Origin of the sequence: Synechococcus sp. A10-1-5-1 (assembly GCF_023115425.1) — a bacterium.
Classification (GTDB): Bacteria; Cyanobacteriota; Cyanobacteriia; order PCC-6307; family Cyanobiaceae; genus Vulcanococcus.
Genome location: NZ_CP096032.1, coordinates 937543 through 1378377, shown reverse-complemented (window position 1 = coordinate 1378377; position 440835 = coordinate 937543). Strand labels below are relative to the sequence as shown.

Annotated in this window: 476 protein-coding genes, 16 tRNA genes, 3 rRNA genes and 1 other RNA gene (2 of these 496 cut by a window edge); 278 read left to right on the top strand and 218 right to left on the bottom strand. The window is 61.7% G+C overall.

Translation table 11 applies throughout. The features are described 5' to 3' along the window. The 3 genes in view from MY494_RS07520 to MY494_RS07510 are tightly spaced (at most 33 nt apart) and all read left to right on the top strand, a layout consistent with a single transcriptional unit that may run on beyond the window. Nucleotides 1–259: the 3' portion of an NAD(P)H-quinone oxidoreductase subunit 3 gene (locus MY494_RS07520; protein WP_247911991.1), read on the top strand. 104 nt of this gene lie to the left of the window's left edge; only the last 259 of its 363 coding nucleotides appear in the window; its start codon lies beyond the left edge, outside the window; the stop codon is at nt 257–259. Nucleotides 260–292: 33 nt separating this feature from the next. Continuing rightward, on the top strand, nt 293–1015 hold the full coding sequence (gene nuoB, locus MY494_RS07515; protein ID WP_185188386.1) for an NADH-quinone oxidoreductase subunit NuoB: 723 nt from the start codon (nt 293–295) through the stop codon (nt 1013–1015). A 5-nt stretch (nt 1016–1020) separates the two neighbouring features. Next, nucleotides 1021–1569, top strand: coding sequence for an NAD(P)H-quinone oxidoreductase subunit J (locus tag MY494_RS07510; protein WP_247909616.1), 549 nt, complete (start codon nt 1021–1023; stop codon nt 1567–1569). On the opposite strand, the gene yvcK is transcribed toward MY494_RS07510, so the two are convergent. Further along, a complete protein-coding gene (gene yvcK / locus MY494_RS07505; protein WP_247909615.1) occupies nt 1563–2990 on the bottom strand; it encodes a gluconeogenesis factor YvcK family protein in 1428 nt (475 codons plus the stop codon). The two genes, MY494_RS07510 and yvcK, sit on opposite strands and share 7 nt — an antisense overlap. 28 nt (nt 2991–3018) lie before the next feature. Here yvcK and MY494_RS07500 point away from each other — a divergent pair, with 28 nt between their 5' ends. Both MY494_RS07500 and MY494_RS07495 read left to right on the top strand, forming a co-directional pair. Next, nucleotides 3019–3825 (top strand): ABC transporter ATP-binding protein, encoded by an 807-nt coding sequence (locus MY494_RS07500; RefSeq protein WP_247909614.1) that lies wholly within the window; start codon nt 3019–3021, stop codon nt 3823–3825. Nucleotides 3826–3830: 5 nt separating this feature from the next. Next, nucleotides 3831–4718 carry an MlaD family protein gene (locus MY494_RS07495; RefSeq protein WP_247909613.1) on the top strand — a complete coding sequence of 296 codons (888 nt, stop codon included), beginning with the start codon at nt 3831–3833 and terminating at the stop codon, nt 4716–4718. On the opposite strand, the gene bchD is transcribed toward MY494_RS07495, so the two are convergent. Next, entirely contained in the window at nt 4719–6779 is a 2061-nt protein-coding gene (bchD, locus tag MY494_RS07490; protein ID WP_247909612.1) for a magnesium chelatase ATPase subunit D, read from the bottom strand. Between bchD and folK the strand changes: the two genes are divergently transcribed. Continuing rightward, nucleotides 6778–7347, top strand: a complete 570-nt coding sequence (gene folK / locus MY494_RS07485) for a 2-amino-4-hydroxy-6-hydroxymethyldihydropteridine diphosphokinase (RefSeq protein WP_247909611.1) — start codon at nt 6778–6780, stop codon at nt 7345–7347. The two genes, bchD and folK, sit on opposite strands and share 2 nt — an antisense overlap. Here the strand turns inward: folK and MY494_RS07480 are convergent. Genes MY494_RS07480 through MY494_RS07470 form a run of 3 tightly spaced genes read right to left on the bottom strand, consistent with a single transcriptional unit; the run spans nt 7325 to nt 9740 of the window. Next, nucleotides 7325–8155, bottom strand: a complete 831-nt coding sequence (locus tag MY494_RS07480) for an alpha-1,2-fucosyltransferase (RefSeq protein ID WP_247909610.1) — start codon at nt 8153–8155, stop codon at nt 7325–7327. The genes folK and MY494_RS07480 overlap by 23 nt on opposite strands. A gap of 20 nt (nt 8156–8175) precedes the next feature. Next, nucleotides 8176–8967 (bottom strand): glycosyltransferase, encoded by a 792-nt coding sequence (locus MY494_RS07475; RefSeq protein WP_247909609.1) that lies wholly within the window; start codon nt 8965–8967, stop codon nt 8176–8178. Continuing rightward, nucleotides 8964–9740, bottom strand: coding sequence for a DUF268 domain-containing protein (locus tag MY494_RS07470; protein ID WP_247909608.1), 777 nt, complete (start codon nt 9738–9740; stop codon nt 8964–8966). The genes MY494_RS07475 and MY494_RS07470 overlap by 4 nt, the downstream gene beginning before the upstream one ends. Nucleotides 9741–9868: 128 nt before the next feature. On the opposite strand from MY494_RS07470, the gene MY494_RS07465 reads away from it, so the two are divergent. The 3 genes from MY494_RS07465 (at nt 9869) to MY494_RS07455 (ending at nt 12234) form a co-directional block, all read left to right on the top strand. Continuing rightward, complete coding sequence (locus MY494_RS07465) at nt 9869–10429, top strand: NUDIX domain-containing protein (RefSeq protein ID WP_247909607.1); 561 nt, start codon at nt 9869–9871, stop codon at nt 10427–10429. Continuing rightward, complete coding sequence (locus tag MY494_RS07460) at nt 10429–11880, top strand: FAD-binding domain-containing protein (RefSeq protein WP_247909606.1); 1452 nt, start codon at nt 10429–10431, stop codon at nt 11878–11880. The genes MY494_RS07465 and MY494_RS07460 overlap by 1 nt, the downstream gene beginning before the upstream one ends. Nucleotides 11881–11964: 84 nt before the next feature. After that, the gene (locus MY494_RS07455; RefSeq protein ID WP_247909605.1) at nt 11965–12234 is read left to right on the top strand and encodes a hypothetical protein; all 270 of its coding nucleotides are present in this window, start codon (nt 11965–11967) and stop codon (nt 12232–12234) included. Between the two features lie 323 nt (nt 12235–12557). Here MY494_RS07455 and MY494_RS07450 read toward each other — a convergent pair whose 3' ends face one another. Further along, nucleotides 12558–12935 (bottom strand): plasmid partition protein ParG, encoded by a 378-nt coding sequence (locus MY494_RS07450; RefSeq protein ID WP_247909604.1) that lies wholly within the window; start codon nt 12933–12935, stop codon nt 12558–12560. A gap of 12 nt (nt 12936–12947) precedes the next feature. Between MY494_RS07450 and kdsA the strand changes: the two genes are divergently transcribed. From kdsA to MY494_RS07390, 13 genes are all read left to right on the top strand, one after another. Then, the gene (gene kdsA, locus MY494_RS07445) at nt 12948–13853 is read left to right on the top strand and encodes a 3-deoxy-8-phosphooctulonate synthase (protein ID WP_247909603.1); all 906 of its coding nucleotides are present in this window, start codon (nt 12948–12950) and stop codon (nt 13851–13853) included. After that, the gene (kdsB, locus tag MY494_RS07440; protein WP_247909602.1) at nt 13853–15031 is read left to right on the top strand and encodes a 3-deoxy-manno-octulosonate cytidylyltransferase; all 1179 of its coding nucleotides are present in this window, start codon (nt 13853–13855) and stop codon (nt 15029–15031) included. The genes kdsA and kdsB overlap by 1 nt, the downstream gene beginning before the upstream one ends. Then, nucleotides 15028–15972, top strand: a complete 945-nt coding sequence (locus tag MY494_RS07435; RefSeq protein ID WP_247909601.1) for an SIS domain-containing protein — start codon at nt 15028–15030, stop codon at nt 15970–15972. Before kdsB ends, MY494_RS07435 begins: the two co-directional genes overlap by 4 nt. A 52-nt stretch (nt 15973–16024) precedes the next feature. Continuing rightward, nucleotides 16025–16711, top strand: coding sequence for a hypothetical protein (locus tag MY494_RS07430; protein ID WP_247909600.1), 687 nt, complete (start codon nt 16025–16027; stop codon nt 16709–16711). Further along, nucleotides 16708–17478: an SDR family NAD(P)-dependent oxidoreductase gene (locus MY494_RS07425; protein WP_247909599.1), complete on the top strand. Its 771-nt coding sequence runs from the start codon at nt 16708–16710 to the stop codon at nt 17476–17478. Before MY494_RS07430 ends, MY494_RS07425 begins: the two co-directional genes overlap by 4 nt. Before the next feature lie 137 nt (nt 17479–17615). After that, nucleotides 17616–18431 (top strand): phosphoglycerate dehydrogenase, encoded by an 816-nt coding sequence (locus MY494_RS07420; RefSeq protein ID WP_247909598.1) that lies wholly within the window; start codon nt 17616–17618, stop codon nt 18429–18431. Between the two features lie 77 nt (nt 18432–18508). Next, nucleotides 18509–19207: an MBL fold metallo-hydrolase gene (locus tag MY494_RS07415; RefSeq protein WP_247909597.1), complete on the top strand. Its 699-nt coding sequence runs from the start codon at nt 18509–18511 to the stop codon at nt 19205–19207. After that, nucleotides 19207–20133 carry a glycosyltransferase family 2 protein gene (locus MY494_RS07410; RefSeq protein WP_247909596.1) on the top strand — a complete coding sequence of 309 codons (927 nt, stop codon included), beginning with the start codon at nt 19207–19209 and terminating at the stop codon, nt 20131–20133. Before MY494_RS07415 ends, MY494_RS07410 begins: the two co-directional genes overlap by 1 nt. Further along, complete coding sequence (locus MY494_RS07405) at nt 20130–20822, top strand: acylneuraminate cytidylyltransferase family protein (protein ID WP_247909595.1); 693 nt, start codon at nt 20130–20132, stop codon at nt 20820–20822. Before MY494_RS07410 ends, MY494_RS07405 begins: the two co-directional genes overlap by 4 nt. Nucleotides 20823–20987: 165 nt before the next feature. Continuing rightward, nucleotides 20988–23282 (top strand): hypothetical protein, encoded by a 2295-nt coding sequence (locus MY494_RS07400; RefSeq protein ID WP_247909594.1) that lies wholly within the window; start codon nt 20988–20990, stop codon nt 23280–23282. A gap of 117 nt (nt 23283–23399) precedes the next feature. After that, nucleotides 23400–24179 carry a sulfotransferase domain-containing protein gene (locus MY494_RS07395; RefSeq protein WP_247909593.1) on the top strand — a complete coding sequence of 260 codons (780 nt, stop codon included), beginning with the start codon at nt 23400–23402 and terminating at the stop codon, nt 24177–24179. A 14-nt stretch (nt 24180–24193) separates the two neighbouring features. After that, nucleotides 24194–24943, top strand: a complete 750-nt coding sequence (locus MY494_RS13305) for a class I SAM-dependent methyltransferase (protein ID WP_371820571.1) — start codon at nt 24194–24196, stop codon at nt 24941–24943. A gap of 91 nt (nt 24944–25034) precedes the next feature. Beyond that, the gene (locus tag MY494_RS07390) at nt 25035–25913 is read left to right on the top strand and encodes a WcbI family polysaccharide biosynthesis putative acetyltransferase (RefSeq protein WP_247909592.1); all 879 of its coding nucleotides are present in this window, start codon (nt 25035–25037) and stop codon (nt 25911–25913) included. Here MY494_RS07390 and MY494_RS07385 read toward each other — a convergent pair whose 3' ends face one another. Both MY494_RS07385 and MY494_RS07380 read right to left on the bottom strand, forming a co-directional pair. After that, a complete protein-coding gene (locus MY494_RS07385; protein ID WP_247909591.1) occupies nt 25914–27530 on the bottom strand; it encodes an FkbM family methyltransferase in 1617 nt (538 codons plus the stop codon). Next, complete coding sequence (locus MY494_RS07380; RefSeq protein ID WP_247909590.1) at nt 27523–28860, bottom strand: hypothetical protein; 1338 nt, start codon at nt 28858–28860, stop codon at nt 27523–27525. Before MY494_RS07380 ends, MY494_RS07385 begins: the two co-directional genes overlap by 8 nt. Here MY494_RS07380 and MY494_RS07375 point away from each other — a divergent pair. Continuing rightward, nucleotides 28847–30529 carry a hypothetical protein gene (locus MY494_RS07375; RefSeq protein WP_247909589.1) on the top strand — a complete coding sequence of 561 codons (1683 nt, stop codon included), beginning with the start codon at nt 28847–28849 and terminating at the stop codon, nt 30527–30529. The genes MY494_RS07380 and MY494_RS07375 overlap by 14 nt on opposite strands. On the opposite strand, the gene MY494_RS07370 is transcribed toward MY494_RS07375, so the two are convergent. Both MY494_RS07370 and MY494_RS07365 read right to left on the bottom strand, forming a co-directional pair. Then, nucleotides 30526–31449, bottom strand: a complete 924-nt coding sequence (locus MY494_RS07370) for a hypothetical protein (RefSeq protein ID WP_247909588.1) — start codon at nt 31447–31449, stop codon at nt 30526–30528. The genes MY494_RS07375 and MY494_RS07370 overlap by 4 nt on opposite strands. Before the next feature lie 2 nt (nt 31450–31451). Beyond that, nucleotides 31452–33263, bottom strand: coding sequence for a phytanoyl-CoA dioxygenase family protein (locus tag MY494_RS07365; protein WP_247909587.1), 1812 nt, complete (start codon nt 33261–33263; stop codon nt 31452–31454). A 14-nt stretch (nt 33264–33277) separates the two neighbouring features. Here MY494_RS07365 and MY494_RS07360 point away from each other — a divergent pair, with 14 nt between their 5' ends. Next, nucleotides 33278–35776, top strand: coding sequence for a glycosyltransferase (locus MY494_RS07360; protein WP_247909586.1), 2499 nt, complete (start codon nt 33278–33280; stop codon nt 35774–35776). Here MY494_RS07360 and MY494_RS07355 read toward each other — a convergent pair. From MY494_RS07355 to MY494_RS07325, 7 genes are read right to left on the bottom strand one after another with little or no spacing between them, the layout of a single operon-like run. Continuing rightward, complete coding sequence (locus MY494_RS07355) at nt 35736–37700, bottom strand: glycosyltransferase (protein ID WP_247909585.1); 1965 nt, start codon at nt 37698–37700, stop codon at nt 35736–35738. The genes MY494_RS07360 and MY494_RS07355 overlap by 41 nt on opposite strands. 8 nt (nt 37701–37708) lie before the next feature. Then, nucleotides 37709–38854, bottom strand: a complete 1146-nt coding sequence (locus tag MY494_RS07350) for a hypothetical protein (protein ID WP_247909584.1) — start codon at nt 38852–38854, stop codon at nt 37709–37711. 32 nt (nt 38855–38886) lie between these two features. Next, nucleotides 38887–39531, bottom strand: coding sequence for an ABC transporter ATP-binding protein (locus tag MY494_RS07345; protein ID WP_247909583.1), 645 nt, complete (start codon nt 39529–39531; stop codon nt 38887–38889). 59 nt (nt 39532–39590) lie between these two features. Beyond that, nucleotides 39591–40388, bottom strand: coding sequence for an ABC transporter permease (locus MY494_RS07340; RefSeq protein WP_247909582.1), 798 nt, complete (start codon nt 40386–40388; stop codon nt 39591–39593). Then, nucleotides 40388–40861, bottom strand: coding sequence for a DUF1997 domain-containing protein (locus MY494_RS07335; RefSeq protein WP_247909581.1), 474 nt, complete (start codon nt 40859–40861; stop codon nt 40388–40390). Before MY494_RS07335 ends, MY494_RS07340 begins: the two co-directional genes overlap by 1 nt. 3 nt (nt 40862–40864) lie before the next feature. Then, entirely contained in the window at nt 40865–41935 is a 1071-nt protein-coding gene (locus MY494_RS07330) for an SLBB domain-containing protein (RefSeq protein WP_247909580.1), read from the bottom strand. A 23-nt stretch (nt 41936–41958) separates the two neighbouring features. Beyond that, the gene (locus tag MY494_RS07325; protein ID WP_247909579.1) at nt 41959–42942 is read right to left on the bottom strand and encodes a hypothetical protein; all 984 of its coding nucleotides are present in this window, start codon (nt 42940–42942) and stop codon (nt 41959–41961) included. 51 nt (nt 42943–42993) lie between these two features. Here MY494_RS07325 and MY494_RS07320 point away from each other — a divergent pair, with 51 nt between their 5' ends. Continuing rightward, complete coding sequence (locus MY494_RS07320) at nt 42994–43866, top strand: GNAT family N-acetyltransferase (protein WP_247909578.1); 873 nt, start codon at nt 42994–42996, stop codon at nt 43864–43866. 554 nt (nt 43867–44420) lie between these two features. Here MY494_RS07320 and MY494_RS07315 read toward each other — a convergent pair. The 4 genes from MY494_RS07315 to MY494_RS07300 form a co-directional block, all read right to left on the bottom strand. Further along, the gene (locus MY494_RS07315) at nt 44421–46400 is read right to left on the bottom strand and encodes a 1-acyl-sn-glycerol-3-phosphate acyltransferase (RefSeq protein WP_247909577.1); all 1980 of its coding nucleotides are present in this window, start codon (nt 46398–46400) and stop codon (nt 44421–44423) included. Between the two features lie 77 nt (nt 46401–46477). Then, complete coding sequence (locus MY494_RS07310) at nt 46478–48466, bottom strand: capsular polysaccharide biosynthesis protein (RefSeq protein ID WP_247909576.1); 1989 nt, start codon at nt 48464–48466, stop codon at nt 46478–46480. 17 nt (nt 48467–48483) lie between these two features. Further along, a complete protein-coding gene (locus MY494_RS07305; protein WP_247909575.1) occupies nt 48484–49704 on the bottom strand; it encodes a DegT/DnrJ/EryC1/StrS aminotransferase family protein in 1221 nt (406 codons plus the stop codon). 38 nt (nt 49705–49742) lie between these two features. Then, nucleotides 49743–50300 (bottom strand): thioredoxin family protein, encoded by a 558-nt coding sequence (locus MY494_RS07300; RefSeq protein ID WP_247909574.1) that lies wholly within the window; start codon nt 50298–50300, stop codon nt 49743–49745. 42 nt (nt 50301–50342) lie between these two features. Here MY494_RS07300 and MY494_RS07295 point away from each other — a divergent pair, with 42 nt between their 5' ends. Continuing rightward, on the top strand, nt 50343–50828 hold the full coding sequence (locus tag MY494_RS07295; protein ID WP_247909573.1) for a hypothetical protein: 486 nt from the start codon (nt 50343–50345) through the stop codon (nt 50826–50828). Here the strand turns inward: MY494_RS07295 and MY494_RS07290 are convergent. Then, complete coding sequence (locus MY494_RS07290; protein WP_247909572.1) at nt 50825–51298, bottom strand: hypothetical protein; 474 nt, start codon at nt 51296–51298, stop codon at nt 50825–50827. The two genes, MY494_RS07295 and MY494_RS07290, sit on opposite strands and share 4 nt — an antisense overlap. Next, nucleotides 51295–52203 (bottom strand): FAD-binding domain-containing protein, encoded by a 909-nt coding sequence (locus tag MY494_RS07285; RefSeq protein WP_247911990.1) that lies wholly within the window; start codon nt 52201–52203, stop codon nt 51295–51297. The genes MY494_RS07290 and MY494_RS07285 overlap by 4 nt, the downstream gene beginning before the upstream one ends. A 112-nt stretch (nt 52204–52315) precedes the next feature. On the opposite strand from MY494_RS07285, the gene fabI reads away from it, so the two are divergent. From fabI to MY494_RS07255, 6 genes are all read left to right on the top strand, one after another. After that, on the top strand, nt 52316–53095 hold the full coding sequence (fabI, locus tag MY494_RS07280) for an enoyl-ACP reductase FabI (protein ID WP_247909571.1): 780 nt from the start codon (nt 52316–52318) through the stop codon (nt 53093–53095). Nucleotides 53096–53098: 3 nt separating this feature from the next. Then, nucleotides 53099–53968: a bestrophin family ion channel gene (locus MY494_RS07275; RefSeq protein ID WP_247909570.1), complete on the top strand. Its 870-nt coding sequence runs from the start codon at nt 53099–53101 to the stop codon at nt 53966–53968. A gap of 49 nt (nt 53969–54017) precedes the next feature. Then, a complete protein-coding gene (gene hisB, locus MY494_RS07270) occupies nt 54018–54620 on the top strand; it encodes an imidazoleglycerol-phosphate dehydratase HisB (protein ID WP_247909569.1) in 603 nt (200 codons plus the stop codon). Nucleotides 54621–54675: 55 nt separating this feature from the next. Then, a complete protein-coding gene (locus MY494_RS07265; RefSeq protein WP_247909568.1) occupies nt 54676–56118 on the top strand; it encodes a carotenoid oxygenase family protein in 1443 nt (480 codons plus the stop codon). Then, a complete protein-coding gene (locus MY494_RS07260) occupies nt 56118–56414 on the top strand; it encodes a YciI family protein (RefSeq protein WP_247909567.1) in 297 nt (98 codons plus the stop codon). The genes MY494_RS07265 and MY494_RS07260 overlap by 1 nt, the downstream gene beginning before the upstream one ends. Nucleotides 56415–56507: 93 nt before the next feature. After that, entirely contained in the window at nt 56508–57200 is a 693-nt protein-coding gene (locus tag MY494_RS07255; RefSeq protein ID WP_247909566.1) for an SIMPL domain-containing protein, read from the top strand. Here MY494_RS07255 and rdgB read toward each other — a convergent pair. Further along, nucleotides 57185–57787: an RdgB/HAM1 family non-canonical purine NTP pyrophosphatase gene (gene rdgB, locus MY494_RS07250; RefSeq protein WP_247909565.1), complete on the bottom strand. Its 603-nt coding sequence runs from the start codon at nt 57785–57787 to the stop codon at nt 57185–57187. The two genes, MY494_RS07255 and rdgB, sit on opposite strands and share 16 nt — an antisense overlap. Then, nucleotides 57787–59253 carry a phosphoglucomutase/phosphomannomutase family protein gene (locus MY494_RS07245; RefSeq protein WP_247909564.1) on the bottom strand — a complete coding sequence of 489 codons (1467 nt, stop codon included), beginning with the start codon at nt 59251–59253 and terminating at the stop codon, nt 57787–57789. Before MY494_RS07245 ends, rdgB begins: the two co-directional genes overlap by 1 nt. Nucleotides 59254–59353: 100 nt before the next feature. Here MY494_RS07245 and MY494_RS07240 point away from each other — a divergent pair, with 100 nt between their 5' ends. Further along, entirely contained in the window at nt 59354–60811 is a 1458-nt protein-coding gene (locus MY494_RS07240) for a TM0106 family RecB-like putative nuclease (protein WP_247909563.1), read from the top strand. On the opposite strand, the gene MY494_RS07235 is transcribed toward MY494_RS07240, so the two are convergent. Continuing rightward, complete coding sequence (locus MY494_RS07235) at nt 60808–61668, bottom strand: folate-binding protein YgfZ (RefSeq protein WP_247909562.1); 861 nt, start codon at nt 61666–61668, stop codon at nt 60808–60810. The genes MY494_RS07240 and MY494_RS07235 overlap by 4 nt on opposite strands. Continuing rightward, nucleotides 61665–62249, bottom strand: a complete 585-nt coding sequence (gene pyrE / locus MY494_RS07230) for an orotate phosphoribosyltransferase (RefSeq protein WP_247909561.1) — start codon at nt 62247–62249, stop codon at nt 61665–61667. The genes MY494_RS07235 and pyrE overlap by 4 nt, the downstream gene beginning before the upstream one ends. 60 nt (nt 62250–62309) lie before the next feature. On the opposite strand from pyrE, the gene MY494_RS07225 reads away from it, so the two are divergent. The 4 genes from MY494_RS07225 to MY494_RS07210 all read left to right on the top strand — a co-directional run bounded on the left by MY494_RS07225 (nt 62310) and on the right by MY494_RS07210 (nt 65210). Next, entirely contained in the window at nt 62310–62804 is a 495-nt protein-coding gene (locus MY494_RS07225; protein ID WP_247909560.1) for an Occludin/ELL family protein, read from the top strand. Between the two features lie 12 nt (nt 62805–62816). Beyond that, a tRNA-Ile gene (locus tag MY494_RS07220) sits at nt 62817–62889 on the top strand. A 10-nt stretch (nt 62890–62899) separates the two neighbouring features. After that, nucleotides 62900–64183 (top strand): hemolysin family protein, encoded by a 1284-nt coding sequence (locus MY494_RS07215; protein WP_247911989.1) that lies wholly within the window; start codon nt 62900–62902, stop codon nt 64181–64183. Between the two features lie 34 nt (nt 64184–64217). Then, the gene (locus tag MY494_RS07210) at nt 64218–65210 is read left to right on the top strand and encodes a Gfo/Idh/MocA family protein (protein WP_247909559.1); all 993 of its coding nucleotides are present in this window, start codon (nt 64218–64220) and stop codon (nt 65208–65210) included. 1 nt (nt 65211) lies between these two features. On the opposite strand, the gene MY494_RS07205 is transcribed toward MY494_RS07210, so the two are convergent. Further along, complete coding sequence (locus MY494_RS07205; RefSeq protein ID WP_247909558.1) at nt 65212–68409, bottom strand: glycoside hydrolase family 15 protein; 3198 nt, start codon at nt 68407–68409, stop codon at nt 65212–65214. A gap of 63 nt (nt 68410–68472) precedes the next feature. Between MY494_RS07205 and MY494_RS07200 the strand changes: the two genes are divergently transcribed. After that, nucleotides 68473–69219: a WecB/TagA/CpsF family glycosyltransferase gene (locus MY494_RS07200; protein WP_247909557.1), complete on the top strand. Its 747-nt coding sequence runs from the start codon at nt 68473–68475 to the stop codon at nt 69217–69219. A 70-nt stretch (nt 69220–69289) separates the two neighbouring features. Here the strand turns inward: MY494_RS07200 and MY494_RS07195 are convergent, their stop codons facing one another. Then, the gene (locus tag MY494_RS07195) at nt 69290–69433 is read right to left on the bottom strand and encodes a photosystem II reaction center protein K (protein ID WP_094589924.1); all 144 of its coding nucleotides are present in this window, start codon (nt 69431–69433) and stop codon (nt 69290–69292) included. Nucleotides 69434–69463: 30 nt separating this feature from the next. Then, nucleotides 69464–70585: a tRNA guanosine(34) transglycosylase Tgt gene (gene tgt / locus MY494_RS07190; RefSeq protein ID WP_247909556.1), complete on the bottom strand. Its 1122-nt coding sequence runs from the start codon at nt 70583–70585 to the stop codon at nt 69464–69466. Between the two features lie 29 nt (nt 70586–70614). On the opposite strand from tgt, the gene MY494_RS07185 reads away from it, so the two are divergent. Continuing rightward, nucleotides 70615–71376: an adenosylcobinamide-GDP ribazoletransferase gene (locus MY494_RS07185; RefSeq protein ID WP_371820570.1), complete on the top strand. Its 762-nt coding sequence runs from the start codon at nt 70615–70617 to the stop codon at nt 71374–71376. Here the strand turns inward: MY494_RS07185 and MY494_RS07180 are convergent. Continuing rightward, nucleotides 71327–72463 (bottom strand): sensor histidine kinase KdpD, encoded by a 1137-nt coding sequence (locus MY494_RS07180; protein ID WP_247909555.1) that lies wholly within the window; start codon nt 72461–72463, stop codon nt 71327–71329. The genes MY494_RS07185 and MY494_RS07180 overlap by 50 nt on opposite strands. Nucleotides 72464–72779: 316 nt before the next feature. Between MY494_RS07180 and MY494_RS07175 the strand changes: the two genes are divergently transcribed. Then, complete coding sequence (locus tag MY494_RS07175; RefSeq protein ID WP_247909554.1) at nt 72780–73151, top strand: DUF3155 domain-containing protein; 372 nt, start codon at nt 72780–72782, stop codon at nt 73149–73151. A 66-nt stretch (nt 73152–73217) separates the two neighbouring features. Here MY494_RS07175 and MY494_RS07170 read toward each other — a convergent pair whose 3' ends face one another. After that, a complete protein-coding gene (locus MY494_RS07170) occupies nt 73218–73835 on the bottom strand; it encodes an alpha/beta hydrolase (protein WP_247909553.1) in 618 nt (205 codons plus the stop codon). A 59-nt stretch (nt 73836–73894) separates the two neighbouring features. Here MY494_RS07170 and purH point away from each other — a divergent pair, with 59 nt between their 5' ends. Together purH and MY494_RS07160 are read left to right on the top strand one after the other, a co-directional pair. Next, nucleotides 73895–75454 (top strand): bifunctional phosphoribosylaminoimidazolecarboxamide formyltransferase/IMP cyclohydrolase, encoded by a 1560-nt coding sequence (purH, locus tag MY494_RS07165; protein ID WP_247909552.1) that lies wholly within the window; start codon nt 73895–73897, stop codon nt 75452–75454. Between the two features lie 51 nt (nt 75455–75505). Next, entirely contained in the window at nt 75506–75970 is a 465-nt protein-coding gene (locus MY494_RS07160) for a DUF4079 domain-containing protein (protein WP_247909551.1), read from the top strand. On the opposite strand, the gene MY494_RS07155 is transcribed toward MY494_RS07160, so the two are convergent. From MY494_RS07155 to sfsA, 3 genes are all read right to left on the bottom strand, one after another. Then, nucleotides 75971–76609, bottom strand: a complete 639-nt coding sequence (locus tag MY494_RS07155; protein ID WP_371820569.1) for a DUF1997 domain-containing protein — start codon at nt 76607–76609, stop codon at nt 75971–75973. A 95-nt stretch (nt 76610–76704) separates the two neighbouring features. Further along, nucleotides 76705–77925: a 4-hydroxy-3-methylbut-2-enyl diphosphate reductase gene (locus MY494_RS07150; protein ID WP_247909549.1), complete on the bottom strand. Its 1221-nt coding sequence runs from the start codon at nt 77923–77925 to the stop codon at nt 76705–76707. A 25-nt stretch (nt 77926–77950) separates the two neighbouring features. Beyond that, nucleotides 77951–78733: a DNA/RNA nuclease SfsA gene (sfsA, locus tag MY494_RS07145; RefSeq protein WP_247909548.1), complete on the bottom strand. Its 783-nt coding sequence runs from the start codon at nt 78731–78733 to the stop codon at nt 77951–77953. Between the two features lie 45 nt (nt 78734–78778). On the opposite strand from sfsA, the gene murJ reads away from it, so the two are divergent. Then, nucleotides 78779–80401, top strand: coding sequence for a murein biosynthesis integral membrane protein MurJ (gene murJ / locus MY494_RS07140; RefSeq protein ID WP_247909547.1), 1623 nt, complete (start codon nt 78779–78781; stop codon nt 80399–80401). On the opposite strand, the gene MY494_RS07135 is transcribed toward murJ, so the two are convergent. The 3 genes from MY494_RS07135 to MY494_RS07125 are packed head-to-tail and all read right to left on the bottom strand — an operon-like array spanning nt 80398 to nt 81228. Then, complete coding sequence (locus tag MY494_RS07135; RefSeq protein ID WP_010314477.1) at nt 80398–80652, bottom strand: hypothetical protein; 255 nt, start codon at nt 80650–80652, stop codon at nt 80398–80400. The two genes, murJ and MY494_RS07135, sit on opposite strands and share 4 nt — an antisense overlap. A 25-nt stretch (nt 80653–80677) precedes the next feature. Next, nucleotides 80678–80965: a DUF3181 family protein gene (locus MY494_RS07130; protein ID WP_247909546.1), complete on the bottom strand. Its 288-nt coding sequence runs from the start codon at nt 80963–80965 to the stop codon at nt 80678–80680. 23 nt (nt 80966–80988) lie between these two features. After that, nucleotides 80989–81228 (bottom strand): hypothetical protein, encoded by a 240-nt coding sequence (locus MY494_RS07125; RefSeq protein WP_247909545.1) that lies wholly within the window; start codon nt 81226–81228, stop codon nt 80989–80991. Nucleotides 81229–81307: 79 nt separating this feature from the next. Here MY494_RS07125 and MY494_RS07120 point away from each other — a divergent pair. From MY494_RS07120 to MY494_RS07090, 7 genes are all read left to right on the top strand, one after another. Then, nucleotides 81308–81381: transfer RNA gene (locus MY494_RS07120), tRNA-Arg, on the top strand. A gap of 107 nt (nt 81382–81488) precedes the next feature. Continuing rightward, nucleotides 81489–82778: a serine hydroxymethyltransferase gene (glyA, locus tag MY494_RS07115; RefSeq protein ID WP_247909544.1), complete on the top strand. Its 1290-nt coding sequence runs from the start codon at nt 81489–81491 to the stop codon at nt 82776–82778. 130 nt (nt 82779–82908) lie between these two features. Further along, nucleotides 82909–84006 carry a glycosyltransferase family 4 protein gene (locus tag MY494_RS07110; protein WP_247909543.1) on the top strand — a complete coding sequence of 366 codons (1098 nt, stop codon included), beginning with the start codon at nt 82909–82911 and terminating at the stop codon, nt 84004–84006. After that, a complete protein-coding gene (locus MY494_RS07105) occupies nt 83996–85237 on the top strand; it encodes a competence/damage-inducible protein A (RefSeq protein WP_247909542.1) in 1242 nt (413 codons plus the stop codon). The genes MY494_RS07110 and MY494_RS07105 overlap by 11 nt, the downstream gene beginning before the upstream one ends. Before the next feature lie 32 nt (nt 85238–85269). After that, entirely contained in the window at nt 85270–86679 is a 1410-nt protein-coding gene (gene leuC / locus MY494_RS07100) for a 3-isopropylmalate dehydratase large subunit (RefSeq protein ID WP_247909541.1), read from the top strand. A gap of 37 nt (nt 86680–86716) precedes the next feature. Then, nucleotides 86717–87340, top strand: a complete 624-nt coding sequence (locus MY494_RS07095; RefSeq protein ID WP_247909540.1) for a 3-isopropylmalate dehydratase small subunit — start codon at nt 86717–86719, stop codon at nt 87338–87340. Between the two features lie 54 nt (nt 87341–87394). Beyond that, nucleotides 87395–87898, top strand: a complete 504-nt coding sequence (locus MY494_RS07090; protein WP_247909539.1) for a pentapeptide repeat-containing protein — start codon at nt 87395–87397, stop codon at nt 87896–87898. Here the strand turns inward: MY494_RS07090 and MY494_RS07085 are convergent. Continuing rightward, a complete protein-coding gene (locus MY494_RS07085) occupies nt 87892–91083 on the bottom strand; it encodes a DUF3769 domain-containing protein (RefSeq protein ID WP_247909538.1) in 3192 nt (1063 codons plus the stop codon). The genes MY494_RS07090 and MY494_RS07085 overlap by 7 nt on opposite strands. A gap of 167 nt (nt 91084–91250) precedes the next feature. Then, a complete protein-coding gene (locus MY494_RS07080; RefSeq protein ID WP_010312075.1) occupies nt 91251–91370 on the bottom strand; it encodes a photosystem II reaction center protein I in 120 nt (39 codons plus the stop codon). Nucleotides 91371–91470: 100 nt separating this feature from the next. On the opposite strand from MY494_RS07080, the gene MY494_RS07075 reads away from it, so the two are divergent. After that, nucleotides 91471–94467 carry a glycoside hydrolase family 38 C-terminal domain-containing protein gene (locus tag MY494_RS07075; RefSeq protein WP_247909537.1) on the top strand — a complete coding sequence of 999 codons (2997 nt, stop codon included), beginning with the start codon at nt 91471–91473 and terminating at the stop codon, nt 94465–94467. Here the strand turns inward: MY494_RS07075 and psbN are convergent. Next, complete coding sequence (psbN, locus tag MY494_RS07070) at nt 94464–94604, bottom strand: photosystem II reaction center protein PsbN (protein WP_247909536.1); 141 nt, start codon at nt 94602–94604, stop codon at nt 94464–94466. The genes MY494_RS07075 and psbN overlap by 4 nt on opposite strands. 86 nt (nt 94605–94690) lie before the next feature. Here psbN and psbH point away from each other — a divergent pair, with 86 nt between their 5' ends. Genes psbH through MY494_RS07050 form a run of 4 tightly spaced genes read left to right on the top strand, consistent with a single transcriptional unit; the run spans nt 94691 to nt 96051 of the window. Then, nucleotides 94691–94891, top strand: a complete 201-nt coding sequence (gene psbH / locus MY494_RS07065) for a photosystem II reaction center phosphoprotein PsbH (protein WP_010314489.1) — start codon at nt 94691–94693, stop codon at nt 94889–94891. Nucleotides 94892–94895: 4 nt separating this feature from the next. Next, nucleotides 94896–95147: a TatA/E family twin arginine-targeting protein translocase gene (locus MY494_RS07060; RefSeq protein WP_247909535.1), complete on the top strand. Its 252-nt coding sequence runs from the start codon at nt 94896–94898 to the stop codon at nt 95145–95147. A 7-nt stretch (nt 95148–95154) separates the two neighbouring features. Beyond that, nucleotides 95155–95787 (top strand): aminoacyl-tRNA hydrolase, encoded by a 633-nt coding sequence (gene pth, locus MY494_RS07055; RefSeq protein ID WP_247909534.1) that lies wholly within the window; start codon nt 95155–95157, stop codon nt 95785–95787. A 6-nt stretch (nt 95788–95793) separates the two neighbouring features. Then, nucleotides 95794–96051, top strand: coding sequence for a DUF3146 family protein (locus tag MY494_RS07050; RefSeq protein ID WP_247909533.1), 258 nt, complete (start codon nt 95794–95796; stop codon nt 96049–96051). Here the strand turns inward: MY494_RS07050 and MY494_RS07045 are convergent. The 4 genes from MY494_RS07045 to rph all read right to left on the bottom strand — a co-directional run bounded on the left by MY494_RS07045 (nt 96029) and on the right by rph (nt 99248). Continuing rightward, entirely contained in the window at nt 96029–96478 is a 450-nt protein-coding gene (locus MY494_RS07045; RefSeq protein ID WP_247909532.1) for a resolvase, read from the bottom strand. The two genes, MY494_RS07050 and MY494_RS07045, sit on opposite strands and share 23 nt — an antisense overlap. Continuing rightward, the gene (locus MY494_RS07040) at nt 96475–97632 is read right to left on the bottom strand and encodes a DUF3084 domain-containing protein (protein WP_247909531.1); all 1158 of its coding nucleotides are present in this window, start codon (nt 97630–97632) and stop codon (nt 96475–96477) included. Before MY494_RS07040 ends, MY494_RS07045 begins: the two co-directional genes overlap by 4 nt. A 75-nt stretch (nt 97633–97707) precedes the next feature. Continuing rightward, nucleotides 97708–98448, bottom strand: a complete 741-nt coding sequence (gene ntcA, locus MY494_RS07035; protein ID WP_029626096.1) for a global nitrogen regulator NtcA — start codon at nt 98446–98448, stop codon at nt 97708–97710. A gap of 65 nt (nt 98449–98513) precedes the next feature. After that, nucleotides 98514–99248 (bottom strand): ribonuclease PH, encoded by a 735-nt coding sequence (gene rph, locus MY494_RS07030; protein WP_256463397.1) that lies wholly within the window; start codon nt 99246–99248, stop codon nt 98514–98516. A 117-nt stretch (nt 99249–99365) separates the two neighbouring features. Here rph and MY494_RS07025 point away from each other — a divergent pair, with 117 nt between their 5' ends. After that, nucleotides 99366–99956 (top strand): cob(I)yrinic acid a,c-diamide adenosyltransferase, encoded by a 591-nt coding sequence (locus tag MY494_RS07025; RefSeq protein ID WP_247909530.1) that lies wholly within the window; start codon nt 99366–99368, stop codon nt 99954–99956. After that, nucleotides 99956–100549 (top strand): dCTP deaminase, encoded by a 594-nt coding sequence (gene dcd / locus MY494_RS07020; RefSeq protein WP_247909529.1) that lies wholly within the window; start codon nt 99956–99958, stop codon nt 100547–100549. Before MY494_RS07025 ends, dcd begins: the two co-directional genes overlap by 1 nt. 3 nt (nt 100550–100552) lie before the next feature. On the opposite strand, the gene thyX is transcribed toward dcd, so the two are convergent. Then, nucleotides 100553–101275: an FAD-dependent thymidylate synthase gene (gene thyX, locus MY494_RS07015; protein ID WP_247909528.1), complete on the bottom strand. Its 723-nt coding sequence runs from the start codon at nt 101273–101275 to the stop codon at nt 100553–100555. Nucleotides 101276–101329: 54 nt separating this feature from the next. Continuing rightward, nucleotides 101330–101896 carry a thioredoxin domain-containing protein gene (locus MY494_RS07010; protein ID WP_371820567.1) on the bottom strand — a complete coding sequence of 189 codons (567 nt, stop codon included), beginning with the start codon at nt 101894–101896 and terminating at the stop codon, nt 101330–101332. A 57-nt stretch (nt 101897–101953) separates the two neighbouring features. Between MY494_RS07010 and MY494_RS07005 the strand changes: the two genes are divergently transcribed. Both MY494_RS07005 and MY494_RS07000 read left to right on the top strand, forming a co-directional pair. Then, nucleotides 101954–102382, top strand: a complete 429-nt coding sequence (locus tag MY494_RS07005; protein ID WP_247909527.1) for an NIL domain-containing protein — start codon at nt 101954–101956, stop codon at nt 102380–102382. Then, on the top strand, nt 102382–102909 hold the full coding sequence (locus tag MY494_RS07000; RefSeq protein ID WP_247909526.1) for a hypothetical protein: 528 nt from the start codon (nt 102382–102384) through the stop codon (nt 102907–102909). Before MY494_RS07005 ends, MY494_RS07000 begins: the two co-directional genes overlap by 1 nt. A 9-nt stretch (nt 102910–102918) precedes the next feature. Here the strand turns inward: MY494_RS07000 and MY494_RS06995 are convergent, their stop codons facing one another. Then, nucleotides 102919–104934: a lytic transglycosylase domain-containing protein gene (locus MY494_RS06995; RefSeq protein WP_247909525.1), complete on the bottom strand. Its 2016-nt coding sequence runs from the start codon at nt 104932–104934 to the stop codon at nt 102919–102921. Between the two features lie 97 nt (nt 104935–105031). Between MY494_RS06995 and glmM the strand changes: the two genes are divergently transcribed. Then, complete coding sequence (gene glmM / locus MY494_RS06990) at nt 105032–106408, top strand: phosphoglucosamine mutase (RefSeq protein WP_247909524.1); 1377 nt, start codon at nt 105032–105034, stop codon at nt 106406–106408. Here the strand turns inward: glmM and MY494_RS06985 are convergent. From MY494_RS06985 to MY494_RS06970, 4 genes are read right to left on the bottom strand one after another with little or no spacing between them, the layout of a single operon-like run. Continuing rightward, nucleotides 106387–107343 (bottom strand): N-acetylglucosamine kinase, encoded by a 957-nt coding sequence (locus MY494_RS06985; RefSeq protein WP_247909523.1) that lies wholly within the window; start codon nt 107341–107343, stop codon nt 106387–106389. The genes glmM and MY494_RS06985 overlap by 22 nt on opposite strands. Beyond that, on the bottom strand, nt 107336–108655 hold the full coding sequence (locus MY494_RS06980) for an IctB family putative bicarbonate transporter (RefSeq protein ID WP_247909522.1): 1320 nt from the start codon (nt 108653–108655) through the stop codon (nt 107336–107338). Before MY494_RS06980 ends, MY494_RS06985 begins: the two co-directional genes overlap by 8 nt. Beyond that, the gene (trmB, locus tag MY494_RS06975) at nt 108652–109362 is read right to left on the bottom strand and encodes a tRNA (guanosine(46)-N7)-methyltransferase TrmB (RefSeq protein WP_247911985.1); all 711 of its coding nucleotides are present in this window, start codon (nt 109360–109362) and stop codon (nt 108652–108654) included. The genes MY494_RS06980 and trmB overlap by 4 nt, the downstream gene beginning before the upstream one ends. A gap of 9 nt (nt 109363–109371) precedes the next feature. Next, on the bottom strand, nt 109372–110646 hold the full coding sequence (locus MY494_RS06970; protein WP_247909521.1) for an FIST N-terminal domain-containing protein: 1275 nt from the start codon (nt 110644–110646) through the stop codon (nt 109372–109374). Between the two features lie 70 nt (nt 110647–110716). On the opposite strand from MY494_RS06970, the gene MY494_RS06965 reads away from it, so the two are divergent. Both MY494_RS06965 and MY494_RS06960 read left to right on the top strand, forming a co-directional pair. Then, complete coding sequence (locus tag MY494_RS06965) at nt 110717–111334, top strand: DUF3177 family protein (RefSeq protein ID WP_247909520.1); 618 nt, start codon at nt 110717–110719, stop codon at nt 111332–111334. Between the two features lie 9 nt (nt 111335–111343). Continuing rightward, nucleotides 111344–111658 (top strand): hypothetical protein, encoded by a 315-nt coding sequence (locus MY494_RS06960; RefSeq protein WP_247909519.1) that lies wholly within the window; start codon nt 111344–111346, stop codon nt 111656–111658. Here MY494_RS06960 and ileS read toward each other — a convergent pair. Together ileS and MY494_RS06950 are read right to left on the bottom strand one after the other, a co-directional pair. Continuing rightward, nucleotides 111655–114519, bottom strand: coding sequence for an isoleucine--tRNA ligase (ileS, locus tag MY494_RS06955; protein ID WP_247911984.1), 2865 nt, complete (start codon nt 114517–114519; stop codon nt 111655–111657). The two genes, MY494_RS06960 and ileS, sit on opposite strands and share 4 nt — an antisense overlap. Nucleotides 114520–114633: 114 nt before the next feature. After that, nucleotides 114634–115221, bottom strand: a complete 588-nt coding sequence (locus MY494_RS06950) for a Ycf66 family protein (protein WP_247909518.1) — start codon at nt 115219–115221, stop codon at nt 114634–114636. A 51-nt stretch (nt 115222–115272) separates the two neighbouring features. Here MY494_RS06950 and MY494_RS06945 point away from each other — a divergent pair. Next, nucleotides 115273–115354 (top strand) — tRNA-Leu (locus MY494_RS06945). Nucleotides 115355–115401: 47 nt separating this feature from the next. Then, the gene (gene crtR, locus MY494_RS06940) at nt 115402–116427 is read left to right on the top strand and encodes a beta-carotene hydroxylase (RefSeq protein ID WP_247909517.1); all 1026 of its coding nucleotides are present in this window, start codon (nt 115402–115404) and stop codon (nt 116425–116427) included. Nucleotides 116428–116472: 45 nt separating this feature from the next. Here crtR and gatC read toward each other — a convergent pair whose 3' ends face one another. Next, nucleotides 116473–116766, bottom strand: a complete 294-nt coding sequence (gene gatC / locus MY494_RS06935) for an Asp-tRNA(Asn)/Glu-tRNA(Gln) amidotransferase subunit GatC (RefSeq protein WP_247909516.1) — start codon at nt 116764–116766, stop codon at nt 116473–116475. Between the two features lie 9 nt (nt 116767–116775). Next, nucleotides 116776–117552, bottom strand: coding sequence for a creatininase family protein (locus MY494_RS06930; protein WP_247909515.1), 777 nt, complete (start codon nt 117550–117552; stop codon nt 116776–116778). Nucleotides 117553–117610: 58 nt separating this feature from the next. On the opposite strand from MY494_RS06930, the gene MY494_RS06925 reads away from it, so the two are divergent. Then, entirely contained in the window at nt 117611–117910 is a 300-nt protein-coding gene (locus MY494_RS06925) for a DUF6679 family protein (RefSeq protein ID WP_247909514.1), read from the top strand. 6 nt (nt 117911–117916) lie between these two features. Here the strand turns inward: MY494_RS06925 and MY494_RS06920 are convergent, their stop codons facing one another. Continuing rightward, a complete protein-coding gene (locus MY494_RS06920) occupies nt 117917–118054 on the bottom strand; it encodes a hypothetical protein (protein ID WP_185186311.1) in 138 nt (45 codons plus the stop codon). A gap of 95 nt (nt 118055–118149) precedes the next feature. On the opposite strand from MY494_RS06920, the gene MY494_RS06915 reads away from it, so the two are divergent. Further along, a complete protein-coding gene (locus MY494_RS06915; protein WP_247909513.1) occupies nt 118150–118776 on the top strand; it encodes a DNA-3-methyladenine glycosylase in 627 nt (208 codons plus the stop codon). 26 nt (nt 118777–118802) lie between these two features. After that, complete coding sequence (locus MY494_RS06910; protein ID WP_247909512.1) at nt 118803–119804, top strand: aspartate carbamoyltransferase catalytic subunit; 1002 nt, start codon at nt 118803–118805, stop codon at nt 119802–119804. Nucleotide 119805: 1 nt separating this feature from the next. Here MY494_RS06910 and MY494_RS06905 read toward each other — a convergent pair whose 3' ends face one another. The 4 genes from MY494_RS06905 to MY494_RS06890 form a co-directional block, all read right to left on the bottom strand. Beyond that, nucleotides 119806–120048, bottom strand: a complete 243-nt coding sequence (locus tag MY494_RS06905; protein ID WP_371820566.1) for a DUF565 domain-containing protein — start codon at nt 120046–120048, stop codon at nt 119806–119808. A gap of 193 nt (nt 120049–120241) precedes the next feature. After that, nucleotides 120242–120442 carry a hypothetical protein gene (locus MY494_RS06900; RefSeq protein ID WP_010314552.1) on the bottom strand — a complete coding sequence of 67 codons (201 nt, stop codon included), beginning with the start codon at nt 120440–120442 and terminating at the stop codon, nt 120242–120244. Nucleotides 120443–120545: 103 nt separating this feature from the next. Next, nucleotides 120546–120707, bottom strand: a complete 162-nt coding sequence (locus MY494_RS06895; protein ID WP_247909511.1) for a PCP reductase family protein — start codon at nt 120705–120707, stop codon at nt 120546–120548. 32 nt (nt 120708–120739) lie between these two features. Continuing rightward, nucleotides 120740–120812, bottom strand: a tRNA-Ala gene (locus MY494_RS06890). A gap of 55 nt (nt 120813–120867) precedes the next feature. On the opposite strand from MY494_RS06890, the gene MY494_RS06885 reads away from it, so the two are divergent. Together MY494_RS06885 and coaBC are read left to right on the top strand one after the other, a co-directional pair. Beyond that, nucleotides 120868–121083: a DUF2555 domain-containing protein gene (locus MY494_RS06885; protein WP_247909510.1), complete on the top strand. Its 216-nt coding sequence runs from the start codon at nt 120868–120870 to the stop codon at nt 121081–121083. Beyond that, nucleotides 121073–122326, top strand: coding sequence for a bifunctional phosphopantothenoylcysteine decarboxylase/phosphopantothenate--cysteine ligase CoaBC (gene coaBC / locus MY494_RS06880; RefSeq protein WP_247909509.1), 1254 nt, complete (start codon nt 121073–121075; stop codon nt 122324–122326). Before MY494_RS06885 ends, coaBC begins: the two co-directional genes overlap by 11 nt. Here coaBC and MY494_RS06875 read toward each other — a convergent pair. After that, nucleotides 122309–122647 (bottom strand): hypothetical protein, encoded by a 339-nt coding sequence (locus MY494_RS06875; protein WP_247909508.1) that lies wholly within the window; start codon nt 122645–122647, stop codon nt 122309–122311. The two genes, coaBC and MY494_RS06875, sit on opposite strands and share 18 nt — an antisense overlap. A 142-nt stretch (nt 122648–122789) precedes the next feature. Here MY494_RS06875 and MY494_RS06870 point away from each other — a divergent pair, with 142 nt between their 5' ends. From MY494_RS06870 to MY494_RS06850, 5 genes are all read left to right on the top strand, one after another. Then, on the top strand, nt 122790–123608 hold the full coding sequence (locus MY494_RS06870) for a photosystem II manganese-stabilizing polypeptide (RefSeq protein WP_247909507.1): 819 nt from the start codon (nt 122790–122792) through the stop codon (nt 123606–123608). Between the two features lie 111 nt (nt 123609–123719). Further along, nucleotides 123720–124889, top strand: coding sequence for a sulfate adenylyltransferase (sat, locus tag MY494_RS06865; RefSeq protein WP_247911982.1), 1170 nt, complete (start codon nt 123720–123722; stop codon nt 124887–124889). 49 nt (nt 124890–124938) lie between these two features. After that, nucleotides 124939–126783 (top strand): ATP-dependent zinc metalloprotease FtsH, encoded by a 1845-nt coding sequence (gene ftsH3, locus MY494_RS06860; protein WP_247909506.1) that lies wholly within the window; start codon nt 124939–124941, stop codon nt 126781–126783. 37 nt (nt 126784–126820) lie between these two features. Beyond that, nucleotides 126821–127456 carry a bifunctional 4-hydroxy-2-oxoglutarate aldolase/2-dehydro-3-deoxy-phosphogluconate aldolase gene (locus MY494_RS06855; RefSeq protein ID WP_247909505.1) on the top strand — a complete coding sequence of 212 codons (636 nt, stop codon included), beginning with the start codon at nt 126821–126823 and terminating at the stop codon, nt 127454–127456. A 39-nt stretch (nt 127457–127495) separates the two neighbouring features. Next, nucleotides 127496–128164 (top strand): hypothetical protein, encoded by a 669-nt coding sequence (locus MY494_RS06850; protein ID WP_247909504.1) that lies wholly within the window; start codon nt 127496–127498, stop codon nt 128162–128164. A 7-nt stretch (nt 128165–128171) separates the two neighbouring features. On the opposite strand, the gene aroC is transcribed toward MY494_RS06850, so the two are convergent. Then, complete coding sequence (gene aroC / locus MY494_RS06845; RefSeq protein ID WP_247909503.1) at nt 128172–129260, bottom strand: chorismate synthase; 1089 nt, start codon at nt 129258–129260, stop codon at nt 128172–128174. A gap of 70 nt (nt 129261–129330) precedes the next feature. On the opposite strand from aroC, the gene MY494_RS06840 reads away from it, so the two are divergent. Together MY494_RS06840 and nth are read left to right on the top strand one after the other, a co-directional pair. Next, nucleotides 129331–130242 carry an SMP-30/gluconolactonase/LRE family protein gene (locus tag MY494_RS06840; RefSeq protein ID WP_247909502.1) on the top strand — a complete coding sequence of 304 codons (912 nt, stop codon included), beginning with the start codon at nt 129331–129333 and terminating at the stop codon, nt 130240–130242. Nucleotides 130243–130330: 88 nt separating this feature from the next. Beyond that, nucleotides 130331–130984 (top strand): endonuclease III, encoded by a 654-nt coding sequence (gene nth, locus MY494_RS06835; protein WP_247909501.1) that lies wholly within the window; start codon nt 130331–130333, stop codon nt 130982–130984. Nucleotides 130985–131094: 110 nt separating this feature from the next. On the opposite strand, the gene psbA (MY494_RS06830) is transcribed toward nth, so the two are convergent. Then, nucleotides 131095–132174, bottom strand: coding sequence for a photosystem II q(b) protein (psbA, locus tag MY494_RS06830; protein WP_247909500.1), 1080 nt, complete (start codon nt 132172–132174; stop codon nt 131095–131097). A gap of 174 nt (nt 132175–132348) precedes the next feature. Here psbA (MY494_RS06830) and cofG point away from each other — a divergent pair, with 174 nt between their 5' ends. Then, a complete protein-coding gene (gene cofG, locus MY494_RS06825; RefSeq protein ID WP_247909499.1) occupies nt 132349–133335 on the top strand; it encodes a 7,8-didemethyl-8-hydroxy-5-deazariboflavin synthase subunit CofG in 987 nt (328 codons plus the stop codon). Between the two features lie 58 nt (nt 133336–133393). Then, nucleotides 133394–134950, top strand: a complete 1557-nt coding sequence (locus tag MY494_RS06820) for a photosystem II high light acclimation radical SAM protein (protein ID WP_247909498.1) — start codon at nt 133394–133396, stop codon at nt 134948–134950. 1 nt (nt 134951) lies between these two features. Here the strand turns inward: MY494_RS06820 and MY494_RS06815 are convergent, their stop codons facing one another. Genes MY494_RS06815 through MY494_RS06805 form a run of 3 tightly spaced genes read right to left on the bottom strand, consistent with a single transcriptional unit; the run spans nt 134952 to nt 137383 of the window. Beyond that, nucleotides 134952–135767, bottom strand: a complete 816-nt coding sequence (locus MY494_RS06815) for a CPBP family intramembrane glutamic endopeptidase (protein ID WP_247909497.1) — start codon at nt 135765–135767, stop codon at nt 134952–134954. Beyond that, nucleotides 135767–136087, bottom strand: coding sequence for an ATP-dependent Clp protease adapter ClpS (gene clpS / locus MY494_RS06810; protein WP_247909496.1), 321 nt, complete (start codon nt 136085–136087; stop codon nt 135767–135769). The genes MY494_RS06815 and clpS overlap by 1 nt, the downstream gene beginning before the upstream one ends. A 45-nt stretch (nt 136088–136132) precedes the next feature. After that, nucleotides 136133–137383, bottom strand: a complete 1251-nt coding sequence (locus tag MY494_RS06805; RefSeq protein WP_247909495.1) for an LL-diaminopimelate aminotransferase — start codon at nt 137381–137383, stop codon at nt 136133–136135. Between the two features lie 111 nt (nt 137384–137494). Here MY494_RS06805 and MY494_RS06800 point away from each other — a divergent pair, with 111 nt between their 5' ends. The 3 genes from MY494_RS06800 to MY494_RS06790 all read left to right on the top strand — a co-directional run bounded on the left by MY494_RS06800 (nt 137495) and on the right by MY494_RS06790 (nt 143206). Continuing rightward, a complete protein-coding gene (locus MY494_RS06800; protein WP_247909494.1) occupies nt 137495–140158 on the top strand; it encodes a TIGR03960 family B12-binding radical SAM protein in 2664 nt (887 codons plus the stop codon). Between the two features lie 406 nt (nt 140159–140564). After that, a complete protein-coding gene (locus MY494_RS06795) occupies nt 140565–142616 on the top strand; it encodes an Rne/Rng family ribonuclease (protein WP_247909493.1) in 2052 nt (683 codons plus the stop codon). Nucleotides 142617–142630: 14 nt separating this feature from the next. Beyond that, a complete protein-coding gene (locus MY494_RS06790; RefSeq protein ID WP_247909492.1) occupies nt 142631–143206 on the top strand; it encodes a ribonuclease HII in 576 nt (191 codons plus the stop codon). Here the strand turns inward: MY494_RS06790 and MY494_RS06785 are convergent. Continuing rightward, a complete protein-coding gene (locus tag MY494_RS06785; RefSeq protein ID WP_247909491.1) occupies nt 143203–143742 on the bottom strand; it encodes a DUF1997 domain-containing protein in 540 nt (179 codons plus the stop codon). The two genes, MY494_RS06790 and MY494_RS06785, sit on opposite strands and share 4 nt — an antisense overlap. A 52-nt stretch (nt 143743–143794) precedes the next feature. Between MY494_RS06785 and pheA the strand changes: the two genes are divergently transcribed. Then, complete coding sequence (gene pheA, locus MY494_RS06780; protein ID WP_247909490.1) at nt 143795–144619, top strand: prephenate dehydratase; 825 nt, start codon at nt 143795–143797, stop codon at nt 144617–144619. Here pheA and MY494_RS06775 read toward each other — a convergent pair. From MY494_RS06775 to MY494_RS06735, 9 genes are all read right to left on the bottom strand, one after another. Next, on the bottom strand, nt 144616–145551 hold the full coding sequence (locus tag MY494_RS06775) for a methyltransferase domain-containing protein (protein ID WP_247911981.1): 936 nt from the start codon (nt 145549–145551) through the stop codon (nt 144616–144618). The two genes, pheA and MY494_RS06775, sit on opposite strands and share 4 nt — an antisense overlap. Nucleotides 145552–145603: 52 nt before the next feature. Then, nucleotides 145604–146275 (bottom strand): LON peptidase substrate-binding domain-containing protein, encoded by a 672-nt coding sequence (locus MY494_RS06770; protein ID WP_247909489.1) that lies wholly within the window; start codon nt 146273–146275, stop codon nt 145604–145606. A gap of 125 nt (nt 146276–146400) precedes the next feature. Continuing rightward, entirely contained in the window at nt 146401–146721 is a 321-nt protein-coding gene (rpsJ, locus tag MY494_RS06765) for a 30S ribosomal protein S10 (RefSeq protein WP_006910513.1), read from the bottom strand. 195 nt (nt 146722–146916) lie between these two features. Continuing rightward, the gene (gene tuf, locus MY494_RS06760) at nt 146917–148116 is read right to left on the bottom strand and encodes an elongation factor Tu (RefSeq protein WP_247909488.1); all 1200 of its coding nucleotides are present in this window, start codon (nt 148114–148116) and stop codon (nt 146917–146919) included. A gap of 39 nt (nt 148117–148155) precedes the next feature. Further along, complete coding sequence (fusA, locus tag MY494_RS06755; RefSeq protein WP_247909487.1) at nt 148156–150231, bottom strand: elongation factor G; 2076 nt, start codon at nt 150229–150231, stop codon at nt 148156–148158. A gap of 110 nt (nt 150232–150341) precedes the next feature. After that, nucleotides 150342–150812 carry a 30S ribosomal protein S7 gene (gene rpsG, locus MY494_RS06750; protein ID WP_010314628.1) on the bottom strand — a complete coding sequence of 157 codons (471 nt, stop codon included), beginning with the start codon at nt 150810–150812 and terminating at the stop codon, nt 150342–150344. A 41-nt stretch (nt 150813–150853) separates the two neighbouring features. After that, on the bottom strand, nt 150854–151228 hold the full coding sequence (gene rpsL / locus MY494_RS06745) for a 30S ribosomal protein S12 (protein ID WP_010314630.1): 375 nt from the start codon (nt 151226–151228) through the stop codon (nt 150854–150856). A 69-nt stretch (nt 151229–151297) separates the two neighbouring features. Next, nucleotides 151298–151666 (bottom strand): AIR synthase, encoded by a 369-nt coding sequence (locus tag MY494_RS06740; protein ID WP_247909486.1) that lies wholly within the window; start codon nt 151664–151666, stop codon nt 151298–151300. A gap of 31 nt (nt 151667–151697) precedes the next feature. Next, nucleotides 151698–153443: a phosphodiester glycosidase family protein gene (locus MY494_RS06735; RefSeq protein WP_247909485.1), complete on the bottom strand. Its 1746-nt coding sequence runs from the start codon at nt 153441–153443 to the stop codon at nt 151698–151700. A 232-nt stretch (nt 153444–153675) separates the two neighbouring features. Here MY494_RS06735 and gltB point away from each other — a divergent pair, with 232 nt between their 5' ends. Together gltB and MY494_RS06725 are read left to right on the top strand one after the other, a co-directional pair. After that, nucleotides 153676–158259 carry a glutamate synthase large subunit gene (gene gltB / locus MY494_RS06730; protein ID WP_247909484.1) on the top strand — a complete coding sequence of 1528 codons (4584 nt, stop codon included), beginning with the start codon at nt 153676–153678 and terminating at the stop codon, nt 158257–158259. Between the two features lie 130 nt (nt 158260–158389). Continuing rightward, nucleotides 158390–158575 carry a hypothetical protein gene (locus MY494_RS06725; protein ID WP_247909483.1) on the top strand — a complete coding sequence of 62 codons (186 nt, stop codon included), beginning with the start codon at nt 158390–158392 and terminating at the stop codon, nt 158573–158575. A 7-nt stretch (nt 158576–158582) separates the two neighbouring features. Here the strand turns inward: MY494_RS06725 and lipA are convergent, their stop codons facing one another. After that, a complete protein-coding gene (gene lipA / locus MY494_RS06720) occupies nt 158583–159452 on the bottom strand; it encodes a lipoyl synthase (protein ID WP_247909482.1) in 870 nt (289 codons plus the stop codon). Nucleotides 159453–159535: 83 nt separating this feature from the next. Here lipA and MY494_RS06715 point away from each other — a divergent pair. Beyond that, nucleotides 159536–159609: transfer RNA gene (locus MY494_RS06715), tRNA-Pro, on the top strand. Between the two features lie 3 nt (nt 159610–159612). On the opposite strand, the gene cobJ is transcribed toward MY494_RS06715, so the two are convergent. Both cobJ and MY494_RS06705 read right to left on the bottom strand, forming a co-directional pair. Next, complete coding sequence (gene cobJ / locus MY494_RS06710; RefSeq protein WP_247909481.1) at nt 159613–161394, bottom strand: precorrin-3B C(17)-methyltransferase; 1782 nt, start codon at nt 161392–161394, stop codon at nt 159613–159615. After that, nucleotides 161391–162563 (bottom strand): hypothetical protein, encoded by a 1173-nt coding sequence (locus MY494_RS06705; protein WP_247909480.1) that lies wholly within the window; start codon nt 162561–162563, stop codon nt 161391–161393. The genes cobJ and MY494_RS06705 overlap by 4 nt, the downstream gene beginning before the upstream one ends. Before the next feature lie 684 nt (nt 162564–163247). Here MY494_RS06705 and psaA point away from each other — a divergent pair. After that, nucleotides 163248–165551 carry a photosystem I core protein PsaA gene (gene psaA, locus MY494_RS06700; RefSeq protein ID WP_247909479.1) on the top strand — a complete coding sequence of 768 codons (2304 nt, stop codon included), beginning with the start codon at nt 163248–163250 and terminating at the stop codon, nt 165549–165551. Between the two features lie 19 nt (nt 165552–165570). Continuing rightward, complete coding sequence (psaB, locus tag MY494_RS06695; protein WP_247909478.1) at nt 165571–167781, top strand: photosystem I core protein PsaB; 2211 nt, start codon at nt 165571–165573, stop codon at nt 167779–167781. Between the two features lie 105 nt (nt 167782–167886). Here psaB and MY494_RS06690 read toward each other — a convergent pair whose 3' ends face one another. From MY494_RS06690 to MY494_RS06670, 5 genes are read right to left on the bottom strand one after another with little or no spacing between them, the layout of a single operon-like run. Further along, nucleotides 167887–168057: a hypothetical protein gene (locus MY494_RS06690; RefSeq protein WP_247909477.1), complete on the bottom strand. Its 171-nt coding sequence runs from the start codon at nt 168055–168057 to the stop codon at nt 167887–167889. 6 nt (nt 168058–168063) lie between these two features. Next, a complete protein-coding gene (locus tag MY494_RS06685) occupies nt 168064–168651 on the bottom strand; it encodes an L-threonylcarbamoyladenylate synthase (protein WP_247909476.1) in 588 nt (195 codons plus the stop codon). A 2-nt stretch (nt 168652–168653) separates the two neighbouring features. Then, nucleotides 168654–169550: a peptide chain release factor N(5)-glutamine methyltransferase gene (gene prmC / locus MY494_RS06680; RefSeq protein WP_247909475.1), complete on the bottom strand. Its 897-nt coding sequence runs from the start codon at nt 169548–169550 to the stop codon at nt 168654–168656. Nucleotides 169551–169574: 24 nt separating this feature from the next. Continuing rightward, the gene (locus MY494_RS06675) at nt 169575–170774 is read right to left on the bottom strand and encodes a DNA-processing protein DprA (protein WP_247909474.1); all 1200 of its coding nucleotides are present in this window, start codon (nt 170772–170774) and stop codon (nt 169575–169577) included. A gap of 25 nt (nt 170775–170799) precedes the next feature. Continuing rightward, nucleotides 170800–171288: an acyl-CoA thioesterase gene (locus MY494_RS06670; protein WP_247909473.1), complete on the bottom strand. Its 489-nt coding sequence runs from the start codon at nt 171286–171288 to the stop codon at nt 170800–170802. A gap of 54 nt (nt 171289–171342) precedes the next feature. Between MY494_RS06670 and MY494_RS06665 the strand changes: the two genes are divergently transcribed. Continuing rightward, complete coding sequence (locus tag MY494_RS06665; protein ID WP_247909472.1) at nt 171343–172191, top strand: universal stress protein; 849 nt, start codon at nt 171343–171345, stop codon at nt 172189–172191. A 166-nt stretch (nt 172192–172357) separates the two neighbouring features. Here the strand turns inward: MY494_RS06665 and psbM are convergent, their stop codons facing one another. Continuing rightward, nucleotides 172358–172462: a photosystem II reaction center protein PsbM gene (gene psbM, locus MY494_RS06660; RefSeq protein WP_010314676.1), complete on the bottom strand. Its 105-nt coding sequence runs from the start codon at nt 172460–172462 to the stop codon at nt 172358–172360. Between the two features lie 48 nt (nt 172463–172510). Next, nucleotides 172511–172969: a 2Fe-2S iron-sulfur cluster-binding protein gene (locus tag MY494_RS06655; protein WP_247909471.1), complete on the bottom strand. Its 459-nt coding sequence runs from the start codon at nt 172967–172969 to the stop codon at nt 172511–172513. 278 nt (nt 172970–173247) lie between these two features. Between MY494_RS06655 and psbB the strand changes: the two genes are divergently transcribed. The 10 genes from psbB to MY494_RS06605 all read left to right on the top strand — a co-directional run bounded on the left by psbB (nt 173248) and on the right by MY494_RS06605 (nt 181046). Further along, nucleotides 173248–174807, top strand: a complete 1560-nt coding sequence (psbB, locus tag MY494_RS06650) for a photosystem II chlorophyll-binding protein CP47 (protein ID WP_247909470.1) — start codon at nt 173248–173250, stop codon at nt 174805–174807. Nucleotides 174808–174825: 18 nt separating this feature from the next. Further along, a complete protein-coding gene (locus MY494_RS06645; RefSeq protein WP_010314684.1) occupies nt 174826–174921 on the top strand; it encodes a photosystem II reaction center protein T in 96 nt (31 codons plus the stop codon). A gap of 259 nt (nt 174922–175180) precedes the next feature. After that, nucleotides 175181–175663 (top strand): transcriptional regulator NrdR, encoded by a 483-nt coding sequence (nrdR, locus tag MY494_RS06640; RefSeq protein ID WP_247909469.1) that lies wholly within the window; start codon nt 175181–175183, stop codon nt 175661–175663. A gap of 115 nt (nt 175664–175778) precedes the next feature. Then, complete coding sequence (locus MY494_RS06635; protein WP_247911904.1) at nt 175779–176870, top strand: 30S ribosomal protein S1; 1092 nt, start codon at nt 175779–175781, stop codon at nt 176868–176870. 9 nt (nt 176871–176879) lie between these two features. Further along, nucleotides 176880–177665, top strand: coding sequence for an HAD family hydrolase (locus MY494_RS06630; RefSeq protein WP_247911903.1), 786 nt, complete (start codon nt 176880–176882; stop codon nt 177663–177665). Nucleotides 177666–177697: 32 nt separating this feature from the next. Further along, complete coding sequence (gene metK, locus MY494_RS06625) at nt 177698–178945, top strand: methionine adenosyltransferase (protein ID WP_247911902.1); 1248 nt, start codon at nt 177698–177700, stop codon at nt 178943–178945. Beyond that, nucleotides 178942–180201 carry an FGGY-family carbohydrate kinase gene (locus MY494_RS06620; RefSeq protein WP_247911900.1) on the top strand — a complete coding sequence of 420 codons (1260 nt, stop codon included), beginning with the start codon at nt 178942–178944 and terminating at the stop codon, nt 180199–180201. Before metK ends, MY494_RS06620 begins: the two co-directional genes overlap by 4 nt. A 155-nt stretch (nt 180202–180356) precedes the next feature. After that, nucleotides 180357–180626: a DUF2470 domain-containing protein gene (locus MY494_RS06615; protein WP_247911899.1), complete on the top strand. Its 270-nt coding sequence runs from the start codon at nt 180357–180359 to the stop codon at nt 180624–180626. A gap of 69 nt (nt 180627–180695) precedes the next feature. Beyond that, a tRNA-Phe gene (locus MY494_RS06610) sits at nt 180696–180768 on the top strand. Between the two features lie 41 nt (nt 180769–180809). Next, nucleotides 180810–181046, top strand: coding sequence for a hypothetical protein (locus MY494_RS06605; protein ID WP_247911898.1), 237 nt, complete (start codon nt 180810–180812; stop codon nt 181044–181046). A 32-nt stretch (nt 181047–181078) separates the two neighbouring features. On the opposite strand, the gene MY494_RS06600 is transcribed toward MY494_RS06605, so the two are convergent. Then, on the bottom strand, nt 181079–181471 hold the full coding sequence (locus MY494_RS06600) for a hypothetical protein (protein ID WP_247911897.1): 393 nt from the start codon (nt 181469–181471) through the stop codon (nt 181079–181081). 99 nt (nt 181472–181570) lie between these two features. Between MY494_RS06600 and MY494_RS06595 the strand changes: the two genes are divergently transcribed. The 11 genes from MY494_RS06595 (at nt 181571) to MY494_RS06545 (ending at nt 189978) form a co-directional block, all read left to right on the top strand. Beyond that, nucleotides 181571–182215 carry a chromophore lyase CpcT/CpeT gene (locus MY494_RS06595; protein WP_247911896.1) on the top strand — a complete coding sequence of 215 codons (645 nt, stop codon included), beginning with the start codon at nt 181571–181573 and terminating at the stop codon, nt 182213–182215. Between the two features lie 28 nt (nt 182216–182243). Further along, nucleotides 182244–182663 carry a hypothetical protein gene (locus tag MY494_RS06590; RefSeq protein ID WP_247911895.1) on the top strand — a complete coding sequence of 140 codons (420 nt, stop codon included), beginning with the start codon at nt 182244–182246 and terminating at the stop codon, nt 182661–182663. Further along, complete coding sequence (locus tag MY494_RS06585) at nt 182630–183217, top strand: hypothetical protein (protein WP_247911894.1); 588 nt, start codon at nt 182630–182632, stop codon at nt 183215–183217. The genes MY494_RS06590 and MY494_RS06585 overlap by 34 nt, the downstream gene beginning before the upstream one ends. A gap of 61 nt (nt 183218–183278) precedes the next feature. After that, nucleotides 183279–184007 carry a phycobilisome rod-core linker polypeptide gene (locus MY494_RS06580; protein WP_247911893.1) on the top strand — a complete coding sequence of 243 codons (729 nt, stop codon included), beginning with the start codon at nt 183279–183281 and terminating at the stop codon, nt 184005–184007. A 45-nt stretch (nt 184008–184052) separates the two neighbouring features. After that, a complete protein-coding gene (locus MY494_RS06575) occupies nt 184053–184724 on the top strand; it encodes a pentapeptide repeat-containing protein (RefSeq protein WP_247911892.1) in 672 nt (223 codons plus the stop codon). Between the two features lie 112 nt (nt 184725–184836). Next, the gene (locus MY494_RS06570; protein WP_247911891.1) at nt 184837–185721 is read left to right on the top strand and encodes a phycobilisome linker polypeptide; all 885 of its coding nucleotides are present in this window, start codon (nt 184837–184839) and stop codon (nt 185719–185721) included. Nucleotides 185722–185846: 125 nt separating this feature from the next. Then, nucleotides 185847–187463 (top strand): phycobilisome rod-core linker polypeptide, encoded by a 1617-nt coding sequence (locus MY494_RS06565; protein ID WP_247911890.1) that lies wholly within the window; start codon nt 185847–185849, stop codon nt 187461–187463. Nucleotides 187464–187512: 49 nt separating this feature from the next. Further along, nucleotides 187513–188211: a phycobilisome rod-core linker polypeptide gene (locus tag MY494_RS06560; RefSeq protein WP_247911889.1), complete on the top strand. Its 699-nt coding sequence runs from the start codon at nt 187513–187515 to the stop codon at nt 188209–188211. 292 nt (nt 188212–188503) lie between these two features. Further along, complete coding sequence (locus tag MY494_RS06555; RefSeq protein WP_247911888.1) at nt 188504–189037, top strand: phycobiliprotein lyase; 534 nt, start codon at nt 188504–188506, stop codon at nt 189035–189037. Continuing rightward, complete coding sequence (locus MY494_RS06550; RefSeq protein ID WP_247911887.1) at nt 189037–189648, top strand: chromophore lyase CpcT/CpeT; 612 nt, start codon at nt 189037–189039, stop codon at nt 189646–189648. The genes MY494_RS06555 and MY494_RS06550 overlap by 1 nt, the downstream gene beginning before the upstream one ends. Nucleotides 189649–189666: 18 nt before the next feature. Next, nucleotides 189667–189978 carry a CpeR family transcriptional regulator gene (locus MY494_RS06545; protein WP_247911886.1) on the top strand — a complete coding sequence of 104 codons (312 nt, stop codon included), beginning with the start codon at nt 189667–189669 and terminating at the stop codon, nt 189976–189978. On the opposite strand, the gene MY494_RS06540 is transcribed toward MY494_RS06545, so the two are convergent. Beyond that, nucleotides 189968–191251, bottom strand: a complete 1284-nt coding sequence (locus MY494_RS06540; protein WP_247911885.1) for a HEAT repeat domain-containing protein — start codon at nt 191249–191251, stop codon at nt 189968–189970. The two genes, MY494_RS06545 and MY494_RS06540, sit on opposite strands and share 11 nt — an antisense overlap. 148 nt (nt 191252–191399) lie before the next feature. Between MY494_RS06540 and MY494_RS06535 the strand changes: the two genes are divergently transcribed. Continuing rightward, complete coding sequence (locus MY494_RS06535; protein WP_247911884.1) at nt 191400–191672, top strand: hypothetical protein; 273 nt, start codon at nt 191400–191402, stop codon at nt 191670–191672. Here MY494_RS06535 and MY494_RS06530 read toward each other — a convergent pair. Beyond that, on the bottom strand, nt 191669–192094 hold the full coding sequence (locus tag MY494_RS06530; RefSeq protein ID WP_247911883.1) for a DUF2656 family protein: 426 nt from the start codon (nt 192092–192094) through the stop codon (nt 191669–191671). The genes MY494_RS06535 and MY494_RS06530 overlap by 4 nt on opposite strands. A 77-nt stretch (nt 192095–192171) precedes the next feature. Between MY494_RS06530 and MY494_RS06525 the strand changes: the two genes are divergently transcribed. Next, on the top strand, nt 192172–193071 hold the full coding sequence (locus tag MY494_RS06525) for a HEAT repeat domain-containing protein (protein WP_247911882.1): 900 nt from the start codon (nt 192172–192174) through the stop codon (nt 193069–193071). On the opposite strand, the gene MY494_RS06520 is transcribed toward MY494_RS06525, so the two are convergent. From MY494_RS06520 to cpeB, 3 genes are all read right to left on the bottom strand, one after another. After that, nucleotides 193059–193673: a HEAT repeat domain-containing protein gene (locus MY494_RS06520; protein ID WP_247911881.1), complete on the bottom strand. Its 615-nt coding sequence runs from the start codon at nt 193671–193673 to the stop codon at nt 193059–193061. The genes MY494_RS06525 and MY494_RS06520 overlap by 13 nt on opposite strands. 141 nt (nt 193674–193814) lie before the next feature. Further along, nucleotides 193815–194309 (bottom strand): class 1 C-phycoerythrin subunit alpha, encoded by a 495-nt coding sequence (gene cpeA / locus MY494_RS06515; protein ID WP_010314769.1) that lies wholly within the window; start codon nt 194307–194309, stop codon nt 193815–193817. Between the two features lie 57 nt (nt 194310–194366). Then, nucleotides 194367–194927: a class 1 C-phycoerythrin subunit beta gene (gene cpeB / locus MY494_RS06510; RefSeq protein WP_247911880.1), complete on the bottom strand. Its 561-nt coding sequence runs from the start codon at nt 194925–194927 to the stop codon at nt 194367–194369. Nucleotides 194928–195321: 394 nt separating this feature from the next. Here cpeB and MY494_RS06505 point away from each other — a divergent pair, with 394 nt between their 5' ends. Genes MY494_RS06505 through MY494_RS06490 form a run of 4 tightly spaced genes read left to right on the top strand, consistent with a single transcriptional unit; the run spans nt 195322 to nt 197653 of the window. After that, nucleotides 195322–195531 (top strand): hypothetical protein, encoded by a 210-nt coding sequence (locus tag MY494_RS06505; protein WP_247911879.1) that lies wholly within the window; start codon nt 195322–195324, stop codon nt 195529–195531. 33 nt (nt 195532–195564) lie between these two features. After that, nucleotides 195565–196149, top strand: a complete 585-nt coding sequence (locus MY494_RS06500; protein ID WP_247911980.1) for a phycobiliprotein lyase — start codon at nt 195565–195567, stop codon at nt 196147–196149. Further along, nucleotides 196149–196850, top strand: coding sequence for a 15,16-dihydrobiliverdin:ferredoxin oxidoreductase (locus MY494_RS06495; protein WP_247911878.1), 702 nt, complete (start codon nt 196149–196151; stop codon nt 196848–196850). Before MY494_RS06500 ends, MY494_RS06495 begins: the two co-directional genes overlap by 1 nt. Nucleotides 196851–196855: 5 nt before the next feature. Continuing rightward, a complete protein-coding gene (locus MY494_RS06490; protein WP_247911877.1) occupies nt 196856–197653 on the top strand; it encodes a phycoerythrobilin:ferredoxin oxidoreductase in 798 nt (265 codons plus the stop codon). Here the strand turns inward: MY494_RS06490 and hemH are convergent. After that, nucleotides 197650–198825 (bottom strand): ferrochelatase, encoded by a 1176-nt coding sequence (gene hemH, locus MY494_RS06485; RefSeq protein ID WP_247910766.1) that lies wholly within the window; start codon nt 198823–198825, stop codon nt 197650–197652. The two genes, MY494_RS06490 and hemH, sit on opposite strands and share 4 nt — an antisense overlap. Before the next feature lie 264 nt (nt 198826–199089). Between hemH and MY494_RS06480 the strand changes: the two genes are divergently transcribed. From MY494_RS06480 to MY494_RS06460, 5 genes are all read left to right on the top strand, one after another. Next, nucleotides 199090–199608: a phycocyanin subunit beta gene (locus MY494_RS06480; protein ID WP_010314789.1), complete on the top strand. Its 519-nt coding sequence runs from the start codon at nt 199090–199092 to the stop codon at nt 199606–199608. A gap of 39 nt (nt 199609–199647) precedes the next feature. Beyond that, nucleotides 199648–200136: a phycocyanin subunit alpha gene (gene cpcA / locus MY494_RS06475; protein WP_010314791.1), complete on the top strand. Its 489-nt coding sequence runs from the start codon at nt 199648–199650 to the stop codon at nt 200134–200136. A 73-nt stretch (nt 200137–200209) separates the two neighbouring features. Then, on the top strand, nt 200210–201037 hold the full coding sequence (locus tag MY494_RS06470) for a HEAT repeat domain-containing protein (protein WP_247911876.1): 828 nt from the start codon (nt 200210–200212) through the stop codon (nt 201035–201037). Beyond that, nucleotides 201038–201724 carry a HEAT repeat domain-containing protein gene (locus MY494_RS06465; protein ID WP_247911875.1) on the top strand — a complete coding sequence of 229 codons (687 nt, stop codon included), beginning with the start codon at nt 201038–201040 and terminating at the stop codon, nt 201722–201724. After that, nucleotides 201717–202199, top strand: a complete 483-nt coding sequence (locus MY494_RS06460; protein ID WP_247911874.1) for a low molecular weight protein-tyrosine-phosphatase — start codon at nt 201717–201719, stop codon at nt 202197–202199. The genes MY494_RS06465 and MY494_RS06460 overlap by 8 nt, the downstream gene beginning before the upstream one ends. On the opposite strand, the gene MY494_RS06455 is transcribed toward MY494_RS06460, so the two are convergent. After that, nucleotides 202196–203707: a bifunctional pantoate--beta-alanine ligase/(d)CMP kinase gene (locus MY494_RS06455; protein ID WP_247911979.1), complete on the bottom strand. Its 1512-nt coding sequence runs from the start codon at nt 203705–203707 to the stop codon at nt 202196–202198. The genes MY494_RS06460 and MY494_RS06455 overlap by 4 nt on opposite strands. Nucleotides 203708–203769: 62 nt before the next feature. After that, a complete protein-coding gene (locus MY494_RS06450; protein WP_247911873.1) occupies nt 203770–204288 on the bottom strand; it encodes a septal ring lytic transglycosylase RlpA family protein in 519 nt (172 codons plus the stop codon). A gap of 386 nt (nt 204289–204674) precedes the next feature. On the opposite strand from MY494_RS06450, the gene purM reads away from it, so the two are divergent. Together purM and MY494_RS06440 are read left to right on the top strand one after the other, a co-directional pair. Next, nucleotides 204675–205709: a phosphoribosylformylglycinamidine cyclo-ligase gene (gene purM / locus MY494_RS06445; protein ID WP_247911872.1), complete on the top strand. Its 1035-nt coding sequence runs from the start codon at nt 204675–204677 to the stop codon at nt 205707–205709. 226 nt (nt 205710–205935) lie between these two features. After that, entirely contained in the window at nt 205936–206586 is a 651-nt protein-coding gene (locus MY494_RS06440) for a hypothetical protein (protein WP_247911871.1), read from the top strand. A 3-nt stretch (nt 206587–206589) separates the two neighbouring features. On the opposite strand, the gene MY494_RS06435 is transcribed toward MY494_RS06440, so the two are convergent. Beyond that, a complete protein-coding gene (locus MY494_RS06435; RefSeq protein WP_247911870.1) occupies nt 206590–207570 on the bottom strand; it encodes an aldo/keto reductase in 981 nt (326 codons plus the stop codon). Between the two features lie 25 nt (nt 207571–207595). On the opposite strand from MY494_RS06435, the gene MY494_RS06430 reads away from it, so the two are divergent. The 3 genes from MY494_RS06430 (at nt 207596) to MY494_RS06420 (ending at nt 209851) form a co-directional block, all read left to right on the top strand. After that, on the top strand, nt 207596–207766 hold the full coding sequence (locus MY494_RS06430; protein WP_247911869.1) for a hypothetical protein: 171 nt from the start codon (nt 207596–207598) through the stop codon (nt 207764–207766). Continuing rightward, nucleotides 207763–208257 carry a hypothetical protein gene (locus MY494_RS06425; protein WP_247911868.1) on the top strand — a complete coding sequence of 165 codons (495 nt, stop codon included), beginning with the start codon at nt 207763–207765 and terminating at the stop codon, nt 208255–208257. The genes MY494_RS06430 and MY494_RS06425 overlap by 4 nt, the downstream gene beginning before the upstream one ends. 193 nt (nt 208258–208450) lie before the next feature. Next, entirely contained in the window at nt 208451–209851 is a 1401-nt protein-coding gene (locus tag MY494_RS06420) for a hypothetical protein (RefSeq protein WP_247911867.1), read from the top strand. A 469-nt stretch (nt 209852–210320) separates the two neighbouring features. On the opposite strand, the gene MY494_RS06415 is transcribed toward MY494_RS06420, so the two are convergent. The 3 genes from MY494_RS06415 to MY494_RS06405 all read right to left on the bottom strand — a co-directional run bounded on the left by MY494_RS06415 (nt 210321) and on the right by MY494_RS06405 (nt 213846). Beyond that, nucleotides 210321–211079, bottom strand: coding sequence for a hypothetical protein (locus tag MY494_RS06415; RefSeq protein ID WP_247911866.1), 759 nt, complete (start codon nt 211077–211079; stop codon nt 210321–210323). Beyond that, nucleotides 211076–212131 carry a GSCFA domain-containing protein gene (locus MY494_RS06410; RefSeq protein WP_247911865.1) on the bottom strand — a complete coding sequence of 352 codons (1056 nt, stop codon included), beginning with the start codon at nt 212129–212131 and terminating at the stop codon, nt 211076–211078. The genes MY494_RS06415 and MY494_RS06410 overlap by 4 nt, the downstream gene beginning before the upstream one ends. 1370 nt (nt 212132–213501) lie before the next feature. Beyond that, on the bottom strand, nt 213502–213846 hold the full coding sequence (locus MY494_RS06405; RefSeq protein ID WP_247911864.1) for a hypothetical protein: 345 nt from the start codon (nt 213844–213846) through the stop codon (nt 213502–213504). 562 nt (nt 213847–214408) lie between these two features. Between MY494_RS06405 and MY494_RS06400 the strand changes: the two genes are divergently transcribed. Beyond that, entirely contained in the window at nt 214409–214549 is a 141-nt protein-coding gene (locus MY494_RS06400) for a hypothetical protein (protein WP_247911863.1), read from the top strand. Here MY494_RS06400 and MY494_RS06395 read toward each other — a convergent pair. Both MY494_RS06395 and MY494_RS06390 read right to left on the bottom strand, forming a co-directional pair. After that, nucleotides 214539–215123, bottom strand: a complete 585-nt coding sequence (locus tag MY494_RS06395; RefSeq protein ID WP_247911862.1) for a recombinase family protein — start codon at nt 215121–215123, stop codon at nt 214539–214541. The two genes, MY494_RS06400 and MY494_RS06395, sit on opposite strands and share 11 nt — an antisense overlap. 296 nt (nt 215124–215419) lie before the next feature. After that, nucleotides 215420–215490 (bottom strand) — tRNA-Cys (locus MY494_RS06390). Nucleotides 215491–215533: 43 nt separating this feature from the next. Between MY494_RS06390 and MY494_RS06385 the strand changes: the two genes are divergently transcribed. Beyond that, nucleotides 215534–216793: a lipid-A-disaccharide synthase-related protein gene (locus MY494_RS06385; RefSeq protein WP_247911861.1), complete on the top strand. Its 1260-nt coding sequence runs from the start codon at nt 215534–215536 to the stop codon at nt 216791–216793. Nucleotides 216794–216827: 34 nt separating this feature from the next. Next, on the top strand, nt 216828–217085 hold the full coding sequence (locus tag MY494_RS06380; protein WP_247911860.1) for a hypothetical protein: 258 nt from the start codon (nt 216828–216830) through the stop codon (nt 217083–217085). Nucleotides 217086–217094: 9 nt separating this feature from the next. Here the strand turns inward: MY494_RS06380 and MY494_RS06375 are convergent, their stop codons facing one another. Continuing rightward, nucleotides 217095–217772 (bottom strand): ribonuclease D, encoded by a 678-nt coding sequence (locus MY494_RS06375; RefSeq protein WP_247911859.1) that lies wholly within the window; start codon nt 217770–217772, stop codon nt 217095–217097. Between the two features lie 123 nt (nt 217773–217895). On the opposite strand from MY494_RS06375, the gene MY494_RS06370 reads away from it, so the two are divergent. From MY494_RS06370 to MY494_RS06360, 3 genes are read left to right on the top strand one after another with little or no spacing between them, the layout of a single operon-like run. After that, a complete protein-coding gene (locus MY494_RS06370) occupies nt 217896–218390 on the top strand; it encodes a Pex protein (protein WP_247911858.1) in 495 nt (164 codons plus the stop codon). After that, a complete protein-coding gene (locus MY494_RS06365) occupies nt 218287–218841 on the top strand; it encodes a cofactor assembly of complex C subunit B (protein WP_247911857.1) in 555 nt (184 codons plus the stop codon). Before MY494_RS06370 ends, MY494_RS06365 begins: the two co-directional genes overlap by 104 nt. Before the next feature lie 14 nt (nt 218842–218855). After that, on the top strand, nt 218856–219677 hold the full coding sequence (locus MY494_RS06360) for a dehydrogenase (RefSeq protein ID WP_247911856.1): 822 nt from the start codon (nt 218856–218858) through the stop codon (nt 219675–219677). Here the strand turns inward: MY494_RS06360 and hemF are convergent. Beyond that, nucleotides 219636–220613 (bottom strand): oxygen-dependent coproporphyrinogen oxidase, encoded by a 978-nt coding sequence (gene hemF, locus MY494_RS06355; RefSeq protein ID WP_371820713.1) that lies wholly within the window; start codon nt 220611–220613, stop codon nt 219636–219638. The two genes, MY494_RS06360 and hemF, sit on opposite strands and share 42 nt — an antisense overlap. 284 nt (nt 220614–220897) lie before the next feature. On the opposite strand from hemF, the gene MY494_RS06350 reads away from it, so the two are divergent. The 8 genes from MY494_RS06350 (at nt 220898) to MY494_RS06315 (ending at nt 231456) form a co-directional block, all read left to right on the top strand. Next, complete coding sequence (locus MY494_RS06350) at nt 220898–221998, top strand: Mrp/NBP35 family ATP-binding protein (protein ID WP_247911854.1); 1101 nt, start codon at nt 220898–220900, stop codon at nt 221996–221998. After that, the gene (rodA, locus tag MY494_RS06345; protein ID WP_247911853.1) at nt 221998–223284 is read left to right on the top strand and encodes a rod shape-determining protein RodA; all 1287 of its coding nucleotides are present in this window, start codon (nt 221998–222000) and stop codon (nt 223282–223284) included. The genes MY494_RS06350 and rodA overlap by 1 nt, the downstream gene beginning before the upstream one ends. Further along, a complete protein-coding gene (locus MY494_RS06340; protein WP_247911852.1) occupies nt 223284–224636 on the top strand; it encodes a sensor histidine kinase in 1353 nt (450 codons plus the stop codon). The genes rodA and MY494_RS06340 overlap by 1 nt, the downstream gene beginning before the upstream one ends. A 121-nt stretch (nt 224637–224757) precedes the next feature. Next, on the top strand, nt 224758–225180 hold the full coding sequence (locus MY494_RS06335; protein ID WP_247911851.1) for a photosystem I reaction center subunit II PsaD: 423 nt from the start codon (nt 224758–224760) through the stop codon (nt 225178–225180). A gap of 98 nt (nt 225181–225278) precedes the next feature. Then, nucleotides 225279–226799, top strand: a complete 1521-nt coding sequence (locus MY494_RS06330; RefSeq protein WP_247911850.1) for an anthranilate synthase component I family protein — start codon at nt 225279–225281, stop codon at nt 226797–226799. Next, nucleotides 226796–227953, top strand: a complete 1158-nt coding sequence (gshA, locus tag MY494_RS06325) for a glutamate--cysteine ligase (RefSeq protein WP_247911849.1) — start codon at nt 226796–226798, stop codon at nt 227951–227953. Before MY494_RS06330 ends, gshA begins: the two co-directional genes overlap by 4 nt. Continuing rightward, entirely contained in the window at nt 227950–230976 is a 3027-nt protein-coding gene (ppc, locus tag MY494_RS06320) for a phosphoenolpyruvate carboxylase (protein ID WP_371820699.1), read from the top strand. Before gshA ends, ppc begins: the two co-directional genes overlap by 4 nt. 12 nt (nt 230977–230988) lie before the next feature. Then, nucleotides 230989–231456 (top strand): N-acetyltransferase, encoded by a 468-nt coding sequence (locus MY494_RS06315; protein ID WP_247911848.1) that lies wholly within the window; start codon nt 230989–230991, stop codon nt 231454–231456. Nucleotides 231457–231514: 58 nt separating this feature from the next. On the opposite strand, the gene MY494_RS06310 is transcribed toward MY494_RS06315, so the two are convergent. Next, nucleotides 231515–231588: transfer RNA gene (locus tag MY494_RS06310), tRNA-Arg, on the bottom strand. Between the two features lie 119 nt (nt 231589–231707). Between MY494_RS06310 and recF the strand changes: the two genes are divergently transcribed. The 3 genes from recF to MY494_RS06295 are packed head-to-tail and all read left to right on the top strand — an operon-like array spanning nt 231708 to nt 233680. Beyond that, the gene (recF, locus tag MY494_RS06305; RefSeq protein ID WP_247911977.1) at nt 231708–232796 is read left to right on the top strand and encodes a DNA replication/repair protein RecF; all 1089 of its coding nucleotides are present in this window, start codon (nt 231708–231710) and stop codon (nt 232794–232796) included. A gap of 26 nt (nt 232797–232822) precedes the next feature. Beyond that, nucleotides 232823–233299 carry an adenosylmethionine decarboxylase gene (gene speD, locus MY494_RS06300; RefSeq protein ID WP_247911847.1) on the top strand — a complete coding sequence of 159 codons (477 nt, stop codon included), beginning with the start codon at nt 232823–232825 and terminating at the stop codon, nt 233297–233299. 57 nt (nt 233300–233356) lie between these two features. Continuing rightward, the gene (locus MY494_RS06295; protein ID WP_247911846.1) at nt 233357–233680 is read left to right on the top strand and encodes a Rho termination factor N-terminal domain-containing protein; all 324 of its coding nucleotides are present in this window, start codon (nt 233357–233359) and stop codon (nt 233678–233680) included. Here the strand turns inward: MY494_RS06295 and larE are convergent. Continuing rightward, nucleotides 233670–234548: an ATP-dependent sacrificial sulfur transferase LarE gene (gene larE, locus MY494_RS06290; RefSeq protein WP_371820698.1), complete on the bottom strand. Its 879-nt coding sequence runs from the start codon at nt 234546–234548 to the stop codon at nt 233670–233672. The two genes, MY494_RS06295 and larE, sit on opposite strands and share 11 nt — an antisense overlap. Before the next feature lie 17 nt (nt 234549–234565). Between larE and MY494_RS06285 the strand changes: the two genes are divergently transcribed. Then, nucleotides 234566–235765, top strand: coding sequence for a cob(I)yrinic acid a,c-diamide adenosyltransferase (locus MY494_RS06285; RefSeq protein ID WP_247911845.1), 1200 nt, complete (start codon nt 234566–234568; stop codon nt 235763–235765). Nucleotides 235766–235814: 49 nt separating this feature from the next. Here the strand turns inward: MY494_RS06285 and moeB are convergent, their stop codons facing one another. Further along, nucleotides 235815–236987, bottom strand: coding sequence for a molybdopterin-synthase adenylyltransferase MoeB (gene moeB / locus MY494_RS06280; RefSeq protein WP_247911844.1), 1173 nt, complete (start codon nt 236985–236987; stop codon nt 235815–235817). 25 nt (nt 236988–237012) lie between these two features. Next, on the bottom strand, nt 237013–237489 hold the full coding sequence (locus tag MY494_RS06275) for a M67 family metallopeptidase (RefSeq protein WP_247911843.1): 477 nt from the start codon (nt 237487–237489) through the stop codon (nt 237013–237015). 42 nt (nt 237490–237531) lie between these two features. Between MY494_RS06275 and MY494_RS06270 the strand changes: the two genes are divergently transcribed. Continuing rightward, on the top strand, nt 237532–237897 hold the full coding sequence (locus tag MY494_RS06270) for a CAAD domain-containing protein (RefSeq protein WP_010314878.1): 366 nt from the start codon (nt 237532–237534) through the stop codon (nt 237895–237897). A gap of 26 nt (nt 237898–237923) precedes the next feature. On the opposite strand, the gene MY494_RS06265 is transcribed toward MY494_RS06270, so the two are convergent. Further along, nucleotides 237924–238829, bottom strand: a complete 906-nt coding sequence (locus tag MY494_RS06265) for a fructosamine kinase family protein (RefSeq protein WP_247911842.1) — start codon at nt 238827–238829, stop codon at nt 237924–237926. Between the two features lie 37 nt (nt 238830–238866). Between MY494_RS06265 and crtD the strand changes: the two genes are divergently transcribed. Next, a complete protein-coding gene (crtD, locus tag MY494_RS06260; protein ID WP_247911841.1) occupies nt 238867–240369 on the top strand; it encodes a C-3',4' desaturase CrtD in 1503 nt (500 codons plus the stop codon). On the opposite strand, the gene MY494_RS06255 is transcribed toward crtD, so the two are convergent. Then, entirely contained in the window at nt 240366–241226 is an 861-nt protein-coding gene (locus MY494_RS06255; RefSeq protein WP_247911840.1) for a prephenate/arogenate dehydrogenase, read from the bottom strand. The genes crtD and MY494_RS06255 overlap by 4 nt on opposite strands. A 41-nt stretch (nt 241227–241267) precedes the next feature. On the opposite strand from MY494_RS06255, the gene MY494_RS06250 reads away from it, so the two are divergent. The 3 genes from MY494_RS06250 (at nt 241268) to MY494_RS06240 (ending at nt 243414) form a co-directional block, all read left to right on the top strand. Beyond that, nucleotides 241268–242704 carry a helicase gene (locus MY494_RS06250; protein WP_247911839.1) on the top strand — a complete coding sequence of 479 codons (1437 nt, stop codon included), beginning with the start codon at nt 241268–241270 and terminating at the stop codon, nt 242702–242704. A gap of 45 nt (nt 242705–242749) precedes the next feature. Next, complete coding sequence (locus MY494_RS06245; protein ID WP_247911838.1) at nt 242750–242992, top strand: DUF2839 domain-containing protein; 243 nt, start codon at nt 242750–242752, stop codon at nt 242990–242992. 80 nt (nt 242993–243072) lie between these two features. After that, a complete protein-coding gene (locus MY494_RS06240; RefSeq protein ID WP_247911837.1) occupies nt 243073–243414 on the top strand; it encodes a DUF1815 family protein in 342 nt (113 codons plus the stop codon). A gap of 78 nt (nt 243415–243492) precedes the next feature. On the opposite strand, the gene recA is transcribed toward MY494_RS06240, so the two are convergent. The 6 genes from recA to MY494_RS06210 form a co-directional block, all read right to left on the bottom strand. Next, complete coding sequence (gene recA, locus MY494_RS06235) at nt 243493–244605, bottom strand: recombinase RecA (protein WP_247911836.1); 1113 nt, start codon at nt 244603–244605, stop codon at nt 243493–243495. Between the two features lie 151 nt (nt 244606–244756). Further along, a complete protein-coding gene (locus tag MY494_RS06230; RefSeq protein WP_247911835.1) occupies nt 244757–245506 on the bottom strand; it encodes an HAD family hydrolase in 750 nt (249 codons plus the stop codon). A gap of 40 nt (nt 245507–245546) precedes the next feature. Further along, a tRNA-Gln gene (locus MY494_RS06225) sits at nt 245547–245618 on the bottom strand. 109 nt (nt 245619–245727) lie between these two features. Continuing rightward, the gene (locus MY494_RS06220) at nt 245728–247410 is read right to left on the bottom strand and encodes an AAA family ATPase (protein ID WP_247911834.1); all 1683 of its coding nucleotides are present in this window, start codon (nt 247408–247410) and stop codon (nt 245728–245730) included. Between the two features lie 16 nt (nt 247411–247426). Beyond that, nucleotides 247427–248443, bottom strand: a complete 1017-nt coding sequence (locus MY494_RS06215) for an LdpA C-terminal domain-containing domain (RefSeq protein WP_247911833.1) — start codon at nt 248441–248443, stop codon at nt 247427–247429. Then, nucleotides 248440–248907 carry an NAD(P)H-quinone oxidoreductase subunit N gene (locus tag MY494_RS06210; protein ID WP_247911832.1) on the bottom strand — a complete coding sequence of 156 codons (468 nt, stop codon included), beginning with the start codon at nt 248905–248907 and terminating at the stop codon, nt 248440–248442. The genes MY494_RS06215 and MY494_RS06210 overlap by 4 nt, the downstream gene beginning before the upstream one ends. A 391-nt stretch (nt 248908–249298) precedes the next feature. On the opposite strand from MY494_RS06210, the gene rplC reads away from it, so the two are divergent. The 30 genes from rplC (at nt 249299) to prfA (ending at nt 266058) form a co-directional block, all read left to right on the top strand. Next, the gene (gene rplC, locus MY494_RS06205; protein ID WP_247911831.1) at nt 249299–249946 is read left to right on the top strand and encodes a 50S ribosomal protein L3; all 648 of its coding nucleotides are present in this window, start codon (nt 249299–249301) and stop codon (nt 249944–249946) included. A gap of 11 nt (nt 249947–249957) precedes the next feature. Continuing rightward, nucleotides 249958–250593, top strand: a complete 636-nt coding sequence (gene rplD, locus MY494_RS06200; RefSeq protein ID WP_247911830.1) for a 50S ribosomal protein L4 — start codon at nt 249958–249960, stop codon at nt 250591–250593. Continuing rightward, nucleotides 250586–250888, top strand: a complete 303-nt coding sequence (locus tag MY494_RS06195) for a 50S ribosomal protein L23 (RefSeq protein WP_010314935.1) — start codon at nt 250586–250588, stop codon at nt 250886–250888. The genes rplD and MY494_RS06195 overlap by 8 nt, the downstream gene beginning before the upstream one ends. 15 nt (nt 250889–250903) lie before the next feature. After that, nucleotides 250904–251767, top strand: coding sequence for a 50S ribosomal protein L2 (gene rplB, locus MY494_RS06190; RefSeq protein WP_247911829.1), 864 nt, complete (start codon nt 250904–250906; stop codon nt 251765–251767). 35 nt (nt 251768–251802) lie between these two features. Further along, a complete protein-coding gene (gene rpsS, locus MY494_RS06185) occupies nt 251803–252078 on the top strand; it encodes a 30S ribosomal protein S19 (RefSeq protein WP_010311665.1) in 276 nt (91 codons plus the stop codon). A gap of 4 nt (nt 252079–252082) precedes the next feature. After that, nucleotides 252083–252436 carry a 50S ribosomal protein L22 gene (rplV, locus tag MY494_RS06180; protein WP_247911828.1) on the top strand — a complete coding sequence of 118 codons (354 nt, stop codon included), beginning with the start codon at nt 252083–252085 and terminating at the stop codon, nt 252434–252436. Nucleotides 252437–252455: 19 nt separating this feature from the next. Next, nucleotides 252456–253184, top strand: a complete 729-nt coding sequence (gene rpsC, locus MY494_RS06175; protein WP_247911827.1) for a 30S ribosomal protein S3 — start codon at nt 252456–252458, stop codon at nt 253182–253184. Between the two features lie 16 nt (nt 253185–253200). Next, the gene (rplP, locus tag MY494_RS06170; protein WP_247911826.1) at nt 253201–253665 is read left to right on the top strand and encodes a 50S ribosomal protein L16; all 465 of its coding nucleotides are present in this window, start codon (nt 253201–253203) and stop codon (nt 253663–253665) included. Nucleotides 253666–253667: 2 nt separating this feature from the next. Then, nucleotides 253668–253877, top strand: a complete 210-nt coding sequence (rpmC, locus tag MY494_RS06165) for a 50S ribosomal protein L29 (protein ID WP_010314946.1) — start codon at nt 253668–253670, stop codon at nt 253875–253877. Nucleotides 253878–253894: 17 nt separating this feature from the next. Next, entirely contained in the window at nt 253895–254146 is a 252-nt protein-coding gene (gene rpsQ / locus MY494_RS06160; RefSeq protein WP_247911825.1) for a 30S ribosomal protein S17, read from the top strand. 12 nt (nt 254147–254158) lie between these two features. Beyond that, nucleotides 254159–254524 (top strand): 50S ribosomal protein L14, encoded by a 366-nt coding sequence (rplN, locus tag MY494_RS06155; protein WP_010314948.1) that lies wholly within the window; start codon nt 254159–254161, stop codon nt 254522–254524. 1 nt (nt 254525) lies between these two features. Beyond that, nucleotides 254526–254882: a 50S ribosomal protein L24 gene (gene rplX, locus MY494_RS06150; RefSeq protein ID WP_247911824.1), complete on the top strand. Its 357-nt coding sequence runs from the start codon at nt 254526–254528 to the stop codon at nt 254880–254882. Nucleotides 254883–254946: 64 nt separating this feature from the next. After that, complete coding sequence (gene rplE / locus MY494_RS06145; RefSeq protein ID WP_010314952.1) at nt 254947–255486, top strand: 50S ribosomal protein L5; 540 nt, start codon at nt 254947–254949, stop codon at nt 255484–255486. A 20-nt stretch (nt 255487–255506) separates the two neighbouring features. Then, nucleotides 255507–255908: a 30S ribosomal protein S8 gene (rpsH, locus tag MY494_RS06140; RefSeq protein ID WP_247911823.1), complete on the top strand. Its 402-nt coding sequence runs from the start codon at nt 255507–255509 to the stop codon at nt 255906–255908. Nucleotides 255909–255924: 16 nt separating this feature from the next. Then, nucleotides 255925–256464 carry a 50S ribosomal protein L6 gene (rplF, locus tag MY494_RS06135; RefSeq protein WP_247911822.1) on the top strand — a complete coding sequence of 180 codons (540 nt, stop codon included), beginning with the start codon at nt 255925–255927 and terminating at the stop codon, nt 256462–256464. Between the two features lie 32 nt (nt 256465–256496). Beyond that, on the top strand, nt 256497–256862 hold the full coding sequence (gene rplR / locus MY494_RS06130) for a 50S ribosomal protein L18 (protein WP_247911821.1): 366 nt from the start codon (nt 256497–256499) through the stop codon (nt 256860–256862). Between the two features lie 14 nt (nt 256863–256876). Beyond that, the gene (rpsE, locus tag MY494_RS06125; protein WP_247911820.1) at nt 256877–257521 is read left to right on the top strand and encodes a 30S ribosomal protein S5; all 645 of its coding nucleotides are present in this window, start codon (nt 256877–256879) and stop codon (nt 257519–257521) included. Nucleotides 257522–257529: 8 nt separating this feature from the next. Beyond that, nucleotides 257530–257982, top strand: coding sequence for a 50S ribosomal protein L15 (gene rplO, locus MY494_RS06120; protein WP_185186177.1), 453 nt, complete (start codon nt 257530–257532; stop codon nt 257980–257982). Nucleotides 257983–258072: 90 nt separating this feature from the next. Next, nucleotides 258073–259389: a preprotein translocase subunit SecY gene (gene secY, locus MY494_RS06115; RefSeq protein ID WP_247911819.1), complete on the top strand. Its 1317-nt coding sequence runs from the start codon at nt 258073–258075 to the stop codon at nt 259387–259389. A gap of 35 nt (nt 259390–259424) precedes the next feature. Beyond that, on the top strand, nt 259425–259973 hold the full coding sequence (locus MY494_RS06110; protein ID WP_247911818.1) for an adenylate kinase: 549 nt from the start codon (nt 259425–259427) through the stop codon (nt 259971–259973). A gap of 46 nt (nt 259974–260019) precedes the next feature. Then, complete coding sequence (gene rpmJ / locus MY494_RS06105; RefSeq protein ID WP_010311631.1) at nt 260020–260133, top strand: 50S ribosomal protein L36; 114 nt, start codon at nt 260020–260022, stop codon at nt 260131–260133. 116 nt (nt 260134–260249) lie between these two features. Next, the gene (gene rpsM, locus MY494_RS06100) at nt 260250–260615 is read left to right on the top strand and encodes a 30S ribosomal protein S13 (RefSeq protein WP_247911817.1); all 366 of its coding nucleotides are present in this window, start codon (nt 260250–260252) and stop codon (nt 260613–260615) included. A gap of 122 nt (nt 260616–260737) precedes the next feature. Further along, complete coding sequence (gene rpsK / locus MY494_RS06095; RefSeq protein WP_010314991.1) at nt 260738–261130, top strand: 30S ribosomal protein S11; 393 nt, start codon at nt 260738–260740, stop codon at nt 261128–261130. A 56-nt stretch (nt 261131–261186) separates the two neighbouring features. Continuing rightward, nucleotides 261187–262125 (top strand): DNA-directed RNA polymerase subunit alpha, encoded by a 939-nt coding sequence (locus tag MY494_RS06090; RefSeq protein ID WP_247911816.1) that lies wholly within the window; start codon nt 261187–261189, stop codon nt 262123–262125. A gap of 42 nt (nt 262126–262167) precedes the next feature. Further along, nucleotides 262168–262518, top strand: coding sequence for a 50S ribosomal protein L17 (gene rplQ / locus MY494_RS06085; protein ID WP_010314995.1), 351 nt, complete (start codon nt 262168–262170; stop codon nt 262516–262518). An 85-nt stretch (nt 262519–262603) separates the two neighbouring features. Next, nucleotides 262604–263473 carry a tRNA pseudouridine(38-40) synthase TruA gene (gene truA / locus MY494_RS06080; RefSeq protein ID WP_247911815.1) on the top strand — a complete coding sequence of 290 codons (870 nt, stop codon included), beginning with the start codon at nt 262604–262606 and terminating at the stop codon, nt 263471–263473. Nucleotides 263474–263712: 239 nt separating this feature from the next. Then, nucleotides 263713–264174 (top strand): 50S ribosomal protein L13, encoded by a 462-nt coding sequence (rplM, locus tag MY494_RS06075; protein ID WP_247911814.1) that lies wholly within the window; start codon nt 263713–263715, stop codon nt 264172–264174. Further along, nucleotides 264171–264572, top strand: a complete 402-nt coding sequence (gene rpsI / locus MY494_RS06070) for a 30S ribosomal protein S9 (RefSeq protein WP_247911813.1) — start codon at nt 264171–264173, stop codon at nt 264570–264572. Before rplM ends, rpsI begins: the two co-directional genes overlap by 4 nt. Before the next feature lie 32 nt (nt 264573–264604). Further along, nucleotides 264605–264868, top strand: a complete 264-nt coding sequence (gene rpmE / locus MY494_RS06065; protein ID WP_247911812.1) for a 50S ribosomal protein L31 — start codon at nt 264605–264607, stop codon at nt 264866–264868. Between the two features lie 86 nt (nt 264869–264954). Then, the gene (prfA, locus tag MY494_RS06060; RefSeq protein WP_247911811.1) at nt 264955–266058 is read left to right on the top strand and encodes a peptide chain release factor 1; all 1104 of its coding nucleotides are present in this window, start codon (nt 264955–264957) and stop codon (nt 266056–266058) included. On the opposite strand, the gene MY494_RS06055 is transcribed toward prfA, so the two are convergent. Beyond that, nucleotides 266051–266569, bottom strand: coding sequence for an HNH endonuclease (locus MY494_RS06055; protein ID WP_247911810.1), 519 nt, complete (start codon nt 266567–266569; stop codon nt 266051–266053). The two genes, prfA and MY494_RS06055, sit on opposite strands and share 8 nt — an antisense overlap. Nucleotides 266570–266644: 75 nt before the next feature. Here MY494_RS06055 and alr point away from each other — a divergent pair, with 75 nt between their 5' ends. Then, nucleotides 266645–267862, top strand: coding sequence for an alanine racemase (alr, locus tag MY494_RS06050; protein WP_247911809.1), 1218 nt, complete (start codon nt 266645–266647; stop codon nt 267860–267862). Nucleotides 267863–267880: 18 nt separating this feature from the next. Beyond that, nucleotides 267881–267969 (top strand) — tRNA-Ser (locus tag MY494_RS06045). 41 nt (nt 267970–268010) lie between these two features. On the opposite strand, the gene MY494_RS06040 is transcribed toward MY494_RS06045, so the two are convergent. Continuing rightward, the gene (locus tag MY494_RS06040; RefSeq protein ID WP_247911808.1) at nt 268011–268904 is read right to left on the bottom strand and encodes a serine hydrolase; all 894 of its coding nucleotides are present in this window, start codon (nt 268902–268904) and stop codon (nt 268011–268013) included. A gap of 17 nt (nt 268905–268921) precedes the next feature. Here MY494_RS06040 and MY494_RS06035 point away from each other — a divergent pair, with 17 nt between their 5' ends. The 3 genes from MY494_RS06035 to MY494_RS06025 are packed head-to-tail and all read left to right on the top strand — an operon-like array spanning nt 268922 to nt 271772. Continuing rightward, a complete protein-coding gene (locus MY494_RS06035) occupies nt 268922–269674 on the top strand; it encodes a C40 family peptidase (RefSeq protein ID WP_247911807.1) in 753 nt (250 codons plus the stop codon). 5 nt (nt 269675–269679) lie between these two features. Beyond that, nucleotides 269680–270753, top strand: a complete 1074-nt coding sequence (locus MY494_RS06030; protein ID WP_247911806.1) for a DUF819 family protein — start codon at nt 269680–269682, stop codon at nt 270751–270753. 50 nt (nt 270754–270803) lie between these two features. After that, complete coding sequence (locus MY494_RS06025) at nt 270804–271772, top strand: glycosyltransferase family 2 protein (protein WP_247911805.1); 969 nt, start codon at nt 270804–270806, stop codon at nt 271770–271772. On the opposite strand, the gene MY494_RS06020 is transcribed toward MY494_RS06025, so the two are convergent. After that, nucleotides 271730–272206, bottom strand: coding sequence for a HEAT repeat domain-containing protein (locus MY494_RS06020; RefSeq protein ID WP_247911804.1), 477 nt, complete (start codon nt 272204–272206; stop codon nt 271730–271732). The genes MY494_RS06025 and MY494_RS06020 overlap by 43 nt on opposite strands. A gap of 112 nt (nt 272207–272318) precedes the next feature. Between MY494_RS06020 and MY494_RS06015 the strand changes: the two genes are divergently transcribed. From MY494_RS06015 to MY494_RS05995, 5 genes are all read left to right on the top strand, one after another. Then, nucleotides 272319–272435: a photosystem I reaction center subunit VIII gene (locus tag MY494_RS06015; protein ID WP_010315023.1), complete on the top strand. Its 117-nt coding sequence runs from the start codon at nt 272319–272321 to the stop codon at nt 272433–272435. 44 nt (nt 272436–272479) lie between these two features. Beyond that, nucleotides 272480–272971, top strand: a complete 492-nt coding sequence (locus tag MY494_RS06010; RefSeq protein WP_247911803.1) for a photosystem I reaction center subunit XI — start codon at nt 272480–272482, stop codon at nt 272969–272971. Nucleotides 272972–273095: 124 nt separating this feature from the next. Beyond that, complete coding sequence (locus tag MY494_RS06005) at nt 273096–273317, top strand: hypothetical protein (RefSeq protein WP_247911802.1); 222 nt, start codon at nt 273096–273098, stop codon at nt 273315–273317. Between the two features lie 108 nt (nt 273318–273425). Next, on the top strand, nt 273426–273593 hold the full coding sequence (locus MY494_RS06000) for a DUF4278 domain-containing protein (protein WP_247911801.1): 168 nt from the start codon (nt 273426–273428) through the stop codon (nt 273591–273593). A 196-nt stretch (nt 273594–273789) separates the two neighbouring features. After that, complete coding sequence (locus tag MY494_RS05995; RefSeq protein WP_247911800.1) at nt 273790–275352, top strand: mechanosensitive ion channel family protein; 1563 nt, start codon at nt 273790–273792, stop codon at nt 275350–275352. Nucleotides 275353–275402: 50 nt separating this feature from the next. On the opposite strand, the gene MY494_RS05990 is transcribed toward MY494_RS05995, so the two are convergent. The 4 genes from MY494_RS05990 to minD all read right to left on the bottom strand — a co-directional run bounded on the left by MY494_RS05990 (nt 275403) and on the right by minD (nt 276933). Next, nucleotides 275403–275474, bottom strand: a tRNA-Thr gene (locus MY494_RS05990). Nucleotides 275475–275500: 26 nt separating this feature from the next. Then, nucleotides 275501–275704: a response regulator transcription factor gene (locus MY494_RS05985; protein ID WP_247911799.1), complete on the bottom strand. Its 204-nt coding sequence runs from the start codon at nt 275702–275704 to the stop codon at nt 275501–275503. A 34-nt stretch (nt 275705–275738) separates the two neighbouring features. Next, nucleotides 275739–276113, bottom strand: a complete 375-nt coding sequence (gene minE / locus MY494_RS05980; RefSeq protein WP_247911798.1) for a cell division topological specificity factor MinE — start codon at nt 276111–276113, stop codon at nt 275739–275741. 4 nt (nt 276114–276117) lie between these two features. Continuing rightward, the gene (minD, locus tag MY494_RS05975) at nt 276118–276933 is read right to left on the bottom strand and encodes a septum site-determining protein MinD (RefSeq protein WP_247911797.1); all 816 of its coding nucleotides are present in this window, start codon (nt 276931–276933) and stop codon (nt 276118–276120) included. Between the two features lie 79 nt (nt 276934–277012). On the opposite strand from minD, the gene MY494_RS05970 reads away from it, so the two are divergent. Genes MY494_RS05970 through MY494_RS05960 form a run of 3 tightly spaced genes read left to right on the top strand, consistent with a single transcriptional unit; the run spans nt 277013 to nt 279125 of the window. Continuing rightward, nucleotides 277013–277999, top strand: a complete 987-nt coding sequence (locus MY494_RS05970; protein WP_247911796.1) for a phosphatidylserine/phosphatidylglycerophosphate/cardiolipin synthase family protein — start codon at nt 277013–277015, stop codon at nt 277997–277999. Further along, nucleotides 277999–278532 (top strand): chromate transporter, encoded by a 534-nt coding sequence (locus MY494_RS05965; RefSeq protein ID WP_247911795.1) that lies wholly within the window; start codon nt 277999–278001, stop codon nt 278530–278532. The genes MY494_RS05970 and MY494_RS05965 overlap by 1 nt, the downstream gene beginning before the upstream one ends. Continuing rightward, nucleotides 278529–279125 carry a chromate transporter gene (locus MY494_RS05960; protein ID WP_247911794.1) on the top strand — a complete coding sequence of 199 codons (597 nt, stop codon included), beginning with the start codon at nt 278529–278531 and terminating at the stop codon, nt 279123–279125. The genes MY494_RS05965 and MY494_RS05960 overlap by 4 nt, the downstream gene beginning before the upstream one ends. Here the strand turns inward: MY494_RS05960 and minC are convergent. The 3 genes from minC to ctpZ are packed head-to-tail and all read right to left on the bottom strand — an operon-like array spanning nt 279122 to nt 282349. After that, nucleotides 279122–279775, bottom strand: coding sequence for a septum site-determining protein MinC (gene minC / locus MY494_RS05955; RefSeq protein WP_371820693.1), 654 nt, complete (start codon nt 279773–279775; stop codon nt 279122–279124). The genes MY494_RS05960 and minC overlap by 4 nt on opposite strands. 10 nt (nt 279776–279785) lie before the next feature. After that, nucleotides 279786–281048 carry an HD domain-containing protein gene (locus MY494_RS05950; protein ID WP_247911792.1) on the bottom strand — a complete coding sequence of 421 codons (1263 nt, stop codon included), beginning with the start codon at nt 281046–281048 and terminating at the stop codon, nt 279786–279788. After that, the gene (gene ctpZ, locus MY494_RS05945; RefSeq protein ID WP_247911791.1) at nt 281045–282349 is read right to left on the bottom strand and encodes a carboxyl-terminal processing protease CtpZ; all 1305 of its coding nucleotides are present in this window, start codon (nt 282347–282349) and stop codon (nt 281045–281047) included. Before ctpZ ends, MY494_RS05950 begins: the two co-directional genes overlap by 4 nt. Before the next feature lie 17 nt (nt 282350–282366). On the opposite strand from ctpZ, the gene petB reads away from it, so the two are divergent. Both petB and petD read left to right on the top strand, forming a co-directional pair. Beyond that, nucleotides 282367–283047 (top strand): cytochrome b6, encoded by a 681-nt coding sequence (petB, locus tag MY494_RS05940; RefSeq protein WP_247911790.1) that lies wholly within the window; start codon nt 282367–282369, stop codon nt 283045–283047. Nucleotides 283048–283171: 124 nt separating this feature from the next. After that, the gene (petD, locus tag MY494_RS05935) at nt 283172–283654 is read left to right on the top strand and encodes a cytochrome b6-f complex subunit IV (protein ID WP_010315067.1); all 483 of its coding nucleotides are present in this window, start codon (nt 283172–283174) and stop codon (nt 283652–283654) included. 65 nt (nt 283655–283719) lie between these two features. Here the strand turns inward: petD and MY494_RS05930 are convergent, their stop codons facing one another. Continuing rightward, nucleotides 283720–285171 (bottom strand): glycoside hydrolase 100 family protein, encoded by a 1452-nt coding sequence (locus MY494_RS05930; protein ID WP_247911789.1) that lies wholly within the window; start codon nt 285169–285171, stop codon nt 283720–283722. A gap of 694 nt (nt 285172–285865) precedes the next feature. On the opposite strand from MY494_RS05930, the gene MY494_RS05925 reads away from it, so the two are divergent. The 7 genes from MY494_RS05925 (at nt 285866) to MY494_RS05895 (ending at nt 292761) form a co-directional block, all read left to right on the top strand. Continuing rightward, a 16S ribosomal RNA gene (locus MY494_RS05925) occupies nt 285866–287350 on the top strand. Between the two features lie 174 nt (nt 287351–287524). Further along, nucleotides 287525–287598 (top strand) — tRNA-Ile (locus MY494_RS05920). 25 nt (nt 287599–287623) lie between these two features. Continuing rightward, nucleotides 287624–287696, top strand: a tRNA-Ala gene (locus tag MY494_RS05915). Between the two features lie 421 nt (nt 287697–288117). Beyond that, a 23S ribosomal RNA gene (locus MY494_RS05910) occupies nt 288118–290993 on the top strand. A gap of 146 nt (nt 290994–291139) precedes the next feature. Continuing rightward, nucleotides 291140–291256, top strand: a 5S ribosomal RNA gene (gene rrf / locus MY494_RS05905). Together the 16S, 23S and 5S rRNA genes with 2 tRNA genes alongside form the textbook arrangement of a ribosomal RNA operon. Before the next feature lie 208 nt (nt 291257–291464). Next, nucleotides 291465–292382: a YihY/virulence factor BrkB family protein gene (locus tag MY494_RS05900; protein ID WP_247911788.1), complete on the top strand. Its 918-nt coding sequence runs from the start codon at nt 291465–291467 to the stop codon at nt 292380–292382. A 31-nt stretch (nt 292383–292413) separates the two neighbouring features. Further along, nucleotides 292414–292761 (top strand): zinc ribbon domain-containing protein, encoded by a 348-nt coding sequence (locus tag MY494_RS05895; RefSeq protein WP_247911787.1) that lies wholly within the window; start codon nt 292414–292416, stop codon nt 292759–292761. Nucleotides 292762–292770: 9 nt separating this feature from the next. Here the strand turns inward: MY494_RS05895 and MY494_RS05890 are convergent, their stop codons facing one another. The 4 genes from MY494_RS05890 to MY494_RS05875 are packed head-to-tail and all read right to left on the bottom strand — an operon-like array spanning nt 292771 to nt 294837. After that, entirely contained in the window at nt 292771–293169 is a 399-nt protein-coding gene (locus tag MY494_RS05890; protein ID WP_371820692.1) for a DUF2834 domain-containing protein, read from the bottom strand. Continuing rightward, entirely contained in the window at nt 293148–293432 is a 285-nt protein-coding gene (locus MY494_RS05885; protein ID WP_247911786.1) for an exodeoxyribonuclease VII small subunit, read from the bottom strand. Before MY494_RS05885 ends, MY494_RS05890 begins: the two co-directional genes overlap by 22 nt. Nucleotides 293433–293436: 4 nt before the next feature. Continuing rightward, nucleotides 293437–294597 (bottom strand): exodeoxyribonuclease VII large subunit, encoded by a 1161-nt coding sequence (gene xseA, locus MY494_RS05880; RefSeq protein WP_247911974.1) that lies wholly within the window; start codon nt 294595–294597, stop codon nt 293437–293439. A gap of 24 nt (nt 294598–294621) precedes the next feature. Beyond that, nucleotides 294622–294837, bottom strand: coding sequence for a hypothetical protein (locus MY494_RS05875; RefSeq protein WP_247911785.1), 216 nt, complete (start codon nt 294835–294837; stop codon nt 294622–294624). A 54-nt stretch (nt 294838–294891) separates the two neighbouring features. On the opposite strand from MY494_RS05875, the gene MY494_RS05870 reads away from it, so the two are divergent. Further along, on the top strand, nt 294892–295665 hold the full coding sequence (locus MY494_RS05870) for an HAD family hydrolase (RefSeq protein WP_247911784.1): 774 nt from the start codon (nt 294892–294894) through the stop codon (nt 295663–295665). Nucleotides 295666–295674: 9 nt separating this feature from the next. Here the strand turns inward: MY494_RS05870 and hrpB are convergent, their stop codons facing one another. From hrpB to MY494_RS05855, 3 genes are all read right to left on the bottom strand, one after another. Beyond that, complete coding sequence (gene hrpB / locus MY494_RS05865) at nt 295675–298194, bottom strand: ATP-dependent helicase HrpB (protein ID WP_247911783.1); 2520 nt, start codon at nt 298192–298194, stop codon at nt 295675–295677. Nucleotides 298195–298211: 17 nt separating this feature from the next. Beyond that, nucleotides 298212–298595: a hypothetical protein gene (locus tag MY494_RS05860; RefSeq protein ID WP_247911782.1), complete on the bottom strand. Its 384-nt coding sequence runs from the start codon at nt 298593–298595 to the stop codon at nt 298212–298214. Between the two features lie 89 nt (nt 298596–298684). Next, the gene (locus MY494_RS05855) at nt 298685–298951 is read right to left on the bottom strand and encodes a DUF2973 domain-containing protein (RefSeq protein ID WP_247911781.1); all 267 of its coding nucleotides are present in this window, start codon (nt 298949–298951) and stop codon (nt 298685–298687) included. A 113-nt stretch (nt 298952–299064) separates the two neighbouring features. On the opposite strand from MY494_RS05855, the gene MY494_RS05850 reads away from it, so the two are divergent. Further along, complete coding sequence (locus MY494_RS05850; RefSeq protein WP_247911780.1) at nt 299065–300183, top strand: trypsin-like peptidase domain-containing protein; 1119 nt, start codon at nt 299065–299067, stop codon at nt 300181–300183. 4 nt (nt 300184–300187) lie between these two features. Here MY494_RS05850 and MY494_RS05845 read toward each other — a convergent pair whose 3' ends face one another. From MY494_RS05845 to MY494_RS05810, 8 genes are all read right to left on the bottom strand, one after another. Further along, a complete protein-coding gene (locus MY494_RS05845; protein WP_247911779.1) occupies nt 300188–300367 on the bottom strand; it encodes a hypothetical protein in 180 nt (59 codons plus the stop codon). Nucleotides 300368–300511: 144 nt separating this feature from the next. Next, entirely contained in the window at nt 300512–302236 is a 1725-nt protein-coding gene (locus MY494_RS05840; protein ID WP_247911778.1) for an ABC-F family ATP-binding cassette domain-containing protein, read from the bottom strand. A gap of 241 nt (nt 302237–302477) precedes the next feature. Then, complete coding sequence (locus tag MY494_RS05835) at nt 302478–302711, bottom strand: hypothetical protein (RefSeq protein WP_247911777.1); 234 nt, start codon at nt 302709–302711, stop codon at nt 302478–302480. 73 nt (nt 302712–302784) lie between these two features. Continuing rightward, nucleotides 302785–303930: an anhydro-N-acetylmuramic acid kinase gene (locus tag MY494_RS05830; RefSeq protein ID WP_247911776.1), complete on the bottom strand. Its 1146-nt coding sequence runs from the start codon at nt 303928–303930 to the stop codon at nt 302785–302787. A 70-nt stretch (nt 303931–304000) separates the two neighbouring features. Continuing rightward, entirely contained in the window at nt 304001–304636 is a 636-nt protein-coding gene (locus MY494_RS05825) for a peroxiredoxin (RefSeq protein ID WP_247911775.1), read from the bottom strand. Nucleotides 304637–304694: 58 nt separating this feature from the next. Then, nucleotides 304695–306311 (bottom strand): GTPase HflX, encoded by a 1617-nt coding sequence (gene hflX / locus MY494_RS05820; RefSeq protein WP_247911774.1) that lies wholly within the window; start codon nt 306309–306311, stop codon nt 304695–304697. Continuing rightward, nucleotides 306308–306973, bottom strand: a complete 666-nt coding sequence (locus MY494_RS05815; protein ID WP_247911773.1) for an HAD-IA family hydrolase — start codon at nt 306971–306973, stop codon at nt 306308–306310. The genes hflX and MY494_RS05815 overlap by 4 nt, the downstream gene beginning before the upstream one ends. After that, a complete protein-coding gene (locus tag MY494_RS05810; protein ID WP_247911772.1) occupies nt 306970–308169 on the bottom strand; it encodes an NAD(P)/FAD-dependent oxidoreductase in 1200 nt (399 codons plus the stop codon). Before MY494_RS05810 ends, MY494_RS05815 begins: the two co-directional genes overlap by 4 nt. Before the next feature lie 67 nt (nt 308170–308236). Between MY494_RS05810 and MY494_RS05805 the strand changes: the two genes are divergently transcribed. Further along, nucleotides 308237–308974, top strand: a complete 738-nt coding sequence (locus MY494_RS05805) for a phosphoadenylyl-sulfate reductase (protein ID WP_247911771.1) — start codon at nt 308237–308239, stop codon at nt 308972–308974. Beyond that, nucleotides 308975–309634: a type III pantothenate kinase gene (locus MY494_RS05800; RefSeq protein ID WP_247911770.1), complete on the top strand. Its 660-nt coding sequence runs from the start codon at nt 308975–308977 to the stop codon at nt 309632–309634. Here the strand turns inward: MY494_RS05800 and bcp are convergent. Continuing rightward, on the bottom strand, nt 309627–310094 hold the full coding sequence (bcp, locus tag MY494_RS05795) for a thioredoxin-dependent thiol peroxidase (protein ID WP_247911769.1): 468 nt from the start codon (nt 310092–310094) through the stop codon (nt 309627–309629). The two genes, MY494_RS05800 and bcp, sit on opposite strands and share 8 nt — an antisense overlap. Before the next feature lie 37 nt (nt 310095–310131). On the opposite strand from bcp, the gene MY494_RS05790 reads away from it, so the two are divergent. Further along, on the top strand, nt 310132–310767 hold the full coding sequence (locus tag MY494_RS05790; RefSeq protein ID WP_247911768.1) for a 4'-phosphopantetheinyl transferase superfamily protein: 636 nt from the start codon (nt 310132–310134) through the stop codon (nt 310765–310767). A 100-nt stretch (nt 310768–310867) separates the two neighbouring features. After that, nucleotides 310868–311548, top strand: a complete 681-nt coding sequence (locus tag MY494_RS05785) for an alpha/beta hydrolase (RefSeq protein WP_247911973.1) — start codon at nt 310868–310870, stop codon at nt 311546–311548. A gap of 59 nt (nt 311549–311607) precedes the next feature. Here MY494_RS05785 and MY494_RS05780 read toward each other — a convergent pair whose 3' ends face one another. Then, nucleotides 311608–313791 (bottom strand): AAA family ATPase, encoded by a 2184-nt coding sequence (locus MY494_RS05780; RefSeq protein ID WP_247911767.1) that lies wholly within the window; start codon nt 313789–313791, stop codon nt 311608–311610. 86 nt (nt 313792–313877) lie between these two features. Here MY494_RS05780 and MY494_RS05775 point away from each other — a divergent pair, with 86 nt between their 5' ends. Both MY494_RS05775 and MY494_RS05770 read left to right on the top strand, forming a co-directional pair. Beyond that, nucleotides 313878–314999, top strand: a complete 1122-nt coding sequence (locus MY494_RS05775; protein WP_247911766.1) for an efflux RND transporter periplasmic adaptor subunit — start codon at nt 313878–313880, stop codon at nt 314997–314999. 12 nt (nt 315000–315011) lie between these two features. Beyond that, nucleotides 315012–318275, top strand: coding sequence for an efflux RND transporter permease subunit (locus tag MY494_RS05770; RefSeq protein WP_247911765.1), 3264 nt, complete (start codon nt 315012–315014; stop codon nt 318273–318275). A gap of 6 nt (nt 318276–318281) precedes the next feature. Here MY494_RS05770 and MY494_RS05765 read toward each other — a convergent pair whose 3' ends face one another. From MY494_RS05765 to MY494_RS13205, 3 genes are all read right to left on the bottom strand, one after another. Beyond that, a complete protein-coding gene (locus MY494_RS05765) occupies nt 318282–319922 on the bottom strand; it encodes an alpha-D-glucose phosphate-specific phosphoglucomutase (protein ID WP_247911764.1) in 1641 nt (546 codons plus the stop codon). Between the two features lie 65 nt (nt 319923–319987). Beyond that, nucleotides 319988–320416: a hypothetical protein gene (locus tag MY494_RS05760; RefSeq protein ID WP_247911763.1), complete on the bottom strand. Its 429-nt coding sequence runs from the start codon at nt 320414–320416 to the stop codon at nt 319988–319990. Nucleotides 320417–320470: 54 nt separating this feature from the next. Continuing rightward, nucleotides 320471–320596: a hypothetical protein gene (locus MY494_RS13205; RefSeq protein WP_256463431.1), complete on the bottom strand. Its 126-nt coding sequence runs from the start codon at nt 320594–320596 to the stop codon at nt 320471–320473. Between the two features lie 396 nt (nt 320597–320992). Here MY494_RS13205 and MY494_RS05755 point away from each other — a divergent pair, with 396 nt between their 5' ends. The 3 genes from MY494_RS05755 to MY494_RS05745 all read left to right on the top strand — a co-directional run bounded on the left by MY494_RS05755 (nt 320993) and on the right by MY494_RS05745 (nt 323067). Then, nucleotides 320993–321166 (top strand): hypothetical protein, encoded by a 174-nt coding sequence (locus MY494_RS05755; protein WP_247911762.1) that lies wholly within the window; start codon nt 320993–320995, stop codon nt 321164–321166. A 145-nt stretch (nt 321167–321311) separates the two neighbouring features. Next, nucleotides 321312–322181, top strand: a complete 870-nt coding sequence (locus MY494_RS05750; RefSeq protein WP_247911761.1) for a hypothetical protein — start codon at nt 321312–321314, stop codon at nt 322179–322181. Continuing rightward, nucleotides 322135–323067: a LysR substrate-binding domain-containing protein gene (locus tag MY494_RS05745; protein WP_247911760.1), complete on the top strand. Its 933-nt coding sequence runs from the start codon at nt 322135–322137 to the stop codon at nt 323065–323067. The genes MY494_RS05750 and MY494_RS05745 overlap by 47 nt, the downstream gene beginning before the upstream one ends. Here MY494_RS05745 and MY494_RS05740 read toward each other — a convergent pair. From MY494_RS05740 to MY494_RS05720, 5 genes are all read right to left on the bottom strand, one after another. Then, complete coding sequence (locus tag MY494_RS05740; RefSeq protein WP_247911759.1) at nt 323064–324473, bottom strand: phosphatidylserine/phosphatidylglycerophosphate/cardiolipin synthase family protein; 1410 nt, start codon at nt 324471–324473, stop codon at nt 323064–323066. The genes MY494_RS05745 and MY494_RS05740 overlap by 4 nt on opposite strands. 44 nt (nt 324474–324517) lie before the next feature. Next, on the bottom strand, nt 324518–324691 hold the full coding sequence (locus MY494_RS05735) for a hypothetical protein (protein ID WP_247911758.1): 174 nt from the start codon (nt 324689–324691) through the stop codon (nt 324518–324520). 13 nt (nt 324692–324704) lie between these two features. Continuing rightward, a complete protein-coding gene (locus MY494_RS05730) occupies nt 324705–325769 on the bottom strand; it encodes a DUF4912 domain-containing protein (RefSeq protein WP_247911757.1) in 1065 nt (354 codons plus the stop codon). A gap of 153 nt (nt 325770–325922) precedes the next feature. After that, entirely contained in the window at nt 325923–326681 is a 759-nt protein-coding gene (locus MY494_RS05725; RefSeq protein WP_247911756.1) for a phycobilisome rod-core linker polypeptide, read from the bottom strand. 99 nt (nt 326682–326780) lie between these two features. Beyond that, nucleotides 326781–327386, bottom strand: coding sequence for a phycobiliprotein lyase (locus MY494_RS05720; RefSeq protein WP_247911755.1), 606 nt, complete (start codon nt 327384–327386; stop codon nt 326781–326783). A 53-nt stretch (nt 327387–327439) separates the two neighbouring features. Between MY494_RS05720 and MY494_RS05715 the strand changes: the two genes are divergently transcribed. Further along, complete coding sequence (locus MY494_RS05715) at nt 327440–328309, top strand: DMT family transporter (protein ID WP_247911754.1); 870 nt, start codon at nt 327440–327442, stop codon at nt 328307–328309. Here the strand turns inward: MY494_RS05715 and MY494_RS05710 are convergent. Together MY494_RS05710 and sufR are read right to left on the bottom strand one after the other, a co-directional pair. Beyond that, complete coding sequence (locus tag MY494_RS05710) at nt 328290–328640, bottom strand: hypothetical protein (protein WP_247911753.1); 351 nt, start codon at nt 328638–328640, stop codon at nt 328290–328292. The genes MY494_RS05715 and MY494_RS05710 overlap by 20 nt on opposite strands. 4 nt (nt 328641–328644) lie before the next feature. Beyond that, nucleotides 328645–329280 (bottom strand): iron-sulfur cluster biosynthesis transcriptional regulator SufR, encoded by a 636-nt coding sequence (gene sufR / locus MY494_RS05705; protein ID WP_247911752.1) that lies wholly within the window; start codon nt 329278–329280, stop codon nt 328645–328647. Nucleotides 329281–329525: 245 nt separating this feature from the next. Between sufR and MY494_RS05700 the strand changes: the two genes are divergently transcribed. From MY494_RS05700 to MY494_RS05680, 5 genes are all read left to right on the top strand, one after another. Next, nucleotides 329526–329879: a ferredoxin-thioredoxin reductase catalytic domain-containing protein gene (locus MY494_RS05700; protein WP_247911751.1), complete on the top strand. Its 354-nt coding sequence runs from the start codon at nt 329526–329528 to the stop codon at nt 329877–329879. Between the two features lie 9 nt (nt 329880–329888). After that, the gene (sufB, locus tag MY494_RS05695; protein WP_247911750.1) at nt 329889–331331 is read left to right on the top strand and encodes a Fe-S cluster assembly protein SufB; all 1443 of its coding nucleotides are present in this window, start codon (nt 329889–329891) and stop codon (nt 331329–331331) included. 76 nt (nt 331332–331407) lie between these two features. Next, complete coding sequence (sufC, locus tag MY494_RS05690) at nt 331408–332196, top strand: Fe-S cluster assembly ATPase SufC (RefSeq protein WP_247911749.1); 789 nt, start codon at nt 331408–331410, stop codon at nt 332194–332196. Further along, on the top strand, nt 332196–333434 hold the full coding sequence (sufD, locus tag MY494_RS05685) for a Fe-S cluster assembly protein SufD (RefSeq protein WP_247911748.1): 1239 nt from the start codon (nt 332196–332198) through the stop codon (nt 333432–333434). Before sufC ends, sufD begins: the two co-directional genes overlap by 1 nt. Continuing rightward, nucleotides 333431–334708, top strand: a complete 1278-nt coding sequence (locus tag MY494_RS05680) for a SufS family cysteine desulfurase (protein WP_247911747.1) — start codon at nt 333431–333433, stop codon at nt 334706–334708. Before sufD ends, MY494_RS05680 begins: the two co-directional genes overlap by 4 nt. Here the strand turns inward: MY494_RS05680 and MY494_RS05675 are convergent. Beyond that, nucleotides 334705–335394, bottom strand: coding sequence for a trans-aconitate 2-methyltransferase (locus tag MY494_RS05675; RefSeq protein ID WP_247911746.1), 690 nt, complete (start codon nt 335392–335394; stop codon nt 334705–334707). The two genes, MY494_RS05680 and MY494_RS05675, sit on opposite strands and share 4 nt — an antisense overlap. Here MY494_RS05675 and MY494_RS05670 point away from each other — a divergent pair. Genes MY494_RS05670 through MY494_RS05660 form a run of 3 tightly spaced genes read left to right on the top strand, consistent with a single transcriptional unit; the run spans nt 335393 to nt 337745 of the window. Then, entirely contained in the window at nt 335393–335938 is a 546-nt protein-coding gene (locus MY494_RS05670) for a DUF1543 domain-containing protein (protein WP_247911745.1), read from the top strand. The genes MY494_RS05675 and MY494_RS05670 overlap by 2 nt on opposite strands. Before the next feature lie 48 nt (nt 335939–335986). Continuing rightward, on the top strand, nt 335987–337075 hold the full coding sequence (gene mtnA, locus MY494_RS05665; protein WP_247911744.1) for an S-methyl-5-thioribose-1-phosphate isomerase: 1089 nt from the start codon (nt 335987–335989) through the stop codon (nt 337073–337075). Further along, entirely contained in the window at nt 337068–337745 is a 678-nt protein-coding gene (locus tag MY494_RS05660; RefSeq protein WP_247911743.1) for a class II aldolase/adducin family protein, read from the top strand. Before mtnA ends, MY494_RS05660 begins: the two co-directional genes overlap by 8 nt. Here MY494_RS05660 and MY494_RS05655 read toward each other — a convergent pair. Together MY494_RS05655 and MY494_RS05650 are read right to left on the bottom strand one after the other, a co-directional pair. Continuing rightward, a complete protein-coding gene (locus MY494_RS05655) occupies nt 337715–339100 on the bottom strand; it encodes a sodium/glutamate symporter (RefSeq protein ID WP_247911742.1) in 1386 nt (461 codons plus the stop codon). The two genes, MY494_RS05660 and MY494_RS05655, sit on opposite strands and share 31 nt — an antisense overlap. Next, nucleotides 339100–341004: a prolyl oligopeptidase family serine peptidase gene (locus tag MY494_RS05650; RefSeq protein WP_247911741.1), complete on the bottom strand. Its 1905-nt coding sequence runs from the start codon at nt 341002–341004 to the stop codon at nt 339100–339102. Before MY494_RS05650 ends, MY494_RS05655 begins: the two co-directional genes overlap by 1 nt. A 59-nt stretch (nt 341005–341063) precedes the next feature. On the opposite strand from MY494_RS05650, the gene def reads away from it, so the two are divergent. The 5 genes from def to MY494_RS05625 all read left to right on the top strand — a co-directional run bounded on the left by def (nt 341064) and on the right by MY494_RS05625 (nt 343048). Further along, nucleotides 341064–341666, top strand: a complete 603-nt coding sequence (def, locus tag MY494_RS05645; protein ID WP_247911740.1) for a peptide deformylase — start codon at nt 341064–341066, stop codon at nt 341664–341666. 10 nt (nt 341667–341676) lie between these two features. Beyond that, nucleotides 341677–341874 carry a hypothetical protein gene (locus MY494_RS05640; RefSeq protein WP_247911739.1) on the top strand — a complete coding sequence of 66 codons (198 nt, stop codon included), beginning with the start codon at nt 341677–341679 and terminating at the stop codon, nt 341872–341874. A 59-nt stretch (nt 341875–341933) separates the two neighbouring features. Then, nucleotides 341934–342551, top strand: coding sequence for a DUF3747 domain-containing protein (locus MY494_RS05635; RefSeq protein ID WP_247911738.1), 618 nt, complete (start codon nt 341934–341936; stop codon nt 342549–342551). Nucleotides 342552–342628: 77 nt separating this feature from the next. Beyond that, complete coding sequence (rpsU, locus tag MY494_RS05630) at nt 342629–342799, top strand: 30S ribosomal protein S21 (protein WP_010304532.1); 171 nt, start codon at nt 342629–342631, stop codon at nt 342797–342799. 105 nt (nt 342800–342904) lie between these two features. Next, the gene (locus tag MY494_RS05625; RefSeq protein WP_247911737.1) at nt 342905–343048 is read left to right on the top strand and encodes a hypothetical protein; all 144 of its coding nucleotides are present in this window, start codon (nt 342905–342907) and stop codon (nt 343046–343048) included. Here MY494_RS05625 and MY494_RS05620 read toward each other — a convergent pair. Continuing rightward, complete coding sequence (locus MY494_RS05620) at nt 343045–344574, bottom strand: YifB family Mg chelatase-like AAA ATPase (RefSeq protein ID WP_247911736.1); 1530 nt, start codon at nt 344572–344574, stop codon at nt 343045–343047. The genes MY494_RS05625 and MY494_RS05620 overlap by 4 nt on opposite strands. 61 nt (nt 344575–344635) lie before the next feature. Between MY494_RS05620 and MY494_RS05615 the strand changes: the two genes are divergently transcribed. From MY494_RS05615 to MY494_RS05605, 3 genes are read left to right on the top strand one after another with little or no spacing between them, the layout of a single operon-like run. Next, nucleotides 344636–344998 carry a histidine triad nucleotide-binding protein gene (locus MY494_RS05615; RefSeq protein ID WP_247911735.1) on the top strand — a complete coding sequence of 121 codons (363 nt, stop codon included), beginning with the start codon at nt 344636–344638 and terminating at the stop codon, nt 344996–344998. Between the two features lie 38 nt (nt 344999–345036). Next, nucleotides 345037–347028, top strand: coding sequence for an ABC transporter ATP-binding protein/permease (locus tag MY494_RS05610; protein ID WP_247911734.1), 1992 nt, complete (start codon nt 345037–345039; stop codon nt 347026–347028). A 7-nt stretch (nt 347029–347035) separates the two neighbouring features. After that, entirely contained in the window at nt 347036–347218 is a 183-nt protein-coding gene (locus MY494_RS05605; protein WP_371820691.1) for a chlorophyll a/b-binding protein, read from the top strand. 7 nt (nt 347219–347225) lie between these two features. Here MY494_RS05605 and MY494_RS05600 read toward each other — a convergent pair whose 3' ends face one another. From MY494_RS05600 to psbX, 4 genes are all read right to left on the bottom strand, one after another. Then, a complete protein-coding gene (locus tag MY494_RS05600) occupies nt 347226–347708 on the bottom strand; it encodes a hypothetical protein (protein WP_247911732.1) in 483 nt (160 codons plus the stop codon). Beyond that, nucleotides 347705–348244, bottom strand: coding sequence for a Tol biopolymer transporter periplasmic protein (locus MY494_RS05595; RefSeq protein WP_247911731.1), 540 nt, complete (start codon nt 348242–348244; stop codon nt 347705–347707). The genes MY494_RS05600 and MY494_RS05595 overlap by 4 nt, the downstream gene beginning before the upstream one ends. Before the next feature lie 8 nt (nt 348245–348252). Next, on the bottom strand, nt 348253–349128 hold the full coding sequence (locus MY494_RS05590; RefSeq protein WP_247911730.1) for a Ycf66 family protein: 876 nt from the start codon (nt 349126–349128) through the stop codon (nt 348253–348255). 97 nt (nt 349129–349225) lie between these two features. Further along, nucleotides 349226–349348, bottom strand: coding sequence for a photosystem II reaction center X protein (psbX, locus tag MY494_RS05585; RefSeq protein WP_247911729.1), 123 nt, complete (start codon nt 349346–349348; stop codon nt 349226–349228). A 137-nt stretch (nt 349349–349485) separates the two neighbouring features. Here psbX and MY494_RS05580 point away from each other — a divergent pair, with 137 nt between their 5' ends. Then, complete coding sequence (locus MY494_RS05580; protein WP_247911972.1) at nt 349486–349770, top strand: YggT family protein; 285 nt, start codon at nt 349486–349488, stop codon at nt 349768–349770. Here the strand turns inward: MY494_RS05580 and accC are convergent. After that, nucleotides 349767–351119: an acetyl-CoA carboxylase biotin carboxylase subunit gene (accC, locus tag MY494_RS05575; RefSeq protein WP_247911728.1), complete on the bottom strand. Its 1353-nt coding sequence runs from the start codon at nt 351117–351119 to the stop codon at nt 349767–349769. The two genes, MY494_RS05580 and accC, sit on opposite strands and share 4 nt — an antisense overlap. A 212-nt stretch (nt 351120–351331) precedes the next feature. Here accC and MY494_RS05570 point away from each other — a divergent pair. The 3 genes from MY494_RS05570 to msrB all read left to right on the top strand — a co-directional run bounded on the left by MY494_RS05570 (nt 351332) and on the right by msrB (nt 353162). Further along, nucleotides 351332–351413 (top strand) — tRNA-Leu (locus MY494_RS05570). Nucleotides 351414–351435: 22 nt separating this feature from the next. Beyond that, nucleotides 351436–352731 carry a glycosyl transferase gene (locus tag MY494_RS05565; RefSeq protein WP_247911727.1) on the top strand — a complete coding sequence of 432 codons (1296 nt, stop codon included), beginning with the start codon at nt 351436–351438 and terminating at the stop codon, nt 352729–352731. Nucleotides 352732–352760: 29 nt separating this feature from the next. Further along, complete coding sequence (gene msrB, locus MY494_RS05560; protein ID WP_247911726.1) at nt 352761–353162, top strand: peptide-methionine (R)-S-oxide reductase MsrB; 402 nt, start codon at nt 352761–352763, stop codon at nt 353160–353162. Nucleotides 353163–353171: 9 nt separating this feature from the next. Here msrB and MY494_RS05555 read toward each other — a convergent pair whose 3' ends face one another. Further along, the gene (locus MY494_RS05555) at nt 353172–354098 is read right to left on the bottom strand and encodes a PRC-barrel domain-containing protein (protein WP_247911725.1); all 927 of its coding nucleotides are present in this window, start codon (nt 354096–354098) and stop codon (nt 353172–353174) included. Nucleotides 354099–354133: 35 nt separating this feature from the next. Beyond that, the gene (smc, locus tag MY494_RS05550) at nt 354134–357739 is read right to left on the bottom strand and encodes a chromosome segregation protein SMC (protein ID WP_247911724.1); all 3606 of its coding nucleotides are present in this window, start codon (nt 357737–357739) and stop codon (nt 354134–354136) included. A 91-nt stretch (nt 357740–357830) separates the two neighbouring features. On the opposite strand from smc, the gene MY494_RS05545 reads away from it, so the two are divergent. Continuing rightward, nucleotides 357831–358331 carry a hypothetical protein gene (locus MY494_RS05545; RefSeq protein ID WP_247911723.1) on the top strand — a complete coding sequence of 167 codons (501 nt, stop codon included), beginning with the start codon at nt 357831–357833 and terminating at the stop codon, nt 358329–358331. Next, nucleotides 358328–358738 carry a phage holin family protein gene (locus MY494_RS05540; protein WP_247911722.1) on the top strand — a complete coding sequence of 137 codons (411 nt, stop codon included), beginning with the start codon at nt 358328–358330 and terminating at the stop codon, nt 358736–358738. Before MY494_RS05545 ends, MY494_RS05540 begins: the two co-directional genes overlap by 4 nt. Here the strand turns inward: MY494_RS05540 and MY494_RS05535 are convergent. The 3 genes from MY494_RS05535 to MY494_RS05520 all read right to left on the bottom strand — a co-directional run bounded on the left by MY494_RS05535 (nt 358704) and on the right by MY494_RS05520 (nt 362005). Further along, on the bottom strand, nt 358704–360041 hold the full coding sequence (locus tag MY494_RS05535) for a cation:proton antiporter (RefSeq protein WP_247911721.1): 1338 nt from the start codon (nt 360039–360041) through the stop codon (nt 358704–358706). The genes MY494_RS05540 and MY494_RS05535 overlap by 35 nt on opposite strands. 21 nt (nt 360042–360062) lie before the next feature. Beyond that, complete coding sequence (locus MY494_RS05530; RefSeq protein WP_247911720.1) at nt 360063–361232, bottom strand: class I SAM-dependent RNA methyltransferase; 1170 nt, start codon at nt 361230–361232, stop codon at nt 360063–360065. A 548-nt stretch (nt 361233–361780) separates the two neighbouring features. Beyond that, nucleotides 361781–362005 carry a hypothetical protein gene (locus MY494_RS05520; protein ID WP_247911719.1) on the bottom strand — a complete coding sequence of 75 codons (225 nt, stop codon included), beginning with the start codon at nt 362003–362005 and terminating at the stop codon, nt 361781–361783. A gap of 151 nt (nt 362006–362156) precedes the next feature. Between MY494_RS05520 and MY494_RS05515 the strand changes: the two genes are divergently transcribed. Then, entirely contained in the window at nt 362157–362444 is a 288-nt protein-coding gene (locus MY494_RS05515; protein WP_371820688.1) for a hypothetical protein, read from the top strand. Between the two features lie 89 nt (nt 362445–362533). Here the strand turns inward: MY494_RS05515 and MY494_RS05510 are convergent, their stop codons facing one another. Beyond that, nucleotides 362534–362779 (bottom strand): hypothetical protein, encoded by a 246-nt coding sequence (locus MY494_RS05510; RefSeq protein WP_247911718.1) that lies wholly within the window; start codon nt 362777–362779, stop codon nt 362534–362536. A 390-nt stretch (nt 362780–363169) separates the two neighbouring features. Between MY494_RS05510 and MY494_RS05505 the strand changes: the two genes are divergently transcribed. Then, complete coding sequence (locus tag MY494_RS05505) at nt 363170–363379, top strand: hypothetical protein (protein WP_247911717.1); 210 nt, start codon at nt 363170–363172, stop codon at nt 363377–363379. Nucleotides 363380–364008: 629 nt separating this feature from the next. Continuing rightward, a complete protein-coding gene (locus MY494_RS05500; RefSeq protein ID WP_247911716.1) occupies nt 364009–364251 on the top strand; it encodes a hypothetical protein in 243 nt (80 codons plus the stop codon). Between the two features lie 374 nt (nt 364252–364625). On the opposite strand, the gene psbA (MY494_RS05495) is transcribed toward MY494_RS05500, so the two are convergent. Continuing rightward, entirely contained in the window at nt 364626–365705 is a 1080-nt protein-coding gene (gene psbA / locus MY494_RS05495) for a photosystem II q(b) protein (protein ID WP_247911715.1), read from the bottom strand. A 308-nt stretch (nt 365706–366013) separates the two neighbouring features. Between psbA (MY494_RS05495) and MY494_RS05490 the strand changes: the two genes are divergently transcribed. Beyond that, on the top strand, nt 366014–366289 hold the full coding sequence (locus MY494_RS05490; protein WP_247911714.1) for a hypothetical protein: 276 nt from the start codon (nt 366014–366016) through the stop codon (nt 366287–366289). A gap of 1017 nt (nt 366290–367306) precedes the next feature. Here the strand turns inward: MY494_RS05490 and MY494_RS05485 are convergent. From MY494_RS05485 to MY494_RS05460, 6 genes are all read right to left on the bottom strand, one after another. Beyond that, entirely contained in the window at nt 367307–368863 is a 1557-nt protein-coding gene (locus MY494_RS05485) for a BCCT family transporter (protein WP_247911970.1), read from the bottom strand. Nucleotides 368864–368901: 38 nt separating this feature from the next. Continuing rightward, nucleotides 368902–370086, bottom strand: coding sequence for an FAD-dependent oxidoreductase (locus MY494_RS05480; protein WP_247911713.1), 1185 nt, complete (start codon nt 370084–370086; stop codon nt 368902–368904). Beyond that, on the bottom strand, nt 370083–371144 hold the full coding sequence (locus MY494_RS05475) for a Glu/Leu/Phe/Val dehydrogenase dimerization domain-containing protein (RefSeq protein WP_247911712.1): 1062 nt from the start codon (nt 371142–371144) through the stop codon (nt 370083–370085). Before MY494_RS05475 ends, MY494_RS05480 begins: the two co-directional genes overlap by 4 nt. Further along, complete coding sequence (locus MY494_RS05470; RefSeq protein ID WP_247911711.1) at nt 371144–372181, bottom strand: class I SAM-dependent methyltransferase; 1038 nt, start codon at nt 372179–372181, stop codon at nt 371144–371146. Before MY494_RS05470 ends, MY494_RS05475 begins: the two co-directional genes overlap by 1 nt. Nucleotides 372182–372316: 135 nt before the next feature. Continuing rightward, nucleotides 372317–373120: an epimerase gene (locus tag MY494_RS05465; RefSeq protein ID WP_247911710.1), complete on the bottom strand. Its 804-nt coding sequence runs from the start codon at nt 373118–373120 to the stop codon at nt 372317–372319. Between the two features lie 414 nt (nt 373121–373534). Continuing rightward, nucleotides 373535–373723, bottom strand: coding sequence for a hypothetical protein (locus tag MY494_RS05460; protein WP_247911709.1), 189 nt, complete (start codon nt 373721–373723; stop codon nt 373535–373537). A gap of 378 nt (nt 373724–374101) precedes the next feature. On the opposite strand from MY494_RS05460, the gene MY494_RS05455 reads away from it, so the two are divergent. Then, nucleotides 374102–374323, top strand: coding sequence for a hypothetical protein (locus MY494_RS05455; protein ID WP_247911708.1), 222 nt, complete (start codon nt 374102–374104; stop codon nt 374321–374323). Here MY494_RS05455 and MY494_RS05450 read toward each other — a convergent pair. Next, nucleotides 374320–374979, bottom strand: coding sequence for a hypothetical protein (locus MY494_RS05450; RefSeq protein ID WP_247911707.1), 660 nt, complete (start codon nt 374977–374979; stop codon nt 374320–374322). The genes MY494_RS05455 and MY494_RS05450 overlap by 4 nt on opposite strands. A gap of 122 nt (nt 374980–375101) precedes the next feature. Here MY494_RS05450 and MY494_RS05445 point away from each other — a divergent pair, with 122 nt between their 5' ends. Further along, nucleotides 375102–375737, top strand: coding sequence for a TVP38/TMEM64 family protein (locus MY494_RS05445; RefSeq protein ID WP_247911706.1), 636 nt, complete (start codon nt 375102–375104; stop codon nt 375735–375737). Nucleotides 375738–375761: 24 nt separating this feature from the next. Further along, a complete protein-coding gene (locus MY494_RS05440) occupies nt 375762–376034 on the top strand; it encodes a hypothetical protein (protein WP_247911705.1) in 273 nt (90 codons plus the stop codon). 3 nt (nt 376035–376037) lie between these two features. On the opposite strand, the gene MY494_RS05435 is transcribed toward MY494_RS05440, so the two are convergent. Continuing rightward, a complete protein-coding gene (locus tag MY494_RS05435) occupies nt 376038–376223 on the bottom strand; it encodes a hypothetical protein (protein ID WP_247911704.1) in 186 nt (61 codons plus the stop codon). A 72-nt stretch (nt 376224–376295) separates the two neighbouring features. On the opposite strand from MY494_RS05435, the gene MY494_RS05430 reads away from it, so the two are divergent. Beyond that, on the top strand, nt 376296–376517 hold the full coding sequence (locus MY494_RS05430; protein WP_247911703.1) for a hypothetical protein: 222 nt from the start codon (nt 376296–376298) through the stop codon (nt 376515–376517). Nucleotides 376518–377470: 953 nt separating this feature from the next. On the opposite strand, the gene MY494_RS05425 is transcribed toward MY494_RS05430, so the two are convergent. Further along, nucleotides 377471–377881, bottom strand: coding sequence for a hypothetical protein (locus MY494_RS05425; RefSeq protein ID WP_247911702.1), 411 nt, complete (start codon nt 377879–377881; stop codon nt 377471–377473). Nucleotides 377882–378029: 148 nt separating this feature from the next. On the opposite strand from MY494_RS05425, the gene MY494_RS05420 reads away from it, so the two are divergent. From MY494_RS05420 to MY494_RS05410, 3 genes are all read left to right on the top strand, one after another. After that, the gene (locus MY494_RS05420; RefSeq protein ID WP_247911701.1) at nt 378030–379025 is read left to right on the top strand and encodes a DnaJ C-terminal domain-containing protein; all 996 of its coding nucleotides are present in this window, start codon (nt 378030–378032) and stop codon (nt 379023–379025) included. A 67-nt stretch (nt 379026–379092) separates the two neighbouring features. Beyond that, nucleotides 379093–379332, top strand: coding sequence for a hypothetical protein (locus MY494_RS05415; protein ID WP_247911700.1), 240 nt, complete (start codon nt 379093–379095; stop codon nt 379330–379332). Between the two features lie 63 nt (nt 379333–379395). Further along, complete coding sequence (locus MY494_RS05410) at nt 379396–379665, top strand: hypothetical protein (RefSeq protein ID WP_247911699.1); 270 nt, start codon at nt 379396–379398, stop codon at nt 379663–379665. 1 nt (nt 379666) lies between these two features. On the opposite strand, the gene MY494_RS05405 is transcribed toward MY494_RS05410, so the two are convergent. Further along, nucleotides 379667–379740, bottom strand: a tRNA-Arg gene (locus MY494_RS05405). A gap of 68 nt (nt 379741–379808) precedes the next feature. Here MY494_RS05405 and MY494_RS05400 point away from each other — a divergent pair. Beyond that, the gene (locus MY494_RS05400) at nt 379809–380570 is read left to right on the top strand and encodes a hypothetical protein (protein WP_247911698.1); all 762 of its coding nucleotides are present in this window, start codon (nt 379809–379811) and stop codon (nt 380568–380570) included. Here MY494_RS05400 and MY494_RS05395 read toward each other — a convergent pair. After that, entirely contained in the window at nt 380549–380791 is a 243-nt protein-coding gene (locus tag MY494_RS05395) for a hypothetical protein (protein ID WP_247911697.1), read from the bottom strand. The two genes, MY494_RS05400 and MY494_RS05395, sit on opposite strands and share 22 nt — an antisense overlap. Next, the gene (gene rsmI / locus MY494_RS05390; protein WP_247911696.1) at nt 380791–381648 is read right to left on the bottom strand and encodes a 16S rRNA (cytidine(1402)-2'-O)-methyltransferase; all 858 of its coding nucleotides are present in this window, start codon (nt 381646–381648) and stop codon (nt 380791–380793) included. The genes MY494_RS05395 and rsmI overlap by 1 nt, the downstream gene beginning before the upstream one ends. A 22-nt stretch (nt 381649–381670) precedes the next feature. On the opposite strand from rsmI, the gene MY494_RS05385 reads away from it, so the two are divergent. Further along, nucleotides 381671–382591 (top strand): 3'(2'),5'-bisphosphate nucleotidase CysQ, encoded by a 921-nt coding sequence (locus tag MY494_RS05385; RefSeq protein WP_247911969.1) that lies wholly within the window; start codon nt 381671–381673, stop codon nt 382589–382591. Between the two features lie 36 nt (nt 382592–382627). Here MY494_RS05385 and MY494_RS05380 read toward each other — a convergent pair whose 3' ends face one another. From MY494_RS05380 to rseP, 3 genes are all read right to left on the bottom strand, one after another. Next, the gene (locus MY494_RS05380; RefSeq protein WP_247911695.1) at nt 382628–384760 is read right to left on the bottom strand and encodes a polyribonucleotide nucleotidyltransferase; all 2133 of its coding nucleotides are present in this window, start codon (nt 384758–384760) and stop codon (nt 382628–382630) included. A gap of 166 nt (nt 384761–384926) precedes the next feature. Then, a complete protein-coding gene (gene rpsN / locus MY494_RS05375; protein ID WP_010312910.1) occupies nt 384927–385229 on the bottom strand; it encodes a 30S ribosomal protein S14 in 303 nt (100 codons plus the stop codon). Nucleotides 385230–385270: 41 nt separating this feature from the next. Beyond that, nucleotides 385271–386359, bottom strand: coding sequence for an RIP metalloprotease RseP (rseP, locus tag MY494_RS05370; RefSeq protein WP_247911694.1), 1089 nt, complete (start codon nt 386357–386359; stop codon nt 385271–385273). Nucleotides 386360–386446: 87 nt separating this feature from the next. Between rseP and mqo the strand changes: the two genes are divergently transcribed. Next, nucleotides 386447–387886, top strand: a complete 1440-nt coding sequence (gene mqo / locus MY494_RS05365) for a malate dehydrogenase (quinone) (RefSeq protein ID WP_247911693.1) — start codon at nt 386447–386449, stop codon at nt 387884–387886. Here mqo and serS read toward each other — a convergent pair. Together serS and MY494_RS05355 are read right to left on the bottom strand one after the other, a co-directional pair. Continuing rightward, the gene (gene serS / locus MY494_RS05360; protein WP_247911692.1) at nt 387883–389163 is read right to left on the bottom strand and encodes a serine--tRNA ligase; all 1281 of its coding nucleotides are present in this window, start codon (nt 389161–389163) and stop codon (nt 387883–387885) included. The two genes, mqo and serS, sit on opposite strands and share 4 nt — an antisense overlap. 43 nt (nt 389164–389206) lie before the next feature. Continuing rightward, the gene (locus MY494_RS05355) at nt 389207–389485 is read right to left on the bottom strand and encodes a NifU family protein (RefSeq protein WP_010312903.1); all 279 of its coding nucleotides are present in this window, start codon (nt 389483–389485) and stop codon (nt 389207–389209) included. A gap of 87 nt (nt 389486–389572) precedes the next feature. On the opposite strand from MY494_RS05355, the gene lepA reads away from it, so the two are divergent. Together lepA and MY494_RS05345 are read left to right on the top strand one after the other, a co-directional pair. Further along, nucleotides 389573–391381: a translation elongation factor 4 gene (gene lepA, locus MY494_RS05350; RefSeq protein WP_247911691.1), complete on the top strand. Its 1809-nt coding sequence runs from the start codon at nt 389573–389575 to the stop codon at nt 391379–391381. Beyond that, nucleotides 391381–391956, top strand: coding sequence for an alpha/beta hydrolase (locus MY494_RS05345; RefSeq protein WP_247911690.1), 576 nt, complete (start codon nt 391381–391383; stop codon nt 391954–391956). Before lepA ends, MY494_RS05345 begins: the two co-directional genes overlap by 1 nt. Here the strand turns inward: MY494_RS05345 and MY494_RS05340 are convergent, their stop codons facing one another. Then, a complete protein-coding gene (locus MY494_RS05340; RefSeq protein ID WP_247911689.1) occupies nt 391957–392688 on the bottom strand; it encodes a hypothetical protein in 732 nt (243 codons plus the stop codon). An 88-nt stretch (nt 392689–392776) separates the two neighbouring features. Between MY494_RS05340 and MY494_RS05335 the strand changes: the two genes are divergently transcribed. The 4 genes from MY494_RS05335 to MY494_RS05320 are packed head-to-tail and all read left to right on the top strand — an operon-like array spanning nt 392777 to nt 394578. Further along, nucleotides 392777–393181 (top strand): hypothetical protein, encoded by a 405-nt coding sequence (locus MY494_RS05335; protein WP_247911688.1) that lies wholly within the window; start codon nt 392777–392779, stop codon nt 393179–393181. Beyond that, nucleotides 393181–393555 (top strand): hypothetical protein, encoded by a 375-nt coding sequence (locus tag MY494_RS05330; protein ID WP_247911687.1) that lies wholly within the window; start codon nt 393181–393183, stop codon nt 393553–393555. The genes MY494_RS05335 and MY494_RS05330 overlap by 1 nt, the downstream gene beginning before the upstream one ends. After that, on the top strand, nt 393549–394025 hold the full coding sequence (locus MY494_RS05325; protein WP_247911686.1) for a GspH/FimT family protein: 477 nt from the start codon (nt 393549–393551) through the stop codon (nt 394023–394025). The genes MY494_RS05330 and MY494_RS05325 overlap by 7 nt, the downstream gene beginning before the upstream one ends. Further along, the gene (locus MY494_RS05320) at nt 394003–394578 is read left to right on the top strand and encodes a prepilin-type N-terminal cleavage/methylation domain-containing protein (RefSeq protein WP_247911685.1); all 576 of its coding nucleotides are present in this window, start codon (nt 394003–394005) and stop codon (nt 394576–394578) included. The genes MY494_RS05325 and MY494_RS05320 overlap by 23 nt, the downstream gene beginning before the upstream one ends. An 18-nt stretch (nt 394579–394596) precedes the next feature. Here MY494_RS05320 and MY494_RS05315 read toward each other — a convergent pair whose 3' ends face one another. Genes MY494_RS05315 through MY494_RS13240 form a run of 5 tightly spaced genes read right to left on the bottom strand, consistent with a single transcriptional unit; the run spans nt 394597 to nt 398756 of the window. Beyond that, nucleotides 394597–395826 (bottom strand): hypothetical protein, encoded by a 1230-nt coding sequence (locus tag MY494_RS05315; protein WP_247911684.1) that lies wholly within the window; start codon nt 395824–395826, stop codon nt 394597–394599. Then, nucleotides 395802–396299, bottom strand: a complete 498-nt coding sequence (locus MY494_RS05310) for a prepilin-type N-terminal cleavage/methylation domain-containing protein (RefSeq protein WP_247911683.1) — start codon at nt 396297–396299, stop codon at nt 395802–395804. The genes MY494_RS05315 and MY494_RS05310 overlap by 25 nt, the downstream gene beginning before the upstream one ends. Continuing rightward, nucleotides 396296–396796, bottom strand: a complete 501-nt coding sequence (locus MY494_RS05305) for a hypothetical protein (RefSeq protein WP_247911682.1) — start codon at nt 396794–396796, stop codon at nt 396296–396298. The genes MY494_RS05310 and MY494_RS05305 overlap by 4 nt, the downstream gene beginning before the upstream one ends. 15 nt (nt 396797–396811) lie before the next feature. Then, the gene (locus MY494_RS05300) at nt 396812–398212 is read right to left on the bottom strand and encodes a hypothetical protein (protein ID WP_247911681.1); all 1401 of its coding nucleotides are present in this window, start codon (nt 398210–398212) and stop codon (nt 396812–396814) included. Between the two features lie 40 nt (nt 398213–398252). Then, entirely contained in the window at nt 398253–398756 is a 504-nt protein-coding gene (locus MY494_RS13240; RefSeq protein ID WP_305852213.1) for a type IV pilin protein, read from the bottom strand. Between the two features lie 145 nt (nt 398757–398901). Here MY494_RS13240 and MY494_RS05290 point away from each other — a divergent pair, with 145 nt between their 5' ends. Beyond that, a complete protein-coding gene (locus MY494_RS05290) occupies nt 398902–400362 on the top strand; it encodes a sensor histidine kinase KdpD (RefSeq protein WP_247911680.1) in 1461 nt (486 codons plus the stop codon). Here the strand turns inward: MY494_RS05290 and MY494_RS05285 are convergent. Further along, complete coding sequence (locus tag MY494_RS05285; protein ID WP_247911679.1) at nt 400349–400702, bottom strand: response regulator; 354 nt, start codon at nt 400700–400702, stop codon at nt 400349–400351. The genes MY494_RS05290 and MY494_RS05285 overlap by 14 nt on opposite strands. Next, on the bottom strand, nt 400699–401412 hold the full coding sequence (locus MY494_RS05280; protein ID WP_247911678.1) for a response regulator transcription factor: 714 nt from the start codon (nt 401410–401412) through the stop codon (nt 400699–400701). Before MY494_RS05280 ends, MY494_RS05285 begins: the two co-directional genes overlap by 4 nt. A gap of 95 nt (nt 401413–401507) precedes the next feature. Here MY494_RS05280 and MY494_RS05275 point away from each other — a divergent pair, with 95 nt between their 5' ends. Next, entirely contained in the window at nt 401508–402332 is an 825-nt protein-coding gene (locus tag MY494_RS05275) for an ABC transporter permease (protein WP_371820712.1), read from the top strand. Between the two features lie 3 nt (nt 402333–402335). On the opposite strand, the gene MY494_RS05270 is transcribed toward MY494_RS05275, so the two are convergent. From MY494_RS05270 to trmH, 3 genes are all read right to left on the bottom strand, one after another. Continuing rightward, the gene (locus MY494_RS05270; protein WP_247911676.1) at nt 402336–402770 is read right to left on the bottom strand and encodes a TA system VapC family ribonuclease toxin; all 435 of its coding nucleotides are present in this window, start codon (nt 402768–402770) and stop codon (nt 402336–402338) included. Then, nucleotides 402770–403009: a CopG family transcriptional regulator gene (locus MY494_RS05265; RefSeq protein WP_247911675.1), complete on the bottom strand. Its 240-nt coding sequence runs from the start codon at nt 403007–403009 to the stop codon at nt 402770–402772. Before MY494_RS05265 ends, MY494_RS05270 begins: the two co-directional genes overlap by 1 nt. 64 nt (nt 403010–403073) lie before the next feature. Continuing rightward, complete coding sequence (gene trmH, locus MY494_RS05260) at nt 403074–403769, bottom strand: tRNA (guanosine(18)-2'-O)-methyltransferase TrmH (RefSeq protein WP_247911968.1); 696 nt, start codon at nt 403767–403769, stop codon at nt 403074–403076. Nucleotides 403770–403819: 50 nt separating this feature from the next. Here trmH and MY494_RS05255 point away from each other — a divergent pair, with 50 nt between their 5' ends. Together MY494_RS05255 and MY494_RS05250 are read left to right on the top strand one after the other, a co-directional pair. Further along, nucleotides 403820–404152 carry an MGMT family protein gene (locus tag MY494_RS05255; protein WP_247911674.1) on the top strand — a complete coding sequence of 111 codons (333 nt, stop codon included), beginning with the start codon at nt 403820–403822 and terminating at the stop codon, nt 404150–404152. After that, entirely contained in the window at nt 404149–405474 is a 1326-nt protein-coding gene (locus MY494_RS05250; protein WP_247911673.1) for a 16S rRNA (cytosine(967)-C(5))-methyltransferase, read from the top strand. Before MY494_RS05255 ends, MY494_RS05250 begins: the two co-directional genes overlap by 4 nt. On the opposite strand, the gene MY494_RS05245 is transcribed toward MY494_RS05250, so the two are convergent. The 3 genes from MY494_RS05245 to MY494_RS05235 form a co-directional block, all read right to left on the bottom strand. Next, on the bottom strand, nt 405471–407561 hold the full coding sequence (locus MY494_RS05245) for a transglycosylase domain-containing protein (protein ID WP_247911672.1): 2091 nt from the start codon (nt 407559–407561) through the stop codon (nt 405471–405473). The genes MY494_RS05250 and MY494_RS05245 overlap by 4 nt on opposite strands. After that, the gene (chlG, locus tag MY494_RS05240; RefSeq protein WP_247911967.1) at nt 407558–408481 is read right to left on the bottom strand and encodes a chlorophyll synthase ChlG; all 924 of its coding nucleotides are present in this window, start codon (nt 408479–408481) and stop codon (nt 407558–407560) included. The genes MY494_RS05245 and chlG overlap by 4 nt, the downstream gene beginning before the upstream one ends. Before the next feature lie 71 nt (nt 408482–408552). Next, nucleotides 408553–408765 (bottom strand): DUF2862 domain-containing protein, encoded by a 213-nt coding sequence (locus MY494_RS05235; RefSeq protein ID WP_010312876.1) that lies wholly within the window; start codon nt 408763–408765, stop codon nt 408553–408555. A gap of 53 nt (nt 408766–408818) precedes the next feature. On the opposite strand from MY494_RS05235, the gene hisF reads away from it, so the two are divergent. The 3 genes from hisF to ubiE are packed head-to-tail and all read left to right on the top strand — an operon-like array spanning nt 408819 to nt 410685. Further along, the gene (hisF, locus tag MY494_RS05230; protein WP_247911671.1) at nt 408819–409610 is read left to right on the top strand and encodes an imidazole glycerol phosphate synthase subunit HisF; all 792 of its coding nucleotides are present in this window, start codon (nt 408819–408821) and stop codon (nt 409608–409610) included. Nucleotides 409611–409649: 39 nt separating this feature from the next. Next, nucleotides 409650–409967 (top strand): hypothetical protein, encoded by a 318-nt coding sequence (locus tag MY494_RS05225; RefSeq protein WP_247911670.1) that lies wholly within the window; start codon nt 409650–409652, stop codon nt 409965–409967. Continuing rightward, the gene (gene ubiE / locus MY494_RS05220) at nt 409951–410685 is read left to right on the top strand and encodes a bifunctional demethylmenaquinone methyltransferase/2-methoxy-6-polyprenyl-1,4-benzoquinol methylase UbiE (protein WP_247911669.1); all 735 of its coding nucleotides are present in this window, start codon (nt 409951–409953) and stop codon (nt 410683–410685) included. Before MY494_RS05225 ends, ubiE begins: the two co-directional genes overlap by 17 nt. Nucleotides 410686–410688: 3 nt before the next feature. On the opposite strand, the gene MY494_RS05215 is transcribed toward ubiE, so the two are convergent. Then, nucleotides 410689–412299 (bottom strand): iron uptake porin, encoded by a 1611-nt coding sequence (locus MY494_RS05215; protein ID WP_247911668.1) that lies wholly within the window; start codon nt 412297–412299, stop codon nt 410689–410691. 117 nt (nt 412300–412416) lie between these two features. Between MY494_RS05215 and MY494_RS05210 the strand changes: the two genes are divergently transcribed. From MY494_RS05210 to MY494_RS05170, 9 genes are all read left to right on the top strand, one after another. Beyond that, a complete protein-coding gene (locus tag MY494_RS05210) occupies nt 412417–412665 on the top strand; it encodes a hypothetical protein (RefSeq protein WP_247911667.1) in 249 nt (82 codons plus the stop codon). Further along, nucleotides 412662–413606: a kinase gene (locus tag MY494_RS05205; protein ID WP_247911666.1), complete on the top strand. Its 945-nt coding sequence runs from the start codon at nt 412662–412664 to the stop codon at nt 413604–413606. Before MY494_RS05210 ends, MY494_RS05205 begins: the two co-directional genes overlap by 4 nt. Before the next feature lie 38 nt (nt 413607–413644). Further along, nucleotides 413645–414532 (top strand): glycine--tRNA ligase subunit alpha, encoded by an 888-nt coding sequence (gene glyQ, locus MY494_RS05200; RefSeq protein WP_247911665.1) that lies wholly within the window; start codon nt 413645–413647, stop codon nt 414530–414532. 44 nt (nt 414533–414576) lie between these two features. Continuing rightward, a complete protein-coding gene (locus MY494_RS05195) occupies nt 414577–416547 on the top strand; it encodes a ComEC/Rec2 family competence protein (RefSeq protein ID WP_247911664.1) in 1971 nt (656 codons plus the stop codon). 36 nt (nt 416548–416583) lie between these two features. Continuing rightward, a tRNA-Ser gene (locus MY494_RS05190) sits at nt 416584–416668 on the top strand. Nucleotides 416669–416853: 185 nt separating this feature from the next. Further along, nucleotides 416854–418119: a site-specific integrase gene (locus MY494_RS05185; protein ID WP_247911663.1), complete on the top strand. Its 1266-nt coding sequence runs from the start codon at nt 416854–416856 to the stop codon at nt 418117–418119. Nucleotides 418120–418405: 286 nt separating this feature from the next. Further along, nucleotides 418406–418600 (top strand): AlpA family transcriptional regulator, encoded by a 195-nt coding sequence (locus tag MY494_RS05180; protein ID WP_247911662.1) that lies wholly within the window; start codon nt 418406–418408, stop codon nt 418598–418600. 96 nt (nt 418601–418696) lie between these two features. After that, entirely contained in the window at nt 418697–418933 is a 237-nt protein-coding gene (locus tag MY494_RS05175) for a hypothetical protein (RefSeq protein ID WP_247911661.1), read from the top strand. 98 nt (nt 418934–419031) lie between these two features. Beyond that, the gene (locus tag MY494_RS05170; protein WP_247911660.1) at nt 419032–419352 is read left to right on the top strand and encodes a hypothetical protein; all 321 of its coding nucleotides are present in this window, start codon (nt 419032–419034) and stop codon (nt 419350–419352) included. Between the two features lie 15 nt (nt 419353–419367). Here the strand turns inward: MY494_RS05170 and MY494_RS05165 are convergent, their stop codons facing one another. The 3 genes from MY494_RS05165 to MY494_RS05155 form a co-directional block, all read right to left on the bottom strand. Continuing rightward, nucleotides 419368–419793, bottom strand: a complete 426-nt coding sequence (locus MY494_RS05165; RefSeq protein WP_247911659.1) for a hypothetical protein — start codon at nt 419791–419793, stop codon at nt 419368–419370. A gap of 139 nt (nt 419794–419932) precedes the next feature. Beyond that, nucleotides 419933–420214, bottom strand: a complete 282-nt coding sequence (locus MY494_RS05160; protein ID WP_247911658.1) for a hypothetical protein — start codon at nt 420212–420214, stop codon at nt 419933–419935. Between the two features lie 750 nt (nt 420215–420964). Next, entirely contained in the window at nt 420965–421546 is a 582-nt protein-coding gene (locus MY494_RS05155) for a recombinase family protein (RefSeq protein WP_247911657.1), read from the bottom strand. Between the two features lie 163 nt (nt 421547–421709). Between MY494_RS05155 and MY494_RS05150 the strand changes: the two genes are divergently transcribed. Then, a complete protein-coding gene (locus tag MY494_RS05150; RefSeq protein ID WP_371820684.1) occupies nt 421710–421979 on the top strand; it encodes a DUF1651 domain-containing protein in 270 nt (89 codons plus the stop codon). A 74-nt stretch (nt 421980–422053) separates the two neighbouring features. On the opposite strand, the gene MY494_RS05145 is transcribed toward MY494_RS05150, so the two are convergent. Continuing rightward, the gene (locus tag MY494_RS05145) at nt 422054–424984 is read right to left on the bottom strand and encodes a DEAD/DEAH box helicase (RefSeq protein ID WP_247911656.1); all 2931 of its coding nucleotides are present in this window, start codon (nt 424982–424984) and stop codon (nt 422054–422056) included. A gap of 103 nt (nt 424985–425087) precedes the next feature. Between MY494_RS05145 and MY494_RS05140 the strand changes: the two genes are divergently transcribed. Further along, a complete protein-coding gene (locus MY494_RS05140; RefSeq protein WP_247911655.1) occupies nt 425088–425294 on the top strand; it encodes a DUF1651 domain-containing protein in 207 nt (68 codons plus the stop codon). Between the two features lie 189 nt (nt 425295–425483). Here MY494_RS05140 and MY494_RS05135 read toward each other — a convergent pair whose 3' ends face one another. After that, on the bottom strand, nt 425484–425726 hold the full coding sequence (locus MY494_RS05135; RefSeq protein WP_185186007.1) for a hypothetical protein: 243 nt from the start codon (nt 425724–425726) through the stop codon (nt 425484–425486). A 115-nt stretch (nt 425727–425841) separates the two neighbouring features. Between MY494_RS05135 and MY494_RS05130 the strand changes: the two genes are divergently transcribed. After that, nucleotides 425842–427038: a glycosyltransferase gene (locus MY494_RS05130; RefSeq protein ID WP_247911654.1), complete on the top strand. Its 1197-nt coding sequence runs from the start codon at nt 425842–425844 to the stop codon at nt 427036–427038. A gap of 76 nt (nt 427039–427114) precedes the next feature. Then, nucleotides 427115–427798, top strand: a complete 684-nt coding sequence (locus tag MY494_RS05125; RefSeq protein WP_247911653.1) for a sugar transferase — start codon at nt 427115–427117, stop codon at nt 427796–427798. Here MY494_RS05125 and cbiB read toward each other — a convergent pair. Genes cbiB through MY494_RS05100 form a run of 5 tightly spaced genes read right to left on the bottom strand, consistent with a single transcriptional unit; the run spans nt 427772 to nt 432401 of the window. Next, a complete protein-coding gene (gene cbiB / locus MY494_RS05120) occupies nt 427772–428797 on the bottom strand; it encodes an adenosylcobinamide-phosphate synthase CbiB (RefSeq protein WP_247911652.1) in 1026 nt (341 codons plus the stop codon). The two genes, MY494_RS05125 and cbiB, sit on opposite strands and share 27 nt — an antisense overlap. Before the next feature lie 11 nt (nt 428798–428808). Then, nucleotides 428809–429804, bottom strand: coding sequence for a ketol-acid reductoisomerase (ilvC, locus tag MY494_RS05115; protein ID WP_247911965.1), 996 nt, complete (start codon nt 429802–429804; stop codon nt 428809–428811). Between the two features lie 60 nt (nt 429805–429864). Beyond that, the gene (locus tag MY494_RS05110; RefSeq protein ID WP_247911651.1) at nt 429865–430467 is read right to left on the bottom strand and encodes an ATP-dependent Clp protease proteolytic subunit; all 603 of its coding nucleotides are present in this window, start codon (nt 430465–430467) and stop codon (nt 429865–429867) included. Nucleotides 430468–430503: 36 nt separating this feature from the next. Further along, complete coding sequence (locus tag MY494_RS05105; protein ID WP_247911650.1) at nt 430504–431181, bottom strand: ATP-dependent Clp protease proteolytic subunit; 678 nt, start codon at nt 431179–431181, stop codon at nt 430504–430506. A gap of 32 nt (nt 431182–431213) precedes the next feature. Next, a complete protein-coding gene (locus MY494_RS05100) occupies nt 431214–432401 on the bottom strand; it encodes a PIN/TRAM domain-containing protein (RefSeq protein WP_247911649.1) in 1188 nt (395 codons plus the stop codon). Here MY494_RS05100 and hemW point away from each other — a divergent pair. Then, nucleotides 432400–433683, top strand: a complete 1284-nt coding sequence (hemW, locus tag MY494_RS05095) for a radical SAM family heme chaperone HemW (RefSeq protein WP_247911648.1) — start codon at nt 432400–432402, stop codon at nt 433681–433683. The two genes, MY494_RS05100 and hemW, sit on opposite strands and share 2 nt — an antisense overlap. Here the strand turns inward: hemW and panB are convergent. After that, a complete protein-coding gene (gene panB, locus MY494_RS05090) occupies nt 433586–434422 on the bottom strand; it encodes a 3-methyl-2-oxobutanoate hydroxymethyltransferase (protein ID WP_247911647.1) in 837 nt (278 codons plus the stop codon). The two genes, hemW and panB, sit on opposite strands and share 98 nt — an antisense overlap. Before the next feature lie 44 nt (nt 434423–434466). On the opposite strand from panB, the gene ffs reads away from it, so the two are divergent. Further along, an RNA gene (gene ffs / locus MY494_RS05085) (signal recognition particle sRNA small type) lies at nt 434467–434563 on the top strand. Nucleotides 434564–434622: 59 nt separating this feature from the next. Here the strand turns inward: ffs and ftsZ are convergent. From ftsZ to miaB, 5 genes are all read right to left on the bottom strand, one after another. Continuing rightward, the gene (gene ftsZ / locus MY494_RS05080) at nt 434623–435732 is read right to left on the bottom strand and encodes a cell division protein FtsZ (protein ID WP_247911646.1); all 1110 of its coding nucleotides are present in this window, start codon (nt 435730–435732) and stop codon (nt 434623–434625) included. Between the two features lie 137 nt (nt 435733–435869). After that, a complete protein-coding gene (locus MY494_RS05075; protein ID WP_247911645.1) occupies nt 435870–436721 on the bottom strand; it encodes a cell division protein FtsQ/DivIB in 852 nt (283 codons plus the stop codon). Next, nucleotides 436718–437128, bottom strand: a complete 411-nt coding sequence (locus tag MY494_RS05070) for a hypothetical protein (RefSeq protein WP_247911644.1) — start codon at nt 437126–437128, stop codon at nt 436718–436720. The genes MY494_RS05075 and MY494_RS05070 overlap by 4 nt, the downstream gene beginning before the upstream one ends. Further along, complete coding sequence (locus tag MY494_RS05065; protein WP_247911643.1) at nt 437125–438219, bottom strand: D-alanine--D-alanine ligase family protein; 1095 nt, start codon at nt 438217–438219, stop codon at nt 437125–437127. Before MY494_RS05065 ends, MY494_RS05070 begins: the two co-directional genes overlap by 4 nt. Nucleotides 438220–438272: 53 nt before the next feature. Continuing rightward, complete coding sequence (gene miaB / locus MY494_RS05060; protein WP_247911642.1) at nt 438273–439667, bottom strand: tRNA (N6-isopentenyl adenosine(37)-C2)-methylthiotransferase MiaB; 1395 nt, start codon at nt 439665–439667, stop codon at nt 438273–438275. 70 nt (nt 439668–439737) lie between these two features. On the opposite strand from miaB, the gene MY494_RS05055 reads away from it, so the two are divergent. Beyond that, nucleotides 439738–440793 (top strand): dipeptide epimerase, encoded by a 1056-nt coding sequence (locus MY494_RS05055; RefSeq protein WP_247911641.1) that lies wholly within the window; start codon nt 439738–439740, stop codon nt 440791–440793. Continuing rightward, nucleotides 440793–440835, top strand: partial view of a DUF1611 domain-containing protein gene (locus tag MY494_RS05050; protein WP_247911640.1) — the 5' end (the start) only. The gene runs 1019 nt beyond the window's last position; the window shows 43 of its 1062 coding nt (coding positions 1–43); it begins with the start codon at nt 440793–440795; its stop codon lies beyond the right edge, outside the window. Before MY494_RS05055 ends, MY494_RS05050 begins: the two co-directional genes overlap by 1 nt.

The window sequence follows — 440835 nt, the reverse complement described above, 5'->3', positions numbered from 1 at the left end:
ACGGGTGGGAGAACGGGATCTCACCTACGAGTCGGGCATGGAGCCCATCGGCGGTGCCTGGATTCAGTTCAACATCCGCTACTACATGTTCGCCCTGGTCTTCGTGATCTTCGACGTGGAGACCGTCTTTCTCTATCCCTGGGCGGTGGCCTTTCACCGCTTGGGGCTACTGGCCTTCATCGAAGCCCTGGTCTTTATCGCCATCCTGGTGGTGGCCCTGGCCTACGCCTGGCGCAAGGGCGCCCTTGAGTGGAGCTGATCTGAGATGACCCCCTCCCCTGTCACGTCCGGCATGGCCGAAGCCCTTTCGGTCGCCGCCCTTCGCGATCAACGCGAATCCAGCTGCAACCCCGTCGGTGCCCCGGCTGTCACCTCGGATCTCTCCGAGAACGTCATCCTGACCACTCTGGATGACCTGCACAACTGGGCCCGCCTCAGCAGCCTCTGGCCGCTGCTCTACGGCACCGCCTGCTGCTTTATCGAGTTCGCGGCCCTGATCGGCTCGCGTTTCGATTTTGATCGCTTTGGCCTTGTTCCTCGCTCCAGTCCGCGCCAGGCGGACTTGTTGATCGTTGCTGGCACCGTGACCATGAAGATGGCTCCGGCCCTCGTGCGTCTCTACGAGCAGATGCCCGAGCCCAAGTACGTGATCGCCATGGGCGCCTGCACGATCACCGGCGGCATGTTCTCGGCGGACTCCACCACCGCGGTGCGCGGTGTGGACAAGCTGATCCCGGTTGACCTCTATCTGCCTGGCTGCCCGCCCCGCCCTGAGGCGATCTTCGATGCGGTGGTCAAGCTGCGTAAGAAGGTCGGCAACGAGGCCCTCTCCGAGCGCGGCAATCTGATGCCGACGCACCGTTATTTCACGGTTGCCCACGAAATGAAGCAGGTGGAGCCGATCGTGGATGGTCGCTATCTGCGCGCTGAAACCCAGCAGGCTGCCCTTCAGGCTGCCGCTGGCCTCCCCGTTGCCGCGTCCGCCAAAGCCTCCATTCCCGCTGAACAAGCCTGAGATTGATGCCTGAGGACACCGCTGCCGTTACCGCACCCCAGGCTGGCCCCGTCAGCCAGTGGCTCACCAGCCAGGGTTTCGACCACCAGCTGCTTGAGCCCGATCACTTGGGCGTTGAAGTGATTGGCGTTGAGGCGCCCTTCCTCCCCGTGATCGCTGCGGCCTTGAAGGCCTCGGGTTTCGATTACCTGCAGGTGCAGGGTGGCTACGACGAAGGCCCCGGCGGCCAGCTGGTGAGCTTCTATCACCTGGTCAAGTTGGCTGGCCTGGCTGATCAGTCCACCGCGTCGCAGCACCTTCCTGCAGACGTCAAGCCTGAGGAGGTGCGCCTGAAGGTCTTCCTCTCCCGCGATGGTGATCTCACGATCCCAAGCCTCTACCCGCTCTATCGAGGCGCTGACTGGCCTGAGCGTGAGACCTTCGACATGTTCGGCATTGGTTTTGAGGGGCACCCTCAACCCAAGCGCCTGTTGATGCCCGAAGACTGGAAGGGATTCCCCTTGCGCAAGGACTACGTCCAGCCGGACTTCTACGAAATGCAGGACGCCTACTGAGGCGTTTGCGTTTTCTCCTTATCCCGGCGGTGCTTCTTGTAGAAGCGCATCACCGCCAGGCCGACGCTGCGGGGGTCATGGCGCAGGGTTGAAGTGGGCCGCGCTCCCTGCAAGGGGGCGATGGTGACGTCATAGCCCTGGCTGCGCAGCTTGCGGCTGTCGCATTCAACGGGGGCCGCCCCGCGCTGGCGGTAGTACTCCACAATGCTGGATGTGCCCAGATCCTCTTGGGCCAGCACCGACGAGAAGAGTCGCTGTTGGATCCCCAGGCTGGCCAGCTGCGACTCAATCGCCCGGAGATGCCCTTCCACATCAAGGCCGTCGGTTTCCCCGGGTTGGGTCATCAGGTTGCAGATGTACAGGCGCGGAGCCTTGCTGCGACTGATCGCCTGCACCAGCTCGGGCACCAAGAGATTGGGCAGTAGTGAGGTGTAGAGACTTCCGGGTCCCAGCACGATCAGGTCGGCATTCGCGATCGCTTCGAGGGCCTTCGGTAGAGCAGGTGGCCGCTCGGGGATGCAGCCCACCCGAACGATTGGGCTGGTGGCATGGCCGATCTGGGATTCCCCTTCAATCCGGCACCCATCAGCCAGTTCCGCCCAGAGCTTTACGTCGGCGTTGGTAGCGGGGACCACCGTGCCCTGCACCGCCAGAACCCGACTGCTGGCGGTGATGGCGCCCTCCAAGCTTCCGGTGATCGCGGTCAGGGCCGAGAGGAAAAGGTTCCCGAAGCTGTGGCCCTCCAGGCCGGTACCTGCGCGGAAGCGGTACTGAAAGAGTCGCGTCAGGAGCGGTTCTTCCGTGGCCAGGGCCGCCAGGCAGTTGCGGATGTCGCCGGGGGGCTGGACCCCGAGCTCGCGGCGCAACACGCCTGAGCTGCCGCCGTCATCGGCGACCGTGACGATGGCGGTGAGGTTGCTGCTGTATCGCTTCAGCCCGCTCAGCAAGGTGGAGAGCCCGGTCCCGCCGCCGATGGCCACGATCGAGGGGCCGCGGTTCAGGCGGCTCTTGGCCGCCAGGGCATCCACCAGCAAGGTGTCGCGATCTGGCGCCAGCGCCTGCTGGATCGCCCCAAAGCTGCGGCTTTGTCCCAGCCAGATCAGCCCACCGCCCACCACAAGAACGAGTGGTCCGGTGATTTCCCGGGGAAGGACCATTGTGATGTTGGCCAGGGACCAGCGGATGAACTCCAGCAGCCAGTAGATCGGCTGCAGGTCAGCCCAAACGGCGGCTCCAAGGAAGAGCAGGAATAGGCCAACGCCGGAGGTCAGCATCCATCGCTTGACCACCAGCCCGGGCTGCAGCCAACGGGCGGCACGCTTGGAGCGGCTGACCAGGTCCCTCTGACGCAGATTGCCGTTGCCGACCCAGCTCGGGCGAGGTCTCGAGCGGTTCCCTCTGCGCTGTCCTCGAGCCGGCATGGGGCCAGGTTACGGAGAAACCGCCAAGATGCCCCCATTCGTGAAGGATCCGGTGCAAACCACCCCAGTGGTCCAGATGGACGACGTCAGCGTGCGGTGGGGCCGCAACACGGTGCTGAGCGACGTCGACTTGACTCTGGACGCGGGAGAGCGTTTGGCGGTGGTGGGCCCTTCGGGTGCGGGCAAGTCCACGATTCTGCGGCTCCTGTCGGGCTTGCTTTTGCCCAGCAGTGGCCACCTGAAGATCCATGGCGTGCCCCAGGCCTATCTGCGGCTGGATCAGCGCAACCCGCCCGATGTGCGGATGGTGTTCCAGAACCCGGCCCTGCTGGCGTCATTGACCGTCCGCCAGAACGTGGGCTTTTTGCTTGATCGCTTCAGTCGGCTGAGCGAGCGGGAGATTCGCGCGCGGGTGGCTGATGCCCTTGAAGCGGTTGGCCTGTCGGGGACAGAAGACCTCTATCCAGGAGAACTCAGCGGCGGGATGCAGAAGCGGGTCAGCTTTGCCCGCGCTGTGATCAGTGACCCCAGCCAATCGGCGGGGAAGGTGCCGTTGCTGCTCTTCGATGAACCCACTGCGGGCCTGGATCCGGTGGCCTGCACCCGGATTGAAGATCTGATCGTTCAAACCACCCAAATGGCTGGTGGTAGTTCGGTGGTGGTCAGTCACGTGATGAGCACGATTGAGCGCACCGCCGATCAGGTGGTCTTGCTCTACGACGGCTTATTCCGCTGGCAAGGAACTGTGGAGGACTTTCGGACCACAACCAATCCCTATGTGCTTCAGTTCCGCACGGCTAGTCTCAGCGGACCGATGCAACCCGCGGAGCTCTAAACCCCATGCGCCGCAGTGTGAAAGAAGCAATCGTCGGCTTCACGCTGCTGGCGGCAGTGAGCTCGGCGGGGTTGTTCTGGCTTTGGCTCAAAGGGGTGTCGGTGAGCAATCGCACCTGGCGTTTCCAGGTCAACTTTTCTGACGCCGCTGGCTTGGCCCCGCGCTCGGCGGTCACTTACCGCGGTGTATCCGTGGGCCACGTACAGGAAGTGACACCCACGGCCACGGCGGTGGAAGTGCAGATCGATATCGACAAAGCCAACCTGCAGCTGCCACAACCCTTGGACGCGCGGGTCGAGGCGGCCTCGCTGCTTGGTGGGGATGCGGTTGTGGCTCTGACGGCGCCGATCAAGCCACTGCCCAAGGGGACCCCGGGCCCCAAAGCGATCAACTGCAACCGTGCGCTGACGGTCTGCAATGGCTCGATCATTCAGGGCAAGAGCGCCGCGACCTTGAGCCAGGTGACGGCGACGTTGCAGCAGCTGCTGGATCAGGCGGAGAAGGAGAAGCTGATTCCCAAGCTCTCCACAACGATCGGCAGCATCAACACCACGGCCCAAGAAGCCACGGCCTTCATGAAGGACGGTCAGGGATTGATCGGCGAGCTCCAGACCACTGTTCGTGACGTCAAGCCGACGATCAACAACCTCAACGCGTCCACAGCGCACATCCTCAACTTCGTGCGCGCCCTGGATAACCCCAAAACCCTGAGCGAACTCAAGGGGACGGTTGCCAACTTGGAAGACCTGACCACCACCCTGGATCGGGTGGGTGGTGACATCGAGAAACTGACCTCCGACAAGCGCTTCATGGATGGCCTGCGCAGCGTGGCCATTGGCCTAGGGGCCTTCTTTGACGAGGTTTATCCCGAGAAGACCGAAACCAGCCGTTGATCAGACCCCGCTGATGGCCTCCATGGCGATCGCCGCGATCGCTTGATCACTGGCCTTAGGCAGTTGGACGTACTTGCCGCCGGCGGAGTCGGCGAGGTCCTTGCCCATGCCGCTGCCGATGAACTTGCGCTCGGTGTCGATCACCAGCAGCTTGATGCCGAGGGAGCGGTACTTGCTGGCGACCTGCTTGACCTCTTCCTTGAGATCCACCGGCTCTTCGCCTTCCAACTGGGGCTGACCCAGGGAGCGGCTCAGGGGCACATTCCCGCGGCCGTCGGTGATGGCCACAACCACCACCTGGCCCAGTTCTCCTGTGGCCATGGCATTGGCACCAACGCGGGCGGCCTGGGAGAGTCCATGGGCCAGGGGCGAGCCGCCGCCGCAGGGCATCGACTCCAGGCGCCGGCGGGCGGCGGTGATCGAGCGGGTTGGCGGTAGGAGCACTTCTGCGGCTTCACCGCGGAAGGGGATCAGGGCGACTTCGTCCCGGTTCTCGTAGGCCTCGGTCAACAGGCGAATCACGGCACCTTTGGCGCTTTGCATCCGGTTGAGAGCCATGGATCCACTGGCATCCACCAGGAAGATCACCAGGGCCCCGGCTTTGCGCTGCAGTTGCTTGGCTCGCAGGTCTCCGTCTTCCACAACGACCTTGCGGTGTGGTTCCCGCTCACGCCGGGTTTTTTGATAGGGCGCAGCGGCACGCAGCGTGGCGTCCACAGCAATCCGCTTCACCGGTCCGCGGGGGAGCATCGGCTTGACGTAGCGGCCGCGGGAGTCACTGAAGACCACCGCCCGGCTGCCGCTGCTACCGGTCTTGGCCTTGCCGGCGTTGAACAGCAGCAGGTCCGGATCGATCGCGATCGCCTCGGGATCGAGCATGAACTCCTCGGGGATCGAGGGCGGCGCCTGATCTTCCGGGGTGTCTTCTTCCTCCTGCTCGTCCTCCTTCTCGTTGTCCTCTTCGGGTTCGTCCGGCTCCTGCTCGTTGTTCTCCGGGGGCTCCTCGCCCTGCGGCGGCGGTGGCGGAGGAGGTGGCTCCATCTGCTGATCGGGATCCTGTGGAGGCAGCTGCATCGCCCGCGGAGCGATCACCAGGCGCACGGCCACTTGCAGGTCTTCGGCTTCGACCTGGTCCCGGCCGCTGAGGGCAGCGTGGGCGCGGGCGACGCGCACGGCGTAGAGCTCGCTGCGGTGGCCTTCGACGCCGCCGCGCAGGGCCTCGTTCACCAGATAGGCGATCTGCTCACGGCTGATCTGGACGTCCGGCAGCCACTGGCGCGCCAGTAGCAGCTGGGTAGAGAGGGCGTCGGTTTCCTCTTGCCAGCGCTGGCGGAAGGCATCGCTGGATTCGGCGTGGCCGATGGCACTGCGGGTGATCTCGACCCGTTGATCCAGCTCCAGAACTTGGTTGGCCGAGAGGGCGATAGCAAAGCGATCCAGCAGGTGATCGCGGATGGCTCCTTCTTCTGGGTTGTAGGTGGCGATCAGCAGGCAGCGGCATGGGTGCGAGAGGCTCAGGCCTTCGCGTTCGACGCGGTTTTCGCCGCTGCCGATGGCCGCTAGAAGCAGGTTGGTGACGTTGTCATCCAGCAGATTCAGCTCATCGACATAGAGCACGCCGCGGTGGGCTTCTGCCAGCAGGCCAGGCTGGAAGACCGCTTCACCACTGGCGAGGGAGGCGGTGACATCGACCGAGCCCACCAGCCGGTCTTCTGTGATGCCCAGGGGGACCTGCACAAACGGTGCAGGAATGACCTTGGTGGGCAGCTCGGCCTCGGCTCCCCGTTCCGTCAGCCGCGCTCGCGTTGAGGTATCCCAGTCCTCCGGCGCTTGGGGATCGGTGTTCAGGCCGTAGCCCGCGACATCAAGGACGTCGATCGGCGGCAGCAGCGCATGCAGGCCTCGGGCCAAGACGGATTTGCCGGTGCCCCGTCCGCCGGCGATCACCACACCGCCCAGGCCGGGATCAACGGCGGCCAGCAAGAGAGCGAGTTTCAGGGTGCCGTGGCCGGTGATGGCGGCCAGGGGAAAGGCCCTGGCGGCAGTACCACTTGCAACCATGGAGACGCCGGAGGACTTCGTCGTGGGCGCCAGTCTCGCTGATCAAGGCCTGGCAATTGGGCTTGGTGCCAATTTGCCCAGCGCAGCGGGCGGGCCGATCGAGACTCTGATCGCGTTGCGGCCTCGTTTGAGCACCGAAATTCAGGTCTGTTTGGGCGAGGTGCGTCTGCGCTGGTCACCGCTCTTTCGCACGGCTCCGGTCGGTGGCCCACCGAACCAGCCTGACTACATCAATGCGGTGGTGGTCGTGGATCAGCCACCTGAGCCCACCGCGTCGGTGGCGCTTGGGTTACTTCGCCGGCTGCAGGCCTTGGAACTTCAATTTGGTCGGGTGCGAGAGGAGCGCTGGGGGCCGCGCACGCTGGATCTGGATTTGCTCTGGTGGGGCGGGTTGCAGCTCGAAAGCCCTGAGTTGGAACTGCCCCATCCCCGTTGGCGCGAGCGGGCTTTTGTCCTGGCTCCGCTGGCGGCTCTCGACGCAGGCTTTCAATCCCAGCTCGAGGAGGTCTTGGCTGGTGAGCAGCAGCAACCGCTGTTGATGGCCCCTAGGGCTGGATGGGCAGGCTGATCCAGCTGGGTTTGCGCAGATCGCCCAGGGCTTTGCGCTCGGGATTGCTCAGCCACTGATCAGGACAGATGACTAGTTGCAGTCCGCCAAAGCTCTCGCCGAGATGGGCGGCAATAGCGGAGAGACTGCTGTTGCTGATTACCAGAGCCCGCATCGTGGCCATGGCGGCCAGGTCTTCTTCCGGTGTGCCGCTGGCGATCTCCAGCTCCCAGCTGGCATCGTTCAGATGGACTTGGCCCCAGTCCGGGTCATCGCTGAACAGCACGATCCGGCGTTCCAGCTGCGGCATCTGCTCAAAGACCCGCTGGATGGCGCGGCGGTAGTAGCTCAGGGGTATGGCCATGAAGCCTGACGCCGGATTGAGGTAGTCGCCGCGGCGTAGATGCACCCCGAGCCCTGCCTGTGCTCGGACCCGAGGCAGACGCCGGTGGACGTCTAGCCACTGCTCTTTGAACGGCGCTTCAAAGAGCAGTGGCGTTGTCCCGTGGGTGATCAGTCGATCCGGGGTCAGCGCCAAAAGTTCTTCGCTGCTTGCGATGGCGAGCAGTTGTACGTCCGTCAGCGTCGACCGATCCAGGGGGCGCAGGCGCCGACGGGCCCTTGCAAGGAGCCAGTGGTGCCAGATCTTGTCGGCGGGATCGAGTAGCGGACTGATCTCCCGTTGACTCAGCCCACGCTTGGACCGGCTCCAGGAGCGCATCAGGGTCGTGTCGATCCGCACCTCGCGTTGTTTTCCTGCGGCCAGGGTGCTCGCAAGGACCCACTGCAGTAGCTGGTTCCCAAGGCCGCCTTGTATTAATAGATCCAATTTCCTCATCGATCAGGCTGTTAATCGCTCACATCTATTTTTTGGTATTTAGAAAATAGGCGCCCTATATGGCAAAGCGCCCACACGCTCGTGCTGCTGCCGAGTGCGGCCTCGATGCGGAGAACCGTAAGGGTGAGTCGAGGTTTTCTCCAGGGCTGGTGATCAATTTTAAATCGAGCAAGAGACTCAAGATCTTCCCTGACCAGCCTTGGGTTTCTTGAGGCGTTGTTGGGACTGACTTGTGTGATGGAAAGGATCTGATCTGCGTATTCGATACGTGATTCTTCCAGATTCTTTATGAAGAGGGAGTCTGAACAAATCTTCAGTGATTCATTGTATCTTCCTAGTATCTCGTGATTACCTTTTCTGTAGACCAGTGCTTGATGGCACCTGTCCCACTGCTTGCTTTTTGTGTAAGCATGCCTGCTGCTTGGTCTCTTGATGGCGCTTTTGAACTGAATTGCGCTACTCCTTGATTGTTGAAGGATATTGCTTAGATTGGTGCAGTCATGAAAGATGTCTCCAGCGTTGATATAAATCAGCCAGTTGCCACTGCTTTTGTATTGGCCAAGGTTCATCGCGGGGTAAATGCCCTGCGGTGGCTGTTGGTAGCACTGCGTTCTGACCCCTGTGATCTGCTCTGCTCTTGTGGAAAGTTCCCATGAGCCATCGCTAGAAAGGCCATCGATGATGACAATTTCGGCGCTTGCTCTGAGGAGCTCTGTGTTGTTCGCTCGGATGGAGTGAAGTGTTTTCCTAAGATCGTCTTTGGAGTTTTTGACGACGATAATGATGCTTAGTTCTGTTTTCACTTCTTTTTCCAGCTGGTAGCAAGAAAGCCAACTCCCCTGAAGTCGTTGAGTGTTGATCGAAGAAGCTCAGCGCTTGATCCGCTAATCGGTCGCCTCGATGAGTCACATGCGCACCACCACCTGAGATCGTCATTGGCGAATGAGTGCGCAAGTGTTTCAAGGATTGTCTTCGAGCTAAAGATTCTTTGTGCGTTGAACTCTGTTGTGTCTTTCGGGGTGCTTGCGATTGGCAGTGATATGAGGACTTCCCCCTGACTTCTTGCCAATCGCCTGCAGTTCTCGAGCCCCTTTGTAAACCCATTGGGATCGATTGGGTCACCGTATCGACCAAGCCCAATATGTTCTAGCGCATGCAGGCTTGTCACTAGGTCGTAGCTCTCTGCAAGCTCAGGCTTGAGCTTGCAAATGTCTGCTTGGGTGAAATAAATGTTTTTGATCTGTGTTTCGGTGGGTCGGATATCCATGACTTCGATGGGTCTAGATGCGCAGATCTGAGCTACAAAGCCATCCAGTCTTGAGCCGATGTCGATATGGCGATTGGGCGCCTTGCTAAGAACATATTGACTGCACGAAAGGTCTTGAAGGAAGTATAGAGATCTGGAGTCTCCTGCTTCTTTCGCATAATCAGACAGAATTGGTGAGATCTTCAGGTCTTGATCAATGTTTGCTTTCTTGCTTCTGACTCTGAAGCGGATGAATTGAAAGATATATCTCGAAAGACCAGTTGCGAATGAGGCTGTTTTGAGTGGATTCCAGCCAATTTCGTCAAGCAAGAAAAAAGCGCGCCTTTTTCTCAGTTCACCCAAAGCTCTGGATTGGCATGAATCGTTCTCTCTGACCAAGGGTCTTCTGCAAGCTCGGTTCTTCTGAGGCTAGTTTCATGACCAGCCTCTAGTTCCCCATGGCGCCACTGCCCGCTCCAGAGCCTGCGCGCCAGCTCGAGACCACCGCCAGTCTCGATGTACGCAAGCTGCGCTTTGAGGTCAATCGGATGCAGCTCCCGATGGGTGTCGAGGGAACCTTCGGGATGGTGAAGCACCCGGGTGCATCCCTGGCGGTACCGGTGCTTGCCGATGGTCGCGTTGTGGTTCTGCGCCAGTACCGCTTTGCGGTGGCGACCCGGTTGCTGGAGTTCCCGGCCGGCACCTTGGATCCTGGTGAGACCCCGCTCAGCACGATGCAGCGGGAGCTGCAAGAGGAAGCCGGTTACTCCGCGACCCAATGGGATGCACTGGGGGCACTCTTGCCTTGTCCGGGCTACTCCGATGAGGTGATCCACCTGTTCTTGGCCCGCGATCTCACGGAACTGAGCGAGCGGCCTCCAGGGGATGACGATGAGGATCTGGAGGTGGTGCTGATGACGCCGGCTGAACTTGATCAGCTGATCGCTAGCGGCGACGAGTACCTCGATGGAAAAAGCGTGACCGCCTGGTTCCGCGCCAAGCAGGTGCTGGGGATCTGATGGCACCTGAGCGTTGGCTGTTTTGGCATCGCCGTGATCTGCGTCTGGCCGACAACCTCGGCTTGGCGGCAGCGGCGGCAGCTACCCCTGCGGTCACCGGCGTGTTTGTGCTGGATCCGGCGATCCTGTCGGCGGCTGATATGGCCCCGGCGCGGGTCTGGTTTCTACTCGAGAGCCTGAAGGAGCTCCAGGCCAATTGGCGCCAGGCCGGCAGTGAGTTGCTACTGCTCCAAGGCGATCCCGCGGAGGTCTTGCCGCAGTTGGCCGAGGCGATCGGTGCAGGCGTCGTCGCCTGGAACCGTGATGTGGAGCCCTACGGGCGTGAACGCGATCGGCGAGTGGCCGCGGCGCTGCAGGCCCAGGGGCAAAAGGTCCTTGTGGACTGGGATCAGCTCTTGGTCGCCCCAGAGGCCCTGAAGACTGGCGCCGGAGATCCGTACAGGGTGTACGGACCGTTCAAACGCAACTGGTTTGGCCAGGTTGAGCGCAGGGCTGCGGCAGGAGAACTGGCGCTGCGGCCTGCTCCCCAGGGACTTCTGGCCCATGGGGTCGAGCTGCCAGAGCGACTGCCATTGCTCCGGGAGCTGCCGTCCCTGGAGACCTTTGGCAAAACCTTTGCTGGAAAGGATCTCTGCCCCTGTCGCCCGGGTGAGACCGCGGCAGCGCAGCAACTCCAGGCCTTCTGTGATGGCGGCCCTCTCTTGTATTACGAGCCCGGCCGGAACATGCCTGGAGAGGCGGGGACTTCGGGCCTCTCGGCAGCGTTGAAGTTCGGGACCCTCAGTCCTCGTCAGGCCTGGGATGCGGCGCAGCAAGCCAAGGCCTTGGCCCGCAGCGATGAGCAGCGCGAGTCGATTCAGGTTTGGGAGCAGGAGTTGGCGTGGCGCGAGTTTTACCAACAGGCGCTCTTCCATTTCCCGGAGCTCGCCGATGGTCCTTACCGGCCCCAGTGGAAGCTCTTCCCCTGGGAGAACGACCCTGATCGCTATCAGGCCTGGTGCGATGGGCTGACGGGCATGCCGATCATCGATGCGGCGATGCGACAGCTCAACGAGAGCGGCTGGATGCACAACCGCTGCCGGATGATCGTGGCCTCCTATTTGGTGAAGGACCTCATCTGCGATTGGCGCCTGGGCGAGACCGCTTTCATGGCCCGCCTGGTTGATGGCGATCTGGCTGCCAATAACGGTGGCTGGCAATGGAGCGCCAGCAGCGGGATGGATCCCAAGCCCCTGCGGATCTTTAACCCGGCGACGCAGGCCAGCAAGTTCGACCCAGACGGCGACTACATCCGCAGCTGGCTACCGGAGTTGAAGCACGTCAACACCAAGGACCTGCTCAGCGGTGAGATCGCCCCGATGGAGCGCCGCGGCTACCCCGCACCGATCGTCAGCCACAAGAAGCAGCAGGCGCATTTCAAGGCGCTCTATGCCTCGTTGCCGAAGGCTTGATCGGCTTGCCTCTGGTCTCATCCACGAGCTCAACGGCCCTGCGCAGTGTGCTGCTTGCTGGATAAGCCCTGGCTTGCTCATCCCATGACTCAAGCAGCTGCCAAAACGGCGTTTCAGCGGCCTGAGATTTCCTGGCACACGCCACAGCCGCTAATGGCAGCACTGGAGCTCGTTGCCGGTTTGGAGTCAGAGCGCTTGCGGGATGCACTGGGCCGCCTTTGCGCTGAACCCAGCCTGGAACCTATGTTGAAGACCGAGCGCTGGAGCCATTTCTGCGGCTTGATCGGCCACTTGGGCTGTGGTGTGGGCTTGGTGGTGCAGGGCAGCGGGGACGCAAAACGCTTGGCGGGTTAGCGCTTGGGTGTGATGGGGGGATGTGGCTCCTGAGGGCAATGTTCTGTATTTCTCAGGTGGAAGAGGGGCTTTCAAGCGCGCAAGCCCTAGAGAAATTGCTCAAGGCTGCCTGGGTTCTGCGTGATCAGCTTCGCAGCGCACCCATGAGTTGGTTCTATTGGCCCAGCAACAATGCCATGGAGGTTTGTCCATGGCCAAGTGGGGACACTTGCAAGGGACTAGTATTTCAACGAAAAAACGCTAATAAATGAAGAAGCTAGTGCGGAAAGTGCAAACTTCAGGGAGATGGAAAATAAATCACTATAAGTATGACTGTATATGTGTTATTTCTTGTCGCGATTGTCTATGAGTTGTATCATATCTGCCTCTTTTAGATCGCAAAAGTCCTTAACCAATTGGTTCAGCACCTCTCCGATCGTATAGCCATCTGTGAAGCACAGCAGCTTGAGTCTCCTGTGGGTTTCTTCGGGTACTTCGAAGGTGATTCGTTTTTTGGCCACCCATTGCGCATATTCACATTGCTTTTGTAGCAGATTGCTGGTCCCAGGTCTACTGCTTATGCGGATTCTGCATAAGCAGTAGCGTGCGATTGTGTCTTTTTGGCATACAGGACCGCAGGACTGCAGGACCGCAGGACCGCAGTTTTGCAGGTCTAGTCCCTGATGCCCCCGTTGTGGTGGAGATTGATACGCGAAGGTCATTGATAGGGGACGATGATTCGTTCCTTAGATCTCCATCCGCTGTTCGTTCATCCACTCGTTGTGGATCCGTCTATTCGACTCCAAGTTGGTTTCCCCGTGCCAATCGGCCAACAACAGCCTTTGGTGGTGATCGGCGGGATCAATGTGCTCGAGAGCCTCGAGCTGGCGCTGGAGGTTGGTGAGCTGTTCCGAGAGGCCTGCAGAGTTCAGGGCTTGGGCTATGTCTTCAAAGCCAGCTTTGACAAAGCCAACCGCAGCTCGGGCTCGAGTTTTCGTGGACCTGGCCTAGAGCAAGGCCTCGCCTGGTTGCAGCAGGTGAAGCAGCAGCTGCAGGTGCCTGTGCTCACGGATGTGCATGAGCCCTGGCAGGTGCAGCCGGCCGCGGCGGTGTGTGATGTGCTCCAGCTCCCAGCGTTTCTGGCGCGGCAGAGCGATCTGGTGGCGGCCATGGCGGCTTCCGGGCGGCCGGTGCACATCAAGAAACCGCAGTTTCTCTCGCCCCAGCAGATGGGGCCTCTGGTGCAGAAGTTTGAGCAGCAGGGTTGCCGGGATCTGGTGCTCTGCGAGCGGGGCACGGTGTTTGGCTACGACAACCAGGTGGTGGATCTGCTCGGCCTGGAGGTGATGCGCCAGGTGAGTGGCGGCAAGCCGATCAGCGTGGATGTCACCCATGCTTTGCAGTGCCGCTCGGCTGGGCAAGCGCAATCGGGAGGGCGGCGTCAGCAGCTGATGCCCCTGGCGAAAGCCGCGGTGGCCAGTGGGATTGCGGCGGTGTTTGTGGAGGCGCATCCCGATCCGGATCAGGCCCTCTGCGATGGCCCAAGCGCACTGCCGAGCCAGCAGATCCCGGCGTTTGTGGAGCAACTGGCCGCCATTGATCGGCTGGTGAAGGCCCAGCCGGCCCTGGAGATCGCCTGATGACTTCCGGCGACTGCCTGATCGTGATTCCTGCGCGGTATGGCTCCACTCGCTTACCGGGGAAGCCGTTGCTGCATCTGGCGGGCAAGCCCCTGATTGCCTGGGTGGTGGAAGCAGCCCTGCAAGCTCAAAAGGCCTGCGGTGTGGTGGTGGCCACTGATCACCCTGAGATTGCGGAGGCCGCCCAGGCGGCCGGAGCGCAAGTGGCGCTCACCAGCAGCGCACTGCGCAATGGCACCGAGCGCCTGCTGGCGATCACGGCCGATTTCCCCGCTAGCTACTACCTGAATCTCCAGGGTGATGAGCCGCTGGTGAACCCCGCTTATTTGGATCGTTTGATCGGTGCGTTGCAGAGCAACGCCGCCGATGTGCTGAGCCTCTGTCATTCGATCACTGCTGCGCAGGCCCAGGAGCCCAGCCGCGTGAAGGTGGCCCGCGGCCAGAACGGCCGAGCCCTCTATTTCAGCCGCAGCCCGATTCCCTACGGATCCAGTTGCTTTGAGCAACACGTGGGGGTGTATGGCTTCAGCGCCCAGGCCTTAGCAACGATTCGCCAGTTGCGGCCCACGGCCCTGGAAGAGCAAGAAAGCCTGGAGCAGCTGCGCTGGCTTGAGGCGGGTTTAAGCATCCAGCTGCTCAGCACCCAGACCCCGAGCCTTGGGGTGGACTGCCCTGAAGATGTGGCGCCGGTGGAGCAAATCCTCAGGCTGCGTCAGATCAGGGCGCTGCTCTGCGATGTGGATGGCGTGCTCACCGATGGGCGGCTTTGGTATGGCCCCGACGGCGAAGAGCTCAAGGCCTTCCACTCTCGCGATGGCTTTGCGATCAAGCAACTGATTCAGCGCGGTATCCAGGTAGCTCTGGTGAGTGGCCGCGATTCGCTGGCGTTACGGCGCCGTATGGCGGAGCTGGGCATTCAGCACGCCGTTTTGGGCCAGCCGGATAAGGCATCTGCCTGCCGCCAGATCGCTGCAGAGCTCGGTGTGGATTTGGAGGCCTGCGCCTATGTGGGCGATGACAGCCTCGATTTGCCGGGGATGGAGTGCTGCGGCTGGAGCTTTGCGGTGGCGGATGCTCCGGAGGTGGTGCAATCGGCGGCCCGCTCGGTGCTGAACACGTGCGGCGGTGAGGGGGCTATCCGAGAGGTGGCTCAGATGCTGCTGGAGGCGATGCCATGAGCAACGCTTCCGAGATCCTGGCCACAGCACAGCGGGTGCTGCGGATCGAGTCGGAGGCGATTGCTGCGGCGATCGATCGGCTGGATCAGCGCTTTGCGGAAGCGGTGGAGTTGATCCTGGCCTGTGAGGGCCGCGTGATTGTGGCCGGAATGGGTAAATCCGGTTTGGTGGCTCGCAAGATTGCGGCTAGCTTTGCGTCCTTGGGTACGCCGTCGGCGTTTGTGCATCCGGCGGATGCCATGCATGGCGATCTGGGCATGATTCGCGCCCAGGATCTGGTGTTGTTGTTGTCAAATTCCGGCGAAACAGAAGAGCTCCTGCGTTTGCTGATCTTCACGAAGGGCCAGGGCAGTAGAACGGTGCTGATCACGGGCGCGTCTACATCAACACTGGCTCTCCGTTGCGATGTTTGGCTGGATGCATCGGTGGCTCAGGAAGCCTGCAGCTACAACCTGGCGCCCACGAGTTCCACGGCACTGGCGATGGCTCTGGGTGATGCGCTCGCTGTCAGTGCTGCCGAACAGAGGGCCTTTCAGCAGAGCGATTTTGCCCGTTTTCATCCCCTCGGCAGGTTGGGGGCGCGACTGTTGAAGAGCGTTGGAGAGGTGATGCATTCGCTGCCATTGCCGTGTTGCTTGGAGACCACGTTGGTTGCGGAGATGATCTCTGTGATGACAAGCGGTCGTCTCGGTGTTGCGCTGGTGTTGCGGGACCAGCAGCTGATCGGAATCGTGACGGACGGTGACTTGCGCCGGGGCTTGGAGAGAGGCGTTGAGCTCACCAACTTGGTGCAAGACTTGATGACGCCTGCGCCGCTCCAGATTGATGTTCGGGAGTCAGTGGAAGCAGCACGACTGCACATGCTGCAACACAAAGTTGGCATTCTGCCTGTCTTTGACGACGGCAAGTTGTGTGGGGTGATTCAAATTTATGACTGCTAAGTCTTACAGGTCAAGTGAGCAGGCCCTTGGTTTGGATCTGATGGAGCATAGGGTGAATCTTGGAGCTCGACTACATCGCTTCCGCAATTGTCATCGCGGTGAGCGGTTGGTGCTGGTGTGTAATGGCCCTTCTCTGAATCAAACGGATTTTTCGCTGATCCGTAGGGAAGTGAGTATGGGGTTGAACAAGATCTTCATGGGCTTTCGCCGCTGCCGCTTTTATCCGCGCTACTACGTGGCCATCAATCGGCGCGTGATCGAGCAGAGCGCCCAAGAGATCTCGCAACTCAACTGCGTGCGCTTTCTTAAAGACATGGGCCACGCTAACCCTCTGCCCGAATCAGCACTCACTTATCTCTTGCAGGGCAGACCAGAAGAGTGCTTCCACCCCGATGTGAGCGGAGGGTTTTTCGAGGGTTACACCGTAACTTTCGCCGCTTTGCAACTGGCCTTCTACATGGGCTTTTCCATGGTGGTGATTGTGGGGATGGACCATCGCTACAGCTACCAGGGGTCACCCAATGAACCCCATGTGCTGCAGGGCCTAGATCCCAACCATTTTGATCCCAGCTACTTCAGCGGCTACACCTGGGATAACCCAGATCTCGCTAACTCTGAGCGTTTTTACGACATGGCGCGTACCGCCTTTGAGGCAGACGGTCGCCGCATCCTGGATTGCACGGTTGGCGGTGCCTGCCAGGTGTTTGAAAAGGGCCGGCTTGAGGAGGTGCTGAGATGAGCTCCATAACTCCCGCGAAAACAGTCTTGGTCACCGGTGCAGCAGGAGGCATTGGCGCCGGCTTGGTGGAGGCATTGGCGGAAGCCGGTTGGATGGTGCTGGGGTCCGATCACCCGTCCACCCCGCCGTCCAACCACGTGCGCCAGCGCTGCCAAGCCTGGATTTCTGCTGATCTGGCGGCTCTGAGCCGTCATCCGCATCAACTGGAAACCTTCCAAGTGGCTGTGCTATCGGCTGTAGAAAATGGCAAACTCATGGCTGTTGTGCATAATGCAGCTGTGCAATACCTGGGGTCGTTTGAACAGCTGGGCTCAGTCGAGTGGCATGAGACATTGGAAGTCAATCTCATGGCGCCCGTTACGATCAGCAGAGCGTTGTTGCCTCAGCTCAAGCGTCATCGCGGATCAATCGTGCACATCGGCAGTATCCATAGCCAGCTCACCAAGCCTGGGTTTACGGCTTATGCCACCAGCAAAGCGGCTTTGGCTGGGCTGACGCGGGCCATGGCGGTGGAACTGGGCGATTCCGTGCGTGTGAATGCGATAGAGCCTGCAGCAATCGCCACACCCATGCTCGAGGCCGGCTTCGCCGATACCCCTGTTCTGAAGGCTCAGCTGGAAGCCTTTCATCCCACGGGTGCCATTGGAAGCCCTGAAGACGTAGCCCGAGCTGTGCTGTTTCTGCTGGACCCAGCCAACACCTTCCTCAATGGCTGTGTGCTGCCACTGGGCGGTGGCATTCACAGCCGCCTTTACGATCCCGCTTAAACCCTATGGCAGCACATCGCGTCCTCGTCACCTGCCCGCCCATGCTCGGCATGATCGAGGCCTTTGTGTCTCCGGCGCGGGAGCTGGGATTGCAACTGGTACCCGCAGAGGTCACCCAGACCCTCAGTGAAGCCGAATTGATCGACTTGCTGCCGCAGTTTGATGGCTGGATCATTGGTGATGACCCAGCGACACAACAGGTGTTCGAGGCGGGTCAACGTGGATCGCTGAAGGCGGCGGTGAAGTGGGGGATCGGCGTGGACAACGTGGATTTCAAAGCTTGTAAGGCTTTAGGGATCCCGATCATCAACACGCCCGGCATGTTTGGCGGGGAAGTGGCCGATGTGGCCGTTGGCTATGTGATTGCCTTGGCCCGCCACACCGTGGAAATTGATCGAGGCGTGCGTGAAGGCAACTGGCCCAAGCCACGTGGGCTGTCACTGGCAGGGCGCACAGTGGCCGTGTTGGGCTACGGCGACATTGGCCGCAACACGGCACGCCGGTTGTTGGCGGCCGACATGACAGTGATCGCCTACGACCCGTTTGTGGAATACAGCAGTTTGGAAGCTGGCGTGAGCCTGGCGCGGTGGCCCGAGCGGCTGGACGAGGCAGATTTTGTGGTGGTGAATTGTGCTCTCACCCCATCCAGCCACCACATGCTCAACGCCGAAGCGTTTGCGGCGATGAAGCCTGGTGTGCGGATTGTGAATGTGGGCCGCGGGCCTGTGATTGATGAGCAAGCCCTGATTGCAGCTCTGGCCAGTGGGCAGGTTCATTCGGCAGCGCTGGATGTGTTCGAGCAGGAGCCGCTGCCGCTGGATTCGCCCCTACGCAGCCATTCTGCCTGCATTTTGGGCTCGCACAATGCCTCTAACACCGTGGATGGTGTGGAGCGCACCAGCCACAAGGCGATTCAGCTAATAGCAGGCTTCCTGCAGGAGGCCAAAGGGTGAATACAACAGCTAGCGCACGCATCGAACACCTAGGCCAAACAGGCCTCCGGATTGATCTCGGCGACCTCACTGTGATCGTGGATCCCTACCTGAGCCACTCGGTGCAGGAGCTAGATGCACCGGATCTAGTGCGGCAGGTGCCAATCCCCTATCTACCCCAGGCACTCACCACGGTGGATTGGGTGTTGATCACCCATGAACACATGGATCACTGCGATCCGCACACCCTTCCAGCACTGGCCCAGGCCAGCCCTCAGGCTCGATTTATTGGACCTCTGCCGGTTCGTAAACAGCTGGAGCAGTGGGGGATCTCAGCCGAGCGGATCATGCAGGCACCGTCAGACGCGTTTGATTTGGGTGCGGAGCTGAGCGTGCAGGCCATTCCAGCCGCCCATCCCAGGATTCGCTTCGACCAGGGCGGCCAACCTCAGGCCGTGGGCTATCTTTTTAAACACCATGGGCGGAGTCTGTACCTAGCAGGCGATACATCTGTTTGCGATGAACTGCTAGAGGTACTGAAAGATGTCGGGCCTATTGATACGGCCCTCTTGCCGGTGAATGAGGATAATTTCTTCCGGCGTCGGCGCGGCATTGTTGGAAACATGACGATTCGCGAAGCCTTTGGAATGGCTGCTGAATTGGGCATTCAAAGTGTTGTACCAGTCCACTGGGATATGCTTGCGGTTAATGGCGCGAGCCTTTATGAAATAGAGGCTGTTTACAGATCAAGCCCTTGGCCCTTTAGGTTAATTGATGCTAGTTTCGCGGTCTTATGATGATAACGGATGTATCTATTATTGTACGAACGCTGAACGAGGAGCGCTATCTTCCGGAGCTTCTTAGTGCTATCAAAGCTCAACAGTCATCATTCTCTCGCGAAGTTATATTGATTGATTCTGGCTCAACAGACAGAACCCTTTCTATTGCTAAGACTTACGGATGTCAGATTCTACACATCAGTCGTAAAGACTTTTCATTCGGTCGCAGCTTAAATCGAGCGTGTGAGGCGGCAAGAGGAAACTTCTTTGTATTTATTAGCGGACACTGCATTCCCTATGATCAGTCCTGGATGCATAGCCTTGTCGAGCCACTCGCAAATGGAACTGTTCAGTACAGTTACGGTCGTCAAATAGGTGGAGCACAAACCTACTGGAGCGAAAAACAGATCTTTGCCAAATACTTTCCAGAGCAAAGCTGCATCCCCCAAGATGGTTTCTATTGCAACAACGCGAATAGCGCAATAGCATCAGAAATCTGGAAAAAATACAAATTCGACGAAGAGTTGACAGGATTAGAAGACATGCACCTTGCTAAGCGCTTAGTCGCGAACCAAGGTAAAATCGGCTATATTGCTAATTCAAGTGTTTATCATATGCACCATGAAAATTGGAGACAAGTGCAGCGTCGTTTTGAGAGAGAAGCATTAGCCCTTCAGCAGATCTGCCCCGAAGTCATCCTACGGCGACGTGATTTATTCCGATACTTTTCACGAGGAATTATTCGAGATGTTTTCGCAAATCCATTCTTTACATTAAGGCCAAGAGTCTTAAGTTCTGTCATTCTCTATAGGTATCACCAGTTTATTGGTAGCTATAGAGGCAACCATAATCACAAGAAAATAAGCAGCGCTTTACGTGACGCTTATTTCTATCCTTCAAATTCACAAGGAAAGTCGTTGACTATTGATCTAAAAGAAAAATGAAAAGCTACCAAGCCAAAAAAATCGTAGCCCTTCTTCCCATGAAGGCTAACAGTACTCGAATTCCATCTAAGAATTTTCGCGACTTTTTAGGCAAGCCTCTTTATCGATGGATTTTAGATACTTTGCTTTCAGTTGAAGAGATTGATCAAGTAGTGATCAACACAGATGCCCGTGAGATTTTATTAGAGCATGGCTTAGTAGAAAATAATCGAGTTTTAATACGTGACCGTAAGCAAGAGATTTGCGGAGATGACATCTCAATGAATCTAGTTCTTGCCGATGATATTAGGAATGTTCAAGCTGATATTTATTTGATGACACACACTACTAATCCGCTTCTCACACCAAAAACCATTCGTACGGCAATTACCAAGCTAGAAAACTCTTTTGTCACGGATTCTGCCGACTCACTATTTTCAGTCAACAAATTACAGTCACGTTTTTACCGGTCCGACCGCACTCCAATAAACCATGATCCTGAAAATCTAATCCCAACCCAAGAACTTGAGCCGTGGTTCGAAGAAAACTCAAACCTGTATTTATTTACAGCTTCAAGCTTCCTCGAGACTAACGCTCGTATCGGCAATAAACCAATTATGCATATTACACCACGCATGGAATCCATTGACATTGACACCTTTGAGGAGTGGGAGCTAGCACTAGCTGTAGCGCGTTACATATCAAGTTGATATATTATGTCTTTCGTGCATTAACCATTCATTTGTCAATCATTCATAACGTGCATGACACCACACATCTCTTCTCGGCAAGTCACGGTCCAAGCGTTTCCTCCCATATCGTCTTTATCAAGACTTAGTGACCTTGTATCTCGATTGCTATGGCACTTTAGTTATTTGCCCGATATAAAACTAGTTATTCCCCTTGCGCCTGGAGTTTCTATACCCACCAGCCTGCAACCACCGGCATCTTTCGATCACAGTATACAACAACTATTAAACTATCAGCTTACACGCATAAAATTCATAGAAGACTGTTCTCTGGACGAAGCTACAGAACTCCTAAGCTCAGCTGATTTTATCCTAAAACACATTGAGAGTGACGAAGATATTAACAGACGCGTTCTCTATTCAAAAAAGACATGTTTTAGGGTTGACCCATTCAAGGTACGTCAAGAAGGCTCATTTTATATTCAGTGTGCTTTTGAATGCGTAGCAAATATAGACCAACTGATTAATGAATCCAAGCGCAAGTTCTGTCGACTAATTGATGAATTAAAAGGAAAACCCAAAGCTTGGGTCTTGGCTACAGGCCCTTCACTAGAACAATATGCTAATCACGACTATAGCGAATCCGTCGTTATTGCTTGCAATAGCACCATACTAAATGACGAATTAATGGATCTCTGCAAGCCTTCACTGCTTGTTTTTGCTGACCCAATCTTCCATTTTGGCGTTTCCCAATATGCAGCTAAATTCAGGGCCGCTGTCTTAGATTGCTTGACAACGACTAATCTTAAGATCGTTGTCCCCTTGAAGTACTACCCACTACTTCTGTCTCTGTTCCCTGACTACACAGAAAGAATCATCGGGATTCCAACAACAAAAAATACTCAGTTTAATATCGATATTGCAAAGTCATTTTGCCTAAAAAATACTTCGAATATCTTAACCCTTCTGCTGCTTCCTCTTGCGACTACACTTTCCAAAGATGTTAATCTAACGGGTTGTGATGGCCGCCCATTTGAACAAGATGATTACTTTTGGGGGCACTCAAAAGCGGCACAGATTAATGACAAGATGTCAAATATAAAGTCTGTGCACCCAGGATTCTTTCAGATTGATTACAATGAATATTATTTTGAACACTGCCATACTTTAAGTAACTTCTTCGACCAAGCCGAGAATCTTGGTTGGAAGTTTTTTCATCATGGCCATTCATACATACCTGCATTACGCGATAGGTCTCAATCTACTCTTGCATTGACTCCACAAGCAAAACCTACCTGTTGCCTTGTCTTAGAGCCTGACGGAATTGGTCTCGATGGGCATTATGTGCGTTGGCACAATAATCTTATTCCAGAGCTTCAAAAGAAGTTTGCACAAGTTGATGTGCTGTGCAACCGAAAGCAGGACCCTGACTTATATGTCTGCACGGCACATGCCGTGCTTACCAGCTTCTCATGGTCTTTGAGTCGTGCACCATACTGTTTTGATCGAGACTTTGCCAAGCATATAAACTATCAAAGATTCATTAACGAGATCATATCCACAATTGAGTCTATTTATCAATCACTTCCGGAGGAGCTGAATCTATTCCTCTACTATGGATCCGTTCAAATTCTAAAAGCCTTACAACTCGCAAGAGATAAGCTTCGCAAAGTTGGTGTAAACCTCAAGGTTGTATTATGCCTCTTTCACGAATCAGTCATATTAGATAATACTAGAACCGTGCCTATCTTCCCGCCGGGTTCTAGAGAGATACTGTTCGAAGGTGCCGCCCAAATTGACTCGTTTAGACTTACGTGTGTTGGAGGTAAGTTGTCGGAATATGTCTTTGAAAAACAAGGGACGTTGCTTCCCGTTTTCCCAAATCCACCTCCAAGCCTCTCCGATAGTCGTGCTGAAGTCAATCTTAAACTATCTTCTGGATCACCCAAAGATAAAGCTCCAAATTACGATCAGACAATACTTCTTCCAACAAATCCAAGAGATGAGAAAGGAGGTTATATTATTGAACAGTTTCTGGAGTATCTGCATGCGCATGGAACTAAGAGTTATAGATACCTCGTCCGCGGAGAACCCAAAGCCGGCGCGACGCCGCGCCCCCATTTGGTTTATCTAGGAAGCAATATTTCTGATGATGAATATGCTCAAGCAATGATGGAATCGGACATAGTCTTTATTCCCTATCCACCACCAGCCTTTACCTATAGAACATCTGGTATTCTGCCAGAGGCTCTCACACACCTTAAGTCACTAATCGTCCTTGACGGAACGTGGCTTTCTGATGTTGTTCGAGAAACAGCTTCTGGCATTGCAATCAAATACAGGAGCCCATTGTCAATTCTTAGTGCTATTAATGCCCTTTCTACCAAGTCAGACGAGCTGAGTCGAATTCAAGAAAGGAGAACCAAAGTGTATCTTCTTTCTAACAGCTGGTCATGTATTGCAAATCTAGCTAGCTTCTAGCATGGGTTCCTCATAGCCCAAAGCACGGGATCGCAAGAAGTGATTTGCTATAGTCAGTACAACCGGTTCTAGCAACCACATTTTTCCGCCAACTGACCTCGCTAGATTCTTGCCAACATGTTTGTAGTTTGTAATGGAGCCCCTAAAGGAGGCTCCACCTGGCAATACCTTCTCATACCTTATGTATTTCCCGATGTCAAGACTATACCTTCGACATTTCAAGATAATCAATTCAGAAACTCTTCTCTCGAATTGAGCTCTGTCCCAAATTTTTTGGATTCTGCCAATATTTCTGAAGAGTTTTACTATTCTAAGAATCACTGGAAATACCAGCCAGAACTCGACAGACTCTTGGGAGACAAAGATGTTCGGCTTCTAGGTATTGTTCGAGATATTCGAGATGTACTCGTATCGCGATACTTTCATGATGTACGCAACAGCGTTATTCCAGACGGTAGTCAATTCTATGACTATTACAAAGTACGAGGGCACTCCGCCATCAATCACTACTGCACATTCCAGAAAAGCTGGTGCTCTTCTGATCTCATTGGCAATAAACATTTATTTATGATGAGCTATGAAGCACTTATTTCTAACTTCGATGCTGAGTTTTCGCGGCTATATACTTTTCTGACCGGGAAAGTGCCTTCCCTTGAGAATATTACTCGAGCTCGTACGGGTACTAATATTAAAGAGCTTCAAAAAAGCAATCCAGCGTTTTTTCGGTCGGGTATCTCTGGTGACTGGGTTAATCATCTTGATCGTAAAACGGCCGTCGAACTTCACTCTCAGCTATCTGAAAATGGCTATCTTCAACTCTTGGCAGAACTCAAGTCACGCAACTTAGTCGTCAAGGACGACTTGTTTAGCCCTGAATGGGTTAAAATCCTAAACTGATCAGACAACTCACCATGGCTAATAATCGTGGCTTCCAAACAATATACTCACCTTCCCACCTTACGAAGTACTTTGATGGCTGGTGGGATCCGCTTGCCTTACTCTCCCTTCTAGACCTATCACTATCGTCGGCTGGAGAAGATCCACATACTTTCTGGTATGGAAAGTCTATTCTCGACATAGGATCAAATACTTGTGGATTGTCTGTAGAGCTTGCAAGAAGAGGGGCTAAGGTTCATTGCGTTGAGCCCGACGACCGGGCTCACGTAATCTATTCCAACACAATGAATCTCTTATCTGTTGAATCCCTTCAGATAGAGTTAACTAAGGGCACATTGGAGGACTGCCTAAACAGCGGCCGAAGTTATGATGTAGTTCTATTTCTCGGCTTGCTTTATCACTTTAAATATCCAGAATACGTAATATCAGCCATAGCCAGTAAGATACCTCACAACACTTTGTTCATTTCAACACAGTGTACTCATCTTGAAGGCCTTGTTTCCGTGAATCGTCTTCAAGAAATGCCAGAACGTTTGCGTAAAACTATGAACCACCTTACTGGCTGGCATTTAAGTCGGCAACTGCTTAAACAGATTCTGGTTGATCTTGGTTATACGCAGATACACGAAGGAAGTGATCCCTCGGTCTCATTCTTAAATAAGCCCAAGGACGTAACCAATTCAACCTATTTGTATGCACACAAGGATTCAAAGGTCACACCATTCGATACTCAATCAGAGCTACTTAAATACTATCCCCGCTGATCTTGCTATCTAATCTATCAGAGTTTCCCTTCTGCCAACTAGACGGACAAACTCTGCCAGCACACTAGTATTCTCTCCCCCCTTTGACAACTTGACCGACTCAACATTTACGATTGTCGGAAACTGTCAATCAGGCCCACTAGCTAGAATACTGCAGCATCTTGACCCTGATCTCCAATACCGTTCGGTAAAACCCATCCATACCTTAGGACGAGAAGATTGGGAAGAGTTTTCTGAAACACTTAGATCCGTCAGTTTTATCTTTCACCAGCCGATTGGTGATAGGTTTCGTGAATACTCTATCTCTTCGCTGAAGGCAAAAATTGATCGCCCCATATATATTTCATTTCCTTCAGTTTACTTCAAGGGCTACCATCCATGGTTATTATATCTTCGGCTTCCTACAGGAGGCACGCTTCAAGGAGTTCTTGGAGATTATCACGATGAACGAGTTGTCCGATCTTACCTTTCTGGACACTCTGTTTTACAAGCATGCGAAGTATTTGATAATCAATACACCCTTGCACCCAACCATATTGATCTAGAATTTCAGAACCTTAGAAAAAAAGAGAGAGGCCTGGATTGCAAGGCTTGGGGCTACATATATAATCATTACCGCCAGAATAAGCTTTTCTATACGATGAACCATCCTGCCAATGATGTCTTGATTCATATTGCTAGGCAGCTTTTAGCTCGTGTTGGACATCCATTGTCACACGATAGATTAAAATTCGTACTCAACCTCAAAGACTACTTGTCGACCACATCAGCTCCCATCGCGAAACAAGTATTATTGCAGGGTCTCGAAGCCTCGGATAGTGGTAAATACAGTCGCACTGTGGCAAACAGTGTTTCTACCTGGTCCGTTTCTGAATATATCTCAGACAGTTTTGCTCTTTATTCTAAAACCCCTGATCTTGAAAAGATTCTGGCTTTCGCGCACAAACGCCGACAAGAAATGGGTTTCTAGTTACCAACAAGTGCAATCATCTGGCAGTACGTAAAGATCAACCCAGCCTTTCCCGTTGTGATTTAGCGACCTGACATACTCTGTAAAACTATAAGCCTGAGACGCCTCTATCGTCTTGTTTAGAACTTCATTTAGTCGAGCATTCCACGTTGTTCGAAGCGGTGCTTCAAACACTCTAAAACTGGAACACAGCCATTCGAGCTCCATAACGGTGTCGAACCCTTGGCTTTTTATCCAGTCTGGAGCAAACTCACATCGAAGCATCCATTTCTTGCGGCTTGTTAGTTCTCTATACCCAGATCTGATGACATTGATGTCAAACCCCTGGGTATCAGACTTTATAAACATAGAGCTTGAGAGAGGGACCTCTGCTATAATCTTGTCTAGGCTAATAACGGGTGCTACAACCTCTTGCCAATTCTTTGGCTTGACAACCCTGTTGTCTTGTGTTGAATGTGGGTTGATCCCAAGTAATGTTACCGGTTCATTGCAGGAGGATATCGCTGCTTGAATCAATCTTATGTCGCATCTATCGCCGACTTGGCGCAGATTATCCCTGATCAACTCAGCTAGTCTCGGATCTGGTTCCACTGCGTATATTCGCTGGACAGCTAACCTGCTGCTTAGCATTGCAGCTGTATGGCCATAATTCGCGCCAATATCAATTAAGACATTCGGCTTTAGACTATGGCGAATTAATCGCCAAATTGGCGAAACACTTTCTTCCTTATGGCTTCTTAGCTTGTAATGAGAGCCTCCAGTGTCTCGTGCATATACGGCAATCATTAGCTCGTCAATTCTGACTATCTCAACTTCTTCTCCAATCTGATCTAAGCGAAACCATGGAGGCTTTTCAGGTTCTGGATCCTTCCGGCCGTACCAGCTTGGTCTTTCCCCTGTGTGAAATGAGTCGTAAAACATTTCTGTGCTAGAGATGGAACTAATGCCTTGTTCCTTAATTCTTTCGAATGACAATGTCTCATTAAAGCCATTCCAGTCCACCAACTCCTCGGCAACAAAATATGCATTCAAAGGGCCGTGTATGTGCACTAACCGGTAGCTATGTCTTTCCGCTAGTTGTTTTAGTGCTAGCAGGGATGCTCCGTAATCCTTGCCATGGCTATATGTGTGATTCTCATTGTAAGCGAGAGTCGCTTCAATGTCTAAGTCTATGTGACAATTGTATTCGCATATCAGTAATGAAGGCCGCCTCTTCTGCAGAATCGCTAACATGCACCAGTAGTCCATGCCGTCCACATCGATTACGCAAGCTGACGGCATTTCTGGTACGCAGCACTCATCAAAGATATTATTAATATTGAACGGTGTCACCAAGCATCTTCTTGAAGTCCATTCTGTGCTGTTATTCCAAGGATATATCTTTTCCTCCTTGATTGCTCTCGAGTCGATAACTAGTAATCCCCCTTCCTTTTCTCTCGCAATTCTTCCCAGTGTGCCCCTGCCTAGTGTGCGTTGTCCGAACTCAACGAAATAATTGCTTTTCAGGTCAAGTATGTCTAAAAGGTGCCTAATTATCCCATCTTCCATTGTGCCCGGCCCCTCGCAGTGGTTGAGCAGCGGAAGGAGGTTCCTGAACTTGTTGATGTATTCATTCATGCTCTATGCTTATCTTTTGCATTATCACGGCCTTATTTGTTTCGGATGTTATTTGCCATTCCTTCTTTGTTAGCCACGGCACTGCAAGTGAGCCTTTACCTGACCACGTACCATTGTTTCTCCAGGTGTCATCTATCCCAATGATCCCACCGGTGCATATATGCTGTGAGACGTGCCGGCCAGCTTCAAGATGCATTCTATGACACTCTGCATCGTTAATCGGTTTTCCATAGTTTTCAATGTATGTATTCATTCTGATTTCTGAATGGCTTGTATGCCAGTAATCGTAAGCGTCTAGGTAGCAAGCTAAGACGGGCTTTTCCCACGTTTGTAGTACTTTCTCGCCTTTACCTGTGATCCAGATGGCGTTGCTTTCCCTGTGATCGCGTGCAAGAGCTTCGATATTTTCCTTGTCTAGGTCGATGCCAGCAAATGGCAAGTCTAGATCGTTGGCTAGCGCCAGCAATTGGCCAGTGCTACTTTGTCCTTCAATGATTTCCCTGGAGCAGCCTACTTCCAAGATCCATGGCCGTTCACCTGACCAAACTTGTAAAAGCTTAGGCAGCTTCTCCCGGCAGACTTGAATGAATATGCCATGCCCGTGGGTTCCTTTACTCCCAAGCCAGTTGTTGATGGCATCCAGTTTGCTCAGCAGCGTCGTGCTATCAGTGATTTGTGATCCTTGGTCGGGATCTCCTTCCTGGTCAGCAGCGAGCGCTGCTAACAGCAGCCCGCTCATCTGTTCCTGCAGCCCGACAGCGCGATTCCAGTCCACCCAGGCCGACTCCGCATTCGTTATCACTCGGCTGGTGTCGCTCGTAGCCACCACCTCTGCGCAGAGCTGCAGGCGCTGTTTCGGTCCTATCCCCTGGTGTTCCTTCAGAAGCCGCTTGAGGCCATAGATGGCTGCAAGGAGCCGCTGTTCCCGCGCCATTTCCAACGTCATTCCCAACGTCTGTGCCGGCGTGAGTGCCGGTGATCGAATCAACTTTGTACACGCTTGCCAGCGTTCATGTTCTGGTGAGCCCTGCACTTCGGGCTTGATCGCGTAATACACCATCTGATCCCACACCCCCAACTGCCCGGTGTCTCGCAGATGGCGCAGCAACTGATCCACTACAACTCTGGTGCTTTCCGGCGCATTGCGCAGCTGTGCGCGCCACACCTGCACTCCCTCCGCATAGGTCTTTCCCCGTTCGATCCAGTCGCCCGTATCGGTGTCTCCCTCCGGCTCCTCTGGCCATCCCGGTAGATGGATCCCCAGGGTGGCCAGCTGCTCGGTCAGGTTTGAGATCGATCCCACCGTTTCAAATAACATGAATGAAAGCATTCTCGACGTGGACTCTCTAGCGATCCATCGGAGCCTCACAGTCCTTGAAAACAGCTACCGGGAGCTGCGGGAAATTGGTGAGAAGCGCTTGGAGACCTGGGAGAAGGAAAAGGAAGAGCAGGAGAAGCTTCTGGTCGCCCAGGCCGAGGCGCTGCAGCAGGCCGAACAAGCTCGTGAAGAACAGGTCGCCAAGCTGCGGGGTTTCCAAGCCGAGCTGGACGCGCTCAAGGCCGAGCGCGATGCTGCCGGGAAAGAGAAGGCTGCTGCGGAGCAAAGCGCCACAGATCTCAGGCAACAATTCGCTGCGCAGGCCGAGGCGCTGCAGCAGGCCGAACAAGCTCGTGAAGAACAGGTCGCCAAGCTGCAGGGTTTCCAAGCCGAGCTGGACGCGCTCAAGGCCGAGCGCGATGCTGCCGGGAAAGAGAAGGCTGCTGCGGAGCAAAGCGCCACAGACCTCAGGCAACAATTCGCTGCCCAGGCCGAGGCGCTGCAGCAGGCCGAACAAGCTCGTGAAGAACAGGTCGCCAAGCTGCGGGGTTTCCAAGCCGAGCTGGACGCGCTCAAGGCCGAGCGCGATGCTGCCGGGAAAGAGAAGGCTGCTGCGGAGCAAAGCGCCACAGATCTCAGGCAACAATTCGCTGCGCAGGCCGAGGCGCTGCAGCAGGCCGAACAAGCTCGTGAAGAACAGGTCGCCAAGCTGCAGGGTTTCCAAGCCGAGCTGGACGCGCTCAAGGCCGAGCGCGATGCTGCCGGGAAAGAGAAGGCTGCTGCGGAGCAAAGCGCCACAGACCTCAGGCAACAATTCGCTGCGCAGGCCGAGGCGCTGCAGCAGGCCGAACAAGCTCGTGAAGAACAGGTCGCCAAGCTGCAGGGTTTCCAAGCCGAGCTGGACGCGCTCAAGGCCGAGCGCGATGCTGCCGGGAAAGAGAAGGCTGCTGCGGAGCAAAGCGCCACAGACCTCAGGCAACAATTCGCTGCGCAGGCCGAGGCGCTGCAGCAGGCCGAACAAGCTCGTGAAGAACAGGTCGCCAAGCTGCAGGGTTTCCAAGCCGAGCTGGACGCGCTCAAGGCCGAGCGCGATGCTGCCGGGAAAGAGAAGGCTGCTGCGGAGCAAAGCGCCACAGACCTCAGGCAACAATTCGCTGCGCAGGCCGAGGCGCTGCAGCAGGCTTCAGAAGAGGCAGGACTAATGCTTTTGCAGTTGCATCAAGTTCAGGGAGAACTGGAGCTGTATTTACTGAAGGATCAAGAGGCTGAGGTCCAGCTCAAGGCGATGAAAGAGGAACTGTGCGCGCAGGTCAAGTCGCTGGCGGAAGTACAGAAGTCCCGTGATGAGGAGATGCAGAAAAAGCAGGAGGCGTTAGCAGAGGCGGAGCTGACGCTGCTGCAGTTGCAGCATGTCAAGGACGAGCTGGAGTACTACTTCTTGCAGTCCCGTGGGGCTGAACAATTGGCGGCTGCCCAACAGGATCAATTGCTCCGAGCGCAGGCTTTGATGGTCAGGCTTCTTCCAGAAGCGGCGGCTTTTGCTCCTGCCGAACGTTTTGCGGTGGAAGTGTTGCCCCCCGCTCTTCCAACGGCGGCAGTGCAGACAGAAGCTCTTCTTAGCAGCTATGCCTCCAGCTTGAGCCGCGCTGCGGCCCTGCTGCAGCGGGCCATCAAGCGCTAGCGCGCTGGCCTGAGTAGTCGCCCAACCCATCCAGCGCGTAGAGGTTTCGCCTGGGTTTGCTGGCTCCTGATGCCATCGCGGCGGTTGAGTTCTTGCTCGAGACCGTCGAGGAAAAGACGGAAATCTTCCAAGGCCTGCCAGTGGCTTTGTAGATGCTTCGGTGCGTTCTGCATCTGTTCGTTGTGGCTTGCTGCACCCATCGGCATGAGTTGCGTGCTCGCTGCACGCTCAGGCACCACCACCTCTTGCTCCTGCGGTAAGCGATACATCCCCGCAGGATCAAAGCTGCACCACAGCTCGCTTCCACTCCAGCTGGCGGGAAGAGTGCTCAGGCTCAGCTGGAAGCCGCAGCGCTCCGCCATCCCCTCCCGCCATTGCTGGCACTCAATCGAGATGGGTTCCCGACCTACTGCCTGCAGCCAGATCTGGGCTGGCTTCGCTTGGCCGCGTCGCGCAGCCCAGCCTTGTAATTGGCCACCCACGAGCCCATCAAAGTGCCCTTCAAGCCCCAGAGCATCACTCTGGAGCAGCTGACTTAGCTCCACTGAGGTGTCTGCCTTCTTGCCAATCAGTCTCAGATCCGCCTGATGGCGGCCATCGGCGCTGAGCGCCAGCAGCCGCGCTGGCTGGCTCCAATCCAGGGGAGGCAACTCCGCGGGCAAGGCCAGCGAAAACCCTGGAGTTCCCTCTCTGCCCAATTGTTCGCAGACATCGGGGCGGCTCTGGTCGACCTCGGCCCGCGCGATCAGGTGGGCGCCCACCAGCAGCCGCACCTCATGGAAGGGCTCAGAGGCCCCAAACACCCAACCCGAGAGGCGCCCCGGCAACAGATGTTCGATGCCGCCTTGATGGCCGCCATCACCATCGTGTTTGAGCCCCAGATAACGCTTCAAGCGCCGCCGTTTGCTGCCCATAGTCATTCCTACCTCCGGCCATCCTCGCTTAGATCGAGCGGCGACAGCCGCCACTGGTCGCCTAGGAGATCGGCATCGCTGGTGTGCAGCAGCGGTGTGGTGTAGCCACACCCTCGGAAGTAGTAGTGGCTAACCTGGCTCCAGCGGCTGCGGCGCTTGTTGCACACAGCGGAGCCCCCGTGCAGCAAGTTGGCGTGCCAGATCAGCACCTCCCCTTTGCGCGCAAGGAACACGTCCTCTCGATATCCTTTGTGCTGCACTAGGTTCCGCCAGTGCGGCTCGAACAACCGCTGTGGGGCTATCTCCGCCTTGAGATTCTCCTTACTGATCCCTAGATCTCGGGCGCTCAGATAGGGCTCGCGGTGGCTGCCGGGGTAATAGAGCAACGGGCCAGCGTCAGCCTGGATGTCTTCCAGGGCCACCCAGATGCCGCACATGAATCCGTGGGGCAGGCTATGGAAATGCACCGCGTCGCTATGGAAGTGCTGCGCCGTGCCGTTTGGGAAATTGAGTGTTTGAAAGGGAAACGGATCGCGCCCATAGAGCACTCGCAATGCCGCCAGAATCTCGGGGTGGCAGGCCAGCTGCCGCACCCGCTCGATCCCCAGATGCAACCAGGCGTCCTGAAAGCGCTGAGGCGGCAAGCGGCCTTGTGACAAGGCTTCTAGATCCACCAGGGGCTCCAGATCACCCCGTAGTTGATCCACTAGATCCAGCCAGTGGGGATCTTGCAGCTTCAACGTCCCGAAACCCTGGTGGTGTAGCTCCAGGGCCAGCTTGGTGTGCTCACCAAAGCAGCCAGACGCCGCCAGTGCTTCGCAGTGGGGCGCATCGATCAAGGGGCAGCCGCTGAGATCGAGGGCCTTTGGTTTGGGGCTGCTCTTCACAACGGGCTGTGCCGGCAGGATCAACTGCTTCAGGCGTTGGGCGGGGGTGGGGCGCCACTGGCCCGTGGCCAGATCCCGTTGCTGTTTCCAGCGCCTGCGCCCCTGCCCGAAGCTCTGCATCGGCGAGCAGAAGCGGCAGCCTTCAAATAGGTAGTGGCTCACCTGGCTCCAGCGGCTCAGCTGGTGATCGATCACCGGCGCACCGCCATGCAGCAGGTTGGCGTGCCAGATCAGCACATCGCCTCGCTTGGCCAGGAACGGTTCGGGTTCGAATCCCCCCTGTTGGAGTTGCTCCTGCCAGTAGGGCTCAAACAGCCGTTGGGGATGGGCTTCGGCTTGGATCTGCTCGCGTGTGAGCCCCAAGTCAGCGGCGGAAACGTAGGGCAAGCGGTGGCTGCCGGGGCAGACCAGCAAAGGCCCCGCGTCTGGCGTCACGTCCTCTAAAGCCACCCACACCCCAGCCATGAACCCCTCGGGTTCGCTGTGGAAGTGGGTGGCATCGCTGTGGATGGGCTGGTTGCTGCCCACCGGGAAGTTCAGGGTTTGAAAGGCAAACGGTTCCCGCCCGTAGCAGCAGCGCAAGACATCCAGGATTTCCGGATGCAAGGCCAGGGCCTTCACCGCCGGTGTGCCTGGGTTGCGCCAGCCCTCGCTAATGCGGATGCGTGCATCTGCCCCTGTGCGCCAGAGGCTCAAATCCACCAGAGTCTCCAGCTGCAGTCGCACCTGATCCAGCAGGCTCAGCCACTGGGGATCCTTGGGGCGTAGCAGGCAGAAGCCCTGCCGGTGCAGCTGCAGGGCCCGGCCGCTGTGGGTGCCAAAGACGCCCGTTGCAACCAGCTCGAGGCAGTCGCTGCGATCGATCAGCGGTCGGCTTCGATCGGCTCCCAAAGCGCAGTCCAGGTCGTGCCTTGAGAATAGAGAGGCCCGCATCGAACGCCTGCGCCATGGCCTCCCGCCCAGCGGTGTCTGTGTTGATGCCCTGCCTCAATCCCGGAAGGTTTCTCGATGAAGCCATCGTCAGCGCCTTGGCGCAGCCTGAGCTCCAGCAGCTGGTTGTCGCCGATGGCGGTTCCGATACCGCCACCCTGGAGCGCCTGGAGGGTTGGGCCAATCGCGATGCGCGGGTGCTGTGGTGGTCGAAGCCGGATCAGGGCCCTGCCGATGCCCTCAATCAGGCCCTCGCGCACGCCACGGGTGACCTGATCGGTTGGCTCAATGCCGATGACTGTTATGCCCCAGGGGCCCTGCAGCGGGCCGTGGCCGTCTTCAGCCAGCAGCCTGCGTTGCAGATGGTGTACGGGCACGGCCAGCAGATCGATGCCCAGGGACGGTTCCTAGGCCTCTATCCCAGCCGGCCGCCTGCCGTCGGCCTTGCTGGCTTCCAGGAGCATTGCTTCATCTGCCAGCCCAGCGTGGTGCTGCGGCGCTCGTTGCTGGAGCAGGTGGGCGGCTTCGATCCCCACTGGCGCTGCGCTTTTGATCTGGACCTCTGGTTGCGGATCTTCAAGCAGGCCCCAGATGCGATCGGCTTCATCGATCAGGTGCAAGCCTCCACGCGTCTGCATGTCGCCACGATCACTGCTAACCAGCAGCTGCGCGTGAATCTCGAATGCGCCCAGTTGCTGTTGCGTACGGCTGGAACGGTGGCTCCCCATTGGCTTGAGACCGCGGCCCGTGCTCTCGTTGATGCGCATCCAAAGGTCAATGCCAAGCAAGATCGGCGATGCCTTGAGGCACTCGCGCTTCCCGCTTCACTCGAGCTGGCCTGCTTCGCGAATTGTGAGCAGTTTCGGGCTGAACAAAGGCGCTCGCGCGGCCAGGAGCGGATGAATCGCGGGCTCCCCCTTGCGATTCAGACCCTGCTGAGCGGCCGCCCTGACCTACTGGCCCTGGGTTGCCACCGGCCAGAGCAAGAGCGCCTGCTCTGCAATTGGCTTATTGCCCACGGCACGCGCGAATATCCCCAGCTGTTTAGAGGCGATGCGCGCTCGATAGAGCTCTATCGCTGGCTGGTTCGCCCTGGGCGCAGCAGCAGCCTCTGTCGCCTGAGCCAGGCCCTCTGGGATCAGCGCCCTGAGCACCAAGGGCGCTGGCACCGCCGCAAGGATGCCCGGGCCTATCAGCAATGGCTGCAGCAGCACTGGGATTCGCTCTCCCTGCCTTTGCCCAGCTACAGCACCATCTTTGATCTTCCCCCGCTCTCGAGGTTCAGGCGCTTGTGGCCTAAGCGTAAGCGCAAGCCCACGCCATCGGGCTTGCCTGGCGTGAACCTGGTGGGCTACGCCAGCTATGCCCTTGGCATCGGCGAAGACCTGCGCACCACCTACGCAGCCCTGCACACCGCCGCTGTGCCCGCGGTGGTGCTGGATTTCGCTCCCGGAAGCAGCTTTGACCATCGCCGCGAGTTGTCGCTTGAGGCGGTGATTCAGCCGGAGGCCCCTTTTGCGACCACGCTGGTTTGCCTCACCCCTGAAGAGCTGCTGCGCTTGCTCGAATCCGAGCAGGGCCATGCCTCGCTTCCCGGGCGCTACGTGATTGGCTACTGGCCCTGGGAGCTGCCGGCCTGGCCCAGGGCCTGGTTGCCGGCCCTCAAGCATGTGGATGAGGTGTGGGTCTCAACTGCCCACATCGCCAACGCCCTGAGGCCCCACACCCGGTTGCCGCTGCGGGTGATGCCGCTCTGCGTTGAGCCTCCTGGCCATTGCCTTGAACCGCTTGCACCGGTGCAGCGCTTGGCCGCAAGGCAGCAACACAACCTCGATCCTGAGGCCACGTTGTTCTGCTTCAGCTTTGATCTGAACTCCCACCTGGAGCGCAAGAACCCCTGGGGCTGCATTCGTGCCTTCCAGCAGGCGTTCCCACCGGTCCTTGCCGGAGGCGAGCGAATGGATGTGGGCCTGGTGATCAAGACCTATGCCCCCAGCGAAGCCCACCGCGACTGGGAGGAGCTCAAACGCCAGTGCCAACTGGATCCACGCATCCGGCTGATTGAAACCACCCTCAGCCGTGATGAGCTTCTCTCTCTCTATGGCTGCTGCGATGGTTTTCTCTCCCTGCATCGCGCCGAGGGTTTTGGCCGAGGCCTGGCGGAGGCCCTGCAACTGGGGCTGGATGTGATCGCCACCAACTGGAGCGGAAATACTGATTTCTGGGATGGTCCCCTGGCCCATCCCGTGCCCTACAGCCTGGTGCCTGTGCCCCCCGGGGCCTATCCCCATTGGCCTGATCAACACTGGGCTGAGCCTGATTTACCGGCAGCAGCCCGCCTGATCCGTTCGGTGGTGGATCGCCGTCAGAGAGAAGGCTTGCCTCCCCGCGCCTGGGCGGCTGGCTATCGCGATCGCTTCTCCGCTGCGTCTTGCGGGCAGCGTTACCGCGCTCGCTTGGACGAACTGGGTCTGCTCAGCGCACCAGGGGCACCCCGCTGCGCAGAGCCAGGCTGAAATCAGCGGCCTCCAAGCTGCAGTGGGGGCTATAGGCCTGGTCTTGGATGAGTTCAGCCCCCCATCGCTGCTCCATCACCTTCCATTCGCGCCTCCATTGCCGGAATGCCGCCCCCTCGGGCCTGCCGCGGCTTTTCGATTCGTGGTGAATGGCCCGAACCTGCGGCAGATACAGGTTGCGCAGGCCATGGGCTTGCGCCCTGAGGCCTAGATCCACGTCGTTGTAGTTCACAGCCAGTTGCTGCGCATCCAGCCCCCCCAGCGCATCCCAGGTTGTGCGGGAGATGGCTAAGCAGGCCGCTGTGACCGCACTCACCTCCTGCGCCAGTTGCAGGCGTCTGTGATATCCATTGGCAACCCCTGGGAAATCCTGGTGGCCATGGCCCGCTAGCCCACCAACCCCAAGCACCACACCGGCGTGCTGAATTGTGTGGTCGGGATAGAGCAGTTGTGCCCCCACACAGCCGATGCCTGGCCGCAAGGCCTGGGAGGCCAGCTCGTACCCCCACCCTGGATGCAGGAACTCCACATCGTTGTTGAGCAACAGCAGCACCGATCCCTGGCTGTGTTGCACCGCCAGATTGTTGATGGCGGAATAGTTGAAGGGCCCTGCCGCTTTCACGACCACCTGTCGCCGCTCGGGGCTGCTGGCCGCTCCAAACTGCTGCAGCCATTGCAGGGTTTGCACCTCCCGGCTGCCGTTATCGGCAATCACCAGTTCGATCGGGCAGCCGGGATTGTGCTTGTCGATGGAGCTCAGACAAGCCTGCAGCAGCTCCAGTCGATCCCGCGTCGGGATGATCACGCTGAGACAGGTGGTCTTGGCGAGAGAGAAATGGAGGCGATAGCCCAGGCCACCAGCAGTCACACTGGCTTGGCCACCTTGGGGTAGGAACGGTTCGAGTTGCTCCGGGTTCAGCGGTTCTTGTACAGAAGCTCCCTGGCGGTGACTCAGCACCATCGGGATGTGGCCGATCTGATCCATTGGGTTGCTCAGCTGTTGCTGCAGGGTCAACACCAGTTGCTGCCAGCTTTCAGGAGATTGGGCGGGTGCTGAGGCCAGCCATCGGTTCCAGAGTTCTGCGGCAACAAACCAGCAGGAGCTGTAGTGGGGATCGCACCAGCACAACTCATGGTTCCAGGCCGGTTTGAACTGAGGGCACTGCCGCTCACCCATTGGGGTGAGTTGGTCTTCATCGCCGTAGAGCAGCTGCGCTCCTGGCTTCTGGCGCTGCGCTGCGGCAACGGCCTGAAGGGTCCATGCCTTAAGAGTCACCCCCGGCTGCGTGGCAACAAGCCAATGGCCAGCAGGCAAGAGTTGCGCGGGATCCCCGAATTCATAGAGGTGGAACTGGTCTCGCTCTGCTGCTGAAAGCGGCGCCAGGGCCTCGACCGCAGGCTGCTCCACCAGGCGTTGCCAGCGCTCATAGGGCACGAGTGCGTGGCGTCTGGCTTGGCCGGCGAGCAGTTGGTTGTACTGGCGCCACAGTTCGGGTTTTGTGCCTGCAGCCTTGAGGCGTCGCCGGATTCGCCGCCATGCATCCCAGGCTGGAATCCGCAGCAACCAGAGTTCGTCTAGCCGCAGGGGCTGCTGTACCCGCTCGAGTTCCAGCAGCAGATGGGCGGAGTGCGGCAGACGCACAACGCGCCAGCGCCTTCGCACCGGATACATCGGCCTGCCCTGCCGAAATGAGGTCTGCCCCTCTGGGACCAGCCAGCCGGTGCAGCGGCGATTGTCGCCGCGATGGCGGATGCCAAACAGGTACCAGCCGCGCTTCAGGGGCGACGTTGTTCGAAGCCAGAGGGTTTGCGTTTCGTCAGCGTCGAGAACGCAGTGCGATGGCTTCACGCTGCGCCAGGTTGTTTCTGCCGCACTGGGTGGTGTCGCACACCAACGCCAATCGCGGTGCGATCGCCATGGCACCAGCCAGCTCAATTGCGGTGGCTATCGGCCATCCCCAGCAAAAACTTGGTGAGGGCAACACCAACCAGCAGGGCAGTCAGCGCCGTGAAGAAGCCCTTGTGACGCCAGTATTGCCATGGTTCCTGCGGGAGTAAGGGCTTGGAGAGCACTGCCATGAAGCGCTGTTTCTGCAGGCTGTCAACGCGGATCTGTTCTGCCGCGGAGATGGAGGCCTTGTATAGATCGTTGGCAAAATTCAGGCTGTTTTCCAGCTCGGCCTGTTTCACGGCTTTTTGGTTGAGGTTTTTGCCTAGCGGGCTCACGAGCTGGCTGCGTTCCCTTTGGATCTGGCCTTGTAGCTCCTGAACTTGTGCTTGCACTGCTTCGATTTCAGGGGCCCGCTGATCCACGAACTGGCGCCGAAGGGTGGCTAGCTCAACCCGCTTTTTGGCGAGCTCTCCTTCGAGCGCGGAAATAAAGGCCTCACTGCCTTGGCCCTGGGAGCGGGCATCGAGGAGCTTGTTTTGGTTTTGGAAAGCTAAAAGCTTGCCGCTCGCTTCTTGGACGCGCTTGCTATTGAGAGCGACCTGCTCCTGCGCAAAATCTAGTTGTTTCTTGTAAATATCCTGATTCAATCGATTGACAAACTCGTCCGCTTGTTCGATCAGGAACCGATTGAATCGCAGAGCTATTTTTGGGTCGAAGGCAAGCGTACGCACGGTGAGTTGACCAGAGGTTTCGTTGAGCGAAACCGTGATCTGGCGGCGAAAGGTGTCGTAGACCTGCTCGCGTGTTGCCTGTCTGCTCAGGCCTGGGTAGAGATCTGGGAAGCGCTTGGCATAGGCCTGCCGAAAATTGAATGACTTTTCCAGGTCCTCCAGCACCTGCGGTGATTCCAGATAGGTCTTGAGATAGCGCGCATCTTCGAGCGATTGTTGATTGCCGCCGCCTAGGAAGGAGCCAAGTGAGAGGGTCGCTGGGGAGCTGTCATTTGCTTTGCGAACAACGACTTCTGAACGCACGAAGTAGCGATCTCGACCGATGGCATAGAAGTAGAGAAAGAGTGCAGCGAATGGAATGCCGAGAACTAGCAGCAATTGCCGCTGAGATTTTGGTTTGAATTTGGCGAGGCTTGGCAATGATGTCCCGTCGTCTTTGGCTTGACGGGATTTCATCAATAATTTGACTCCTAAGATATCACGCATAGTCAAGCAGCAACCAGTTCGTGCTGGGTTGGGTTCTCGAGCAGTCTTTTGTGGGTCGCAATCCCTTCTTCGAGGTCGTCAAATTCAATCAAGGAGCCATTGTGGAGCAGAAGTGCCCGGTCACAGTGAAATTTCAGGCCCCATAGGTTGTGATCCACCATGATGAAATCTGCCGTTTCGTGGCGCTGCTCAAGCACCTTTTTGCTGCGCTTGCGGAAGCGTTCATCGCCGGCGCTAGTCACCTCATCAATCAGATACACGTCAAAATCAAACGCCATCGAGAGACCGAAGGTCACTCGGCTACGCATGCCGCTGGAATAGGTTTTGAAGGGGCGATCAAAATGTACGCCCAGCTCGGCAAATTCTTCAACTCGGCGAACTTTTTCTTCGATCAGTTCTGGGTCATGCCCGGCATAAATCTTGCTCACAAATGTTGTGTTTTCTCGGCCGCTGAGGCTGCCTTGAAAGCCTCCGGTCAGACCCACAGGCCAGCTCATGCTGCAGTCAGCCTCAATGGTTCCGGAATCGGCTTGATCGATGCCCCCAAGGATTCTTAAGAGGGTGCTTTTCCCGGCTCCATTGCGGCCGAGTAGGGCGACCGATTCCCCCGAGTTCAACTCAAAATTGAGGTTTTGAAAGACGCTCACGCGCTTACCTTTGTGGCGATAGCTCTTGCTGAGGTTTGTGACTTTAATCATGGAAGAGCTTATCGGGTCAAAAGAAGACGTTCGTTATTGCTGTAAATCCATAGGCCGATGCAGCAGCTTAAGGCTGCGCAAGCAATAAGATAGGGCAGTGAGATTACTTCTGGCAAGACATAGTCGGGATTGAACGCGTGTCGACTCAGTTCAATGGCCTGCACGACGGGGTTCCAGCTGATCCAAGGCAGAAGCCAGGCCGGAAGAGCTGCTGTTGAGAAAAACACCCCAGAAATGAACCACAGGGGCCGCATCGCCAGAGGCGCAAACTGATGCAGGCTGGGGTAGCGATGCCCGGCAACCATCAAGATGAGCCCCAGGCCCAGGGCCGTCGCGGCTAAGCAGACGAAGCAGATGGCCAGCAGTGGTGGATCCGCGAGCATCCATTGCTCGCGCATCAGGAAGATCGCCATCGAGATCACAATCAGCACAATCGCGTAGAGCCCTGATTCGACCAGACCCCTGGCAATCACGGTGTCAATCGGTTTGACAGGCCGATAGAAAAACAGCGCTTCATTGGCCTTCATGGCGTTCAACGAGCGGATCGCAATGTCATTGAAGAGGGTAAACAAAACAATCCCGCACATCAGAAATAACGCCACATCCAACGTGCCGCGGTTTCCGCGGATGGCTGAGAAAATGGCCAAGAAGACGGCCATCACACCCAGGGGCTCGATAAACACACCCAGCACGCCAAAGCGCACTTCACTCACGCGGGTCTTGAGCTCGCGATAGACCAAGGCGCTGATCACATTGCGCTGAACCTGCCAGCCACTGATGGCATTGCCCCGAATCGGCCGTGCCATCACTGGACCCCCAACGCTTGACTCAGCCGTCGTTGCAACGTGCGGCTCATGCGTTGATGGGAGGCCAATAGGGCCTTCTGAATCAGAGGCTTCAGCAGAGACCTGGGCACCACCGCGAGCAGGGATGTGCTGCTGGTGGATGCCCCCAGCGATTGCTCGACCCGGGTGTGCGAAGACTGCTCTGAGAAACGGATCGCTCCTGAGAGCTTCAAGCCATCTCCAAGTTGGGGCAGGCCATGCACCGTGATTTTATTAATCGAGACCTCAAGGTGCTGCAAACTACGGCTCACGCTGCAGAAGAGGCGCGGCTGAATGGTGTACCCCGCCAAGGCATAAGGTCGGCTGGGATAGATCCAGCCTTGCTCAGCCACGGGTTGCAGACCCAGGCTCTCCAGCGGTAGCTGCAGCAGCTGCTCCCAGCTCACCGCGGGCAGAGAATAGGAATGGCTCACCTGAGTCCACAGATCGTCCATCGATCAGAGCGCAAACAGCCGGAAGATCGAGGCGGCATTGAGCACAGGACCGAGGGGCTCGACGGCAGATTTCAGCCCATCGGTGGTTTTGGCCCAGAGGTGGCGATCAACTACCACCACATCCCCATCGCGCAGAGGGGGATTGTTGGGATCACCCAAGGGGGCTTGGGGCTTGTAGGCCAGTTTTTTGCCCTCCACGGTGCCGTTCGGCAGCAGCCGCAGCAGTTCCACCGTGTTGCGATTGCCGCGACGGCTGACCCCACCGGCTGAGAGCACGGCCTGGCTCAAGGGACTGTTGGCACGGATTTGCTGTGGCCCAGGTTTTTCCACCTCGCCCACCACGTTCACTGTGATCGATGCAGGGGCAAAACTCGAGCTGGCAATGGTCAGCAGTTCTTCCTCGCTTTGTCCTTCGGCCACCGGGATCCGAATGCTGTCGCCGTCGTAAATCAGGGGATTCTCAATCGGTTCGCCTGTGCGCAGCGCTTCCCAATAGTTCACAACCCGCACCGGATAGCCGGAGCGGATCAGAGTCACGCGGCGCAGATCTCCGCTGGCGGTGAGTCCTCCGGCCTTCTGAATCGCTTCCACCAAGGTGGGCCAGCCTTGGCTGGCGACTGCCGTGGAGGCGCCGCCACTGTTGTTCTGCAGTTGAGCGGTTTCGCTCAAGCCCATGCTGTAAAGCCCAGGCCGCTGCACTTGACCTGTAACGCTGACCCGCAGCGGGCGCGTTCCAACCAGATCCACATAGGCCAAGGGGCGCCTCAACACAGCTCCGTAGGCCTTCTCGATCGCTTTGCGGGCCTGATCCAGATTCAGCCCGGAGACACGGATCGCGGCGACCCTGGGCAGGCTCACGGTGCCATCGGGCAGCACCGCCACGCTGCTATCAAACCCCTCCACTTGGAAGAGTTTCACCTGCAACCGATCGCCGGGACCGAGAACGTAGCGGGGGTTATTGAGAGTGCCGGCCAGGCACCTGAGGTTGAGCAGACCAGTCAGCCCACCTAAGCCAAGACCAACGGCGATCTTGATCCGGGTCGTGCGAGTTTTCTTCCCTGAACTAAAAATCATGGGAGAGAAATTCTGAAGAAACTCTATCGGATACAGAGCCTCTCAGCCCTCTGAAAGCAGTAATCGGCGATGGTCTTTCGTTGAACTGTGTTCTCCAGCAGCTGCTCAATCGCCTGCAACCAACTCTCTTGGGTGTCATCGAGCAGGAGGCCGTCCTGGCCATCGCGCACAAAGCCCGCGTAGGGCGCACGGTTGCTGAACAGACCCGCAGCCCGCAGCCGGGCGGCCTCAAAGAACTTGGTGGGCGAGCGCCCCTGATTGAAGCGGGAGCTCAGCAAAGGTGTTAACAGCAGATCCACCTGACGGTTCCCGGTGTCGAGCAGGTAGGTCTCCCAATCCATCGGGTAGAGCAGACGCGTGCGCGGTAGGTGGCGAAAGCGCCTGCGCCAGGCTGGCGGGACCACCAGCTCCAGTAGGCAATCTCTGCGCCGTTGTTGCAGGGTTTCGAGTAAGGGCAGCAGCCAGCGCCATTCCTCGGTGTGGGAAGCGCTGCCCAGATACGCGATTCTGTGGATTCTTCCTGGATGCAGCAGTGAGAGCGGCGGTTGCAGGGGCAGCTGCAAAATCTGGAGGTCTTGCCCTTGGAGGCTGCGCCTGCTGTGCTCCACCAACCAGCCTGTCGTGACCCAAAGGTCGCTTATGAACTGGTCGAGATGGTGTCGGTGTCGCGTGAGCCCAAACCAGAGTCTCCAGCGGTAGTGCCAGGCTTGTTCAGCGACTGCGGCTGGATCGAGAAGGGCATCATCGAGCACCAAGACAACAGGCGTGCCCCTCCTTCGGAGCTGCCTGAGGCTGGGAAGCCAGCGCTCAGGCAAGCGGCGAACCACCATCAGGGAGCCCAGGTGCTGAAGCCTCTCGTGCTCAGGAGCACTGGCCCCATGGAGTGCGATCCACTGCCGCGGTTCGAGGCCTTCCAGGGCCGACTGGAGCCAATAGGCCTTGGTGGGGGCTCCACCCTCCATGAGCAGACCCACGGGCTGAGGCAGGCTATGCAGGGGATGGCTCACCATGTCAGAGCCGCAGCTCCTCTTCTCCTATCTTGAGCCAAGGAATGAGGAATGAAAATTCAACTCACGTTAGGCGAGTATCAAGATTGTGTTCTTGAACGCAGCGTAGAGACGGTCTTGCTGCTTATACCACCTGAGCGCGTTGGCCCCCTTTTGCCTTGGCTTGGTGAGCAGAGATCGCGGGCATTCGCGGAACTTTCGCCTCGCTATCAATCTGAGTTGGAACTAGATGGGCGTGATCCGTTCTATTGGCATTTCCTGATTTGGAATGCTGCTGAGAACTCCCTGATCGGCGGTCAGAGGCTGTTGTTTGTTGGAGACCAGGGCTACCCCTTCGAAGGCATCTCAGCTGATCAATCCTATCTCGAGCATTGTTATCCCGGTCTGGCCTCTGTGATGGGCTCCCATGGAATCAGTTATGCGGAAATTGGCCGAACCTTTGTATTGCCTGATTATCAACGGAAGCAATGGTTGGGAGAGCTGATCCGCGCCTTTGTCTGTCTCCCGGAAGCACGAGGAATCAGCCGCGCGTTTGGCATGCTCTCGTTTAATCAGTTTGCTTGCTCGACGCGGTGCACAGCAGAGTTTCTTGCTTTTGCGCAGCGAAATCTTCGCAGCGGCTGCCTGGATCTCCAGCTGCCTTCACCACGGTTTCCTATTGAGGTGACCCCGACAGATTCTTCGGAGATTACTGATGAGATTGATTCTCTTGCCGCCCTTGAGCAACATCTCAAGAGCATTGATCAGAGGTTTCAGCTGCCCAGAGTGTTGTCGCCTTACCTGAAGTTGTGCTCAATCCGTTATGAGGGGGTCTCTGTTGCTCGTTCTTACAATGAGATCCTGCAACTGCTTTTTTCAGGTTCATCAGACCAAATTAGCCCCGCGCAACGTCGCTTCTTCAAGCCCTATGGATCGCAGGGCTGATTCAAAGTGTGCCACCAGCCTTCTTGTTGTGCCTGCGACTATGGGTTGAGGTCGGTGGTATTGGCCCCCCCCTCTCAGTGCTCCGAAGCGTTTCTGCCGCAACTGATCTCCATCTGATCAGCTACCTCAAGCCGATCCCGGATGTTCTGATGCGGCCGGGTGTTCGCATTTCAGCCTCGTAGCTTCTGCTGGTGTAGGCGGTGGGCGCTGAGCCAGGCGGACGCGCGGTACACGTACATAGATTAGGCCGCTCCCGGAGCGGGGGCCCGATTCCCTCCTGAGCGCCTCGTCGAAGGCTTCTCTGAAGGAGTAGGTCAACCAGATAACGTTCTACCGATGCATCCGCGATCAGCTGCTTGGCAAGCGCTGGATCACAGAAGTGATCGCCACTGGATCCGCGACACCTAACTGCTAACCGCAGCCTTGATGCTGCTGAGCGTGGCGGGATCCGTCTGCATCTGCGAGGGCCTGCAGGCGGTGAGGGTGATGCAAGACATCACGGCAATGCCGGCGATGGCCACGCGGCGACTACGAGAAAGACCACCACGAACTTTTCAATGAGTCCTGCTAACGCGTCGCCTGAGCGACTCTTTTCGGGCATTTCCTTTGTAGATGGCATGCAAGGCTTCGGTCAGCGCTTGGTTTGTTGCATAGTCACGGCTATCGATAGGTTGATCTTGGCTGCAAACAATGAGAAGAGAATCACCGCTGAGGCGATCGAGGAGTAGGCGTAGCGGGTTCCGGAACTCCTGTTGAATCTTGCCTGCTTCTTTGGATTGATAACGAATGATCCATGGATAGACAACGGCATCATTCTCACGGGCCAAAAAAGCAACGCTGCTACTGAATCTCTCTTCAATGCTTGTTTTCAGTGAGCCGCTTGGAAAGATGAAGAATCGACCGTTGCGTTTTAGGGAGCTGTTGCTTTTGCGTAAGGTCGAGGTTCGTGATTGAGGGCACTTGTAATTCAGGAGAAGATGCCCATATCTGGTGGTCGCGTAGCGAAAGCCCGGGAGCAGAAAGCGCAGGTGGAGCTGCGCTGTTGTGGCGGCTGGCATCTTAAAAAATCCATGCACGAGGAGCACGTCCAACGCGCTTTCATGGTTTCCGATGTGTAGTTCTGCTCGATTCGCGAACCGCATATCCGAGCGCTCCATGATCACGGTTGCTCCCAGAGCGTGAAGACACCGTTGTGCGGATTGTTCAAACAGCGTTCGGCCTAGCTGTTTCTTACCGAGGCCATAGGCCAACCAATGAATGGCATAGTGTGCATAGGCCATCCCCAGTTGACCGAGTCTTTGGATCAGCGTGAGTGGTCGATGGAGAGGAGATCGATCGGTCTTGGCTGCCTGCGCAATCGTCTGCGCACTGGGCAGCACGAGGAATGTCTGGTCAAATGGGAAATATCCATCAAAGTTTCCATTGATCTGCGTCTTTTCGATGGTGTATTGATAGAACTTTTTGAAGAGCTCACGGTCGCAAGGTGTTGGATTACTCCAGAACTCATCGAGGCTTTGTTGATCGCTTAATCCTTCTAAGTTGTAAGGAGAGGATCCCAGCGCCTTCAAGGGGATGTTGTGGTACAGCGCTTGGAATCCAACCGAGCTGTTAATCAGAATGCATCCCTGACAATTTGGATTTCTGAAAATCGCGCTTAGAGGACTGTCGTGAAAATAAAAAACCCTATCTTCTATGTCGAGGTGTTGGCACGCCCTCTTGATCAGTTGTGAATAATTGTTGTACCCCCGATCGCGCGGGTGATGTTTGATAAACAGACGTTGATGTTTCTCGGCATGAACAGCAAACGAGACAAGGGTCGTGCCAATAAAGTCGCCGACGTCTCGGTAAGGAGAGCCATGCTTCAGCTGGCTATCGGTTGCCACTTGGAGAATGACCAAAAAGAACGGTTTCCCCTTCCACAGCTGTTGCTTAATCGAACGCTCTGAAATGGCATATATGTATTTGCGAAAAAAGCCGCGCACCTGAGCGAGCACATAGCTGGGTTTCGGTTGCAGCTTGTGATCCCCTTCGCAGATTCGATAGCGTGTCAGAGCATGCTGTATGAACGTTGGAGCTTTCCAGACTTTTCTCCAGCGAAGACCAGCTTCGCGTTTTGCTTCAGGCAGAGTCTCTACAGGAGGCAGCTCACGGTAGAAACTGGCAGGTTGATTGAGATTGCTCCTGCAATTCACGCGATTGGGTTCTAGAGTCACATAGTTGGGTCGTAGATATCCAAGTTCAAAGACCCAGCTCTCCAGTTGACGACCTTTGTTGTTTTGTTCTCTCGTCAGTTCAATGGCAATCCGGTGGGGCCAGATAAAGTCGCCATACATGAAAATATGGTGAATTTGCTTTTCCTCAATGACCTTGGCTAGAAAGTCTTTGAACTGAACATCAAAATCTCCAGCAAATCTAATCTTCTGGTCATTTCTGAAGCCAGGTTCGCGTAGCGGTAGCGATAGCTTGTAGACCTGAACGCCTTGGCTCTCCAGGTGCTTGGCAAGTCTTGAAAAGAAGGACCCAATCGGCCCCATTAGGAACAGTACCGGTCCTTCAATGTCAATGACCCTCGTAGAGGCCAAGAGCCCGTCCTAAAATCTTTGTAACTTTATCACAAGTCTCGTGTTGAGAATACGGGTCTGGGCAGCTTGCTCTTGAGTGCTCCCCACCAGCGGAAGAGCCATTGCTCCGCATTCAGTTGTGCTTCTCCTGGTTGGGCTGTGGCCACCTGAATTTCCTCGATCACCCGCTCAGGGCTCGTAGGACTGAGGCTTCTGTGGCTCACATAGGTTGGATAGTCAATCAGGCAGGTATAGGCAAAGGTCTCTAGGTTCAGCTTTTGATGGGCGCGTCGTTGGAGCCAGGGATGTTGTTCGAGCATATCGATCGTGAATCCCCAGCCGGCATAGAACGGAACGCCCCAGGTTCTCACTTGCACTCCTTGAAGTGCAGCTTCAAAGCCGCCTAATGATGTCATCACGCAGACTTCATCGGATTGTCGCAGTAGGGAGTGAATACAGGTTTCATCGGCGAGTTCATCCCACAGGCACTCCAAGCGTTGTTGTCGTCTCATCCCTGCGCAAACATCTGGGTGTGGCTTGTAAATCAGCCAAGCTTGTGGATGCTCGTTTCTGGCGGCGACCAGTAAGGCGCGATTGGAATGAACAGATGTCTCTCGTGGAATCCCCATTCGGATTGACGCATCATCTTCCACCTGGCCGAGAACGACAATGACTTCTCGGCCAACCGCTTGTGGCGGTGGGCTCCACTCTTTACCGCTGAGATTGTATTTGCTGATCTTCTGTTGCTGAATCCTGGTGAGAAGTTTGCGAATGCGTTGCTGCTTTGAGTCGCTTAACGGTTTCGCGCACAGCAGGGCGGTCTCGAGGCCGCTGGCTCGACTGCCGTCATAGTGGAGGCCTTGTTGATCGAAGATCCAGCTCTGCGCCTCCACGAGGTTCGCTCCGAGGCCCCGTGATCGGATGAAGCCGTCTTCGACGCGGATTAGGGGGATCTTTGACCTCTCGAGCGCTTTTGGCGTGGAAGCACCCCAGCAGATGGCGGCTTGGCAATCTGCACTCGGTGTGCCGCCCTTCCGCCGAAAGCGCAGCGTTTGATGCTGATAGCGGGGAATGAATCGCCTCAGTTGACGGGCTTTCCAGGGCGTAAAGCCAAAGGCTTCAATTCGATCTGGCCAAGCTTCCCTGTAGCGCTTCTGATCGGCGATCCAGGTGATCACTTCTTCTGGTTCGGTCGATCTCAGCGTTTCTGGATTGACGTAACGCGGATACTCAATGAGCGCAGCGTGGATCAGCTGGTCGAGTTCTGGGTTCTTGTTTGTGCGTCGCTCCGGCAGCTCGCATCTGTCCTGTGTCAGCCCCCATCCGGCATAGAACGGAAGGCCATAGGTGTAGACCGGTTTCCCCCAAAGCAGCGCCTCAAAGCCCACCTGGCTCGATACAACATAAACAGCGGAGGCGTCCTCCAGCAGTCTGGATGGTCCTCCGCCATCTGAGCAGATCTGAATGCGCGGGTGATTGAGTTGCCTTCGTGAGAAGTGTCCTTTCTTTTTGCCTGATGTGACATCAGGGTGTGTTTTCAGGAGAATGGTGTGATTGGGCCAATGCTTGAGGGCGTCCTCCAGCATTGTCTGAAAGCTGGATGCATCCGCCAGCCCATAACGGATCGAACAATCACCGCGGGTTTGATCCACAACCAGCACATACGGTGTTTCAGGTGTTGCGGAGTCAATGGTGTTGTTGTATTTGCTGACTCTGCTGATTTGCCACAGCTCACGAATTTTCTGGGCGCGTCTTTTCTCTTGTGACGTCAGTGGCCGCTGGATTAGGCGCTCCAGGCGGCTTTCTCGCGTGCAGTCGTAATAGATACCGAGGTCGTCGACGCAAATGCTGAGGGGCATGGCCTCATGGCCCAGCCCCATGGATCTGAGGAATCCGTCTTCCAGCCTGATCAGCGGTCGTCCTGTGCGCAAGCTGCGCCGTTCAACCCGTTTTGCCGATGGTTTGCGGCCCCATACATAGAGACATTCTCTACTGAGGCTGAATCGTTGGATATAGCGCTCGGCGATCGATTGGCGCACGGCTGTGGCTGCTTAACTCAGGCGGCGACTTGTGCTGTTCCGTTCGCAGCTTCTGACTTCGCAGTCAACTGCTGAAGCACCTCAATCACCCGACCTTGCTGCTCGGCGCTGAGTTCGGGGAAGATCGGGAGACTCAGGACCTCAGAGCAGAGCCGCTCGGTGATGGGCAGCGAGCCGGGCGCGTAGTTCAGGTGGGCATAGGCCGGCTGCCGGTGGATCGGGATTGGGTAATAAATGATCGTCGTTACGCCAGCGTCCTGCAGCTGCTGCTTGAGCCAGTCGCGGCAGCAGGCCTCGGGTAGGCCGAAGTTGGCGTTGTCAGCGGAGGGGGTGCAACTGGAGCTGCAGGCCGGGTTGGGGCTGCAGGTGGGGACGCGCACCACGAACTGGTTCCAGCTGTGGCCAGCGGGGCCGGCCTTGGGCAGGGCGAAGCCGTCGCTGCCGCTGAGTTCTGTGCGGTAGCGCTGGGCAATCGCGGTCCGCTTCTCGACCCAGCTACTTAGGTGAGGCAGCTTGACGTTGAGAACGGCGGCCTGGATGGAATCGAGACGGCTGTTGTAGCCGAGTTCGCTGTGGAGATAGCGGCGGGGCATCCCGTGCACCGCCAGCTCCCGCATGCGCTGGGCCAGGGCTTTGTCTTTGCAGGTCACGGCACCACCGTCTCCGGCACCACCGAGGTTTTTGGTGGGGAAGAAGCTGAAGCAGCCCACGTCGCCCCAGCTGCCCACTGGGCGTCCCGCCCAGCTGGCGCCGCTGGCTTGGGCGCAGTCCTCGACCACCTTCAGGTTGTGGCGCTCTGCGATAGAGCCAACCCGCTCCATGTCGACGGGCCGGCCGAAGAGATGGACCGGGATCAGGGCCTTGGTCGCCGGCGTGATCGCGGCCTCGACCTGATCCAGATCAATCAGATAGGAGCTCTCCTCGACGTCGACGAAGACCGGGGTGGCGCCCACCGCGCTGATGGCCTCGGCCGTGGCAAAAAAGCTGAAGGAGGCGGTGATCACCTCATCGCCAGGACCAATGCCCAGGCCGCGCAGGGCCAGGATCAAGGCATCAGTGCCGCTGTTGCAGCCCACAGCAAAGGGAGTACCAACGCTTTCGGCGAAGGCTTTCTCGAACGCCGCGATGACCCCTCCGCCGATGTATTGACCGCTACGGAGGACCTCTAAAACCGCTGCATCCAGCTCAGGCCCGAGCTGCGCCAGCTGTTCGGTGAGGCTGAAAGGGGGCACCTGCATGCCGGCAACCTTAAGGCCCTGATTCGGTTCTCGGCCTTTTAGGCCTTCGCCGGATGCCACTTGATGTTGCAGCCAATCGAGGGGCGCTGATCGGGATTCACCGCGTTCCCGGCCAACAGGTCATCAATTGCAGCCCGTAGGTCCGCACCCGTGAGGGGTTCGTCGTTGCCGGGACGGCTCGAATCCAACTGGCCGCGGTAGACGAGCTTGTGCTGGCTGTTGAACAGGAAGAGATCGGGGGTGCAGGCCGCCTGGAAGGCCCTGGCCACCGCTTGGCTGGCATCAAAGAGATAGGGGAAGCTCCAGCCTTGGCGTTCGGCCTGGGCTCGTAAGCCTTCGGGGCCGTCCTGGGGGTGGGTGATCGTGCTGTTGCTGGAGATCGCCACGATCTGCACCCGTTCGCCGTAGTCGCGCTCCAGGCGGCCCAGTTCGGGCTCGATGTGGATCACATAGGGGCAGTGGGCACAGATGAACAGCACCAGCACTGGCTTGGACTCCAGCGCTGTGGTCTCCCAGCGTCCCCCCGTGGCCCGCTCCAGCGCGAACGCCGGCAGGGGCGTTCCCAGGGGCAACATTTCAGACGGGGTGAGCACCATGACAACGCCACCAGAATGGGGCTGATTGTGCCCTGAACTGCCTTGGGTTGGCCCCGTCCCGCAGCGGCTCTTCTGGCTTTGGCTGTGGTGGGTTGCGTGCCCGCCCACCGCAGCGCCACCTGGACGATCTACCCCTTGCAACGCTCCCAGCCCCACGACGGTCTGGCGGTGGTCAACCAGCCCGACGGCTACGGGCTGCACATCTGGCTCGCGACCGACACCCGAGAAGCTGGGGTCTGCAAGCCTCGCTGGCTGGTGGATCCGGCTCGCCTCTTTAACGGCAACGGCAGCCGTCCCTTCAGTACGGGTTTGGCAACCCGTGAGGAGTTTTTTGAGGCGGCAAACCGCAAGGACGTGCAGCGGGTACTGCGGCAGGAGCTCCAGGCGCTCTGCCGTCAGCGCGCACCCAAGGCCCGTTGGCGGTGGACGGCGCCGCCCCGCAGCGCCGCTGAGGTCACGGCTCCCTCCTTCCCGATGTTGGAGGAGCGGCACCTGCTCAGTCCCCCTGAGGAGAACGCAGCTTCTTAAGTCTGCGGCGCCCAGTCGGCCCAGACTTCCCGTTCGGCTTGCCTCCAGTAGCGGCTAAAGCGCCCCAGATTCACGCCCTCGTCGAGCTCGACAAATGGCGCTGGATCCAACTGCACGACCGGTAGGGCTCGCTCGAGTTCGCGGCAGATGCTCTCAACCCGGGGGTCCACGCTGGAGCTGGTGACGATGCCGCCTGCGCCATGGGCCTGGGCAAAGCGCAGCACCTCACGAGCTACATCCCCGTGGCGCAGGCTCACCGGCAACTCCAGCAGGCACTCATAGAGAAAGCCGATGCGCTTCAGGCTGACGGCCTCCGGCGCGGCGTCCTGGGGATCGGCGGTGGTGGGGCTCTTGCCCCGCAGCAGCTCGCGGTCGAAGACGAATACCGCCGGCTGACCGGGGTGGGCCAACAGAGCGGGGTTGCTGGGGCCTAGGGCGTCGCCGTGCAGCCAAAGGATCGGATGCTTCATCGGTTTGGCTTGGCGGGACGGCTGAAGGCGGAGGCTTTGGAGCTCGAGGGGCGTTGGCGGCGGTTGGGGCGATCGCCCGTGTCGCGGATGGCGGCTTGCTGCTGGAACAGGCGTTGCTCGAGCTCCTCGTAGCTGGCCTCAAACGGGCAGCCCTTGGCGCTCAGTCCGCAGTCCTGGCAGTAGCGGCCATCGCTGTAGCGCTCCAGGTTTGAGCGGTTGAAGAAGTAGGGCTTGTGGCTGAAGCTGCTGGCCACCCACTGCCAGCTGAGGTTGTTGCTGGCCGGGTCTCCATCCAGCAGATGGCGCAGGAACCACTGGGCGCCTGCTTGCCAGCGGATCCGCCGCCAGTGCACGACATAGGCCGCCAGCCACATCCGGGCGTGGTTGTGGAGCCAGCCGGTCTGGTGCAACTCCTGGATGAAGCCGTCCATGCAGGCCAAACCGGTCTGACCTTCGGTCAGATCCGCCGGGAGTGTCTCGGCGTAGGCCCCGGGGTGATGTCCGGTCTTGAGGGGTTCTTGATCCCTCCAGATCCCATCGCCCAGCTGAGCCCAGAGGCGCTGCCAGTAGTCCCGCCAGCCCAGCTCATTGATCAGCTTTTCGCTGGCCTGCCGTTGCTTGGTGCGGGCAAAGACGGCATCACGCACCTCCGCCAGGCTGATCGCCCCATGGCGGATGTAGGGCGAGAGCCTGGTGACGGGACCACTGAGGAAGTTGCGGGCCTTGGCGTAGCGCTCGGGCTTGACCTTGTTCAGCAGAGCCTCGGCCTGATGGCGGCCTCCTGGGATCGGGCTCAGGTTGCCGCTGGCCTCGGGAAACAGCTGTTGCAACGCGCGCTCCAGCTCGCTGCGGTCGGTGAATTGGCGGGGAAGATCGCCCGGGTGCTCATCCCAATTCAGGGGCACTCCGCGCAGGGAGGGACTAGCCAACGGCGGGGTCTTGGGGGCCGTTGATCCTGCCCGGTTGAGTCCACGGCCGTGGCTGGGTGAGAATCCCCCGATCGCAAGTGCCCGATTCATGCTCCTCGATCTGCGCGGTAAGAAGGCCCTCGTCACGGGCATCGCCAACAACAAGTCGATCGCTTGGGGCATCGCCCAGCAACTGCACGCCGCCGGCGCTGAACTCGGGGTGACCTACCTCCCCGATGAGAAGGGGCGCTTTGAAGGCAAGGTGCGTGAGCTGACCGCGCCCCTGGCTCCGACCCTGTTTGAGCCCCTCAACGTGCAGGATCCCTCTCAGATCGAGGCGGTCTTTGCCAAGGTCAAGGAGCAGTGGGGTCAGATCGATGTCCTCGTGCACTGCCTGGCCTTCGCCGGTAAGGACGAGCTGATCGGTGATTACTCGAACATCTCTCCCGAAGGCTTTACCCGGGCCCTCGAGGTGAGCGCCTATTCCCTGGCACCGCTCTGCAAGCACGCCAAGCCCCTCTTCAGCGAAGGCGCCAGCGTGATCACTCTCAGCTACCTCGGCGCTGAGCGTGCGATCCCCAACTACAACGTCATGGGCGTGGCCAAGGCCGCTCTGGAGGCTTCCGTCCGCTATTTGGCCGCTGAGCTGGGTGAGAAGCAGGTGCGCGTGAACGCCATCAGTGCCGGTCCGATCCGCACCCTGGCCAGCTCGGCCATCGGCGGCATCCTCGACATGATCCACAACGTCGAAGAGAAGGCACCCCTGCACCGCACTGTCACCCAGGACGAGGTGGGCGGCACCGCGGCGTTCCTGGCCAGCAACCTGGCCTCTGGCATCACCGGTCAAACCATCTATGTCGACGCCGGTTACTGCATCACCGGCATGTGAGCGATGCTGCGCCAGGTCGGCCCACTCGGCAGTTTCAAGGTTGCGGCCTATTTGCTTCGGCATCTCTGGTTGGATCTTTTGCTCGCTGGTGCCCTATGCGCCGCCAGCGTTCCTTTGAATCCGCTCCTGGCTAAGAAATTCGCCCCAGAGGTGCTTTTGCCGATCTGGGGCATCGCCGTATCGGTGTTCATCGGTTTTCGCCATGGCCAGGCCTATGAGCGCTGGTGGGAAGCCCGCAAGCTCTGGGGCGCTTTGTTGAACCACAGCCGCAGCTGGCGCGATCAGTTGAGTGCATTGATGGTTGACTCGGCGACTCCCCTGCTTCAGCAGCAGGCGATGTTGCTTTGGGTTATCAACCTTGAACTCCGTGGGCGCTCCCATCCCGTTGCCCGAAGGGCACTAGCGGCCCTGGACTGGAACGGCTCATCGGCTGATGCCTTGCTGCAATCTCAGGCCCTGGCAGTTGCTGACCTTCACCGCTCAGGGGCGATTGATGGCTGGGGAAGGCTTCAGCTGATGGATGTGCACGCCCGGACCGTTGATGCCCTTGGTGGCCTCGAGCGCATTCGGAATCACCCTCTACCTGCTCCCTATGACGTGTTTGTACGGGTTGCGGTTTGGAGTTTCGGCTACCTGCTGTTCCTGCGGATGGATGCCCTCTACGCCCCTTACGGAGGCTGGGTGGGCTGGGTCGTGATGTTGCTGTTCATTGCTGTGGAGCGCTTGGGGGCGTTTATCGAAACGCCCTTTTCACCCGCTGATCTCGCCCTACCGATGAATCGGATCAGCGCAGCCGTGTCGCGTTTGCTGCTTTCGAGCGAGCATCCCGCCGCCCAGACGCCGGACTCTGAGCGAGCTCTGATCTGGACCTGAGCTTGCGCGATTCGCGATGATCGAAGCCAGCTGAAGGCACGCGTCACACATGCGCACAGGCGAAATCCATCGCGTGACCGGTGAAACCGATGTGCGCGTCAAGCTGAATCTCGATGGCACGGGCCAGTGCAGTGCGAGCACGGGCGTGCCCTTCCTCGATCACATGCTTCACCAGATCAGCAGTCATGGGCTGGTGGATCTGGAGATCAAGGCCGTGGGTGACACCCACATCGATGATCACCACACCAATGAGGACGTGGGCATCGCCGTGGGCCAAGCCTTGGCTCAGGCCCTGGGTGACCGGCGCGGGATTCACCGCTTCGGTCACTTCGTGGCGCCCTTGGATGAGGCCTTGGTGCAGGTGGCGCTCGACTGCAGTGGCCGTCCGCACCTGAGCTTTGGGCTGCAGATTCCCGCTCAGAAGATCGGTACCTACGACACCGAGCTCGTCAAAGAGTTCTTCGTGGCGGTTGTGAACAACTCCGGCCTCACCCTGCACATCCGCCAGCTGGATGGGGTCAACTCGCACCACATCGTTGAGGCCTGCTTCAAGGCCTTTGCCAGGGCGCTCCGTTTGGCGACGGAGGTAGATCCGCGCCGGGCAGGGGCTGTTCCCAGCAGCAAGGGCGTGCTGGAGCGCGCGGGCGCCTAGGCCCGCTTAACACTCCGTTACGCGATGATGGCGAAGTCGCTCTGCGTCTTCGCCCATGACCGTCGCCCCTGCTCTCGGCTACGACCGCTCGGATTGGGCCAGTGCCTTCCGCAATGTTGGAGTGGAGCTCGATGGGGTTGCGCTGACTGCCGCCCGCGGCGCGGTTCCGGCTGAGCTCAAGGGCACGCTCTACCGCAATGGTCCTGGCCGGCTCGAGCGTGGCGGGCAGTGGGTGCATCACCCCTTCGATGGCGACGGGATGATCACGGCCCTGCGGTTTGAGGACGGTCAAGTCCAGCTGCGCAATCGTTTCGTGCGCACGGAAGGCTTCGAGGCAGAAGAGCAGGCCGACAAATTTCTCTACCGGGGTGTCTTTGGCACCCAGAAGCCCGGCGGACTGGCCGCGAACGCGTTCGACCTGCGGCTGAAGAACATTGCCAATACCCACGTGGTGCGGCTGGGGGATCAGTTGCTGGCGCTCTGGGAAGCCGCCGAGCCCCATGCGCTGGACCCCGAGACCCTGCAAACCAGTGGTTTGAGTCGGTTGGACGGATTGCTGAAGCCCGGTGAGGCCTTCAGTGCCCACCCGCGCTTTGACCCGGGTCACCACGGCGAGCCGCGGATGGTGACCTTCGGGGTGAAGACCGGCCCCCGCAGCACGATTCGGCTGATGGAGTTCTCCAGCAGTGGGGAGCTGCTGGCGGACAGCCGCCACAGCTTCAAGGGCTTTGCTTTCCTGCATGACTTCGCGATCACCCCGAACTGGGCGGTGTTTCTGCAGAACGCGGTGGCGTTCAACCCGACTGGTTTTGTCCTTGGCCAAAAGGGTGCGGCCCAGTGCCTGGCTTCCAAGCCTGGAGAGAAGGGACAGTTCTGGCTGATTCCCCGCAGCGGTGAGGGCAAGCCGCTGCAGATCTCGGCCCCTGAGGGCTTTGTCTTCCACCACCTCAACGCCTTTGAAGAGGGCGAGGAGCTGGTGGTGGATTCGATCTACTACGACGATTTCCCCTCGATCGGTCCGGATGTGGACTTCCGCCAGGTCGATTTCGAATCGATCCCGGAGGGTCAGCTGGTGCGCTGCCGCATTCACTTGACCAGCGGTGCGGTCAGCACGGAAGTGCTGGAGGCCCGCACCTGCGAGTTCGCGATGGTCAACCCCGAGCGGCAGGGTTTGGACGCCCGCTACAGCTGGATGGCGGTGGCGGAGCGGGAGCGCGGTAATGACCCGCTGCAGGCGATCAAGAAGTTGGATCTCAGCACGGGTGCAGGCCGGGTTTGGAGTGCGGCGCCCCGTGGCTTTGTCAGTGAGCCCGTGATGGTCCCGCGCCCCGGTGCCACGGCTGAGGATGACGGCTGGGTGCTCTGCCTGGTCTGGAACGGCGCCCGCTGTGCCAGCGATCTGGTGATCCTGGATGCGGCCAGCCTGGCGGAGGTGGCGGTGCTGGAGCTCCCCTTGGCGGTGCCCCATGGCTTGCATGGGAGTTGGACCCAGGCCTGATGCCCTGGTTCATCAAAACCGAGCGCTTCCTGCGGCCCTACGCCCAGATGAAACCCCACCTCGAGGCCCATCGCCGCTGGGTCGAGCAACGGCGCGCTGACGGTGTCATTCTCAGCAGCGGCTATCTGGTGGATGGCGAGGGTCAGCCCGGTGGCGGGGGATTGCTCTTGCTGCAGGCTGCGGATTACCGCGAAGCCGAAGCGCTGATTCAGCAGGATCCGATGCTCCTCAGTGGCGGGGTGGAGTGGACGATGCAGCAGTGGCGCCCTGCGGTGGGTGATCTCGGGGTGATCTGAGGGGCCATTTGGATTTAGTCGCAGCTGCCCCTGAGTTGGGTTGTGACCGCACCCTGGATCCCCCCTAGACCGGAACCATCAGCCGTTTGAGCCATGTTCCGTTCGCGTTCTGCCGTCTTCAGCCTCGCTCTGTTGCCCGCCCTGATGATGCCTTCACCTGCCCAGGCCGGGGGTGGTGATCGCTGTGGTGGCACCCTCTATCAACTCCAGGTCAGCCAGAGCGGCACGACCGCCTTCGATCGCTTCCGCTTCAACCTGGACCTCTCGGCGGAGGCTGCGACCAAGGCCGAGGCGATGCAGCAGCTCAATGCCCGGCTGGAGCGACTGCGCTCCGCTTTGACGCCCCTGGTGAGCGGGCGGATCACGATCCCGGCGCCCAGGACCTACGCGATTGGTGGGGGCAGCGCCGGGCCGCGGCGTCAGCGGGCGACGACCAACGTCTCCGGCGAGGTCAGCAAGGCGAACTACGACGCCTTGATTCAGGCCGCCGGCAAGCTGCCGGGGGTGAACCTGAATGGCTTCACTTCCTTGGCCGCGAGCGGTAGTGCGGAGACCGTGCAAGCCCAATTGATGCGCCAGGCCCTGGCTGATGGCAAGCGCCAAGCCCAGGCCACGGCCGATGCCCTTGGACTACGCCGGGTTCAGCTGCTGCGGATCAATCAGCGCGGTGGCACTTCCCCGCGGCCGGTGGCGATGAACCGCGCTCTCTCAGCCAGCTTCAACCCTGATGAAGCGCCCGCGCCGCGCAACTCGGTGAGCCTGGCGCTGGATTACTGCGTGTCGTGATCCAAGAGGGCTTGCAGTTGGGGTCTCAGGGCGGCGAAGGCGCGGCCCCGATGCCCCAACTCCGCTTTCAGTCCTTTCGGCATTTCCGCAAAAGTGAGTTGTGCTTCTGGGACGTAGAAGACGGGGTCGTAGCCAAAGCCGCCAGCACCGCGGCATTCCGTCAGGATTTGGCCGGGGCAGTGGCCTTCCACCTCCAGCACCACCTGCCCGCTGGGGTTTGCTAGAGCTAAGGCAGCGGTGAAGCGGGCTGAACGGGAGGTTGGGTCTTGGGCGCCGGCAGCGCTGAGCTCCTGGAGCAGCCGCTCAATGCGTGCCGCATCGGTGGCCGCGTAGCGGGCCGAGTGCACTCCAGGCGCGCCACCCAAGGCATCCACGCTCAGACCGGAGTCATCGGCCAGGGCCCACTGCCCCGTCGCTTGGGCAACGGCCTCGGCTTTCAGGCGGGCGTTGGCGGCGAAGGTGTCACCGGTTTCCTCCACCTCAATTCCTTCGGGCTGGGGTTGGGTGTTGAGGCCCAGGTCTTCCAGGAGCTGGCCGAACTCACGCACCTTGCCGGCGTTACCGCTAGCGATCACCAGGGTGGTCATCAGATTCCCTCGGCCAGCTGGCGGGCCCAGCTGAGTACTTCAGCCACGCGTGCCTCGCTTGGGGCCTCGCAGTAAAGCCGCAGCAAGGGCTCGGTGCCGGAGAAGCGCAGCATCAACCAGTGGCTTGGGCCCAGGCGCAGTTTCACTCCGTCGGTCGTGATCACCTCTTGCACCACGGCTCCGGCGACCTCCGCCGGCGGCGTGCTGGCCAGGTACTGCTCGAGCCGTTGCCGGGTGGCCATGTCGCGCAGGCGCAGGTCCAATCGGTCGTAGGCCGCGGCGCCACCGCAGCGCTCCTGGAGTTCGCTGACCCGGACGCCGAGGGGCTGGCCTCCCTCCACGAGGGCCTCAATCAAGAGCAGCGCGGCGTAGAGGGCATCGCGCTCCGGCAGGTGGCTACCGAAGCCCACACCGCCCGACTCTTCGCCGCCCACCAGCACGTCACTGCTGAGCATTTCGGCGGCGATGTACTTGAAGCCCACGGCTTTTTCCAGCACGGGTCTACCTAGGTTCTCGGCCACCAGTTGCATCAGGTCCGAGCCGCTCACTGTTTTGACGACCGAACCGCTCAGCCCCTTGGCGCGGGCCAGGTGATCGATGAAGAGCGGCATCAGCAGTTGGGTGCTGCAGAAGCGTCCGTGTTCATCCACCGCAGCGATGCGATCGCCATCGCCGTCAAACACGATGCCCACCGCTGGCCGGCCGGCCAGGGTCGAGGCCCGCACCTCCGCGATCAGCTGCTGCAGGTAGGGGGCCAGGGGTTCCGGTGGATTGCCGCCGAAGAGCGGGTCGCGGTTGGAGCGGATTTCCCGCAGGTGATCGCTTTGGGCGGCGCCCTCCAGCAGGCGGCTGAGGCCCCCCGCAGCTGAGCCGTGCATGGGATCAATGATCACTTGGAGTCCCAGGCGCTCCAGGCCATCGCTCAGGGCCTCGGTGTCGACCTTGGCCTTGAGGCCGGTCAAGTAGGTCCCCATGGCGTCAAAGCGCAGGATTTCCCCGTGGATCGGCACGGAGATGCCGCCGGCCTGCAGCCGCTGCTCCACGCGCTGGGTGAAGTCCCCTTCCACCGATCCCCCGAAGGGGCCCTTGATCTTGAGGCCCAGCCACTCCGGCGGGTTGTGGCTCGCGGTGATGACCAGTGCACCAAGGGCTTGCCGCTCCACCACAGCCCAGCTGGCGGCCGGAGTGGGGATGGGCGCTTCCGCAAGCACCGGCACCAGGTCGGCTCCACGGACGGCGCTGCAGATCGCTTCGGCGAGTTCGGGCGCGAGGAAACGGCGGTCGTAGCCGATGACCACTTCGCGGCTGTTCAGGCCGGCTGGGGCCGAAGCCTCCAGCTCCCGCGCCGAAGCCGCCGCCACCGGCAGCAGCCTCTCGACGGTGATGTCCACCCCGAGGATGCCCCGCCAGCCATCGGTGCCGAAGGCGATCGGGCTGGCCTCCAAGGGCAGGGGCGCTGAAGCCATCGGAGCAGGGCACGGGCGTTATCCATGGTGCTAGCAGCCCGCCTCACCGCCTGCGTTGATCCAGGTGCCGGACCCGAAGACGGCCACCTAGCGTCAACGGGTGCCTGGCCAAATCCTGCTGACCGACCGGCTGTTGCGCAGTTGGCTGCGCTGCAAGCGCCGCGCTTGGCTGGATTGCCATGGCGACAGCTCTCAGCGCCAGTGGACCTCCCACCGGGAGCTGCAGCTCGATGAGCAGCGCCGCAGTTTCGTCACGTTGTTCCCTGAGCGCCCGGGCCGTGGCGAGGCGGCGGCCCGCACGGGTGCTCCAGCGGTGGTGGGCTTGCGTTTGAAGGGAGAGGGCGTTGAAGCCCATCCCCCTCTCTTGCAGCGGGTCAAAGGTTCCAGCCGATGGGGCGCCCATAGCTACCGGCCGGTGTTGTTTAGGCCGGGCCGGCGCACCACCCGTGAGCACCGCTACGTCCTTGCCCTCTGGGGAGGCTTGCTGGCGGAGGAACAGCAGGCGCCGGTGCGAACGGCCTTGGTGCTGTCCGGCTCGGGGCGCGGCCTCCAGCAGGAAACCGTCCCATTGGCTGGCAGCCTGCCGCGGCAGCTGGATGAGGCGCTGGGGCGTCTGGCGGATGACCTGCGCCGTCCCACGCCGCCCCCGTTGGTGGCCGATCGCAAGAAGTGTGTGCTCTGCAGCTGGAAGTCCAGCTGCGATCAAGTGGCGGCGGCGGAAGGGCACCTCAGCGAGGTCAGCGGGATTGGCGCAAAGCGGCGCGACATGTTGCTCGAGTTGGGAATTGATCGCCTGACGGTCCTGGCTCAGGCCGATCCAAGCGATCTGGCCGATCGACTGATGACCTACGGCGAGCAGCACGCCGAAATTGCCCCGCAGCTGGTGACCCAGGCCCAGGTTCAGGCGAAGGGCGAACCGCTGCGGCGTGATCCTCTGGCGGCCTTGCCGGAAGTGGTGGATGCCCCTGGGGTGTTGATCTACGACATCGAATCGGATCCCGATGCCCGGGACGATTTCTTGCACGGCTTTGTGCGCCTGCCCCGCAATCCCGATGGCAGCTGGCCGGATCTGGCTCAGGCCTCAGAGGCGCCTTATCACCCAATCCTGGCCCTGCTTGAGCATGGCGAAGAGCGCCTCTGGGAGCGCCTGATGCGTCTGCTCGAGACCTATCCCGATTGGCCGGTGTTGCACTTCGGTGAGACGGAGGTCCTGGCCCTGGTGAAGATGGGCCAGCGCCTCGGGGTGCGCGAGCGGGAGCTCAAGGCTTTGCGTGCCCGGATGCTGGATGTGCATCAGCGCCTGCGCCAGCACTGGTGGATGCCCACCAACAGCTATGGGCTCAAGGCGGTGGCCAGCTGGCTCGGTTTCCGTTGGAGTCAGCCGGGGGTTGATGGTGCGCGGGCGCTGCTCTGGTGGCGGCGTTGGCGTCTGGGGGGAGCCGGCGCTGATGGCCGTGGCTCCCGCCAAAACCTGCGCCGGATCTTCCGCTACAACCACGACGATGGCCTGGCCACCTGGGTGGTGGCGCGCTGGCTGCTCGAGCAGGACGGGCGTTAGCACTGACCGCCGGCCTCCACCGGCGGATCGATGGAGCCCAGAGGCTTGCTGAGGGTCAGCGTGACTGTGCCGGCTTGGAGCGTGGCGGCGTCCAAGCAGGAGCGGCGGATCAGCGCCAGTCCCTGGTGGCCCTGTGCGGAGGTCACCACACCTGCGCGTTCACCCTCGGCGTTGCTCAAGCTTGTGCCCGGCTCAACGGCTTCGCTGCTCTGCCAACAGCGCAGCTGCTGCTTGACCCCGTCGTAGGTGGCGAGTTTCGCCAGGGTCTCTTGGCCCACGTAGCAGCCCTTGTTCAGGCTCACCCAGGCCGCGAGTCCCAGCTCGAAGGGGTTGGTGTCGTCGTTCAGTTCGCCAGGTGCCGCGGGCAGTCCATGGCGCAGGCGGTTGGCTTCCACCTGTTCGCTGGACCATTGCGGCAAGGCCTCAAGCCAGGACGGCAGCTTTGATCCAGAGCGCTGCAACAGGACAGAAGCATCGGGACCGCTGCCCAGGTCAACGCCGGGTTGCAGCAGATCAGCGCCATCGACTTCGACGTCGCCCTGCCATTGCCAGAGGGTGGCCGGTTCAACAGCACCCAGCCGCACGTTGTCAGCCGGGAAGAGCACGCGATCCAAGCTGATGCGGACGGCTTCGCCATCGCCGGCGATCACGATCAAATCGGCGCCGGAGTCATCCACACCCACCAAGGCAAGGCCCCGCATGCGGGCCGTGGGGCTGATTAAGCAGGTGGCCAGACAGGCGCCGGGTTGGGCTAACTCAATCGCTTGGCTGCTTTGGCCGTGCAGGAAGCGACGGGTGTCGCTGCCCTCTAGGCGGATCAAGCTGACGGGGGTGGCCCAGCGGCTGGCAGCGCTCATGCCTGGTGTGCGGCAGCGACTTCATCGAGTTGGAACAGGCTGCGCAGCTCCAGGCCGGCCTCTTGCATGGCGGCCAGACCACCTTCTTGGCGATCGACGATGGTCACGACGCGCTCGACCACGTAACCCGCTTCCCGCAGTTGTTTGACGGCTTTCAGGGATGAGCCACCGGTGGTGACGACGTCTTCAAGGACGGTGATGCGGCTACCGGGTTCGGGGAGGGGCCCCTCCAGCCAGGCACCGGTGCCATGGCCCTTGGCCTCTTTGCGGACGATCAGTGCATCCAGCGCCTGTCCGGCCAAGGCCGCGGCTTGGGCGACGCCACTGACCAGGGGATCGGCGCCGAGGGTGAGGCCCGCGACGGCCACGGCGCCGGGCTCCACCAGGTCCAGCATTTGCGCCGACAGCAGCGCCAGGCCGAGGCCACTGAGGCTGACGGGTTTGCAGTTGACGTAGTGACTGCTGGTGCGCCCGGAGGCCAGGGTGAAGTTGCCGTGGCGGTAGGCCCGCGTGGCGAGCAGCTCCAGCAGCAGCTGCCGCTGTTCGGTGCTGGTGGCAGGCAGGGAAATGGTTGTCGTCACTCCGCTGGCGTCTGGCTCTCGGTCTGTCTAGTTTGCGCCTAGAGCTCACGGCCCCAGGGGATGCAGTTGCTCCGCTCGCTTGCCATCGCTGCTGGTCTTGCTGCTTGGACCATCCCCACTGCTTCGGCGGGGCCAGTGGTTTGCCGCACCAGCATTGAGGCACCCCTGGATGGTTCGCCCTTGGTGGAAGTGAGTCGCTGCGCTCCTTTGACGACGACGTCTGAGCTGATGGAGCAGCGCTTCTTCAGCTACACCGCCCCCTACGCCCGTGGGGTGAGCGTGATCAATCAGATCACTGACGTTCTCGGCATTGCCATGGGCGGCCGCGAAGGCAATCGGGTGATGGGCCTGGGCTTCCCCGATCAGACGATCGTTTGGGACGGCTCAGCGGTTGAGAACACCTATCAAGTGCTCTTGGATCAGCAGAGCAACCCATTGCCTTGGCGCACAGCCGATGTTTCCAACGGCTTCTGCCAGGGGTTGTCCCAGGGCGGCTGCGGCCTCTCCAGCACGCCGATTGAGCCTGCTGTAACACCCGTGCGTGGCCTGTGGTAAACCACACCCGCTGGGGGTCTAGCAATCTGGTGAATGCAGCGGACTCATAATCCGCCTTAGGCGAGTTCGATCCTCGCGACCCCCACTCCTTGGCGATGCGATTCCTGGCTCCGGCGGCCCTGCTGATCCTGCTGGCCTTCTTCGCGGCGTCCGAGTTTGCTCTGATTCGTCTGCGTCCGACCCGGGTGCAGTTGCTGGAGGAGGACGGTCATGCCGGGGCAACCGCCGTCGCCCGCCTGCAGCGTCGCTTGCGCCGGGCTCTGGTGGCGACGCAGCTCGGCATGGCGATGGCGCTGTTGGCCTTGGGCTGGAGCGGTCGCGCTCTGGCGGAACGGCTTTCTGCAGCCTCCAGCCATCAGGTCTGGTGGGACATCGCGGTGTTTGCCGTGCTGGTGCTGCTGGCCACCCTGCTGGGTGGTTTGGTGCCCAAGGCCTGGGTCTTGCATCGCCCTGAGGCCACTGCGCTGCGGCTGGCTCCGGTGCTGGAGAACCTGATTCGCACCCTGGCACCGTTTTTGGCGGTGGTCGAACGCCTGGGTGATGGGGTGCTGCGGCTGTTGGGGTTGCCCCGCAACTGGGATCAGTTGGTCCCAGCCCTCTCCGCCGGTGAGCTCGAGACGTTGATTGAGTCCAACAGCGTCACGGGCTTGATGCCCGATGAACGGGACATGTTGGAGGGGCTCTTTTCGCTGCGTGACACCCAGGTCAGGGAGGTGATGGTGCCCCGCTCAGGGATGGTCACCCTGCCGCTGGAGGTCCGTTTTGGCGAATTGATGGAGGCGGTCCACACGACCCATCACGCCCGTTTCCCCGTCTTGGGTAGTTCCCTCGATGACGTGCGTGGGGTTCTTGACCTGCGCCGCCTGGCTGAGCCGATCGCCAAGGGCCTGCTGCAGCGCGATTCACCCTTGGCTCCCTACGTCACCCCGGTGACCAAGGTGCAAGAGACCACCCCGGTGGCGGAATTGCTGCCTTTGATTCGCAGCGGTCAACCGCTGCTGTTGGTGGTGGATGAGCACGGCGGGACCGAAGGCCTGGTGACGATCTCCGACTTCACCAGCGAGATCGTCGGTGAGGAAGAGGATCCCGAGAATCCCGAGGAGGATCTCCAGCAGCTCCAGGACCACAGCTGGCTCGTGGCCGGAGATTTGGAGATCTATGAGCTCAACCGTGAGCTCAACCTTCAGTTGCCGGAATCCGACGAACATCACACCCTTGCGGGCTTCCTGCTGGAGCGTCTGCAGCACATCCCCTCACCTGGGGAGAGCGTCTTTTGGAAGGGGCACCAGTTCGAGGTCTTGGCGATGGATGGCCCTCGGATTCACCGTGTAGAGATCAGTCGCCGTTTGGCTGAACCCGCCAGCGAAGACGACCTCTGATCCCTGATAATTGCTGCGCCGGAATTCCAACGCCATGAAGCCAGTCCGCGTTGGAGTGATCGGAATCGGAAATATGGGTTGGCACCATGCTCGGGTGCTCAGCCTGCTCAAGGATGCCGAGCTGGTTGGAGTCGCAGATCCTGATCCCAAGCGCGGTCAGCTGGCGGTTGAGCAGTTCGGTTGCCGCTGGTTTGCCGACTACGCCGAGCTGCTCAAAGAAGTCGAAGCGGTCTGCATCGCGGTGCCGACCCTGGTTCATCACCGGGTGGGGATGGCCTGCTTTGACGCTGGGGTCCACGTCCTGATCGAGAAGCCGATCGCGGCGACGCAAGACGAGGCGTCCGATTTGATTCGAGCCGCCAAAGCAGCCGGCCGTCTGCTGCAGGTGGGTCACATCGAGCGCTTTAACCCGGCCTTCCGCGAGTTGGTGAAGGTGGTGGCGGGAGAAGAGGTGGTGGTGCTGGAGGCCCGCCGCCACAGCCCCAATCCGGACCGTGCCAACGACGTGTCCGTGGTGCTGGACCTGATGATCCACGACATCGATCTGGTGCTTGAGCTGGCCCAGGCGCCCGTGGTGCGCCTTGCCGCCGCCGGCGGCCGCAGCGCCGATGGTCCAATCGATTACGTCAATGCCACCTTGGGCTTTGCCAATGGTGTCGTCGCCAGCCTGACGGCCAGCAAGATGGCCCACCGCAAGATCCGCAGCCTCTCAGCCCACTGCCGCAGTGCCCTGGTGGAAACGGATTTCCTCAACCGCAGCCTGCAGATCCACCGGCGCACCCACCAGTCCTTCAGTGCTGACCACGGCGAATTGCTCTACCGCAACGACGGCTTTATCGAAGAGGTCAGTACTTCCCCGGTGGATCCCCTGGTGGCTGAGCTCGAGCACTTCCTCCAGTGCGTGCGCGGCGAGGAGCTGCCCGCCGTGGATGGCCCTCAGGCCTCGCGTGCCTTGCTGTTGGCCGATCTGATTGAGCAGTGCGTTGAGCAGGCCAACATCTGCATGACCCTGCCGGAGCCGATCTAGCTCAGGCCATCTCAGCGAGTTCCTTGAGGGCCAGCAGTTGCCAGCGGCGGCAGTCTGCGGGGGACGAGCGGTAGAACTCCTCCCAGGCATCGCCTTTGTGGCTGCCGTAGTCAGAGGGGTCGGAGTCGGGGTGGCGCTGTTGCCAACCGACCCGAACGGCGTGGCCAATCACCACATCCAGAACGAGGTCGTCATCGACGCTGACCTCTGGGTTGGCATCGACAAAGGCAATCAGGGTCACCAGGGTCTCGATGCAGAGGCGCCGGTATTCAGGCGCTTCGATCTTGCTGATCAAGTGCTCCACGTGAACGGCGAAGTTGCGCTCGCCGGGGGTTTTCTCTTTGAGCAGTGGCGCGCTCTCCAGACGGTTGCGGCGTTCGAGCTTGTCGCCGATGACCAGGCCGCGGCAGTGGTGCAGCAGGCTCCAGATCCCGGGGTGGAAGTCCCGCGGGACGTTTTGCAGCGCCCCCATTCGCTCGCGGTGCTTCAGCCAGTTTTCGCCTTTTTCGAGTTCTTCAAGCGGTTCTGGCGCTTCCCAGCTCACCCGGCCACTGAGGTGCAGTTGCTCCTTGCGTTGGAGGGCAGCCTTGGCGTGCTCCACATCGCTGAGCACCTGTTTGAGCCGGCGTCCGATGGCGTGGGGAGGGGTGTCGCAGAGGGCCTCGAAGGCGTCACTCGGCGAGAGGTTCTGCTCCCCAGCTACTTCACTGGTGAGTAGCAGCAAGAGCTGCCCCAGCTGCAGGGTGAGGCTGCCGCTCAGCAGCGCTGGATCACGCCGGGCGAGGCCATCCAGGGCAAGCAGAAGCTCCTGTTGCAGCACCCATTCGCGGCTGTCCTCGCCGCTGTAGCGCCGGATCCTCGCTGCAATCGCTTTGCTGCTCAGGGGCTGGGTGATCAGGGAGTCATTGGTGTAGTTGCGTCCCACCACGACGTGCTTCTGGCGCACCAGCAGATCCGTCAGGGCATCCTCGAGTTGGGGATGCGCCAGCCCCAGCACCCCAGCGCAGCGCCGGACCACGTTCCAGTCGCCTTCTTTGAGGCCCCGGCGGTAGGCCTCCTCCAGCAGAGCTTTGGGCGTTGCATTGCCGCTTGGACCCGTCAGAACGGCCGAGAGGCCGAGCCGGCGTACCAGCAGCTCCAGGAGCTCAGCTTGCTCCTGCAGGGATGCGCTTTGCCAGAGCCGCTCCAGCAGGGCATCGAGGCTGGATTCCTCGAGCTCTTGCTCCTCTGCTGCGGTCAGTGGTTTGTCCAGGTTGCTGCTCTGCAGTCCCTGGGTCAGCTCCGCCGGTGCGCTGGCGGCTGCCTCGTGTTGGTAGCTGGGCAGTTCGGCCCAGCAAGCCTGGCGGGCCAGGACATCCAGGCTGCCGAGTTGAACGGCTGTGCCACCCAGGACGCCGCTGCGCAGGGTCTCCCCCAGCCGCAGGAACGTCTCCGGGCTGCGCTGGAAGGGGCCTTCTTCGACGGGGATCAGCAAGAGCGGCAGGCCGCTGCCGCGCCAGTGGCGCTGAAGCTGACTGATTTCGTTGGTGACCGCATCGACCAGCTGCTCGGGGTCATCCGAGAGATAGAAGGTGTCCTCCTCCAGTACCGCTGGCAAAAAGGCCAGGGTTTGGCCGTCTTGGCGGTAGAGCCGGGCGGTGGCCATGGTTTCCATCCGCAAGCGCGGGTGACCGCTCAGCCCGAGGCGGGCATTGGCCCCCACCTGCGCCATCCGCCGGCCCAGCTCTTTGGAGCTGGCAATGCTGGTGGCACCGGCTGGCCGGCTCACGGCGAGTCCGGCCTGCTCGAGCTCTGTTGCGATGCTCTCGCGCGCGGGAACAAAACTGACCAGCACCTCCGTCGCGCCAAGGCTGCGACTGCGGCGCCTCTCGCTGGGGTCGAGTTGCTGCGGCTCCAGCAGACCCAACAGCATCAGATCGCCCAGCCAGGTCAGGCTCTGCGTCCAGAGCAGTGGCACGTTGTCGTTGGCCACGCGCTCCTGGCTTCCCGGTTGCTGGCGCTCGGCTTCAACGCGGGCTGCGGGCACCACATACACCTCAGGGAGCAGCTCCACCCCATCAACCTCGAGCGCCACTTTGCGCAGACGCTCCCGCCAACTCCAGGCCTCACTCCAGCGCTCTTCGCAGCAGGCCGTGATCAGCTCATAGGCCAAGAACAGGGGCCATTCGCATTCGATGTGCTCGAACTGGGCCAGTTCCTCGCGTTCGTAGTGCAGTCGGTTGTGGTCCTCCACCACGGTCTGATGCCCATCCCGGCGGAAGCGCTTGTAGCCGTAGGGTCCGCCCAGCTCGGTGCGGATCTTCTCGCGGGTGCGCTCCACCAGTGCGCTGTCTTCCACGGCCCAGGCCGGGTAGCCAATCACCGAGAGGCAGGCCGCATCGACTTCTTTGCTGGCCGACTCCCGCGGCAGCAGGCCGCTCAGGGCTCGCCGCAGCCGGACGATGGCGTCGTGGGGGATGTGCAGATGGTTTTGCCCGCTGCCATGGGGGCCATAGAGATCCAACCCCTCCAGGGCCTCGAGGGCTGCTTTGACGAGGCCGATGGAGCTGGCGTTGCGTTCCGGCAGGCCGTGGTTGCCCTTGTCGCCCCGCTCCCAAATGCCGTAGTCGCGCACCCGGTAGGCGCGGGCCACGTAATAAACGAGGTTTTGCAGGAAATCCCGTTCGTGGCTGGTTTGCACTACCACCAGTCCCGAGCGGGTGAGCTGCGCCAGCTGCAGCAAGAACAGGGCCGTGGCATCGAGCTGCAGGTGGCCCCAGCCGTCATCGGGGACCACGGGATCGCCGCTGCCGGTGTCGTATTTGGCGTGCAGGCAATCGAGCGGTGAGAGCGTCTGTTTGAAGCGCTCCACCTTGTGGGCCTGGCGCAGCATGGCGTTGAGCAGGCCCCGCATCAGTTGCAGCACCCGTTGCTCCAGCTCGTAGACGCGGGAGGTGGCACCACTCAAGCGGCGGTGGGCTAGGGCGAGGCCCCAGACGCATTGGATCGAATAGACGCAGTCCCGCACCCAGGCATCGCCGTAGTTGCCATGGACGTTGTTGGCTGTGCTGGCGGGGAGCAGGCCGGTGATCGGATGCTGGCGCTGCAGCACCACCTGATCGATTTGCCGGTCCAGTTCATTCAGGCGTTGCCAGGCCTCTGCGGCACTCAGCTGCAGCGGTGCGGCGCTTTGAGCCACAGGGGCGCTGCTGAGGGTCATGGGCGAGCACTGCCTGAAGGCCAGCCATAGATTCTCTCGTGCGGCCTATCCCCGACGGCATCAATGGCGACTCCCGCCAGCCCCACAGCGTTCGATCAGCCCGTCTGGGAGGTCACCCAGGTCTTGGGTGTGCAGGTGGCCGTGGCCACTGATGTGCTCGATGCAGCCTTGGCTTTGAAGCAGCAGGGCGGCGGTCAGATCGTCACTTTGAACGCGGAGATGACGATGGCGGCCCTTGCCGATCCCGCCCTCGGCGAGGCCATTGCGGCTGCGGATCTGGTGATTCCTGATGGCGCTGGTGTGGTCTGGGCCCTGAAGCGCAAGGGCTACCGGGTGCGGCGCAGCCCTGGCATTGAGCTCGCCCGTCAGCTGTTGGTCGAGGCGGCTGCTCGCAGCTGGCGGGTGGCTCTGGTGGGAGCCACCCCCGAGGTGATGGCGCTGGTCTCGGCCCGGCTGAAGAAGGAAATCCCCGGCTTAAACCTGCAATTCAGCATCCACGGCTATCAAAGCCCGGAGCAATGGCCCGGTATCGAGCAGCAACTGCTGGATGCTCGCCCGGATCTGGTGCTGGTCGCCTTGGGGGTGCCGCGCCAGGAAACCTGGATTCAGCGGATGCATCTCCATCAGCCCGGCCTCTGGATGGGTGTCGGCGGCAGCTTTGACGTCTGGTCGGGTGCCAAGCAGCGCGCGCCGCAGTGGATGTGCCGGCTCCAGATCGAATGGCTCTATCGCCTGGTTCAAGAGCCCAGCCGTTGGCAGCGGATGTTGGCCCTGCCGGAATTTGCCTGGGCGGTTCTGCGCCGGGGCTGAAGCCAGCAAAAAGCGGTGGAGACCCATCGGCCCCCACCGCTTGACTCATTGAGTGCTGTTCAGCTCTGGTTCAGCGGAAGCCGACGGAGGCTTGCCAGACAAAAGCCAGCAGCAGGAAAAACAGAGGAATGATGGGCAGGATGTCCACCAGAGGACCGAAGGCTTGGTAGGCCTCGGGCAGCTGGGCCAAGGTCTGCAGGGCGTAGGCGGCCATCCCGGAATCGTCGTTGGCTAGGGACGGAAGCTACCACGTGTGGGCGGCTGGAGAGTTTGGTTCCCACGGAGCGAAATCCTCTGAAAAACAGCCATCCCGAATGGCGCGTCCCATGGCGGTGCTGAAGCGCACCAGTTGGGTGATGTTGTGGAGGCTCAACAGGATCTTTCCGAGCAATTCGTCCGTTTTGATTAGGTGATGCAGGTAGGCACGGGTGTGGACCGTGCAGGCCGGGCAGCTGCAGCTGGGATCGAGCGGGCTGTGGTCATGGCGGAAGCGGGCGTTTTTCAGGTTCCAGCGTTCTCCGCCGACCAGGGCCGCTCCATGGCGTCCCAGGCGGGTAGGCAGGACGCAATCAAAAAGATCGAAGCCATTGGCCACCGCGATCGCCATCTCCGGAAGGGTGCCCACACCCATGAGGTAGTGCGGCTTGTCGTCTGGGAGTTGGGGGCCGACTTGCCGCACGATCCGGTGCATCTCCTCGGCGGGTTCGCCCACGCTCACACCACCGACGGCGATGCCAGGCAGGCCCATCGAACTGACCACGCGTGCCGATTCCTCCCGCAGGCGAGGAAAGCAGCCCCCCTGGACGATGCCGAAGAGGGCTTGATCGCTTTTGGTGTGACTGCTGATGCAACGCTCGAGCCAGGCATGGGTGCGCCGGCAGGCGAGCTCCACCTCAGCTTCTGTGGCTGGGTAGGGCGGGCACTGGTCAAAGGCCATCGCCACATCCGCACCAAGGGCCATCTGAATGGCCATGGAGCGCTCAGGGGTGAGATCGATGCGGGCTCCATCGCGGGGGGAGCGAAAGACCACGCCGCGGTCGTTGATGGTGTTGATGTCTCCCAGGCTGAAGACCTGAAAGCCGCCGGAGTCCGTGAGCATCGGCCCGTCCCAGGCCATGAAGCGATGCAATCCACCGCCATCGGCGACGATCTGCTCACCGGGCTGCAGATGCAGGTGGAAGGTGTTGGAGAGCACCATCTCCGCGCCTGTGTCCTTGAGTTGCGCTGGGGTGACCCCCTTCACCGTCGCCAGCGTCCCCACGGGCATGAAGCGCGGCGTGGTCACGACGCCGTGGGGGGTGTGAAAGCAGCCGCAGCGGGCTCCGGTGCGCGTGCAGCGGGCCGTGATCTCGAAGTGGAAGCTCATCGAGGCGGCAGGATCATCTGGCCCCATCGTTGCTGGCCGCCCGCATGCTCAGGGATTGGGCTGGAGCTTGGATCTTTTACAGCGTCTTGCCGCTGCCGCCGGGGGTGACCCCGCGCTTTGAGCGCATCGCGCGCTTCGCTCCCTGGGTGGGCCTGGCCATTGGCCTGTTGGAAGCCGGGCTCTGGCAGTTGTTGATGCCTGCAGGTCTGCTGGTGCAGATCCCCCTGGTGTTGGTCTTGGGCATCAGCTTGAGCGGTGGCCTGCATCTCGATGGGCTCATGGATACGGCCGATGGCTTGGCCGCTCCCGCTGAGCGCCGGCTGGAGGCGATGGATGACAGCCGGGTTGGAGCTAGTGGGGTCCAGGCCCTTCTGGTGGCCCTGTTGCTCCGGATTGCGGCGTTGGCCTGGCTCGGCTCGACAGCGCCCGTCGCCTTGGTCTGGGCCTCGATCTGGGCCCGGGTTTCACCGCTCTTCGCCATGGAGGCCTTCCCTTATCTGCGCCAGCGCGAGGGCACGGCCGCCTTTCACCTGCGCCATTGGCAGGGATTGCTGGCGGAGTTGGTGCCCTCCCTGCTGCTGGTTTTTGCCCTGAGTGGGCTGCTGTTGGCTCTCGGTCTCAGTCAATGGGCGCTCCTGGGCTGGCTCGGAGTGCTTCCAGCACTGGTGATTCCCTGGTCCTTGGGACGGCGCCTGGGCGGCCACAGCGGCGATAGCTATGGCGCCTGCGTGGAGTGGAGCCTTAGTTGGACGCTGTTGGTGTTGGCTGCGGTGGCGTCTTGGGCAGGCTGAGCTGAAAGGCGTTGCCTGTATTCGGTAGCGCTGGATCGAGGCAGGAAGGCGGGATCAGCAACTCCAGGGCACCACCAATGCGCTCCGCGAGGTCTCGACCCAGCGCCAGTCCGAGACCACTTCCAGCGACAGCACTGCCGGTACTACCCCGCGTCCCCTTCTGGAAGATCTGCTTCCGTTCGGCGTCTGGGATTTCTGGGCCTTCGTCCCAAACGGCCAGCACCAGTTGATCGCCTTGCTCTTGGCACAAGAGGCCGACGCGGCCGCCTGGGCGGCTGTAGCGGAAGGCGTTCTCGAGCAGGTTGGCCACAATTTCTGAGACGGCCGCGGCATTGCATGGCTGGGTGGGAAGCTCCCCCGGCGGGACCCAACGCCGGCCCTGCAGGCTGGCGGTTCCAGCAGCCCGCTCCATTAAGGGCTCCAGCACTTGGTTGAGCGAGCGCAGGGCGTCACTGCTGAAGGCTGGCGGCAAGAGGAGGGGTTGCAGTCCGCCTTCGGCAGGGGGGAGCAGCGGTGTTTGGCTGAGTTGATCAATCGCATCCAGATAGCGATTGATCTGGTGCTGCTCGCTCAGCAGGTTGTCCACCAAGGCCTGGTTGGCGCTATCGCCATCAAGGCGGCGCCTCAGCAGTTGGCCAAAGGTGCGCAGGGCCGCCAGGGGATTGCGCACCTGGTGGACCAGCAGCTTGAGCTGGTCATCCCGCAGGGCCAGTTGCCTGCCGAGCCGTTGCTGGTCTAAGTCGAGTTTGAGCGCTTCAGTGAGGCAGAGCGCCGTCGCTTCGAGTCGATCACTCAGGGGCCTCGGCCAGGGCCAGCAGTCCGTGTCGATCCGCAGGGCGCCCAGCAGCAGCGGGCCGTCCCGCAGGGCGAGCCAGCGGCGGGTGCTGCCCTCTCCCGGTGATGACTCGCTGACACCGCTCTCGAGGACCAGAGCCTGCTGGGGCCATTCGCCGATCGAGAGGAGCGAGGGCTCCCCACTGGCGCTTGGGAGAGCGACGTACACCACCAAAGTTCGCAAATCGGGACGATCTGCGAATTGGGCAAGTTGTTGCTTCAGCAGCGCGAGAAACCGCTTGGAGACTTGCATCTATGCGGCGGCTTGAGGTTGGTCCACGGCCTTCGAAAAGATCTTTTCTCGGGGACTTGGTTCAAATCCGAGAAAAAGTCTTAAGATTTGGGTATCGACCAATACCGAGCGGCCTGATGCAGGCAGCGCGGCGGTGGCTTCTGCCTCTGGTTGCAACTTTGTTGCATCGAGGTTACAGCAGTAGAGATTCTTCTCTTTGCTGCTTTGAACGCCAACGCTCGCTTTGCTGTCACTTTGGGCTGTCAGAGGTTTGGGCGTTGTTGAAGACCTTCTGTCTTCGTCTCTTCGTCCCCTCCGCCCTTCGGGGTTCCTTCTCATGTCCAAAAAGCGTAAGCGCGTCAGCCGCCGCCGGCTCGCCGGTCAGCGAGTTCTGGCCCATGTCGGCGTTCACAACATCGAAACCGGTGAGTACAAGCCTGTGACGGCTGCTCGCCGCTACATCGCCGAGTCAGGAATTGTTCCTCCCGCTCTGGTGAATGTCCGTCGTAACGAGCACACCACCGACCGCTTCTTCTGGGGCGAAAAGGGTCTGTTCAGTGCTCAATACGCCGAGGAGAACCACTTCCTGTTCCCCTCCCTGCGTGAAATCGTCGATCGCATCGGTGAGGACAACCTCTTCGCCGGTCTGGAGGCTCTTGCTGCCGACGACTGGGAGGAGATGGAAGAGTACGAATACGCCTTCGTCTGATTTCCACCCTCTCCCTGAAGGGCATTGGGCCGGCCTTCCACGTGAGGCCGGCTTTTTTGTTGGTCTCTATGGCTGAATTGGCCCTTGCTCGATCTGCTCTGCAATAAAGCCTTTGAGCTCAGGTAGAACCGATTCATCAATGCCATGGCCGCCCTCAAACGGAAGGAGTCGCGCCGTCTGACCGCTGGCCTGGAGTTGCTGCTGCAGCTCTTCACTGGCCAGGAAGGGGACCACGGGGTCCTGGCGGCCGTGGGTCAGGAGCACCGGAGGACAGCACGAGGGCGGCTCCCAGCCCTGGTGGGGGTAGCCGCTGCAGGCAGCGATGCCCGCCAAGGGCAGTGTTGTGCCGACATCGAGCGCCATGGCTGCACCTTGAGAGAACCCCAGCAGCACGGTTCGCTCCAGTGGCACGCTCTCTCCAAGGGCGAGGAGCCGAGCTTGGAGGCTGGAGCGTGCCGCAGGTAGGGCGTCCCAGTCGATTGGCTGCAGGCCATACCACTGCCGACCTGTTCCGTAGGGATGGGGTTCGGGGGCGCGCAGGGCGACAACACTGGTCTGGGGGCTGACGAGCAGTTCCCCGAGATCCAAGAGGTCATCGGCATCAGCGCCCCAGCCATGCAGCAGAACGAGGCGTTGTTGCGCTGGCTCTGGCCCCAGCTGGAGCTGGTCGGGACGGCTAGTCATCGGCGGAACTGGGAGCTGCTCCTGCGTAGGTTGGACCTTCTGCCGACCTCTGCATCGCCATGGCGCCCACGGCCCTGCTCAGCGTGTCCAACAAGGAAGGGCTGGTGCCCTTGGCCCAGGGGCTGTTGGCAGCCGGCTATCAATTGATCTCGAGCGGTGGCACCGCTGCGGCCTTGGCCGCAGCGGGGGTCCCGGTGACGAAGGTCGCGGATCACACTGGCGCACCCGAAATCCTCGGGGGCCGCGTCAAAACCCTGCACCCCCGGATTCACGGCGGCATCCTGGCGAAGCGCTCCGAGTCGTCGCATCAGAGTGATCTCGCTGACCAGGGCATCGCCCCAATCGACGTAGTCGTGGTCAACCTTTATCCCTTCCGCGAGACGATTGCTCGGCCTGACGTCAGCTGGGACGCGGCCATTGAGAACATCGACATTGGCGGCCCAGCGATGGTGCGTGCGGCCGCCAAGAACCATGCCGATGTGGCCGTTTTGACCAGCCCGGCGCAATACCCCGCTTTTCTGGAGGCATTGGCTGCTGGCGCGATCAGTCCTGAGTTACGACGTCGACTGGCCTTGGAGGCGTTCAGCCATACCGCCGAGTACGACACGGCCATTAGCGAGTGGCTGAGTGCCCAGCTTGAGGCTCAGAGTGCTGGCACGTTCAGCCTTGAACTCCCCGCGCGTCAAAGCTTGCGCTACGGCGAGAACCCCCACCAAAGCGCCACCTGGTATGCCCAGCCTGGGGCGGGACTGGGTGCGGGCGAGCAGCTTCAGGGCAAGGAGCTCAGCTACAACAACATCCTTGATCTCGAGGCCGCCCTCGCCACGGTGCGCGAGTTCGGCTACGGCGGCCAGCCCGCTGGCGGCAACGCCTTCAAGCCGGCGGCGGTGGTCGTGAAGCACACCAACCCCTGTGGCGTGGCGACTGGCACGGGTAGTGCCAATGCGCTTGAGCGGGCACTCGATGCTGACCGCCTCTCGGCGTTTGGCGGCATCGTGGCAATCAATGGCCCCGTCGATGGGGCGACCGCCGGGCATTTGACCAGCCTTTTCCTGGAGTGTGTGGTCGCGCCCTCGTTCAACGCCGAAGCTCGCGAGCTGCTGTCGGCGAAGGCCAATCTGCGCTTGTTAGAGCTGGCTCCAGAGGCGATTGAGCGCGCCAGTCGTCAACAGCTCCGCAGTGTCCTCGGCGGTCTTCTGGTTCAGGACCTGGACGATCAGCCCGTTGATGAAACCGCTTGGCAGGTGGTGAGCAAGCGTCAGCCCAGCGCGGAGGAGCTTGCGGATTTGGCCTTCTGCTGGCGCTTGGTGCGCCATGTGCGCTCCAACGCCATCACCGTGGCCCGCGGCGGACAAAGCCTCGGGATCGGTGCTGGTCAGATGAACCGTGTTGGCTCGGCCAAGATCGCCCTCGAGACCGCTGGTGAGAAGGCCCGTGGTGCCGTCTTGGCGAGTGATGGCTTCTTCCCCTTTGACGACACCGTTCGTTTGGCGGCGCAGTACGGGATCACCGCTGTGATCCAGCCCGGCGGCAGCGTCCGTGATGCCGACTCCATCGCCGCTTGCGATGCGTTGGGCCTCGTGATGGTGGTGACAGGCCGCCGCCATTTCCTGCACTGATTTCCTGCACTGACTTAGCGTCGCGCGGTCCGTTCTCTAAGCCAGCGCTCCATGCCGGAAGCTCTCGCCTTCAATCTCAACTTCCTGCACCCGCTGGCGATGTGGGGCCTGCTTGCCCTGAGTGGCTACGCGATGTTCCTTGGCATTAAGGCCAAGAAAACCCGCACCGCCGATGCTGAAGCGCGCAAGACCCTGATCAAAGGGCAGTTCGCCAAGCGCCATTACCTCTACGGCAGTGCCGTTTTGGCCGTCATGGTGCTGGGCACCTTTGGTGGCATGGCCGTCACCTACTTGAACAACGGCAAGCTCTTCGTGGGTCCCCACCTCTTGGTCGGTATCGCCATGACCTGCGGTCTGGCTTTGGCCGCAGCCATGTCCCCGCTGATGCAGCAAGGCAACCTGATCGCCCGCAAGCTGCACGTGATGATGAACATGGGCGTTTTCACCCTGTTCCTTTGGCAAGCCGTGAGCGGCATGCAGATCCTCAACAAGATCTGGGAAAACCGCCCCGCTTGATCAGAACTGGGCCCGCCGCCTCGGCGGGCACTCCAGGCTGTGGGTGGCGTGGAAGTCTTCTTGAACCTTCCATGTCAGGCGCCTCGAGATTTGGCGCACGATTTGGCGCAGCAGGTGATCACCGCTGCTTTGCACCAGGCTCTCGGGCAGAAGCCCAATCACAGCTGGGAGCTTGATCCAGACGCTGAGATCCAGTTCCCAGCGCACGTCGGTGTGTGGTGTCTCAGCGTTTTGCTCTTCCAGCCGCAGTGCGGCGTTGAACTCCACGTCATAGAGGTCCCGCAGTCCTGGCTGGAACTGTTCAGGTGGCACCGTGCAAATTCGATAGACCCCTTGGCTCTGCGGCAAGAGCTCTAAGCCAATCGTCGGTTCGACTTCAAAGCCAAAGTTGCCGAAGCGTCCCAGGGTGAGCCGGTAGCCGTTTTGTCCCAAGCTGTCGACCTCCATCGGAGCCGCGCAGCGCCGGAACCAACCTTCATGGCGATCCAGGTAGGCCGCCACGGTTTTGGCTGGGGCACGCATCTCCATCACATCAGCGAAATGGCTGCTGTAACAGCGCACCCGCGTGTCGTGACAACGCCGAAGGGGCAGGTCGCTGGCGTCGACCTCAGGTTCAGGTGTGGTCACCGATGAGATCAACGCAGAAGGCCCTGTTGGAGGGTCTGGTTTTGGGTCAGATGAATCAATGTAAAGCCCGCTCGGGGCCGGGCTCTGCAGCGTCTGTGACAGCTGGACTAGCCGTCGGCCAAGGCGATCAAGCGGTCAATGACGTCTTCCACAACGCGATCGGGGGTGGAGGCGCCAGAGGTGATGCCAACCCGCAATGGACCGCCGGGAAGGAACGGCTCCACCACCTCTAGATCGCCCCCCAGGGGTTTGTGCTCAATCCGGTTGTTGGGGCCAATTCGCTCGGGGGTGTCGATGTGGAAAGAGCGAATCCCGCGGGTGATGGCGATCTCTTGCAGGTGGGTGGTGTTGGAGGAGTTGTACCCGCCAATGACCACCATCAGATCGAGGGGCTCATCCACCAGCGCGAACATGGCGTCCTGCCGCTCTTGGGTGGCATCGCAGATGGTGTTGAAGGCCACGAAGTGGTCGTTGAGCTCAGCGGGGCCAAAGCGCTGGAGCATCGTGCGCTCGAATAGCCGGCCGATTTCTTCGGTTTCACTTTTGAGCATCGTGGTCTGGTTGGCCACGCCCACGCGCACCAGATCCCGGTCTGGGTCAAAGCCTGGAGAGCAGGCTTTGGAGAAGCGCTCCATGAAGGCCTGGTGCTGTTCCGCGCTAGGGCTTTGGCCACCCGCACTGGCGAGGATGTAATCGCAGACCATCTGGGCCTCGGCCAGATCAAGGACCACCAAGTAAGTGCCGGCAAAGGAGCTGGTGGCGAGGGTTTCCTCGTGCTTCACCTTGCCGTGAATGATCGAGGTGATGTCGTGCTTCTTGTGCTTCTCCACGGTGTTCCACACCTTGGAGACCCAGGGACAAGTCGTGTCGACGATGTGGCACCCCCGCTCGTTGAGGAGTTGCATCTCCTGCACGGTGGCGCCAAAGGCGGGAAGGATCACCACGTCGCCACTGGCGACTTTGGAGAAGTCTTTGACCCCGTTCTCCACGTCGATGAACAGCACGTCCATCTCCCGCAGATGATCATTCACCGAGGGGTTGTGAATGATCTCGTTGGTGATCCAGATCCGCTCGGTTGGGTAGTGCTTTCGGGTCTCGTAGGCCATGGCCACAGCCCGTTCGACACCCCAGCAGAACCCAAAGGCTTCCGCCAATTTCACCTGGAGGCGGCCATGCTCCAGCTGATAGCCGTTCTCGCGGATGCTGGCGATCAGATTGCTTTGGTAGGCCTGCTCCAGGCTGCCGGCCACTTCTTCGCCCAGACCAAAGCCGCGGCGGTTGTAGCGATCGGAGTGATGGAGCGATCGCTTAAACGCGCGGGTATCCACAGCGGCTGGCTCGAGGTTCCTAACTCTATGAGTCTCCGCTCTGGGCTTGGACGCCGGCCACCCCGAGCCAGTCGATGCTGCTTTCACTGAAGCTGTATCGGCAGGGCAGGACCTCCACGCCTGCATCGAGGGCTTCGCGGAAGAGTTCCCCGTAGCGCGGGTCGGCCTGATCGCCGGGGGCGAAGCGCTGGAGATCCGAGCGGCTCAGGCAGGGGACGAGCACCGCCCGGGCCTCCGGCAGCACGCCCATGAGCTCCTGCAGGTGCTTCTGCCCCCGTTCCGTCACCGTGTCTGGGAAGAGCGCGAGATCGCCGTCGCACCAGGTGGTGTTTTTGACCTCGAGGTAGATCGGGCGCGGGTCCTCAGCCCCCTTGGCTGGGGTGAGCAGTAGGTCAATGCGGCTGCGGCGGTTCAGGCCATAGGTCACCTCCGCACGGATGCTGGCGATCGGTCCCAGCCAGGGCTCGAGGCAGCCGGTTTCGATCGTGGCGCGCACCAGTCGGTTGGGGAGCGCTGTGTTGATGCCCACCCACACCGGCTGGCCATCGGCACCCGGCACCTCAGCCTGCTCCCAGGTCCAGGAGAGCTTGCGGGTGGGCGAGGGGGCATAGCGCAGCCTGACGCGTCCGCCGATCTGCAGCACCCCCGTCATCGGCCCGGTGTTGGCGCAGTGGGCCGTGACGACTTCGCCGTTGCTGAGTTCCACGTCCGCCAGAAAGCGCTTGTAGCGCTTGAGCAGCACCCCCTCATGCAGGTCCTCGAGGGCCAGAACCGGAAGACGTTCTGTGGGGGATGCGGCAGCGGGCATGTAAAGCGGCAAGAATCGCCCGAGTTTGGGCCCGCAGGCGCCTCGATGAGCCAAGCCAACCGCTCGCTGCGCCGCATCGCCTTGATCGTGGCGGTGGCGACCGCCCTCAGCAAGTTGGCTGGCCTGGTGCGCCAGCAGGCCATTGCCGCCGCCTTTGGCGTTGGGGCGGCCTACGACGCCTACAACTACGCCTATGTGCTGCCGGGCTTTCTGCTGATCCTGCTTGGCGGGATTAACGGACCGTTTCACAGCGCCATGGTCAGTGCGTTGGCCCGCCGTCCCCGCGAGGAGGGCGCCCATGTGCTCGCTGCGATCAACACCTTGGTTGGGGCGGCGCTGATCGGCGTCACCCTGCTGCTGTTTTTGGCAGCTGATCCGCTGATTGATCTGGTGGGACCGGGATTGGATGCCGAGCGCCACGCGATCGCGGTGCTGGAGCTGCGCTGGATGGCGCCGATGGCGCTCTTCGCTGGCTTGATTGGCTTGGGCTTTGGAGCACTGAACGCCGCCGATGAGTTCTGGCTGCCTTCAGTCAGTCCCCTGCTCTCCAGCGTGGCGGTGATCGCCGGTCTTGGGATTCTCTGGCTGCACCTGGGCTCCGACATCGCTCTGCCCCAGTACGCCTTCTTGGGTGGTGCGGTCCTGGCGGGTACGACCTTGCTGGGGGCGGTGTTCCAGTGGCTGATTCAGCTCCCGGCTTTGGCCAAGCAGGGGCTGAACAAGTTCCAGCTGGTCTGGGACTGGAAGCACCCCGGCGTTCAGGAGGTGCTTCAGGTGATGGGCCCGGCCACGCTCTCCTCGGGAATGTTGCAGATCAACGTTTTCACCGATCTCTTTTTTGCCTCGGGGATCGTTGGCGCGGCGGCTGGTTTGGGTTACGCCAACCTCCTGGTGCAAACCCCTCTGGGTCTGCTCTCCAACGCTTTGCTGGTGCCACTCCTGCCCGTGTTTGCCCGTCTCACGGCACCGGCTGATCGCCCTGAGCTCATTGATCGGATTCGCCAGGGCTTGATGCTCTCCAACGCCTCCATGCTTCCCCTGGGGGCGCTGATGGTGGCCTTGGCTGGCCCCATCGTCGCCTTGGTCTACGAACGCGGGGCCTTCAACGCCGGAGCGGCGGCCTTGGTGGGCGGGTTGCTGATGGCCTATGGCGTGGGGATGCCGGCCTATCTCGGTCGGGACGTGTTGGTGCGCGTCTTCTACGCCCTCGGTGACGGCACGACCCCATTCCGCTTCTCCATGGCGGGGATCGCGCTGAATGCCTTGTTTGATTGGGTCTTGGTGGGTGGCCCAACGCCTTGGGGGCTGCAGCTTCCCGCGTTGAACTTCGGAGCGCCTGGGCTGGTGCTCGCCACGGTGGGCGTGAATCTGATCACCTGCTTTGGTCTGCTGCTGGCCCTGCAGCGTCGGGTCTCTGGCATGCCGCTCGCGATTTGGGCACGGGACAGCGCGCTGTTGCTGCTGGCGGCCCTGGTTTCGGGTCTGATCGCTTGGGCTACTTCCCACTGGATTGGTTGGCCCCAGGATCTGCTCGGCTTGCTGCTGCAGTGCAGCTTCAGCGGTGGACTTGGCCTATTGGTCTATGGCTTGATCGCTGGTGCAGCGAAGGTGCCCGAGGCTTTGGAGATCGGCCGTCAGCTGCGGCTGCGTCTTCCCGGCCTTGGTTAGAGCTCGACGACCCGTTCTTCGCGGACTTGGATCGGGAGCTCCAGGTGGCTCTTGCCCACCATCGCTGGACCGTCGACGGAGTAGATCCGAGCCTCGATGCCGAAGTCGCGAAAGGCGGTCTCCATTTCCTGGATCAGGGCCTTTTCCACTTGGGCCTCCGCATCGACGACTTTGCCGATCAAGCGGCTCCCTAAACGACCGATGCGCTGTCGCACCACCTCGCGAGCGTTGGTGACCTCGATGACCAGCACGGGGCCCTGGCAGGTGGGGGCAACCCTAACTGCGGTTGTTCAGAAGATCCTCTAGGTCTTGCAGTTGTCCGGCCGGGACGAGGCGGGCCAGGGGAAGCTTGCTGCTCCCGCCACCAATCGGAACCTGCACGGCCTCGAGCGACTGACGGGCGCAGACCCCAGCCCCTTGATCAAGCCTGGCGGCGCACTCGATCGCCAATGCTTCAGCGAGTCCGGCGTCTCCGAGATAGAGGTGCCAGCCCCCGATTTGGATATAGATGCGATCAGCGATCTCGAGTTGTAGGTCGCGGATCTCGCTAGGAGAGAGGGCCATGCCAACCGCGTTCAGAGCTGCGCTCAGGATGACGCCTTTGGGCGCTGAACGGCCACGCTGATCAGGTGGGCAGCCAGCAGGACGGCCCAGGCGCTGGTGAGCCAATTGAGGTGGCTCCAGGGGTGCCGCATCTCTTGGACAAACCACAGCCCGCTGTTGAGGGCCGCGAACACCATGGTGTGCAGCACCAGATTGACGATCCGGTTGAAGTGCCGGTAGGTGGGGTCCTCGGGGTTGGCAGGTCCGTACCAACGGATCGGCATGTCTGGGCTGCTTCTCGTTGACTCCAGTTTGGTTGGTTGACGTGTGGGCCCTCGATGTGGGCAGAATGTCTTGGCGCAAGCGCTTGTAGCTCAGCGGATTAGAGCATCTGACTACGGATCAGAGGGTCGGGAGTTCGAATCTCTCCAGGCGCGTTTTCAAAGAGTCGTCCTTCGGGGCGACTTTTTTATTGCTGGATCGCCGGTCGGCGTGCAGTGCTGCGGTTTCTTACGATTCAGATCAACCTGAGCCCTGATTTGTCATGGCGGAGTCCACCGCAGCAGCCACCAATCGCCCCCTGGCTGCCAGCGATCCCGCCATCGCTGCCTTGATCGGCAGGGAGCTGCAGCGTCAGCAGACGCACCTGGAGCTGATCGCCTCGGAGAACTTCGCTTCCCAGGCCGTGATGGAAGCCCAAGGCTCGGTCCTCACCAACAAGTACGCCGAGGGCCTGCCGTCCAAGCGCTACTACGGCGGCTGCGAGCACGTCGACGCGATCGAAGAGCTGGCGATTGAGCGGGCCAAAGAGCTCTTCGGTGCGGCCTGGGCCAACGTCCAGCCCCACAGCGGCGCGCAGGCCAACTTTGCGGTGTTCCTGGCGCTGCTGAAGCCAGGCGACACGATCATGGGTATGGACTTGAGCCATGGCGGTCACCTAACCCATGGTTCGCCGGTCAACGTGAGCGGCAAGTGGTTCAACGTCGTCCAGTACGGCGTGGATGAAGCCACCCAGCAGCTGAACTTCGAGGCGATCCGCAAGCTTGCGCTCGAGCACAAGCCCAAGTTGATCATCTGCGGGTATTCCGCTTATCCCCGCACGATCGACTTCCAGGCGTTCCGGGCCATCGCCGATGAGGTGGGTGCTTTCCTGCTGGCCGATATGGCTCACATCGCTGGCCTGGTGGCCGCCGGTGTGCATCCCAATCCGGTTCCCGTCTGTGATGTGGTCACCACCACCACCCACAAGACCCTGCGCGGTCCCCGCGGCGGTCTCATCCTCTGCCGTGACGCCGAGTTCGCCAAGCAGTTCGATAAAGCAGTCTTCCCCGGTAGCCAAGGCGGTCCACTGGAGCACGTCATCGCGGCCAAGGCCGTGGCCTTTGGCGAGGCCCTGCAGCCCAGCTTCAAGTCCTATGCCCAGCAGGTGGTTGCCAACGCACAGGCCCTGGCGGCCCGCATCAAGGAGCGCGGCATCGATGTGGTGAGTGCTGGCACCGATAACCACATCGTGCTGCTTGACCTGCGGGGGATTGGCATGACCGGCAAGGTGGCTGATCTGCTGGTCAGCGATGTGCACATCACGGCCAACAAGAACACTGTGCCCTTCGACCCCGAGTCCCCCTTCGTGACCAGTGGTCTGCGTTTGGGAACGGCTGCCTGCACCACCCGTGGCTTTGATGAAGAGGCCTTCCGTGAGGTGGCGGATGTGATCGCAGATCGCCTGCTTAATCCGGAGGACTCGGCCATCGAGGAGCGCTGCCGTGAGCGGGTGGCTGCCCTTTGTGAGCGTTTCCCCCTTTACGCCCATCAGCGTGAGCTGCAGCCCGCTTGAGCGACTGGCCCCTGAATGGGCCTTGGCTATCGCCGAACTCCCAGGCCCTGCTTAAGCTTTGGCCGGCAGGGCCTTTTGCCTGGCGCCGATCCGCGCGGGTCACTGCGCATTGCATTGAGCACCGCCTTCGATGATCTCCAGCCGGCCGGATCTTGCCGCTGTACTGGCTTTCGGGAGCGCTGCGGTGCTGACCGCCTTGATCGTTCCTCTGGTGCGCCAGTTAGGGCTGCGTTGGGGATTGATTGATCAGCCTGATCCCAGAAAGCAGCACACCACCCCGATGGTTCGTCTGGGTGGCATCGGAATTGTGGCTGGCTTTGTGCTGGCGCTACTCCTCATCTGGCGGCTGGGCGGCTTTGTGGCGCTGCCGCCTGAGCGGGATGCCCTGATTTGGACCACCCTGGCTGGATCGCTTTGCTACTTCGTCATTGGGCTGGCCGATGACCTGTTCGCCCTGCCCCCCTTGCCCCGCCTGGGCGGCCAGGTGGCGGTGGCCATGGCGGTGTGGAGCCAAGGGGTTCGCATCGGTGCGATTGATCTGCCCTTTGGTGGTGGTTCAGGGGTGATTCCATTGCCGGAATCGCTGAGCTTGCTGTTCACCGTGATTTGGCTCGTTGGGATCACCAACGCCATCAATTGGCTAGATGGGCTCGATGGTTTGGCTGCCGGTGTCAGTGGAATTGCAGCTGTGGCCTTGCTCTCGGTGAGCTACAGCCTCTCTCAGCCGGCCCCTGGCCTCCTGGCCGCGGCGCTGGCGGGCAGTTGCCTCGGGTTCCTGCGCCACAACTTCAATCCAGCCCAGATTTTTATGGGCGATGGAGGCTCCTACTTCTTGGGGTTTGCCTTGGCGGCCATCAGCATCGTTGGGCCGGCGAAGGGCTTGACCAGCGTCAGCTTGCTCTTCCCCCTACTGATCCTGGCCCTGCCCTTGGCTGACATGTCCGCCGTGATCATGGGCAGGGTCAGCGAAGGGCATTCCCCCTTCTATCCCGATCGGCGGCACTTGCATCACCGCTTGCTTCGGGCGGGGTTCAGTCATCGCCGCACGGTGCTCTTGATCTATGCCTTCACCCAGTGGCTGGCTGCTCTGGCGTTGGTCTTCGCCGGAGCCGAGTTGCGCTTCCTGTGGTTGACGCTGGCCACCGCAGTCTTGATCGCCGCCGTGACAATCTGCCGCCGCAGCTTGAGCCGTGAGCGGGCACGCCAGGACCAGGGCGTTGACGGCTGAGATCCTGTGCATCGGCAGCGAATTGCTGCTGGGCAACATCACCAATGGCAATGCCCGTTGGATTGCTGAGCAATTGGCCTCTCTTGGGGTTCCGCATCAACGCCAGATGGTGGTGGGGGATAACCGTGAGCGCTTGATGGCTGAGGTTCGGCAGGCTGCTGGGCGCTGCCGCGTTTTGATCACAACGGGGGGGCTGGGCCCCACCCCCGACGACCTGACCACCGAGGCGATTGCCGCCGCGTTTGAGACGCCCTTGGTCGAACACCCCGAGGTCTGGGCCGCGATCCAAGCGCGGTTGTCCGCCCGAGGGCGGACTTGCTCCCCGAGCAATCGCCGCCAGGCGTTGTTGCCGAAGGGGGCTGAGCTGCTGCCGAATCCCACCGGGACGGCCCCCGGAATGATTTGGAGCCCGACTCCGGGCTTCACGGTGCTGACCTTCCCGGGGGTTCCCAGTGAGATGAAGGCGATGTGGCAGCAGACCGCTGCCCCTTGGTTGCGCCAGTCCGGCTTGGCCGCTGGGGTTTTCGCGAGCCGAATGCTGCACTTCTGGGGTGTCTCGGAATCGGCCTTGGCCGAGGAGATGGCCGATCTGCTCGAGCAGGTCAACCCGACCGTGGCTCCCTATGCCGGTGCTGGCGAGGTCAAGCTGCGGATCACGGCTCGCGCAGAGCGTCAAGCGGAGGCCGAAGCCCTGCTCCTTCCTGTGGAGCGTGAGATCCGAAGCCGCACTGGGCAGAGCTGTTTTGGGGTGGATGAGCAGAGCCTGGCTGCGGTCGTGCTGGAGCGTTTGCGGGAGCGGGGCCAGACCGTCGCCGTTGCGGAGAGTTGCACTGGTGGTGGTCTGGGGGCGTCCGTGGCCGCAGTCCCCGGGGCCTCCGACGTGTTCCTCGGCGGGGTGATCGCCTACTCCAATCGCGTCAAGCAGCAGGTCCTCGGAGTGCCCCAGGCGTTGCTCGAAGCCCACGGTGCTGTCAGCGATCCAGTTGCTGAAGCGATGGCCGAAGGGGCGCGTCGGTTGACGGGAGCGGATTGGGCCCTGGCGATCACGGGGGTGGCCGGACCGGGCGGCGGCACCGAGCAGAAGCCCGTGGGCTTGGTCCATATCGCGGTGGCCGGTCCCAGCGGTTGCAGCAGCGAGGGCATCCGCTTTGGTGCCAGTCGCGGCCGCCATTGGATTCAGACTTTGAGCGCCGGTGAGGCCCTGAACCGATTGAGGCTGCAGTTGGCCTGAGTAGGCTCGTCCATTCCGCTGCAGGCATCGGCGTGAGCTCCGGCACCCTCTACGACAAGGTTTGGGATCTGCATCAGGTCTCCCAACTGCCGGGTGGGGCCACCCAGCTCTTCATCGGCCTGCATCTGATCCACGAGGTCACCAGTCCCCAAGCCTTTGCAGGCTTGAAAGACTTGGGTTTAACGGTGCGCCATCCCGAGCGCACGGTCGCAACTGTGGATCACATCGTTCCGACCACTTCCCAGGCGCGCCCCTTCGCGGATCCTCTGGCGGAGGAAATGCTCGCGACCCTGGAGGCCAACTGCGCGGAGCACGGCATCACCCTGCACGGCATCGGCAGTGGTCGCCAAGGGATCGTGCACGTGATTGCTCCTGAGCTGGGATTGACCCAGCCGGGCATGACCGTGGCCTGCGGTGATTCCCACACCTCCACCCACGGGGCCTTCGGGGCAATCGCCTTTGGCATTGGCACCAGTCAGGTGCGTGATGTTCTGGCGAGCCAGAGCCTGGCGATGGGCAAGCTCAAGGTGCGCCGGATCTGGGTGGATGGTCAGCTCCAGCGCGGGGTCTATGCCAAGGACCTGGTGCTGCATGTCATCCGCACCCTGGGGGTGAAGGGCGGGGTGGGCTATGCGTACGAATTCGCTGGGCCAGCGATTGACGCCCTGTCGATGGAGGAGCGGATGACCCTCTGCAACATGGCGATCGAGGGTGGGGCCCGCTGCGGCTACGTCAATCCTGATCAAGTCACCTTCGACTATCTCGAGGGCCGCCCCTTCGCTCCAAGTGGTGAGGCCTGGGCTGAGGCGGTGCGCTGGTGGAGTGGGTTGGCCAGCAGCAGTGATGCCGTCTTTGACGATGAGGTGCGTTTCGACGCTGCCTCCATCGCACCCACAGTCACTTGGGGCATCACCCCAGGCCAGGGGATCGGCGTGGATGAGGCCGTGCCCACCCTGGAGCAAACCGAGCCCGATGAGCGTCCCCTCGCGGAGGAGGCCTATCGCTATATGGATTTGCAGCCCGGCGCCCCCATCGCCGGCCTGCCGGTGGATGTCTGCTTCATCGGCAGCTGCACCAATGGCCGGTTGAGTGACCTCCAGGCCGCGGCAGCGGTGGCGAAGGGACGTCACGTGGCTGAGGGCATCAAGGCCTTTGTGGTCCCGGGCAGTGAGCAGGTGGCGGCCGCTGCGGAAGCCGAAGGCCTCGACAAGGTCTTTCAAGCCGCTGGCTTTGAGTGGCGTGAGCCGGGCTGCTCGATGTGCCTGGCGATGAATCCCGACCGCTTGGAAGGCCGCCAGATCAGCGCGAGCTCCAGCAACCGCAACTTCAAGGGGCGCCAGGGTTCGGCCAGCGGCCGCACCCTGTTGATGAGCCCAGCGATGGTGGCTGCAGCAGCGATTCATGGCCGCGTCAGTGATGTGCGCGCGTTACTCAACGCCTGATTGATCGGGTTTCAGACCGCGTTTTTCTTCTCAACCGATGGCTAGCTCCACTCCTTTCCCTTCCGGTTCGATCAGCCGTGTCTCTGGCACCAGCGTTGTGGTGCGCGGCGATGACATCGACACCGACCGGATCATTCCGGCCCGCTTCCTCAAGTGCGTCACCTTCGATGCTTTGGGCCCTGCGGCCTTCGCCGATGACCGCGCCGAGTTGGCTGGGGCGCATCCCTTTGATCGCCCGGAGCATCAAGAGGCGTCCGTGCTCCTGGTGAACCGCAATTTCGGGTGTGGCTCAAGCCGTGAGCATGCACCGCAGGCCCTGATGCGTTGGGGGATCCGGGTGGTGGTCGGCGAGAGCTTCGCTGAGATTTTCTATGGGAACTGCCTGGCGCTTGGGATTCCCTGCCTCACAGCCGATCACGACACCATGCTGGCGATTCAGGCGGCGGCTGAGGCCGATGCGACCGCGGGTTTCGTGGTCGATGTTGATGCTTTGACCCTCTCGAGCGGAGATCAGCAGTGGCCCTTGACCTTGGCGCCGGGTCCCAAGCAGATGCTGCTCAGCGGGCAGTGGGATGCCACGGGTCAGTTGCTCGCCAATGACGATGCGCTCAAGGCCACGGCCCAAGGGCTCCCCTATCTGCGTCAGTTCCAAGCCGCCTGATCCGTGGCGGACAGTTGCGCCACTGTCTATGAATGAGATAGCGGCGCAACGGCGATGGCGATCGGCTGGCTTGGGAGTGGATCGGCTGGGGTTGCGCTGGCCTTGCTCTGCTGCCAGGGATCGCTGCAATCTGCTCCGCTGATTGTCGAGCCGTTTACGGCGGCACCGGTGCTGCGTGCCCCGGCTTGGCCGGGCTGCCCTGGCTGTGATCTGCGCGGAGCTGACCTGAGGGGCTTGATGCTGAACGGCATCGATCTGCGCGAGGCGGACCTGCGCGGAGCGGATCTACGCCAAAGCAACTTGGAAGGAGCGGATCTCACTGGCGCCAACTTGGAGGGTGCACTGCTGCAGGACACCCGGCTCAGCAATGCGGATCTGAGTGACGCCAACTTGAGCCGCGCCAACTTGAGCGGAGCGGTGATGATTCAGGCCCTGACCCCTGGGTTGAAACTCGATCAGACGGTCCTGGTGGGTGTGGATTTCACCGGGAGCCACTTGATGGTGGGTGGTGAAGTGCTGGATGGACCGAGTCCATTGCCGCTGTTACCCCCTCAATAGAGGCCCTGGCGTTTCTTGGTGAAATCGGTTGGGGTGTAAGGCACGAATGGCAGACCCGTACCCCTGTAGTTGAAGTCGTTGAGCTTCACGCGGATGCCACCGACTTGCTCGTAGGGGCTGTAGTAAATCGCGAATTCGTAGCTGCGGCGCTGCCAGATCAGCTCGGCGAAGGAGCCGGTGATGTCGCCGTAGTAGCCCGAATTGCCATCGACGTTGAAGCCGATGCCACCGCTGAAGAGCAATGGGCCAATCAGCTGCTGCTTCCAGCCGAACGCCAAGGTGGCGAGATCGACGTTTCGGTCAAAGCTGAAGGGGCTTTGGCCCTGCTGCAGGCTGCCGCCACCGGAGATGGAAATCTCTGTGAAGTCGAAGAAGTTTTTCTCCAGCCGGCCCAAGGTCAGCGTCGGTCCACCGGTCAGCGTGACGGTGTTTTGGCTCGTCCCATCCCCGTAGTAATCGAGACGGACGTTGGTGTTGGTGTTTAGCCGGAGTCCGGGTTCAATCGGTCTGGGGGTGTTTTGCGTGGTCCTGGGGTTGTCTCGGTCGCCCGCTTTGCCCCGCCAGAGCTGCAAGCTGCTGTTCACAGCCCCGTAGAAACTGCCGCGGGTGCTGTCGATGAGGTTGGAGCTGTTGAACTCGCTGCCTTGGAAGTTGCCGAAGGCGGCACGCCAGTAATAGTTGTGGTTGATCTTTCCCCAGGGTTTCAGGTCGCCTTGGCGCTCAATCGAAGCGCCGAGTGCTGAGTAGACATCCTGTTGGCCGAGCGATCCGTTGTAGGTCTTGTAGCGGTAGGCGCCGAAGAGTCGCGTGGTGTAGGTACCGCCTGGAATCAAACCAATTTTGGGGATAAAGATCTGCCTCGAGAAGTCGCCCCAACTGCGGGTGCCATTGGCCATGTTTTGGGGATTCAAGGTTGGCAGACTGACGGTGAAGTCACTCGTTGAATAACCAAAGACCGATCCCTCAAGCTTGATCAGGGCACCGAAGAGGTCGCCGATTTGTGCGGGTTGTGAGCCCGTGGGCCCACCGACTGGATCACCAGGCAACACAAAGCTATTGACCTGACCATTGAGGGCCCGGGCCACCATGAATTGCGGTTGAACTTTTAACTTGAGGGGCTGCTCTTCAACGCGGACGCCGTTGGGTTTGGTGAAGGAGCGCCCTTTGATCAGTTCGATTTCTTTGAGGTTGTACCCGAAGTAGATGCCGCTGCGATCCACCCCGTCATCAGCAATCACCCAAGCGTTGTCGGCGGGTTGATCCTTCTCCAGGGCGATGTTGTTTCGCATCGGAATCGGAAGACGGTTTTCAAGAATCAAGCGGCTGCGCTTGGCGCTGATCTTGGTGCGTTCCTCGCTTTCTTGAACGGCGACCACGTCTTCCAGGTCGATCCAGGACTGTGCCGGGGTAATTGGGTCGTTGCTGAAGGCGGCGCGATTGGCAGTCCACCCCTTGGGTGTGATCAAGATGCGGGCAGCCTGAAAACGCCAGCGGCTGACAAATCCCTCGATCAGTTTTTGATCGCCATTGGGATTCATCAACTGGTTAGGCCGCACGGTGCCGAAGTCGTCCTCTTCTTGCGCTCGGCTGACAAATTGCGTACCCGCACGCCGCTCAACTTTGAGGCTGCGGACGTAATAGAGGTCGCTGATGCGTTGATCGACGATGGCCTCGATCGCTTCGTGTCGTTCAGCCTCCAGTTCAGCCGCAGGGACAGTCGAAAGCGCTGGAGCGACCGGTGGTTGGCTGGCACTGGTGGCCTGCGAAGGCTTGGCTTCGGCGACAGCGTTCAGCTGATCAGCAAGGGGCTTCTGCCTCTGCTCTTCGTCGGGGCTGGGTGCGCCAGGGCAGCCGGCTGCAGGGGGCATCAGTGGCGCAATCCGCGGGGGGGTGGATTGGCCATAGCGGTAGCGAACGCCGACCAAGTAGGCATTGCTGCCTTCGCTCACGCCGCCGTAGGTGCCATAGGCACCGGAGCGATGGTGCAGGCGACCGACCACGGACCACTGGGGTTTGACCAGGGCTTCGACTTCAAAACCCAGATAGTTGAGGAACGTTTGGTAGTTCTGCCGGAAGGTCTGCTCGTACAGGCTGTTGCTAGTGAGCAAGCTCACGCCTTCGAAGAACCCCAGGCTCAGCCAGGGCTGCAGCCAAGCCCTTAGGCCGAGGGCCGCGGTGAATTCACCGAAGGTTTGGGGGGGAAGCGGTGCGAAGGGTTCGCTGTTGTTGAACTCGCCGCCGGGCTGCCAGCTGGTTTTGTGCAGCAAGGCGTTGGAATCGAATTCCAGGGCCAGGGGGCCGGCGTCCACGAGCCGTTTGTTGAAGTTCAGGCCCCAGACGTTTTCGGGTCGCCAGCGTCCGTTGAAGGTGAAGGAGTCACCGAAGCTGGCATCGATCGCTTGTCCGTAGCCCCAGGCGGTCACGGCAAGGGGATAGGGATGCCAATCCGGAACAGGAGGGATGAGTGGCGCGCAGACCATGGATTGGGCCGCGGGTGCCACAGCAATCGGTGGAACCCGCCAATCCGCGAGTTGTGCTGGCTCCGGTAGCCCCAGGAGTTGCTCTGAGCTGGTGACCCCGTTGAGAGCTAATCCCGGCATCAGTGCTTCGCCGGAGTGTTGTAGGGGGGATTGGGCGAGGGCCAGCTCGGCGGTGGTGGCTTGATTGCTCCAGTTGGCGCTCACCAGAACCTGACCCCGGGGGCCTCTTCGAATTAGCTCTGGCGATGCGGTTCCAAAGGACGGCCTTTCGTAGGAGCTGGAGGTGGGCCAGTAGCTCAGCGACGGCAGCGCAACGGAGGGGTAGGCCTTGAGGTCGAAGTCGACCTCGCTGGTGTCGAAGTCGATGACCCCGTAAACCGCATCGGCATCACCGCTGTTTTCGATCAGGCTGTAGCGGAGGCTGTTGGCCTGGAAGTACTGCTCACCGCGTTGGAAGCGAACGCGCCCGGTCAGCAGCAGGGTGCGTGTTGCGGTCTCGTACTCGAGTCGATCAGCCAGGATGCGGCCGCCGGCTAGATCAATTTGAACGTCGCCCTTGGCGACAAACCGATTGATGCGTTGATCGAACCCCTGCTCGTTCGCAAGCAGATTGATCACAACCGGCGGGGACTGATCAGCGCTGGCTTTGGTGAGCGCTGAAACAGAGGGCGCCGCTGCCGGCTGTGCCGCCCAAGCAGCACCCACGGGCGCCAGGTTGATGGCCGCAATCGAACATGCAGAAACCCCTTGGATCAGTCTCTTCCGGAGCTGAGTCACCAAGGGGTCGCGCAAGGCCGTGATACTGCCACGGCCATCTGGTCAAACGGATGAGGTCGTGCCGGTTGCTCAGCCCACCTCAGGGGATCTGAGGATCACTCCTCCAGGTCCTTGCGGCTTGGGGTGCGGCTGGGATCGCTGGCCAGGAAGCCGAACACGAAGATCCCGATAAAGAAGAAAACGACCGAGTAAACCGAGATCTTGAGGGCAAGCATGGGTCTGTCCGGCGGGTGACAGGGAGTGACAAGCGCCAAATGGGCCCTAAACGAGCCGGCGGCAGCCGCATCATCCTATGGGTCGTGAACACGCTGACTGATGACAGAGGGGCCAGAGGGCGCTGTTCGCTCCTGGATTGAAACGTTTCAGGCACAAACCCGTTGGGACCTGCTGCCTCTCTGGAGCGTGCAAAGTCCAGGTGGGGACAGTCGTTTGGCCTTGGACGACCCCTGGGGTGCGTGCCACCGCCCTGACTGGCATCGACGCGGACTGTTGAGTTGGCCGCGCGGTGGGCGTTGGCTGAGCCTGCGGTTGGACTTGGTTTGCCCAGAGCCCTGGCAGGCGATTCAGCAGGTGGACAGGCGCGCCCGTTTGGCCCTCTGCTGGTGGGCAGATGCCGCGGAGCTTTGGGCCGGCGGCGTCTTGGTCCACCAAGGTGACCTGTTCGACAGCGCCTGCCGCTGGGAATTGCCGTCCTCCTGGTGGGACGGGGAGCCCTTGCCGTTGGAATTGCGGCTGCGCTCTCCCCTGCATGACGACGGCGCCTTGATCTATAGCCGGGTCGATCAGGAGCCCACTGGTCTCGGCGACCCCGCTGGGGTGCTTGCCGCCGAGGCTTTGGCTCTTGGGGCCTCACGTCTGGCGCCGGAGGCCTTGGCTGCCTTGCAGCCTGAACTGGAAGCTGGGGGTGTCTCCAGCATCTTGAGGCAATTCGCCCAGGCCCGTCCTCCTGGCGGTTTTCATCTGCTGGGCCATGCCCATCTGGATCTGGCGTGGCTGTGGCCGGTGGCGGACACCTGGCAGGCGGCGATTCGCACCTTTGAGTCGGCGCTGGGTCTGATGGATCGGGATCCATCGCTTCATTTCGCCCACTCCACCCCGGCGCTGTACGCCTGGATTGAGCAGCACCGGCCGGCTCTTTTTGCCCGACTTCAAGCGGCGATGGAGCAGGGCCGCTTTGAGCCGATCAATGGCCCTTGGGTTGAAAGCGATTGCGTCTTGGTGGGTGTCCCATCGCTGCTGCGGCAGTTCGAGGAGGGGCAGGCCTACAGCCGTAGCCGCTTTCCCCAGTGGTCACACGAGCTGTGCTGGTTGCCCGACAGTTTTGGCTTCGCCGCCGGGTTGCCTGCCGTTGCGCAGCTGAGCGGGGTGCGCTGGTTCTGCACCCACAAGTTGGCCTGGAACAGCACCAACGCCTTCCCCCATCGCTTGTTCCGCTGGCGTAGTGCCGATGGCTCAGAGCTGTTGGCGTTGGCGACGGCTCCGATTGGCACTGGAGGCGATCCCCAGGGGATGGAGACCTACCGGCAGCAGTGGCAGGCGGCGACGGGCGTGGATCAGGCCCTTTGGCTCCCGGGGGTGGGCGACCACGGTGGTGGTCCGACCGCGGAGATGCTCGAGCAGTTGGCCCTCTGGCAGCACCAGCCCGTGGCCTGCCCGCAGCAGCACGGAACCTTGCGCAGCTACCTCGAGGGCTTGGAGCCGCTGGCGAGCGGTCTGCCGGTTTGGCGCGATGAGCTTTATCTCGAGCTGCATCAGGGCTGTGCCACGACCCGCCCCGATCAAAAGCGCCACAACCGGACCCTGGAGCGCTTGCTGAGGGAGCTCGACTGGACCTCGGCCCTGCTCCACCTCGGGGGCGCGGGCCAGCCTGGCGCTGATTGGCGGCCGCTGCTGTTTCAGCAGTTCCATGACATCCTTCCTGGCACCTCGATTCCCGAGGTTTTTGAGCAGGCAGAACCCCAATGGCGGCAGGCGCGCCGCCAGGCCTCCAGTCAGCGGGATCGCCTTCTGCAGGACCGACTTCCAGCCCGCGGCGGCGATCAGCCCTGGTGGCTGGTGCAGTTGCAGCCCCAGCCCGCTGAGCTGGTCACCCTGCGCCTGCCCGCCGGCTCGTGGTGCATCCAGGGTGCCCAAGACCAGCTCCCGAGCCAGGCGCGGACGACCGGCGGCACCTGGGTTCAACTCCCCCTGCCCGCTGGCCTTCAGGCGATCCCCCTCGAGCGTGCCGATCGCCTCGTGCAGCCCACTGCGGACATCACGCATCCGGTTGCCCTGGAGGCCACCGGTGAGACCTGGCGATTGGGCAACGGGTTGGTGCAGGTGGAGATCGGGGCGGACGGCATCCAGCAGCTCTGGGGGGGCGATGGTGTGCCGCAACTCTCAGGGCCCATCCAATGGCGCCGTTGGCGCGATCAGGGGGAGTTTTGGGATGCCTGGGACATCGCGGCGGACTACCGCGATCACCCCTTGCCCCTCTCATGGCAGGGGGCTCCAGAGCTGGTGGAGCAAGGACCGCTCTGCTGCCGGTTTGTGGCTCGAGGCCGCTGCGGGCAAAGCTCGCTTCGGCTCGACATTCAGCTGCGGGCTGCTTCTCCGTATGTGGAGTTGACCTTGACGGTCGATTGGCGCCAGCGCCATGAGCTCCTGCGGCTGGAGTTGCCGTTGGCGCAAGGGGCCGAGCGCTACGCCGCTGATACCTCCGCTGGGGTCCTCGAGCGGCCGGCCCACGCCTTGACGCAGAGGGAGCAAGCCCGCTGGGAAGTGACGGCGATCAGCTGGGTGGCCAGCCAGTCCAAAGCGGGTGCGGGAGGTCTGGCGGTCTTGCTGGATGGTCCCCAGGGGGTCTCCGTGACTTCAGATCAGCTGGGCGTCTCTTTGCTGCGGGCTCCCACCTGGCCGGATCCCTCTGGCGATAACGGCATCCAGCGCCTTCGCCTCGCGTTGTACCCCTCTCGGCACGGCTGGAGTTCGGCTGGAGTGCCCCGTTTGGCAGGACGTTTTCGCGAGCCCCTTTGGATTCGGCCTGCTCCACATCGCGCCCAGGAGGTCAATGGTCAGGACGAGATCGCCGGTTCAATCGACCTGTTGGAGGGCGTCGACTGGGCCCATGCCCAGGTACGGGTTCTCAGTTGCAGGCCGGGGTCTCGCCCAGGGCGACTAGCGCTGCGGCTGCAGAACCTGAGTCCCCAGCGACAGCGATGGACCCTGGTCTCCAACTGGCGCTGGCGTCGGGGAGACAGTGAGACATGGACGCGCGGAGGCCTTGTGCTCAAGCCGTGGCAGCTGCTGGCTCTGGAGTTGGAATGCGACTAGTCCTCGTGGTCGTCGAAGGGGTCGCTGAGCTGCTTCGACGGTGGTCCAAAAGCGGTGTAGATCCCGAAGCCGGTCAGGCCCAGCAGCACGACCAAGACGGCCAGTGCCACTGACATGGCTGGGGAGGTGGTTTCCATCACAACTCTCGACGGGGCCGGCCGCTCGAGCAGCCAGGCCCCTTATAGTAACGAGACCTACTCCTTGCCAGAGAGCACAGCCCGTCATGGCTCAACGCACCCGCCTGGGAGATCTGCTGCGTCCCCTGAACTCCGAGTACGGCAAGGTTGTGCCTGGCTGGGGTACCACTCCAGTGATGGGCGTGTTCATGGCCCTGTTCCTGGTGTTCCTGCTGGTGATCCTCCAGCTGTACAACAAGTCGCTGATCCTCGACGGCATCACCGTGAACTGGAACGGCATCGGCTGATTCGATGAACGTGTTTGGGATCGGACTTCCTGAGATGGCGGTGATTGCCGCCGTTGGTCTTTTGGTGTTTGGTCCCAAGCGCCTCCCTGAATTGGGTCGCACCCTTGGGAAAACCTTGAAGGGCTTCCAGTCCGCCTCGAAGGAATTTGAGCAGGAGTTCCGTAAGGCCGTCGACACCGTGGAAGCTGAAGTCACTCAGGCAACTCCCGATTCGCAGCCTCAACTCAAGGCCGAAGACGAGCAAGCGGCCGGTTGAGGCATTCATGACTCCTTTGAGTCTTGTTGTTGGTTTGGGTAACCCGGGCGAGAAGTACGCAGGCACCCGCCACAACGTCGGTTTCATGGCGCTTGAGCAGTTGGCGAAGCGTCAAAACAGCAGCTTTAAGCAGCAGTCCAAGTTGCATGGCTTGCTGGCTGAAGTGGGGCAAGGTGCAGAGCGTTTGCGTTTGTTGATGCCCCAGACCTACATGAACGACAGCGGTCGCTCGATTCGGGCGGCTCTCGATTGGTTTGGGTTTGAACCGGCTCAGATGCTGATCCTTGTGGATGACATGGATCTTCCCCTTGGTCGATTGCGCTTGAGGCTCTCGGGTGGTGCTGGGGGACACAACGGCTTGCGCAGCACCATTTCCCATCTCGGGAGTCAAGAGTTTCCTCGCCTTCGGATTGGGATTGGTGCCCCTGCACTGAACCCAGTTGAGCGCAAACAGCGCACCGTTGGCCACGTGCTCGGCCGCTTTGCAGTCGCCGAACAGCCGGTTCTTGGGGAAGTCATTGATGAGGTCTTGTCTGGCCTCGATCTGATTCAACGCCTGGGGTTTGAGCGGGCTGGTAACAGGCTCAACGGTTTTGTTGCTCCCTCTGCAGCCAAGCTGGTCGAGCAACCCACTGCCTGAGTCCGCGTGAGTCGCCTCCCCACCACGACGGCGCAATTGCGGGTGCTGCGCCAAAGCTTTAGCCAGCGGGTGCTCGAGGGTGAGGTCAGTGCTGGTGGATTTCAGTGGACCTTCGCCTGGTTCTTTGATCGCGGCGAGCTGCAGGTGGAGCCCTCCCTGGGCCGGGCTTTGATTCAGGACGCGTTGCTGCGCTTCCTGCTGAAAACCGACTACCAGCTGGAGGCTGGTGGGGACTACGCCTTCAACGTTCGCGCGAAGTTTTGAGGCGCAGCAGGGGCAAGCCAGGAGAACGTCTGAGTTCAGTGCCCCAATGGCGTTCCAGCAGCAGCTGCGCGACCACATCGTCGTAGTCCCGTGGGGGCAGCCTGAGGCCCTCCGGCAGTAATCGCCGCCAGCCTTGAGGCGGTTCCAGCTGCCAGTAGCGTGAGCGTGCGGCCAGGGTGGTTCCAGCTTCAGGGGTCACGTGGACGCTGAGGCCGAGGGCGATGAGCTGTTGTTGCCAGTGTTTGCTGCCCGTTCCGTTGCCGAGCACCACCGCTTCGAGGCCAGGGTCAACCTGCCAGATCTGAATTTGAGCCAGGCAGTCCTCAGGAGAGAGCACTGCGGCGACGTTGACCATCCCGGCGACCTGGTCACACAAGGCCAATCCACATTTGCTGAGGCCTGGGTCCAGGCCGAGCCAAGTGCTCATGGGCTTTGCCAGCGGATGGCCACGGCAATGGGGTCGGCCAGATCGCTGTTGGCTCTGGAGACGGCCTCGAGTTTCGCCGTCTTTCCCTGGGGACGGTTCACCAGGGCGTCGGCCAGTTGGCTGAGGCGCGCCGGGTCGAATTGGAGGCCATTGGCTAGAGCCCCTTGGCGTTGGGCGCGGGTGAAGGCCGCGGCTAGGAGCAGGTTGAGGCGGCTGCGCACCTGATCTGGTGATCGTTCATCGATCTCCAGGACGGTGGTGGCCAGTTGCTCACCGCTGCGAACGACCCGCTTGTTGGGCCTGACATCCGGGAAAGCCACCACCTGACGCTCGCCCTTGAGCACGTTGGCGGCCGAGATCAGACTGACCACCCACTCACCTCTCTTGCTGAGGGTCGTCTCCAATTTGCTGATGTCGCTGCGCGGGACCAGGAGGATTTGGCGGTTGGGTGTCTCCCCGGGCAGCACCCGTTGGTAGACGTTCAGATTCGTGCGTTGCAGCAGCGCGTGAATCACCTCCCTGGCCTGGCTGGGTTTCTCGATTCGCACCTTGGCGACCTCGAGGAGTTGGCCGCTGCTGATCACCACATCGCCTTGCCGTAGGGCAATCAGATTGCGCTCGAGGCGCTCCAGTTCTTGGCTGCTGCTCTTGATCTTGCTGTTCAGCTTGGCGAGCTCAGAGCGGTTGCGTTGCAGGTCTGCATCCTTGGCCGCGATGTCGCGGCTGAGGCGATCGCGCTCGGCTTCCAGTTGCCGGCGTTGCTCCATCAGCGGGGCCAGTTCCCGTTGGAGTCGGCTGGCCTGCTGGGCCACCACCTTGAGTTGGCTTTGGGCCTCGCTGCGTTCCTTCTCTGCACTGAGAAGGGCAGTGCGGCTCTGTGCCAAGTCGTTGCGGCTGTCCCGCAAGCGCTGCTCGATCTGATCGAGTTCGAACAGCCCCGTGCGCAGGCGATCACTGACGAGCAGCATCAGACCGAGCGAGATCGCGCTGATCAAGCTGCCGGTCAGGACCGTGATGACCACGGCCGTCTTCTTGGGCCGCAGCCGAAACAAGCTCAGACGCGCCTTGCCGACCTTGGATCCCAAGCGATCTCCCAGGGTGGAGAGCACTCCCCCGAGGATGAGCAGCGCCAGGATGAGGATCCAGCCGGACACGACGTTGGGCGACGACGGTCAGTATCGGTTGCAGGCGGTGGGAAATCAGCTGGGATCAGCCACCAGTTCAGCCGTTTAGCTGAAGCGTTTGGCGAGGGCCAAGGGATCGAAAACGGTGATTTTCTTGCGATCGATTTGCACCAGACCGTCGTTGCGTAAGTCACCCAGCAGGCGTGTGATGGTGACCCGGGTGGATCCAATCGCTTCGGCGATGGCCTGGTGGGAGAGACGCAGGTCGATCGTGATGCCTTCGCTGCTGGGAACCCCAAAGTCGCGGCAGAGCACCAGCAGGAAACTCACCAGTCGCGAGGACATGTCGCGGTGGGTGAGGGTTTCGATCATGGTCTCGGTTTGCAGGATCCGAGAGGACAGGCCCTGCAGCAGCAGCAGGCCCACCGCGGGGTCTTGCTCAATGGCCTTCCGCACCGAGGTGGCGGGGGCTGTCACCAGCTCGACGCGGGTGAAAGCAATGGAGTGATAGAAGCGATCCGAGCGCTGGCCGGTCAGCAGGGAGAGCACCCCGAACAGGCTGTTTTCCCTCAGGAGCGCCACCGTGATCTCCTCGCCCGATTCGTACACGCGGGAGAGGCGGACTGCTCCGCGTTTGAGGAGGTAGACCTTCTCGGCTGGATCCCCAGGGAAAAAGATCGTTTTGCCGCGCTCGACGATTTCCGTCGTGCTGCCGCTGAGGCCCCGGATCACATCCAGGAGCGTTGCATTAGGCGGTAGCGGACTGCCCGCGATCGGTGCGATCACGGACGTACCGGTAGTGGGGCTAGGGGAGTAGCGGCTGAATCCTTGCGTGGCCACAACCATGTCAGCGCGACTGATGTGTTTTGGAACCTACGGATCAGTCCAGGGCAGCCATGTAGCCATTGAAACTAATTCGGGGCTTCTGCCAAGGCCTGGCTCTGAGCGCTCAGAAGGCGCTGGATTCCAGCTTCGGCCAGGTCAACCAGGGTAGAAAGCTGTTGGCGACTGAAGGGTGCGCCCTCTGCGGTGCCCTGAATTTCGAGCAAATGCTGCTCTTGATTCATCACCACGTTCAAATCCACCTCGGCTCGGCTGTCTTCGCTGTAGTCCAGATCCAGTAGCGCGTTCCCATCGACCAGGCCAACCGAGACCGCTGCCACCTGGCCGATTAGGGGAGAGCGCTCCAGTACCCCCCGCTGCTCGAGCCGGCGCAGTCCCAGGGCCAAGGCGGCCCAGGCTCCAGTAATGGAGGCCGTGCGGGTCCCGGCGTCTGCCTGCAGAACGTCGCAATCGACCTGCAGCGTCCTCTCGCCCAGAGCCTCGAGATCGAGGCAGGCCCTGAGGCTGCGGCCAATCAGGCGTTGAATTTCCTGGGTGCGGCCGCTCAGCTTCATCAGCTCCCTTGGCTGGCGGCTGGGGGTGCTGGCCGGCAGCAGTCTGTAGTCGGCACTTAGCCAGCCTTTGCCTGAGCCTTTTCGCCATTTCGGGACGCCTTCCTCGAGGCAAACGCTGCAGATCACGGCGGTTCGACCCGTGTGAACCGTGACTGAGCTCAGGGCAAACCCCATCGGATCCCAGTCGAAGCGAGTGCTGCGCAGATCCATGGCGCCGCGGCCGTCCCGCCGAGGTTGGGTGCTGCTCATTGCGGGCTGACTCAGTGTCTTGATGGTACGGGTGTTTGCACTACAGGTAGTGCTTGTTGCTTGCCGGACGGCCTAACGCCGCTACATTCAGGATCCCAAGCGGCAGCCATGCAATCGATGACGGCCAGCCTTGCAGCCACTCCCAGCGCTACGCCCCGTGCTGGACACCTGCGCCCGCTGGCCTCGATTCCAGCGTCTGCTCCTTCCCGCAGCGTTCGTCTGGCGGCCCAGCAGGAGGGGCAACTCCAGGTGCACACAGCGCCGTTCCGCGGCAGCTTCAGCGGGGTGTTCAGTCAGGCCTTGCGCAGTGCAGGACTGGGCAGCCGTGTCCTGGTCAGCCAGTTTCTCAAAGGTGGCGTCGATCAAGGCCTCGAGCGCAGCGTCTGGCTCTGTGGCCGTCTGCAGTGGCTCAGGCCAGCGGTGGCGGGTTGCTTGGCGGAGCCCACGCCTGCGTCGCAGGCGGATGTGGAGGCCGTGAGGGAGATCTGGGAGTACACCCGGGAGCAGTTCCTGGGTGGTCAGCTCGATCAGCTCGTGCTTGATGAGCTCGGTCTGGCGGTGGAGTTGGGCTATCTGACTGAGGTGGAAGTGGTCTCTGCTCTGGAGCAGCGGCCCTCTCACCTGGATGTGATCCTGACTGGGCCGTCCATGCCCACGGCTTTGTTGGCCATGGCTGATCAGGTCACCCAGCTGCGCCGAGGTTTCTAATGCTCAAAAACGACCGTTGGATCAATGAGCAGGCCGCTGCGGGCATGCTCGAGCCGTTTCAGCCGCAGCTGGTTCGTCATCTCGATCCTGAGAACAGTGAAAAGCCGGTTCTGAGCTTTGGCTGCTCGTCCTATGGCTACGACCTGCGCCTGTCCCCCCAGGAGTTCCTGATCTTCCGGCACGTGCCTGGCACGATCATGAACCCCAAGCGCTTCAATCCAGCCAACTTGGAGCCCGTGCCTTTGCACGAGGACGAAGACGGCTCGTACTTCATCCTCCCGGCCCATTCCTATGGGTTGGGTGTGGCGCTCGAGAAGATGCGTGTGCCACCCAACATCACCGTGATCTGCCTGGGCAAGAGCACCTATGCCCGCCTGGGAATCATCGTCAACACCACTCCAGCTGAGGCCAGCTGGGAAGGTCACCTGACCTTGGAGTTCAGCAACTCCTCCGGTGCGGACTGCCGGATTTATGCCAATGAGGGCATCTGCCAGCTGCTCTTTTTTGAAGGAGACCCCTGCGAGACGACCTACAAGGACCGGGCCGGGAAGTACCAGCACCAGCCCGAGCGGGTCACCCTGGCGCGAATCTGAGGCTCAGGGAGCCAAACGCGCCTTGTGTAGGCGGCTCTTTTCGTACCAAGCCGCAAACTCTGGGGCCCAGGCCTGGAGGTGTGGCCACATCAGGTCACAGAGCACCCGGATCTCTTCCTGGGCGTCGAGCTTGGCGCGCAGGTCCATGAAGTGCAGGAACGCCCGCAGCGAGAAGCTCACCACAAAGTGCTGGCGGTAATCGAAGGGCAAGATTCCGCGGGCGTGTTCTTCCGCGAAGCCGGCCGCCAGCATGTCGCGGTAGCGCTCAGCGGCCACTTGGCAGAGGGCGAGATCCTTCTGCCGCTCTTCAGCCGTGTAGGTGTACTTCTTGCCTTGTCGATCGCTGTACTGCCCTTCCGGCCGGAGGTAGAAGACCTCTTCCAGTTCGAGTTCCCCGTTGGCGGCACGGCAGATCCGATCGCCCGTGTAGCGCATCGATTGGACGTCAAAGCTCACGCCCACCCTGTGGGTGCGGGCCTGCTGCATCACAGAGTGGGGGAACCAGCCGACATTCAGAACGATCTGGGCGTGCTCGAGCGGTCCGTAGTGACCGCGCTCGCCGGCCAGTAGACGTTTGACGCAGATCTCTCCGGCGCGGGTCTCATCAGGCCATTCCCCCCGATCAGCGGCCACAAACCCTTCGCTGTAGTCCTGGTGCATCCCCGCGTAGACGCACTGCTGGGGGTTGGGGGTCGCTGCAATCAGCTCAACCCGAAAGCGTTTCATGGGCGGGCGATGGAGTTGGGAGCTGGTGCTGCAGGGTAACGGGCTTTGCGGGACTCAGCTGTGGCTGCGGGGACCTGCCATGGCGGTGGTCTCTGCTTTCGGTAAAACGCTGGTCTCGGCGACTCCAGCCATGGCCGGTAAGGGGGAACCGCTGATCAGGGCGGCGCTCAGGGCCTCCAATTCGCCTTGATTGCGGGCCCCAACGGCGCGGCCAATGGGGGCGCCACTGGCATCGAAGAACTCCAGCTGCGGGATGCCATTCACGTCGTAGCGATCCACCTCCGGTTGCCAGCGGGGGTTGTCGACATTGAGCAGCACAACATCGAGTTGCTCGTGGTGTTCGCCCTCCACCCGCTCCATCGCTGGGGCCATGGCTTGGCAGGCCTCGCACCAGTCGGCGTAGAACTCGATCAGGCTCGGCCGGCCGTTGCTGAGCGCGACGGCGGGTTCGAGCGATTGGCGTGCCAGTTTTTCCAACGGGGCTGCCGGCGAGAGCCCCCCGCGCAGAAGGAAGAGCCCCAGGGCCAGCAGGGCTGCCACCGCGGCGAGCAGCATCCGCTCGCGCCGTCCCAGGGCTGCTGTGTTGCTGTCCACAGGAGGTGTGTTCGTGCTTTGGGCCAATCTGCCAGGGCTGTTCGCGTTCCGCGTCGATACCCTGACGGTGGCTGAGTTGCGCCCTTGAAACGCCGCATCACCCTTCACTTTCCGCGGGAGGCGGTGCATCAGCCGATTACCTATCGCCTGGCGGTTGAATTTGATATCGCCGCCAAAATCCTTCGGGCTCAGATCGCGCCCAACCAGAGCGGGACGATGGTGGTGGAGCTCTCGGGCGACATCGACGATCTGGATGCGGCCGAGCAGTGGTTGGAGGGGCAGGGTCTGGGCCTGAACCGGGCCTCCGGTGAGATTGCGATTGATCCGCAGCGTTGCGTGGACTGCGGGATTTGCACCAGCGTCTGCCCAAGTGGAGCCCTGAGTTGCACCGCCCCCAGTTGGCGGCTGACGTTCAACGCGCAGCGCTGTCTGGTCTGCGAGCAATGCATCCCCTCATGTCCGTTTGAAGCCATCGCCCTGGTGTTGGATCAAGCTGTGACCGCTGACCAGTGATGCGCCCGTTCATGCGCCCTGTGACTGCTGTTCTTGGCCTGTTGGTCCTGCCGCTGCGGGCACCGATGTTGTTGGTGCTGTTTGCTGTCAGCGCTTTCATGGGCCTGCATTGGGCCGATGTGGCTCCGCAGTTGGTCGACCAGGCCAGCACCCCCTTGCAGATGGAGTTCGCGGGCCCCTGGTTCTGGCCCCTGCAGTGCATGCAGGCCCTTCTGGTGGTGGTGCTTTGCACCATGCCCGATCTGCTTCTGCGGGAGCTCTCGCAGCTGATGGCCGCCAGTAAGGCCCTGACCTTGGTGGTCACCCTTCTGGTGGTGATCACTGGGGGCCTGTATCTGCTGCACCTGGCGGTGCTCTCTGAAGTGCTGGTGTTGGCCTCTGCTGTCTTGCTCGCCCGGCTGGATCTCACGCGGCTGAGGATTGCCCCGGCTCCCTTGCTCAGCGCGTTTGTGCTGTGCGGTTGGGTCCTGTCCGGGATCCTGGTGGGTCGCTCCCTCTATGCCCATCTGGGCTTCGTTTTCGGTTAATCGCTGAGGTCAGCGGCAAAGGTCTTCTGCCCGCTGGCCAAGCTGCCGGTAGCTCCAGTAATTCCCCAGCACTTTTTTGGTGTACAGCCGGGTTTCGGGATAGGGGATGGCTTCAGTCCAGAGCTCAGGTTCGCGCTGCAGATCGAAGCCTTCACGTTTGAGCCATCCGCCGACGGCACCGGGGCCGGCGTTGTAGCTGGCGATCGCTTGGAAAAGATTCCCCGCGGCGCCCCTGAGGAGTTGCTTGAGGTAGGCCGCTCCTAGGGCTCCGTTGCGTTCGGGGTCGCTGAGGGCCTCATGGTCCAAGGATTCTCCTGCCAGTTCGCTGGCGGTGGCCGGCATCAGTTGCAGCAGCCCACTGGCTCCGGCCCCTGAGCGCACGGTTGGGCTGAAGCGCGATTCCTGTTTTGCGACTGCCAGCAAGAGAGCCAGATCGACAGCGTTGGCTTGGCTGGCAGCATTCAGCTCCGCTGAGAAGCGCCTCGGGTGGAGCTGGCGCTCACGCTCCAGTTGTCCCCTGCAGCCGATCTGGGGGAGGCGGAAGCTGGCGCGCTCGAGTTGTCCCAGGCCCGTCCAGTCATCCCCGATCGCCGTGCGCAGGCGACCTTCGATCAGGAACTCCTCTGGATGGAGGGGGGGCTTTCCCCCTTGCTTGGTGCGCCAGCTTTCCCAAGCCTCTAGCGCTTGGCCCCGCTGCCAGAGGGCATCGATGCGTGGATCACCACTGGCCAGGGGTTGCCAGAACTGAAGCGCCTCTGCGCTGTGCTCGCTGTTGCTGGTCTCACCCAGACGTTCTTTGGCCCGCCAGCTGTAGTAGCCCAGCGGCTGGCTGCGTTGGGTTCGCCGCCAGAACTGCTCGGCGCTCGCCTGGTCCCCCTGTTGCTGGGCACTCCAGCCTTGCCAGAACAATTGGCGCGCCGCCAGGGGGGCTGGCAGGGTTGCGCTGTCCAGTTGGCTGAGCCAGCGGCTGGCTTGGCTCCAGTCACGCTGCAGTAGCGCCTGGCGGGCCTCGCTCCACTGCAGCTCCCAGCTGGCGGGATCGTTGGGCCAGCGGCTCAGCACCGCGGCTGGGTCAACTTGCCCGGCTTCGGCGAGACGTGCCTGCACCGGGGCGCTGTCCTGGAGCGACGGCGGCAGTTGCTGGAGCTGTTCAACCGCTCTGGGAGCAGGGGACTGCGCCAACAGGCGCGCTGCTTCGAATCCCTCCGGGCCCTCGCGGTTGGCAAGGCGCACCAGTAACTCTTCGGCCTGCGTTTGTTGCGCGCGGCTCCCACGCAGCAGGATTTGGGCGAGTCGAAGCTGCAGTTCAGCGGTGGGGGCCGTCTCCCCCAGGCAGTTCAGGGCCTGCTGGCCGCGCCCCAGTTGCACGAGACCCGCGGCCAGCAGCTGTTTGTCTTCAGCGCTGAGCGCGGCCTGTTGCTCTTCGCAGGTTTGGAGCAGGAGCGTTTCAGCGCCGGGCCAGCGGGCTCCCCAACGAGCCAGATGCAGCGCATCGCCTGCTTCCAGCGCTGCCGCCAGGGCTGCTGGGTGGGGGGCAAAGCGCTTCAGCAGGGTGCGCCGCAGCTTGGGTTGCCTCCGGCCCAGGGCATACAGGGCATCAGCACTGGCGGGCTCCTGCGGGAAGCGGCGCAGCAATTCCCCCCAGAGCACCTGGGCTTCCTGGGGGCGTCCGCTGGCTTGGGCAGCCTGGGCCGCGCGCTTGAGGCTGATGGCGGCCAGTACCCGATTGCCTCCGTGATTGCCCCAGCCCTGGCCCTGGAGCCAATACCGGCGCTCTTCGGGCGTGCTCTTGGGCTGGGCACTCAGCAGGAGTGCCGCATCACGTCTCCGGTCTGGATCCAGGCTTTGCCTTCGGTTGCGTGCCAGCTCGGCCGCGCTGTTGTTGGGGGTTAGGGGAGGAGCCAGTTGCACCAGCCACTGACGTCCGGCTGCCAGGGCAATGCCTGTTCCAAGGCAGCAGAGACCAATCAGCGCGGTGCCAAGAAGGCTTTGGCGTTGTTCAGCGGAGAGGGGGCGCTGGGCCAAAGCGGTGCAATCACTGCGCGCATTCTTGGTGAGATGGGCTCCGCCTGCATGCCAAACACGACCTAGCCTGCCGCCAGCGTTGATGCAGTGGCTCGTCATGTCTCCGCTTGGGGCGCCATTCCCTTCTGGTACGGCGAGTTTTGGAACCGACGGCATCCGCGGCCGCGTCGGTCAGGTGATTACTCCGGCCCTGGCGCTCCAGGTTGGCTACTGGTGCGGCCTGGTTTTGCCCGACGGTGGTCCCATCGTGCTGGGGATGGACTCCCGCAGCAGTGGCCCGATGTTGGTGGCCGCCCTGGCCGCGGGTCTGACCGCGGCTGGCCGAGATGTGCTGGATATCGGTCTGTGTCCAACCCCTGCTGTTCCTGGGGCCATCCGTCAGCTCGGTGCCAGTGGCGGTCTGATGGTTTCGGCCAGCCACAACCCCCCCCATGACAACGGCATCAAAGTCTTTGGGGCCTGCGGTGCCAAGTTGGCCAAGCAACAGCAGGTCCAGATCGAAGCGGGCTTGCATGGCAGCGGCAATGTCCTGAGCGGTTTCCGTGCCAACGGACGGCTCGAGCAGCGACCGGATTTGCTGAACGACTACCGCCAGCGCCTGCTCGAGAGCGTGGGTTCAGCCCGGCTCGATGGCGCCAAGGTGGTCCTCGATCTCTGCTGGGGTTCGGCGACGAGCTGCGGTGAAAGCGTCTTTCGTGAGTTGGGCGCCGATGTCACGGTGCTCCACGGCCAGCCCGATGGGACGCGGATTAACCAGGGCTGCGGCAGCACCCATCTCGCGGCCCTCCAGGCAAAGGTGATCGCGCAAGGTGCGGCCATGGGCTTTGCCTTCGATGGCGATGCCGATCGGATGCTCGCGGTCGATGGCCGCGGCCGGGTCGTCGATGGTGATCAGATCCTCTACCTCTGGGGCCAGGCCCTGATGGCTGAGGGCGCTCTGCCCGAGAACCGGATTGTCGCGACGGTGATGAGCAATCTGGGGTTTGAGCGCGCCTGGCAAGCCCAAGGCGGCGTGCTTGAGCGCACCGCGGTCGGCGATCAATATGTGCATGCCGCCATGGAGGAGCTCGGGGCGTCTTTAGGCGGTGAACAGTCCGGTCACATCCTTTCGGCCCGCCACGGCATGAGCGGTGATGGACTGCTGACGGCGTTGCAGGTGGCGAGCTTGATCCAGGCCCAGGGGGGCTCCCTGAGTGATTGGCTCGATGGCAGCTTCCAGCCCTATCCACAGAAATTGGTGAATGTCACCGTCCCAGATCGCAGCAAGCGCACCGGATGGGAGAACTGCCTGCCCCTGCTGAAGGAGGTTCAGGCCGCCGAAGCAGCGATGGCCGGCAGCGGGCGCGTGTTGGTGCGGGCCAGTGGCACCGAGCCGTTGCTGCGGGTGATGGTGGAGGCGGCTCAGCAGGCGGATGTCGACCATTGGAGTCGCCATCTCGCGGAACTCGCCGATCAGCACCTCAACGCTGCCTGAACGGCGAGCCGTAGGGCTCCATCACAGGCATCGCCCTTGGGTCCCACCAAGGTTGCGCCTGGGCAGCGTTGCGCGAGGTCCGCGGCAAAGGCCTCACGCAGCGTCTTCAGGTGCGTAAGCGCACCGCCGCTGCAACACACCCGTGGAGCTTGCAGTTCCAGCGTGGAGGCGATGGTGCTGACCATCTGGCTGAGGGCAAGTGCTGAGCGCTCGATGATCACGCGGGCATGGGGATCGCCGCTGCTGGCACTCGCGTCCACGACCGGAGCGAGCCGGGCAAAGCCTGCGGCACCAAATCCTTCGGCGATGACCGCGGCCTTCAGCTCCTGGGCAGTGCTGACTCCCAGGGCTTGCCAGAGCTGGTCTTTCAGCGCGGTTTCGCTCAGCCGGCCATCGGCCATTTGGACGCTGATCGCTAATCCGTCGCGGCCAAGATCCATTGCTGAGCCCGCTCCATCCAGAAGCCAGCCCCAGCCGCCGCTGCGATGCCAGCGTCCTGAGCCGTTTTGGCCGAGGGCGATGCAGCCGGTGCCACTGATCACCAGAACGCCCGGATCGTTGTCCAGGGCACCAATGAGGGCGGTGTGTTCATCGCCGCTGACCGCAACAGAGGCCTTGGGCAGGTGGAGAGCATCGGCCGCCAAGGCTTCCCCTTGGCTCTGGATTGCGCTGCCCCGCTCAATGCCGCTGGCGCCCACACCGGCGGCGAAGGGCTGATCGTCAGGCAGTCCGGCTTGCTGGAGTGCATCGCGAAGGCTCTGCTGCAGGGCCTCCCGGAAACAGGCTTCGCCGCCTGGGGCGGCCAGATGGCGAACTCCCGGTCCATATCCCTGGCCGATGGGGTTCAGCTCTCCATTGCTCTTGAGCCAAGCCAGCTTGCAGCTGGTGTGGGTTTGTCCAGCGTCAAAGCCAGCCAGCAGGGGACCTTCAGCCATCACTGCTGCTGGCGTTTTGGCTGGCGCTCAATGTGGCCAGGCAGAACCAGCCTGTGAGTTGGACTTCCGGCCGGAAGAAGATCGTGTCGGTCGCGCCTTGAACGCAGAGCCCAGCAATGGCGGCAATGGCGGCGAGGGCAGGCAGAGCCCAAATCGACTCACCTTTGAGTTGGCTAAGACCAGCCCGCATGCTGGCGAAGAGCAAGCCCAACGCGGCGAGCAGATTGGGGATACCCCCTTCAACCAGCAGCTCGAGCGGCACGGAGTAGGCGCTCAGGGCATTGAACTTGGGCTGTTGATAGAGGGGGTAGATCAGGTTGAAGGCGCTGTTGCCGGGCCCGATCCCAAGCCAAGGCCGCTCCTGGATCATCTCGATGGCCGCGAGCCAGACGTTGATGCGGAAGTTGTTGGAGCTATCCCCGCGGCCGGCCGCCAGGCTCATGACTCGGATCCGCAGGGGCTCGATTTGGGTGACGGCGACCACAAGCACGCCGACCGCCGCCGCGATCAGCAGCAGCGGGAAGAGGCGGCGCCAAAGGGGCGGCCAGTGGCGCGTCTGCCGCAACACCAGCAGCAGGACCGTGGCCCCAAGGGCTCCCAACATCCCAAGCCAGCCACCCCGGCTGTAGCTGAGGAAGAGGGCACTGCTGCCGAGCATCAGGGCACTGGCGGCAAACAGGCGTTGCGGCCAAGAACGCCAGCGCAACAGAGCAATCAAGGCAATGGGCAGGATCGGGATCAGGTATCCCGCCAGCAGATTTGGGTTCTCCAGTGGTCCGTAGACCCGGATCGTTCCATCGGCGACGGAGTTGGGATCCGCCCAGCGGGCCAGCTCACTGGTGTCGCCGTAGAGCTGCCGAATGGCGAGGACGCTGCTGAGCAGTTCACCTCCCAACAGGGCCGCCACCAGCCGATCCCACCACCGGGGTGCCTGCTCAAGCAGTTGCCGCATTAGGGCGTAGACCCCCAGGTAGCTGATCAGCTTCAGCAGGCCTTTGAACGCGGCAGGGGTGACCGGCGAGAACCCGGTCGCCAAAACGGCGATGCCCAGCATCAGCAGGAGCCAACCGCTGATGCGGCCAATGCGACCGGCGGGGAGAACGAGCGACCACATCAGCCAAAGCAACCCCGAGGAGAGGATCAACAGGCTCAGGCCCGCCCGCGTGACAAAGGGCATCGCCGCCATCAGCATGCAGAGCACGATTCCGGCGACCAGGCTGAGCCTTGATCCGAGGGGCCCCTCGCTGGCACTGCCCAACGTCCCCTGCCATCGCAACAGCCAGGGGGTGGATGGCGCCGATCCTGCGCTCATGCCGAGGGGTGGGTTGATGTCTCGGGATTATCGGCGGCTTCCAGCCGTTGCTCCAGTGCTTCCAGGCTGGGTAACGGCGTTTCGTTGCGTTCGTAGAGCACCCGATACACCGGCAGGTCTTGGCCGAGGACGTAGGTCTCCCGTTCGGTTGGCACCGGTAGGGGGTTGCCTTCGCGCCAGGGTTTGGCGTCGTCCGCCGGTCGCTTGAAGCAACCGCTGGCTTCGGTGACGGCGACCATGGGTTCGATGACGTCCAGGATGTCGCTCTGCAGAAAGAGGCGCTTGCCCGGTTGCAGGGCCGCGGCGATCGCAAGCAGCAGTGCCGGTTGCAGCACCCGGCGCTTGTGGTGCCTCTTTTTGAACCAGGGATCGGGGAATTGGATGGAGACCAGATCCAATTGACCGGGTGCCAAGGCCTGCAGCCAGGCGCTGGTGCTGATGTTGGCGTTGCAGAACAGATAGTGCAGGTTGCCCAGGCCGAGCTGTTGACGGTCGGCTTCCGCGGCGGTGACCATGGGACGCCGGATCTCAATTCCGAGGTGGTTGACCTGGGGCTGCTGCTGGGCGAGCTCTAGGAGAAAGCGCCCCCGGGCGCAGCCGATGTCGAGATGCACCGGTAGGCCGGGATCGGCGAAGAGCTCCTGCGGTGGGGGCAGCTCCAGCGGCAACTGGAAGAAGCGGCTCAGCGGGTTGACGTGTTGGCGCACCATCGGAAATCAGGGGGTGTTCGGCACCAGAAAGCCCCAGCTGGCGGTGTAGCCATGCAAGTGGGTCGCACCAGCGACGGGGCCGATTTCGCCATTGCAGAAGGCACCGCTGATGGGCACGGCCGGGAACTGTTGCCGGCACCCTTCCACATCCCCATTGGGGCTGCCGTACAGGCCTTCGCCACGGCCAAGGCAGGCAAACAGAAGTGCCGCCAGCGGGTCGGCGTTGCGGGTTTGCTGCCGCCCAAGCAGTTGCTGTTGTTCTTGCCGTGAGGTCTCGGCGTCACGCAGTTGAAACTGCACCTGTTGCCCGACCCGCAGCCGCTCGGCCACCGCGACTGATCCGGTGCGGGGGTCGACGCCAAGCAGGTTGCGCACCAGAACCGCGGGTCCAGGAGCAGGGGATCCATCGCTGGGTAGCTGGAAGTTGGTTTTCGCGACTCCAAGAAACAGTGAGTGGCGTACCAGCTCCTTCTCCTCTGGAGAGAGGCCCTGAAGGATTGTCTGCAGGCAGGCCACGGGGGTGTCTGCGTCTCCGTCATGACTCAGGCGCAGCAGCACATTGCGCTCAGCCTGCTCAATCTCAAAGACCGGACCGATCGGCTTGCAGCCCTGGGCGACCACCGGATCAATGCGCCAGGCCCCTTTGATCAGGCAGCCGATGGCGCCGTCCACCACCCTGTCCCCGAGCAACAGGGAGCCATGTTGGGCGTTGTGTTGCGCGGCGATGCCCCCGATCTTCTGGGCTTCGGGATAGGCGAAGTCCAAGCCGCTGATGACGTCGTTGATCGCCGTGCAGGTCGGATCAATGAACAGGAGCATGGAATGCCCGCCGTCTGGGACGACTCCCGCCCAGTCGATCCAGCTCTGCCGTGACCCATCGAGATCGGGCAAGGCATCGCTTTTGAGCATGAAGAGCTCGATCTCTGTCTCGGGCAGAGAGAGCAACGTGACGCTGATGGCGGGCTCGTTTTCGAGCTCTTGGGCCGAGCCCTCGGTGTTGGTGCCGACGACCCCGCCGCCACAGCAGCCCAGCCAGTGCTTCGCGCCAATCGCTTGCTGCAGCAGCGGCATGAACCGCTGGAGGTCGGTGGCGTAGGCGCTGGAGCAAAACACCAGCCCAAGGTCAGCCTGGCTGCGCTGACCGGCTTGTTTGAGCTGTTGAGCCAGATCGGCGATGGCGGTTTCCAGGGCTGGCTCACGGCTCAGCGCCGTCGTGCACTGCGCCTGCTGCGGCGCTGTTCGCCAGGGCAAAAATGGGGAGAGGCGAGCGGTCCAGGCCATCGGCGGACCTTACAGCCGCTTCCTTTCGCGGCAGGGCTGCAGATAATGGCCGTTGACTGCGTGTTGCTGCGTGCCAGATCTGCTGCTCTATCGCACCCTCGTCTGGCTGGATTACCGCCTGGCTGCGGTCTTCGCCCTGGGGTTGCCCCTGGTGCTGCTGATCTGGTCGGCCTTGAAGCGCGAGCAAGCGTTAACCCGCTTGATGGGCATCTATTGGAAGGTGGCCAGCCTGCTGCTGATCACCGTGCTGCTGCTGACCGACAACCGACCCCTGGGCTACTTGCTGGCGGTTTTGTCTCAGCTGCTGGTGGTCATCAGCGTCTGGTTCTGGGTGGATCTCAATGAGGAGTTGGCGGACTTGCCGCCCTGGCGCCCCTTACCGTTCGTGGTGCGCGCCTGGCGCTGGGGGCTGAGTGTGTTCGGCCTTCTGGGCGCTGCCTTGAGTGCCGTGGCCTTGAACTGTGTCGGCGGTGGATTGACCAGGCCGATCTGCCAGGTGTGGCTTGAGGCCCCCGATGACTTGCATGGCGGTGTGGCCGGCTTCTTTGATTTCGTCTTTGGCGGGAGTTGGACCGCTGCAATTGCTGCCTTTGTTGGGTACGTGTCCCTGGTCGCCTACTGCGTCGGCCTGCTGCAGTGGCTGATTGTCCGCTTGCCCAAGCAGGGCAGGGTGGCCGGTGGTTTCTAGGGCACGGCCATGGCGTTGAACGTTGCTGAGCTGCTGCTGCAGTTGGAGGAGATCAGCCGAAGTCGTCCTGATCGGGTCCTGCGTCTGCGGGGTTCCTTACCGGTTGCTGATGGTTTGGAGCCCTTTGAGTTGCTGATCTTTCGGGGCTTCTCCAGCAGCGTCTCCCACCCCACGGGTTTTGATCCCGATCAGCCACTGCTGCCTGAAGCGGCCAGGATCGAGCAGGCCGAGCTCTTGCAGGGCCCGCTCAACCCCCAGGCTGAGCAGTGCCTCTCCAGTGCTTCAGGGGCTCAGGCCTTCCTCGAGCTAGCCGCCTGGCTTTAAGTCAGAACCCCGACGCAGCGGCCGCAGAGGGTTGGATGTGCGGCGTGCTCGCCAATGTCGCTTTCGTAGTGCCAGCAGCGCTCACACTTGTGACCGTCCGCTTTGCTGATCTGAACGGTGATTCCGTTTTCACTCGCTTCGGCCAGCACGGCGTCGGGGCTTGAGCCGCCGATCTGAAGGGCCGAGACCAGGAGCCAATCCGCCAGGTTGTCGACCTCCGGATGGGCGCTTTCGCTCAACCAGTGGAGGGCGGCTTGGGTTGCTGCGCTTCCCTCGCCCAAGTTGAGTTGAACCTGCGCTTCCAGGGAGGCCCCGAGCTTGGCTGCGCTGCGGCAGCTTTCCAGTTGCCGATTGACCAGGGCCCGCAGTTCCAGGATCTGGTTCATCGGTTGCTCAAGGACGCTCTGACGCCACGGCTCTGGAGCCGTGGGCCAGCCCCGCTCGAACACCGAGGTCTCCGCGACGGAGTAGGGCAAGTTCTGCCAGATGTCCTCGGCCATGTGGCATAGGACTGGCGCGATCAGGCCGGCGAGCCGTTCCACAACGAGCGCCAACACCGTTTGGCAGCTGCGGCGGCGGAAGTCGTCGGCACCGCTGACATAGAGGCGGTCCTTGGCGATGTCGAGGTAGACGTTGGAGAGGTCCACCACGCAGAAGTTCTGCAGGGCCTGGAAGAAGCGATAGAACTCAAATCGCTCGAAATCACCGCTGACGCTGTCAATCAAGGAGGCGGTGCGCTGCAGCATCCACTGATCCAGAAGCGGCAGTTCTTCGTAGGGAACGGCGTCTTGGCTGGGATCAAAGTCGTGGAGGTTGCCCAGCAGGTAGCGCGCGGTGTTGCGCACCTTGCGGTAGACGTCCGCCAGCTGTTTGACGATCCCAGGCCCCAAGGGGACATCGGCGGAGTAGTCGACCGAGCTCACCCAGAGGCGCAGCACATCGGCGCCGTAGGGCGGTTCCTGCTTCTGGTTCTTGCCGCCCGAGACCAGCACCGCTGGATCGACGACGTTCCCCAGCGATTTGCTCATCTTCCGGCCCTTCTCATCGAGGGTGAAGCCGTGGGTGAGCACCCGCTTGTAAGGGGCGTGTCCGTTGACCGCTACGGAGGTGAGCAGGCTGCTTTGGAACCAGCCCCGGTGTTGATCGCTGCCCTCGAGGTACAGATCGGCGGGGTAGTGCAATTGGGGCGCCCGGCTGCTGGTGCCCTCGATTCCACCGAGCACGCCGGCCCAGGAGGAGCCGGAGTCAAACCAGACATCCATCGTGTCGGTGCCCTTGCGCCATTGGCTGGCTTCGGCGGCATAGGCCTCAGGCAGCAGTCCCGCTTCGTCGCGCTCCCACCAGACATCGGCGCCTTGCTCAGCGATCAGGCCTTGGATGTGGCTGAGGGTGGCTTCATTGAGCAGCACCTCGCCGGTTTCACGGTGATAGAAGACGGGAATCGGCACACCCCAGGTGCGCTGACGGCTGATGCACCAGTCCCCCCGCTCGCTGACCATCGCTTCGATGCGGTTGCGGCCGCTGGCGGGTAGCCACTCCACCTGGGCGATGGCATCGAGGGCGGCCTGACGGAAACCCTCCACGGAGGCGAACCACTGCTCCGTGGCCCGGAAGATGGTCGGTTTTTTGGTGCGCCAGTCGTAGGGGTAGCGGTGCTCGTAGCGCTCCTGCTTCAGCAGCAGGCCGGTCTCTTCAAGGGCGCTGATGATCGTGGGGTTGGCATCCTTCAGCACGTTCGTGCCGGCGAAAGGCCCGGCCTCGGCCGTCAGGTTTCCGGCTTCATCGACCGGGCAGAGCACGGGGAGTTTGTACTTGCGCCCGGTGTTGAAGTCATCGACGCCATGGCCCGGTGCGGTGTGGACCAGGCCGGTGCCTGCTTCGGTGGTGATGTAGTCCCCGCCGATCACGACCGGACTGGTGCGCTCCAGCAGTGGATGGCGGTATTGCAGGCCTTCAAGGGCACTCCCTTTGACACTGACCAGGGGGTTGAGGGTCAGGCCCAGGCTGGTTTCGAGGCTTTCGCGCAGTTCTGCGGCGACCACCAGGTGGCTGGCGGCAGGGGCGGGGTTGTCACCCTGGGCCTCGAGGGCGCAGATGGCGTAGTCGAGCCGTTCATTAACGGATACCGCCAGGTTGGCGGGCAGCGTCCAGGGGGTCGTGGTCCAGATGGCCACTGCCAGACCGCCTTGGGCCGTCGCTTGATCGGGGCCCAGACCCGCTTGCTCGAGGGTGATCGCCAGGCCGCTGGGGAGCTCGACCGCGGGGAAGGCCGCAAACACGCTGGGTGAGCTGTGGCCGTCGGGATATTCGAGTTCAGCTTCCGCGAGGGCCGTGCGGGAGCTGGGGCTCCAATGGACTGGCTTGAGGCCCCGGTAGATGTGGCCGGCTAGCACCATGGCGCCGAACACTCCGATCTGGGCGGCCTCGTAGTCCTTCTGCAGGGTCAGGTAGGGCTGTTCCCAGTCCGCCCAGATGCCCCAGCGGCGGAAGCCGGCCTTTTGGCCTTCCACCTGCTCGAGCGCGTAGGTGTGGGCTTTCTTGCGCAGGCTGACGGGGGTGAGCTCAGCCCGCTCGCTGCTCTTGAGCCCCTGCAGCACCTTGAGCTCAATCGGCAGACCGTGGCAGTCCCATCCGGGGATAAAGCGAGCCCGTTTGCCCTGCAGCAGGGCGGTCTTATTAATGATGTCCTTAAGGATCTTGTTCAGCGCGTGCCCAACGTGCAGGGCGCCGTTGGCGTAGGGCGGCCCGTCGTGGAGCGTGAAACAGGGTCCCGTGTTCTCTTCGCTGAGACGTTCGTAGAGCCTCCGCTCAGCCCAAAAGGCCTGGATCTCAGGCTCGCGCACCTGTGAATTCGCCCGCATGTTGAAGGGCGTTTTCAGCAGGTTCAGGGTGTCCTTGTAGGAGATCTGCCCGGCGTTGGCGGAGGACTCGGAAGCAGTGCTGGCGGTCACAGCGCTTGGGGCAGCAAGGGTCGATTATCCCGCTTGGGGGCTGGATGCCTCGATCAGCGCGTCCACCTCCTCGAAGGAGCTCACCAAGGTGGGTGCAACAGCTGCTTTCACTGCAGGTTCGCTTTCGCTTTCGTCGTTTGCCTCAACAGTGGTTTCGCTGGGTCCTTTGGCTTCGCTCTGGGCTTCAGCGCGAACCCAGCGTTTGCTGGTCTTGCCCGGTTTGGGGCCACCTTTCAACGTGCTCAGCAGGGAGCCGCCGGTTGAGCTCAACACCGAAGCGGCCTGGGAGCTGCTGCTGAACAGCTCGCTCAGGCTGGTTTGCCAGCGCTCCAGGGACGCGATGCGCTGTTGCTCCTCGGGGCTGAGCATGCGCCAGCGGCTTTGAAGCACCTCGCTGCCCAGGCGAGCGATCAGTAGGCCTCCGCAGAGCACGGCCAGCATCGGAGAGCCAGTGAGCCGGTCTGCACTAGTGACCAGGGTCAGGCCCAGCAGGAGCACCACAGCTCCCCATGCGGCATCGCGAGGGCGGCTCAGCTCTGTTGCGAGCAGCGGCAGCAGCATCACCGTCAGGCCCACCAGCAGGGCAAGGGATCCGCCAAGGGTGGCCAGCATTGGAATTGAGGCGTTGACCCCATATTGGGCCGCTCTCTACAGTCGTGCCCTGCCCACCTGGCGGAATTGGTAGACGCGCTGGTTTTAGGTACCAGTGGCTTCGGTCGTGGGGGTTCAAGTCCCCCGGTGGGCATCCGTTCGAGACGTCAGCTTTTCTAAGCTGCTCCTTATTCAGTTGGAATGACGCAAACCTTGGCCCCAGCTGAGTCGAGAGAGCTTGGACGCCAAGAGGTGCGTGCGTCGGTGAGTGCTGTGCCGAGGCAATACCTCGATCCCCCGGCTCCCTGGAACCCGACGGTGGGATTGTTCCTCGGCGGCTATGTCCTCGCGGCTCTAAGCATTGCGGGCTGGTTCCTCTGGGGCTGGCCGCTGCCGGTCCTGCTGGCCACGGGTTTTCTGGCTTTGCATCTGGAGGGCACGGTCATCCATGACGCCTGCCACAACGCGGCGCATCCCAGCCGTTTCTGGAATGCCTTTATGGGGCATGGAGCGGCGTTGCTGTTGGGCTTCAGCTTCCCGGTCTTCACCCGCGTGCACCTGCAGCATCACGCCCATGTGAACGATCCGAAGAACGATCCCGATCACATTGTCAGCACCTTCGGTCCGCTCTGGCTGATTGCACCTCGATTTTTCTATCACGAGTACTTCTTCTTCCAGCGCAAGCTTTGGCGCGGACATGAACTTCTTGAATGGGGACTAGGGAGGGGCATCTTCTTCGCGATTGTGCTGGCTGGGATCAAATACGGCTTCATTGATTTCATCTTTAATGTCTGGTTTGCTCCAGCCCTGATGGTTGGGGTGACCCTTGGGTTGTTCTTCGATTACCTGCCGCACCGCCCCTTCTCTTCAAGGAATCGTTGGCACAACGCGAGGGTCTATCCCGGGCGTCTGATGAACTGGCTGATCATGGGCCAGAACTATCACCTGGTTCATCACCTTTGGCCGTCGATTCCCTGGTTTGAATACCGCCCCGCGTATCACGCAACCAAGCCAATCCTTGATGCCAAGGGTTCTCCTCAGCGCCTCGGATTGTTCGAGACCAAGGGTGATTTAACCAATTTCATTTACGACATCGTCCTGGGGGTGCGCAGCCACCGCCGCCGCCGCAGCAAACTCCGTCCGATCGCTGGCCTGCTGCCCTCGTTCAGGGCCCGCCGCCATGTGGTCGCTCTCCTGCACCGTACGGCGGTTTCGCCCCGCCGCTGAGGAACTGGTTCTCCAGATCGAGCGCTGCCGTCAGCTTGAGCTTGGTCAGTCCGCCAGGATTTTGGGAACGCGGAAGAAGTCGCCTTCCCGTAGGGGCGCCTCATCCAGCAACTGCTCGCGCACCTCGGTCGGCACCACGGTGTCTTCGCGGGTCACATTGACCACTTCAACGGCGCGGGTGGTGGCGGGAACGCCATCGGTATCGACTGCTTGCAGCTGGTCGACGTAGTCGAGGATCCGCTCGAGTTGACCGGTGTAGGTCGCGATTTTCTCTTCGGGCAGTTCCAGGCGAGCCAGCTTGGCCACCTTGCGGACGTCGTCGGCGCTGATGTTGCTCATGGGGTGAACCTAGCTGGCCGACTCGCTCAAAAAGCGCTCCAGATCAGTGACCAGCCCCGTCGCGGCCACATCCAAAAAGCGGCGACCGTCTTCGGCGGTGGCCAAGGAGGGATGGGATCCCATGCGGCCATCCGGGTGGCGGCGGCGGAAGTCCTCGGGGCTGTGAATTGGCCCGGCCGGGGCTGGGTCGGGCAGGGGTTGCTGCTTGCTCTCCAGGCTGGGCTCCAGTGCCAGGGTGATGGCGATTTCACTGGGGGTGGCGTGGTGTCCTTCCTTGTCCCCGTAGAGCTCCCTGGCCAGGCCCATGGCTTCTGAGGTCATGAACCAGTTGGCGAGCTTGCAGCGCAGCCGCCCGGCATTCGGAAGGCCGCGGGCCGCGGCAGTGCCGTAGGCCTGGGCGAAGGCGGCTTTGCAGGTGGCGATGTTCCCGCCGTGGCCATTGATCACATAGATCCGCTCAAAACCATGGCGGGCCAAGGACAGGATCAGGTCGTGCAGGACCGCCAGCAGGGTGGAGGGCTGCAGACTCATGGTCCCCGCAAACCCCAGATGGTGCTCTGCCATGCCGAAGGCCTGGGCGGGGGTCACCAGCACCCCCAGGCGCCGACCGACTTCAAGGGCCACCGCTTCAGCGGTCAGGGCATCGGTGCCGATGGCCCCGGTGGGTCCGTGCTGCTCGGTAGACCCCAGGGGAATGATCACTCCCTTGTTCTGCTGGAGATAGGCCTCCACTTCCGGCCAGCTCCGCAGCTGCAGTCGGATGTCTTCGGTGCAGTGAGCAACCACGGAGCTGCGGCGTGAGATTGGTTCAGTATCCCTAGGATTAGGTATCCGGCGGCGGCCCATGCTTCAGCGACGCCTTTACCGCTATCAGTGCGAGAAACGGCCCATCTGGGTGTTCTTGCGCGACCAGCAGCGCTGGATCGAAGAGGCACTGGTCGTTGAGCTTGAAGGCGACCTCGTGACCCTTCGCTACGACGCTGAAGACGACGACGAACTCCACAGCTGGGAGGAAACCGTCCGCCTTGATTCCATTGGAGCGGTCAGCACCCGCCTGGCGTACTTCAGTCGCTCCGCGTTGCCGGACGATCTCGAGACCACCTCGGACTGTCCTCAGTCGGAGCGGCTCTCCAGTGAGACCTAGGCGGCTCTAGTGGGCGGTGCCGTTGCCGTCGTACTTGTCGGTGTCGTAGTAGCCGCCCTTGGTCCCGAAGAACAAAGTGGCCAGCACGAAAAGACCGCTGCCGCCAATCAGGACCGTGGCAAGGGTGAAGCCGTCGGAATGCATCGCAGTGGCGGAGCCGATGGATTGATTCTGGCGTCCGCGGCTGGGGCTTGCAGCGGCGGCTCGGTTAACTGTGATCTGCAGGTCGCGCGGATCTGATGGAGAAGCACCTCCCAGCCCTGCCCCTCGCCTTCTTCGCCCGCCCCGCAGAGGTTGTTGCCCCTGCGCTGATTGGCTGCCGGTTGGTGAAACGCCAAACAGACGGCAGCCTGCTCTGGGGTGTGGTGGTGGAAACGGAGGCGTATTCCCAGGACGACCCCGCCTGCCACGGCTACCGCCGCCGCTCCCCCAGCAACGAAACGCTCTTTGGTGAGCCAGGGCGTTTTTACGTCTATGTGAGCTATGGCATTCACCACTGCGTCAACGTGGTGACCCACAGGGCCGAATGGGCTAACGGCGTTCTGCTCAGGGCCCTGGTCATGCCGGGCGAGCCGGAGCGGATTGCAGCGGGTCCAGCCCTGCTTGCGCGCCGTTTTGGCCTCGACCGCGGCCATGACCGCTGCCCGAGCCACCCGGAGCAGGGGCTTTGGCTCGCCCCACGGCACGCCGCGTTTCCAGCGGATGACCTGGTTCAAACCAGCCGCATCGGCATCAGCCAGGGCCAGGACACCCCTTGGCGCTGGTACCTGCGCAGCAGCCGCAGCATTAGTCGCCGCGCCAAGGGGGACCGCACCCCTGCGGTCGCTGAAGCCTGGGACGTGGCCTCTTGTCCCTCGGGCTTCTAGCCTGCAGTTGACGACTGCCGCAGACCTTGAGCGACTGGACCCACCGCCATGTGCTGGATCTGGCGGCCTTCTCGCTTGAGGATTACACCACTGTTTTAGAGCTGGCCCAGCGGTTTCGGGCTATGCCCACCAGTGGTGCCCGCAAGTTGCCGGCCCTGCAGGGCAAGCTCGTCACCACCCTCTTTTTTGAGCCCAGCACCCGCACTCGCAGCAGCTTTGAGCTGGCGGCCAAGCGGTTGTCGGCGGATGTTCAGAGCTTCTCTCCCTCCTCCAGTTCCCTGAGCAAAGGCGAGAGCCTTCTCGACACGGTGCGCACCTACGTGGCCATGGGCGCCGACTTGCTGGTCGTCCGCCACCGCTGCACGGGGATTCCGGCGTCCTTGGCCAACGACCTCGACCTCGGCGGCGAGCGCGTCGCGGTCCTCAATGGGGGGGATGGCTTGCACAGCCACCCGAGCCAAGGCCTGCTGGACCTGTTTTCCCTGGCGCGTCAGTTCAACCCTGAGAGCCCAACCCCAGAAGCGCTGCGGGGCCGGCGGATCGTGATTGTTGGCGACATCCTCCACTCCCGCGTGGCCCGCTCCAATCTCTGGGCCCTGACCGGGTGCGGCGCCGATGTGGTCCTTTGCGCTTCAGCCACCCTGCTGCCGCAGGCCTTCGAGAGTTTTGTTGAAGCCCCACCGCCGGGGCAGGCCAGTGATCCTGTGGCCAAGCGCGGCCGCATCAGCATCGAGCGCAATCTCGATCAGGCCTTGGTCGGAGCCGATGCCGTGATGACCCTGCGCCTGCAGAAGGAGCGGATGAACCAAAATCTGCTCACCAGCTTGGAGAGCTACCACCGGCGTTTCGGTCTCACCCATGAGCGCCTTCCAGGCAAGATCCCGGTGCTTCATCCCGGCCCGGTGAACCGTGGGGTCGAGATGAGCGGAGCACTGCTCGATGACCCGTCCCTCTGCTTGGTGGAGGAGCAGGTCACCAACGGCATTCCGATTCGGATGGCTCTGCTCTATCTCTTGGCGGCCAGTTAGCTCAGAGCAGCTTGAAGCCCTCCAGCAGAAGGCCATAGCAAAAACCCATCCGGCTCATATCCAGCAGTTGCAACCCCAGGCGATTGCTGGTGTTTCGCAGCAGTGGGCCCCGCAGACGAATGGCCGCTTCGATGGCCAAGACGCAGAGCAGGGCGGCTGGGGGGTCGAGAAACGAACGCGCGCCCGTGAGAGTCGCGATGGCGTTTCCCAGGAAAAAGGTGCTCAGCAGCACGATCAGCAGCACCGAGAGCCGCCGCCAGGGGTTGCTCGCCCAGCGCTCCAGGCGCGGCCAGGCGCCACCAAGGTTGCGCTGCAGCCTTGTGCGTTGGGGTGGGGGCAGCAGGGTCAGGGGAGGCGCCTTCAGCAGGTTGGTTGAGGTTTACCGCAGGGGCATTAAAAAAGCCCGGGTTTCCCCGGGCTGAGCAGATCAGCTGATTTCAGCTATCGGCGTCTTTGGCTTTGCGGCTGCCCTTACCTTCCAGCAATTCCAGCAGCGCTTCCATCTGGGCCATCACCCCACGCACCTCGCCTGCTTCAGGGAGCAGACCGTCTTCCATGACGCCTTGATGCATCTCGCGCAGTTCTTGGCGGATGTAACGCAGGTGGCTCACCACTTGCTCGCGCTTCGACTGCGACATGAGCGGGAAAGGTCTCGAAAGCTAAACCCTTTTACCCCATCGCCCTTTAGCAGAGACCGGGCCGCAGCCAGCACGCAAAACCCCACAAGGGTTCAAGGGCGGCTTACTTCTGGCCGAATTTGGCCTTGGCGTCGTCGAAAAAGGCTTCGTCGATCAGATCTAAGCCGGCCTCAGTGGCCATTGCTTCGATGCGCTTGCGTACGGCGGGACGCACAAAAAAAGGGATCTCCTTGAGTTTGACCTCTGCTTCTGGTTTCCAGTTCATGGCCAGATCCGTGCAGGGATTTCAAGGGTGGATGGAGAATAGGGGACTCGAACCCCTGACCTCTGCGGTGCGATCGCAGCGCTCTACCAGCTGAGCTAATTCCCCCCAAAGACCAGGAAGGATCCTTGTCCTGGCCAGAACTTATCAGTCCTCAATGGCCATGACCGATTCCGCCTCCATTACCCCTGAGTTGATCGCTGCGCAGACCGAGGCCTCGATGGAGGAATTGGGGCGTCGTCTGGATGACGATGACTACTCCACCCCCTTTGCGGCGTTGAACGATTGGCACCTGCTGCGGGCGATTGCCATTCACCGTCCGGAGCTGGCGCGTCCCTACGTGCATTTGGTCGATCAAGAACCTTTTGATGAGGACTGAGCCCCTGGCCGATCCCCTCAAGGGACGTCGTGTGCTGGTGGGGATCAGCGGCAGCATTGCTGCGGTCAAGCTCCCACTGGTGGTCAGTGCTCTGGCGAAGCGCGGAGCAGAGGTGCGTTGCGTCTTGACCCCCAGCGCCGCGCAGCTGGTCAGTCCGGTGGCGCTTGCGAGCCTGAGTCGTCAGCGCTGCTACCTCGACGCGGACCAGTGGAGCCACACCGCCGCTCGCCCACTGCATGTGGAACTGGCGGAGTGGGCAGAGCTGGTGCTGTTGGCTCCGCTCTCGGCCACCAGCCTGGGGCGTTGGGTCTATGGGCTCGGGGACACCCTCTTGGCATCAGTGTTGCTGGCCACCGAAGCTCCGGTGTTGGCGGCTGCGGCCATGAACACCGCCATGTGGAGTTCCCCTGGGGTTCTCCGCAATTGGCAAACCCTTCAGCATTTCGAGCGGGTGTTGCCTTTGGGGCCCGCTGAAGGTCTGCTGGCCTGTGACCGGGAAGGGGCCGGGCGCATGGCCGAGCCCGCGTCGTTACTGCTCGCGCTGGAGTCCCTCGCGACCTGGGGGTGGCAGCGCGATTGGACAGGACGCCGCCTGCTGGTGAGCGCTGGGCCGACGCGGGAGTGGTTGGATCCAGCCCGCTGCGTGAGTAATCCCAGTACCGGGCGCATGGGGGTCTTACTCGCTCAGGCTGCGCGTCTACGCGGCGCTGAGGTGGATTTGGTGCATGGGCCCCTCCAGGTCGAGCCGGCCTGGCTTGAGGGTGTGCACTGCCATCCGATTGAGACCGGAGCCGAGCTTCAGGAGTGTCTTGAGGAGCTCCAGCCCCAGGCCAGTGCCATTGCCATGTCCGCGGCAGTCGCTGACCACCGTCCCAAGCAGCGCTTCAGTCACAAGCCCGATAAGCAGGCCCTCGCGCTCGCGATGGAGGCGGGCTGGGAGCCTGTGCCCGATCTCCTGCGTGCTCTGGTGGATCGTCGCCCCGCAGGCCAGGTGATCCTGGGTTTCGCAGCCCACACCGGTGATGTGTTCCCGCAGGCGCAAGCCAAGCTGGCGCGCAAAGGTTGTGATTTGCTCTTTGCCAACCCGATTGATGCGCCAGGGGCCGGTTTTGGCAGCCTCTCCAACGAGGGTTGGATCCTCGGCCCCGGTGCGGCAGTCGAGCGTGTTGAGCTGGCCAGCAAGCTCGCCCTGGCCCATCGGCTGCTCAGTGCACTGGCTGCCTCTTCAGGCGGCCAGGGCTGAGTCGTCGTCGTTCTGCAGCAGGTCCATGAAGGTCCTCAGCTGAAGCCTGGGGATGTAGGGCCAGCCGCCGCTCTTCTCCATGCCTTTCAACAAATTGAAGAGCTCTCCGCGATCGGACGGGAGGCTTGAGCGGAAGGCGCCGTCCTGGATCGTCCGATGCAGTTCCTCCAGGCGACGGAGCAGCAGCAGCAGGGCCTGGGCTTCTCCATCAACCTCGGCGGCCAGCTCCTCCAGGCTCTCCAGCTCTGAACTCAGCCGGGCCTCCCAGTCGCCTCGGACCAAGCTGTCGTCGATCTGGGAGGTGGTGCTGGCGTCGCTCATACAGGGATTAATTCAGCCGCTCTCGCATACAGGTTGTTGAGAGCCGCGACATGGTACGCGGAATGGGCGTTTTGCACCGGTAGTATCCCGATCGGGCGTACCCCATCCCTGAGGTTTTCCCCGCCAGACCGGTTTCTCCCCCATGCGTTTCCGTCCTTTGCTGGCCGTCGTGCTGGCCCTTTGTTTGACCCTTGTGACTGCTTGCAGCGGCGCAAAGGCTGTTGATCGGGCCGATCTGACCTACGACGACATCCACAACACCGGTCTGGCTAACGATTGCCCGACCCTCCCGGATTCCGCCCGCGGCTCCATCCCCCTCGACAGCAACACCAAGTACCAGCTGCGCGAGGTCTGCATGCACCCCGCTGAGGTGTATGTGAAGGGCGAGCCCGCCAACAAGCGTCAGGAGGCCCAGTTTGTGGCCACCAAGATTCTGACTCGCTTCACCACCAGCCTTGATCAGGTCTATGGCGACCTGGCGGTGACCGGCAACGGCATCAATTTCAAGGAGATGGGCGGCATCGACTTCCAGATCGTCACCGTGCTGCTGCCCGGTGGTGAGGAGGTGCCCTTCACCTTCTCCTCAAAGGAGCTCGACGCCACCGCTGACGGCACCGCCATCAGCACCAGCACCGACCTCAATGGCGCCTATCGCGTCCCCAGCTACCGCACCTCCAACTTCCTTGATCCCAAGGGCCGTGCGCTGACCACCGGCGTTCAGTACGCCCAAGGCCTGATCGCTCTGAACGGTCAGGACGACGAGCTGGCCCGCGAGAACAGCAAGCGCTACATCGACGGCACCGGTGAGATGAACCTCTCGATCACCAAGGTGGATGCTTCCACCGGTGAGTTCGCCGGCGTCTTCACCGCTGTTCAGCCCTCTGACACCGACATGGGCAGCCATGACCCCGTCGACGTCAAGATCGTTGGCCAGCTCTACGGCCGCCTCGAGAAGGCCTGATCCCTCTCCGGACTCAGAACGCTTGATTAGGGGGCTCTTCGGAGCCCTCTTTTTTATGGCTTCTCGAGTGCTCTGGGAGAATCGCCGGCATTGGATCCACTCCGCGCCGCCATGACCACCGCAGCTGCAGCACCCCGTCAGGGTTTGATCGCTCCCCACGGCGGCACCCTCGTGGACCTGCGGGTGCCTGAGGAGCAGCGCGAGGCGGTCAAGGCCGGCGTGGACCACGTGGTCGAGTGCTCCGACCGCAATGCCTGTGACGTTGAGCTGCTGATGGTGGGTGGCTTCTCGCCCCTGCGCGGCTTCATGCACCAGGACGACTACCTTTCGGTGGTCGAGAAGAACCGCACCACTAGCGGCCTCCTTTTCGGTCTACCGATCGTGATGGACACCGATCGCGACGACATCGCCGTCGGCCAGAAGCTGCTGCTGACCTACCGCGGTCAAGAGCTGGCCGTGATGACCGTTGAGAGCAAGTGGGAGCCCGACAAGGCCCGTGAGGCCGTGGGCTGCTACGGCACGTCCTCTCTGGAGCACCCGGCGGTGAAGATGATCGCCACCGAGCGCGGTCGCTTCTACCTGGGCGGTTCGATTCAAGGCCTGGAGCTGCCCGAGCGCGTCTTCCCCTGTAAGACCCCCGCTGAGGTGCGCGCGAACCTGCCCGAGGGCCAGGACGTGGTGGCCTTCCAGTGCCGCAACCCCATCCACCGTGCGCACTACGAGCTCTTCACCCGGGCCCTGGATGCCACCAATGTGAGCGACCAAGGTGTCGTGTTGGTGCACCCCACCTGCGGCCCCACCCAGGACGACGACATCCCCGGCGCTGTTCGCTTCCAGACCTATGAGCGCCTGGCCGCTGAAGTGAACAACCCCCGCATCCGCTGGGCGTATCTCCCCTACTCGATGCACATGGCTGGACCCCGTGAGGCGTTGCAGCACATGATCATCCGCAAGAACTACGGCTGCACCCACTTCATCATTGGCCGCGACATGGCCGGCTGTAAGTCCTCCATCAGCGGTGAAGACTTTTACGGCGCATACCAGGCTCAGGACTTCGCCCGCGAGAACGCTCCTGAACTGGGGATGGAGACCGTTCCGTCCTTGAACCTCGTCTACACCGAGGAAGAGGGCTACGTGACCGCCGAGCATGCTGACGCCCGCGGCCTGCACGTCAGGAAGCTGAGTGGCACCCAGTTCCGCCAGATGCTGCGCGGTGGCGAAGAAATTCCCGAATGGTTCGCTTTCAAGAGCGTTGTCGAGGTTCTGCGCTCAGCTGCCTGAGTCCGGTTAACATTCCTTAATCACTGTCCTCGATCGAGCGGAGAACCAAGTGAAGAAGCGCTGGCGCAATGCAGGGCTTTACGTCCTTTTAGCCGTAGTGGTGATCGCCGTGGGTACGGCGTTCCTGGATCGTCCAGATCCCGCCAATGCGCCACGCACCCTGCGCTACAGCGACTTCGTTGAAGCCGTTGAAGCCAATGAGGTGTCCCGGGTCCTGATTGCTCCTGATCGGGGCACCGCCCAAGTCGTGGAAAACGACGGTCAGCGTGCCGTTGTCAACCTTGCCCCTGACAAGGATCTGCTCAAGCTCCTGGAAGGCCATAAGGTCGACATCGCTGTTGAGCCTTCCCGTCAGCCCCAGGCTTGGCAGCAAGCCGTGGGTTCCCTGATTTTCCCCCTGCTTCTGCTGGGTGGCCTCTTCTTCCTGCTCCGCCGTGCCCAGGGCGGTGGCGGGAACCCCGCCATGAACTTCGGCAAGAGCAAGGCCCGGGTTCAGATGGAGCCCGAGACCCAAGTCACCTTTGGTGATGTTGCCGGCATCGAAGGCGCCAAGCTCGAGTTGACCGAGGTCGTCGACTTCCTCAAGAACCCCGATCGCTTCACCGCAGTCGGCGCCAAGATCCCCAAGGGTGTTCTGTTAGTGGGCCCTCCGGGTACCGGTAAAACCCTGCTGGCCAAGGCTGTTGCAGGCGAAGCTGGGGTTCCCTTCTTCTCGATCTCCGGTTCGGAGTTCGTCGAAATGTTCGTCGGTGTGGGCGCCAGCCGCGTCCGTGACCTGTTTGAGCAGGCCAAGAAGAACGCCCCTTGCATCGTCTTCATTGACGAGATCGACGCCGTGGGTCGTCAGCGCGGCGCTGGCCTCGGCGGCGGCAATGACGAGCGCGAGCAAACCCTCAACCAGCTCCTCACGGAGATGGATGGCTTTGAGGGCAATACCGGAATCATCATCGTTGCGGCAACCAACCGCCCTGACGTGTTGGATGCGGCGCTGATGCGTCCCGGCCGATTTGATCGCCAGGTGGTGGTGGATCGCCCCGATTACGCCGGTCGTCTTCAGATCCTTGGCGTCCATGCCCGCGGCAAAACGCTCTCCAAGGACGTCGATCTCGACAAGATCGCTCGCCGTACCCCCGGTTACACCGGTGCTGATCTCGCCAACCTTCTGAACGAGGCCGCAATCCTTGCCGCTCGCCGTCAGCTCACCGAAGTCTCGATGGACGAAGTGAATGATGCGATTGAGCGGGTCATGGCTGGTCCTGAGAAGAAGGATCGGGTGATGAGTGAGAAGCGCAAGCGCCTCGTGGCTTATCACGAAGCGGGACATGCTCTGGTCGGTGCCTTGATGCCCGACTACGACCCCGTGCAGAAGATTTCGATCATCCCCCGCGGCAACGCCGGTGGTCTGACCTTCTTCACCCCCAGTGAAGAGCGCATGGAATCGGGCCTGTACTCCCGTGCCTATCTGCACAACCAGATGGCCGTTGCTCTTGGCGGCCGAGTTGCCGAAGAAATCGTCTACGGCGAAGACGAAGTCACCACGGGTGCCTCCAACGACCTCCAGCAGGTCGCTCGAGTCGCCCGTCAAATGGTGACTCGCTTTGGCATGAGTGATCGTCTCGGTCCGGTCGCCCTGGGTCGCAGCCAAGGCGGAATGTTCCTCGGTCGTGACATCGCCTCGGAGCGTGATTTCTCCGAGGACACCGCCGCCGCCATCGATGAAGAGGTGAGTCTGCTGGTGGCCGAGGCCTACAAGCGGGCGACTGCGGTTCTCAACGGCAATCGCAGCGTGCTCGATGAGCTCGCCGAGATGCTGGTGGAGCGCGAGACCGTCGATGCTGAGGATCTTCAAGAGCTGTTGATCCGAAGCGATGTTCGCGTCGCCGAATACGTCTGAGGTCCTCCCCTCAGATCCTTCTGGTCTCCTGAAGGGATTGCACCGCCAGCCTGTGCTGGCGGTGCTTCGTGTGTCTGAGCTCCGTTCGGCTCAAGAGCAGCTGAGCCAACTGGTTGATGCCGGGCTGCGCCACGTCGAGTTGGCCGTGACCCTGACACCCGCCTGGGTGGAGCTTGCGGTTGACCTGCGTCAGCGCTTTCCCGCGCTTCGCCTCGGTGCTGCCTCGGTCCGTTGTCTCCAGGGCTTGGCCGCAGCAGAAGAAGCCGGTCTGGACTACGTGGTGTCCCCGATCCTTGAGCCTCAACTTTTGGCTCAAGCCCAGCAGGACGGCATCACCCTGGTCCCCGGTGTGTACACCCCATCGGAAGTGGCGAAGGCCCAGGCTCTCGGAGCGCCAGCGGTGAAGCTCTTCCCGGCCAGCAGTGTGGGCCCGAGCTATTGGTCTTCGCTTGCAGGCCCCCTGTCGCCATTGCCTTACTGCATTGCGGCTGGTGGGTTGTCAGCCATGGATGCACGCCTCTGGTTTGAGTCCGGTGTGGATGCAGTTGCCCTGGGGGGCAGCTTGTTTGAGACGTCTCTGGCTCCGCACGAACCGCCTCGATTGCGCCCTGGATTGACCGCATTGCTCGCATGGCTCGAAGAGCGAGCCGATGGCCGCTTGTTGTCAGATTGAGACCAGAGTGTTACTCATGAGATAGACGTCTTTCGATCTATGTCTCAACTCACCATCAAGTTGAGCGATAAAGCTGATGCTCTGATCGCTCAGCTCCAAAAGGAGATCTTCAATCGCCGCCGCAAGAAAGTCACCGCAGCCGGGGTTGTCGAGACCCTGGTTGAAAGCGGTGCCAAGTCGCAATCCGACAAGCGCTTCGCGACCTCCTGGAAAAACCTCATTTCCGATATTGAGAAAGCGGCCAAGCTCGCCAACGCCCATGGCGCCAAGCCTGCGAATCTCTCGGATGCGGAATGGGCACTGATCCTGAGCCATCGCAGCCGCAGCAGCATCAGCAAGGCAGCTCCGAAGAAAGCGGCCCCCAAGAAGGCCTCAGCTAAAAAAACATCGCCAACCACCACCAAGCGGGCCGCCGTGAAGGCCAAGCCAGCCGCCAAGACCACAGCTGTCAAGAAAGCTGCCCCCAAGAAAGCAGCGAGTACTGCGGCTAAGGCGAAGGCCAAGCCGGCAGCAGCAGCTAAACCCAAGGTTGCGCCGAAGGCCAAGCCAGTGGCGAAGAAAGCTGCACGCAACCCGGTGAAGAAGACCGGAGTGACCCGAGCTGGCGGTTCAGTGGCAAAGCGGATGGCGAAAGCGGTCGGCCGTTTGGGCGGGGCACCCTCCACCAATGGCAGTAACGGAGCCGCTCAGCTGACCAGCTTGCGTTGACTCGTTCTCACCAGAGGCTGCACTGACCCTGCTGCCGCAGGAGGTGGTCAGCCAGTACGAGGGCGACCATCGCTTCAACCATCGGCACGGCCCTGGGCAATACGCAGGGGTCGTGCCGACCTTTTGCTTCCAGGGTCGTGGCTTCACCGAGAGCGTTGATCGTTTGCTGAGCCTTTCGAATCGTCGCTGTCGGCTTGAAGGCCACGCGAATCACGATGGCTTCGCCGTTGCTGATTCCCCCTTGAATCCCACCGGAGTTGTTTGTGGCGGTGTGCAGGGTGCCATCACCGGTGGGCAGGAATGCATCGTTGTGTTCGCTGCCCTTCAGCAAGGTTCCGGCAAAACCAGAGCCAATCTCAAAGCCCTTGGTGGCCGGCAGTGACATCACCGCTTTCGCCAGATCCGCCTCGAGTTTGTCGAAGACGGGCATCCCCAACCCGGCGGGAACACCGCGGACCACACACTCGATGACTCCGCCGCAGGAATCCCCTTCGCGGCCAATCGCTTCGATGCGCTCGATCATCTGCTCTGCCACAGCGGGATCGGGGCAGCGCACGATGTTGCGTTCCACGGCATCCAGGGTCACTGCGGCGGGATCGACTTGCGCCTCGATGTCATGAATCCGCTTGACCCAAGCCACGACTTCGGTGCCGTGGGCTTTGCTCAGGAGCTGTTTGGCAATGGCACCGGCGGCCACGCGGCCAATCGTCTCCCTGGCGGAGGCGCGTCCACCGCCGCTGCGGGCCTGGATCCCGTATTTGGCTTGGTAGGTGGCGTCGGCGTGGGAGGGGCGGAAAGCCACCTCCATCTCCTTGTAGTCCTGCGGCCGCTGATCCTTGTTGCGCACCACCATGGCGATCGGGGTGCCGAGGGTGACCCCATCGAGCAGACCACTCAGGATTTCGACCCGGTCGTCTTCCTTGCGGGGGGTGGTGATTTTGCTTTGGCCTGGCTTGCGCCGATCCAAGTCGCTCTGGATCGCCTCCAGGTCGAGTTCCAATCGCGGCGGACAGCCCTCCACGATCACGCCAACACCACCACCATGGGATTCCCCGAAGGTGCTGATGCGGAAGAGGTCGCCGAAGCTGCTGCCCATAACAAGCTCAAGATCCCACGAGCGTAAAGAGTCGAAGGCAGGCCCATACTGACCAAAAGCAGTGGCGTGGATGGCTCCGCCTTCCCTGGATGGGGCTGACCTCGAGATAGAAGTCCGTCCTTTTCTTCAGGCTCGTGCTGGCTTGGCAGAGGGCCCCCACTGGTGGCAGAAGAAGCATCGACTCGTTTGGGTTGATATTGAGGCTTCCACCATCGGCTTGTTGGATCCCACCACAGGCCGCAATCGTGACCTGTTCATCGGTAGTCATGTGGGATGCGCGGTCCCAACGGCCGGCGGGGATCTTCTGGCGGCCACGGCGACAGGGTTCTTGCGCGTTGATCCCAGCAACGGCGACTTGACTCCCCTGCATCACCCTGAGCAGCACAAGCCTGGGAATCGTTTTAACGATGGCAAGTGCGATCCCTGGGGTCACTTCTGGGCAGGCACGATGGCCTACGACTTTTCAGCTGGAGCTGGAGCGTTATGGCGTTTGGGAACGTCTGGCCATAGCCACTGTGCTTTGGACAATCTCAGCATCTCCAACGGATTGGCATGGAGCTTGGATCGCCGTTGGTTGTACCTGATCGACTCCCCCACCCTTCAGGTCATGCGCATTCCGTTGGCGCCTGATGGGCAGCTCGCTGGAGCCGCGTCATGTTGCATTGAGATCCCTGCTTTGTGGAACTGCTTGCCAGACGGCATGACCATTGACGACCAGGGAATGCTGTGGATCGCTCTCTTTGGCGGTGGTGCCGTAACCCGTTGGAATCCTGGTAGTGGCGAACATCTCGCCACCTTGCGGTTGCCCTGCCAGCAGGTCACGTCGTGTTGTTTTGGTGGCCCAGCGATGGATCAGCTGTTCATCACCACGGCCCGCCGCAATTTGACGGAAGCAGAACTAAGGCAGCAGCCCTTGGCGGGGAGTCTGTTTGTTGCAGAGCCGGGGGTTTCCGGTGTCCTCGCAAGATCGTTTGCCGGTTAAATCCTTCTGCCTTTTCTGGTCTGCTTGCAGGAGGCGGCAGCGCTGCATCGCCACGGATTAGCGTCGCGGCCTTCAAGAGACCGATTGGGTGAGAAAAGAGGAGCGAGCGGCGCTGATCATGCAGCGCCTCGAGGAGTACTACCCCGAAACTCCCGTCCCCCTGGATCACAGCGATGCCTTCACGCTGTTGATCGCGGTGCTTCTCAGTGCCCAGTGCACCGACAAAAAGGTCAATGAAGTCACTCCTGCTCTCTTTGCCGCAGGACCCAATCCTGCGGCGATGGCGCAGCTGGAAGAGCAAGAGATCCTTGGTTGTATTCGTCAGCTGGGGTTAGCCAAAACCAAGGCAAAGAATGTCAAGCGCCTCGCTGAGTTGCTCCTGGATCGCCATGACGGTGAGGTGCCCAGCAGTTTTCAGGCCCTTGAAGCCCTCCCTGGCGTTGGCCACAAGACCGCCAGTGTGGTCATGGCCCAAGCCTTTGGTGTGCCGGCCTTTCCTGTTGATACCCATATCCATCGTTTGGCGCAGCGCTGGGGCTTGAGCAGTGGCCATAGCGTTGCCCGCACCGAAACGGACCTCAAGCGTCTCTTCCCCAAATCCGCCTGGAACAAGCTGCACCTGCAGATCATTTTTTACGGGCGGGAGTTCTGCACGGCCCGCGGTTGTGATGGACGTGTCTGCCCCTTGTGCCAAGAGCTTTATCCCAACCGCCGTAAGCCCGTTCACTGGAATAAGGCGTAGCGCTCCTGGCCCATTGGCAACAACAAAAAGCCCCCACCTTTCGGTGGGGGCTTCTGATTCAACCGTCCTCGAGGTTCGAGAAGAAGCTGAATCGTTGGTTGGGTTCAGCCTCAGCCGATGGCGGGAGCTTGCAGAGCCACAGGAGTGGACTCAGCAGCAGCCAGGTCGAGGGGGAAGTTGTGAGCGTTGCGCTCGTGCATCACTTCCATACCGAGGTTGGCGCGGTTCAGCACGTCAGCCCAGGTGTTCAGCACACGACCCTGGGAATCCAGGATCGACTGGTTGAAGTTGAAGCCGTTCAGGTTGAACGCCATGGTGCTCACGCCCAGGGCGGTGAACCAGATGCCAACCACAGGCCAGGCAGCCAGGAAGAAGTGCAGGCTGCGGCTGTTGTTGAAGGAGGCGTATTGGAAGATCAGGCGACCGAAGTAACCGTGGGCAGCCACGATGTTGTAGGTCTCTTCCTCTTGGCCGAACTTGTAGCCGTAGTTCTGGGACTCGCTCTCGGTGGTTTCACGCACCAGGGAGGAGGTCACCAGGGAGCCGTGCATGGCGGAGAACAGGGAACCACCGAAGACACCAGCCACACCAAGCATGTGGAAGGGGTGCATCAGGATGTTGTGCTCAGCCTGGAACACCAACATGTAGTTGAAGGTGCCGGAGATGCCGAGGGGCATGGCGTCCGAGAAGGAGCCCTGACCGAAGGGATACACCAGGAACACAGCGGAAGCAGCAGCCACGGGTGCGCTGTAAGCAACGCAGATCCAGGGGCGCATGCCGAGGCGGTAGGAGAGTTCCCACTCACGACCCATGTAGGCGTAGATGCCGATGAGGAAGTGGAAAACAACCAGCTGGAAAGGACCGCCGTTGTACAGCCACTCGTCGAGGCTGGCAGCTTCCCAGATGGGATAGAAGTGCAGACCAATGGCGTTGCTGCTGGGGATCACAGCGCCAGAGATGATGTTGTTGCCGTAGATCAGGGAGCCGGCAACAGGCTCACGGATGCCGTCGATGTCGACGGGGGGTGCTGCCACGAAGGCAACGATGAAGCAGATGGTGGCGGCCAGCAGGCAGGGAATCATCAGAACGCCGAACCAACCCACATAGAGGCGGTTGTCGGTGCTGGTGACCCACTCGCAGAACTGGTTCCACGCAGAAGCGCCTTGGCGCTGCTGGATGGTGGTCGTCATGAGTACGGGAAAGAAAGGCCTTGCGCGAACGCTTGGCGGTCAGGGAAGGACAGGTCGGTAACCCGCCCTGCCAACACCAATGTAACGGATTCTTGCGCCACATTGCGACGCGTAACGCTTTCTCAGGCTCGCCGCGCCCCCATCCCTGCTAATCGGTGGCATTAGTTCTGCTGCTTGCTCCGCCCCCCTGTGCTGCCTGACGCTGCTGTTACCTGGAGCCCCAGCGTCACGTTGGTGCCGACCCACGGCTGCTTCAACCAGTGCGGCTACTGCAGTTTCCGTGTTTCTCCGGAGCTGGCTGTCCCCCTGACGGTTGAGCAGGCCCAGCAGCAGCTCAGCCAGCGCACCGCTGCCGCTGAGGTGTTGCTCTTGAGCGGCGAGGAGGCGCCTGGCTCACCGGGCCGTTCCGCTTGGTTTGCTCGTTTGCTGCAGTTCAGTCAGCTCGCTCTTCACCAGGGGCGGCTGCCACACACCAATGCTGGTCCTCTCAGTTCGAGGGAGATGGCACGCCTCGGCCGCTGCAATCCATCCCTCGGATTGATGCTCGAAGGCCTCGGGCCGGCCTATGTCCCATGGCATGCCCATGCCCCCAGCAAGCGACTCGAGGTTCGAGTCGCTCAGCTCGAGCAGGCCGGTCGTCTGGGCATTCCCTTCACCACAGGACTGCTTCTTGGAGTTGGCGAAACCCGCGCCAGTCGGATCGAGGCCCTCGAGCTCTTGAGGGATTTGCAGCTGCGTTGGGGTCATCTGCAGGAGGTGATTCTTCAGCCCTGGCGCCCTGATGGCGTTTCAGCCGTTGCGCTCTCTTCTGAAGAGCAGGCAGATCTTTTGGAATTGATCGCGGTGGCCCGCGAGTTGCTCCCGCCGGAGGTTCATCTGCAGACGCCTCCCAACCTCTGGCCTTTAGCGGCGCTTCCCTCCGCCCTGGCCGCAGGCATCGATGACCTGGGCGGGATCGATCTTGCCGATGTGATCAATCCGGCCTATCCACAACCGACCATTGGCGAGCTTCAGGCGGTGGTTGAAGCGTCTGGCCGGCAACTCAGGCCCCGCACCTGTGTTCATCGCCGCTGGTGGCAGCGTTTGCCCATTGTCCTACGGACGAGAGTCGAGCGGATCGACCAAAAGCTCCAGCAACGTTGGGCAACAGCTGCTTGTTAGCGTCCAACTTCGCCATGGGCGTCGCAGCTTGAGACCACTACCGCCAGCTGATCAGCGGGTGTTGCTCGTGCGGCTCCCGTGCAATCCGATTTTCCCGATCGGCCCGGTGTATCTGGCCGATCACCTGCACAAGCAATTTCCCGCGCTGCCGCAGCAGATCCTTGATCTGGCGGCGGTCCCCTTGCTGGATGTCGAGGCGGTGTTGCTGGAGCGCATTGAGAATTTCCAGCCCACGGTGCTGGTCTTCTCCTGGCGCGACATCCAGATCTATGCCCCAGTGGATGGCCGCGGAGGCAATCCCCTTCAAAACTCGTTTGAGGTCTTCTACGCCCTGAATCCTGTTCGCCGGTTGCGCGGCGCCTTGGGCGGTTTACGCCTGATGGCTTCGTTCTATGGGGAGCTCTGGCGCAATTTGCGCCTGGTGCGTCATGGTCTCAAGCGGGCGCGGCGTCATCACCCTGAGGCGCAAGCCGTTCTAGGCGGTGGTGCGGTCAGCGTTTTTTATGAGCAGCTCGGCAAACGTCTCCCCAGGGGGACCGTCGTTTCTGTCGGTGAAGGCGAACCGTTGCTGGACAAGCTCCTGCGCGGGGAGTCTCTGGCGAATGAGCGCTGTTTCCTGGCGGGGGAACCGCCCCGTCCGGGCCTGATCCACGAGCAGCCCTCCGGGATGGAGAAGACGGCCTGCGACTACGACTACATCGCCTCAATTTGGCCGCAGCTCGATTGGTACCTCGACGGGGGTGACTTCTACGTCGGCGTTCAGACCAAGCGGGGCTGCCCCCACAACTGCTGCTACTGCGTCTACACGGTGGTGGAAGGCAAGGCAGTCCGGGTCAATCCAGTCGATGAGGTGATTGCTGAGATGCATCAGCTCTATCGCCGTGGGGTACGCGGGTTCTGGTTCACCGATGCCCAATTCATCCCGGCTCGCCGCTACATCGACGATGCCAAGGAGCTGCTGCGGGCGGTGAAGGCCCAAGGCTGGACCGATATCCGCTGGGCGGCCTACATCCGAGCCGACAACCTCGATGCCGAGCTCGCCCAGTTGATGGTCGAGACCGGTATGGACTACTTCGAGATCGGCATCACCTCCGGCTCCCAGGAGCTCGTGCGCAAGATGCGGATGGGCTACAACCTGCGCACGGTTCTCGAGAACTGCCGTCTGCTCGCTGAGGCGGGCTTCCGGGAACACGTCTCGGTCAACTACTCGTTCAATGTCATTGACGAGCGTCCGGAGACGATTCGCCAAACCGTCGCTTACCACCGCGAACTGGAGCGCATTTTTGGTGCCGACAAGGTGGAGCCGGCGATCTTTTTCATCGGTCTGCAGCCCCACACCCATCTGGAGCAGTACGGCTTCGATCAGGGCCTGATCAAGCCCGGCTACAACCCGATGAGCATGCTCCCCTGGACGGCACGGCAACTGCTTTGGAATCCCGAACCGATGGGCAGCACGTTTGGCCGGATCTGTCTGGAGGCCTTTGAGCGCAATCCCGCCGACTTCGGTCGCACCGTGATGGAACTGCTTGAGCGTGACTACGGCGCAGCTCCACTCGAAGAAGCACTGCGTGCACCAGTTGAAGGCCGCAAGGCCTTGGCGACGGCGACCCGCTAGCTCAGCGCCACCAGCGGCGACGCACCAGGATTAACCCCGCCAGCCCGGCCCAGCCCAGGAGGCCTCCGATCGGGTTGGGATTGGCCCCGCCGGGACCCAGGAGCCAAGCGGGGCCCATCGCCGGAACGCTGATCAGGCCGGCTTGCAGGGCAAACCAGCCCCCGACCAGACCGCCGTGGAGCCCAACCGATCCCCAGAGCGCACCGTTGTCGGCCCGCCGTTGCAGGGCCAGGGCAAGCCCCAGGAGCACTAGCCCCACCAGCAAGCCGATGGCATCGAAGCCGGGGAGCTGATACCAGGGATGCACCAGGGCAAAGAAGGCGGCCTGCAGACCGATGGCCCGCTGCCGGCCCCCGAGCAGTTCCAGCTCACCCCAGAGCCAACCCCGAAAGAGCAACTCCTCGGCAAAGCCCACCCCCAGCAGCAGGGCGATGGCATTGAGAAGTTGTCCCGCCGTGAGTTGTCCCTGCCATTCGCTCTTGCCGCTGAGCAGCAGGACCACCACCACGCCAAAAAGAAGTGCAGTGGCCTTCAGCAACCCACGAAGGAAGGCTCGTAGGCCCGAAGCGGCAGGGACGACAACCCCGAGATCTTGCCAGGGATGCTCGATGCCCCAGCTCCGGCGTAGGCGCCAAGGGAGGGTGAGCAGCAGCAATAGCAGTGCCACGACAACCCCAGCAAGGTCCACCTGGTCGGGACGCCATTGCGGAAAGACCAACGCCAGCGGCCTTGCGCTCAGCCAACCCAGCCCGTAGAGCACGGGGACATAGAGGAGCGTTCCCCACCAGTGCAAGGTTGATCTGGTGGGGGCCTGCATCACTCTTCGGGTTCGATCGTGCTGCTCAGGCCCTTGGCCTTGAGGGTTTCGCTGTAAAACTCCGCCGGCTCGATGTCGCAGACGATCACCAGACCCACCCCGGTGTTGTGGGCTTCCATCATCACGGCAATGGCGTCCTGCTCACTGAGGGAGGGCACCACCTGCCGCAGGGTGGTCACCACATACTCCATGGTGTTCACCGGGTCGTTGTGGAGCAGCACCTTGTAGCGGGGCGAGGGTTTGCGCACCCGCTCCGGCGCTTTCTCCATCACAGCGGCGCCGCCGCTCTCGCGGCTGGGCGTCTGAGTTGATCGGATCATCCTGATCAGCTCCGGCATGACGAGGTAGGGACTTTAGTCAGCTGTTCAGGCCGCAGCAGCAGAAGGGGCCAGGGCTTCCTTGATCCGGCGCATGGCTTCGTTGACGTTCTCGCGGCTGTTGAAGGCCGAAAGACGGAAATAGCCCTCGCCGGCGGCACCAAAACCACTGCCGGGGGTGCCGACCACGTTGGCTTGGCTCAGGAGCAGATCGAAGAAGCCCCAGGAGTCAACGCCTGCGGGGGTTGTGATCCAGACATAGGGGGCCTGCTCGCCGCCGTAGACCGTCAGACCCGCACCGCTGAGTTCGCGGCGAATGATGGCGGCGTTCTCCATGTAGAAGCTGATCAGCCCCTTCACCTGGGCCTGACCTTCAGCGGAATAAACCGCTTCGGCGCCGCGTTGAACGATGTAGCTGACACCGTTGAACTTGGTGCACTGACGGCGGTTCCACAGGCCCCAGAGTTCCACCTTCTCGCCATTGGCGGCGGTGCCCATCAGTCCACGGGGCACCACGGTCAGGGCGCAGCGGGTGCCGGTGAAACCGGCATTCTTGGAGAAGGAGCGGAACTCGATGGCGCAGTCCCGGGCACCTTCGATCTCATAGATGGAGTGGGGCAGCGAGGGGTCCTGAATGAAGGCCTCGTAGGCCGCGTCAAACAGGATCAAGGCGTCGTTGGCACGGGCGTAGTCCACCCAGGCCTTGAGCTGCTCCTTGGAGGCCACCGCACCGGTGGGGTTGTTGGGGAAGCAGAGGTAGATCAGATCCACCTTCTCGGATGGGATCTGGGCGGTGAAGCCGTTCTCGGCGCTAATGGGCAGGTAGGTCAGACCGCCGTACTGGCCGGCGTCATCGGCATCGCCCGTGCGGCCCGCCATGACGTTGCTGTCGACGTACACCGGGTAGACGGGGTCGGTGACGGCGATCCGGTTGCCGGCACCCAGGATGTCGAGGATGTTGGAGCTATCGCACTTCGAGCCGTCGGAGACAAAGATCTCCTCGGCGCTGATGGTGCAGCCGCGGGCCTGGAAATCGTTGGCCGCGATCTTCTCGCGCAGCCAGGCGTAGCCCTGCTCGGGGCCATAACCATGGAAGCCTTCACGGGTCCCCATCTCATCGATGGCCGACTTCATGGCGTTGCGGCAGGCCTCAGGTAGGGGCTCGGTGACATCGCCAATGCCCAGGCGAATGATCGGAGCGTTGGGATTGGCTTCGCTGAACGCCTTGACGCGGCGGGCGATTTCAGGGAAGAGGTAGCCCGCTTTGAGCTTCAGATAGTTGCCGTTGACCTGGGCCATCTCACCGAGGGGCCGCGCGGGCCCGGTTGTACTGGCCGGATTGTCCTATGCGGAGGGGGCCGCCTGGGGGTGCCTCTGCATACGATCAAGTCAGTGCCAAGGCCTGCTGCTGTGACCGCCGTTTTCGACGCACCGGTGGATTTCGATGCCTTGGTGGATCGCAGCATTGCCAAGCCGGGCCGCTATCTGGGCAACGAACTCGGGGTTCAAGAGCGCGACTGGGATCAGGTCTGGCCCGCCGCTGCCGTGCGCTGGGCCCTGACCTACCCCGAGATCTACGAGGTCGGCTCCAGCAATACCGGTCACATCATTCTTTATTCGATCCTCAACAGCGTTCCAGGCCAGTTGTGTGATCGCAGTTATCTGCCAGGCCCTGATCTTTCGGAGCGCTTGCGTGAGCGGGGTCAGCCCCTCTTTGCCGTGGAGAGCCGTCGGCCGCTTCCCGCCTTCGACATCCTTGGCTTCTCCCTGAGTTACGAGTTGGGGGCGACCAACATCCTGGCGATGTTGGAGTTGGCCCATGTCCCCGTGCGGGCCGCTGATCGCGGCGATCTGCCTCTTGCGGATCCAGACGCCCCTCCACTGATCTTTGCCGGCGGTCCCACCGCCACCAGCAACCCAGAGCCCTTCGCCGCCTTCTTCGACTTCATCGTTCTGGGGGACGGTGAAGAGGTGCTCCCAGAGTTGGGTCTCGTTGTGGCAGAGGCCAAGGCTGCGGGCCTGAGCCGCAGCGCTTTGTTGCGGGATCTCTCCCAGGTGCCCGGGGTCTATGTCCCGTCCTTGTATGGCCCGGGTCCCGATGGGGTCAGTCAGCAGCCGCTGCATCCGGGGGTGCCCAAGCGGGTCATGCGCCGCACCGCCACGCCCATGCCTCACTACGCCATGGGCCTGGTTCCCCACATCGAGACGGTGCACGATCGCCTCACCGTCGAGATCCGTCGCGGCTGCACCCGCGGCTGCCGCTTCTGCCAGCCGGGGATGCTGACCCGTCCGGCCCGGGACGTGGAACCGCAGGCCGTGGTGGAGGCCATTGAGACGGGCATGGAGCGCACGGGCTATTCGGACTTCTCCCTGCTTTCGCTCAGCTGCTCGGATTATTTGGCTCTGCCGGCGGTGGGGGTGGAGCTACGCAACCGCCTCGCGGATAAGAACGTCACCTTGACCTTGCCGAGTCAGCGGGTCGATCGCTTCGACAGCAACATTGCCCACATCCTTGGCGGCACCCGCCGGGCTGGTCTGACCTTTGCGCCGGAGGCCGGCACCCAGCGGCTGAGGGACATCGTCAATAAGGGCTTGACCGATGCAGAGCTGCTGCGGGGGATTCGTACCGCCATGGAGAGCGGCTACCGCAAGGTCAAGCTCTATTTCATGATCGGCCTGCCGGGTGAAACCGATGCCGACGTCCTGGGCATCGCTGAGACCTGCAGGTCGTTGCAGCAGCAGTGCCGGGACCTGGGGCGGTTGGAGCTCAACCTGACCATCAGCAATTTCACGCCCAAGCCCCACACCCCATTCCAGTGGCACAGCGTCAGTACGGCTGAATTTGTGCGTCGTCAGCAGCTGTTGCGCCAGGCCCTGCGTCAGTTGCGCGGTCTGAAGACGAACTTCACCGATGTGCGCCTCTCGGCGATGGAGGACTTTGTCGGGCGGGGGGATCGGCGCCTCGCTCCCGTGATTGAGGCGGCGTGGCGCGCCGGGGCGGGTTTGGATGCCTGGTTCGAAGCAGCTGATCGCACCTATCAGGCCTGGACCGATGCGATCGAGGCGGCCGATTTGGGCGGGCGCTACCGCGAGCACGAGATGGGGGAATGGAGCTCTGCCGAGGGCATGGACCCTGGTGATCTGGCGGCTTTCTGCGCCCAGCCTCTGCCTTGGGATCACATCGATTCAGGGGTGGAGAAAAGCTGGCTCGCCGAGGACCTGCGCAATGCCCTGGCCGCGGCAGTAGTCCCGGACTGTTCCTTTGACGGTTGCAGCAGCTGTGGGGTCTGTGGTCCCGATTTGGGCCACAACGTGGTGGTCGCTCCTCCTGAGATTCCCGAACCGAGCCCCCAGCGCCCCCCGGCCAGTGAGCGCGTGCAACGCCTGCGCTTCCGCTTTGCCAAGACCGGTTCCTTGGCCTTGCTCAGTCACCTCGATCTCGTGCGCCTGATGGAGCGCGCCCTGCGCCGATCGGCCTTGCCGGTGAGCTTTACCGGAGGCTTCCATCCCCTGCCCCGGGTTCAGTTCGCCTTGGCTCTACCCCTGGGTGCTGAGGCGGATGGGGAATGGATGGATGTGGAGTTCACTGTTCCGTTGGAGCCCGAGTCGGCTCGCCAGCAGCTTCAGCGCCAATTGCCCCCTGGATTCGCGCTGCTTGAGGTCAAGCCCGTTGAGGTCTTTGGTTCAAGCCTGTCGCAGGAGCTCTCTGGTGCGACCTGGGCGGTCGAGATGCGTGTGGAGCAGGGGCATGCCATTGCGTCTCTCGAGGCTTGGCAAGAGGCGGTGTCGGAGCTGTTGGCAGAGGAGAGCTGGATTTGGGAGGACACCGACAAGAAAGGTCGGCCCCGGCAACGGGACCTGCGTCCCTACCTCGGGGAGCTTGAGCTGCTCCCCCGCTCGGCGGATGATCCGGACCGTCAGGTGCTGCATTACAGCGCCGTGGTCGATCCAGCCGGCCGCAGTTTGAAGCCGGAACAGCTGCAGCATTGGTTCTCGCGCAGCTTGGGTCGGCCGCTGGCGATGGTGGGCCTGCGGCGGCGCTCGTTACTGCTGCAAACCCCTTCTGGCTGTTGAAATCAAGCGTGCTAGTTTGCAAACAGGACGGCAGATCTTTTACCGAAGCCGGTTAGTCGATCTCTCCCTCGCCCAGCCAGCCGACGTTGGCTGAAAGCGATCGGAACCTCCTCAGCAGCTTTCACGAGTTTCCCTTCCTGAAAGTCGCTCTCGGCGGCGCTGTTCAGACGGGCACCAATTGGCACCCGCAACTTTTTCGCGTTCAACCTCGCTGGTTCAACGCCCTCACCTTTCGCCGCAGCTTCAGCCTCGGCGTCGCGTTCTGAGCTTTTCTCACATCCCACTGGCAGGAGTCACCCGGCATCGGCGATGCCGCGATCAGATCTCTGTCTCAGACCAACGCACTGCGTTCGTCCAGTCATTTCTTATCCCCGCCTGCCTTGTGCAGGTCCTTTCCTGACCTTCCATGCCCCAGCAGATCGTCATCGCCGAGCAACTGCGCATTGCCGCCGTTCTCACCGATGAGCGTGTCGACGAGCTTGTCGTCGCACAGGGCCTCTACCAAATCGGCGACGTCTATCTCGGGACGATCGAGAACGTCCTGCCCGGCATTGATGCCGCCTTCGTCAATATCGGAGAGGGCGAGAAGAACGGTTTTATTCATGTTTCCGATCTCGGTCCCCTTCGCCTGAAGAAAGGCACCGTTGGCATCACAGAGCTGCTCGAGCCCCGGCAGAAGGTTCTCGTCCAGGTGATGAAGGAGCCCACCGGCACCAAGGGCCCTCGCCTGACCGGCAACCTCACCCTTCCTGGTCGTTTTTTGGTGCTGCAGCCCCATGGCCAGGGCGTCAATATCTCCCGCCGGATCACGGCTGAAAGCGAGCGCAATCGTCTCCGCGCCCTGGGTGTGCTGATCAAGCCCCCGGGTGCGGGTCTGCTGATCCGCACTGAAGCCGAAGGCATCAGCGAAGAGCTGCTGATCGACGATCTCGAGGCGCTGCTGCGCCAGTGGGAAGCCATTCAGACGGCGGCCGAATCCGCAACGCCTCCGGTTCTGCTGAACCGCGACGACGACTTCATCCACCGCATCCTGCGGGACCACTACACCCCTGAGGTGGCTCGGATCGTCGTGGATGCCCAGGACGCGGTCTCCCGGGTCAACACCTTCCTGGGCAGCGATCCCCATCAGGTGCTGGTGGAGCACCACAGCGAGCCCACCGAGATCCTTGAGCACTACAAGGTCAATGCGGCCATCCGCGATGCCCTGAAGCCTCGGGTGGATCTGCCCTCGGGCGGCTACGTGATCATCGAGCCCACCGAGGCCCTGACGGTGATTGACGTCAACTCGGGCTCCTTCACCCGTTCGGCCAATGCGCGCGAGACCGTCCTCTGGACCAACTACGAGGCGGCGACCGAGATCGCCCGTCAGCTGAAACTGCGCAACATCGGTGGTGTCGTGATCATCGACTTCATCGATATGGAGTCGCGCCGCGATCAGCTGCAACTGCTGGAGCACTTCACCTCTGAAGTCCGCTCGGATTCAGCCCGTCCCCAGATCGCGCAGATCAGTGAACTGGGCTTGGTGGAGCTCACCCGCAAGCGCCAGGGCCAGAACATCTACGAACTCTTCGGTCGGGCCTGTCCCAGCTGCGGTGGTCTGGGTCATGTGGTGGTCCTGCCCGGGCAAGACACCCTGCAACCCCTGGCCAGCGTGTCGGGCTTGGTTCGCTCGGCTGCCTCGGCCCGTGCTGAAGCCTCGACCCCTGTGGCCTTGGAGGGCGGCAGCGGCGGCCGCCGCCGCGGTCGGGGTCGCGGAGGACGCAGCTCCGATGGGGACGTCACCACGGGTTACGAAGACAGTGGTTTGGTGGCCGCTGGCCAGGCCGATCCTGTCGCCACGACCAGCAGCTCGGAAGGCCACAACCGCCGGCCTGAGCCCGAACTGGTCGCTGTCCCGATGGAACCTGAACAGGAATTGGTCTATGGCTGGTTGGGTCTCAACCCAGCCCTGCTCCTGGATCCTGCTCCGAATCCCGACAACTTGATGGTTCGAGTGGTCCGTCCGGGGCAAGACGCTGATGCGGTCCTGGATGAGGCCCGTCAGCAGTTGGCCGCTGCTGGTCCCCGCCGCCGCCGCCGAGGTCGCGGCGGACAGAACGCCAACACCAACGGCGCGGTGCCCGCTCCGGTGGCCGTTGCTCAGGTCGAACCCACCGGTGTGGCGATCACGCCGCTCCCCACCGTTTCGATCACGGAAGTGGCGATCACGGAGGCCCCGCTGACCACGGTGGCGATCACCGATGCATCGGCTTCGCCGGCCCAAGACGAGCCGGCTCCAGCCCGCACGGGCCGGACTCGCACCCGGAGCCGCAGTAGTGCCAGCACCTCCAGCGGTGCCGTGGCTGTCACCGAAGCTCCTGTGGCTGAAGCCGCTGTGGTCTCGAGCCCTCCGGCAGACGAGACCGACGACAACGGAGAGCCCCGTCGTCGCCGTCGCCGTTCATCGGCCAGCGACTGAGGCCTGCGGCGGCGATGCGGATCGCTGGCGTCGATGAAGTCGGACGGGGCTGTTGGTTCGGCCCTGTCTTCGCTGGGGCTGTGGTCTTGAGCGATCCCGCTCGAGAGACCCTGGCCGCGGCGGGTTTGACCGACAGCAAAGCGCTCTCGGCCAAGCGGCGGGCCCTGTTGGTCCCTTTGATCGTGGAGCTGGCGGAGGCGTGGGCTCTAGGGCAGGCCTCCGCTCAGGAAATTGATGGAGTGGGGATCCGCAGCGCCACTGAACGGGCCATGCTGCGGGCCTTGCAGCGCCTGGGTTCTCCGGCTCCAGAGCATGTCTTGGTGGATGGGAACCTTCCCCTGCGCCTCTGGGCTGGCTCCCAGGAGACAGTCGTGCGCGGCGACAGCGCGCACCTTGAGATTGCGGCGGCCAGTGTGCTGGCTAAGCAGGCCCGGGATGCCCTGTTGGTGCGATTGTCAGAGCGCTATCCGGGTTATGGCTTTGAGCGCCACGCCGGATATGGCACAGCACAACATCGGGCCGCCGTGCTCTCCCTTGGCCCAACAGTGCTCCATCGCCACAGTTTTCTGCGCAAGGTGCTGGCGGCTTAGGCCTCGACGCCTGCAGGGTTGATGGCGTGCTGCTTGCACCAGCGCTGGAAATCGCTGATCAGTTGCTGTCCCACCCGGGTTTTGATGCCCAGCAAGATGCCTGCCAGCAGTGAGCGTCCCGTGGCTTCCAGCACTTTTGCTGGGATCAGTTTCAACAGGCTGGGTTGGCTGACACTCACCGCCAGGCTGGCCTCCCCAACCAAGGCGCCGTCTCGCGCTTCAAGCCATGAGCCCAGGCTGAGCTGGAAATCGTCGACGACTCCCAGCCCTTCGAGCTGACAGTCGATGGCTTCGAGCTCGATGCGGTTGGGGCTGCGGCGGGCTACCAGGTCCACCACCGGTTGAATCTGCAGTTGAAAGACCTGCAGCTTGGTCACCGTGTAGCGATAGCGCCCAGGTGCGATTTTGCTGAGCTGCTCGGCCTCGAGCAGGGCTTCAATGACCTGCTCCTCGTCGTCCAGGTAGGCAGCCAAACGCTGTGCGTTCTGCTGCACCGGCAACTGCAAGGCTTGGCTGGCACTGAAGGCCAGAGGCATCAAAGGTCGGCCGAGGGGCCATGATCCTATCGAGCACGGCCCGATCAGCCCCATGCGCATTGCTTTTCTTGGTCCGGTGGGCACCTATGGGGAGCAGGCGGCCCAAGCCTTCGCGCAGCTGGAGCAGTGGGAGACACCTGAACTGCTCCCCCAGACGGGGATTCGCGCGGTGATCCAGGCCCTGGCGGCAGGCCGGGTTGATGCCGCCGTGGTCCCCGTCGAGAACTCGGTGGAAGGTGGGGTCACCGCTTCCCTGGACGCCCTGTGGGAGCACCCCGAGCTGGAGATTTCACGGGCGGTGGTCCTTCCCATTCGTCACGCCCTCGTCGGGAGCGGCAGTGTCGATGGGGTCAGTGAAGTGCTCTCCCACCCCCAGGCCTTGGCGCAGTGCAGCCTCTGGCTGAGCAACAACCTGCCCAATGCCCTGCAGCTGCCCACCAGCTCCACCGCCGAAGCGGCACGAATGGTCGCCGGCAGTCATTTCCGGGCGGCCATCGCTTCCCAGCAGGCCGCCAAGGATCATGGCCTCAAGGAGCTGGCCTACCCCATCAATGATGTGGCCGGCAACTGCACCCGCTTTTTGCTGCTCCGTCAGGGGGAACGCAATTGGCATGGGGAGCTGGCCAGCTTGGCCTTCTCCCTACAGGCCAACCAGCCCGGTGCCCTACTCAAAGCCCTGGCTTGTTTCGCGCACCGTGGCTTGAACATGAGCCGGATCGAGTCCCGCCCCTCCAAGCGGGAAATGGGCGAATACATCTTTTTTGTGGACCTGGAGCTCCCGGATGGACCGGAGTCCCTGCATCAGGCCATGGAGGAGCTCAGGCCCCTCTGTGAGCACCTGGCGGTGTTTGGTGCCTACCCGATGACCCAGCTCTAGGCCGAGGGTTTGCGGGTTCGAAAGACGCCGAACTGCATCATTCCAGTGGCGAAGCCCCAGTGCATCAGCAGCAGGGTGGGGGATTCCCGCAGCCCCATCAAGACGGCTTTGGGGCCAAGACCCAGGACGGCCCTGGGTCTGCGGACTCCTTCAAGGATCGACTCGATCCAAGAGGGCAGGGTCTCGCGGCTCCAATCGGCGGTTTCCACGAGGGCACCGCTGCTCCAGCGGCTCTGCTCAAGGTTGCGGCGAAAACCTGGGATGCTGGCGAACTCCGGGTGGGCCCACTGCACCAGGAGCTGGTGCATCACCCAGCGCTCCTTGCGGTTCAGCGGTTTGACCTCAGGATCGCGGCGGTTCCAGTCGGCCACAGCCAGCAGACCGCCGGGTTTGAGAACCCGCAGCAGTTCATCGGCGTAGCGCTGTTTGTCCGGCATGTGGGGGCCAGCTTCCACGCTCCAGACCGCATCAAAACTGCCGTTCTCCAGCTGCAGATCCAGGGCATTCATCACGGCGAAGCGGCAGCTCAGGCCTTCAGGGGTGAGTTGCTGGGCCCGTTCGATTTGTCCTGGGCTGATGCTGATGCCGAGCACATTCAGGCCGTAGTCGCGGGCCAGGATCCGGGCACTACCACCGATGCCGCAGCCCACATCCAAGACGGTGCTGCCGGGGGGAAGTTGATCCAAGCCGCTCCAGCGCACCAGTTCGTGGACGAAGTCAGCCTTAGCGGCTCGGAAGTCTCTGGATTGCGGGGGGGAGCCGTAGTGGCCCAGATGCACGTGATCGCCCCAAAGCCGCTCGAGCAGTTGGTCGTCGGTCCAGCGGTCGTAGGCCTCAGCCACGCTGGCGGTGCTCTCAAAAGCACGATCTCGCGCTGACCAAATCGCCAGACCCACCAACAGCAGCACAGCCGCAACGGCGACCATGAGCATGACGCCGCTCGCCCAGGGGCTGAGCAGCGCCAACACGGCACTGGTTTGCATCTCAGTTCTCCTCGCTCTCGCCGGCCTTCAGATCCCTCAAGGTCGACTCCAAGACCGTTCGTGCGGCGAGCTGGCGGCGGGTCTCATCCAGCAGCTCGAACTCCTGGCGCAGCCGTTCTTCGGTGTTGGTGATCTCCAGTAGCGCTTGCTGTTGATCGGCCACGGGGCCCCCCAGGTGCGAGCCAATCCAATACGAGAGCTCCCTGGGTAGATCAGGCAGATCGTTGGGGAGGCTGGTGGGTTTACCCATCAATTTGCCGGTCAGCTCCACTACGTCCTTAAGAGCACTGCTGACTTCGCCCGAGAGATCCTGCAGTTGGGCGTGGTCGTCAGGCTGATCGTCTTCGATCCAGCTCACCAGGCCGACCTTGAAGGGGGCCTCACGCACCACCTCCAACAACCTGAAGCGCTGTTGGCCCATCGTGACGATGTAACTGCGGTCATCGTCCTGGGTCTGGCACTGGAGGATCTCAGCGCAACAGCCCACGCTCGCCATCGTTCCTTCCTGGGGGTCCCAGCGGACCACCCCGAAACGCCGGTCGCTCTCCAGGACCGTGCGCAGCATCATCCGGTACCTCGGCTCAAAGATGTGCAACGGCAGCACTTCCTGGGGGAAGAGCACCACATCCGGCAGCGGGAACAGCGGCAGTTCTCTCACGGCCAGTTGCGTCACGTCGTTGCACCAGAGCCTCAAGAGGGCGAATGCTAGGCAGTGATGATTCGCCGTCGTGTGGTTCGAACACACAAAAAAACCCGCCCTGGGGCGGGTTTTGGGGATCCAGCTGCGGAGCCTAGGAATCAGAGCTTGACTTCGATGTCAACGCCGCTGGGTAGGTCGAGCTTCATCAGCGCGTCGATGGTCTTGGCCGAAGGGCTGTAGATATCGATGATCCGGCGGTGGGTGCGGGTCTCGAAGTGCTCACGGGAGTCCTTGTCCACGTGGGGCGAGCGCAGTACGCAGTAAATCTTGCGCTTGGTAGGCAGGGGAATCGGACCGATCGCAGTTGCAGCGGTGTGATCAGCCGTTTCGATGATTTTTTCGCAGGACAGATCCAGCATGCGGCGATCAAACGCCTTCAGGCGGATGCGGATCTTCTGCTGGGCAATAGCGGTGGACATGGAGTGTCTGACGTCGTTAAGCGTTCAACGGTTCTGGCTTGATCCTTGAAGGATGAAGGCGCAGGAAGGGAAGCGCTGGGTGCCGGGGAACCGGAACAAACCCAAAGCAGCTGGATTGTCGAGGTGCACGAGAGAGGGGTGGAGACCAGCTCCACCCCTCAACCCTAGATCACGGCCGAGGCCGGACCAGCAGGATCAGGCGATGATCTTGGAGACCACGCCAGCACCGATGGTGCGGCCGCCTTCGCGGATAGCGAAGCGCATGCCTTGCTCGATGGCGACGGGGCAGATCAGCTCGCCGGTCATCTTGATGCGGTCACCGGGCATCACCATTTCCACGTTGGAGCCGTCGTCGGCGGTGAAAGCGGTGATCTGACCGGTCACGTCGGTCGTACGGATGTAGAACTGCGGGCGGTAGCCAGCAAAGAAGGGGGTGTGGCGGCCGCCTTCTTCCTTCTTCAGCACGTAGACCTCACCCTCGAACTTGGTGTGAGGGGTGATGGAGCCGGGCTTCACGAGCACCATGCCGCGCTCGATGTCTTCCTTCTGGATGCCGCGGAGCAGCAGACCCACGTTGTCGCCGGCCATGCCCTCATCGAGCAGCTTGCGGAACATTTCCACACCGGTGACGGTGGTCTTGCGGGTGTCCTTGATACCCACAATCTCAATTTCCTCGCCCACCTTGACCACACCGCGCTCGATGCGGCCGGTGGCCACGGTGCCGCGGCCGGTGATGGAGAAGACGTCTTCGACAGCCATCAGGAAGGGCTTGTCGACTTCACGCTCGGGCTCGGGGATGGCGGAATCAACCGCATCCATCAGCTCATCGATCTTGGCTTCCCAATCAGCGTCGCCTTCGATGGCCTTGAGGCCGGAGACCTTCACCACGGGGATGTCGTCGCCGGGGAAGTCGTAGCTGCTCAGCAGTTCACGCACTTCCATCTCGACGAGCTCGAGGATCTCCTCGTCGTCGACCATGTCGCACTTGTTCAGTGCAACCACCAGAGCGGGAACACCCACCTGCTTGGCCAGGAGGATGTGCTCCTTGGTTTGGGCCATGGGGCCGTCGGTGGCGGCCACCACCAGAATGGCGCCGTCCATCTGGGCAGCACCGGTGATCATGTTCTTCACGTAGTCCGCGTGGCCGGGGCAGTCCACGTGGGCGTAGTGACGACCAGCGGTCTCGTACTCGACGTGAGCGGTATTAATGGTGATACCGCGCTCACGCTCTTCAGGAGCACCGTCGATGTCGGCGTAGTTCTGCACTTTCGCCTGACCCTTCTTGGCCAGCACGTTGGTGATGGCGGCGGTGAGGGTGGTCTTGCCGTGGTCAACGTGGCCAATGGTGCCGATGTTGACGTGGGGCTTATTCCTTTCGAACTTCTCGCGAGCCATGATGAAAAAGAATCGGGGGGTAAATGGGTAGGAAAAAGATCAGGAATTGCCCTGATTCTTGGAGATGATGGCTTCTGCCACGTTGCGAGGAACTTCCTCGTAATGGCTGAATTCCATCGAGAAGATACCCCGACCCTGGGTCATGGATCGGAGCTGGGTGGCGTAGCCGAACATCTCGGCCAGGGGCACCTTGGACTGGACCTTGGACTGCCCATCGTCGATGGACTGTCCTTCAACCTGACCGCGGCGCGATGAGAGGTCACCGATGACGCTTCCAAGGAAGTCCTCGGGAACCTCTACCTCGACCTTCATCATGGGCTCAAGGAGTACAGGGTTGCACTTCTTGACGCCGTCTTTGAAGGCCATGGAGCCGGCGATTTTGAACGCCATCTCCGACGAGTCGACGTCATGGTACGACCCGTCGACCATGGTGACTCGGACATCGATCAGGGGGAAACCGGCAATCACACCGGACTGGCAGGTTTCCTTCATCCCGGCCTCAGCCGGACCGATGTACTCCTTGGGCACGACACCGCCAACGATCTTGTTGACGAATTCGAACCCGGTGCCCGGCTCGCCGGGCTCCATTTCGATCACCACGTGGCCGTACTGGCCCTTACCACCGGTCTGACGGGCAAATTTGCCCTCGCCCTTGGCGCTGCCGCGAATGGTTTCGCGATAGGACACCTGAGGGGCGCCGATGTTGGCCTCGACCTTGAACTCACGAAGCATGCGGTCCACCAGGATTTCCAGGTGGAGTTCGCCCATGCCGGCGATCACGGTTTGGTTGGTCTCCGGATCGGTGGAGACCCGGAAGGTGGGATCTTCTTCGGACAGGGACTGGAGGGCTTTGGAGAGCTTCTCCATGTCGCCCTTGGTCTTGGGCTCCACAGCCACCGAGATCACAGGCTCGGGGATGTAGAGCGATTCCAGAATGATCGGATCGGAATCGACGCACAGGGTGTCGCCGGTGGTGGTGTTCTTCAGACCCAGAACAGCGCCGAGGTCGCCGGCGCGCAGCTCGTCCACTTCCTCACGGTCGTCGGCCTTGAGCACGATCAGACGAGAAATGCGCTCTTTCTTGTCCTTGGTGGAGTTGAGGATGTAGCTGCCCTTTTGCAGCACTCCGGAATACATCCGGATGAAGGTCAGCTTGCCGAAGGGGTCGGCCATCACCTTGAACGCCAGGGCGCTGAAGGGAGCGTTGTCATCGGAGGGACGAACGGCCTCGTCACCGTTGGGGAGCACACCCTGGATCGGGGGCACATCTACGGGGGCAGGCAGGTAGTCGACAACGGCGTCGAGCAAAAGCTGAACACCCTTGTTCTTGAAGGCGGAGCCGCACAGCATCGGCACCAAGCCGTGCTTCAGAACGCCCTCGCGGATGCCCTTGGCGAGTTCAGCCTCGCTCAGTTCACCCTCTTCGAGGAACTTCTCGATCAGGGCTTCGTCGGTTTCGGCAACGGTCTCCATCAGGGTGGCGCGCCACTCCTCGACGAGATCCTTCATGTCGGCGGGCACATCGGCTTCCTCGATGTCCTTGCCGAGGTCGTCCTTGTAAATGAAGGCGCGGTTCTTGACGAGGTCGATGATGCCGCTCAGTTCACCCTCAGCGCCAATGGGAAGCTGAATGGGGACAGCGTTGGCCTTCAGGCGGTCCTTGATTTGACCGTGCACCTTCAGGAAGTCAGCGCCCGTGCGGTCCATCTTGTTGACGAACACCATGCGGGGAACGCTGTAGCGATCCGCTTGACGCCAGACGGTTTCAGACTGGGGTTGAACACCACCCACAGCACAGAAGACGGCGATCACACCGTCCAGCACACGCATGGAGCGCTCCACCTCGATGGTGAAGTCCACGTGACCAGGGGTATCAATGATGTTGATCCGGTGGTCGTTCCAGCTGGTGGAAATCGCAGCAGCGGTGATGGTGATGCCCCGCTCGCGCTCCTGGGCCATCCAATCGGTCACGGCGGCGCCGTCATGCACCTCACCGATCTTGTGCACCACACCTGAATAGAACAGGATTCGTTCGGTGGTGGTGGTTTTACCGGCATCAATGTGTGCCGCAATACCAATATTCCTGACGCGTTCCAGGGGAATAGCGCGAGCCACGGGGCAGGTCTCCGGAGGGTGGGATCGACAAAAAAGCGGGCGTCACTCTACAAGTCGGTCTCACCCGACCCGAGAAGCAGCAGGACCGCTCGCGGCCCTGCCGGTGAGGCTTAGTAGCGGTAGTGGGCGAAGGCCTTGTTGGCTTCGGCCATCTTGTGGGTCTCTTCCCGCTTACGGACGGCGCTGCCAGCTTCGTTGGCGGCATCCATCAGTTCGCCAGCCAGTTTCTGGGCCATGCTGCGGCCGTTGCGGGCGCGAGAGAAGTTGACCAGCCAGCGCAGGGCCATGGCGGTGCCGCGCTCCTGGCGTACTTCCATGGGCACCTGGTAAGTGGCACCACCGACGCGACGAGCGCGGACTTCCACGAGGGGAGTGGCGTTCTTCACTGCGGTCTCGAACAGCTCGAGGGCGTCACTGCCGGTGCGCTCGTTGATCAGCGTGAAGGCGTCGGAAAGAATCCGCTGGGCGGTGGACTTCTTGCCGTGCTTCATCAGCCGAGCAACCATCATGGTTGCCAAACGGCTGTTGAACTGAGGATCGGGGAGAACCGGGCGCTTCTCAGCGGCGTTGCGGCGTGACATAGAGCTAAGGGGAGGAAGTCAGAAACGAACGTCGAAGGAGATCAATCCTTGGGGGTTTTGGCGCCGTACTTGGAGCGGGACTGACGACGGTCTTTCACACCAGCGGTGTCCAGGGTGCCGCGAATGATGTGGTAGCGGACGCCGGGCAGATCCTTCACACGACCGCCGCGGATCATCACCACGGAGTGTTCCTGAAGGTTGTGGCCGATACCGGGGATATAGGCGGTCACCTCGAAGCCGGAGGTCAGGCGCACACGAGCCACCTTCCGCAGAGCCGAGTTGGGCTTCTTGGGGGTTGAGGTGTAAACGCGGGTGCAGACACCACGGCGCTCAGGGCAGGAGCGCAGTGCGGGCGACTTGGTCTTGCGGGTAAGGCGCGTCCGCTCACTGCGGATCAGCTGCTGAATCGTGGGCATCGAGGGCCGGGAGTTTTCGAGGGGCCGGAAGCGAGGTCGGGGAGCCGACCGTTTCGACAATCCGCCACATTACTTTGTCGAGGTGCTGCTACCCGGAGAGGGTTCGTCAGCGGGGCCAAAGGCCGCACCACAAGCGCAAACGCGGTGGTCACGGCCGGTGCGGATCAGAAATCCGCCCCCGCTGAGATCACCGCGATAGTCGAGCTCGAGGGTGTTGAGTCGCTCCTCCTGGTCGCCGGGGGCGAACAGCGTGATCCCATCGGCGCGTGCCACGGGAACGCCTGCCAGACGGCCGGGACGGATGCGAATCACCCAGCGCTCGCAGCTGCCATCCACCAGGTCAAGGTGCATCATCCCCGGGGTGCCGGCGACGGCCGCTTGGCGGCCGAGCTCTGCGGCAGCCGCTGCGGTGACTTGCATGCCTTGGCCCTTGGGCATGGCAAAAGAATGGCTGGGTCGAATCAGTGTGTCAGGGCGGGCTGGAGGCCAGCCTTGCGGGTGGGCGGTTCGGCATCGGTAGCGGTATGCGGGGGATCAGTCCAATGCCGTTGTGCACCGATCCGGCAATCCCGCGCCCCTTCACGGTTTGAACGTCCGCAAGGACCAAGCCGGTGGAGCTGCCACCGTCGAGGTTCAGGGCCTCCTTGAGACCTTGTTGCTTCAGCAGCAAGGCCGTCTCCATCAAGGTCGGACCGGCATTGTTCACCCCTTGCAGGGTGATCAGCCAGAGCTGGCGTCCATCGCTGGCAATGACGGTTCGCGGCGCCCCCTGGCGGATGAAGCCTGGGCTGAACCCTTCCGCCTGGCCATTGAGTGCCACGAGCCCTGAACGCAACAGCAGCGGTCCGCCGCCGACAACAAAGGGTTTGTCTCCAACGATGGACGTCGAGCGGCTGCTGAGGACCAGTCGCTCCCCCGGCTGCCAGTCGACCTTGACTCCGCCCCGGGCCACCAAGAGCACGTCACCGGTGCGCAGCGGGACCCCGGGTTGGGGAATGGCTTCGATGCGCTGTTGCACCACGCCATCGCGGAGCACGAAGCCCAGCTCCTGACCCGTTAAGGGTTGATAGCGAGGCCCCCAGTCCTCGGTGTAGCGAGCTACTCCCTTTCGGACATAGCCGCTGTTGAGGCTGACCAGTGACAGACGTTGTTGGCGTTGATCCAGCACGCTCTCCTGGAGCCGCAGACGATCGAACTCAGGGAGTTCACCATCACCCCAGCCCACGGCCCCCCGGTTCAGGATTGGTCCTGAGAGCCATTGCCCGTTGTCTTTCAGTGCCCCCAAGGGAAGCCGGTTGACCCGATTGAAGAACCCTCCATTGATCGCAATCAGGGCTGATTCATTGCGGGCCAGCTGACTCAGGCTGCTCAGTCCCTTCATCCCGTTAGGGCGGTTCAGGGGGCGGATATCGACAGGCACCCGGCGGGGGTCGAGCTGGACGCTGTTGATCAGAACTTGGCGGTTGCCGATGCGGCCGACCGTTCGATTGAGCACCAGGCCTTGGCGTTGCAGCGTTGCCAGGGCGGTGTTCTTTGCATTGGCGCTGGGCCGATTGAGGGTGCTGAGGGCGGTGTCACCGGGTAGGTCGAGGACCAGGCGCCAAGGGCGCCCCAGGGTCAGACGCTCTCCATCTGCTTTCAGCAGCAGCCAGCCCCGCTCTTGGCGGGGGTTCAGCCCCAGCCGTGCGAGTTGCTGCAGCTGCTCTCGGTTGCTGTCGGCACTTATGGCCAGTTGGCCATCGTCGCTGCGTACTAGGGCCGGGGCGCTGAGGTCCAGCACCACCCGCTTGCCGCTGATCCCGTTGTCCCGGGCGCGCACCGCCTGAAGCGGACGGGCGGGCAGCTCCAAGCTCAGTTCTTTTTTCCCAAACGGCGCAAAGCGGACGCCAACCCGGCGCATCAGATCACTGACGGGAACGGCGACTTCATCCCCGAGGGACTTCTGCCGTCTCGAGGAGAGGCTGATCTCGGTACCAAACCACTCCAGCTGCAGGCTGCCTCTCTCGCCGCTGGAGCGATGGACTCCGAGTTGGTTCTCGAGAAATTCGAGGGTGAGCCACAGTTCGCCACGCTCGATGCGCCAGCGGGCTGGTTGGGTCAGGCCATTGGATCGAACCAGGGACCCTTCCGCTTGCCGAATCGGCCTCTCCTCGGCGGGCAGAGGCGGCGGCGGGAGCAGCGGAATTCCCGGATGCAGGGCTGCCAGAACGGGCATCAATGCCATGAAGCAGCCCACTGGGTCCAGAAACGCTAGCGAGGTTGCGGCGCTCCGCCAGGACTGACTTTCGCTGAAGGTGGTCCAGCTTTTAGATTCAGAAGTTCGCAGCGGGACCGCGGTTTAGGGCGATTCGTCGCCTTCCGTTCGGTTCGGCGGGACTGAAGGCCTTCAGAACAGGCCGTCGACCCGGCTGCTTCGTTACTACCGATAGACCTGTTGTCGCTGGGCTATGCCGCTGTCTTCTCGTCCTGTTTGGCCCCATTGCGACAGCCCCGCTCCGCTCGAGGTGGCTGGCGAGAAGGACGCTTGCGGCGTTGGCTTCCTGGCGAACCTCAAGGGTGAGACCAGCCACTGGGTGCTGAAGCAGGCCCTGCGTGGCCTGGACTGCATGGAGCACCGCGGCGGCTGCGGCGGCGACGGCGACTCTGGCGATGGTGCAGGCGTTCTCTGCGGCATTCCTTGGTCCTATCTCGAGGCGGTCTGGCCTGAAGCCGCCGGCACATCCGGCGCCACTCGGGGTTTGGGCATGGTGTTCTTGCCTGCCGAGGCCGGCAAGCGCGATCAGGCCAAAGCGTTTTGCGACGAGGAAGCACAGTCCTTGGGGTTGCGCAGCCTGGGCTGGCGCGCGGTCCCCGTCGACCCCAGCGTCTTGGGTCCTTTGGCCCGCGGGACTGCTCCGGTGATTGAGCAGTGGCTGCTCTCCGCGGAGTGCGACGGCGATGCCCTCGAAGCGTTGCTCTTCCGTCTGCGGCGCCGCTGTGGTGATCGCGCCCGCAGCGTCTGGGGTGCGGTGCCTAGCGACCTCTACTTCGCCTCGCTGAGCGGTCGGACCGTCGTCTACAAGGGCATGGTTCGCTCGGAGGTTCTCTCCGCCTTCTATGGCGACCTCCGCGATGAGCGCTTTGCAGTGAGCTTTGCGGTCTATCACCGTCGCTTCAGCACCAACACCCTGCCTCGCTGGCCCCTGGCCCAGCCGATGCGTCTGCTCGGCCACAACGGGGAGATCAATACCCTGCTGGGGAACCTGAACTGGGCTCGGGCCGCCGAAGCGGACCTTGATGCGGTTTGGGGCGATGCCGCTGCTGACCTCAAGCCGGTGGTGAATGCCGCCTTCAGCGACTCCGCCAACCTCGATGCAACCCTGGAGCTGCTGGTCCGCAGTGGTCGCCCGATCACCGAGAGCCTGCTCACCCTTGTGCCGGAGGCCTTCCGCGATCAGCCTGCCCTGGCGGATAAGCCAGAGGTCACAGCCTTTTACGAGTACTCGGCCTGCACCCAGGAACCCTGGGATGGTCCAGCCCTGCTGGTCTTTGCCGATGGCCGCAGCGTCGGCGCCACCCTGGACCGCAACGGTCTGCGGCCCGCCCGTTACTGCATCACCAATGACGGTTTTGTGGTGATGGGCTCTGAAACCGGTGTTGTGGAGCTCGAAGAAAGCCGGATCATCGAGAAGGGGCGTCTTGGCCCCGGCCAGATGCTGGCTGTCGACCTCGAGAACGGCCGTCTGCTCCACAACTGGGACGTCAAGCAGGAGGTGGCGTCGCGTCACCCCTATGGCCAGTGGCTGGCTGAGCATCGCCGCACCTTGAGCGCTTTGCCCTGGATGCAGGAGCGAGAGCTGGGGGATCTCGAGCTGCTGCAGCAGCAAACTGCCTTTGGCTTCACCGCCGAGGACTTCGATCTGGTGATCGAGGACATGGCCGGTGCCGCCAAGGAGCCCACCTACTGCATGGGCGATGACATCCCCTTGGCGGTGCTCTCCGATAAGCCCCACCTGCTCTACGACTACTTCAAACAGCGCTTCGCTCAGGTCACCAACCCGCCGATTGATCCCCTGCGGGAGAAGCTGGTGATGAGCCTGGAGATGCACCTGGGTAAGCGGGGCTCCCCCCTCAAGCCCGATGCTTCAGCTGCAGAGGTTCTGCATCTCAACAGCCCGATCCTCAACGAGGCCGAGCTGGCGGCAGCCACCCAACAGGGACTTGCGAGCCGCACCCTCTCGACCCTGATGCCGATCAGCGGCGGACCAGCTGGCCTAGAGGTGGCGCTGGCCCAGCTCTGCAGTGACGCGGAAGCCGCAGTGCGCAGCGGCAACCAGATCCTGGTGCTCTCCGACCGTGGGATCACGGCGACGACCTCCTATATCCCGCCCCTGCTGGCGGTTGGTGCGGTTCACCATCACCTTCTGAAGCAAGGTCTGCGGCTGCAGACCTCCCTGGTGGCTGAAACCGCCCAGTGCTGGAGCACTCACCATCTGGCTTGCCTGATTGGCTATGGCGCCAGCGCGGTCTGCCCCTGGCTGACCTGGGAGACCACCCGCCATTGGCTGGCTCATCCCAAGACCCAGAAGCTGATCGAACGGGGCAAACTGCCGGCCCTCACCCCAGATCAGGTCCAGGCGAATGTGCGCAAGGCCCTGGAAGACGGTCTGCGCAAGATCCTCTCCAAGATCGGCATTTCCCTGCTGGCCAGCTATCACGGCGCTCAGATCTTCGAGGCGATCGGTGTCGGTGCGGATCTGATTGAGCGGGCCTTCAAGGGCACCACCAGCCGTGTGGCTGGCTTGAGCCTGGCGGAATTGGCGAGCGAGACCCTGACTTTCCACGCCAAGGCCTTCCCAGAACTCAATCGCACCAAGCTCGAGTTCATGGGCTTTGTGCAGTACCGCACGGGCGGCGAGTACCACCTCAACAGCCCGGAGATGACCAAGGCGCTCCACGCCGCCATCAAGCAGGGCCCTGGTTACGACCACTTCTCCACCTACAAGACCCTTGTGGAGAACCGTCCGGTCACGGCCCTGCGGGATCTGCTGGAACTGCAGCCCGCCGCCACGCCGCTTCCCCTCGATCAGGTCGAGAGCATCGAGAGCATCTGTGAGCGCTTCTGCACCGGCGGCATGAGCCTGGGTGCGCTCTCCCGCGAAGCCCACGAGGTGTTGGCGGTGGCCATGAACCGCATCGGCGGTAAGAGCAACAGCGGTGAGGGTGGTGAAGACCCAGCACGCTTCAACGTCCTCGGCGACGTGAATGCGGAGGGCCTCTCGGCCACCTTGCCCTCGATCAAGGGGCTCCGCAATGGCGATACGGCCTGCTCGGCGATTAAGCAGATCGCCTCGGGTCGCTTCGGGGTCACCCCCGAATACCTGCGCAGTGGCAAGCAGCTCGAGATCAAGGTGGCTCAGGGCGCGAAGCCCGGTGAAGGCGGACAGCTCCCGGGTCCGAAGGTCGACCCTTACATCGCCTGGCTGCGCAACAGCAAGCCTGGGGTGGCTCTGATCTCACCCCCGCCCCACCACGACATCTATTCAATCGAAGATCTGGCGCAGCTCATTCATGACCTGCACCAGGTGCACCCCGCCGCCAAGGTGAGCGTGAAGCTGGTGGCCGAGATCGGCATTGGCACTATTGCGGCGGGTGTCGCCAAGGCCAATGCTGACGTCATCCAGATCTCTGGCCATGACGGTGGCACCGGCGCCTCGCCCCTGAGCTCGATTAAGCACGCTGGCGGTCCCTGGGAACTCGGCTTGACCGAGGTGCACCGGGCCCTGCTCGAGAACGGCCTACGCGATCGCGTGTTGCTGCGGGCCGACGGCGGCCTCAAGACCGGCTGGGATGTGGTGGTTGCGGCCCTGCTGGGTGCTGAGGAATATGGCTTCGGTTCGATCGCGATGATCGCCGAGGGCTGCATCATGGCCCGCGTTTGCCACACCAATAACTGCCCGGTCGGGGTGGCCACCCAGAAGGAAGCCCTGCGCAAGCGCTTCACCGGTCTGCCGGAGCAGGTGGTCAATTTCTTCCTGTTTGTGGCTGAGGAGGTGCGTCAGCTGATGAGCGTCCTGGGCGTGGCCCGCCTGGAGGACCTGATCGGCCGCTCGGATCTGCTGAAGCCCCGCGCCGTGCAGTTGGCCAAAACCAAGGCCCTCGACCTCTCCTGCCTGTTGGATCCCATTCCTCAGGCGGCTGATCGCGGCTGGTTGCGTCATGCCGAGGCAGCCCATGGCAACGGCGTGATCCTGGAAGATCAGCTGCTGGCTGACGCCGAGCTGATGGCCGCCATCGAGAACCAAGGCCAGCTGGCCCGGACCCTGCCGATCATCAACACCGATCGCAGCGTCTGCGCCCGCCTCGGCGGTGAGATCGCGGCACGCCATGGCAACACCGGTTTCAAGGGCCAGCTCGACCTCACCTATGAGGGCGCTGCTGGTCAGAGCTTCGGTGCCTTCACCGTTCAGGGCATGAATGTGCGCCTGGTGGGTGAAGCCAACGACTACGTCGGCAAGGGCATCAATGGCGGTCGCCTCACCGTGGTTCCCCCTGCGGGCGGCAATGATCCCGGTGCCCAGGTGATCCTCGGGAACACCTGCCTCTACGGCGCCACCGGCGGTGAGCTCTTCGCCCTCGGCCGCGCCGGCGAACGCTTCGCTGTTCGGAACAGTGGTGCCAAGACCGTGGTGGAAGGTGCCGGCGACCACTGCTGTGAATACATGACCGGTGGTGTGGTCGTGGTGCTCGGCAGCACTGGCCGCAACGTCGGCGCCGGCATGACCGGTGGAGTCACGTTTGTTCTGGATGAGACCGGTGGTCTGCGCGATCGGGTGAACCCCGAGATCGTCGAGATCTGTGCCCTCAGTACCCCGGAGCAGGAGGCCATGCTCAAGCCCCTGCTGGAGGCTCATGTCGCAGCCACCGGCAGCACCAAGGCCGCCACGATCCTCGCGGATTGGTCCGGCTGGAAGGAGCGCTTCAAGGTCCTCGTCCCCCCCAGCGAGAAGGCCAACGTCGGCTTGGCTGAGCGGCAGGCGGTGGCGGCCTAAGCCGCCGGTTCACCGTCCATTTTGTTCGGTTGCTGCACCAGGGGGTCGGCTGACCCCACCCCTTGGTTCGGCTGGCCCGACCGCTGCAAGTTGAGACCTTCCATAGCGTTCCGGCACCTGCAACGGAGCCATGCCTCCTGAGTTCGCCCAACCCTTTCAGCAGCTGTTCGCTCGCCAGATGACACTGGCCTTGCTCGAACACTGTGTTCGCTTAGACGCCCCTGTGAGCCTGGTGAATCAACGCCTCGATGCGCTGGGCCAGAGTCCCGAGGCCCAGGCATTGGAAGCCGAATTTCTACTGGAACCCCTGGCCTAAGCCAGCCCTAGCGAGGGTGCAGCTGCATCAGTCGCTGCACCTCACCGGCGTGATAGCTGCTGCGGGTCAAGGGAGTGCTGACCACCTGCAGGAAGCCCAGCTCTTGCTCGCCGTGGAGCCGGAAGCGCTCGAATTGCTCCGGGGTGACAAAGCGATCCACCGGAAGGTGCTTTGGTCCTGGGGAGAGGTACTGGCCGATGGTGACGATGTCGACCCGGTGCTCGCGCAGATCCTGCAGGGTCTCCATGACCTCCTCATCACTCTCACCCAGGCCCACCATCAACCCGGATTTGCTGTAGGCCTTAGGCCAGCGCTCCCGCACCTGCAGCAGCAGCTCCAAGGAGCGTTCGTAAATGCCCTGGGGCCTGGCTTTTTTGTAGAGCCGGGGGACGGTTTCGATGTTGTGGTTCAGGACATCGGGTCCGGCCTCCATGACCGTGGCCAGGGCGTTCCAGTCCCCGCAGAAATCGGGGATTAAGAGCTCGATGGTGGTCTGGGGAGAGCGCTGGCGAACGGCCTCGATGCAGGCCACGAATTGGCTGGCTCCGCCATCACTGAGGTCGTCCCGGTTCACCGAGGTAATCACCACATGCTTGAGGCCAAGCCGAGCGGTGGCTTCGCCCAGCCGCTCGGGCTCGGTCGGATCAAGGCTGCGAACGCTCTTATCGAAATCGATATCGCAGTAAGGGCAGGCCCGGGTACAGCCCGGACCCATGATCAAAAAGGTCGCTGTGCCTCCGGCAAAGCATTCGCCGATGTTGGGGCAGCTGGCTTCCTGGCAAACGGTGTTGAGTTTGAGATCCAGCAGCAGATCGGCCACCTCACCGATGCGTTCCCGCTGGGGAGCTTTAACGCGCAGCCAGTCGGGTTTCAGCAAGGGATCTTGAGCGCGCCGAAGGCACCAAAGGGCTTGCTGACTCTAGGAAGCGACTGGGCCACCATCTCCTACACTCCGCCCATCGGGATGTAGCGCAGCTTGGTAGCGCACTTCGTTCGGGACGAAGGGGCCGCAGGTTCGAATCCTGTCATCCCGATTCTCACTGCAGCTCAGCGCCTGGATACCCCCGCGGGGTAACCATCCGGCCAGATTCTGCGCGGCTGCTGCTGTTGCCCACCATCACCAGGGTGAGCATGTCCACCTGCTCGATGGGAAGGCTGCCCAGTTCGTGCAGGGTCACCTGCTCTTCGGGGCGGCCCAGTTGGCGCGCCAGGACCACAGGGGTGGTCTCGGATCTGCCGGTGAGTAGAAGTTGTTGGGCGCGCTCCAGTTGCCAATCCCTGCCTTTGGAGCGTGGGTTGTAGAGAGCGACAACAAAGTCGCCTGCGGCCGCTGCCTCCAGGCGCTTTTCGATCACAGCCCAGGGCGTTAGACGGTCGCTCAGGCTGATGGTGCAGAAGTCGTGCATCAACGGTGCCCCTGCCCGGGCTGCGGCGACCTGTAGGGCCGAGAGGCCGGGGTGAACTTCAAAGCTGGGTCGATCGGCTGGATCTAGCTCCAGCCAGAGCTCCAGGGCTAGACCGGCCATTCCGTAGATCCCGCTGTCACCCGAGGAAATCAAGGAGACGGTCTGTCCCTCGCAGGCCAGTATCAGGGCTTCTTTGCAGCGTTCCCGCTCCTGCGTGAGTTGCCCGTCACTGCGTAGTTGATCCGGCCGCCGCAGCGGTTCGAGCAAATCCAGGTAGAGCCCATAGCCCACCCAGACGCAGCTCTGACTTAAGGCCGCTTTGGCGTCGGGGGTTAAGAGGTCCAGGCGTCCGGGCCCACTGCCAATCAGGTGCAGCTGGCCGCGATGGGGTGCCCACTGGCTTGCGGCCTGGGCTAATGCTGCGGTCGCCGCCCCCTGCTCCTTGGCTTCGGCGCGGGTGATCTGTTTCTCCGCGAGCAGCCTCGCTTCAGGGCCCGCGGCGAGCAGGGCCGAGGCTTCTGCCACGCTGGCCGTCCCCAGTTCTGCGGCCACTACCGCGGATGGGTTGGGCACAGCCACAGGAGCCAGGCGTTCAGCGCTGAAGCAGCGCAGGGGCCAGCCGCGACGTTCCGCCAGCTCCAGCAGCGCTGGTTCATCGGCCTTGCGATCGGCACTGGCCAAGCCAGCGATTGCTTCCGGTGCGATCTGGTGTTGCTGGATCAAACTGTCGCAGCAGCGCTCCAGCAGGCTCAGGCTGGTATTGCGCTCGCAGCCCATGCCCAGCCAAACGCTGGGCGGGTGCCAGCGGCAGCCTCGCTCTGCCGTGATGCCAACTGAGAGCTCCTGTGTGGCCTGCTCTTGCCCTGGGGCCAGGCCAGGGAGCTCTTGCCAGCGGGGATTCCCCTGTAGGTGTTGGCTGGCCAGTGCTTCCCCCCGGGCGATCGCCTTCATCAGCTCGTTCCAGGGGCCGCCGTTCCGTTTCCAGCCCCAGGCTTGACCGAAACTGTCCAGGGCGACACGGCCTTCGCTATGGGCGGCTCCGGTGATCACCGCTTCTCCCTGGCAGCGGGCCGCCAGGGTCTGGGCTAGGGACTCCCCGCCTGCTTCGTGTCCCCCAAGCAAGGGGATCGCAAAGCGTCCGCTGGGATCGAGAACGACCACCGCCGGATCGCTGGCTTTGTCCCTGAGCTGAGGGGCGATCAGACGGGTAATGGCACCGCAGGCCCCGACGGCTACAAAGGCACGACTCACGCTCCAATTGGCCTGAAGCAGGGTCTGCAGTTCCCCGCTTTCCCAGTGGCTGCCATTGGCCGGGCTGGCCAGACGGTCAATGTCGCCTGATTGCAGTAGGCGTCGCAGCAGCGGCAGGCCGCTGGCGCTGAGGCTGAAACCCCAAATCAGGCTGTCGTTCATCCACCCAGCTTCGCCTTCAGGCCGCCAAAGGGGCCCTTGGGCTGGGCTTCGATCAGGGAGCCGTCGCTACTGACCAAATCTCGGGCCGAACCGCCCAGGCGACTACTGGGAGCCGTTCGCGGCTCCGTGCTCGCTGTCGCAGCAGGCGCGGGGGCAGCGCTTGGATCAGGTTCTGGCGCTGGGACCGGTGACGGCGCGGGAGTCAGCTTGGGACTGGTTGCTGGCGTGGGTTCGGCCTCGTCCTTTGAAGTCGGCGATGTAGTCCGTGTCTCTGCGGCGGGTTGAGGTTCCTCGGGCTTCTCTGGGCTGGGTTCCGTCTTGGCGACCTCGGGCTGGGCCTCGCTGACTGGTGCCGCAGGAGTCTCCGGAGCTACTGCTGGGGGTTCTATTTCAGTCGCCTGCGGTTCGGCAGGTAACGGCGGTGCGGGCTGAGGGACTGTTGCTTTCTCAAGAATCACGGCGCCGCTGGCCTCGGGTTCGGGTGTCGGCGTGCCACTGAGGGCCGCGAGGGCTTCAGCGCTGAGACTGGCTTGCTGCCAACTGGGCTTGGGGCTGGCGTCGATGACCACCTCACGAACCACGCTGTTAAACGGCGGGTTTAAGGGATCACCCCGTCCATCCAGCAGTTCCAGTTGAACGGCATTGCTGCCCCGTTTCAGACCCTTGAGCCAGAGGGGTGTCTGCCGATCCACCAGGAAGCTGTCGCCGTTGACGCTGACCCGCAGACGCCAACGGGCGTCGTCATCCCGGAGGTGCTGCAGCGGTGCGTCGATCAGCAGCCAGTCGATCAGAACCGGTTCGCTGTGCTGCAGGTCCGAAGGACTGGCCGCAATCAGTTGCGGCGAGCCAGAGCTGGGAAGTTGAGATGGATTGCGGGCGACCCGATGCAGGCGCAATTGCTGACTGGCGCCGGGTGCTTTGACCACCTCCCCCCAGGGCCGAGCGGCGAACACGGTCAGGCGATGGCTGCCTGGGCTGAGCTCCGGCATGGCAATCGCCTGGGCCTCTGTGTTGCTGTTAATCCGCAGGGGCGGCTGATCATCCAGTTGGACGACCAGGTGGGGGCCTAGCCCGTTTGTCTCGTCTTCATAAAGGGGCCAGTCCTGAACGTTGAGCTTCAGCGTCCAGGGACCGGCGGGAAGGCTGCTGTCATTTGCGGGGGCCAACACGTCGATCTGTGGTGCCCGGTCGTTCAACCTTTCCCTTAGTTGTTGAACTGCTCCTGGTGGGGCAACTTCCTGCAGCTGTCCACTCGGCTTTGAGCTTGTGACTGGGGAGACCTCGCTCCTGCTCCCTCTTGCGCTGGCGCCGGATGTGCAGCCACTGGTGACCATGAGCAACACCGCAAGCACCACGGCCGAGATGGCCTTCAGTGCTGACTGGCACATGCGATTGCCTCTCCCCACTCGTCCGGGCAAATGACTGAACACATTCTGCAGGTTTGCGGACTATTTGACCGGAAGGACTAATGCATTCTCGATAAATAGATCCCTTGAAATGGCCTGATTTGCTTAACAAGAGCGGGGTAATCTGAGAAAAATTGATGATTCTTTGCTCCCGTGAGAACTCAGTCCCTGACTGGCTCGGCTCCGGGTTGAACCTTTGTAACTGCCAGGCCGAGTGGCTTGGATTCCGCTTTTATACTTCCGCCAGCGGTCCCCGTATTGGGGCCCAAAGCGCCAGTCAGGAAGAGCGGTTTCGGCCTCGGTCGTAACAGGCTTTCTTGGCCCGGCGCCCATGGCGCGAGCTCCCGGCTTGCGTCCGTGGCTCCACTGGCGGCTCTTTGATTCGTCGAATTGCCTGGCCAGAAGGGTGGACCTCCACCTCGACCCCGTCCCTCGAGGAACCTCTCGATGACCATCAGCCCACCAGAGCGTGGGAAAACGGCGAAGGCCCAGGTCGACCGGGTGAACAACCCGGCCACCTTCGAACTGTTCGGTAAGCCCGGCCATTTCGATCGCAGCCTTGCCAAAGGTCCCAAAACCACAACCTGGGTTTGGAACCTCCACGCCAACGCTCACGACTTCGATAGCCACACCAGCGATCTCGAAGAGGTCAGCCGGAAGATTTTTTCGGCCCACTTCGGTCACCTGGCTGTCATTTTTGTTTGGCTGAGCGGCGCCTTCTTCCACGGTGCTCGCTTCTCCAACTTCTCCGGCTGGCTCGCCGACCCCACGCACGTGAAACCCAGTGCGCAGGTGGTTTGGCCTGTCTTCGGCCAAGAAATCCTTAACGGCGATGTGGGTGCCGGTTTCCACGGCATCCAGATCACTTCAGGCCTCTTCCACGTGTGGCGGGCCTGGGGCATCACCACTGAAACCCAGCTCATGGCCCTGGCCATCGGTGCTCTGGTGATGGCCGGTTTGATGCTCAATGCGGGCGTCTTCCACTACCACAAGGCAGCTCCCAAGCTCGAGTGGTTCCAGAACGTTGAGTCGATGCTCAACCACCATCTGGCCGGTCTGCTTGGTCTGGGTTCCTTGTCCTGGGCGGGTCACTTGATCCATGTGTCTCTGCCCACCACCGCGCTGATGGACGCCATCGATGCCGGCAGCCCGCTGTCGCTCAATGGCAAGACCATCGCCACCGTGGCGGACATCCCCCTGCCCCACGAGTTCTTCAACCAGGACCTGCTGGCTCAGCTGTTCCCAGGTTTCGGTGCAGGCATCAATGCCTTCTTCACCGGCAACTGGGCTGCTTACAGCGATTTCCTCACCTTTAAAGGTGGACTGAATCCTGTGACCGGCAGCATGTGGATGAGCGATATCGCTCACCACCATCTGGCGATCGCCGTGCTCTTCATCGTTGCCGGTCACATGTACCGGACCAACTGGGGCATTGGCCACAGCATCAAGGAGATCCTCGAGGGCCAGAAGGGCGACCCCCTGCTGTTCCCCGCCAGCAAAGGTCACGATGGCCTTTACGAGTTCATGACCACCAGCTGGCACGCTCAGTTGGCCGTGAACCTGGCTCTGCTGGGCTCACTGAGCATCATCGTTGCTCAGCACATGTACGCGATGCCTGCGTATCCCTACATCGGCATCGACTACCCCACGCAGCTGTCGATCTTCACCCACCACACCTGGATTGGTGGCTTCCTGATCGTTGGTGCTGGCGCTCACGCCGCCATCGCCATGATTCGCGACTACGACCCCGCCAAGCATGTGGACAACGTGCTCGATCGGGTGCTCAAGGCTCGCGATGCCCTGATCAGCCACCTGAACTGGGTGTGCATCTGGCTCGGCTTCCACAGCTTCGGCCTCTACATCCACAACGACACCATGCGTGCCCTGGGCCGTCCCCAGGACATGTTCAGTGACTCCGCCATTGCACTGAAGCCCGTCTTCGCGCAGTGGATTCAGGGTCTGCACGCCTCTGCTGCTGGTAGCACCGCACCTAACGCCCTCGCCGGCGTCAGCGAGGTCTTCAACGGCACCGTGGTTGCTGTGGGCGGCAAGGTTGCTGCCGGTCCGATCCCCCTGGGAACGGCCGACTTCATGGTCCACCACATCCACGCCTTCACGATTCACGTGACGGTGTTGATCCTGCTGAAGGGTGTTTTGTATGCCCGCAGCAGCCGCCTGGTTCCCGATAAGGCGAACCTCGGCTTCCGCTTCCCCTGCGACGGCCCCGGCCGTGGAGGTACCTGCCAGGTGTCGGCTTGGGACCACGTGTTCCTAGGCCTGTTCTGGATGTACAACTCCCTGTCGATCGTCATCTTCCACTTCTCCTGGAAGATGCAGAGCGACGTGTGGGGCACCGTCAACGCTGACGGTTCCGTGTCCCACATCACCAACGGCAACTTTGCCCAAAGCGCCATCACGATCAACGGCTGGCTGCGTGATTTCCTGTGGGCTCAGGCCGCACAGGTGATCAACAGCTATGGCTCCGCCACCAGTGCCTACGGTCTGATGTTCCTTGGTGCCCACTTCGTCTGGGCGTTCAGCTTGATGTTCCTGTTCAGTGGCCGCGGCTACTGGCAAGAGCTGATTGAGTCCATCGTCTGGGCTCACAACAAGCTGAAGGTTGCTCCCGCCATTCAGCCGCGGGCGCTTTCCATCACCCAGGGCCGTGCCGTCGGTGTTGCCCACTATCTGCTGGGCGGCATCGCGACCACCTGGTCGTTCTTCCTGGCCCGCATCATTGCGGTCGGCTGACCTCTCCTGACCTTTCCCAATGGCAACGAAATTTCCTTCGTTCAGCCAGGGTCTGGCACAGGACCCGACAACCCGTCGTATTTGGTACGGGATCGCCACGGCTCACGACTTCGAGAGCCATGACGGAATGACGGAGGAAAAGCTTTACCAAAAGCTTTTCTCCACCCATTTCGGTCACCTTGCGATCATCGGCCTCTGGGTTTCGGGCAACCTGTTCCACGTCGCCTGGCAGGGCAACTTCGAGCAGTGGGTCGCCGATCCGCTGCATGTCCGTCCCATCGCTCACGCGATCTGGGATCCCCACTTCGGCCAAGGCGCCATCACTGCCTTCACCCAGGCAGGCGCCTCCTCCCCGGTGAACATTGCGTACTCCGGCGTGTACCACTGGTGGTACACCATCGGCATGCGCACCAACGCCGAGCTGTACCAGGGCTCCATCTTCATGATGATCCTGTCGGCTTGGGCCTTGTTCGCTGGTTGGCTGCACCTTCAGCCCAAGTTCCGGCCTTCCCTGGCCTGGTTCAAGAACGCTGAATCCCGCCTGAACCACCACCTCGCGGTCCTGTTCGGTTTCAGCTCGATCGCTTGGACTGGTCACCTGGTCCACGTCGCCATCCCCGAATCCCGGGGTCAACACGTGGGTTGGGACAACTTCCTGAACGTGCTGCCTCACCCGGCAGGCCTGGCTCCCTTCTTCACAGGTAACTGGGGCGTTTACGCCCAGAACCCCGACACCGCTTATCAGGTGTTCGGTACCTCAGAAGGCTCTGGCACCGCGATCCTCACCTTCCTGGGTGGTTTCCACCCCCAAAGTGAGGCCCTCTGGCTGACCGACATTGCCCATCACCACCTGGCGATTGGCTGTCTGTTCGTGATCGCCGGTCACATGTACCGGACCAACTTCGGTATCGGTCACTCGATCCGCGAGATCCTCGAAGCCCACAACCCCCCCAACGGCACCCCTGGTGACTTGGGCGCTGGCCACAAGGGTCTTTACGACACCATCAACAACTCGCTCCACTTCCAGCTTGGTCTGGCCCTGGCTTCCCTGGGCGTTGTGACCAGCCTGGTGGCTCAGCACATGTATTCGATGCCGTCCTATGCGTTCATCGCCAAGGACTACACGACGCAGGCTGCCCTTTACACCCACCACCAGTACATCGCCATCTTCCTGATGTGCGGTGCCTTCGCTCACGGTGCGATCTTCTTCATCCGTGATTACGACCCCGAGGCCAACAAGAACAACGTTCTTGCTCGGATGCTCGAGCACAAAGAAGCGATCATTAGCCACCTGAGCTGGGTCTCCCTGTTCCTGGGCTTCCACACCCTTGGCCTCTACGTCCACAACGACGTGGTTGTGGCCTTCGGTACCCCCGAGAAGCAAATCCTGGTTGAGCCCGTCTTTGCACAGTTCGTGCAGGCCGCCTCTGGCAAGGCCATGTACGGCTTCGACGTGCTCCTCTCCAATGGCGCTAGCGCTGCTAGCAATGCCAGCGCCGCCTACATGGGTGGTTGGATGGACGCCATCAACGACGGTGGCAACGATCTGTTCCTGCAGATCGGCCCTGGTGACTTCCTGGTGCACCACGCCATCGCCCTGGGTCTGCACACCACCACCCTGATCCTGGTCAAGGGTGCTCTGGATGCCCGTGGCTCCAAGCTGATGCCTGACAAGAAGGACTTCGGCTACTCCTTCCCCTGCGACGGCCCCGGCCGTGGCGGTACCTGCGACATCAGTGCCTGGGACGCCTTCTACCTGGCTGTCTTCTGGGCCCTGAACACCGTGGGTTGGCTCACCTTCTACTGGCACTGGAAGCACCTCGCCATCTGGCAGGGCAACGTGGCTCAGTTCAACGAATCCAGCACCTATCTGATGGGCTGGTTCCGCGACTACCTGTGGCTCAACTCCTCTCAGCTGATCAACGGTTACAACCCGTTCGGCAGCAACAACCTCGCCGTCTGGGCTTGGATGTTCCTGTTCGGTCACCTGATCTGGGCCACCGGCTTCATGTTCCTGATCTCCTGGCGCGGTTACTGGCAGGAACTGATCGAGACCATTGTCTGGGCTCACCAGCGCACCCCGCTCGCCAACCTGGTGGGCTGGCGCGACAAGCCTGTGGCTCTCTCGATCGTTCAGGCCCGTGTGGTTGGTCTGGCTCACTTCACAGTGGGCTACTTCGTGACCTACGCCGCCTTCTTGATCGCCTCCACCTCTGGCAAGTTCGGTTGATCCCTTCGATCAACCCTTGACTTGCTCCCCTTGAGGGACGACCAAGCGCCCCCGGCTCTGCCGGGGGCTTTTTTTGTGCCTGACCTCGACGCTGCTCAGCAGGGACTAACGCCCTTGTGATGAGCTGGTTCCTGCCATCAGCCAGGCCAGGCCCGCAAGCAGCAGCCAAGGCAGTGGCCTCAGCTCAAACAGAGCAGCGCTGATGACCAGCAGTGGCTGAAACAACCACTCGTGCACGCTCAGCAGGACCACCAGCAGCAGGGGCAACCAAGCCATGGCCGGTTAGTTGAGGAGCTCTCTGGGCATCACAGCACCCGCGCGGAGCAAGCGCCAATTGCCCCCGGGCTCCAGCGCAATCACAGTGCTGGCCTGACCTGAGGGGCTTGGCCATGGTTCGGGTGCCAACCGGTTGAGTTCAGGGAACTTCAGCTGCACCTCAGCAGCTGTTTTGCAGGGCTCCTCCCCGGATCGATTGGCACTGGTTGTTGCCAAGGGGCCGCTGATGCGCAGCAGGTTTCGTGCCTGGTCGCAGTCCGGCACCCGTAGGCCCAGGGCGGCTCCACCTGGATTGAGCAGCTCGAGCTTTTCGCCACCCGCTGGCACCACCAGGGTCAGGGCCCCGGGCCAGTGCTGTTCCATCAATTGGATCCAGCTCTGCTCGGGTTCCAGGCCCAGGCTGCTGAAGAGCTGCTCGCCGTCCGCGCCCATCAAGATCACGGGCTTGTTCTGGGGGCGTCGCTTGATCCGCCACAACAGAGCGGCGTGCTCCGGTGTGGTGGCTAAGGCCGGCAGTGTGTCGGTGGGGAAGACTCCGGCTTGGCCTTGCTGCAGCGCTGCGGCAAAGCGGTCTTCATCGAGGCAGCCTTCCATGGCTAGGGACCCTCCTGATCTGAAGGCTTCTGCGCCCTGGCGAATCGTTGGACTCCTTCTAAGTCCGAGTGGGCCTGGGTTTTGACCAATCCCGCTTCCTTCAGTAAGCCCAGGACAGCAGAGCTCTGGTCGTAGTGGTGCTCCAGAAGCAGCCAGCCCCCTGGCGCCAGGCATTGGAGGGCATCGCTCGTAATCCTGCGAATGGCATCCAAGCCATCTGCCCCTCCATTGAGAGCCAGCTCAGGTTCGTGATCGCGCACGACCGGCTCGAGTTCCGCCCAGACCGCAGCAGGGATGTAGGGCGGGTTGCTGACCACCAGATCCAACTGACCCCACTGGTCCTGGATCGCATCCCACCAGTCACCCTCTCTGAACTCCACGCTGTTGCTGTTGAGGATTCGTCTGGCGTTCTCCTCCGTCTGCCTGAGCGCCGCGGTCGAGCGATCAACGGCGAAGCCCTTGCTGCTTGGCAGTGCTTTGGCTAACCCGATCGCGATGCAGCCTGAGCCGGTTCCCAGATCAGCCCAGCTCACTTGTGATTGCTGTTGATCAGGTCTCAGGCAGGCCAAGGCCAGATCAATCAGTAGCTCTGTCTCTTGCCTGGGGATCAAAACCCCAGGGGCCACCTTCAGTTCCAGATCCCGCCAGGGGCACAGGCCGACCAGGTACTGGAGGGGTTTGCCTTGTTCAAGGTGCTCTTGCCAGATTTCCTCCAGCGTTTCCAGCCTGTGCTCCAGCGCCACCTTCGATTCGGGGTAGAGCCTGAGGGCTTGCAACTGCGGCCAGTGCACCCCGCCTTTGAGATCCAGCAACCAGTCGAGCGCACTGGCTTCTCCTCCTTGGCGGAGCATGGTCTTCCGCCAGTTCAGCAGTGATTGAGCTGTGACCGAATCGCCCATGCGCTCAGCCTATGCAGCGTCCCTTCAGCTGGGATGCCACCACAGGCCAGGAGCGCTGCGCACCAGTCCGGCCATCTCTAGCTGCAGTAGCCCTTGACTGATCTGCCCAGGGTCGAGGCGAAGGGACCGGCAGAGCTGCTCAAGGCTTGCCCCCTGGCCAAGGGCAGCCATCAGCGTTGCCTGACGGCTGAGCAGGCCAGCATGCTCCTGGGCTGTGGACCTTTCGCCGGACACCGCTAGCGGACCGGTTCCCAACTGGTTCAACAGATCTGAGGGGAGGAGCAGAGGTGTGGCCCCTTGGCCCAGTAGGCGATTGCTGCCGGCTGCACTGCTCCGTCCAGCATCCGCAGGAATCACCCAGAGGGGGATTCCCTGAGCCCAGCCCAACTGTGCGGTCTTGAGGGCCGTGCTTTGCAGCGGGCATTCCACCAGGACCATGGCTTGAACCAGGCCGGTCTCAAGACGTTTTCTCAAGCTGAAGTGAGCAGCCCGCACCGCTGTGCCCCTGGGCCATTCAGAGATCAACAATCCCTCAGCGGAGATCTGTTTTTGCAAAGGCGCCAAGGTGCGTGGCGAGGTTTGATTGAGCGGTGTTCCAAGGATGGCGATGGGTGTCCCGCCAGCGGACAGGCAACCTTGATGGGCCGCCTCCTGAACCCCTTCAGTCAGGCCAGCCAGCACCGGCCAGCCCCCCTGCGCGAGCGTTCGTCCGACCGCCTGGGCCATGGCCAAGCCATGTCTGGATGCGCGCCGGGTCCCGATGACGGCAACGGCTTGGCGTTCTCGCAGTGCAGCCCAGACGCTTCCCCGCCCCTCCCAATGCAGGGCCAGAGGTGGTTGCGCGATCTCCTCAAGGCAGCTTGGAAAGGCGCGGTCTCCAGGGAGTAGGCAGCGGCGGGCAGACCACTGCAGGCGTTGCGCGGGGGTTGGTGGATGGCTGACGGGTGATGGCCCCACCTGTTGGCGATAGGCATCGATCCGCTCCAGATCCAGCGTGCTGGCCTGGGTTCCGCGGAGAGCATGCTCCAGTTCTTGGCTGGTGGCCTGCCAGGCCTGATCGAGATCTTCAAAGAGGTTCTCGAGGTGTTCGAGTCTTCGCCAGCCCACGCCAGGACAGCGGCTCCAGATCAAGCGCCAGAGGCGATGCGCCTCGCTGGGTTCCGCGCCAAGGCCGCGACTGCGGCCTTGGCCAGAGCAGAAGGGACCTCGCAGGACCTCGCCCATACCCGATCGCGACAGTACTTCTGTACTATAGCGAGACCCGTGAGTCTGGGCCTGGGCCTGGGCCTTGTCTCAGGCGCTCTAGGGCCTGCCGCAGGTCGTCAGGCGCCTTGCGTAGTAGTCGCCTCTGCCCTGGGCCTTGGCTCAGGTCCACCAGGACCAGCTCCACGCGGGCTTCGGCGGCCAGGCTTCCATCTGCCTTGATGAAGACGCTGCGCCATGGGAGTTTGACGCCCTGTTGCGGAAGGACCCAGCTCTCGAGTCGAATGGATTCTCCATGCAGCAGGGCTTGCCGGTAGTCGATCTGTAGTGAGACAACCGGCAGTTCCAGGCCGCGCTCTGAGAGGTCGCTGTAGGCAAGTCCCGCCTGGCGTAGGGCTTCCACCCGGGCTTCCTCCAGCCAGGCCAGATAGCTGCCATGCCACATCACTCCGGCATGGTCGGTGTGTTGTGGCAGAACCGATCGCTCCAGGTGCCAGGGGCGCTGATGTTGCTGCTCCGTCACGGTCTCCGGCACAAGTCGGGGTTACGCGCAATTCAGCCATAGGCTGCCCCAACGCGCCCTTGGGATGTGTTTCGCAATCTTCTGATCGCCGATTCAGGCAAAGGCCACGTTGAGGAAATGGTGCGCATGCTGCGCGACATTCCCACCGTGCGTCAGGCCCGCATCAATCTGCTCCACGTTGTCGCAGAGCAGGCGGGTCAGGACTACGCCGAACATTCCCAAAAAGCAGCCGGAATCGTCGCTGAAGCCGTTCAGCGGTTGGGGCTCAACCCTTCTGAGGTCAACACGATCATTCGCCAAGGGGACACCAAGCAAACGGTGTTGAAGGTGGCTGATGAACTGGATGCTGACCTGATCGTCATGGGCTCTCGGGGTTTGGGCCGGCTCCAGTCGATCCTGAACAACAGTGCTAGCCAGTACGTCTTCCAGCTCTCGACCCGGCCGATGTTGCTGGTGCGCGACGACCTCTATGTGCGTCACATCAACCGTGTGATGGTGGCGATTGATGGCACTGGGGTCGGTGACGACGCGCTCAGGCTGGCCTGTGAGTTGGTGCGCGATGTGCCCGGGAGCAGCCTGACGGGTGTTCACATCAGCCGCCAGGACATTGCCCCCTCTCGCGGTGGGCAAACCCCTGCCGATGAGTTGCTCGATAAGGCCGTGCAGCGGGCCCGGGGCTTTGGCGTTGAGATGAAAGCAATCCATGGCACCGGCGACATCGGCCGGGGTTTCTGTCAGGCCGCTGAAGAGCACAAAGCCGATTTGGTTGTCATCGCCTCACAGGATCGTCGCCCTCTGGTGGCCCGCGGGCTGGTGGATATCGATCGCCTGTTGGGTTCCTCGGTCAGTGACTACATCCGTGTGCATGCCCCTGCGCCGGTCCTCTTGGTTCGAGAGCCGGAAGTCCGGAGCTGATGGTCACCGCTGCCTCCATTTGCTGCTGACCTGAAATAAGGAAAACCCCCAGGGCCCTTGGGCCCTGGGGGTTTTGGCTGTTGAGCCCGCTAGGACGCTGGGATCAATAAAGCCCTGGACCCATCAGGAAGATGCGTCCAGGGTCAGTGGATGCGGGGCCGTGAGTTCAGCTCTGGCGGCTGCTGGTCTGGATGTAAAGGACAATCAGGAACACCGTCGGAACCAGCACGAACATCAGGCTGGCAACGAAGCCGAGGTCGTTGGTTTCCATCGCAAAAGTCTTGAGCTCGGTGACCGTATCACCGCCAAAGGGGGTTGATCAGGCCTCTTCATCCCTCGTTGTGGTTTCGGTCTCGGCAGCGGACTCCGTGACGTCCTCCTCTTGCGGTTCAGGTTCGGGCCAGGCGGTGGGCCCGGCAGGTAGAGGGCTGGCTTTGGCGGTCGCAATCCGAGCGTCGGCATCGCCAAAACGCACTTGTGGGCGAGTTAGCACCAGCACTGATTGCTGCACCAGGGTTTGGCAGGCCAATCGCCAGCTCTGGGGCCTCCGGCGCAGCTTCTGATCTTCAACGGCGGTCCGGCCGCTCAGGCTTCCGGGACTGCTCTCCTCCACGACGTCGACGAAGCAGGTGATGCACTGGCCACAGCCACCGCAGTTCCCCAGCTGACCTTTGAGGCCATAGAGCTCTAGGCCTTCACGGAGAGCCACCTCGCGGAGGTTCTCGCCCGGATAGCACTCCACGTCCCGCCCTTCACGTACAAATCGAATGACGGGCATGGCGGATCGCTCGGAATCCGAACATTCTGAGGGAATGGATTGCGTTTTGTAACCGCGGCATGGCCGGAGAGGGCACTCCTTGTGGCTCCAGCGTCGTTTTCCCGTCACGGCACGTTTCAGCTCGGTGCGGTTCAAAACGTTCTGTCAGCTGAACCCCTTACGATCGCGAGCACGGATCACGTGTTTGTCGGCTCTTGCTGGCAAAAACTGATCGCGCTGACTTCCTGTTTCGGTTTTCTGAAGCGGAAGGCTGGATTGTTTCCTCGGACCTGACCCCCATGGGATTGCCCTGGTATCGGGTGCACACGGTCGTGATTAACGACCCGGGCCGTTTGCTCGCCGTGCACCTCATGCACACTGCCTTGGTTGCTGGCTGGGCCGGCTCCATGGCTCTTTATGAGCTGGCCATTTTCGATCCTTCCGACCCGGTGCTCAACCCCATGTGGCGCCAGGGCATGTTCGTCATGCCGTTCATGGCTCGCCTGGGCGTGACGGACAGCTGGGGCGGCTGGAGCATCACTGGTGCCACCGGTGTTGATCCCGGCTTCTGGAGCTTCGAAGGTGTCGCAGCTGCTCACATCGTTTTCAGCGGCCTGCTGATGCTGGCCGCCATCTGGCACTGGACCTACTGGGATCTGGAGATCTGGCTGGACCCTCGCACTGGCGAGCCTGCGCTGGATCTCCCCAAGATCTTTGGGATCCACCTGCTGCTCGCTGGCCTTGGCTGCTTCGGCTTTGGTGCGTTCCACCTGACTGGTGTCTTTGGCCCAGGGATGTGGGTCTCAGACGCCTATGGCGTGACTGGACACCTCGAGGCCGTTCAACCGTCTTGGGGACCTGAGGGCTTCAACCCCTTCAACCCCGGTGGGATCGTTGCCCACCACATCGCCGCTGGCATCGTCGGCATCATTGCCGGCGTCTTCCACATCACGACTCGCCCCCCCGAGCGCCTCTACAAGGCCCTTCGGATGGGCAACATCGAAACCGTGCTTTCGAGTGCCATCGCTGCAGTGTTCTTCGCCGCCTTCATCGTGGCTGGAACCATGTGGTATGGCGCTGCTGCCACCCCGATCGAGCTGTTCGGTCCGACTCGCTATCAGTGGGACCAGGGCTACTTCAAAACTGAGATCAACCGCCGCGTTCAGACCGCTCTGGACAACGGTGCAACGAAGGAACAGGCCTACGCCCAGATTCCTGAAAAACTCGCCTTCTATGACTACGTCGGGAACAGCCCTGCCAAAGGCGGTCTGTTCCGCGTTGGCCCGATGGTGAATGGTGACGGTCTGCCCACGGGCTGGCTTGGTCACGTGGCCTTTACCGATAACCAAGGCCGCGATCTCGAGGTGCGCCGTCTGCCCAACTTCTTCGAGAACTTCCCTGTCGTTCTGGAAGACAGCCAAGGCATCGTCCGCGCTGACATTCCCTTCCGCCGCGCTGAAGCGAAGTATTCCTTCGAGCAGACCGGAGTAACGGCCACCATCTATGGCGGTTCCCTCAACGGTCAGTCCTTCACTGATCCGGCAGACGTGAAGCGTCTGGCACGCAAGGCACAGCTTGGCGAGGCCTTCGAGTTCGATCGTGAGACCTACCACTCTGACGGCACCTTCCGCAGCTCACCTCGCGGTTGGTTCACGTTTGGCCATGCCTGCTTCGCTCTGCTGTTCTTCTTCGGTCACATCTGGCACGGTGCTCGCACCCTCTACCGCGATGTCTTTGCCGGCGTTGATCCTGATCTCGGTGAGCAGGTTGAGTTCGGTCTGTTCCAGAAACTGGGCGACCGCACCACCCGTCGTCTGCCGGAGGGTTATGTACCCCCCGCAGGCAGCACCCTTAGCTGAGCGCCTCGGAGGTAACCCATGGAAAGCTTTGCTTACATTCTGATCCTGGCGTTGGCCATTTCCACTCTGTTCTTCGCGATCGCCTTCCGCGATCCCCCGAAGATCGGCAAGTGATTCGACCCCGGTGAGTTTCATAGCCCCCGCCACAAGCGGGGGCTTTTTGCTTTGGACGCGCTGAATGCTGCAAAGCAGCTCAGCGGCGGCTTTTAAAGCAATCTCATTTCGACTTATCTGGCTGTTGTTTCGCTGCTGAGTCTCACGGGTTCACGTGGGGAGTCGCTCTGTTGCTTGGCAAGACCCAAGTTGCAGCAGCCCTTCTCAAATGGAAATGTTCTGTCTAAACTTGAGCAACTTCTCCGGCGGAACTTCGGGCATGCAGTGCCCCTCCTGTCAGCACACCGATAGCCGCGTTCTTGAATCGCGTTCCGCGGACACCGGTCGCAGTGTGCGTCGTCGTCGGGAGTGCCTCAATTGCGAGTTTCGCTTCACCACCTATGAGCGGGTGGAGACAGTTCCGATCACTGTGCTGAAACGCAGCGGCAACCGCGAGGCTTTCAATCGCGGCAAGTTGCTGCATGGTCTGCTTCGGGCCTGTGACAAAACGGGACTGGAACCCAGTCGATTAGAGCTGGTTGTCGACGAACTGGAGTTAGAGCTCCAGAGCCGCAGCGGCCGGGAAGTCTCCAGTCGGGACATCGGTGAATTGGCCCTGCAGCACCTGGCGGGGATGAGCGACGTTGCCTACATCCGTTTCGCTTCGGTCTATCGCCAGTTCCAGAGCGTCGCAGATTTTGTGGCCACGCTGGATGGTCTGAACCGCAAGCCCAAAGGCAAGTCATTGGCTGCGGTGGGCTAGGCCTCGCTTGCGAGGGTTCTGCAGCAGCTGACCTCTATAGTTTTGGATTCCCTGCGCCGGTGGCGGCCGACGCATTGGTCCCTTCGCGCTGCCTCGGGCAGTCCGCCGACTCTCCATGACCGTGACCCCTTCCGATCTCAACACCAGCGAGACTGACGTGGCCGTAGAGGCCGTTGATCAGGACGTGGCCGTCGAGGCTGTCGATCAAGACGTGGTTGACGCTGCTGCTGAGCTCGACCTGGATATTCCGGAAGAGGTGCCCAGCGCCGACGACCCCAGCAGCCGTGCTGTGGCTCGCGACCTCGATGGCGTTGGCTTCACCCTGGACGAGTTCGCGTCGCTGCTGAGCAAGTACGACTACAACTTCAAGCCTGGCGACGTGGTGAAGGGCACCGTGTTCGCCATTGAGCCCAAGGGCTCAATGATCGACATCGGCGCGAAGACAGCCGCCTTCATGCCCATGCAGGAGGTGTCGATCAACCGGGTCGAGCACATCAGCGATGTGCTCGAGCCTGGCGAAGAGCGTGAGTTCTTCATCCTGAGCGAAGAGAACGAGGACGGTCAGCTCACCCTCTCGATTCGCCGCATTGAGTACCAGCGTGCCTGGGAGCGGGTTCGTCAGCTTCAGAAGGAAGACGCCACCATCTACAGCGAGGTGTTTGCCACCAACCGTGGTGGTGCGCTGGTGCGGGTTGAAGGTCTGCGTGGCTTCATCCCTGGTAGCCACATCAGCACCCGCAAGCCCAAGGAGGAGCTGGTTGCTGAGTTCTTGCCTCTGAAGTTCCTGGAGGTGGATGAAGAGCGCAACCGCCTCGTCCTCAGCCATCGTCGTGCTCTGGTTGAGCGCAAGATGAATCGCCTCGAGGTGGGCGAAGTGGTCATCGGTACCGTCCGTGGCATCAAGCCCTACGGCGCCTTCATCGACATCGGTGGTGTCAGCGGCCTGCTGCACATCTCCGAGATCAGCCACGAGCACATTGAGACCCCCCACACGGTGCTCAATGTCAACGATCAGATGAAGGTGATGATCATCGACCTCGACGCAGAGCGTGGTCGCATCTCCCTCTCCACCAAAGCCCTTGAGCCCGAGCCCGGTGACATGCTCACCGATCCTCAGAAGGTGTTCGAGAAGGCTGAGGAAATGGCGGCCCGCTACAAGCAGATGCTGCTTGAGCAGGCTGAAGACGGCGAAATGGCTTACGAGTGAAGCTGAGCCATGGCTGAGCTCCTGTTGCGTGGCACGGAGCTTGGAGCCATTGATGCGGTGCTGTTCGACAAGGACGGCACCCTCAGCATCAGTGAGCCCCAGCTACTCACCCTGGCGGAAGCCAGGGTTTTTCTCTGCTTGGAGCAGGTCAGCGTGGAGCGGCGTGACCCGCTGAAGGATTTGCTGCAGCGGGCCTATGGCCTGAAGTCCGACGCCATCTGTCCGGCTGGCATTACCGCGGTGGCGAGCCGAGATCACAACCTGATCGCCACGGCGACGGCTTTTGTTCAAGTCGGTGTTGGTTGGCCAGAGGCGCTGGCTCTCAGCGAGCAGGTTTTCGCAGAGGCCGATGCGGTTGATGCTCGCCGCACTGTGGACGCCCCGCTCCCCACAAGTTCCACCACTGAGGGGCTCTTCCTTTGGCTTGAGCAGTTGCAGGTGGTCGGGGTTCGTTGCGCCGTGATCAGCAATGACGACATGGCCGGCATCGAGCACTTTCTTGGGGCCCACGGCTTGCGCGGTTACTTTTCCGGGCTCTGGAGCGCTGAGCATCGTCCCCGCAAACCGGATCCCGCTGCGGTTCACGGGCTTTGCGCGGAGATGGGCGTTGATGTCAGCCGCTGCGCCCTGATCGGTGATGCCAATAGTGATCTGCGCATGGCGGTCGCCGCAGGAATCCCCCATCCCTTAGCCCTGGGCTATACGGCGGCCTGGAGAACCCCACCCCCTTTGGCCGAACCCCATCCCTTGGTGCATGCCTGGAGCGAGTTAAGTGTCCGCCCGTCCCTCCCTTAGGTTGGCTCTTAACTAAGAACCCAATTCTGGGAATGAGCCGATACGTCTTCACCTCCGAGTCGGTGACCGAGGGGCATCCCGACAAGATCTGCGATCAGGTGAGTGATGCGGTTCTCGACGCCCTCCTCGCTCAGGACCCCGCCTCCCGTGTGGCCTGCGAAACCGTGGTCAACACCGGTCTCTGCTTGATCACCGGTGAAGTCACGACCACCGCCAAGGTCGACTACATCAGCCTGGTGCGGGGTGTGATTCAGAAGATCGGCTACTCCGGTGCCCGTGCTGGTGGTTTTGACGCCAACAGCTGTGCGGTCTTGGTGGCCCTAGATCAGCAGTCCCCCGACATTGCCCAGGGCGTTAACGAAGCGGACGACCACGCCGGTGATCCCTTGGATCTGGTGGGTGCTGGTGACCAGGGCATCATGTTCGGCTTCGCCTGCAACGAGACTCCCGAGCTGATGCCGCTCCCCATCAGCCTGGCCCACCGTCTTTCACGGCGTTTGGCTGAGGTGCGCCATGACGGCACCCTCCCCTATCTGCTGCCTGATGGCAAAACCCAGGTCAGCGTCGTTTACGAAAACGACCAGCCTGTGGCTATCGACACGATCTTGATCTCCACCCAGCACATCTCCGAGATCGACGGGGTGAGCGAAGAGAAGGCCATTCGTGAGCGCATCTCTGCTGACCTCTGGGCCCATGTCGTCGAGCCCGCCACTGCGGACCTGACCCTCAAGCCCTCCAAGGACGGCACCCGTTTCCTGGTGAATCCCACCGGCAAATTTGTGGTCGGCGGCCCCCAAGGCGACGCCGGTCTGACTGGCCGCAAGATCATCGTGGACACCTATGGCGGCTATGCCCGCCATGGCGGTGGTGCCTTCTCTGGCAAAGATCCCACCAAGGTGGATCGCTCCGCTGCCTATGCCGCCCGCTACGTCGCCAAGGCCCTGGTGGCCGCTGGTCTCGCCCGCAAGGCTGAGGTTCAGCTGAGCTATGCCATCGGTGTTGCCAAGCCCGTCAGCATCCTGGTGGAGAGCTTTGGCACGGGTGTGGTCAGCAATGACGACCTCACCGCCTTGGTGCAGGAGCACTTCGATCTGCGCCCGGGCGCGATCATCGACACCTTCGGTCTGCGCAGCCTGCCTCAGCAGCGCGGTGGTGGCTTCTATCAAGACGTTGCCGCCTATGGCCACTTCGGTCGCAGTGATCTGAACCTCCCCTGGGAGAACGTCGATGACGTTGCTGCCACCTTGAAGCAAGCCACGGCCGCCCGCGCAGCCGCTTGATCTCCAGCAGCCTTGAGCCGCTGGGCCTGGGAATTGACCTGGGTACCAGCGGTTTGCGGCTGGCCCTGGTTGATCCCTCGGGCACCCTTCTGGCCGAGAGTTCGGGCGATTACCCCAGCAGTTTTGAGGATCCACTGGGCTGGCGTCAGGGGGTGATCGCTCTCTGCGCTGAGCTGCCTGAAGTTCTACGCGACCGGGTGAGCGCTGTTGCTGTCGATGGCACCTCAGGTACGGTCCTGGCCTGCGCAGCCAATGGTGAACCCTTTGGCAGTGCGCTTCCGTATTTCCTGGCCTGTCAGGAGCAGGGCTCTGCGTCGGCCGAGCTCGCGGGCAGTGCTTCGGTGCCCGCGGGCAGTGCCAGTGGCAGCTTGGCCAGGGTGCTTCGGTTGCGGGCTGAACGCAGGGACGACGGGGTCTTGTTTCGGCATCAGGCCGACTGGCTCAGTGGTTGGCTGATCGGGGATTGGCGCTTCGGAGAGGAGGGCAACAACCTGCGCCTCGGATGGGATCTTCGCCAGAGGCGCTGGCAGGGCGCCATCGGGGATCAACCCTGGAGTCGGGCCCTGCCGGAGGTGATTGCGTCGGGTACTGCTCTTGGGCCCTTGTCGCAGACCGCCAGGACCGCCCTGGGATTACCGGCTCACTGCCAGGTGGTGGCCGGTAGCACCGATGCCAATGCGGCTGTCTTGGCTGCTGATCCCCAGCCTGGTGACGGGGTCACGGTGCTGGGAACCACCCTGGTCCTGAAGCAATTTGCTGAGGAACCGTTGACTGGCCCTGGCATCAGCTGCCATCGCGTCGCGGGCCGCTGGCTCGTAGGGGGCGCGTCCAACGCCGGGGCCGGCGTCCTCCGCCAGTTCTTCTCCGATTCCCTACTTGTTGAATTGAGTCGTCAGATTGATCCGCGCAGTAGCAGTGGTCTGAATCTGCGGCCTTTGCCCCGGACGGGAGAGCGCTTCCCGGTGGACGATCCCTCCCTTGAGCCGATTCTTGAGCCCCGGCCCATCAGCGATGCCCTCTACCTGCAGGGCTTGCTGGAGGGCTTGGCGCGGATCGAGGCCCAGGGCTGGTCTGCACTGCAGCGTCTGGGAGCTGATCCGATCCAGCGTGTGATCAGCTTGGGCGGTGGTGCCCGCAATCCTCAGTGGCGCCTGATCCGTCAGGGCATCCTGGGGATTCCAGTGCTGAACCGCCCAAGCTGCACAGCAGCCTCAGGGATGGCCAGACTGGCGCTTTCTGCCGCTTGCCCTCCGTGAAGGAACGCCTTGCCTCTTGGCTCTCCATCGCTTTGTTCGTGGTTCTGGCGGGGTATGTGGGCTTCTCAGGGGTTCGCCTGGGCCTCTTGCTTTGGCAGCGTTTCGCAGGGGCTTAGGGCAGGGGTCAGAATCAACTCGCCCTGAACCGCGTCGCCATGTCCGCCGACCCTCTCACTCCCGCTGTGAGTGACCGGATTTGCAAGCACATGAATGACGATCACGCCGAGGCGGTGCTGGCCTACGCCCGTCATTACGGCGGTGTTGAGGCCCCTGTCTCGGCCAGGATGCTGGCTGTTCGTCCAGAAGTGATGGAGCTTGAGGTGGATGGGGCCAGTGTTGAGGTGTGCTTTGACCACACCCTGACCGACAGTGAAGACGCCCATCGCACCCTTGTTGCCATGTTGCGGGCCATGCCCAAGGCCTGAGTCGCTTGCTTGAACAGCCCTGAGGACGGGGGGCTGTGATCTAAGATGCACGGGTCGCGAAAGCGACGGGCCGGGATAGCTCAGTTGGTAGAGCAGGCGATTGAAAATCGCCGTGTCCCCAGTTCAAATCTGGGTCCTGGCATTCATCAAACCAATAGTTGACCGCGTAAGTCGGACATCTTTATGCCAATCAGCATTCCCGATAAGCCTGGCGAGCTTTTTGATAATGCCGATAGCTTCGGTATGGTTTTTGATGCTGCGTTCAAGCGGCAGGCCGATGCCGGAGGCCAGGAAAATCTGAGCCTGCAAGAGAAAAAAGATTTAGCGATCCAGGCCTGCTCCGATCATCCTTTTTTCCTGAGTAACCCCCAATTGGCATCCCAAGTGGCTGACTTCAGGCTGCGTTTATTCGGCCTCTAGTGCATTCTGATTAGACCTTCTGCTCGCACTGTTTAAGCGGCAAATTCATCCATAAAGGGCTGCTCAACCTCATCTGGGAATGGATTCTCTTCAAGGAATTCTTCCTCATTCTGAATCTCTTCGACTACCTCGGGACTCACAGCGTGCGCCGAGGTTGGGTTGGTGAGCAGGTCTTCAAGCCGGGCAATGCGCCGTTCGGTGCACTCAAGCGTTGCGGCGGTCTCTAGGTGCAGCCCTTCCGTCGGTTGGATCTCGGCCAGTTGATTGGCTTTTGCTTCGACGGCCCCGAGCCGTTGTTCAAGCTCAAGCAGTCGGAAAGTCAGCGATTCGCCAATGATGCTCAGTGCTTCCAGGCTTTGGCTCAGCGATGCGAGGACGTCTGGCTGTGAGCGGGCCTCAGGGTTGGCTGACGATCCTGCCGACATGTGAGGAGATCTGGAATTGGCTGGATGGTATCGGCTTTAGGGCAAGACGCAACCGTCTGGACTGCAAGTAGAAGGCGGTGCGCTTGCATTGTGACGACGTTGGATTTGGTTAATCCAAGAGAGTGTTATCCTGATTTTATTGATTTAAGTCAAGTGGCAGATCTTGCTGGTGAGCTAACGCAAATGCTGTCGGGCAGCTTTAGCAATCAAGCGCAGGCATTTGAAAACCCACCGCTGTATGGAAATATTCTCGTTCGTATTCGCCCAATTCCTCATCTTCAGGCCCATAGCCTCTTGCTAGAGCAGGCTTATGCGATTGCACCGAATGAACCTTATAGGGTCAGAGTGCTGCGGCCGGGGTATCTCGAAGATGGGACCCTTTCCATTTTGAATTTCGCGATCGAGTCTCCTGAGCGTTTTTACGGTGCTGTTGAGCAGCCAGCAAGGCTCGCCGAGCTTGTCGAGACTGATTTAAGGCTGCTTTCCGGTTGCACCTATTGGGTGGATAAGACCAGTGAAGGATTCATTGGAAAGGTTGAACCTGGCTGTCATTGCAAGGTATTTCGCAAAGGCCGTGATTCCTATCTGTTAAGCGAGTTTGAGTTGACCCCTCAAACGATGCAAACCATTGACCGTGGCTACGATCCTGACACCCATGAGCACCTTTGGGGATCAATTGCCGGCCCATTCCGTTTTGAAAAGCTTTGCGACTGGAGTCAAGAAATACCCCCCAGTTGGAATTAAGTTCGCTCTACGGACTCTCGGTTGAGCAATGAAGCGCCTTCTTGATTCCGACATTGACAGGCTTCGTCTGCTGTCCGGTGGAGATCGTGAGCTTCGGTTTGATCGAGACGGAGAAGTCCTACGGATTGATCTTCGAGAAGATTATATTCAGATGTGGCAAGACGAGGCCGCTGTAAAAGGGAATGAAGCCAATCTATTTTTGGCTTGTGAGAATTCAGGCGGAAATCTTGAGGCGACAAAATTGACCTGGGTCGTCGGCTCTGCTATTCGTCCTGAGACGGTTCAGACCAAGGAGCAGTTCACAGAGATCCTCTTGAGCCTTGGTGTTTCCAAGAATCTTGCCTCCATGGCCCTCGAGCACTGCCCCGGTTTGATTGGCACGATTGCCTGGGCGCTTTATTTTGAGAGGCACGGATGGTTGACGGCAACTCCAATCTGCAATCTCTGATTCGTCGGGCAAAAGTCTTCAACGTCGACCTTTTCGGGGATCTTCCTGCTGATCTCCTGCAAATCCTTGTAGAGGCGAATCGCTGTAAGCATCAGCTCAGTGATGCTGAGTTGGCTTTGTTTTCGGTTTATTCCAACCTACCTTCTGATCAGTTATTAGCGCTGAAGGGTCTGGTTGATCCTTGTGTTCGTGAGGCCCGTTCAGCTTTGGCGCTGCAGCATCCCGAGTTGTTTGTTGCCGGTGGTGCTTTGGCAACTCCAGAGCGTGCCGAGGCTTGTTGGCGTGATTGCGAGAACTTCTTTCGTGTTGTGATTTACGCCGTTGCCGCAGCCCGTCCTCGCTTCAGTGATCAGCCGTCTATTGATGCCTTGAATGAGCTGTATCAGCTGATGAATGTTCCCACGGATGGTCTCGCTTTTGCTTTGAGCCAGTTGAGCGCGATTTCGAGCGCATCCTTTGAAGCGCTGTATGGCCGATCTCCTGTCTTGGCCTTGCTTCAAGACTCTTTTGATAATTTACATGAACTGCTTTTTGGTGGCTCTGTAAAGAGCTAAGAAGCTTTTTCTGGGAGCGGCCGGGGCCCATTGCACTATGGCCGCAGCGCATTGATGGTTCATGGCTCTGCCTCTCCTGGAAGCTCCTTTTACAACGCAGAACTCCCGGGTCCCCCTGAAGGCTTCCATGCAGGGTGGCAGTGCTCCTTTCGCTCAAGACGAGCGTAAAGCTCTCATTGAAAAGTCGTACAAGCAAATCTTCTTTCATGCCCTGAAGGTTGATCGAGAGCCTTATTTAGAGTCGCAATACCTCAATGGTTCGATTACGACGAAGGACTTTATTCGTGGCTTGCTTCTTTCGGATCGGTTCCTGAGCGACTACTACCAGTGCAACTCCAATTACCGCATGATCGACCAGGTCATCGGTCGTGTCCTAGGCAGGCAGGTTTACTCCAATGAGGAGCGGTTGCGCTGGTCGATTGTGATTGCTGAGCAGGGCTTCCCGGCTTTTGTGGATCAGCTGCTAGATAGCGACGAATACATCTCTAACTTCGGTTTTGATCGGGTTCCGTCCCAGCGCTCCAGGCTGTTGCCGGGTCGAGCCACCGGTGAGCTGCCGATCTATCAGCAATTCCCCCGCTATGGCTCGGATTGGCGCGATGCCATGGCCGAACGTGCTCCGGTTTCTGCTGAAGCTTGGGCGTCGTCCGGTCAGGTTTCAGAGGCTTGGGTCAATGGTCAGCCTCCGGCTTGGGCCCTGAAGGCGTGGCTCGCTGTGGCCGTGGTCGGTGGCGTCGAGATCACCCGTGTGTTGCTGACTGTCGCTTTGGCGGCTCTGCGCCACTCCTAATCTCTGCCAAGTCCTTAACGTTTCGCCCTCACTTCACTGAACCCAGTGCTTGACCTTCTGCAGTGGCAGCCCCCTGAAGACCTGCTGCCAACGGTCGGTTCTGCGGCTCCTCTTGATGCCAGAGGTGCCGATTGGAGTGGACGGGACCTTGCTGGGATTGATCTTCAGGGTGCTGCGCTCTGCAGGGTTGATTTGCGAGGGGCCGATCTGAGCGCCTGTGTGGTGGATGGGGCTGATCTACGCCTGGCGCGTTTCGACGCATTCACGCGCTTCCCTGAAGGCTTTGATTACCGCACCTCGGGAGCTGTCGGTCCTGGGGCCAAGCTGAATGGCGCTTTTCTGAACAGCGCGGATCTGCGCGGGTTGGACCTGCGTGGATGCAATTTGATGGGGGCTTATCTCAGCGGAGCAGACCTCAGTGGTTCGCTGCTGGATGGCGTTCGCTTGGTTGGTGCTGACCTGCGTCACGCTGTTTTACGGGGAGCGTCCTGTGTGGGCGCCAGCTTCTCGGGCTGTCAGTTGGACTTTGCAGATTTCAGGGCTGCCGATCTGACCTCCGCTCGCCTCGAGGGAGCAGAAACGCTTTCCGGTGCTGATTTTTCGGGCTGCTTGGGACTCGAGTCTGAGCGGGCGGCACTGCTGTCCAGGCCTTACAAGGAGTTGGACACCTGGAACCCGCTTACCCGTGAGACGACGCGCACCAGCCTCGGGGGCTAGGACTCCGTTGAGTCACGCAACATTGAGAAACAATTGGTTGAGCTTTATGAAGGCGGGAGCCCCCTGGTTTCCTTTGCCCTGAGGATGAGTCAGCTGATTCCGTCCGCAGCCCATGCCCTTCGGTCCTGCCTCTCTCCTTGGGGTTGAGCGCTTCTCTCAAGAGAGCGAAGCCCCCCTCGAGCTCATTCCTGGCGATGACGACGCCAAGAAAGAGCAGATCATCACGGCTGTTTATAAGCAGGTCCTGGGCAACGCCTACGTGATGGAGAGCGAGCGTCAGCTCGTCCCCGAATCCCAGTTCAAGCTGGGTGAAATCAGCGTGCGCGAATTCGTGCGCAGCATCGCCAAGAGCGAGCTCTACAAGGCGCGCTTCTTCGACGCTTGCCCCCGCTATCGCTACATCGAGTTGGCGTTCCGCCACCTGCTGGGCCGGGCTCCCGTTGATTTCCAGGAAATGAGGAATCACGCCGAGCGCCTGGACGCCAAGGGCTACGAAGCCGATATCGATAGCTTCCTGGACTCCGACGACTACCAGAACACGTTCGGCGAGTGGACCGTTCCCTATCAGCGCGGTTGGAAGACCGAAAGCTGCGGGACGATGCAGGAATTCACCTGGAGCTTCCAGCTGCTTCGCGGCAACAGCAGCAGCAGCCTGAAGGGTGACCTGGCTGGCATTTCCAGCAAGTTGGGCGGTGCCGCTTATCAGAACCGCCCGATGGCGGTTGTTCCTCCTTCTTCTGTGGAGTCCCAGGGCTTCAGCTTCCGTCCTGCGAAGAACCTGGCGGATGCAGCAACCCGTCTTGGCGTCGGTGCTTCCGACCAAGGCAAAACCTTCCGCGTCGAGGTCACGGCCTACAGCGCGAACAACGTTCGTCGCGTGTCCCGTTACACCCGCGGCAACCGTGTCTACTACGTGCCCTTCGACAAGCTCTCCGAGCAGTTCAAGCGCATTCACCGCGAGGGCGGAAAGATCGCAAGCATCACCCCCGTCAGCTGATCTCTAGGCCCTCGCTTCAGGGCGAGGGCTTTCAAAAGCTGGATGACTGAGCAGAGCCAACTGCCCAGTCATCGCAGGGAGCGACACCTGCCTTCTGAACAAGGATCTCCCCATCTCATCTTCCCATGCCTGCCAATCGTTCGAATTCCCTTGGCTTCGGTGCCACCCAGTTGATCGAGGGTCCCGTTTCCTACAGCCGCAACCGCATGCCATCGGCGGATGCGGCGTTGACCAACGGGTCTTTCCGTAACCAGGATCTTTCGCCAGCTCGCGACGAATTTGCTCCTGACGACGAGACGGCACTTGCTGTTGTGATTCGAGCGGCTTATCGCCAGGTCTTCGGTAACGTGCAGCCGATGGAGAGTGAGCGCTGCATCAGTGCTGAGTCCCGTCTGCGCCAAGGCGAAATCTCGGTGCGTGAATTCGTTCGCCAGCTGGCGAAATCCGAGTTCTACCGCGCTCGCTACTTCGAAGCGGTTGGTCCGCACCGCTCCGTGGAGCTGAGCTTCAAGCATCTGCTCGGCCGTGGACCATCAAGCGAAGCCGAAGTCACGGCCCAGGTAGCCCAGATGGCCACTGGGGGGTTCGAGGCGGCGATCGATCATCTGTTGGATTCAGACGAGTATTTCGCAGCCTTTGGCGAAGACACCGTTCCCTATGCCCGCAGCTGGGGTTCGACTCCTGGGATGCCCCAGGCGAGCTTTAACCGCATTGCAGCACTCGAGCAAAACTTTGCCGGTAGTGACACTGCGATCGGAGCCAGCAGCCAACTCCTCGGCAACCTCGCTAAGGGCAACAGGTTGTCGATCAAGGTTCCAGCGCAGGTGTACCGCAGCGCTGGCGGAGCTGGCGGTTTCACTGGAACGAGCAGCGGTCGCACGGCGTTTGCTCCGGTGAAGCGCGCTCTGTCTGACGGTGGAGACAGCGCTCCGATGCGTGGCGATCTGTATGTGGGCTTTGGTCTTGGTCAGCGCGAGCAGGAAGTGTTTGCTCGCACCTCCGGCGACTCCGCCGATCAGATTCAGGCACTGATGCGCTCTGCCTACCGCCAGGTGATGGGTAACCCCCATCTCATGGAGAGCGAGCGCAGCCTGACTGCGGAGAGCAAGTTTGCCGAAGGCCTCTCCAGTACCCGTGAATTTGTTCGGGCCATTGCCCTGTCCGCTGAGTACAGCCGTCGCTTCTTTGAAAGCAACGCTCCTTACCGCTTCATCGAGCTCAACTTCAAGCATCTCCTGGGTCGTGCTCCCACCTCTCAAGCTGAGGTGAGCGAACACATTCAGCGTCTGGCCAATGAGGGCTATGAAGCTGAAATCAACAGCTATCTGGACTCTGCCGAGTACCAGGAAGTCTTCGGTGAGGACACGATTCCTTACCAACGGATTGCAACCGAAGCCGGTCGCTCCCAGGTGGCCTTCAACCGCCATCTCTCCCTGTCACAGGGCTATGCAGCGAGTGACACTGTTCAGTCGGCCTCCAGTCTCGTGGCATCCGTGGCCACGAATGGTGTCCCCACCAATTGGAGTAGCACCACCCAGCGCATCAATCGGGTGGCTGCCGCTTCAGGCACCACTGAACCCACTGGCAAGCGCTACCGGATCGTTGTTCAGGCGCAGCCCGCAGGTGGTCGTCAGCGCACTCCGAATGCCAGCTATCTGGTCTCGGGCAAGGACATGACGTCTCAGTTGGGCTACATCCATCGCCGTGGTGGGCGGATTGTCTCGATCACTGAAGTGATGTGATCAACCTCTGATCACCAACGCTTGATTGACCACAACATTCATTCCTCCCATGACTGATACCACTGCTGTAATTCGAGCTGCCTACCGCCAGGTCTTTGGCAATGCTCACTTGATGGATGAGGAGCGTTGCACTTCAGCCGAGAGTCTGTTTGTCAATGGCGATCTGACGGTTCAAGGCCTTGTCACGGCCTTGGCTCAGTCCGACACCTATCGGCGTTTGTTCCTCGAGAAAAACGGTCCCTATCGTTTCGTCGAACTCAACTTCAAGCACCTGCTTGGGCGTGCACCCCATAACCAAGCTGAGGTTAGTGAGCACGTTCAGCGTCTCGCCAATGAGGGTTACGAGGCTGAGATCAACAGCTACACCTTCAGTGATGAATACATCGGGGCTTTTGGCCTCGACCATGTTCCCTCGATGCGTGGAGCATCCACCCAGGTCGGTCAGAGCAACCTGAGCTACACCCGATCTGTCGCGATGGATTCTGGCTTTGCCGGCTTCGATGGCTCGAGGCAATCACGCTTGACCACAAGTCTGGGAACCGCCTCTGCACCTGCTGCTGGGCCCAAGCTTCCTGGACCTGGAAACCGTGATGGCAAGCGCTACACGATCAAATGGACCACAGCCGCTCCGGTGGGTGTGCGTCGCCGCTCCGTGCAGACCAGCACGGCTCCCTACAGCTCCTTGAGCACGGCCATTCAGGGGATTCAGCGCCGTGGTGGGCGCATCCTTTCTATTGCGAACACTTAATCCTTGATGCCTTGGGCCGCGGTCCAGCCCTGTTCTGAACGATGATTGAGCCCGGAAGGTTGCCTTCCGGGCTTTTTTATGGCCCACCGGCGTTTCACGGTCCAACTCTGATGCCCTCGAATTCTCAGCGTCATCGTGACCAGCGATCCAGTGTTGAAGCCAAGGCTTCTGGCTCGGGGTCTCAGGCGGCTTCTGCCATGTCGATGATGGTTGAGTCGATGGTTCACATGGTTCAGAGTGCTCGCGACGGTTCTCCCTCCAGCTTTAACGAGCGGATCTAAGTAGCAACTGAATGAATCTGACGTCGTTTGTTGAGCGCAGCGCAGGAACCTGGCGCTCCATGCGAAGTGGTCATTCCCTTGCTTTTCAGCAATTCGAAGAGGTGCTCAGTCAGATCACGATTGAGCAGCTCACATCTCATGATCAACGGGTCCTGGACCTCCTTGAGTCCACTTCCCAGGATCCAGCGTTGATTCAGTGCCCCTTCCGAATGGAGTGGAGTGCCGAGAGCGACTGGGAGCCTGACGACCCTTCAGAGGTCTCGAGTGGCTCTTGTGTTCTCGTTCCTGTTCCTGAGGATCAGACCAGTGGCGCTCTGCTTCGCAGCGTCGGTTATGCCGAGGCAGAGCAGGCCATCTCTCAATACCGTTTTCTCTCTGATGGCACCTTTGTGTTGACCACAAAGTACGGCCAGTCCATTGCGGAAGAGCGGATCTGGTTTGTCTCAGAGCATGTGCGCTGCCGTTCATCAGTCCTTCGTACTTCGGAGGGTTCGGGAGTGCTGCAAACGTCGTTTGCTTCCGAAGTCCGGCGGCTCACGCTCTGATGCACGATTCGCTTCTCTTTGCCCGCACGCTCTGCGGTCACTACAGCAACCGTGCCCAGGCCCAGGCAGATCCCAGCAAGTTCGCCCATATCAATATCTTCTTTTTACCGCTCCCCTGGGATGTGCTTCAGGCACCCGGCTTCTATTCCGAGCAAAGTTATGACCACGATCCCTGGCGCCCTTACCGCCAGGGCGTCCACCGTTTACGGGCAGGTGAGTCTGGAATTCACATTGTGGAGAACTTTGGTATCAGTAACGCCGAACGAGTCGCGGGTGCGCCGCAACACCTTCCACTGCTAAATGAGATCAAGATTGATCGCCTGCAGCCGCGTTGCGGTTGCTCGATGCATTTCACAGGTGACTCCAAGCTTGGATATCAAGGTTCTGTTGAGCCGGGTAAGGGGTGCTTGGTCCCGCGCGATGGCAAGCTCACTTACCTCGTCAGCGAGGTGTTTGTTGATCAGTCGTCGTGGGCGAGTCGAGATCGAGGCTTTGACCCTGATACCGATCAGTTGGTTTGGGGTTCAGAGCATGGATTGCTGAAGTTTGAGCGGTTGGCTTTCCTCGCGGAACACCTTCAAGAAGACTGGCTCGTTGGCCTGAGCGATTAGCCGCCAGGGGGTTGTCTGATGCCGGTTTCTCCATCCGAGAACCAGTTGCGTGTATGGATTCGCTCCCAACACCTGATTTGCTTGGGAACGGACTTCATTTTTGAAACGGTGGATCAGGCTCAACTGGAGCGTTTTGAGCGCTGTCTGGTGGAGATCGGCGGTTCCATACGCACTGTTGAGGCCGTCGGGAATTGGCCGATGGGACCGAATCGTGCTTTCAAAATCCTTCGTGCCACAGCCAGTGTGCCCAGGCCTGGCGGGGAGAAGCTTGTGCAGTACTGGGCTTCCCGCGGTTCAAGCCAGACCCGCTACTCCGAGATCAGTCGCTAAACGACTCGATCCTTGCTGTGACAAATGGGTTCGGATCCTCTGTCCGGGTTGGTTGAAGACCGAGCTGCTCCATCGCCATCAGTGCCGCATAGCGGCTTTCCCAAAATGGCGTCTGCTCGGGATCACTCCAACGCTCGAGCTCTTGACGACATCGCTCGGGTAGAACCGTTGCGAGAGTCAAAATGGCTGCCGGTTTTGATTTCATGAACTGCGGACGCAGTGTGTCCGCGGCATCCATCAGCCAGGTTCCGATTTCGCTTAGGGCCGCATCGGGCCAGTTCACCAGTTCTTGAAACAGGTGGATAAAGAAATAGTGGGCTCCATAGTCGTTGTGCGCTTCCTCCTCCCAGCGCTGCTTGATTAACGGCCAGATGGTTTCCGCGGATTGTCCCTTGAGGTTCTGGAGGGCGAGATAGCAACGGCTGAAATCCGTGCCAAAAAATTCCTGCAGAAGGAAGGCATGCTCTGGAGTCTGGTCATACCGATGCACCAACACAAGATCCTCTGGCTCATCCTGCAGGAGTCCATCAATTGCAGTGGTCAGAGAGAGACCCCTGCACTCTTTGGTCTGTTCTGGCCACAGGGCTTTTAGGGCTCTTAAGCGAAAGGCTGGTGAGACAGGTGCTTTGAGCACACTTGGCAATAGCTCTATGGAACGTGCGTCAATGATGTCCTGGATTGCTGCCTGCCGGTCCATCTGGTTTGGCAGAACGAGGTGGTCCTCAATGGCCTCGAGATGCGCTCGTTCGTCGATCAGTTGTGCCAATGCTGCTCGTGCGGCACCACGTACCCCTGGTTGGGGATCATCGATCAGTGTTCTGATGCGTTCGACGGCCTCTTTGATCTTCAGGCCGGCAAGGCTTTGAATAATGACTCGCCTGTTTTGCCTTTCATCCTGAAGCAGGTTGGTGAGGCGTTGATGCAGTGTTTCGTCTTGACAGTTGAGCTGCTGCAGTGCCCAGGCACTGTTTTCAACGAGGTAAATATCGTCGCTATCCAGGCATGTACCAATGACAGGTATGGCCTGCTGTGCATTGAGCTGACCCAGAACTTCAACGGCTTTGCGTTGCGCGAGCTTGATGGATTGGCTCTCACTGGCCTGCTCTAGCAGTGTGATTAAGGCTTCTTCCGATGCATCGCCTGGGAAGTTGATCAGGTGAGAAGCGGCCATGTAGTAATCACTGGCCGCTTCTAGGTCCGCTTCTGCCAGTGTGAGGATGCGGAGAGCCTCCTCGTGCGATAAGCCCAGGTGGATGTTGTTGAAGCGACTCACCGACGCACCCTGCGAAGATCGCAGACGTTTAAAACAGAGTTGACTTTGGTTCCTCAGGGACCCGGACTGCGCTCTCGTTAAGAACTATCTACGGGCTGGCTCCCACTCCGCGGGGTTGGCAACCTGGACCCAGTCAGCTCTAGGCCCTATGGGACCGTCACTTTCCAATGCTTTGACAGTGACTACTGGCATTGGCACCCGTACCGAGCTTCATACCCCGCGGCATGTACGTGTTCCTCTGGGCGCCTTGTCGCAGGCCATGCGCGCCATGCGTCAAAACGGTTCTCCAGTGATCGCTGTCCAGCGCCATGCCCGGGATCTGATCGCGTCAGGCGCGGAGCAGACGCCTGAGCGAACCATGGAACGCACCGCGAAGACGGAGGCCAAGCCCCGGCGCCGCAGCCGCAAAAAGCAGGGTTAGCCCCGCTCTTCGAAGACACCATCAACGGGACGGCCTTGCTTCAGTCCGTCCCAATTAATGGCCTTCAGGAAGGCGTCCCCATCGCTGGTTTCGACGACGTCAACGCCCCAGCTCCCTTGTTGGAGAGGTGAGCCCGGCATCCCCTGGCTGTCTTTGCGTCCACCCAGTGCAAGCAGCTCATGGTCCTCTGCGTGGCCCATGGACTTGCGCATTGCACGCCAAGAGCGTGTTAGCTCCAGAGCAAGGGCGGCGGCGTCAAGCTCCGACTCGATGCGGACAAGCCAATGGGGGTGCTCCAGTGGCTCGGCGACGGCGATGTGTGGGCTGCTCACTTTTAGACCTTCTGCCAGCGCGTCAGCAGTCAGACCTGGCACTGCATCGGAGTGAACCTGCAGGTTGTGTGAGAGAACGAAGCAGGTCATGGCAGCTGGAGTGTGACGAAGACCATAAAGCGTGAATCTGGCGGTCGATAATTCAGGATCGCTTGATCCCCGTGCTCGTGCCCGAGGCCCACTCTCTATCCGTCAACGGGCAGCCCCAGCAGCTCAACGAACAGGAAGCGAGTCAGCTTGCAGAAGAGCTCAAGCAACAACTTCGCAGCGGGAACTTACCCCCGAGTGACACGGACGCCATCGAAAAAATGGTGGCTGGCCTAGGTGATCCGAGGGGCTTGATGCGCCTGACCTTTGCTGAGAGTCTCGGTGTCGTCGGCAAGGCAGCCGTGCCTTCTCTTTGCCGCGCATTGTCAGGCCATGACAGCGTCACGGTTCGACGAGCAGCCGCAAAGACGCTGACCTTGATCGAAGATCCCCGGGCGCTTCCTGTTCTGCTGGAGGCTCTCCGCAGCGACCCCGATCCAGTGGTCCAAGGGTCTGCGGTTGGCGCGATGGCGGCGGTCGGAGCTGAGGCCATTCCTCTGCTGCTGGACGTTTTGATTCATCCAGAGAGCACGGCCATGCAACTGGGGCTCGCCAGTTGGGCGCTTGCATTCGTCGGTGCCCGAGCCCCTGATGCCCTTCGGGACGCCGCCTCATCGGAGCATCCAGAAATTCGCTGTGCGGCGATCGCAGCACTCGGGGATCAGATCCAAAGCCTGGCGGATGACGTCGCTAAAGATCTTGTGGTTCGAGCCCTATCTGACGTCGATGCCGATGTTCGTGCCGAGGCGGCAACGTTGCTTGGCAAGCTCCATGACCCGGTCTGGGCTGCACCTCAGCTGGAGCCATTGCTCCAGGATTCAGTTGGTCAAGTTCGCAAGAACGCTGCGCTTTCCCTGATGAAGCTCAGGGCCACCCGATCGATTGATGTGCTTCAAAGCCGGTTGGACCAGGAGATCCAACCGGATGTGCAGTCCGTTCTGTCTCTTGCGATCAGTCAGCTCAAGAATCAAGAGGCCTGACGAGCCCGGAGGTCCCTGACCCGCATGATGGCTGAGTTGAGGGTTTCTTTGACGTAGCTGTCCAGCTTCTCTTCGTTGAGGAGAGTGTTGAAACCTTGCTCCACAGAGGGATCATCAATCTCCGCAAGGGCATTAATGGCCGCCACTCCCTGAGCGGGGTTCTCCCCGCGGCTCACCTCAAGGAGCAATGACACGGCTTGTTGCCCCACCTGACCGAGGGCCATCACCGATGCCACGGCGACAACGGGTGATTCATCGTTGAGTCCATCCCGTAGGACGGTCATGGCTCCTTCGCTGAAACGAAGTCCCGGATAGTTTGATGCGAGTTGTGCATAGGCTTTCACGCAGCTTGCACGAACCGTCGCCTCTTCCGTGGCCTTAAAGCAATCGGCAATGGGCTGCATTGCTGTCTCGCCAAATGATCCCAATGCCCGTACCGATGCTCTTCTCAGTCCAACATTGGGCTGACTGAGTAACCCAATCAATCGAGGGATGGCTTCGACTTGCCAACGCTCAGCCATGGCCGTAAAGGCTTGGGTTTGGATATAGGGATTCGGATGCTCTAGGTCTGCAAATAACTGGTCTAGTTCTTGGTTGCTCACGGTGATCTTGGGTCCCCCACTTCGTTTCCGGTCACCTTAATCCTCCGCTTCTCTTCTTCGCTTTCTTCACCCTTGAGGTGCAAGAAACCAAAAAAAAGGAGGCCCGAAGGCCTCCTGCACTCATCTGATTCGGTGAAGAGATCAGGAGAGGGCGTTGATGGCGTAGTCGAGGTAAGCCTTGAACTCGTTCAGAGCCTGGGGGCTCATGTCGCGAGGGGAGCAAGCCCGGTCGCGGGTGAAGGTCAGAGCTTCGACGTATGCAGCGGTAGGCAGACGCAGGGTGCGGTACACCTCACGAGCGCCAGCGATGCCCCACTCATCCAGAGGGCCGGTGCCGCCCACAACCAGGCAGTAGTTGATCAGGCGGAGGTAGTGGCCCAGATCGCGGTAGCACTTGTCCACCTTGGTCTGGTTCTCACCAGCCTCACCGGGCTGCTTGAGGTAGGGGTACTTGTTGAAGCAGGCATCGCCAGCTTCCTTGGTGACGGCGTCGAGGCCGGCAGCCAGCTTCTCAGCGGCTTCCAGGCGAGCAGCGGCGCGCTGAATGTTGCCCTGAACGGCTTCGAGGTCGTTCTGGGAAGGGAAGCGACCGGCTGCGTCAGCGGCGGTCACAACGGTGGTTGCAACGGATTTCATCGTTGAGATCCTTAGATGGAGGTTTGCGTAGAAAAGAGAGAGCTAACCCTCGTTGATTCAGCTGAGGGCGCTGATCACGCGATCGAAGTAGGAAGCAGCTTCGGCAACCAGTGCAGAGCAGTCGCCCTGGACGGTTTCCATCTTGCGGAAACGAGTTTCCACGGGGTTGGTGCCGGTGGTGTTGGTCTCGTTGATGTGAGCGGTCGAGGAGGCCTTCATGATGGCCACAGCACGAGCTGCGGACTGAAGGGGCACACCCAGAGCCACATAGGTCTCCTTGAGGCCGTTCAGGCAGCGGTCATCCAGCACGGATGCGTCGCCGGCCAGCAGGGCGTAGGAGATGTAGCGAAGAACGATCTCACCGTCGCGCAGGCAAGCAGCCATGCGGCGGTTGGGATAGCAGTTGCCGCCGGCTTGGATCAGGCCGGTGTTCTCGCAAATCATGCCGGTCACTGCATCGGAGACGATGCAGGAGGCGTTGGAGGTGATTGCGTTAACGGCGTCGAGGCGCTTGTTGCCTTCGGCGATGAAGCCTTTGAGGGCAGCGATGTCGCCACCGCCGATGGCAGCGGTTTTGGCGTCAGCGCTAACGACGGCGCGGGAGAATGCGTCGAGCATGAGAGAGCAGGACTTTTTGGGGGGGCTGAGGCCACCTAAAGCAGCTGACTCAAACGTTCGGCGGACCGTTTGTTTGGTGTCTGCTCCCGACGTGATTTCAGGTGAACTGAATTCTTGGCGGTGGTGACTTTGCTTTGGCCCACTGGGTCAAGGCACGAAGAGAACCTAAGGGCAATCCAGTGGCGGCTTCCCCATTCCGCCTCAGATACGCAAACCTTCTTTATGAACCATCCTCAGCTTCTGCTGATGTCCTGTGCTGCAGCGGGTCTGGCGGTTTTGGGTTGACCAATTGAGGCGCAATTGGTTCGGCTCTTCGGATTTATTTCAGATTTGATCTGTCGGCAACGGCAGGCCAGCCCCCCTCCTAACTTCTCCGCACACGGCTCCTTTTGTGATGGACGCAACCCCTCAGGACATCCAGGAGTCCATTGAGCAGCTCATCGCCTATCGGGATCGTCTGCGCCAAGACGTCATTGCCATGGGGCAGAAGCTCAAGCTTCCCCAGGCCAAGATTGATCGCACCTTGGCGGATCACCCGGAACTCACCCGCTTAGAGGAGGTCCTTGGGCAGCTCCAAAGCCAGTTGGCCCAACCTCAAGCTTGAGTCGTGGCGGTTCCCTTTGTCGTCCCGATGTCCATGCGGGACTTCTTCTTGGCTAGCCGTGGCGAGTGGATGACCCGCCGCGCTGTCCATCATTTGGATCATCAGGACGACGAGTTCGCTGACTCCAACCTGATCATTGAGCCGTTTGATCAGCAGGACCCTGTGACTGCCAAGGTTTGCGACAGTCTTGACTTTGACCTTGTTGCTGCAGCTGGTGGTGCTCGGTTTTGGTGGGAAAGCAACCTGAAAGAGAGCAGTCGTTCCGAGGATTACGCCGCAGTCCTTGTCGATGCTCCGAACCCTTCGGATCCCACCCGTGGCTTTTTGCTCAGGGACAAGGGATATGTGGAGAAGAAGCCGGTCTTAAGTGAGTACAGCTTTGCGGCGGACGGGCTGCTGACCATCACGACGCGCTACGACACCAACGTTGGTATTGAGCGCTGTTGGTTCGTCACCGATCAGGTACGGATGCGGGTGAGTTCAGTCCAGTTCCTTGATGGGGTCTCCATGACGACGTACTGCACCGAGTTCCGCTGCCCGTCATCCGATGACTTGGCTGCAGCTCGGCAACAGGCCCAGGCGCTCGTGTCGCACTACTCCACTCCAGGAGGGGCGTGATGTTTGATCCTTTTCTGGAGCATTTGCACGCCGGTCTCAAGGAGCGTGGTGCCGAGCCGCTTGAGGTTGAGCCTCAATTCGCCCTGAAGCAGTCGGACAAGCAGAGCAGCACCATCCGCAGTTGGCTCTGGAACGTCCCTGGATTTCGCCGTTGGCGCGTCACACGCCTGGACGCCGGCGACACCTTGCAGGTCCTGAACTCGGTTGCCTACCCGGACTGCAGCCTGGACCACCCGATTCTTGGTGTGGACTTGCTGTGGTTTGGGGCGCGCCAAAAGTTGGTGGCGGTTTTGGATTTTCAGCCGCTTCAGCAGGGAGAGGCCTATCTCCAGCGCCATTACAAGGAGTTGTCAGCTCTGCATGAGCGCTACCCCGACCTCAGTGGCGAGGAGACCATGCGCTCCTTTGACCCCAATCAGTATTTCTCGCCCTGGCTGCTGTTCTGTCGCGGCGGTGCCGAGGAGGCGCAGACCTCACTGCCCCCTGCCTTTGAGGGGTTCATGGGTGCCTACTGGCAGATGCACGATCGTGCCCGCAGCGAAGCCGGGCAGCTCACTGCCGAGGAGGTTGCTGACTTGCAGGTGGCGTACGACCGCTATAGCGCTGAGCGTGATCCCGCCCATGGCCTGTTTTCAAGCCATTTCGGCAAGCCATGGGCCGATGCCTTTTTGAGTGAGTTCCTCTTCCCCGCGCGCCTGTGAATCCGATGTCTGATCCTGCGGCCACACGGGCAAGCAGCCTCGACCCTGTTGCGCTCCCTGATTGGCGGTGGCAGTGGTTTCTGGATGAAGCGATTGCCATGCTGAAACCGCTTAACCCTGATCCGTATCCCATTGATCCTCAGTTCCTCACCCGCGAGGGAGTGACGGGATCCAAGGCCAAGCCTGTTCCTGTGGCCACCGCAACCTGGGCATGCCAGAGCGAGAAATTTCGTCAGGTCCGAGCGGCCTGTGTCTCAGCGGGGATGGCGGCCTCAGTTCTGAACTTCGTCATTAACCCTCGGACGCGCTACGACCTGCCTTTCTTTGGCGCTGATTTGGTCACCCTTCCCAATGGCCATTTGTTGGCACTGGATCTTCAACCGGTCGATCGGGGAGATCGCCAACACACTCAGGCGGTTTGGGAACAACTCCTGCCGATTTTCGAGCGTTGGAAGCAGGCTCTTCCTGACGGAGGCCCGATTCCCGAAGAAGCCCAGCCCTACTTCTCCCCGGGGTTCCTCTGGACACGGATTCCGTTGGGTCCCGAGGGGGATCAGCTGATCGAGACGGTCATTCGTCCCGCGTTCCAGGAGTACCTCCAGCTTTATCTCAGCCTCGAGGCGACGGCGACCCCAGTGTCTGCGGAGCGATCAGAACTGTTGTTGGCAGGCCAAAAGCGCTACACGCGATACCGCGCCGAGAAGGATCCCGCTCGCGGGATGCTCAGCCGTTTCTACGGCTCGGAATGGACCGAGGCCTACATCCACGATGTCCTCTTTGATCTCGAGGCTCAGTCCGTTTAAAGCAAGCCGATGGAATGAAGAGGCCCACGACCGCTGAGCAACTCGAGCAGGAAAGCGGAGAAGCCGAGCATTGCCAAGCGACCGTTCCAGACCTCTGAGCTGTTGTTCCATCCCCAGGCCCACTTGTCTTGGGGGTAGAGCTTGACCTGTGTGGGAAGAGCGGCGGCTTGATCGAGGTTGACTTCTGGTCCTTCTAGGGCGTGTTGGACGAGGTTGGCCAGACCGTTGATAAAGGACGGTGTGGTGTCGAGAGCGGGAACGCGTCGGAAGTTGGTGATGCCGGCTTCCGTTGCGATTTCGCGGTATTCGATATCGATTTCCTCGAGGGTTTCGATGTGCTCGCTGACAAAGCTGATCGGGACGACGACGAGGTCCTTGACGCCGGATTCACCGAGTTCGTTGAGGGCGTCGTCGGTGTAGGGCTTGAGCCATTCCACCGGCCCGACGCGGCTTTGGTAGGCCAGGGTGAAGGGATTGGTGTGGCCGAGATCAGCGGCCAGCTTGTCCATGATCAGCTGGGCGCAGGTTTCGATCTCCTTTTGATAGGGATCACCGGCTTCCTCGACGTAGCTCTTGGGTACGCCGTGGGCGGAGAAGAAGACGTGGGCGTCAGGGGGGTTGGGGCAGGCCTGGATTTCTTTGCCGATGAGTTCGGCCATGGCGCCGATGTAGCCGGGGTCGTTGTAGTAGCTGCGGATGCAGCGGATGGGGAGTTTGGAGAAGGAGGGATCGCCCTGACGCAGGCGTTGCAGTTCGCGGAAGCTGGAGCCGCTGGTGCTGATGGAGAAGTGTGGATAGAGGGGAAGGACGACGACCTCATCGATCCCATCGGCCTTGATGTCGGCGACGGCCGATTCGGTGAAGGGATGCCAGTAGCGCATGGCCACGTAGCTGGTGGCCTCAATGCCGCGTTGGCGGAGGGTGCTCTGGAGCTCGCGTGCCTGCTGCTCGGTGATGCGACGCAGCGGTGAGCCGCCACCGATGGAGCGGTAGGCGGCTTGCGACTTGCCAGCACGCAGGGAGCTGATCAACCAGGCGAGGGGCTTCTGGAGTGCGGGATTGGGTAGCCGGATGATTTCCGGGTCCGCGAAGAGGTTGTAGAGAAAGGGTCCGACGTCCTGAATGCGCTCAGGGCCGCCGAGGTTCAGCAACACCACGCCGACCTTGGCCATGCCCTGGTCCACTCACAAACAATGGAGTTGACCGTAAGAGGCGCGAAGCGGGTCAGGCGGAAAACCGCATGGACCTCAAGAACTTGTCATCCCTTCTGGCTCAAGCCCAGTGGGATGGCCCTGGTTAAACATTATGAACGCCTTCGCTGGTCTGCACTGGGGTGTGGCGACAATCACAGCGACGGGATGCGGTATGCCTCCCGGCAGACCCATCCATAGCGTCTGCAGTCCCCTCCCTCAGACGAAGCCCAAAGGAGTTAACTCATGTTCGACGCCTTCACCAAGGTTGTCGCCCAGGCCGACGCCCGGGGCCAATTCATCGGCGCCGGTGAGCTTGACGCTCTGGCCGCCATGGTTTCCGACAGCAACAAGCGTCTGGATGCCGTCAACCGCATCACCAGCAACGCCTCCACCATCGTGTCGGCCGCTGCTCGCCAGCTGTTCGCTCAGCAGCCCGCTCTGATTGCTCCTGGCGGTAACGCCTACACCTCTCGCCGCATGGCTGCTTGCCTGCGCGACATGGAGATCATCCTTCGCTACGTCACCTACTCGATCTTCACTGGCGATGCTTCCGTGATGGAAGACCGCTGCCTGAACGGTCTGCGTGAGACCTACTTGGCCCTCGGTACCCCCGGTGCTTCCGTCGCCGCTGGCGTGAACCTGATGAAGGAAGCCGCCATCTCCATCGCTAACGACAAGGCTGGCATCACCCAAGGTGATTGCACCGCCCTCATGAGCGAGATCGGCACCTACTTCGACCGTGCTGCTGCCGCTGTTGCCTGATCTGGCACCAGTTCACGTCCACCCCTCTCTTTCTCCGTCATGAAGACGCCTCTCACCGAAGCCGTTGCCGCAGCTGATTCCCAGGGTCGTTTCCTGGGCAACACCGAAATCCAAGGCGCTTTCGGTCGTTTCAACCGCGCTAAGGCTGGTCTCGAAGCTGCCAAGGCTCTGACCGCCAAGGCCGACACCCTGGTGAACGGCGCAGCTCAGGCTGTGTACTCCAAGTTTCCCTACACCACCCAGATGCAGGGTCCCGCCTATGCCGCTACGGCAGAAGGCAAGGCCAAGTGCTCCCGCGACATCGGTTACTACCTCCGCATGGTGACCTACTGCCTCGTGGCAGGTGGCACCGGCCCCATGGATGACTACCTGATCGCTGGTCTCGACGAGATCAACCGGACCTTCGAACTGTCCCCCTCCTGGTACGTCGAAGCTCTCAACTACATCAAGGCCAACCACGGTCTGAGCGGTGAGGCTGCAACCGAAGCCAACAACTACTTCGACTACGCCATCAACGCTCTGATCTGATCAGCCACGATTGGCTTTCGAGACCCCCCAATTTGGGGGGTCTTTCTTTTTGTCTTGTGTTTCCGAGCGGGTTATGTCGGCTCCCTCCTCCACCACCTTTGAGATGGCTGAACCCATCGACGAGGCGGAGGCTTTGCGGCGGTTGCGGGCGACGGATGACCCCTCCGCTCAGTACTACGCCGCCTGGTGGCTGGGTCGTCATCGCAGTCAGCACCCAGACACGCTCCCGTTACTACTGGCCGCGATGCGTCAACGGCGGGCTCGCCAGCTCGGTGATGGTGTTGAAGAGAATGCCGTCGCCCGCAATGCCACCCGTGCCGTCGGCAAGCTTGGCCCGTCCGCGCGTGAGGCGATTCCGACCCTCCTTGAACTGCTCGACGACCCTGATTACGGCTTGAGGGAAGCTGCGGCTCGCTCCCTGGGTGAACTCAAGGCCAAAGCGGCATTGCCTGCTCTGCTGGCGCGATTGCAATCAGGTCCTGAAGTCGCTGGGGCCCGCTCGTTGGATTCGGCCAATCTGGTCGAACCTTGCGAAGCCCTGTTGGAGGCCATTGGTGACCTTGGAATCTCAGGTGATGGGGTCCTTGAGGTTCTGGAGTCGTTTTTGACCCATGAGCGTCCTGTCGTTCAAAGTTCGGCTTGTAGATCACTGCTTCAACTCACCAAAGATTCCCGCTGGGGTGAGCGACTGAAGAGGCTGTTGTTGCATCCGCAGTTGCAGGTCAGACGTGCTGCTTTGATGGACCTCGGAGCGGCTGGTTGGCGACCCGCGACCCAAGCGATTGCCGAGACGCTGGCTGAAAACAGCCTCAAACTCATTGCTTTGAAGGGTTTGGTTGAGTCTGTGCCCAGTGACAGCTTCGATGAGGAAATTTTTGACGTGATGGATGGGTTGCTTTAGATGCTGTCTGACCCCATTCAATCCAGAGCGACTGTCGATCAATTGATTGCCAAGGTGCAATCGGCTGATTCTGCTGATGCACTTTTAAGCGCCGTTGAGTGCTTGGCCGAAGCAAAGGATCCCGCAGCAACATCCTGTTTGCTGGAGATCTTGGGCTTCAACAATCCAGGGGCAGCCGTTGCAGCGGTCGATGGTCTCATCGCTATCGGAGAACCTGCTGTTCAGCCGATTCTTGCGTCGCTCAGGACCAATAACTATGGGGCTCGGGCATGGTCGGTCCGCGCCCTTGCCGGAATTGGCGATCCTCGCGGGATTGAGGTGCTCGAGCGAGCCTTGGCTACGGATATTGGGCCTTCAGTCCGGCGTGCAGCAGCCTCCGGTCTGGGACGGCTCGATCTCAGGCCTCTGTCTGACGATCAGGCGTCAGAGCTGGCTGAGAGAAGTCTGCAGGCGCTGCTCGCTGCCTGTGGAGACGGAGAGTGGATCGTGCGCTATGCGGTCGTTGTCGGTCTAGAAGGCTTAGCTCTTCATCAAGCCAAGCGCTTCTCGGACCTCAGCCTTGATGCCCTCAGGCGTGCGCTGACTGGCCTGGCAGCAGGATCTGATCCACTTTCGCCTGTTGTGGTTCAGAGGCGTTCTGCCTTGGCACTGCATCGCATTGACCACTCTGGAGACCCCCATGGCTGAACAACGTCTGCTCTTTGTTTGCCTCGGCAATATCTGCCGCTCTCCAGCGGCCGAGGGGGTCTTTCTGCACCAGATCGCCCAGGCGGGCCTGGAGGAGCGCTTTGTGGTCGACAGTGCCGGTACCGGTGGTTGGCATGTGGGCAACCCGGCGGACCGTCGGATGCGCGCCGCCGCCGAGCGCCGCGGCATCAACCTCCCCAGCCGCGCCCGTCAGATCGAGCTAGCGGATTTCAGCAGTTTCGATCGCATCCTCACCATGGATGACGACAACCTGCGGGCTGTTCGGTCGTTGGCTGGTGAGCTGGGATCCCGACCTGGCCTTGCCGTGGTGGAACCGATGACCAGCCATTGCCGCCGCTTCAGCGACAAGGAAGTCCCGGACCCCTATTACGGGGGTGAACAGGGTTTTGAGCACGTCCTCGATTTGCTCGAGGATGCCTGCTCAGGTCTGCTAGAGACCCTGATGCGCCCCTAACTGGGGTCAGGCCAGGCGTCGTGGGGGACGCGCTCGCGGAAGAGATCCACCAGCCGTTGAATCACCGCCTCGATGGCCATGCCATCGGTGATCAGCTCTATCGCATCCTCCGCCTGGGTCAGGGGGGCCACGGCACGGGTGGAGTCCAGGTGGTCGCGCTCAGCAATCTGAGCCTCGAGATCAGCCCGCTCGGGCACCTCAAAGCCCCGTTGCTCCAGATCAAGAGCCCTGCGGCGGGCCCGCTCGGTCACGGTGGCGGTCAGAAACACCTTGAGTTCCGCGCCTGGGAAGACGGCTGTGCCGATGTCGCGCCCTTCCGCCACCAGGCCCCCGCGAGCTCCCATCGCCTGTTGCTGCTGGGTCAGGGCCTCGCGAACACAACCATGGGCCGCGACCACGGAGACCTGGGCCGTGACCTCGGGTGAGCGAATGGCTTCGGTGACATCCACCCCATTGACGCGGACCCGTTGGCCATTGCTGGTGCTGCTCAGCTGGAGGTCGAGGTTCGCCAGCAGGGGAGCCACCTGTTCGGCTTTGCTGGGGTCGACGCCGCGGTCTTGCACCAACCAGGTCACGGCGCGATACATCGCCCCGGTGTCCAGGTAGATCAGACCAAGCCGTTCGGCAAAGGCGCGGGTCACCGTGCTCTTGCCGGCTCCGGCAGGGCCATCGATGGCAACGATTGGGGCTCGGCTCATGAGGAAGACGTGGTCAATCAGTCGGCTGGGGCCGCAGTGGGCAGCCACTGCCAGCAAGGTGAGTCCGTCTAGACGGGATTGGGCCTGGAGGCACAGAGGCTTCACGGCCTCCACATAGTCCACCACCATGCCCGCACCCTCCAGGGCTTGATGAACCTCGGCTTGCACCGCCGCCAGGGGCAGGCCTGGCTCCTGCAAGCAGCGCGTTGCCGCCCGACGCAGCGCTTGCGGGAGCACGGCAGCTTGACGGCGCTCGTCGCTGGAGAGGTAGCGATTGCGGGAGCTCATGGCCAATCCATCGGCCTCTCGCAGGGTGGGGCAGCCCCAGACCTGGACCGGGAGGCCCAAGTCCCTGACGACCCGTTTGAGGATGACCAGCTGCTGCCAGTCCTTCTCCCCGAGCAGTAGGACCTGGGGGCGGATCAGGGACAAGAGCCGAACGACGACCGTGGCCACTCCGTCGAAATGTCCCGGTCGGTGCCGGCCGCAGAGTCCCGCCTGCAGGGATTTGGGCGGTTGAACCCGGGTCAGCTGGCTTTCGCCCTGGGGGTAGATCTCTTCAACGCTGGGAGCGAAGAGGGCATCAGCTCCAGACTCCTGGGCGAGCTTCAGGTCAGCATCCAGGCAGCGCGGGTAGCGCGCGAAGTCTTCGTTGGGCCCAAATTGCAGCGGGTTCACAAACACGCTGGTGAGGACCAGGGGCCTGGCTTCTCCAGGGCCCTGTCTGCCGGCTCTCTGGATCAGGCTGCCGTGGCCTGCATGCAAGGCACCCATGGTGGGAACGCAGCGCAAGGGCCGATCCCCAGAGATGCCTCGCCAGGCCTCAAGCTCGGCGCGCGTTTGCAGCAGCTGCACAGCGAGGGGGGCGAACCCTACTGAGCTTGCAGCACCTCGAGCTTCACCTGGGCGATTCCACTGGAGACCAGGCCGAGCTGGCTTGCGGCACCGTGGGCCAGGTCAATGACGCGGCGGCCGTGGAAGGGGCCCCGGTCGTTGATGCGAACAATGGCGCTGCGGCCGTTCCAGAGGTTGGTCACGCGGACCTTGGTGCCGAACGGCAGGGTTCGGTGTGCGGCGGTCAGGGTGCCGGGTCGGAAGACCTCGCCGTTGGCGGTGCGGTTGCCGTAGAAACCGGGGCCATACCAACTGGCTTCACCGGTGCTGACGGCACGGACGCGGGGCGCGGATGGAGCCGCGATGGGAAGAGCTGGAGCAGCAGGCTTTTTCAGTGCTTCCGACTCGCTCCCGGGTGTTTCAAGGCTGCGCAGGGCAACGGCCTTGGCCGCGGGGATCTCGGGGATTGCTGGACTCTTGATAGCCAGAACCGGATTGGCATTGCTGCTCCCAGAGAGCAGGAGCGCGAATCCGCCGAGGAGAGAAAGACGACGCATAACAACCGGAACACCTAGTCGCGGGAGGGCGACTGGCTGGGTTTCAACTCGGTGGCAGTGGCGACAGAAACGCGCAGTTTCTGTTGCGAATGCGTGGAGGTGTTCCTTGGGGCTTAAAAGGTCAGTCGGAAGTTAGCCGGGTTTGCATCAACGTCTCCTTACACTTTGGTTCGGTTGCATTCATCAGGATTGGCAATCTCGCTGAAAAACTCTCTTTTCATCAGGGCTTAGGAGAAATGAATTGCCGGGCTCCAATTAGCAGGAGTCATTGCTTTGATCAGTGCCGCTAATCAAGTCTTGGTGCGATTTTGGGATCGTCCACTTGTTTTTGGGCTTCGGGGGTGGCTGACGGGGCAGGATCAGAAGAGAGATGGGCCGTCTAGGGCATGGACTACCGCACCGCTGGCGTTGATGTGGTGGCTGGGCGCGCGTTTGTGGAGCGCATTCGCTCAAGCGTTGAATCCACCCGCAGGCCCGAGGTGGTCGGTGGTCTGGGCGGCTTTGGCGGGCTCTGCCGCATTCCTGAGGGGATCAAGAAACCCCTGTTGGTCTCGGGGACCGATGGGGTGGGGACCAAGTTGGAGTTGGCCCAGGCCCATGGCCGTCACCACGGCGTTGGCATCGACCTCGTCGCGATGTGCGTCAACGACGTGGTGACGAGCGGTGCCCAACCTCTGTTCTTTCTCGACTACATCGCCACCGGGAAGCTGGCGCCCGAGGCCATGGCTGAAGTGGTGGAGGGCATCGCCGACGGCTGCCGCCAGAGCGGCTGCGCTCTCCTGGGCGGTGAGACCGCTGAAATGCCCGGTTTCTATGGCCCCGGGCGCTACGACCTCGCCGGCTTTTGCGTCGCGGTGGTCGATGAGGACGCCCTGATCGATGGCAGCCGCGTTCAAGCGGGCGATCGCATCGTTGCTGTGGCCAGTAGCGGTGTCCATAGCAATGGCTTCAGTTTGGTCCGCCGGATCCTGGAGGCCCATGGGGTAACCGCTTCCACGCCGCTGGAGGGCGCGGGACTGCCGGTGCTGGATGCCCTGCTGGAGCCCACAGTTCTGTATCCGTCGCTTGTTCAGCGCCTGCTGCAGGACGGGCTCGATCTCCACGGGATGGCCCACATCACTGGTGGCGGACTGCCGGAAAACCTGCCGCGGACTCTCCCTGCCGGAGTCCATGGCCGCATCGACCCCAGCAGCTGGGAGCGTCCCGCGCTGTTCCGCTGGTTGCAGGAGAAAGGTGAGGTGCCGGAGCGGGATCTCTGGAACACGTTCAACCTGGGGGTGGGCCTGGCCCTGGTGCTGCCTGAGGCCCAGGTGGAGCGGGCCATTGGCGTTTGCCAGGAGGCTGGGCACCGTGCCTGGTTGCTGGGCAGTGTGGAGGCTGGAGAGGCAGGCGCCGAGCCGTTGGCGGGTTTGCCGTACTAAGGCGCGATCTGGACCTGCCAAATTGCTTCAGTCGCGCCAAAACCAGGCAACAGCTCTCGAGTTGCTGCCTAGGTTCCACGCAAGCTGTTTTGTGGTAGCTCCGTAATTCAGTTCTATTGACCGTTGTTCAGATGTCTTTCTGTTCAAGGTTCTGTTGTTTATAGGGTTGTTTGAGATGTCTTTCAGCGCGCAGTCTTCTGCTGCATTTGTAGGTAATTCGGGGCGGATGACCCGCCGCCGTAGTTCCGCCGGTCCCGTTCCCCCGAACCGTCCCCTGCGCCGCGACACCTATCCCGGCCGCAGCAACGTCCGACCCACCTTTTTGACCCTGCGGGATCACGGCAAGGTCTTTGTCGCAGATCTCCCCCGCCTCTCCGATGGTCAGCTGGCTCACGTCGGCAAGGAAGCCAAGGAGGTGATGGAAAGCCTGTGTCGCCGCCTCGAGGAGCTCGATCAGCAGCTCGATCTCAACCCCCAGGAGCAGGAAACGCGGATCCGTGCCGCCACCAAGCGGGATGTCACGGAACGCTTTATCCGGGCCGTCGAAGAAGAGCAGGAACAGCGCCGTAGTAATCCGGCCTTGAAGGCTGCCGCTGGTGAATCCCTGGCGCGTGCCTTCCTTGAGATCGCAAGGCACCGTTTGCCTGGAGCCACGTTTGACTCGCTGTTGCAGGAGGCCCTCTCCGCCTGTGATGAAGGCTCCGGTGAGCCGGCAGAAGAGGCTCAGCCTCAACCGCCTGAACCCGTAGCTCCCGAGCCTCCCCGTGCGCGTGTGGTGCCCATGGTCCGTCGGATCGAGACCCCGCAGTCGCCTGAGCGCGAACAAATGACGGTGGTCCTGACCCCTGATCCTTCCCCGGAGATGGGCGGAGACTGAGCGTTAGGCGCTCTGGAAGGGATTGGCCGGCATCCGTGCCGCTCCTTCCATCAGGGCAAGTCGATCCAGGGCAGCCCGTTCCTCGCCGGTCAGGCTCCAGCTGCGGGCCGCCGCTGCTTGCTCGACCTGCTTCGGAGTGCGCAGCCCTGGGATTGGCATGGCCCCGTGGGCTCGGCACCAGTTCATGGCTACGGCCGCCAGGCCTCCTGGACGATTAGCGGCGATCTCTGTCATGGTCTGGCGTAAGGGGCTCAGCGAGGTCTCCAGGCGGCGGAAGAGGTTGCCCCGGGTTCCTTTGGGGACCTGTCTCGGGTCCCCTGCACTTCGGCCAAGGAGGCCGAGGGCCAAGGGGCTGTAGGCAATCAGCTCAATCCCTAGCTCCCGGCAGGTGGTGATGATTCCTCCGTCTTCGAGCGGTTGAGGTGCCAGAAGGGAGAACTGCACCTGCAGGCTGCTGATCGGAATCCCCCGCCCTTGGAGCTGCCGGTGGACGGTCCGCAGGCGCTTCGGCCCCATGTTCGAGAGCCCCAGGCTGGCGACCTCTCCCCGCTCCACCAGATCCGCCAGGCCGTCAATCAGGGCCGGTTCCTGCCAGGGGGCGTAGCGCGCTGTGCTCCAGTGCAGCTGCACCCGTTTCATCTGCCCCTGTAGGCGCCTCTGCGAGGCGGCAAAGGCCTTGGCGTAGCCATGCCGACCGAGGCGCCAGGGAAAGGGGGCCAATTTCGTGGCAATGCAGAGCTGCTGCCGCTGAGCGGTGCTGGCTTGCATGGCGAAACGCCCGAGCAAGAGCTCGCTGCGGCCGTTCAGCCGCCCGGTTCCATAGGAGTCCGCTGTGTCGAAGAAGCGGAAGTCCAGCTCCAGGCAGCGCTGAAAGGTTTGCTCCAGCAGGCCGTCGTCCCGCTTGGGGTCGTAGCCCCAAAGGAACTGGTTGCCCCAGGCCCAGGTGCCAACGCCAATGCCCGGTTGGTCCGCCTCTCTTGTCATGATCGAGCCATCGCGGACTTGCACTGTGCTGAATTCTCTGCCCGGCCCGGCTGCTGAGCCCAGCGCTCCGCCGCCGAAGGCAGCGGAGACCTCCCCTGATCAGAAGGAGGACCCCGTGCTCTGCGGTCACTGCGGCCGCACGGCCAGCAATGGCTTGGTCTGCATCGGCATGTGCGTGGCGGATTCCGGCTATTGAGCTCGGCGCGCTTGCTGCTGCTGGTCTCCTGGCTAGGTGCTGCTGCGCCCGCTTGGGCCGCTGAGGAGAGGCAAGAGGGATTCGGGCGTTGGCAGGTGGATCCCAAGCGCTGTGAGCTGGCCCTCTTTGGACAGGCACCGCGGCCCTGCCGCAGCTTGCGGATCGATCAGCGCAATGCCTCGGTGCTGCGCTTCAGCCTGATTGCGCCGGTGCCGGATCAGGAGCTGCTGCAGGAGGTGAGCTTTGTGGGGGAGAGGGCCAGCTCCGCTGCGCCCCTGCGCTGCAGTGACGGGGTCTGCAAGCTTGATGGCTCGGTGCTGTTGCGCGTCAGGCTGCTGCGCTTGGCGCAGTTCAACCCCCGGGGGCTGGTGGTGGGCTTCCCGAAAACCCTTCCGGTGGTTGGCACCTGCAGCATCGACGGCCTTGAGGCCCACTGCGATGCCCAGACGCGCTTTGGGGAGCGGTGGTCGGCGGACGCGGTGCTGCGCTGAGCCTCCGGGCACCGAAGCTCTGCGCGATTCAAAGGCGGCACCCAGATTCGAACTGGGGTTTCATGATGAAAAACCCCGTCCACACTGCGTTCTCAGCGAAAGAGGCGGCAACTTACCTACCACTTACCTACCAGAGACGGCAAAATCGATCAGTGGTCGGTACCGGGTGGCAAGACCCAGGTAGGTAAGCGAGGTGGGCAAGTCACTTCCTGAGAACTGGACGACCCTGAACGTCTCGAAGGTCTTCGGTGTGCGTGGTTCGTACCCGCAGAACCTCAGGATCAAGCGACAGACCCATACACGCGTCCTGTACGCGGAATGGTTGCCAGACCCCAACGAGGACCCACGACCGCATCAGGGGCGATCCAAGGGGGGTCTGGGGAAGCGTTTGACCGTACAGAGGAGTACGGGAACGGAAGACCCCTACGAGGCAGCGAAGAGATCGGTCTCTCTGTTCCAGCAGTGGCAGAGCGGCAGCAGGGCACAACTGGACCAGCAGCACGAGCAAACCAAGAACTCTCTGACTAGTTACTGGGACAAGTACTTCCAGGCGGAATCCCGAACCAGGGAGACACAGCGGAATTTCAAGCGATGGAGGCGAGAGGAGTCCCTGAAGTGGGAGGCGGATGAATACGGCATCCGTCACCAACCATGGGCAACAAGAAGTGTTGACCTGATCACCAGTCAAGACTTCAAGGATTACTTCTCCCTTCTTGAGAGACGGGCAAGAGGGAGCAATGGGTCAAATGGCAGCGGGATGAAAGGGCAGCAGAAGACCCTCATCAACAAACTTCTGGTGTTGGCAGAGGACGATTTCCCTGGACATGCATTCCCGAGATTTCCCGCGATCAGCAAGCAGACCAAACAGGTTCAGCACCTGACCCAGAAACAGTGGGATCAACTACTGGCAGCAGTGGTGGACTTATCCTTTGACTCGGCAAGAAAACTCCTGGATCCAGACGAGTACTTGGATTTGGAGTGGAGCAAGAACAACCGACTCAACCAACGCAACTGGGTTGACCTTTATGACGCACTCCTCTTGGAGTGGTTCTTTTACTTGCGGGCAGAAGACATGTACCGACTCAGGAGCGAGTGGTTCAAGGACCAGGGAAACAGAACGGTGGTCTGCAATCTGGAGACCACAAAAAAGGATCGTCCGATCCACCAGACGACCCACTACAGAAACGATGCATACAGATTCTGGGAGCGACTCAAAAGGAGAAAACCATCTGGTTATCTAGTTCTTCCCCAGATCGAAAGACCATCAGGAAATCCAGCAGACAGTCACGTCCTGAAGACCCTGAACTTTCTCTTGAAGCATGTTATGGAGCAAACCTTTGGGAATGAGTTCCCTTCAGCAGGAAGGAAATGGACGACTATTCGGCATACGGCATTCCGACTGACTCTCGAAGAAGATCCGTCATTGGCAATTCCTCCAAAGATCAATTCCTTCGCAGACAATGGTCATACCAGTCCAGATCAACTCAGAAATACTTATCTCAGGTACATCGACGCAGAAAGAACTGCAAGAGAGTCTCGTCAGACGATTGGAGAGGGCAAGTGGACAATGGTCAAAAGAGCAGGAGAGACCTGAGGTTCAGAACCTTCTGCAACAACTGCGACACCTCAATCGAGTACATCCAGCAGCACTACTTCCACTACGATGCGAAGAGGGCAACTGGGGCACTGGCGACTGGTTGAGGACAACTCAAAGGAGCGACTGGAACCGACTGGATGCGAAACCCATACGTTCATGATTTGTAGGCAGAGAGTTCAGAGAGAACTGGCGAATATTTTCGACCATCAAAAAAATCCGACATCAGATTATTTATACCTAAGTTTTGCATCGAGGACCTTGCACGGTGTAGACCCAACAATCAAGAAAAACACACAAGAAAAAAGACAGACTTCCTTCGACCAATAAAAAGTTGGACAGCAGACACTCAAGAATAAAGGCGCCAGAGAAATTCAAGCACAATAATTTTACAGGCAATTGAATGAATATTGGTGCTTTCGCAAAATCAGAGAGTGCCTATCAAATTCATTTTACCAATCCGATGATATCAAAGACTAAGTTGACTTAGACGATTAAGCACGAACCATTCGCCAACTTTAGGATGCCATGCATCTTTATAAGCAAACTCATCGGGGAAAAACCCATCACGAATCCACTTTTTATCATAGTCAAGAATCTCAAACGAAGTGGCAGAGTGTATCTCGCTGATCAGACGCGACCTTTCACAGTACCTCCAGGAAAGAAATCTGCCCAAGTCAGCGCCGAAATGCTGCATCGAAAAATGCTCCTGATCGACGAGATTAGGCGTAGGCAATGGGAACATCTGAACAAATAATTTTTTACCGAGTTTATCGCACAAACTCCCTACAGTAGAAATGTTTATGCACGAAGGATTTCTTCTTAATCTATTCTCTAAAATAGAAAGATATACAGACTTTGAAATAAGAGGGAGCGTTCTTTGAGAATTTGAATCGCAGATCCCCGAAACAACCGCTTTATTCTCAACCAAATTAAATTGTTTCCTCAGTGCTGCGTCACCAACGCCTGAGAGAAGAACGAAGTCGTAATCTTCTATTCGTATTTTGAACTTTGGATCGTCCGTCACGTTTGATTTAAAGTATTTCCTGGATCTATCAGATAAAAATTTGAACTGTATCGACAGTGGATCCTGACATAACGTGAGGCATGGTCCGTTCCCCCCAGGCGCTGCAAAGAAATCAAGTTCAATTCTTATTTCTTCTGCCAATGATTTGTAGGCGGAGTACAAGATTCCACATTGTGAATTACCGACAACGAGACCTTTCATCTCGAGAATGCCTCCAATAGTGCATCTTCACACTGAATATCTCCTATTGACTGCTGATTTGATTCGCTGAGATGGAGTGCTTTATTGTCAATCTTGAAAACGGAATGCTCCGAAAAAAAATGTCTCATAACAACTTCAACCGTCTCATCTCTGACAGACCTTAAATTATCCGCAAACGAAGTTGAATGCATCCTGGGGTTTGTGACTATTTCGTAAGAAGGGAAATAGTCTACAAAAGGTCTGTCTGCCCATAAACCTGCTATCGCACGCAATGTTGACTTAGAATAAACGGTAGATGGCAATACGTGGTGTCCACTTGCTGTAGCGGTTAACGGAACAGGAGAAACAGTCAGAATCATTTGAAAACTCTTGCCTCCTCTAATACGTCTAAGCACCTCGACAAAACATTTCATATCGCTATTGATTGGACCAAAGCGGGAATTTTGGAACTCGAAAAGATCATCATCGAAGTTACCGACAAGAGTCCCAGGTGCAGTTGGGTAGACAGTTCCAGACTCCTTATGTGCCCACATTTCAGTGAGTCCAAGCGTAAAGATGAACAAATCAAGACTTTCTAAAAGTTTTTTGACTCGTGAGACGTGATATCGACGATGTTCTGCGACCTCTTCTGGTGAATCGAGACCTTCTGGTTCAACAGCAGGTCTTAAAGCGTCAAAAAACTTTCCGTTCTTTTCCCAAATGTAATTTTGAGGGGTCCACTCGCCCGCAACCTCTTGAGCAAGTTGCAATAACTGACGAACAGTGTAAATATTCCCGTACCTTGCAGAATACATCGAGAATCCAAACTTCTGATGCAGATCTTTTGGTAGTCCTGGTGGCGGTGGTTCTACATCCAAAACGTTGTATCCATTCTTTTTGAGATGACGAGAAATATGTTGAGCAAAACAAGATCCCGCAGTTGCGATTTTCGCGCTAGCAGGGATATCAAATTTCTTCTTGTAAATACCTTCTATTGCATAGGGGTTCTCTTGAGCAACCCCTGTCTTCCAGAATGCACTCTTAGGAAGATCTGAATACGGATTCTTTCCCATAGGGGGGGGGTAGGAATATTTGTATTCTACCTCAACTCCCTCTGTAGTCGGACATAAGGTCTGACTTGACCTTCTCACCCAATCCCTTCTTGTACCTCTTATCCTTCTTCTGAAGTTCCTTCAGCATCTCAGATTCAACCTTGGTCAGTCGAATGGTGATATTCATCTGATCACCTCACTACGGTTGTTCTGGAACCATTCATAGTGAGTAATCAGGAAATCCAGAGTACCCGTCCTGGATCGTCTGAGTTGATTGGACAAGGAATCAAACTTTTGCAGAGTGGTCTGATTTCTTTTTCCAAAGAACAGATTGATATTTCTTTGATCTGATTTGGCAAGGGTCTTCATAGAGATGTCTCTGGTGGGGACATCTCTATTTATTCTGTTTAGAACACCAGATCTGAATTCTCGTAATCCAAAACCAGATCAGGGTCCTGGTGGTGTCTATAGGAGTACTAGTCCTTGAGGTTGTAGAACGCATGGTGGTCCCAGTTCCATGGTTTGATCACCACACCCCTGTTCCCCTCTGAAGTGGTCTTGAGGAGTTTCTGGACCCTTGGAGAGACCTTCTGGTGGATCAGGTGGTCCAGGTACCAGAGGTGGTTCAGAGGGTCAGGTAGAGCACCCAGATGAAGATGGGTGTGGAACGCGAGAACCTGACGACCCTCATGGATTAAAAGTTTCCGTTCATGGAAGAACACCAGGTGGGGTCTAAAGGGTGGTTCAGGAAGTTTCTTGAGGGGTTGGTTCAACAGCGAGGTCAAGAACACGTTCCTGAAGTGTCTTGAGTGACTGATGACGGTTTCAGATCGAGTCGGGAGACCTTTCCATAGCAATGTGATGAACCACTGGGGTCGGAAGTTGTTCTCCCATTGATCTCTGATGAGTTCCTGGAGAACCTTTGGATGCGATCTGGTCTTTTGATGGATTCTTTGGAGTTTCTGGTTCAGGAGTGTCCTTGAGGATCTTGACTGATTCACTCCCTTCGGTCGTGAATGACCCTCACTTCGTTCGGTTCTGTTCTGGTGGTTGTATTTGGTTGATTTCTTGAGATCCATTGGTATCACTGGAGTTTTGAGAATTTTTGGAGTTATTTTGAGGTACACCGAGTCCCCCTTGGGGAATCCAACAGACTCCAGAGACTCTTAAAGCAAAGTTCGACGATCTCTACCTCTGCAAAGGGTCTAAGCACCTTTGTCTTTGTGTTTACTAACTATATAGGTGATTGACGCATCTGTCGACATAAAGTCAACCCAAGCACCCTTACTCAACAAGAAAGATCTAGCGATAAATCACGCACGCATATTTAAAAATGCATTTAAAAGAATCCGCAAGATGCGCGGAACATCCTGCGGAAATAAGGATTGAACTTAAGACCAGAGATTCATTTCAACAGAAGATATGGAAAAGTCCATGCAACTTTCTTCTCCATAGAAGTCGTATACGTCTTCACCATACTCATCTGCGATGCGTGCATAAATCTCTTTGTGATCAAAAATGTTCATCAACCATTCACATTGTTCCTCCTCTGTCATGTCCAGAGAGAATCCAAGTTTTAGTAACTGATCTAGAGGACGAATTTCGAACAGGTATCCAGGAAGTTCATAGTTAGTGAAATATCCATCCTCGTCCCCAATCCAATCAGGACAACAGGTGATTTGTTCAACGAGAATTGTGACTTTGAATGCGACTTGGACTTTAGTGTTTGTTTTCATTTTGGATCCATTTGGACAATATTTTCGTTGTTCTCGCAGACTTCTGCGTAGGGTTTATAGTCAGTTTATTGACTACACCTTTTGCGGTTTGTGTTGACCGTATCCAGAGAGGGAATGTCTAGATATTTAAGAAAACTCTTGCGAGTTGCAGGGTATTCGATTTGCGTCTCAGGGAAGGTCTCTGACCAACCCCTGACGTACGTCAGTATAGGGCAGATTGGCGGTCACGTCAAGCGTTTTTGCGACCCCTGAGATGAGACTCAAGGTTTTAGGTTGACTTATTTTGGAGAGTGTTCAAAACCTAGTCATACCAGTGGTTCTGGGCACCCATGAAACCCCTTGCAGCACCTGTATTCCTTGAAACTGACTGCAGCGGAAGGGATCTGAATGCCCTCTTTCGATCCCACGCAGTCTCAGGTTAAGATGGGCATTGAGCGGGGCATTATTTCTGAGAATATTTCTCGATATTTAGGATCCCTCTGGAGAGTTTATAGATTGACTTCCGCATTTTCTCTCAAGGATCGATCAAATCCAAAAGAGTTCCGTCTTGATCCACCAGTCGATGGCGTTTCCCTGTGGATCGGGCACGGTTAGCAGCAGTGCGGTACGCATCTCCCTCGTTGTGTTTCGTCTGGAGGTGTCTCCACTTCCCGAACTGGTCTTGGTACTGGATGTCGATCTTGGTCATGGCATCAAGCGGTAGTGGTGATGTGGTCTTTGAGAATCCGTTGGATCGTTGCGAGAGAGAGTCCCGTCTGATCTCGGATCGATCTGTAGGACTCACCCTCATCTCTCAGGCGAACCACCAGTCGTTCCTTCTTGTCTGAGGTCTTCGGGCGCCCACCGAGGTTGTTTCCTCCTGTCCTTCTGCGGTGTTCAACCGACTCCAGGGTGCGTTCCTGGATCAGTGACCTCTCCACCTCAGCAAGACCCGTCAGCAGTCCGATCACCAGTGGGGCGAGTTTCCCGAGTCCTCTGGTGTTGATCAGACCGTCCAGAGTGCGGACGTAGATCCCCTTGGTCTGGAGGTCAGAGAGACGGTTGATCACCTCCACCTGGGATCGACCGAGGCGATCGAGTTTGGAGACCACCAGTTCGTCCCCCTCCTGCAGCGACTCCAGGCACCGTCTCAACTGGGGTCGTTTCTCCAGCGGTGCACGGGAGGACACCTTCTCGGCAAAGACCTCCTCGCACCCAGCAGACCGCAGTTCAGTGACCTGAGCGTTGGTGTCCTGGTGTGTGGTCGAGCACCTGGCGTACCCGATGGATCTGGGCATCGGTCAGAACCCTTGGCGTTTCCGAACAAAGGAACCGTACAGAGTTTCTGATACGGGCAAACCCGTTGGCGTGCGGCATTTCAAAGCGTCCTGGCAACCCTTGGGTTTCTGAACGCAGTGGGCAGCGGTTGGCGCGGTCGATCCACTCGTTTTCGAGGGTTGAGGTAGGTAAGTCCCAGGGACGTTTTGGGGACTGGTTGTGGGTGGTCCGTTACCTACCGGTTACCTACCCTTCGTTTCAAATCAAAAATCCCCCAAACACCAGTGTTGACCGGGTGTTTGGGGGATTTTCTCAGAGGCGGCACCCAGATTCGAACTGGGGGTAAAGGATTTGCAATCCTCTGCCTTACCACTTGGCCATGCCGCCGCTTGGGAGCAAACTCCCAGGGACGGATCGTATCAGTCACGGGATGCCTGGCCGCCTGCTGGTCCTGAGCAACGGCCATGGGGAAGACCTGATCGCCCTGCGGGTGATTCAGGCGTTAAAGCAGCGGCGCCCCGACATCGAGGTGGCGGTGCTGTCGATGGTGGGTGAGGGTGCCGCCTATCAAGGGGCCGAAGCGCAGGGGCTGCTGCGGAGGGTGGGCCCTCGCCGGCAGCTGCCCAGCGGTGGCTTCAGCAACCAGAGCCTGCGGGGCCTGTTGGCGGATCTCTGGGCTGGGGTTCTGGGCCTCACCCTGCGTCAGTGGCGCTTTGTGCGCCGTTGGGGCAAGAGCGGCGATCCGGTCTTAGCGGTGGGGGATCTGCTGCCCTTGCTGCTGGCTTCGGCCGGCGGTGGGCCCTACGGCTTCATCGGAACCCCAAAGAGCGATTACACCTGGGCCAGCGGTCCGGGGTCAGCGGGTCTGGCGGCGGTTTATCACCGCCTCAAAGGCAGCGAATGGGACCCCTGGGAGTGGGCCTTGATGCGCTGCGCCCGCTGCCGTATGGCGGCGATGCGGGATCGGCTGACGGCCCGCGGCTTGCGGCGCCATGGCGTGGCCGCCATCGCGCCGGGGAATCCAATGATGGACGGCCTGGATCAGGGGGGGCTGCCGCTGGCCCTTCGGGATTGGCGACGTCTGCTGCTGCTCGGCGGTAGCCGAATGCCCGAGGCGACCGGCAATCTCAAGCGCCTGCTGGAGGCCCTGGCTCAGGTGCACTGCGATGGGCCCCTGCTGGTGCTGGCCCCGATAGGCTCCCGTCCGGCTCCCCACGAGTGGGAGTTGCTGCTGCAGGGCCTGGGCTACGAGCCCATCGAGCCTCCCGAGGTCCTCGCGGAGCTCGGGGCGGCGGCGGTTTGGGCCTGCGGACCACGCCTGCTGTTGATCGGCCCCGGCTGTTTCTCGCGCTGGGCCAGCTGGGCGGAACTGGGGCTGGCCTCCGCGGGGACGGCCACCGAGCAGCTGGTCGGGCTGGGGATCCCGGCGCTGTCGTTGCCTGGCCCAGGCCCCCAGTTCAAGCGGGGTTTTGCCGAGCGCCAGAGTCGCCTGCTCGGTGGTTCGGTTCGGGTCTGCCGGTCCCAAGCCGCCTTGGCCCAGCGGGCGGAGGTGTTGCTCAGCCAGCCTGACCTCGCCCGTCAGCTGGGCGCCATCGGCATTCAGCGGATGGGGCCAGCGGGCGGCAGCGCCGCCCTGGCGCGGGCCCTCGAAGAGCGCTTGCTGGGGGGTGAGGAGGGCGCAACGGGATGATGGTGGCTTGACAACTGACGCGTTGCTTCGCCCCATGGCTGCTCCCCAGGATAAGGACTACGCAAAAGCCTGCGGACAGCTCGCCAGTGCCTTGAGCATCAGCATCGCCTCGGCCCGCCGCAAGGTCGATCTGGTGGCGGCCAAGGAGGGGATTCGCGACAACGCTGGGCGTCTGCTGATCGCCCAGCGCCTACTCGTTGAAGCCCAAGGGGTGGGCCACGAATCGCGTCAGCTGCTGGATGTGCTGCTTGAGGCGGTCAAGGAGGAGGAGAACTACCTCGGGGATGACTGAGCCCCTCGCTTAGGAGCGGTGCTCGAAGATCGCGCCGAAGCGGCCGCGATCCAAATCAGAAATGACGGGAATGCAGGCAAAGCAGCGCTGGGCCAGAGCCAGGCGGTCCTCGCGTACCAGCATCTCGATCAGCCTTTCGCGGGCGGCCAGGAGATAGCGCACGTCATTGGCCGCATAGGCCAGCTGTGCTTCGCTGAGCTCCTCGACCCGGCCCCAGTCGCTGCTTTGGGCTCCTTTGTCGAGTTCCACGTGGCAGAGCTCGTTGACCAGGTCCTTGAGGCCGTGGCGATTGGTGTAAGTGCGGGCAAGGCGGCTGCCGATCTTGGTGCAGAAGATTGGAGTGACGTGGATGTCCAGGCCTTCGGCGAGGGCGGCAACGTCAAAACGGGCGAAGTGAAAGACCTTCTCGATCGCGGCTGCTTCCATGAGCTCCTTGAGCAGCGGCGCTTCGCTTTGGCCGCGGTGGATGCGGATGCAGCAGACGTTGTCGTGCTCATCGCTGATTTGCACCAGGCAGAGGCGGTCGCGGCCATGGATCAGGCCCATGGCTTCGGTGTCCACCGCCAGGGCGCTGGAGGCTCCGAGCAGGGCATGCCATTCCGGTGTGAGATCGCGGTCAAGGACGCCGAAGCGAGCAGGGCTAGATCCCGCTGCAGGGGCGGAGACGGCGGAGGAAGCGCTGCTCAAGGGGTGGGGCTCAACTGCTCACCATCGTCGCGGACCAGGAGCAAATCTCAAGATCATCTGTCGCTTTTGCGTATCAAGCTGAGATCGCGCTAGCAGGTGGTTAGCGCGTGGCCCTCTCCATCAATGCGTTCTCGCCCCTTGCCCCCAAGGTCTGGTCTGGAGTCCATTCGGGCTTTTTTCGAGCGTCCCCCCGTTCAGCACCTGAGTTTGGAGCTGGCGGTCTGCTGGATTTTGGAGCGGTTGCTCGAGGCCGACACCTATCCAACGGCTCTGATGCAGGACCTCTCGTCCTCCCATCCCAAGTTGCGGCTTTCAGAGACCGTGTTGCAGCAGGCTTTGGGCTTTCTGGATCAAGACGGCGCGATCGCCAGTTACGCCAAGCGCTGCCCCAGTCGAGGGCGCCCGAGGCGGATGTTGCACCTTCTGGAGACCCGACGCAGCGACGCAGAGCAGTTGATGGCGCCATGGCATCACTGGCTCGACGAGAATGAGCGAAATCTTCACGCCAGCAGCCATGCCCCAGGCCCTGGGATCCACCCTGCCCCTCACGCTGCTGCTGGTCATCGGCCTGGTGTTCTTTCTGCGGGCCGCCAGCAAGGACCGCACGACCGTCGTTGAAATTCGCTCCTCCAAGCCCCCGTTAGAGGTGCTTCCAGCCCTGGCGGAGTGGCTGCAGGGCCGGGGCTGGGTTGCCGAAGAGGCCAACCCGGAGCGCCGTCTGCTCAAGTTCTCCGGTCAGGTCGAGGCCAGTGGGTCCTTGGCACTGCTGCTCTCCCTCTTGGGAGGGGTCGGCGCGGCCTGTCTGGGCTTGGTTCTGTGTCAGCTGCTGCCCTCCCTGGCCTGGTGGCCCCTGCTGCTCACCCTGCTGGGGCCCTTGGCGGGGGTGGTTTATCGCCGCCGCGCAGCTCGCGCTGAGACCGTGGAATTGCGATTAATCAGCCACGACGAGGCCACGGGGAGTGCTTTGCAGATGCGGGCGCATCGCGATGAGTTGATTGCCCTGGAGCAGGAAATGGGGCCTCAACTCGGGCTCTTTGGCGTCGGTGATCTGATGCATTCGCCGATCTGAGCCAGGATGGCCCGATGAGGTTTCCCCGGCGCCGCACGCTGCTGTTGGCCAGCCTGGCTGCCGCCAGCTTGGCTTTGGCCGCTGACGCGCAGGCCCCCGCTCCAGCCCCCGGTGCCGCGGATGCCCTGACCGGGCCTCGCGGTCGTTTGGGGCGTGATTGGATTGGGGCCCGGCAAGTCGCCAGTACGGTCCCGATCTTGGTCATGGCTGGCCATGCCGATTCCCAGAAGATCCCCGGCTCTGGGACCTCGGGCTATTCCGTGGATATCCGCGGAGCCCGGCCGATGCAGCCCGGCATCCGTGACGAGCTCTATTGGAATTTGGAGGTTGCTCGCCGCGTCGTTCAGCTCGGCCGCCAGCGCGGCCTAAACATCCGCTTCTATGACCCTCCGGCGCGCACGATCGTCAATGGCGACGATCCGCGTACGAATTGGAGTGTGGGTAAGGCCCACGCCGAAGCAGGGGGCTATGCCCTCGAGATTCATTTCGATGCCTACGGGCCTGATGGGATTGGCTCTGGGGTGATCCCTGCCCTGCATCGCCCCTTGAGCTCATTGGATGAAAGCTTGGCGGTCGCTTTTGGGGGCTATCCCCTGGGCTTCCGTGGTGGATTGGGCGGTCCGAAACGGGGCATCACCCTGCTGGAGATCGGAAAGCTCGAGGCTCCGCTTGAGCCTGCCCTGCGCAATCCCCGCAGTCGCGATCAAGCCCTGGCGGTGATCAGTGAACGGGTTGTGGCTGCCTTGGAGGCTGGTTTAGGCCGCCACCGCTTGGTGGCGGCACCACCGCCGGTCTCAGCTCACGGCGCCGTGGGGTTGGCACCGACCCAACAGTGAGTTGTCCCCGAGCCAGTTCTGGGGCTTGGTGAACAGGTCGGTGAGTAGGGCCTCGCGGCTGCCAGCCTCTGCCTTGTAGCCGTATTCCCAGCGCACCAGGGGTGGCAAGGACATCAGGATCGACTCGGTACGGCCATTGGTTTGAAGGCCAAAGATCGTGCCCCGGTCGAAGACCAGGTTGAACTCCACGTAGCGGCCGCGGCGATAGAGCTGGAACTGACGCTCCCGCTCCCCGTAGAGGGTGTTCTGCCGTTTCTCGATGATCGGCACGTAGCTGGGCAGGAAGGCGTTCCCGCAGGCACTGGCCAGGTTGAACAGCTGCTCCCAGCTCTGCTGGATCTGACCGACGCCCTGACCGGCGGCAGCGGCTGGGCCTTCCGGTGCTTGGCCCTTGTAGAGGACGCCCCGAGGATCTTGGTAGTCGTAGAAGATTCCGCCAACACCGCGGGTTTCATCGCGGTGCTTCAGATAGAAGTACTCGTCGCACCAGGGCTTGAACACCTGGTAGTAGGCGGGATTGACGCTGTCGCAGGCGTTCTTGAGGGTTTGGTGGAAGTGCTGGGCGTCCTCAAGGAACGGGTAATAGGGGGTGAGGTCCGCGCCGCCGCCAAACCACCAGACCGGACCCGCTTCGAAGTAGCGGTAGTTGAGGTGGACGGTGGGGATGTAGGGATTGCGGGGGTGCAGCACCATCGAGGTGCCGGTGGCATACCAGCGGTGACCTTTGGCTTCGGGGCGTTGGTTGAGGATCGAGGGGGGCAGCTCGGTGCCCTCCACCTCGGAGAAGTTCACCCCTCCCTGCTCGAACACCCGGCCGCCTTTGATCACGCGGGAGCGGCCCCCACCGCCTTCCGGGCGAACCCAGCTTTCCTCTTCAAAGCGTCCGCCGCCGTCGAGTTGCTCCAGGCCAGCGCAGATCGAATCCTGCAGGCCCATGACTAGGGCCCGGGCCCGCTCCCGGGAGTTCGCGGGAGGCGCCTCAAGAGCGACGGGGCTGGAGGTTGCCGAGGTCTCACTCGCCAGCTTGGCCTTGGCACGGGACAGCAGACCCTTCAACATCGATGCTCGCGCCGTGAGGCATGGGGATTCACACCACCTTTTCAGTCCAACCCGCCGCTGCACAAGTTTTCGAGAGGGTTCGTGATCCCACCCCTCTGGTGTTCTGGGGATGCCTGAGCTGGCCAGCGCTTTTAGGATCCGGGGCACCGTGTAATCGCCCGATGGCCAGCGCAGACCAGGCCCTGACAGAGGCCCTCGCCGCCCTCGAGCCCCTGAAAGACGCCGGGACCGGCCGCAGCCTTCTCGAGCTGCAGTGGATCCAACAGGTCCGGGTCCAGAACAATCGCGTGGTCTTTCAGCTCGCCCTGCCCGGCTACGCCGCGTCCCAGAGGGATCGGATTGCCGCCGATGCGCGCGGTGCCCTGCTGCAGCTGGGTGGCATCGAAGACGTGCAAATCGAGTTGACCCAGGCGCAGCAGCAGGCCTCACCCCATGCCGGTGCGCCCATCGGGGCTGCGGGCCATGGCGGCGGTGGTCCCGAGCGCCAGGCCATCCCGGGCGTCAAACAGGTCATCGCCGTCAGCAGCGGCAAAGGCGGCGTGGGCAAAAGCACCGTGGCGGTCAATCTGGCCTGTGCCCTGGCTCAGACCGGTCTCAAGGTCGGCCTGCTCGATGCCGACATCTACGGCCCGAACGCACCAACGATGTTGGGGGTTGCCGATCAAACCCCCCAGGTGCGAGGCAGCGGCAACGAGCAGGTCTTGACCCCCATTGAGAGTTGCGGCATCGCCATGGTTTCGATGGGGCTGCTGATCGATGCCCATCAGCCCGTGATCTGGCGCGGCCCGATGCTCAACGGCATCATTCGCCAATTCCTCTACCAGGTGGAGTGGGGCGAGCGGGATGTGCTCGTGGTTGACCTCCCGCCGGGCACCGGCGATGCCCAGCTCAGCCTGGCCCAGGCGGTTCCCATGGCTGGCGTGATCATCGTCACGACCCCTCAGATGGTCTCCCTGCAGGATGCACGCCGTGGCTTGGCAATGTTCCAGCAGCTCGGCGTTCCGGTGCTGGGTGTGGTGGAGAACATGACGGCCTTTATCCCTCCGGATGCACCGGAGAAGCGCTACGAGCTCTTTGGCTCCGGTGGGGGGCAGTGCCTGGCGGATGAGAGTGGTGTGCCGCTGCTGGCCCAGTTGCCGATGGAGTTGGCGGTGGTGCAGGGCGGAGATGGTGGTCGCCCCGTGACCATCAGTGCGCCGGAGTCGGCAACGGCCGCCGCCTTTGCCGCGCTCGCGACACGTCTTCCTGTCACCGTCCGCTGATGACGCTCTCGGGCTTCTGGGATCGCCGCCGCGGAGGCCTGCTTTTCAAAAGAGATGGACGCAGGCGTCGCTGGTTTGCCGGCGTCGACAAAATTCTCTGGTGGATTCCCCTGGCGATGATTTTCATCGCCGGATTCCTGATCGCCAGCACCCAGCGTCAAGCCGGTTACGCCGATTGGTACCAGCACTGGGTGACGGCCGCCGTGGGTTTGGTCATCGCCCTGCTGCTCGCCAAGGTCCCGGTGGAGCGGATCAGCCGCTGGACCTGGCCCATTTACGGGGCCATGGTCGCCAGCTTGATCGCCGTGCGCCTGATTGGGGTTAGTGCTCTGGGTGCCCAGAGCTGGATCAATATCGCTGGCTTCAATGTGCAGCCGTCTGAATTCGCGAAGATCGCGACGATCCTCCTGTTGGCGCAGGTCCTGTCGCGCCACCCCGTTGAGCGGCCCGTGGATCTGGTTCGCCCGGTCGCGACGATCAGCATCCCCTGGTTTCTGGTCTTGATCCAGCCCGACTTGGGCACCTCCTTGGTGTTTGGGGCGGTCTTGCTTGTGATGATGTTTTGGTCGGGAATGCCGGGGGCCTGGGTGGTGCTCTTGATCTCCCCGGTGGTCACCTCGGTCCTTGCCGGGGTCTTCCCCTGGTCGCTGATGCTCTGGATTCCCGCCATGGCGGTGGTCGCGTCGCGCTCGCTCCCTTGGAAACGCCTCGCCCCCCTGGCGGTGCTGGCCATTCAGGGGTTGTTCGCCGTGGGGACCCCGTGGCTATGGAACAACTTCCTGCAGCCCCACCAAAGGGACCGCCTGACCCTGTTCCTGGATCCCAACAAAGACCCCCTGGGCGGGGGCTATCACCTCCTTCAGAGCACCGTGGGCATTGGCTCAGGAGGCTGGTTCGGCACCGGCCTGCTCCAAGGCCATCTGACCCTGCTGCGCTTCATCCCTGAGCAGCACACCGATTTCATCTTTAGTGCCCTGGGGGAGGAGACGGGCTTTTTGGGTTCTGCTCTGGTGGTTCTGGGCTTCGTTGCCTGGATCTGGCGGTTGTTGCAGATCGCCGGCCAGGCCCGCACGGATGTGGGGTCCTTGGTGGTGATCGGCGTGGGGGCGATGGTGATGTTCCAGGTGGTGGTGAACATCAATATGACCATCGGCTTGGGTCCGATCACAGGGATCCCTCTGCCCTGGTTGAGTTATGGCCGATCAGCCATGTTGGTCAACTTCATTGGCCTAGGCCTGTGCGCCTCGGTGGCCCGGGGGATTAAGCAGCCGGCCAAGCGCCGCTGATGGCTGCTCTGGAGTGCAGTTTTGAAGCGGTGCGGCGCCAGTTGGCCCATCGGATGCCAGCCGGTCGCTGCGATGAAGACAGCGTGCGGCGGCAGTGGTGGGCCGCCTTGGCGACGCTCCAAGAGGATTTCTTGCTGCCCCTAGGGGCGCAGCCCGGGGTTTGGTTGGCCTCTCCGCTCCCGGCCCTCTATGAACCCACGCTGCTGCAGCAGTTTCAGGGCTGGGTCTGGGCTCCACCCGAACTCAAGGACCTGCTGCAGAACACCTCCCCCTTGTTGCCGGCCGCGGCGGCCACCCCTTCGGTCAGTGGGGGGTTTCAGCGCTTGGCCCTGGAGGACAGCGATGGCACGGATCCCCTGTTGGTGCTGATCACTCCGAAGCTGCAGATGGCCATGGCCCTGGTGGGGCAAGTCCAGGAGCGTCAGCTGGTGGTTCGCTTTGACCCTCCCACCCTCTCAGCAGCGCTATCGCTGTTGGATGAACGCCTGCAAGACAGCGATCCGCAGCAGGGGCAGGCCCTGCGCCAAGCGATTCAGGCCCTGGGTGGCTTGCATAACGACGAGCAGCTGGCGCAGCTGTTTTGGCCCCGCTTGGCCGAACGCCTGGCGGCGATGGCTCCAAGCCTGACTCTGCAGCCCTTGGTGCACCGCAGCAGTGGTACCGAGAGCAGCCCAAGCCCCAGCAGTGAATTGGCCCTTCTTGAGGCCTTGACCCACGAGGTCCGCACACCCTTAGCCACGATTCGCACCCTGATTCGTTCCTTGCTGCGGCGCGGAGACCTCACAGATTTGGTGCGCAAACGGTTGCACCAAATCGATGGGGAATGCAGCGAGCAGATCGATCGCTTTGGCTTGATTTTTCTTGCGGCTGAACTGCAACGGGAGCCGACCAGGGCTGCGCCCGCCCATGCCTTGGCCCGGACCGATCTCAGTCAGCTCCTGGGTCAGTTGGAAACCGGGTGGAGGCAGCAGTTGCAGCGCCGCGGCCTGAACTTGGAGCTCTGTCTGACCCCGGAGCTCCCTTCGGTGCTCTCCGATCCAGCGCGCCTGGAAACGGTCTTGGGGGGGCTGATGGATCGCTTCAGCCGCGGTCTGCCCGCTGGAGCGGTGGTGCAGCTGAGCCTTCAACCCGCCGGGGCCCGTCTGAAGTTGCGGCTGAGTGCCGCCGCCTTGACTTCAAGCGAGGGTGAACAAGACCTGCATCAGCGTGTGGGACCTGTGTTGAGTTGGAACCCAGGGACCGGCAGTTTGCAACTGAGCCGTCAAGCCACGCAGCGCCTGTTTCACAGCCTGGGAGGACGGTTGGCGGAGCGCTCTGGAAATGACCTCACGGTCTTTTTCCCAGTGGCCTGATTCAGGGGGCATTGTTGACGGGTGTGAAGAGAGGGGCGGCAGCTTTAGTTCCCCCGAAAACACGGTGCTAGCTTCCGACTGAAACGGTCTGCGGTCTGCCGACACCCCCTCCGGAACAGCCATGACATTGAGCGGTCAACTCCCGAAGTACATCGGCAGCACCGGCGGTCTGCTCAACGCCGCTGAGACCGAAGAGAAGTACGCCATCACTTGGACCAGCAGCAAGGTCCAACCCTTCGAGCTGCCCACCGGTGGTGCTGCTCATATGAATGAGGGCGAGAACATCATGTATTTCGCTCGCAAGGAGCAGTGCCTGGCCCTGGGCACTCAGCTGCGCACCAAGTTCAAGCCCCGGATCGAGGACTACAAGATCTACCGGATCTTCCCCGGCGGCGACACCGAGTTCCTGCATCCCAAGGACGGTGTGTTCCCCGAGAAGGTGAACGAGGGTCGTCAGATGGTGGGTCACAACGCTCGCCGCATCGGTGAGAACGGCAACCCCGCCAGCATCAAATTCACCGGCAAGAACACCTTCGATTCCTGATTTAGGACCTGCACTGCTGCGAGCAGCGGTCGGTGCTTCAACCTCTATAAAGGCGGGGCTAAGCGCCCCGTTTTTTTTGCCTGCCCGTCGTCGTAGTGATGCCCTCTCCTGACCGCGCGACTGTTCTGGCCCAGGCCAAGGAGGGCAGCAATTACATCCCGATTTGGCGCACCTGGCCGGCGGATCTGGAAACGCCCCTGACCACTTGGCTCAAGGTGGGGGCCGGCAGTGCGCACGGCGTTCTGTTGGAGTCGGTTGAGGGTGGTGAGCAGATTGGCCGCTGGAGCTTTGTCGTCAGTGATCCGCTCTGGACCCTGAGCGTGCGCGGTGAGGCGGCTGAACAGTGCTGGCGCGATGGGCGCCGCAGTGCCCTCAGCGGCAATCCTTTTGATCTTCTGCGGGACACCCTGGCGGCCTATGACGCCCCAGCGGTCCCTGGACTGCCCCCCTTGGGGCAACTCTTTGGTTTTTGGGGCTACGAACTCATTCGTTGGATCGAACCCAGCGTTCCGATTCACCCCACCGATCCAGAGGGGCCGCCCGATGGGTGTTGGATGCTCGCCGATAGCTTGCTGGCCTTCGACCAGGTCAAGCGTCAGCTCACGGCGGTGGCCTACGTCAATCTCCAGGACGAGCCCGACGCCACGGCGGCCTACGACGCTGCGGTGGCTCGCCTGGATGCGCTGGAGCAGCGCATGCATCAGCCCCTGCCCTCAGGCGTGACACCCCTGGATTGGCGCGATGACGCGGCGGTGGATCTCCCCACCACCAGCAATCGCAGCCGCGATGAATTTGAAGCGGCCGTGCTGACGGCCAAGGAGCACGTCGCCGCTGGGGATGTCTTCCAGCTGGTGATCAGTCAGCGCTTGGAAACACCGGTCGAGCGGGACCCGTTTGAGCTCTACAGGAGCCTGCGGATGGTGAATCCGTCTCCCTACATGGCCTTCTTCAATTTTGGAGGCTGGTACCTGATTGGCTCAAGCCCGGAGGTGATGGTGAAGGCGGAGCCCATGGCCGATGGCAGCGGCCGGGTCAAGGCCTCCCTACGGCCGATCGCCGGCACCCGGCCGCGGGGCAGCAACGAAGCCGAGGACTTGGCTCTTGAGAAGGATCTGTTGGCCGATCCCAAGGAGCGAGCCGAGCACGTGATGCTTGTCGATCTTGGTCGGAACGACCTGGGTCGCGTCTGTGTGCCGGGCAGCGTCAGCGTCAGTGAGTTGATGGTGATTGAGCGCTACTCCCACGTGATGCACATCGTCAGCGAGGTGGAAGGTTTGCTGGATCCAGGCCGGGATGTTTGGGATCTGTTGATGGCCTCTTTCCCCGCGGGCACCGTCAGTGGCGCTCCCAAGATCCGGGCGATGCAGCTGATCCATGCCCTAGAGCCCGATGCCCGGGGCCCCTACTCGGGGGTCTACGGGGCCATGGATCTCAGCGGAGCCTTGAATACAGCAATAACGATTCGAACCATGGTGGTCTTACCGGATGGCGAAGGGCGCTGGCGCGTGCAGGTCCAGGCCGGCGCCGGTCTGGTGGCTGATTCGGTCCCGGCCTCGGAATACCAGGAGACCCTGAATAAGGCCCGGGGCATGCTCAAGGCCCTGGCTTGCCTGGCATGAGCTCCCCCCTGTTGCTCAAGGGCTTTGAGGTCGAGCTCTACACCGGCCGCCCGGACGGCACGGTGGTGGGTTGCTCCGCTGAAGTGGCATCGGCCCTGGAGGGCTTTGTCACTGAGCCCGACTGCCGAAACCTCGAATACATCACGCCCCCCGAGGCCAGCTACGCCACGCAGTTGGAGTTGCTGCTGGAGCCCCGCCGCCGGTTGCGCCCTTGGCTGGCCCAGCGCGGGCTTACCCTGCTCCCAGGCAGCACCTTGAGCACGGGGGATAGCCAACGCTTCGAGCGCTCGGACCCCGAGAACCCTTATCACGCCTACATCGAGTCGTCCTATGGCACTCGGGTGGTGACGGCCAGCGTGCACATCAATCTCGGCCTGACGGATCTCGATCAGCTGTTTGCGGCCTGTCGCTTGGTGCGTTGTGAAGCGGCGTTGCTGCTGGCCTTGAGCGCCTGCTCGCCGTTTGTCGATGGGCAGGTCACGGGTGCCCATTCCCAGCGTTGGTTGCAATTTCCGCTCACACCGGAGCAGGTTCCCCTGTTCCTGAACCACGGCCACTACATCGCGTGGGTGGAGGAGCAGCTGCAGCTGGGCACGATGCAAAACGTGCGTCATCTCTGGACGTCTGTGCGCCCCAACGGCGAGCGACGCCCCTACGACCTCAATCGCTTGGAGATCCGAATCTGTGACCTGGTCGCTGATCCCCAGTTACTGCTGGCGCTGACGGCCTTTGTGGAGCTGCGTCTTCACCAGCTCCTGCGGGACTCCTCCGGCTGCGACCCGCTCTTGGCGAGTGGTTTGGACCCCCAGGCCCTCGCGGCCTTAGCGGATTCCAATGATCAGGCCGCAGCCCGCAGCAGCCTGGACGCCGAATTGCTCCACTGGCGTGATGGATCGCCGATCGTGGCCCGCGATTGGATTGCTGCTGAGCTCGATGGGATGCAGGCCCTCGCCAGTGAGCTGCAGCTTGCTGAGCTGCTGACGCCGCTGCAACAGGTCTTGGCCCAGGGCAATCAGGCGATGCAATGGCTCCACTCCCATGCCCAGGGTGCGTCCGTGGCGGAGCTGATTGCCTCGGCCGCAGCGGATCTTGAGCAGCTGGAAACCCGTCTTGGTGCCCTAAGCACCAGCCCCGAAACGGGCGCTTTGGGATGATCATGCATCGCACCCCTGCCGAAACCGCCTCTATGGGGCCCACCCTCGCCGCAACTGAAGCCTCTGCTCCTGCGGCTGAGCCTCGGGTCACCCGCCTGCTTGGGGACCGGTTGGAGTTGGTTGAAGACCTCTGGCAGACGGTGCTGCGCAGTGAATGCCCTGCCCCTCAGGCAGAACGCTTGCTGCGGATGAAAGAGCTGAGCAACCGCATCGATGGCGGAGCTCCCGATCAGGCTTCTGAAGCAGCGACAGAGGGGATCGTGCAGCTGATCCGGGATATGGATCTCTCGGAGGCGATTGCCGCTGCCCGCTCCTTCTCCCTTTACTTTCAGCTGGTCAACATCCTCGAGCAGCACATCGAGGAGGACAGTTATCTCGCCAGCCTGAGGCCCCACCACGCCGAGGAACTGAGCGATCCGTTTGTTCCGCCCCTGGCGAGCCAGACCTCGCCCGCGACCTTCCGCGAGCTGTTTACTCGTCTGCGCGGTCTTGGGGTGCCGCCGGCACAGATTGAGCAGCTGCTGCAGGAGCTCGATATCCGCCTGGTCTTTACCGCGCACCCCACGGAAATCGTTCGCCACACCGTCCGCCACAAGCAACGCCGGGTGGCCTCTCTGATCCAGCAGCTTCAGAAGAGTCAGCTGTTGCATCCCGAGGAGCGCGACAACCTGCGCCAGCAACTCGAGGAAGAAATCCGCCTCTGGTGGCGTACCGACGAACTGCACCAGTTCAAGCCGTCGGTCCTCGATGAGGTCGATTACGCCCTGCACTACTTCCAGCAGGTGCTGTTTGAGGCGATGCCTCAGCTGCGCCAGCGGATTCGCACGGCCTTGGGCTCCAACTATCCCGACGTGCTGCCTCCGAGCGATGCCTTCTGCACCTTCGGCTCCTGGGTCGGATCGGACCGCGATGGCAACCCCTCGGTCACCCCTGACATCACCTGGAGGACGGCTTCGTACCAGCGCCAGTTGATGCTCGATCGCTACCTGGCCGCGGTGGAAGACCTCCGCGATCAACTGAGCATTTCGATGCAGTGGAGCCAGGTCAGTGCGCCCCTGCTCGAATCCCTCGAGATGGACCGACTCCGCTTCCCGGAGGTCTACGAAGAGCGGGCCGCTCGCTACCGGCTTGAGCCCTATCGCTTGAAGCTCAGCTACGTCATTGAGCGGTTGCGGCTCACCTTGTCCCGCAACCAGCAGCAGGCTGCTGCTGGTTGGGATGCCCCCCATGAACCGAGGCCGGCCCAGCCCGACTTTGGCCACCAGGGCGCCATGCCCGCTCCCCCGGCACCGGAGTTGCACTACGGGACGGTCGATGAGTTCCGCACCGATCTGGAGCTGATCAACGAGAGCCTCCAGGGCACCGGACTGAGTTGTGAGCCGCTCGACAACCTGATCGCCCAGGTGCACACCTTTGCGTTCTGCCTGGCGAGCCTGGACATCCGCCAGGAGAGCACCCGCCATAGCGATGCCCTCGATGAGCTGACCCGTTATCTGCAGATGCCAACGCCCTACGGGGAGATGGATGAGGAGCAGCGCATCAGCTGGTTGATGGCGGAGCTTCAGACCCGCCGGCCTCTGATCCCTGCGGCCGTGAAGTGGAGTGCCTCGACGGCGGAAACCTTCGACGTGCTGCGTGTCGTACAGCGCCTCCAGCAGGAGTTCGGGTCACGGATCTGCCGCACCTACGTGATCTCGATGAGTCACACGGTCTCCGATCTTCTGGAGGTGTTGCTGCTGGCCAAGGAGGCTGGCTTGGTGGATCCGATGGCCCAGCGCTCCGATCTGCTGGTGATCCCCTTGTTTGAAACGGTGGAGGATCTCAAGGCCGCTCCGGATGTCATGGAGCGCCTGTTCAAGGAGCCCTTCTACCGCCAGCTTCTGGCCAGCTCCAGCCCCACCGGCCGGCCGCTCCAGGAATTGATGTTGGGTTACTCCGACAGCAACAAAGACTCCGGCTTCCTCTCCAGCAACTGGGAGATCCACCAGGCCCAGATCGCTCTGCAGCAGCTGGCCAGCCGCCACGACGTCTCCCTGCGCCTGTTCCACGGCCGCGGTGGTTCCGTCGGACGGGGGGGTGGTCCGGCCTACCAGGCGATCTTGGCTCAACCCAGCGGCACCCTGAATGGCCGCATCAAAATCACCGAGCAAGGGGAGGTCTTGGCCTCCAAGTACTCCTTGCCGGAGTTGGCCCTCTACAACCTGGAGACGGTCACCACCGCGGTGATTCAAAACAGTTTGGTGACCAGTCACGTCGATGACACTCCGGACTGGAACGCATTGATGGTGCGCCTGGCGGCCCGCTCCCGCAGCCACTACCGCTCACTGGTGCATGAGAACCCCGATTTGGTGGGCTTCTTCCAGCAGTGCACTCCGATTGAAGAGATCAGCAAGCTGCAGATCTCCAGTCGTCCTGCCCGTCGCAAGAGCGGCGCCAAGGACCTCTCAAGCCTGCGCGCCATCCCCTGGGTGTTTGGTTGGACCCAAAGCCGCTTCCTGCTCCCCAGCTGGTTCGGGGTGGGCACGGCTCTGCAGGATGAGCTCAGCGAGGATCCCGGCCAGATGGAGTTGTTCCAGCAGCTCTATCAGCGTTGGCCCTTCTTCCGGATGCTGATCTCCAAGGTGGAGATGACCCTCTCGAAGGTCGACCTGGATCTGGCCCACCACTACGTCCAGTCCCTGGGTCGCCCGGAATCCCGTGAGGCCTTTGAAGAGATCTTTGCGGTCATCGCCCGCGAGTTCGTCTTGACCCGGGACCTCGTTCTGGGGATCACCGGCCATGGGCGCCTTCTGGATGGGGACCCAGCCCTGCAGCTCTCGGTTGAGCTTCGCAACCGCACCATCATTCCGCTCGGCTTCCTGCAGGTGGCCCTGCTGCGTCGTCTGCGGGATCAGAACCGCCAGCCCCCCATGAGTGAAGAGGCGGCCAGTGATGACGGCCGGACCTACAGCCGCAGTGAGTTGCTCCGCGGCGCTTTGCTCACCATCAACGGCATTGCCGCAGGCATGCGCAACACCGGTTGAGGCACGGCTGCGGTGCTCGACTCGCTTTTGATCCCCTTTCGCTCACAGCCCCAGCCTCCGGTTTTGCCCGAGGGTTACATCCTTGATGGGCAGCAGACCCCAAGCGGGGGGGAGCTGAACCGTCTCCTGGTTCAGTGCGGGGACCCCCAGCGGTTGGACGAGCGGCTGGAGCAAGCCCTGGCCCGCAGCAACTGGCAGTTCAGCGTGCGCAATCCCAGTGGTGTGTTGGTGGGTTTTGTGCGAGCCACGAGCGACCTCGCCCTCAACGCCAATCTTTGGGATCTCTCAGCCGATCCGGTTGACCCTGCGCAGGCCCAGGTGTTGCTGGTGATCGTCCATGCCGCGATGGCCCGGCTGCGCCGCGAATTGCCCGGTTGCAGTATTTCGGTGGCGGCCCCCAGCGTGGCCCTCGACGCGCTGAAGCGAAACGGATTTGTCGTGGACCCCGGTGGCATTCGGGCCATGGGTCTGCGCCTCTAGGGCAACAAAAAACCCCGCCGCAGCGGGGTGGTGTCGGTGACTGGTCTGGACCTGTTCACGAGCATGGAGGGACTCGAACCCCCGACCCTCAGAACCGGAATCTGATGCTCTATCCAACTGAGCTACATGCCCATACGCCCTGAGCAAGTTCAGTTGCTCAGATGGGTCGTGTGCAGGCAGCAGACCGCCGTCACCGCCTTACCTTACTGGTCAGACGGCCCCAGAAACCCATTCGGCTGCATCGCCTGGAGCTGCGTCAGTTCCGTAATTACGGAGAGCTGAGCCTGACCCTCGAGGCTCCGCGGTTGCTGGTGATTGGTCGCAATGGCGAGGGCAAATCCAACCTGCTGGAAGCGGTGGAGCTGCTCGGGAGTCTCCGCTCCCACCGCTGCAGCAGCGACCGGGATTTGATTCGCCAGGGGGAGCGTCAGGGCTTGATTGCTGCCGACTGCACAGGCGGAGATCGCTTGGAGTTGGAACTGCGCCGCCAGGGGGGACGACAGGCCCGGCGAAACGGAAAGGTGCTGGAGCGTCAGCACGAGTTGATCGGCCCCTTGCGCTGCGTGGGCTTCAGCGCCTTGGACCTGGAGCTGGTTCGAGGTGAACCGGCCCTGCGACGGCAGTGGCTCGATCGGGTGGTGCTGCAGCTGGAGCCGGTCTATGCCGAGTTGCTCAGCCGCTATGGCCGGCTTCTGCGTCAGCGCTCCCAGCTGCTGCGTCGAGGGTTCCCCCAGTCGCAGCTCGATGGGCTGCTGGATGCGTTTGATCAGCAGATGGCCTTGATCGGAACGCGGTTACACCGCCGGCGGCTGCGGGCCCTGCGGCGTTTGGAGCCCCTGGCCCAGGCTTGGCAGCACCGCCTCAGCGATGGCCGTGAGCTCTTGGGGTTGCGGTATCGCCCCGGCAGTCAGCTCGAGGGGGAGGAGGCGGAGGCGCCCTGGCGGGACGCCTTGGCTGAGCAGTTGCTTCAGCAGCGTCCCCAGGAGCTGCGACTGGGCCAGTGCAGCGTCGGTCCCCATCGCGATGAGGTGGCGATGGAACTTGGGGGCCAGCCCGCCAGACGCTATGGATCAGCGGGACAGCAGCGCACCTTGGTGCTGGCCTTGAAGATGGCTGAGCTCGAGCTGGTGCATCAACTCTGGGGCGAGCCCCCGTTGCTGCTGCTCGATGACGTCCTGGCGGAGCTGGATCCCGGACGGCAACAGCTGCTGCTGGAGGCGGTCGGCGAGGGCCATCAGTGCCTCGTGAGCGCAACCCACCTGGGTGCCTTCAACGGCGGATGGCACCAGGGTTCTCAGGTGGTCACGGTTGAGGCAGGAGCGCTGCTCCCTGGCCAGTAAAGTCTTGAACTCTTTGCCTCACGTTGATGAGCCAAGCAGCCTGTCTCCACCCCAACCCGGGATGGACTGGAGCTGAGACGTTCTCCGCTAGCCCCCAAGCACCCAGTGCCACCGACATGGTGGGTAAACACTGCATTCTCGAGCTGTACAACTGCGACGCAGACAAGCTCGACGACGAAGCTTTCATCAGGAACGCCCTCACCATCGCTGCGAAGCGTGCTGGCGCGACCCTGCTCAATCTGATCACCCACCACTTCCAACCTCAGGGTGTGACGGGGCTGGCCCTTCTGGCCGAATCCCATATCTCGATCCACACGTGGCCTGAATCGGGCTACGCCGCCGTGGATGTGTTCACCTGTGGTGATCACACCATGCCGGAGCGGGCCTGCATTGTGTTGAGCGAAGAGCTCAACGCTGGTAACTACAAGCTCAAGAGCTTCCGCCGCGAAACCCCCGTAGCTGTGGCTGATGCCGAGCGGGACCCCGATCTCGTGGCGGCCTGATCGCGACTGGACCCTGAGCCCTCCCGCAGTGGAGGGCTTTTTTGTGCCTACGCATTGGTGGCGCGCCCGGGGGTGATTGGTTGTAATGCCGCCAATCTCGATCTCTCCCCCATGCAGGAGATCACCTTTGCGGTTGAGGCGGCCCTACTGACCGGCGGCAGCCTGGCGCTGTTGGCTCTGGCCTCCCGGGTCCCCGCTGCAGCGGATCAAGCCATCGCGGCTCCGGAAGAGCCGTTGAGGGCCCATCGCCCCCCGTCTCCCCGTGGAGAGTTGGAGGGGCAAACGGTGGTGCAGCTGCAGCAGCTCGCCCGCGCCCGCGGGCTCTCCGGCGTCAGTCGCCTGCGCAAGGCGGATCTGATTGATCAGTTGCTCAGCGCTTGAGGGCCCGATTGAGCTTTCCGCTGACTAAGCCCTCGAGATCCAGGCTGACGGCGCTAAACCCCAGGGCCAGTAGGGCCTCGACGACGGCGCCGCGGGTGGGTTCTGCCACCAGGCGTTGCAGGGCTGAAGGGGGCACTTCGATGCGGGCGGTTTCCCCTTGGCTGCGCACCCGCAGCTCCTGAAATCCCCGCTCCCGTAGCCAGGCTTCGGCGGCGCCCACCCGCTGGAGCCGCTCGGCGTTGATGCCTTCGCCGTAGGGGAAGCGCGAGGCCAGGCAGGGCTGGGCTGGCTTGTCCCACCAGGGAAAGCCCAGCGCCCGCGAGAGGGCACGCACCCCCGCCTTGTCGATCTGAAGTTCGGCCAGCGGCGAGCAGACCCCCCGTTCGCGGGCCGCTTCGATGCCAGGGCGATGGTCGCCGAGGTCATCGCGGTTGACGCCATCGAGAACGGTGGAGGAGCGCCAGGGTTCGCTGAGTTGCCCCACCAAATCAGCAATCACGCTGTGGAGTTCGCGCTTGCAGGCGTAGCAGCGGTTGTCGGGGTTGCTGCTGTAGGCGGGATCGCTGAGTTCAGCGGTGGGGAGCTCCTGCTGCTGGATGCCCATCCAGGTCGCCTGCTGCTGCGCTTCTGCGCGTAGATGGGGAGCGAGGGCCGGTGAGATGCCGGTGACCGCCAGGGCGCGATCCCCCAGTTGTTCAGCTGCGATGGCGGCCACCAAGGCGCTGTCGACTCCGCCGGAGTAGGCCACGATGGCCGCTGGGAGCGATCCGATTCGCTGCCGCAGAGCCTCCAGGGCCTCCGCTAAGGAAGGCTCCAGTCGTTCAACGATGGGGTGCCCTGGCTTCAAATCACTCTCGTTAGGATCCAACGGTAAGAGGCGCGTCGATGGCTCCGCAGGCAACCTCTGCCAGCTCCACCCGCAGCACCGGGCGCGGCATTGGGATTCGGACCGCCGCCGATGGAAGCGAGCGCAGCCGCGGCCAAGTGCACGTTTATGACGGCGAAGGGAAGGGCAAAAGTCAGGCGGCCCTGGGCGTGGTCCTGCGCACCATCGGCCTGGGCATCTGCGAGCAGAAGCAAACCCGGGTTTTGTTGCTCCGCTTTTTGAAGGGGCCCGGCCGCTCCTATGACGAAGACGCGGCAATCGAAGCCCTGCAGCAGGGTTTCCCTCACCTGATCGATCAGGTCCGCACCGGCCGCGGGGAATTCTTTGGCGTGGATGAGGTCACCCGCGTCGATCTCCAGGAGGCCCAGCGGGGCTGGACCATCGCCAAGGGGGCGATCGCCAGCGAGCTCTATTCGGTGGTGGTGCTCGATGAGCTCAACCCCGTGCTGGACCTCGGTCTGCTGGACACCGAGGAGGTGGTCCGTACCCTCTCAGCCAAGCCCGCGGGCATGGAGGTGATCGTCACCGGCCGCGGCGCCCCGCGTCCCCTGGTGCAGATCGCTGATCTCCATTCGGAGATGCGCGCCCACCGCCGCCCCGACACCCCGGAGCTCGAGGAGCAAACCGGTGAGCCCGTTCTGGCCGGCCTGGAGGGGGTCGAGGTCTACACCGGCGAAGGCAAAGGCAAATCCACCAGTGCCCTGGGCAAGGCGCTGCAGGCCATTGGCCGCGGCATCTCCCAAGACAAGAGCCATCGGGTCTTAATCCTGCAGTGGCTCAAGGGCGGTAACGGCTACACCGAGGACGCGGCCATTGCGGCCCTGCGCGAGAGCTACCCCCATCTGGTGGATCACCTGCGCTCCGGCCGTGATGCCATCGTCTGGCGCGGCCAGCAGCAGCCGATTGATTACGTCGAAGCGGAGCGGGCTTGGGAAATCGCCCGCGCGGCGATCTCCAGCGGCCTCTACAAAACGGTGATCCTCGATGAGATCAATCCCACCGTTGATCTCGAGTTGATTCCGGTCGAGCCGATCGTGCAGACCCTGCTGCGCAAGCCGGCCGAAACCGAGGTGATCCTGACCGGGCGCTGCAAGCACCCACCGGCCTACTTCGATTTGGCGAGCGTTCACTCCGAGATGGTCTGCCACAAGCACTACGCCGAGCGGGGCGTGGACCTCAAGCGCGGCGTCGATTACTGATCGCGGACCATGAAAAAAGCCCGGGTTGCCCCGGGCTCAGGTCCTGTGGTTAGTAGCGGGGGACGGAGCTGTCCACCTCTTGGCTCCAGGCATCAATGCCGCCGGCCACGTTGATGCCCTCGACGCCATGGCGCTTCAGTGCGATCAGGGCCTTGGCACTGCGGCCGCCCAGCTTGCAGTGGGCATAGAGCTGCTTGCCTCTGGTGAGCTCCTTAATGCGATCAATCGCGGTTCCGTTTTCGATTTGATCGAGGGGAATGAGCTGGGCGCCAGGAATGACGGCAATCTCGGCTTCGGGGGGATTGCGAACGTCGATCAGCACCATCGAGGAGGTGTCCCCATCGAGCAGGGTCTTGAGCTCGCTGACGCTGATGCTCTCGACGGAACCGGCTTCCTCTTGGCCAGGGGCGGTGCCGCCCACACCACAGAACTCCTGGTAGTCGATCAGCTTTTCGATCACCGGACGCTCCGGGGTGGGGCGCAGCTTGAGCTCCCGGAACTTCATGCCGAGGGCATCAAAGAGCAGCAGCCGGCCGCTGAGGGTGGTGCCAATGCCAGTGATGATCTTCACCGCTTCGGTGGCTTGAATCACGCCGATGATTCCGGGCAGAACGCCCACCACGCCCCCTTCAGCGCAGGAGGGGACCATGCCCGGCGGCGGGGGCTCGGGGAAGAGGTCGCGGTAATTGGGGCTCTCGCTATCCAGGTTGAACACCGTGGCCTGGCCTTCAAAGCGGAAGATCGAGCCGTAGACATTGGGCTTGCCCAGCAGCACACAGGCGTCGTTCACCAGGTAGCGGGTGGGGAAGTTGTCGGTCCCGTCGCAGACGATGTCGTAGGGGCGAACGATGTCCAGGGCGTTCTCGCTGCTGAGGGCCGTCTCATAGAGATCCACCTGGCAGTGGGGGTTGATCTCGAGAATCCGCGCTTTGGCCGATTCGATCTTGGGCTTGCCCACCCAGCTGGTGCCATGGATCACCTGGCGCTGCAGGTTGGAGTGATCCACGACGTCGAAGTCGACGATGCCGATGCGGCCAACGCCGGCTGCGGCCAGATACAGAAGGAGTGGTGAGCCCAGGCCGCCGGTGCCAACGCAGAGGACGGAAGAGGCTTTGAGCCGCTTTTGGCCCTCCATGCCCACTTCCGGCAGGATCAGGTGGCGCGCAAAACGGGCCACCTCATCGGGGCTCAGCTCGATGCCGGTGGTGTCAAGGGGAAGCATGGAGTGCCGATCGCTTTCCAGCTCACTACTTTCCCAAACGCTGGTCCCCTGCGGCCAGCCCCTGCCGTAAAGGCAATTCGCGTGGTTCGCTCGGACCCTCCTCCCCTGAGATCCACCAGGCCCGCCAAGGGTTCTGCTCCAGGCCCGAGCGAATGAGCATCAACGTGGGTCCGAAACAAAGCTCCAGGTCGGTGGCCGACGGGATGGCGGGACTGGTGGGGTGGCTGTGGGCGGCACCGATCACCTGCAGTCCTTTCTCCCTCGCCCAGCGTTGCGCCAGCAGCTGCTCCCTCGGGTCGAGCTTGAAGCGGTGATCCCGTTCCTGGGCGGGCTCCCAGCTGTTGCAACAGGGCCAAACCCGATGCAGCTCCAAGGTTGTGCCATTGGTTTGGCCCAGCAACAGAGCGCATCCCTCCTCGGGGCAGGCCGCTTGCAGGGTGCGCTCCAAAACGATCAGGCAATGACCATCGACGCGCAACTGGTCTGGCGCTTGGGCAGTCACCCGGATACCTTGTGTCGAGGTTTTTAATCCAAGCCCATCCTGATGACCGACGACAGCAACGATCTGAAGGAATCGGCCACCCCCGCTGCAGAAGAGGCCGGCGCCAACTTCACCGAGCGCTACACCGAGGTCCTGAGCAAGGTCAACGAGACCCTCGACAAGGTGGACTGGAACCAGATGGGCCGCATCGGCAAGGGTGTCGGCGTTCTGGTGATCGTCATCGTTGCCCAGGTGCTGATCAAGGGCGTTCTCGACACCATCAACCTTCTGCCGGTTGTTCCTGGTCTGCTGGAACTGCTGGGTCTGGTGGTGGTCGGTCAGTGGAGCTGGAAGAACCTGACCACCAGTGACAAGCGCACTGCCGTGATCAACAAGGTGCAGGGTCTGCGCAAGGAATACCTCGGCTGAATTCAGCAGCTGACCAATCGCTGCCGTTAGTGCCACTCGCGCAGCAGCGCGGTGATGCTGGCGGCACTTTGCTGCCAATAGCCACCGCCAAAGAGATTGGCGTGGTTGAGCAGGTGATACAGGTTGTAGAGCTCGACCCGCTGCTGGTGGCCCTTCTCTAGGGGCCATTCTTGTTCGTAGCCCGCGAAAAAGCTGCGGGGGAATCCGCCGAAAAGCCGGGCCATGGCTAGATCCACCTCCCGGTCTCCGCGGTAGACGGCGGGGTCAAAGATGCTGCCCCGACCGTCCTGGAGCAGGGCGGCATTGCCGCTCCAGAGGTCGCCGTGGACCAGGGCCGGCTCAGCGTGGTGCTCCGCCAGCCAGAGCGGGACCCGCTCCAGCAGCTCCTCTGCTCCATGGAGCGTCTTGCCCGAGGCTGCCGCCCAGCGCAGCTGGGCTCCCAGCCGCTGCTCGGCGAAAAAGCGTCCCCAGCTCTCCCCCCAGCGGTTGGTCTGGGGACCAGAGCCGATGAAGTTATCGCGCTCCCAGCCGAAGCGTCCGTCATGGCCCTGCAGGCTGCCGCGGTGCATCCGGGCCAGGCCCGCACCCAGGGCCCCCCAGGCACCGGTTTGATCGGCCGGATGACCAAGTTGCAGCCAATTCAGCAGCAGAACGGCCTCCGTTCCGGCCAGGCCCAGGCCGCAGGGTTGCGGAGCCAAGAGCCCTGATTCACCCTGCTTGATGGCGCTGCTTAGGGCCTCCAGGCCCTGGGCCTCGGCGTCCAGTACTGGCAGCAGCGCGGCCCGGTTGGTTTTGGCGAAGAGCTCTCGCCCATCGGCCAGGGTCAGACGCCAGGCGCTGTGGATGCAGCCACCACCCACCGGCGAGCGCTCCAGTAGTCCCACTCCCGTTGTGGCCTCGATCCAGTCGGAGAAGGCCTGCGGGCTGGGCACGACGCGGTGGAGGTAGGGGCGCTGCCAGCATGCCGCGATGGGCAAATCCTGTGATGTCGCAGTGGTCGGGGGGGGCATCGCGGGCCTGACCGCCGCCGCTCTGCTGGCTGCCGAGGGCCTCCAGGTGGAGTTGCTGGAAGCCCACAGTCAGACGGGCGGCTGTGCAGGCACCTTTCGCCGCGGTCCCTATGTCTTTGATGTGGGCGCGACCCAGGTGGCGGGCTTTGAGCCGGGGGGCATCCATCAGCGCCTGATGGCCCATTTCGGGGTCCCGCTCCCCAAGGCCACACCCCTGAATCCCGGCTGCAGCGTCCAGCTCAGCGCCGCTGAAGACCCGGTTCGGCTCTGGCGGGATCCTGAGCGTTGGCGTCTGGAGCGCCAACGCCAGTTTCCTGGAAGCGAACGCTTTTGGTCCCTCTGCGCCTTGCTGCACAGCAGCAATTGGGCCTTCGCGGCCAAAGATCCGGTGCTGCCGCCTCGGACCCTCTGGGATCTGCGCCAGCTGCTGGGTGCTGTGGGGGCCGGCACCCTGGCCAGCGGACTTTTCACGACCGCCACGGTGGCGGACCTTTTGGTCCTCAGCGGTTGCGGGGGGAATGCGCGCCTGCGCCGCTTCCTCGATCTCCAGCTACGCCTCTATTCCCAAGAGCCTGCTGATCGCACGGCGGCTCTCTACGGGGCCACGGTGTTGGCGATGGCCCAGGACCCGCTGGGGCTTTGGCATCTCCACGGTTCGATGCAGCAGCTCTGCTTGGCGCTTGAGCAGGTGCTGGAGGCCAACGGGGGGAGCCTGCGCTTACGCCACCGCGTCAGCCAGCTGCGCCCTGGTGCCAGCGGCTGGCAGCTTCACGGCGAGGGGCCTGGTCAGAAGCCCTTTGCACTCGAGGCGGCCGATGTGGTGTGCACGCTGCCGCCCCAAGTGCTGCCCCAGTTGTTGGGGGAGGCCCTGCCTGCGGCCTACGGCCGGCGCATTGCCAGCTTCCCGGATCCCTCTGGGGCCTTGGTGCTTTATGCCGCGGTGGATCGCGATCGGCTGCCGCCAGATCTTGGTCTGCATGCCCAGCTGGATTGGCAGGACCCTGGCAGTGTTTTTCTCTCCTTCAGCGCCGAGGGCGATGGACGGGCCCCGGCGGGCCAGGCGACCTTGATCGCCAGCGTCTTCACTCCCGCCAAGCCCTGGTTTGGCTTGCCTGAGCCGGAGTATCAGCGCCAGAAGCAGCAGGCGATGGCGGGAATTCAGGCGGCGCTTGAGGCTTTCTTCGGCCTGAAGCCCGAGGACTATCGCCACGCTGAGCTGGCCACACCGCGGGGCTTTGCCGGCTGGACTGGCCGCCCCTTTGGCTTTGTCGGTGGCTTGGGGCAGCACCCCAGTCGTTTTGGCCCCTTCGGTCTGGCCAGCCGCAGTCCCCTGAGCGGACTGTGGCTTTGTGGGGATGCGATCTATCCCGGTGAGGGCACTGCAGGGGTGAGCCTCTCGGCCTTGATGGCTTGCCGGCAGCTGCTGCAGAGCCAGGGGCGCTCTTTGGATCTCAAGGCCTAGAGAAATTCAGGCCGCAGGGTGTGGCAGTGGGTCAGCTGCTGCTTCAGGGTCTCCCACTCCTCCCCATCCACCAGGGCCTGCAGCTGCTGCAGTTGCCGTTGGTACTGCTCCAGGGCCGCCAGGACCGCGGCGCGGTTGGTGCGGGCCATCAAGGTGCCCAATTCGGGATTGCCGCCGCCGATGCGGCTGGTGTCGGCAAAGCCACTGGAGGCCAGGGCCCGCACGAGGTTGCCGGCCTGGGCCGCGCGTCCCCCCTGATCGGCGCTCTGCAGCAGGGCGGCACTGACCAAGACGGGCATGTGAGAGATCAGGGCGACGGCCTGGTCATGGGCCGCGGCTGGGCATTCCAGCCAGTGGGCTCCTGCGGTTTCAGCGAGCTCTCGGATGGCCATCAGGGCGGCTGGATCGGTCTGCGCTGTTGGGGTGGCGACCCAGGGGCGCCCTTGGAAGAGCCCGGTGAGACCGGCTTCGACGCCTGAGTGGGCTGTGCCCGCCATTGGATGGCTTGGCACGAAACGCCCGTGAAGTCTGTCCCAGCACTCCTGGATGGGCTGTTTGACCGATCCCACATCCGTGATGACCGCGTCCGCCGGCAGAGCCGCCACCAGGGCGGGGTCGGGATCCAAAAGGCGGTCGAGCGGTAAGGCCAGGATCACCAGGGCGCAGTCCTGGAGCACGGCCGGGCTGGTGTCGATCTGCTGGGCCAGCCCGCGTTCCCGGGCGCGCTCAGCGGTGCTTTGGCGATGCACCAAGGCCCGGACCTCGAGCCCCTGGGCTTGTAGATCCAGGCCTAGTGATCCTCCGATCAACCCCAGGCCGACGATCCCGATGGGTCGCTCTCGCCAGTGGGTTGCCATCGCTGAACAGATGTCTCGCCCCAGCTTCCTACGATTCGCGGATGTTGGAAGCCAAGGCCCACCAACAGCTCAAGGCGCTCCTTCGTCAGGAGGGGGAAACCCGCTGGCCCCACCACCTCACCTTGAGTCGGCTGGTGGCCCGCAGCCTGCGCCGCTCGGATCAGACCCTGGTGCGTCTGGCTCCGGGCAGTGATCCCAGCTGGTTACTGGGCCTGCTGGTCCCCTTGGCTCTGCACAACAACCCTGTGGTCCTGGTGGTGAGCCCCGGCCTGCGGCAGCGCCTGCTGAGGGTCGAGTTGCCCCGACTGCAGGCTGTCGGCTTGAACCTGCCCTGTTGGGAAGGGTCCACGGCGCCTGATTCGGCGCCCCTCTGGTTGCTGCAGCACGACGCCCTGGTGGCGGCTTGGCGCAGCGGTCAACTGGAGGATCGTCAGCTGGTGGTGCCGGAGGGGGAGCTGCTGCAACCGCTGCTGCGGCAAGCCTTGGACGTGGTGATTGAAACCGGGCACTGGGAGCAGTTGCGCCGCAGCCTCCCGGCAGCGGCGGCCAGCCTCTTGCAACTGCACGAACGGCTGAGCCGCCGGGTGCTGGCCCGTCCTTGCGGTCCCCATCAGCGGGTACCCATCACTCCTGAGGATGAGGCGCCCTTGCGGCAGTTGCTGGGGGTCCTGGCCCCCCTTCCCGACCCCTGGCCCCAATGGCTTGAGACCGCCGGTGAGAGTTGGACCAGTTGGGCCTCAGTCAATCCAACGCTGTTGCAGTGGACCCTGCATCGCCAACCACTGGATCCCTGCACGGTGATGCCGGGGCTCTTCAGCGGCCGCGGTCTAGTGGTGGTTGGTCCCTGGCCGCAGCCTGCTCCTTCAGGGCTTGGCTTTGAGCCCCAGGTGGAGGTCAGCCTTGCCGATCCGCCACTGCTGGATCCTTTGCCCCTGTTCGCTCCGCAGGGGCAGGCGCTGCCCAATGCCCCCCACTACCCCAGTCACCTGCTGGATCAGTGCCGCCGGTTGGTCTTAGGGCAGGCCGGCCTGACCGTGGTGTTACTCGATGACGAGGGCCTGAGGCTCGGTCTGACCAGTGCCTTAGCGGCTGAGTTCGGCAGTCGGGTGGGCCATGAGCTCACCGCCCCAGAGGCCAATGGTGTGATCTGTTGCAGTTGGAGCTGGTGGCTGGAGCATCAACAGCGGTTGCCCTTGCCCGGTCAGTTGGTGGCTGCCACCCTGCCGATTTCCAGCCTGGAAGACCCGCTGACGGCGGCGCGGGTCGCGGCGCTGCGGCTGCAGGGCCGCGATTGGTTCAGGGAACTGCTGCTGCCGGACGCCCTCGGCCGTTTGCAGCGCTCGATCGCTGGTCTGCGCCGCAATGGTGGGCGTCTGGCTGTGCTGGATGGGCGTTTGAAGCGGCGGGGGTGGGGGCGGCAGGTGCTCGATGCGCTGGAGCCCTGGGTCGCTCTGAATCGTCTGCTCCCCAACTCCTAGTGGCGGACTGCCCGTAGCCTGGCTCCGTCGCGCAGCACAGCAGGAATGGGAGAGGCCAAGCGTCGCTCGGAACAGGGTTTGCCCCCCCGTGAGAAGAAGACCCCGAAGGCCAAGGACACCTCGCCCCGTATTGCCCCTTGGCTGCCCTTAACCCAGCGTCAAGGTGAGCAGTTCGTCTCAGTCACCACCCGCGGTGCCTGGATTGGCATTGGTGCGTTGGTGTTGTTTTGGTTGACCGTGCGCTTTCTGGGCCCCGCCCTGGGCTGGTGGACGCTGGCGGACGGCTAATTGTGAGGGAGCGAACGCTTTCACTCCCTCAAATCTGAAGAAAAGATTAGGATCGATTGGATCTTCACTTTTGGGCGGTCATGTTCGCTCGTCTGGCAGAGCAGTACCGATCGGTTGTTGAAGACTTGGTGATGAGCCTTCATGCTCTTGCCGAAGGGCTTCAACGCCAGGGCATCGCCGCCACTTGTTATGTCTGCGGTGATGGCCTTGATGGCCAGGGTGCATCCTTTGTCGCCAGCCTGGGCGATCAACACATGGTGCGTTTTCTGGTGTCGGACTTCGGGATCAGCTGGGTGGAGTCCCGCAACGGCCATGAGCTGGTCAAGCTTGAGGGTGCCGAAGCCATCCAAGAGCTCGAACGCCTGAGCGCCAACCTTCGCGCGCTTGTTCAGCCAGCTGCGGTTGAAGCTCAGGTCTCCTGATTCGGCGGTTTTTCAACCGTCCTCAGCAAGAAGCCCCCGGGTGGTCCACCCGGGGGCTTTCTTTGTGCCTGCTGGTGTTCAGCTGGCGGCTGGCAGTGCCTGCTCTTTGCTGCTGCTGGCGCTTCCTGAGGCGGCCAGCTTGGCGGCCGCAGTGGCAACGGGCTTCAGCGAATCGGTGGTTTCACTGAGTTTTTGGCGCACCTTCACTTCGATGGCGTCTTTCTCGGTGTTGTTTTGCTCGAGCCAGGTGATGGTGTTGTCACGCCCTTGGCCGATGTTGTCGCCCTCGTAGCTGTACCAAGCACCCTTGCGCACAACGACGCCGTGCTCTTCGGCGAGGTCCAGTAGGCAGCCCACGGTGCTGATCCCGCGGCCAAAGAGGATGTCGAATTCCGCAATCCGGAAGGGGGGCGCCACCTTGTTTTTGGCCACCTTCACCTTGGCGCGGATGCCGAATTCTTCGGTGCCGCGCTTCAGGGTCTGGATGCGACGGATGTCAAGGCGCACCGAGGCATAGAACTTCAGGGCATTGCCACCGGTCGTGGTTTCGGGGTTGCCGTAGGTCACGCCAATTTTCTGGCGCAGCTGGTTCAGGAAGATCACGGTGCAGCCGGACTTGCCGATGTTGCCGGTGATCTTGCGCATCGCCTGGCTCATCAGTCGGGCCTGGCTGCCAACGGCGAGGTCCCCCATCTCGCCCTCGATTTCAGAGCGTGGGGTGAGGGCGGCCACCGAGTCCACCACAACGATGTCAACGGCGGCGGAGCGCACCAGTTGGTCGACGATCTCCAGGGCCATCTCACCGGTGTCCGGTTGGGAGACCAGCAGGTTCTCGATGTCCACTCCGAGGGCCGCGGCATAGACCGGGTCCAGGGCGTGCTCGGCGTCGACGAAGGCGGCCACGCCTCCGCGGCGCTGCACTTCGGCAATGGCGTGCAGGGTGAGGGTGGTTTTGCCTGAGCTCTCAGGGCCGTAGACCTCCACAACCCGTCCTTTCGGGTAGCCACCACCCAGGGCGAGGTCGAGGGTCAGGGCGCCGGTGGGGGTGGTCTCGATCCGCATGCGCGAGGCATCCCCCAGGCGCATGATCGAGCCCTTGCCAAAGTTGCGCTCGATTTGGTTCAGAACCAGGCCAAGGGCCTTGTCCCGCTCAGGGCTGGAGGCGCTGGTGCTCTTGTCGTCGGCAGGCATATCGCGAAAGGGTTGTAGGAGCGGCCGCGCAGCGGGTGGGCCAGTTCGGTGGAGCCATCCTGGGCGACCTCAATGAAAGAAGTGCCACCCCAGGCGCCAGGTGTTTCACCGGAGCGAAACCTGACTTGTAGTACAGGCGTACCCTAGCGGCTCAGGGCCAGTGCGCCAAGGGCTCGGCAAAGCCTTCGGGTTCCAGCAGTGTGATCCCGTCCGGAAGCCGTTCCCGGTCGAGGGGGCCCAGGTAGCCCCAGGAGACCAGAAAGCAGCGCACCGCCTCCAGTCCGGGTGTGCTGCGAACCGTTTCAAGGGTGACCCGCCGGTCCTCGACGAACCACAGGGGACGTCCTTGCTCCCTCAGGCGGAGCAGAACCTCGGGCTTGGTTCCTTGCTCATGTCCATAGACCGCCTGGGGTTGGAGGCCGTAGCCCGTCAGCAGTTCTCGCGCGAACTCTCCGCCTTTGGTGGTGAGAACCAGCCAGGGGCTGCCTTCGGCTTCGAGGGCGCGCAGTCGTTCAGGGACGCCTGGATAGGGGCTGTGTAAGGCCCGCCAGGCAGGGGTGTCCTGTTGGATGGCGTCGCTGCGCAGGTTCTCGAGGGCGCTTTGGAGCTGCTCCGCTGGGAAGCCCCAGCGGTTGAGGGCGCTTTGCGTGTGGTCGTCGTAGTCGCTGAGGTAGTGGGCAACATCGAGGTCACTCCTGGAGAGCTCGAGGGCCACCAGAACCATTTCCCAGCCCTTATGGATCAGCGGCCGTAGCGCGCTGAAGGCCTCTGGCGCAAGCTCGGGAAGCTGGCACTGGGGTGAGAGAAAAAGCGCGGCCCGGCGGGCGCTCCACCAGTACTCCCTCATTCCGTCCACAAGGACGCCATCGAAATCAAAAACCAGCAGCGGTTGGAGGCTCATGACACTCCGAAGCCCTTGCAGTGGCTTGGGTCTTTAAAAACTGGGCCGCTAGGATTCGAACCTAGGAATGGCGGGACCAAAACCCGCTGCCTTACCACTTGGCGACGGCCCAACGCGCTGCGTGTGAACCCCCAGGAACTGGCGGTGTCATCAGCACTCAGATAGTTACCCACAACGGGTCGACCTTCGTCAATCTCGCTGGGCCATCTCGGCCCTCTGGCTCAGCGCGGGAAGAGCCTGAGGCGCTGCTGGCTGCCGCTGCCGAACTCCGCTGAAGTCAGTTGGTAGCGGGCCGCCAGTTCCGCTTGCATCCTCCGGATGGCCTCTGTTCGGGGCAGCAATTCCACCGGCTGGCCTTGGGGGAGGACGACCTGTTCAACGGCCAGGCGGCATTCTTCAAGGGCTTCGAGGGCATCGTTCCTGGGGCTGGCCCCTTTGGACCTTTCCGTGGCTGCGGTGTCTTCAGGACGATCCTCGCGGCGGTGCAGCAGCCTCTCGAGCCCGCGCTGAATTTGGGACAACGTGTCGGCCTTGATCACAAGGATCGGCAGGCCGGCATCCTGTGCGCGCCTGCGCAGTTCAGGGCGGTGGCCCAGCTGTTGCCGGGCCGCGAGAACCACGTCGGCTTCCTCCACCTCCTCCACCAGCTGCACGGGGAGGCGCCGGCTGCGGATGGCCTGCTCAATCAAGGGTTCGCTCAGTCCTGCGTTGAACAGATGCAGGGGCAGCGGTTGGGGTTGGGTTTGTCCCTGGACTGCTGGTTCGGTTTTGGCGGGTGCTTCCGGGTCAGGGAGGGGACGCAGGGCCAGGGGCGGCTGGGCTGTGGCCCTTGGAGATTCCTGCGCGCGCTGCAGCGGCACCGGCCTGGGGCTGACGCTGGGCGCCAGTGGTTCGCTGAGCAGCAACTGCCCCTTGGCGTCGAGCTGCCGGACCTGGGGACGCGGCAGCTGACCGCGCAGCAGCAGATCCACTGTGCGGGCGACATCGCGATGCACCAGCCAGCGGTCGCGGCTGTGCATTTCCACCGCCAGGGGGAAGGTCGGTTCTGCGGCTCTCTCCAGGACCGTCTTTTGGGTTCGGCGCCGGCGAGCCTCCTCATCGCCAAGGGTGACCGATTCGATCCCTCCCACCAGGTCGCTGAGGGTGGGGTTCTTGACCAGATTGGCCAGCTCGTTGCCGTGGGCGGTCGCCACCAACATCACGCCACGCTCAGCAATGGTTCGAGCCGCCTGGGCTTCCAGCTCAGTTCCGATCTCATCGATGACGATGACCTCGGGCATGTGGTTTTCCACCGCCTCGATCATCACTTGGTGCTGCAGCTCCGGCCGGGTGACCTGCATTCGGCGAGCCCGGCCGATGGCGGGGTGAGGAATGTCCCCATCACCGGCGATTTCGTTGCTGGTGTCGATCACCACGACCCGTTTGTCCAGCTCATCGGCCAGAACACGGGCGATCTCGCGCAGTGCGGTCGTCTTACCGACGCCGGGGCGCCCCATGAGCAGGAGGGACTGACCGGAATCCATCAGGTCGCGGACCATGGCCACGGTTCCGAAGACCGCTCGCCCGACCCGGCAGGTCAGCCCAACGACGTCGCCTGTGCGGTTGCGAATGGCGCTGATGCGGTGCAGGGTTCGCTCGATTCCAGCCCGGTTGTCGCCTCCAAAGGATCCGAGTTGTGCGACAACGGCGGCCAGGTCGCTGCGCTCCATCGGGGCCTCCCCGAGCGGCACGGCGCGGCCTGGGTAGCGGGCCTCTGGGACCCGGCCGAGATCCAGCACGACCTCGAGCAGTTGGTCGCGGGCCTCGGTTGGGGCCAGAGCCTCTCGTACGGCCTCGGGGAGAACCTCGAGCAGCCGATCGAGGTCGTCGGTGATCCGTTGCGGGCTGATCGGTGCTGAAGCCATGGGGGCGTTCTAGCGATTAGCGCTCGAGCCAGGGTTGGATTAAAGCCTTCACGCTGCTGCTGGCGACCGCTTCGAGCTCAGGGATCTGCCTGAGGGGCTGACTGCGCTTCTCCGCGTCCTGCAGCCAGGGTTGAAGCAGGCTGCGGGCCATCCCGCCAAAGGCCACCCCGGCGACCTTGGAGTTGGAACCCACCAGTTCAATGGTTTTGGCGTTGGTGCCTCCGGCCAGTTGCAGCGGGCCTGGCGGTGCCCAGGGGGTGATCGCCTCCAGCAATTTCACGGCGGAGCGAGCCGTTCCCGCTCCGACATCGCCGCTCATGGGCCGGCCATCGAGCTGCCAGATCGGTCGGTAGCCCGCCCGGCGAAGGGCGCCAAAGCGAAGCCAGAGTTCGGCGGCGAGTTCCGGTGGGCTGAGTGCTGGGACCTGCTGGCTGCCGGCGCCCCGCTCGAGCCCGCAGCTGACGGCCACCCGTTGGAGGGGAATACCGCTGGTTTTGAGCTGGCTCAGGCGGGCTTCGAAGGCCGTTTGCCGCCCCCCTTGGGTGTGCAGCTCAACGGCATCGGGGACAATGGTCTGGAGCAGGGCTGGCACCTGTTCGGAGCTCAGCCACTGTTGGTCTTCCTCGATGAGCCCGAGAGGGCAGGCAGGAAGGCAGCGGCCACAGCCGTAGCAGCGTTCAGTGAGGATCCCGCCGTGATCCCCAATGGCCAATGCCGGACAGACTTTTTGGCAAGGCCTCGGGCAATCGCTTGGACAGCGGCTGGGTTCAAAGCTGGCTTTGCGGAAGTGGGGGTCTGCCCCATCACTGAGGCTGACCATCAGCCAGGGGCGCTGGGCTCCACGGGCGAGGGCCCAGTCGATCCCACGTTTTGCGGCATCAGCGACACCGGTGTCGGCAGCAATGTCGATGCAGTGGATTCCCGCTGCGGTGTAGAGCGCGCAGAGGTCCTCGATGGCCGCAAGGTCTTGGTTGCCGGCACCACAGATCAATTTGACCCAGCGGCCTCTCTGAAGGGCCGCGTCTGGGGTCAAGCGGCTGCGGTCAGAACGGAGCTCAAGGGCTGCCAGCGGAGGGCGCGGGCACCGCCCATCTCCACCACGATCTTCAGCCTGGGTTCGCGCTCGGTCAGGTTGATCAGCGCTTCGAGCTCACCGGTGGAGAGGACCTGGCCCTCCAGGAGCCAGAGCAGCACCGGGGCGTTGCCCTCAAACAGGTGACCCAACTGTGGGGTGGCCATCTGCACCTCGCCAACGGCCGCGCCCCGTCCAACGCTTTGGTGTCCCAGGTGGGGCGGACGGACGCCGTGGGACTGGAAGAGGAAGGCTTCCGGGTCTCCTAGACCACGGGCCGAGGTGATCTGAGCGCGATAGCCGGCGGCCCGCATCCGGCGGAGCAGTCGGGTTTCGGCACCACCTTCTAATGGGGCGTAGAGCGCAAGGACGCCCGCCCGCTCCAGCTCTTGGCGGAAACCGCGGCCGGTGAGCAGCAGGGGCATGGGGCGGATCAGCGCTGCAGGAAGTCTGGCAGCTGATCGCAGGGGAGGGGGGATAGGCGCTCAGGTATGGTGTTCGCTTGTGCAATTGCAACTGTGCCCGTCCGCTAGCCGGGCCTCCAGGGCAATGCACAAGGTCGCCAGTGGTGGCGGCCTTCCCGGGCCCGTGTGGCTCTTCTGAGTCGCCGGGATACTGCTCAACCTTGAAGCTGCCTCTGGCTCCTTCTTCTGAGCAAGTCCCAGCCCCCACTGACTCGAGTCGCTAGCTCCGCCGCATTGGTTCTCTGCAGTTCCGGCTCCACCGGAAATTTCAGCTCCATCGGTTTCTTGCGTCACTCGATTCAGTAACGCCGCTCCCCGCGAGTGGTGGTCCAGCTGGCGTATCTCCCTCCTTATGTCCATCGGCATTCTTGGGAAGAAACTGGGCATGTCCCAGTTCTTCGACGACGAAGGCAGGGCTATCCCGGTCACCGTGATCGAGGCAGGCCCTTGCCGCATTACCCAACTCAAAACCGACAGCACCGACGGCTATACCGCCGTTCAGCTCGGCTTCGGTGATATCCGCGAAAAGCTCGTCAGCAAGCCCGCTAAGGGTCACCTGGCCAAGTCCGGGGAAGAGCTGCTGCGCCATCTGAAGGAATACCGCGTTGACACCGTCGACGGCCTGGAACTTGGTGGTGACGTCACCGTGGCCGCCTTTGAGGCGGGCCAGAAGGTCGATGTGAGCGGCGACACCATTGGTCGTGGTTTCGCTGGTTACCAAAAGCGCCACGGCTTCAGCCGCGGTCCGATGACCCACGGTTCGAAGAACCACCGCGAGCCTGGTTCCACCGGCGCCGGTACGACTCCCGGCCGTGTGTATCCCGGCAAGCGCATGGCTGGCCGCTACGGCGGTAAGCAAATCACCACCCGCGGGCTCACCATCCTCAAGGTGGATGCTGAGCGCAATCTGCTTGTGGTGAAAGGCTCGGTTCCCGGTAAGCCCGGTGCCCTGCTGAACATCCTCCCCGCTAAGCGGGTGGGCTCTAAAGCCGCGAACTGAGGAGGACAGAGATGGCTAACTGTGTTGTTCGCGACTGGCAAGGCAAAGAGGCCGGCAAGGCCAGCCTTGACCTGAAAGTCGCTAAGGAAAGCTCCGCTAACGATCTGGTGCACCGCGCTGTGGTGCGTCAGCTCGCCAATGTCCGTCAGGGCACGGCCAGCACCCTCACCCGTGCTGAGGTGGCCGGCGGTGGCCGCAAGCCCTACAAGCAGAAGGGCACCGGTCGCGCCCGTCAGGGTTCGATCCGGACTCCCCTGCGTCCCGGTGGTGGTGTGGTCTTCGGGCCTAAGCCCCGCAGCTACACCATTGCGATGAACCGCAAGGAGCGTCGTCTGGCTCTGCGTACTGCGCTGATGAGCCGCGCCGCTGACATCACTGTGGTGAAGGGCTTTGCTTCGGGTCTCGAAACCCCGAAGACCAAAGAAATCACCGCTGCCCTGAGCCGCTTCGGCATCGCCGCTGGCTCCAAGGTGCTGGTGGTGCTGGATGCCCCCAGCGAGGTGGTGCGCCGCTCCGTGCGCAACCTCGAAAAGGTGAAGCTGATCGCCGCTGATCAGCTCAACGTGTTCGACCTGCTCCACGCCAATTCCTTGGTGGTGAGCGAGGAAGCACTCGCGAAGATTCAGGAGGTCTACGGCGATGACTGAACGCTTTCAAGGTCGCCTGGCGGATGTGATCCGTCGGCCCCTGATCACTGAGAAGGCCACCCGTGCCATCGAGCTCAATCAGTACACCTTCGAGGTGGACCATCGGGCCGCTAAGCCCGACATCAAGGCTGCCGTCGAGCAACTGTTCGACGTCAAAGTCGTTGGTGTGAGCACCATGAACCCCCCTCGCCGCTCCCGCCGCGTGGGCCGATTCGCCGGCAAGCGTGCCCAGGTGAAGAAGGCTGTGGTTCGCCTTGCCGATGGCAATGCCATCCAGCTGTTCCCTGAAGCCTGAGGGGTCTGAAGAACTATGGGAATCCGTAAGTACCGCCCCATCACCCCCGGCACCCGTACCCGTGTCGCCAGCGATTTCGCTGAAGTCACCGGTCGCGGTCGTGAACGGGGCCTGGTGGTGGCCAAGCACCAACGCAAAGGTCGCAACAACCGCGGTGTGATCACCTGCCGCCATCGCGGCGGTGGCCACAAGCGCCTCTATCGCCTCGTCGACTTCCGCCGCAACAAGCACGGCGTGGTTGCGAAGGTGGCAGCAATCCACTACGACCCCCACCGCAACGCCCGCCTGGCTTTGCTCTTCTATGCCGATGGCGAGAAGCGCTACATCCTGGCTCCGGCTGGCGTGTCCGTGGGCTCCACCGTGGTCTCCGGCCCCGATGCTCCGATCGAGACCGGAAATGCTCTGCCCCTCTCGGCCATCCCCCTGGGCTCCAGCGTTCACTGCGTTGAGCTCTACGCCGGTCGCGGTGGCCAGATGGTTCGTACCGCAGGTGCCAGCGCCCAGGTGATGGCGAAAGAAGGTGACTACGTCGCCCTCAAGCTGCCCTCCACTGAGGTGCGCCTGGTCCGCCGTGAGTGCTACGCCACCCTCGGCGAAGTGGGCAACTCCGAGGTTCGGAACACCAGCCTCGGTAAGGCCGGCCGTCGCCGCTGGCTGGGTCGTCGCCCCCAGGTCCGAGGCAGCGTGATGAACCCCTGCGATCACCCCCACGGTGGTGGCGAGGGCCGCGCTCCGATCGGCCGTTCTGGTCCTGTCACCCCTTGGGGCAAGCCTGCACTGGGCCTCAAGACCCGCAAGCGGAACAAACCCAGCAATCGGTTTGTGCTCCGGAAACGTCGCCGCACCTCCAAGCGGAGCCGTGGCGGACGCGATTCCTGATCAACCTCACCGCTTTGCTGTTCGTTTAAACCGCTATGGGACGTTCACTCAAAAAAGGTCCGTTCATTGCCGACAGCCTTCTGCGCAAGGTTGAAAAGCAGAACGCCGCCGACGACAAGTCCGTGATCAAGACCTGGTCACGTGCTTCCACGATCCTGCCGATGATGATCGGCCACACCATTGCCGTGCATAACGGCAAGGCCCATGTGCCCGTCTACGTGACTGAGCAGATGGTGGGCCACAAGCTGGGGGAATTTGCGCCAACCCGCAACTTCCGCGGCCACATCAAGGACAAGAAAGGAGGCCGCTGAGGACATGTCCAACACCTCATCCACTACCGCCCAGGCACACGGCCGCTTTGTACGCGGTTCCGTGTCCAAGGTTCGTCGGGTCCTCGACCAGATCCGCGGTCGCAGCTATCGCGACGCGCTGATCATGCTCGAGTTCATGCCGTACCGCTCCACGGGTCCGATCACCAAGGTCCTGCGTAGTGCTGTGGCTAACGCCGAGCACAACCTGGGTCTCGATCCCGCTTCCCTCGTGATCTCCTCCGCTACGGCGGATATGGGTCCGGTGATGAAGCGCTATCGCCCCCGTGCCCAGGGTCGCGCCTACGCGATCCAAAAAAAGACCTGCCACATCAGCATTGCTGTGGCTCCTGCCGCCTGACCCCCGAGGACACCGATCGATGGGACACAAGATCCATCCAACCGGCTTGCGCCTGGGGATCACCCAGGAACACCGGTCCCGCTGGTACGCCCCCAGCAAGACCTATCCGTCTCTCCTGAAGGAAGACGATCAGATTCGTAAGTTCATCCACAAGAAGTACGGCGCCGCTGGCATCAGCGACGTTGTGATCGCCCGTAAGGCCGATCAGCTGGAAGTTGAACTGAAAACTGCCCGCCCCGGCGTTCTCGTCGGTCGCCAAGGCAGCGGTATCGAAGAGCTGCGCAGCGGCATCCAGAAGACCATTGGTGATACCGCCCGTCAGGTGCGGATCAACGTGGTTGAAGTGGAGCGCGTTGACGCTGACGCCTTCCTGCTGGCTGAGTACGTCGCACAACAGCTCGAGAAGCGTGTTGCCTTCCGTCGCGTCATGCGCATGGCCATCCAGCGCGCTCAGCGCGCCGGTGTCCTGGGCATGAAGCTTCAGGTCAGCGGCCGCCTTAACGGTGCAGAAATTGCCCGTACCGAGTGGAGCCGTGAAGGTCGTGTGCCCCTGCACACCCTCCGCGCCGACATCGACTACGCAACCAAAGTGGCCACCACCACCTATGGGGTGCTGGGCATCAAGGTTTGGGTGTTCAAAGGCGAAGTGCTTCCTGGCAGCCAGGACAAAGTGCCCGTGGGTGCAAGTCCGAAGCGCCGCGCTAGCCGTCGGCCCCAACAGTTCGAAGACCGTTCGAACGAAGAGTGATCAGGAGGCCTGAACCATGCTGAGTCCAAGACGCGTCAAATTCCGTAAGCAGCAGCGTGGCCGCATGCGCGGTGTCGCCACCCGTGGCAACACCATCGCCTTCGGTCAGTTCGCTCTGCAGGCCCAAGAGTGCGGGTGGATTACCTCCCGTCAGATCGAGGCCAGCCGCCGTGCCATGACCCGCTACGTCAAGCGGGGCGGAAAGATCTGGATCCGGATCTTCCCTGACAAGCCGGTGACCATGCGCCCCGCCGAAACCCGGATGGGTTCCGGTAAGGGCAACCCGGAATTCTGGGTAGCTGTGATCAAGCCCGGTCGCATCCTCTTCGAGATGGGCGGTGAGGACATCACCCCCGAAATCGCGAAAGAGGCCATGCGCCTGGCGCAGTACAAGCTGCCCGTGAAAACCAAGTTCCTGACCCTGGAGGATCAGGAAGCTGCCCAGGCTGCCGCCGCGGCCGCCACCACCGTGGAGTCCTGACCATGGCCCGTCCCGACATCGCCGAGGTGCGCAAGCTTTCCGACGGCGACATCACCACACAGATCGACGACACCCGTCGCGAACTGTTCACCCTTCGTTTCGAGCAGGCCACGCGCCGCCTCGAGAACCCGCACCGCTTCAAGGCCGCCCGCATCAAGCTGGCCCAGCTGCTGACGGTGCAAACGGAGCGCAAGAGCTCCGCCGCTTCCTGATCCCCTAAGTAACCGTTATGGCAACCAAGGAAAGGGTCGGCACCGTCGTCAGCGACAAGATGGACAAAACCGTGGTGGTGGCGGTGGAAAACCGCTTCCCCCACCCCATCTATCAAAAGACGGTGAGCCGCACCAAGCGCTACAAGGCGCACGATGAGGCCAACACCTGCAAGGTGGGTGACCGCGTCCGCATCACCGAAACCCGTCCCCTCAGCCGCACCAAGCGTTGGTCCGTGGCCGAGGTGCTGAACAACAACAGCGCCAGCTGAGGAGATCCCCCGATGATTCAACAGGAAACCTTCCTCAACGTCGCTGACAACAGCGGCGCCAAGCGCATCCAGTGCATCCGTGTGCTGGGTACCAACCGTCGCTACGCCCACGTGGGCGATGTGATCGTGGCCGCTGTCAAGGACGCCATGCCCAACATGGGCGTGAAGAAGTCGGACGTGGTCAAGGCTGTGGTCGTCCGCACCAAAGCCACCATGCGTCGCGTCAACGGCAACTCAATCCGTTTCGACGACAACGCTGCCGTGATCCTCGGCACTGATAACAACCCCAAGGGCACTCGCGTCTTCGGTCCTGTGGCTCGCGAACTGCGTGACCGCAACTTCACCAAGATCGTGTCCCTCGCTCCGGAGGTGATCTGAGATGGCCACTGCCACCCCAAAAGCCAAAGCTCAGGTGCGCACCAAGATGCGCATCAAACAGGGCGACACCGTTCAGGTGATCAGCGGCAAGGACAAGGGCAAGACCGGTGAGGTCCTGCGCACCCTTCCCTATGAGAACCGTGTGGTCGTGCAGGGCATCAACCTCCGCACCCGCCACATGAAGCCCACCCAGGAAGGTGAAACCGGTCGCATCGTCACCGAAGAAGCCTCCCTGCACGCCTCCAACGTGATGCTGTATTCCACCGATAAAAAGGTGGCCAGCCGCGTGGAAATCGTGGTGGAGAAGGACGGCACCAAGAAGCGCCGCCTCAAGAAAACCGGCGAGATCCTCGACTGATCTCACTTACATCGACCTTGTCCGCCTTCTGACCAAGACCAGAAGCGCATCTCCTTTCCCCGTCATGTCCCTTAAACAGAACTATCGGGAGAAGATCCAGCCCAAGTTGCTTAAGGATCTCAGTCTCTCGAACATCCACGAAGTCCCCAAGGTGGTGAAAGTCACCGTCAACCGGGGTCTCGGCGAAGCCGCCGCCAACGCCAAGGCCCTCGAGGCCTCGATCGAGGAGCTGGCCACCATCACCGGTCAAAAGGTGGTCGTGACCCGCGCCAAGAAGGCTATTGCTGGCTTCAAGATCCGTCAGGGCATGCCGATTGGCGTGGCCGTCACCCTTCGCGGTGACCGCATGTATGCGTTCCTCGAGCGTCTCATCAACCTGGCTCTCCCCCGCATCCGCGATTTCCGCGGTGTGAGCGAGAAGAGCTTTGACGGTCGCGGCAACTACACCCTTGGGGTGAAGGAGCAGATCATTTTTCCCGAGATCTCTTTCGACAAGATCGATGCCATCCGGGGCATGGACATCACCATCGTGACCACTGCCCGTAACGACGAAGAGGGCCGGGCCCTCCTCCGCGAGATGGGAATGCCGTTCCGCAGCAACTGAGCCCTCTTCGGACCCGACCTATGGCTAATCACGACCCGATTTCCGACATGCTCACCCGCATTCGCAATGCGAGTGAGAAGCGTCATCAATCCACCAAGGTGCCTGCCTCGCGCATGGCCCACAGCATCGCCAAGGTGCTGCAACAGGAAGGCTTCATCGCCGAAATCACCGAAGAAGGTGAAGGTGTGATGAGGCACCTGGTGCTGGAACTGAAGTACAGCGGTAAGCACCGCCAACCGATCATCCGCACCGTGCAGCGCGTCAGCAAGCCTGGCCTGCGCATCTACAAGAACACTCGTCAGCTCCCCAAAGTGCTGGGCGGTCTCGGCATCGCCATCATCTCCACCTCCAAAGGTGTGATGAGCGACCGCGACGCCCGCAAGCAGGGCGTCGGTGGCGAAGTGCTCGCTTACGTCTACTGATTAGGGGGATTGATTCATGTCTCGTATTGGTAAATCGCCGATTCCCGTTCCGGGCGGCGTCACCGTCAGCCTCAACGGCCTTGACGTCAAAGTCAAAGGCCCCAAGGGCGAACTGAGCCGCACGCTGCCTGATGGCGTCGCGATTGCTCAGGACGGCAGCACTCTTGTGGTCTCCCCCTCCAGCACCAGCCGTCGCTCCCGCGAGCGTCACGGTTTGTGCCGGACCCTCGTCGCCAACATGGTCGAGGGTGTCAGCCAGGGCTTCACTCGCAAGCTCGAGATCGTCGGTGTGGGTTACCGCGCCGCCGTTCAGGGCAAGAAGCTCGTCGTCAGTGCTGGTTACAGCCACCAGGTCGAAATGATCGCCCCCGAGGGCGTGACCTTCGCCGTCGACGGCAACACCACCGTGATCGTCTCCGGCCCCGATAAGGAGCTGGTTGGCAACGAAGCGGCCAAGGTTCGCGCCATCCGTCCCCCTGAGCCCTACAAGGGCAAGGGCATCAAGTACGAGGGCGAACGCATCCTCCGCAAGGCCGGCAAGACCGGTAAGAAGTGAGGTCTGCTTAAGCGTTTTTACCCAGTACTTTCATGTCCACCCTTTCCCGCAAGCAGCAGACACAAAAGCGTCACCGCCGTCTGCGCCGCAATCTCTCCGGCACCGCCATGCGTCCGCGCCTGGCCGTGTTCCGCTCCAACAACCACATCTACGCTCAGGTCATCGACGACGTCGCGCAGAGCACCCTCTGCTCTGCGTCAACCGTCGATAAAGAGCTCCGCAGCAACGTCACCATCGGTGCCACCTGCGATGCTTCTGTCGCAGTCGGTCAGCTGGTCGCCAAGCGTGCCCTCGCCAAGGGCATTCAATCGGTGGTCTTCGATCGTGGCGGCAACCTCTACCACGGCCGTGTCAAGGCCTTGGCTGACGCCGCCCGGGAAGCGGGCCTTCAGTTCTGATCCCTGCTCTCACCATGACCGAAACCAACAACACCCAATCCAACGCCGTCCCAGCGGCAGCTGACGTACCTGCAGCGGCCGAAGGCCAGCAGCAGGATCAGCGTCGTGGTGGTCGCGGCGATGGCCGTGGCGACCGTCGCGGTGGTGACCGCCGTGGTCGCCGTGGCCAGGAGCGTGACTCCGAATGGCAAGAGCGCGTGGTTCAAATCCGGCGTGTCTCCAAGACCGTGAAGGGCGGTAAGAAGATGAGCTTCCGGGCCATCGTTGTCGTCGGCAACGAGAAGGGCCAGGTGGGCGTCGGCGTCGGCAAGGCCGGCGACGTGATCGGTGCTGTCCGCAAGGGCGTCGCCGATGGCAAGAAGCACCTTGTGAAGGTGCCCTTGACCCGTCACTCCTCGATTCCCACCTTGAGCAACGGTCGCGACGGTGCCGCCAGCGTGCTGATTCGCCCCGCTGCCCCTGGTACTGGTGTGATCGCGGGTGGTTCCATCCGCACGGTGCTGGAGCTTGCCGGCATTAAGAACGTGCTGGCCAAGCGCCTAGGCTCCAAAACCCCCCTCAACAACGCCCGTGCCGCCATGGATGCCCTGGCCGGCCTGCGCACCCACAAGGAGACCGCCAAGGAGCGTGGCATCTCCCTTGAGCAGATCTACTCCTGAGGCCCGCTATGACATCGCTCAACCTCCAAACCCTCAAGCCGCAAGCCGGCTCCCGTCGCCGCAAGCTGCGTAAGGGTCGCGGTATCGCCGCTGGCCAAGGTGCCAGCTGTGGTTTCGGTATGCGTGGCCAGAAGTCCCGTTCGGGTCGCCCGACCCGTCCTGGCTTCGAAGGTGGTCAGATGCCTCTGTACCGCCGGGTGCCGAAGCTCAAGCACTTCACCGTCATCAATCCGAAGAACTACACGGTGATCAACGTGGCGAAGCTGGCCGAGCTCAAAGCCGGTAGCACCGTCAACATCGACACCCTGGTCAAGGATGGCCTGGTGACCAACCCCAAGCACCCCCTGAAGGTCCTGGGTAATGGTGATCTCAGCGTGAAGCTGACCGTTCAGGCGGCCGCTTTCACGGCGTCTGCCCGCCAGAAGATCGAAGCGGCTGGTGGTACCTGCGAAGAGATCTGATCTCCGCTTGTCCACGGCCCATTAAGGTCAATGCCGTCTGGTGATCGGATCGATCACTAGGCGGTTTTTTCTTGTTCGTCTGCACCTGCCATGGTCGTCAGCCGGGGGCGTAACCCCAGTGCCGGTGAAATCCTTACGCAGCTGGTTCAAGCCAAGGACCTGCGCAACAGGGTTCTCATCACCTTGGGGCTTCTGCTCCTGGTGCGTCTGGGCATCTATATCCCCGTGCCCGGGATCGACCGCGCAGCCTTCCAGGCGTTCGCGGCTCAGGGCGGGTCTCTGCTGGGCTTCCTCGACATCTTTACGGGAGGTGGCATCTCCGCCCTCGGTGTCTTTGCCCTGGGGATCCTTCCCTTCATCAACGCCTCGATCATCATTCAGCTGCTGACTTCGGCTCTACCCCAGCTGGAGGATCTGCAGAAGAACGAAGGTGAGGCGGGCCGCCGCAAGATTGCCCAGTACACCCGCTATGTCGCCCTCGGCTGGGGCCTCTTTCAGAGCATTGTCTTTGCCCTGATCCTCAGGCCCTATGCCCTGCCGGGGACACCGGATTTGGTTTTCGTCGTTCAAACGGCGATTGCCCTTGTCACCGGTTCGATGGTGGTGATGTGGCTCAGTGAGGTGATCACCGAGCGCGGCATTGGCCAGGGCGCGTCCCTGGTGATCTACCTCAACATTGTCGCGACCCTCCCGAGGGCCCTGGGCTCGACCATTGAGCTGGCCCAAACCGGTGGTCGTGAGGCTGTTGGAGGGATCGTGGTTTTGGTGGCGGTCTTCCTGATCACCATCGTTGGGATCGTCTGTGTTGAGGAGGGAAGTCGCCGCATCCCGATCGTCAGCGCCAAGCGACAGGTCGGCGGTGCGGGGATCTCCGCTCGCCAGAGCTATCTCCCGCTGAAGCTCAACGCTGGCGGTGTGATGCCGATCATCTTTGCCTCGGCTGTGGTCTTCCTCCCACTTCAGATCGCCAACTTCAGCAAGAACCCAACGCTGATTCAGATCGCTAGTTTCCTGAGCCCCAACAGCAGCACCCCGTGGGTCTATGCGTTGTTGTTCTTTGGCTTGATCATTGGTTTTTCGTTCTTCTACGCCACCCTCACGGTCCGCCCAGTTGATGTGGCCTCGAACCTGAAGCGGGGTGGTGTCGCCATCCCTGGGGTCCGCCCTGGTTCGGCCACCACGGCCTACCTGACCGGGATCCAAAACCGTTTGACCCTGCTGGGTGCTCTTTTCCTGGGCGCGGTCGCCATCGTGCCCTCCGCGGTTGAGTCCGCCACCCGCGTTCAGACCTTCCAAGGCCTCGGAGCCACCAGCCTGCTGATCCTGGTTGGCGTGGCCATCCAGACCGCCAAGCAACTGCAAACCGCTGTGATCTCGCAGCGCTACGAAGGCATGGTGCGCCAGTAGTTCCTCTCTCCCCTCGTTTTTCTTTTCTTCCTGCCATGAAGCAACGTCTGCTGTTCCTCGGCCCCCCTGGCGCGGGTAAGGGCACCCAGGCCCAGAAGCTGGCCGAGAGCCAAGGCCTGCTCCATCTCTCCACCGGAGATCTGCTTCGCGCTGAGGTCGCCGCCGGCAGCGACCTGGGCAAGGAGGCCGAGGCCGTCATGGCCCGTGGTGAGCTCGTGAGCGATGCGCTGGTTCTGGCGATCGTCCGTAGCCGACTGCAGAACCACAGCGGCGGCTGGCTTCTTGACGGCTTCCCCCGCAATGTGGCCCAGGCCGATGCGCTGGCCAGCTTGCTTGAGGAACTGGGCCAGCAAATCGAGCTGGTGGTCCTGATGGAGCTCGATGACGGGGTACTGGTTCAGCGCCTGCTCTCCCGCGGCCGGGCCGACGACAACGAGGAGGTCATCCGTCACCGTCTTGAGGTTTACCGCGAGCAAACCGAGCCTCTGATCGCTTACTACCGCGAGCGCGGCCTGATCGCACCGGTCGAAGCGGCCGGCACGGTCGAGACTATTGCCGATCGGATCGCAGCCCTCTTGGGTTGACCCCTGTGGTAAGTTCGCTGTTTGGAATTTTGGAGAGACCGCTCCCATGAAGGTGCGTGCCTCGGTCAAGAAAATGTGCGACAAGTGCCGCGTGATTCGCCGGCACGGTCGGGTAATGGTCATCTGCGCCAACCCGAAGCACAAGCAGCGCCAGGGTTGATCCTGCGCTGACCTTGTCCCGGTCCCTTGGACCAAACAATCAGCTTGATCGTCCTCCTCAGCCTTTGCTGAAGAGCTGCGCAAGCCTTTCCCCTGCTCACCCCCAACGTTTTCTCAGTGGCTCGTATCGCCGGCGTTGATATTCCTCGCGACAAGAGGATCGAAATCGCCCTGACCTACGTCTATGGAATCGGCCTGACCACGGCCAAGAAGATCCTGGCCAAGACCGGTGTCAACCCCGACACCCGCGTCAAGGACCTGGATGATTCCGACGTCCAAAAGCTGCGCGGTGCAACCGAGAGCTTCACCCTCGAAGGCGACCTGCGTCGTCAAGAGGGCATGGCCATGAAGCGCCTGCAGGACATCGGCTGCGTCCGTGGTCGCCGTCACCGCGTCGGTCTGCCCGTTCGCGGTCAACGCACCCGCACCAACGCCCGTACTCGCCGCGGCACTCGCAAGACCGTGGCCGGTAAGAAGAAGTAAGCCTCAGCTTGCTCTAGGCCTTTGGCTCCATAGCGCCTGCCGCTCGGCCCCCATGGTGCCGTCGTCACCAGGTCGCTCCTTTAGACCCCCGATCACCTCCCTGCCTCTGCAGGGCTTTACTCATGGCCAAGCCCGCCAAAAAGTCTGGTTCCAAGAAGACGAAGCGCAACGTCCCCAATGGCGTTGCTCACATTCAGAGCACGTTCAACAACACCATCGTCTCCATCACTGACACCGCAGGTGAAGTGATCTCTTGGAGCTCCGCTGGTGCAAGCGGTTTTAAGGGTGCCCGTAAAGGCACTCCCTTCGCTGCCCAAACCGCCGCCGAAGCAGCTGCCCGTCGCGCCCTTGAGCAGGGGATGCGCCAAATCGAGGTGCTGGTTCGCGGTCCTGGTTCCGGTCGTGAAACCGCCATCCGTGCTCTGCAGGTCGCTGGTCTCGAGATCACCCTGATTCGTGACGTCACCCCGCTGCCCCACAACGGCTGCCGCCGTTCCAAGCGTCGCCGGGTCTGATTCGACGCATCGACTAGCCCCAGAGGGGGTCCATCCACCTATCTGAGCTTCAGACCGTGTTGCAGTACCAGATCGATCGGGTTGAACACCAGATCGCTGACGATCGTTCCCAAACCGGCGTCTTCGTCATTGGCCCGCTTGAGCGTGGCCAGGCGACCACCCTGGGCAATTCCTTGCGCCGCATGCTGATGGGCGCCCTTGAGGGCAGTGCCATCACCGCCGTGCGTATCGCTGGTGTGAACCACGAATACGCCACGGTTCCCGGTGTCCGTGAAGACGTCCTCGACATCCTTCTCAACTGCAAGGACGTCGCCGTCAACAGCCGTAGCCGCGAATTGGAGATTGGCCGCCTGGTGGTCAATGGCCCTGCCACTGTCACCGCTGGTGACCTCCAGTTTTCCTCTCAGGTCTCCGTGATCGACCCCGAGCGTCCGATCGCGACCGTTGCCGAGGGCCACAGCCTCGAGCTGGAAGTCCACGTCGAGCGTGGCGTCGGTTATCGCCCGGTCGACCGCCGTGTCGAGGACACCAGCGCGGTTGATCTTCTGCAGATCGACGCGGTGTTCATGCCCGTCCAACGTGCGAACTACACCATCGACGAGACCGCCGTCGGCGAAGGCGGTTCAGCCCGTGAGCGCCTGCGTCTGGAGATTCAGACCGACGGCTCCCTGACGCCTGATGACGCGATGGCCCAGGCCGCCAACCAGCTGATCACTTTGATTCAGCCCATGGCGACCCTGACCATGGAGGAGGAGCAAAGCCAGGAGCCCGAGCCCTCTGCCGAAGCTCAGATCCCCCTGGAAGAGCTGAATCTCTCGGTTCGCGCCTACAACTGCCTGAAGCGCGCTCAAGTCAACTCCGTGTCTGACCTGATGGGCTTCAGCTACGAAGACTTGCTCGAAATCAAGAACTTCGGTTCCAAGTCGGCTGACGAGGTGATCGAGGCCCTTGAGCGCATCGGTATCTCCCTGCCCCAGAGCCGTACTAGCGCCTGATCGCGTAGCACCTGTCTCTCCCTCGTTTCATTCGATTTAGTCATGCGTCACCAGTGCCGAGTCCCCAAGTTGGGGCGCCCCGCCGACCAGCGCAAAGCCATGCTTCGCGCTCTCACCACCCAGCTGATCCGTGAGGGTCGTCTGACCACCACCAAGGCCCGCGCCAAGGCTCTCCGTGATGAAGCCGAGCGCATGATCACCCTGGCCAAGGACGGCAGCCTGGCCGCCCGTCGCCGCGCCATCGGCTACATCTACGACAAGCAACTGGTGCACGCCCTGTTCGACAAGGCCCAGGAGCGTTACGGCGACCGCAATGGCGGTTACACCCGCATCATCCGCACTGTCCCCCGCCGTGGTGACAACGCTGAGATGGCGATCATCGAGCTTGTCTGATCTCAAGAGATCCTTCGCTTGATCAGCATGACCGCGCGGAGGTTTGTCCTCTGCGCGGTTTTTTGTTGCTCTAGAGGCTTCAGCCTTGACCGAAATCACGCCAACAGAGCACTTCAGGCGGATCGCCCTCTGTCTTCAATACGACGGCTCGGCCTACTGCGGCTGGCAGCGCCAGCCGCGGGATCCCAGTGTTCAAGAAACCCTGGAAAGGGCCCTGGCGCAGTTGGACCCATCTGGTCCCGCGACCGTGGTCGCGGCGGGACGGACCGATAGCGGTGTCCACGCATCAGCTCAGGTCGTTCATTTCGACTGCGCTGGGCCGATTCCCGCACACCGTTGGCCGGCGGCCCTGAACGGGAGGCTTCCGGCCAGCATCCGTGTGCGTTCTGCCGTTGAGGTGGCTTCGGACTGGCACGCCTGCTTCTCGGCGACCTATCGGCGCTACCGCTACACGATCTACAACGCCCGTATCCCGAACCTGTTCTTGGCCCCCTGGAGCTGGCACCGCTACCAGTTCAGGCTTGATGATGGACGGATGCGGGCGGCCCTTGAGGACATGCTCGGGGAGCACGACTTCGCGGCCTTCGAGCGCGCCGGTAGCGCCCGCACCCACTCCCGCACCACCCTGCAAGAGGTCGCGGTTGTGCGTCGGGGCGATCTACTCGAGGTCGAGCTCCAGGCCAGCGGTTTCCTTTACGGGATGGTTCGCCTGGTCATGGGACAGCTCGTGGCCGTGGGTGAGGGCCGGCTCAGCCTGGAGGCCTTCAGTCGCCGCTGGCGCAGTCAGGCCCGTGATGAAGTCAAAGAAGCCGCTCCGCCGCAGGGATTGTGCCTGCTGCGTGTGGGCTACCCGAGTGAGATCTTCCACAGGGCTGCCTGGTACGATTGTCAACCGCGGTATTTGCTGGAGGGCTCTGATGCACCGCCAGCAGCACCGGGTCAGTCCTTGCACTGACTGGGTCTGCCGGTCTCAGAGTTGACCTGCCGATGTCCATCGGCGGCCAGCCCCTGCCTGTAAACCCTGTCCCCAGTAGTGGGGATCGGCGAAGCGGTAGGTTCACTCAACGAGCGATTGACACCCGAGTGATCGGGTGGCTGCCGTCACTAGTCGAGACCCACAGTCCAGACACCCTGTCCAACCCCACCCGCCTAAGCGTGGTGATGGGGTCCTATCCGAACCGGCCCGCCGGCGCGATGAACAAGACTCTCGTCCCTCCCCAGGATTCCTCAGCCCGCCAGTGGTATCTGGTGGACGCTGAGAACCAGACCCTCGGCCGGCTTGCCACCGAGGTCGCTTCAGTTCTGCGGGGTAAGAACAACCCCAACTTCGCTCCTCACATCGACGCCGGCGATTTCGTCGTGGTGATCAATGCTGAGAAGGTGAAGGTGAGCGGCAACAAGGCTTCCGACAAGCTCTATCGCCGCCACTCCGGTCGCCCCGGTGGCATGAAGACCGAGACCTTTGCTGCACTGCAGGCACGGATCCCCGAGCGGATCATCGAGAAGGCTGTGAAGGGCATGCTCCCTCACAACGCTCTCGGACGTCAGCTGTTCCGCAAGCTGAAGGTCTACAAGGGTGCTGAGCACCCCCACGCCGCCCAGCAGCCCAAGGCTCTGGCCCTCGATCCCGCCGCTTCTGCCGCTTCCACCAAATGAGCACCTCCAAAGTCGTCTACTGGGGAACCGGCCGTCGTAAGACCGCCGTGGCACGCGTTCGCGTCGTTCCAGGTAATGGCACCGTGACCATCAATGGTCGTCCCGGTGACAACTACCTGAACTACAACCCCTCCTATTTGGCGGCCGTCAAGGCTCCTCTCCAGACCCTGGGTCTGGGTTCTGAGTACGACCTGCTGGTCAACGTTCGTGGCGGTGGTCTGACCGGCCAGGCCGATGCGATCAAGCAGGGCGCTGCTCGTGCCCTGTGCGAACTGTCTCCGGACAACCGCAAGCCCCTCAAGACCGAGGGCCACCTCAGCCGTGACCCCCGCGCCAAGGAGCGTCGTAAGTACGGCCTGAAGAAAGCCCGTAAGGCTCCTCAGTTCTCCAAGCGCTGATTGCGCTTTCGCCCCTCAGCCCCTTACCCGTCATGCCGAAGGCCGACATTCATCCCACCTGGTACCCCGATGCCAAGGTGATCTGCAACGGAGAAGTGGTGATGACCACTGGCTCCACCTCTCCCGAGATCCACGTCGACGTCTGGAGCGGCAACCATCCCTTCTATACCGGCACCCAGAAAATCCTGGACACCGAGGGTCGTGTGGATCGCTTCATGCGCAAGTACGGCATGGGCAGTGCCGCTGGCGCCGAGGCCAATGCCGATCAGAAGACTGAAGCTGCCGCTAAGGCCTGATCTGTCACTCACGCGCGACGTGATTTTTGATTCCTCAAGCCGGATGCTCCAGGGCGTCCGGCTTTTTGCTCGCTTGAGCCGCTCTCATGGATGCTTCCTTCCTGCGTGAACGTCTGGAGACGGCACGCACCACCTTTGACACCCTGGAGCGTCAGTTGGCAGACCCGGATGTGGCTGCCAACCCGGCTCAGCTGGAGCCCATCGCGCGCGAGCGGGCCCGGCTGGAGCCCCTGGTCTTGGGCTACGACCAGCTCTGCCAATGGCGCAAACAGGAACAAGACGCCAAAGAGCTTCTGAAGGAGTCCCGCGGGGACCAAGAAATGGAGGCCCTGGCCCAGGAGGAGCTCAGTGGTCTGGCTGTTCAGATTGCAGCCATGGAAGAGCAGCTGACCCTGGCACTGCTTCCCCGCGATCCCCGGGACGAACGCAGCGTGATGCTGGAGATTCGGGCCGGGGCAGGCGGTGATGAGGCGGCCATCTGGGCCGGTGATTTGGCACGGATGTATGAGCGCTATGCCCAGAGCATCGGCTGGAAGGTGCAGCCGGTCAGTGCCTCAGAGGCGGAACTCGGCGGATACAAGGAATTGATCCTGGCGATCCAGGGCGACAGCGTCTTCAGTCAGCTGAAGTTCGAGGCCGGCGTACACCGGGTGCAGCGGGTTCCAGCCACTGAATCCCAGGGACGTGTTCATACGTCCACCGCGACGGTGGCGGTCATGCCCGAGGCCGATCCGGTTGAGGTGCAGATCGACCCGACAGACCTGGAGATCAGCACGGCCCGCTCGGGTGGTGCCGGCGGCCAGAACGTGAACAAGGTGGAGACGGCGGTCGACCTGTTGCACAAACCCACCGGGATCCGGGTGTTCTGCACCCAGGAGCGCTCCCAGCTGCAGAACCGGGAACGGGCCCTGGAGATCCTGCGGGCCAAGCTCTATGAGCGGGAACTGGCCGAGGCCAATGCCAAGGAGCGTTCCGCCCGTCTTGCCCAGGTGGGCAGCGGCGATCGCAGCGAGAAGATCCGCACGTACAACTACAAGGACAACCGCACGACGGACCACCGTCTCGGCCGCAACTTCTCGCTCGAGCCGGTGCTGCAAGGTCAGCTGGCTGAGCTGATCGGTGCCTGTGTCTCAGCTGATCAACGGCGTCAGCTGGAGGAATTGGCCGATCAGGCCAGCGGGGTCAACTAGCGAGCGGGGCCTCCCAGCCTTCGACGTACTTGGCCCATTCCCGGTGCCCCCCAATGGCCATTTGCCTCTGGGCTTCAAAGACCGCACCGCTGATCGGCCGCCTGGGCGGAGAATGCAGGGGCATGCTCGCTTCCTTGGGCGTGCGGTTGCCCTTGTGGACGTTGCAGCGCAGGCAGGCCGTGGTGACGTTGTCCCAGCTGTGACTGCCGCCGCGGCTGCGGGGCATGACGTGATCAATCGAGAGCCGCTCGCTACTGCTGCCGCAGTACTGGCAGCGATGGCTATCGCGGTGGAAGACGTTGCGGCGGGTCAGGGGGAGCGGCCGGAAGGGGACCCGCACGAACTGCCGCAAGCGAATCACCGTCGGTAGACCCAGGCCCGGCCTGAGTTGCCGCCCCGGTGAGTGCTCCAGCCCTTCGGCCTTTCCCTTGAGGACCATCACCGTGGCCCGCCGCCAGCTGGTGACGTTCAGGGGCTCGTAGGAGGCATTTAGAACCAGAACCGAGCCCATGGGAGCGCTGCCTGGGGGTGTTGCGCTGGGCAACCCCGTAATTTCTATGCATGCTAGGTGCACTGCCAAGGGCGGATGGTTGACGCATCGCCTGCTGCTGCCTTTGAGGACCCTGCGGCCGCTGCCTTGGCGCCGCAGCCCCACCCGAGACAGCGCGCCTGGGTGGAAATCGATGAGGCGGCGATCCAGGCCAATGCCGATGCCCTGAGGCGCTCTCTCCATCCAGGCTGTGCCCTGATGGCCGTGGTCAAGGCCGATGGCTATGGCCATGGCGCCGTACCGGTTGCCCGTTCGGCCGCAGCTGGCGGGGCTAGCTGTTTTGGTGTCGCCACCCTGCAGGAGGGGGTGGAGTTGCGTCAGGCGGGGCTGGATCAGCCCGTGTTGGTGCTCGGCAACCTCAGCCATCCGGATGAATTGCGGGCCTGCCTGCATTGGCAGTTGATGCCCACCCTCAGCGGCATGCGTGAAGCTCTGCTTTGCCAGAACCTGGCCAGCGGCAGCGGCCGCCAGCTGGCGGTCCACCTGAAATTGGACACCGGCATGACCCGTCTGGGGGCGCCCTGGGAGGAAGGACCGCGCTTGGTGGAAGCCATTCAGGGCCTCGATTCGCTGGAGATGGCCGGGGTTTACTCCCATCTGGCCGGAGCCGATGCCCCCGGCGATGGCCTCGATGCCCTGACGGCTACCCAGCAGCAGCGCTTTGATTCGGTGCTGCTGGGCCTGCAGCAACAGCAGTTGGCCCCTGGCTGCCGCCATCTGGCCAATTCCGCTGGCACCCTGCGGAGCTCCCAGTTGCACTACGACCTCGTGCGGGTGGGGCTGGCCCTCTATGGCCAGCGGCCATCTGATCACCTGGGCGGCGAATTGACCCTGCAGCCGGCGATGCATGTCCGCGCCCGGGTCAGCTTGATTCGTGAGGTGCCGGCCGGGGTTGGGGTCAGCTACGGCCATCGCTTCATCACCCAAAGGCCCAGCCGCTTGGCGGTGGTGGGGATCGGCTATGCCGATGGCGTCCCGCGGTTGCTCTCCAATCGCCTGGAGGTGCTCTTCGCCGGGCATCGGCTCCCCCAGGTGGGGGCGATCACCATGGATCAAATGGTGCTGGATGCCACCGATGTCCCTGAGCTCGAGGCCGGCAGCGTGGTCACGTTGTTGGGAGAAGAGGCGGGGGAGCGGATCGATCCCCAGGCCTGGAGTGAGCCGATGGGAACCATCCCCTGGGAGATCCTCTGTGGTTTCAAACATCGCCTGCCGCGGCTGCCCCAACGGGCTGTCTGCGGTGCCAGCGCCTGATAGTCTTTGCGGGCCGCTGGAGAGGTGGCTGAGTGGTTGAAAGCGGCTCCCTGCTAAGGAGTTACAGGAGGCAACTTCTGTCGAGGGTTCGAATCCCTCCCTCTCCGTTCCAAGCCCCAGTCCGACCCCGGGCTGGGGTTTTGAGTTTCTAGAGCTCGAGCAGGCGCCGGCAGAGTTCCGGCAGCAACGTCTCGTCCTGGGCCCGCTCGGGACCTTCGCTGAGCACCACCACCAGCGCCGAAGCCTTCCCCTCGACCTCGATGTAGGCGGCGTCGTGGCGGGCCTGGCTCATCCAGCCGGCCTTGCTCCAGAGCCGGGCGCCTTCGGGCAGGCCCCCGCCCAGAAATCCATCCACCTGGTTCTCGGGGTCCGCAGCTCGCTCCCCCTGATCCAGGCTCCGGGCCAGCAGCTCTTGCATGCGGCCGCATGCCGCCGGTGACAGCAGTTCTTGGGCCATGACCGCCTGCAGAACCCGTGCCGTCAGGTTGCTGCTTAGGCGGTTGCGGTTCTCCAGCTGGGGCCCATAGGACTGGCGCTCCCGTCCATAGGGGCCATCCCCCCAGGTCTTCTGGCAGGCGTTGTTGCCCGGCCATTCGGGCCAACCCAGCTCATCAAACCAGCGGTTGATCAGTTGGCGCTGCTGGCTCCACTGCTCGAGGGGCCCAGCCGGCAGTTCCGGGCCGCTGCAGGTACCCGTCAGCAGGTCCACCACAAAACCGGTGGCGTCGTTGCTGGAGTCCCGGATCATGTCGGCCAGGGCCCGGCGCAGCTCGGGGCTGTCCTCGATGAGCTCCCGTTGCAGCCAGGCCTCGGCAGCCAGGAGATAGAGGAGTTTCACCACACTGGCTGGATAGCGGGCTTCCTCCCCGCGCCAGTGGGTGCCCTTGCCCTCTGCAGCGGAGCCGTTGCGCAGGGATAGCCCGTAGCAAATCCAGGTGACCGAGAGCTGCTCGCTGAGTCCCGGCCGGCCGTCCTGTTCCAGGCTCCTGATCGCCGCAGCCAGTGCTTGCTCCATCTCCCCATCAGGGCAGTAGAACGCCATCGCAGCCACTCGGGGTCATGGCGAGGTTAAGCAGGTTGTCCGTGGGAACACCCGTGGCCTTGGAGTTGCTGGATCCGGGGAGCTGTTGGCGGATCGATGCGCCGCTCAACCTCTACAGCCATTGGTTTGGTGCGGGGCTGGCCACCCAGGCCTGGGCCGGACGGTCCCTAGAGGTGCTGGATCAAGCCGCGCCGACGGGCCAGCGCATCCGGGTTCGTCTGCTCGAGGACGGCTACCCGGGCTGGATCGATCCGCGGGACCTCCTGGGCCATGCCCGCTGCATCCAGGGTTTTCAACCGCAGCTCCTCTGCCAGGCGGCCATCGCGGAACGCTTGCCGGCCGTCTTGGCCTTCGCTGAGGCCGCGCGGCAGCAGGCCAATCACTACCTCTGGGGCGGGAGCCTCGGCCCTGATTTCGACTGCTCGGGGTTCACCCAGGCCGCCTATGCCGCCGCTGGTGTGTGGATCCCCAGGGACGCCTACCAACAGGAGCGGTTCTGCCAGCCGGTGGCGGTGGCCCCGGGTTGCTACAGCCAGCTGCGGCCTGGGGACTTGATCTTTTTTGGACGTCCCCAGCGCTGCACCCATGTCGGGCTCTACCTCGGGCAGGGCCGTTACCTGCACAGCTCCGGCCGGGAGCACGGCCGTGATGGCTTGGGTCTGGACGGCCTTGACCTTCACTTGATCGATCCGGTCAGTGTTCACTACCGCCAGGAATTGCGCGGCGCCGGTCGGGTGGTGCGCTGCCACGACGGCTCCACCCTCCCTTGATGCCCATGCTTTGGTCTCTGCTTCTGGTCCTCTCCCTGACGGCCCTGGGATGGGTGCTGTCGCGGCGCACCCCTTGGGGGCGTCAGCTGGGGATGACGATGGTGGTGCTGCTGTTGGGGCTGCTGGTGAGCAACCTCGGCGGCGTGCAGTTGCAGGCCGAGGCGGCGAGCTGGGTGAACGGTCCGCTGACGTCACTGGCGATTGGCCTGCTCCTGCTTGCGGTCGATCTGCGGCGTCTGTGGCCCCAGGCCAGGCAATTGCTCGGACCGTTTCTGATGGCGGCCCTGAGCACGGTGATTGGTGTTCTCTTGGGGGCCTGGTTGCTGCATCCCCTGCTGGGGGACGAGCGGGGCGTCTTGGCGGGGATGTACACCGCCACCTTCACCGGAGGCAGCCTGAATTTCGTCTCGGTGGCCCGCACCTTGAATCCGCCGGAGACCCTGTTGACCCTGGCCACCGCCGCTGACTATGTCGTGTTTGCGGTTTGGTTTGCCGTCAGCACCTGGCTGGGGCTGCGGGCCGACACCCCCATGGAGGCGGCCTCGACCGATGCTGCCCCGAGCGATCAGCCGGAGCGCTCCTGGTGGCTCGCCGCCCTCTGGGGCTTGGCTGTGTTGGTGTTGGCCCAGGCGCTCAGCGCCGTGTTGCCTGGCGTCCCCTCGATCCTGGTGTTGACCACGGTGGCTCTGCTGGTGGCCCAGCTGCCGGCGCCGGCAGGCCGGCGCGGTTGCTATGGACTCGGTCTGCTCTTGATCCAGCCCTTCTTCACGGTGATGGGCCTGAGCTCCCCGGTGGCGGGACTCCTGGGGGAGGGCCTGCCGGTGCTGCTCTACGCCGCCTTGGTGGTGCTGGTGCAGGCCCTCTTGCTGCTGCTGGTTTTCCGCCGCTGGCTGCGGTGGCCCTTGGCTGAAACCCTGGTGGCCTCCCAGGCCTCCATCGGTGGTCCCAGTACGGCTTTGGCCCTGGCGACGGCGATTGGACGGGCCGAACTGGCGGTGCCTTCGGTGGCGATTGGTCTGCTGGGCTACTTGCTGGGGACCTACCTGGGGCTCGGGGTGGCTTGGTCGCTCCCCGGCTGAGCTTTTTTCAAGGGCTTTCCTCTAGGTTCCAGCGAACTTGAGCCGTTCCCTTGAGCAGCGCCAGCGTTCCAGAACTCTCGATCGTGGTGCCTCTGTTCAACGAGGAGGAGAGCCTGGCGCTTCTGGTGGAGAAGCTGCTGCTGGCCCTGCGTCCCTTGGGGCGTTCCTTTGAGCTGGTGTTGGTGGATGACGGTTCGTCCGATCGCACCGCCGAGGTCTTGCGTCAACAGGCGGCTGGGGCCGCTGAAGTCGTGGCGGTGTTGTTGCGACGTAATTACGGCCAGACCGCGGCTATGGCTGCTGGTTTTGATGCCAGCCGCGGGCGCTTGATCGTCACCCTCGATGGAGACCTGCAGAACGATCCGGCCGACATCCCGATGCTGCTGGAGCGCCTGGAGCAGGGGTATGACCTGGTCAGCGGTTGGCGTCACCAGCGCCAAGACCACGCCGTTAGCCGGCTGCTGCCCAGCAAGATCGCCAATGCCCTGATCGCGCGGGTGACCGGGGTGCGGCTGCACGACTACGGCTGCTCACTCAAGGCCTACCGCCGCGAATTGGTGGAGGACATGAACCTCTACGGGGAGCTGCATCGCTTCCTGCCCGCCTTGGCCTTCATTGAGGGCGCGCGGATCGCGGAGGTGAAGGTGAACCACAACGCCCGGCAGTTCGGCCAGAGCAAGTACGGGATCGATCGCACCTTTCGGGTGCTGATGGATCTGTTCACCGTCTGGTTCATGAAGCGCTTCTTGACCAGGCCGATGTACGTCTTCGGCTTCGGGGGCCTCAGCGCGATGGCCATCGGCGCGCTCCTGAGCGCCTATCTGCTCATGGTGAAGTTGGGGGGCGCAGAGATCGGCAACAGGCCTTTGCTCTTGGTGGCCGTCTTGGCCCTCATTACCGGGGTGCAGCTCTTCTGCTTTGGCTTGCTTTCAGAGGTGCAGATGCGCACTTATCACGAGAGCCAGGGCCGCCCGATCTATCGCATCCGGGAGACGTTGCGCGGCAGTTTGAGCGGTTGAGCCACGGCGACTGGAGCGCTGCTGCGGCCGCGGAAGTTGGTCATGGCTTCAGCGGCGAGCTGGGCAACAACCTGATCGGCATCGCGCAGGCCGCGGCGAATTAGCGGCAGGGCCTCGCGGTGGCGCCAGAGCTGGCAGATCGCCATGGCGGTGCGGCGCTGCTCACCACCTGCGCGGAACTGCTGCTCGAGTTGCTTCAGCAGCTCCCCGCGGCCGCGGCGATCGCTGGCTGCCGGAAGCACAACCATGGCGCTGCCCGCCTGAGTTGTGGAGTCGTTCCCGCCACCAGGGATGACCAATTCCATTTGGCCGCGGTTCAGGGCCGCAATGGCGGAAGCATCGGTGGAGCGCAGGATGTTGCGCTTGGGCCGGCCCAGGACCCAGCAGGCCGCCACGACACCTGCGAGAACGATTCCGGTGAGGGCCTGGGTCATGGCTCGGCGCGGCTGGTTGGTCTGAACTTTTATGTCGCCCCTGGAGGCCCCGAAGAGCAGCTCCGGCAGGGCTCCTTACAGTGCCGAACGGTAGCTGTATTGGCCCACGCTGATGACCGGAGACTTCGTCGCCGCCTGGATGCCCTCGGTGTTCGTGCCCCTTGTCGGGATCCTGGCTCCTGCTGTGGCCATGGCCCTGCTGTTCAACGTGATCGAAGCCCGCGACTGAGTTGTCGCCGCTTTATTCCCGAGCCACCTGACGTTCTTCCCCCGATGACCGTGACCCCCGTGGCCGACCCCTGCGTCGGCAATCTGGCCACTCCCGTCAACAGCAGCTACTTCAGCCGCGCTTTCCTGGGCGCGCTGCCTGCTTATCGCCCCGCCCTCTCTCCCAACCGTCGCGGTCTGGAAGTGGGTATGGCCCATGGCTTTTTCCTTTACGGCCCCTTCACCATCTGCGGCCCCCTGCGCGCCACCGAGTACGCCAGCACCGCTGGTCTGCTGGCTGCCGTTGGTCTGGTCTCGATCCTGACGGTCTGCCTCTCGATTTACGGCACCGCTGGCCGCGGCCCCAACGTGCAGCCGGCTGACGCCACCATCGACAACCCACCTGCTGACCTGTTCACCAAGGCTGGCTGGGCTGAATTCGCTAGCGGTTTCTGGCTCGGCGGTTGCGGCGGTGCTGCCTTCGCTTGGTTCCTGGCTGGAACCACCATCGTGGCTCCCCTGGTGAAGATTGCCGGTGGCGTCTGGAGCGTCGGCTGAGCCCAGCCCGATCCACGTCCATTCACTCTTTGCCCGCCAGATCCCTTGGGGTCCGGCGGGCTTTTTGATGCCTTGCCGTTCGTTGGGGCCATGGCTATCGAGTCAGTAGAGCTGTGGTGCTGTGATGACGCGTTGGCCTGCTTTGGTTCTTGCGGCGACCCTCTCGGCTCTGCCTGGTACAGCGATGGCTGAGCCCCTGCCGCCGCCGATCGGTCCACTTCCTTCTTCCGATCAGACCGATCAGGGTTATCCAGGGGATGTGGAGAACGCCCTGAGTGATTTCACGCGTTTTCAGTGCGATTTGCTGTTCTTTCTGACCCCACGGCAGAACTGCCCAAGCGATTAAGCATCGAAATCTGCGTTGTGTAATCGCCTGAACGACACGCCTGGTTTCGACGCGGCTAAAACAGTGCTGTAGCAACAGCTACAAAACGTTCACCTCGGCACCTTTTGGTTGCCTGAGGCGCAGTTCGATCCAGGCCATGGAACGGGGACCTGGGCTGACTCCGAGGAACTACCCATGACCCTCACCTATCGCGGCCAGAAGTACCAGCAGAACAAAGAGGCTGTCTCTTCCAAGCATCCTCAGCTGAACTACCGAGGCCTCAAGTACGTCAAGTGATTCCCGCTTGATTTAAATCCTTCTAGCCCCGCACTTGCGGGGCTTTTTGTGTCAACTGAGTCGGTAGTGGTGAGAGGATGAGCGGCTCTTTTTCGTGCTGCTACGCAGCCCGTTCATGCCGCAGCTGATGGCGTTCCGGCGAGGCCTTCTCCGGGGGCTTCTGGTTCTTTTGGTTGGGGCGTTATGGCTTGTTGGCTTGGTCCAGGTTCAGGCTGCTGAAGTCCTGGAGAAACCCGCGATTCCCGGTTGCAGTCCAGATCCTCAGGTCATTGCGTTGGCTGGTGAGCCGGTGCTTGAAGTCCGCCGGCCTCCCGCTGGGGAGTCCTTGCGCGCCTATGGCGAGCGTCAGGAGGAAGCCCTGCTGGAGATTGCCAAGGACTACGCGCTGCAGCCGTCCCGGCTCCAGCGTTGGGAGGATGAGCCGTTCTCGATCATTGGCTTCAAGCAGCCTGGGCTTGAACCCCGGGCGGTGATCGCGGTTGATGACAAACAGGCCCGTTGTTTTGAACTGAGTCGCGAGGAGCTATCTGGTCGTTATCTCACGGCCCTGCAACTGGCGATTCGCCAATACCGGGTCAATCACTCGCTGACCTCCTGGTTGAAAGCCACGGCACTCGCGGCGCTCTTCCTGGGTTTGTACTTGGGCTGGATCCGCCTCCAAAGCGCGGCCAATCGACAACTCCGTGCCCAGGTGGATCGCGGAGCGATGTTCGGGGTGCCGTTCAGGCGCTTGAAGCGGTTCCCTCTACCGATCGGGGCGGAGCGACTGAAGGCGCTGTTGCAGCAGATCAGGCAGGTGGTGCACTGGTCCCTGCTGGCTCTGGTCACCTACCTACTGGTGCCGCTTTTGCTCGCCTTCTTCCCGCCAACGATGGCAATGTCGAAGGGGCTGCGCGGTCAGATCCTCCAGTTCATCGGTGGGGTTCTTGATGGCGTGGTTGAGGCGATCCCTGGTCTGGTTTCCGTCGGTTTGATTTTGGGGATCACGTTTGTCCTGGTCCGGTTGAGCGGGGCTTGGTTTCGGGCTCTGGATCAAGGGCGAATCGCCATCCCAGGCTTCTATCAGGAGTGGGCGAAACCGACGGCTCGGATCGTGTCGATCCTGCTGGTGCTCGCCGGATGTGCGGCGGCCTTCCCCTACATCCCCGGATCTGGAACCCGGGTCTTTCAAGGGGCCGGTCTGTTTCTGGGTGTTCTGGCCGCCTTGGGTTCCAGCGCCATCGCCAACAACGTGATCAGTGGCCTGATGCTCATCTACACCCGAGCGTTTCGGGAGGGGGACCGCGTTGAGATCAACGGGGTGACTGGTGTTGTGCAGGAGCGAGCCCTCTTAGTCACGCGGATTCAGACCCCGCGGAATGAATTGGTGAGCATCCCCAATGCCACCGTGATTGGGGCCTCCGTGGTGAACTTCAGTTTTTCCCAGCGGGAGATCAAACAGCCCATTGCCATCGCCACCTCGGTCACCCTCGGCTACGAGGTCCCATGGCGAACCATCCATGCCCTGATGTTGCAGTCAGCCCGGGAGACCACCGGGGTCAGCGATCTTCAGGAGCCCTACGTCCTGCAAACCGCTCTCAACGACTTTCATGTCAGCTACGAGGTCACGGCCTTCGTGAGTGATCCGTCCCGCTATCGCGAGTCCCTGTCCGAATTGCACGGACGCCTGCAAGATCGCTTCGCCGAGGCCGGGATCGAGATTCTTTCGCCCGCTGTTCAAAGCCTGCGTGGTTCCGTGGCCGTGAATGCTCCGGCTTAATCGAGTTGGCTCCTCCTGAATCGGAGTTGGCCAAGGAATGGTGTGGGATAAGCCGGCTAACGGATTTGAACCGATGGCCTTCGCTTTACAAAAGCGCTGCTCTACCACTGAGCTAAGCCGGCAACAGGGACTGCTCCCTCGCCAGAGCTTATCGCTCGGTCATGGACCAGAGCAGCAGCTGGGTGCGGTTGCGGCAACCGGTTTTGCTGAGGAGTCGTGAGAGGTGGCATTCGACCGTGCGCCGGCTGATGGCCAGGGCGGTCGCGATCGATCCGTTGCTTTTGCCGTGTCGCAATTCAGAGAGCACGCGCCGCTCTGCTGGGGTGGGTTGAAGTCCTGCGGGGGCAACCATGGGGAGAGGCAGCTCCCCTCAGCTTTCCCAACGATCAGCCCTGGCTGACGATGGCCTCTTCGGCTTCGCTCTCTTCTGCTTCGGCTGTAGGGGCTTCGTTGGTTTCCTCTGCCTCTGCTTCGTCCTCGGTTTCGGCCGGGGTGGGTTTGAAGATGGCCCGCCGGATCGGCAGGTTGGCCACCAGGGCGGTCACGCGGTCCTCGGTCTCGAGGCTGACATCGCCTTCGCTGAGGTCGATCTCGACGTAGCGGCTAACCACCTCGAGGATCTCGCGGCGCATCTGCTCCAGCAGTTCTGGGTTCAGGTCGCTGCGGTCATGGGCCAGCACCAGCTGCAGGCGCTCCTTGGCCGTGGTGGCGCTGGCGGGCTGACGCCCAAGCAACTTGTCGATGAATTCGCGCAGGCTCATCAGTTCAGAAAATCTTGGTTTGCATCAGGCGGCTGAGCTTGGCGCGCAAGCCTTGCTTCACCTTGGAGGGATCGATGAGCGGCACGTCCTCACCGCAGATCCTCCGGGCGATGTTGCTGTAGGCCGTCGCGGCGGGGGAGTTGGAGCCGTTCAGGGTGAGGGGTTCACCGCGGTTGGTGCTCACGATCACCTGCTCGTCTTCCAGCACTAGGCCAAGCAGCGGCAGGGCCAGGATGTCGGTGACGTCATCCACCGCCAGCATTTCCTGGTTGGCCATCATCTTCGGGCGAACCCGGTTAAGGACCATCTGAATCGGCTTGATGCCCCGGGTGTTGAGCAATCCGATCACCCGGTCAGCGTCCCGCACCGCGGACACTTCAGGGGTGGTGATGACGATGGCTTCCTTGGCAGCAGCGGCCGCATTCTTGAAGCCGTCCTCGATGCCTGCCGGGCAGTCGATCAGCACGACGTCATGGATCTCGCCGAGCATCTCGGCGATCGTTTGCATGTCCTCGGGCTTCAGCCACTCGAGCATCCGCGGATTTCCCGCCGGCAGCAGAGCCAGGTTGGGCTCCTGCTTGTGCTTCACCAGCGCCTGCTCCAGGCGGCAGGTCTCAGCGAGAACGTCCTGGGCGGTGTAGACGATCCGGTTCTCGAGGCCCAGCAGGAGATCAAGGTTGCGCAGACCAAAGTCGGCATCCAGCACTGCAGTGCGCATGCCCTGCCTGGCTAGAGCAATGCCCAAGTTGGCGGTGAGGGTGGTTTTGCCCACACCCCCTTTGCCTGAGCAGATCAGGATGAAGCGACTACTGGAGGCCACAGCGAACCGAAACGTGGTTGAAGGTTAAGGCCAATTCAGCCGTTTCTCTCTAGACATCAGAGGTCATCTCTGGGCCGCCATGGCAGCCAGTCAGCGTCTTCTCGTGATGCCCGATGACGGGGCCGAGGCAGTCGTTGCATTGATCGACCAGGCCCAGTCCCAATTACTGATCAAGCAGTTCAAGCTGCAGAGCGAGGCCGTCGAGCAGGCCCTGCTTCGCGCCCAGCAGCGCGGTGTGCAGATTCGCGTGATGCTCAATCCCCATACCTCCGGCGGTGACCGGTGGAACGACGAGGCCTATGCCTTGCTTGAGGGTTGGGGTGTGGAGGTGGCCTGGACCAGCGAGCGCTTCCCGGTCACCCATGAGAAATCCATGGTGATCGATGGCCAGGCGGCCCTGATTGCCACCTTCAACCTCTCAGACAAGTACTTCACCGAAACCCGTGATTACGGCGTGGTGAGCCATGACCCGCTGGTCATCGAGCAGGTGGTGGCTGGGTTTGAAGCGGACTGGGAACGCGTGGCGTTTGATCCGCGCCTGGATGTGGGCTTGGTTTGGAGCAATGTCCACAGCCGCGGGCAGATGGCCCGGGTGATCGATAGCGCCCAGGAGTCACTGCGGATTCAGCACCCCAAGTTTGTGGATGCCGTGATCCTGGAGCGGCTGGTGGCTGCCCAGCAGCGGGGGGTGAAGGTGCGGGTGCTCTGCGGCGGCAAGCACGGCCTGAGCGATTGGGATGTCTATGACACTTTCAGCTCCCTACGGCTGCTGGAGCATGCCGGGGTCAAGATCCGGCGTCAGAAGCAGCCGAAGCTGCACGCCAAGTTGATCCTGGTGGATGAGCAGGCCGCCCTGACCGGCTCGATGAACATCGACCGCAGTGCCTTTGATCTCCGCCGGGAACTGGGCATCGAGGTGGATGCGCCCGATGTGATCGCTCGGCTTTCGCAGGCCTTCAACGCTGACTGGGAGGCAGCCAAGAAGTACAGCGCCCCTGACCCCCTGGATCCGGCGTATCACGAGGCGGGAGAGCTGCCGCCCGACCCCCACTTCGTTCACGACTGATGCCTCCCACCCATTGGCAGTTGTTCTGGGGCATGCAGCAGGTCGCTCTCTCCTCCTTTGGCGGCGGGCTCTCGGCCTGGAGCGAGCGGATCGTGGTTGAGGACAAGGCCTGGATGACCAAGCAGGAGTTCATCACCGGTCTGACGGTGGCGCGCCTCTTCCCCGGGCCGAACCAGATCAACATGGCGATCTACATCGGTAGCCATTTCCGCGGCTTAGGCGGTGCCTTGGCGGCCGTGGCGGGGATCCTGTTGCTGCCCTTCAGCGTCTTGATGGGGCTGGGGCTCGCCTACTACTACCTGCACACGTCAATGGCGGTGGATCGTCTCCTGGCGGGAGTGATCACGGCGTCCGCAGGGATGGCCCTTTCGATGGGCTTCAAGATTGCCGCTGCCTATCTCCATGACCGCGTCGCGCTCTTGTTGGCGGCCATCAGCTTTGTGGCGATGACCGTCTTCCACGTTCGCCTGGTGCCCCTGGTGCTGGTGGCGGGTCCCTTGGCGATGGCCTGGTACTGGCCGAGAAAGCCATGACCCTGCTTCTTGCTGCGGTCTGCCAACCAGCCCATCTGGGCGATTGGCGCAACCTGATCGCCGTGATCTGGGATTTCCTCAGCCTCTCGCTCTTTTCCCTGGGCGGTGGGAACACGCTGCTGGTGGAGTACCACTACATGGCGGTCGACAAGTACTGCTGGCTCAGCTCCCAGCAGTTCGCCGAGATCTACGCCATTGCCGAAGGGGCCCCGGGCCCGAGCTCCATGATCGTGGGCTTGCTTGGCATGGGAGCGGCCTTTGAGGAGGGGCCGCTCTGGGCGCTGTTTAGTGGGGTGATGGCGGAGGTGGCGATCCTGCTGCCCTCCACTTTGTTGATGGTGATCGCGGCCTTGAGCTGGAATCGCTTCAAGACCTCACCCTTTCGGCTGGCCTTCGAGCGGGCGATGGGGCCGATCACCTTGGGCGTGCTCTTTGCCGTCGGCCTGAAGATCCTGCGCATCTCCGATCACGACACGCCGGCCTATGCCGTCTCGGCGGTGGTGTGCTTCTTGATGCTGCGCACCAAGATCTCCCCCCTCTGGTTCATGGCCGTGGCTGCTGGCCTGGGGGCGTTCGGCTTGGTGAACCGTTAGCCGTCCTGGGGCCAGAGCGGTTCGGCCGGTCGGATGGCAATCACCCCCTCGATCAGCAGGGCTTCCTCACTGAATCCTGGAGGAGGAAGATCCTCAGGGCCCCGCGCCACGGCATTGGCAATCCGCAATTGCAGCGGCCGCAGCTGCAGCGCCACGATCCGGGCGGCCGTGTTGCCGGCTTGGCCGGCATGGGCAATGCCGCGCAGCCTTCCCCAGACCCTTACATCCCCGCCAGCGCTGACCCGGGCCCCCGGGTTCACATCCCCCAGCACCAGCACTGAGCCGTCGACTTGCAGGTGGTCGCCCGAGCGGAGGGTGCCCCGGTGGATGGTCAGGTCCTTGGCGTCCGGCCCAGCTCGAGTCGGCTCCCGTTGGGTGTCTCGGATCAGGGCGGTCTCCAGTCCAAGCGCTGCGGCAGGCACCAGGCTGAGGGCCTCCCGGGATTCGACGCGCACCAAGGTCCAATGGGCTTCTTTGAGCTGCTCGGCAATTGCTTGGAGTTCTGGCAGGGTCAGGAGGCGGTCCTCACAGACCAGCGCCGCGGTGCCCATGCCGTCTGCAGCCCCCAGCTGTGAGCGAATTTCCTCGAGAGGCGAAGCCTCAGCCTTGCGAAGGGGCCTGAGGAGGAAGCGACGGGAGTCAGCCTGCATGGCGTGCAACTTAGGGATCTCCAGCCGCAACTTCCAGGGCCAGGGCCTCGCGGATCGCGGGGGTGATCTCCGGTGGGTGAATCAACCAGGCGGTTTGGGTCGGTTGGATCAAGCTGCGAATCAGGGGTGAACGCTGCTCGATGGCTCCCAGCTGATGGCCATCCCAGAGCCGCAGTCCACCTTTATATGGGTGATACCCGTGGTTGCTCTGCTGGTGCAGTCCGCAGCAGAGGTCTGGGCGGAGTCCGGCTGCCTCACTCAGGGTCTGTGCTCGTGCCAGCAAGGCCAGGCGTCTCTCCTGCGGGAGTTGGCTCAGATCCGAGGCCCGCAGCAGTTCTCGGTTGAGCACGCGCCGGCAGAGCTGTTGGAGCGGGGCCGGTCCCTCCTCCAGCCAACGCTGCAGGTGGTAGCCCGTTCTGACATCGTCATTACCCAGAAACGACTCGAGATCCAGAGCCTGGGGGTCCCAGAGCCAGTGCTGCATCACGGCATCGGCCCAGATCTGAGCCGGACCCAGTTCGCGTGCGACCGCGATGGTTCGGTTCAGCAGCCAGTTGCAGACCACATTCAGGCGGTGGTTGTAGACGCTCCGGTACATCAGGTTTCGCACCACTAAGTAGTGCTCCACCGCCATGAGTCCTTTGGGCTGCAGCGCCAGCTGGCCATCGGGGGCCAGGGTCAGGCTGGCGAGGATGCGCTCGAGGTCGAGTACCCCGTAGCTGGCCCCGGTGTTGTAGCTGTCCCGCAGCAGGTAATCGAGGCGATCGCAATCGAGCTGACTGCTGACCAGGGCCTTGATCGCTGGATTGCGGTAGCGGCCGTGCTCGAGCAGGTCCGCCACTTGATCAGCGGTCCCCGGCGCAAAGGCCTCGAGGGGATCCCGCAGTGAGGGGTGCTCGCGGATGAGGCGACTGGACCAGCTCTCATGGTGCAGTCCATACATCTCCTCCCCGGAGTGGCTCAGCGGGCCATGCCCCACGTCGTGCAGCAGGGCCGCGGCGTAGAGCACTCCACGGTGCTCGTCCAGTTCCGGATGGTTGCGCCCCAGGTTCCCCAGGGCTTGGCGGGCCAGATGCAGAACCCCCAGGGAGTGGGTGAAGCGGCTGGACTCGGCTCCGTGGAAGGTCAGGTAGGCCGGTCCCAGTTGTCGGATGCGTCTGAGGCGCTGAAAGACCGGCGTGTCGACCAGATCGATCGCCAGGGCTTCCGCTGGCTCCCGTCGAGACAGGCGGATCGCCCCGTGCAGTGGATCGTGATAAGTGCGAGCGCTCATCCGGCCTCGATCTGATCAGCCAGTTGATTGACGGCCACCTCCAGCCAGGTGTCTCCATCCCCGCCGGGGTTTAAGGGTTCAGGATCTGCCAAGCGCTGGTTGGGCTCGATTCCGAGGTTCTGGATGTCCCGGCCGCTGGGGGTGAGGTAGCGGGCCACGGTGACGGCGAGCCCACTGCCGTCACCGCCCAGGCCGATCAGGCTTTGGATCAAGCCTTTGCCAAAGGTCCGGGTGCCCAGCAAGGGAGATCTCTCATCGTCCTGCAACGCTCCAGCCAGGATTTCACTGGCACTGGCGGTTCCGCCATTCACCAGGGTGAGCATCGGCCCGCCATAGAGCTGGCCGCGGCTGGCCTGCTGGGCATCGCTGAACCCATCACGGTTTTGGGTTTCCACAATCGGGCCCCCATCCAAAAAGACGTTGGCGACGGCCAAGCCTGCGCTGACCAATCCCCCCGAGTTGTTTCTGAGATCAAGGATCAGGCCGTCGATGCCCTGGGACTGAAGGCTTTCCAGTGCTTTGGCTAGCTCCTGGGGGACCGGCTCGGCGAATTGGGCAATGCGGATGTAACCCAACCGATGTCCTGAAGATTGGATCAGGCGACTGCGGACGGGCTGCAGGTCCACCTGCCGGCGCTTGAGCTCCACTTCTTGGGTTTTGCCTTTTGGGGTGATCAGCTCTAGAAGAACGGAGGTGCCTTCCTTCCCCCGCAGACGAGCGGCGGTGGCTTCCAGTCCCAAATCCGCGGTGCTCAACCCGTCGACTTGGCTCAGCACGCTGGCACTGCTGATCCCCGCCTCGGCGGCGGGGGAGCCCTCGAGGGGGGCTATGACGACGATGGCCGTGTCGTCCTGTCGAATGCCCAGCTGCAGTCCGACGCCACTGACGCTTCCTTCTGTATTGGCTTTGAGGGTGAGGAAGTCAGCGGGTCTGAGCAGGCGGGTGTAGGGATCCCCAATCGGGGCGAGCATCGCTTCGATGGCCTCGTAGGCATCGGTGCTGCTTTGGATTGACCGCTCCAGGGCCTTTTGCCGCAGCCGCTTCCAATGAATGGTTTCGAAGCGGTCTGGATCGACGTAGCTCTGGTTGACCAAGCGCCAGCTCTCGACCACAAGTTGTTGGCCATCGTTGAGCGCCAGGGCAGGGGTGGCGGTCAGCCAGAGGCTGAGAATCCACGAAAGCGCAGTGGCGGCAATCGATTTCAGCTCACTTGAGCGCCGCTGAATCGGTTTTTGTGGCGGTGATGTCACAAGCGGCGGCGCGCTCACGTGCGGCAGGAGCAGATCGGTAGACTCTGCCAACCAAACCCAATCGCTGCATGGCGAATTCCTCACCCGCCGCTGGCGGAAAGTCATCGCCCGTCTACGACTGGTTCAACGAGCGCCTGGACATTCAGGAGATCGTTGACGATGTCGCGTCGAAGTACGTACCGCCCCACGTCAATATTTTTTATTGCCTGGGCGGCATCACCCTGGTCTGCTTCCTGGTTCAGTTCGCGACCGGCTTCGCGATGACCTTCTATTACAAGCCGACCGTGGCTGAGGCCTACGCCTCGGTTCAGTACCTGATGACTGACGTCAGCTTCGGCTGGCTGATCCGCTCCGTTCACCGCTGGAGCGCCTCGATGATGGTGCTGATGCTGATCCTGCACGTGTTCCGCGTGTACCTGACCGGCGGCTTCAAGCGTCCCCGTGAGCTCACCTGGATCACTGGTGTGACCATGGCCGTGATCACCGTCTCCTTCGGCGTGACCGGTTACTCCCTCCCTTGGGATCAGGTCGGTTACTGGGCCGTGAAGATCGTTTCGGGTGTTCCCGCAGCTGTCCCCGTGGTGGGCGACTTCATGGTTGAGCTGCTCCGCGGCGGCGAGAGCGTTGGCCAGGCCACCCTTACCCGCTTCTACAGCCTTCACACCTTCGTGATGCCTTGGCTGCTGGCGGTGTTCATGCTCATGCACTTCCTGATGATTCGGAAGCAGGGCATCTCCGGTCCCTTGTGATCTCTGCCTGGGGATCGCATTGTTGCGATCCCTGACGGCTCTCCATTGACGGCTCCGCCAAACCCAGGGCGGTTTCTAGCCTTCCTTCACTGGGCAATACACGACCTTCACGACGGTCACTCTCATGCACATCCTTAAGAAGCCAGATCTCAGCGATCCCAAGCTGCGGGCCAAGCTCGCCAAGGGCATGGGACACAACTATTACGGTGAGCCGGCCTGGCCGAACGACCTGCTCTACATCTTCCCGGTGGTGATCCTGGGAACCCTGGCTTGCCTGGTGGGCCTGGCTGTCCTCGACCCCGCGATGCTGGGCGATAAGGCCGATCCTTTTGCCACTCCTCTGGAAATTCTTCCTGAGTGGTACCTGTATCCCGTCTTCCAGATCCTGCGTGTGGTGCCCAACAAGCTCCTGGGTATTGCTCTGCAGACCATGATTCCTCTGGGTCTGATGTTGGTGCCCTTCATCGAGAGCTTCAACAAGTTCCAGAACCCCTTCCGTCGCCCCGTGGCCATGGGTGCCTTCCTGTTCGGCACCGTGTTCACGATCTATCTGGGCATCGGCGCTGCTCTGCCCATCGACAAGTCCCTGACCCTGGGCCTGTTCTGATCGAGTGGGTTGCTCTTCAGCCTTCAAGCCCCGGCGTTAAGCCGGGGCTTTTTTTGTGCCCGATCTCAGGGTGTGTTGATGTCGAGCATGCCCACGTCTTCGGTCTTGACCCGCAGGAGGTGGTGGAGCAGTAGGAATCCGACGATGGTCCAGGTCTGGTAGGTCCGAGCCTGTTGACCGACCCAGGTGCCAGTGGGGCCATCGAAGTACTCGGCCCACTGCTGCCTGGGCAGTTGGTTGAGCTGCATCCAGTAGCACTCTTCGAGCATGGCCTGCATTTGCCCCATCAGCAGGACATCGGCTGTTGGATGGAGTTTTTGATGCAGGAGCACGGCTCCGCCGAGGTACCAGAGCAAGCTGGGCCAGTGGCCACCGTTGTGATAACTCCAGGGCCAGTTTTTGGGGTCGGATCCGGTTTTCTCACTCCACTTGTCACCCTCGAGCGGGGGATGACAGATGCGCATCGGCATTTGCGCCATGAGGGCCTCGCGGTTGTGCAGGACCAGTCGGAAGAGGGCCCGTTGCTGGGGTGCGGTGATCAGGCCAAACAAACAGCCCAGAGAATTGCCCAGGCTGTAGAAGCGGAAGTCCGGCCTGCCAGTTCGCATGTTGCCGATGAGATACCCCCCGCGGTCCTCCAGCCAGTCCTGTAACCAGGGGGGAATGACCTGTGGCTGGACGTTGAATTCGTTGAGGGACTGCTGTTCGCCGTATTGCTCTGTGGGCCGGCGACGCAGGACTTGCATGGTCTTGCTGGTCACCCAGTAGTGCTTCAGGAGGTATCGGCGCAGGTCGTATTTCCACTGTTTGGTCAGCACCAGGCGCTGTTCCAGTAATCGGCTGTTGTGGCTTTTCTGGGCCAGCTCCATGAGTTGGCAACAGCAACCAAGGCAGCCAAACAGCAGGACCTCGACCTCGAGTGGAGCGCCCCAGACGTCCATGGGGCGGTCAATCATGAAGGAGCAGTCCGGCACGAAGAGCACCGGAGTGCCCTCAAAGGTGGGGTGAAGGACCAGATCGAGCAGCAGCTGGATGCCCCTCTGGACTTTCTGGCTGGAGCCGAACTCGTAGTCCTTGCTGCGTTTGACGTAGAGCCAGCAGAGGACAGGCCACCAGAGGCTGGCATCAACACTGGTAATCCGACCGATGGAGCGTTGCCCGTAGTCGGCCAGGAGTTCTTCGCCTTGCTCAACAAAGCTGGTGGGGAAGACGCCGCGGGTCTGGTAGGTGCTGCTTTGCAGCTCCAGGGAGATATCGAGGAAGTTGCGAACGATTTGGTAGCGGCCTTTCAGCAGCAGGTAGAGCATGACTGGGACGTTGTCCCGCAGGAAGACCTCGTCGTAGTTGAGGGCGTCACCTCCACCTCCTGGATGGGAGAGGGCTGCCACCGATCCAACGAGTTCGCCTCGGATACGAACCAAGGTCCGCTCGAAATGCTCTTCTGCTGCCGCGACGACTGCTTCTTCGCGGGAGCTAGGCCTGACACGAAGTCGCTCTTGGCTGAATTGCTTAGCCAAGATTGACCTCCCGCTTGTCGCGGCTCTCTGCTCAAACCCTAGAAATGGTCTGGGCTTTCGTCATCCTGGTGTGCCGAGGTTGACCCCAGGGGGGTGAGTGGTGTTATGTTTGTGTGCTGCGAGCAAACCGCGAGGTGAGCGAGCAGCGAACTGAAAGCTGGGGTGACCTGGTGATGTAGGTTCGATCGGCGGCAGTGATGCCGCTCTGAGCTGAAAACTGGGTTTACCCGGTGATGTAAGTTCAACAAGCGGTCGAGAGGCCGCGGACCGATAACCCGAGAGACCTGAGAGGGTCGAGCTGAGAAGCGTGTGGTTGTTGGAGCACCTGGACAACTGAACGTTTAGGAACTGACGCTTTCACTGCGTTAGTCGCGAGCTGAGGCTGAGAGGCTGAGGTGAGTGGTTAACGAAGATGCAGTGAGGGTGTGAGGTCCCGTCAAAAATTATTTAGTTGTGGAAGCTTGCTGCTTGCATGATTGTCGACTCTCACGGTTGACGGTTGTGTCGGTGTGCAGTGAGTGGAGCAACGACCGGATCTGAGATCCTGGAAAGTCTGAACGAAAGAGATTTTGTTTTGCACTCTTTGAACGCTTCTGTCAGAGGAAGTGGCATCAACTGCAGCAGTGCGCCAGTGCTGACTGTGGGTGAAGCAAATCAAATTGAGACTGTGAAAGCAGTCAATAGGATTTGATCTACAACGGAGAGTTTGATCCTGGCTCAGGATGAACGCTGGCGGCGTGCTTAACACATGCAAGTCGAACGAACCTTCGGGTTAGTGGCGGACGGGTGAGTAACGCGTGAGAATCTGCCCTCAGGAGGGGGATAACGGTTGGAAACGACCGCTAATACCCCATATGCCGCGAGGTGAAATGAATTTCGCCTGAGGATGAGCTCGCGTCTGATTAGTTAGTTGGTGGGGTAAAGGCCTACCAAGACATCGATCAGTAGCTGGTCTGAGAGGATGATCAGCCACACTGGGACTGAGACACGGCCCAGACTCCTACGGGAGGCAGCAGTGGGGAATTTTCCGCAATGGGCGAAAGCCTGACGGAGCAACGCCGCGTGAGGGATGAAGGCCTCTGGGCTGTAAACCTCTTTTATCAAGGAAGAAGATCTGACGGTACTTGATGAATAAGCCACGGCTAATTCCGTGCCAGCAGCCGCGGTAATACGGGAGTGGCAAGCGTTATCCGGAATTATTGGGCGTAAAGCGTCCGCAGGCGGTCTGTCAAGTCTGCTGTTAAAGCGTGGAGCTTAACTCCATTTCGGCAGTGGAAACTGACAGACTAGAGTGTGGTAGGGGCAGAGGGAATTCCCGGTGTAGCGGTGAAATGCGTAGATATCGGGAAGAACACCAGTGGCGAAGGCGCTCTGCTGGGCCATAACTGACGCTCATGGACGAAAGCCAGGGGAGCGAAAGGGATTAGATACCCCTGTAGTCCTGGCCGTAAACGATGAACACTAGGTGTCGGGGGAATCGACCCCCTCGGTGTCGTAGCCAACGCGTTAAGTGTTCCGCCTGGGGAGTACGCACGCAAGTGTGAAACTCAAAGGAATTGACGGGGGCCCGCACAAGCGGTGGAGTATGTGGTTTAATTCGATGCAACGCGAAGAACCTTACCAGGGTTTGACATCCTGCGAATCTCTTGGAAACGAGAGAGTGCCTTCGGGAACGCAGTGACAGGTGGTGCATGGCTGTCGTCAGCTCGTGTCGTGAGATGTTGGGTTAAGTCCCGCAACGAGCGCAACCCACGTCGTTAGTTGCCAGCATTTAGTTGGGCACTCTAGCGAGACCGCCGGTGATAAACCGGAGGAAGGTGTGGATGACGTCAAGTCATCATGCCCCTTACATCCTGGGCTACACACGTACTACAATGCTACGGACAAAGGGCAGCAAACTCGCGAGAGCTAGCAAATCCCATAAACCGTGGCTCAGTTCAGATCGTAGGCTGCAACTCGCCTACGTGAAGGAGGAATCGCTAGTAATCGCAGGTCAGCATACTGCGGTGAATACGTTCCCGGGCCTTGTACACACCGCCCGTCACACCATGGAAGTTGGCCACGCCCGAAGCCGTTACTCCAACCCTTGTGGAGGAGGACGTCGAAGGTGGGGCTGATGACTGGGGTGAAGTCGTAACAAGGTAGCCGTACCGGAAGGTGCGGCTGGATCACCTCCTAACAGGGAGACAAACAACGATTTTGATGCCTGAGTACTTTTATTCTTAGGCCGAAATCCTGTCACCTTAGGTCGATCGGTACCTCAACTTCAATCCTGTGAGTCGCAAGACTGCACAACGATTGATTTTTAGTTCCTAAACGTTGTCTAGGTCACCCCATAGAGGGTTCACTTCCTGGGCCATTAGCTCAGGTGGTTAGAGCGCACCCCTGATAAGGGTGAGGTCCCTGGTTCAAGTCCAGGATGGCCCATTCCAAACTCCATTTTGGATCCTTTGGGGGTTTAGCTCAGTTGGTAGAGCGCCTGCTTTGCAAGCAGGATGTCAGCGGTTCGAGTCCGCTAACCTCCACTAACATATCTGAACTCCAAAGCCAGGAAGAGCTTCTTGGTTGGTGACTAGACGTTGTTCGCTGAATGATTCCACTGGATAGCCAGTCGTATTCAGCCTCAGCTCATTCGATTGACACGGTTGTGTTGATTTGGTTGAGCTGATGCTGAGTTCACTCCTGAAAGGGAGGGGATTTAGCAGAACCTTGACAACTGCATAGGTGAGTCTGGAAAGACAAAGCATCTCATAGAGGCTAGTTCGAAAGAGCTAGTGATTCTATTTTTTGAGAGCCGAGACCTTCTAGCGTTCTTCCCAATCCGCCGAGGAGCGGGGAGTTTGATCCTTCTTTCTAACTGATGAGTGAGCAGAGCAATCTGTTGATTGATTAAGAGAAAGTCGAGAGAATGGGCCTCAACAGCCTGAAGCGTTAGGAGGATAAATTGGTCAAGCTACAAAGGGCTCACGGTGGATACCTTGGCACACAGAGGCGATGAAGGACGTGTTTACCTGCGATAAGTCTCGGGGAGCTGGAAAAACGCTTTGATCCGGGAATTTCCGAATGGGGCAACCCCTAGAACGGCCAGCTGAATCTATAGGCTGGCGCGAGCCAACCCAGCGAACTGAAACATCTTAGTAGCTGGAGGAAAGGAAAGTAAAAACGACTCCCTAAGTAGCGGCGAGCGAACGGGGAAGAGCCTAAACCGATAGTTTCGACTATCGGGGTTGTGGGACAGCAACGTGTATCAGGGATGTTAGAAGAAGCGTTTGAATGGCGCGCCACAGAGGGTGAAAGCCCCGTATTCGAAAACTGAACTGAGCTAGCTGTATCCCGAGTAGCACGGAGCACGTGGAATTCCGTGTGAATCAGCGAGGACCACCTCGTAAGGCTAAGTACTCCTGTGTGACCGATAGCGCAACAGTACCGCGAGGGAAAGGTGAAAAGAACCCCGGGAGGGGAGTGAAATAGAACATGAAACCGTGAGCTTACAAGCAATGGGAGCCCTACTCATAGGGTGACCGTGTGCCTGTTGAAGAATGAGCCGGCGACTTATAGGCACTGGCAGGTTAAACCGGAAATGGTGGAGCCATAGCGAAAGCGAGTCTGAATAGGGCGATTGTCGGTGTTTATAGACCCGAACCCGGGTGATCTAACCATGGCCAGGATGAAGCTTGGGTGATACCAAGTGGAGGTCCGAACCGACTGATGTTGAAAAATCAGCGGATGAGCTGTGGTTAGGGGTGAAATGCCAATCGAACCCGGAGCTAGCTGGTTCTCCCCGAAATACGTTGAGGCGTAGCGTCTAGTGCTCCAGCAGGGGGGTAAAGCCACCGTTTCGGTGCGGGCTGCGAGAGCGGTACCAAATCGAGACGAACTCTGAATACCCTGTGTGTAACTAGGCAGTCAGACTGTGGGGGATAAGCTCCATGGTCGAAAGGGAAACAGCCCAGACCGCCAGCTAAGGTCCCCAAATCAACACTAAGTGATAAAGGAGGTGGGATTGCCGAGACAACCAGGAGGTTTGCCTAGAAGCAGCCATCCTCAAAGGAGTGCGTAATAGCTCACTGGTCGAGCGATCCTGCGCCGAAAATGAACGGGGCTAAGTGTTGTACCGAAGCTGCGGATTAAACTTGTTTAATGGTAGGGGAGCGTTCTATGTGGGGTGAAGCGTTAGCGTAAGCGGGCGTGGACTGCATAGAAGTGAGAATGTCGGCTTGAGTAGCGAAAAAATGGGTGAGAATCCCATTCCCCGAAACCCTAAGGGTTCCTCCGGCAGGCTCGTCCGCGGAGGGTTAGTCAGGACCTAAGGCGAGGCCGAAAGGCGTAGTCGATGGATAACAGGTCAACATTCCTGTACTGATCATGTTTTGGGAAGGAGGACGGAGAAGGCTAGCCAATCCGGATGTTGGTTACCGGTCCAAGCGTTCGAGGCGTTGAGAGCTGGCGAAAACAGCTTGAGCTGAGGCGTGAGTGCGAGCTGCTACGGCAGCGAAGTTGGTGACGTCAAGCTTCCAAGAAAAGCCCTATACCCGTTAAGGCATGATTACCTGTACCCGAAACCGACACAGGTGGGGTGGTAGAGAATACCGAGGGGCGCGAGGTAACTCTCTCTAAGGAACTCGGCAAAATGACCCCGTAACTTCGGGAGAAGGGGTGCCAGCGAGAGCTGGTCGCAGTGAATAGGCCCAGGCGACTGTTTACCAAAAACACAGGTCTCCGCTAAGTCGCAAGACGATGTATGGGGGCTGACGCCTGCCCAGTGCCGGAAGGTTAAAGAAGTTGGTCAGCGCAAGCGAAGCTAACGACTGAAGCCCCGGTGAACGGCGGCCGTAACTATAACGGTCCTAAGGTAGCGAAATTCCTTGTCGGGTAAGTTCCGACCCGCACGAAAGGCGTAACGATCTGGGCGCTGTCTCGGAGAGAGGCTCGGCGAAATAGAATTGTCTGTGAAGATGCGGACTACGTGCACCCGGACAGAAAGACCCTATGAAGCTTTACTGTAGCTTGGTATTGTGCTCGGGCTCGCAATGCGCAGGATAGGTGGGAGGCTTTGATCCATTGCTTGTGGGTGATGGTGAGCCACTGGTGAGATACCACTCTTTGCGAGCTAGGGTTCTAACGGTTACCCGTTATCCGGGAACCGGACAGTATCTGGTGGGCAGTTTGACTGGGGCGGTCGCCTCCTAAAAGGTAACGGAGGCGCGCAAAGGTTCCCTCAGGCTGGTTGGAAATCAGCCGACGAGTGCAAAAGCAGAAGGGAGCTTGACTGTGAGACCTACAAGTCGAACAGGTACGAAAGTAGGCTTTAGTGATCCGACGGTTCTGAGTGGAAGGGCCGTCGCTCAACGGATAAAAGTTACTCTAGGGATAACAGGCTGATCTCCCCCAAGAGTTCACATCGACGGGGAGGTTTGGCACCTCGATGTCGGCTCATCGCAACCTGGGGCTGAAGTCGGTCCCAAGGGTTGGGCTGTTCGCCCATTAAAGCGGTACGCGAGCTGGGTTCAGAACGTCGTGAGACAGTTCGGTCCATATCCGGTGCATGCGCAGGAATATTGAGAGGATTTCTCCCTAGTACGAGAGGACCGGGAGGAACGCACCTCTGGTGTACCAGTTATCGTGCCAACGGTAAACGCTGGGTAGCCATGTGCGGAGTGGATAACCGCTGAAAGCATCTAAGTGGGAAGCCCACCTCAAGATGAGTATTCCCATGGCTTAAGCCAGTAAGGTCACGGGAAGAACACCCGTTGATAGGCTCTATGTGGAAGCGCAGTAATGCGTGAAGCAGAGGAGTACTAATAGACCGAGGGCTTGACCAAATCTCATCTCTCAAAACACAGTGTCCGTCAGGTCACTGTGGAGAGCTTTGACTTCCAGAGCGACTGCCGGAAGCCTGCGAAAGCAAGCCAAGGGCAGACTCGTAACCTATGCAGTTCTCAGGGTTCACCTGAGAGCGAATACCTATCCTGGTGTCCATGGCGCAGTGGAACCACTCCGATCCATCTCGAACTCGGCTGTGAAACGCTGTAGCGCCGACGATATTTGGGGGGTAGCCCCCTGAGAAAATAGGTCGATGCCAGGTAAAACATTCGCTCCAATCACTCAACTCATGCTGCTTGTCCTTGAACGGTTAAGCCATGGGTTGAGACGAGAAAGCCACCCCACAAGGGTGGCTTTTTTGTGTCTACACGACAGCAGCAGCTGGGGCCTGTGGGGCTGAACTTGCTCTGAAGCCCACTCCGAGCGCGGAGTTCCTTTTTGGATGAAGGCCTATTGTTGTTTTAGGCCAGATGAATTTGCAGGTGTTGGTGCGTTCGCGTCGATGGCGCGCGATGGTGAAGCCGTTCTGGAAGGCCTACCGCCTCTGGGATCGTGAAGACTGTGTGGATCTGAGCGCCGCATTTGCCTATCACAGTCTTCAATCCTTCTTCCCCATTCTTCTGATTGCACTGGGTGTTGCTGGCCTGGTCCTCGGTCGAATGGACGGCTTGGCAGATCAGGTGATTGCTTTTGCCGATCAGATCCTGCCCCCTTCAGCATTGCCCTTGGTGAGTACGACGCTGCTCCGTCTGTATAAACAAGGGACAGGAGCCGGCTTGATTGGTCTCATCTTCTTGGTGATCTCATCGACCAATGCGTATCTCAGTCTCCAGCGCGGTGCTGATCGACTTTGGGGTTTTCGTCCAATCCTGACTCCACCAGAAAACTGGAAAAAGCCGGTCTGGAAGTTCATTCGTAATCGCATTGAGTCGCTTGTTGTTGTTGTTCTGATTGGCTTTTTTGTGGTCCTCGATCAGGTCACAACGAACCTGCGCTTGCTGAAGCCAGGTAGCTGGCGCTCGCTCCTCGAGAGTTGGCTACCGGAGAAATTGCACCTCTGGGCCCCTGTCCCATTGCTGGTGGATTTGGGGATCAGCGTCTTGATTAGCTGCTCCCTGGCTTTCGTCTTGCTGGCATTCATGCCGACGCGAAGGGTCCCGTTGAAGCCACTGCTGCCCGGCGCTCTGCTGATTGGCTCAGCCCTGACGGCCCTGAATCTCGCCCTAGGCCGAAGCTTGATCTCGCTGGGTGCTCGTTTCCAGGCCTACGGGGTGATCGGTGGCGTTCTGGTCCTCAGCCTCTGGGTTTGGCTGGTGGCGTTGGTCGTCTATTACGGCATGGCTTTGAGTGTGGTCTGCAGCAAGCGCCGTGAGCTTTCGGCGGGATGATGGAGGCGGCGCAGCTCTGTTTGGCTAGGCGATGCAACGTCCGATTCCTTGGCTCTGGATCACCCTGATCGGCGTCCTGCTGATCGCTCCAGGCTTGGCCGGTCGTCTGTTTGTGGATGTGCTCGAGGGCATCACCCTGCTGTTGGTCTTTGGCCCTCTGGTCCTCGGCGGTGCCGGTTTTTTGGCCTGGCAGTGGTTCAAGCGCCGTCTGGTGACCTGTCCTGCCTGCGGGACCCCCAGCGTTGGCGCCCCGCTCTGCCCGGCTTGTGGGGCTGATCTCACTCAGGTGCCTCCGGCTGGATCGGCGTCACAACCCATTGATGCGCCCGCGAGCGATGCCGTGGTCGACGTTCAAGTCCAGGACGTCACCGATCGCTAGGGAGAGCGCTCAGGCTTCTGCAGTTCGGGCCATCTCAGCTAGACGTCGCTCCCGCAGGAAGAGGAAGAACGGAGCGGCGAAGGCAAAGGCGATCGTTCCTGCGCTCAGCAACACAACCCAGAGATGGCGCATCTGTAGGCGTCGGCTTTCGACAATCATCCAGACCGTGATCGCTGAGGCTCCCACCAGCAGATCGCGCGACAGCGATTCGGCTGCGGGATTGGCATTCGCCAGGGCGATGAACTGGGCGATGTCAAAACTGCCGCCGTACTCCCGGATGAACTGCAGGTTGGAAAGCCAGGGCAGAACGCCACCCGCTACGGCCAGCGCGAGATAAATCCAGGCCAGCGCAGGTTGCTGAACGGGTTTGGAGTCCATCGCGATCCCTAGGCGCTGAGTGCCTCCCATTCGACCACTTCCTGGGCGACCTGCTCGAGCACCACTTGGCAGCGCGCGGCGTAGGCCTCGGCCCGTCGATAGAAACCGGCCATCTCCTCCACCTCCAAATCCGCCGATTGCAACTTGGCCAGGGTGAGTTCCAGGGCGGTGTTGGCCTCCTGGTAGCTCAAGCCCTCTATCTCTTTCTGCCACTGCTCTCGCTCTGCAGCCTCTGCCGCCTTGCCCTTGCTGGCGGTCTTCTTGCGTTTGGCTTGGGGTTTGGCTTCCGTCATGGCGTCAGGGTTGGACAGGGTGTGCGCTCACCCGCTCCACCACGGCATCGATCTTGCCGTCTACCAGCTCCAGCCTGAGTTGATCTCCGTCTTGGCTTTGGCTGACGGAGCGCAGCAGCGAGCCATCGGCCTTGCGCACCAAGGAGAAGCCGCGCTTCAGCAATCGTTGTGGGGAGAGGGCCTCGAGCAGCTGCAGCCGTTGTTGCAGCCTGGTGCGCTCCCGCTCGATCAGCAGGCTGGGGTGGCATTCCCCCAGCCTCTGGCGCTGCAGCTCGAGCCGCTGCTGGCTTTGCTGCAGGCGGTGCAGCATGAGTTGGCGCACGATCGCCAGACGGTGCTGGAGCCCCTGGGCCAGGGCTTCTCGATCGGGCAGGAGGGCAACGATGGCGGCGGTTGGAGTGGCGGCCCTGTAGTCCGCGACGAGATCCGCCACGGTGGTGTCATCCTCATGCCCCAGCCCGGTCACAACCGGGATCGGACTGGCCGCCAGGTCGCGGGCTAGCTCCTCGTCATCGAAGACGGCAAGGTCTTCTCGGCTTCCGCCTCCCCGTGCCAGGACGATCGCTTCAATCCGCTGCTCGCCGCTGGTCTGGATGACCTCGGCCAAACGCTCACGAATCTTGGCTGCGACCATCCCCTGCACGGGGATCGGCACGACGTGAACCGTGGTTGCTGGCCAGCGCTCCTGGGCTGTGCGCAGCATGTCCGCTAAGGCGGAGCTGGGGACGCTGGTCAACAGGGCGATCGCCGCTGGCATCTCCGGCAGGGCCCGCTTGCGCTCCGCCGCAAACAGGCCCTCCGGTTCAAGGACCGAGCAGACCCGCTCGAACTGCCGCAGAACCGCACTGAGGGCCGGCCGGATGTCGAGGATCTGGACACAGAGATTGGCGCGGCTGGCCCAGAAGTTGAGCTTCCCCACCACCAGCACCCCATCTCCTTCGCTGGGCTGATAGCTCAGGCGCTCCCGCTGGGAGGACCAGACAACCCCGGATATCGAGGCCGATTCATCGACCAGGGTCAGCCAGAGATGCCCTTTTTTTAGTTGGGGCCGTGAAACGGTGGCTTCCAGCAGAAACCGCGGTGCAAAGCCACGTTCCAGCAGCGATCCAATCGCTTGGTTCAGTTCCGCGACGCTGTAACGGGGAATGCCGGAGTCGTTCTTCAGCACGGGCTCAGGCGGGGAGGAACATCAGCGCTCGAGTTGGCGGTAGCAGCTCCACCAATAAAGACAAACCAGGGCGCCGATGAGGCTCAAGACCAGCCCAACGGGGTTCTGGATGTTGAACAGGGCAAGGGTGGTTAGCACCAGAGCCGAACTGAGCAGGCGGGCACCGTCGCGGCGATTTTTGGCGTAGAAGCGGGCCAGGACTCTGGGATACGCACAACCACAACCAGTTTGACCCACCGATAGCGTTGGCGCGCCTTAGCCCGCGTGCCTGTGACGTCCCCTCGAGCACGCTTGCAGAGTCAGCTCTCGGCGCCACTGCCGGACTGTCCCGAGCTGGTCCTGGTGACAGATCTCGATGGCACCCTCCTGGGGGGACCCAGCGAAGAGCGCCGGGCCTTTTATCGCTGGTTGGCTCAGCAGCGGGAGCGTGTTCTTCATGTCTTCTGCACCGGTAGGGACCTCGGCGCCATTGCGAAGGTGCTGGGGGAGGACGAGCCGCTGGGGCTGGCCGCGCCCCATCTCGTCATCGGTGATGTGGGCTGCACGGTTGCTTGTGGTGCCTCGCTAGTGCCGGTTCCCTTGGCCGTGGATCCCATTGAGCAGCGCTGGCAAGCCCTCGAACCGCGGTTGAGAACCTTGCTGGAAGGTCAGCCTGGGCTTGAGCTGCAACCGATGAGCTCCAATCGTCGTCTGGCCTTCTACGTCGACCTGGAACAGTTCAACCAGGACCTAATCCCTGTGCTTGAGGCGGAGGGGGCCACGGTGGTGATGTCGGATAACCGCTATTTCGATGTGCTCCCTGGCGGGGTGAACAAGGGTTCAACGCTGCTCTCCCTGCTGGATTGGCTGGAAGCAGACCATGCCTCGGTGGTCACGGCCGGGGACACCCTCAATGACCTGGCGATGTTCGAAACCGGCCTGAAGGGGGTCATGGTCGGCAATGCAGAGCCGGCCCTGGTGGAGCAGTTGCCTTCTCTCTCTGGGGTCTACTACGCCCAAGGCCATGGCTGCCAGGGGATTGCCGAGGGCCTGCGTCACTTTGGGTTTGGTCACCTCTGGAGTTGAGGTCTCGCCTTAGCGCTGTTGTTGCTCCAACCGTTTTTTGGTGAGGGCCGTGGCCGTCGCGTTGGCTGGATCCTCGGGCCAGGGATGGCGGGGATAGCGGCCCCGCAGGTCTCGCCGAACGTCCTGATAGGCCCCACTCCAGAAGCCCGCCAGGTCTTGGGTGATCGCTGCGGGTCGACCGGCCGGTGAGAGCAGCTGCACCGTGACCGGGAGTCGTCCGCGCAAGACCGTTGGGGTGGTGGCGGCGCCGAAGAGTTCCTGCAATTTGACGGCCAGCACGGGTGTTCCGCTGCCGTAATCCAGGCTGGCTTGGCGGCCGGATGGAATGGCCAAGCTCGTGGGAAGCAGGGTCTCGAGCTCTTGCCTCATCGACCAGTCCAGGCCGCTCCAAAGGGCCTCACAGAGATTGAGTTCTTGCAGGTCCTGGCGCGAGCGCAGTCCATCGAGTTGATCCCCCAGCCAGTTCAGGGGATCTGCCAGAAGGACCGCATCGCTTCGGTCCAGCCAAGGCTCCCCCAATTCCCGGTGGGCAAGGCACAGCCTCTGTTGCAACTGCCGCGAGCCTTTGCTCCAGGGCAAGGCCTCCAGCCCTAGGTCGACCAATCCCTCCAGTAGCGCGGCCCGCAGGGCGGCGGCGGGGGGATCACGCAGGGGCCGGCGCTCCAGCGTGAGTGCGCCCAGTTGGAGGCTTTCTTCGGCCTTGACCCGCTCTTGGGCCGGATCCCAGCTCACCGCTTGCAGGCGCTCGCCCTGTTCTTGCGCCAGGTTCTCGATGCTGCTTTTGGGAAGGGCCAGGGCCAGCTGAATCCGGCAGTCGCTGCCGCCACCATCGGCATGGGCAATCGCCAGGGCTTCGCTTCCCCAGAGGGGGTCGCCGGGATGGAGTTCCGCCCCACGGCCCGAGCGGAGCTGGTAGCGACCGGGCGCGCCTGGGCGCTGCAGGCTGACCCGCTCGGGGTAGGCATGGGCAATCAGCTCAGCGCAGAGCACCGCCTCGTCGCCACTGCTCAGGGGTGGTTGGGGGGGGCGGGCTGCCGCTGTCGTTCCTTTGAGCTGACGCTCGAGTTGGGCCTGCAGCTGCTGGATGGAGCGGCGGCGATGGTCTCGCTGGCCCTGCCGCAGCCAATCCAGCCTGCGCAGCAGGTCACAGCCGGCCTCATCAAGCCGCAGTGGGTCCCGTTCGCTCAACAGGGCTGCCAGGGCGCAGCCCAGGCTTGGCACACCCAGCTCCCGGGATCGCAGCAGCACCTGCCCGAGGCGCGGATGCACCCCGAGCTGGCTGAGTTGCCGGCCATGGCTGCTGAGCTGTCCGGTGCTGTTCAGGGCTCCCAGTTGCTTCAGCAGCTCCTGCCCCTCCAGCAGGTGGGGCCGCGGGGGGGGCTCGAGCCAGGGCAGGTCATCGCCCAGCCCTGCACCCCACTGGGCCAGTTGCAGCACCAGGGGAGCGGGGTCGGCCTCCAGGAGGGCGGGTGGATCAAAGGCTGGGCGCCGCTGTTGCTCCGCGGGGCTCCAGAGGCGAATCGCACGTCCCGGCCCCAGTCGTCCGGCTCGGCCGGCCCGTTGTTCGGCACTGGCCTGGCTGGCCGGCAGGGTGACCAGGCTCTCCATGCCGCTGGATGGATCGAAGCGGCTGCGGCGGCTGAGGCCGCTATCGATGACCAGGGCGACCCCTGCAATGGTCAGGGAGCTTTCAGCAATGGCCGTCGCCAGCACCACCTTCCCTGCTGGGCTGCGACTGGCTTGGATCGCTTGGCTTTGCTCCCCCAGGGGCAAGTTGCCGTGCAGGGGGCAGATCTCCAGACCCTTGGCCCAGCTGGTCCTGGAGATCGCCTCCTGGCACTGCTGGATTTGGCGTTGCCCCGGAAGGAACACCAGGGCGGTCTCGTGGTCCTGCCGTTGGTCAAGCCACTGGCTCTCAAGGGCCCGCACCACCTGCGCCGAGAGGGTCTCCCGCTCCCGCGCCGGTTGGTGCTGAATCGCGACTGGGAAGCTCCGTCCTTCGCTGGTGAGCAGCCCGGCCTCAGGGAGTTGTTCGCGCAGGGGCTGCAGGTTCAGCGTCGCTGACATCACCAGTAGCCGCACCTCCGGTGCGATGAGAGCGCGGGCCTCCCGCAGCAGCGCCAGGGCCAAGTCCGCCTCGCTGCGACGTTCGTGGAATTCGTCGAAGATCACGCAGGCCACCCCCTCTAGGCTGGGGTCCGACTGCAGTTGCCTGAGGAAGAGACCGTCGGTCACGACCTCCACTCGGGTGTCGGCCGAGATCCGGCTCTCCATTCGGACCCGATAGCCGATCCGTTGGCCGACGTCTTCCCCAAGGCTGCTGGCCAAGCGCTGGGCCGCGGCTTTGGCCGCCAACCTGCGGGGCTCGAGCATCAAGATCCGCCCGCTCTCCTGGGGTAGGGCCTTGAGCAGGGCCAGGGGAACCCCTGTGGTTTTTCCGGCTCCGGGGGGAGCCTGCAGGAGCAAGGTGCCACCGGCATCAAGCCGCTGCACCAGCTCGGGCAACAGCGGATCAATCGGAAGCGGCACGGTGGCGGGCCCGGGCCTCAGCGCACGTGGCGCGCGCCATCGACCGGGTGGTACAGCTCACCGGTCAGCTCTTCGTAAACGATGGCCGGCAGGCCGGTCTCGAACATCGTCTGCAGGGCTTCCTTGAGGTAAGGATTCCAGCCGCCGGTGTTCACCTTGCCGTGGCGCACAGTCCAGTCCCAGGTGCCCTGAAGATCACGGGGGACACGCCCCTCGCGGTCGCGACGGGCCACCAGATCCTGCGACTCAACAAGGCCCACCAGGATGGGTTCCTTGCCGTAGGCGGGGGTCAGGATCAGTTCCAGGCGAACGGGATCCTCTTTCACCAACTTGAGCTGGAAGCGCGGGGGCAGCTTGATGGCCTTGAGCACAGCAGCCACGATCCGGGTTCTTTGCTCCACTCGGCCTCCGCCAATGTTCACAAGCACCCACTGGTTGTACCAGCTGGAGGGGCCAAGCGGGCTGTGTGGGGGTCGTTCAGGCAGGCGGGCTACTCGTCATCTTCACCAAAACGAACCGTCAGCAGGTCGTCTTGGGTGAGCTGTCCGTCCTGATCCAAGAGTTCAGGGTGAATGGTCAGCCGCCCTGTCCGATCCCCTTGCGGGGCGCGGTCTTGATCGCCTGGCCGCGGCACCGCTGAGTAGCCGCGGGCCATGATCCGAAAGGCCTGCCACAGCAGCCCGATGAAGCAGGCTCCGTAAACCAGCGGCAGCAGCTTGCTGGCGACCAAACCGAGATCGGGTGTGGTGGCGAGCATGGACGAGCCAGGCGGAGGCCTGGGGTACCGATGAACCCATCATCGCGCGCCTGCCGGCGCTTGCGCGCTTTGGAGCGTTCTGCTTACGGTTTCACAGATTTGATCTCGATTCGATGGCTGGCGCAGCGGCACGGATAGCCAGCCTCCTGATGGCGGCCAGTGGTGGATCGCTCTTGATCGGCCTGCCGCCGGTGTTGGCTCAGAGCGCCCCAGCCCCTGCGCTCACCCGTCAGTCCTTTGTGGCCGAGGCGGTCAAGCGCACCGGCCCTGCGGTGGTCACGATCGACACGGAGCGCACGGTGGTGGTCCCCGGCAGGGCTCTGGTGAGCCCGTTCCCGTTTAACGACCCGATGCTGCGGCAGTTTTTTGGGCTGCCGCCTGGAGGTGGGGCGACCCGGATGCCTCCCTCCCAACGGACGGAACGGGGGCAGGGCAGTGGGGTCATCTACGACCCTTCGGGATTGCTGCTCACCAATGCCCACGTCGTGGAGGGCAGTACGCGGGTGATGGTCGGTCTCCCAGATGGTCGCCGCGTTGAGGGGAAGGTTGTGGGGAGCGACAGCGTCACAGACCTGGCTGTCGTTCGCTTGAGCGGGCCAGGCCCCTGGCCCGTGGCAGCCCTTGGTGATTCCGATGCCCTACAGGTGGGCGAGTGGGTGATCGCGGTGGGTAATCCCTTTGGCCTGGATCAAACCGTGACCTTGGGGATCGTCAGCAACCTCAATCGCAACGCCGCAGCGTTGGGGATCACCGATAAGCGTCTGCAATTGATTCAGACCGATGCCGCCATTAACCCCGGCAATTCCGGGGGACCGTTGCTCAATGCGGATGGGGAGGTGATTGGGATCAACACACTGGTGCGCTCTGGTCCAGGGGCTGGCTTGGGCTTTGCCATTCCCGTGAACCAGGCCAGCTCGGTGGCCCAGCAGCTGGTGGCCAGCGGCAAGGTCAGCCACGCGATGGTGGGCGTTGCCCTGGAGCCGGTGCGCAGTGGCTCGGGTGCGAAGGTGCGCAGCGTGATTCCGGGAGGGCCGGCGGCTCGCGCTGGGTTGCGTGCCGGGGATGTGGTGGTGGCCGCGGCGGGGCAACCCGTTGCTGACCCCGCGGCTCTGATCCAAGTGGTGAGTCGCCATGGCGTGGGACGACCCTTGCTGCTCCAGCTGGCGCGCGAAGGCCGAACCCTTGAGGTCAGCGTGACCCCCGTTGAGCTCTCGACCTTGATGAAGCGCTAGGGCTTTATTGCTGCTCGCGCAGGACCTCGACGCAATGGGTCACGCACTCGCCGTCATCAACAGAGCAGGCGGTGATGCACTCGAAGTAGCTACTCACAGGATCGCCCTCGCTCCGGGCTGGGGTGCCAGCGGTCGTGTGGTTCGAGCTGAAGGCCGATGGAGTTGTACTGAATAGAGGATCCATGGCCGGCTCACGAAGGGCTTTGACAGCCTATGCACGACATGTCGATAACCCCTAGAAGAATGAGTCTTCTTGCCTAGGGAAATGTGAAGTTTGTGCGCTAGGTATTTATTCGCTAGTGCAGATGCTTTTAAAGCCTTTCCGCTTTCAGGCAGCTGATTTTCGGGCGGCCTCCTTGGCTTTTTGTTTGTCACGCTTGGCCTTGCGTTTGGCGTCTTGCTCCGCTGCATCCAATGCGGCCTGGGCTGCGGCTGACTCTTCGGCTTTCTTCTCGCGGTAGTAGGCGTAATCACCGCGATAGACGACAAGTTCTCCGTCGCGGATTTCGACAATCTTGTTGGCAACTTTGGAGATGAAATAGCGATCGTGGCTGACCACCAGTGCAGCCCCTTCATAGTCCCGGAGTGCGTTCTCCAGCATCTCTTTGGCCGGGATGTCGAGGTGGTTTGTCGGCTCGTCGAGCACCAGCAAATTGCAGGGGCTCAGCAGCATTAAGGCCAGAGCGAGCCGTGCCTTCTCGCCACCACTGAGCTTGCCCACTTCTTTGAAGACGGCGTCATTGCTGAAGCAGAAGCTTCCCAGCAGGGAGCGCACCTGGGTTTGGGTCCAGTCCGGGACGGCTTCGAACATCGTGTCGATCACCGTTTTGCTCAGATCCAGGGCCTCGGCTTGGTTCTGCTCGAAGTAGCTGGCAATCACGTTGTGCTCACCCAGTCCGGCAGAGCCCTCATCGGGTGTCTCGATGCCCATCACCAGGCGCAGCAGGGTGGATTTCCCAGCCCCATTGGGTCCGACAAAGGCAATTCGGTCCCCCCGTTCAATTTCGAGATTGGCCCCTAAGAAGAGAATCTGCTCGCCGTAGCTGTGGCTGAGGTCGTTGATTTCGGCGATCAAACGGCCGCTGCGCGGGGCTGGCGGGAATTGGAAGCGCGGACCGCCGACGCTCTCGGTCGGAGCCTCAATTCGCTCGACCTTGTCCAGCAACTTCTCGCGGCTCTTGGCCTGGGTGGATCGGGTGGCGCTGGCCCGGAATCGATCGATGTAGGCCTGTTGGGTGGCGAGTTCCTTCTGTTGCCGCTCAAAAGCGGCCTGTCCGGCTTCGCGCTCGAGGGCTTTTTGCTCGAGGTGGTTGGTGTAGTTGCCCAGGTAGCTGCGGGATATGCCCCGTTCGGTCTCAACGATTTGGTTGCAGACCCGATCGAGGAAAGCCCGGTCGTGGCTGATCACCACCAGCGGGCAGGTTTGGCCGATCAGATAGTCCTCAAGCCATTGGATGGTCTCGACATCGAGGTGGTTGGTTGGTTCGTCCAGGAGCAGTAGATCGGGCTCCTGGAGCAGCACCTTGCCCAGGGCGATGCGCATCTGCCAGCCCCCGGAGTAGTCCCCCACCAGTTGTTCGGCCCCCTCTGGGGTGAAACCGATCGTCGGCAGCAGCTTGTCGATGCGGGCGTCGAGCTCATAGCCATGCAGGCCCTCAAATCGGCTCTGCAGCCGGCCGAGCTCATGGATCAGGTCGTCGAGGTGATCGGGATCGCTGGCGGCCTTCTCCGATGCCATCTCCTCTTCCACCTGCCGCTGGCGGTTCAGCACCTCGGCGGCTTCGCCAAAGGCCTGGAACAACTCCTGACGCACCGTGCGCGTCAGCTCGACGTCAAATTCCTGTTGGAGGTAAACGATGCGGGGTTCCCCCTGCTTCACGACCTGCCCACTGCTGGGCTCCTCCAGCCCAGCAATGATCCGCATCTGAGTGGATTTTCCGGCGCCGTTCACGCCGACCAGGCCAATGCGTTCGCCAGATTTCACCTCCCAGGTGACATCCCGGAGCACCTCGCCCGTGGGATAGATCTTGGAGACGCGTTCGAGGCGAAGCAAGGCGGTATCGGTAGAGGGCGCCGGTTCGGGCTCACGCCCTGGGTCGTACCAGCATCATCTCCCTCCGGCGGATTCCAGGCCGATCAGCCCTGCAGACTGGAGGTTCCCGACTGCATCGACCGCCATGGTCAAGCGACTCGAGCAGGTGGCGGCACTGGTGGTGGCCGCTGGCCTCGCGATCGTCAGCTACTGGCTGTTTTTCAGTTGGATGGGCGAAGACCGCCGCCCCCAGCGCAATCGCTCAGAGTCCGCCGCGGGCCTTGAGCAGCCACTGCTTGGTCTCCGGGTCCTCGATGCTCGCCAGGTGGGCTTTGACGTCGTCGCGGCTCACCGGGAGCCCCCAGTTGTTACCCAGTTCACAGATGCGGCTAAGGGTTCCTGAGGGGTCCTGCAGGGCCTGCCGGAATAGATCCTGGGTGAGGTCGTTGTCGCTGCGGATGCGCTCGTAGAGCGCGGGGGCGTTGCCGGAACTCATCGATTCTTGGCCGGTCCTGCTCACCCTATGAACGGCATCGCCTCTTGCCGATCCTTCGCGACGGAAGTTGATCTCAAGGTCGTCGGCCTGAGCGCCCGGGCGGATCCGCGCAGATCCCGAGGACGGAGGGTTGCCGCGCCCCGGTCACCGAAATCAGTGAACCGCTGGCGCCCAGGTGGTGCCACCAGGCCAGCAGTGCAAAGGCCAAGGCTTCTCGGTCGCTGTCAGCGATGCCCAGTTCGGCGAGGGGCCGCAGGCTGAGGCCGCGGCAACGCCGCCGCAGTTCAGCCATCAAGCTGGCGTTCCGTGCGCCTCCCCCCGCCACGAGCAGCTCCAGGGGTGGGGAGCCTCGCTGCAAGTCCTGGGCAACCACCGCGGCGCTGAAGCCCGTCAAGGTGGCCAGGGCATCGGCGGGTTGGGGGTGATCCATTTGCTGCAGGCGTCGCTGGAGATCCGCGGCGCCAAAGAGCTCTCGGCCAGTGGATTTGGGCGGTCGGCTCTGGAAATAGGGCTCTTTGAGCCAACGGGCGATGAGGGCCTCATCGGCCTTGCCCTGGGCCGCCCAGACCCCGCCAGCATCAAAGCTCTTGGCCCCTCGGCTGAAGTGTTGAACCGCCAGGTCCAACAGGGTGTTGGCTGGGCCGCAGTCCCAGCCCAGCACCGGCGCATCGTGCTCCGGCCCCGAACGGGGAGGCAGCAGCGTCAGGTTGGCGATTCCCCCCAGGTTCAGCAGGGCGCGCCAGCCGCCGATCGGCGGTAGGAGGGCGGCGTCCGCGGCTGGCACCAGGGGGGCACCCTGCCCGCCCAGGGCCAGATCGGCGGCGCGGAAGTCGAAGACCACCGGTGTGTTCAGCCGCAGGGCCAAACGCTGCGCGTGCAGCAGTTGCCAGCTGTTCCCGGCGCGCTCGCGGCTGGGCGGGCGGTGCCAGAGGGTCTGGCCATGGCAGCCCACCCGCTGGGCGCTGCCGTCTGAATCGCAGGCCAGGGCTGCTTGGGCCTGCACTTCGGTCAGGGCTTCCCCGAGCTCGAGCAGCTCCGCGGCGCTGGTGGGTTGCCCTTGGCCGACCGCCACGATCTGAGCGCGCAATGCGGCGGGGTAAGCCACCGATGCACGGCTATGGATCGTCCAGTGGGGCCGGCGGATTGGTCCACGGAAGCTGGCGAGCACCGCATCAACGCCATCGGCGCTGGTGCCGCTCATCAGTCCCAAGACCCGCATCGCGCAGCAAAAAGCCCCCGGGAATTCTCCCGAGGGCCGGTGCTCTTGACGAGAGTTCAGAGACTCACTGTCACTTGTTGGGCTGCGGGGTCATGCGCAGGTAGGGCTTGATCTCGGTCACGCCCTTGGGGAACTTGCTGCGGGCCTCGTCGGTGGGGATCGAGGGCACCACGACGCAGTCCTGGCCGTCGGTCCAATTCACCGGGGTGGCCACCTGGTGGTGGTCGGTGAGTTGCAGGGAGTCGATCACCCGCAGGATCTCGTTGAAGTTCCGGCCCGTGCTGGCGGGATAGGTGATCTGAAGGCGCAGCTTCTTGCTGGGATCGATGATGAACACCGAGCGCACCGTCAGGTTGTTGAGCGACTTGGGATGGATCATCCCGTAGAGATCGCTCACCTTCTTGTCTTCGTCCGCAAGGATCGGATAGTCGACGGTGGTCTTCTGAACCTCGTTGATGTCGCAGATCCAGCCCTTGTGGCTCTCAGCAGAATCGACGCTCAGGGCGATGGTTTTGACGTTGCGCTTGTCCCATTCCGCGCGCAGCCGGGACACCTCTCCGAGTTCGGTGGTGCAGACGGGGGTGTAGTCGGCTGGGTGAGAGAAGAGCACAACCCAGCTGTCGCCAGCGAAGTCGTAGAGGTTGATCGGACCCAGTTGAGAGTCCTGCGTGAAATCGGGAACGGTGTCGCCGAGCTGCAGAGGCATGGCCGTGGCCTGATGAAGGGCCCGATGGTGGCACATCAGCGCCGGGGCCTGACGGACCTCAGGCGAAGAGGTTGTTCTTGAGGTGCTCGAGTCCCAGACCTCCGGTCGCTGAGACAAACAGCACCTGGGGGTCGAGCGCTTTGGCCTGATCAATTGCGGTGGAAGGGCAGCGGTCGATCTGGTTGGCGATCAGCTGCCGGGGCACATCGCTGCCTAGCTCATCGAGTATGGCGTGGACGGTGCGCAGCTGCTCACTCCAGGCCGGATCGGAGAGGTCGACCACCAGCAGTAATCGGTCGGCATCCAGGGTCTCTTCCAGCGTGGAGCGGAAGGCTTCCACCAGTGGTGGCGGAAGGTCTCGGATGAAGCCCACCGTGTCCGTGAGGAGCAGGTGGGTCGGAGCGCCCCCTTCTGGATGGGGCTGCGCGATCCGGCGGGTGGTGGGGTCAAGGGTGGCGAAGAGCTTGTTTTCCGCCAGGACTGCCTCCTGCTGCGGCGCTTTGCTTAGGGCGTTGAGCAAGGAGCTCTTACCGGCGTTTGTGTAACCCACGAGGGCCAGACGCCGTTGGGAGCGGCGGTTGCTGCGGAGCCGGGCCCTGTGCTCCCGCAGCTTTTGAACATCCCGCTGCAACTTGTCGATGCGGCGGGCAATGGCCCTGCGGTCTTTCTCCAACTGGGTCTCCCCGGGGCCTCGGGTGCCGATTCCGCCCCCTTGCCGCGAGAGCGAGAGGCCCCGACCAGCGAGCCTTGGCAAGCGGTAACGCAGCTGTGCCAGTTCCACCTGGAGGCGTCCGGCGGCGCTGGCGGCCCGCTGGGCAAAGATGTCGAGTATGAGCTCACTACGGTCGCTGACGGGCAGTTCGAGCTGTGCTTCTAGGTTCCTGGCCTGGGCTGGGGTGAGTTCCCGATCGGTCACGACCAGGGAGGCGCCTAAACGCCTGGCTTCGAGGGCGGCCTCCTGCACCTTCCCTTCGCCCCAGAGGTTCTGGCCGGAGCGGTTGGACTGACGCTGCACCACGAGCCCCAGGGGCTTGGCCCCAGCACTGCGCACCAGGCCCTCCAGCTCGGCGATTTCGCGGCGAGCATCCTCCGGGTCGTTGGGACTGAGCACCAACAGCAGCACCTGCTCCTCGCTCGCCCTCGTCTGGGCTGGGGGCAGCTCTGTTGCCTCCGGCGGAGCCAGCTCACAGAGGGCCGCGAGATCGTCCTCCTCCAGGGTCCGCCAGGGACAGTGGGGATCCGAGCTTGGGCTGAAGGCCGCGGCAGGCCAGCGGCCACCCGCCTGGGGGCGGTTGCCGAAGCGCAGCCAAAAACCCGGCTGCAGGTCGAGCCCCACGACGGCTTCATGGCCATGGGGTTCGAGGTGTTTCGCCCGGCCCACGCAGGTGATTAAGCGCAGGGCGTTGCCCTGCCTGCGGGGCCCTCCCGGTAGGCGCTCGAGCAGTCGCCCCGATTGCTCCAGGGGACCGACCCAGAGCAATCGGCAGAGGCCCCGCTCGTCAAGCACCAGGCTGAGGGGCAGATCCAGCTCCGCGCTTTCGGCCGCCAGGCGCTGCAGGCTGATCCAGTCCACCCCGGCGCTCTCCGGATGGCGCCGGTGGCTGAGCCGCTCCAATCGCCTGGTTTGAGCAGGCCGCAACCCGGCGGTACGGCCCATCAGCGCGGATTGCTTCAAGGGGTGCCGTTCGGTTTCTTGCGCTTGATCAGCAGGCAGCTAATCCCCGCGGCCGCCGCACTGGCCTGATCCTCAGGGCTGTCGCCGATGTGCCAGACCTGATTGGCCTTGAGTCCGAGTTGCTGGAGTGCCGCTTGCAGCGGCAGGGGACTGGGCTTGGCGGCCCCGACCACCGATGACACCACCACCGCATCGAGCAGCGGGCTGAGCTCCAGTGCCTCCAGTAGCGCCAGCAGGCGCTGGTCAAAGTTGCTGACCACCGCCAGCTTGAGGCCCCGCTGCTTCCAGCGCTGCAGGTTCTCGGCCACATCCGGGTAGACCAGCCAGGGTTCGGCTTTGGCGAAGTGCTGAAACAGGGCTGTGCCTAAACCTTCAGGCAGCGGCTCCGTCTGGCCGCAAGCTTGGAACACCTGGGCGACCAAATCGGTCCACCAGCGCTCTTCCGCCTGGCTCAGGGCCTCACCGCTGAGCTCGGGAAAAGCCAGCTCAGGCGCCTGGCGAAACAGGCCCGCAAAGACCCGGTTGATCGCCTCGGGGGCGATCTCCAGGTCGAAGTCCTGGGCGATGGCGGCGTAGCTCTCGCCGACTGACTGCCGCAGGCCAATCAGCGTCCCCATGGCGTCAAGCAGCAGGCCGCTGGGCTGGGGTAGGGGAGCGCTCACAACCAGTTCGCGAGCCAGCCGCCAGCCACCTTCAGCTGTTGGGGCAGGCCGGGCATCCGCGCCAGATAGGCCAGGCGCCGCAGTTGGAAAGCCGCAGGGCCGGCAAGGGTGATTCCCATGCCAGTCAGGCTGGCTTGACCGATTCCCAGACCCATCATTTCTCCCAGGTCGTTCCAGACGAAGGCGTCCAGGGGAGCTCCGATGCGCAGGCGTTGCAGGTTGCGGGCGATGCAACTGGCCTGCTGATAAGCCACCTGGGCATTGGCGGGATACAGCGCACCGTTCGGATGTTCACCGCTGTGATCCGGGCAGGCCGCGGCATCCCCCAGCACGAACAGCTCGTCGCTCCCTTCCACCCGGAGGGAGGGTTCGCAGCGCAGCCGGCCCCGTGGGTCGAGGGGCAGGGGGGGCTGCAGTTCCGGGACGCTGGCGGCTAAGCCGGCGGTCCAGATCACCCCATCGCAGCGCAGCGATTCGAGGCTGTTGGTCCCATCGTCTAGACGCTGCAGCTGCAGTCCATGGGCCTCGACGGAGGCGACCCGGGTGTTGGTGCGCAGCCGGATGTCCCGTTCCTGCAGAGCCTTACGGGCCTGTTCGCGATTGAAGGCCTTGGCCATCGGCAGCAACTCTTGGCCTTGCTCCACCAGTTCGACGATGGCGCTGCCCGCGAGCAGATCCGCGAGTTTGCAGGCCAGCTCCACACCGCTGGCGCCGGCCCCCACGATTCCAATGCGTTGGAGGGGCGATTGCTTGCCTTTGAGTTGTTGGATCCAGCCCTGGATCTGCTCGACATCCTCAAGATTGCGAAATCCAATGGCGTGCTCGCGCACCCCAGGAATTCCATAGCTCTCCAGTTGGCCTCCACTGGCGATCACAGCGCTGCTGTAGGGCAGCTGGCGTCCGCTGTCCGTCGTGATGGTGCGGCTGGTGCGATCGATGCGGCTGGCCCTCTCTTGAATCCAGACCACGCCGGAGCCCGCCAGCAGCTCCCGGTAGCGGGGGGCGATCTCCCAGCGCTTCAGCTCTCCGCTGAGCAGTTCGTAAAGCAGAGGAAGGAACAGAAAATGCTCGCGGGGCTCCAGCAGCACCACCGAGGGGTGCTCAGCGGAGGCCGCCAGTTGCAAAGCGGTGTTGAGTCCACCAAACCCACCGCCGATCACCACAACAGCTGCGGGCTCAACCTCGGATGGGGGCACGGCAGACGGTGGAGAAGAAGATCAGGCCGAACCCTAACCATCTCCCCCCACATTGGAAGATGGTGCAATGACGACGTCTGCCTCCCCCTCCGCACCCGGCTTCGACACGCAGAAGGCCTGTGAGCAGCTGCGGTCCTTGAGTGCGCTGGAGCGTATGCGTTGGGGACTTGAGACCTTCGGTGACGGCTTCGCGCTCACCACCAGCTTTGGTATTCAGGCCGCGGTCTCGCTGCACCTGGTCAGCCAGTTGGATCGCCAGGTTCCTGTGATTTGGGTGGATACGGGGTATTTGCCCCCCGAGACCTATCAGTACTCCCAGGCTCTGGTGGAGCGGCTTGGCCTGAAGCTCCACGTCGCCCAGTCCTCCATGAGCCCCGCTCGGATGGAGGCACTCCATGGCCGCTTGTGGGAAACCGGGCAGGTGGAGGACCTGGAGGCCTACCACCGCATTCGCAAGGTGGAGCCCCTGGACCGGGCCCTGAATGACTTGGATGTCAGCTGCTGGGCCAGTGGCGTCCGCGGCGGTCAGACCGACCACCGCAAAGCGATGGATCCCGTCCAGCTCGTCCGTGGCCGTTGGGCCCTGCGCCCGCTGTTGGATTGGAACAATCGCGATGTCTTCTATTACATGCAGGAGAACGACCTGCCCCAGCACCCCCTGTTTGACAAGGGCTATTCCACGGTGGGCGACTGGCATTCCAGTGCCCCGGATGACGGCAGCACCAGCGGACGGGCCACCCGCTTCGGCGGTTTGAAGCAGGAATGCGGCATTCACCTGCCTGGGATGGCTGGCGAGGGCATCTAAGTGGCCGAGCTGTTGCTAGTGGGCAACAGCCGGTGGCACTGGGCGGAGCCCTCGCCTTGTGGGCTGCGCTGTTGGGATACGGCGCCCCCGCAGCCACCCTGGCGTGCTCCGCCTCTACGGGCTTGGGCGGCGGTGGGCTCCATTCCCTCCGCCCTGGCCTTGCCCGCGGGGCAGCGGCTGCAGTTGGAGCAGGTCCCCTTGGCTGGTGCTCCGCCTTGGCTTGGGATTGATCGGGCTCTAGCGGGCTGGTGGGCTTGGCGGCAGCAGCAGGACGCGGTCTTGGTCGTCGATGCCGGTACGACCTTGAGCCTCACCCTGGTGGATGCCCATGGAACCTTCGCCGGCGGCCGTTTGAGTGCCGGCTTGGCGTTGCAATTGCGCAGCCTGCATCAGGGGACCGCGCAGTTGCCAGAGACCCATCCGCTTGATTGCTCAGGCCAGATCTTGCCGCCCTGGCCGAAGGAGACCGCCGCGGCGATGGAAGTGGGCTGCCTGCAGGCGATGGTTGGTGCGGTGAAGCAGGGGATGGATCAGCTCGTCGGCGGTTGCACCCTGTGGCTGACCGGTGGCGACGCCCCGCGCCTGGCCCCCTGGTTGAAGGAGAGCAGAGTTGTGGAGGCCTCCAATCTGTGTTTGGAGGCCCTGGATCAGCTCAGCTGAGGCCGAGGTCCTGAAGGATGTCATCCGCCATCGAGGCTGCCTTGACCTTGAGGTAGGCCTTCTCGATCTTGCCCTCGGCATCCACCACAAAGGTGTGGCGCATCATCCCCATGTACTCGCGGCCCATGAATTTTTTGAGGCCGTAGCTGCCATAGCTTTCGGCCACGGGGCAGGGCTCGGCGTCGCTGAGCAGGGTGAAGGGCAAGTCGTACTTGCTGATGAATTTGCTGTGGCTGGTGGCGCCGTCCTTGCTGATCCCCAGCACCGCGATGCCGTGCTTCTCGAAGCTGGCCCACTGATCACGGAAGTTGCAGGCTTCCTTGGTGCAACCCGGGGTGTCGTCCTTGGGATAGAAGTAGATCACCACGCGCTGACCGCGGAAGCTGCTGAGGCTGACGCTGGTGCCGCTTTGATCGGGCAGGCTGAATTCCGGTGCGACGTCTCCGACCTGCAGGGCCATGGGGGGTGAGGGTTCAACTCGCGGGAGCCTAGAAGGCATGCCGGCAGCGGCGCCCCTGCTGTGGCTCTCCCCTTTGGAGCAGCCCTGTGGGGCCAGCCTCTCTGCCCAAGAGCAGCAGTGGTGCGACGACTTGCCCACGGCGCTTCAGCCGCGTTACCGGGCCACCCGTCAACAGTTGCGCGCGCGCCTGGCCTCGTTATTTGAGGTGCCTGCGGACTCCGTTCCGCTGCACAGTCCTCCGTCGCAAGCACCACGCCTGGCGGCGGGCTGGGGGTTTGTGAGCATCAGCCATAGCGGAGAGCAACTGTTGCTGGCCTGGTCCCCCTGGGCCGTGGGGGTGGATCTAGAGCGCCGTGATCGTGCGTTGCAGGCAGAACTGTTGGCCCAGCGCTTCTTCCCGACTGCTGAAACCCAGGCGCTGCTGGCATTGCCAGCGGAGGCTCGTCGCCTGCAGGTCTTGCGCAGCTGGGTGCGCAAGGAGGCCGCCATTAAGTGGATGGCCGCCTCCATCGCAGAGGAGTTGCGCCATTGGTATTGGGATGACACCCAGCAGGAGTTGATCCATCTGCAACGGGGCCTGAGGCCGCCCTCCTTGTGCCTGGAGTCCTGTGGCTGGCTCTGCGGAGTGGTTGGGGATGGAGCCGATCAGGTTCAGTGGGGCAAGTTCAGCTGAAGTTGTTTTTTTTACGCAGCCGATTCTTAAAACAAACCAGAGTTGCTGTGTTGCGTGTCCGTTGGCTCGCCATACCGGGGATGTCTTCCTCTGCAAACCCATGCGCAAGGCACTCCTTCCCTTGGCTGGCGTTGGTTTCCTGATGGCAGGTCTGTCTGCGCAGGCCATCCCTCAGAACGGCCCAACCACCATCAATTCTGATCAGTCCGGCGTCGGCTTTGGCGCTCCGACTTTCATTCAGCCTTCCGGTCTTCCCACCCAGACCGCCCGGACGGTGAGCAACGGTTTCGTTCGCTCCAACACCCTGCTGCCCCTGGGCGGTTCTGAGGTGATCGACAACCCCGTTCCTCGCAACCTCTCCAACCTGTCCGGTTGGTCGAAAGATCAGCTTCAGGCTGGTCTCCAGCAGGAATACGACGTGGATGTGGCCGCAGTGGCTCGCTTCCTGTATTCCCCCAAGGGTGAGCAGTTCCTGAAAGAGAGCATTCAGGAGAACAACTACACCCCCTACTACAGCCAGCAGAACAGCCTGCAGGCCGTGCGTAGCGCCATCATCCTCGACTCTGCCGACGGCAAGCTGTCGAGCTACGGGATGATGAAGCAGCTCCCCACCGACCAGCGCCTCCAGGGCTCGATGAAGGTCTGTGATGTGAACAGCATCGAGAACAGCCAGCAGGCCACCTCGCTGCTCAGCTGGTACATGAACACCCCGGCTTGCATTGCGGCTTACACCGCTGAAGCACCCGAGCCGGTGAAGCAGCCCGTTCGCGGTCTCTGGTGATCCAGCGGATCGTTTGATCCACTCCAAAGCCCCGGCAATGCCGGGGCTTTTTTGTCGTCTTAGGCCGAACGTCGAGCGATCAGGAGTTGATGCTGCAGAACTTGCGGGATTTTTCCCTTCAGGCGCTGTTTGAGAGCCGCCGAGAGTCGATCGATTTCAGCGCGGCTGAGGTGGTTGCTGAGGTGCTGGAGGTAAGGGGCATCTGCTGCAAACCAACGCGTCACTAGGTTTTCGTTGACCGGCAGTTCCAGTCGCTCCTCCCAGGTTTTCCATTCCAGCCTCCAGCCCTGCTGAGTCAGTGCCACCTCGAGGGCTGCGGGGTCGGGGGTCGGGGCGAGCATCTCCTGCTCGATCACCATCACCCGCTCCAGCAGGGCCGCAAGGTCTTCTGGGGGTGTGCTGCCCTGCCTCAATCCGGCGGCCGGGCCGAGTTTCGGCTGGCTGAAGAGCAGGCGCAGTTGGGCTTTGGGGGCCGCCAGGGCTGTGAAGCTGGCAACAGTGGCTTGGAGATCCTCGTCGCTGCATTGCTTCAACGGATGCCGGCTGGCGATCCATTCGAAGCGCTGGCCACTGCCCTCCAGTTCGCTGAGCTCTTGAATCAGACGGGGGCGATCCAAGCTGTCGAGCACTTCCAGTTGGGTGCCAAGTCGTGTCTGATCAGCGGCGCTGGCCGCTTGGATCACCACGCCACCTTCGGGGCAGCGTTGCAAGGGATCGAGGGCCCAGAGCAAGGAGCGGGCCTCGAGCACCAAGACCCGGTCATGCCGCTGCCAAGTCGCCTGGCTCCAGAGCTCCTGGCGTAAGCGATCGAGGCGTTCCCCCTCGCTGCCGGATTGTCGTTGGATCCAGCGCTCGAGCTCGGGGTCATCGGGACCGCTGCTGAGCATCTCGCCCAGTTCCTGTTGATGCTCAACGGCCGCGGCGAGTTGGGCGGCCCGCCGTTGCTGCAGCCGTTGGCGGCGTTCCCCTTCCCAACCCAGGGTTCCGGGTTGCCAGAAGACCTGCCCTTGAAGATCGCTGGGGAGGTACTGCTGGGCGACCCAGTGCTCGGCGTAGGCATGGGGATAGCGGTAGCCCACCCCATCGCCAAAGGCTTTGCCATCGCGGTTGGCATCGCGAAGGTGGGCGGGGACGGCCTGGCGGTTGCTGGCTTTGACATTTTTGAGGGCGTCAAAAAAACCGAGCAGGCTGTTGCTCTTTTCCGTGGAGGCCAGATAGAGCGCCGCCTGGGCCAAGGGATAGAGCCCCTCGGGCAACCCGACCCGCTCGAAGGCCGCGGCGCAGGCTTCCACCACAACAACGGCTTGGGGATCGGCTAACCCGATGTCTTCCCCAGCTGAAATCAGCATCCGCCGGAAGATGAAGCGGGGGTTCTCCCCCGCCTCGACCATTTTGGCCAGCCAAAACAGGGCGGCATCGGGGTCGCTGCCGCGCAGGGACTTGATGAAGGCACTGATGGTGTCGAAATGGGCATCCCCTTGTTTGTCGTAGAGAACCGCCCGTTGCTGAATCGACTCTTCGGCGATCTCCAGCGTGATGGCGATCTGACCGTTGTCATCAGGCTCTGTCGTCTCCACAGCCAGCTCAAGGGCATTGAGCAGGCTGCGGGCATCGCCGCCGGCCACGTCCACCAGGTGCTCGGCGGCCTCGGCACTGATCTGGACCGGGCGTTCTCCATAGCCCCGCTCGGTGTCTCGGAGTGCCCGCTCGAGAAGCTGGTGCAGGTGCTTGTTCTGGAGGGGCTGAAGCCGAAACAGCCTTGAGCGGCTGACAAGGGCCTTGTTGACTTCAAAAAATGGGTTTTCGGTCGTGGCTCCGATCAGAGTGACCGTTCCGTTCTCGACCCAGGGCAAAAGGGCATCCTGTTGAGCACTGTTGAAGCGATGCACCTCATCGATAAAGAGCAAGCTGCGTAGGCCGTGCTGATCGAGTCGTCGCTTGGCTTCATCGACTTCATGGCGCAGGTCTTTCACGCCAGCGAGTACAGCGTTCAAGCTGCTGAAGTGGGCCCGGGTTGTGGCTGCAATGATCCGGGCCAAGGTGGTTTTGCCGACCCCCGGCGGGCCGTAAAAAATCAAGTTGCCAACACGGTCAGCGGTGATGGCACGCCGCAGGAGCCGACCGGGGCCCAGGATCTCCTCCTGGCCTTGAAACTCGTCGAGGCTTTTTGGCCTGAGGCGATCGGCGAGGGGGGCATGGTGCTGGCGTAGCTGCTCACCGTGATGGCTGAAGAGATCGCTCACGCCGCGCCGAATGGGGTGTCGATCTCCATCATCCGCGGGCCAGAACGCTTCAGGGTCCCTAGGTTGCGAATTCCTGGGTCACCATCGTGCGGCGCCTGTTGGTTCCCCTGCCATTGCTGTTGCTCTTGGTCGGATGCGGCCCCAAGCAACAGCGCCAGCCCACGGCGGTTCAGGTTCAAACGATTGGCACGGCTGAGTTCAATCCCTCGATTGACGTCATCAGCCGCCTGAGCTCCACCACGGATGTCTCGCTTCGGCCCGAGGCCGATGGTCGGGTGGTGAAGATCCTGGTGAAGCAGGGCCAGAAGGTGAAAGCGGGGGAGCCGATTCTGGTGCTCGACAACGTGCAGCAGACGGCGGCCCTGGACTCCGCGAAGGCCGAGGCACGCAAGGACAAGCTCAACGCCGAGCGCTACATCTTTTTGAATGAACAGGGCGCTGTTTCTACAAAACAGCGGGATGCCTACGTCACCCAGGCGATTCAAAGTGCGGACCGGGTGCGCTCTGATGCCGCCACCTTGGGATACAAGTACGTCACCTCACCCATCGATGGGGAGATCGGCGATCTCGACACGGTGAAGCTGGGCGACTACGTCAGGAAGGGGCAGGCGATTACCGGGATCGTTGATAACACCACCCTTTGGACGCTGATGGACGTTCCGGCGACCGAAGCGTCTCGCGTGGCGCTGAATCAGGACGTTCTGCTTCGCACCCAGGGCAACCCGCCGGTGGAGGGGAGCGGGAAGGTGGTGTTCATCTCTCCCTATTTCGGAGTCAGTGGGAGCACCTCGTCACCCAACACAGTTTTGGTCAAGGCGGCGTTCCCAAACCTCACCGGCAAGCTCAAGACAGGGCAATACGTCTTGAACCGGATCATTACCGGCCGTCAGCAGGCCCTCTCGGTGCCGGTCTCGGCGGTGTTGATGCAAGCCCAGCAGCCCTTCGTCTACCGGATCGTTCGTCTTTCGGAGGCCTTGGCCAAGATCAAAGCGTCCAGCACCGTTCCTGAAAAACAGAAAAAACGCCTGGCCTCCATGCCGGGCTCGACACCGATCGTTGTCCAGACCTTGGTTCAACTCGGCGATCTCCAGCACAACCGCTACCCCGTGCGCTCGGGTTTAAAGGCGGGGGAACAGGTGGTGGTGAGTAACACCGCCCTGCTGCGGACGGGTTTACCGGTGACCATCGTTCCGGCGAGCAAGCCCTAGGGAACGCCCGCGATGTCGCTTTCGGATCGATTTATCAAGCGCCCGGTGCTCACCACGGTGTGCAGCATCTTGATCGTTCTGGTGGGAGTCATTGCGATCCCCACCCTGCCGATTGAAAACCTGCCCAACATTGCGCCACCTCAGATTCAGGTGAGTGCCAACTACGGGGGTGCGAACTCCCTGGTGACCGAACAGGCGGTGACCAACGTCTTGGAACAGCAGATCAACGGGGTGCCGGGGGCGGCCTACATCTCCTCGGTGACGACCAACACCGGCGCCAGCACGGTCAACGTCTTTTTTGACGAGGGAACTGACATCAACATTGACCAGGTCAATGTGCAAAACCGGGTGTCCTTGGCGATGCCCCAGCTCCCATCGCAGGTGAGCAGCACCGGGGTCTCGGTGATTCAAACCACCCCTTCGATTCTGCTGGCCTACCAGGTGTCGTCGGCTGAGGGGCAGTTCGATCGTGCCTACCTCAATGGGCTGATTTACGAGCAGCTCTACTACCAACTCGAGCGCATCCCTGGGGTTGCCCAAGCGACCCTCTTCGGTGGGAGTAATCCAGCCTTTTGGCTATTCGTCGATCCCAACAAGCTCACCGCCAATCAGTTGACTGCCGACCAAGTGGTCAGTGCCGTACGCAGTCAGAACGCGGTGGCGATTGGTGGCTTGGTGGGTGGCCCACCGGCCGGTGGCAACCAGCTCTTCACCTATCCGATCTTGGTGGAGGACAACGGCAACTTGGTCTCGGTTGACCAGCTCAACCAATTGATCGTCGGTCGCTCTCCCCAGGGCAATCTGCTGCGATTACAAGATGTCGGTGAAGCGACCTATGGCTTCAACACGTTTGCGACGCAGGGGAGTGATATCCATGGCTACCCCGCGATCACGGTTGGCGTCTATCAGACCCCGGATAGCAACGCCTTGCAGGTGAGCGAGGCGGTGGTGAACCTGATGGAGCAGTTCCGTGCTCAGGTTCCCCCGGGCGTGACGGTTCAGCAGATCTACAACGTCGGTCAGTTCATTGAGTCGGCGGTTGGTGGGGTGACCGACGCCTTGGGTCTGGCCATTGTGCTGGTGCTCGTGATCCTGTTTCTGTTCTTGCAGGACTGGCGCGCCACGGTGGTTCCGAGCCTGGCGATTCCCATCTCTTTGGTGGGGACCTTTGCCTTCATGAAGGCCTTTGGCTTCTCGATCAATCAGCTCACCTTGCTCGGCTTGGTCTTGGCCACCGGCTTGGTGGTGGATGACGCGATTGTCGTGATCGAAGCGGTGGCCAAAAACCTGGAACAGGGGATGAAGCCGCGGCAGGCCGCCCTGGAGTGTATGGGCGAGTTGATCGGAGCGATCATTGCGTCGTCGCTGGTGCTGATGGCGGTATTTGTGCCGGTGGCCTTCTACCCAGGCGGTATCGGCATCATCTACAAGCAGTTCGCCTTAACGATTGCGTTCTCGATTGCGATCTCGACGTTCAACGCCCTGACCTTCTCGCCGATGATGGCGGGCCTGATTTTGAAGACTGAGAAGCCTCCCCGTCCCGAAGGTTGGCGTTGGACCGTGGCGGGGCTGGTGATTGGCCTTGGCTTTGGCAAATTCAGTGCCGCCTCCTTTGGCCCCCTGGCCTATGTGGTGGGGATTGCAGGGTTTGGCTTTGCCGGCAGTCGACTGGCGTTGATTTTTGATCGCTTCAATGCTTTTTTTGCTCGCTTAGAGCAGGGCTATGGCCGTTTACTTCACTGGCTAATTGACCGCCGGCGTTGGATTTTGATGAGCTTGGGGGCTGGGATTGTCACCACAGCGATCGCCTTCAACGCGCTGCCAACGGCGTTCATCCCTGAGGAGGATCAGGGCTATGGCTTGGGGATTTTCCAGCTGCAGAACGGAGCCTCTCTCTCTCAAACCCAACAGGTGGGCATGCAGATCGCCGAGGTTCTCAAACAGGAGAAGAACATCACCGCCGCCAGTGTGATCAGCGGGGCTGGGTTCAACGGCAATAGCCCTGATCAAGGTTTGTTCTTTTTTGGTCTGAAGCCATTGGATGAGCGCTCTGGCTCCCAAAACAAAGCACCCGCGATCGTCGATCGGCTGAATGCCAAGTTGTCCCGTTTCAGCAGTGGCTTAGCTGCCGCCTCTCAGCCTCCAGCCATTCCAGGGTTCTCTGCTCAGGGGGGCTTCTATTTCCAGTTCAACGATCTCAGCAACGGTGCCTATACATTCACCCAGTTGGATCAACTGGCGGAACAGCTGGTGAGCCAGGGGCAGGCCAGTGGCGACTACGCCAACCTCTATACCCAGTTCGTTCCCAGCGCTCCAGCCTTTGGTCTGAAGATTGATCGTTCGATTCTGGGTGCGCTCAATGTCGATTTTCAGCAGGCGATGCAAACGATCGCCGTCTTGGCAGGGGGTAACTATTCAGGTCTGACCTACGAGAGCGGTCAGGTGCGCAACATCTACGTCCAGGCCGAGCCATCTGGCCGCCAAGGGCTGGAGAACATCCTGAGCTACTACGTCCGCAACCGCGACAACAAGTTGGTCCAGGTCTCAGAGTTCGCGTCCTCTGAACTCTCCAGTGCCCCGCCAGTCATCAGTCATTACAACCTGTACCGAACGGTCTTGATTCAGGGTGTTCAAGCCTTGGGCAAGAGTTCCGGTCAGGCCTTGACGGCTATTCAACAGCAATTCAAGGCCCTGGATTTCAACAACATCGGCTATGCCTTCACGGGGATTGCGGCGCTGCAGCTCTCGGCCGGCAGTGCCAGTGTGTTGGTCTTTGGCCTCGGGATTTTGTTTGTGTATCTCGTGCTGTCGGCGCAGTACGAGAGCTATGTCACCCCGGTGATCATCTTGATGACCGTGCCCCTGGCGATGTTGGGCGCCTTGGCCTTCCTCTCGCTGCGCTCGATTGATCTCAACATCTATGCCCAAGTGGGCTTGGTGACCTTGATTGGTTTGGCCGCGAAGAATGGCATCCTGATTGTCGAGGTGGCTGAGCAGCACCTCGAATCGGGGATGTCCTACGGCGAAGCGGCCATCGCTGCGGCTGAGTCCAGGATGCGGCCGATCTTGATGACCGCCATTGCTTCTTTGGCGGGGTTCTTCCCTTTGGTTGTGGCCACAACAGCCGGTGCCAACAGTCAACAATCGCTTGGCACCGTCATCTTCGGCGGTCTGTTGGTCGCCACGGTGCTCTCCCTTGGCGTCGTGCCGCCGTTCTATGTCGCGATCAAAAACCTGGAGGAGCGCTGGTTTGGCGTTCAGGCGGCTCGGGGCTAGAGCCGATCAGGTGATCACGGTGGGGCGATCCATGCCCGTGCGGCTCTTGATTTCCGCGAGGGCATCGGCAGCTGCGATCAAGTCCGCCAGCGCGGCCTGCGGGTCTTGGCCGAGATCGCCGCTGCTGGGTACATAGCTCTCGAGGTAGAGACGCAGGGTGGCTCCTTGGGTGCCGGTGCCGGAGAGGCGGAAGACGACGCGGCTGCCGTCATCGAGCAGGATCCGTAGGCCCTGGCCGGTGGTCAAGGAGCCATCCACGGGATCGCTGTAGCTGAAGTCATCGGCCGTGCTGATGCGGCGGCCGGCGAAGTCCTGGCCCACCAGTGAGGGAAGCATTCCCTTGAGGCGGTCGTAGAGGCCATGGGCCTTCTCGCTGGCGATCGCTTCATAGTCGTGGCGCGAGTAGTAGTGCCGTCCGAAGCGCTTCCAGTGGTCGTCCATGATCTCGGCCACCGAGCAGCGCTTGCGCGCCAGGATTTGCAGCCAGAACAGAACAGCCCAAAGCCCATCTTTTTCGCGGATGTGGTTGCTGCCGGTGCCGAAGCTCTCCTCGCCGCAGAGGGTGATGCGCCCTGCATCCAGCAGGTTGCCGAAGAACTTCCAGCCGGTTGGGGTCTCAAAGCACTCGATGCCGAGCTCTTTAGCGACCACGTCCACAGCAGCGCTGGTGGGCATCGACCGGGCCACGCCCGAGAGCCCCTGGGAATAGCCAGGAGCCAGGGTGGCGTTGGCCGTCAGCACCGCCAGGCTGTCACTGGGGTTCACGAAACAGCGGTTGCCCAGGATCATGTTCCGGTCCCCATCGCCATCGCAGGCGGCGCCGAAGCGAAAGGCGTCGCTGTCCATCAACAGCTCGGCGAGGTCGTGCGCATAGGTGAGGTTGGGGTCGGGGTGCCCACCACCGAAGTCCTCGAGGGGCTGGCCGTTGCGGACGGTTCCAGCCGGCGCACCCAGTAGACCTTCCAGCAGCCGGGTGGCATAGGGGCCCGTGACGGCGTGCATGGCGTCGAAGGCGATCGGGAGGTCGTCTTGGATCAGTGCCTTGATCTGATCGAAGTCGAACAACTTCTGCATCAGGGTGATGTAGTCATCGACCCCATCAATCACCTCCAGGCTGAGATCGCCCACGGTCTGCTGGCTGGCGGCATCGAGGTTGACCTCTGCTGACTCGAGGATCCTGTAGCCGTCGAGGGTTTGGGAGCAGGCATAGATCGCGTCGGTGAGCGATTCCGGGGCGGGGCCGCCGTTGGAGCCGTTGACCTTGACCCCAAAATCACCGTCGGGTCCGCCGGGGTTGTGGCTGGCCGAGAGGATGATCCCTGCGGTGGCCTGGTGCTGGCGGATCAGGTTGGAGGCGGCAGGGGTGGAGAGGATGCCGCCAGTGGTGGTGATGATCCGGCCCACCCCATGGGCAGCGGCCATGCGGGTGATCACGCCGATGGCCTCACGGTTGCCGAAGCGGCCGTCACCGCCCACCACCAGAGTGCTGCCTTTGACCCCAGGGACGGTGCGCAGAATCGCCTCGATGAAGCTCTCGAGGTAGTGGGGAGTGGCGAATTGACGGCTGCTCTTGCGCAGACCTGAGGTGCCCGGTTTTTGATCGGAGAAGGGGGTCTCGAGAGCGATCTGCCGCACGCCGCTGGTCATCGGTGAGAGCCGAGGGGGCACCAAGTTAGACCGATGTTCCTGATTCCAGAGGTGTTGCTCAGTAACTAGCTGCCGCCAAAGCCAAACCCACTCTTTTTCTTGTTGTCAGGGGCTTGGGGCTGTTGGGCGTCGGGCTTGGCCAGTTCCATGCTTCGGCAGACCAAAAGCAACCGTTGCGCGGGATCGCTTAAGGCTTCCCTTCGCTCGTAACTGTTCGTGGTGGCGGGCTGGGCATCTTGGAGGATGGTCCAGAGCAGGTCCTTGCAGCTGGCGGGAAGACGGGGATGATCCATCAGCGGATCGGCCAGATCTCGTGACTTCGAGCAGCTTGCGGCGGTGTTGTCTCGGGCGCAGGCGATGGTGATCAGCTGCAGCTCCCTCAGGCTGTCTTCGCTGGGAAAGGGGACGTAAGGATCAGCCGTCAGCCCTGGGCCAGCGTTGAGCACTGCAGCAGCGGCGACGGGGACGAACAGCAGCTGACGCAGGGACACCATGGAGTGGAGCTCTCTGGCATCCATCTTGGATCGAAACGCGCGCTTGGAGCTCGCTTATCCCAGAAGCAGTTTTTTGCTGCGCAGGGGATGCAACAGATCAATCATCAGGGTGTTGATCCATCCGTCCTGCTTGCTCTGCCAGCACAGCAGCACATAGTGCCCTTTGCGTTGGATCCGCATTCCCTCAGCAGCGGGGTCACCCTCAAATAACGCGGTGCCGTTGGTTGGGGCTCAAAAGCTCTGGTTTGGTTTCAACAGTTGGAAGAAACTCTTCTTCCAGTGAATTGAATACCGGTGTTTATACCGATAGCGCGGCTCAGATCGCCTCCGTAACTTGTGCCTATCTCCGATGGGGATGGGGGGATGAAGGCGCTGGGGGACCAGCGTCTTTTTTATTGCTCAGGGCTTGGAAAATCCGGTTGTTTTACTTATGGCGGCCTGACCTGACCGCCCTTAGAACAGCAACAGACACCAATAGGACGCCCTTGTTCGGGCGCTCGGGTGCCAAGGGCGGCCAACAGGCCGCCCTTCCTCATGCCTGCTGGCTAGAAGGGAGGCTCCTTTGCTGTGGGAGCAATGCCTCTTCTGCCGCGCTGGCGCTTCATGACCGATGAGGCCAAGGCCTTGACCAAGCGTGTTGCCTTCTCAGCGCTTGCCTTGGCGCTGGCGGCGCTGATGCTGCGGGCCCTGCTGCCGTGGATGGTCTTGGTGTTGGCCCTTTGGGGCCTTTGGCGCTGGACGCGCCGGTAACGGGCGTCTGTCTCCAAAAAGCGGGATCCATACCTTTGTTGCAGGTGCCCCCGAGTTGGTCTGGGGCGATCTCTGGGCGGGAGATGATCTACATGCATCTACATGCTGTCGCTAGCGGCATTGATGAGTTCGAGCGCGACAAGTCATGTTTGACCCGTTCCGTCTGTCCTGTCTCGATTATTTGATCTGGTTGCGATCGGGTCAGGAAGCGACGAATCGCTTGGCCTGTAATCAAGCCACCATTTCTCGCAACGCCAGATCTGTTGCTGACTTCCTGAAGCTGGATGCACGCAAGCTCGAAGGGGAGTGGACTCTGGCCGGTGATGCCTCGCTGTTGGATGCCGAGCGTGAAGTGCATCAGCTTTATCGCTGGGAACGGGGCCAGGGGTTGCGGATTGACGGCATCTATGGGGCTGGCTCTCCCTATTTCGATGGGTTGTCTGGACCTTGGGTCTGCGGCCGCTCTGACTTCATGGGCATCACCTATCCCATGGCTCTGCTTCGAGAGTCCATCTTGGATGTGTGGATTGGTTGCTACCCCGATCTCCCAGGGGATGACGATGACTTCGCTGTCGTTCACCTCAGCCGTTATCCGGCCTACTTCTTGGTGGATCGCTGTCACCCTCTTCTTGAGCATCAGGGTGATCTGGCGGTCGAGGACTTGCAGGAATTTCCTGTTCTTTCGCTCCCTGATGGAGCGTTCCCCAAGATGCAGCAGCATCTGAAGGGCTTGGGGCTGGAGCGCAGGCCTGTAGGCGCGACGCGGCATGAGCCCCGCCATTGGGAGGGTCGTACCGAGGATCAGCTCACCATCAGCTACGGGTCACCCCATACCGTTGCCTGTTTTGCCGGGGCCAAGGTTCCGTTGCCGCTTTCGACGGGGCTGATCTTGGGGGATTCTCTGGTGCTCAAACGCCGTTTTGCTGACAGCGAGGTCTTTCAGCAGCTCGTGGTTCAGCTGCGTGAGCGTGCTCAGCTCCTGTCCACATCACGGCCGGCTTTGGAGTCCTGCTGAGACGCCAATGATTGGTCTCGATGAGTTGGATTGCCTCGACTACTTGATCTGGTTGCGCACCGGCGATCGGGTGGCCAAGCGGCTCAACTTGGATCAAGCTTCGGTGTCTCGGAAAGCCCGTCGTGCTGTTGCTGCATTCGGCTTGGATGTCAACAAATCAGCTGGAGAATGGGATGTCGTTGGCGATCCCACCCTGCTGAACTTGGAGCGGCAGGTGCATCAAGACTGCCGCTGGAAACGGGACCTTCCCCTGCGCATTGATGCCCAATATTATTCCGGTCCGTTATTGCTCGATCAGCCACCGCAGGGATGGTTATGTGGTGCCTTTGATTTCCTTGATGTTGCTGTTCCCTTGAATTTATTGAGGCATGGTGTTATCGATGTTTGGATCGGCGGGTTTCCAGATGTTCCAGATGACGATGACGTCGACTTCGCCGTTGTGCACCTGGATCGATTGCCCACTCACTTGGTGGTGTCTCCAGGTCACCCTTTAACGCGCTTGGGTGAAGCGGTCACTCTGGAAGATGTTCGCCAATTCCCGTGCCTGGCTTTGCCTGATGGAGCCCTCCCTCAATGCCAGGCTGCGCTCGAGGGATTGGGTTTATGGAATTCCCCCACAGCGGTGCGCCGTTACTCCTACGAGGCTTGGGAAGGACGAACCGCTGATGAGGTCACGGTCGGTTATGCCTCAGCATTTTCGATCAAGCTCTTTCCGGTGCAGCAGGTGATTTTGCCGATTGAGATCCCCCTCACCGTGGGTGACAGCGTGGTCGTACCGCGTCGGTTTGCCGATCACCCGCGCTTCCTGGCCCTCGTGGCTCACCTGCGTCAGCGGTTGGTGGAGATGGCCCCTGCCTATCCCGAGCTCGAGATCCTGCCGGCTTAATTCCGCTCGATCCCACTGCCGCAGCGCTGGCGGTTGCGTTCGAGCTTGCGCCGCAATCGTTCGGTGATGCCCAGATCGGCACTGCGCCAGAGACGATCCATCTCTTGGGTGAAGTGGGCAGCGACCTGCGGTGAGCGGATCACCAGCAGCACCTCATCGTTTTGATGGGCAGCACTCGGGCTCCAGTTGAAGCTGCCGGTGATGACGGTCTTGCGATCGATCACGGCGAACTTGTGATGCAGCTTGTCGCCGCGGGCTAGCTGCGGCGTTCCAACCCCTTCGGCTCCCCGTTGGAGCGGTTGGTTGCCCCGCTCGATCCTGCAGTCGCGGTCGGCCATCGCCACCCCCAGCAGATCCAGGACTTCAGAAAAAGGCCGGCTGGCAAAGCCCGGATCCGCCACCAGCCGCAGACGCACTTGTTTCTGCAGCTGAGAGGCCAGTTGGTTGGTGAGTGACTGGGCGGAGAAAACAAACAGGGCGAGATCGATTTGTTCCTTTGCCTCCGCCAGCTCGGCCGCAATCAGGGCTAGGCCGTTGCGTGGGTCATGGCGGCGATGGGGAGCAAAAAGAATCGCGATTTCGGTGTCGCCAACCCGGACAAGCTGAGCAGCTCTCTGCCCTTTGCCTAGACCAAAGCGACTGTCATTTCTTCCCCCAGGGCCGTCCCCCCACATCCGCTCAAAGTCCTGGCGGAAGAGTGCGGCCAGCGCTGGGCTCTCGATCTGCAGCAGATGGTTGGTGTTGCCTCGGGTTTGCGGTGCGCCCGGATCCCCATGGATCCCCGAGGCCGTGAAGTTGGCGGATCCCGTGATCACGATCTGACCATCGACCACCAGGTATTTGCTGTGCATCAGCCCGCTGCCTTTGCTGCCATCGGCTGTGTCATCGATCAGCGGTACCCCCGCGCGCAGAAGGATGCCGACGGCATCCCCTTGCTGCCGTTCGCCTTCCGAGAGGTGCCCGTCTGCGTTCCGGTCGGCTAAAGCGCTGAGCTGTCTTTTTCGCTGCCGCTGATGGGGCGTGAGTCCCGCGTCATGCTCCTCACTCCAGGGTTGGCTGTAGAGGTGCTCGAGCACCACCTTCACTTGGATCCCTCGATGGTGCTGTTGGGCTAGGGCCTTGGCGATGGCCGGTAAGGAGAGTTCCTGGACCGCGACGAGGACTTCGGAGCGGGCTGAGTGGATCGCCTCCAGGATCAGCGCTTCGAGGTTGTCCCCCGGTCGCCACTGGCCGCTGATCGGGCTGATGTATCCGCGGTCCTCCCGTTGGTTGAAGGCGGCCCTGATTTGCGGGTGCTGCGGAAGTACAGGGGCGCGCTCTGCTCCGATCAGCTGACCGGCGCTGCTGCAGCTCTGCAGGAGAAAGGTCAGAGCCAGCAACCCTCTCAGACTGGGCCTGTGCGTCATCGGGGCAGGCAAGACGGATCTTGCGCCAGTGTTCCCCTCTGGACTCAGCCGTGTTCGGGCATTTCCGAGGTCAGCAGCATCGATCCGAACCAGAGGCTGCTGAGGACCACCGATGCCAAGACCCCTGCGCCAAGGCTCACCTTGACCATCAGCAGAGGAACGGCGATGGGCAGGAGAACGGCTCCAGCCAGAGGGGTGAAGGCGACAACGGCTTTCATCTCAGATCTGTGATCAGAACCACTCGGCCACAGCTTGATCGCTGGGGTTGCTGTTGTCTTCAGGTGTGCTGCGATCGAAATTCAAGGTGATATTCCGCTTTTGTTCGCCGTCTGCAGCGATCGCCTCGATCGCATAAACCTGCTCACCATCACGGAAGGGCACCTGGACGCGGAAGGTTCCGTCACTGGAGAGGGGAACCTCCTCCCCACCGATGCTCAGACGTGCGGAGGGATCGGTAGCTCCGTAGACGATCAACTCGGCATCAGCGACGAGCCAGAAGGCGCGCTTGCGTTGACCAACGATGCCGCTGCCAGATTCATTGCGGCCGCTGGCCCAGAGGCCGGCACCCGAAGCATTGAGACCAGCGCTGCTGTCGCCGCCGAGCTCGTGGAAGGCTTCTGACCCGCGTCCCATCGAGCGCCCGAAGCTGGTCGCGGTTTGGTAGAGCCGCTCGTGCAGCCCACTGTCGGGACTCATCGCCGGTTGGGTGCTGATCCCAGCGGCGTCGGCCGAGCCCACGGGGGCGTCGAGGGAGAACGGAACGAACTGATCGAGGATTTGCTCGCTGGGATGGAGCGCAGGGACCCGCGCAACCGATGAATAGGCCAGGGAAATCCAGCCGCCAGCGGTCAGCCGATAGCCCAGTTCGACGCGGTAGTCGCGATCACTGAGGGGGACTGGGAGATACCACTCGGTCGCATGGCTATCGACCGGAACTTCCTGCAGGGTGTGTGGGTGCACGCCACCACCGCTCACACCGGTGACATCGGCGACCCGCAAGCACAGTTGGCTGGCTCCGTCCTTAAACGCCTGCTTGCGATCCCCCTCAGAGATTTCCCAGAAGACGTAGGCCCACTGGGGATCGCGAGGCAGGAACACCACGCGCGTGACATCGATGGTTTTGGGCGGGGGGCTGTGCTCTTCCTCGACGCTGCTGATGTCGGCCTGGCGTTCGCCGATGGCATCGACCAATTGAGCTTTGGTTTTACGGCTGTAGAGCGTCACACCCAGTTCGCTTGCCACCTGCCGCAGTTGGCGCAGGGTCATGCGTGCCAGTGAAGACAGGGCTTGCGTCACAGCAGTTCGGAATCCTTTCGGGATCAGTGACTTCACTCTCCCTGATCCCAAAGGGAATCGGCAGTCGGGGTCAGGATCCCGTGACTGGCTTCGGTGTTGAAACACAAAAAAAGCGGCGGATGGACCGCCGCTTTTGAAGTCTGGGACCGCGAATCAGCGGCCAACGCTGCGATAGGGGACCTTGGAGAGGTAGTCGATGTCGGTGCCGCCACGGGGGCTCGCACCACGCGCTGCCGGCATCGAACGCACCCAATCGGTGTAGTCCTGGATGTACCCACCACGACGTTGCTTGGCGCGTGCAGGAACGCTCTTTGCCGTGCCGGTGTAGACGATCTGCGGGAAGCCCAGGATTCCCCTGTAGTACTCGTCGTAGCGAGGGCTGGTGATGTTGAACGGGGTTTCGCCGAGCTCGCGGCCGGGCAGAACCCGGGCGCGCTGGTGGGGAACACAGTGGTAGCCGAAATTGTCGAGGTACTCCTCGCTGTCGAGGATCGTGTCGACCAGGCCTTCGACGCCGCGGGTGGCGATCACGATGGACCAGGCGATTTCCTCAGATTTTCCGTGGGTTTTGCGGCCCAGCAATTTCTCTACAAGGTGCTGAACCACCTTGTAGTTGCTGTTCATCCCATAGAAGCTGCGCTTGAAGGTGTCAGAGAGACACAGGCCGCGGACGAAGTCGCGAACCGTGATCTGCCCGTTCTTGAGCTGGGATTCCAGGTATGGATTGCGGTCTGACTTGAAGGCGTGGAAGAAAACCTGGCGGTAGGCGCTATCGATAACGGTTTTGCAGTTCTCGCTATCGGTGGCGAATTCCATTGAATTCGCGCGCACCGTCTCGTCGGAGTTCACTCGGATGGGAGCGACCCTGTTGTTTTGAGTAGTGGGGGCGTACTCCAGAAGAGGGATGGCCACTCGAGCTTCGCAATCCAACCCAGTGACCCTAAGCGTGGTGTCGTTTCAGACACTGCCCGCGGGAGGCGAGGGATCACAGTCCGTAACGTTCCTGAGGACTCACCAACCCAGGGGAGAGATCGCTCCCAAAGGCTCCTGCTTGACATGGCTCGACCCTTGTTTGGGGGCCGCCTCAACGTCGCATCGAATTTCCACGCAGAACGAAGCGTTGTTTGAGAGTCCCTCAACGGTGCTGCTGCGGACGCGCACATTGGGGCCCGCAAACGAGAAGCGCTCCCAGACGTTCATCGTTTCGTACCCGGTGCTCAGAAGTAGGCCGTTGTGCTCGTCCATCGAAAAATCAGAGCTGGCAGGGGCCTTCTCCGCATACCCCTGATCGCGCAGCAAGATTCCCGACCGGCCGCGTTCATCCGTGGGGATGAGGCCAAACAGGCTTTCGCCGGTGTGGTCCTCACCGGCTTTGTCCCAGGCCATCGATGCGCTCCAGCGCACCCAGCAGCCCCCCACAAGGCCGGCGGGATCCTGGCCGTGGAGTGCCGCGATCTCGGCGAGTCGCTTGTCGCTGCGCTCCAGCTCTTCCACCACGATGAGCGATCCACCGGCCTCGGCGCGTCGGTGCAACAGGTGATGGACGCTCCGTTGGGAGCGCCAGCGGCCGCAGCTCAGCTGGAAAAAGCTGAGGGCATCCTCGATTGCAAGGGTCACGGCGCCGGAACAGTTGTAGCGATGATCGCAAGCCGTAGTCGTCCATTGCAGCAGTGCTCAGCGGAGTCCTGGCGGCCCTGGCTGGTGCCCTCTGCTGGACCCTCGCCAGCAGCGTCTGGAGGCGGCTGCCCACGGCCTTGAGCGCCAGTCAGCTCAATCTGCTGAAAAATGGCCTTGCGCTCCTGTTGTTGCTCCCTCTGCTGGGCGCATCCGGTGCTGCTGCTCTTTGGCATGAGCCCCAGGCTTTGCTGCTGCTGGCTGCCAGTGGCGTTTTGGGGATCGCCATCGGCGACAGCCTGTTCTTTGCGGCCCTGCGCCGGATTGGCACCCGCCGCACCTTGACCCTCGATGCCGGAGGCCCTGCGGTGACGGCGCTCTTGGGGATGGCGGCCCTGGCGGAGCGCCCTAACCCGCTGCAATGGCTCGGGATTGCCCTGATCACCGCCGCCCTCTGGCTGGTGGCAGGACACGACTCCGCGTCTCCTCGCTCAGGGGACTGGGGGTTGGGCGTCGCCCTGGCCCTTGGGGCCTTGGCCTGCGGCAGTGGTGGGGCCGTGCTGGCCCGGGCGGCGTTGCGTTCTGGCGCGATTGATCCCCTGCATGCAGCGGCCCTACGACTCTTGGCGGCGGCGCTGGTGCTGCTGCCGCTCCTGCCATCCCTGCTGCGTCGCCCCCAGGGTCCAAGGCCACTGCGGCGGCGCTGGCCGCTCGGGGTGCTCGCCACCTTGCTAGGGACCACCGCCGGGATTTCTCTGCAACAAACCGCCCTGCTGCATCTACCGGGGGCGTTGGCGGTGGCTCTGCTGGCGACGGCCCCGGTGATGGCCCTTCCGCTTGCTTCCCTCGAGGGCGACCATCCCGGATGGCGCGGCGTCTTTGCGGCCCTGCTGGGCCTGGCTGGTGTCAGTTGTGTGGTGGCTTAATCCGGTCATCCGCTTTCTGTTGTCCCCAGCGCACCAGATCGGCGATCTCGAGCTGCAGCGGCGGTTTGCCGAGGTCGTTGCCAATGCTCGCGAGTTGGACTGAGGCCTTGCCCAACTGCTCCACCAGCACAGGAATAAAGGTGGGATCCACCGCAAGGTTGGGCTGACGTTCAGCCCAGGCGCTAAGCCTGATTCCTTCCGGTAGGTCTTCCCCCTGGGCGGCAGCCTGTTGCAAGCAGCGCAGGCTATGGGCCAGCAGGCGTAGGTGATGACGCTCGAGGGCGGGGAGCAGGGTGCTCTCCAGTTCGCTTAGGTCCTGTTCGCTCAGCACGACATCAGCATGGGGTAAGCCGGAAGCCGCAGGCCTGATTGCCCTCCAGCAGCCAGTGGACTCGATCAACTTGGCAGTCGGGAAAGGTGCGGCGAATGAGCTCCAGTTCCTGCTCGCAGACACAGGGGAATTGCTGAGCAATGGACTGGACCGAGCAGTGGAACTCGCTGAGCACCCAGCTGCTCTGGTCTGGCTCCGCGTGGAACTCGGCGACGTAACCCTCCCTTCGACGCAGTTCCACCAGGCGCTCCAGCCTCTCGAGCACGGTGCCTGCCCCAATTTCCTTTCGGTAGTTTTCCGACTTGTCGCTGGCCTGCCGCTCGAGCAGTTCCTCGACCATCCCGCTGGGCAGGTTGGCGGTCATTGAGTTCAGGAGTCCCAGGGCGAAGTGCTCGCTGCCGTTGGGGAAGCGCCCCCGACCGTTGTTGGTCAGCCGCCAGCGGTTGCTGGGCCGGCCCTGGCCCTCGCTGGAGGGGCTGGCTTCGACTAATCCCTCTTCTTCTAAAGAGCGCAGATGGCGCCGCATCACCTGCACTGATACCTGCAGTGCCTCAGCAAGCTGGGCGGCGGTGCGTTCCCCTTGCCGCAACATCAGGCTCAGAGCGGCTTCGCGGGTAGGTGCCTGGGCGGAGACGCTCATGGTTTGAGGCGGTCAACCACACCATGCCACGGCTAAACGGGCACTGGCGAGTGCGGGCTCAAGCTTCCCGCCCCCGAATGGCGCCGGCAACGCGCAACAATGGCTACTCACTGCTGACGGCCTTCGGCCTCTATCGTCGACTTACGAAACCACCACGTTTCGTAAGTTGTTGATGGACGGGCCGCCAGCCTTCGCTGAGCGTCATCCGCGCCCAGCACGCACGTCCCAGCTTTGTCCCTGCGCTCATGTCTGCAGCTCCCTCCACGTCAGCCAGCGACAGCCTCGAGGTGATCCGCAAGTTTGCGGAGACCTACGCGCAGCGCACGGGAACCTATTTCTGCAGCGACCCCAGTGTCACTGCTGTTGTGCTGGAGGGTCTGGCCCGCCATAAGGATGAACTGGGTGGTGCCCTCTGCCCTTGCCGCCACTACGAAGACAAGGAAGCGGAAGTCGCTCAGGCCTTCTGGAACTGCCCGTGTGTGCCGATGCGTGAGCGCAAGGAGTGCCATTGCATGCTGTTCCTGACGGAGGACAACCCCTTCCGCGGTGAGAACCAGACCATCTCCATGGAAGACGTCAAAGCCCATACGGGCGGTTGAGGCTCGCCAATGAGTAACGCTCAGGCTGTTGGTGATTTAGTGAGTCAGCCGTACAAGTACGGCTTCGTCACTGATATTGAAACGGAGAAGATCGCCAAGGGCCTCAGCGAGGACGTTGTGCGTCTGATTTCCAGCAAGAAAGACGAGCCATCCTTCTTGCTGGACTTCCGACTGCGGGCTTATCGCCAGTGGCTCCAAATGGAGGAGCCTGACTGGGCTGCGCTGGGCTACCCGTCCATCGATTATCAGGACATCGTCTATTACGCAGCTCCGAAACAGCAAGACAAGAAGGCCAGCCTCGACGAGGTTGATCCGAAGCTGCTGGAAACCTTTGACAAGCTCGGGATCCCCCTGAGCGAGCAAAAGCGTCTGTCCAATGTCGCTGTTGATGCCGTCTTTGACAGCGTCTCGATCGCCACGACCTACAAGGAAAAGCTCGCTGAGCACGGGGTGGTCTTCTGCTCGATCAGTGAGGCCGTCAAGGAATACCCCGCATTAATCGAGCGCTACCTGGGGACCGTTGTCCCGAGTAATGACAATTACTTCGCGGCTCTCAATTCAGCGGTCTTCAGCGACGGCTCCTTTGTCTTCATTCCCAAAGGCGTGGAGTGTCCGATGGAGCTCTCCACCTACTTCCGGATCAACTCCGGGGACACCGGTCAGTTCGAGCGCACGCTGATCGTCGCTGAAGAGGGGGCTTCCGTCAGCTATCTCGAGGGCTGCACGGCACCCATGTTCGACACCAACCAATTGCATGCGGCAGTTGTTGAGCTCGTGGTGCTCGACGACGCTTCGATCAAATACTCAACCGTTCAGAACTGGTATGCCGGTGATGAGAACGGAGTGGGCGGCATCTACAACTTCGTGACCAAGCGCGGTCAGTGCCGCGGCGAGCGCAGCAAGATCAGTTGGACTCAAGTCGAAACCGGTTCGGCGATCACCTGGAAGTACCCCAGTTGCGTGCTGCAGGGCGCCGATTCGGTTGGCGAGTTCTACTCGGTGGCTCTGACCAACAACATGCAGCAGGCCGACACCGGCACCAAGATGATCCACGTGGGGCCCCGCACCCGCTCGACGATCGTCAGCAAAGGCATCAGCGCCGGGCACTCCTCCAACAGCTATCGCGGCCTGGTCCAGATCGGGCCCAAGGCCACTGGTGCCAAGAACTACAGCCAATGCGACTCGATGTTGATTGGCGATCAGGCCGCAGCCAATACCTATCCCTATATCCGTTCGCAGCAGCCCCAGGCCGCTGTCGAGCACGAGGCCAGCACCTGTCGGATCTCCGAGGATCAGCTGTTTTATCTCCAAAGCCGCGGCATCGGTTTTGAAGAGGCCGTCTCGATGATGGTCAGCGGCTTCTGCCGCGATGTCTTCAACCAGCTGCCGATGGAGTTCGCCGCTGAGGCCGACAAGTTGCTGGCCCTCAAGCTCGAGGGTTCGGTTGGTTAACGCCCACCTCTGACTGCGGCCCTGATGTGGTCGGTCGCCGCTCCATTCCTCCTTTTCCCTTTCGTTTCCCTTTCCAGTGATTCGCCCTGACGCTCCAGTGCTGCTTGAGATCCGGGATCTCCACGCTCGGGTGGAGGACAAGGAGATCCTCAAGGGCGTCAACCTGACGATTCGTGCGGGTGAGATCCATGCCGTGATGGGCCGCAATGGCAGCGGCAAGAGCACCCTCTCCAAAGTCTTGGCCGGTCATCCCGCCTACACCGTCACTGGCGGCAGCGTGACCTACCGCGGCGAGAACCTCCTGGAGTTGGATCCCGAGCAGCGGGCGCGCACGGGGGTGTTCCTGGGCTTCCAATACCCGGTTGAAATTCCTGGCGTGAGCAACCTGGAGTTTTTGCGGGTGGCCACCAATGCTCGCCGCACCGAGAAGGGCGAGGAGGAGCTCGACACCTTTGCTTTTGAGGATCTCGTTCGCGAGCGTCTCCAGGTGGTTCAGATGGATCCCGCGTTTCTGGATCGCTCGGTCAACGAGGGCTTCAGCGGCGGCGAGAAAAAGCGCAACGAGATCCTGCAGATGGCTCTGCTGGATCCCATGGTGGCGATCCTCGACGAGACCGATTCCGGCTTGGACATTGATGCTCTGCGCATCGTCGCCGGTGGGGTCAATCAGCTGGCAAGCCCCGACAACGCGACCCTTCTGATCACCCACTACCAGCGCCTGCTGGATGCCATCACTCCGGACTACGTCCACGTGATGGCAGCGGGTCGGATGCTGCGCACTGGAGGCAAAGAACTGGCTCTGGAACTGGAAGAGCGCGGCTATGACTGGGTTGACCAGGAATTGGCTGCAGCGGAGGTGGCCTGATGACCGCCAGCCTCAGCGCCCCCACTCACCGGGCAGCTTGGCTGGAGCAATGGCTCTCCCAGCTCCCACCGGCGTCGGGTGCCCTAGCCGCTGTGCAGCAGCGTGGTCGCGAAGCCCTCGCAGAACAGGGTGTGCCCTCCTCCCGCAGTGAGGACTGGCGGTTCACCGACCTCAGCCTCCTGCAAGGGATTCCACTCGGTGCCCCGAGCGCAGCGAACCCCACACCCGCCGCAGAAGCGTCCGTTCTTCGTTTGCGGCTTGATGGCTGCAGCGACCCCCTGGCTGGGGTAGCCCTGCCGGACGGCCTGGAGCCCCTGACGGCCACGGAGATCGCCCAAGGGCTAGGCCACACCCTGGCGGCGACCAGCTGCCAGAACCACTGGCCGGTGGAACTCAACCAGGCCAGCGCCACCCAGGTGTTGGCCCTTCGGGTCAAGAGCCGTGCGTCAGCTGCTCTGGAGTTGGTCAGCGCCACCGCCGCGGGGATGTTGCCCCTGCGGATCCTGCTGGTGCTGGAGGAGAAGGCCCAACTCGATCTCTCGCAGCTGATTGAGGCCCAAGGGGCGGGGTTGGTCAGCTTGGTCATCGAAGCGCACCTGGCCCGCAGTGCCCAACTGCGCCACGGCCTGGTGGCTTTTGGCAGAAGCGAGGCCGCGCTGCTGAGCCATGTCGCGGTTGAGCAAGAGCCGGAGAGTCAGGCCGCCTTGAGCAATGTGGCGGTCGGTTGGGGATTGGCCCGCCATGAGCCTCGCTTGGTTCAGGTTGAGGGCCAGGCTCACTCGTCTCTACGGGGCTTGCAATTGGTGGGGGGGCAGCAGATCGCTGATACCCACAGCTTTGTGCAGTTTTCCGGCCCCGAAGGAGAGCTCGATCAGGTGCACAAAGCGGTGGCCGCCGGCCAGGGCCGCAGCGTCTTCAACGGAGCGGTGCGCGTGCCTCGCGAAGCCCAGCAGACCAATGCGGCGCAGTTGAGCAGGAACCTGCTGCTCTCGGATCGCGCGCGGATCGACACCAAGCCCGAACTCGAGATCGTGGCTGACGACGTCAAGTGCGCCCACGGCGCCACGGTCAGCAGCCTGCAAACAGACGAGCTGTTCTATCTCCAAAGTCGCGGCATTGCTGCAGAGCAGGCCGCTGGGCTGCTGAAGCGCGCCTTCTGTGAAGAGGTCCTGCGCGCCCTGCCGGAGCCCGCTCGCCAGTGGTGCCCCTTGGATCAGCTGGAGCTGGAGTCGGCATGAGCAGTCCCACCAGCCTGATGAGCGTTCCTGCGGTGGATTTGGCGGCCCAGACCCGCCAGGATTTTCCGCTGTTGGCGCAGAAGGCTTGCTTGGGTCAGCCGTTGATCTACCTCGATCACGCCGCCACCAGCCAAAAGCCCCACCAGGTTTTAGAAGCGCTGCAGCACTACTACGACCACGACAACGCCAACGTCCACCGTGGTGCCCACCAGCTGAGCGCCCGCGCCACCGAGGGCTTTGAGGGTGCTCGCGCAAAGGCCGCCGCCTTTGTGGGCGCCTCGAGCCCGAACGAAATCGTCTTCACCCGCAATGCGAGTGAGGCCATCAACCTGGTGGCCCGCAGCTGGGGTGAGGCCAACCTCCGCCCGGGCGATGAGGTACTGCTGACGGTGATGGAGCACCACAGCAACCTGGTGCCTTGGCAACTGCTGGCGGATCGCACCGGCTGCGTGCTGCGCCACGCCGGACTGACTGAAAGCGGTGAGCTGGATCTGGAGGATCTGCGCAGCAAGATCACCGACCGCACGCGGCTGGTGAGCCTGGTGCAGGTCAGCAACACCCTGGGCTGCCTCAATCCGATCAGCCAGGTGGCGGCCCTAGCCCATGCCGCCGGTGCCCTCGTGCTGGTGGATGCCTGCCAGAGCCTTCCCCACCTGCCGGTCAACGTCAAGGAGCTGGACGCCGACTTTTTGGTGGGCAGCTCCCACAAGCTCTGCGGTCCCACGGGGATGGGATTCCTCTGGGGCAAAGAGGCCCTGCTGGAGGCCATGCCGCCCTTCCTCGGCGGCGGCGAGATGATCCAGGACGTCTACCTGGACCACAGCAGCTGGGCGGGCCTGCCCCACAAGTTCGAGGCCGGCACCCCCGCCATCGGCGAGGCGATCGGCATGGGTGCGGCCCTGGATTACCTCCAGGCCCTGGGGCTTGACCGCATCCACGCTTGGGAGCAGCAACTCACCTCCCATCTCTTCGCGCGTCTGCAGACCATTGATGGCCTGACGGTCCTCGGGCCCACGCCCGAGCAGCAGCCGGATCGGGCGGCCCTGGCGGCCTTCCACGTGGATGGTGTGCACGCCAACGACATCTCGGCCCTGCTGGATTCCGCTGGCATTTGTATCCGCAGCGGCCACCACTGCACCCAGCCCCTGCACCGCCACTACGGCCTCAGTGCTTCAGCGCGGGCCAGCCTGAGTTTCACCACGACGGTCGAGGAGATCGATCGCTTCGCGGATGAACTCCAGGGAACGATCAGTTTTCTGCGCGAGCACAGCTAGGTAGGCCTCAGAACGGCCATGGCCTCGGCGCTGTGGCTCCCTTGCCAGATCCACTGCCAAGACCAGCCGGCCGCCGCGGCGACGGTTTCAATGGCGCCCCGCTCGGCAGGGAAGTCAAAGCGCTGAATGTGTCCCAAGACCGCCTGCCGTTGATCTGGGCTAAGGCTGCTCCAGCCCTTCACTCGATCCCCGTAGCGGGTCAGATAGGCCTCGCGGTTCTCCCCTGCTTGGCGGAAGACATCGATCCAGATCAAGCTCCCGCCAGGGGTGATGCGCCGGCGGCAGCCAGCCAGCCAGTGCGCTTTCTCCGCGTCCTCGAGGTGATGCACCGCATAGCTGCTGTGGATGAGCTCCACTGGCGCTCCCTTGGGATCGCAGGCCCAGCCCAGAAGGTCACCCTCAATCCAGGAGCGGGGATAGGGCGCTCTCTCCAGGGCCGCTTTCGCCAGCGGCAGCACCTCGGCGCAGAGATCCAGACCGGTGTAATGACCAAGGGGCAGGGCCCGCAGCACCGGCGCCAACAAGGCAAGATCGCCGCAGCCCAAATCCACCACACTGGGGGCCTTGGCTTCAGTGCAGCACTGCCGTAGTTGTTGCCCGCAGGCCAGGCTCATGGCCTGGTGCTCCATCAGGTCGTGATCCAGTACGGCCCGGTAGGTGGCCCACTGCTGTTGAAACAGGTCCATGACGCCGCCATCCCCCCGCGCCCCAACCCTATTTCTGGTGGTGCTGGGCGGCCGCACCGCCAGCAGCCTGATCGAGCTCCATGACGTCCGCTTTGTGGCCGGATCGAGCATCGACGCCACGATCCCGGAGCTCAAGCGCCAGTGGTTCGGGAGGCGCGAGGGTCTGCACCTGGATGCCTACATGGCCGTGCGATCGATCGATGGCTGGACGGTGGGCCTGGGGCTCGAGCCTGCCGCGCCCCGGCCCGAGAAGCTCTGGTTCGTCAACCTGGGCGCCTACCGCCCGGACTCCCTGGCGGAACTGCACCAGTTCGGCCTCGTGGTGGCCCGCAGCCCCCAGGCGGCCAAGGCCGCGGCGAAACGCCAGTGGCTCAAGGGCGCCCTGCAGCAACACAAGGACGACCTCTGCGCCGTGGATGACTGCCTGGCGATCGAGCAGCTTCAGCTGCTCGGCGGCGAGCGCTGGCATGTGCAGCTCAGCCCAGACCCCGCTGGGTTCAGTCAGCCCCAGGTCCCTGATTGGCAGGGCTATCGCCCGATCTGAGGGGGCCGGAGGGGATGATCGGTTCAGTCATCCGCCAGGGCAGCACCCATGAAGATCGACGGCCAGTCCTGGCGCACCATCTGGTTGGAAGAGGGTGGTCGCTCGGTGGGAGTCATCGATCAGACCCTGCTGCCCCACCGCTTCACCACCCGCAGCCTGAGCAGCTGCGATCAAGCAGCCGAGGCCATCCGCACGATGGTCGTTCGCGGCGCGCCCTTGATCGGGGTGACCGGGGCCTACGGCCTGATGCTGGCCCTGCAGGTTGACCCCAGCGATGCCTCCCTGGCGGCGGCGTTTGAGCAGCTCAATGCCACCCGCCCGACGGCGGTGAACCTGCGCTGGGCCCTTGAGCGGGTCCGGGATCTCGTCGCGCCGTTGCCACCCGAGCAGCGGGCTGAAGCGGCCCAGGCCGAAGCGGCGGCCATCGCCGATGAGGACGTGGCCATGTGCGAGGCCATCGGCGAACACGGCCTGGCGATCTTCCAGGAGTTGGCGGCGGCCCGTCCTGGGACGACCTTCAACGTCCTGACCCACTGCAATGCCGGTTGGCTGGCCACGGTGGACTGGGGCACGGCCCTCGCACCGATCTACAAGGCCCACCGCGCCGGGCTGGACATTCACGTCTGGGTTGATGAGACCCGCCCCCGCAACCAGGGCGCCTCGCTCACCGCCTACGAGCTCGGCCGCGAAGGGGTGCCCCACACCGTCATCGTCGATAACGCCGGTGGGCACCTCATGCAGCACGGTCAGGTGGATGCCGTGATCGTCGGGACTGACCGCACCACCCGCCGCGGCGATGTCTGCAACAAGATCGGGACCTATCTCAAAGCCCTGGCGGCCCGCGACAACGCCATCCCCTTCTATGTGGCGCTGCCCGCTTCCACGATCGACTGGCAGATCGATGACGGGGTCGCTGAGATTCCGATCGAGGCCCGAAGCCCCAAGGAGGTCACCCACATCCAGGGACGCGGCCCCGATGGGGGGATCACCAGCGTTCAGCTCAGCCCCGATGGCAGTCCGGGCTTCAATCCCGCGTTCGACGTCACCCCAGCCCGCCTGGTCACGGCTCTGATCACCGAGCGGGGTGTGGTCGCCGCCAGCGCGGATGGTCTCAAGGAGCTCTATGGCGATGTCTGATCAGGACCTGCGCGAGCAACTGGTCGACTGCGCCCGGCGCATGCAGGCCAGCGGAATCAACCAAGGCACCTCCGGCAACCTCTCGGTGCGCATCTCCGGCGGGATGCTGATTACCCCCAGCTCACTGGCCTACGAGCTGATGCAGCCCGAGGACCTGGTGGCACTCGATCTGAAGGGTCAGCCCCTGCAGATCCCCGCCGATGGCCGTCCCCAACGCAGGCCGTCATCGGAGTGGCGCCTGCATGCCGATGTGCTCGCCAGTCGCCCGGAGGTGCAGGCGGTGCTGCATTGCCACTCGATCCATGCCACCGCCTTGGCCTGCCATGGCCGGGACATCCCTCCGTTCCACTACATGACGGCGGTGGCCGGCGGCCATGACATCCGCTGCGCTCCCTACGCCACCTTTGGTACCCAGGCGCTTTCCGATGGGGTGGTTCAGGCCCTGGAGGGACGGCTGGCTTGCCTGATGGCTCAGCACGGCCAGGTGGCCGTGGGTCCGACCCTCGATAAGGCTCTCGCGTTGGCGGTGGAGGTGGAGACTCTGGCGCGGATTTACCTGCAGGCTTTGGCCTTGGGTGAACCGCCGCTGCTCAGCGCTGAGCAGATGGAGCAGGTGCGCCACCAGTTCCGCAGCCTGCTCTACCGGGCCTCCTCTGGCTCCGGCAGCTGAGCGATCCAGAGTCCCGCTGCCCCGGCCAGCAGCATCACGGCTGCGCAGACCAGGGTCCAGACCGGCAGCCCCCAGCCAGCCACGGCTAGGGGGGCCACCACCGTGATCACCCCGCCGGAGAGCAGGGGCTGCAGCAGCAGTTGCTTGAGCGAAAACGCCGGTAGGGCGTCGCTGTGGTCGTCCGGATCCGCCATCCGCAAGAGCAGCAGGCCTGAGGCTGCGACACCGGTGGCTTGGCCGAATTCCACCAGAGCCCGCTCAAACCAGTCCTTCGGCAGCAGCTTGGGGGCCAGCCAGAGACAGATCAGCAGGTTCCAGGCCAACCCGGCTCCACCCAGCAGGGTGATCGGCAGCCAGTTGGCCCGGAGTAACTGCAGATTGAGCCCCGCGGTGGCCGAGGCGATCAGCAGATCGGCTGCCAGGGTGCTGACTTCGCTTTGAATCGGGGCAGAGGCCCAGTGGCTGCGTTCGCTGCGCTGCAGCAGCCAACGCACCAGCAACGATCCCAGGATCGCCAGCGGGAACACCGGCAGGGCCTGCCCCACCGTGGCGACCCCGCCCCCGATCCAGCCGGTCACGAGTTGCAGCAGCTGGAGCAGAACCCAGCCCACGGCTACGGCGATCCCCACCAGGCCCAGGTTGCAGAGCCAAGCGGCCCAGGGGCTGCTGGGAGCTTCAGCCCCGCCCTCTGGTGTTGGCGAGATCTGCACGGACTCTGGGGCCAGGTCGGCGACCAGCCATCCCCGCGCCCGCCCGAGCACCACCACCAAGCCGCCGATCAAGGTGGAGGAGAGCAGGCCGACCGTGGCCAGGGCCAGTCCCAGGTCTTGGCCGCTCTCAAACCCCAGGGCCGCATAGCTTGCCCCCATGGCTGCAGCGGAGCCATGGCCCCCTTCAAAGGCCACTTCGATTAAGCAGGCCATCACCGGGCTGAATCCCAATAAGGGCTGCAGCACCAGCAGTACCGCCAGGCCCGCCACCACGTACTGACCGAAGGCCAGGACCAGGGCCAGCGAGACATGGCCGCTTACCGGCTTCAACACTCCCGCGAGCTTGGGCAGTGGTTTGCCCAGCATCAAAGAGCCGAAGACCAAGGTCAGCAGCACCAAGGGCAGTTGGGCCCAGAGCTCCATCAAGTGCTCAGGCAGCAGCGGGAAGGGTCCCTTGGGGGCCACCAGTAGCCCCAACACGCCTGCCACCAGTGCTTCCGGGATGCCCCAGAGCTGCAGCTGAAGCCGCCGGCCGATGGCCCGACCCGTCGCCAGGATCCCCGCCAGAACGCCTCCAGCCAGGACCAGCCAGCTGATCCCATCAAAGAGATCACTGCTCCACAGTCCCGGCAGGAGCTCGGCCATCAAAGGGCGAAGTGTGTTCGGAAGAAGGCTTCGGTTGCCTCCAGCACCTCGATCTGGGTGCTGCCCTTGCGGAACCCATGACCCTCCTCAGGAAACAGGCGCACCTCCACTGGGATGCCTTTGCGGAGCAGGGCTTCAGCCATCCGCTCGGTTTGCTCCGGCGGAACCACCACGTCCTCGAGGCCTTGGAAGAAGATCACAGGGCAGCTCATCCGCTCGGCGTGGTTCAAGGGGGAGCGGGCGGCGTAGGTCTCGCGCGCCTCAGGCCAAGGACCGACCAGTCCATCGAGGTAGCGGGCTTCAAAGCGATGGGTGTCCTCCGCCAGGGCGCTGAGGTCGGCGACGCCGTAGCGGCTCGCACCGGCGCTGAAGCGGTCGCTGAAGCACAGGGCCGCCAGGGTGGTGAAGCCCCCGGCACTGCCCCCTTCAATCGCCACCCGCTGCGGGTGGGCCTGCCCTTGATCGATGACGGCCTGGGCCGCGGCAGCGCAGTCGGTGACATCCACCACGCCCCATTGGCCGTTGAGCCGTTCGCGGTAGGCCCGCCCAAACCCGGTGGATCCGCCGTAATTCACATCGACCACACCCCAGCCGCGGCTGGTCCAGAACTGGATGGCTAGATTCAGCCCGGTGCGGGCCATCGCAGTGGGGCCGCTGTGGCTTTTCACTAGCAATGGCGCCTCGCCATGGCCTCCGCCGGCTGGGGGGTAGTACCAGGCCTGGGTGCCTTGGCCGCCGTGGCCGTTAAACCAGAGTTCCTGGGGCTGGCTGATGGCCTCCGGCGCGATCGGGCAGGGGGCTGCCGCTCGATGGCTCCACTGGCCGTTGCTCAGGTCGACCTCCAGCAGCCCCGATGGCTGGGTTGGGCTACTGGCGATGCAAGCGAGCTGGCCCCCCTCGGCGCAGAGCCCCGCTAGATCGCTGCAGGGTTGCTCGATCAGCTGCCACTGGCGGCCCTTGATTTCCCCGAGCTCCCAGCGGCCTTGGCGGCAGGCGATGGCCAGCAGCCTCTCTCCATCCCAGGCATGGGTGCTCATGCCAAAGACCCACTGGGGCATGGCGAACTCGGCCTCCAGGTTCAGCAGGGGTTCCCAGCTGGGCTCCCTGAGGCTGGACTGCTCGGCTGTGGACCACTGCTCGAGATTCCAAAACCCGCTGCGGTCATTGGCGACCACAAGATCGCTCCCCGCCCAGATCGGCTGAAACACCGAGATCGCCTGGGCGTCTTGGGGGCTGGCGCCGGCGACCCGTTGGCCTGGGCTCAGCTGGCCCGACCCATCGACGTCCGCCAGCCAGAGGCTGCTGCAGTCCCAGGGCATGGCCGGTTGCTGCCATTCCACCCAGGCCAAGCGCGACCCGTTGGGGCTGAGGGCGGGGTAGCCGCAGAAGTCCGCGGGTTGGTGCAGGGAAAGGAGCTCCCCACCCTCCAGGGGCAGCGCCACCAACTGATCGATGCCATCCCGTTCCAGAACGCCAATCCAGCGGTCCTGCAGTGGGTCGATCAGGCCGCCCCCCAGGGCTCCGTCAAAGCGGTCACCTGGCGGTGTGAGCAGGCGCTGAGGCTCGGCTCCCGGCTGATCGAGATCCAGGCGCCAGAGGCAGCGGTCACCGTCATGAACGAAGACCGCCACGGCCTCCCCATTGGCGCGCTGGCCGATGGCACAGGGGCCGCCGCCATATTCATGGACGCGGCAGCGCAAATTCCAATCGCCTGGCGTTCGTTCGCTGGCCTCCTCGTTCTGCGCCGATCGCCCCATCAAGGTGGTGCGTCCCTGTTCGTGGGGACGCTGCTCCAGCCAATAGAGCGCTCCACCCAGCAGCACAGGCTCCTTGAGGCTTGGGGTTTTCCCCAGCACGACCTCTGCTGACAGGGGAGTGAGCGTGGCTTGAGGGGGCAGGCTCAACGGAACAGGCTGATTAGGCCTCCTAGAATCGCTGTTCGCAACGCCGTTGAGGACACGTCTTGGCCAATAGCTTCGCCAAGTTGGCGCGCTCGGCTGAGCTCTCAGGACGCCTGCAGGTGTCCAAGGAGCCCATCGAGAATCCTCCTTACGACATCCACAAGTTGGGTGATGAAGCTCTGCGTGAGCCTGCGCGGCGCATCGGCAAGGTGGATGACGCGGTCCGCAAGTTGGCCACCGACATGCTTGTGAGCATGTACGCCGCCAAAGGCATTGGCCTGGCCGCTCCGCAGATTGGCGTGAACCAACAACTGTTGGTGATCGACCTTGAGCTGGAGGACCCCAACAGCCCTCCCCTGGTTTTGATCAACCCGGAGATCACCGCTGTCGGTGGCGGTCTCTGCACCTATGAGGAGGGTTGCTTGAGCATCCCCGGGGTTTATTTGGATGTGGTCCGCCCCAGCGTGGTGGATGTCAGCTACCGCGATGCCTTTGGCCGCCCCAAGCGGATGAAGGCCGATGGCCTGATGGCCCGTTGCATCCAGCACGAGATGGATCACCTCAATGGGGTGCTGTTCGTTGATCGGGTGACCGACGAGGAGAAGCTGCTGGAAGGATTGAAGGAAAAGGGGTTTGATCGCTCCGACGTTCACACCATCGCCTGAGCCATTTGTTATGCCGATGAAACCCCTGGCGGGACTGTTCCTTGCCCTGGCCTGCATTTTGGGTATCGCCGCCACCGGATCGGTGTTCGAGTTGGCCTACGGCGATCCCGAGTTGGGGGTCACCACCACCGGCACGATCCTGGGCCTGTCCCTGCCCGGAACTGTGATCAGCTTGCTGGTGGCGATCCGGATCAATAAGCCGGCCTGAGGGACTGGCGCAGCTGCCGATCACTTTTACGATCAGCCCCTGCCAACTCAATCGACTCTGTGTTTTCTCTGGTCCGAACCCTGGCTGCACTGCTTCCGGTCGCTGGCCTGATGGCTGCGCCCCTGCAGGCCAAGGCGTTGTTCGACGCTGTGGAGGTGGACCAGACCAAGTTCGTCATCGTCGCCGCTCCGATCGGCACTGGCGAGCGGGCCCAGCTGAACATCTACGAACAGCGCAAGGACACGCGGCCCTGTTACGCCCTGGCGGAGGAGGGGCCAGTGAAGGTCGACCCGCTGCTCTCCGGGTTTGACTTCACGGGGATCTGCAGCCGTTACATCGACGGCAACGGCTATTCCCTGCGGGTTGGGGAGGACGACCTGGCCAGCACCTACCGCATCAGCGTGGTGCGGGAGAAGGGCGACAACGTGTTGATGGCCTTCCCGTCCAAGCCCAGTGCTGGCCCGGAGATGGTGATCGCCCGTACCGGTGGGCACAGCCAAAACACCGACTACCTTTTGCTGCAGCCCGAGCCCGGCTGGAAGTTGATGCGGCGCCAGTTTGGGGGACGGAACCTCGGTCACGTTTACCTCTATCGGGAGAGTTGGCCCGTGGCCGAGCAGCCCTCCACGACGGGCGATCAGTCGTCTCCTGACCCTGGGGTCCCCGGTCTTTGGTGAGCCCTCCTTCCTCCCCTGGGATGGGGTGGAGAGCGCTTGCTACCATCTTCAAACTGCAAAATTCCTAGATCGGTTTTATGACCCAGGTCACCGTCGGCGAGAACGAGGGCATTGAATCGGCTCTGCGCCGCTTCAAGCGCCAGGTCTCCAAGGCTGGGATCTTTGCCGATCTCAAGCGCCTGCGTCACCACGAGACCCCCGTCGAGAAGTACAAGCGCAAGGCCCAACAGCGTCGTCGCCGTCGCTGAGCTTCGTCTTCAGCACAAACCTCCTAGCGGAAATCGGTGTTTTTACCGATTTCCGCTTTTTTCATGGCTACCAATGATGGAGAAAGTCCTCCGTCAAGGTGCGCTGTGAAGCAGTTAATCCGTGCCATCAACCGCTGGTTTGGCAACAGCGTGGGCAATGCCTTCGGCAACCCCCTCGAAGAGCGGCAGCACCAGCCCCCCAATGTGGGCTTTCAGCCCTTTCGCGATACCCCGCCCCACAAGCACTAGGGCATAAAGCTTCGGTAGGTCAGGGCCTCAGCCACGGCTGAGCTCCCGACCTGGCTATCGCCATCGAGATCGGCAATGGTGCGAGCCACGCTCAGCAGTCGTTGACCACTGCGGGCCGACAGCGCTCGAGCCGCCATGACCTGCTGCCAGAGGGCCAGTGCGTCCTCGGCCAGCTGAGCCCGCTCGCGTAGATCTCGAGTGCAGAGCCTGTGGTTGCTGAGCCCTTTGGGATTGCGGTTCACCATGCGCTGGCGCGCCTGTTCGATTCGCTTGGCGACGCAGGCCGTGGATTCCGGCAGAGGTAGGGAGCTGGGGGCGCCATAGCCCTGCAGCAGGATCTCCGCGGGTACGCGTTGCATCACCACCTGCAGGTCAATGCGATCGAGTAGCGGGCCCGAGAGGCGTCCCCAGTAGCGCTGGCGCTCAGAGGCGGTGCAGCTGCAGTCGTGCTCCGGGTCGCCATACCATCCGCAGGGGCATGGGTTTGTAGCGGCCACCAGGCTGATGCAGCAGGGGTAGTGCAGCTGCTGTTTGGCCCGGCTCAGCCGCAACGCGCCTTGTTCAAGCGGTTGCCGCAGTTGGTTGAGGACATCCCTGCGAAATTCCCCGAGTTCATCGAGGAACAGCACGCCGCGGTGGGCCAGTGCCAATTCCCCGGGTCTGGGGGAACTGCCACCGCCCAAGAGGGCTGCACTTGAGCAGCTGTGGTGCGGGCTACGAAAGGGCCGTTCGTGGATCAATCCGCCCTGCTGTTCCAGTTCTCCCGCCACGGAATAGAGCTGGGTGATTTCGAGTTGCTCCGGGGGGCTAAGGGGCGGGAGCAGCCCCGCCAGGCTTTGGGCGAGCAGGGTCTTGCCGCTGCCGGGCGGGCCCACAAGCAACAGGTGATGGCCACCTGCTGCCGCGATTTCCAGGGCGCGCCGGCCATGGGCCTGGCCCTGTACGTCCTGCAGATCGACTGGGGCAGGCTTGGGCCGCGGCTTGATCCCTGAGGGCGGCAGAGAACAGGGTTTGTAGTTCGGCTGCAGGGCCTCCAGGGCTTGGTTGAGGCTGCCGGCTGGCCGCACGTCCAGTCCTTTCGCCAAACAGGCTTCGTCCCGATTGTCTAGGGGCACGAGCAGGGCTCGGGCCCCTGCACGGTGGGCGGCCAGGGCGATGGATAGGGCTCCGCGGATGGGGCGCAACTGCCCATCAAGCCCGAGTTCGCCGCAGCTCCAGATCCCCTTCAGTTGGCTGGGATCCAGTTGGCCGCTGGCGCAGGTCAGGGCCAGGGCGATGGGTAGATCAAAGCTGGGACCCTGTTTGCGGCGGTCCGCCGGTGCCAGGCTGACGATGACTCGCGAGAGGGGAAGGCGTAGCCCGCTGTTGCGGAGGGCCGAGCGCACCCGCTCTCGGGATTCCTGAACGGCCGCATCGGCCAGTCCGACGATGACCAGGGCCGGTAGGCCCGGGGCCAGATCCACCTCCACTTGGACGGGATAGGCCTCGATTCCCGCTAACGCGGCGGTGCTTGATCGTGCCAGCATCAGCGAACGGACAGCGCTGTTTTAGAAGTTCCACCGCTGTTTCACCAGCCGCCCGAACCCCATGGCCGAAGCCGCTGACCTCGCCAGCAACAACACGATTTTTGGTCGCATCCTGCGGGGGGAGATCCCTTGCGATGAGGTCTATGCCGATGAGCAGTGCCTGGCCTTTCGCGATGTGACCCCGCAGGCTCCGGTGCATGTGCTGGTGATCCCGCGCGAACACGTGGTGAATCTCGCGGAGGCCGAGGCCAGCCAAGAGCAGTTGCTGGGGCATCTGCTCTTGGTCGCCGCCAAGGTCGCCAAGCAGGAGGGGCTGAGCGGTTTTCGAACGGTGATCAATAGCGGTGAGGAGGCTGGGCAGACCGTGTTTCACCTGCATGTGCATGTGATTGGTGGTCGTCCCTTGGCCTGGCCTCCAGGCTGAGTTCTGAGCGGCGAGAATGGGGACATCTGAGCGCCGTCATGAATCCCCTGCAGGCCTTCCGCCGTCAGCTGATCAAGCTGCAGCGGCTGGCTCAGCCCTACTTCCTTCCCGTCGAAGAGACAAGCGGTTGGCAATTCCTGCTGCTGATCGTCGCCCTGCTGGTGGTGGTAGCCGGTAGCACCCTGCTTCTGCTCAGTGGGGTCATGGCGCTGAGCGGTGCACTGGTTCCAGAGTTCCAGGCGCGCTTCCTGCCGGGGGTCCCCCAGCAGGTCGCCTCGATCTGGGCCAGTCCCGCTGGGCCCATCTTGATGGTGCTGTTTGCGGCGGGGATCGGCAGCTTTGTCTCCCTGCGCAGCAAGTTGCGTCAGGGCCGCTGGCTTCCTTGGGTCCTGTTGGGGGTGATCACCCTGCTGATCCTGGTGATCAATGGGATCAACGTTGGCATTAGCTACGTCGCTCGAAACGTTGAAAATGCTCTGGTCACTTACAAGGTCGAAGAGTTCTGGCAGATCGTCGCGATCTATGCCTTCTGTTTGGTGCTGGCTCTGCCAATTCGGGCGCTGCAGAGCTATCTGATCCCGCGGTTGGGTCTGCTCTGGCGGGAATGGCTCAGTGGTCGCCTGTTGCGCCGCTATCTCACCAATCGTGCTTACTACGTCCTCAATCCGAACGATGAGGCGGCCGAAGAAATTGATAACCCGGATCAGCGGATTTCCCAGGACACAGCCAGCTTCACGGGCACCAGCCTGAGCGTCAGCGTGGAGGTGGTTTCTGCCCTTCTGACCTTCCTGAGCTTCATCGTGGTGCTGTGGACGATCAGCTCGACCTTGGCGCTGTGGCTGTTGATCTACTCCGTCGGTGGCACGGCTGTGATTGTCTTTGCCAGCCGCAAGCTGGTCGCCCTGAACTACGACCAGTTGCGCCTGGAGGCTGACTTCCGCTATGGGCTGGTGCACATTCGGGATAACGCCGAATCGATCGCCTTTTACCGCGGTGAAGAGCAGGAGTCCCGGGAGGCTGAGAGACGGCTGGGTGGGGCGATCGAGAACTACAACAAGCTGATTGTTTGGGAGGCGCTGATCAGTGTCATTCAGCGCTCCTATGACTACTTCTCCCGTTTCTTGCCCTGGTTGGTGATCGCGCCGATCTACTTCGCGAAGCAGGTTGATTTCGGGGTCTTTGCTCAGGCTGGTATCGCCTTCTCCCAGGTGTTGTTCTCGGTGAGTTTCATCGTGAATAACATCGATCGCCTGGCGGCCTTCTCCGCATCCATCAGCCGTCTGGAAGGGTTTCAGGGCAAGGTTGAGGCCATCAGTGAGGTCAACGCTGAGCAGCAGCGCTTGAGCGAGACGCAGTCGATTACGGGCGCCTCAGGTTCGCTGCTGGTCCGCCACGTTGATCTGATCCCCCCGAATAGTGAGCGGCGGCTGATTCAGGATTTGAGCCTGGAGGTTGGGCCGGGGCAGCGGGTTTTGGTGGTGGGCCCCAGCGGTTGCGGCAAGACCTCCTTCCTGCGTCTGGTCAGTGGCCTCTGGCCCGCGGCCCGGGGTGAGGTCCAGCGGCCGCCTCTCCAGGAGCTGCTGTTCATTCCCCAGAAGCCCTACATGATTTTGGGCAGCCTGCGGGAGCAGCTTTGCTATCCCCAGGATCCCCAGCGCTTTAGTGATGAGCACCTCCGCAGCGTCTTAAACGAAGTTCGTTTGTCGGCCTTGGTGCAGCGCTATCCGGATTTCGACATCAAGCAGGACTGGCCGCGGCTGTTGTCTCTTGGTGAGCAGCAGCGCCTGGCCTTCGCCCGTTTGCTGCTGAATTCCCCGCGCTTTGTCGTGCTGGACGAGGCCACCAGTGCTCTGGATGTGGCCACCGAGAAGCACCTCTATGAGCTGCTCTCCCAACGGGAGATGGCCTTTGTGAGCGTGGGTCACCGCCCTAGCCTCAAGAGCTTCCACGACCTGGTGCTCGAGCTCGATGGCCAGGGGGGTTGGAAGCTGATTCCCGCCACCAGCTATGACTTCAGCTCAGGAGCCTGATCCCACCATGTCCGAGACGCCCGCGGTCCCTGCGACCAGTGCCACCACCAATGACGCTCCGGCCTTCGGATGGAGCGGCTACGCCGAGCGGGTGAACGGTCGCTTCGCCATGGTGGGCTTTGTGGCGATTCTGGTGGTGGAGGCCATTAGCGGTGAGACCTTCCTGCGCTGGGCCGGCTTTGTGGGCTGAGGTTCCGTTAAGGAATCTCGAGTAGATCGATTTGCCAGAGTCCCTCGCGGCTGACCTCCACCGCCAGCACACGGCCATTGGCGCTGAAGCTCACCTGGCGGGGTACCCCGGCTGGCTCCATGGGTAGTAACTGGGTGGCCTGGAGGCTGCGCTTGTAGAGCACGAGTTCTGTACGGTCATCCCTCTGGCGAACGACCGCGAGGCGTTCAGCGTTTTGATCCACCGCCACGCTGATCGGTAAAGCATCCGGTCTATTCAGGCCGGGGAGTGGAACGGGATTGCGGCGGTTGACGTCGATCAGTTGCACCTGGACGCGGCCACTGCCTCGGGCTGCGATCAAGGCCAGCCAGCCGCCGGAGAGGGAGGGGCTACGGCCCTGGCCGAGTTGATTCAGTTGCTGGTTCAAGCCGGGAAGGGGCCGCAGCCGTCCGCCACCACAGCCGCTGAGCAGCAGCAGCGTTGCGCTAGCGCTAAGCAGGAGTCGGTTCAAGGCTGAACCCCCGGTCCGCCGCCGCTCTCGCGTAGTCCTGGGGCCAGGTCTGGCTCCAGCAGGCCGCTGAGGTCATAGATCTGTAGGCGCGTGCTGCCCTGACGGGTGAGCTCTACGGCCAATTGCCGAGCATCGGGAGACAGGCTGAGCCGCCTGGGCTCGGCATTCCCCGGCAGGAAGAGGGGCTGCAGGGCTCCGCTGGCCCGATCTTCAATGACAGCTTCCCGGCGTGCACCTCGCTGGATCAGTAGGGCGAGGTAGCGACCGTTCCAGCTCAGTGAGGGGGAACTATGGGGTTGATGCCGCCTGAGGTGTCTCAGTGGCAGGACTTTCCCGCTGAGGCGCTCTTGCAGCAGGACCGTGGTGCGGCCGCCGCGCTCTACCAGGGAGGCCAGTAGTCGACCATCGCCGCTCAGGGCTGGCTGTTCGCGGTTCTCAGCACCGTTGAGGCCGATCGGGCTAGCCGTCTGGCGGCGCAGACCGCATCCGCCGATGGCCAGCAGCAAGCCAGCCATCACCAGTGCTTTGGTGTGCAACAACGGCTTCAGTCGTCGAAACGGGAGCTGTTGTCGCGGGGACGGGATGGACCGCTGGGGTTGCCGCCAGCTGACGGGCGAACGGGACGGAACTCAGCGTCACTCACGCCGGCGTCCGCTTCGTTGTTTTTCGCGCTGGCTTGGTAAGGAGCCCCCTGGGGAACGCCAGGGTTGCTGGGACTTGGGGCGCCCATGGCACTGCCGCGCCTGCTGGAGCGGGGCATCTCATCCGGGCGACTATTCGGGCGGCTGCCGCGGCGCATGTCATCACGTCCCTGGCGGCGGCTGCCGAATTCCGGTGAGGACGGCTGGGCCCCGCCCGCTCGGAAGCGACTGGATTGCTCGGGTTCCCGTTCACCACGACCAGCCTTGCCTTGCCAATCATCGCGGGAGGCCGCCCGCTCGGGGATGGCTGCACGGGCTGGACGCCGAGGACGGTAGAGGTCCTCTTCCTCACGATCGCCATAGCTGTCGTCGCGAGAGCGGATCCGCCGCCGGAGGGGCCGGGGATCCTCAAAGCGATCAGCGTCATCGCGGAAATCGCGGCCACCGCCCATGCGCGGGCGGGGACTCGGTTCGTCGTCGTCGTCGAAGTAGGAGGAGCGGCGGGCCTGTTCCGTGGTTACTCCGCGGAGCCGCACGCTCTCGTAGGCGAAGAAAACGGTGGTGCCAGCCAGCAAAAACTGACCGAATTGGAGGATCGGGTCAAGGCGCCAGCCTTGAAAAAAGAGAATGCCACCGCAGAGAAGACCAACGGCGGCAAAAAAGACGTCGTAGTCGCGGGCCAGAGCTGGCTTAAAGCTCCTCATGAAGTAGAGGAGAGCTCCACCGACGGCCAGCACGATCCCGACAATGCTGGCCCAATTAAGGCTGGCGTTAACCACAGATCGATTGCCCGTTCAAGCCACTCTAGGCCCGTCGTCGAGGCCAGCGGCCTGTCTGCAGAAGCGCTTCACCCTGGTTGCGTTGCAACTCCAGGGATCAGAGCTTGCGATCGACGCGGTCGTTCTGGCTGATCAGGAACACAGCGGCAGACACAGGGATGACCACGATCACGGCGCCCCAGAGGAGGCTGCTCAGAAAATTGGCGAGGGAAGGGGTCATGACAGTGCCGAATCCGCCGGCAATCCTAGGCAGTGATGGCAACTTCCTACGATTGCGGAGCTGCTGCTTAGGGCTTTGTGACGGGATCTGATGGCTCCAGCCTGGAACTGCTCCGTCTGGTGCTGCCACCCTTCGCCATGGGCCTGGGGCTTGTGCTCTCGGCTTGGACCTTGCTCTTCCTGTTCCGAATCGTTCTGACCTGGTATCCCCAGGTGGATCTCAGCCAGGGCTTTTGGAAGCTCGTGGCCATTCCGACCGAGCCTGTGCTGTCAGTGAGCCGCAAGCTGATTGCTCCGATCGGCGGTGTTGATGTCACCCCGGTCATCTGGGTGGGACTGGTCAGCCTGATCCGAGAGCTGCTGGTGGGTCAGCAGGGCTTGCTCACGCAGATCGTGATGCGGCTCAGTGTGTTGCCGGCCTAGCCGTTCGGGAGCATCTCCTGCTCGACAAACTTGGTGTGGACATCGCCGGAAATGAATTCCGGACGCTCCAGCAGTTGCAGGTGGAATTCAATGGTGGTGGGAATTCCCGTGACGGCACATTCGGTCAGGGCGCGGCGGAGACGTTTGAGAGCGTGGTCGCGGTCTTTGCCCCAGACGATCAGCTTGCCAATCAGGGAGTCGTAGAAGGGCGGGATTTCGTAGCCCGTGTAGACGTGGCTATCGAAGCGAACGCCGGGTCCACCGGGGGGGAGCCAGCCGGTGATCTTGCCGGGGGCGGGCCTGAAGTTTTGGCGGGGGTCCTCGGCGTTGATCCGCACCTCGATGGCGTGGCCGGTGAGTTTGATCTCGTCTTGGCTGAAGGAGATGGGCTCGCCGCCGGCGATCCGCAGTTGCTCGGCAATCAGGTCCACTCCGCTGACCATCTCGGTGACGGGATGCTCCACCTGAATCCGGGTGTTCATCTCCATGAAATAGAAGTTGCCGGTGCGATCCACCAGGAACTCCACGGTGCCCGCACCTTCGTAGCCAATGGTTCGTGCTGCGGAAACCGCAGCGTCGCCCATGCGCCGGCGCAGCTCGGCATTGATGGCCACGCTGGGGGCCTCTTCCAACAGTTTTTGGTGGCGCCGCTGGATGGAGCAGTCACGTTCCCCGACGTGCACCACGTTCCCGTGGCGGTCGGCCAGCACCTGAACTTCGACGTGGCGGGGCCGGTCGATGAATTTCTCCATGTAGAGCCCGGGGTTGCCAAAGGCGGCTTCCGCTTCCCCTTGGGCGGCCTTAAACAGGTTGTCCAGTTGGTCCGCTGAAGGGACGAGGCGCATCCCGCGGCCACCACCACCGGCGGTCGCCTTGATCATCACGGGATAGCCCATGGATTCCGCCAGGCTCCTGGCCTGATCCACGTTCTCCAGCAGGCCTTCACTGCCAGGGATGGTGGGGACGCCCACCTTTTGCATGGTGGCCTTGGCCGTGGACTTGTCGCCCATCGAGCGAATCGATTCCGGCGAGGGGCCAACAAAGGTCAGGCCGTGGTCGGCGCAGATCTCGGCGAATTTGTCGTTCTCCGCCAGGAAGCCGTAGCCGGGGTGGATGGCATCGGCGCCCCTTGAGGTGGCCGCCGCCAAGATGTTGGGGATATTGAGGTAGCTCTTGCTGCTTGGTGCATCGCCGATGCAGACCGCCTCGTCAGCGAGCTGAACGTGCAGCGCGTTGCGATCAACCGTGCTGTACACAGCAACGGTGGGTATGCCTAGTTCCCTACAGCTGCGCAGGATCCGAAGAGCAATTTCGCCGCGGTTGGCGATCAGCAGTTTGCCGATGGGCATCCAGTGGCAGTCCGGCGAATCCGGCAGGGCAGGCCGGTGGGACTTTATCAGTGATGACCGAGCCAACCCCGCCGTTGTTTGGGGTCAGGCGATGGGTATATTGCCTGAGCAGTGCGTCAGCGCTGCACCCCTCACGCCGCTGTTCAGCAGCGGTGGACTCCCCCCGAGAATCCATTCCAGGACATCGTTCTGGCCTGGGCGCTCACTACCACGCGGATGTGGTGGAATTGGTAGACACGCACGTTTGAGGGGCGTGTGACTTCGGTCTTGCGAGTTCAAGTCTCGCCATCCGCATTGTTCAGAGCTCCGCAGCGTGATGCCTGCCGCCGCTGAGCCCATTGGATCGGGTCTTGCCTCGGCTGATCCGGCATGCATCGTCTTGGTGTGCAACGGTCCAGGCGAGCTGGCCACCTGGGTCCGGCCCCTGGCTCAGCGACTGCATCGTGAGATGGCCCTGCGTCCAGTGACCCCAGAGGCCGCGATGGCCCTGCAGCTGGTACTGGTCCCCTGCCCGAATGCCACTGGCATTGAGCATCAGGTGGCTGATCGCATGGGGTTGTTTGAGCGAATCAGTCCTGCCAAACGCTTCTGGAGCCTGCTGCTACGGCCCGAGCGCTTCGGCCGTTGGCCCCGGCGTGGCGTCGTGGTTTTCCTTGGCGGTGATCAGTTCTGGACCGTGCTGCTCTCAGCCCGTTTGGGTTATCGCCACATCACCTATGCCGAATGGGTGGCCCGCTGGCCCCGCTGGAACGACCGGATTGCGGCCATGGGACCGGCTGCGGCTGATCGCTTGTCCCGGCGTTGGCGGACCCGCTGCCAGGTGGTTGGCGATCTGATGGCCGATCTCTCGGATGCGGCTCGCTCCGAGCGCCCCCTGCCCCAGGGGGAATGGGTTGCTCTGATGCCTGGATCGAAGCGGGCCAAGTTGCAAGTGGGAATGCCGTTCCTGCTGGAGGCCGCCGATCGCCTTGCGGCCCAGCGTCCAGGCTGTCGCTTCCTTCTGCCGGTGGCTCCCACCACCAGCATTCAAGAGCTGCTGGCCTTCGGCAGTGCGGCCAATCCAATCGCCCAGTACTACGGCTCTGGAGAACCGCTGCTGGACGGGACGGAACTGGTCACCCCAGCGGGCTCTCGGATTCTCCTGGTGGAGGAGCAGCCCGCCCATGGGGTGCTTAGCCAGTGCCAACTGGCCTTGACCACCGTTGGGGCGAATACCGCTGAGTTGGGTGCCCTGGGGGTGCCGATGATCGTCCTGGTGCCCACCCAGCATCTGCATGTGATGCAGGCCTGGGACGGCGGAATTGGGATTCTGGCCCGTTTGCCTTTTTTGCGTTGGCTGCTGGGGGCGGCGCTGACGGCCTGGCGGATGCGCAACCACGGCTTTTTGGCTTGGCCGAACATCTCGGCTGGCCGTCAGGTGGTGCCGGAGCGGGTCGGGGCGATCACACCGGAGGAGATTGCCGCGGAGGCCGCCGACTGGTTGGCCCACCCCCAGCGTTTGGAGGGGATGCGGGAGGACCTGCGCAGCCTGCGCGGGCAGCCCGGTGCGGTGGCCGCCCTGGCTGGGATGGTGCGGGAATTGCTGCCGCCGCCCTCTGCCGGCGCTGCCTAATTTGAACGGCCTCCTCAGGATCAAGAGCGATGGCTGACGCCGCCCAGCACGACCACGAGCAGTGGCGCGAGAAGCTCACTCCTGAGCAGTTTCAGGTGGCTCGGATGGGGGGGACCGAGAGGGCCTTCACCGGGATCTATTGGGACAACAAGGCCAAGGGCATGTACCGCTGCGTCTGCTGCGGCAATGAGCTCTTCAGCTCCGACACCAAGTTCAACTCCGGAACCGGTTGGCCAAGCTTCTGGGATGGGGCCAAGGAGGGAGCGATCAGCACCCACACCGATAACAGCCATGGGATGGTCCGCACCGAGATCAAGTGCGCCAACTGCGATGCCCACTTGGGGCATGTGTTCAATGACGGACCAACCCCCACGGGGTTGCGCTACTGCGTCAACTCCGCGTCCCTGAACTTTGAGGAGGAGAAGGGCTAGGCCCTTCCCTCACCAGGGATCGCCGCCTCCGGAGGGCTCTCGCCGCCGCGGCATGGGCGCCCGCTCGTCGTAGGGCTCATAGGGCTCAACATCCAAGGGGGACTCATCGCGCACATAGCGGCGCGGAGTGGGCTCCTCATCGAGATAGCGCCGCTGGCGAAGCGGTTCCCGTTCGCGGCGCTGCTCCACCTCGACGTAGTCGTAATCCTCTTCCGGCTCGAAGCGGCGATTGGTGGCTGGTTCGATGCGCCTCTGCTCCTCCTGGGCGCTGGGCTGACCTGCGGCCAGTTGGTTCTCGACGGGAACCATGTTCAGGCGATAGCGCTCCCGCTCTTCCTGCTCCCAGCTGGGGCCACCGACGCCTAGTTTTTCGAGCAGTCCGGTGCCGAGCTGCTTGAGCTTTTCTTCGGCGCCCTCGTAAACAATGATGCGATCGGGGCCGCTGCTGACAATCTCCTCAACGGTGAGCTCCCAGGTGCTCAGCACCCCTTCCCCGAGCAGAGGAACGCCGACGGCCCCCAGTACCAAGGTGGTGAGCTCTCCGGTCTCAATGTCGAAGCTGAAGCCCAGCACCCGGCCCAGCTGTTCGCCTGATTCGGTGATCACCTGGCAGTTGATCACCCGGGAGTAGCGCTCCGGATCAAAGTTCTCCGAGAGGGAGTCGGCCGAGTCCACCAAGATCACGTCGCCCACTTGGCGGATGCTTTCCAGGGGCATCCAGCGCGGTAGACCCGGCAGAAAGCGCGTCAGCGGATTGTCCCGCAGGCCTAGGGACACCACCTCGCGGCGGTCAATATCGACGACGACTTCTCCCACCACACCAAGACGGCGTCCGGTGTCTCGGGTGATCACCTGGGTGCCCATCAGCTCCGAGCGCAGCCAGAGGCGGTCGCTTGGGGTCGCGGCTGGCTCGCTTCCGGGTGGAGTGCTTGTCATGGGCGCATTGTGACCGAAAAGCGGCCGGGGCTTGGTTACGCAGCCGGTGGTAATCCCACCACCTGGGTATGAGCTCCGCGGGCTTGGGTCACACCGATGGTGCGGGTGGCGGCCCCAATCATCGGACGGCGGTGGCTGACCACCAGGAACTGGGCTGCATCGGCTTGCTGGGCGATCAGGGCGGCCAGCCGTTCGACATTGACGCCGTCCAGGAAGCTGTCGACCTCATCGAGGGCATAGAAGGGCGAGGGACGGAAGCGCTGCAGCGCAAAGAGGAAGCTCAGCGCTGTTAAGGACTTCTCGCCGCCGCTCATGGAGGCCAGGCGGCGCACCGCTTTGCCCTTGGGGTGGGCCACCAGGTTGAGGCCGCCATCGAGGGGGGCCTCCGGGTTCTCAAGCTGTAGGAAGCCTTCCCCGTCAGAGAGGCCAGCAAAGATGTCGCGGAAGTGCTCATCCACGGCGTTGAAGGCCTCCATGAACGCCTCTTGGCGCAGGGTGGCCACGGTCTCGATCCGCAGCAGCAGCTCTTCGCGTTCTTTGCAGAGGACATCGAGGCGCTCCTGCAGATCAGCGAGGCGGGTCTCCAGCTCCTCGAGCTCCTGGAGGGCGAGCATGTTGACCGGCTCGAGGGCCTCCATCCGCTGCTGCAAGCTCTTGAGCTCGGCCTGAAGGGCCTCCAGGCCGTTCTCGCGCACCTCCTCGGGGATCTCAGGCAGTGGATCGGGGAGTTCCCGTTGCAGCTGCTCCAGCCGCCCGCCGCTGCTGCGCTCCTCTTCGGCCAGGGCCAAGAGTTCTTCGCCCAGGCGCTGGAGTTCCCATTCCTGCTGTTGCAGGACTTGGCGCTTCTTGGAGAGTTGGGCCTCCGCTTCGTCGCGGGCGCGCCGCCGCTCACCAAAGCGGGTTTGCAGTTCCTGCTGCTTGGCTTCGAGTTCGCTGCGCTTCTGTTGATCGGCTTGCTGCTGCTCTTTCCACTGGGTGCGCTCGGCGATCAGGGCATTGACGGCTTGTGCCAGCCGTTGTTCCTCTCCTCCGAGGGCCTGCAGTTGGCTGCTGACCCGTTCAGCGGCCAGTCCCCGTTCCCGGCGTGCAGCGAGCAGGTTGTCCCGTTCCTGTCTGGCCTGGGTGAGGGCGCCATCGGCGGCTTCGAGTTCCTTCTGCAGGCCCTGCCAGCGCTCGCTGTCGCCGCTGGCTTGGGCGTTGGCCTCGCTGGCCTCCAGCTCTTGCAGTGACTTTTGAAGCGGGCTCAGTTCGGTGGCGATGGCTTGCAGTCGCTGCTGCCCGCCGCTGAGGTCGGTCTCGATCTGCTTGATCCGGGCCGTCAGTTGATCGCGGCGCTCCTGCAGGGGGCCATGGGCCCGTTGGGCGGCCGTGCGTTCGGCCTCCAGGGCGGCTTTGCGCTGTTCAAGGCGGCTGAGCTGCGGCCGCAGTTCCTCAAGGGCCCGTCCGAGCTCGGCCTCTTTGCGCTTGCAGGCCAGCAGGGTTTCACCGAGTTCCAGCAGGCGCCGGCGCAGGGGCTCGGCTTCATCGGCGTCGCTGGCGGCACCAAAGCTCAGCTGGTTGCCCCGCTGCTGGAAGCTGCCGCCCGTCATGGCCCCGCTCTTCTCGAGCAGTTCGCCATCGAGGGTGACGGCGCGGCAGCGGCCTAGTTCGCGGCGGGCGCTGGCGAGATCCCGGAAGACCAGGGTGTCGCCAAAGACGTAGCGGAAGACCTCGCCATAGACGGGCTCGAAGCGGACCAGTTCAACGGCCCGGCCGACCAGACCGTCGCCGCCCACGGTGCCCCCACCCCGTTCGAAGGCGGCGCCGTTGCGCATGGCACCTCCACCCCCGCGGATCTTGTTGAGCGGTAGGAAAGTCAGGCGTCCGGCCCGGCGGCTCTTCAGCAAATCAATGGCCCGCGCTGCAATGCGGTCGTCATCAACCACCACTTGCCCAAGGCGAGCCCCAGCAGCCACTTCCAGAGCCAGGCGATGGGCTTCCTCGACCTCCCCGAGTTGCGCGACCGGGCCATGGATCCCCTCCAAGCCGGCCTCTAGGAGTAGGCGCAGGGCTCCGGTGCCGCGGCTTTCCTGGATGGTCTCCCGCCGGGATTCCATCCGGGCGATCTCCCGTTCGAGGTTGACCTGTTCCTGCTCGAGCCGTTGGCGGGTGCGCTGCTGCAGGGCAAGGGCTTCGGCGAGCTCCTGGGCGCGGGTTTGTTGGGTTCTGAGTTCCTCGAGTAACTGCTGCCATTCGCCCTCCAGGGCGGTCAGGGAGCTGGAGACCCCATCGCTGTTGGCGGCGTCCTGTTGCAGTTGCTCCTGTAGCTCGCCAAGGCGTTCCTGCTCTTGGCGCAGGCGCTCCACCAGTTGCTGTTGTTCAGCCTGAAGGGGAGAAAGCTTTGTTTGGAGGTCCTGGCGCTGACGGCTGCGCTGCTTTTGCTCTTCGAGCCAGCTGCCGCTACGGCCGGCGACTTCCCCGAGGCGCCGGCGGGAGAGTTCGACGGCGGATTCGGCGCTGCGGCAATCGGCTTCGGCTTGATCCAGGCTGGCTTGATCGTCGGCGCTCTTGAGCTGGCTCTGCTGCTGTTTGAGGTCGGCCTGCTGCCGGCCCAGCTCCATGCGTTGGCGCTGCAGCTCTTCGGCGCTCTGCTGGTGTTTTTCCGCCTGCCGGCTGAGTTCCCTGGCACTGGCCTCGAGCCCAGCTAGCTCGGACTGCACCGCGAGCAGTTGATCTTCCCCAAGGGCCTTGACTTCGGCCTGCAGGGCATCAAGGGCTTTGGAGGCCCCCTCGAGGGCGGTGCGGCCCTCACTGACGCTCTGTCGATCACTCTCCTGCTGGCGTTTCAGTGCCTCCTGACGGCTTTGCAGTTGCTGGAACTGCGCTTCAGCCTGCTCGAACCCCAGCACCTGTTCCTGCAGGCGGCCCCGCTGGAAACGCTCCCTCAGCTCTTGATAGGTGCGGGCTTTGGCGCAGTCCCGCTCAAGCTTTTGGCGGGAGACCAGCAGTTCCTGCTGGACGATGGCGCAGCGCTCCTCCCGCTCCTGCACATCGGAGAGCTTGGAGCGGGTCTGTTCGATGCGGGAGTCAAACAGCGCCACCCCAGCCAGCTCATCGATGATTCCGCGGCGGTCGCGGGAACTCATCGAGACGATGCGGGTCACGTCGCCCTGCATCACGACGTTGCTGCCCTCGGGGTCGACCCGTAGACGTCTGAGCTGGGTTTGGAGCTGCTGGAGATTGCAGGGGATGCCGTCGGCGCTGTAGGTGCTCGCGTAGGTCCCGCCCGGGGCGATGCGCAGCCTTCGGGTCACCGTCCATTCGGTTTGCCCGGGTTTGATCCAGGGGCCTTCCTCCGATGCCTCGAGGCCCTGTTCAGCTTCATCGGGCTGCCAGTCGCTGAGGTCAAAGCGGACCGAGACCACCGTTTCGGCGGCCTTGCCCTGTTTCAGCTTGGAGCTGTTGACCAGGTCGGGCAGTCGCTCAGCCCGCATGCCGCGGCTGCTGGCGAGACCCAGGCAGAAGAGAACCCCGTCAAGAATGTTGCTTTTGCCCGAACCGTTGGGGCCGGTGACCACGGTGAAGCCCTCGTCCAGTGGGATCGACATCGATCCGCCAAAGGACTTGAAGTGGGTCAGCTCTACCTGATTGATGTGAACCAACAGGCCCGAGCGTCGAGCACCAGAAAGGTAGCCGACCCTCTGTCGATTTCAAGGCATGGTCACTACGGTGTGGTGGCTGTCCCACGGCCCCATGGACTCAGGCACGACCAGCAACGGTGTCCCCCAGGAGCCCGTGCAGGAGCAGCCCTGGCGGGCCAAGATCGAGCCGGAAGAGGCGCCTGAAAACGAGCCCCTTTCGCCGGTGGCGTCCCTGTTCCGGGAGCATTTCGAGCAGTTTCTGCCGACGATTCAGCAGGAATGGCCGGAGGTGGCCCGCCACACCCTGGAGGCCACGCGCGGCAGCCTGGACACCGTGGTGGAGGTCATTGCTCGCCAAACGGGACGCACCAGTGACGGTGTGAAGGTTCAGCTCTTGGATCTGCTGACGCTTGGTGAGGACCAGGCCCAGCAATGGGCTGATTCCCTGCGGCCCTTGGAGGAGCAGCTCGAGCACTTACTCGATGACCTGAATGCCAACTTGCGGCCGCGCATCGAAAAACCCGTGCGTGAACGCCCCTTGATGGCACTGGGATTGGCTGCTGGAGTGGGGCTGCTGCTGGGTCTGTTGCTCTCCGGTCGCCGTTCTTCATGACCAGTTCCGACTCCTCCTCTCCGCAAGATCCACCGCGGCGTGGGGTTCCCCTGAAGGCGGCCTCCCGCATTACGGGGCTGGTGGCCTCGGTGATGGACCTGCATGTCCGCATTGCGCTCAAGGAAGCCGATCGCGAGAAGCGCCGCCTGATTGGCGGCGTCGTCTTGCTGATGGCTGGCCTCTCGGCGTTGTTGATGGCCTGGTTGGCAGCCGATGTGGCGTTGCTGATCTGGCTGCATCAGAGCCGGGGCTGGAGTTGGATTCAGGCCGCCCTGGGCCTGATGGGGATCAACTTGCTGCTGAGTGCGCTCTTCCTGCGGATTGGCGGGCTGATGACCAAGGGCCCCTATCTGCCGGAAACCTTGGCGGGTCTCACGAAGACGACACGGGCGTTGGTGGGTCGCTGAGCCAGCGGCAGAGGCTCGGCAGGGAGAGTCCCTGCAGACTGAGGTTGAGCATCACCGTGATGAAAACGATGGCCTGGCAGTTCTGAGCCAGCAGAGCGGCACTTGTATCGCTAGGCACCCCGCGCAGCATCGGGATGGCCGCCATGACGTTGAAGGAGAGCGCCAAGGGCACCGCCCCGCGCAGGCCGCACCAGGCAATCAACAGGGACTCCTTGACGCTGAAGGGCGAAAGCCGTTGAAAGACCAGGACGCTCAAGGGGCGGGCGACGAGCATCAAGACTGCAGCGGTGGCCAGGCCAGCCGGTAAGGCTGGGAGTAACTGGTTGGGGTCCACCAGTAGGCCAAAGATGAAAAAGATGCTGATCTCCGTCATGGTGTTGAACGGCAGCAGCACGTCTTGAATCGTTTGGTGATTGATCTCGGGCTTTTGGTAGTGCTCATTGGTCATCAACAAACCCGTGATGTAGACCGCTACAAAACCTGATCCGCCGAGGATTTGGGTGCAGCCGTAATCCATAAAGGCGATGGAGATCGCCACAATGAGCAGTTGCTCGCGATCGACCACTAAACGGTTAATCATCAATCGGGCGATGTAACCGAAGCCCAATCCCACCAAGACCCCCGAGCCCATCTTTTGCAGCAGGCTGGAGAAGCCACCGATGATCACTTCAGGAAGGGCTTGGCCTTGCGAACCAACGGTGAAGAGACTCGCGGCAATGCTGAACAGAATCAGTGCCGAAGGGTCGTTCACCGACGATTCGAATTCCAGCAGGTCCTGCACTTTTTGAGGGACTTGGCGTTTGACCTGGCGCAAGACTCCGAGGGTCGCGCCGGCATCGGTCGAGCCCAGGCAGGCGGCCACCAGAAGGGCGGCCCCAAGCGGGATGGCGTTGCCGAGCCCTGGGGTGATGGCGCTGCCGCTTTGGGAGGTCAGCCAGACGATGGCAGCACCCAGAACCAGGGTGGAGATGGCAACCCCGGCAATGGCGAGGGCGAGTCCGTACTTCAGGAAGCCACGAATCGCTTGGGTGTCTGTTTTGAGGCCGGCATAAAAGAGCAGCAGGGCAAGGGAGAAGGTTTGAAGTCGCTCCACTTCCTCTGTCGCAACATCCAAGGCATGAATATGGACCAGCAGGCCTAAGAACAGAACCCCAAGCACAGCGGGTAGGCCAATGCGAATCGAGAAGCGACTGATGATCAGTGTCCCGAGATAAACCGCTCCGATAAACAGCAGTTGAATCTCAAGGGGAACTGTCATTAACCCCTGGCTACTCGCCAGCAGGGGGGTGATCCAATGGCTCATGCTGCAACCCTAAGCCGGGCACTAACGGATTTCGTAGTGGAGCCAGCGGCAATCAATGCCGCCATTGCTCACGGGAACCCGCCGGCTGGCTTTCATCCGCAGGGCTCCAGTGAGTTCCGGGTTGCCGCTCAGGAGCCAGAGGCTCCAGCCGCTGCAGCGCTCTTTCACCATGGCCCCCAGATCCGAGTACAGCTGCTCGAGTTCATCGCGTTCGCCGATCCGCTCGCCATAGGGCGGGTTGCAGACCAGAACTCCCGGGCCGCTTGGCAGTTCCAGCGCGCGAAAATCGCCAGCCTGGATGGTGATGGCTCCGCTAAGTCCTGCGGCCTGGACGTTATGGCGGGCTTGCTCCACCACGTCGGGGTTCTGTTCGCAGCCCAGCAGGATCGGCAGCGTTCTGGTCGGTTGTTCGCGGGCTTGGGCCCGGCGCTGCTCTTCCTCCCAGAGCTCGGCATTGAAGTCAGCCCAGCCCTCGAGGGCAAAGGAGCGATGGAGCCCGGGGGCTTGGGAGAGGGCCCAGCTGGCGGCTTCGATCAAGAGCGTTCCAGAACCGCAGAGTGGGTCCACGAGGGGGATGGATCCATCCCAGCCGCTCAGGCGGACCAGGCCCGCGGCCAGATTTTCCTTGAGAGGGGCCAGGCCCATGGCGCTGCGGTACCCCCGGCGATGCAGGCTGCCGCCTGAGCCATCGAGGCTGAGCCGTGCTTCCTGGCGGCTGAGGTGGACATGGAGGGAGAGGTCGGGTTCGTCGAGATCGATGGAGGAGCGCTCGCCCCAGAGATTGCGCTGCAGATCAACCACGGCGTTCTTGACCTGTAGGGCCGTGTAGTGGCTGTGGCTGAGTCCGGGGTTGCTGCCGCTGACATCGACGCGGAAACTCATAGAGGGATGCAGCCAGCGTTCCCATTCGAGGGCGTTCTGGATGCCGAAGTAGAGCGATTCGCGGTCATGGCAGGGGAACCGCGCGACCTCCCTCAGGAAGCGAAAGGGGTAGCGGCACTGCAGATGGAGCCGATAGAGGCAGGCCATATCGGCTTCGAAGGCCGCGGCGCGACGCAGGGGCTGAACCTGCTTGGCCCCGAGGTTGACCAGCTCTTCCGCCCCGATCTCCTCCAGGCCTTGGGGCAGCACCGCAATCCCTTGAATCACACCGCGGCGGCGATTGGTTTGCCGGTGCCAGGCTTCTGTCATGACATCGATCAACGCGGTCGGTTTCCCTCCCGCAAGGAGGTCACTCTCATTGTGCGTTGACCCTGCAGAATGAAGGGGTCCGGTCTTGACCGGACTAGGTGGCTCACACCAGTGTTTCGGACAGCGGTTCGATTCCGCTCAGCTCCACTTCATGGGGCTGCAATGGTTTCGACGGGGCATGAGGAGGGTGACTGAAGCCTGCTCGGTAAGAGCGAACCCGTAACAGCGAACAACATCGTTCGTTTCTCCCGTCAGACCGCCCCTGTGGCTGCCTGACCCTAATTAAGGGAGATGGGGTTAGATCAGCCTTATCAACCAAATGATCCATGGGGGCTGGGAGGCCCCTTTAATCAGTCCAGCGGAAGCTTCTGGCATTACGCCAGACCCTCTCTAGGGCATTGATCTGGGCGAAAGTCGCTGCTTCGCTGGGCAGGCTTCAGGCATGAAAAAAGCCGGTGACCTCCCCGGCTTCCATTGGTGTCTGCGTGACACGTCTTGGTTATGGCTCAACTTCAGACAAAAAAACAGAGCCAATCGATCAGGACGACTCAAGCAGCCGTCTGTTGAGAGGTGCCGCGAAGGGCTTTTTCCTGAAGCCGCTGCACTGCATCAAGGGCCTCATGGGCCGGCCAGCCATGGTTGTCCATCAGTTCCATCACCAGCGCATCGGGCCCATTGGCAATCCCGTCGTTCAAGTCGGAGACGACACGGTGATCGCGAGCAAGCGCATCAAGGCGAAGTGATCGGAGTTGATGTGCGTTCGGATGTTCCATGCACGCACTATGGACCGCTGCCAATCAAGACCGAACGACCCATGGCTTCACGTCTCCCTTCGGCCTCGACTGATCAGTGCTGGGGGGCATTGGTGCCCGGAGATGGCTGCTAGGGTCATGGGCCATGCCAAGAAAGCCAATGTTTGCGGGAATGTTGAGCTTTCTGTTTGCGGCTCTGTCGTTTGTTCAGGTTCCCCAGTGGGACAACGACTGGACTAAGTGCTCGGTGGCTGTCCCGGACACTGCCTGCCATTGGTATGTCGTGAACCCTGACAACACCTTTGGGAAGGGATTTAGTTGGATCACTGCGCCCAAATTGGATGTTGAGGCGCTGCAGGACGTTGCAATCCAGCACGAGGTCACTGTTCAGAGCGGTTACCAGACCACTGTTGAACTCATGGATGCTTCATCTTCAGTGAAGTACGGAGACGATTACTAAGCTGTGCCTTAATTCTCATCAAGGCAATCATTGAACGGTTGGCGCTCTAGGGTCAGCTTTGTTTGAATGAAGATGCTCATAACTTCTTGCTAATTTGAGCTCAAAATAGAAAGTTTTTGCCATGACCTGTATCGAATGCCTCGATGCATACGATTCGCTTCTTGGGTTGTGCAGTGAAAGAGAGATCGGTGGCGATCCACGCACCATTTTTCATGCTGCAAATTCCAGATGCCCCCAAGAGCATTGCGAGCTTCTGTTTGTACTTGATACAGCTCTGTTAAAGAAATCTCGACGATCACTTCCTGATCGACAGGATCAAAGGTGTATTCGGTCAAGTCGCCTCCGCACAGTTGATGCATTCATTTCCCCGGCACGCAGGCGACACGGTTGGCCTGGTTCGAATCCCTCTAGACGAACGAGCACATTTCAGTTATGGCACTGCTGAGCAGAAAATGCCATGAAAAAAATCGGCCAATACCCTTCAGAGACAGGGCCCCAGGGGTAGGCAATATTCTCTGGCAGCAGAAAAATGCACCTGCTTGCGCGTTTGAATGACATCTTGGACGGATTGCCAGGCCCTCAAGCGCAGCAACTGAGGCTCTGACTCCTTACCAAAGCATCAGGAATGAAAACTGCTCAACTCGCTTTCCTCTGCTCGGCGAGCCTGGACACCTGAATCACCCTTAGATGTGGAGGGTGGGGATCAATCGCGTGTTGATTGATCGATGGCTGCAGCAAGTATGGAGGCCTTGAACAAGAGATTGATGGATGGCTTGCCTCCAAGCAGAAAACAGCCTGCTACCGCAACAGATGGTCAGAGACCACTGGTGCAGAAGGCTGTTCAGAAGCAGACACTTGCCGCCAGTAACGCTTTGCCTGGGCTGACCACAGGTCATCACGACTGGGATCAAGGCACCTTGGCAGGCTGGAAATGACGATAGATGGATTGGACTGACTGGGCATTTGTAGGTGAATCTTCAGTGAATGATGAAACAGATCTGATATCAAGTTTGGAGTTGTGGTTGTTGCTCGACTCCCGCACGCCTCTAGGTGAGCTGATTTAGCCCAGAGCCGGGATGAATGCAGCCATTGAGCATTGATCGAGCCAAGAATTGACACAGGATTGGATGAATCGTGAATGAACTGCCTATGTAATGGACAAAAAACACACTTGTTCCCTGACGCGTCTGATGAAGCCTTGCAAGGCCAACACGTTGGAGCCGTGGAGCGCGTCAACCAGTGCCGCACGTCCACGCTGTTGAGTGGACCGAATTGTCGGACCACAGCCGCAAAAAAGCGAATGTGATTAGGCCAGAAAGCCTGATGCTCCGAGTATTTCAGCCGGACTATCCGAACTCCTGTTCTGAAAGCAGGTAGTTGGATCCATGGTGTGTCCCTTCACCTTAGCACCGCAAGCAGGGGGCGGCTGCCAGCAGTGATTCATGCCTGAGCTGTCCATCACGGTGTTCAGTGTGGCTTCGTTGCCGCAGAAGTGATGCAGAGTGATTGAGTGCTCGCATTCCTAGGGAAGCTGCACCAGCATGTCCCTACTCCGGAGCGACCCATGTTGATCAACCCGCTCTGCCCCTTTTCAGCGGCAACGATTCTTGGCTTAAAAGCAACGGTATTCCTGTTGCTCACCATGTTGATCAAGGCCAAGATCAGGATCACAGCCTTTTCAGCGCTGGGCGTCTTGTTGCTTCTGCTGCAGACCCTCGCCTTTCTTGCGGTCAGTAGTGGTTTGGCGATTGTCGTCGCCGGTGCTGGGGTCTATGCCGGTCAGCAACGCAAGGCGGCGAGAGCCTAAATCCTTTCTTAGCACTCGGATCTCTTCGTTGCTCGCTGGCGAGTCAGGACTTCCATCAGCACCCCTACGCATAGGGCATGCGATCGGTACCGGTCGGTTGTTCCATCAGCCGGCGTTGCTTGTTGAGTGGCGTTGGCAGGCCTTGGCCATCAACACTGAGGGTGCGGCTTAGACCATTTACGCGTGTCCCCAGAAGGGGGGAAGATTCCTCCCTTTTTTCTCGATAGAGACACTCAGTCGATGCGAAAGATGGAGGCCTCTTGATGGCGTTGATTAACTCCATCAAGAGGTCTGATCTTCAAAGAAGGGGAACGTCTTGAGAGGGGCAGCCTGATGAGGACTGCCCCTGAGATGAGCCACTCTTTTGGGTAATGCTACCCTTCAATGGATCGAGATAGAGCGATGTAGGACGTTTCAGATGATGCGAGATCGAGGGGGAAATTATGTGCATTCCGCTCATGGATTGCTTCAATCCCAAGGTTGCTTCGATTCAGGACGTCTGCCCAGCTGTTGATGGTTCGCATTTGGGTGTCGAGTATGGATTGGTTGAAATTGAATCCATTGAGACCGAAGGAAAAGGAAGCTACGGCCAGTGATGAGCACCAAATTCCAATGGTTGGCCATGCAAACAGAATGGCATGAATACTTCTGCTGTTATCTGATGCTGCATAGGGAAATACAAGGCGGCCAAAATATGCATGTGCAGCCACTAAATTGTATGTGGTTTCTTTCTGCCCAAATGCATAGCCGCGGTTGATTGATTCTGCTTCCGTGGTCTCTCGCACTAGGCTGCTGGTTACGAGAGATCCATGCAGTGCAGCAAGGAGTGAGCCTCCAAAAGTGCCTGCAACGGCGAGCATGTGCAATGGGTGCATGAGCACATTGTGTTCGGCCTGCAGGACCAGCATGAAATTAAAGGTGCCAGAAATCCCCAGTGGCATTCCATCGGAGAACGATCCCTGACCCATGGGATAAACAAGAAAAACAGCCATTGCTGCAGACCAGGGAGCTGAAAACGCAATGGCAATCCATGGGCGCATTCCTAGGCGGTAGCTCAATTCCCATTGGCGCCCTAAATAGGCTGTGATTGCAATGAGGAAGTGGAGGACAATGAGCTGATAGGGTCCTCCGTTGTAAAGCCACTCATCGATGCTTGTGGCTTCCCACAATGGATAAAAGTGCAAGCCTATGGCGTTCGAGCTTGGAACAACTGCGGCTGTGATGATGTTGTTTCCATCGAGCAAGGCTCCGCTGATCGGCTCTCGAACTCCGTCAATATCGACCACTGGAGCGCACAGTATTGCGAGTACAAATGCGATGGCGCTTGTCAGTGCCGTCGGGATGAATAAGACGCCGAACCAGCCGATGTAAATTCGCTGCTTCGTTGAAGTAATCCATTCCGAGAAGGCTTTGCCATTCCTGAGTAGGCGTTTCTTTGTTGTCAATGTTGCCATAAAGATCCTCCGCTGATTGGGTGTGTCTCTTTATCTCTCTCTGGTGAGAGAAGTTTTTCTAGCAGTGTTTGTTTGTTGTGGGGTGATTCAGGGAGTTGTTTATTCTCCTGCGCTTTCCCGTGAATGCCCTTGTCCAGCTTGAAAGCCTTCCCTGGCTCTTCGCGATTGATCAGCTCTTCTGCCTCTGTTCAGCAGCAGAAAAGAACCGAGCGTTCGATGTATCTGGAATCTCAATGTGGTTGAGGCATCTCTGCCATGGATCTGCTTGTTGGATCTCCACCAGTGATCAATGGTTTTAGCGTTCATTTGTGGGTAATCAGCACCGTTCAAAGATTTCGGAGCTTACTCTCCGTGATTATGCGCTCTATCGAGCCATTTGCTCTGAACTGGAAGCGCTTGAGGATACGATTCAGGTCGCCGGTGAAATTGGGCGTGATTTTCTTGAGCTTGCTGTTGCCATGCGGGACCGTCGGCTTCTGATTGAGTGGCTTCGTGAGCTCAATCTTCCTCCTAGTTCTGAATATACATATGGGGGAATTACTCCAGATCTTGAGGAGCAATTGCTCTCGCAATCTTCTGATTAGTTATTTGCCCCGGTGCTCGCCAAAAAAAGAGGGGGTTAAGCCCCTCTGTTGCCTCACCGGAGAGTCCCTCTCCGTCTTTATTCTGGCGTTGATTCACGGGAGTGAATGCGTCACTCAGGCTGCGAAACTGCTGTTAATCTGCAGTCAACTAGTGGGGCGGGTTCATGGTGCCCAGCAGGGCATATCCAGGCCAATGGCTTTTGTCATTCAGCTTGATGCCTAGCGATGAATCATTTCTAGGCATAGACCTGTGTTTGAAAGCTCGGGGTCAACAGTGCACAGTCGTCCCATGATTTCTTGATGATCGATCTCAGAGAGTGATCCGTCCCCGCGCCATTTAAGGCAGGTCGTGTTGGAGTGGGTCCTGTTTAGCCTGGATTCGATATGGAATCTTGTTAGCGAGTTCTTCATGGTATGTGTGACGGCTGGAATCATGTAATGCAAATCGATTAATCATCCTCTGGTTGGCCCTTGCGTGGATCTAGGGCGTATCTGCGGCACTTTCCGGTCTTGTCCTTGAAGTGTGCAGACGCATGCATCGGATGGTTTGGATTGCCTCTCGCGATCTCCGCCTCGGCTATCGTTCATTTTTCTTGTTTTTGCCAGCAAGACTCTGTATTGCTGTTATCTGCCGATTGCTTGGATCAGTCTTTCTATGGCGCCTTAATAACGACCCCTTTGGTTCAACCTGGGGCCTCGATCTAACGGTTGTCGCGAAGGCTGTTTAGTCCTTGCTCACCACAGCACTGACTTGTTCTGCGAAACGGTCCCATAGTCTGGAGACCTTGGATTGTTGAGCTGTGGTGCCCTTCTCCTGGCTGAATTGTCCCTGCTTTTTGGTCAACACTTCGTTGGTTAAGAGGCCCTGCTTCCTGATTTCTCTTCGCTTCTGTTGGAGGTAATCGCGAGATTGTCTAACGTTCATCGGCTGACTCTGCATGGGATTCAGGTTAGTCATTACAGGTCGTCCGGAGACTCCTTATCGCTAGCAAGGCAAAGAGCTGTTGTCATTGGGGCTTATGGCCTAGCTGTTGCTCGACTGGTGCTAGCCCACTCTCTCCAGGCCAGCCGCGGTGCGCTCCAGAGACTCAACAGCACCAGTGGTGTGACAGGAACTGCCGCGATGACGATGAAGGCCTGCAGCGCGTCAATGGACGTGCTGTCGCCCAGGCTTGTTCCGATTCGAAGCAGCACCAGGGTGAGACTGCCGATCATGAGGGCCCAGAACAATCGCAGTAACGGGGCGGGCTCGCGCTCTCCACTGACCACCATGGCCGCTGCGTAGCTCATCGAATCAGCGCTGGTGGCCATAAACAGAACCACCAGTAGGAGTCCCGTTGGGATTAACAGCCAGGCCAGAGGCAGTTGGCTGAGGATCGCCAATAAGGCAGCCGCCGCTCCGCTCATTTGAAGCGGCCCACTGATGGAACCAGCATCGGCGAGCTCCAGGGCGATTCCCGTGCCCCCCAGCAGGGTGAACCACAAATTGGTCACGAGTGGACAGAGGATGGCCACCGCCAGTACCAGCTCCCGAATGCTTCTGCCACGGCTGACCCCGGCGGTGAACAGCCCCATGAGTGGGGCATAACCCAGAAACCAACCCCAATAAAAAATGGTCCAACCGTTCAACCAGCCGGCTTGCTCGGCGTTGTTGCTCGCCAGGGCCATCGCGGGCAACTCGTTGATGTAGAGCAACATTGCACTCAGGAAATGCTGAAGCAGCCAGAGCCCTGGGCCAACCAAAAGGATTGCTGCCGCCAGCCCAAGGGTGAGTACAACGTTCAACTCAGAGAGCCATTTGATGCCGCGCTGAATTCCACTGACTGTGGAGGTGGCAAACACCGCTGTGAGCAAGATCACCACGAGGGATTGCAAACCAGCGCTGTCGCTGAGCCATGGCAGCTGTCCAGCTGCATTACTCAGTTGCAGGGAGAGAAAGCCCAGAGGGCCGACGGTGCCCGCAACAGCGGCGACGACCGAGAGCCCATCCGCGAAATCACCAACAGCTCCATCCACCCAAGCCCTTGGGAGGACCCCCACCAGCAGTGAACGAGGCCGCAGGGGCTCCCCCCGTTTCTCCAGCATTGAGAAGGTGATGGTCACTGTGGTCGCCACCAGTGCCCAAGCCAAAAACCCCCAATGCAGAAAGCTCACGGCCAGCGCCGGATCAACGGCTTCTGAGCTGCCCCCAGTGATTTGTGGGAAGTAGGGAGCTGGAGATTGGAAGTGGAACAGAGGCTCTGCGGCAGACCAGAACACCCCTCCACCCGCCAGCAGTGTGCAGATCAGGACTGCGCACCAATCAAAAAAACGAATGGTTGGTTTGGCTCCGGCTCCCCCCAGCTTCACTGATCCGATGGGACTGATCGCCAGGCCCATGGCCACGAGGAACACCGCGAGCACCAGCCACTGCCAGAGGCCACCGATGTGTTGGCTGATGATTGTTTTGCCATTGCTGGTGAAAGTCCTGGCGAGTTCCAGATCCACCGCTGCGATCAGCAGAAACAGAAGTAGTGGGATAGAACCAACCCAGAGGGGTGGCTGTTTCAGCCAGGGAACGTCCCGTGGGGTGATGTCAGGTTGTGGTTGTCTTTTGAGATCAGGCAAAACGCTTATGCAGTGACGGCAGGTCGTTGATGGCTCCAGCAGCTGACATCAACAGCTGGTTGTTGACCACTCGCGAAGCGCGCAAGGGAGTCGCCAATTAAGGGGGCAAACTTGAAGGACTGTCCTGACCCCCCGCAGAAGAGACTGATGGTTGGCGTGATGCGATCGAGAACGAAATTCACGTCCTCGGTCATTGAATAGGGGCTCATGACAGTCTCCATGCGATCTTGGATGCCCTCGAGCTCGTTGAAGAGAAATTGATCCAAGAGTTCAACCAATCGAGCTGGAGGATCCCTCTGCATCAAGCCTGGTTCATGGACACGCAGTTCCTTTGGTGTCCAATCGATTCCACACTTGATCCTGGGACGCCCATCAGGGGTGTGGCTTAAAACGGGGAAGCCGTAATAGAGGCCGCCGTCATCACCACGTTCTTGTTGAAAACAGAACCATTGGGGATAGCGATCTGCCAGCGCTGGATCGACCGTGTAATGCGCCCAAAGCATCGGCCAGATCTCAAGTTTTGGCTGTAGCCCGAGGGGGGCGAGCAGCTGTTGACTCCAGATTCCACAAGCGATCACCAGTTGATCGGCCCTGATGTGTTGCCCTTGTTTGAGGGTCACGCCGCGTCCATCAGAGTCAATGCTCTCTACAGGGGTGTGCTCCAGGAGTTGATGTCCTGCGGCCCGAGCTGTTTGGCACCAGTGCGCAATGACCCTGTCGCTGCGCACAGCTCCGGCCGTGGGTTCGAAGAGTCCTGTGAACTCATGTTTTGGCTTGAGCGGAAACCGTGCCGCGATCTCTGCCGAAGAGAGTGCTTCGTAGGGAATGCCCTGCTCATCCATGACCCGGCGGGCCCCAGGGATCGAGCCTTCGATGGTTTCCTCTTCCCAGCTTTCGCCGTAGAAGAGCAATCCATGGGTTGCCCTGAGCGGGACTCCAGCCTCTTGTTCTTCTTTCATCCACAGTTGATTTGCGGCTTGAGCCAGCTCGCAGAGCACTGGATCGGAGTACATCTCCCGGAACATCCGAGTCTCACCGAAGCTGCTGGCTTGGGCATGGGCGAGGGTCTTTGCTTCAAGCAGCAGGACATCGGTGATTCCTTGTCTCGCTAGGGCAGCGGCAGAACTGAGGCCGGCCATGCCTCCACCCAGGATCAGGACGCTGACGCTCTTGGGGACGGTGGATGTCATGGATCATGCCTTCCTCTGAAGCTCAGACCAATCGGTCGTCCCTCAGAGCCTGCGGCGACGGTGCCCAGGGCTGTGTGTGCTGATGCTCCTCTCTTGCGCTGTTGCAAGTACTCATCAGAGCGGTTACGGATTTCCTCGCGTACAAAGGAATAGACCGCATCCGCTTCAGCTTGCCGCCAGCTATCTGGAGAGAAGCGCTCGATTGAGTCGGCGATGACCGCGCCTGCATTGACCAGGGGGTCGGGCAGTACAGGAATTGCTCGTTGGCGCAGCTCCTCAGCGAGATGGGCCTCATGAAATGGAGCATTGGCAGCCGGCACCACGGCTCTGGCACGCAGCGCTTCAGTCATGTCTTGATCAATCAGCCTGGAGATTGAACAAGGAAGCAGCAGATCAAGGTCCAATTCCCACCATGAACAATTTGCGGGAAGTGGGGTGGCTCCACGGAATCTGGCGCGGTCGCGATAGTGATCCATTGTGAACACCGTCCAGCCGTGATCCACCAGAGAGCGGGCCACCGTTCCACCCACCGCTCCGCAGCCATGCACCAGAGCCCGACCTGGTTCGGCTGTTGCCAGCGTCTCGCCCAAGACGGCCTCCACGGCACCAAGCGTCCCATGGGCTGTTGCCGCACTCGCATCGATTGGACTGCCGACTGCGGCCAGGACATGGGGCGTGAGCGTCGTTAGACGCTCCATGTCCTCCAGGGTTGTGTTGAGATCACACCCAGTCACCATCGCTCCATCCAGGGACTCAAGGAGTGTTGCGGTGACTCCAATGAGCTCGTCTTTGACGGCGTCGAGATCGGCCGCGCGCGCCACAATTTTTCCGCCCGCGAAGCCGGTGCCGTAGAGATCGTGTTTGTGTGTCATCAGTGCTGCGAGCCGTCGACCATCGGCGATGCAGGCGTCATCGCTGGAGTACGGAAGTAGCCGAAGCCCGCCATTGGCGGGGCGACCCGGGTGGGTCGTCTCTCCAACAATGAAGACCGAGAGGTGCGGCGAGACATGCTGCGACAGCACCGACACATCCGGCGGCGCTGTTGTCGATAACACCATCAGCCCACGCGCTCCATCATTTGGTGGTGCTCGACGTAGTCGAGGCTCCACTCATCCGGTGCTTCCGCGATGCGTTTCTCCAATCGCTGGTAAACCATGTCAGCGGCTTGAGTACCGGCCGCGTTGGCGAAGCTGTGGCGACTCCAGCTGCGAATGGTCGCCATGAGTCCCGCTGCGAAGGCGGCCGTATCACCGTTCTCTTTCCACCGGCGCCGGTACGGGCACTTCACATAGACGGTGCGTTGGTCGACGAGTCGCAGCCCATTTCGATGGGCGGGAGAGTTGGGATCCTTCAGAGGAGCCATGAATTCCTCGGGGGACTTGTAGAAGTTGTTGACCGTGCCGCTGCGGTACTGCTCCTCGCTGATCAGCTTCTCTTCGGCCATACCTCGCCAGATCTCGTGAAGTTGGTCGTGAACATTCCTGGTTTCACCTCCGTTCTCTCCGAGGTAGAGCCCCTGCTCATCGCGCGAGAGGTTGACCGTTAGCAAGCGCCCCCCGACCTTGAGCTCGCGGCTGCGGAGCTCAAGGATGTGATTCCAGTCCTTCATGGCTTGGGCCTTGAAGCGCTGGAGAGCTTCGTCATCTCCTGAGGCCAAGACGTGTGTGTGGGTGTTGAGGGGCCCCGGCGAGGCACTCAGCCAGTGCATTGCCGTGGCTGAAAAGCCAAAACTGACCGTCTCAGGGGCGACGGATGGTTCATAAAAACTGCGGGCACTCACGAGCACCGTCGGCTTGGGTGGCCTTGGGATTTGCAGGGCCAGGTTGTCTGCGAGTGCTTGGTTGTCGTTGCTGGGTAGATCGTTGCCGATCAGCGTGAGGTGTGCATTGGGGTGGTTGGCATGAAGCCGGTCCAGCACCTTTTGCCAGAGCCCGACGGCCGTTCCTCCGTCGGCAGCGCCGTAGTCGATCAGGATGTAATGGCGATCGCCCGCCAGGCTGTCCACACAGCTCAATGCCCAGTCAGAAGCAGCTTCAATGCAAAGCAGAGCCCCCTCAGTCTGTGAGCTGTAGCCCGTGGTCATCGCAATGGCCATCGATTTCAACAGCACCTGGAATCAACGTACAACGTCAGAAATCAGTGCTTTGAAGCATTCATTCAGCCTTGATTTTGATTAAATATTCTTTCTTGAAATGTTTTTCTCAGTGGAATTTATTTCTGACCTTTTTGATCAGGAATGCGCTTTCACCCGTGGGCTGAGGTCTGACCTCTGCAATGTCTGTCGGTGCAACATCGATGGAGAGTGAAAAGAAAAGCCTTGGCGCTTGATTTTTGCGTTGGAGACCACAGCGTTGACCACGCGAGCACCCCGTGGTGCACCGCACCAAATCACAGGGGGTAGGCCAATGTGTTCGCAAATGGCATTGGAGAGCTCCCTTCTGCTCAGGCGCATGTCATCGACCAAGTTGAAGGTGCCGTTTAAATCGCGATCCCAGGCAAATTGAACGCCTCGGGTGATGTCGTCAAGGTGAGTCCAGGCCGGAATGTGATCACCATCGCGAGCGATGCGTTGACCAGCGGCGTCCTTGACGAGTGAGACCATGTCACGGCCAGGGCCATAGATGCCTCCTAGGCGGAGAGTGCAGATGGTTGTGTTGCCACCCTGAAGCCCTTGAAGCGCCAGCTCAGCGTTGATCAGTAGGCGGTTGATGGGATGGCTGATGTCAAGCGGCGATCCTTCGCTCACGGTTTGACCGCCCTGGTCTCCAAAAACCCCAACTGTGCTGATGTAGGTGATGTGCAGTGGTTTCTGCTCTGGACGCTGCCGAAGAGCCTGAACCAGGTTGCTGATTCCCTTGGAGAAAACCTCCTCGTAGCTCTCGTCTTTCCGTGTTGGCGCAACGCTGATCAGGAGGCCGTCGAGTTGGTCGATGAAGCTGAAGTCCGCCTGGTCAGAGGCGATGTTGAGCAGCGCTGGCGTAACACCCAGGTTTTTCAGTGCTTCAAAGCGAGACCGATCTCGGGTGGTCGCCAAAACGTCATGGCCGCCCAGTCGAAGTCTCTTGCAGACCGCGGATCCCACGTAGCCACAGCCGATAACACCAAAGCGCTGAGGCAAAACGAAGCGGTGCTTTTACAAAATTTTACAGAGCGCCCCTCGTCGGCGTGGCTGCTGTTGGCCCCCACCGGCTTCGGTGAACCGAACCCTGTGGAGGTCACGCCCTGGCGGTGCCGTTCACGAGGCTGAAGAGAGTTCCGGGATTGGTATGGACCGTGTGGAGCGGGAGAATTGGCTGAAAATTGCCACCAGGCTTGACCAGTCCGATTCGGCGGAGACTTGGTTTTGCGCCCGAGCAAAAGCGATTGCTGAGGGTCGTCCTGATCCCTTGGCTGAGCTTGGTCGGTTCCGCTCTTGATCGTTATGGGTGAGCCTGCCGGCGCTCCAGACCTACAGGTCTGCTCGAATCTCGCCGTTTTCGTTGAGATACTCCGCGATGAGCGGAGAGGGCTCCTCGCGGTTTAAGGCTTCCAGCTCACGTTCGATGTTGCTCTGCATCTCTTTGTTTTGGTTGGCCTTGGCAATCGCCAGGACGCGCTCAAGCCGGATCTGCTCGCTCTCTTTCCAGGCTTGATCCACTGCAGGGCCTCGTCGGTGACTCATCCTTGCGCCCATGGCAATGGCGAAGGGCGCGCCATTGATAAGCCACGCCTATTGAGGGGGTTTGCGGGCTTGATCTCGCTTGATGCTTTTCCCTGTGGTCTTTAGATTTCCTTCATGAGAATTGCGTCGAGCCCCGTCCAGGGGCTCTTTTTTTGTCTGTCAGCCGGCTTGGGGCGGCTGGCTGATCAGGCGCTGAACGACTTTGTTGCAGGCGGATTGGCTGTCCCTCTGGACCCGGGTCATGACGCTCGGGGTTGGTGCTGGTCTTGCGAGTCCTGTCTTTTGCGGGAGAGGCTCTGCCTGTTGGGCCACCAATGAGATGCTCGATGGCGGTTTCGCTTGCCCCTTCGGACGATGGATGAGCAATTGGCTCGAATCGCATCTCAGCTGAACGATGCTGCTGCCTTTGTGACTCCGGAGGTGATTCGTGCCGGACGCAAGAGCGCTGCAGGTGCTGAGGCCTTGGTTGCAATTGAGTACGCAATCAACACGATGGGGAAAGCGCTTGTGTTGACCGACCTCAGCATTGACCCTGAACAGGATGCTGAGGTCCTTCGGAAATTCAGGCAGGGCTAGTCCTCGGGATAGCTCGGGACGAGTTGGTTGGCTGCGTCGTACCTGCGGGTAATGGACTGTGGGCCCCAGCTCCAGGTTGTTGCTTGCTGTTCAGGTGTATTTGAGATGGCAACGCTTAAACCCAAGGGTGCGCCATTGCTGAGTACCTCAAGCTTCAGGCCATGGCTTTGGCTTGATTCCTGCAGGCCGAGAGGGTGGGGAGAGGCCAGCGTGATGGGGGGTTCAGTGGATTCCTCTCTCCATTCGATGATGACGACGATTGATCCCAGCCAGGATCGGCTTTGGCGGATCACTGCTCTGCGGCGCTCCTGCGGTCTGCAAAGGCAGAACTCGGTGGTCCAAAACTCTTGGGTCAGGTATTGCGGGCCAAGAGACCAGTGACCACCCGGCTCAATTTGCATCGATTCGGGGATGTCTCGGAAGGCAGACCTTGCAATCTTTCCTGACTGCTTGTAGGTCAAATTGGCCTGAATCAGATCGTTGCTCTCGAACACGCTGAGATGGCATGGAAAACGTTCGAGCTCCCGTCGGTTGCTCCCGATGCGGATGAAAATGCTTTCCCATTCTCCGCTGTTGTATTGAACTAGGTTGCCTCTCTGCTTTTCTATACGGCTCGATCTTGGCTCTTCGTTGTGCATCAAGGGCTGGGCGTTCAATGAATGAGCAAGGGATTCTTCAATACAGAGAGTGTCGCTGCTGCCCTCCTCTTTGGTTGTTGTGAAAAAATCCTAGGGTCTTTGCTGGTTGAGGTGTTTTGAGGGTTCTGGCCTATCGCCGAGTGCTGCTTGGAGTCTTAATCCTCTCGGGGTTTGTCGGCGTAACGCTGTTGGCTCAGGCCCACCTCATGCCTCCGATCCGGCAGGCGGTAGAGGCGATGGGGGTTTGGGCTCCCCTCGGGATCATGCTTCTTCGCGGATTGAGTATTGTTTTGCCTGCTTTGCCGAGCACGGCCTACTCGCTCTTGGCTGGGGCTCTGCTTGGATTTAAGACTGGTTTTTTAACGATTGCAGTCACCGATCTCATTGCGTGCCTGATTGCCTTTTCGCTGGCTCGTTATTGGGGAAGAGGGCCTGTTCGTCGGTTGGTTGGGGATAAGGCGATGTCGGTTGTTGAGCGTTTTAGTGGGTCCAGGCTCGAGTCCAATTTCTTTTTGATGACGGGTCTTTTGATGACCGGATTCTTTGATTTTGTGAGTTATGGCTTGGGTCTGGCGGGGACATCGCTGCAGCGTTTCATGCCCGCCTTGGTTTTGAGCGTTGTGGCCAGTGATCTGCCGATCGTGGCCCTTGGTGCGGGCGTCTTTGATGGTGGGAAGACAACTCTGGTTGCTTCGATTGTGGGTGTTTTTCTGTTGGCTTTGGTGCAGGGCAAGGTTCGCCGCCGGTTTGCTGCGCTGAAACAGCTCAAGGGTTGAGTGTTCGTTACTTGTTGTTGATCAATGGCAGCGATGGATCCAATCAAGCATTCACTTGAGTCCTCATTTGAAAGTGAGAAACTCGTTCGTTGGATTAACGACTGCACGGAGTTGGAAGCGCTACGCGAGATGGCTCTCTTGCTGGTTCAGCAGCTGGCTCAGCAGAAAGCGGCTCGCGCCTGGATGGCTTCCCGTGCGTCTGAGTCTGAAAATTCCAAGCTGGAGATGTTGGCCGAGCTGATCCGTCGCTCTCAAGACTCCTCTGATCAAAGTCCTGATCAAAAGGATCCCTCTTGAGGTTCAGGAGCCGCTCGTGTCCTTTTTCTTGAGCACGCAGCCAGCGACTCCGCAGACCACTTCGTAGGCCTCTTGGCTCTTCTGGCTAATCAGTTTTTTGGTGTAGGCCCGTTTGGAGTTCCCCTGGGTCAGGCGGTCCATTGATTGAATCAGGCGCTTTTTGATTAAGCGCAGTCGCTGAAGGGCCATGGATCGGGCTGCATCCATTCCACATCTAGCGCCTGCTTGCCCCAGGTGGCTGCGGCTTCACTCTGCTGAGGGGTGCTCCTGGGCATTTCTCAGTTCAACCGCCAGTTCCTGCAGGCCAAAACCGGCCAGGGCCAGGAGTATCACGAGCCCTGCGAGTCCAAGGAGTCCGTCTTCCACCGCATCGCTTCGACTGGTTCTGTCGTAGCCATCTGCGCCCGCTGCGGCCACCCGCTCTCGATGGCCCGCGTTTGGATTCGCTTCTTTGCATTGGCCGGATTGGACCAGCGTTCCTAGACCGGGGGCACAAGCCTCAAGGGGTTGCACCCGTGTTTCATTCCCCCCACGCTGTACCGGCCCATGGCACCCGAGGAGATCTCCACCTCGCTTCCTTGCGCTGCCAACTGCAATTCCATTGTTCTGGGTGTCGCTACGTCAAAGGTGATCCGAGTTGCCACGGGTTCTGCAGCTTGCACGGGGCACTCTTGACTCCCCACTCCCAGTTCTGGCAGGCCTGCAACGGACGTTTCAGCAAGCCGGTTCTGGTCTAGGGGCGGCTGAAATCAGCCATCCACTCTCGATCTGAACGGACTGGGAGGCAATGGGCATTAACCCCGATTGCTCTTGACATTGCTTCCTCCGATGCTGGGCCCATCGATCTCGGAGGCGGATGTGACCGACACTCCACCGAACCAGTCCTGAGGAGCGAGCTGACCGAAGGCCCCTGCTCCAACAGTCTTCTACCGCTTGTGAGCGGGTCGTCAGATTGGACACAGAGTGAGCGTCTGATCTGTCGGCACTCCGTCTGCATCGCCTGAGGTGCCCTGGGAGAACCCACCGCTCGACACCTGGACCCTTGGCCCCAGGTGTGCCTCCTTCAGAAGCTCCGACCCACACGATCTCTCGAAGCCGGTGCCATTGGGTGCCGGCTTTGTTGTTGGGGGGTCAAAACTTCCCCAGCTCCCGCCGCTGACGTGGCCTCTGAGGTGCTGGGGTGTTTGCCGCGGGCTGGGGCGTTGGATTGGCTCTGGCTTGGGGCTCCGTTGTTGGGATGGCAGAGGTGCAGCGGTTGTCCTTTAACGCCAGCACCAAAACAGCCACCGATAAGAGCGACACCGCAACCGCATTGGCGACGTGGAATTTCATGGGCTGGCGCAGCCAAGTCAAGACCTCCTGTTCAGCATGGAGATGAATGCCAAGTTGTGCCGCGCCAGAGCCGCAAAAGGCTTCTTGGGTCAGCTCGCTGGTGACTAGGAGCCCTGGAAGCCGCTCCAGACCTCCAGTTCTTCCAAGGTCATGACACCTTCACGGCGCTCCTCCTTGTAGTCCCAGGTCGGGTAGGCCCTGACCTTGGCGGCCATGCAGCGTTTGCGCCCCTCCTCTTCTTTGTCGCATTCGACATAGGGCAGGAGTTCCATGGCCTCGACGCCAAAGAGCTCTTTCTGCGTGTTGCAGTGGGGACACCACCAGGCCCCATAGACCAGAAATCCCTGGCTCTGCAGGTGCTTGGCCAGTTGTTTTTGCCGCGTTGTCGACGCGCTGGCGGCTGCGGGTTGTTCCTCTGCCGCCTGGGCCGAGGGCACCAGCGCCGGCGTGGTGATCAGCAGCCCCAGGCTGAGGGCCAGGCGCCCGATGACTTGGACGCTGCGAAGGCCGGCCATGGCTTGCTTTGGAGGTGTTCGCCGCACCTTAAGGGTGATGCCGGGTCTGTTCACGCGTTCGGCCTTCCGCCTGTTTTGCCCCTCGCTCAATCAGCCCCGAGGCTGGGACACTTGAGGTGCCGTTGATCGTTCCTCCCCAGCTGCTGCGATGAGCGCCAACGGTTACCGCGACTATTTCAAAGTTCTGGGCGTTGAGCGTGGTGCCGATGCGGACACGATCAAAAAGGCCTTCCGCAAGTTGGCGCGCCAGTACCACCCGGATGTGAACCCCGGGGATCAGGGCGCTGAGGCGAAGTTCAAGGAAGTCAGCGAGGCTTACGAGGTCCTCTCGGATCCCGATAAGCGCCGGCGTTACGAGCAATTTGGGCAGTACTGGAGTCAGGCGGGTGCGGGCCCGGGCCCCGGCGGCGTGGATGTTGATTTTGGCCGCTACGGCAATTTCGACGACTTCATCAATGACCTCCTCGGCCGCTTCGGGGGGCCTGGGGGCGGAGCTGGTGGATTCCCCGGCGGTGGATTTGGTGGAGCCCCCGGCGGCTTCAGTGGATTTGGTTCTGGTTTCCCCGGCGGCTTCCCCGGCGGCCCCGGTCGTCAGGCCGCGCCGGTGAATCTCGATGCCGAGGCCAGCATTTCCCTGTCGTTCTCGGAGGCCTTCCGTGGCTGCGAGCGCACCCTGGCGGTGAATGACGAGCGCGTTCAGGTCCGGATCCCCGCCGGCGTGAAGCCGGGCAGTCGCCTCCGCCTGAAGGGCAAGGGGAACCTGCAGCCTGGAACGGGACGCCGGGGTGATCTCTATCTGACCCTCCAGGTCCAGGACCATCCGGTCTGGACCCTCGATGGAGATCAGCTCAAGGCGGATCTTCCCCTCAGCCTCGATGAGTTGGCCCTTGGTGGGGAGGTGCGTGTGGCCACTCCCGATGGTGAAGCCACCGTGACGGTGCCCCCGGCGATGGCCGTCGGCCGGAGTCTTCGCCTCAAGGGCAAGGGTTGGCCGGCTAAAGGAGGACGTGGTGATCTGCTGCTCAGCCTCAGCTTGAAGCAACCGGCCCGCTACAGCGACCAGGAGCGTCAGCTGCTCGAGCAATTGCGGGCTGCCCGCAGTTCTGATCCACGCGCGGACTGGATTACCGCGGCTCGTCTGTAACTAAGCCCCCCGATTGCTCGGTCTCTGTGGCCACCTGTGGCAGGGTTCGCCAAGCACTGCATTGGCTGTGAAGCGTCTTCTGCTGGGCTGTTTGGTCTGGGCGTCCATGCCAGCTGCCATGGCCTATGAGGCCTGGTTGGTCCGTTCCACCTTTGAGCCCCACAAGATCGGCCCCAAGGACGTGGCGGTCACCAAGGTTCCGATGCCGACCCTCAAGGGCTGTATCGAAACGGGTCGCCGCTGGGTCGCGGCAGCACCCAGTGACGGCAAGACATCTCGTGGATTCGACTGCATCCCCTACCGCTAGTGGCGAGGCTCCGCCCCTGAGGCCCCACTGGTGTAGATGTGGGGCTCAACCAGAGCGGGATTGATGGCTGCCAAGCGCCGGAAACTCAACAAGGAGATGGAGGCGGAGATGGTCGTCGCTCAGAGAAGAGTTGAGTTGATGACAGCCAAGATCCGAGATATCCGCGACGAAGATATTCAGAACGAATTTGCCCAGGCCTTTGCTCAGGTGCATGCCTCGCTGGCCCATCTGATTGAGGCCTATCGACTCAAGGGCTTCTGCGAAGAAACCGAGGGCACCCTCGCCCTCTACAACGGCCTGATGGCGCGTTTCGAAGAGGAGTACGAGCTCTAGACGCCCCCTGTTGGATTCGAACCAACGACCGGCTGCTTAGAAGGCAGCTGCTCTATCCAGCTGAGCTAAGGGAGCTTGGATCTGACGCATTGTGCCAGCTGAGCTAGAGCTTCTATGGTGGTGTGCTGGACGTCAAAGTCGTAATGCCCGCTCCACGGCTGACAGAAAGCCAAAAAGAGGAGCTGGTCGCTCGTTACCGCCAGGGTGAAACCGCCCAGGCCCTGGCCGCGAGCTATGGCTGCAGCCCCAACACGGTCAGCCGCGTCCTGAAGGCCGGGATCGATCCCGATGAGCTGGCTGCGCTGAAGAAGCAATCCCGCAGCCGCTCTGCCGCCAAACCGGTCGAAGCTGTTGCCCAAGCGATCGAAATACCTGCGCCTGATCCGCTGCTTGAGGCTGAGCCCGTCAGCAGCGAAGTGGAGATTGCTTCCGATTCAGACGCCGCCGATGACGATGACGAGCGCGTCGGCGTTCTGGCCATCGACGACGCCGATGACTTCGGCGATGACGGAGAGGAGGAGAACTTCGACGACGGCGATGACAGCTCCGACGCAGCGACTCTCGGCGGTGCACCAGCGGCTGAGCTGATTGATCCGATTCCCCTGCTTCCTGGCCTGCTGCCCAGCAGCGTCTACATGCTGGTGGACAAGGTGGTGGAGCTTCAGGCCAAGCCCCTCAACGAATTCCCTGAGCTGGGTTCTCTGCCGGAAGCCGAGCAGGCCCGCCAGGCCCTCATGCTTTTCACCAACCCCCGCCAGGCCAAACGGCAGTGCGGCCGCAGCCAGCGGGTGATCAAGGTGCCCGACAGCGACGTGCTCCAACGGCGCTCCTCCTACTTGGTGGCTCAGGGCATCACCCGATTGGTGGTGGAAGGCGGCCTGCTCTATTCCCTCTCAGAAGCCTGATCGCCGCCCGGCAGCAATAGAGCGGTCGCGGCGCCGCCACTGATGACGCCAAGCACCAGTGAAACCCCCAGTAGGAATCCGGTCGGGAGCTCAGCCGTGCGGCCAAACCCCAGGTTCAGCCGCGTCCGTTGATCCAGGTTCTGGGCCCCCAGGCACAGGATCAGCAGTAGCAGCACCCCGCCTCCAAGGCTGGCCAGAAGCAAGCGCAGGCGCAGCAGCATCAGGGGGTGTCGTCGTCTTGATGCAGCAAAGCGTAGAGCTCACGTTTGGCGATGCCCGTGCTGCGGGCCAGTTGGCGAGCGGCATCGTTGCTGCTGAGCCCACCGCTGACCAAGGCCTGCAGCTGCTTCCGTAGATCGGCATCGCTGGGCCGCTCAGCAGCGTTGATCTCAGCTCCGTCGAGGACGAGGGTGAATTCGCCCTGGGGAGGGTGCTGCCGGAAGTGCTCCAGGGCAACCGTCAGGGTCGGGCCCACCTGCTCCTCATGGCGCTTGGTCAATTCCCGGGTCACGGCCACCGGGCGATCCCCCAGGAGTTCCAGCAGGTCCTCGAGCACCGCCAGCAGGCGGTGGGGGGCCTCGTAGAAGACCAAGGTCCGCTCCTCCTGAGCCAAGGCCTGGAGCCGCGCCCGGCGTGCTGTGGCTTTGGGCGGCAGGAAGCCTTCAAAGCAGAAGCGTCCGCAGGGCAGCCCACTGCTCACTAGGGCGGTGGTGGCGGCACAGGGCCCGGGCACGCAGATCACGGTGCGCCCTTGGCTGCGGGCTGCCGCCACCAGTTCCTCGCCGGGGTCGGAGATGCCTGGTAGGCCGGCGTCGCTGATGACAGCAATTGCCTCTCCGCTCTCCAAGGCCTCCAATAATTCCGGGATCCGGGTGGCTTGGTTGTGCTCGTGGAAGCTCACCAAACGGTTCTTGATGCCCAGGTTGTGCAGCAGCAGGCCGCTGCGGCGGGTGTCTTCGCAGGCGATCCGATCTGCCCCGGCCAGCACGGTTTTGGCCCGGGGGGAGAGATCTCCGGTGTTCCCGATCGGTGTGCCCACCAGGTAGAGCACGCCTGCAGCGGGTTCGGCGCCCTGCATCAGAATGCTCCTTTGCCCTTCCATGATGCCCGCCGCTGCCTGCTTTCCCCCTGGCATCGAGGAGAAGCAGCTGTTGGCGGACCTGCGTCGACTCTGCTGGGGTGCTGCGGATATCTTGCTGGCTTATGGCCGCGGTGAGCAGCCCCCCTATGGCTTTCCCAAGGCCCTGAGTGTTGATGACGGGGGCGAGGGCCCCGTCAGTGCGGCGGATCTGGCTGTGAACCAGTGGCTGCTCGAGGGGCTGGCCAAGGCCTATCCCGAGGCCGGTTGGACGCTCCTTAGCGAGGAGACCGCCAAGGAGCAACTCACCGCAGGCGAGCCCCTCGATGCCGAGTGGCTCTGGATCCTGGATCCCCTCGATGGCACCAAGGATTTTCTGCAGGGCACCGGCGAGTACGCCGTGCACCTGGCGCTGGTTCACCGCGGTGAGGCCGTCTTGGGGGTGGTGCTCCAACCGCTGCTGGAGGACCTCTGGTTTGGTCTGGTGCCCCAGGGCCGGGCTTGGAGGGAGAACCGCGCTGGTGAGCAGCAGCCCGCCCAGCTCAGTTCCCGCCAGGCCCTTGGGGAGATGGTGCTGGTGGCCAGCCGCAACCACCGGGACCAGCGGCTGGAGCAGCTACTGGAGGCTCTGGCCCTGGGCGACACCAAGGCCATCGGCAGCGTTGGCGGCAAGGTCGCCACGATCCTGCGTGGCGAGACCGACGTCTACATCTCACTGTCGGGCAAGAGTGCCCCGAAGGACTGGGATATGGCGGCGCCGGAGGCCGTGCTCAAGGCTGCCGGCGGGGCCTTCACCCATGCCGACGGTGAACCGCTCCGCTACAACACCGGCGACGTGCGTCAGGCCGGTTGCCTGATTGCCAGCCACGGCGTCAGCCACCAAGAGCTCTGCGCAAAAGCGGCCGAGGCGATGGGCCGCATCGATCCGGGGTTTGCCGTTTAGGCATGAAAAAAGCCCCCTTTCGGGGGCTTGGCTGGATCAGGCCTGAGCCGGTTCGTCCTGTTGGGGAACACCCCGCAGGGTGAGGTTGATGCGGCCGCGGTTGTCGATCTCGCGGACGCGGACGGTGACGTGGTCACCCACCTTCACCACGTCTTCCACCTTCTCAACGCGGGCTTCGCTGAGCTGGGAGATGTGGATCATGCCTTCCTTACCGGGCAGGATCTCGACGAAGGCGCCGATGGGGATCACGCGGGTGACCGCACCGCTGAAGACCTCGCCTTCGGAGACGCGACGGGTGAGGCCTTCGATGATGCGCTGGGCTTCCTCAGCCGCTGCACCGTCGTGGCTGGCGATCGTGACGATGCCGCCGTCCTCGATGTCGATCTTGGTGTTGGTGCGCTCGGTGATGCCCTTGATGGTGCGGCCGCCGGGGCCGATCACGGTGCCGATCAGCTCGGGATCGATCCGGAAGCTGAGCAGGCGAGGGGCGTGGGGGCTCAGGACATCGCGGGGCTTGTCGATCGCCGAGAGCATCTTCTCGAGGATGTGCAGACGGGCCGGGCGGGCCTGGTTGATGGCCTCAGCCACGGTCTTCACTTCGAGACCGGTGATCTTCATATCCATCTGAAGGGCGGTGATGCCCTTCTCGGTGCCGGCCACCTTGAAGTCCATGTCGCCGAGGAAGTCCTCGATGCCCTGGATGTCGGTGAGGATCCGCACCTCAGAGCCTTCCTTGATCAGGCCCATGGCGGCACCGCTCACGGGGGCCTTCAGGGGCACGCCGGCATCCATCAGGGCCAGGGTGCTGCCGCAGACCGAACCCATGGAGGTGGAGCCGTTGGAGCTCAGGCATTCCGAGACGACCCGCAGGACGTAGGGGAAGCTCTCCTTGCTGGGGAGGACGGGAATCAGGGCCCGCTCCGCCAGGGCGCCGTGGCCGATTTCGCGGCGGCCGGGGCTGCGCATCGGGCGGGTTTCGCCGACGGAGTAGGGGGGGAAGTTGTAGTGGTGGAGGTAGGTCTTCTCGTTGGACGGGTTCAGGTCGTCCATCTCCTGGGCGTCGCTCGGGGTGCCGAGGGTGGCGCAGGAGAGCACCTGGGTCATGCCGCGCTGGAACAGACCGGAGCCATGCACGCGCTTGGGCAGCACGCCGGCGGCGGCGCTGATCGGACGCACCTCATCGAGGTTGCGGCCATCGACGCGCTTGCCGTCCTTGACGATCTGGGCGCGCATCAGCTGTTTGGTGAGCGCCTTGTAGTTGTTGCCCAGGGCCTTGCCATTGCTGCTGACGGCTACCTTCACGGCGTCGTCGTCCTTGAGGCCGCTGATCTTCTCGGCCACCTGGGCCTTGATGGCATCGAGCTGCTGGTCGCGCTCGGCCTTGGTCAGGGTGAACTGCTTGAGGACCTCGCCGATGCCTTTGCTGCATTCCTTCTCAAGGAAGCTGGGCAGGGTGGCGTCGACGGTCTGGGCCTCGGGGAGGACCTGCTCGATGCCGAGCTCCTTGAGCAGGTTCTGCTGGACCTTGATCAGTTCGCAGACCGCCTCGTAACCGAAGTCAATCGCTTCGATGACGTCCTGCTCGGGCAGCTGGTTGGCGCCCGCCTCGACCATGATCACGCCCTGGGGGGTGCCGGCGACCACCAGATCGAGCTCGGAGCGTTCGATCTCGCGGTAGCTGGGGTTCAGGATGAAGTCATCACCCAGCAGACCCACCCGCACGGCGGCCATGGGGCCGTTGAAGGGGATCTTGGCCAGCAGGGTGGCCAGTGATGCACCGGTCACGGCCAGGACATCGGGCGGAACCCGCTCATCCAGGGACATGCAGGTGGCGACGACCTGCAGGTCGTCCCGCAGCCAGCTGGGGAACAGCGGGCGCATCGGGCGGTCAATCAGACGCGCGATCAGGGTGGCGCGCTCGGGAGGACGGCTCTCGCGGCGCATAAAGCTGCCGGGGATGCGACCAGCGGCGTAGAGGCGCTCCTCGTAGTCGCAAATCAGCGGCAGAAAATCGATGCCCTCACGGCCGCCGGAGCGGGTGGCAGTGACGAGAACAGAGGTATCTCCGCATTCGACCATCACGGAACCCCCGGCCTGCGGGGCGAACCGACCTGTGGTCAGTCGGATCTCCCGACCATCGAAGGAGACCGACTGAGTGTGACCTTGCACGTGGGCTTATGTCTTGTTTGTTGTCAAGACCAATTCTTGCATCTGAGCCCAAAGACTTGCGGAAAACAGGCGCAATCTCTTCCGGAATGCCACAACGCACTCAGGCGGGCGAACAACAAAAAAGGCGCCCTTCGGCGCCCTTCGGATCGATCAATGGACCGGGAACTCACCAGGAGGACTTGACCACGCCGGGCAGCTCGCCTTTGTGGGCGCGCTCGCGCAGTTGGTTGCGGCACAGGCCGAAGTCGCGGTACACACCACGGGGCTTGCCGGTGGCCCAGCAGCGGTTGCGCAGACGCACGCGAGCGCTGTTGCGGGGCAGGTTTTGGATCTTGCGGTGGATCTCCAGGCGCTCCATCGGATCGCCAGCAGCTTCGAAGGCGGCCATCAGAGCTGCGCGCTTGGCGGCGTAGCGATCCACAAGCTTTTGGCGCTTGACGTCGCGCGCAATCATCGACTTCTTCGCCATGCGGCCTGGATCTCGTAAGCAGTGACCAGAAAGCCTACCTCTTAGCGTCCCAGCAACTGTTGAACTGCCGCCAGCTGGCTGGTGTCCTTGACGATCAACACCAGGCTGAGGCCCATCAGCAGGACAAAACCTGACTGCATGAAGGCCATCTGGAACTTCTCGGGCAGGGGCTTGCGGCGCAGGCCCTCCAGCAGCAGCAGCATGAACTGCCCGCCATCGAGCATCGGCAGGGGAAGGGCATTGAGCACCGCCAAGTTGATCGAGATCAAGGCGGTGTAGAGGAACAGGCTGCTGCCGCCCTGTTTGGCAAGGGAGGCCCCCATCTCGACGATCTTCACGGGGCCAGAGACTTGGCCTGCGGTCTCGCCGAAGTGGGTCACGAGGGTCACAAAGCCATCGACCGTTCGCTTGGTCAGCAGGGCGACATCGTGATTGGCCTGTTTGATGACCTCGATGGGGCTGCGGGGGCGGCGAAAGGCTTCGCTGCCGTTGGGCTGCAGTTGGGCGCCGATACGGCCAATGCCGCTTAGGTCAGCGGGGGTCAGCTGGAGTTCCAGGGCTTGGCCTTGGCGCTCGGCGCTCAGAAGCAGGGTCTGATCCGGGGCGCCCTTAACCAGCTCGACCAGTTGGCTGACGGCGCTCTGCCCGCCCCCGAGGTCGAGGCCATCCACCGCCAGGATCCGATCGCCGGCCTTCAGGCCTGAGGCGGCGGCCGCCAGCCCCTGCTGGACTCCGGACACCAGGACTCCGGGGGTGGCGCTGAAGCCAGCGGGGATGCCGACGAAGGTCCCTTGGGCCATCAGGACCGCCCAGGCCAAGAGCAGGTTGGCGATCACTCCAGCGGCGATCACCAGGGCCCGCTGGTGCAGGGGGCGATTCCTCAGCAGGTCGGGGTCATCGAGGGGGATGGAGCTGTCTTCGTCGTCATCGGGAAAGGAGACAAAGCCCCCCAGGGGGATTGCCCGAAGGGCGAACTGCACCCCCCGACGCTGCTTCTCCAGCAGCACCGGTCCAAAACCCACCGAGAATCCGCTGACGCGGATCCCCTGCCATGTCGCAGCGAAGAAGTGCCCGGCCTCATGCACCACGATCAGGCCGGCCAGGATCGCCAGAGCCGTCAGGACGCCCATCTCTGCTGATCCAAAGTCCGCCCATTCTGGGGGGGAAGGCACGGCCATAGCGTTGGGAGGTTGAGCGCCCTGCCTGACTCCGGCTCCATGAGTGAACGCTGTGATGCCCTCTTGGTGGGTGCCGGGATCATGGGCGCCACCCTGGCGAACCTGCTTCGGCAGCTCGATCCGGGCCTGAAGGTGGTGGTGCTGGAGCGGCTCCCGCAGCTGGGTTGCGAAAGCAGCGGACCGATGAATAACGCCGGCACCGGGCATGCCGCCAACTGCGAGCTCAACTACACCCCTGAGGCGTCCGACGGCTCGATTCCAACGGGCAAGGCCCTGGCGATCAATGCCTCCTTTGAGCGCAGCCTCGAGTTCTGGAGCTCCTTGGTCGAGGGCCAGCAGCTCAGCGATCCCGCCGGATTCATTCGTGCGGTTCCTCACCTGAGCTTTGTCTGGGGTCAGGGGAATGTCGATTACCTGCGCCGCCGCTTTGAGGCCCTGCAGGGAGCGCCCCAGTTCGCCGACATGGCCTGGAGCACCGATCCGGAACAACTGCGGGAGTGGATGCCCTTGGTGATGGCGGGCCGTCGCCTCGATCAACCCCTGGCGGCTACCCGCGTGGCCCGCGGCACCGATGTGAATTTCGGGGCGCTGACCCGGGAGCTACTCCAGGGCATGGATCTGCGCCTGGGCCAGGAGGTGCTGGGCCTGGAGCGGGGCGGTGCCGGTTGGCGAGTCCAGACCAGCTCCGGGGAGCTGGAGGCTCCATTTGTGTTTTTGGGGGCTGGGGGCGGCAGCCTGCCGCTGCTGCAGCGTTCAGGCATCCCCGAGGCGCGGGTCTACGGCGCCTTTCCGGTCAGCGGCCAATGGTTGGTCTGCCGCAATCCGGCGGTGATTGAGGCCCACAACGCCAAGGTCTACGGCAAGGCGGCGGTTGGCGCTCCGCCGATGTCGGTGCCTCACCTCGACACCCGCTGGATTGATGGCCAGCGGGCGCTGCTCTTTGGTCCCTATGCCGGCTTCAGCACCCGCTTTTTAAGGCAGGGCTCCCTCTTGGACTTGGGCCGCTCCATTAAGCCCTACAACCTGCTGCCGACCCTGCAGGTCGGGGCCAAGAACTTCGATCTGGTCCGCTACCTGGTGGGTCAGGTCGTCCAGCGCCCGAAGCAGCGGATCGACAGCCTGCGGGACTTCCTGCCCCAGGTCAACGCCAATGACTGGGAGCTGGCGGTGGCGGGGCAGCGGGTCCAGATCATTAAGCAGGTCAACGGCCGCGGCAGCCTTCAGATGGGCACCGAGGTGGTGAGCAGTGCCGATGGCTCCCTGGCCGCCCTGCTGGGTGCCTCCCCCGGTGCCTCGACGGCGGTGGACACGATGCTGCAGGTGTTGCAGCGCTGCATGGGAGAGCGCTTGGCCAGTGAGGCCTGGCAGCAGAAGCTCAAGGCGTTGATCCCCTCCTGGGGTGAGGAGCTGGGGGCCAGTGCCGAGCGACTGGGTCAGATCCGTCAGCGCAGCAATGGACTGTTGGGCCTGGGCGCTTAGGCCGCGGGGATGGTGTCGGCGCCGAAGTAGGGCACCAGGGCCGCAGGGAGCTTGATCGAACCGTCGATCTGCTGTCCGTTCTCCAGCAGGGCCGCCATGGTGCGCCCCACCGCCAGGCCACTGCCGTTGAGGGTGTGCAGCAGCTGAGTGGTCTTGCCCTCCTTGCAGCGGATGGCGGAGCGGCGGGCCTGGAAGTCGCCGCAGACCGAGCAGCTGGAGATTTCGCGGTAGGCGCCGGCCCCTGGCAGCCAGACCTCCAGGTCGTAGGTGCGGGTGGCGGAGAAGCCCATGTCCCCGGTGCAGAGCTCGATCTTGCGGTAGGGGAGCTCCAGGGCTTCGAGCACCGCTTCAGCGTCAGCGGTGATCTGTTGGTGCGCCTCGGCGGAGTGCTCCGGATGGCAGAACCAGTAGAGCTCCACCTTGTTGAACTGGTGCAGGCGGATCAGGCCCCGGGTGTCGCGGCCGTAGCTCCCGGCCTCGCGGCGGAAGCAGGGGGTGTAGGCGACGTACTTGAGCGGCAGTTGATCCGCGGGGATGACCTCGCCGCGGTGCAGGGAGGTGACGGGCACCTCAGCCGTGGGGGTCAGCCAGAGGTCGTCCTCGGCGCAACGGAAGCTTTCCTCAGCAAATTTGGGGAGCTGGCCGGAGCCGGTGAGGCTGGCGCTGTTGACCAGGATCGGCGGCAGGACCTCGCGGTAGCCCTTGCCGCCGTGCAGGTCGAGCATGAAGTTGATCAGGGAGCGCTCGAGCCGAGCCCCGAGACCCATCAGGGTCACAAAGCGGCTCTGGGCGATCCGCACGGAGCGCTCGGTTTCAAAGAGGCCGAGGCGCTCGGCGATCTGCCAGTGCTCCTCGAGCCAGTCTTCGTTGGCCCGGGGGGTGCCCCAGGTCTTGATCTCGACGTTGTCGTTCTCGTCCTTGCCGTCGGGGGCCTCGGCCGAGGGCAGGTTGGGCAGGGTCAGCAGCTCCTGGCGCAGCTTGGCCTCGAGGGTCTTCTCTTCCTCTTCAAGGACCGCGACCTGCTGCTTGATCCGGTTGCCCTCGTCCCGCAGGGCCTGGACCTCGGGACTGTTGGGAGCCGAGCCGCCCTTGATCTTGAGGCCAACCTCCTTGCCGATGCGGTTGCCCTCGGCTTGGAGGTTGCTGCGCTTTTCTTCGAGGTCGCGCTCCTGGCGCGCCATCAGTTGCAGGCCCGTGAGATCGAGCTTCATGCCACGGCGCCCGAGCTGCTCGGTGATCAGCTCAGGGTTCTCGCGCAGCAGGCGCTGATCCAGCACGGGCCCAAGGGTTCAACAGTGGGCTGAGCCTACGGGGAGGGGCTCAGAGCACCTGCACGACTTCGCTGACTTCGGGGATGGCTTCGCGCAGCTTGCGCTCGATGCCCATCTTCAAGGTCATGGTGCTGCTGGGGCAGGAGCCGCAGGCGCCCTGCAGACGCACCTTGACGATCGGGCCGTCGATTTCCACCACTTCCACGTTGCCGCCGTCGGCCATCAGATAGGGACGCAGCTCATCGAGGGTGCGCTCCACGTTCTCGATTGTTAGGGCGCGGGGATCGGCGTTTTCGGTCGCCGCTGCTGCTGGGGTTTCGGTGCTCATCGCGCTGAGACGGTGTTGCGCCGAGCTTAGGAACGCGGGGCCGCTGCCTAGGATCGAGGCCGTCCGAGCCGGGACTCTCACCAGCGCATGACCGACGTCCCCGCTTCACGGATCCGCAATTTCTGCATCATTGCCCACATCGACCACGGGAAGTCGACCCTGGCCGATCGCCTGCTGCAGGACACCGGCACGGTGGCCGTTCGTGACATGCAGGAGCAGTTCCTCGACAACATGGAGCTCGAGCGGGAGCGGGGCATCACCATCAAGCTCCAGGCCGCGCGCATGGAGTACAAGGCGGCCGACGGCGAGACCTACATCCTCAACCTGATCGACACCCCCGGTCACGTTGACTTCTCTTATGAGGTCAGCCGCTCCCTGCAGGCCTGTGAGGGGGCGCTGCTGGTGGTGGATGCCAGTCAGGGCGTTGAAGCGCAGACCCTGGCCAACGTCTATTTGGCCTTAGAGAACGACCTGGAGATCATCCCGGTCCTCAACAAGATCGACCTGCCGGGCGCGGATCCCGATCGGATCAGCGAAGAGATCGAAGCGATCATTGGCCTGGACTGCACCGGCGCGATTCCCTGTTCAGCCAAGAGTGGCTTGGGGGTCCCGGAGATCCTGCAGGCCGTGGTGGACCGGGTGCCCCCGCCGCCGGATCGGGTGAAGGAGCCCCTGCGGGCACTGATCTTCGACTCCTATTACGACCCCTACCGCGGGGTGATCGTCTACTTCCGGGTGATCTCCGGCTCGATCAGTACCAAGGACAAGGTGCTGCTGATGGCCAGCAAGAAGACCTACGAACTCGATGAGGTGGGGGTGATGGCCCCCGACCAGCGCAAGGTCGACAGCCTGCAGGCCGGTGAAGTGGGTTACCTGGCGGCCTCGATTAAGGCCGTGGCCGATGCCCGCGTCGGCGACACGATCACCCTGGTGAACAACCCCGCCGAGGCGCCGCTGCCGGGTTACACCGAGGCCAAGCCGATGGTGTTCTGCGGTCTGTTTCCGACCGACGCCGACCAGTACCCGGATCTGCGCGAGGCCCTGGACAAGCTGCAGCTCAGCGATGCGGCACTGAAGTACGAGCCGGAAACCAGCAGCGCCATGGGCTTTGGCTTCCGCTGCGGCTTCCTAGGTCTCCTGCACATGGAGATCGTGCAGGAGCGTCTGGAGCGTGAGTACAACCTCGATCTCATCGTCACCGCTCCATCGGTGATCTATCAGGTGAACATGCTCGATGGGGAGACCTTGATGGTCGACAACCCGGCGACGCTGCCCGATCCCCAGAAGCGCGAATCGATCGAAGAGCCCTACGTGAAGCTCGAGATCTACACGCCGAACACCTACAACGGCACCTTGATGGAGCTCTGCCAGGAGCGCCGCGGTGAGTTCATCGACATGAAGTTCATCACCACCGAGCGGGTGACCCTGCACTACGAGATGCCCCTGGCGGAGGTGGTGACCGACTTCTTCGATCAGATGAAGTCGCGCACGAAGGGCTACGCCTCGATGGAGTACTCCCTGATCGGCTACCGCAAGAACGATCTGGTGCGCCTCGATGTCTTGATCAATGCCGAGCGGGCCGATCCCCTGACGACGATCGTGCACCGGGACAAGGCCTACAACGTGGGCAAGGGCCTGGTGGAGAAGCTCAAGGAGCTGATCCCCCGCCAGCAGTTCAAGATCCCGATCCAGGCCTCCATCGGCAGCCGGGTGATCGCCTCGGAGAGCATCAGCGCGATGCGCAAGGACGTGCTCGCCAAGTGCTACGGCGGTGATATCTCCCGGAAGAAGAAACTGCTGCAGAAGCAGGCCAAGGGCAAGAAGCGGATGAAGGCGATGGGCAAGGTCGAGGTGCCCCAGGAGGCCTTCATGGCTGTGCTGAAGCTGAACCAGTGATGCGGCGCGTTCTGGCTCTGGCGGTTCTGCTGACTGCCTCCACCGGTCTCGCTCCGGCCATTGCGGAGCCGTATCCCGCCCTTCAGCTCACCACGGGAGCCGATGTCTGGAGCATCCCCTACGCGGCGCTCGAGCAGTTCATCAACGAGGGCACCTTCAGCGACCAGCGCTTGATGCAGCTGGTGATCCGCTCCGGTTGGCCCGAGGCTGATCTGCGGGTAGCCCTGGCCAAGCCTTACAGCGTGGACTACCTGACCCTGTCGCGCTTTCTGAACTCCAAGGAAGGCGAGGCGTTTCTGGTTCAGCAGAGCCAGGCCTACAGGCCCCTGAAGGCCAGCGGCACGGTCGGGATTGAAGCGCTGCGCTACGCGATCCTCGAGAACGCCAAGTCCGGCACGCTGTCGGCGATGGGGATCTTGAAGCAGCTGCCGGTGCCGATGGCCTTCAACCTCAGCGGTCCGCCGATCGTGCGTTGCTCATCGCTGCCCTGCGACAAGCCGGAGCAGTGCCGCTCGGTGCTGAGTTGGTGGATCTTCCTGCCGGCCTGCCTCCAGGCCGCGGCAATGAACGGCTGATCAGCTCGCGTTGTTGATTTGATCGCGGGCCAGTAGGGCCCGCTCTTCGGCGCAGTAATCGCGGCGGCCCAGTTGGTGAGCGCTCTTGCTGAATCCCGTCTGGGCCTCCAGGCGCAGGTTCTCGGTGCAGCGGCGGTAGAGCTCGGCGCGGTTGATCGCTGTGGTGCTCCACCAGAGGTGTGGCTGGCCGACGGCTTTGCAGACCAGGGTGCCGGCTGGGGAGACGAGCCACTGGGCCGCTTGGGTGCCGGCTTCGAGGGTGTTGCCGCCGCAGGAGCGGGGTTGATCAAGGGGGGAGAAGCGTTTGCTGGTGATCACGACGGTGGTGGGGTGACTGCGGTCGCAGAACAGCTCCCTGCCATCGATCGGGTTGCGGATGCCGCCGCTGCCGCTGTTGTTCTTCAGGGCCAGGGCGCAGGCGCGGGCGGCCTTATCGGCTTCGCTGATGGAGATGGCCGCTAACGGGGCATTGATCTCGGCATCGGGGCCGGGCGCCTGCAGCATCCGCAGGGCCACCCACTGGCCGTAGGCCAAAGGCGGAGCGGTGACGACTCCGATTAGCGCCCAGGGCACCCAGCTGCCTTTGAGCCGCTCAAAGGCGGCGATCGAAGCGAGCAGTCCGACGGGTCCCGCGGTCAGTAGACCCAGGCCTGCAGCCAGCAGCTTGTCGCGCCACTGCTGCGCCTCTTGGCTTTCTAGTAGCTCGGTTTCGCGATTCCTGGACTCGGCCATGGAGACGCTCTCCTTGACTCGTTCTAGCGAGGTTTGGCCGTTTGATCCTGCGGGTTGGGAACGCTCAGGCCAGTTCGCCTGGATCCCGATGTCACGCCGAACGCCTGAGGAGGCCGGTTTTGTCTTGCCCTTGGCCCTGGCCGGGGTGCTGCTGCTGTGGCTGAGCAGCCTGTCGCTGCAGGCCGCGGTCTTGCATGGCCGGCGCCTGGCGCACCTGGAGCGGCAGGGTGTGCAGCAGCGCGATCAGCTGGCCTCCGCCGCCCAGCTCTGGGCGGACTGGTTCAGCGGGCTAGGGCAGTGCCAGCGGGCGGTCGCTTTGGCTCAGTGGGCCGAGGCCTGCTCGACTGGCCTGCCCGCTTTCGATGACCAGGGCGTGCAACTGCAGGCCTGGAGCCCCAGCGATGGCGGCGGGACCTTGGCGCTGCGCTTATCGGAGTCGGGAGCGCAGGCGCGCTTTGCCCTGGGCCCCTTCGGCGTTCGGGAGCTGGACTGATGCAGTTGATCGAAGTGAGCCTGGCGGCCGTGCTCTTGACCGCCGCGAGTGGGGGATCGCTCCAGCTCTGGGCGGCCAGCGGCGGACAGCAGAAGCAGTTGGCCTCCCGCAGCGAAGTTGAGGAGCGGATCGAGCTCGATCGTCTCCAACTTCAGGCCCGTTGGCGTCAGGCGATTGCGCCGGGGCAGACCTGCTCGGCGGTGGAGGAGCAACTGGAGCCGGTGGCGGCACGGATTCAGCCGCCCCCTCAAGTCCAGCGGACGCTGAGCCCCGCCAGCGATGGCCGCGGCTTGGAGGTGGTCTGGAGCGGCCTTGAGCAGCCCATGCTCGAGCGCCAGCGGCGTTTTACCGCTGCTGGGCTTGGGCTGTGTTGAGGTCCGCTGGTTACTCCCTACCGGAGCTGCTGCTGGTGATGGCTTTGCTGGGGTTGCTTGGGTCTCTGAGCGTCCAGAACGGCGGTGGGTTGCTGGCTCGCCAGCGTCTGGAGGCGGCAACGCGGTCCCTGGAGCAGGGGATTAACCGCGCCCGCTCGGAGGCGATCCAACGGCATGGCCCCTGCGGGATGCGTCTGGGGGAGACGGCCTGGCTGCCTCCCGCAGCTGGCAGTGCCCTGGAGCCGTGTTTCAGCGGTAGCGTGCCTTGGCCGCAGGGGGTGGTGCTGCAACACAACTTCCCCGAGTTGCTGCGTTTTACCGGCTCGGGCTTGGTGTTGGATGGCGGCACGGCATTGCTGACGCATCCCGGGACGGACTTGGCGCGCTGTTTGGTGATGGGCTTGCCGCTTGGGGTGGTGCGATTGGGACGGATCGGCGAGAAGGGCTGTGAAGTCGATCCGAGCCTCTAAGAACGCTGGTTTTTCCCTGGTGGAGCTGCTGTTGGCGCTGGCCCTAGGGATGGGGTTGTTTGGCGTGATCCTGCAGGCCCTGCTGGCGGAGGGGCGTAACAGCGGCCAGCTGGTGCGGCTCCTGCGGGAGAGGGCATTTCAGCGGCGCAGCTTGGACCTGGTTGCTTCTGACTTGCGCCAGGCCAAGGGGATCAGCGCCTGGCCGGAGCTGGCGGAGCCGGCCTGTTCCCTGGCGGGGCGCGCCCCGGTGCTGCACCTGGAGACTGCAGTTGGGCCGATTAGTTATTCATTCGGGCGAGCCCCCAGTGCGATCTGGCGAGGCCAGGTGTTGATGCGCTGTGGTCCGCCCTATGGCCTCGATGGGTTGCTGAGTGCAGGTGAATCGACTCCCAATCGTGTGGTGATCGATGGCTTGATGGCAACTGGAGCGGAGGTATCTCCATCAGAGGGGGTGTTGCGGCTGGAGTTGCAACAGCAGTTCGCGAGCGGCGGCCGCGAGCAAACCATTCGTTCCCAGCGGCTGTTGGATTTGACCGGCCTGGAGCTGCTTTAGGTAGCAAGCGGAAGCTCGTTACTTCAGGTCGTAGCGACCGTCGCGGAAGATCAGGACCTCTGCCTTGGTCGTAGTCAGGGTGTAGTCCGTGCCTGCTTTGGTGTAGCTCAGGCTGCAATTGCTGCGGGTGCAGGCGCTGAGGCCAGCGAAGTTGTTGCGGACGTCATCGAGAAACACCACGTCCAAATCAGGGCCACCCACGACGGAGTCGTTGCCGAAGCCCGGGAGGTAGCGGTTCTCTCCGGACCCGCCGGAGAGTGTGTCATTGCCGTCTTGGCCAATCAGGACGTCATCACCCTCGTTGCCATTGAGGGTGTCGTCTCCTTTCCCTCCGACGAGTCGGTCATTCCCGGCCAGGCCGCTGAGTGTGGCGCTGGGATGGCTGCTGCCTGTTAAGTCACCTGCTTCAAGGACGTCATTCCCTGTTGATCCCTCGATCGTGTCGCCCCCGCCATAGCCACAGATCAAAACGTCTTGGTCTTCGGGGACTTCGCCTTGGGGGACGCTGAGGTTGTTCGCGTCACTGTCCCCACCACTGAGTTTGTAGAACCCTTCAATCGTCAGGTTTTGATCGCTGCAGAGGCTCGTGGCATTGGGGTAGGAAAAGATTGGGCTGATGCGCGAGTAGGTATTGGTTTCTCCTTCGAATGTTTGGGTGCTGATTCCCTTGATGCATAAGTTGATCCGTAGTGACTTGCTGGTGTTAGTTGTATTGCCTGGATCCGTGATGACCGTGAGATTGCAGTCTTGCGTTAAACCATCGAGGACCAGTTTGCTGCCTCCGATGCTGGAGCTCGATCCAGTGATCTGGTTGGAGTAATTTCCGTTTTCAGCAATCCCTGGACCGCAGCGGTAGAGGCTTTCCGTGCCGTTCCAAATGCTGTAGCTGTTCGACTCATTGTTGCGTACGAAATAAATCACTGGCGGTAGGTCTCGCCGGATTTCCAGGGCGAAGCGAAACTCATCTGCCGTGATCTCAGGACTGCACTGATCCAAATTGACGGAGCCGGAGCTGGTGAGTACTCGCTCGCTCAGGGCGACTTCCGATTCAATGAAGTGGCTGGCTCGGTTCCAGTCATTGCGCAGTCGCTCGAGAGATTCCAGACGCGCATTGGATTGGAGGTGGGAGACCAGGGCTTCTCCAGCCACCAAGCTCAGCAAGACGCCAAGCGAGGCGGCCACAAGCACCTCCGTGAGCGTGAAGCCATCCGCCGGAGTGCGCTTCAGTAGCTGGTGGTGAAGACGCATAGTCCTGAGCGAAACTTGCCCGCACGCAAGGAGCCGAGGGGTTCCAGCAAGCGCAGGCAACGTGCGTGGCTGCTGCCGAGCAGGTTGATGCGGAGGTCGCCATCGGTTGTGGTTGTGCCCCGAGGGGTGAAGACCCAGGTGGAGGGAGAACCGTTCTGCAAGGCGAAACTCAAGCCAGTGGTGTTGGTGATCTCTTGCTGAAGATCCAACACCGAGCTTTGAGTCGGTTGGTGATCGCAGGTCCCCGTGAAGGTGGCGGCAGCACTGTCAATGACGGCCCGGCAGACCGTTGAATTTTGAATGGCTTTGCGTCTGAGATCTTCCAGCCAGCTGGTGGTGAGTTTTGCGGCGCTGTTGAGGCGTTCGTCCTCCCAGCGCTGCAGAAAATTGGGAATGGCGAGGCCCGAGAGGATGCCAACGATCACGATGACAACCATCAGCTCTGGCATCGAAAAACCAGCCTCGTCTTTCATGGACACCACCCATGGGCATGGGGAACGAGGGTCGTTGAGACGACCATGTCTGGGTTGGTCGCGGCTGCATAGCTGACATGCAGCCGGTTTTGCTCTGCTGTGTAGGTCACCTCCACGGTCACAGGTGGGATCGACGCCACGCTGAAGCTCTCAGGCTTATCGGTTGGTGGCAGGTTGCTTAAAAAGGCTTCCCCCAAGTTCTTTTCCGCGCAAAGGGGCTTGAGGGTCGTGAGATCGTATTTCAGCGCTTGGGTCAGCTCATCGTTGCTACATCCTTGCGTGCAGAGGAAGTCAAAACTCTGTTTACGCAAGGTCTCAATACGCTCTGCAATGGCGACATCCACAAGCGATCTGCTCTTGGACCGGCCCATTCCGCTGAGTGCACTTGTTGTCATCCTGATGCTGTTCAGGACAACCAAGATCAAGATGAAAGAGGCGATCAGGACTTCTGGAAGGCTGATTCCTTCATTCCCTTGTTTTCTTTGACGTGATGTCATCTTGATTTCCCGGCCTTATTGTTTGGTCCAGCTGCTCCAATGCGAGACACCCAAGGCGACGTAGTCGCGGATGCCAAGCGCGAATTGCGGTCCGAATTTGTTGAAGAGTTGGGTGCCGATATCGGCTGGCACAACAAGCTGTGCAACGTTGGATGAGGAACCATTCCATTCTTTGGCCCAGATGGCACCGTTGATATCTCCGCCAGTGCATTCGCCTTCTGCATCACAGTCAGCCGTTTCCTTAGAGCCGCCATTGATTCCCATATTCCCGTCAGGGAAATAGGCCCAAAGCGCGTTAGCTGTTGATGCACCTGCTAGGCGGACCAATTGGTCTGTTGTTGTGTTGTCCGGGTCAATTGGATTCCCGAACAGACCCAAAGAGCTTGCGCTTGCACTGTCGGGGATGTGTTTGATTGCTGCGCCGCCGGTAAAGACTGCTTCACTTCCTCGCACGTAAATCCTCACGTCACCTGCTGTTGTGTCAACCGTGAGGATTTCGTTCTTGCTTTTCAGGCTGATGTCATCGACGACGCAATGTGTGATGGGTGGTTCATCTCCTTTGTCTTCTATGCGGCAGGGTCCAGTGTTTTGTCCTGCGGTTAGTGTCGTGCTGCTTGTGATAGATGCGGGTGTGTCGAATGTGAGTCCTGCAGGAGGTTCTGGAACTGAAGGAAGATCAATCGGTCCGAGGAAGATTTGGCCAGCTACAGAGCCGTTTTTATTCATTTGGATGTAGGCCTCTTGTTGCTCTCTGGTCAGTGATTCAAAGTCCGTTCCTGAGTAGCACTGGAGGCAAAGAACATTCCCAGAGAGTGTTCCAAAGACGTCGTTGTTGCCAAGGACAACCTTCTGGCCTAGCAGGCCAGGGAAGCCGCTGGTGACCGTCGGCTCGCCAAAGGAGTTGGTGCAGCTTTTGGGTCGTATATCAATGGTCTCTTCGACGATCGAAGTTGCGGCGACTGCGTTGTTTGAATGCAGTCGCTCGCCCTTCATTCGAATGGTTGCCTTGCCACCGTAGAAGGGGCTGCCTTGAAAAAGGTAGCTCAGCAGTGTGTACTTCCCATTTGCGCCAACGGTGCCGCTCAGGCTTGGCTCTCCGAAGATCACATCGGGGCACACCGATGAGATGTAGTCGCCGTCGTTCCAGGGTTGTCCGCTAACGCTGGAATCGTAGCTCTTGATCAATAGGTAGGAATATGAGCGATTCAAGCTTTCGAGTGTTCTGGCAATTCCGGCCTCTGCAATCTCTCTGGCTTGTCGGGACTGGCTTTGTCGAATCGTGCCGGAAAGCCCGAGCCACGAGCGTGCGGCTAGGGCCATGAGTCCGGTGGCGATGATCAGCGAGATGATCATGACGAGGGGGAGGATAAATCCCCTGTCTTGATCTTTGCTTTTGAGATGTCTTGGCTGCTTCATCGACCTGTTTTGTGTAGTCAATGGCTTCCAAAGCGCGCTCTTAGCAAGCTGTTTTTGCTGTCGCTGACTGTTCGACTTCAATTGCGCCTGTCTTCACGTCGACACATCCCTGAATAGACGTTATTCCTGCGGCGGCGGTACCTGATTTGGGTGCTGCTGTGACCACGATATCGTCGGCTGCTGTTGATCCGGAGCTCATCGTGTATGTCCAGTTGCCAGTTGCTGTCGCAACAGCGACTGGGCCTGTGGTTGCTGTGTTCATTGTTGTTACTGCTGTTGCAGCGGTGCCTTCCAGGGCTTCTGCGGCTGCTTGTTTCAGTAGTGCTGACACTTTTGTTTTTGGTTCGGCAGCTTTTGCTTTTTCGGTTTGACTCAAAAAGTTTGGTAAGGCTACGGCACTCAAGATGCCAACAATCACAATCACGATCATCAGCTCCACCAAGGTGAAGCCCTTCTGAAGCCAATTCTTTTTGCCGGATTGTTTGGCGTTCAGGTTTCTCAGCAGAGTGTGGCGAAGCTGAGGCTTGAGGGTGGAAGCCGTCATGAATCGTGCGGTGGCTTCTCTTCACCGTATGCAGCGCAAATGGGTGCGGCCAGAACAATTGTCTGAGGTTTGTCTGAGAGTTCCCTGAGTGGCGCAGATCCTCTGCCCTGCCTAGGGTCCGGGCCTAGAGGCTGCCGCGCGGTCCATGCCTGCCTCCTCCATTCGCCGTCATCTGCAGGCCACCAGCTTGCTGGCGGTTTTGGCTGGCTACGTCGTCCTGCTCGGTGTGAATCGCGAGCTCTCCGGTCGCCTGCGCTACGACCGCCATGTGGCCCAGGCCGAGGCCGCCCGGGAGGTGCTCGAACGCCTGGCCCCCGCCGATGTCGATACCCCCGCGGAGCTGCAGGAACTCCTCAGTGAACTGGCCACGCCGACCTGGATGGTCTGGCTTCAGCCCCAGCGAGCCAAAGGACCGCCGCTGCTGCTGCCCGTTGGTCCCCTCTTTGAGGACTACAGCGCCACCCATCCCTTGATCGCTGCGGCCGCCAAGGAGTTGCTGCAGAGCTCCAGGCCCCATGAATTCGAGTTGGCCGGCCGCTCTTACTTCACCTCCGCTATTCCCATTCGCCTGGCGGGCCAGCCCTATCAACTGCGCTTTGTTCAGGACTTCAGCCTGCAACACGCCCAGGAGCAGCAACTCCAGTTGCTCTTGATCGCCGTCGCCGGGATGACAGCGCTGTTCACCTCAGCTCTGCTGCGGCTGGTGATTCACCGCGGCCTGATGCCCCTGGAGGTCTTTAGTGAGTCGCTCAAAGGCATGACCAGTACTTCCCTCAGCACGGAGCGCCTTTCGTTGAAGGGGCAGCCCCAGGAACTCAGGCCGATCGGCACAGCCTTTAACGATCTCCTGGACCGTCTCTCGGAGGCCTGGGAGCACCAGCGCACCTTTGTCAATGGCGTCTCCCATGAGCTGCGCACGCCCATCACCCTGATTTCCGGCTACAGCCGCCGGCTCTTGCGCCATCGCGATCAGCTCTCCACGGCCGATCAGGAGCAGCTGCAGTTGGTGGCTGAGGAATCCGACTCGATGGGGCGCCTGGTCAACGACCTGCTGGAGATCGCCCGGGACGATGCGGGGCGTTTGCAGCTCGAGTGCCGTCAGCTCGACCCCTACGCCGTGCTCTCCGATCTGTTCAGCCGGCTCCAGGCCAGTAGCAATGGCCGCTTGCGCCTGCTGCCTGCGCCAGTGGGATACGCGGAAGTCTCGGCGGATCCGGAACGCCTCAGCCAGTGCCTCACCAACCTGGTGGAGAACGCCAGCAAATACAGCCCTCCGGCTTCGCCGATTGAGCTGTGTCTCAGCAGTGATGCCGAGGTCGTCGTTTTGCATGTGATTGACCACGGACCCGGGGTTCCCGCCGAGGAGCGGCAGCAGATCTTTGAGCGCTTCCGCCGCGGCAGCACCACAGGTGGGGTCTCAGGCCATGGCATCGGATTGGCGGTGGTCAAGACCCTGATGGAGCGGATGGGCGGAAGCGTCGCGGTGGTGGATGCGCCCGCCGGTGGGGCTGATTTCCAGCTGCGCCTACCCGCCGTGCTGACTGCTTCGAGCGAGCCGCGCCCGAGCCGCAATGAGTCCCTCCGTCGCTGGTTCAGCGCCGGTTGAGCAGCTGCGGTAGATGATCGACCGCCTCGGTTTTCAGCAGCGTCGCGGCCGCCCCTTCCCGCTGGGCGGTCTCGCTGACCCGCGGATCCGATAGGGCAGTGACGACCACCACGGGCGCCTGGAAGGCTTGGCCTTTGAGGGCCCGTAGGGTGGCCTCGCCATCCAGCCCGGGCATCACCCAATCCAGCAGCACCAGCTCCACTTGATCCAGCCGGCCGTCCGCCAGCAGCTCGCCCCCCTCGCGGCAGCGCAACACCTCGGCTCCCAGGTCCTCCAGCTCGCAGGCCAGGAGTTCGCGGATACGCGGGTCGTCGTCGACCACCGCCACCAGTTGGGTCATGGCGCCACGATCTTTGGGGCCCCGGGTTTGAGCAGGAAGCCCACGCCGCGGACCGTCTGGATCAAGGTGGGTTGACCCTCCGGCTCGAGTTTGCGGCGCAGGTAGCGCACGTAGACATCCAGGACATTGCTGTCGCCGACGAAGCCTTCGCCCCAGACGCTGTGGAGCAGCTGCTCGCGGCTCTGCACCCGCCCTGGTTCGCGCATCAGCTCCCGCAGCAGGCTGAATTCCGTCAGGCTCAGGTGGATCGCGGCACCGCCTCGGCTGACCTCATGGCTGGCGGTGTTCAGCATCAGGTCGTCGATCTGCAGCAGGCCGGGCTCGCTTCTCGTCCCGCGCCGGGCCAGGGCCCGCAGCCGCGCCAGGAGCTCTTCGATCGAGAACGGCTTCACCAGGTAGTCATCCGCCCCGGCATCGAGGGCCTCGACCCGATCGGCCACGGCATCACGGCCGGTAAGCATCAGCACCGGTACCCCCAATCCTGTGGAGCGCAGCCGCTGGCAGACCTCGACGCCGCTGAGGTCCGGCAGCATCCAATCGAGGATCACCAGCTCCGGCGCGTCCTGGCGAATCGCCAGGAGGGCATCCATGCCGGTGGCGGCGCTCTGCACCGTGTAACCCTCCTCCGCGAGCTCGAGCTCCAGGAACTGCCGCAGCTTGGGATCGTCGTCCGCAAGCAGCAGTCGGGTGGCTTGGCTGCCAGGGGCCATCGGTGGCATGGTGTGCCGCAATGACTCCTCCTGTCTTACCCACATCTGCGGCATCGCGCCTTCTCGCCTGGCGCCCCCGCAGCCTCGCGGCCCGGATGGCCCGCTGGGGTGTGGTGATCGTCCTGGTTTACGCCCTGGTGGCGGTGCTGACGCCGCTGTTCATTCACCTGGGTTTGCTGCCCGAGGTGAATGGCGGGTTGGAGAACCCGATCTATGCGCCGCCGTCCTGGCAGCACTGGTGCGGCACGGATCGCCTCGGCCGCGATGTCTGCAGCCGCACCCTGGCGGGAAGCGGCGTGGCCCTGCAGGTCGTGGTGGTGGCCCTGGTCTCGGCCCTGGTGATTGGGGTGCCTCTGGGGATGGTCAGCGGCTACCTCGGCGGCTGGCTGGATCGAGTCCTGGTGCTGCTCATGGACACGCTTTACACCCTGCCCGTCCTGCTGTTGTCGGTGGTGCTGGCCTTCCTGCTGGGCAAGGGCCTGCCCAATGCCGCTGCGGCCCTCTGCGTCGTCTACATCCCGCAGTACTTCCGGGTGGTCCGCAACCAGACCGCCCAGGTCAAGGCTGAGCTCTACGTGGAAGCGGCCCGCTCCCTGGGGGCCAGTCCCTGGTGGATCCTGCGCCGCTACCTCTTCCGCAATGTCATCACCTCGGTGCCGGTCCTGCTGACCCTGAACGCGGCCGACGCCGTGCTGGTGCTCGGTGGCCTGGGCTTCCTCGGCCTAGGGCTTCCCGAGACCGTGCCGGAGTGGGGCAGTGATCTGCAGCAGGCCCTCAATGCCCTGCCCACCGGGGTCTGGTGGACGGCCCTCTACCCCGGGGTGGCGATGTTTGTTCTCGTGCTTGGGCTCTCGTTCCTTGGGGAGGGCCTGGAGAGTTGGCTGAGCGGCAGCAGCAACAACCTCCGCTCGGAGCAGTAGGGGTTAGGGGCGAATCAGCTCCAACCCTTGCTCTCCTTTCTTGACCTGGATGCGTTGATCGAGGGTGGCCAGTGTTCCGCCGTGATGCTTGGCCAGTGCAAGCAGGTAGAGATCTGTGATCTGCGCGTGATCGACCAACGCGGAACGTTCGATGAACGGTTGGCCGAGCAAGCTCGGATTGCTTTCCCAGAATTGATGGTTGGGATGTCCCACCAGGCTGTCGAGGTGGGGCGCCACGCTGGCCGGCGGACCTGGGGAGTTGGGATAGCGCGGATTGCCAAGGATCCGCAGCACAGCGTTTTGGGTGATGGCGCAACTGGCCCAGGGGGCATCGCCCCGGCTCGCGAACCAGCCATGGCAGAGCTCGTGGTGAACGTGTTGCGGATCGAGAAGGGCAATCAGAACATTGACGTCCAGGAGGGCTGTCGCTTTCGCCATTAGTCCTCCCGCAGGCTGTTCACTAGCTCCAAGTCCACAGGGGATCCATCTGCGCGTCGGGGAAGCAGCGCCAGGCCATTGCGCCTGGCCTTTGGGGTCTCCTGGTTCTTCCGATTGGCCTGCGCTAATCCTTCGCGAGCGAGGTCGCTGATCACGCTGCCAATCGGTTGCTTGCGTTGTCGCGCCAGCACCTTGGCTGCCGCAAGGACGTCGTCGTCGAGGGACAAGGTCGTACGCATCTGATGCTCTGCATCAAGCATCACAACTGTATGGGGAACTGCTCTCAGCGTTCCCGCTGCTGTCTCAGTAGCGCAGCTTCAGGGTGCGGGGGAGGTCCTCGGCGATTTCGCCCTCCTCGGTCAGGGCCGGGTAGGGGCGCCCCTCGCGGCGGCACCAGTCCGCCACCTGGGGGTAGGCCCACTCAAAGAGGATTCGCTGGTAGGCGTCCGCGCCCCCCGGGATGCCCTCGCCGGCGCTGGGGACCTTGCCGGCCCGCTCCCGTTGGCGCAGGGCTTCAAAGAGCAGGGTGGCTGCGGCGACGCTGACGTTCAGGCTCTGGACCATCCCGGTCATCGGGATGAAAAGCGGCTGATCCACCAGGGCCAGGGCCTCATCGCTCATGCCCCACTTCTCCGCCCCCATCAGAAAGCAGCTGGGACCGGTGAAGTCGCAGTCGCGGTAGTCCACCGCGTCGACGCTCAGGTGGGTCCCGTAGATCCGGAAGCCTTGGTCCTTGAGCCCCTGCAGGCAGCCCTCGATGCTCGGGTGCGGCTGCAGCGGCACCCATTTCTGGCTGCCCTTGGCGGTGTTGTTGAAGGTCCGCGGCCGCCCGGGCAGGCTCACCACATGGGCCTCGAGCACCCCGACCGCGTCGCAGGTGCGCAGGATCGCCGAGAGGTTGTGGGGCTTGTCCACCTGCTCCATCACCACCGTCAGATCGCCCATCCGGTGGTTCAGCACCGAGCGGAGGCGCTCAAAGCGGCGGGGTAGCAGCGGCATCGGCGAGGCAGGGGCCAACATCCATCGTGTCTGATGGCCGTTCGCAGCCCATGGACCGGAGCTTTGATGAGCGGGTCTGGCAGACCGTGGCCAAAATCCCCCCGGGGCGGCTGGCCACCTACGGCCAAATCGCCGAGCTGATCGGGGCCTATGGCTGTGCCCGCCAGGTGGGCTGGGCCCTGCGCCGTCTGCCCCTGCCCTCCGAGATCCCCTGGCAGCGGGTGGTGAATGCCAAGGGCTGCATCTCCTTGAGCCTCAGCCGCGAGGGCTCTGACTGGATGCAGCGGGATCTGCTGATCGCCGAGGGCATCCCCGTCGACCCCGAGGGCCGGCTTCCCTTGGCCCAGTACCGCTGGTCGCCGGGCGCTAGTTGTGGAGGATGACCAGCACTCCTCCAGGATTGGCCTCTCGTCAGGTGGCATGGCAGGTGTTGCAGGCGGTGGCCGCCGGGGCCTACGCCGATGGGGCCCTCGAGCGGGAGCTGGGGCGTACGGAGCTCTCCGGACCGGACCGAGGCTTGGCCACGGAGTTGGCCTATGGGGCGATTCGTCAGCGGCGCTTGCTGGATGCCTGGCTGGATCAACTCGGGAAGGTCCCTGCTGACCGCCAGCCCCCGAAGTTGCGCTGGCTCTTGCACCTGGGGCTTTATCAGCTGCTGAGCAGTGACCGCATCCCCGCCTCAGCGGCGGTCAGCACCACGGTGGAGTTGGCCAAGCGCGGTGGCTTGAGCCGACTGGCCCCGGTGGTCAATGGAATGCTGCGGGCCTTCCTGCGCCGCCAGGAGGCCGGCGAAGCCCTGCCTCTACCTGGAGATCCCGCGGCTGCCCTGGCGATCCGCCAGTCCCTGCCGGACTGGCTTGCTGAAGGGCTCTTGCAGTGGCAAACCCCCGAGCAGGCGGAGGCCTTTGCTGTGGCCTGCAATACGCCTCCGTCTTTGGACCTGCGGATCAATCTCCTGCGCGCCACCCCCGACGCAGTCCAGGCGGCCCTCGCCGCCGCAGGGGTGGTCGCCGAGCCGATCGAAGGCCTGCCTGCGGGCCTGACCATCAAGGGCCGCTCCGGTGATCTGCGCCATCTGCCTGGCTACGACGAGGGCCACTGGTGTGTCCAGGACCGATCGGCTCAGCAGATTGCGCCGTTGCTTGATCCCACGCCGGGTGAGCGGATTCTTGATGCCTGCGCTGCTCCGGGGGGCAAGAGCACGCACCTGGCGGAACTGATGGGGGATCAGGGGCAGGTGCTGGCCCTCGATCGCGGTGAGGCGCGCCTGCGCCGGGTCGCCCGCAACAGCGAGCGCCTGGGCTTGGGTTGCATTGAGACCCGCCACGGGGATGCCTTGGCCTTGGCCGCGGAGGCGCCGGAACTCGTCGCTCAATTCGATGCCCTCTTAATTGACGCCCCCTGCTCGGGGCTTGGCACCCTGGCGCGCCATGCCGATGCCCGCTGGCGGATTGACCCGGCGGCCATTGCGGGTCTGGTCACGCTGCAGCGGCAGCTGCTGGAGGGATTGCTTCCCCTGCTCAAGCCCGGTGGTCGCCTGGTCTATGCCACCTGCACGGTGCATCCCGAGGAGAACGGCGCATTGCTGGAGACGTTCCTTGGGGCTCACCCCCAGCTGCGACTCGAGCAGAGCTGGCAGCTCTGGCCTGGGCAACTGGCCGGAGCTGGGGATGGTTTCTTCGCGGCGCGGATTGCCTTGGTTTAAGGGGCTGGCGGTGCCGGGGCAGCAGGTTTGGGCGCGCTGCGGCGGCGATCCAGCAGATCGAAGCGGCAGTCGACGTAGCGGGGGTTGGTCTGCATGCTGCCGCAGGGGTCCTGGCGCTTCGCTGGACGAGCTGGAGCCGGCGTGTTCAGGCCGGGTTGGCTTGGACCGGACGGAGCCGTGGTCTCCTCAGTGGTCTCCTCCACCGTGGTCTCCTCCTCCTCGGGTTTCACCAACTTGAGGTTTTTGGTGAGGGCCTTGAGTGGGTTGAACTTGCCCTTCAGCACGGGCTTCGGCGGGAACTGCTCCACCGGCAGTTCTTTGAGGATCGGTGCCATGTATTGCGACCAGGCCACCACAGCGCGGGAGCTGGTGCTCTTGGTCTCCTTGTTGTTGTCGTAGCCCAACCAGAGGCCGGTAACCAGCTGGGGTACGCCGCCGATGAACCAGAGGTCACGGCCCCCTTCAGAGGTGCCCGTTTTGCCAGCAGCAGGTCGACCGGGTGGAACCGCCCCATAGCCCGTGCCGCCGCTGACAACCTTCTGCAGCATCCAGAGCATCGCGTCGGCAATGTCACTTGGCACTACGCGTTTGCCTGGATCACCGTTGACCCGGCGGCTCCAGAGCAGTTCTCCGCCTGGGCCCAGGATTTCCTCAAACGGGGTGGGTTTGATGTACACCCCGCGGTTGAAGATCCCCGCATAGGCCGCCGTCATATCCAGCACGGTCTGCTCGGTGGCGCCCACCCCAAGCGGGTAGAAGCGGCCCAGCCCTTTGGTGATCCCCAGGCTGTTGGCGGTGGCGATCACCTTGTCGAAGCCCACCTGTTTGAGCAGGCTCACCGACACGGTGTTGAGTGAGTTCTGCAGTGCCATCCAGAGCGGGACGGTGCCGAAGTACTTGTCCTTGAAGTTTTTTGGGCAGTAGCCGCCGTAGCAGACCTTGCGGTCCGTGATCTTGTCCTCTGGCTTCATGCCCTCCTTGAGGGCCGAGAGATAGACGAACAACTTGAAGGTGGAACCAGGGGAGCGCAGCGCTTGGGAGGCCCGGTTGAACTGACTGTCGTTGAAGTTCTTGCCGCCCACCATTGAGCGGACCAACCCGGTCCCTGGTTCCATCGAAACCACTGCTCCTTCCATCGCCCCTGGGGTGTGGCGGTTGATGGTGTTCTGGGCCTTCTCCTGCCAGTCGATGTTCAAGCTGGTGCGAATCGTCAGGCCGCCCACTTCCAGTTGTTCCTTCGAAAGGAGGTTGGGTAGTTCCTGGGCGACCCAACTGGTGAAGTACGGCGCGCGGCTGGTGAAGTACTTGGGCTCGGCCGGCTTCAGTAGCAGCGGTGAGCCATTGGCGCTGGCGAACTGCAGGTCGTCAATGAAGCCCGCTTCGCGCATCCGGCGAAGCACAATCGCCCGGCGCTGCAGGGCTAGATCGGGATTGACTAGCGGTGAGTAGACCGAGGGGGCTGGCGGTAAGCCTGCAATCAGCGCCGCCTCCGGCAGGTTTAGCTCGGATGGGGTTTTTGAGAAGTAGATCCAGGCCGCATCGGAAACCCCATAGGCCCCAGCGCCGAGATAGACGTAGTTGAGGTACTGCTGAAGGATCTGCTCCTTGCTCAGTTGGCGCTCGAGCTTTCCGGCGAGCAGGGCCTCTTTGAGCTTGCGGATGATCGTTCGGTCCTGGCTCAGGAAGACCGTGCGGGCCAGCTGTTGCGTGATCGTGCTGGCGCCTTCTTCGACAGAGCCGCTGGAGATGTTGCGCACCATCGCCCGGCCGATCCCGATCGGATCGATGCCGTCGTGCTCGTAGAAGCGCCGGTCCTCTGCGGCGATGAAGGCGCGCTGAACCAGCAGGGGCATTTGGCCGGTGACCAGCTTCTCCCGGGTGGCGGGGCCCAGCTTCTGGATGACCTGGCCATCGCTGGCAAGCAAGGTCAGGGTGCCGGGGCGGTTGTAGCTGCTGACGCCGCGAACGTTCGGCAGCAGGCTGTCGACGCCGCGGGTCACGACCGCCTGGGTCAGCCCCACAGCCAGACCAGCACCAGCTCCAACGAGACCGGCTGAGATCAGCTGCCGCCGGCGCCTGTGCTTCACATCACCACCAGGTCGCTGTGCCCGATTGCCAGAGCCGTGACCAGCATGCCGAGGACCAGAAAGGGCTGGGCGCTGGCTTGATACTTCACGTCGAAGGCCACGGGATCGCGCAGCAGCCAGATGTCCTGGAAGGTGATCTGGGGGACGATCAACAGCACCAGGAGGACGGCAGCGAAATGTTGGCCGATGGCGATCAGAACCGCCACCATCGCCAGCTGGAAGACATCAATCATTCCGGCGCTGATCCAGCTGGCTTTCTCGATGCCAAAGGCCACTGGGAGGGACTGGAGGCCCAGGGCGCGATCGCCTTCGACGCTCTTGAAGTCATTGACCACTGCAATGCCGAGACCGGCCAGGGAATAGGCCAGGGTCAAGATCGCGGTGGTCCAGGTCAGGTGACCGAAGAGTGCCTGGCCGGCCCACCAGGGCAGGGCGATGTAGCTGGCGCCCAGGGCGTAGTTCCCCAGCCAGCCGTTTTGCTTGAGCTTGAGCGGGGGGGCGGAATAGATGTAGCTGACAAACGAACCACCCAGGGCGAGCAGGAACAGCACCGGGGTGTCGTGGCCTGCCCAGAGGTCCAGGCCGTAGGCCACACCAAGGCCGGCCAGCAGCAGGACCCAGATCTGAGCCTTGACCTGCCAGAGGGGGATCGCACCTGAGGGGATGGGCCGGTAGGGCTCGTTGATCGCGTCGATTTCGCGGTCGTAGTAGTCGTTGATGGTCTGGGTGAACCCAGCCAGCAAGGGGCCACTCATCACCATGCAGGCGATAGAGGCTCCGACCTCAGGAAAGGTCCAGTGGAAGTTCCCGGAAGCCGCTGCTCCGCAGAGAACCCCCCAGATCAAAGGAATCCAGGTGACCGGCTTCATCAGCTGAAGACGGATCTTCCAGATATTGGTGGTGCCGCTGGCACCTTTCATGCCCAGAAGCTGCCGGGCACCGCCACCAGTGGCAGCGGTGGGGTTGGGGGAGTCGCTCACGAACGGTGGATTTAGGCGGCGGTGATCTCGTCGTCGAAGAACCAGGTGGTGGTTCCGTTGCTCAGCTCAACCACCACACCGATGCCTTTGCCATCGGTGACCTTGAAGTCCTTAACGGTGCCGGTGGCATCGCTTTGGAGGGCGGAAACCAGGTCGGCGGGGATGCGATCGCGCACCCGGGTGACCCGCACCTTCGAGCCGACGGTGATGGCAGCCTGGGACATGTCCGGCGCGACGAAAAAGTGGCGTCAGGCTAACCCGCTGCAAACCTTCCCCCATGGTCGCCAAACGGATCATTCCCTGCCTGGATGTGGCCGATGGCCGGGTGGTGAAGGGGGTGAACTTCGTTGGCTTGCGCGATGCCGGCGATCCCGTGGAGTTGGCTTGTCGCTACAGCGCTTCTGGGGCCGATGAATTGGTCTTTCTCGACATCGCCGCCAGTCACCAGGGGCGAGCCACCCTGGTGGATCTGGTTCGTCGCACCGCCGAGGCGGTCACGATTCCGTTCACCGTGGGTGGTGGGATCAGTTCTGTTGAGGGCATCACGGAATTGCTGCGGGCTGGGGCCGACAAGGTGAGCCTCAATTCATCGGCGGTCCGTGATCCAGAGCTGGTGGCCCGCGGGGCCGAACGCTTTGGTTGTCAGTGCATTGTTGTGGCGATTGATGCCCGTCGCCGAGAAGGGGGCTGGGACGTGTACGTCAAAGGGGGCCGTGAGAACACAGGTCTGGATGCGGTCGAGTGGGCACAGCGTGTGGTGGCGCTGGGCGCTGGGGAGATCCTGCTGACCTCGATGGATGGGGATGGAACCCAGGCGGGCTACGAGCTGAACCTCACCCGGGCGGTCTCCGATGCCGTGGATGTACCGGTGATCGCCAGCGGCGGGGCCGGTTGCATCGACCACATCGCCCAGGCCCTGGATTCCTCAGCCTCTGGAGGCCATGCCTCAGCGGCCTTGCTGGCGTCCTTGCTGCATGACGGCGTGCTGACGGTCGAGCAAATCAAAGCTGATTTGTTGGGGCGTGGCCTGAACATCCGCCCGCTTGAGAGGGGGTCGCGCGCCGCTTAACCCGCCGTTACAATTCGCTCAGAAATTTTCGTTTAGCCAGTGCTGGCCCTCGATCAGAGCCACTCTCCAGTGCTGGCAGGGTCCGTTGTCCTTGTCGTGATCGTGATGGTCGCCTGGGCTTTGCAATTGATGCAGGCGGCCAGCGATCGCAAGGAGTTCTCCTTGATGCTGGCCGGATGCATGGTCTGCTCAGCAGCCATTGGTTTGGCCACCGTGATGGTGATGACCTTCACCAGCGCTGAACGACTGGAGGCCCAGGGCTATTTCACGGCTTTGGAGTCCGACCAGTCCGAGATGGTGGCAGCGGGTGTCAGTCTCGATTCGATCTCGTTGCCTTGGGATGCCGCCGAGCCCTGAGCCCTCTGCCTCGATTCCGCCCGGGAATCCCGAGGCGGTTCGTCAGCTGTTCGATCGGATTGCGCCGGAATACGACCGATTGAACGATCTCCTCAGCCTGGGTCTCCATCGTTTGTGGAAAAGGCAAGCCGTGGCTTGGCTCCAACCGGTACCAGGGCAGAGGCTGCTGGACCTGTGTTGCGGAACGGGCGATCTGGCGCTCCTTCTGGCTGAGAAGGTCAGGCCCGCTGGGTTGGTTTTGGGTCTCGACGCCGCAGCAGCCCCCTTGGAGCAGGCGCGCCGGCGGGCCTCCCGCTGCCCCTGGTTGCCGCTGGAATTTCGTCAGGCCGATGCCCAGGCCACGGAGCTGGCCGATGGCTGGGCGGATGGTGCAGTCATGGCCTACGGCCTACGCAACCTGGCCGATCCCGCGGCGGGGCTGCAGGAATTGCGGCGCTTGCTCCGTCCCGGCGGGCGGGCCGCTGTTCTTGATTTCAACCGGGCCCTCGACCCCCAGGGGCTGACGGCCCAGTTCCAGCGCTTTTACTTGCGTCAGTTGGTCGTACCCCTGGCCAAGCGGGCAGGCCTGGAGGCTCAGTACGCCTACCTAGAGGACAGCCTGGCGCGATTCCCTACTGGGCCCCAGCAAGAGGAGTTGGCTCGGGAGGCGGGCTTCAGCCAGGCCCAGCATCAGCTGCTGGCGGGCGGGCAGATGGGGCTGCTGCAGTTGATTGCCTAGGGATCAGAAGCGGAAGGTGGTTTTGACCAGGGCCCCCAGCTGATCGAATCTCTCGCCGGCCGGTGTGTTCTCCCCCTGGGGCCGGCTCAGATAGAAGAGCGCTGGGGTCACCGCGAGGTTGTCGCTGACCTGGATGGAGTACCACCACTCCCAGACGTAGTTGGCGTCGTTGGCACCCCGGTCGCCATAGAGGCTGGTGGCGTAGGTGGCCTGACCGACTGCCATGCCGGCGCTGTTGCCCTTCACCAGGGCATTGCTCCAATTCAGGCCGAGGTTCCAGGAGCGGCTGTTCTTGGCAAGCCCATCGCTCTCCACCCCGGCCTCGTAGGTCGTGGTGTTGATGCCGAAGCCCGCGCTCAGCGAGGGGACCCAGCCGTCGTCTGCCGGGACCCAGTAGCCGCTCAGGCCGTAGGCCGCCGTGGTGCCGGGATTCTGGAGTTGGCTGCCGGTCAGGAAGTTGGTGCCGTAGCCAATCCAGGGGGTTTGGTTCTGGATTTGGGAGTAGATCCCCGCTAGGCCAAAACGATCGTGGCTGTAGCCGAGCTGGACGGTTCCGGTGCCGCCGGAGCCTGAGGTGGCGATCCCGCCGACGCCTGGGCTGCCGAGGCCGCCGCGGTCCGCGACGTAGTTGGCGCTGACGGCGAAGCCAGCCTTCTGCCACCAGAGGCCCGCCCCGGTGCCGAGGTTTTTGTTGTAGGCCTCAGGCGCACCGTTCAAGGTGGTGACATCGAGGACCGTTTGTCTGGGGTAGACGCTCGGCCAGATCGCCAGCATGTCTTCCTGACCGACGCGGCCGCCGAGGGAGACGGTGAAATCGCCGGCAGGGAATTGATAGAAGAGCCGATCGATCGAGACCTCGTTGGGCTTGCCGATTTCTTGAAAAGCAATCTCCAACTGGGAGAGGTTGGTGGGTGCGGGGAAGGGGCCGCCGAAGCTGTTGCTGGCCAGCGTGAAGTTGCCCGTCCGCAGCACTAGGCGCAGCAGGTCCTTGCCGCTGAAGCTGGTGTCGGAGAAGAGCTCGAGTTCGTAGTTGAAGGTGGCGGCGCCAAAGCAGCGTTTGGCTTGCTCCACCCCGTACTGCAGAAATTGCGGGTCGCTCTCTTCGACATCGCTGATGTCGGGACACCCGTTCACGGTTCTGTTTTGGGCCGTTCCATAGAACTGGTTCCCGCCCACTACGAAGACCGCTAGGCCCGAGAGCTTGGTGGTCGTGGAGAACTGCAGGGCCTCGAGCACGCCCACCTTGGCGTCGAGGGCATCGACCCGGCCCCGCAACACGGCCAGTTCCCGCGCGAATTCCTGGGTGAGGCGTTTGAGCGCGTCGGTCACCTCCGTGACCCGATCGAGGCAGGCGTTCAGTAGGGCTGCTGCCTCGTAGCGGCTCACCGCTCGGTTTCCGTCAAAGCTGCCGTTGGGGTAGCCGGCCACGCAGCCATAACGCTCGATCAGGTTGCTGAGCGCTTGATAGGCCCAGTCACTCGGCTGAACATCTAAGAACTGGCTGATCGTGCTGACCTGCTCGAGTTCTGCCGCGGGAGCGGGTTGGCTCACGCTCAGCCCGGTCCCAAAGACGCTCCCCAACAGGAGCGCACGGAGCCGTGGGGGACGGGGCATCCAGGTCTGAAAGCTCGGGACAGTCTGCTTCCTGATTGATCAGTTCGTTTTCGTTCTGAACATGTTCATGTTTCAAAAATCACTAGTCTTTGTTCTGCAAGAAGGCTCTCGGGATTCATGAGCAGAACGCGGGACGCGATCAACGCTCACCTCTTCCCGGTGTTGGCCCTCATAGCCACGGCCAGCTCGGTCTCGATCGCCCTATCGCTCGGGGCGATTGGCGGTCAGTCGGTGCGATGGAATAAGTGCTTCAACACCTCCCTGGAGTGGTACCAGCGGAACCACCCCAACCTGAGCCTTGAGGAGCAGAAGGCCTGGTCGGCCCGGTTCTGCAATGGCGGTGCCTTGGTGAAGCCCACCCCTTGAGCTCGCCCCTGGAGCGCTGCCGGGAGATCGCTGGTTTTGAGGTGTTGGTTGGCGCCTTGGGCTACGACTCCCTGGCCGATTGGGTGGCCCGTTGGGCGGCCAACGATGGACTCTCTCTTGCCCGCGAGGCCTGGCCCGTTGGGGTCGACTTCACCTGGATGGCGTCGGTGGGCTTGCCCCTGCTGGATCAACTGCAGCAGTTCCAAGGACGCTCCCTACTGGGTTTGGCGGCGATGCCGGGCTGCGGTAAATCCACCCTCTGCGCCTGGGTCAAGGCGGCAGCGGCCCACTTGGGGATGGCCGTTGAGGTGGTGTCCCTCGATGACTTCTATTTCGAAGGCCAGGCACTGGATGCGGCAATGGACGGCAACCCTTGGCGGGCACCCCGGGGCATTCCTGGTAGCCACGATGTGGAGCTCTTGCTGCGCTGCCTACGGCAATGGCGCAGCGAGGGGTCTTGTGAGGCCCCTGTTTTTGACAAGGCGCTGCGGCAGGGCCGGGGCGATCGTGCGGGTACTCGGCTGCTCAAAGCCGATTTGTTGATCCTGGAGGGCTGGTTTGTTGGAGCCGGTCCTTGGGCAGCGGCCAGTCACGGGGAGGAGAGCGCTGATTTGACTCCCTTGACCCAAGCGGAATTGGCCTACAGGCCCGTCATTCAACGGAACGTCCTTCCCTATCAAGAGGTCTGGCGGCAGCTGGACGGTCTCTGGCAACTGAGCCCCACCACCCTCTCCACGGTGACGGGCTGGAAGCGCCAGCAGAACCTGAGTCAGCAGCAACAGACGGGGTCTGGGCTGGCTGAGCACGAGCTTGAAACCATGACGCGCAGTCTTCAGGTCTGCATCCCGGAATCGGCGCTGGTGTCGGGGCGATCCGCCGATGTCGTGCTGCGGGTCAATGCCCAGCGGCAGGTGGAGGAAGTTCGGCTGGCGGGCGGTTAGCGAGAATCCCCGCACGACGAACCCAGTCCAGAGCATCTGTGCATTTCCAGGACATCATCCAGACCCTGAACCGCTTCTGGGCTGAGCGGGGTTGCCTGATCCTTCAGCCCTATGACACGGAGAAGGGTGCCGGGACGATGAGCCCCCACACGGTGCTGCGCGCCATCGGGCCGGAGCCTTGGGCGGTGGCCTACCCCGAGCCCTGTCGCCGGCCCACCGATGGCCGCTATGGCGATAACCCGAACCGCGCCCAGCACTACTTCCAGTACCAGGTGCTGATTAAGCCCAGCCCGGATGCCATCCAGGAGACCTATTTGGCCTCGCTGGAGGCCCTGGGCATCCGCGCCAAGGACCACGACATTCGCTTCGTCGAGGACAACTGGGAGTCCCCCACCCTCGGCGCCTGGGGTGTGGGCTGGGAGGTCTGGCTGGATGGCATGGAGGTGACCCAGTTCACCTACTTCCAGCAGTGCGGCGGCATCGATTGCCGGCCGGTCTCGATCGAGATCACCTATGGCCTGGAGCGCCTCGCGATGTACCTCCAGGACGTGGAGAGCATCTGGGATCTCTCCTGGGATGGCAACCGCTCCTACGGCGACATCTGGTTGCCGTTTGAGAAGGGTCAGTGCACCTACAACTTCGAGGCCTCCAACCCGGAGCGCCTCAAGCAGCTGTTCGCGATCTATGAGGCTGAGGCCGCGGACCTGGTGGCGAAGAAGCTGCCCGCCCCGGCCCTGGACTTCGTGCTGAAGTGCAGCCACACCTTCAACCTGCTGGAGGCCCGCGGGGTGATCTCGGTGACCGAGCGCACCGCCACGATCGGCCGGATCCGCAACCTGGCCCGGCAGGTGGCTGAGGCTTGGTTGGAGGAACGCGAAGCCCTGGGCTTCCCGCTGCTCAAGCAAGAGGCGGCGGTAGCGGCCTAACGCAGGGAACGCTCACTCCAGCTGGACTGGGGTGAGGTTTGCCGTTGCTGCTCTCGGGCGGGGCCTTAGTGGCCCTGTCCCTTGGAGTCCTGCCGCTGTCGCTGGTCCCTCAGCTGGCCCTGGCGGTGGTGTTGGGTCTGCTGCAGTGCGGCTGGGCTCGCCGGCAGCGCTGGTCCTTCTCCCAGCTGTTGGCCTGGCTGCTGGCCCTGCTGTTGCTGGGTGGTTGGGGCTGGATGGGACGGCCCCAACCTTCGGCCTCTGACCCGATTCATTGGATCCCGCCTTCTCAGCAGTCGCAGCCGGTCCAGGTGGAGGCGCGGCTGCTGCAGGACCCGCGAGGAATGGGTGCGTCCTGTCAGGCCTTGGCCGAACTTCCGCAGGGGCGGGTTCGTCTGCGCTTTCTCTCCTGCCCAGAGTTGCAGCAGGGCTGGCGTTTGCAACTGGAGGGCCGACTGAGGCGGCTGCGCGGCGGACCGCACCCGCTGCTGCCTGGGGCGGCGGAACGGCTCGCGGGCAAAGGGGTCTGGAGTGAACTGCGGGTTGAGCGTTGGCAGCTGATCGCCCGCCCGCCCACGCCGATGGCGGATGGTCGCCGCCGGATTGCTACGGAGCTGCGGCGGGTTGGTGGGGAGGAACCCGGCGGGCTGCTGGCGGCTTTGGTGTTGGGGCAAGCGATGGTGACGCTGCCCGCGAGCCTGAAGGAATCCTTCCGGGCGGCGGGCCTCTCCCATGCCCTGGCGGCTAGTGGGTTTCATCTGAGCGTGCTGCTGGGCGCCGTGCTGCTGGTGACTCGCCGCGCTCCTGCATTGATCCGTTGGCCGGCGGCCTTCGGTGCGATGGGTGTGTTTGGACTTCTGGCGGGCGGTCAGGCCTCCGTGGTTCGCGCTCTGTTGATGGGGGCGATGGCGTTTGTCCTGAAGGAGAGCGGTCGCGGCGCTCGTCCGCTGTTCTCGCTCTTGCTCTGCCTGCTGCTGATGTTGGTGTTGCGGCCGAGCTGGCTTCTGGATGTGGGCTTTCAGCTGAGTGCGGCCGCCACGGCTGGCCTGATCCTCTCGGCCGGTCCCCTGGAGGAGCGACTGCGCAGGTGGCTCCCCCGTTGGGCGGCTGCCGCGATGGCGCTCCCTCTGGCCGCTTCGCTCTGGACCCTGCCGTTGCAGCTGCTGCATTTCGGCGTGGTGCCCAGTTACGCGGTCCTGGCCAATGTCCTGGCGGCTCCGTTGCTGACACCGCTGACCTTGGGGGCGATGGCGATGGCCCTGACTGCGGTGCTGATGCCACCCCTACTCGGGTTGCTGGGTGCGCTGATGGTGCCGATGGCACAGCTGTTGCTGGCTTTGGTGCAGCTGATGGCCCGCTTGCCGATGGCCCAGTTGCCGATCGGACAGCTAGGGGTGCTCCTGGTGTTGCTTCTGCTGGCGGGGCTGCTGCCCTGGCTGCTTCCGGCCGGTCGCCGTTGGCGTCTGCTGGCGCTGCCGCTGCTTCCCCTGGCGGTTGGCCTGCGCTCCTGGCAGCAGAGCCGGGACCAACTGCTGCTGGTTCGCCAGGCTCCGCGCCAGTGGCTGGTCGTCCGCCACCAGGGCCGGGCCGGTCTGGTGAGCCTGAAGGCCGACCCCAGCAGTTGCCGCCGCGCTCAGCAACTGGCCCAGGGGCTGGGGGTTGCGCGCTTCGATTGGCTGCTCTTGCTTGATCCACTGCCTCAAGAGCCCAATCCCTGTTGGTCGCGCTTGGCCCACACCACGGTCGATCGCCTCTGGCCTGGGCAACAGCTGCACAGCCCAGGGCTCTCGGTGAGTCGCATCAGTCCCTATAGCCAGGGCCTCTCCTTCAGGGCAGGGCGACAGCGTTGGTTGGTGCTTCCCGATCGGCAGGCCTGGTGGAGCTGGCTGCGGCAGGGCCGCGGCGGCGGCTCGGTCTGGTTGGGGTTTGTTCCCAGTCCCCGGGAGGTGCAGGCCTTACGCGGACTTCAGGCCTGGTGGCCCACTGCCGGTTCCACCAGCGGATGGCACCAGAGCTGAGCTGGCTGCTTGATCCGTACACTGGCCCAGTCGCCTGGAGAGGTGGCTGAGTGGTCGAAAGCGAACGACTCGAAATCGTTTGAAGGGCAACCTTCCGTGGGTTCGAATCCCACCCTCTCCGTTCAGAGAAGGTCCTGACAAGACCACGGAAGTCCCAAACCCATTGCGGTGAGGGACTTTTTTAGTGCTTGTTGGTCCTGGTTCGTCCCAGGGAAAACCACAAGGTCTCGAAAAAGTGTTGTTGGATGTGTTGTTGGAAATAGGGGTTGTGTTGTTGGATAAAATCGGTGTTGTTGGATTCTTGAGATGCCTCTCTCTGACTCGCAAGTCAAGGCAGAGAAGGCAGGTCCCAGAAGAAGGAATATCTCCGTCGGCAACTCGTTGCTGCTGGTAATCGAATCTGAGTCAAGGGGGGGAGGCAAGTCGTTTGAGGGAAGGATGCGGTTCCCTCCTGGACGCAGTGGGAAGCAGGTTCCTGTGCGAATCGGTGTCTACGGGAAGGGGGTTGGTAAGTGGTCCCTCAAAGAGGCAAAGGACGAGTGGGATCGGATCCGTCTATGGAGCAAGGAGACGGGCAAGGATCCCAGGGAACTCAAGAGGGAAGAGCAGCAGTCAAAGGTTCAGCAGTCCTCTGGTCCGACCTTTGAACAGGCATGTGAGTCGTATCTCTCTCACTCCAGTTCCAAGTCATCGAAGAAGGAGTATCCGAACCTTCTGAGGAACCAGGTGATCCCCCGACTGGGGGCAGATACCCCCGTTGCTCACCTTGCGTGGGATCACAAGGGTGCTGGTGGGAGGACGGGTCGTGAACGGGTCATGGAGATCTTCCGTTCCAAGGTTGCTGAGGGGAAAGAACCCCAGGCACACAAACTCCTGATGGTCATGCGTCTGGTCTTTGACCATGCCATCGATGAAGGGTGGTTGAGTCGAGACCAGAACCCTGCCCTTGGAACCAAGGGGACCAAGAGCAAGCACAAGTCCACCCCTCATCCCACCCTTCCGTGGGACGAGTTGCCCAAGTTCTTTGAGGACTTGGAGAGCAACCAGGCAAATGGGTCTCTGGTCTTGCTGAGTGCTGCCAAGGTCGTCTTCATGACCTTCTTGCGGGTCGGGTCTCTGACCCCGATGCGATGGGTCGAACTCGATGAGTCAAGGGATCTCTGGGTGGTGCCTGCTGATCGGATGAAAAACGGTCAGGAGCATTTGGTTCCTCTGACCGATCCCCTCAGAGAGGTTCTCGAGACCTTGAGGAAGGTCAATGGGGATGAGGAGTTCGTCTTTGCTTCCTTCCGCAAGAGAAGCACTGCGTATCTCAACCCCTATTCGATTAACCAGCACTTCATCCGTATGGGATACAAGGGGGTTCAGACAGCACACGGTCTCCGAAGAACTGCTTTGACTGCTGGACAGGATGTTCTTGGATTCCCGTCTGACTTAATCCAGAGGCAAATGGCACATGCTCTTGGAGACAAAGTGCGGCAGTCCTACGACCAATCCCAATTGCTTGATGAACGCAAAGAGTTCATGGTTGCCTGGTGTGATGCTCTCCTAGAGAGAGGGATGAAGGTCTGACGATTAGGGGTGGGATTCGACTCACTGGGACCTTGTGAGACCTCCTGCCACAACTGAAAGGTCGATCCTTCAGGTGTCCCCTTGGAATGCTCGGGTCGGGTTCTCCCCTGCTATACTTAGTTCATCGACAGGAGGGGAGACAATCCTCTCTCACCGATACAAATCAAATACATCCTTGCTCGAGAGAGCACATTCCTTTTTTTAACCAGACATCCCCTCCCTGGTTCTCTGACTTACAAGTCAAAAAGCAAGACAAGCAACTAACAGTTCTTTGCTTTTTGAGTTCATGCTTACCTCTGCTCAGTTTATCCGTCTTCCTCAGGTCAAGGAAATGACCTGCCTGTCGAAGTCATCTATCTACCGTCTGATGGATGACGGTGATTTTCCTAAGCAGGTTGCCTTAGGTGCTCGTTCTGTGGTCTGGGTTCGTGCCCAGGTTGAGGACTGGTGTGCCGAAAAGGTTGCTGCTGCTTTCGGTTGAGCAATCCATAGTCGATAAACCGACTCAAAACCCTATCGGTGAGAGAACACCGAGAACAAACATGTTCACTTACTTATTGTTCTCATGATTGATTTGATGACCCGTGATTATCCCTGTGTTCCTGATGTTCTGACTATGTTAAAGGTCCAAATGCGTTTATCGAAAGATCAGGGAAAACTTGTTGATTGGGATGAAATTGTTTACGAAGCAATATCTGAATGGGATGATGTATTCCGTGATTGTGAGGAATGGTATGACGAAGAGGACACAGATATTAAAGATAGTCTTCGTGATCAGGTGATGGAGTATCTTGATAAACAGGGGATTCTTTGATCTCTTTGTTGATAATCAGTCGATAAACCGACTTAAATCCCTACCGCAGAGAAACTGCGAGAACAAACACTTAATTACCCCTTCCCTCGATCAAATAAATGAATTATCCTACCCCCACTTTCGTTCGTAATCTTGTTTTCACCTCTTTGGTCAGTCAGTATCAAAAGCAACTTGATATGCTCTTAGTCTATGAGGTCATGAATAATGAAATCCACGCAGATGCAGAGGGGACTCACGGAGGGAATGACTTGATTAAAAAGATTGTCAATAAGTTCAATGTTGATCTTGATGATCTTGTCTATGAGATTATTTCCAGTTTTGATAATCAGTTTCTCGATGATCCTGACTGGTTTGATGAAGACGATTCTGATGAGAAAGATCGTATTAGGGACGAAGTTCTCGAACTGATTGGTTTTTGAGTCACTAGTCGATCCTTAATCGAGACCACTCCATAGTTCGTCTTTACCCTTGCCAGTAGATCGACGCAGGTCTGCGATCTTCTTCTCTCTGGCACCCTGCTGAACGGCACCAGGATTGCGGGTCTTCCCCTTCCTGGTGCTTTTTCGTTCGTTCAGGTGGGATTGCTGCCAAATGGAGAAAGCAATCCCAGCAAGGTGCCTGAACCTCTCTGTGCTGCTTTCTCCGACAGGACCCCCCACCACAATCATCTTGTCGGTTTCGGTGGGTGGCATTGACACGGGTTCATTGGCAGTGAAATCGTCCTGCTTCTTCTTTGGGTTGTGCTTCTTCCAAAGACGACGGAACTTGGTGACCTTATCTTCGGGCAACTCAAATTTGGCACTGTTACCAGTGGGGAAGTAGTTGTATGGATTGGTCTGGTTGAGTTCGTCGTATGTCATAGGAGTTTTGTTTTCGCACGGTTCGTTCTGTTGTAGGCATCGTTGATGAGGTACTCCAGAAGTTCTTTTGGTCTAACGTTGTTCTTCTGGCAGAGCAATCTCAGTGCTTCTTTTTCTGCCCCATCAATATTGATGTTAATCATCTGTCTACTCCTAAAATAAAATCAATGCTTTTACTGAACGACGAATACTCTTGATTGTGGATCTTGACATAGAGATCTTGAACCTGCTTGTCGAGTTCAAGTTTTAACTTGGCAAGGTCGGGATCGTAGTCCACAAGCAGAGGGTCGCAGAAGGGTTCGATGCGTCTGCGTCTCTCTTTGATGTATTCAAGTTTCTCTTTGAGTGCTGTCTTGCGACCGTGGTCAACTGAAAGAGTGGGTCCTGTTGCTTCCATTCTTCTTGTTTCTGAAATGCTCAATCAAAGCATTCTTCACATAACCAGTTTTAGACCAGTATGGGTTGAGTTCGATTTCTCTCTCGATCTCATTCTTGATCCAGGTGTCCTTCTTGGTGAAGGTCAGGGACATTCTTTCTTGCTGGACTGTTGCTGATTTCATTCTGGATTCACTTAAAGGATATTGATTGAAACACCTTCGGTGTTTGGTTCCTTCGGAACCAATCTCATTATGTTTGCTTTGTGTGTTTGGTTCTGGTGGGTTTCTGCTGGGTCTCTATGGAACTCAACCATTCCCGTTTAAACCTGACAAACTATGCATAAAAGTTTTCACCTCTACTCAAATAACCTCTAAAGTACCTGTTGCTTATCTTCAACCTTGACAAAGTTATTCTACTTGGAAAAAGATATCTTGTCAAGTATTAGTGCTGATACTGTGCGGACTTAACTTTGCACGGAACCATGTAAAACCAGGTCTTTATTTGGGTTATGCGGAAATAGCATAAATGTGGTCACAGGTTTTTGGGAGGCACAAAAAAGACCACCAGCACTCGGGTCTGGTGGTCTATTCATTATCAGAAGAGGTGTCAATCAGTTCTATTTATTATGGATATGCCAGATCGAGAAGACGACCGTCCGCATCGACTAGTCGGTATCTCTTGCCAGTTCTCTTGGCAAGTTGCTGGGCAAACTTCCTTGTGGATGCTTCGTGGTGGTAGGTGCCGTAGTGCTGCCAGTTGCCGTGTTGGTCTTCCCACTGGATTTTGACGACCGTCATGCGACCTCCTGTTCTTTGACGATTCGGGTGATGGTTGCGAGGGCAAGACCCGTCTGTTCCTTGATGGATCGGTAGGACTCCCCTTCCCTCCTCAGACGCAGCACAAGGGTCTCCTTCTTGCTGCTGGTCTTAGGTCTGCCTCCGAGGTTGCCTCCCGTCCTTCTGCGGTGCTCTACGGACTCTCTGCTGCGTTCCTGGATGAGAGACCTCTCCACCTCTGAAAGACCCGTCAGGAGACCCACGACGAGGGGTGCCATCTTTCCAAGTGCCTGGGTGTCGATTAGTCCATCCAGAGTTTTGACATGGATCCCCTGCTGCTGGAGTTCGTTCAGACGGTTGATGACTTCGACCTGGGACCTGCCCAGTCGGTCCAACTTGGAGACGACAAGGATGTCCCCTTTGCGGAGGACAGACAGACACGCACGGAGTTGGTGCCTCTTGTCCAGGGTCGTGGTGCTGCTGACCCGTTCAGAGAAGACCTCTTCGCATCCTGCGTCCTTCAGTTCTTGGACCTGGGCATCCAAACCCTGCTTCTGATGGGTTGTGGATGTCCTCCCGTATCCGATTTTCCGTCCCATCGTTCGGAAAGAGTGTGTCTTTCTAGAGCACTATACACGAAATCAACCGAACGGTGTTTCCGAACGCATATCTGCTCCCTTTTCGTGGTCTGACCGTTCTTTTTGCTTTGTCGGACCAACTCAAGGGTTTCTGAACACCAATCCCTTGCTAGGACTAATACGCATGTATTGGTGGAGGGTGATAATGGGAGATGGATGGTTGAAGAACCCGTCCGATGGATGGACGTACAGGTTCCACAGGGATGAAAAGAGTTGGTTGCGTGACCCCAGGGTTTTCGTGGATATGGGACGGGAGATGCCCGATGGATCACCAGCACTGCTTAAGACCCGTCAGCACGTCCGCAAGGAGCAAGCAGTGGGGATGTGGAAGGACTTAGTGCGTCGTGGGTGGAAGCAGGTTCCTGCTGTCTGGGGACCTGACGCAGAACCTTGAGGGTGTTTCTCTGCCAGTGCTCTACCACCAGTGGTTATTGATTCGAGATCTAGGGACAATGACTAGTCCTATCCTTACCACTTCCAGTCTCTTAATGACTCCAATAAATTGATTTTTGATTCGGATAATTTGTTTTCCTTTTTCATTCTTTTCTGTGATCTGATCCATTGAGCATGTTCTTCGATGCCCATGTTTGGTGTTGAATTTGGATTCTTTTTGAGGTGATTTTTTAGAGATGTAAAACGGTTCATCCAATCTTCCTCCTTGCGTCCGTTGTCGTCCCAGCACCATTTTTCTATTGTCTCTAATTTTTTAACTCTCTTTTGAGATAGATTGCCTTTCCTATAAGCAGTTCTTTGCGCAGAGATCCATCTCCCTAGAGTTTGGTGTGAAGGAGATGGGTAATTGTCTTTGTCAGCATTAAGGTAGTTTTTTAATTCTGTATATGTTTCTTCCCAGACTTCTTCTTTCTTGTTCCAGACCCATCCGTTTAGACTTTCAAGACGTTGCTTTCTTTTTGGTTCGATTTTGTTGATTCTATAGTTTCTCCTGTTCACCTCGACGAAAGTGCCCAGTTCTGGATGCGACCTTGGCACTCTTGCGTGACCGTTGATTTCTACATATTCCGCAAGTCTTGCAAACTTTTTTTCCCATTCTGCACTCAAAGAATCCCATTCCCATCCGTCAATCTCTTCAAGCAGTGCTATTCGGTATTTTGGTATTTTGTTTCTTTTGTATGAGGTTCTTTGTTCTCCGATCCAGGTTTTTACTTTTTTGATCTCGTCTGTTGAAAGTGCATTGTCTGGTTTGTTGAATTCTCGGAATTTGTCAAGCATGAGTGTCCATTGCTCTTCACGGGGATCCCAGTTCCAACCATTGATTGATTCTAAAAGTTGGATCCTTTCTGGGGTAAGAATTCCTTGTTTATACCAATTTCTTTGAGTATTGCACCAAGGACCAAGTGTGTGATGACTTCTTTCAGGTATTGAATTCTCATTGTCTTCCATGTGCTGAACTAGATTTCCATATTTCTCTAACCAATTCTCAGTTGTTTCCTGAACGAGGAGTGTTGATATTGAGTCGGAGAAACTTGTCGAAACCCTGGATGGCAAATCAAAAATAATTTTCATTGGTCCTTGAATTGGTTTTTTTGAGTAATTGTTTCTTCCTAGTTCTACTCTTAACTGATCTAATTCCACACGAAGTGAATCGTCTTGTGACTTCAGTGCGAGAATGATTTTCCAGATTTCTTGGAAACGACTCTGGAGAATACTTTCCTCGATATTTTTGGTATCCCCTAGGTAGACAGGTAGGATTATGTATCCGTCTGTTTTGTTTATGCTCTTTCTGATTGCCCGACCCAATGCCTGAATGATGTCTACCTGACTCCTCTTGGGATCCATGAAGACAATCCCATCCAGAGTTGGGACATCTACACCCTCTGATAGGCATCTTGCGTTTGTCAGGATCCCTACTTCGTTGTCATTAATGTGCCTTAACTTGTTGATCGCAAGATTTCGACTCTTGGTTGGCATTTCTCCTGAGGCATGAGAGCAAATTAATATTTTTGAGGTCTTTGAGTCTTCTGGCATCCATTCTTGGATAGACGGGTGGTCTTCAGAGAACTTCTTTGCCGATTTGACTCGACTGTGGAAGGTGATTAATCGACTAAGGTCGTAGTCTTTTATTGCCTTTGCGAGAGCAATGTGATTGGCAAGTGTTTCGGTATCGATCTCTAACTCATTTTCTGTCTGGACGATTTCTCTGTGGAGAATCTTTGCTTCGACTGTTGGGTCGTCCACACCAACGATGACCACCTTGTAGTCACTCAGTAATTCCTTGTGGATTGCCTCTGAGAAATTCAGTTGATGGAAAATTTCTCCGAATTGCGAGACGTCATCCATGCATGCCAGATCAATATTCTCGTCATCTGCTTTTTTCTTGATTTGTTTCGACAGCACTCTTGGAGTGGCAGTCATGAAAAGTCGTTTGTCAGATCTGATTCGTTCACTATCTAGGACGCAAGCAAAAGCACTTGAGATCTTTCCTGTGCATCGATGTGCTTCGTCTGCAAACGTGATGTCAAACCCAGGTGTTGCTGGATTCTTTTGCGACTCTGTAACTAACTCTGAAGACTGATAAGTCGAGAAGACCACTCCACCTTCTTCCTTTTCAAGAAAGTCTTGGATGTCCTTTGGATCACTGGTGACAGGAACACCAAGACCACTGACACGTTCGATCATGCTGTCAGTGGTCTTGTCCTGCTTTGCAACTGACTTGTCGGAGCAGACACAGATCCAGTTGAACTCTTCCTTGCTGGTTGCTGTCCACTCCCTCAGGGTCTGAGACAACAGACCCAATGAGGGCACAAGAACCAGAGTGCGTTTGGCATTCAGTGCTTCCATGATCCACAGAGAGGTCAAGGTCTTGCCTGTCCCGCATGCCATCAGGAGTTGTCCCCTGTCCTCCTTCTGGAAACCCTCTACGACGTTCTTGATTGCCTCTTGCTGGTGAGGACGTGGTGTGCGTTTCTCCTTCCTCTGACCCGTTGAGAGGTCTTCTGGTTTGGAGGGGAACTCGACTGCTGAATGCTTGAAGTGCTCCAGGAGGAAGCAGACGACCTGCTTCTCCTGTCTGTCGATGACCTGCTGTGCGTATTTGCCGATGCCATCGGTTGATGCGATCAGCAGTCGTCCATGAATCCTGGAGTCACTTGACTCACTCAGGAAACTGTCGATCTCTGCTTTTGAGATTTCCCGATCATGGGAGACGCACTTGCTCTGAACTGCCCAGTGTTTTCCCTGAGTGTCCTCATAGACCAGATCGATTCCGCAATCCTTTCCCCACCTGTGGGGGTAGTCATCCCACAACCAGACCTGCTGGACCTGTGAAGACCATTCAGGGTCTGTCCTTAAGAACCAGGGAACGAAGACCTTCTCGAAATACTCACCCCTCTTATTGCTGTCTTCTGGCAGGGACTCGTAGAACTCGTCGAAGGATGCCACTGCTATCGACCTGATGAGGTCATTATCTCAGTCCTGAAGGGGTTCTCCAGTTCATTGCTGCTTGGTTTAAGGGGTCTCTGAGCACCCAGACCACTGCTCTGAGGTGGTCATAGACCCCCCCCTCCTCTGCCGCAGGGTCCTCAATGGCACCTCATGCCCATGTGGGTCTCCTGTTCTGTTTAAGACCCGTCAGCACGTCCGCAGGGAGCAAGCAGAGGGGATGTGGAAGGACCTGATGCGTAAGGGGTGGAAGCAGGTTCCTGCTGTCTGGGGACCTTCTGCGGGTGATTCCTGGGTAGGGGTCTGTTGAACGACTCGAAATCGTTTTCTGTCCCAGATGGTGTCCGAATCGGGGTTCAGGAAGTCCCAGGTAATCCTACGAATGTGTTGTGGGATGTGTTGTTGGAACTGGATCTCTGGACGAGCCCTTCGTTAGGAATGACTGCGAGAGCAGGGGTCTGTCCTCGAAACGGAATCCCACCCTCTCCGTTGCTTTTGATCAGCTGTGGAAGACCAGTACCAGCCCTTGGCTGACCTGGTGGAATTCCCGTTCTTCCCGGCTGAGATCGAGTCCGACCTCGAGTCCTTCTTTGAGGGCGTTGTCGTAGGGCGGTGGAGTCGGCGCTTGACCGGCAGTCCAGAGCGCCGCAATGCCAACCGAGGTGGCGTGCCAGCTAAAGCAATCGGTTGTGCCAATGGAGGGAGTCTTCAGCTCGTCTTCCAGCAGCTCGCGGATGGCCATGGCTCAGGAACAGTCCTCTCAGCATTCAGAGTTCGCTCTCTGACGGCAATCAGCTGACAGGTTTCGTGACTGATGGGCAATCAAACTTCAAGAGAACGCCCTTAGGCTGCGGCCCATGCTTGCTGGAATCGGGCCGATCGCCCTGGTGCACGAGTGGTTCACCCCCCGGTCGGTGGGGGGCTCGGAACTGGTGGTCCAGGAGTTGGATGCCCTGCTGCAGCAGCCCCAGCTCTTTGCCCTGGTGGATGGGGAGAGCCGTCGCCGCGGCAGCTGGCTGCAGGGTCGCTCGATCACCAGCTCCTTTGTCCAGCGCCTGCCCTTTGGCGTGAGCCATGTCCAGCAGTACCTGCCGCTGCTGCCCATGGCGATCGAGCAGTTGGATCTGACGGGCTATCCCCTGGTTCTCAGCAGCAGCCACCTGGTGGCCAAAGGCGTCCTGACCGGCCCGGACCAATGCCATCTGAGCTACGTCCACACTCCCGTGCGCTACGCCTGGGATCAGATGCACGCCTACCTGCGCCAGTCAGCCCTGGCACGGCGCGGGCTGGGCCCCCTGATTCGTGCGCAGCTGCATCAACTGCGCCAATGGGATGTCCTGAGTGGTCAGCGCCCGGATCAGTTGTTGGCCAACTCCCGCTTCACCGCCTCGCGTATCCGCCGCTATTGGGGCCGTGAGTCCACGGTCGTTCACCCCCCGGTTGAGGTGGACCGCTTCCGCTGGGATCAGCCCCGCGATGACATCTACCTCTGTCTCTGCAGGCTGGTCCCCTACAAGCGGGTGGATCTTGTGGTGGAGGCCTTCAACCGCACTGGTCTTCCCTTGGTGGTGATTGGAGACGGCCCCGAGCGTGCTCGCCTGCAGGCCATGGCTGGCCCCAATGTCCGCCTGCTCGGTCGCCTTCCCCAGGACGATGTCAACAACTGGTTGAGCCGTTGCCGCGCCTACGTCTACGCCGGGCTTGAGGACTTCGGCATAGCCCCGGTGGAGGCCATGGCGGCGGGGGCTCCGGTGATTGCCTTAGGGCAGGGAGGCTTGCTGGATACCGTTCGCTGCATCCAACGGGGCGATCGCCAGCCCACCGGCCTGCTCTTCCCGGATCAGCAGGTGGCCTCGCTGGTGGCGGCACTGGAGTGCTTTGAGCAGCAGCGGCTTTGGCAGCAACTCCCTGCCGAACGGCTCAGGCAATGGGCAGAGGGCTTCAGCCCAGCGCGCTTCCGCGCACGCATGGAGGCGGTGATTGAGCACAGCTGGAACCGGCATCAACGGGCTCGCCAGGAGCGCAGCCGAGCCTTGCCTGTGCCTATGTCTTGAGTGACTGCAACGGGGTTTCGCTGCGAACACTTGACTTCTTTAATGACAACTGGAAACTGACCAACCGCTTCGCCGTTTGTCCGCTGTTGACTCGATTCCCGCTGAATCCACGGCCAGCTCTTGGCTGAGGGCTCAATCCAAGCGCGGACGCATTGTCAAACGCGTCGGTGACATCAGCTTTTCGCTGTTGGTGCTGATCTTGGGCTCCCCGCTGCTGTTGCTGCTGGCCCTGGTGGTCAAGCTCAGCTCCAAGGGATCGGTCTTCTATTGCCAGCGCCGCATCGGCCGCGGTTACAGGGGCTTTGGCTGCCTGAAGTTCCGCACGATGCGCAAGGACGCTGATCGTGTCTTGGCGGCGGTCTTGGCCTCCGATCCGGTCCTGCGGGCTGAATTCGAGCGGGACTTCAAGCTCAAAAATGATCCCCGTATCACGCCGATCGGCCGTTTCCTGCGCCGCTCCAGCCTCGATGAGCTTCCTCAATTCATCAATGTCCTCAAGGGCGAGATGAGCGTGGTGGGTCCCCGCCCGATCGTCTGGGATGAACTGGAGCGCTACGGCCGCACCATGGATGAAGTCCTGGCGGTTCGCCCTGGATTGACCGGCCTCTGGCAGGTCTCCGGCCGCAACAACCTGCCCTACGAGACCCGGGTCAAGCTCGATCTCTTCTACGCGCGTAACCGCAACTTCTGGCTCGACCTGGGCATCGTCCTGCGCACGATTGGTGTGGTCCTCCTACCGATGGACCGCGGCGCCTACTAAGAGGGCCGCCAGCAGCCAGAGGCCCTCAAGACGGCGACTTAAGGCGAGGAGGCGTTCGACATCGGCTGGCTCGGGAGCCTGAGCCCCGGCAGCCAGCAGCGGTTTGCAGGTGCTCTGGTCGCCGTAGCGATTGACGCCCCCCAGTTGAATCCCCAGGCACTGGGCATAGATCGCCTGGGAGACCCCAGCGTTGGGTGAGGGGTCGGGCTTGCCCTCCAGCAGGGCCCGCCGCGCCAGGGGCAGGGCCCGTCGGGCGGTGCTCGACTGCACGAACGGCAGGTTGAAGGTGACGAGCCGGCAGGGCAACCAGACCAATAGATCATCGAGCCTGGCCCCGGCGGTCCCGAGCCAACGCAGGGTTCCGCGGCGGTAGCCGAGCATGGAATCGAGGGTGCTCGCGGCTTTGAATCCCCAGGCCAGGGCCAAAGGACCCGGCCCGCCGTATGGCCAGAGCGCCGCTCCGATCAGCATCCAGAACAGCGGCGCGAACAGACCATCAATAGCGTTCTCGCTGGCGGTCTCCGCGGCGGCCCGCAGGATCTCTTGGCGGCTCAAGTCCTGGGTGTCTCGGCCGACGATCCAGCTCAAGGCCTGGCGCGCAGGCCCGAGCTCGGTCTCGTTTTTCAGGGCCTCCAGGACGGCCTGAACCGCCTGCTCCAGGCTCCGGCCGGCCAGGGCACTGGCCAAGGCGACCAGCAGCAGAGGCCACCCCAGAACCCAGGGCAGATCACGGCTGCGTTGCTCAAGCCACCAACCGCAGCCGCCGCTGCCCAGCACCAATAACAGGGTGATGCAGCAGCCCGCTAGCCGCAGGCCGAGGGGGGAGTGGCTGAACCAGCGCTCCGCGAAGCCCCGCAGTTGGGTGATCCACCAGCCCATCACCACGACCGGGTGCAGGCACCAGCGCGGGTCCCCGATCCAGCGATCGAGTCCGGCCGCAGCCAGGACCAATAAAAAGGGGTGGATCCCCGAGAAGGAATCCACCCCGCCTGGAAGCAACAAGACCTGAATCAGGCGGCCTTCAGCCAGGAGAACATCGAACGCAGGCCCTTGCCGACTTTCTCGATCGGGTGCTGGCTGTCGCGGTCGCGGATCTTCTTCATTTCAGGCTTGCCGGCTTCGCATTCGGCCACGAAGTTGCGGGCGAAGGTGCCGTCCTGGATGTCGCCCAGGATGCGCTTCATTTCGGCCTTGGTCTCGGCGGTGATCAGGCGGGGACCGCTGACGTAGTCGCCGTACTCGGCGGTGTTGGAGATGGAGTCGCGCATGGCGGTCAGGCCGCCCTTGACCATCAGGTCAACGATCAGCTTTACCTCGTGCAGGCACTCGAAGTAGGCCAGCTCGGGCTGGTAGCCCGCTTCCACGAGGGTCTCAAAGCCCGCCTTGACCAGCTCGGAGAGGCCGCCGCAGAGCACGGCCTGCTCACCGAAGAGGTCGGTCTCGGTCTCTTCCTTGAAGTTGGTCTCCAGGATGCCGGCGCGGGTGCCGCCGATGCCTTTGGCGTAGGCCATGGCCAGGCCACGGGCGTTGCCGGATGCGTCCTGGTGGATGGCGAACAGAGCAGGGACGCCCTGGCCGTTCTGGTACTCCCAACGGACGGTGTGACCGGGGCCCTTGGGGGCGATCATCACGACGTCGACGTCAGCGGGGGGCTTGATCAGCTCGAAGCGGACGTTGAAGCCGTGGGCAAAGCTCAGCACTTTGCCGGCGCTGAGGTGGGGGGCGATTTCGGCGTCGTAGACGGCCTTCTGGGTCTCATCGGGCAGCAGCACCATGATCCAGTCCGCCTTGGCGGAGGCGTCGCTGACGCTCAGGACTTCCAGGCCATCTGCCTTGGCCTTCTCGGCGGAGCGGCTGCCTTCGTAGAGGCCCACCACCACGTTCACACCGCTGTCCTTGAGGTTCAGGGCGTGGGCGTGGCCTTGGGAGCCGTAGCCAATGATGGCCACCGTTTTGCCGTTCAGCAGGCTGAGGTCGGCATCGGTGTCGTAGTACAGCTTGGCCATCAGGGGCTTCGGTTCAGCGCTAAGCAAGGATCGAGCTTACGAAAGCGCCGGTCAGCTCCCTCAGGCTTCGTTGGGGTGGGCGATCACCCGGTCGATCAGGCCGTAGTTCATGGCCTCCTCGGCGCTCATGAAGTAGTCCCGGTCGGTGTCCTTCTCGATCTTCTCGACCGGTTGGCCCGTCATGCCCGCCATGTTGTTGTTGAGCATGTCCTTCATGCGCAGGATCTCGCGCGCCTCGATCTCGATGTCACTGGCCTGGCGCTGGCTCGTGCCGCCCAGGGGTTGGTGAATCATGATCCGGCTGTGGGGCAGAGCCAGGCGCTTGCCCTTGGTACCGGCGCCCAGCAGGAAGGCGCCCATCGAGGCCGCCAGGCCCACGCAGATGGTCACCACGTCACTCTTGATGTATTGGATCGTGTCGTAGATCGCCAGACCCGCGGTCACCGAGCCACCGGGCGAGTTGATGTACAGGTAGATCGGCTTGCTGTTGTCCTCGGAGTCGAGGTACAGCATTTGCGCCACCAGGCTGTTGGCAATGGCGTCGTTGACCTCAGAGCCGAGGAAGAGGATCCGCTCAACGCCAAGGCGCGTGTAGATGTCAACCCAACGCTCGTATTGGCTGCCGGGGAGGCGGTAAGGAACGCTCGGGGTACCGATGGGCATGGCTGGTCGGGTGAGTGAAGGACGGGGAAAGAGGGATCAGCCGATGCCGCCTGGCACGGGTGAGGGCAGGTCTTTTTGGCTTGTCAGGACCCGGTCAATCAGCCCGAAGTCCACCGCTTGCTCGGCGGTCAGGTAGGTCATCCGATCGGAGGCCTTGGAGAGTTCTTCGGTGCTCTTGCCGGTGTTGGCCGCGAGCATCTCGAGCATGGTGCGCTTGTTGTGCAGCACCTCCTGGGCCCGGATTTGGATGTCGCTGGCTTGGCCGCGTGCACCGCTGCGGGGCTGGTGGAGCACGATCGAGGCGTGGGGCAGGGCGGCCCGATGGCCCTTGGTGCCTGCGCTCAGGATCATCGCGGCGGTGCCCATGGCCTGACCGATGCAGATGGTGTGCACCGGGGGCTTCACGTAGCGGATCGTGTCGGCGATGGCGAAGGCCTCGGTTTCAAAGCCGATGGCATCGCCCGAGTACCAGCTGGTGCCCGTGGAGTTGATGTAGAAGAAAATCGGCTTCTCGGGGTTGTCGAACTCCAGATAAAGGAGCTGGGCAATGATCAGCTCGGTGACATCGATGCCCATCTGACGCTTGGCATCGTCATCGCTGAAGAGGGGCAAACCCAAGTAGACGATCCGCTCCTTCAGCAAAAGGGAGGGAAGGTCGGGCGGTGGGGTGCGCATCACGGCCGAATCGCCGTAGTAGGGGGCTGACACCGACATCCGCGGATCCACTGCTGGCATGAAGCCGGAGCCTAGCGGGGGTTGGCGGGGTCCTGATCGCCTTTCTCGCCGCGTTTGCCGTTGGACTTGCTGCGATTGCGTGCGTTGTTACCGCTTCCCTTCGGAGGAGTGGGGCCTGAGCTCTCATTCCCCTCCCAGCCATCGCGCTTGGCGAAGACCATCCGACCGGTCGGGGTCTGCAGGGCTCCGGTGACGGTCACCTGCAGGCGCTCACCGCTGAGGCCGTGGCCGCCATCGACGACCACCATGGTCCCGTCCTCGAGGTAACCCACCCCTTGATGGGATTCCTTGCCATCGCGGACGACCTTGATGCTGAGCTCATCGCCGGGCTGCACTTCTGGCCGAAGGGCAATGACCAGTTCGCTGAGGTTCATGACCTTCAGCTCTTGCACTTCGCCAACTTTGGCGAGGTTGTAGTCGGCCGTGAGCAGGGTGCCGCCGGTGTCTGCCGTCAGCTTTAGCAGCTTGTCGTCGACACCGTTGCCTTCGTAGCGGGTGGTGTTGACCACCAGGCGGCGCCCGTAGCGCTCGCGCAGATTGCTCAGCAGCTTTAACCCGCGCCGCCCCTTGCCGCGCTTTTCGGTGTTGGAGGAGTCAGCCAGGGCCTGCAGTTCATCGATCACCGCCTGGGCCACGATCACCTGTCCCTCCAGCAGCCCCGAATCCAAGAGGCCGCGGATGCGGCCATCGATGATCACGCTCGTATCGAGGATCTTGGCGCTGGCGGGCATCAGCACCCCGTCGGCCACCAGCAGGGCTTCGGTGCTGTTGGGGTTGAACAGGCGCAGCAGTGTGCGGCCGTGGACCTCGGCGAGGTTGTAGCCCGAGACGCCAAAGAAGACGTTGGCGGCGATGGCTGCCAGGGGTTTCACCAGCACCAGCTCCCAGGGAAGGGAGAGGAACAGGATCGGCGAGATCAGCAGATTGGCCACGAGCAGGCCCAGGATCAAGCCCACGGCTCGGCTCACCAGCAGATCGGTGGGCATGGTGCGCACCTGCTCCATCAGCCGGCGCCGTAGCCGCTGGAACACCACCCCCGCCAATAGGCCTGCGAGGGCACCGCCGCCGCCGAGGATCCAGCTCAGCTGCTCAATGTTCTCGATGCGGATCAACTGTTGCTCCGGCAGCAGATCCACCCCGAGCCAGCCCGCGGCGGCTCCGGAGACCACGAACAGCACCAGGATGAGGGTGTCCACCATGGCGGGTGCTGTGGCTGCCAGTCGCTCGGAAGCAGCATGCCCTATTGCGGCGGGTTTGGCCCAGGGAGGTAACCGGCCTTCAGCTCGCCGGCCGCCGCGCAGTGCCTACCTACACATCCCGTTTTGCCATCGGCGCTGCTTCTATTGCGACTTCCCGGTGGTGCCGCTGGGGGATCGGGCCGGTGGCGGAGCAGGGCAATCCGGCAGCCGCTCGATTGAGGCCTACCTGGAGCTGATCACGGCGGAAATCGCGGCCTCACCCCCCGGACCGCCCCTCTCAACCGTCTATGTGGGGGGCGGCACCCCCTCGATGCTCACGGCCGAGCAACTCCAGGTTCTGCTTCGGAGCCTGAGGAACCGCTATGGCTTGGCGCCCGGTGCCGAGATCAGCCTGGAGCTCGATCCCGCCAGCTTTGATCAGACGCGCCTGCAGGGCTATCTCCAGGCCGGGGTCAATCGGGTCAGCCTCGGTGGTCAGAGTTTCGATGATCAGGTGCTCGAGCGCCTCGGGCGGCGGCACCGCCGTGCTGATCTCGTGGAGGCGGCCGCCTGGCTGCAGGCTGCCCGGGCTCAAGGTGAGCTGGTGAGTTGGAGCTTGGATCTGATCCAGGGGCTGCCGGGAGCCACGGCCCAGCACTGGCAGCAGCAGCTGCAGCAGGCCCTCGCGCTCGATCCACCCCACCTCTCGGTCTATGACCTGATCGTTGAACCGGGAACGGTGTTTGAGCGGCTGGAGTCCAACGGGCAACTCCAGCTGCCCCTGGAGGACCTCGCCGCCGATTTGATGGAGCTCACGGCTGGAACCTTGGCCGCTGCAGGGTTTGGCCACTACGAGATCTCGAACTACGCCCAGCCCGGCCACGCCTCACGCCACAACCGCGTCTATTGGAGTGGTGCCGGCTGGTGGGGATTCGGGATGGGGGCGACAGCGGCCCCTTGGGGCGAGCGCCAACCGCGGCCCCGCACCCGTGAGGGCTACGCCGCATGGCTGCAGCGTGACCCAGTCGAGGGCCCCGAACCCCAGCCCATGCCCATCGATGAGCGGGTGATGGTCGGCCTCCGCCGGCGGGAGGGTGTGATGCTCTCGCCGCTGTTGGCTGGGTTGGATCAGGCGGAGCTGAAGCGCCGCTGGCAGCCTTATCTCGAGCGTGGCCTGCTCCGCCGTGAGGGCGGTCGCTGGCGTCTCAGTGATCCAGAGGGCTTGGCTCTGAGTAATGCGGTCCTGCGGGAGTGGCTGGCGTGGTGGGAGGAGCAGGTTGCAGAGCACCCACCCAGCCCCTGAGAGCTTCAACGCAGAGGGCGCGGCCCTGGATCAGGGGAGGGCAGAAGGGCGGTTGTTTGGCTGTTAGCCCCAATAAATCGGCGGTGACGCGCACCTGGCCATCGCACTGCTCTCCAGCGCCGATGCCAATGACGGGGATCGTGAGCTCCTGGCTCAGGGCCCTGGCCAATTCAGCGGGGACATGCTCAAGCACCAGGGAAAAGCAACCGGCGGCTTGCAGGTCGCGGGCGCAGCGCTTCAGGCGCTCTTGGCTGATGGGGTCGTTCGCTTGGCGGCGATAGCCCAGGCGATGCACCGACTGGGGGGTGAGCCCCAGGTGGCCCATCACCGGGATGCCGGAGCGCACGAGGCGATCGACAACCGCCAAGGTCTCCGGTTCCCCGCCTTCCAGCTTCACGGCGGATGCAGGGCTGTTCTTCAGCACTTGCCCGGCGGCGGCCACGGCTTGGTCCACGCCGCACTGGTAGCTGAGGAATGGCAGATCCGTGATGATCAGCGGCTGCTGATTGGCGGGGCGCTGCAGCCCGCGGCCAACGGCCCGGGTGTGCATCACCATCTCCTCCAGGGTGACCGGAAGGGTGGTGGCGTGCCCCAGGACGACCATGGCCAGGGAGTCACCCACCAGGATCGCGTCTGCCCCTGCGTCCTCCACCAGGGCCGCGGAGAGCGCATCCCAGGCCGTGAGGACGGCGATTGGCCGGCCCTCCTGCTTGCACGTGAGCAGATCAGCAGGTCGCACCTGGCGATCACCGGATGGATGGGGCTCATTGCTAGCATCCGACCGACTCGGACCCATGCGGCCCGGACGCCCAAATCTGGTCAGGACCGGAAGGGAGCAGCCACACGGGATGCTCTTGGCAGGCGTGGACTCCGGGTCACCCAATTGAGCCACAAAAAAGGGGCCCGTAGGGCCCCTTTTGCTTGGGTTGAGTCCCGCGCTCAGTTGTTGTTTTGACGGTTGAGCAGGAAGGAGGGGATGGCTGCTCCGGGCAGGTCGCCTTCAGCGCTGTCGCCGGCCACGAAGCTGTTCAAGGGGCGCTCTGGGCGATAGGCACCGCCGCCTTCGAAGCCCGTGGCGATGACCGTGACGTGGATCTCGCCTTCCAGCTTCTCGTCCACCACGGCACCAACAATGATGTTGGCCTCGGGGTCGACCACGTCGTAGATCACCTCGGAGGCGGTGGTCATGTCCTCGAGGGTCATGTCCTTGCCGCCGCTGATGTTGATCACGCAGCCCTTGGCACCGTCGATCCGGGCGGACTCGAGCAGCGGGCTATTGATGGCGGCCTGTGCGGCTTCGCTGGCGCGGGAGCGGCCGGAACCAACGCCCAGACCCAGTAGGGCCGTGCCGGCATCGTTCATGACCGAGCGGACGTCGGCGAAGTCCACATTCACCAGGCCGGGCTTGGTGATGATGTCGGTGATGCCCTTCACGCCCATCCGGAGGACGTCGTCAGCGGCGCGGAAGGCGTCCTGCAACGGAGCGCCAGCGATGGCTTCCCGCAGCCGATCGTTCGGAATCACAATCAAGGTGTCCACGTGCTCGGAGAGGCGGGCGATGCCCTCCTCGGCCTGACGCATGCGGCGGCGACCTTCAAAGCCGAAGGGCTTGGTGACGATGCCCACGGTCAGGGCGCCGCACTCCTTGGCAACTTCTGCAACGACCGGAGCAGCACCAGTGCCGGTGCCGCCACCCATGCCTGCAGCGATGAAGACCAGGTCAGCACCCTGGAGGGTCTGGGCCAAGTCGGTGCGGGATTCTTCGGCTGCTTTCTGACCGATGGCCGGGTTGCCGCCTGCCCCAAGGCCGCGGGTCAGCTTCTGCCCGAGCTGAACCCGCTGCTTGGCTGCGGATTGAAGCAGGGCCTGCGCATCGGTATTGAGTACGCGATATCCAACGCCATCGAGATCCGAGAGGATCATCCGACCAACGGCATTGCTGCCGCCGCCGCCCACGCCGATCACCTCAATCCGTGCGGACTGACTAGGCACGATCCCCGCCGAGCCATTGCTGGTGACGGCACTGAGGCCCTCGGGTGCGATCTCCATAGCAGGTGCAGTGCCGTTGGTGCTTCGCTGCATTATGTCGTTGATCCTGCCGATCACAGGCTTAGTTCGGCATACCTTTGCTGTCCAAGGGCTTTAGCGCAATGCCCTGTCACCGTTTACGGGTTTTGCCGCTGGCTCTAGGGGTTGCGGGCTGCAGTTTGGGGCGCGGCTTTGGCTTCTGGTGGTTTCGGTTTGGCCTTGGCGGGAAGGCCTAGTTCAGGTTGATCCGGATCGCTGAGGTCAATTGACTGAAGTTTCAGGTTGCGGATCTGGCCGGGCAGTTCTGTGGAGAGGTGGCGCAGGACATCCAGGCGCTTGGCCAACTTGTCGTCGTTGGGGCCCAGGTGGATATCCCCGAGGGCTGCGGTCCGCAGCCAGAGGCTGCCGTTGGCTTCAAAGCGCACCTGCAGCAGGGGGCTGCCCAGGGCATCCCGCTCCGCCAAGACCCGAGCCAAGGCTGGGCGTAGGCGGTCTTGCCAGCCCAGGACCATGACCGTTGGTGCGGCGGCGGGGGCGCCCGCGAGTTGCTGACGGCGCGTCATCCAGTTGCCGAGTCGATCGACGTAGCCCATCTCGAAGCCCTTACGGCTGCGGCGTTGGGCCTGGGCGACCGCTTCCCTGTCCACCAGGGCGATCTGTAGTCGAGGCGGAAGCATCAGGCGGTTCACCTGGACCTGCTCCACCGGAAGTCCCGCCGAGAGGCGTTGGGCCAGTTGCTTGGGTTGGAGGGTGAGCAGTGGCATGGGTAGTTGCAGGTTCCCCTCTCGGATCACCTGGGCTCGGCTGACCTGGCGACTTCCCAGGACTTCGATCTGCTCGGGGTCGCGCACGACCCAGCCCTGCTTCAGCAGGCCCCATCCCAAGACCCCTGCACTCCCAGCGAGGACCGCAATCCGCCAGATCTGCTTCCAACGCTCTTGCCGCCGTTCCTGCCGCAGCTGGCGTCTGCGCTCAAGGGCTTGGCCTGAGCGCGAGGAGGCCGTGCTCACAATTCGCAGCGGGAGCGGGACATCAGTTGATCCCGCCAGCGGCGGGCGCGCTCGGCATCGGCAAAGGGAACATCCGCCTGGCGGCCTCCCCCCATCAGCCGAAGCCGGCAGGCCCCCTGCGCTTCCTCGGTGAGGGGGGCTTCGCCGGAACCCAGGGCCAAGAGGTCGACCTGATCGAGGCCTTTGACCTCAAAACGACCGATCTCGTTGAGCTTCCCGGACTCAAAGACGCTCCAGGCGATGGTTCCGTCGATCAGGCGGGCGCCTCCGCAGTCATCGAGCTTGGAGAGCTCGGCCCCCTCAGCCCAGGTGCGAAAGAGATTCTGGCGGCGGCGTTCCAACCAGCCGAGGGCGGTGATCAGGGGAAAGATCACCAGCAGAGGGAGCCAGATCAGACCGTGACTCATGCCGCTTCGGTCCTCCTGGATTGACGGGGCTGCGCTGATTCTTGCGCCAGCTGCACCAATTCGTGCACCAACTCTTCAAGCGGTAACCCTGTCTTGGCCCAGAGCATCGGATACATGCTTTGGCTGGTGAAGCCGGGCAGGGTGTTGATCTCGTTCAACCACAGCGCCCCGCTGGCTTCCTCATAAAAGAAGTCCACCCGGGCTAGTCCGGAAGCACCCACGGCCCGGCAGGCGGCGATGGCCATGGTCCTGGCCCGCTCACTGAGGGCCTCGGGCACGTCAGCGGGGATCACGGTGTGGCTTTTGCCGTCGCTGTATTTGGTGTCGTAGTCGTACCAATCAGCGTCAAAACAAATCTCTCCGAGCACCGAGGCGCGCATCTGCTGCCCGCCCAGGACGGCGCATTCCAGTTCTCGGGCTTGGATGCCCTGTTCCACCACCATGCGGGGGTCGTGCTGGGCCGCTAGGGCTAGGCCCTGCAGCAGCTCAGCGCGGTTGTTGGCTTTGCTGATGCCGACGGAAGATCCGAGGTTGGCGGGCTTGATGAAGCAGGGGTAGCCCAGCTGCGTCTCCAGCTGCAGTGCCAGGGCCTCGGGCCGGTCCTCGAGTTCGCTGGCCGCGACGCAGGCGTAGGGCACCTGGGGCAATCCGGCAGCGGCAAAGGCGGCCTTCATCGCCTGTTTGTCCATCCCCACAGCGGAACCCAGGACCCCTGAGCCCACAAAGGGCACCTGCATCAGGCTGAACAGGCCTTGGATCGTTCCGTCTTCCCCGTTGGGGCCGTGCAACACGGGAACCCAGAGCTCAATGTCGAGCGCACCTTCGGGGAACCCTTGAAAACCAGGCCTGAGCGGCGCCGCCGGCAGTTCGCTGCGCGTAGCTGGGGTGCCTTTGGCTAGGACGGCATCAGCCACCGCCGGCGGCCACCAGTGTCCCCATTGGTCGATGTAGAAGCAGTCCAGCCGATAGCGCTCTGCATTGGCCCCGGAGCGCAGGGCCGTGGCGACGGTGCTGGCCGAGCGAATCGAGACCGCATGCTCGCCCGAGACACCCCCAAAGACCAAACCCAAGTTGATGGCTTCGGTGGTCATAGAGGCGTCAGGTCAGGGGCCAAACGTATCAGTGATTTCGCGCTTAGCCAGCGTCAGGACAGGGCTACTCCGCTGAGGGAGAAGGCCCGCACGTCCTCGATGCGCACATCCACGAGATCGCCGGCTTGCCACTGCCCACCAGCGGCGTGGGCGGCGGGGAAGAAGGTCAGGCGGTTGGTGCGGGTTCGCCCCATCACCTGATCGGCCTGCTTGGGGTTCACACCCTCCACCAGCACCTGCTCCGTGCGGCCGGCGTAGCGGGCGCTGCGCTCCTTGGCCTTGCGCTCCACCAGGGCGTTGATCTCCTGGAGGCGTTGCACTTTCACCTCTTCGCTCAACTGGTTAGGCCAGTCGGCTGCTGGGGTGTTTGGACGGGGCGAATAGGCGGCGGTGTTCACCTGGTCAAAGCCGATCTCGTCGATCAAATCCAGGGTGCGGCGGTACTGGGCGTCGCTTTCCCCAGGGAAGGCCACGATCACATCGGCACTGATGGAGGCGTCGGGCATGCGATCGCGGATGCGGTCGATGATGCGGCGGTAGCGCTCGACGGTGTAGCCCCTGGCCATGGCCTTGAGGACATCGTCGTCTCCGCTTTGAAAGGGGACGTGGAAGTGCTCGCAGACCTTGGGCAGATCCGCGCAGGCGTCGATCAGCCGCTCGGTGAAATAGCGGGGGTGGCTGGTGGCGAAGCGAATGCGTTCAATCCCCTCGACGTCATGGACGGTGTGGAGGAGATCCGTGAGGGTGTGTTGCCGGCGGCCTTCCGGCGTGATCCCTGGCAGGTCGCGGCCGTAGGCATCGATGTTTTGCCCGAGCAGGGTGATCTCCTTAAAGCCCTGGGCTGCCAGTCCTTCCATCTCGAGCTTGATCGCCTCGGGTAAGCGCGATTGCTCCTTGCCCCGCACCGAGGGCACTACGCAGTAGGTGCAGCGCTCGTTGCAGCCATAGATCACGTTGACCCAGCCGCAGATGCTGCTGTCGCGGCGGGCGGTGGTGATGTCCTCAAGGATGTGGTGCTCCTCGGTGGCCACCACCTGTTGGCCTTGCTCCACCTGGTTCAGCAGGACATCGAGTCGATTGGCGTGCTGCGGCCCCATCACCAGGTCCAGTTCTGGCACTCGGCGCAGCAGGGATTCGCCTTCCTGCTGGGCGACGCAGCCGGCCACGACCAAGGTGAGGTTGGGGTTGGTGCGTTTGCGCTGGGCTTGGCGGCCCAGATAGCTGTAGACCTTCTGCTCAGCGTTATCGCGGATCGTGCAGGTGTTGTAGAGGACCAGATCGGCCTCCAGCTCAGCCGTGGCCTCGCTGTAACCCATGGATTCGAGGATCCCGGCCATCCGCTCGGAATCCGCCTTGTTCATCTGGCAGCCGAAGGTGGTGATCCAGTAGCTGCCGCGTCCCGTTGTGGCCTCAGGGGCCTGGGGAGCACTCAGTTGTGTCGCCGTCATGACTCCAGTTTCCGGTATGGGCGGCGCGGCGGTTCGATCCGTGCCAGCTTGAAGGAGAAGCCGTGTCTCGATGCGCCTCCGTCTGAGCCGTTTTCGCCTCAGCAAAGCGGTGCCCTTGGCCATCAGCCGCGGCACGACCTCTGCTGTTGAGCACCTGCTGCTGGAGCTGGACCATGGCGGCATCACCGGCCGCGGCGAGACCGGTGGCTTTGATACGGGGCACCGCCACTACGAGACCAACGCGGTTGCAGCGGAACTCGAGGCCCTGGTGCCACGGCTGGATTCCCTCGAGCCCCAGCCTCTGCAAGCCCTGGAGCCCCTACTGGCTGGGCTGAGCCCACCGGCCCGCTGCGGTTTGGATCTGGCCCTGCACGACTGGTGGGGACAGCGCCTGGGACAGCCGCTGCATCGGCTTTGGGGCTTGGATCCCGCGGCCTGTGTGGCCACCAGCGTCACCCTGGGTTTGGGATCGCTTGCGGCGGTGTTGGCGCGGCTGGAGCGTTGGCGGCAGCAGCTGCCGGCTACGCGGGTAAAGCTGAAGTTGGGCTCCCCCGATGGCCTGGCCCATGACCGGCAGTTGGTGGAAGGGGTGAAGGCGGCCCTACGTCCTGGCGATGAACTGCAGATCGATGCCAATGGGGGCTGGGACCTCGAGGGCGCCCACCAGATGATCCCCTGGCTGGCGGATCAGGGCGTGGTGTTGGTGGAGCAGCCCTTGCCGCCCCTGGAGGACCCCGAGGCCGACCGGGCTGGATTTGCGGCGCTGCATGGACTGGCGTCCGTTCCTCTGGTGGCCGATGAGAGCTGCTGGGACCTGAGCGATCTGCTGCGCCTGGCTCCCCATGTGGATGGCATCAACATCAAGTTGGTGAAATCCGGTGGTCTGAGCGAGGGCCTGCTCATGGCCCGCACGGCCCATCGCTTGGGTTTGAAGGTGATGCTCGGTTGCTATTCCGATGGCGGATTGCTGAATAGTGGTGCGGCTCAACTGCTGCCCCTGGTGCAGTGGCCTGATCTCGATAGCCACCTCAACCTGGTGGATGACCCCTTCTCTGGGCCCGATCGCCAGGGGGATCGGCTCGTTCCGGCGGATCGCCCGGGCCTGGGCGTCCAGGAGGTGGGCTGATGCTGTCGACTGAGCGTCCAGTGGTGCTTTTGCAGCACGGCG

Bases quoted from the DNA above. Each gene is read 5' to 3' on its own strand.
- MY494_RS06585 (WP_247911894.1), top strand. From the start codon at position 182,630: ATGGTTGACGGCAACTCCAATCTGCAATCTCTGATTCGTCGGGCAAAA.
- MY494_RS05620 (WP_247911736.1), bottom strand. From the start codon at position 344,574: ATGCTGGCACGATCAAGCACCGCCGCGTTAGCGGGAATCGAGGCCTAT.
- MY494_RS07510 (WP_247909616.1), top strand. From the start codon at position 1,021: ATGCCTGAGGACACCGCTGCCGTTACCGCACCCCAGGCTGGCCCCGTC.
- MY494_RS05835 (WP_247911777.1), bottom strand. From the start codon at position 302,711: ATGAGTTCCGGCAACGCCCCCGCGCTCTACGAGCGCATCCGCAGCGAC.
- MY494_RS07025 (WP_247909530.1), top strand. From the start codon at position 99,366: ATGACGGCCAGCCTTGCAGCCACTCCCAGCGCTACGCCCCGTGCTGGA.
- MY494_RS07370 (WP_247909588.1), bottom strand. From the start codon at position 31,449: ATGACTATGGGCAGCAAACGGCGGCGCTTGAAGCGTTATCTGGGGCTC.
- recA (WP_247911836.1), bottom strand. From the start codon at position 244,605: ATGCCTGCCGACGACAAGAGCACCAGCGCCTCCAGCCCTGAGCGGGAC.
- MY494_RS06790 (WP_247909492.1), top strand. From the start codon at position 142,631: ATGCGGATCGCTGGCGTCGATGAAGTCGGACGGGGCTGTTGGTTCGGC.
- MY494_RS05395 (WP_247911697.1), bottom strand. From the start codon at position 380,791: ATGCTGCTGCGCCTGCGCTTGCTTCTGGCCAGCCTTGGAGGCGGGGTG.
- MY494_RS06440 (WP_247911871.1), top strand. From the start codon at position 205,936: ATGACCCGCCGCCGTAGTTCCGCCGGTCCCGTTCCCCCGAACCGTCCC.
- hemH (WP_247910766.1), bottom strand. From the start codon at position 198,825: ATGGCCAAGGTCGGCGTGGTGTTGCTGAACCTCGGCGGCCCTGAGCGC.
- MY494_RS07405 (WP_247909595.1), top strand. From the start codon at position 20,130: ATGAAAAGCTACCAAGCCAAAAAAATCGTAGCCCTTCTTCCCATGAAG.
- MY494_RS07265 (WP_247909568.1), top strand. From the start codon at position 54,676: ATGACCGTCGCCCCTGCTCTCGGCTACGACCGCTCGGATTGGGCCAGT.
- MY494_RS06545 (WP_247911886.1), top strand. From the start codon at position 189,667: ATGCCGGTTTCTCCATCCGAGAACCAGTTGCGTGTATGGATTCGCTCC.
- MY494_RS06920 (WP_185186311.1), bottom strand. From the start codon at position 118,054: ATGCATTCCGACGGCTTCACCCTTGCCACGGTCCTGATTGGCGGCAGC.
- MY494_RS06030 (WP_247911806.1), top strand. From the start codon at position 269,680: ATGCTTTGGTCTCTGCTTCTGGTCCTCTCCCTGACGGCCCTGGGATGG.
- chlG (WP_247911967.1), bottom strand. From the start codon at position 408,481: ATGAAAGGTGCCAGCGGCACCACCAATATCTGGAAGATCCGTCTTCAG.
- MY494_RS07455 (WP_247909605.1), top strand. From the start codon at position 11,965: ATGACTCAAGCAGCTGCCAAAACGGCGTTTCAGCGGCCTGAGATTTCC.
- MY494_RS05150 (WP_371820684.1), top strand. From the start codon at position 421,710: ATGTATTGGTGGAGGGTGATAATGGGAGATGGATGGTTGAAGAACCCG.
- hemF (WP_371820713.1), bottom strand. From the start codon at position 220,613: ATGGGCCTGCAGGATTCGATCTGCGCTGGCCTGGAGCAACTCGACGGC.
- MY494_RS05970 (WP_247911796.1), top strand. From the start codon at position 277,013: ATGGCAGCCAGTCAGCGTCTTCTCGTGATGCCCGATGACGGGGCCGAG.
- MY494_RS06630 (WP_247911903.1), top strand. From the start codon at position 176,880: ATGGCTGAGCTCCTGTTGCGTGGCACGGAGCTTGGAGCCATTGATGCG.
- MY494_RS07350 (WP_247909584.1), bottom strand. From the start codon at position 38,854: ATGAAATCCCGTCAAGCCAAAGACGACGGGACATCATTGCCAAGCCTC.
- MY494_RS07300 (WP_247909574.1), bottom strand. From the start codon at position 50,300: ATGGTGCTCACCCCGTCTGAAATGTTGCCCCTGGGAACGCCCCTGCCG.
- gshA (WP_247911849.1), top strand. From the start codon at position 226,796: ATGAGCTCCCCCCTGTTGCTCAAGGGCTTTGAGGTCGAGCTCTACACC.
- MY494_RS06985 (WP_247909523.1), bottom strand. From the start codon at position 107,343: ATGGCTGAAGGTCCCCTGCTGGCTGGCTTTGACGCTGGACAAACCCAC.
- MY494_RS06220 (WP_247911834.1), bottom strand. From the start codon at position 247,410: ATGGCTTCAGCACCGATCAGCCCGCAACGGATCACCGACGACCTCGAT.
- fabI (WP_247909571.1), top strand. From the start codon at position 52,316: ATGCTCCTCGATCTGCGCGGTAAGAAGGCCCTCGTCACGGGCATCGCC.
- MY494_RS07215 (WP_247911989.1), top strand. From the start codon at position 62,900: ATGCGATTCCTGGCTCCGGCGGCCCTGCTGATCCTGCTGGCCTTCTTC.
- MY494_RS06815 (WP_247909497.1), bottom strand. From the start codon at position 135,767: ATGCAGGCCCCCACCAGATCAACCTTGCACTGGTGGGGAACGCTCCTC.
- rplP (WP_247911826.1), top strand. From the start codon at position 253,201: ATGCTGAGTCCAAGACGCGTCAAATTCCGTAAGCAGCAGCGTGGCCGC.
- MY494_RS05135 (WP_185186007.1), bottom strand. From the start codon at position 425,726: ATGGCCATCCGCGAGCTGCTGGAAGACGAGCTGAAGACTCCCTCCATT.
- MY494_RS05300 (WP_247911681.1), bottom strand. From the start codon at position 398,212: ATGAAGCAGCCAAGACATCTCAAAAGCAAAGATCAAGACAGGGGATTT.
- MY494_RS06495 (WP_247911878.1), top strand. From the start codon at position 196,149: ATGTTTGATCCTTTTCTGGAGCATTTGCACGCCGGTCTCAAGGAGCGT.
- cpcA (WP_010314791.1), top strand. From the start codon at position 199,648: ATGAAGACGCCTCTCACCGAAGCCGTTGCCGCAGCTGATTCCCAGGGT.
- MY494_RS07045 (WP_247909532.1), bottom strand. From the start codon at position 96,478: ATGAGCACTTGGCTCGGCCTGGACCCAGGCCTCAGCAAATGTGGATTG.
- MY494_RS05280 (WP_247911678.1), bottom strand. From the start codon at position 401,412: ATGGCCCCTGGCAGCCAAGCCACCCGACTGCTGCTTGCGGACGACGAT.
- MY494_RS05885 (WP_247911786.1), bottom strand. From the start codon at position 293,432: ATGACGGAAGCCAAACCCCAAGCCAAACGCAAGAAGACCGCCAGCAAG.
- rplX (WP_247911824.1), top strand. From the start codon at position 254,526: ATGGCCACTGCCACCCCAAAAGCCAAAGCTCAGGTGCGCACCAAGATG.
- rplQ (WP_010314995.1), top strand. From the start codon at position 262,168: ATGCGTCACCAGTGCCGAGTCCCCAAGTTGGGGCGCCCCGCCGACCAG.
- MY494_RS05535 (WP_247911721.1), bottom strand. From the start codon at position 360,041: ATGAGCCATTGGATCACCCCCCTGCTGGCGAGTAGCCAGGGGTTAATG.
- MY494_RS06005 (WP_247911802.1), top strand. From the start codon at position 273,096: ATGACGCGTTGGCCTGCTTTGGTTCTTGCGGCGACCCTCTCGGCTCTG.
- MY494_RS05805 (WP_247911771.1), top strand. From the start codon at position 308,237: ATGACGACGTCTGCCTCCCCCTCCGCACCCGGCTTCGACACGCAGAAG.
- MY494_RS06435 (WP_247911870.1), bottom strand. From the start codon at position 207,570: ATGACAAGAGAGGCGGACCAACCGGGCATTGGCGTTGGCACCTGGGCC.
- minC (WP_371820693.1), bottom strand. From the start codon at position 279,775: ATGCAGGCTGACTCCCGTCGCTTCCTCCTCAGGCCCCTTCGCAAGGCT.
- rpsI (WP_247911813.1), top strand. From the start codon at position 264,171: ATGAGCACCTCCAAAGTCGTCTACTGGGGAACCGGCCGTCGTAAGACC.
- MY494_RS05330 (WP_247911687.1), top strand. From the start codon at position 393,181: ATGCAGTTGATCGAAGTGAGCCTGGCGGCCGTGCTCTTGACCGCCGCG.
- MY494_RS05855 (WP_247911781.1), bottom strand. From the start codon at position 298,951: ATGCTCGCCACCACACCCGATCTCGGTTTGGTCGCCAGCAAGCTGCTG.
- MY494_RS06505 (WP_247911879.1), top strand. From the start codon at position 195,322: ATGGACGCAACCCCTCAGGACATCCAGGAGTCCATTGAGCAGCTCATC.
- ilvC (WP_247911965.1), bottom strand. From the start codon at position 429,804: ATGGCCAAGCTGTACTACGACACCGATGCCGACCTCAGCCTGCTGAAC.
- MY494_RS05185 (WP_247911663.1), top strand. From the start codon at position 416,854: ATGCCTCTCTCTGACTCGCAAGTCAAGGCAGAGAAGGCAGGTCCCAGA.
- MY494_RS05385 (WP_247911969.1), top strand. From the start codon at position 381,671: ATGATGCCCGCCGCTGCCTGCTTTCCCCCTGGCATCGAGGAGAAGCAG.
- rpsE (WP_247911820.1), top strand. From the start codon at position 256,877: ATGACCGAAACCAACAACACCCAATCCAACGCCGTCCCAGCGGCAGCT.
- rpsK (WP_010314991.1), top strand. From the start codon at position 260,738: ATGGCCAAGCCCGCCAAAAAGTCTGGTTCCAAGAAGACGAAGCGCAAC.
- petB (WP_247911790.1), top strand. From the start codon at position 282,367: ATGGCGAATTCCTCACCCGCCGCTGGCGGAAAGTCATCGCCCGTCTAC.
- MY494_RS05070 (WP_247911644.1), bottom strand. From the start codon at position 437,128: ATGAGTCACGGTCTGATCTGGCTCCCTCTGCTGGTGATCTTTCCCCTG.
- rplB (WP_247911829.1), top strand. From the start codon at position 250,904: ATGGGAATCCGTAAGTACCGCCCCATCACCCCCGGCACCCGTACCCGT.
- prmC (WP_247909475.1), bottom strand. From the start codon at position 169,550: ATGGGCGATTCGGTCACAGCTCAATCACTGCTGAACTGGCGGAAGACC.
- MY494_RS06250 (WP_247911839.1), top strand. From the start codon at position 241,268: ATGTTGGAAGCCAAGGCCCACCAACAGCTCAAGGCGCTCCTTCGTCAG.
- MY494_RS05345 (WP_247911690.1), top strand. From the start codon at position 391,381: ATGCGGCGCGTTCTGGCTCTGGCGGTTCTGCTGACTGCCTCCACCGGT.
- rplN (WP_010314948.1), top strand. From the start codon at position 254,159: ATGATTCAACAGGAAACCTTCCTCAACGTCGCTGACAACAGCGGCGCC.
- MY494_RS05515 (WP_371820688.1), top strand. From the start codon at position 362,157: ATGTTGAGCTTTCTGTTTGCGGCTCTGTCGTTTGTTCAGGTTCCCCAG.
- pth (WP_247909534.1), top strand. From the start codon at position 95,155: ATGACTCCTTTGAGTCTTGTTGTTGGTTTGGGTAACCCGGGCGAGAAG.
- crtD (WP_247911841.1), top strand. From the start codon at position 238,867: ATGGGCAAATCCTGTGATGTCGCAGTGGTCGGGGGGGGCATCGCGGGC.
- speD (WP_247911847.1), top strand. From the start codon at position 232,823: ATGAGCCAAGCAGCCTGTCTCCACCCCAACCCGGGATGGACTGGAGCT.
- rplO (WP_185186177.1), top strand. From the start codon at position 257,530: ATGACATCGCTCAACCTCCAAACCCTCAAGCCGCAAGCCGGCTCCCGT.
- MY494_RS05825 (WP_247911775.1), bottom strand. From the start codon at position 304,636: ATGCCTCTGCAGCTCGGCGACACCGTTCCCGATTTCACGCAGGACTCT.
- MY494_RS05605 (WP_371820691.1), top strand. From the start codon at position 347,036: ATGTCCGAGACGCCCGCGGTCCCTGCGACCAGTGCCACCACCAATGAC.
- MY494_RS06690 (WP_247909477.1), bottom strand. From the start codon at position 168,057: ATGGCTTGGTTGCCCCTGCTGCTGGTGGTCCTGCTGAGCGTGCACGAG.
- MY494_RS05065 (WP_247911643.1), bottom strand. From the start codon at position 438,219: ATGACCACCGAAGCCATCAACTTGGGTTTGGTCTTTGGGGGTGTCTCG.
- rpsH (WP_247911823.1), top strand. From the start codon at position 255,507: ATGGCTAATCACGACCCGATTTCCGACATGCTCACCCGCATTCGCAAT.
- MY494_RS07210 (WP_247909559.1), top strand. From the start codon at position 64,218: ATGAAGCCAGTCCGCGTTGGAGTGATCGGAATCGGAAATATGGGTTGG.
- MY494_RS07060 (WP_247909535.1), top strand. From the start codon at position 94,896: ATGAACGTGTTTGGGATCGGACTTCCTGAGATGGCGGTGATTGCCGCC.
- MY494_RS05425 (WP_247911702.1), bottom strand. From the start codon at position 377,881: ATGGCCGGCCTTCGCAGCGTCCAAGTCATCGGGCGCCTGGCCCTCAGC.
- MY494_RS07500 (WP_247909614.1), top strand. From the start codon at position 3,019: ATGCCCCCATTCGTGAAGGATCCGGTGCAAACCACCCCAGTGGTCCAG.
- MY494_RS07095 (WP_247909540.1), top strand. From the start codon at position 86,717: ATGGCTAGCTCCACTCCTTTCCCTTCCGGTTCGATCAGCCGTGTCTCT.
- MY494_RS06885 (WP_247909510.1), top strand. From the start codon at position 120,868: ATGACCGATTCCGCCTCCATTACCCCTGAGTTGATCGCTGCGCAGACC.
- MY494_RS06530 (WP_247911883.1), bottom strand. From the start codon at position 192,094: ATGACCTGCTTCGTTCTCTCACACAACCTGCAGGTTCACTCCGATGCA.
- MY494_RS07125 (WP_247909545.1), bottom strand. From the start codon at position 81,228: ATGCCGATCCGTTGGTACGGACCTGCCAACCCCGAGGACCCCACCTAC.
- clpS (WP_247909496.1), bottom strand. From the start codon at position 136,087: ATGATCCGATCAACTCAGACGCCCAGCCGCGAGAGCGGCGGCGCCGCT.
- rpsU (WP_010304532.1), top strand. From the start codon at position 342,629: ATGACCCAGGTCACCGTCGGCGAGAACGAGGGCATTGAATCGGCTCTG.
- MY494_RS06380 (WP_247911860.1), top strand. From the start codon at position 216,828: ATGGCTGCTCCCCAGGATAAGGACTACGCAAAAGCCTGCGGACAGCTC.
- MY494_RS05105 (WP_247911650.1), bottom strand. From the start codon at position 431,181: ATGTCGGTGTCAGCCCCCTACTACGGCGATTCGGCCGTGATGCGCACC.
- MY494_RS07075 (WP_247909537.1), top strand. From the start codon at position 91,471: ATGACAGAGGGGCCAGAGGGCGCTGTTCGCTCCTGGATTGAAACGTTT.
- purH (WP_247909552.1), top strand. From the start codon at position 73,895: ATGGCGCCCACGGCCCTGCTCAGCGTGTCCAACAAGGAAGGGCTGGTG.
- MY494_RS06805 (WP_247909495.1), bottom strand. From the start codon at position 137,383: ATGGCCCAGGTCAACGGCAACTATCTGAAGCTCAAAGCGGGCTACCTC.
- MY494_RS07465 (WP_247909607.1), top strand. From the start codon at position 9,869: ATGGCGCCACTGCCCGCTCCAGAGCCTGCGCGCCAGCTCGAGACCACC.
- MY494_RS05540 (WP_247911722.1), top strand. From the start codon at position 358,328: ATGACCAGTTCCGACTCCTCCTCTCCGCAAGATCCACCGCGGCGTGGG.
- sfsA (WP_247909548.1), bottom strand. From the start codon at position 78,733: ATGCCCGCTGCCGCATCCCCCACAGAACGTCTTCCGGTTCTGGCCCTC.
- MY494_RS06570 (WP_247911891.1), top strand. From the start codon at position 184,837: ATGCCCTTCGGTCCTGCCTCTCTCCTTGGGGTTGAGCGCTTCTCTCAA.
- MY494_RS06590 (WP_247911895.1), top strand. From the start codon at position 182,244: ATGAAGCGCCTTCTTGATTCCGACATTGACAGGCTTCGTCTGCTGTCC.
- ftsZ (WP_247911646.1), bottom strand. From the start codon at position 435,732: ATGGAGATCGCACCCGAGGGCCTCAGTGCCGTCACCAGCAATGGCTCG.
- MY494_RS05850 (WP_247911780.1), top strand. From the start codon at position 299,065: ATGGCTGGCGCAGCGGCACGGATAGCCAGCCTCCTGATGGCGGCCAGT.
- MY494_RS05615 (WP_247911735.1), top strand. From the start codon at position 344,636: ATGGCCGAAGCCGCTGACCTCGCCAGCAACAACACGATTTTTGGTCGC.
- MY494_RS06925 (WP_247909514.1), top strand. From the start codon at position 117,611: ATGCTTCAGCGACGCCTTTACCGCTATCAGTGCGAGAAACGGCCCATC.
- MY494_RS07305 (WP_247909575.1), bottom strand. From the start codon at position 49,704: ATGCAGGTGCCCCCTTTCAGCCTCACCGAACAGCTGGCGCAGCTCGGG.
- MY494_RS07385 (WP_247909591.1), bottom strand. From the start codon at position 27,530: ATGAATGAATACATCAACAAGTTCAGGAACCTCCTTCCGCTGCTCAAC.
- MY494_RS05270 (WP_247911676.1), bottom strand. From the start codon at position 402,770: ATGGCGAAAGCGACAGCCCTCCTGGACGTCAATGTTCTGATTGCCCTT.
- MY494_RS06840 (WP_247909502.1), top strand. From the start codon at position 129,331: ATGGCTCCGCCTTCCCTGGATGGGGCTGACCTCGAGATAGAAGTCCGT.
- MY494_RS07260 (WP_247909567.1), top strand. From the start codon at position 56,118: ATGCCCTGGTTCATCAAAACCGAGCGCTTCCTGCGGCCCTACGCCCAG.
- MY494_RS06785 (WP_247909491.1), bottom strand. From the start codon at position 143,742: ATGCCTCTGGCCTTCAGTGCCAGCCAAGCCTTGCAGTTGCCGGTGCAG.
- rpsG (WP_010314628.1), bottom strand. From the start codon at position 150,812: ATGTCACGCCGCAACGCCGCTGAGAAGCGCCCGGTTCTCCCCGATCCT.
- MY494_RS05765 (WP_247911764.1), bottom strand. From the start codon at position 319,922: ATGACCAGCGGCGTGCGGCAGATCGCTCTCGAGACCCCCTTCTCCGAT.
- MY494_RS07235 (WP_247909562.1), bottom strand. From the start codon at position 61,668: ATGAGCGCTGCCAGCCGCTGGGCCACCCCCGTCAGCTTGATCCGCCTA.
- MY494_RS07170 (WP_247909553.1), bottom strand. From the start codon at position 73,835: ATGACTAGCCGTCCCGACCAGCTCCAGCTGGGGCCAGAGCCAGCGCAA.
- purM (WP_247911872.1), top strand. From the start codon at position 204,675: ATGGACTACCGCACCGCTGGCGTTGATGTGGTGGCTGGGCGCGCGTTT.
- rpsJ (WP_006910513.1), bottom strand. From the start codon at position 146,721: ATGTCCACCGCTATTGCCCAGCAGAAGATCCGCATCCGCCTGAAGGCG.
- MY494_RS05895 (WP_247911787.1), top strand. From the start codon at position 292,414: ATGCAACGTCCGATTCCTTGGCTCTGGATCACCCTGATCGGCGTCCTG.
- MY494_RS05700 (WP_247911751.1), top strand. From the start codon at position 329,526: ATGTCTGCAGCTCCCTCCACGTCAGCCAGCGACAGCCTCGAGGTGATC.
- rdgB (WP_247909565.1), bottom strand. From the start codon at position 57,787: ATGACCACCCTGGTGATCGCTAGCGGTAACGCCGGCAAGGTGCGTGAG.
- MY494_RS05100 (WP_247911649.1), bottom strand. From the start codon at position 432,401: ATGGTGGACACCCTCATCCTGGTGCTGTTCGTGGTCTCCGGAGCCGCC.
- MY494_RS07080 (WP_010312075.1), bottom strand. From the start codon at position 91,370: ATGCTTGCCCTCAAGATCTCGGTTTACTCGGTCGTTTTCTTCTTTATC.
- MY494_RS07000 (WP_247909526.1), top strand. From the start codon at position 102,382: ATGCGCCCGTTCATGCGCCCTGTGACTGCTGTTCTTGGCCTGTTGGTC.
- MY494_RS05155 (WP_247911657.1), bottom strand. From the start codon at position 421,546: ATGGGACGGAAAATCGGATACGGGAGGACATCCACAACCCATCAGAAG.
- MY494_RS13240 (WP_305852213.1), bottom strand. From the start codon at position 398,756: ATGACGGCTTCCACCCTCAAGCCTCAGCTTCGCCACACTCTGCTGAGA.
- MY494_RS05655 (WP_247911742.1), bottom strand. From the start codon at position 339,100: ATGGCCGAGCTCCTGCCGGGACTGTGGAGCAGTGATCTCTTTGATGGG.
- MY494_RS06110 (WP_247911818.1), top strand. From the start codon at position 259,425: ATGAAGCAACGTCTGCTGTTCCTCGGCCCCCCTGGCGCGGGTAAGGGC.
- rplC (WP_247911831.1), top strand. From the start codon at position 249,299: ATGTCCATCGGCATTCTTGGGAAGAAACTGGGCATGTCCCAGTTCTTC.
- MY494_RS05520 (WP_247911719.1), bottom strand. From the start codon at position 362,005: ATGGAACATCCGAACGCACATCAACTCCGATCACTTCGCCTTGATGCG.
- MY494_RS05355 (WP_010312903.1), bottom strand. From the start codon at position 389,485: ATGAGCACCGAAACCCCAGCAGCAGCGGCGACCGAAAACGCCGATCCC.
- gltB (WP_247909484.1), top strand. From the start codon at position 153,676: ATGCCGCTGTCTTCTCGTCCTGTTTGGCCCCATTGCGACAGCCCCGCT.
- gatC (WP_247909516.1), bottom strand. From the start codon at position 116,766: ATGAGCAACATCAGCGCCGACGACGTCCGCAAGGTGGCCAAGCTGGCT.
- alr (WP_247911809.1), top strand. From the start codon at position 266,645: ATGGTTGACGCATCGCCTGCTGCTGCCTTTGAGGACCCTGCGGCCGCT.
- glyA (WP_247909544.1), top strand. From the start codon at position 81,489: ATGGCGGAGTCCACCGCAGCAGCCACCAATCGCCCCCTGGCTGCCAGC.
- psaA (WP_247909479.1), top strand. From the start codon at position 163,248: ATGACCATCAGCCCACCAGAGCGTGGGAAAACGGCGAAGGCCCAGGTC.
- MY494_RS07225 (WP_247909560.1), top strand. From the start codon at position 62,310: ATGCAGTTGCTCCGCTCGCTTGCCATCGCTGCTGGTCTTGCTGCTTGG.
- rpmJ (WP_010311631.1), top strand. From the start codon at position 260,020: ATGAAGGTGCGTGCCTCGGTCAAGAAAATGTGCGACAAGTGCCGCGTG.
- rsmI (WP_247911696.1), bottom strand. From the start codon at position 381,648: ATGCAGGGCGCCGAACCCGCTGCAGGCGTGCTCTACCTGGTGGGCACA.
- MY494_RS06635 (WP_247911904.1), top strand. From the start codon at position 175,779: ATGACCGTGACCCCTTCCGATCTCAACACCAGCGAGACTGACGTGGCC.
- murJ (WP_247909547.1), top strand. From the start codon at position 78,779: ATGAGCCAAGCCAACCGCTCGCTGCGCCGCATCGCCTTGATCGTGGCG.
- MY494_RS06210 (WP_247911832.1), bottom strand. From the start codon at position 248,907: ATGCCCCTGCTGCTCACCGGCCGCGGTTTCCGCCAAGAGCTGGAGCGG.
- MY494_RS05965 (WP_247911795.1), top strand. From the start codon at position 277,999: ATGCCTCCCACCCATTGGCAGTTGTTCTGGGGCATGCAGCAGGTCGCT.
- MY494_RS05310 (WP_247911683.1), bottom strand. From the start codon at position 396,299: ATGAAAGACGAGGCTGGTTTTTCGATGCCAGAGCTGATGGTTGTCATC.
- MY494_RS05750 (WP_247911761.1), top strand. From the start codon at position 321,312: ATGTTTGACCCGTTCCGTCTGTCCTGTCTCGATTATTTGATCTGGTTG.
- MY494_RS05675 (WP_247911746.1), bottom strand. From the start codon at position 335,394: ATGGACCTGTTTCAACAGCAGTGGGCCACCTACCGGGCCGTACTGGAT.
- prfA (WP_247911811.1), top strand. From the start codon at position 264,955: ATGGATGCTTCCTTCCTGCGTGAACGTCTGGAGACGGCACGCACCACC.
- miaB (WP_247911642.1), bottom strand. From the start codon at position 439,667: ATGACGGCGACACAACTGAGTGCTCCCCAGGCCCCTGAGGCCACAACG.
- psbX (WP_247911729.1), bottom strand. From the start codon at position 349,348: ATGACCCCTTCCCTCGCCAATTTTCTGAGCAGCCTCCTCTGGGGCGCC.
- MY494_RS05335 (WP_247911688.1), top strand. From the start codon at position 392,777: ATGTCACGCCGAACGCCTGAGGAGGCCGGTTTTGTCTTGCCCTTGGCC.
- MY494_RS07275 (WP_247909570.1), top strand. From the start codon at position 53,099: ATGCTGCGCCAGGTCGGCCCACTCGGCAGTTTCAAGGTTGCGGCCTAT.
- MY494_RS06020 (WP_247911804.1), bottom strand. From the start codon at position 272,206: ATGACCCAGGCCCTCACCGGAATCGTTCTCGCAGGTGTCGTGGCGGCC.
- MY494_RS07245 (WP_247909564.1), bottom strand. From the start codon at position 59,253: ATGGCTTCAGCGCCCCTGCCCTTGGAGGCCAGCCCGATCGCCTTCGGC.
- psbA (WP_247909500.1), bottom strand. From the start codon at position 132,174: ATGACGACCACCATCCAGCAGCGCCAAGGCGCTTCTGCGTGGAACCAG.
- MY494_RS06500 (WP_247911980.1), top strand. From the start codon at position 195,565: ATGCGGGACTTCTTCTTGGCTAGCCGTGGCGAGTGGATGACCCGCCGC.
- thyX (WP_247909528.1), bottom strand. From the start codon at position 101,275: ATGAAACGCTTTCGGGTTGAGCTGATTGCAGCGACCCCCAACCCCCAG.
- folK (WP_247909611.1), top strand. From the start codon at position 6,778: ATGGAGACGCCGGAGGACTTCGTCGTGGGCGCCAGTCTCGCTGATCAA.
- rpsC (WP_247911827.1), top strand. From the start codon at position 252,456: ATGGGACACAAGATCCATCCAACCGGCTTGCGCCTGGGGATCACCCAG.
- MY494_RS05170 (WP_247911660.1), top strand. From the start codon at position 419,032: ATGAATTATCCTACCCCCACTTTCGTTCGTAATCTTGTTTTCACCTCT.
- MY494_RS05580 (WP_247911972.1), top strand. From the start codon at position 349,486: ATGGGCCTGGGGCTTGTGCTCTCGGCTTGGACCTTGCTCTTCCTGTTC.
- MY494_RS06370 (WP_247911858.1), top strand. From the start codon at position 217,896: ATGCGTTCTCGCCCCTTGCCCCCAAGGTCTGGTCTGGAGTCCATTCGG.
- psbN (WP_247909536.1), bottom strand. From the start codon at position 94,604: ATGGAAACCACCTCCCCAGCCATGTCAGTGGCACTGGCCGTCTTGGTC.
- MY494_RS06460 (WP_247911874.1), top strand. From the start codon at position 201,717: ATGGCTGAACAACGTCTGCTCTTTGTTTGCCTCGGCAATATCTGCCGC.
- yvcK (WP_247909615.1), bottom strand. From the start codon at position 2,990: ATGCCGGCTCGAGGACAGCGCAGAGGGAACCGCTCGAGACCTCGCCCG.
- rplE (WP_010314952.1), top strand. From the start codon at position 254,947: ATGTCCCTTAAACAGAACTATCGGGAGAAGATCCAGCCCAAGTTGCTT.
- MY494_RS06400 (WP_247911863.1), top strand. From the start codon at position 214,409: ATGGCGTTTCCCTGTGGATCGGGCACGGTTAGCAGCAGTGCGGTACGC.
- MY494_RS06480 (WP_010314789.1), top strand. From the start codon at position 199,090: ATGTTCGACGCCTTCACCAAGGTTGTCGCCCAGGCCGACGCCCGGGGC.
- MY494_RS06360 (WP_247911856.1), top strand. From the start codon at position 218,856: ATGAGGTTTCCCCGGCGCCGCACGCTGCTGTTGGCCAGCCTGGCTGCC.
- MY494_RS06535 (WP_247911884.1), top strand. From the start codon at position 191,400: ATGGGACCGTCACTTTCCAATGCTTTGACAGTGACTACTGGCATTGGC.
- MY494_RS05470 (WP_247911711.1), bottom strand. From the start codon at position 372,181: ATGGCCATTGCGATGACCACGGGCTACAGCTCACAGACTGAGGGGGCT.
- MY494_RS05670 (WP_247911745.1), top strand. From the start codon at position 335,393: ATGACGCCGCCATCCCCCCGCGCCCCAACCCTATTTCTGGTGGTGCTG.
- MY494_RS06775 (WP_247911981.1), bottom strand. From the start codon at position 145,551: ATGCTCATGGTCGCCGTTGCGGCTGTGCTGCTGTTGGTGGGTCTGGCG.
- MY494_RS07090 (WP_247909539.1), top strand. From the start codon at position 87,395: ATGGCGATCGGCTGGCTTGGGAGTGGATCGGCTGGGGTTGCGCTGGCC.
- MY494_RS13205 (WP_256463431.1), bottom strand. From the start codon at position 320,596: ATGCGGATCCAACGCAAAGGGCACTATGTGCTGCTGTGCTGGCAGAGC.
- tgt (WP_247909556.1), bottom strand. From the start codon at position 70,585: ATGAGCTTCCACTTCGAGATCACGGCCCGCTGCACGCGCACCGGAGCC.
- MY494_RS05900 (WP_247911788.1), top strand. From the start codon at position 291,465: ATGAATTTGCAGGTGTTGGTGCGTTCGCGTCGATGGCGCGCGATGGTG.
- ubiE (WP_247911669.1), top strand. From the start codon at position 409,951: ATGCCGCCGAGCCCTGAGCCCTCTGCCTCGATTCCGCCCGGGAATCCC.
- metK (WP_247911902.1), top strand. From the start codon at position 177,698: ATGAGCCGATACGTCTTCACCTCCGAGTCGGTGACCGAGGGGCATCCC.
- MY494_RS06645 (WP_010314684.1), top strand. From the start codon at position 174,826: ATGGAAAGCTTTGCTTACATTCTGATCCTGGCGTTGGCCATTTCCACT.
- MY494_RS05985 (WP_247911799.1), bottom strand. From the start codon at position 275,704: ATGGTTGCCCCCGCAGGACTTCAACCCACCCCAGCAGAGCGGCGCGTG.
- MY494_RS06550 (WP_247911887.1), top strand. From the start codon at position 189,037: ATGCACGATTCGCTTCTCTTTGCCCGCACGCTCTGCGGTCACTACAGC.
- MY494_RS05440 (WP_247911705.1), top strand. From the start codon at position 375,762: ATGGCAGCGATGGATCCAATCAAGCATTCACTTGAGTCCTCATTTGAA.
- MY494_RS06870 (WP_247909507.1), top strand. From the start codon at position 122,790: ATGCGTTTCCGTCCTTTGCTGGCCGTCGTGCTGGCCCTTTGTTTGACC.
- rplD (WP_247911830.1), top strand. From the start codon at position 249,958: ATGGCTAACTGTGTTGTTCGCGACTGGCAAGGCAAAGAGGCCGGCAAG.
- MY494_RS05400 (WP_247911698.1), top strand. From the start codon at position 379,809: ATGCCCGCTCCACGGCTGACAGAAAGCCAAAAAGAGGAGCTGGTCGCT.
- MY494_RS05530 (WP_247911720.1), bottom strand. From the start codon at position 361,232: ATGACAGAAGCCTGGCACCGGCAAACCAATCGCCGCCGCGGTGTGATT.
- MY494_RS07365 (WP_247909587.1), bottom strand. From the start codon at position 33,263: ATGCGGGCCTCTCTATTCTCAAGGCACGACCTGGACTGCGCTTTGGGA.
- dcd (WP_247909529.1), top strand. From the start codon at position 99,956: ATGCTCAAAAACGACCGTTGGATCAATGAGCAGGCCGCTGCGGGCATG.
- MY494_RS07495 (WP_247909613.1), top strand. From the start codon at position 3,831: ATGCGCCGCAGTGTGAAAGAAGCAATCGTCGGCTTCACGCTGCTGGCG.
- MY494_RS06600 (WP_247911897.1), bottom strand. From the start codon at position 181,471: ATGTCGGCAGGATCGTCAGCCAACCCTGAGGCCCGCTCACAGCCAGAC.
- MY494_RS06740 (WP_247909486.1), bottom strand. From the start codon at position 151,666: ATGCCCAAGGGCCAAGGCATGCAAGTCACCGCAGCGGCTGCCGCAGAG.
- MY494_RS06605 (WP_247911898.1), top strand. From the start codon at position 180,810: ATGCCAATCAGCATTCCCGATAAGCCTGGCGAGCTTTTTGATAATGCC.
- bcp (WP_247911769.1), bottom strand. From the start codon at position 310,094: ATGGCCCTGCAGGTCGGAGACGTCGCACCGGAATTCAGCCTGCCCGAT.
- MY494_RS07410 (WP_247909596.1), top strand. From the start codon at position 19,207: ATGATAACGGATGTATCTATTATTGTACGAACGCTGAACGAGGAGCGC.
- rseP (WP_247911694.1), bottom strand. From the start codon at position 386,359: ATGGGCGTCCTGACGGCTCTGGCGATCCTGGCCGGCCTGATCGTGGTG.
- psbH (WP_010314489.1), top strand. From the start codon at position 94,691: ATGGCTCAACGCACCCGCCTGGGAGATCTGCTGCGTCCCCTGAACTCC.
- MY494_RS07205 (WP_247909558.1), bottom strand. From the start codon at position 68,409: ATGACCCTCAGCAGCGCCCCTGTGGCTCAAAGCGCCGCACCGCTGCAG.
- MY494_RS05265 (WP_247911675.1), bottom strand. From the start codon at position 403,009: ATGCGTACGACCTTGTCCCTCGACGACGACGTCCTTGCGGCAGCCAAG.
- MY494_RS06875 (WP_247909508.1), bottom strand. From the start codon at position 122,647: ATGAGCGACGCCAGCACCACCTCCCAGATCGACGACAGCTTGGTCCGA.
- rodA (WP_247911853.1), top strand. From the start codon at position 221,998: ATGACGCTCTCGGGCTTCTGGGATCGCCGCCGCGGAGGCCTGCTTTTC.
- MY494_RS05455 (WP_247911708.1), top strand. From the start codon at position 374,102: ATGGATGAGCAATTGGCTCGAATCGCATCTCAGCTGAACGATGCTGCT.
- psbB (WP_247909470.1), top strand. From the start codon at position 173,248: ATGGGATTGCCCTGGTATCGGGTGCACACGGTCGTGATTAACGACCCG.
- MY494_RS06195 (WP_010314935.1), top strand. From the start codon at position 250,586: ATGACTGAACGCTTTCAAGGTCGCCTGGCGGATGTGATCCGTCGGCCC.
- MY494_RS06655 (WP_247909471.1), bottom strand. From the start codon at position 172,969: ATGCCCGTCATTCGATTTGTACGTGAAGGGCGGGACGTGGAGTGCTAT.
- MY494_RS06285 (WP_247911845.1), top strand. From the start codon at position 234,566: ATGGCTCCGCAGGCAACCTCTGCCAGCTCCACCCGCAGCACCGGGCGC.
- MY494_RS06725 (WP_247909483.1), top strand. From the start codon at position 158,390: ATGCCTCCTGAGTTCGCCCAACCCTTTCAGCAGCTGTTCGCTCGCCAG.
- MY494_RS05950 (WP_247911792.1), bottom strand. From the start codon at position 281,048: ATGAGCGCTCGCACTTATCACGATCCACTGCACGGGGCGATCCGCCTG.
- MY494_RS06565 (WP_247911890.1), top strand. From the start codon at position 185,847: ATGCCTGCCAATCGTTCGAATTCCCTTGGCTTCGGTGCCACCCAGTTG.
- MY494_RS05735 (WP_247911758.1), bottom strand. From the start codon at position 324,691: ATGAAAGCCGTTGTCGCCTTCACCCCTCTGGCTGGAGCCGTTCTCCTG.
- rpsQ (WP_247911825.1), top strand. From the start codon at position 253,895: ATGGCAACCAAGGAAAGGGTCGGCACCGTCGTCAGCGACAAGATGGAC.
- tuf (WP_247909488.1), bottom strand. From the start codon at position 148,116: ATGGCTCGCGAGAAGTTCGAAAGGAATAAGCCCCACGTCAACATCGGC.
- MY494_RS05215 (WP_247911668.1), bottom strand. From the start codon at position 412,299: ATGCCCCGTCCCCCACGGCTCCGTGCGCTCCTGTTGGGGAGCGTCTTT.
- MY494_RS06560 (WP_247911889.1), top strand. From the start codon at position 187,513: ATGACTGATACCACTGCTGTAATTCGAGCTGCCTACCGCCAGGTCTTT.
- MY494_RS07320 (WP_247909578.1), top strand. From the start codon at position 42,994: ATGAAAATTCAACTCACGTTAGGCGAGTATCAAGATTGTGTTCTTGAA.
- MY494_RS05830 (WP_247911776.1), bottom strand. From the start codon at position 303,930: ATGCGGGTCTTGGGACTGATGAGCGGCACCAGCGCCGATGGCGTTGAT.
- psbA (WP_247911715.1), bottom strand. From the start codon at position 365,705: ATGGCAACATTGACAACAAAGAAACGCCTACTCAGGAATGGCAAAGCC.
- cpeA (WP_010314769.1), bottom strand. From the start codon at position 194,309: ATGAAATCCGTTGCAACCACCGTTGTGACCGCCGCTGACGCAGCCGGT.
- MY494_RS05475 (WP_247911712.1), bottom strand. From the start codon at position 371,144: ATGGTGTTATCGACAACAGCGCCGCCGGATGTGTCGGTGCTGTCGCAG.
- MY494_RS07110 (WP_247909543.1), top strand. From the start codon at position 82,909: ATGATCTCCAGCCGGCCGGATCTTGCCGCTGTACTGGCTTTCGGGAGC.
- MY494_RS07330 (WP_247909580.1), bottom strand. From the start codon at position 41,935: ATGATTTTTAGTTCAGGGAAGAAAACTCGCACGACCCGGATCAAGATC.
- accC (WP_247911728.1), bottom strand. From the start codon at position 351,119: ATGCCCATCGGCAAACTGCTGATCGCCAACCGCGGCGAAATTGCTCTT.
- secY (WP_247911819.1), top strand. From the start codon at position 258,073: ATGGTCGTCAGCCGGGGGCGTAACCCCAGTGCCGGTGAAATCCTTACG.
- MY494_RS05290 (WP_247911680.1), top strand. From the start codon at position 398,902: ATGCCTGCCTCCTCCATTCGCCGTCATCTGCAGGCCACCAGCTTGCTG.
- MY494_RS05255 (WP_247911674.1), top strand. From the start codon at position 403,820: ATGGACCGGAGCTTTGATGAGCGGGTCTGGCAGACCGTGGCCAAAATC.
- rplV (WP_247911828.1), top strand. From the start codon at position 252,083: ATGTCCAACACCTCATCCACTACCGCCCAGGCACACGGCCGCTTTGTA.
- MY494_RS06365 (WP_247911857.1), top strand. From the start codon at position 218,287: ATGCCCCAGGCCCTGGGATCCACCCTGCCCCTCACGCTGCTGCTGGTC.
- MY494_RS06255 (WP_247911840.1), bottom strand. From the start codon at position 241,226: ATGGCAACCCACTGGCGAGAGCGACCCATCGGGATCGTCGGCCTGGGG.
- MY494_RS06055 (WP_247911810.1), bottom strand. From the start codon at position 266,569: ATGGGCTCGGTTCTGGTTCTAAATGCCTCCTACGAGCCCCTGAACGTC.
- MY494_RS07340 (WP_247909582.1), bottom strand. From the start codon at position 40,388: ATGGCACGGCCGATTCGGGGCAATGCCATCAGTGGCTGGCAGGTTCAG.
- lepA (WP_247911691.1), top strand. From the start codon at position 389,573: ATGACCGACGTCCCCGCTTCACGGATCCGCAATTTCTGCATCATTGCC.
- MY494_RS07460 (WP_247909606.1), top strand. From the start codon at position 10,429: ATGGCACCTGAGCGTTGGCTGTTTTGGCATCGCCGTGATCTGCGTCTG.
- MY494_RS06915 (WP_247909513.1), top strand. From the start codon at position 118,150: ATGGAGAAGCACCTCCCAGCCCTGCCCCTCGCCTTCTTCGCCCGCCCC.
- msrB (WP_247911726.1), top strand. From the start codon at position 352,761: ATGGCTGACGCCGCCCAGCACGACCACGAGCAGTGGCGCGAGAAGCTC.
- MY494_RS06010 (WP_247911803.1), top strand. From the start codon at position 272,480: ATGACCGTGACCCCCGTGGCCGACCCCTGCGTCGGCAATCTGGCCACT.
- MY494_RS05165 (WP_247911659.1), bottom strand. From the start codon at position 419,793: ATGACATACGACGAACTCAACCAGACCAATCCATACAACTACTTCCCC.
- MY494_RS06555 (WP_247911888.1), top strand. From the start codon at position 188,504: ATGAATCTGACGTCGTTTGTTGAGCGCAGCGCAGGAACCTGGCGCTCC.
- rplM (WP_247911814.1), top strand. From the start codon at position 263,713: ATGAACAAGACTCTCGTCCCTCCCCAGGATTCCTCAGCCCGCCAGTGG.
- sufB (WP_247911750.1), top strand. From the start codon at position 329,889: ATGAGTAACGCTCAGGCTGTTGGTGATTTAGTGAGTCAGCCGTACAAG.
- hisB (WP_247909569.1), top strand. From the start codon at position 54,018: ATGCGCACAGGCGAAATCCATCGCGTGACCGGTGAAACCGATGTGCGC.
- MY494_RS07380 (WP_247909590.1), bottom strand. From the start codon at position 28,860: ATGCTTTCATTCATGTTATTTGAAACGGTGGGATCGATCTCAAACCTG.
- sat (WP_247911982.1), top strand. From the start codon at position 123,720: ATGACCACCGCAGCTGCAGCACCCCGTCAGGGTTTGATCGCTCCCCAC.
- MY494_RS06340 (WP_247911852.1), top strand. From the start codon at position 223,284: ATGGCTGCTCTGGAGTGCAGTTTTGAAGCGGTGCGGCGCCAGTTGGCC.
- MY494_RS07335 (WP_247909581.1), bottom strand. From the start codon at position 40,861: ATGGACGATCTGTGGACTCAGGTGAGCCATTCCTATTCTCTGCCCGCG.
- MY494_RS05505 (WP_247911717.1), top strand. From the start codon at position 363,170: ATGGCTGCAGCAAGTATGGAGGCCTTGAACAAGAGATTGATGGATGGC.
- aroC (WP_247909503.1), bottom strand. From the start codon at position 129,260: ATGGGCAGCAGCTTCGGCGACCTCTTCCGCATCAGCACCTTCGGGGAA.
- MY494_RS07160 (WP_247909551.1), top strand. From the start codon at position 75,506: ATGCCGGAAGCTCTCGCCTTCAATCTCAACTTCCTGCACCCGCTGGCG.
- MY494_RS07360 (WP_247909586.1), top strand. From the start codon at position 33,278: ATGGCCTCCCGCCCAGCGGTGTCTGTGTTGATGCCCTGCCTCAATCCC.
- MY494_RS06850 (WP_247909504.1), top strand. From the start codon at position 127,496: ATGTCTCAACTCACCATCAAGTTGAGCGATAAAGCTGATGCTCTGATC.
- rpsL (WP_010314630.1), bottom strand. From the start codon at position 151,228: ATGCCCACGATTCAGCAGCTGATCCGCAGTGAGCGGACGCGCCTTACC.
- MY494_RS05565 (WP_247911727.1), top strand. From the start codon at position 351,436: ATGCCTGCCGCCGCTGAGCCCATTGGATCGGGTCTTGCCTCGGCTGAT.
- MY494_RS06735 (WP_247909485.1), bottom strand. From the start codon at position 153,443: ATGCCCGTTCTGGCAGCCCTGCATCCGGGAATTCCGCTGCTCCCGCCG.
- rph (WP_256463397.1), bottom strand. From the start codon at position 99,248: ATGAGCAGCACCCAACCTCGGCGGGACGGCCGCGGCGCCATGGATCTG.
- coaBC (WP_247909509.1), top strand. From the start codon at position 121,073: ATGAGGACTGAGCCCCTGGCCGATCCCCTCAAGGGACGTCGTGTGCTG.
- MY494_RS07200 (WP_247909557.1), top strand. From the start codon at position 68,473: ATGGCGACTCCCGCCAGCCCCACAGCGTTCGATCAGCCCGTCTGGGAG.
- MY494_RS06395 (WP_247911862.1), bottom strand. From the start codon at position 215,123: ATGCCCAGATCCATCGGGTACGCCAGGTGCTCGACCACACACCAGGAC.
- MY494_RS05545 (WP_247911723.1), top strand. From the start codon at position 357,831: ATGGACTCAGGCACGACCAGCAACGGTGTCCCCCAGGAGCCCGTGCAG.
- MY494_RS06960 (WP_247909519.1), top strand. From the start codon at position 111,344: ATGGCGTTGAACGTTGCTGAGCTGCTGCTGCAGTTGGAGGAGATCAGC.
- MY494_RS06795 (WP_247909493.1), top strand. From the start codon at position 140,565: ATGCCCCAGCAGATCGTCATCGCCGAGCAACTGCGCATTGCCGCCGTT.
- MY494_RS05740 (WP_247911759.1), bottom strand. From the start codon at position 324,473: ATGACGCACAGGCCCAGTCTGAGAGGGTTGCTGGCTCTGACCTTTCTC.
- MY494_RS06330 (WP_247911850.1), top strand. From the start codon at position 225,279: ATGCCCTCTCCTGACCGCGCGACTGTTCTGGCCCAGGCCAAGGAGGGC.
- MY494_RS05340 (WP_247911689.1), bottom strand. From the start codon at position 392,688: ATGGCCGAGTCCAGGAATCGCGAAACCGAGCTACTAGAAAGCCAAGAG.
- MY494_RS05770 (WP_247911765.1), top strand. From the start codon at position 315,012: ATGTCGCTTTCGGATCGATTTATCAAGCGCCCGGTGCTCACCACGGTG.
- psaB (WP_247909478.1), top strand. From the start codon at position 165,571: ATGGCAACGAAATTTCCTTCGTTCAGCCAGGGTCTGGCACAGGACCCG.
- MY494_RS07195 (WP_094589924.1), bottom strand. From the start codon at position 69,433: ATGGCCGCCTACGCCCTGCAGACCTTGGCCCAGCTGCCCGAGGCCTAC.
- MY494_RS05760 (WP_247911763.1), bottom strand. From the start codon at position 320,416: ATGGTGTCCCTGCGTCAGCTGCTGTTCGTCCCCGTCGCCGCTGCTGCA.
- MY494_RS06580 (WP_247911893.1), top strand. From the start codon at position 183,279: ATGGCTCTGCCTCTCCTGGAAGCTCCTTTTACAACGCAGAACTCCCGG.
- MY494_RS05175 (WP_247911661.1), top strand. From the start codon at position 418,697: ATGACCCGTGATTATCCCTGTGTTCCTGATGTTCTGACTATGTTAAAG.
- psbM (WP_010314676.1), bottom strand. From the start codon at position 172,462: ATGGAAACCAACGACCTCGGCTTCGTTGCCAGCCTGATGTTCGTGCTG.
- rpmE (WP_247911812.1), top strand. From the start codon at position 264,605: ATGCCGAAGGCCGACATTCATCCCACCTGGTACCCCGATGCCAAGGTG.
- MY494_RS06615 (WP_247911899.1), top strand. From the start codon at position 180,357: ATGTCCGCCGACCCTCTCACTCCCGCTGTGAGTGACCGGATTTGCAAG.
- MY494_RS05680 (WP_247911747.1), top strand. From the start codon at position 333,431: ATGAGCAGTCCCACCAGCCTGATGAGCGTTCCTGCGGTGGATTTGGCG.
- MY494_RS05305 (WP_247911682.1), bottom strand. From the start codon at position 396,796: ATGACATCACGTCAAAGAAAACAAGGGAATGAAGGAATCAGCCTTCCA.
- nrdR (WP_247909469.1), top strand. From the start codon at position 175,181: ATGCAGTGCCCCTCCTGTCAGCACACCGATAGCCGCGTTCTTGAATCG.
- MY494_RS06270 (WP_010314878.1), top strand. From the start codon at position 237,532: ATGACCGACGACAGCAACGATCTGAAGGAATCGGCCACCCCCGCTGCA.
- MY494_RS05755 (WP_247911762.1), top strand. From the start codon at position 320,993: ATGCCTCTTCTGCCGCGCTGGCGCTTCATGACCGATGAGGCCAAGGCC.
- MY494_RS07375 (WP_247909589.1), top strand. From the start codon at position 28,847: ATGAATGAAAGCATTCTCGACGTGGACTCTCTAGCGATCCATCGGAGC.
- MY494_RS06040 (WP_247911808.1), bottom strand. From the start codon at position 268,904: ATGGCGTTCTACTGCCCTGATGGGGAGATGGAGCAAGCACTGGCTGCG.
- hemW (WP_247911648.1), top strand. From the start codon at position 432,400: ATGGCGGGTGCTGTGGCTGCCAGTCGCTCGGAAGCAGCATGCCCTATT.
- MY494_RS05890 (WP_371820692.1), bottom strand. From the start codon at position 293,169: ATGGGAGGCACTCAGCGCCTAGGGATCGCGATGGACTCCAAACCCGTT.
- MY494_RS06950 (WP_247909518.1), bottom strand. From the start codon at position 115,221: ATGCTGGCCACCCTTGGCGGATCCCTTGCCCTGCTGGTGGGCCTGACG.
- MY494_RS07435 (WP_247909601.1), top strand. From the start codon at position 15,028: ATGAGCAACGCTTCCGAGATCCTGGCCACAGCACAGCGGGTGCTGCGG.
- MY494_RS05610 (WP_247911734.1), top strand. From the start codon at position 345,037: ATGAATCCCCTGCAGGCCTTCCGCCGTCAGCTGATCAAGCTGCAGCGG.
- kdsA (WP_247909603.1), top strand. From the start codon at position 12,948: ATGATTCGTTCCTTAGATCTCCATCCGCTGTTCGTTCATCCACTCGTT.
- MY494_RS06230 (WP_247911835.1), bottom strand. From the start codon at position 245,506: ATGAGCCTCCAACCGCTGCTGGTTTTTGATTTCGATGGCGTCCTTGTG.
- mtnA (WP_247911744.1), top strand. From the start codon at position 335,987: ATGAAGATCGACGGCCAGTCCTGGCGCACCATCTGGTTGGAAGAGGGT.
- MY494_RS07450 (WP_247909604.1), bottom strand. From the start codon at position 12,935: ATGACCTTCGCGTATCAATCTCCACCACAACGGGGGCATCAGGGACTA.
- MY494_RS06900 (WP_010314552.1), bottom strand. From the start codon at position 120,442: ATGTCGCAGTCGAAGCGCGAGCAAGTGGTGAGCCACCTGCGTTACATC.
- MY494_RS07255 (WP_247909566.1), top strand. From the start codon at position 56,508: ATGTTCCGTTCGCGTTCTGCCGTCTTCAGCCTCGCTCTGTTGCCCGCC.
- MY494_RS05055 (WP_247911641.1), top strand. From the start codon at position 439,738: ATGCGCCTCCGTCTGAGCCGTTTTCGCCTCAGCAAAGCGGTGCCCTTG.
- MY494_RS06385 (WP_247911861.1), top strand. From the start codon at position 215,534: ATGCCTGGCCGCCTGCTGGTCCTGAGCAACGGCCATGGGGAAGACCTG.
- rpmC (WP_010314946.1), top strand. From the start codon at position 253,668: ATGGCCCGTCCCGACATCGCCGAGGTGCGCAAGCTTTCCGACGGCGAC.
- mqo (WP_247911693.1), top strand. From the start codon at position 386,447: ATGAGTGAACGCTGTGATGCCCTCTTGGTGGGTGCCGGGATCATGGGC.
- MY494_RS05235 (WP_010312876.1), bottom strand. From the start codon at position 408,765: ATGTCCCAGGCTGCCATCACCGTCGGCTCGAAGGTGCGGGTCACCCGG.
- MY494_RS13305 (WP_371820571.1), top strand. From the start codon at position 24,194: ATGGCTAATAATCGTGGCTTCCAAACAATATACTCACCTTCCCACCTT.
- MY494_RS05210 (WP_247911667.1), top strand. From the start codon at position 412,417: ATGAGCAGAACGCGGGACGCGATCAACGCTCACCTCTTCCCGGTGTTG.
- ileS (WP_247911984.1), bottom strand. From the start codon at position 114,519: ATGCGGGCGAATTCACAGGTGCGCGAGCCTGAGATCCAGGCCTTTTGG.
- cpeB (WP_247911880.1), bottom strand. From the start codon at position 194,927: ATGCTCGACGCATTCTCCCGCGCCGTCGTTAGCGCTGACGCCAAAACC.
- MY494_RS06415 (WP_247911866.1), bottom strand. From the start codon at position 211,079: ATGAAAGGTCTCGTTGTCGGTAATTCACAATGTGGAATCTTGTACTCC.
- MY494_RS06450 (WP_247911873.1), bottom strand. From the start codon at position 204,288: ATGCGTCGTCTTTCTCTCCTCGGCGGATTCGCGCTCCTGCTCTCTGGG.
- MY494_RS05555 (WP_247911725.1), bottom strand. From the start codon at position 354,098: ATGACAAGCACTCCACCCGGAAGCGAGCCAGCCGCGACCCCAAGCGAC.
- MY494_RS07425 (WP_247909599.1), top strand. From the start codon at position 16,708: ATGAGCTCCATAACTCCCGCGAAAACAGTCTTGGTCACCGGTGCAGCA.
- MY494_RS06350 (WP_247911854.1), top strand. From the start codon at position 220,898: ATGGCCAGCGCAGACCAGGCCCTGACAGAGGCCCTCGCCGCCCTCGAG.
- MY494_RS05275 (WP_371820712.1), top strand. From the start codon at position 401,508: ATGGCCCGCTGGGGTGTGGTGATCGTCCTGGTTTACGCCCTGGTGGCG.
- MY494_RS07130 (WP_247909546.1), bottom strand. From the start codon at position 80,965: ATGGCCCTCTCTCCTAGCGAGATCCGCGACCTACAACTCGAGATCGCT.
- kdsB (WP_247909602.1), top strand. From the start codon at position 13,853: ATGACTTCCGGCGACTGCCTGATCGTGATTCCTGCGCGGTATGGCTCC.
- MY494_RS05250 (WP_247911673.1), top strand. From the start codon at position 404,149: ATGACCAGCACTCCTCCAGGATTGGCCTCTCGTCAGGTGGCATGGCAG.
- MY494_RS06970 (WP_247909521.1), bottom strand. From the start codon at position 110,646: ATGGCCTGGACCGCTCGCCTCTCCCCATTTTTGCCCTGGCGAACAGCG.
- MY494_RS07395 (WP_247909593.1), top strand. From the start codon at position 23,400: ATGTTTGTAGTTTGTAATGGAGCCCCTAAAGGAGGCTCCACCTGGCAA.
- MY494_RS06240 (WP_247911837.1), top strand. From the start codon at position 243,073: ATGTTCGCTCGTCTGGCAGAGCAGTACCGATCGGTTGTTGAAGACTTG.
- sufR (WP_247911752.1), bottom strand. From the start codon at position 329,280: ATGAGCGTCTCCGCCCAGGCACCTACCCGCGAAGCCGCTCTGAGCCTG.
- MY494_RS06410 (WP_247911865.1), bottom strand. From the start codon at position 212,131: ATGGGAAAGAATCCGTATTCAGATCTTCCTAAGAGTGCATTCTGGAAG.
- MY494_RS05960 (WP_247911794.1), top strand. From the start codon at position 278,529: ATGACCCTGCTTCTTGCTGCGGTCTGCCAACCAGCCCATCTGGGCGAT.
- minE (WP_247911798.1), bottom strand. From the start codon at position 276,113: ATGAGCCTGCGCGAATTCATCGACAAGTTGCTTGGGCGTCAGCCCGCC.
- MY494_RS05315 (WP_247911684.1), bottom strand. From the start codon at position 395,826: ATGCGTCTTCACCACCAGCTACTGAAGCGCACTCCGGCGGATGGCTTC.
- cobJ (WP_247909481.1), bottom strand. From the start codon at position 161,394: ATGAACGACAGCCTGATTTGGGGTTTCAGCCTCAGCGCCAGCGGCCTG.
- trmH (WP_247911968.1), bottom strand. From the start codon at position 403,769: ATGCCGCTGCTACCCCGCCGCTTTGAGCGCCTCCGCTCGGTGCTGAAC.
- bchD (WP_247909612.1), bottom strand. From the start codon at position 6,779: ATGGTTGCAAGTGGTACTGCCGCCAGGGCCTTTCCCCTGGCCGCCATC.
- MY494_RS06335 (WP_247911851.1), top strand. From the start codon at position 224,758: ATGACATTGAGCGGTCAACTCCCGAAGTACATCGGCAGCACCGGCGGT.
- moeB (WP_247911844.1), bottom strand. From the start codon at position 236,987: ATGCTTCCCCTTGACACCACCGGCATCGAGCTGAGCCCCGATGAGGTG.
- MY494_RS05785 (WP_247911973.1), top strand. From the start codon at position 310,868: ATGCGCAAGGCACTCCTTCCCTTGGCTGGCGTTGGTTTCCTGATGGCA.
- MY494_RS06405 (WP_247911864.1), bottom strand. From the start codon at position 213,846: ATGAAAACAAACACTAAAGTCCAAGTCGCATTCAAAGTCACAATTCTC.
- MY494_RS07290 (WP_247909572.1), bottom strand. From the start codon at position 51,298: ATGAAGCATCCGATCCTTTGGCTGCACGGCGACGCCCTAGGCCCCAGC.
- rplF (WP_247911822.1), top strand. From the start codon at position 255,925: ATGTCTCGTATTGGTAAATCGCCGATTCCCGTTCCGGGCGGCGTCACC.
- MY494_RS05285 (WP_247911679.1), bottom strand. From the start codon at position 400,702: ATGACCCAACTGGTGGCGGTGGTCGACGACGACCCGCGTATCCGCGAA.
- MY494_RS05640 (WP_247911739.1), top strand. From the start codon at position 341,677: ATGCCGATGAAACCCCTGGCGGGACTGTTCCTTGCCCTGGCCTGCATT.
- MY494_RS06675 (WP_247909474.1), bottom strand. From the start codon at position 170,774: ATGGGCGAGGTCCTGCGAGGTCCCTTCTGCTCTGGCCAAGGCCGCAGT.
- ntcA (WP_029626096.1), bottom strand. From the start codon at position 98,448: ATGGTTGTGGCCACGCAAGGATTCAGCCGCTACTCCCCTAGCCCCACT.
- MY494_RS05410 (WP_247911699.1), top strand. From the start codon at position 379,396: ATGGCTGCCAAGCGCCGGAAACTCAACAAGGAGATGGAGGCGGAGATG.
- MY494_RS06035 (WP_247911807.1), top strand. From the start codon at position 268,922: ATGGCGAGGTTAAGCAGGTTGTCCGTGGGAACACCCGTGGCCTTGGAG.
- MY494_RS05790 (WP_247911768.1), top strand. From the start codon at position 310,132: ATGCCGGCAGCGGCGCCCCTGCTGTGGCTCTCCCCTTTGGAGCAGCCC.
- MY494_RS05130 (WP_247911654.1), top strand. From the start codon at position 425,842: ATGCTTGCTGGAATCGGGCCGATCGCCCTGGTGCACGAGTGGTTCACC.
- MY494_RS06685 (WP_247909476.1), bottom strand. From the start codon at position 168,651: ATGGAAGGCTGCCTCGATGAAGACCGCTTTGCCGCAGCGCTGCAGCAA.
- rpsN (WP_010312910.1), bottom strand. From the start codon at position 385,229: ATGGCGAAGAAGTCGATGATTGCGCGCGACGTCAAGCGCCAAAAGCTT.
- MY494_RS06465 (WP_247911875.1), top strand. From the start codon at position 201,038: ATGCTGTCTGACCCCATTCAATCCAGAGCGACTGTCGATCAATTGATT.
- MY494_RS05435 (WP_247911704.1), bottom strand. From the start codon at position 376,223: ATGGCCCTTCAGCGACTGCGCTTAATCAAAAAGCGCCTGATTCAATCA.
- glmM (WP_247909524.1), top strand. From the start codon at position 105,032: ATGTCTCCGCTTGGGGCGCCATTCCCTTCTGGTACGGCGAGTTTTGGA.
- MY494_RS05660 (WP_247911743.1), top strand. From the start codon at position 337,068: ATGTCTGATCAGGACCTGCGCGAGCAACTGGTCGACTGCGCCCGGCGC.
- crtR (WP_247909517.1), top strand. From the start codon at position 115,402: ATGACGCAAACCTTGGCCCCAGCTGAGTCGAGAGAGCTTGGACGCCAA.
- MY494_RS06015 (WP_010315023.1), top strand. From the start codon at position 272,319: ATGACCGGAGACTTCGTCGCCGCCTGGATGCCCTCGGTGTTCGTGCCC.
- MY494_RS07315 (WP_247909577.1), bottom strand. From the start codon at position 46,400: ATGGGGCCGATTGGGTCCTTCTTTTCAAGACTTGCCAAGCACCTGGAG.
- sufD (WP_247911748.1), top strand. From the start codon at position 332,196: ATGACCGCCAGCCTCAGCGCCCCCACTCACCGGGCAGCTTGGCTGGAG.
- rplR (WP_247911821.1), top strand. From the start codon at position 256,497: ATGTCCACCCTTTCCCGCAAGCAGCAGACACAAAAGCGTCACCGCCGT.
- MY494_RS07175 (WP_247909554.1), top strand. From the start codon at position 72,780: ATGTCCAAAAAGCGTAAGCGCGTCAGCCGCCGCCGGCTCGCCGGTCAG.
- MY494_RS05110 (WP_247911651.1), bottom strand. From the start codon at position 430,467: ATGCCCATCGGTACCCCGAGCGTTCCTTACCGCCTCCCCGGCAGCCAA.
- pheA (WP_247909490.1), top strand. From the start codon at position 143,795: ATGCGCATTGCTTTTCTTGGTCCGGTGGGCACCTATGGGGAGCAGGCG.
- MY494_RS06895 (WP_247909511.1), bottom strand. From the start codon at position 120,707: ATGAACTGGAAACCAGAAGCAGAGGTCAAACTCAAGGAGATCCCTTTT.
- MY494_RS06470 (WP_247911876.1), top strand. From the start codon at position 200,210: ATGTCGGCTCCCTCCTCCACCACCTTTGAGATGGCTGAACCCATCGAC.
- MY494_RS05180 (WP_247911662.1), top strand. From the start codon at position 418,406: ATGCTTACCTCTGCTCAGTTTATCCGTCTTCCTCAGGTCAAGGAAATG.
- MY494_RS05480 (WP_247911713.1), bottom strand. From the start codon at position 370,086: ATGACATCCACCGTCCCCAAGAGCGTCAGCGTCCTGATCCTGGGTGGA.
- MY494_RS07180 (WP_247909555.1), bottom strand. From the start codon at position 72,463: ATGCAAGTCTCCAAGCGGTTTCTCGCGCTGCTGAAGCAACAACTTGCC.
- MY494_RS05500 (WP_247911716.1), top strand. From the start codon at position 364,009: ATGTTGATCAACCCGCTCTGCCCCTTTTCAGCGGCAACGATTCTTGGC.
- hisF (WP_247911671.1), top strand. From the start codon at position 408,819: ATGGTCGCCAAACGGATCATTCCCTGCCTGGATGTGGCCGATGGCCGG.
- MY494_RS05420 (WP_247911701.1), top strand. From the start codon at position 378,030: ATGAGCGCCAACGGTTACCGCGACTATTTCAAAGTTCTGGGCGTTGAG.
- MY494_RS06490 (WP_247911877.1), top strand. From the start codon at position 196,856: ATGTCTGATCCTGCGGCCACACGGGCAAGCAGCCTCGACCCTGTTGCG.
- MY494_RS06245 (WP_247911838.1), top strand. From the start codon at position 242,750: ATGGGAGAGGCCAAGCGTCGCTCGGAACAGGGTTTGCCCCCCCGTGAG.
- ppc (WP_371820699.1), top strand. From the start codon at position 227,950: ATGATCATGCATCGCACCCCTGCCGAAACCGCCTCTATGGGGCCCACC.
- rpsS (WP_010311665.1), top strand. From the start codon at position 251,803: ATGGGACGTTCACTCAAAAAAGGTCCGTTCATTGCCGACAGCCTTCTG.
- nuoB (WP_185188386.1), top strand. From the start codon at position 293: ATGGCCGAAGCCCTTTCGGTCGCCGCCCTTCGCGATCAACGCGAATCC.
- MY494_RS06980 (WP_247909522.1), bottom strand. From the start codon at position 108,655: ATGAGCGCAGGATCGGCGCCATCCACCCCCTGGCTGTTGCGATGGCAG.
- petD (WP_010315067.1), top strand. From the start codon at position 283,172: ATGCACATCCTTAAGAAGCCAGATCTCAGCGATCCCAAGCTGCGGGCC.
- MY494_RS05845 (WP_247911779.1), bottom strand. From the start codon at position 300,367: ATGGATCCTCTATTCAGTACAACTCCATCGGCCTTCAGCTCGAACCAC.